Source organism: Paenibacillus hunanensis (assembly GCF_014645615.1).
Taxonomy (GTDB): domain Bacteria; phylum Bacillota; class Bacilli; order Paenibacillales; family Paenibacillaceae; genus Saccharibacillus; species Saccharibacillus hunanensis.
The window spans coordinates 230,687-580,662 of sequence record NZ_BMMB01000005.1; the positions used below are offsets into that span (position 1 = coordinate 230,687).

General features: G+C 48.1%; 276 protein-coding genes, 2 pseudogenes and 4 riboswitches (1 of these 282 cut by a window edge). Of the genes and pseudogenes, 96 read left to right on the forward strand and 182 right to left on the reverse strand.

Annotated elements, in window-relative coordinates:
• The 6 genes from IEX62_RS12210 to IEX62_RS12235 form a co-directional block, all read right to left on the reverse strand.
• Positions 1-282 carry the 5' portion of a lactonase family protein gene (locus tag IEX62_RS12210; RefSeq protein ID WP_229685746.1) on the reverse strand. Its footprint begins 789 nt before the window's first position, so only the first 282 of its 1,071 coding nucleotides appear in the window; it begins with the start codon at positions 280-282; its stop codon lies off the left edge, out of view.
• Between the two features lie 144 nt (positions 283-426).
• The gene (locus IEX62_RS12215) at positions 427-1,515 is read right to left on the reverse strand and encodes an AbrB family transcriptional regulator (RefSeq protein WP_188775803.1); all 1,089 of its coding nucleotides are present in this window, start codon (positions 1,513-1,515) and stop codon (positions 427-429) included.
• The gene (locus IEX62_RS12220) at positions 1,512-2,237 is read right to left on the reverse strand and encodes an MBL fold metallo-hydrolase (RefSeq protein ID WP_188775804.1); all 726 of its coding nucleotides are present in this window, start codon (positions 2,235-2,237) and stop codon (positions 1,512-1,514) included. Before IEX62_RS12220 ends, IEX62_RS12215 begins: the two co-directional genes overlap by 4 nt.
• A 176-nt stretch (positions 2,238-2,413) precedes the next feature.
• Complete coding sequence (locus IEX62_RS12225) at positions 2,414-3,487, reverse strand: GGDEF domain-containing protein (RefSeq protein WP_188775805.1); 1,074 nt, start codon at positions 3,485-3,487, stop codon at positions 2,414-2,416.
• A gap of 260 nt (positions 3,488-3,747) precedes the next feature.
• On the reverse strand, positions 3,748-4,377 hold the full coding sequence (locus tag IEX62_RS12230; RefSeq protein ID WP_188775806.1) for a nitroreductase family protein: 630 nt from the start codon (positions 4,375-4,377) through the stop codon (positions 3,748-3,750).
• Between the two features lie 223 nt (positions 4,378-4,600).
• Positions 4,601-5,809 carry an amidase gene (locus tag IEX62_RS12235; protein WP_188775807.1) on the reverse strand — a complete coding sequence of 403 codons (1,209 nt, stop codon included), beginning with the start codon at positions 5,807-5,809 and terminating at the stop codon, positions 4,601-4,603.
• Positions 5,810-6,091: 282 nt separating this feature from the next.
• On the opposite strand from IEX62_RS12235, the gene chrS reads away from it, so the two are divergent.
• The 3 genes from chrS to chrA are packed head-to-tail and all read left to right on the forward strand — an operon-like array spanning position 6,092 to position 7,767.
• A complete protein-coding gene (chrS, locus tag IEX62_RS12240; protein ID WP_188775808.1) occupies positions 6,092-6,577 on the forward strand; it encodes a chromate efflux transcriptional regulator ChrS in 486 nt (161 codons plus the stop codon).
• A 3-nt stretch (positions 6,578-6,580) separates the two neighbouring features.
• A complete protein-coding gene (gene chrB / locus IEX62_RS12245; protein ID WP_188776067.1) occupies positions 6,581-7,210 on the forward strand; it encodes a chromate efflux transporter ChrB in 630 nt (209 codons plus the stop codon).
• Positions 7,210-7,767, forward strand: coding sequence for a chromate efflux transporter ChrA (gene chrA / locus IEX62_RS12250; RefSeq protein ID WP_308422644.1), 558 nt, complete (start codon positions 7,210-7,212; stop codon positions 7,765-7,767). Before chrB ends, chrA begins: the two co-directional genes overlap by 1 nt.
• A gap of 213 nt (positions 7,768-7,980) precedes the next feature.
• Here chrA and IEX62_RS12255 read toward each other — a convergent pair whose 3' ends face one another.
• From IEX62_RS12255 to IEX62_RS12285, 7 genes are all read right to left on the reverse strand, one after another.
• Positions 7,981-8,433 carry an Lrp/AsnC family transcriptional regulator gene (locus IEX62_RS12255; protein ID WP_188775809.1) on the reverse strand — a complete coding sequence of 151 codons (453 nt, stop codon included), beginning with the start codon at positions 8,431-8,433 and terminating at the stop codon, positions 7,981-7,983.
• A gap of 486 nt (positions 8,434-8,919) precedes the next feature.
• Positions 8,920-10,077 (reverse strand): hypothetical protein, encoded by a 1,158-nt coding sequence (locus tag IEX62_RS12260; RefSeq protein WP_188775810.1) that lies wholly within the window; start codon positions 10,075-10,077, stop codon positions 8,920-8,922.
• A complete protein-coding gene (locus tag IEX62_RS12265; protein WP_188775811.1) occupies positions 10,074-11,555 on the reverse strand; it encodes a glycosyltransferase family 2 protein in 1,482 nt (493 codons plus the stop codon). The genes IEX62_RS12260 and IEX62_RS12265 overlap by 4 nt, the downstream gene beginning before the upstream one ends.
• Positions 11,536-12,654 carry a HEAT repeat domain-containing protein gene (locus IEX62_RS12270; protein WP_188775812.1) on the reverse strand — a complete coding sequence of 373 codons (1,119 nt, stop codon included), beginning with the start codon at positions 12,652-12,654 and terminating at the stop codon, positions 11,536-11,538. Before IEX62_RS12270 ends, IEX62_RS12265 begins: the two co-directional genes overlap by 20 nt.
• Complete coding sequence (locus IEX62_RS12275; RefSeq protein ID WP_188775813.1) at positions 12,651-14,858, reverse strand: response regulator; 2,208 nt, start codon at positions 14,856-14,858, stop codon at positions 12,651-12,653. Before IEX62_RS12275 ends, IEX62_RS12270 begins: the two co-directional genes overlap by 4 nt.
• Before the next feature lie 208 nt (positions 14,859-15,066).
• The gene (locus IEX62_RS12280) at positions 15,067-18,159 is read right to left on the reverse strand and encodes an ATP-binding protein (protein ID WP_188775814.1); all 3,093 of its coding nucleotides are present in this window, start codon (positions 18,157-18,159) and stop codon (positions 15,067-15,069) included.
• The gene (locus IEX62_RS12285) at positions 18,159-18,542 is read right to left on the reverse strand and encodes a response regulator transcription factor (protein ID WP_188775815.1); all 384 of its coding nucleotides are present in this window, start codon (positions 18,540-18,542) and stop codon (positions 18,159-18,161) included. Before IEX62_RS12285 ends, IEX62_RS12280 begins: the two co-directional genes overlap by 1 nt.
• 554 nt (positions 18,543-19,096) lie before the next feature.
• Between IEX62_RS12285 and IEX62_RS12290 the strand changes: the two genes are divergently transcribed.
• Positions 19,097-19,597, forward strand: coding sequence for a CcdC family protein (locus tag IEX62_RS12290; protein ID WP_188775816.1), 501 nt, complete (start codon positions 19,097-19,099; stop codon positions 19,595-19,597).
• 339 nt (positions 19,598-19,936) lie between these two features.
• Here IEX62_RS12290 and IEX62_RS12295 read toward each other — a convergent pair whose 3' ends face one another.
• On the reverse strand, positions 19,937-20,962 hold the full coding sequence (locus IEX62_RS12295) for an NADP-dependent oxidoreductase (protein WP_229685747.1): 1,026 nt from the start codon (positions 20,960-20,962) through the stop codon (positions 19,937-19,939).
• 444 nt (positions 20,963-21,406) lie between these two features.
• On the opposite strand from IEX62_RS12295, the gene IEX62_RS12300 reads away from it, so the two are divergent.
• The gene (locus tag IEX62_RS12300; protein WP_188775817.1) at positions 21,407-22,363 is read left to right on the forward strand and encodes an L-lactate dehydrogenase; all 957 of its coding nucleotides are present in this window, start codon (positions 21,407-21,409) and stop codon (positions 22,361-22,363) included.
• A 457-nt stretch (positions 22,364-22,820) separates the two neighbouring features.
• On the opposite strand, the gene IEX62_RS12305 is transcribed toward IEX62_RS12300, so the two are convergent.
• The 5 genes from IEX62_RS12305 to zwf form a co-directional block, all read right to left on the reverse strand.
• The gene (locus tag IEX62_RS12305) at positions 22,821-23,267 is read right to left on the reverse strand and encodes a universal stress protein (RefSeq protein ID WP_188775818.1); all 447 of its coding nucleotides are present in this window, start codon (positions 23,265-23,267) and stop codon (positions 22,821-22,823) included.
• Between the two features lie 156 nt (positions 23,268-23,423).
• Positions 23,424-24,638, reverse strand: a complete 1,215-nt coding sequence (locus tag IEX62_RS12310) for an MFS transporter (protein ID WP_188775819.1) — start codon at positions 24,636-24,638, stop codon at positions 23,424-23,426.
• 182 nt (positions 24,639-24,820) lie between these two features.
• The gene (locus IEX62_RS12315) at positions 24,821-25,273 is read right to left on the reverse strand and encodes a MerR family transcriptional regulator (protein ID WP_188775820.1); all 453 of its coding nucleotides are present in this window, start codon (positions 25,271-25,273) and stop codon (positions 24,821-24,823) included.
• A gap of 807 nt (positions 25,274-26,080) precedes the next feature.
• The gene (gene gnd, locus IEX62_RS12320) at positions 26,081-26,980 is read right to left on the reverse strand and encodes a phosphogluconate dehydrogenase (NAD(+)-dependent, decarboxylating) (RefSeq protein ID WP_188775821.1); all 900 of its coding nucleotides are present in this window, start codon (positions 26,978-26,980) and stop codon (positions 26,081-26,083) included.
• 213 nt (positions 26,981-27,193) lie between these two features.
• Positions 27,194-28,696 carry a glucose-6-phosphate dehydrogenase gene (gene zwf, locus IEX62_RS12325; RefSeq protein WP_188775822.1) on the reverse strand — a complete coding sequence of 501 codons (1,503 nt, stop codon included), beginning with the start codon at positions 28,694-28,696 and terminating at the stop codon, positions 27,194-27,196.
• Between the two features lie 690 nt (positions 28,697-29,386).
• On the opposite strand from zwf, the gene IEX62_RS12330 reads away from it, so the two are divergent.
• A complete protein-coding gene (locus tag IEX62_RS12330) occupies positions 29,387-29,845 on the forward strand; it encodes a MarR family winged helix-turn-helix transcriptional regulator (RefSeq protein ID WP_188775823.1) in 459 nt (152 codons plus the stop codon).
• Between the two features lie 83 nt (positions 29,846-29,928).
• On the opposite strand, the gene IEX62_RS12335 is transcribed toward IEX62_RS12330, so the two are convergent.
• A complete protein-coding gene (locus IEX62_RS12335; protein WP_188775824.1) occupies positions 29,929-30,585 on the reverse strand; it encodes a TetR/AcrR family transcriptional regulator in 657 nt (218 codons plus the stop codon).
• 482 nt (positions 30,586-31,067) lie between these two features.
• Between IEX62_RS12335 and IEX62_RS12340 the strand changes: the two genes are divergently transcribed.
• The gene (locus tag IEX62_RS12340) at positions 31,068-32,369 is read left to right on the forward strand and encodes an aldehyde dehydrogenase (protein ID WP_188775825.1); all 1,302 of its coding nucleotides are present in this window, start codon (positions 31,068-31,070) and stop codon (positions 32,367-32,369) included.
• A 278-nt stretch (positions 32,370-32,647) separates the two neighbouring features.
• Here IEX62_RS12340 and IEX62_RS12345 read toward each other — a convergent pair whose 3' ends face one another.
• Positions 32,648-33,286: a hypothetical protein gene (locus tag IEX62_RS12345; RefSeq protein WP_188775826.1), complete on the reverse strand. Its 639-nt coding sequence runs from the start codon at positions 33,284-33,286 to the stop codon at positions 32,648-32,650.
• Positions 33,287-34,125: 839 nt separating this feature from the next.
• On the opposite strand from IEX62_RS12345, the gene IEX62_RS12350 reads away from it, so the two are divergent.
• Positions 34,126-35,637, forward strand: a complete 1,512-nt coding sequence (locus IEX62_RS12350) for a CoA transferase (RefSeq protein WP_188775827.1) — start codon at positions 34,126-34,128, stop codon at positions 35,635-35,637.
• Between the two features lie 211 nt (positions 35,638-35,848).
• On the opposite strand, the gene IEX62_RS12355 is transcribed toward IEX62_RS12350, so the two are convergent.
• Both IEX62_RS12355 and IEX62_RS12360 read right to left on the reverse strand, forming a co-directional pair.
• Entirely contained in the window at positions 35,849-36,406 is a 558-nt protein-coding gene (locus tag IEX62_RS12355; protein ID WP_188775828.1) for an SMI1/KNR4 family protein, read from the reverse strand.
• 275 nt (positions 36,407-36,681) lie between these two features.
• Complete coding sequence (locus IEX62_RS12360) at positions 36,682-38,079, reverse strand: L-cystine transporter (RefSeq protein WP_188775829.1); 1,398 nt, start codon at positions 38,077-38,079, stop codon at positions 36,682-36,684.
• 458 nt (positions 38,080-38,537) lie between these two features.
• Here IEX62_RS12360 and IEX62_RS12365 point away from each other — a divergent pair, with 458 nt between their 5' ends.
• The 5 genes from IEX62_RS12365 to IEX62_RS12385 all read left to right on the forward strand — a co-directional run bounded on the left by IEX62_RS12365 (position 38,538) and on the right by IEX62_RS12385 (position 47,910).
• Positions 38,538-40,289, forward strand: a complete 1,752-nt coding sequence (locus IEX62_RS12365) for an alpha-glycosidase (protein ID WP_188775830.1) — start codon at positions 38,538-38,540, stop codon at positions 40,287-40,289.
• 470 nt (positions 40,290-40,759) lie between these two features.
• Positions 40,760-41,710, forward strand: coding sequence for a cation diffusion facilitator family transporter (locus IEX62_RS12370; RefSeq protein ID WP_229685748.1), 951 nt, complete (start codon positions 40,760-40,762; stop codon positions 41,708-41,710).
• A gap of 699 nt (positions 41,711-42,409) precedes the next feature.
• On the forward strand, positions 42,410-44,536 hold the full coding sequence (locus IEX62_RS12375) for a BglG family transcription antiterminator (protein ID WP_188775831.1): 2,127 nt from the start codon (positions 42,410-42,412) through the stop codon (positions 44,534-44,536).
• The gene (locus IEX62_RS12380; RefSeq protein WP_188775832.1) at positions 44,533-46,515 is read left to right on the forward strand and encodes a PTS mannitol transporter subunit IICBA; all 1,983 of its coding nucleotides are present in this window, start codon (positions 44,533-44,535) and stop codon (positions 46,513-46,515) included. The genes IEX62_RS12375 and IEX62_RS12380 overlap by 4 nt, the downstream gene beginning before the upstream one ends.
• Before the next feature lie 240 nt (positions 46,516-46,755).
• Positions 46,756-47,910: a mannitol-1-phosphate 5-dehydrogenase gene (locus IEX62_RS12385; protein WP_188775833.1), complete on the forward strand. Its 1,155-nt coding sequence runs from the start codon at positions 46,756-46,758 to the stop codon at positions 47,908-47,910.
• Positions 47,911-48,234: 324 nt separating this feature from the next.
• Here the strand turns inward: IEX62_RS12385 and IEX62_RS12390 are convergent, their stop codons facing one another.
• The 6 genes from IEX62_RS12390 to IEX62_RS12415 form a co-directional block, all read right to left on the reverse strand.
• Positions 48,235-48,375 (reverse strand): hypothetical protein, encoded by a 141-nt coding sequence (locus IEX62_RS12390; RefSeq protein WP_188775834.1) that lies wholly within the window; start codon positions 48,373-48,375, stop codon positions 48,235-48,237.
• 224 nt (positions 48,376-48,599) lie between these two features.
• The gene (locus IEX62_RS12395; RefSeq protein ID WP_188775835.1) at positions 48,600-49,622 is read right to left on the reverse strand and encodes an EAL domain-containing protein; all 1,023 of its coding nucleotides are present in this window, start codon (positions 49,620-49,622) and stop codon (positions 48,600-48,602) included.
• Between the two features lie 610 nt (positions 49,623-50,232).
• On the reverse strand, positions 50,233-52,512 hold the full coding sequence (locus IEX62_RS12400) for a bifunctional 2',3'-cyclic-nucleotide 2'-phosphodiesterase/3'-nucleotidase (RefSeq protein WP_229685749.1): 2,280 nt from the start codon (positions 52,510-52,512) through the stop codon (positions 50,233-50,235).
• A 504-nt stretch (positions 52,513-53,016) separates the two neighbouring features.
• Complete coding sequence (locus tag IEX62_RS12405; protein WP_188775837.1) at positions 53,017-54,684, reverse strand: DUF8769 domain-containing protein; 1,668 nt, start codon at positions 54,682-54,684, stop codon at positions 53,017-53,019.
• A 205-nt stretch (positions 54,685-54,889) separates the two neighbouring features.
• A complete protein-coding gene (locus IEX62_RS12410; protein ID WP_188775838.1) occupies positions 54,890-55,108 on the reverse strand; it encodes an aspartyl-phosphate phosphatase Spo0E family protein in 219 nt (72 codons plus the stop codon).
• A 509-nt stretch (positions 55,109-55,617) separates the two neighbouring features.
• Complete coding sequence (locus IEX62_RS12415) at positions 55,618-56,034, reverse strand: pyridoxamine 5'-phosphate oxidase family protein (protein WP_188775839.1); 417 nt, start codon at positions 56,032-56,034, stop codon at positions 55,618-55,620.
• Between the two features lie 217 nt (positions 56,035-56,251).
• Positions 56,252-56,363: riboswitch (TPP riboswitch) on the forward strand.
• Between the two features lie 105 nt (positions 56,364-56,468).
• On the opposite strand from IEX62_RS12415, the gene IEX62_RS12420 reads away from it, so the two are divergent.
• The 7 genes from IEX62_RS12420 (at position 56,469) to IEX62_RS12450 (ending at position 63,820) form a co-directional block, all read left to right on the forward strand.
• Positions 56,469-57,503, forward strand: coding sequence for an ABC transporter substrate-binding protein (locus IEX62_RS12420; RefSeq protein ID WP_188775840.1), 1,035 nt, complete (start codon positions 56,469-56,471; stop codon positions 57,501-57,503).
• 659 nt (positions 57,504-58,162) lie between these two features.
• On the forward strand, positions 58,163-58,453 hold the full coding sequence (locus tag IEX62_RS12425) for a thiamine-binding protein (RefSeq protein ID WP_188775841.1): 291 nt from the start codon (positions 58,163-58,165) through the stop codon (positions 58,451-58,453).
• Entirely contained in the window at positions 58,453-59,235 is a 783-nt protein-coding gene (locus IEX62_RS12430) for an ABC transporter permease (RefSeq protein ID WP_188776071.1), read from the forward strand. Before IEX62_RS12425 ends, IEX62_RS12430 begins: the two co-directional genes overlap by 1 nt.
• A gap of 1 nt (position 59,236) precedes the next feature.
• Positions 59,237-60,097, forward strand: coding sequence for an ABC transporter ATP-binding protein (locus tag IEX62_RS12435; RefSeq protein WP_188775842.1), 861 nt, complete (start codon positions 59,237-59,239; stop codon positions 60,095-60,097).
• Positions 60,094-60,888: a TatD family hydrolase gene (locus IEX62_RS12440; protein ID WP_188775843.1), complete on the forward strand. Its 795-nt coding sequence runs from the start codon at positions 60,094-60,096 to the stop codon at positions 60,886-60,888. The genes IEX62_RS12435 and IEX62_RS12440 overlap by 4 nt, the downstream gene beginning before the upstream one ends.
• A 173-nt stretch (positions 60,889-61,061) precedes the next feature.
• A complete protein-coding gene (locus tag IEX62_RS12445) occupies positions 61,062-62,447 on the forward strand; it encodes an MDR family MFS transporter (RefSeq protein ID WP_188775844.1) in 1,386 nt (461 codons plus the stop codon).
• Positions 62,448-62,578: 131 nt separating this feature from the next.
• On the forward strand, positions 62,579-63,820 hold the full coding sequence (locus IEX62_RS12450) for a hypothetical protein (protein ID WP_188775845.1): 1,242 nt from the start codon (positions 62,579-62,581) through the stop codon (positions 63,818-63,820).
• A gap of 140 nt (positions 63,821-63,960) precedes the next feature.
• On the opposite strand, the gene nfsA is transcribed toward IEX62_RS12450, so the two are convergent.
• The 6 genes from nfsA to IEX62_RS12480 form a co-directional block, all read right to left on the reverse strand.
• Positions 63,961-64,704, reverse strand: a complete 744-nt coding sequence (gene nfsA / locus IEX62_RS12455; RefSeq protein ID WP_188775846.1) for an oxygen-insensitive NADPH nitroreductase — start codon at positions 64,702-64,704, stop codon at positions 63,961-63,963.
• Positions 64,705-64,929: 225 nt separating this feature from the next.
• The gene (locus IEX62_RS12460; protein WP_188775847.1) at positions 64,930-67,431 is read right to left on the reverse strand and encodes a heavy metal translocating P-type ATPase; all 2,502 of its coding nucleotides are present in this window, start codon (positions 67,429-67,431) and stop codon (positions 64,930-64,932) included.
• Positions 67,432-67,938: 507 nt separating this feature from the next.
• Positions 67,939-68,640 (reverse strand): DUF4274 domain-containing protein, encoded by a 702-nt coding sequence (locus IEX62_RS12465; protein ID WP_188775848.1) that lies wholly within the window; start codon positions 68,638-68,640, stop codon positions 67,939-67,941.
• Positions 68,641-68,742: 102 nt separating this feature from the next.
• Positions 68,743-68,955 (reverse strand): copper ion binding protein, encoded by a 213-nt coding sequence (locus IEX62_RS12470; protein ID WP_188775849.1) that lies wholly within the window; start codon positions 68,953-68,955, stop codon positions 68,743-68,745.
• Between the two features lie 92 nt (positions 68,956-69,047).
• The gene (locus tag IEX62_RS12475) at positions 69,048-69,419 is read right to left on the reverse strand and encodes a metal-sensitive transcriptional regulator (protein WP_284446280.1); all 372 of its coding nucleotides are present in this window, start codon (positions 69,417-69,419) and stop codon (positions 69,048-69,050) included.
• A gap of 327 nt (positions 69,420-69,746) precedes the next feature.
• Positions 69,747-70,202: a response regulator gene (locus tag IEX62_RS12480; RefSeq protein ID WP_188775850.1), complete on the reverse strand. Its 456-nt coding sequence runs from the start codon at positions 70,200-70,202 to the stop codon at positions 69,747-69,749.
• 43 nt (positions 70,203-70,245) lie between these two features.
• On the opposite strand from IEX62_RS12480, the gene IEX62_RS12485 reads away from it, so the two are divergent.
• Positions 70,246-70,611 carry an Hpt domain-containing protein gene (locus tag IEX62_RS12485; protein ID WP_188775851.1) on the forward strand — a complete coding sequence of 122 codons (366 nt, stop codon included), beginning with the start codon at positions 70,246-70,248 and terminating at the stop codon, positions 70,609-70,611.
• A gap of 129 nt (positions 70,612-70,740) precedes the next feature.
• On the forward strand, positions 70,741-71,313 hold the full coding sequence (locus IEX62_RS12490; protein ID WP_188775852.1) for a thymidine kinase: 573 nt from the start codon (positions 70,741-70,743) through the stop codon (positions 71,311-71,313).
• Positions 71,314-71,586: 273 nt separating this feature from the next.
• Here IEX62_RS12490 and IEX62_RS12495 read toward each other — a convergent pair whose 3' ends face one another.
• From IEX62_RS12495 to IEX62_RS12525, 7 genes are all read right to left on the reverse strand, one after another.
• Positions 71,587-72,033 (reverse strand): Asp23/Gls24 family envelope stress response protein, encoded by a 447-nt coding sequence (locus tag IEX62_RS12495; RefSeq protein ID WP_188775853.1) that lies wholly within the window; start codon positions 72,031-72,033, stop codon positions 71,587-71,589.
• Positions 72,034-72,278: 245 nt separating this feature from the next.
• On the reverse strand, positions 72,279-72,476 hold the full coding sequence (locus IEX62_RS12500) for a DUF2273 domain-containing protein (RefSeq protein WP_229685771.1): 198 nt from the start codon (positions 72,474-72,476) through the stop codon (positions 72,279-72,281).
• Positions 72,477-72,497: 21 nt separating this feature from the next.
• Positions 72,498-73,061 (reverse strand): alkaline shock response membrane anchor protein AmaP, encoded by a 564-nt coding sequence (gene amaP / locus IEX62_RS12505; protein WP_188775855.1) that lies wholly within the window; start codon positions 73,059-73,061, stop codon positions 72,498-72,500.
• Between the two features lie 849 nt (positions 73,062-73,910).
• A complete protein-coding gene (locus IEX62_RS12510) occupies positions 73,911-74,522 on the reverse strand; it encodes a TetR/AcrR family transcriptional regulator (protein ID WP_188775856.1) in 612 nt (203 codons plus the stop codon).
• Positions 74,523-74,598: 76 nt separating this feature from the next.
• A complete protein-coding gene (locus tag IEX62_RS12515; protein ID WP_188775857.1) occupies positions 74,599-75,756 on the reverse strand; it encodes a YhgE/Pip domain-containing protein in 1,158 nt (385 codons plus the stop codon).
• Between the two features lie 306 nt (positions 75,757-76,062).
• Positions 76,063-76,734 carry an NAD(P)H-dependent oxidoreductase gene (locus IEX62_RS12520; RefSeq protein ID WP_188775858.1) on the reverse strand — a complete coding sequence of 224 codons (672 nt, stop codon included), beginning with the start codon at positions 76,732-76,734 and terminating at the stop codon, positions 76,063-76,065.
• Positions 76,735-76,926: 192 nt separating this feature from the next.
• A complete protein-coding gene (locus IEX62_RS12525; RefSeq protein WP_188775859.1) occupies positions 76,927-77,871 on the reverse strand; it encodes a hypothetical protein in 945 nt (314 codons plus the stop codon).
• 516 nt (positions 77,872-78,387) lie between these two features.
• On the opposite strand from IEX62_RS12525, the gene IEX62_RS12530 reads away from it, so the two are divergent.
• The 5 genes from IEX62_RS12530 to IEX62_RS12550 all read left to right on the forward strand — a co-directional run bounded on the left by IEX62_RS12530 (position 78,388) and on the right by IEX62_RS12550 (position 86,053).
• Positions 78,388-79,191 carry a VLRF1 family aeRF1-type release factor gene (locus tag IEX62_RS12530; RefSeq protein WP_188775860.1) on the forward strand — a complete coding sequence of 268 codons (804 nt, stop codon included), beginning with the start codon at positions 78,388-78,390 and terminating at the stop codon, positions 79,189-79,191.
• 472 nt (positions 79,192-79,663) lie between these two features.
• Complete coding sequence (locus IEX62_RS12535; protein ID WP_229685750.1) at positions 79,664-80,086, forward strand: hypothetical protein; 423 nt, start codon at positions 79,664-79,666, stop codon at positions 80,084-80,086.
• A gap of 28 nt (positions 80,087-80,114) precedes the next feature.
• Positions 80,115-80,447, forward strand: a complete 333-nt coding sequence (locus IEX62_RS12540; RefSeq protein ID WP_188775861.1) for a hypothetical protein — start codon at positions 80,115-80,117, stop codon at positions 80,445-80,447.
• A gap of 65 nt (positions 80,448-80,512) precedes the next feature.
• Positions 80,513-85,567, forward strand: coding sequence for a DUF4132 domain-containing protein (locus tag IEX62_RS12545; protein WP_229685751.1), 5,055 nt, complete (start codon positions 80,513-80,515; stop codon positions 85,565-85,567).
• A gap of 12 nt (positions 85,568-85,579) precedes the next feature.
• Positions 85,580-86,053 (forward strand): DinB family protein, encoded by a 474-nt coding sequence (locus IEX62_RS12550; protein ID WP_188775862.1) that lies wholly within the window; start codon positions 85,580-85,582, stop codon positions 86,051-86,053.
• A 209-nt stretch (positions 86,054-86,262) separates the two neighbouring features.
• On the opposite strand, the gene IEX62_RS12555 is transcribed toward IEX62_RS12550, so the two are convergent.
• The 3 genes from IEX62_RS12555 to IEX62_RS12565 all read right to left on the reverse strand — a co-directional run bounded on the left by IEX62_RS12555 (position 86,263) and on the right by IEX62_RS12565 (position 89,294).
• Positions 86,263-87,465 (reverse strand): ROK family transcriptional regulator, encoded by a 1,203-nt coding sequence (locus IEX62_RS12555; RefSeq protein WP_188775863.1) that lies wholly within the window; start codon positions 87,463-87,465, stop codon positions 86,263-86,265.
• Between the two features lie 109 nt (positions 87,466-87,574).
• A complete protein-coding gene (locus IEX62_RS12560) occupies positions 87,575-88,090 on the reverse strand; it encodes a DUF3139 domain-containing protein (RefSeq protein ID WP_188775864.1) in 516 nt (171 codons plus the stop codon).
• Between the two features lie 568 nt (positions 88,091-88,658).
• Positions 88,659-89,294, reverse strand: a complete 636-nt coding sequence (locus IEX62_RS12565) for an NAD(P)-dependent oxidoreductase (RefSeq protein WP_188775865.1) — start codon at positions 89,292-89,294, stop codon at positions 88,659-88,661.
• Between the two features lie 483 nt (positions 89,295-89,777).
• On the opposite strand from IEX62_RS12565, the gene IEX62_RS12570 reads away from it, so the two are divergent.
• Positions 89,778-90,653: an NAD(P)-dependent oxidoreductase gene (locus IEX62_RS12570; protein WP_188775866.1), complete on the forward strand. Its 876-nt coding sequence runs from the start codon at positions 89,778-89,780 to the stop codon at positions 90,651-90,653.
• A gap of 269 nt (positions 90,654-90,922) precedes the next feature.
• On the opposite strand, the gene IEX62_RS12575 is transcribed toward IEX62_RS12570, so the two are convergent.
• Entirely contained in the window at positions 90,923-91,471 is a 549-nt protein-coding gene (locus IEX62_RS12575; RefSeq protein ID WP_188775867.1) for a guanylate kinase, read from the reverse strand.
• Between the two features lie 646 nt (positions 91,472-92,117).
• Between IEX62_RS12575 and hisS the strand changes: the two genes are divergently transcribed.
• The gene (gene hisS, locus IEX62_RS12580) at positions 92,118-93,440 is read left to right on the forward strand and encodes a histidine--tRNA ligase (RefSeq protein ID WP_229685752.1); all 1,323 of its coding nucleotides are present in this window, start codon (positions 92,118-92,120) and stop codon (positions 93,438-93,440) included.
• A gap of 100 nt (positions 93,441-93,540) precedes the next feature.
• Here hisS and IEX62_RS12585 read toward each other — a convergent pair whose 3' ends face one another.
• Positions 93,541-94,497, reverse strand: a complete 957-nt coding sequence (locus IEX62_RS12585) for a stalk domain-containing protein (RefSeq protein ID WP_188775868.1) — start codon at positions 94,495-94,497, stop codon at positions 93,541-93,543.
• 338 nt (positions 94,498-94,835) lie between these two features.
• Between IEX62_RS12585 and IEX62_RS12590 the strand changes: the two genes are divergently transcribed.
• Both IEX62_RS12590 and IEX62_RS12595 read left to right on the forward strand, forming a co-directional pair.
• On the forward strand, positions 94,836-95,126 hold the full coding sequence (locus tag IEX62_RS12590) for a DUF6509 family protein (RefSeq protein ID WP_188776076.1): 291 nt from the start codon (positions 94,836-94,838) through the stop codon (positions 95,124-95,126).
• Between the two features lie 196 nt (positions 95,127-95,322).
• The gene (locus IEX62_RS12595; RefSeq protein ID WP_188775869.1) at positions 95,323-96,078 is read left to right on the forward strand and encodes an NAD(P)-dependent oxidoreductase; all 756 of its coding nucleotides are present in this window, start codon (positions 95,323-95,325) and stop codon (positions 96,076-96,078) included.
• Positions 96,079-96,510: 432 nt separating this feature from the next.
• Here IEX62_RS12595 and IEX62_RS12600 read toward each other — a convergent pair whose 3' ends face one another.
• The 12 genes from IEX62_RS12600 to IEX62_RS12655 all read right to left on the reverse strand — a co-directional run bounded on the left by IEX62_RS12600 (position 96,511) and on the right by IEX62_RS12655 (position 112,986).
• Positions 96,511-97,698 carry a response regulator gene (locus IEX62_RS12600; RefSeq protein ID WP_188775870.1) on the reverse strand — a complete coding sequence of 396 codons (1,188 nt, stop codon included), beginning with the start codon at positions 97,696-97,698 and terminating at the stop codon, positions 96,511-96,513.
• Positions 97,676-99,532, reverse strand: coding sequence for a cache domain-containing sensor histidine kinase (locus tag IEX62_RS12605; protein WP_188775871.1), 1,857 nt, complete (start codon positions 99,530-99,532; stop codon positions 97,676-97,678). The genes IEX62_RS12600 and IEX62_RS12605 overlap by 23 nt, the downstream gene beginning before the upstream one ends.
• Before the next feature lie 603 nt (positions 99,533-100,135).
• Positions 100,136-100,960 (reverse strand): carbohydrate ABC transporter permease, encoded by an 825-nt coding sequence (locus tag IEX62_RS12610; RefSeq protein WP_188775872.1) that lies wholly within the window; start codon positions 100,958-100,960, stop codon positions 100,136-100,138.
• Between the two features lie 16 nt (positions 100,961-100,976).
• On the reverse strand, positions 100,977-101,867 hold the full coding sequence (locus IEX62_RS12615; protein WP_188775873.1) for a carbohydrate ABC transporter permease: 891 nt from the start codon (positions 101,865-101,867) through the stop codon (positions 100,977-100,979).
• Between the two features lie 247 nt (positions 101,868-102,114).
• Positions 102,115-103,431, reverse strand: coding sequence for a sugar ABC transporter substrate-binding protein (locus tag IEX62_RS12620; RefSeq protein ID WP_188775874.1), 1,317 nt, complete (start codon positions 103,429-103,431; stop codon positions 102,115-102,117).
• Positions 103,432-104,316: 885 nt separating this feature from the next.
• Positions 104,317-106,686 (reverse strand): glycoside hydrolase family 95 protein, encoded by a 2,370-nt coding sequence (locus tag IEX62_RS12625; protein WP_188775875.1) that lies wholly within the window; start codon positions 106,684-106,686, stop codon positions 104,317-104,319.
• A 71-nt stretch (positions 106,687-106,757) separates the two neighbouring features.
• A complete protein-coding gene (locus IEX62_RS12630) occupies positions 106,758-107,774 on the reverse strand; it encodes a zinc-binding alcohol dehydrogenase family protein (protein WP_188775876.1) in 1,017 nt (338 codons plus the stop codon).
• Positions 107,774-108,730, reverse strand: coding sequence for an aldo/keto reductase (locus tag IEX62_RS12635; protein WP_188775877.1), 957 nt, complete (start codon positions 108,728-108,730; stop codon positions 107,774-107,776). The genes IEX62_RS12630 and IEX62_RS12635 overlap by 1 nt, the downstream gene beginning before the upstream one ends.
• Positions 108,731-109,191: 461 nt before the next feature.
• Positions 109,192-110,259 (reverse strand): ABC transporter substrate-binding protein, encoded by a 1,068-nt coding sequence (locus tag IEX62_RS12640; protein WP_188775878.1) that lies wholly within the window; start codon positions 110,257-110,259, stop codon positions 109,192-109,194.
• Position 110,260: 1 nt separating this feature from the next.
• Positions 110,261-111,085 (reverse strand): ABC transporter permease, encoded by an 825-nt coding sequence (locus IEX62_RS12645; protein WP_188775879.1) that lies wholly within the window; start codon positions 111,083-111,085, stop codon positions 110,261-110,263.
• Complete coding sequence (locus IEX62_RS12650) at positions 111,075-111,887, reverse strand: ABC transporter permease (RefSeq protein WP_188775880.1); 813 nt, start codon at positions 111,885-111,887, stop codon at positions 111,075-111,077. Before IEX62_RS12650 ends, IEX62_RS12645 begins: the two co-directional genes overlap by 11 nt.
• The gene (locus IEX62_RS12655; protein ID WP_188775881.1) at positions 111,877-112,986 is read right to left on the reverse strand and encodes an ABC transporter ATP-binding protein; all 1,110 of its coding nucleotides are present in this window, start codon (positions 112,984-112,986) and stop codon (positions 111,877-111,879) included. The genes IEX62_RS12650 and IEX62_RS12655 overlap by 11 nt, the downstream gene beginning before the upstream one ends.
• 1,080 nt (positions 112,987-114,066) lie before the next feature.
• Between IEX62_RS12655 and IEX62_RS12660 the strand changes: the two genes are divergently transcribed.
• Positions 114,067-115,227, forward strand: coding sequence for an aminotransferase A (locus IEX62_RS12660; protein ID WP_188775882.1), 1,161 nt, complete (start codon positions 114,067-114,069; stop codon positions 115,225-115,227).
• Between the two features lie 279 nt (positions 115,228-115,506).
• Positions 115,507-117,489 carry a methyl-accepting chemotaxis protein gene (locus IEX62_RS12665; protein ID WP_188775883.1) on the forward strand — a complete coding sequence of 661 codons (1,983 nt, stop codon included), beginning with the start codon at positions 115,507-115,509 and terminating at the stop codon, positions 117,487-117,489.
• Positions 117,490-117,801: 312 nt separating this feature from the next.
• Here IEX62_RS12665 and IEX62_RS12670 read toward each other — a convergent pair whose 3' ends face one another.
• Both IEX62_RS12670 and IEX62_RS12675 read right to left on the reverse strand, forming a co-directional pair.
• The gene (locus tag IEX62_RS12670; protein WP_188775884.1) at positions 117,802-118,638 is read right to left on the reverse strand and encodes a YitT family protein; all 837 of its coding nucleotides are present in this window, start codon (positions 118,636-118,638) and stop codon (positions 117,802-117,804) included.
• Between the two features lie 738 nt (positions 118,639-119,376).
• Positions 119,377-120,516, reverse strand: coding sequence for an N-acetyldiaminopimelate deacetylase (locus IEX62_RS12675; protein WP_188775885.1), 1,140 nt, complete (start codon positions 120,514-120,516; stop codon positions 119,377-119,379).
• Between the two features lie 161 nt (positions 120,517-120,677).
• Between IEX62_RS12675 and IEX62_RS12680 the strand changes: the two genes are divergently transcribed.
• Positions 120,678-121,076 carry an Imm8 family immunity protein gene (locus tag IEX62_RS12680; RefSeq protein ID WP_188775886.1) on the forward strand — a complete coding sequence of 133 codons (399 nt, stop codon included), beginning with the start codon at positions 120,678-120,680 and terminating at the stop codon, positions 121,074-121,076.
• A gap of 107 nt (positions 121,077-121,183) precedes the next feature.
• Here the strand turns inward: IEX62_RS12680 and dapD are convergent, their stop codons facing one another.
• The 5 genes from dapD to IEX62_RS12705 all read right to left on the reverse strand — a co-directional run bounded on the left by dapD (position 121,184) and on the right by IEX62_RS12705 (position 125,623).
• The gene (gene dapD, locus IEX62_RS12685; RefSeq protein WP_188775887.1) at positions 121,184-121,897 is read right to left on the reverse strand and encodes a 2,3,4,5-tetrahydropyridine-2,6-dicarboxylate N-acetyltransferase; all 714 of its coding nucleotides are present in this window, start codon (positions 121,895-121,897) and stop codon (positions 121,184-121,186) included.
• 392 nt (positions 121,898-122,289) lie between these two features.
• A complete protein-coding gene (locus tag IEX62_RS12690) occupies positions 122,290-122,976 on the reverse strand; it encodes a hypothetical protein (protein WP_188775888.1) in 687 nt (228 codons plus the stop codon).
• A 194-nt stretch (positions 122,977-123,170) separates the two neighbouring features.
• Entirely contained in the window at positions 123,171-124,013 is an 843-nt protein-coding gene (locus IEX62_RS12695; RefSeq protein WP_188775889.1) for a hypothetical protein, read from the reverse strand.
• Positions 124,006-124,335 carry a PadR family transcriptional regulator gene (locus IEX62_RS12700; protein WP_188775890.1) on the reverse strand — a complete coding sequence of 110 codons (330 nt, stop codon included), beginning with the start codon at positions 124,333-124,335 and terminating at the stop codon, positions 124,006-124,008. Before IEX62_RS12700 ends, IEX62_RS12695 begins: the two co-directional genes overlap by 8 nt.
• 217 nt (positions 124,336-124,552) lie before the next feature.
• A complete protein-coding gene (locus tag IEX62_RS12705; RefSeq protein WP_188775891.1) occupies positions 124,553-125,623 on the reverse strand; it encodes a branched-chain amino acid aminotransferase in 1,071 nt (356 codons plus the stop codon).
• 445 nt (positions 125,624-126,068) lie between these two features.
• On the opposite strand from IEX62_RS12705, the gene IEX62_RS12710 reads away from it, so the two are divergent.
• Positions 126,069-126,896, forward strand: coding sequence for a class I SAM-dependent methyltransferase (locus IEX62_RS12710; RefSeq protein WP_188775892.1), 828 nt, complete (start codon positions 126,069-126,071; stop codon positions 126,894-126,896).
• Positions 126,897-127,145: 249 nt separating this feature from the next.
• Here IEX62_RS12710 and IEX62_RS12715 read toward each other — a convergent pair whose 3' ends face one another.
• Positions 127,146-127,739, reverse strand: coding sequence for a YjgB family protein (locus IEX62_RS12715; RefSeq protein WP_188775893.1), 594 nt, complete (start codon positions 127,737-127,739; stop codon positions 127,146-127,148).
• A 379-nt stretch (positions 127,740-128,118) separates the two neighbouring features.
• Here IEX62_RS12715 and IEX62_RS12720 point away from each other — a divergent pair, with 379 nt between their 5' ends.
• The 6 genes from IEX62_RS12720 (at position 128,119) to IEX62_RS24015 (ending at position 135,310) form a co-directional block, all read left to right on the forward strand.
• Entirely contained in the window at positions 128,119-129,750 is a 1,632-nt protein-coding gene (locus IEX62_RS12720; RefSeq protein ID WP_229685753.1) for an NAD(P)H-binding protein, read from the forward strand.
• Positions 129,751-129,910: 160 nt separating this feature from the next.
• Complete coding sequence (gene pepT / locus IEX62_RS12725; protein ID WP_188775894.1) at positions 129,911-131,140, forward strand: peptidase T; 1,230 nt, start codon at positions 129,911-129,913, stop codon at positions 131,138-131,140.
• Between the two features lie 218 nt (positions 131,141-131,358).
• Entirely contained in the window at positions 131,359-132,477 is a 1,119-nt protein-coding gene (locus tag IEX62_RS12730; RefSeq protein ID WP_188775895.1) for a 5-methyltetrahydropteroyltriglutamate--homocysteine S-methyltransferase, read from the forward strand.
• A 443-nt stretch (positions 132,478-132,920) separates the two neighbouring features.
• A complete protein-coding gene (locus IEX62_RS12735) occupies positions 132,921-133,187 on the forward strand; it encodes a YkgJ family cysteine cluster protein (protein WP_188775896.1) in 267 nt (88 codons plus the stop codon).
• A gap of 311 nt (positions 133,188-133,498) precedes the next feature.
• On the forward strand, positions 133,499-134,335 hold the full coding sequence (locus IEX62_RS12740; RefSeq protein WP_373289125.1) for a methyl-accepting chemotaxis protein: 837 nt from the start codon (positions 133,499-133,501) through the stop codon (positions 134,333-134,335).
• A 135-nt stretch (positions 134,336-134,470) separates the two neighbouring features.
• On the forward strand, positions 134,471-135,310 hold the full coding sequence (locus tag IEX62_RS24015) for a methyl-accepting chemotaxis protein (protein ID WP_188776078.1): 840 nt from the start codon (positions 134,471-134,473) through the stop codon (positions 135,308-135,310).
• A gap of 339 nt (positions 135,311-135,649) precedes the next feature.
• Here IEX62_RS24015 and IEX62_RS12750 read toward each other — a convergent pair whose 3' ends face one another.
• The 5 genes from IEX62_RS12750 to IEX62_RS12770 form a co-directional block, all read right to left on the reverse strand.
• On the reverse strand, positions 135,650-136,846 hold the full coding sequence (locus IEX62_RS12750; RefSeq protein WP_188775898.1) for an aminotransferase-like domain-containing protein: 1,197 nt from the start codon (positions 136,844-136,846) through the stop codon (positions 135,650-135,652).
• Between the two features lie 264 nt (positions 136,847-137,110).
• The gene (locus IEX62_RS12755) at positions 137,111-138,304 is read right to left on the reverse strand and encodes a GGDEF domain-containing protein (RefSeq protein ID WP_188775899.1); all 1,194 of its coding nucleotides are present in this window, start codon (positions 138,302-138,304) and stop codon (positions 137,111-137,113) included.
• A gap of 163 nt (positions 138,305-138,467) precedes the next feature.
• Positions 138,468-140,003, reverse strand: a complete 1,536-nt coding sequence (gene gntK, locus IEX62_RS12760) for a gluconokinase (protein WP_188776079.1) — start codon at positions 140,001-140,003, stop codon at positions 138,468-138,470.
• A gap of 241 nt (positions 140,004-140,244) precedes the next feature.
• On the reverse strand, positions 140,245-141,606 hold the full coding sequence (locus IEX62_RS12765; RefSeq protein ID WP_188775900.1) for a GntP family permease: 1,362 nt from the start codon (positions 141,604-141,606) through the stop codon (positions 140,245-140,247).
• 756 nt (positions 141,607-142,362) lie between these two features.
• Positions 142,363-143,034: a GntR family transcriptional regulator gene (locus IEX62_RS12770; protein WP_188775901.1), complete on the reverse strand. Its 672-nt coding sequence runs from the start codon at positions 143,032-143,034 to the stop codon at positions 142,363-142,365.
• A 604-nt stretch (positions 143,035-143,638) separates the two neighbouring features.
• Here IEX62_RS12770 and IEX62_RS12775 point away from each other — a divergent pair.
• On the forward strand, positions 143,639-144,127 hold the full coding sequence (locus tag IEX62_RS12775) for a hypothetical protein (protein ID WP_188775902.1): 489 nt from the start codon (positions 143,639-143,641) through the stop codon (positions 144,125-144,127).
• A 308-nt stretch (positions 144,128-144,435) separates the two neighbouring features.
• On the opposite strand, the gene IEX62_RS12780 is transcribed toward IEX62_RS12775, so the two are convergent.
• The 5 genes from IEX62_RS12780 to IEX62_RS12800 form a co-directional block, all read right to left on the reverse strand.
• On the reverse strand, positions 144,436-145,884 hold the full coding sequence (locus tag IEX62_RS12780; RefSeq protein WP_229685774.1) for a hypothetical protein: 1,449 nt from the start codon (positions 145,882-145,884) through the stop codon (positions 144,436-144,438).
• Positions 145,885-146,173: 289 nt separating this feature from the next.
• Complete coding sequence (locus tag IEX62_RS12785; protein WP_188775904.1) at positions 146,174-146,815, reverse strand: class I SAM-dependent methyltransferase; 642 nt, start codon at positions 146,813-146,815, stop codon at positions 146,174-146,176.
• A gap of 410 nt (positions 146,816-147,225) precedes the next feature.
• The gene (locus IEX62_RS12790) at positions 147,226-148,326 is read right to left on the reverse strand and encodes a carbohydrate ABC transporter permease (RefSeq protein ID WP_188775905.1); all 1,101 of its coding nucleotides are present in this window, start codon (positions 148,324-148,326) and stop codon (positions 147,226-147,228) included.
• Entirely contained in the window at positions 148,326-149,426 is a 1,101-nt protein-coding gene (locus IEX62_RS12795) for a carbohydrate ABC transporter permease (protein ID WP_229685754.1), read from the reverse strand. The genes IEX62_RS12790 and IEX62_RS12795 overlap by 1 nt, the downstream gene beginning before the upstream one ends.
• A 119-nt stretch (positions 149,427-149,545) precedes the next feature.
• Positions 149,546-150,976 carry an ABC transporter substrate-binding protein gene (locus IEX62_RS12800; RefSeq protein ID WP_188775906.1) on the reverse strand — a complete coding sequence of 477 codons (1,431 nt, stop codon included), beginning with the start codon at positions 150,974-150,976 and terminating at the stop codon, positions 149,546-149,548.
• 972 nt (positions 150,977-151,948) lie between these two features.
• On the opposite strand from IEX62_RS12800, the gene IEX62_RS12805 reads away from it, so the two are divergent.
• On the forward strand, positions 151,949-152,884 hold the full coding sequence (locus tag IEX62_RS12805; RefSeq protein ID WP_188775907.1) for an aldo/keto reductase: 936 nt from the start codon (positions 151,949-151,951) through the stop codon (positions 152,882-152,884).
• 195 nt (positions 152,885-153,079) lie between these two features.
• Here the strand turns inward: IEX62_RS12805 and IEX62_RS12810 are convergent, their stop codons facing one another.
• The 5 genes from IEX62_RS12810 to IEX62_RS12830 all read right to left on the reverse strand — a co-directional run bounded on the left by IEX62_RS12810 (position 153,080) and on the right by IEX62_RS12830 (position 157,136).
• Positions 153,080-153,580, reverse strand: a complete 501-nt coding sequence (locus IEX62_RS12810) for a DinB family protein (RefSeq protein WP_188775908.1) — start codon at positions 153,578-153,580, stop codon at positions 153,080-153,082.
• A 130-nt stretch (positions 153,581-153,710) separates the two neighbouring features.
• The gene (locus tag IEX62_RS12815) at positions 153,711-154,334 is read right to left on the reverse strand and encodes a GNAT family N-acetyltransferase (RefSeq protein ID WP_188775909.1); all 624 of its coding nucleotides are present in this window, start codon (positions 154,332-154,334) and stop codon (positions 153,711-153,713) included.
• A gap of 25 nt (positions 154,335-154,359) precedes the next feature.
• Positions 154,360-155,001 (reverse strand): hypothetical protein, encoded by a 642-nt coding sequence (locus IEX62_RS12820; RefSeq protein WP_188775910.1) that lies wholly within the window; start codon positions 154,999-155,001, stop codon positions 154,360-154,362.
• A 686-nt stretch (positions 155,002-155,687) separates the two neighbouring features.
• Entirely contained in the window at positions 155,688-156,374 is a 687-nt protein-coding gene (locus IEX62_RS12825) for an oxidoreductase (RefSeq protein WP_188775911.1), read from the reverse strand.
• A 348-nt stretch (positions 156,375-156,722) separates the two neighbouring features.
• Positions 156,723-157,136 (reverse strand): hypothetical protein, encoded by a 414-nt coding sequence (locus tag IEX62_RS12830; RefSeq protein ID WP_188775912.1) that lies wholly within the window; start codon positions 157,134-157,136, stop codon positions 156,723-156,725.
• A gap of 123 nt (positions 157,137-157,259) precedes the next feature.
• Positions 157,260-157,431: riboswitch (cyclic di-AMP (ydaO/yuaA leader) on the reverse strand.
• Positions 157,432-157,827: 396 nt separating this feature from the next.
• On the opposite strand from IEX62_RS12830, the gene IEX62_RS12835 reads away from it, so the two are divergent.
• Both IEX62_RS12835 and IEX62_RS12840 read left to right on the forward strand, forming a co-directional pair.
• Entirely contained in the window at positions 157,828-158,319 is a 492-nt protein-coding gene (locus IEX62_RS12835) for a hypothetical protein (RefSeq protein WP_188775913.1), read from the forward strand.
• A gap of 262 nt (positions 158,320-158,581) precedes the next feature.
• Positions 158,582-159,238 carry a universal stress protein gene (locus IEX62_RS12840; RefSeq protein WP_188775914.1) on the forward strand — a complete coding sequence of 219 codons (657 nt, stop codon included), beginning with the start codon at positions 158,582-158,584 and terminating at the stop codon, positions 159,236-159,238.
• Between the two features lie 152 nt (positions 159,239-159,390).
• Here the strand turns inward: IEX62_RS12840 and IEX62_RS12845 are convergent, their stop codons facing one another.
• Positions 159,391-159,942, reverse strand: a complete 552-nt coding sequence (locus IEX62_RS12845; protein WP_188775915.1) for a hypothetical protein — start codon at positions 159,940-159,942, stop codon at positions 159,391-159,393.
• A 279-nt stretch (positions 159,943-160,221) separates the two neighbouring features.
• Positions 160,222-162,027, reverse strand: a complete 1,806-nt coding sequence (locus IEX62_RS12850) for a DUF4153 domain-containing protein (protein WP_188775916.1) — start codon at positions 162,025-162,027, stop codon at positions 160,222-160,224.
• A gap of 121 nt (positions 162,028-162,148) precedes the next feature.
• On the opposite strand from IEX62_RS12850, the gene IEX62_RS12855 reads away from it, so the two are divergent.
• The gene (locus IEX62_RS12855; protein ID WP_188775917.1) at positions 162,149-163,948 is read left to right on the forward strand and encodes an ABC transporter substrate-binding protein; all 1,800 of its coding nucleotides are present in this window, start codon (positions 162,149-162,151) and stop codon (positions 163,946-163,948) included.
• A 442-nt stretch (positions 163,949-164,390) separates the two neighbouring features.
• Positions 164,391-164,729, forward strand: a complete 339-nt coding sequence (locus tag IEX62_RS12860) for a KGG domain-containing protein (protein WP_188775918.1) — start codon at positions 164,391-164,393, stop codon at positions 164,727-164,729.
• A gap of 633 nt (positions 164,730-165,362) precedes the next feature.
• Here the strand turns inward: IEX62_RS12860 and IEX62_RS12865 are convergent.
• The 7 genes from IEX62_RS12865 to IEX62_RS12895 form a co-directional block, all read right to left on the reverse strand.
• Positions 165,363-166,364: an asparaginase gene (locus IEX62_RS12865; RefSeq protein WP_188775919.1), complete on the reverse strand. Its 1,002-nt coding sequence runs from the start codon at positions 166,362-166,364 to the stop codon at positions 165,363-165,365.
• A gap of 305 nt (positions 166,365-166,669) precedes the next feature.
• Entirely contained in the window at positions 166,670-168,019 is a 1,350-nt protein-coding gene (locus tag IEX62_RS12870; RefSeq protein ID WP_188775920.1) for a nucleobase:cation symporter-2 family protein, read from the reverse strand.
• On the reverse strand, positions 168,019-168,639 hold the full coding sequence (locus tag IEX62_RS12875) for a xanthine phosphoribosyltransferase (protein WP_188775921.1): 621 nt from the start codon (positions 168,637-168,639) through the stop codon (positions 168,019-168,021). Before IEX62_RS12875 ends, IEX62_RS12870 begins: the two co-directional genes overlap by 1 nt.
• A 197-nt stretch (positions 168,640-168,836) precedes the next feature.
• A riboswitch (purine riboswitch) is annotated at positions 168,837-168,941 on the reverse strand.
• A 161-nt stretch (positions 168,942-169,102) separates the two neighbouring features.
• Positions 169,103-169,984 carry a DMT family transporter gene (locus IEX62_RS12880; protein ID WP_188775922.1) on the reverse strand — a complete coding sequence of 294 codons (882 nt, stop codon included), beginning with the start codon at positions 169,982-169,984 and terminating at the stop codon, positions 169,103-169,105.
• A gap of 314 nt (positions 169,985-170,298) precedes the next feature.
• Positions 170,299-171,231: a dihydroorotate dehydrogenase gene (locus IEX62_RS12885; protein WP_188775923.1), complete on the reverse strand. Its 933-nt coding sequence runs from the start codon at positions 171,229-171,231 to the stop codon at positions 170,299-170,301.
• Complete coding sequence (locus IEX62_RS23780; protein WP_229685755.1) at positions 171,212-172,150, reverse strand: iron-sulfur cluster-binding protein; 939 nt, start codon at positions 172,148-172,150, stop codon at positions 171,212-171,214. The genes IEX62_RS12885 and IEX62_RS23780 overlap by 20 nt, the downstream gene beginning before the upstream one ends.
• A gap of 256 nt (positions 172,151-172,406) precedes the next feature.
• Positions 172,407-173,447 (reverse strand): YdcF family protein, encoded by a 1,041-nt coding sequence (locus IEX62_RS12895; protein WP_188775924.1) that lies wholly within the window; start codon positions 173,445-173,447, stop codon positions 172,407-172,409.
• Between the two features lie 316 nt (positions 173,448-173,763).
• On the opposite strand from IEX62_RS12895, the gene IEX62_RS12900 reads away from it, so the two are divergent.
• The 5 genes from IEX62_RS12900 (at position 173,764) to IEX62_RS12920 (ending at position 179,627) form a co-directional block, all read left to right on the forward strand.
• On the forward strand, positions 173,764-174,144 hold the full coding sequence (locus IEX62_RS12900; protein WP_188775925.1) for a YxeA family protein: 381 nt from the start codon (positions 173,764-173,766) through the stop codon (positions 174,142-174,144).
• 418 nt (positions 174,145-174,562) lie between these two features.
• Positions 174,563-175,276 (forward strand): response regulator transcription factor, encoded by a 714-nt coding sequence (locus IEX62_RS12905; RefSeq protein WP_188775926.1) that lies wholly within the window; start codon positions 174,563-174,565, stop codon positions 175,274-175,276.
• Entirely contained in the window at positions 175,273-176,295 is a 1,023-nt protein-coding gene (locus IEX62_RS12910) for a sensor histidine kinase (RefSeq protein ID WP_188775927.1), read from the forward strand. The genes IEX62_RS12905 and IEX62_RS12910 overlap by 4 nt, the downstream gene beginning before the upstream one ends.
• A 691-nt stretch (positions 176,296-176,986) precedes the next feature.
• Positions 176,987-177,751, forward strand: a complete 765-nt coding sequence (locus IEX62_RS12915; protein WP_188775928.1) for an ABC transporter ATP-binding protein — start codon at positions 176,987-176,989, stop codon at positions 177,749-177,751.
• On the forward strand, positions 177,726-179,627 hold the full coding sequence (locus IEX62_RS12920) for an FtsX-like permease family protein (protein ID WP_188775929.1): 1,902 nt from the start codon (positions 177,726-177,728) through the stop codon (positions 179,625-179,627). The genes IEX62_RS12915 and IEX62_RS12920 overlap by 26 nt, the downstream gene beginning before the upstream one ends.
• A gap of 235 nt (positions 179,628-179,862) precedes the next feature.
• Here IEX62_RS12920 and IEX62_RS12925 read toward each other — a convergent pair whose 3' ends face one another.
• Both IEX62_RS12925 and greA read right to left on the reverse strand, forming a co-directional pair.
• Complete coding sequence (locus IEX62_RS12925; RefSeq protein WP_188775930.1) at positions 179,863-181,023, reverse strand: metallophosphoesterase; 1,161 nt, start codon at positions 181,021-181,023, stop codon at positions 179,863-179,865.
• Positions 181,024-181,248: 225 nt separating this feature from the next.
• Positions 181,249-181,737, reverse strand: a complete 489-nt coding sequence (gene greA / locus IEX62_RS12930) for a transcription elongation factor GreA (RefSeq protein ID WP_188775931.1) — start codon at positions 181,735-181,737, stop codon at positions 181,249-181,251.
• 343 nt (positions 181,738-182,080) lie between these two features.
• On the opposite strand from greA, the gene IEX62_RS12935 reads away from it, so the two are divergent.
• The gene (locus tag IEX62_RS12935; RefSeq protein WP_308422643.1) at positions 182,081-183,574 is read left to right on the forward strand and encodes a peptide MFS transporter; all 1,494 of its coding nucleotides are present in this window, start codon (positions 182,081-182,083) and stop codon (positions 183,572-183,574) included.
• Between the two features lie 205 nt (positions 183,575-183,779).
• Here the strand turns inward: IEX62_RS12935 and IEX62_RS12940 are convergent, their stop codons facing one another.
• The 5 genes from IEX62_RS12940 to rlmN all read right to left on the reverse strand — a co-directional run bounded on the left by IEX62_RS12940 (position 183,780) and on the right by rlmN (position 188,889).
• Positions 183,780-185,075: a glycosyltransferase family 2 protein gene (locus tag IEX62_RS12940; protein WP_188775933.1), complete on the reverse strand. Its 1,296-nt coding sequence runs from the start codon at positions 185,073-185,075 to the stop codon at positions 183,780-183,782.
• 4 nt (positions 185,076-185,079) lie between these two features.
• A complete protein-coding gene (locus IEX62_RS12945) occupies positions 185,080-185,217 on the reverse strand; it encodes a hypothetical protein (protein ID WP_188775934.1) in 138 nt (45 codons plus the stop codon).
• Positions 185,218-185,255: 38 nt separating this feature from the next.
• A complete protein-coding gene (locus IEX62_RS12950) occupies positions 185,256-186,131 on the reverse strand; it encodes a GGDEF domain-containing protein (RefSeq protein WP_188775935.1) in 876 nt (291 codons plus the stop codon).
• Between the two features lie 24 nt (positions 186,132-186,155).
• Positions 186,156-187,253, reverse strand: coding sequence for a glycosyl hydrolase (locus IEX62_RS12955; RefSeq protein ID WP_229685756.1), 1,098 nt, complete (start codon positions 187,251-187,253; stop codon positions 186,156-186,158).
• Between the two features lie 538 nt (positions 187,254-187,791).
• Complete coding sequence (rlmN, locus tag IEX62_RS12960; protein WP_188775936.1) at positions 187,792-188,889, reverse strand: dual-specificity RNA methyltransferase RlmN; 1,098 nt, start codon at positions 188,887-188,889, stop codon at positions 187,792-187,794.
• A gap of 496 nt (positions 188,890-189,385) precedes the next feature.
• Here rlmN and IEX62_RS12965 point away from each other — a divergent pair, with 496 nt between their 5' ends.
• The gene (locus IEX62_RS12965; RefSeq protein WP_188775937.1) at positions 189,386-190,789 is read left to right on the forward strand and encodes an amino acid permease; all 1,404 of its coding nucleotides are present in this window, start codon (positions 189,386-189,388) and stop codon (positions 190,787-190,789) included.
• A gap of 391 nt (positions 190,790-191,180) precedes the next feature.
• Here the strand turns inward: IEX62_RS12965 and IEX62_RS12970 are convergent, their stop codons facing one another.
• The 11 genes from IEX62_RS12970 to ypfJ all read right to left on the reverse strand — a co-directional run bounded on the left by IEX62_RS12970 (position 191,181) and on the right by ypfJ (position 207,548).
• The gene (locus IEX62_RS12970) at positions 191,181-191,513 is read right to left on the reverse strand and encodes a DUF3139 domain-containing protein (protein ID WP_188775938.1); all 333 of its coding nucleotides are present in this window, start codon (positions 191,511-191,513) and stop codon (positions 191,181-191,183) included.
• Positions 191,514-191,704: 191 nt separating this feature from the next.
• Positions 191,705-193,558, reverse strand: coding sequence for a carbon starvation CstA family protein (locus tag IEX62_RS12975; RefSeq protein WP_188775939.1), 1,854 nt, complete (start codon positions 193,556-193,558; stop codon positions 191,705-191,707).
• A gap of 151 nt (positions 193,559-193,709) precedes the next feature.
• Positions 193,710-194,438, reverse strand: coding sequence for a LytR/AlgR family response regulator transcription factor (locus tag IEX62_RS12980; RefSeq protein WP_188775940.1), 729 nt, complete (start codon positions 194,436-194,438; stop codon positions 193,710-193,712).
• Complete coding sequence (locus tag IEX62_RS12985; RefSeq protein WP_188775941.1) at positions 194,413-196,194, reverse strand: sensor histidine kinase; 1,782 nt, start codon at positions 196,192-196,194, stop codon at positions 194,413-194,415. The genes IEX62_RS12980 and IEX62_RS12985 overlap by 26 nt, the downstream gene beginning before the upstream one ends.
• A 658-nt stretch (positions 196,195-196,852) precedes the next feature.
• Positions 196,853-197,587: an energy-coupling factor transporter transmembrane component T family protein gene (locus tag IEX62_RS12990; RefSeq protein ID WP_188775942.1), complete on the reverse strand. Its 735-nt coding sequence runs from the start codon at positions 197,585-197,587 to the stop codon at positions 196,853-196,855.
• Positions 197,584-199,416, reverse strand: coding sequence for an ABC transporter ATP-binding protein (locus IEX62_RS23785; RefSeq protein ID WP_229685757.1), 1,833 nt, complete (start codon positions 199,414-199,416; stop codon positions 197,584-197,586). The genes IEX62_RS12990 and IEX62_RS23785 overlap by 4 nt, the downstream gene beginning before the upstream one ends.
• Complete coding sequence (locus IEX62_RS13000) at positions 199,394-199,996, reverse strand: ECF transporter S component (protein ID WP_188775943.1); 603 nt, start codon at positions 199,994-199,996, stop codon at positions 199,394-199,396. The genes IEX62_RS23785 and IEX62_RS13000 overlap by 23 nt, the downstream gene beginning before the upstream one ends.
• Positions 199,993-200,697 carry a thiaminase II gene (tenA, locus tag IEX62_RS13005; RefSeq protein ID WP_188776084.1) on the reverse strand — a complete coding sequence of 235 codons (705 nt, stop codon included), beginning with the start codon at positions 200,695-200,697 and terminating at the stop codon, positions 199,993-199,995. The genes IEX62_RS13000 and tenA overlap by 4 nt, the downstream gene beginning before the upstream one ends.
• Before the next feature lie 280 nt (positions 200,698-200,977).
• Positions 200,978-201,080: riboswitch (TPP riboswitch) on the reverse strand.
• A 136-nt stretch (positions 201,081-201,216) separates the two neighbouring features.
• On the reverse strand, positions 201,217-205,209 hold the full coding sequence (locus IEX62_RS13010; RefSeq protein ID WP_188775944.1) for an S-layer homology domain-containing protein: 3,993 nt from the start codon (positions 205,207-205,209) through the stop codon (positions 201,217-201,219).
• A gap of 534 nt (positions 205,210-205,743) precedes the next feature.
• Positions 205,744-206,538 carry a TIM barrel protein gene (locus IEX62_RS13015; protein ID WP_188775945.1) on the reverse strand — a complete coding sequence of 265 codons (795 nt, stop codon included), beginning with the start codon at positions 206,536-206,538 and terminating at the stop codon, positions 205,744-205,746.
• Positions 206,539-206,684: 146 nt separating this feature from the next.
• Complete coding sequence (gene ypfJ, locus IEX62_RS13020) at positions 206,685-207,548, reverse strand: KPN_02809 family neutral zinc metallopeptidase (protein WP_188775946.1); 864 nt, start codon at positions 207,546-207,548, stop codon at positions 206,685-206,687.
• A 598-nt stretch (positions 207,549-208,146) separates the two neighbouring features.
• On the opposite strand from ypfJ, the gene IEX62_RS13025 reads away from it, so the two are divergent.
• Positions 208,147-209,004: an alpha/beta fold hydrolase gene (locus tag IEX62_RS13025; protein ID WP_188776085.1), complete on the forward strand. Its 858-nt coding sequence runs from the start codon at positions 208,147-208,149 to the stop codon at positions 209,002-209,004.
• Positions 209,005-209,246: 242 nt separating this feature from the next.
• Entirely contained in the window at positions 209,247-209,504 is a 258-nt protein-coding gene (locus tag IEX62_RS13030) for a hypothetical protein (RefSeq protein ID WP_188775947.1), read from the forward strand.
• 107 nt (positions 209,505-209,611) lie between these two features.
• Here IEX62_RS13030 and IEX62_RS13035 read toward each other — a convergent pair whose 3' ends face one another.
• The 3 genes from IEX62_RS13035 to IEX62_RS13045 all read right to left on the reverse strand — a co-directional run bounded on the left by IEX62_RS13035 (position 209,612) and on the right by IEX62_RS13045 (position 212,997).
• Positions 209,612-210,442: an energy-coupling factor transporter transmembrane component T family protein gene (locus tag IEX62_RS13035; RefSeq protein WP_188775948.1), complete on the reverse strand. Its 831-nt coding sequence runs from the start codon at positions 210,440-210,442 to the stop codon at positions 209,612-209,614.
• A complete protein-coding gene (locus tag IEX62_RS13040; RefSeq protein ID WP_188775949.1) occupies positions 210,439-212,145 on the reverse strand; it encodes an ABC transporter ATP-binding protein in 1,707 nt (568 codons plus the stop codon). The genes IEX62_RS13035 and IEX62_RS13040 overlap by 4 nt, the downstream gene beginning before the upstream one ends.
• Positions 212,146-212,436: 291 nt before the next feature.
• A complete protein-coding gene (locus IEX62_RS13045) occupies positions 212,437-212,997 on the reverse strand; it encodes an ECF-type riboflavin transporter substrate-binding protein (protein WP_188775950.1) in 561 nt (186 codons plus the stop codon).
• Between the two features lie 479 nt (positions 212,998-213,476).
• Here IEX62_RS13045 and IEX62_RS13050 point away from each other — a divergent pair, with 479 nt between their 5' ends.
• On the forward strand, positions 213,477-216,215 hold the full coding sequence (locus IEX62_RS13050; RefSeq protein WP_188775951.1) for a DUF4084 domain-containing protein: 2,739 nt from the start codon (positions 213,477-213,479) through the stop codon (positions 216,213-216,215).
• A 336-nt stretch (positions 216,216-216,551) separates the two neighbouring features.
• Here IEX62_RS13050 and IEX62_RS13055 read toward each other — a convergent pair whose 3' ends face one another.
• The 4 genes from IEX62_RS13055 to IEX62_RS13070 form a co-directional block, all read right to left on the reverse strand.
• Positions 216,552-217,538: a hypothetical protein gene (locus tag IEX62_RS13055; protein ID WP_188775952.1), complete on the reverse strand. Its 987-nt coding sequence runs from the start codon at positions 217,536-217,538 to the stop codon at positions 216,552-216,554.
• 65 nt (positions 217,539-217,603) lie between these two features.
• Complete coding sequence (locus IEX62_RS13060; protein ID WP_188775953.1) at positions 217,604-218,128, reverse strand: hypothetical protein; 525 nt, start codon at positions 218,126-218,128, stop codon at positions 217,604-217,606.
• Positions 218,129-218,140: 12 nt separating this feature from the next.
• Complete coding sequence (locus tag IEX62_RS13065; RefSeq protein WP_188775954.1) at positions 218,141-218,638, reverse strand: hypothetical protein; 498 nt, start codon at positions 218,636-218,638, stop codon at positions 218,141-218,143.
• A 668-nt stretch (positions 218,639-219,306) separates the two neighbouring features.
• A complete protein-coding gene (locus IEX62_RS13070) occupies positions 219,307-220,098 on the reverse strand; it encodes a class I SAM-dependent methyltransferase (RefSeq protein WP_188775955.1) in 792 nt (263 codons plus the stop codon).
• A gap of 375 nt (positions 220,099-220,473) precedes the next feature.
• Between IEX62_RS13070 and IEX62_RS13075 the strand changes: the two genes are divergently transcribed.
• The gene (locus tag IEX62_RS13075; RefSeq protein WP_188775956.1) at positions 220,474-222,087 is read left to right on the forward strand and encodes a glycoside hydrolase family 43 protein; all 1,614 of its coding nucleotides are present in this window, start codon (positions 220,474-220,476) and stop codon (positions 222,085-222,087) included.
• A gap of 201 nt (positions 222,088-222,288) precedes the next feature.
• The gene (locus IEX62_RS13080; RefSeq protein ID WP_229685758.1) at positions 222,289-223,335 is read left to right on the forward strand and encodes a YkgJ family cysteine cluster protein; all 1,047 of its coding nucleotides are present in this window, start codon (positions 222,289-222,291) and stop codon (positions 223,333-223,335) included.
• A gap of 35 nt (positions 223,336-223,370) precedes the next feature.
• On the opposite strand, the pseudogene IEX62_RS13085 reads toward IEX62_RS13080, so the two are convergent.
• Positions 223,371-223,816 (reverse strand): annotated as a pseudogene (locus IEX62_RS13085) (Lrp/AsnC family transcriptional regulator).
• A 231-nt stretch (positions 223,817-224,047) separates the two neighbouring features.
• Between IEX62_RS13085 and IEX62_RS13090 the strand changes: the two are divergent.
• Together IEX62_RS13090 and IEX62_RS13095 are read left to right on the forward strand one after the other, a co-directional pair.
• Positions 224,048-224,701: a YitT family protein gene (locus IEX62_RS13090; protein WP_188775957.1), complete on the forward strand. Its 654-nt coding sequence runs from the start codon at positions 224,048-224,050 to the stop codon at positions 224,699-224,701.
• Positions 224,702-224,809: 108 nt separating this feature from the next.
• The gene (locus IEX62_RS13095) at positions 224,810-225,604 is read left to right on the forward strand and encodes a sulfite exporter TauE/SafE family protein (protein WP_188775958.1); all 795 of its coding nucleotides are present in this window, start codon (positions 224,810-224,812) and stop codon (positions 225,602-225,604) included.
• Positions 225,605-225,865: 261 nt separating this feature from the next.
• Here the strand turns inward: IEX62_RS13095 and IEX62_RS13100 are convergent, their stop codons facing one another.
• On the reverse strand, positions 225,866-227,452 hold the full coding sequence (locus IEX62_RS13100; RefSeq protein ID WP_188775959.1) for a histidine kinase N-terminal 7TM domain-containing diguanylate cyclase: 1,587 nt from the start codon (positions 227,450-227,452) through the stop codon (positions 225,866-225,868).
• Between the two features lie 202 nt (positions 227,453-227,654).
• On the opposite strand from IEX62_RS13100, the gene IEX62_RS13105 reads away from it, so the two are divergent.
• Both IEX62_RS13105 and IEX62_RS13110 read left to right on the forward strand, forming a co-directional pair.
• Positions 227,655-228,062, forward strand: a complete 408-nt coding sequence (locus tag IEX62_RS13105) for an Lrp/AsnC family transcriptional regulator (RefSeq protein ID WP_188775960.1) — start codon at positions 227,655-227,657, stop codon at positions 228,060-228,062.
• Between the two features lie 423 nt (positions 228,063-228,485).
• Positions 228,486-229,244 (forward strand): MBL fold metallo-hydrolase, encoded by a 759-nt coding sequence (locus IEX62_RS13110; protein ID WP_188775961.1) that lies wholly within the window; start codon positions 228,486-228,488, stop codon positions 229,242-229,244.
• Positions 229,245-229,579: 335 nt separating this feature from the next.
• On the opposite strand, the gene IEX62_RS13115 is transcribed toward IEX62_RS13110, so the two are convergent.
• Positions 229,580-230,221: an NAD(P)H-dependent oxidoreductase gene (locus tag IEX62_RS13115; RefSeq protein WP_188775962.1), complete on the reverse strand. Its 642-nt coding sequence runs from the start codon at positions 230,219-230,221 to the stop codon at positions 229,580-229,582.
• A gap of 119 nt (positions 230,222-230,340) precedes the next feature.
• Here IEX62_RS13115 and IEX62_RS13120 point away from each other — a divergent pair, with 119 nt between their 5' ends.
• Complete coding sequence (locus tag IEX62_RS13120; RefSeq protein ID WP_188775963.1) at positions 230,341-230,769, forward strand: MarR family winged helix-turn-helix transcriptional regulator; 429 nt, start codon at positions 230,341-230,343, stop codon at positions 230,767-230,769.
• Positions 230,770-230,876: 107 nt separating this feature from the next.
• Here IEX62_RS13120 and IEX62_RS13125 read toward each other — a convergent pair whose 3' ends face one another.
• The gene (locus IEX62_RS13125) at positions 230,877-231,893 is read right to left on the reverse strand and encodes an SDR family oxidoreductase (protein WP_188775964.1); all 1,017 of its coding nucleotides are present in this window, start codon (positions 231,891-231,893) and stop codon (positions 230,877-230,879) included.
• A gap of 342 nt (positions 231,894-232,235) precedes the next feature.
• On the opposite strand from IEX62_RS13125, the gene IEX62_RS13130 reads away from it, so the two are divergent.
• Together IEX62_RS13130 and lepB are read left to right on the forward strand one after the other, a co-directional pair.
• The gene (locus IEX62_RS13130; protein WP_188775965.1) at positions 232,236-233,426 is read left to right on the forward strand and encodes a hypothetical protein; all 1,191 of its coding nucleotides are present in this window, start codon (positions 232,236-232,238) and stop codon (positions 233,424-233,426) included.
• A 239-nt stretch (positions 233,427-233,665) separates the two neighbouring features.
• Entirely contained in the window at positions 233,666-234,283 is a 618-nt protein-coding gene (lepB, locus tag IEX62_RS13135; RefSeq protein ID WP_188775966.1) for a signal peptidase I, read from the forward strand.
• 69 nt (positions 234,284-234,352) lie between these two features.
• Here the strand turns inward: lepB and IEX62_RS13140 are convergent, their stop codons facing one another.
• From IEX62_RS13140 to IEX62_RS13170, 7 genes are all read right to left on the reverse strand, one after another.
• Positions 234,353-235,411 (reverse strand): LLM class flavin-dependent oxidoreductase, encoded by a 1,059-nt coding sequence (locus IEX62_RS13140; RefSeq protein ID WP_188775967.1) that lies wholly within the window; start codon positions 235,409-235,411, stop codon positions 234,353-234,355.
• A 384-nt stretch (positions 235,412-235,795) separates the two neighbouring features.
• Positions 235,796-236,143: a zinc ribbon domain-containing protein YjdM gene (locus tag IEX62_RS13145; protein ID WP_188775968.1), complete on the reverse strand. Its 348-nt coding sequence runs from the start codon at positions 236,141-236,143 to the stop codon at positions 235,796-235,798.
• A 146-nt stretch (positions 236,144-236,289) separates the two neighbouring features.
• Positions 236,290-237,309, reverse strand: a complete 1,020-nt coding sequence (locus IEX62_RS13150) for a Gfo/Idh/MocA family protein (RefSeq protein ID WP_188775969.1) — start codon at positions 237,307-237,309, stop codon at positions 236,290-236,292.
• 295 nt (positions 237,310-237,604) lie between these two features.
• Positions 237,605-238,684 carry a type II asparaginase gene (locus tag IEX62_RS13155; protein ID WP_188776087.1) on the reverse strand — a complete coding sequence of 360 codons (1,080 nt, stop codon included), beginning with the start codon at positions 238,682-238,684 and terminating at the stop codon, positions 237,605-237,607.
• A gap of 719 nt (positions 238,685-239,403) precedes the next feature.
• A complete protein-coding gene (locus tag IEX62_RS13160; RefSeq protein ID WP_188775970.1) occupies positions 239,404-239,751 on the reverse strand; it encodes a darcynin family protein in 348 nt (115 codons plus the stop codon).
• A 138-nt stretch (positions 239,752-239,889) separates the two neighbouring features.
• A complete protein-coding gene (locus IEX62_RS13165; protein ID WP_188776088.1) occupies positions 239,890-240,480 on the reverse strand; it encodes a Crp/Fnr family transcriptional regulator in 591 nt (196 codons plus the stop codon).
• Between the two features lie 144 nt (positions 240,481-240,624).
• Positions 240,625-240,987 carry a hypothetical protein gene (locus IEX62_RS13170; RefSeq protein ID WP_188775971.1) on the reverse strand — a complete coding sequence of 121 codons (363 nt, stop codon included), beginning with the start codon at positions 240,985-240,987 and terminating at the stop codon, positions 240,625-240,627.
• Between the two features lie 322 nt (positions 240,988-241,309).
• On the opposite strand from IEX62_RS13170, the gene IEX62_RS13175 reads away from it, so the two are divergent.
• Both IEX62_RS13175 and IEX62_RS13180 read left to right on the forward strand, forming a co-directional pair.
• Positions 241,310-242,953, forward strand: coding sequence for a glycoside hydrolase (locus IEX62_RS13175; protein WP_188775972.1), 1,644 nt, complete (start codon positions 241,310-241,312; stop codon positions 242,951-242,953).
• Positions 242,954-243,389: 436 nt separating this feature from the next.
• The gene (locus IEX62_RS13180; RefSeq protein ID WP_188775973.1) at positions 243,390-244,109 is read left to right on the forward strand and encodes a hypothetical protein; all 720 of its coding nucleotides are present in this window, start codon (positions 243,390-243,392) and stop codon (positions 244,107-244,109) included.
• Between the two features lie 510 nt (positions 244,110-244,619).
• Here the strand turns inward: IEX62_RS13180 and IEX62_RS13185 are convergent.
• From IEX62_RS13185 to IEX62_RS13210, 6 genes are all read right to left on the reverse strand, one after another.
• The gene (locus IEX62_RS13185; RefSeq protein WP_188775974.1) at positions 244,620-244,835 is read right to left on the reverse strand and encodes a hypothetical protein; all 216 of its coding nucleotides are present in this window, start codon (positions 244,833-244,835) and stop codon (positions 244,620-244,622) included.
• A gap of 20 nt (positions 244,836-244,855) precedes the next feature.
• Entirely contained in the window at positions 244,856-245,149 is a 294-nt protein-coding gene (locus IEX62_RS13190) for a hypothetical protein (protein WP_188775975.1), read from the reverse strand.
• 252 nt (positions 245,150-245,401) lie between these two features.
• The gene (locus IEX62_RS13195) at positions 245,402-247,888 is read right to left on the reverse strand and encodes a carbohydrate-binding domain-containing protein (protein WP_188775976.1); all 2,487 of its coding nucleotides are present in this window, start codon (positions 247,886-247,888) and stop codon (positions 245,402-245,404) included.
• A 77-nt stretch (positions 247,889-247,965) separates the two neighbouring features.
• Complete coding sequence (locus IEX62_RS13200; RefSeq protein WP_188775977.1) at positions 247,966-248,658, reverse strand: DUF4956 domain-containing protein; 693 nt, start codon at positions 248,656-248,658, stop codon at positions 247,966-247,968.
• Positions 248,651-249,463, reverse strand: a complete 813-nt coding sequence (locus tag IEX62_RS13205; protein WP_188776089.1) for a polyphosphate polymerase domain-containing protein — start codon at positions 249,461-249,463, stop codon at positions 248,651-248,653. The genes IEX62_RS13200 and IEX62_RS13205 overlap by 8 nt, the downstream gene beginning before the upstream one ends.
• 457 nt (positions 249,464-249,920) lie before the next feature.
• On the reverse strand, positions 249,921-251,114 hold the full coding sequence (locus IEX62_RS13210) for a hypothetical protein (protein ID WP_188775978.1): 1,194 nt from the start codon (positions 251,112-251,114) through the stop codon (positions 249,921-249,923).
• Positions 251,115-251,678: 564 nt separating this feature from the next.
• Between IEX62_RS13210 and IEX62_RS13215 the strand changes: the two genes are divergently transcribed.
• From IEX62_RS13215 to IEX62_RS13230, 4 genes are all read left to right on the forward strand, one after another.
• A complete protein-coding gene (locus tag IEX62_RS13215; RefSeq protein WP_188775979.1) occupies positions 251,679-252,356 on the forward strand; it encodes a response regulator transcription factor in 678 nt (225 codons plus the stop codon).
• Entirely contained in the window at positions 252,356-253,813 is a 1,458-nt protein-coding gene (locus IEX62_RS13220) for a sensor histidine kinase (RefSeq protein WP_188775980.1), read from the forward strand. The genes IEX62_RS13215 and IEX62_RS13220 overlap by 1 nt, the downstream gene beginning before the upstream one ends.
• A 227-nt stretch (positions 253,814-254,040) precedes the next feature.
• Positions 254,041-254,937, forward strand: coding sequence for a diacylglycerol/lipid kinase family protein (locus tag IEX62_RS13225; protein ID WP_188775981.1), 897 nt, complete (start codon positions 254,041-254,043; stop codon positions 254,935-254,937).
• A 513-nt stretch (positions 254,938-255,450) separates the two neighbouring features.
• Positions 255,451-256,527, forward strand: coding sequence for a bifunctional transcriptional activator/DNA repair enzyme AdaA (locus IEX62_RS13230; protein WP_188775982.1), 1,077 nt, complete (start codon positions 255,451-255,453; stop codon positions 256,525-256,527).
• A 300-nt stretch (positions 256,528-256,827) separates the two neighbouring features.
• On the opposite strand, the gene IEX62_RS13235 is transcribed toward IEX62_RS13230, so the two are convergent.
• Entirely contained in the window at positions 256,828-257,379 is a 552-nt protein-coding gene (locus tag IEX62_RS13235) for a hypothetical protein (RefSeq protein WP_188775983.1), read from the reverse strand.
• A gap of 120 nt (positions 257,380-257,499) precedes the next feature.
• Between IEX62_RS13235 and IEX62_RS13240 the strand changes: the two genes are divergently transcribed.
• Positions 257,500-258,414, forward strand: coding sequence for a phosphatidate cytidylyltransferase (locus IEX62_RS13240; protein ID WP_188775984.1), 915 nt, complete (start codon positions 257,500-257,502; stop codon positions 258,412-258,414).
• A gap of 613 nt (positions 258,415-259,027) precedes the next feature.
• On the opposite strand, the gene IEX62_RS13245 is transcribed toward IEX62_RS13240, so the two are convergent.
• Positions 259,028-259,921 (reverse strand): alpha/beta hydrolase, encoded by an 894-nt coding sequence (locus IEX62_RS13245; RefSeq protein ID WP_188775985.1) that lies wholly within the window; start codon positions 259,919-259,921, stop codon positions 259,028-259,030.
• Between the two features lie 506 nt (positions 259,922-260,427).
• On the opposite strand from IEX62_RS13245, the gene IEX62_RS13250 reads away from it, so the two are divergent.
• From IEX62_RS13250 to IEX62_RS13280, 7 genes are all read left to right on the forward strand, one after another.
• The gene (locus tag IEX62_RS13250) at positions 260,428-261,057 is read left to right on the forward strand and encodes a LysE family translocator (RefSeq protein WP_188776090.1); all 630 of its coding nucleotides are present in this window, start codon (positions 260,428-260,430) and stop codon (positions 261,055-261,057) included.
• Positions 261,058-261,626: 569 nt separating this feature from the next.
• Positions 261,627-262,727, forward strand: coding sequence for a sugar ABC transporter substrate-binding protein (locus IEX62_RS13255; protein WP_188775986.1), 1,101 nt, complete (start codon positions 261,627-261,629; stop codon positions 262,725-262,727).
• 323 nt (positions 262,728-263,050) lie between these two features.
• Positions 263,051-264,580 carry a sugar ABC transporter ATP-binding protein gene (locus IEX62_RS13260; protein ID WP_229685759.1) on the forward strand — a complete coding sequence of 510 codons (1,530 nt, stop codon included), beginning with the start codon at positions 263,051-263,053 and terminating at the stop codon, positions 264,578-264,580.
• Positions 264,577-265,563, forward strand: a complete 987-nt coding sequence (locus IEX62_RS13265; RefSeq protein WP_188775987.1) for an ABC transporter permease — start codon at positions 264,577-264,579, stop codon at positions 265,561-265,563. The genes IEX62_RS13260 and IEX62_RS13265 overlap by 4 nt, the downstream gene beginning before the upstream one ends.
• Before the next feature lie 471 nt (positions 265,564-266,034).
• On the forward strand, positions 266,035-267,243 hold the full coding sequence (gene mtnK, locus IEX62_RS13270; RefSeq protein WP_188775988.1) for an S-methyl-5-thioribose kinase: 1,209 nt from the start codon (positions 266,035-266,037) through the stop codon (positions 267,241-267,243).
• Between the two features lie 216 nt (positions 267,244-267,459).
• Positions 267,460-267,813, forward strand: coding sequence for a hypothetical protein (locus IEX62_RS13275; RefSeq protein ID WP_188775989.1), 354 nt, complete (start codon positions 267,460-267,462; stop codon positions 267,811-267,813).
• 166 nt (positions 267,814-267,979) lie between these two features.
• Positions 267,980-268,567 (forward strand): imm11 family protein, encoded by a 588-nt coding sequence (locus tag IEX62_RS13280; RefSeq protein ID WP_188775990.1) that lies wholly within the window; start codon positions 267,980-267,982, stop codon positions 268,565-268,567.
• A gap of 371 nt (positions 268,568-268,938) precedes the next feature.
• On the opposite strand, the gene IEX62_RS13285 is transcribed toward IEX62_RS13280, so the two are convergent.
• A complete protein-coding gene (locus IEX62_RS13285; protein ID WP_188775991.1) occupies positions 268,939-269,649 on the reverse strand; it encodes a GntR family transcriptional regulator in 711 nt (236 codons plus the stop codon).
• 310 nt (positions 269,650-269,959) lie between these two features.
• On the opposite strand from IEX62_RS13285, the gene IEX62_RS13290 reads away from it, so the two are divergent.
• Together IEX62_RS13290 and bglA are read left to right on the forward strand one after the other, a co-directional pair.
• Positions 269,960-271,957 (forward strand): beta-glucoside-specific PTS transporter subunit IIABC, encoded by a 1,998-nt coding sequence (locus IEX62_RS13290; RefSeq protein ID WP_188775992.1) that lies wholly within the window; start codon positions 269,960-269,962, stop codon positions 271,955-271,957.
• 441 nt (positions 271,958-272,398) lie between these two features.
• Positions 272,399-273,868: a 6-phospho-beta-glucosidase BglA gene (gene bglA, locus IEX62_RS13295; protein ID WP_188775993.1), complete on the forward strand. Its 1,470-nt coding sequence runs from the start codon at positions 272,399-272,401 to the stop codon at positions 273,866-273,868.
• 139 nt (positions 273,869-274,007) lie between these two features.
• On the opposite strand, the gene IEX62_RS13300 is transcribed toward bglA, so the two are convergent.
• The gene (locus IEX62_RS13300; RefSeq protein ID WP_188775994.1) at positions 274,008-274,925 is read right to left on the reverse strand and encodes a copper amine oxidase N-terminal domain-containing protein; all 918 of its coding nucleotides are present in this window, start codon (positions 274,923-274,925) and stop codon (positions 274,008-274,010) included.
• A 156-nt stretch (positions 274,926-275,081) separates the two neighbouring features.
• Positions 275,082-275,597: an SRPBCC domain-containing protein gene (locus IEX62_RS13305; RefSeq protein ID WP_188775995.1), complete on the reverse strand. Its 516-nt coding sequence runs from the start codon at positions 275,595-275,597 to the stop codon at positions 275,082-275,084.
• Positions 275,598-276,137: 540 nt separating this feature from the next.
• Here IEX62_RS13305 and IEX62_RS13310 point away from each other — a divergent pair.
• Positions 276,138-276,989, forward strand: a complete 852-nt coding sequence (locus IEX62_RS13310) for a helix-turn-helix transcriptional regulator (protein ID WP_188775996.1) — start codon at positions 276,138-276,140, stop codon at positions 276,987-276,989.
• Between the two features lie 263 nt (positions 276,990-277,252).
• Positions 277,253-278,128: an SDR family oxidoreductase gene (locus tag IEX62_RS13315; RefSeq protein ID WP_188775997.1), complete on the forward strand. Its 876-nt coding sequence runs from the start codon at positions 277,253-277,255 to the stop codon at positions 278,126-278,128.
• A 266-nt stretch (positions 278,129-278,394) separates the two neighbouring features.
• Here IEX62_RS13315 and IEX62_RS13320 read toward each other — a convergent pair whose 3' ends face one another.
• Together IEX62_RS13320 and IEX62_RS13325 are read right to left on the reverse strand one after the other, a co-directional pair.
• Positions 278,395-278,787, reverse strand: coding sequence for a hypothetical protein (locus tag IEX62_RS13320; RefSeq protein WP_188775998.1), 393 nt, complete (start codon positions 278,785-278,787; stop codon positions 278,395-278,397).
• Between the two features lie 129 nt (positions 278,788-278,916).
• Entirely contained in the window at positions 278,917-280,566 is a 1,650-nt protein-coding gene (locus IEX62_RS13325; protein ID WP_229685760.1) for a rhamnogalacturonan lyase B N-terminal domain-containing protein, read from the reverse strand.
• Positions 280,567-280,969: 403 nt separating this feature from the next.
• On the opposite strand from IEX62_RS13325, the gene IEX62_RS13330 reads away from it, so the two are divergent.
• Positions 280,970-281,740, forward strand: a complete 771-nt coding sequence (locus IEX62_RS13330) for a spr1630 family ClpXP-sensitive toxin (RefSeq protein ID WP_188775999.1) — start codon at positions 280,970-280,972, stop codon at positions 281,738-281,740.
• A 467-nt stretch (positions 281,741-282,207) separates the two neighbouring features.
• On the opposite strand, the gene IEX62_RS13335 is transcribed toward IEX62_RS13330, so the two are convergent.
• Positions 282,208-286,173, reverse strand: a complete 3,966-nt coding sequence (locus IEX62_RS13335) for a glycosyl hydrolase 53 family protein (RefSeq protein WP_188776000.1) — start codon at positions 286,171-286,173, stop codon at positions 282,208-282,210.
• Positions 286,174-286,622: 449 nt separating this feature from the next.
• On the reverse strand, positions 286,623-288,161 hold the full coding sequence (locus IEX62_RS13340; protein ID WP_188776001.1) for a malate:quinone oxidoreductase: 1,539 nt from the start codon (positions 288,159-288,161) through the stop codon (positions 286,623-286,625).
• A 587-nt stretch (positions 288,162-288,748) separates the two neighbouring features.
• Between IEX62_RS13340 and IEX62_RS13345 the strand changes: the two genes are divergently transcribed.
• Positions 288,749-289,825, forward strand: a complete 1,077-nt coding sequence (locus IEX62_RS13345) for a hypothetical protein (protein WP_188776002.1) — start codon at positions 288,749-288,751, stop codon at positions 289,823-289,825.
• Between the two features lie 48 nt (positions 289,826-289,873).
• Here the strand turns inward: IEX62_RS13345 and IEX62_RS13350 are convergent, their stop codons facing one another.
• From IEX62_RS13350 to IEX62_RS13415, 13 genes are all read right to left on the reverse strand, one after another.
• Positions 289,874-290,941 carry a glycoside hydrolase family 43 protein gene (locus IEX62_RS13350; RefSeq protein ID WP_188776003.1) on the reverse strand — a complete coding sequence of 356 codons (1,068 nt, stop codon included), beginning with the start codon at positions 290,939-290,941 and terminating at the stop codon, positions 289,874-289,876.
• 703 nt (positions 290,942-291,644) lie between these two features.
• The gene (locus tag IEX62_RS13355) at positions 291,645-292,763 is read right to left on the reverse strand and encodes a response regulator (protein WP_188776004.1); all 1,119 of its coding nucleotides are present in this window, start codon (positions 292,761-292,763) and stop codon (positions 291,645-291,647) included.
• The gene (locus IEX62_RS13360; RefSeq protein ID WP_188776005.1) at positions 292,741-295,830 is read right to left on the reverse strand and encodes an ATP-binding protein; all 3,090 of its coding nucleotides are present in this window, start codon (positions 295,828-295,830) and stop codon (positions 292,741-292,743) included. Before IEX62_RS13360 ends, IEX62_RS13355 begins: the two co-directional genes overlap by 23 nt.
• Before the next feature lie 185 nt (positions 295,831-296,015).
• Entirely contained in the window at positions 296,016-297,212 is a 1,197-nt protein-coding gene (locus tag IEX62_RS13365) for a PQQ-dependent sugar dehydrogenase (RefSeq protein WP_188776006.1), read from the reverse strand.
• A 392-nt stretch (positions 297,213-297,604) separates the two neighbouring features.
• The gene (araA, locus tag IEX62_RS13370; protein WP_188776007.1) at positions 297,605-299,029 is read right to left on the reverse strand and encodes an L-arabinose isomerase; all 1,425 of its coding nucleotides are present in this window, start codon (positions 299,027-299,029) and stop codon (positions 297,605-297,607) included.
• Positions 299,030-299,285: 256 nt separating this feature from the next.
• Positions 299,286-299,981 carry an L-ribulose-5-phosphate 4-epimerase gene (locus IEX62_RS13375; protein WP_188776008.1) on the reverse strand — a complete coding sequence of 232 codons (696 nt, stop codon included), beginning with the start codon at positions 299,979-299,981 and terminating at the stop codon, positions 299,286-299,288.
• A gap of 17 nt (positions 299,982-299,998) precedes the next feature.
• The gene (locus IEX62_RS13380; protein ID WP_188776009.1) at positions 299,999-301,606 is read right to left on the reverse strand and encodes a xylulokinase; all 1,608 of its coding nucleotides are present in this window, start codon (positions 301,604-301,606) and stop codon (positions 299,999-300,001) included.
• A gap of 754 nt (positions 301,607-302,360) precedes the next feature.
• Positions 302,361-304,064 carry an SAM-dependent methyltransferase gene (locus IEX62_RS23790; RefSeq protein WP_229685761.1) on the reverse strand — a complete coding sequence of 568 codons (1,704 nt, stop codon included), beginning with the start codon at positions 304,062-304,064 and terminating at the stop codon, positions 302,361-302,363.
• Between the two features lie 536 nt (positions 304,065-304,600).
• Positions 304,601-307,801 carry a bifunctional cytochrome P450/NADPH--P450 reductase gene (locus IEX62_RS13395; RefSeq protein ID WP_188776010.1) on the reverse strand — a complete coding sequence of 1,067 codons (3,201 nt, stop codon included), beginning with the start codon at positions 307,799-307,801 and terminating at the stop codon, positions 304,601-304,603.
• 148 nt (positions 307,802-307,949) lie between these two features.
• Positions 307,950-308,453, reverse strand: coding sequence for an Rrf2 family transcriptional regulator (locus tag IEX62_RS13400; RefSeq protein ID WP_188776011.1), 504 nt, complete (start codon positions 308,451-308,453; stop codon positions 307,950-307,952).
• Positions 308,454-308,822: 369 nt separating this feature from the next.
• Positions 308,823-312,893 (reverse strand): S-layer homology domain-containing protein, encoded by a 4,071-nt coding sequence (locus IEX62_RS13405; protein WP_188776012.1) that lies wholly within the window; start codon positions 312,891-312,893, stop codon positions 308,823-308,825.
• Positions 312,894-313,226: 333 nt separating this feature from the next.
• On the reverse strand, positions 313,227-314,582 hold the full coding sequence (locus IEX62_RS13410; RefSeq protein WP_188776013.1) for an SMI1/KNR4 family protein: 1,356 nt from the start codon (positions 314,580-314,582) through the stop codon (positions 313,227-313,229).
• 130 nt (positions 314,583-314,712) lie between these two features.
• Positions 314,713-315,396 carry a TetR/AcrR family transcriptional regulator gene (locus IEX62_RS13415; RefSeq protein WP_188776014.1) on the reverse strand — a complete coding sequence of 228 codons (684 nt, stop codon included), beginning with the start codon at positions 315,394-315,396 and terminating at the stop codon, positions 314,713-314,715.
• 389 nt (positions 315,397-315,785) lie between these two features.
• On the opposite strand from IEX62_RS13415, the gene IEX62_RS13420 reads away from it, so the two are divergent.
• Both IEX62_RS13420 and IEX62_RS13425 read left to right on the forward strand, forming a co-directional pair.
• The gene (locus IEX62_RS13420; protein ID WP_188776015.1) at positions 315,786-317,138 is read left to right on the forward strand and encodes an MATE family efflux transporter; all 1,353 of its coding nucleotides are present in this window, start codon (positions 315,786-315,788) and stop codon (positions 317,136-317,138) included.
• Positions 317,139-317,256: 118 nt separating this feature from the next.
• The gene (locus IEX62_RS13425) at positions 317,257-318,036 is read left to right on the forward strand and encodes an isocitrate lyase/PEP mutase family protein (protein WP_188776016.1); all 780 of its coding nucleotides are present in this window, start codon (positions 317,257-317,259) and stop codon (positions 318,034-318,036) included.
• Positions 318,037-318,281: 245 nt separating this feature from the next.
• On the opposite strand, the gene IEX62_RS13430 is transcribed toward IEX62_RS13425, so the two are convergent.
• On the reverse strand, positions 318,282-318,872 hold the full coding sequence (locus tag IEX62_RS13430; protein WP_188776017.1) for an NAD(P)H oxidoreductase: 591 nt from the start codon (positions 318,870-318,872) through the stop codon (positions 318,282-318,284).
• Between the two features lie 287 nt (positions 318,873-319,159).
• Between IEX62_RS13430 and IEX62_RS13435 the strand changes: the two genes are divergently transcribed.
• Complete coding sequence (locus tag IEX62_RS13435; RefSeq protein WP_188776018.1) at positions 319,160-319,546, forward strand: winged helix-turn-helix transcriptional regulator; 387 nt, start codon at positions 319,160-319,162, stop codon at positions 319,544-319,546.
• Here the strand turns inward: IEX62_RS13435 and IEX62_RS13440 are convergent.
• From IEX62_RS13440 to IEX62_RS13455, 4 genes are all read right to left on the reverse strand, one after another.
• Entirely contained in the window at positions 319,543-320,100 is a 558-nt protein-coding gene (locus IEX62_RS13440) for an EVE domain-containing protein (protein ID WP_229685762.1), read from the reverse strand. The two genes, IEX62_RS13435 and IEX62_RS13440, sit on opposite strands and share 4 nt — an antisense overlap.
• Positions 320,101-320,128: 28 nt before the next feature.
• Entirely contained in the window at positions 320,129-320,944 is an 816-nt protein-coding gene (locus IEX62_RS13445; protein ID WP_373289130.1) for a DinB family protein, read from the reverse strand.
• A 70-nt stretch (positions 320,945-321,014) separates the two neighbouring features.
• Positions 321,015-321,962: a helix-turn-helix transcriptional regulator gene (locus IEX62_RS13450; RefSeq protein WP_188776019.1), complete on the reverse strand. Its 948-nt coding sequence runs from the start codon at positions 321,960-321,962 to the stop codon at positions 321,015-321,017.
• Between the two features lie 48 nt (positions 321,963-322,010).
• Entirely contained in the window at positions 322,011-322,499 is a 489-nt protein-coding gene (locus IEX62_RS13455) for a MerR family transcriptional regulator (RefSeq protein WP_188776020.1), read from the reverse strand.
• 177 nt (positions 322,500-322,676) lie between these two features.
• Between IEX62_RS13455 and IEX62_RS13460 the strand changes: the two genes are divergently transcribed.
• On the forward strand, positions 322,677-323,543 hold the full coding sequence (locus tag IEX62_RS13460) for an SDR family NAD(P)-dependent oxidoreductase (RefSeq protein WP_188776021.1): 867 nt from the start codon (positions 322,677-322,679) through the stop codon (positions 323,541-323,543).
• Between the two features lie 109 nt (positions 323,544-323,652).
• Here the strand turns inward: IEX62_RS13460 and IEX62_RS13465 are convergent, their stop codons facing one another.
• On the reverse strand, positions 323,653-323,988 hold the full coding sequence (locus IEX62_RS13465; protein WP_188776022.1) for a winged helix-turn-helix transcriptional regulator: 336 nt from the start codon (positions 323,986-323,988) through the stop codon (positions 323,653-323,655).
• Positions 323,989-324,093: 105 nt separating this feature from the next.
• On the opposite strand from IEX62_RS13465, the gene IEX62_RS13470 reads away from it, so the two are divergent.
• Entirely contained in the window at positions 324,094-324,492 is a 399-nt protein-coding gene (locus IEX62_RS13470; RefSeq protein ID WP_188776023.1) for a RidA family protein, read from the forward strand.
• A gap of 153 nt (positions 324,493-324,645) precedes the next feature.
• Here the strand turns inward: IEX62_RS13470 and IEX62_RS13475 are convergent, their stop codons facing one another.
• Positions 324,646-325,278 carry a flavin reductase family protein gene (locus IEX62_RS13475; RefSeq protein WP_188776024.1) on the reverse strand — a complete coding sequence of 211 codons (633 nt, stop codon included), beginning with the start codon at positions 325,276-325,278 and terminating at the stop codon, positions 324,646-324,648.
• Between the two features lie 318 nt (positions 325,279-325,596).
• Between IEX62_RS13475 and IEX62_RS13480 the strand changes: the two genes are divergently transcribed.
• Positions 325,597-325,995, forward strand: a complete 399-nt coding sequence (locus IEX62_RS13480; protein WP_188776025.1) for a MerR family transcriptional regulator — start codon at positions 325,597-325,599, stop codon at positions 325,993-325,995.
• Positions 325,996-326,087: 92 nt separating this feature from the next.
• On the opposite strand, the gene IEX62_RS13485 is transcribed toward IEX62_RS13480, so the two are convergent.
• The 3 genes from IEX62_RS13485 to IEX62_RS13495 all read right to left on the reverse strand — a co-directional run bounded on the left by IEX62_RS13485 (position 326,088) and on the right by IEX62_RS13495 (position 328,128).
• Positions 326,088-326,495, reverse strand: coding sequence for a VOC family protein (locus tag IEX62_RS13485; protein WP_188776026.1), 408 nt, complete (start codon positions 326,493-326,495; stop codon positions 326,088-326,090).
• A gap of 365 nt (positions 326,496-326,860) precedes the next feature.
• Entirely contained in the window at positions 326,861-327,742 is an 882-nt protein-coding gene (locus tag IEX62_RS13490) for a phosphotransferase family protein (RefSeq protein WP_188776027.1), read from the reverse strand.
• 119 nt (positions 327,743-327,861) lie between these two features.
• Complete coding sequence (locus tag IEX62_RS13495) at positions 327,862-328,128, reverse strand: SunI/YnzG family protein (RefSeq protein WP_188776028.1); 267 nt, start codon at positions 328,126-328,128, stop codon at positions 327,862-327,864.
• 117 nt (positions 328,129-328,245) lie between these two features.
• Here IEX62_RS13495 and IEX62_RS13500 point away from each other — a divergent pair, with 117 nt between their 5' ends.
• The gene (locus tag IEX62_RS13500) at positions 328,246-328,626 is read left to right on the forward strand and encodes a hypothetical protein (protein WP_188776029.1); all 381 of its coding nucleotides are present in this window, start codon (positions 328,246-328,248) and stop codon (positions 328,624-328,626) included.
• 148 nt (positions 328,627-328,774) lie between these two features.
• Here IEX62_RS13500 and IEX62_RS13505 read toward each other — a convergent pair whose 3' ends face one another.
• From IEX62_RS13505 to IEX62_RS13540, 8 genes are all read right to left on the reverse strand, one after another.
• Complete coding sequence (locus tag IEX62_RS13505) at positions 328,775-330,517, reverse strand: ABC-F family ATP-binding cassette domain-containing protein (protein ID WP_188776030.1); 1,743 nt, start codon at positions 330,515-330,517, stop codon at positions 328,775-328,777.
• Between the two features lie 148 nt (positions 330,518-330,665).
• Complete coding sequence (locus IEX62_RS13510; protein WP_188776031.1) at positions 330,666-330,947, reverse strand: hypothetical protein; 282 nt, start codon at positions 330,945-330,947, stop codon at positions 330,666-330,668.
• 133 nt (positions 330,948-331,080) lie between these two features.
• Entirely contained in the window at positions 331,081-331,362 is a 282-nt protein-coding gene (locus tag IEX62_RS13515; protein ID WP_188776032.1) for a hypothetical protein, read from the reverse strand.
• Between the two features lie 133 nt (positions 331,363-331,495).
• Complete coding sequence (locus IEX62_RS13520) at positions 331,496-332,167, reverse strand: hypothetical protein (RefSeq protein ID WP_188776033.1); 672 nt, start codon at positions 332,165-332,167, stop codon at positions 331,496-331,498.
• Between the two features lie 317 nt (positions 332,168-332,484).
• Positions 332,485-333,087: a suppressor of fused domain protein gene (locus tag IEX62_RS13525; RefSeq protein ID WP_188776034.1), complete on the reverse strand. Its 603-nt coding sequence runs from the start codon at positions 333,085-333,087 to the stop codon at positions 332,485-332,487.
• Between the two features lie 181 nt (positions 333,088-333,268).
• A complete protein-coding gene (locus tag IEX62_RS13530) occupies positions 333,269-334,588 on the reverse strand; it encodes a TerD family protein (RefSeq protein ID WP_188776035.1) in 1,320 nt (439 codons plus the stop codon).
• A 258-nt stretch (positions 334,589-334,846) separates the two neighbouring features.
• Positions 334,847-335,680, reverse strand: coding sequence for a serine/threonine-protein kinase (locus IEX62_RS13535; RefSeq protein WP_229685763.1), 834 nt, complete (start codon positions 335,678-335,680; stop codon positions 334,847-334,849).
• 257 nt (positions 335,681-335,937) lie between these two features.
• Entirely contained in the window at positions 335,938-337,368 is a 1,431-nt protein-coding gene (locus IEX62_RS13540) for a VanZ family protein (protein WP_188776036.1), read from the reverse strand.
• A 435-nt stretch (positions 337,369-337,803) separates the two neighbouring features.
• Between IEX62_RS13540 and IEX62_RS13545 the strand changes: the two genes are divergently transcribed.
• Positions 337,804-338,787 carry a YndJ family transporter gene (locus tag IEX62_RS13545; protein ID WP_188776037.1) on the forward strand — a complete coding sequence of 328 codons (984 nt, stop codon included), beginning with the start codon at positions 337,804-337,806 and terminating at the stop codon, positions 338,785-338,787.
• A 277-nt stretch (positions 338,788-339,064) separates the two neighbouring features.
• On the forward strand, positions 339,065-341,113 hold the full coding sequence (locus IEX62_RS13550; RefSeq protein ID WP_188776038.1) for a NosD domain-containing protein: 2,049 nt from the start codon (positions 339,065-339,067) through the stop codon (positions 341,111-341,113).
• Between the two features lie 113 nt (positions 341,114-341,226).
• On the opposite strand, the gene IEX62_RS13555 is transcribed toward IEX62_RS13550, so the two are convergent.
• The gene (locus IEX62_RS13555) at positions 341,227-341,913 is read right to left on the reverse strand and encodes an NAD(P)-dependent oxidoreductase (protein ID WP_188776039.1); all 687 of its coding nucleotides are present in this window, start codon (positions 341,911-341,913) and stop codon (positions 341,227-341,229) included.
• Positions 341,914-342,134: 221 nt separating this feature from the next.
• Between IEX62_RS13555 and IEX62_RS13560 the strand changes: the two genes are divergently transcribed.
• On the forward strand, positions 342,135-342,701 hold the full coding sequence (locus IEX62_RS13560) for a TetR/AcrR family transcriptional regulator (RefSeq protein WP_188776040.1): 567 nt from the start codon (positions 342,135-342,137) through the stop codon (positions 342,699-342,701).
• 164 nt (positions 342,702-342,865) lie between these two features.
• Here IEX62_RS13560 and IEX62_RS13565 read toward each other — a convergent pair whose 3' ends face one another.
• The 8 genes and pseudogenes from IEX62_RS13565 to IEX62_RS23800 all read right to left on the reverse strand — a co-directional run bounded on the left by IEX62_RS13565 (position 342,866) and on the right by IEX62_RS23800 (position 349,649).
• The gene (locus IEX62_RS13565) at positions 342,866-344,365 is read right to left on the reverse strand and encodes an aldehyde dehydrogenase family protein (protein WP_188776041.1); all 1,500 of its coding nucleotides are present in this window, start codon (positions 344,363-344,365) and stop codon (positions 342,866-342,868) included.
• A 27-nt stretch (positions 344,366-344,392) separates the two neighbouring features.
• Complete coding sequence (locus IEX62_RS13570) at positions 344,393-345,478, reverse strand: 5-methyltetrahydropteroyltriglutamate--homocysteine S-methyltransferase (protein WP_188776042.1); 1,086 nt, start codon at positions 345,476-345,478, stop codon at positions 344,393-344,395.
• Positions 345,479-345,744: 266 nt separating this feature from the next.
• On the reverse strand, positions 345,745-346,143 hold the full coding sequence (locus IEX62_RS13575) for a hypothetical protein (protein ID WP_188776043.1): 399 nt from the start codon (positions 346,141-346,143) through the stop codon (positions 345,745-345,747).
• Positions 346,144-346,263: 120 nt separating this feature from the next.
• Positions 346,264-346,374, reverse strand: a pseudogene (locus IEX62_RS23795) (GNAT family N-acetyltransferase); the annotation flags it as partial.
• A gap of 116 nt (positions 346,375-346,490) precedes the next feature.
• Positions 346,491-347,117 carry a DUF2306 domain-containing protein gene (locus IEX62_RS13580; RefSeq protein WP_188776044.1) on the reverse strand — a complete coding sequence of 209 codons (627 nt, stop codon included), beginning with the start codon at positions 347,115-347,117 and terminating at the stop codon, positions 346,491-346,493.
• 429 nt (positions 347,118-347,546) lie between these two features.
• Positions 347,547-348,266 (reverse strand): SDR family NAD(P)-dependent oxidoreductase, encoded by a 720-nt coding sequence (locus IEX62_RS13585; RefSeq protein WP_188776045.1) that lies wholly within the window; start codon positions 348,264-348,266, stop codon positions 347,547-347,549.
• A 68-nt stretch (positions 348,267-348,334) separates the two neighbouring features.
• Positions 348,335-348,715 carry an Imm1 family immunity protein gene (locus IEX62_RS13590; RefSeq protein ID WP_188776046.1) on the reverse strand — a complete coding sequence of 127 codons (381 nt, stop codon included), beginning with the start codon at positions 348,713-348,715 and terminating at the stop codon, positions 348,335-348,337.
• Positions 348,716-349,121: 406 nt separating this feature from the next.
• Positions 349,122-349,649 carry a hypothetical protein gene (locus IEX62_RS23800; RefSeq protein ID WP_229685764.1) on the reverse strand — a complete coding sequence of 176 codons (528 nt, stop codon included), beginning with the start codon at positions 349,647-349,649 and terminating at the stop codon, positions 349,122-349,124.
• Positions 349,650-349,976 lie beyond the last annotated feature (327 nt).

Genomic DNA, 349,976 nt, shown 5'->3' on the forward strand with positions numbered 1-349,976 from the left:
CGCACCACCTTCTGTCGATTGGCGATCCAGCAGATGAAGCTCATGCGTATCGGCATGGACGGCATACGCCAGCACCTCACCCTCATCCTTTTCGCTCACTGCATACAGATGCGAGCCATCCGGTGATACCGCCAGATACGATGGATTTTCTACTCCTGTCACGCTCGATACGAGCTCCAGCTCACCAGTATCGCGGTTCATCGTAGCTACATGAATGCCTGCTTCCTCCACGCTTGCATACGTACCAATGTAAAGCCATACCTTATGATCGATCATTGACATGCTCATTCCCCTTTCTACAGTATCCGGCTTATGCTGCCAGATGATGACCTTTGAAAATGGAAAAAGCCTGCCTCTTCGCAGGCTTACTCTCTACATTAATACCGAATCCGAGCGATCCTGAATCAGCGCTTCATCATGGCTCACTTATCCATGCTCTGTCTTCTGCTGCCAGCGTCCCAGCACAGCACGCACAAGTGGCGGCACCACAAGGAAAATCAATAGTGTACGAAATAGCTGATAACAGCTAACCGTCGCCACGTCTGCATTCACCTCATGCGCAATGATGCCCATCTGATCCATCCCACCTGGCGCCATACTGAGTAGGGCAGTCGCCGCAGATAGATCATGCCATTTCATCAAAATAAGCGTCGTCCCACAAGCAAAGAGCATCAGCACCAGACTGCTTCCCAGCGCGAGCAGTACGATACGTAGCTTATGCTGAAGCTGCTCCGGGTTCAGCATCAGACCGACCGAGCTACCGATCAGCAGCTGCGCCACATCCAGTACGGATAACGGTAACGCTGGTGCATGCAGTCCAACAAGCTGCAATACAAAGGTTACGATCATTGGCAATAACAGATACGCGGTCGGAAAGTTAATTCTTTTCCCGACAATCGCTGCGACTGGACATAGCACAAGAAACGGCAATATCGAAGGAAACAGTTGATTCCAGCTCCCCACCGAGCGCGTTAACGGCTCCGTCAAGCCGCTTACCTCTGTTGCAAATAAAGGACTGAATACGAGTAATGGCACCACAATGACGATCATCATCAGACGAGACACCTGTAAAAAGGTCACAATTGTAATATCGATCCCTTCCTGCTCCTCTGCGAGTACAACAATCTGACTCAGCCCACCCGGAATGCTAGCAATGAGCATCGTCTGAAATGGAATCCCTGTCCAGCGTGATAGCACATACGCTAGCCCTCCGCAAAAAAGCAGCAGCAATACCGTCAGTGTGATCATCGAGGGAAGCTGTTTACCGATCAGCGATAGGGTCGAGATCGTCAGTGATAAGCCGATCGAATAGCCTACGATCATAATCCCGATATTTTTTACAGAGGACGGCCAGGACGGACGAAAGCGCCGAAATAGACGTGCGCCAATAAATACGGCAATCATCGGCCCGAGCAGCCACGGCACTGGTAAATGCAATAGATAAAATAGCAGTCCCCCGATCAGACCGGAGCCAAGTACAACCGCCTGTCCGGGGAGCTGCGGATACTTCGTCACGAGCCGCTCACCAGTTCAGCCAGACGCTGTTGAAAATCTCCTTTTAACACACCGCCATGATAACAAACGACCGTATCCACATCCAGCTCACGGAACTTGTTCAGCGACGATATCGCCTGCTCATAATTCGGAGTGAATTGCGGAACCGGGCCAAGCAGCTTACCGTCTGCAATAGCCATCGCATCTCCGGTAAATAGCGTTTTGCTGCCCGGATGGTACAGACTAATATGTCCCGGTGTATGACCTGGCGTATGAACCACCTGTAATCCACCTGCAAATGGCAGTACATCACCATCATGTAGCACATGGTTTACATTATCCGGCGTATCTGCCGAGAACACGCTACGGAATGCAGCTGCTTCTGCCTCAGATACACTCGAAAGCAGCATATCCAAACGCTCTGGCGAAGCTTTAATAAGCGGCGCCTTCCCATCAATCACTGCCCGATCATCCTCATGCGCATATACCGCAAGCTGCGGCTCCTGTTCCATAAATTGTGGCAATGTGCCAATATGGTCAATATCCTGATGCGTCAATACAACACTGCGTACTGGATAGGCTGGATTCAGCAGTGCAACGAGTGCATCATAGCTACCCGGAAAGCCAGTATCGAATACAATCGCCTGTCCTTCATCATAAATAACAAAAGGGTGCAGTACGAACTCATTACCGCCTGCCTCAAGCTTCAGTTCCAATACATCGATCTGTTCAGTAATGTTCATTATCCTCCAGAGTCGCGATGACGCGAGCTCCAGTCCACCTCCTGTACATTGGGAATGATACGTTCTTGTATTTATTATGATTCTTTGCAGCTAGCATTGTCAAAATTATAACCAGATTTCTTATGTATAGAACATCATAATAAATAACCGGATAACAGATTGCTCTGTCCATCCGGTTAATGATAGATGACGCGGTTACGTCCTTCCCTTTTTGCACGGTATAATGCCCGATCTGCCTGATCAATAAGCAGGTCTGCACGGGTGAATGGATACGTAGATACGCCAATCGATACGGTTACCTTTAATAGCTTGCCGTCAGGCAGCTGAAACTCCTGCTGCTCAACCAGCCTGCGTAGCTTCTCTGCCGCCTGTCTCGCCTGTTCCGAATCACAGTCATTCAGCAGCACGATAAATTCCTCGCCGCCCTTACGCGCACAGTAGTCAGAGGATCGTACTGACCGATGCAACAGATCGCCAAAGCAAGCCAGCACCGCATCACCCGCACTATGTCCATACGTATCATTAATCCTTTTGAAATGATCGATATCCAGCATCAACAGCGAGAACGAATCACGCGTCTTCTCCGTCTCCAGCATTTTCTGTTCGAAAATCCCTTCAAAGGCACGCGGATTATACAGCCCGGTCAGATGATCCCGGCTGGCCTTTTCCTTGAGTAAATAGATCGATTGATTGGAACGGCTCAAATGTGTGAGCAGCAAATACGTAAACAATCCACCTGATGTATACATCAGAATGACCAGCAGCGTGCCAGAGAGATCTCGATCTGTCGACGCAGCATATACCATCAGACACGGAATGATCATACTGCAAAAAATAATTACCAGCCAACGCCGAATCGACTTGCGATGCTGGCGATTTAACAGCCACATGGACAATATATAAGACAACAGGATCATCGCTATACCTGCCAGTACAGCAATGGTATTGGTCATATCAAGCAGCACAAACCGCGCTAGCAGAATGATACATAGCGCAATCGTTCCTGCCCATCTCCCTCCCATATAAACAGCGCTCACAATCGCAAGCGTCCGTAGATCAAGATGGAAGCCAGTTGTAGTTGCTACGCCTAGTAGCATTAATCCCACACCTAGCAATCCATGCAATGTGCCGGATACATACGGATAGGCATGGCTATATTGTGGAAAGGTATCTTTGAATTTATTTAATAGTAAATTGGTAAGGAACAGAAATGTCGTTACCATCGTTAGATTGTTGATCAGGTTAATCATTGAACCAGCCCTTTCCCCCGGATCGGTTACATCGCCATCTATTCTCTATCTAGCCTGGCTTCTGGCAACCGATAAAAGCAGCTCAAGCTGAAGAAGAGATAGTTAAGCTGCTATATTATATAATTACGGAATTTGCATCCTTATAGTTCATAGGGACTAAGAGCTAAATTCCTGACTTTTAACGAAAAATGTGCATAATTACACATAAAAAAGCCCGATGCATCTTACATCGGGCTTTCGATTGGTAAATAGGATTGAAATTAGAACGAATTTTTGATCACTGCTTCGCTCAGTGGGAAGCGACCGGAAGCATACGCAGGCTTCGCTGCTTTACCAACTGTGATCAGCATAACGGGAATGTAACGCTCTGGCACGTTGAAGTGCTCTACAAACGCTTTGTGATCAAATCCACCCATCGGGCACGTATCATAGCCGAGTGCGCGTGCAGCCAGCATCAGATTCATTGCTGCCAGTGAAGCGTTGGATAGTGCGCCATCGCGTGCTACACCTGGATGCTGGTAAGCACCGTTGATCTGACCGATCAGTGTATCACGGATTTCTGGACTCATTCCGCCTGCTTCAACGAGTGCATCATACACAGGAGCTGCATTTTTGTTCGCTTCCAGATCACCGAGAATTGCTACAGTAAAGGAGCTATCTGCTACCTGGTTCTGGTTGTACGCGATTGGCAACAGCTCTTGCTTTTTCGCTTCATCATCGATGACGAGGAATTTCCAGTGTTGCAGGTTCCAGCCGGATGGAGCCGCGTTCGCAGCGGACAGGATCAGATCCATATCCTCCTGTGGAATTACATACCCTTTTTCGTACACTTTTACTGAATGACGGTCTTCGATAACCTGAATCGTTTCTGGCTTGATCGCGTTAGACATGAACAGCACTCCCTTTAAAATAGTGGATATCGATTAGATTTGAAGCAGACTGGGCAGCCATCCATAGCACCTTGACACTCGTCCTTACAGACCAGAAAGCAAGGTTATGTACAGCTTCAGCTACAACTTATTAATAGTAATCTTATATATATTCCACTGTGATTATACGATTGCATCAAATGCGTGTCAACTGTATTCGCGCGAACCGTGTATTTATCGGGGGTTACATCAAACTACAACTATTCAGTACTGCCTGTACCCATTGCAATAAACGCAAATCCTGCCCTCTGCCAGCGATAAATGACAAGCCTACTGGCGCCCCATCTATCGTACCTACGGGAATCGTTACCTGCGGCAAACCGGATAGACCCGCAATCGAGGAAAGCTGCATCGTTTGGGAGCGGCGCTGTTCATTCGCTTCGCCTCCAATATGAAGCTGTGGCGCTGGCCCTGTAGCTGTTGGTAGCACCAGCAAACCCTTCTCACCGAGCAGCTCCTGCAAGCGTGAGCGTACCGCCTCCTTGAGCGCAAAGTCATCATTGCTGTCCTCCCGACGCAGTGTGCTTGCCCAGCGGAAGCGTCCATCAATATCCTCCGCAAATACAGGCTGTACCTCCTGTACCCACTCTCCATGCTCTTCCCAGATCTCAATGCCCTGTACCGTACGGAAGGCAGTCATCCATGCAGCTAAGCCTTCCGGTGCAATCGCTACGGGCTGTGGCTGCATACTCAGCTTCTCGCCTTGCTGTAGCAGTTGTTCTGCGGCAGCCTGTAATAGCTGAGCCGTCTCTGGCTCTGCTACTGCCCATGCTTCCTCGGGCAGATATACATGTTCAAAGTCAGCACCAGCACACGATTCATCCGCACCCTCGCCAATCAGCACCTGACCTACACGCTGTAATAACTCGGCGCTGTTCGCCATCCAACCAACTGTATCAAAGCCATGCGCCAGCGGAATGACACCACCGATATCAATCAGGCCATGCGTGGGACGCATACCATAAATACCGCAATACGAGGCAGGAATACGCACTGACCCACCGGTATCCGTTCCAATGGCAAAGTCGCGCAGTCCAGCGGCGACAGCGACTGCCGACCCACTGGAGGAACCACCCGGAATGCGATCCGGTGCAGACGGATTCACCGGTGTCCCATAGTGTACATTTTGACCGTTCAGGCTGTACATCAGCTCATCGGTATGCGTCGTGCCCTGCAATACAGCGCCCGCATCCAGTAAGCGCTGAATCGCAGGCGCCGTCTGCGCTGCTGGCTGATGTGTACGCAGCCAGTCTGGATTGCCTGCACTCGCGGTATAGCCCTCCAGCTCGAACACATCCTTTACGCCAAAGCTCAGCCCGGTCAATGGCCCCTCTGCTCCCTCGCTCTTCATCGTCCATTGCTCATTCACAAATGCATTCCATTTCTGCGTCATTGCGATTCCCCCTATACTGATCAGGCGACAGCCCGGTGCTCCACAATCCTAACATCGTAAGTAAATGTTGAATTTCATGTTGAAATCGATTATTAACCATTATATATTTATTCATATTGCAATTAAAAGTATTATTTTGCAGACAAAAAGAAAGTTCATATCGCTTATAATAGAGAAATAGAAACCTGTAGAGCGGTGCATACAGGGTCAAAGCTCTTTCTTGTTCTCTTTATCGCTCTCTTTCTCTTTTCTGCATCTTCTACTATTTAAGGAGTGAATAGCATGCATCCTTCCAAGCCTTCTGGCGATACGCAGCCCGTCGATATTGACGATATTGATCGCCGTATTATCGCTATTTTAAATCAAAATGGCCGAATTTCGTACACCGATCTTGCCAAGGATATCGGCTTATCCCGGGTCGCCGTGCAGGCACGCGTCAATGCACTGATCGAAAATGGAACGATTGAGCGCTTCGCTGCGGTCATCAATCCAGCCAAAATCGGCATCTCTGTCTCTGCGTTTTTTAATGTAGAGGTGGAGCCCAAGCATCTGCACGAGACAGCAGACATGCTTGCTGAGGAGCCTGTCGTGACGAGTCTGTATCATATGACAGGGCCGAGCAAGCTGCATATGCACGGGCTGTTCCGTGACAATCAGGAGATGGAGACCTTTTTAAAAGATAAACTATACACAATGCCGGGAATTATGAGTGTCGATTGTCAGGTACTGATCACACGCTACAAAAGCCGGATGGGAATGAGGCTATAAATGATGAACACACCTGTACCACCGGCTTCCTCGCAGCAGGAGCCACCCTTCCGCGAAGCGACCTATGGGGAGCTATCGTGGGCGATGATTCGCACCGGTATTCTTGGCTATGGTGGCGGTCCGTCAGTTATGCCGCTCTTCCGCTATGAAGCAGTCACACGCTATCGCTGGATTAGCGATGATGAGTTTGGCGAGATTCTGGCACTTGGCAATGCACTGCCTGGTCCAATTGCAACTAAGATGGCGGCTTATCTCGGCTATCGCAGTAAAGGCGTACCCGGAGCGTTCATCGCGATTCTGGCGCATATTTTACCTTCATCCATTGCCATGATCGTCTTATTATCAGCCGTTGCCTTTCTTAGCGAATCGAAAATGATTCAGGGAATGATCGCTGCTGTCGTGCCTGTGATCGCCGTTATGCTTGGTGTGATGGCGTATGAATTCGGGGAAAAGGCAGTGAAGGGACTTGGCGTGGCGCTGGGCATTGCCTTATTCGTGATCGTATTCGTGCTCTTGCAGGTCGTCCATGTGCATGCCGCGATCGTGATTGCACTGTTCCTGATCTATGGTGCATTTCATTTCCGTCTTGTGAACTGGCTGAAAAAGCGCCGTCATGGTGGAGGTGAAGCGTGATGTGGAGTATGGATTGGTTGGAATGGCTGAAGCTGTTCTGGGGCTTTTTCCTTGCGAATGTGCTCGGCTATGGCGGTGGGCCCGCTTCGATTCCGCTGATGTACAACGAGATCGTGACCCATTTTCACTGGCTGAATGATACGGAATTCTCCAATGTGCTGGCGCTTGGTAATGCATTGCCAGGCCCGATTGCGACGAAGATTGCCGCTTTTGTCGGCTTTGATGTAGCAGGGATTCCGGGGCTAGTGATTGCGCTGATCGCTACGATTGTACCTTCGGCAGTGGCGATGATCGTGCTACTACGCTTACTGCAAAAATATCGTACTTCTCCAGTAGTAAAAGGACTGACACTGCTCGTGCAGCCTGTCATTGCGGTAATGATGCTTCTGCTCACCTGGCAGCTAGGAGAGGAATCGTATACGTCGATCGGTCTATGGCAGACGCTGGCGATTGCACTAGTTGCCTTCTGGGCGATGCAAATTCGCAAAATTCATCCAGCGTTTGTGATTATAGCTGCCTTTGCATATGGCGCCTTCGCTTTGCCTTATTTTATGTAATCGATAGAGTCACGACTATTTTGATCAGTCGATCCTACGAACAATACCCCTGCATACCGCCAACATAGCGAAGCAGGGGTATTGTTCGTACTCACTGTTAGGCGCAGATTGCTTGCATGGACAATCTTGATTCCAGCAGGCGATTACGTTGGAGTAGCGAATGCCATGCTCCCGAATCGACTTCTTCTAAATAAACGGATGACCGTCAGATCGTTATACGGGACGTCTGAATCCGTTCTCTGTAGGTGCGAGCTGCCGATGCTCAATCGGTGTGGATAGCACGATCAAGGTAGTATAGTCACCATAATGACTGATCCGGTTCTCAAACGCCTCCAGCTCCCGAATCGAGGACGTTAGCACCTTGAGCAAATAATTATACTCGCCACTTGTCCGATGGCATTCCACAATCTCCGGTGATTCCCGGCATACCTCAACAAAGTTAACCCCATTATTGGTATGAAAAAGATAATACGCGGAAGCCTGATAGCCCAGCTTTTCCGGTGACACAACAGCACGGTACTCTCGAATCAAGCCGCTCTCCTCCAGCCTTCGTACCCTCTCTGTGACTGCCGGCTGGGACAATCCAACCTCTTTACCCAGATCGGTCATCGAGATACGGGCATGACGCTGCAGATGCAGCAATATTTGCTCATCAACCTGATCCATGAGTCTCCTCCTTCGGAATTTTTCTATTATCGTTCGGTCGAAAATACCATGTGCCTGCTCGATATAAACGTCTGGAGGTTTTACATGCTGCTGTACGTCTAAAACGATATATCATGACTTTTTATTTTATCAACTACAGGGTGTCGTGTATAGATTAACTGTGCATTTTTTTGGCACGTATGATGATTTTTCTTCCGTTATGTTCCTGATTACGCATGTAGCATACATCATCCGCTGATGCACTTAATCCGTAGATACAGCTTCTTTATTATTATACATCACACATCGGAACACATATGTAAAAATTCTTCACCCTTACACCCAAGAATTTCTCTTGGTGCCCCCTCCCCTCCAATACGAACTATTCAAAAAGCCCTGCTTCCAAAAGGAATGAACAGGGCTGATCTTTTATTCATATTGAGCATATTCATATTCCATCATGAAGCTGAGCCGTCTGCACATCACATCGCCTGCTGCTCATTGTCTTCAGCGCCGCTCTGTTGCTGCCGTCTGTGCTAGAATCCCCTTCATCATCGGTACATATAAATGCCAGTAAAAAGCATCCTCACTGCCCGGTCGATCCAGTGTGAACCAGCGCTTGACTGTATCCCAGCCTTCATAGCGGCGCCAGAATGGATACTGATCATGATCCGCATAATCGCCAGCAAAATAATACGATGTATACGTCGCATGCTGCTGGCGAATCACTGCTGGGAACGTATCTGTAATGCCTGCTTCCTGTAGCTTTTGCTTGCCGTCTGCGGTCAGACCCAGATCATAATTCGCCAGAATCTCGGTTCGCTCGGCTGGCTTCATAATGTCAAACCAGTAATTGTAACGCACCTTGGCATCAAAGCCAATCAGTGCTTTCCCCTGCGTTGTTAATGTGGTCTGTACGCCCTGATCGCCAATTTGCTTGCCCTCCTGCAACACGACAACACGTCCGTCCTCATGCATTAGCACGATACCTGGACCCGTGTACGGCCAGCGATTCGGATCACTTCCGTCTCCCGTCAGAAAGTCCGGCACCTCGCCACCACGAGCTAGATCAGCAAAGTAACGTCCCGTCCAGCCTGTCCATTCTACACCGAGCAATGGATAGATCTGGTTGCGAACACTTGCTGTAGTTGGTGTAGCCAGACTGTTGAACTCGGCGATGAGCGTTTTGACACCTTGCTCGGTCACTCCGCTACGAATACGCTGTACGTCCGACGTATCCAGCCCACCGTACAGCATACCCTGTGATAGGTCGCCATCTGCCGTACCAACACTGGCGCCATTATTTGCCTGTAAATACTGTGCCTTCTCTACTCCATACGTATCTGCCACATAGATCATATCAGTATTGCGCATATCCTGCGGCAATCCAGTGACCTTATACTGATCATTGCTTCCCGGGAAAAAGCCATAATAATCGGTCGTATAGTCATAACGCTGCCCATTCGTCTTCGTATACTTTTGCTGATTGAGCAGCCAGACCAGGCCTTTATGCTCACGATAGGTCGTATTTGGCACGGTTTTGTCCAGAATAGTGACCTGTAATCGAGTATCTGGCTTCACTTCCCACCAGACCCACGGCGCCAACAGCAAAGCTACAATGAGGATGGGAATGATCCAGAATGTCCATACCTTTCTGGCTTTCATGACCCACCTCCATTCGCACCGTTATCCGTCTTTTTGGAGTTCATTACACCGCCACGCGCCATATCGCCCCAGGCGTGCTTTTTACGTGCGGCAATGCGAAGTAGCCCTTCAAAACGCCAGAGTGTCATCATCGGACGATACCAGAACGTTTCTGACAGCGCATATAGAAATAGACGCGTCAGGTCACTTACCCGGTTATAGCGCTTGAAGCACCATTCCTCGAACAATACAGCTCCCATCGATAACAATGAACCGTATAGCAGCATGAGCAGTGCCAGAATAAGGGTGATGCGGATATCAATCGTATCCAGGAACAAGCCGATCAGCACGGTAATGATACCAGTCAGCTCGACCACTGGCCCCAGCAGCTCGACGAACAGGAAATACGGCATGGAGATCATGCCGATTTTGCCATAGCGCGGATTCAGCATCATTTTACGATTTTTCCATAAACTTTCGAACAGTCCACGATGCCAGCGTGTACGCTGACGACGCAGAATTTTAGCCTGCTCTGGTGCCTCCGTCCAGCAGACCGGATCGGGTACATACACGATCTGTGCTTTACTTTTCTTTTCCTGAATCCGGCGGTGCAGACGAACGACCAGCTCCATATCCTCACCGATCGTGTTCACATCATAGCCGCCCACCTCGATGACCCAGCTCTTTTTGAAAATACCAAAGGCACCGGATACGATCAGTAGCAGATTATAACGGCTAAGCCCGATCCGCCCCATTAGAAAGGCACGTAGATACTCGATAACCTGCATCACCACAAGTGGCTTGTGAGACAGACGGACACTGTCACGACTCAAGTAGCCGCTATCCACATAGCTACCATTGGCGATTCCGACGCTACCACCTGTAGCAACGATCTCTTCATCAGGCCCAGCATCCATAATCGGCTTCATGACCTTGATAAAGGCATCCTGGTCCAGCACTGTATCGCCATCCAGCGAAGCGAAGTAGGGATACTGACATACATTGATGCCCACATTGAGCGCATCTGCCTTACCACCATTCTCCTTATCGACCAGCACCAGATTAGTATGCTGGAGCGAGCGATAAATGCCGCGAATTGGCTTCGTTTCCTTCCCGAGACCCGACCAGCGTACACGGCTTTTAACCTCAACCATATCGAATTCATCGATGAGCTGCTGCGCTGTAGCATCCTTCGAACCATCATTTACGACCACAATCTCAAACTGCTTGTAGTTAATACCTAGCAATGATCGTACACTCCATACGATATTCAGCTCTTCATTGTAGGCAGGCACGATAATAGACAGTGGCGGCGCCAGCTCTTCCTGTAGCACCTGCTCATACTGGCTCTCGTTGACGTCCTTTTCTCGATTGAGCTTATGAGCCGCTACGAAGAACAGCACAATATACACCAGACTGACCACAACGACATAGATGGCAATAATAATGCTGATCACTTCAAAAATCGTACCGATGAGCTCAAGCCAGGTTGCGTTCATATTGCTTCCTTTCCAGCGTCTCCTCCGCCATCTCACGTGCATAGCGGTCCGCATGTTCTCCGGCAACTACTTTTGCAAGCAGCTCCAGGCCATTTTTATAGTTGGATAACGATTCGGCTGCCTGTTGTCTGACCCGATACGACGAATCGCCCAGCATTTCCAGCAGGTACGATACGAACACATCCTCATGCACATTGCCCATCACCTTTGCACGCATCAGGCGTTCTGGCCACGAGGAGGTCATACGCTCGGGATGATCATGCTCATCCTCCAGCACATCCACGAGCTGGCGTGTTGCCTCACGCGACATATAGCCGAAGTTAGCAATGGTCTTGAGCGCACGAATCCGTATTTCTCCATCATAATGACTGAGCTGACGCTCCAGCAGAGCGAGCACCTCGGTGGATCGTACATTATGAATACGCAGTGCATCCATCAAGTTATAGCGAACCCGTCTCGGTAATGTATCAAACTGGGCTAATAGCTGATCGATCAGCTCCTCGTTAAGCGGTAGCAAAATCTGTAGTAGCTGACTGTCCGACAGATTATGATCCTTTTCACTAAGGAAGGGGACGATCTGATCACTGTTCAGCTTGGACAAAATACGCAAAATCTGAAAGTGCTCCTCCGCCGAGCAGCGCCGCGCCTTCATCCATCGTATCAGCTCTGGATGTAGCGAATGAATACGAAATTGCTCAATCCAGAGCAAGGTATTCATCCGTGTGCTCCAGCGCCGATTACGCAAGGCTTGCCGATAATGATCGGTAAAGTAACGTTCAGCAAACTCATAGATCAGCCTGCGTTCTTCTGGCGTGTTACTGATTGAAAGGCGATGCTGGAGCGCCTCCTGCAAGGCTTCCATTCGATAAGGACCACGAACCGATAACCGCCGTGAGGCTTCACCGGTAGCTAGATACGTTTCCAGCGCCGAGTCGGGTTGCTCCAGATCGCGCACCATCTCATAGACAGATAGCTGACGCTTGTTATAGGTTGCTTTACGATAAGCGAGATACGCATACAGCAGTATCAGAACGAGCAGCATGAAGGCGCTCAGCAAGGCAAATGCAAGCAGTGCCTGGTTCGTATCCAGTTGCTTCATGCCTTCATCCTCCCCAGCAGACGCCGAATACGTGCCTCCAGCTCCACCATACTGAATGGCTTGGTCAAATAGTCATCTGTACCCGCACCAATCGCATCTGCCACCTCACGATCATCACCCACCCCGGTAAGCATGAGCACTGTATATCGATTGCGTTTATCCGAGCTACGCAGTCGACGCAGCACCTCCATCCCATTCATTCGTGGCATCATCCGATCCAAAATGAGCAGGTAGTGTGCGTTCTCACCATGCCATGGATCACTGAAAAATTCCTCACCATCGCTAAAGGCACGAATATCCAGCTCATGCTCAGCCTGTAGAGCAGATAGACGCTTTTTGAGCATGTTACGAATCAGATCATCATCGTCAATAATAGCCAGTCTCCATGGATTTACGCCGAGCGGTGGAGCCGATGCCTGCTGAATCTCAGCCGTCTGCTGACTAAGCAGCACCTTCTCTTCACGATCAACCCATTCCAGACGAGGGCCGGAGCCATCAGGTGCTTCGGCTTCACGAATCGTATCCGCGTGGACAGCAGGGGCTGGTGTAGCGGTATTCTGCTGCTCTGTTGGCTGCGATGCTGTATTCACTGGCGTTACCGCTTCCTGTACAGGCGGTGTTGGAACTGGTGCCGTTATGATTTCTTCCTGTGGAACCGATGCTACAGGTTGAGACTCCTGCACCTCTGGAGCTGGCTGGGAGGTTGTATCCTGTGCAACAATTTCGTCTTTATCTATTTCATCCTCAATCATTGCAGACTCGGAATGCTGATGACGTTTGAGCCTGGAGGATAGCGCCAACATCAGATCGTCCATTTTATCCATCAGAGGATCGGACGGCTCGACTGGAGGAGTCGATGCAGCTTGTGAAAGTGGCTCTACACCTGTATCGGCTGATGAGCTACTCTCGTGCTGACGATCATCAGGCTTCGCGTGTGTCGCCGCATCCAGTGCCATCTCGACCAGACGTGCCGCCTGACCATTTTCAACCGGTCTACGGCGCTCCGGTACAACCATCACGCCATCCCGACTACGCTTCGCTTCGGCTACAATACGCATCACGCCGTCATAGCAGGAGGCTGCGGTCATGCCTGGCTTTAACTCCAGAATACCTGCCGAGAAGGACAGACGATAATCATCCAATCCTGCACCCTGATCCTGCTCCAGACGCTCCAGCAACTGATGAGCAAACGAGGTTGCCTCCTTTTCCCCAGTGCCGGGCTGTAGCAGGTAAAACCGATCATGTCGATCACGCGCCCAGATATCATGCGGCCCCAGTGCAGGCTTGACCAGATCAGAGAAATGCTTGAGCAGTCGATCGCCCTCGGCATAACCGAAGCGCTCATTAATATAGCGGAAGCTATCCAGATCAAATAGCGTCAGTGTAGCAGGCTCAGGCCGCTCCAGCTGTAATTGCAAATGACGAACCAGCTCCTGTGCAAAAAAGGTACTGTTATACGCACCGGTCAGCTCGTCCATCATCAACAAATGATTCAGCTTCAAGCGACGAGACACCTGACGCTTCACCCGTACAGCAAATTCCTCCACATCAAACGGCTTGCCTATAAAATCATCTGCGCCCGATTCATACGCCTGTATACGAGTGGCACGATCACGATTCGTACTGATCATAATGACCGGAATCAAGTACTGCTCACTGCGAGACTGCATTTCCTGCAAGATCTCCAGACCGCTCCGTTCCTCCAGCACAATATCGAGCACGACACAATCGGGCTTCATGCTATAAAATAACTCCAGCGCTCGTCCTGAATCCGGCGTAGCTAGCACCATATAGCCCATTCGCTCCAGATGCTCCTTGAGTACAAGCAGCAAGCTCAGATCGTCATCTACGATCAGCAATGTACCGATATAAGGTGGCAATTCAGCCTGTGCTTCTTCAACGATTGCAGACTCGTCTCCACTATCGTCTGACTCATCCGCACTGTCCAATAGTAAAAAAGCGAGTGGAGCGAGTAGCTCACGCGCCTCAGAAACGCGCCAGACGCGGGTGCTTTCTGCTTCTACACGTTCCAGTAAACTGGAAGCGGTCTGAAACCAATCATCCAATCCAATCGTTCCTGCGGTTCCTTTTGCCGAATGCAGCAGTCGATACAGCTCTGCTTCACTGGTAGACTGCCCGGATGTCGTGACGGATTTGATTTTGTCCTTCATCTGCTTTATAAATAGTCGCTGATATTTATCCATAAAATCCTCCCTGACTGTCGCCGTAGGCGCTCATCAACACAGCCGTTTGTATGAGTACATCCTATTCTCCGCAATGCTACAATGTAGCACATCGCTCCTAACGGATGTGCTACATGGTCTATAGCCTACTTTCTATTACCCCTGATCGTACCGTCTATTGCTTTCATTTGTACCATAACGGTATTTCTATACAGGAAACCCGATAAAGCTAGATTGCTCCATTTCCGTGATTGGTATCTGAATGCGATGAAGAGTCTGCCTGCTCGGCTTGCTCTGTCTTCTTCGCATCGCCCAGCAGATCGACCTTGATCACATCATCCACCAGCTTCAGCGCTGCCGCTCCAAGGCCACTACGCTGCAAGGCTTGCTGGAGTAATTGCTCATCCTGATTGCCCTGTACGACCATATCTGTACGAAGCGTCTGCTGTCCCTGATCCATAAGCGAAACGCCCAGCTCCAGCAGTCGATCCACGGTAAATGGCTTTTGCAGATACTTTTCATCGGCTTTCTCGGCAAAGTCACCTGGCTGATCCAGCGCGGATGAAACGATCACCGGTACATCACGGGTTAATGGATGACTTTTGAGGGCAGCAATAAAGTCCCAGCCGTTTTTCGGCCCTTGCAGATGGATATCAACGATGCACAGTAACGGTGGTTGCTTCGCCGCCTGCAAGCCCAGAATCGCTTCCTCTGCATTGTTCAGCGTCAAAATCTCATATTGCTGCTCTTCAAAGGTCGCCGCGATCAATCGGGATAGGTTCTCTTCATCCTCAATCACCACAATATGCTCATCCAGCACAGGCACCTTGAGCTTCGGCAGTCTGACGATAAATGTACTTCCCTGACCTAGCTCGGAATCGAAGGTAATCTCTCCACCCAGATCATTCAGAATTTCCCGTACAATCGCCAGTCCAAGGCCGGTACCGCCAATCTGACGGCGATCCGAATTATCTACGCGATAAAACTTACTGAACATTTTATCCTTCGCTTCCTCTGGAATGCCCAGCCCGTAATCCTGTACTTCCACCAGCCAGTTCGCTTCATCCTCAAGTAGCCGTACATCGACCCGATCGGTGCCTGGAGAATACTTCACCGCATTACTGATCAGATTGTGCATCACCTGAGTGATACGATCCTGATCGGCACGTACCAGTGCTGTATGCTCTGGCAGCTCGGCATAGACACCATGCTCCTGCTTACCATCCCACTGCATCGCCACATCGCTAACGATAGCGCGCAGATCGAATGGCACAAGCGTATAGGTCTGCTTCCCAGATTCCATCCGCTGCAAATCCAGAAAATCATTAATCAGATTCGACAGACGATTCGCTTCCCGGTGAATCGTCTCCATGTATTTCTTCGCCTTCTCTGGCTTCACTTCGCGGTTCAGCAAAATCTCCACAAAGCCCAGAATACTTGCCAGCGGTGTACGCAGCTCATGGGATACGATGCTGACAAATTCATTTTTCATCTGGTTCGCCTGTTCTTCCTCTGTGCGATCACGCAGTACGATCAGATGATATTCCTGTAGATCTGCACCGGTAATCAGATTAATGTACATTTCCATATGATGAATACTGCCATCACGTGCACGAAGGCTGAACTGAGTTCTCCAGTTGGTCAGATGCTCCTTCACTGCATGTGTAATCTGTTCGCTCAGCTTGTAGGTGCCCGTATGTTGCTTATCAAGGAAGGTATTCAGACTATCGATCGATGCGCCTGTCTTGAGATCCGGTAAAACAGCGCTCACCTGTGCATTGCAAAATGAGATAACCCCGTTATGATCAAATAGCACAAGCCCTTCCTGTAACGAGTCAATAATCTCCTGAATCGCATCGCGCTGCTGCTTGATCATCAGCTTTTCCGATTCCAGCTCGGCATTCAGCTCCGCCAGACGGACGCCCTGCTTACGACGTTCCTCTCCTGCAAGCTGTGCCTGATACGCCAGACCGAACTGATTGATCAATCCCTCTGTTAGCATACGATCCTTAATATTTACAGCCAGACTGCCATAGGTTGTGAATAGTAGATAGCCGATCACCTGCATATCTTCATCAAAGAGTGGATAATAATGATCATCTGCACGCTCATAGCCTTGATGCAGCCCAATCTCTTCACCACTGAGCGAGCGACTACGCACGACCGGTCTACGTTCCTCGATCACTTCCAGCGCTGGCCCGTATAATTGCTCCACTCTGCGTCCTGTATCATGCTGTGGCCAGCCTACGGCATAGATCATTCGAAAAGAGCCTGCTGAATCTGCCTGATTGCGTACGACCAGCATAACGGCATCATGATGTGTAGCATGCATTAACGCACGCAGACTGTTTTCCAGAAAATCCTTCATACTACTAAAGCCAGTTAGCTTTTCTTGATACGAATTGATCAATTGTAGCTGGCTTTCGCGTTCGGTCAGCTTATCCAAAATGATCGCTTGCTCATGCTGCTGCGCTAGAATTTCTTCATTTTGTGCTTCCATCTCATCGTTTTGCTGCTCCATCTGCTGCAAGCTATATTCATTCTGTTGCTGACGCTCGCGCAGTTGATCAGACATATGATTGATCCCGCCGATCAGGCTCGTAATCTCATCATTAGAAGTGCGCTCCTCTACATGCAAATATTCGCCATGACTAATCCGTCGTACCGCAGACTCCAGTTCGACCACAGGACGGATCATCGACTCGCGCAAATACCGCACCAGCAGTAACGCAGCAACCAGACCTAAAATGATAAAGACGAGCGGAATGAACAGGACGATCGAGTTCAGCCGCTGGCTTTGCTTCATTAATTGATTCACCTGAGCACGTTCATTATTAATTAGTTCATCCAGCTGGCTATTCACCGATTGGACAAGAGCGGTTGTAACATTACGGGATGTGCTCTCGATCTGATCCTGCTTCCCCTGCTGCTTATAGCTTTCGATCAGTGGAAAATAACTGAAATATTCGCGGCTTTGTCGATCTAGCTCTGCGAGTGCACTTACATTCTCCTGATCGTTAACCGACTGGGCACGGTACTGGCTCAGATCTTGCAGAAAGCGATCTCGATCTGACTCTGCCTGCACCTGAAATGTTCCCACACTAAAAGCAAGATATGCTCGGAAATTCGACACCGCCGAGCGATACGATTCGTCGATCATTTGCAAGCGATTCTGTTGATCCAGATGCTGATTAATTTCGGTATTGATATCCGTTACCTGTTGCTTGAATGCCCATTCCACCGCAAAGATAATCAAGCCAAAGATCAAAAAGGCAATGATTGTCCAACGGGTCACACGCCGGGTCAAACCGCCATTTGGCATCAGGCGTCCTCCCTTTCAAGCAGCTCCTCGGCTGCATCGATCAAGGCAAGCGGACTGAACGGCTTGGACATGAATAAGGTCACCCCTGCCTGCTCGGCACGTAAACGATCCTGCTCCTGTGCCTTTGCAGTCAATAGAATGACAGGCTTGCCTGCATTCGCATTCCCGCTCGCGCGCAGCCATTCACACACCTCAATGCCTGTTGCCTCCGGCATCATGTAATCAAGCACGACCAGATCATATTCCTGCTGGGCTAGACGATCCTTCGCCAGCTGTCCATCCTCTGCCTCGGTCATCACGTACCCTTCATCCTCAAGCGTCTCCATCAGTAAAAAACGTAGTGCTGGTTCATCCTCAGCAATCAAAATCTTTTTCTCTGTCATCCTTTTGCCTCCTGTATCCGTCAATATGCGCCATGCTATGTATAGTGAGGCGACCGAGACAGCCCCTATCACATCTGGCGCTTCCGCAAATCCTGTTCTTTTAACATAATATTGAAATTATTTAAAACAATAACAATTGTATATTACCACAATCATCGACATTCTGAATAAATCAGAATAGCATCGATTCCAGCACTCCGTATCGTATAGGATGAACTCGAATACAATGATCCACTAAGGCGATGAGGTAGCAATACATACAGAAACAGAGTAGCCCAATAGCTAATTATTGATAATTATCGGCAAATGATTTCCATTCGCAAATAGTACATCATTCTTATCTGTAAAATGGCACTACCGCTGCGTGTTAGCTTCAATCCTTATTCGTACAAGTCGAACAGATGGATGACTGAACTGAGCAGGGCGACGAGCAAAATAGACGCTTTTGCAAAATATACAAATTTTAAGCGTTACGCAGGATGCGGAAAAGAATGGATATGGTATACTACATATGTAGTTGAATTCACATTGTGGAGAGGGGTTTTACCGCGATTATGCTTCAATTCAGTCCCTCCTTTTTACAAATAGGCTCGACTGTCGGACTGCTTGTTATCGCTCTGACTGCGATTCTGGTGCGCTCGCGTACCAATCATAGACCGGTTAATGCCAAAAAAATTCTGATTCCGCCACTCGGTATGAGCACAGGCTTTTTCATGTTTGTGGTGCCGGACTTCCGCGTATCATGGATGTGGGCAGTAGGTGCATTTCTGGTCGGCTGGTTTATTTTCTCGTATCCGCTCATTCGGGGCACACGCTTCGAGCACAATGGCACGGATGTAGTCGTTCAGCGCTCCAAAAGCTTTCTATTCATTCTGCTCGGACTGCTGCTGATTCGTCTGCTGCTACACCGTTTTATCGAGCATTATATTACTATTCCGCAGACAGCGGGTGTGTTCTTCATCCTTGCCTTCGGAACCTTGCTACACTGGCGCCTCGATATGTATCGTAAATATCGCGCCATCCGTGAAAAGGTGGAATCCGGTTCATCCGTCTGATTCCATCAGGATATCGGACATATCACGCGTCTGTACTGTATATACAACAAAAGCTAAAGTCTCTTTTCGACTTATGTAATACTGCTCTAATGATGAGTGCAGTATTCCACAGTCGAGAAGGCTTTAGCTTTTTTGCTGTGATGCTGAACTATTTAGTGCTATAGCGTTATAGAAAGAAAAGTTGAGAAGCTCAAGCGAGTCCTCACGTTCCTACTGGTATCCTGTAATAGGGCTGTACAGCATCCATATCAGCTATCCAACTACTCTGGAAAATATAGCACAAAGAAGCAACCTGGATACCCTTGAAACCTACCTACTGTGCGATGAGAACGGACTGAATTAATTCTCTTCATCCTCTGCTACACGCACAAGCTGTTTACCCAGATTCTCACCGCTGAATAGCCCGATAAATGCTTCAGGAATATTATCAAAGCCGTCGATAATATTTTCACGGTATTTCAAGCGTCCTTCGCGTACCCATTGTCCCAGCTCACGCAGTCCTTCTTCTTGCTCAGCAGCGTAGTCGCCCACGAGGAAGCCTTTGAGCAGGACGGTTCGTGTGAGCAGCATCGGTAGGATACGTGGCCCAAGCTCTGGTTTTTCCTGATTGTACAGCGAGATTTGTCCACACAGCGGAATACGTGCATTGCGATTCAATAACGGAATGACCGCATCGGTAATATCACCACCGACATTATCAAAATACACATCAATCCCATCCGGGCATGCGCGCTCCAGCGCTTCGGCTAGCGGCTGATCGGTTTTGTAATTGATCACTTCATCGAAGCCCAGCTCTTCCTTGAGGTAGCGATTTTTCTCATCTGATCCAGAAATACCGATGACGCGCGCGCCTTTGATTTTACCGATCTGTCCAACGATCATTCCAACCGCACCACCTGCACCGGACACCACCAGTGTCTCACCAGGCTGCGGATTACCAATACGCAGTGTGCCAAAATAGGCGGTCAAGCCCGTCATACCGAGCACGCCAAGCGCTGTTGTGATCGGCGCTAGCTCCGGATCGATGCGGCGACAAGCCTTGCTGTCTATGATGCCATACCGCTGCCAGCCCCAGCCACCAGCGACGATATCGCCTTCCTTAAATCCATCGGCACGGCTATGCAGCACACGACCGATCGAGCCACCTGTGATCGGCTCGCCAATCGCATACGGTGCTGAATACGACTTCGCATCCTTCATCCGACCGCGCATGTACGGGTCAACGGACACATATAGTGTTTTTACGAGTAGCTGTCCATCCTCGGGCATATTGAGTTCTTCTTTTTTCACTGTAAAATGCTCCAGCGCTGGTGTGCCTGCTGGGCGACTTGCTAGTGCGAAGTATTCATTCATTTGTTCTGCCATATTATATTCCTCCTCATATCTTCGATCATTGCAATACGAATGATTGCATGTAGGATTGAAGTACATACACGAATGAAAGTGCCACTGGTGCATGCACGGTAGCTCACGTTATTATTTACCCCAATCGCCACATCTTATGACACCTGTATTCCAATCCTAACTCTGCGCTGTCTGTAATCCACTACACACTATTATATATTTATATTTACATATAGTGTGATATAGTCCATTAAATACTTACAAAGAGTTAACTTATATAACACATTTAGCAGTTACACCTGAATAAAAAGCATGTATAATGTCAATTGTGGAATGTATTTTAACATTCCTTATTGTTGATGCTGTCGAATGTGAGATGAATGATTAGGACGCTAGCCGTTGTTTATACGTTGTCTGTATGAAGGAATGCTTGCGTCATATTTATAAAGAGTGGAGGCTGTGCATTTGGGTAGAAAGAACAGAAAAGTAGCCATTGTTGGAGTCGGTATGGTCGGAGCAGGTTGTGCGTATTCGATGATCAATCAGTCCATTGCCGATGAGATTATGATGGTTGGACGGACACATGAGAAGGCAGTCGCTCAGGCACTCGACCTGTCACACTGCATGGACTTTACCTCACATCGTACCAAGGTATATGCTGGTTCGCTGGAGGATTGTGGTGATATGGATATCGTTATCATTACAGCAGGTGCGAATCCGAAGCCAGGCCAGGATCGCATGACCGTATTGCATGAGGCAGCAGCGATTACGAAGGACATTATCGATCCGATCATGGCGAGCGGATTTGACGGAGTCTTTATCATTGCAGCGAATCCGGTCGATGTGGTGACCTATCTAACCTGGCAATTTTCCGGTCTACCACGTGGACGCGTGATTGGTACAGGTACATCGATTGACTCCTCTCGTTTGAAAACGATTCTGTCTGACGTCTTCTCCATCGACCCGCGTAGCGTACACGGCTATGTACTGGGTGAGCATGGCGAATCCCAATTTGTTGCATGGTCGCACGTAACGATCGGCGGTAAACCACTACTGCATATTTTAGAACAGCATGCTGAGCGTTTCCCTGAACTAAGCATGGAAGACGTAGCACTCAAAACGCGTGATGCAGGCTGGGAAATTTTCCTCCGTAAAGGTCATACCCAGTTTGGTATTGGCAATGCACTCGCCCACATCGCTCGCTCTATTTTGTACGATGAGCATCGGATTATTGCTGTGTCTGCGATTCTAGATGGCGAATATGGACAGCAAGATGTATGTACAGGCGTGCCAGCGATCATTAGTGGAAATGGTATTGAAGAGCTGATTGAGCTACGCTTGAATGAAGAAGAACAAAAGCAGCTGGAGCATTCCTGTACGGTGATTCGTACCGCGATTGAGCAGGTACAGGTGACGGTGTAAACGATGCAGACAAGCGTGGAAATAGTGAATTGTATGCATTAGAGTGGTTTGGATGGTTTCCGTAGTATGAAGTAAACTATCAGCCTGGTATAACGAAGTATAATGCTGGTTGCTACCCGCCTATCTAATCGAATGGACGTTATATTACGAGCATTTTATAGGTTTTGTCTATGAACTTATAGGCTAATATGAATAAGCAGCAAGGAAGAGCTTGCTTTATGTAGCACATCTTCCTTGCTGCATTTGTATATGACTTCAATAATAAGAACCTTAAAATAGACTACGCTCTACTTTTATCTCTATTTTCAAAATAAAAGCCAATTCTATGTATTTCCTTCATAGTATTGGCTTTTTTATTAAACATCTAAAGGTCACTTATCGCCTGGCTTCCTATTTGTACAATATGCTCTCTACAGTATGATCCGCAATTAGATGTACCTCGTAGCATCTTGCCCGTTTATTTCACCGTTAGCACCGGACACTCTGCATGCTGAATCACCTTATGACTCACACTGCCAAGAAACAGCTCGGATACGGTACTCATTCCGCGCGTACCCATGACGATCAGGTCGATATTCTGCTCCTTCGCGGTATCACAGATTACGGTTGCTGGATCACCTGTATGGTAACGTACATCGTAAGCAACACCGGTTGTATCCAGATATTGACGATACGGCTCGGTCATCTCACGTCCTTCTTCGTCCAGACGTATACCTACATCGACACCAAGCGGTGGTTCCGCAACCATCATCGTTGGATTCACATGCAGCACCGTCAAATGCGGTGCGGTCTGTAACGATTGTGCCAGCTTAACCGCATGCTCTAATGCACGCTGTGCATGTTCAGAGCCATCCACTGCGACCAGTATACGCCCATACGCTGAATTACCATGTAGTTCTGACATGTTCTTTTCCTCCAGTATGTGTAGAATTTGTACGCAGCAGACGCAACTTGTTTATCCCTGTAATGAACAAAAGAAGCCGAAGTTAACGTCTACTTACGCAAACAGCTCAAGATTACTCAGCAAAGGTAAAGGCTACGGCTTGTATTCATTCCAGCATTAATGTCCGTGCGATACGTCAATATCTGCCAGATGACGACGACGAACGATCAGCACAACAACAGCGATCAGTACCATCGCGCCACCGAAGTAAAATGGTGTTGCTGAGTTGTACCATTCTGCCAGCTTACCCGCGAGGAATGGCGATACCGCACCACCAAGGAAGCGGACAAAGCTGTAGGCTGCGGAAGCAACCGAACGTTCCACCGGTGCCGATTCCATAACCGCTGTCGTGATCAATGTGTTATTAATACCGAGGAAAATACCAGCCACGATAACGCCGATAATGACCAGTACAGGTGAACCAAATGCTGCGCCCAGACCCATAAACACCAGATCCAGTGCGAATAAAGTCAGCATAACGCCCATCGAGCCTGCCAGATTAAAGCGTGCTTGCAGCTTCGGTGCGACGAATACGGAAGTGATCGCCAGCAAAATACCCCAGCCAAAGAATACATAACCAAGACCGTGCTCATCCAATCCCATTACATAAGGAGAATAAGCCATCAGGGTAAAGAAACCAAAGTTATATAAAAATGCGACAATCGCGAGTGTTTTCAATGCAGGGAATTTCAATGCTTTAAATGGATCGGCAAGCGAGCTGCGTGTTTTTGGTTTTGGAATTTTAGGCAGCATCACTAAGATAAATACAAATCCGATCAGCATCAGTACACTAACGCCGAAGAACGGGCCACGCCACGAGATCGAACCGAGCTCACCACCAAGCAGTGGGCCAACGGAAATACCAAGACCCAGTGCCGCTTCGTACAAAATAATCGCTTTGGCTGTACCGGAAGTGGACAGACCAACAATTGCGGACAATGCAGTCGCGATAAAGAGGGCATTACCCAGACCCCAACCACCACGGAAGCCAACGATTTGACCGATCGTATCAGACATACCGCCAAGTCCAGCAAAAATAATGATCAGGACAACGCCGCTAAGCAGCGTCCATTTTATACCAATCCGGCTCGATACAAAGCCGGTAATCAGCATCGCCAGACCTGTTACAAGGTTGTAGCTGGTGAATAGCAGCGATACCTGACTGGGTGTTGCATGAAGCTGATTCGCAATCGCTGGTAAGATCGGGTCTACCAGTCCAAGACCCATAAATGAAATGACACAGGCAAAGGCAACTGCCCAGACTGCTTTCGGCTGAGATAATAATCCGCCTTGCTTAGGCAGCTCTTTGACTGAAGCTGTTTTTGTACTCATGTTGCAGGTTCCTCCCTTATATGTTGCTCTCTATTTATTAAATTTCAATTATTGTTGGATCAAGCAAAACCTTGCCTGACAACATGCCGGTCATTGGTTTGCCGGCATGCTGGATGATGTGGTCATGCATTCGATGTGAATTGGCCGCGTGTGCTCCTAGTGGGCTTCTATCTACAGATTATTTAATGCTCTGCTTCTGCACGTTCCACCGACTGACGCCCCAGCCTCTCCATGCCTTCACGTACTTGCTGGCGTAGCTGCTCGGCTTCTTCCTTAAAGCTCTGAATCGTACGCATTTTGCTCTCCATCATATCGAGCTGCTTGCCCAGCGTGTCGTCAATCTCTTCCAGCTGACGTCTGCGCTCCTCCAGATCGGTAATACTGCGGTAACGCTCACGCTGTCCGGTGAGCATTTCAACCACCTCGATATACCGATGCAGCTCCTGCAAGGAAAAGCCAAGTACATCGCGCGCACTGATAATTTTTTTGAGCCGTTCGATATCCTCACGTGTGTACAGGCGAGTATTACCCTCGCTTCGCTGCGGGGACAGCAGACCAATCTCTTCATAGTACCGAATCGTTCGCTTTGTCAGATTGCATTCGCTGGCAACCTCATCGATTTTGTACAATGTCATGGTCACCCCTCCGTTTCATTATTTAAATAATTACATATCGTATATGAATATATTAAACCTATTTAACGTTAACGTCAACGTTATGAGAACGGTTTTTTGGAGTTTTTTGTGGGTTTTCAGAAAAAAAATGTGTTTTCTTAGGTGTGGGCGTGCATTCTCAGGGCACATTTTTAAAACTTGAATTCAATTGGCATGGTTTTAGCGCAATACGTTGGTGGTGCTGCAACCACTTCGGCAAGGAATAAGGGGACGGACTCGGGTGGAGCCGCGGGAATCTACGGATTAGGATTAAATGTAGATTCCCGCCCCTCCAAAGTCGTCCTTTCCCCTTATTTCCTTGCCTTCGTTCTGTGCGGGTTGTGGTATTTTTTTATAATCTTCTACTTTTGAATGATTTGAGTGGCTTTTGATTTTAAAGGTTGGCTAGCTCTTAAAAAAAATGCATAAAAGGACGTAAACATTAATATGGAATGTACATATGATTCTGAGGTGGGGGTACAACTAAAAAACTCCATTGGGGTGGAGGAAGCAGAGGGAAGGGAATTGGGTGATTGTTAGTGGAGGCTTGACTTCGATAGCGTTATAGCTGAAAAGTTGTATTTAAATGAGGGGCTGTACTTGTAAAGTTAGATGGGTCGTGGATATAGTGATCTTTTGAGGTTATATATTTAGAGTTATACATTAAGATGACATACGTACAAAAAAGAGCTGCACTTCCTGAATGGATCAGGTGTGCAGCTCTTTTGTTATATTGTGGAGTGGAGGATAGTTTATCTGTCCACTTATTGTTCAAGTAATGACTTTAGCTTACTTGTTGGATTTTTCTACGGCGTGGCCGCCGAATTCGTTGCGCAGGGCAGCTACGACTTTGCCTGTGAATGTATCGTTGTCCAGGGAACGGTAGCGCATCAGCAGGGACAGGGCGATAACTGGAGTTGCCATTTGCAGATCCATTGCTTCTTCGACTGTCCATTTGCCTTCGCCGGAGGAGTGCATGATGCCCTGGATTTCTTCCAGACGTCCGTCTTTTGCGAATGCATTTTCAGTCAGTTCCATCAGCCAGGAGCGGATAACGGAGCCGTTGTTCCATACGCGAGCTACTTTTTCGTAGTTGAAGTCGTATGGGCTTTTTTCCAGAACTTCGAAGCCTTCACCGATTGCTGCCATCATACCGTACTCGATACCGTTGTGTACCATTTTCAGGTAGTGACCGCTGCCTGCTTCGCCAGCGTATAGGTAGCCATTTTCAACAGCTGTATCGCGGAAGATTGGTTCTACTACATCCCAAGCTTCTTTGTCGCCACCGATCATATAACATGCACCGTTACGAGCGCCGCTCATGCCGCCGGATGTACCTGCGTCCATGTAACGAATGCCTTTTTGTTTCATTTCATTGTAACGACGTACGGATTCTTTGTAGTGGGAGTTCCCTGCTTCGATCACGATATCGTTCTCAGACAGCAGTGGAGCGATCTCGCCCAGTACGGAATCAACAACGCCGTGTGGAACCATGACCCAGACGATGCGTGGGGATTCCAGGTTGCTAACCATATCTGCAATTGTACCTACGCCTTGTGCGCCCAGGTCAGTAATTTCTTTTACTGCTTCTTTGTTCAAGTCAAAGGCAACCACCTCATGTTTGTGATCCATCAGGTTTTGTGCCAGATTCATACCCATTTTACCCAAGCCGATCAAACCGATTTTCATAGTATAGCCCTCCGTTGTGTTTGGGATGAACATCCCTTTTTTTATCTATAACCTGTGTAACCATCTATAGCCAGCGCTAGTGCGACTGCTTCCAGCACAGTCTGGCATTCTGCAAAGCCGGCAACCCGGCTCTGAAGGCATGGTGAATACGCTCTGTTTATCATTAACCAGAGCGTAAGCCAACCATTCATGTTGAAAAGAACAGCTTATCTCTTAGCGTGCAGAAGCGACGCCGGTACGTACCGGTGCTGCATTCTGGTCGCCCAGCCAGCGGAAGCCTTGCTCTGCCAGCAAAGCATCGGATGCTTCAGGGCCATAGGTGCCAGCAGCATAGTCATGCAGTGGCAGACTGTTGTCCGCGAAAGCTTCCAGAATCGGTTGAACCCACTGCCAGGACAGCTCTACTTCGTCCCAGTGTGCGAAGAATGTACCGTCACCGTTCAGGGCATCGCCGATCAGCAGCTCATAAGCTTCTGGATCATTGTCTGTACCCATGACGAATTCAGATGTCATTGGCTCCAGCAGACCTGTTTTCACGTTACGACGGTTCAGTTGTAGCGTGATTTTCTCTTCTGGATTGATGCTGATCGTCAGCATGTTCGGCTGACCATCGCAATCGACACAGATTTCGCTGTTTTGCATGGTGTTTTTGAATTCGATCACGATACGAGTCGATTTCTCTTTCATACGTTTACCTGTACGGATGTAGAATGGAACACCTTCCCAGGAGAAATCATCCACCCAGACACGCGCTGCTACAAACGTATCGGTGTTGGAGCCTAACTCGATGCCCGGCTCATCCTGATAGCCCTGTACTTCGCGACCGGATACAACGCCGTTCACGTATTGTGCACGTACGATATGCTTGTGTGCATCTTCTTTGGAAATCGGACGCAGTGCTTTAGCGATGTATTTTTTGTGGGAACGTACATCGTCTGCGGTATGTCCACCCGGCAATGTCATCGCCGTCATCATCAGCACCTGTAGCATATGGTTTTGTACCATATCGCGAATCGCACCGGTATGATCGTAGTAGCCTGCACGCTCTTCAACACCGACTACCTCGGATGCCGTAATCTGTACATTCGCGATGTGACGATTGTTCCACAGCGATTGAATGACTGGATTCGCCGAAGTGAAAGACTCCATGTTTTGCACCATCGGTTTGCCCAGATAGTGGTCAATACGGAACACTTCTTCCTCTGCAAAGGTTTTGCTCAGATGTTGGTTCAGCTGACGTGCGGATTCCAGATCATGACCGAATGGCTTCTCGATGATCAGGCGCTTCCAGCCTGAAGTGTTGCCCAGACCGCTCGCATTGATGTTATCTGCGATCACACCGAAGAACTCCGGTGCAACGGACATGTAGAACATACGGTTTTGCGGAATGTTCAGCTCGGACTCGCGCTGCTCTACCAGCTTCAGCAGCTCTTGGTAGCCTGCTGTATCGTCCACGTTCAAAATATGATAGCGAATCGAACGCAGGAAGGCATCCACCGTCTTGCGATCATTCGGAGTATTGCGGGAAAATTCCTGAAGCGACTGCTCAACATACGTTTGGAAGGTCGCATCATTAAATGATTTGCGGCCGAGCCCGATGATTGAGAAGGCTTCCGGCATTTTACGATCCACATACAGGTTGTACAAAGCAGGGAAAATCTTGCGTTTCGCCAGATCCCCGGTCGAACCAAACAATACAAATGTCATAGCTTCCATATCGTTTCTCCTCCAAAATGTACCTATCCCTTTTTCTCTATATAGCATGCGTACATGCTATGGGTGTATGGGCTAGTTCTCGTTATAGTACAAACATGACTCTTACCTACAGTATCGGTTGATATAGCAACTATATCGACAAAAAAATAAACGATTGCTCGCTTTTGATATACATCCTCTATACAGTTCATATAAACAAAGATACATATCAATTACTCAATCTTCGTCATAAAGTCAATCTTGCATTGTGTCTCTTTTGTGACAGTCAAGCTTACAAAAATTACAATAGACCTTGTGTCGAACAATGTCAAGATGAAAATGAAACTTTCACATTGAATATTACCGCTTACATCTTCATTTTTATTGCTTGCCCTGTCGCTTCATGCCTGTGATGCAGGGAAAACCAGGACGCTAGCTATAGAGAGCTAAGAAAATTTTGTCGATCGATTCGGTTCGTTCGCCTCGTTGACAGTTTCAGGTAAAAGTGATAGTCTAACGTCGATTCAACGACTATTTCTTATGCTGCATGAAGGAAATAGTTATTTCCCCACGACGGTTGCTATACCAACTATAACCACCCGTATGCGTATTCTTTGCATAAAGGGTGTGACTTTTCCAATATTCATATCCATTATTGCTAACAGTAAATACACAACGATGACAGTGATCAAACATATAAGGGTGAGTTCGATGCCATATGACGTAGAAAAGAGCTATACCGTGTTTATTCGTGATGTCCATCTGGCGATTGCGGGATATATCAAGCACAAGCTTGCCCCGTTCAATCTCGCACCGGAGCAAACCTTTGTGATGATGCTGCTCTGGAAAAAGGACGGCCTCACGCAAAATGAGATCGGTGAGCGATTAGGTAAGGATAAAACGAACATTACACGCATGTTATCCAATCTGGAAAGCAAGGGCTTTATCCGCAAAATTACCTGCACCGATGATCGTCGCTGCTTCAAAATCTATCTGACCGCTGCTGGCGCAGAGCTGGAGCAGCCTGTATGCGCCATTATGCAGGAGGCTGGACGTGATCTGATGGATGGCATTTCCGAGGATGAGCGTGTGCTGCTGCATCGGCTGCTCAGTCGGATCAAGCAAAATGCGCAGATCGATGAAGCACTGGATATTGTACCTGTACCATGAATCAACCAAACAAGCCTATTCAAACAGACATCTGACTGTACAGATGTGCTGGATTGAATAGGCTTGTTTACTGTTTTACTACTTTATTGCTGCTGAATGAGGCGAATCGGGCCATTGGAGTTGAGGACGATCATCTGCTCGGTCATTTCCTCCGGCGTATACGGCATGCCCTCGCGCAGCCACCAGTGGATCACACCGACATAGGCAGAGCTGATATAGCTGGCGATCACATCCTTGTGGACAGGCAGCTTATTATCCGGTAGCTTGGCGAATTTCTCCTCGTAAAAACGTGCGATATACTGCTTCATATATTGCACGAAGTTCGACATTGCCTGCCGCTCAAACATCACCTCGAAAAACCGTTGATAGCGAATAATATAAGTGAAAATCCGTCCGGCAATATAGCGCTGTAGCTCCTCCACCGATTGGTCAAACGAATTCGCATCCCGCGCCTCGCCAAATAGCTCCCCCAGTAATTCATCCGTCACCGCGTACAGTAAATGATCCTTCGTTTCATAATGAAGATAGAACGTTTTGCGATTAACCGTTGCTTGAGTTGCGATATGCTGAATCGTAATTTTGTCATACGGCTGCTGCTCCATAAGCTGGATTAACGCATCCCGTAGTAGCGCACGCGTACGTACAATTCGTGGATCAAGCTTCAGTGTCTTAGCCGAATGATGGATCGATGACGGTACAGCACCAGCAGGCTGTGGCGTTGATGAGAACGAATCTGGCATGGAATTACCTCCTGTAGAGTAGAAGCAGATAAGAGAACGATCTATTGGAATGGATGCTTCTGCACGTTACAATCGACTTTCTTACTCATTTATACCACATTTGTGGTATAAGCCGCATCCACTTCTTTTCTGGTTATTGTCATTGTTAGTAGGCTATCATATAATCCAATTTGTATTGCATATAACTATTCAATTTATAGAACTATTGTGAGCAATCTTTTTTCGGAAATAACGATTAGCAAGTAGCTAATTCGTTTAAAGAGTCTTTTGAAGATGAACTGACTACTATTTCAGTGCTCTATAACCTTTCAGCACCCTATTTCATTTTATTTGGCAAAAGTTACTTTGCATTGAACCACATGTTTAGAAAATTGCTAACACATAATCGCCTGCTATTTGTCTGAAGCCTCGTTTATCTCGTTTATACGGGATGAACAAAGAGCAAGCGTATATTACCTTATCATCTATAGGAGTGAATAATCATGGAATCCATACAACAACTCATTGCGCAGCAGCGCAGCTTTTTCAAAACTGGACAATCTCGCGATGTCGCTTATCGCATTGAAGCGTTGCGTACATTGCGTGCGGGTATTGAGCGTTACCAGCCACGTATTCTGGAAGCTCTGCATACCGATCTGAACAAGTCGGAACCAGAGGCATTTGGTTCAGAGGTTCGCATCGTCTTGGGTGAATTGGACTTTGCGCTGGAGCATCTGACGGCATGGGCAGCGCCACGCACCGTACCAACCGCAGCCGCATTACCGGATGCAACAAGCACGATTTATCCAGAGCCTTATGGTACAACGCTAATCATCGCGCCGTGGAACTATCCGTTTCAGCTTGCTTTTGGCCCGCTTGTAGGTGCGATTGCCGCTGGTAATACAGTGGTGATGAAGCCATCTGAGCTGACCCCTACCGTATCGCGCCTGATCTTCGACATGCTGAGTGATCTGTTCCCTACCTCGTATATCGCTGTCGTAGAAGGCGAAGTGGAGACAAGTACAGCCCTGCTCAAAGAAAAATTCGACTATATCTTCTTTACCGGTAGCACTCATGTAGGACGTGTAGTTATGCGTGCAGCAGCTGAGCATCTGACTCCGGTAACGCTGGAGCTGGGTGGTAAAAGTCCAGCGATCGTACACGAGGATGCTGACCTGAAGCTGGCAGCCGAACGCCTGGTACGTGGTAAGTTCCTGAATGCTGGACAGACCTGCGTCGCGCCGGACTATCTGCTCATTCATAGCAGTGTAAAAGCGAAGTTCGCCGAGCTGGTGCAAGCGGAGATTGCGGACAAATATACAGCCGATGTGTTGAGCAATCCGCATTTCCCACATATCGTGAACACACGCAACTTCGACCGTCTGACTGGATTGATGGAAAATGAACAGGTTCTGTTTGGTGGACGTTCGGTGCGTGATGAGCTGATTATCGAGCCTACCCTGCTGGACAATGTAAGCTGGGATGCACCGATCATGCAGGAGGAAATTTTCGGCCCGATTCTGCCTGTGATTGAATACGATGATCTGAACCCATTGCTGGATGAGATCGTGAATCGTCCTAAACCGCTGGCACTGTACCTGTTCACCCAGAATGAACAGCTGATCGATCAGGTGCTAGATACCGTATCGTTCGGTGGCGGCTGTATCAATGAAACGCTGTCTCATATGACCTCGCATTACCTGCCATTCGGCGGCGTAGGCGAAAGTGGCATGGGTTCGTACCATGGTCAGCAGAGCTTTGAGGTGTTCTCGCATCATAAGAGTGTGATGAAGCGTAATTTGTAAGAGATATTTGTTGAGTATAAAAATAACGTTAATATAGACAGAAGCAGCCTGTGTGAGTGGGCTGCTTCTTTTTGTTGTTGCATGGTTATCGAGTTACATAAGAAAGTTTGATTCTCAATGCTTTAAAGACTTATAGAGATAATAGAAATTCAATTATTAAACAAAAAGACTTTACCTGACCGTTTTTATAAATACTAGCGATCAAATAAAGTCTTTTAAAACATCTGTAATATCAATTAATTTAAAAACATCCTAACCCTGGAGTTGTAGGCAAAGTACTATGAAGTATTCCATGTATCATTTATTTTAGCACCGATCGGAACACCATAAATTTCTGCTCCAACTAAATAATAACCCTTAATCGTAAAATTAGCTGTATCTTGAGGTTTGTACTGTTTCGAATACGACTTTACTGCACTTAATTGTTCCCAAGAAACTGCAGCTTGCACACCAGTTAAATAAGACTTAATACTAGATATACCAGTGAAGGTAGAGAAACCTCCACTGGTTGTGTAATTATATACAATAGAAACATTTTTCCAGGTAAGTACTCCACTTAAACCTCCAGACATGGGAGCATACCAGTTGATAATATGCGAGTTTTGAGCCATGGTTGATATTCCTTGGGCTGCGTCGTTTGTTTGTACAGAAAATGTTTCAGGTGATGACGGGTTTTTCTGAACTTCGTTTGTCATATCCTTTATGTACTCTGCGTACTCATCAAAACTTTTAAATGTCTTTAATTCTCCTGCTTGTTTTAGTTTTTCTAATTCGCTACCTTCCAAAGATACAAATTCAATATCATACTTCTGACTCATTTCTTCTAATTCTGACTTGCTAGTTATTGAAGCTTCTGCACTAACTATTTGTTGAAAACTTGAAAAAATAAACACAATACTAAATAAAAATAAAAACACTTTACTACTTTTTTGAACAAAATTCCTCAAAATTTAACATATATTTCATTATGAAGTATAATTATGGTAAAATTATTAAATAAAAATACAAATTATTGATAAATTGTATTTATAACACCATTTATTCAAAGGAGTTGATACAAATGACACCTAAACTTTATTTTAGTAATCATAAACTTATGAAGCTAGCTCCTATCATCAGTCTTATCATTCCATTTTTAACGATCTTCTTCCCTATCTCTAATCAAATTGCTGAAAATCACTATAAGTTGGGATTACCTTTTCAATTCATAAATTATTATGGAGAACACCTACCTGACCAAACTTATAGTCTGTTTACTTGGAATATATTCAAAAGTCATGTGTTATTTAACTTACCTATGTATATTCTCAATGCAATATTGGTTTATTTGCTCATTATTTTATGTAGTATCATTATAAAAAAACGTTTTAATAACGTATGAGTTTTGTATATATAGGAACTCAAACCAAAGCTTTAATCAGATGGTTCTTGCTATGTTGGTTTATGAAATATAAAAAATACAGCCACTAAAACGGCTGTATTTTTTATTTTAAAAGTTTGAGTGAAACTAACTCCATTTTTTAATTCATCTATACCTACAAACCCCTACCAAATGTGGCATACACCGCATCTGACCCTTTATTGTTCATTGCATTTATCCCATAAACCTTTAAAATTATATGTATAAATTTATATAATGTTGTTTATATAAATGAGTGCCTTTGTACCTCTGTTCGTAATCACGGAGTTAGCTTGAATAACAGAATTGACATCCCTACAAAGGCAACGACTATTCTATCCAAAGAGGTGTATCTCTATGATATCAACTAACTCTATCGGAAAAGAACAACCTGCATTACTCAAAGAACGCATTCAATATGCAGTCAACCATCGCGCCGATCATACGGTATTTGATATTCATGCAGCGCTGGAGGATGTGCTGAGCGGCATGGGACTGTCTGCGAAGGACAGCGGCGGTGAGATTCATTTTATGGGTAAAGACCCGATCGTGCCGAGTGTGCTACGACTCGCCAGCTCAGCTGGTATCGGTATGGTTGCCAAGTCGGTCGCGGCGGCGAATCTATGGCGACTGCGTGGCGGTAAAGGACAGGACATTTCGCTGGATTTGCGTCAGATTCTGCATCGTCTGTCTCCTTTTTATGATCGAAAATGGGAAAAGCTGAACGGATATTCGCCGATGAGTCCTTCTGATCCAAGCCCATCGTTTAAGTTCCACTTTTACCAGACAAAGGACAAACGCTGGGTCATGCCACTGGAGCCGTATCCTAAGCTGAAAATCAATACACTCAAGCTGCTGGATTGTGCGGATACGCCAGAGGCTGTGGCGAAAGCCATCGGACAATGGAACGCGCGTGATCTGGAGGAAGCCGGTGCCAAAGCAGGCGTAGTTATGCCAATGGCACGTACGGTGGAGGAATTCCTTGATGAGCCAGCCTTGGAATCGATTGCTTCTCTGCCACTCGTGGAGATTGAGAAGATCGGTGATAGCGCACCTGAACCGATGCCACAGGGTGGCTCTGAGCCGCTGGAAGGTATTCGTGCGCTCGGTATGGGGCATGTGATCGCAGGTGCTGGCGTAGGCCGTGCCCTGGCACTACATGGTGCAGATGTGCTAAACATCTGGCGTCCATCTGACTGGGAAGTGGATACGACCTACTATACAGCGAATGTAGGGATGCGCTCGGCGATGCTGGAGCTAAGTGACGAAGCAGCGCACGGACGGATGATGGAGCTGCTAAAAGATGCCGATATCTTCTTTGCCAATCGTCGTCCTTCGTATCTGGAACGCTTCGGTCTGAGCGCACAGCAAAGTGCCGCCGTGCGTCCAGGTATTATTCATGTATCCGTATCGCTAAATGGCGATCAGGGGCCGTGGGCAGAGCGAGTAGGCTTTGACCAGACTGCTGGAACATTGACCGGCGTGATGGCACTTGAAGGTGCACCGGAGAAGCCAGAGCTACCACCGATTCTGGTTGTGAATGACTATATTATCTCCTGGCTCGCCGCAGCAGGCGCGATGGCTGCACTGGCTCGCCGTGCTACCGAGGGTGGTAGCTACCGCGTGCATATTTCACTGAGTCGTGTATCGCTATGGCTCATGTCACTCGGTCTATTTGACAAAGAGTTCGCTCACCAGACTGCAGGCTCATCCGAAGAGCATCTGTATCTCGATCCCGAGCTATTCACTGCCGATACCGTCTGCGGACAGTATCAGGGTGTAACCGACCAGGTGAAGATGTCGGAAACACCGGGTGAGTATCGTACCGTGCTCGTCCCTCGTGCTTCAGGACATGCCGAGTGGCTATAATAGGTAACGTTGAACCGAATGGAAGCCGTATCAAGTGGACATAGACGTAATGGCGATCGAAGCACTGGATGGAAATAGGCAAAACGAGAGCCAAGCACTATACTAGTATGTGATCTTTTTTATCGCTCGATCTCTTTATCTCACTCTCTTTATATAGAAGAATGACTGATGCTACTCATCAAACAACCTTTCTCAATGGTACAGCCGGTGTTCATACCTGGCTGTACCATTTTAACGTTCCATCTATGATCCCCCGCAAAAATTCCTCAAATGACGCTGCAATCTCATCACTTTCCTCAAATTCAGGCTCTCGTCCATAAATGACCGCGCCGTCAGGACTGTGCGTGTCGATCGCATAAAAAGCATATTCCGGCTGTACGATCATCACAATCGGTACATAGCGATCCCAGAATGTACGAATCTGCTGTTGCCAGTCTGCATCATTAGCGGCAGCTTCCAGGCTCATATGCTCCCATTCATTCCAGGCAAATGCAGCCTCCTGCTCTGATATCGAATTACTGCTGTGCTCCCGATAATCGGTAGCGGTTAAAAACCACGCCTGTCCGTGTGGTGCAACTACGATTTGAACGAGCTGGAGCCATGTGGCAAAAGCCGCTGGCAAAGTAGTGTAGCGCTGTGTGAGAACATCCGGTACAGGAATGCTCTGAAGCTCCTTTGTTGGATAATCCACTGCTTCATGCACAAGCTTCGCTTCACAGCCACGATTACGGTTCCACTCTATAAAGGATACGATCTGTTCTTGGATCAATTGGCTAAGCCTCCTTGTACATCCACCAGGATAGGTCATGATGATCTGCTTTATACTACTATCTCCTTAATAAAGCGTAGAAGCAAATTTTATACATGAATAACTCGATCTACTTGATCTAAATAGAGTGCAATTCACATGAAAGTCGCTGCTGGTATCCTTAATAGAGTGCAGTTCATCAAAAAACCTTGATAGCACATCTTACATGCCATCAAGGTTTTTTCAAATCAAGTTCAGTTTATATCTTCCGTTCATATTCCATGCTAACGAAGGAATCAAGAAGCTTCAGCAGGCTCCAATTCAGCGACATCCTGATTGTACACTTCTGCATCATGCTCCTTCAGTACACGGCTACTGATCACACCCGAAACCATCGAGCCGCTTACGTTCAGCGCCGTTCTACCCATATCGATCAATGGCTCAATCGAGATCAACAGACCTGCAAGAGCTACAGGCAGGTTCATCGTCGACAATACGATCAGTGCGGCAAATGTTGCTCCGCCACCTACACCAGCTACGCCCAGTGAGCTAATCGTTACGACCGCGATCAAGGTTAAAATGAACTGCCAATCGAGCGGGTTAATCCCTACGGTCGGTGCAATCATCACCGCTAGCATCGCTGGATAAATACCTGCACAGCCATTCTGACCAATCGTAGCGCCAAAGCTAGCCGACAGATTGGCAATACCGCTTGATACACCCAGCTTGCGAGTTTGTGTATCAATGTTCAGCGGAATGGTAGCTGCGCTAGAACGTGAGGTGAAGGCAAAAGTTAATGTAGGGATAATCTTTTTCACATATTGCACCGGATTCAGACCACCAATCGCCAGAATCACCAGATGCACGATAAACATCGCGATTAATGCAGCATACGAAGCCAGTACGAATTTGAACAGGTTTAGGATATCCTGACCACTGGTCGTAGCGACCATTTTCGTAATGAGCGCCAGAATACCATATGGAGTCAATCGCAGAATCAGAGTGACGATCCGCATCACGACACCGTATACGGCAGACATGACATTTTGGAACACTTCGCCCTGCTTTGGATTTTTACGCATAAAGCCTAGTGCTCCCACACCAACGAAGGCAGAGAAGACCACGACAGCCAGCGTCGACGATTGACGGGCTCCGGTCATATCTTCAAATGGATTGGTTGGAATAAACTCCAGCAGCTGCGTTGGCAATGGCTTGCCCTCCACATCGCCTAGTTTTTCCTGTAATAATACGCCACGTTGTTCCTCGACGTCGCCTACTGGCATACCCTGAGCGGTCAAACCAAAGCCAAGTGCAGACGTGATCCCAATCGCCGCAGCAATCGCTGTCGTCAGCAATAGCACGAGTAGAATCGAGCCACTGATTTTACCGAGATTTTGGCGACCATTCAGATTCAGAATCGCCATGATGATCGATACCATGATCAATGGAATAACGATCATTTGTAGCAGTCGAACATAACCACTACCTACCAGACTGAACCAGCTCATCGAATCTGACAGAATTTCAGAATCCGGTGTATACGCGAGCTGAAGGATTACGCCAAACACGATCCCGAGCAGCAGCCCTGTAAATACACGCTTGGTAAACGACACATGCTTTTTCTGCATCCAGACAAGCACGCCGATGAGTCCGACCAGTACAGCCACATTGAGAATGATCAATAAAGTATCCATAATGTTCTCCTTTTATCAGCTTTTTTACAATTCCGTGTACATAACGGTTACAGTTTAGCATAAACCCGACTAAACTCATAGTATTAATTAATATGGTGTTTTACCGCTTCGTTTATCTGTTTTTTGACAACAAAGATGAGCAGTATTTTGAAATCGTCGCTACTTCTTGATGCGGATGTGATTTTGTTTTTAAGGATTCTGTGCAAGAAATACTACATTAGAATCGTTCGCGGTTAGCAAGAATTGATCTTCCGCGAGGTTATATCTGTACTCGCGATTACCAATGGAGCAGACAGGGTTATTATGATATGTTGGTGTTGATAGGATCGGCAATATCGATCCGTCCCATCCGTAACGCCAACTATAGGCAACCGAGCTACATATCGTTAGTCATGACATTATTCATCCGACGTACCTGATCCTTACATGAATATCAATTGATAACAGGAGGCACAACTATGCTGATCGAAGCTATTTACCATCGTCCGAAGCTGAACTGGGGTTATCCGTATGATCGGGAAACGATTCATCTGCGCTTGCGCACGAAAAAGCAGGATGTGAAGGAAGCCTGGGCGCTGACAGGAGATAAATACATCTGGGATAAATCGAAAGAGCTTATTCCGATGACGATCTTTGCTACGGATGATCTGTTTGATTACTGGCAATGTGAGGTGAAGCCGCCGTATCGCCGTCTTAAATATGGATTCAAGCTCAGCAACGATAGCGAAACGATCTGGATGGATGAGGATAAGTTTGGCGATAAAGAACCGGATATGGATCGCCTGTTCGATATTCCATTTATCAATCCGGTCGATGTGTTCACGACACCAGAATGGGTGAAGGACGCGGTATTTTATCAGATTTTCCCGGAGCGCTTTGCCAATGGTGATCCGTCGAATGATCCAGAAGGCACGCTGCCATGGGGTGGCAAGCCGGAATGGTACAATTTCTTCGGTGGCGATCTACAGGGGATTATCGATCATCTGGATCACCTGACAGAGCTGGGTGTGAACGCGATCTACCTGTGCCCTATTTTCAAAGCGACTACGAACCATAAATATGATACCGAGGATTATATGCAGATCGATCCGCATTTTGGCGATGAGGAAACGCTGAAAAAGCTGATCAATACCTGCCACAGCAAAGGCATTCGCGTTATGTTTGATGCGGTATTCAATCACTCTGGTAAAACGTTCAAGCCATTTGTCGATGTACAGGAAAAAGGCGAGCATTCGCGCTATAAGGACTGGTTCCATGTGCGTAAGTTCCCGCTGGCTGTTGAGGATGGCGTGCCTACCTATGACACGTTTGACTTTGAACCGCTCATGCCGAAGCTGAATACAGAGAATCCTGAGGTGAAGGAATATCTGCTTGGCGTTGCTCGCCATTGGGCAGAGGAATACGGCATTGATGGCTGGCGTCTAGATGTAGCGGACGAGGTGGATCACCAGTTCTGGCGCGAATTTCGGCAGACGGTCAAAGCGATTAACCCGGACATTTATATTCTGGGCGAAATCTGGCATGAGTCCAGTCCATGGCTACAGGGCGATCAATTCGACTCCGTGATGAACTATCCATTTAAAAATGCCGTGACCGACTTCTTCATTAAAGATACCACCGATGCGCTGACCTTCTCGCATGCGATCGGCACGCAAATGTCGCGCTATCCACTACAGGTAACAGAGGTTGCCTTCAATCTGCTGGACAGTCATGATACGGCGCGCGCCCTCACGGTTGCAAAGGGCAACAAGGAACGACTCAAGCTGGCGGTCTTGTTCCAGATGACCTATACCGGTACACCGTGCGTATATTATGGTGACGAGATTGGGATGGAGGGCGAGCATGATCCTGATTGTCGCCGCTGTATGATCTGGGAGGAAGAAGAACAGGATCGTGAGCTGTTCGATTATTATCGTCAGGTGATCGCACTACGCAAGCAGCATTCAGCACTGCGTCAGGGTAGCTTCCGCTTCCTGCACTCGCGTAAAGGCAGCAATGAGCTTGTATACGAGCGCACCGATGGCAAGGAACGCTTTATCATTGCGATGAATAGCTCGGATCAGCCGATTACGGTAGAGCTGGATCTCGAAGCGAGCCACTGGGAGGATGTGTTAGAGCCGCAGGAGCTGACGCTGGATAAAGGCAAGCTTCAGCACGAGTTACCTGCCTATGGTTATAAAGTGCTGCGTTGCCTGGAATCGTCCTCCTGATACGCTACTGGACATGCTGCTACTATAGCTGAATTGAAATGACATACATTCTATGGCTACAGGCAAGACCGTGTTTCTCCGATCGGAGGTCACGGTCTTGCCTATTCTGTCCTTTCTATAGGAATAGCATACAGGGACAGCATAATCCCACATCGCTCAGCAGTGACATCAGCCTTATCGTCTTATACGCGCATCGGCTATTTTACACATTTATCCTAAAATAGACTTGCCTCCAGCGCGTATATGGCATATGGTTGTATACGCATAATCGCCGTACAGACCCTCATGTTAGGATATGAAGTAAGCGTATAGATGGCATACCTCATACTTCATCATAAGAGTAAAGGCGAATCGATTGGCTTCTTTTTGCATCCCTTTGGAGTTGCATACGCCTCCCAATAAGCGATGGCAAGGCCTAAAGAAGCCGGGTTGCAGTTTAATTATTTTCATGGCAGGAGGGCCTTTCACTTATGAGTGTTTCCAATGCTTCATCTATGCTGGCTGCCTGGCTCAGTCTGTTCAGTAATATTGCGTTAACGCTGCTCAAGCTGATTGTCGGCTTTTTATTTAACAGTCAGGTCTTGATCGCCGATGGTATTCACAATGCTGGTGACGTGATTGCCTCAGCGACAGCGCTTGGCTCGATGCGCATCTCCGCGATTCCACCGGATGAGGATCATCCGTATGGACATGGTAAGGCTGAGGTGGTCGGGGCGAGTATGGTAGCGGTTATTTTGATGCTGGCGGCATTTTATATCGGGTATCATTCGATTATGCTTCTGTTTGAACCGCCAGCGCAGCCGCATGTGATCGCGCTGATCGCGGCGGCGATATCAATGGTGTGGAAGCTCGCACTGTATGTGTACACGATGAAGGCAGGACGTGCGGCGAATAGCAAGGGGCTGATCGCAACCGCACAGGATCATCTAGCCGATGTATACGCATCTGCGGCGGCATTTCTCGGAATCGGGCTGGCGCTGATCGGGGAGTATTATGGCTATTCCCTGTTAGCATATGGCGATCCAATCGCAGGTATTATTGTCGCGCTGCTTATTTTAAAGCTCGCCTACGAGACAGGACGCGAATCGATCGATATTTTGATGGAAAAAGCCGTTCAGCCACAAAAGATCGACGATTATACTGCGGTGCTGAGCGCTATGCCAGAGGTAAAACGAATCGACCGTATCCGCGCTCGTGAGCACGGACATTATATCGTCGTCGATATTCGCATCGGTGTAGACGCGACGCTGACCATTCAGCAAGGGCACGACATTTCCAGATTGATGAAAAGGAATATTATGCAGGCTGATGCACAGGTGACCGAGGTGCTGGTGCATTTGAATCCGTGGTATGCCGATGAAAAAGAGGCTACGTCTGCGGCTGCTACAACGAAGTCTGCTCCACCGACTTCCTCTCGATAAAAGCGGATAGACTGTATCGCGCATGCGATAGATCGGCAGTATGACACCATGTTATATGGAAGGTTTTAGTTTAGAATTGCCATTGTGATATGCAAGTAGCCTGATAAATGATAAGATCAGGCTGCTTGCTTACTGCTTACTGCTTACTGCTTACTGCTTACTGCTTACTGCTTACTGCTTACTGCTTACTAAGTATGTCATCATACCTAAAGCAATTCTCCCCTCTCCTTCTCCCTTCTTTTCTCAGCGAGCTTTCTTTTTAGCAAATTATTGTGTGTATGTTTAGACAAGTTTATTCGCGGTTTAATACATATCGTATACATGCAATTTATGGTATTTTTGCCAACTAACTTATACCTCTCTATCGAGCACTTCCATATTCACGATCCAGCAATGACGAGTATGTCGTTATTTGTCACATCAGGATGGTGTGTTTTACGATTAGCCGCTTGTCATTTTTATACATACACCGCCACGCGGCTGAAGTGCATTTCCCCTTATCCCATCTTTACTTTCCTTTATTTGCAAGGCTTTCTTTACCTTTGTCCCTTATGCACAGAGGACAATTTATGGCATCTTTCAATTGATGTCGACGGGTGAAAGGCATAAAATTTGAAATATAGAACCTAGTTCTTCTTTCTTAGTAGAATGTTCATGGTATCGTTTACAATCGGATATTTGGAAAGGAGGTTTTCGATTTTGAAGAAGCTGACCGACAGGCTGACGATGATGCTTCAGTTTTTGATCGGTGCACATGGCGAATATATTACGATCCGCGATGTGTCGGATCATCTGGACGTCAGCGAAAAAACGGTCAAGCGTGAGCTACCTGCTGTTGAAGAATGGTTACGTCAGCATGAGCTCAAATTGATTCGAAAGCCTGGTACTGGTCTTGCCCTCGAAGGTGATGAGCCTGCGCTTCACGCAGCACGTCAGGAGCTGGAAGGGCAAACCCCGCGTAAGGATTACACCCGCGAGGAAAGGCATTACTTCATAATCAGCGAACTCCTCCTTTCTCGTGAACCGATTAAACTGTATGCTTTTGCTTCACAATTTAAGGTGACCGAGGGCACCCTGAGCAATGATCTGGATCGCATTGAGCAGTGGCTAGCCTCCTTTGATATTACACTTGTGCGCAAGCCCGGACTTGGCGTATACATCGAAGGCACCGAGAGCAGCATCCGCTCGGCGCTTGTGCATTTATTGTATGAGAGTGTGGATGAATATCAGCTTACTCATCTGGTGCGCGATCGCTTTCCGGCAGATGAAGAGCCGGGACGAGTACAGTTTCATATCCGCAATCGACTGCTTAATCTGGTCGATGATGGCATGATGGATCAGCTTCAGCAATATCTCGGCGCTTTGGAACGAGATATGCATATGAAGCTGACGGATAGCGCCTACATCGGGCTCACCGTCCATCTGGCACTTGCGATTGAACGTATTCGCAGCGGACAGCGCATTACGATTGCGCCACGCGTGCTGGATGAATTAAAGCAGCTAAGCGAATTTCGTATCGCACGCCAGCTTGCCGAGCGGCTGGAGGAATCGTTTCAAATTACGATCCCTGAGGATGAGATGGGCTATATTACGATGCACCTCAAAGGAGCCGAAACCCGGCTTGGTGCCGAATCCGATTCGTATTATGAGCATGTCAGCTTTGAGCTGGTCAAGCTCGCCCGCGACATCCTCAAGATGGCTGAGGCAGAAACCGGCTTTGAGCTAAAAGGAAACAGCAAGCTATTCGCAGGCTTTATTAATCATCTGGGGCCAGCGATTGAGCGATTACGCTTAGGTCTGGATATTCGCAATCCACTGCTCGCTCAGATCAAGGAGCAATACGGCGCCACCTTTGAAATCGCTCGCAAATGTGCAGGGCTGCTTGCCGATTTTACCGGACGTGATGTACCGGAAGCGGAGATTGGCTATCTGGCGATGCATATCGGTGCCATGTCCGAATATGCCGCCGCACAGACGAAGCCGCTCAAAGCGATCATCGCCTGCGCTAGCGGAATGGGCACCTCCAGCTTGCTCTCCATTCGAGTGAAGCGTGAGTTCCCCTCGCTACAAATTATCGATGTAGTGTCCTCCTCGGAGGCTGCTCGCATGGAAACGCGCGCCGATGTGATCATTTCTACGGTTGAGGTGGATAGCCATATTCCAACCATTCGCGTGTCGCCGCTGTTATCGCCAGAAGATATTAACGATATACGCAAAATGCTATCGAGACTGGAGGTTCGTAGCACCAGTCGTCCACAGCTACAGCGCACTTCCGATCCAGCAGAACGACTCACCGATACACTCGGATCGCACAAGGATACCGTAACCGGTATTCTCGACCTGACTGCTGGACTTGTCATCCGGGATGCCTTCCGTATCGAATCTGTATCGGATCTGATCCATCAGCTTGCTGGCATGTTTACCGGCTCAGCCGAACGCGCCAGCATTCTAGAACAGGAGCTACATGAACGAGAGCGGATGGGTGAGACGGTATTGTCTCAGGATGGATTGATCCTGCTCCACTGTCGTTCCAGCGTCGTTCCAACATTATTTCTAGGCATTATTCGGTTCTCCGAACCGATTCAGGCAGCAACCCAATCGGTGGATCTATACGCTGCCATCGTGCTGCTCGCTCCAAAGAATAGCAGTAAGTCCTATCTGGAAGCCGTCAATGAAGTGAGCAAATCGCTCATTGACCGTCCTGGCTTTGTCACAAGGCTTGTCTCGGATCAACCATCCGAGCTCAAGTCCGAAATATCCGGTATGATGCGGGATCTGTACACCCGTAAAATCGAACAATATATGATGGAGGTTGAACAATTATGAGCACAGTAAACACTTCTGCTCCTGCTAAACGCAGCGTACGCGACCGTGTACAAGGCTTTGGACGCTTTCTTAGCTCGATGGTTATGCCAAACATCGGCGCATTTATCGCGTGGGGGTTATTAACAGCACTGTTTATCCCAACTGGCTGGTTTCCAAATGCTACACTAGCAACAATGGTAGACCCGATGATCAAATACCTGCTGCCGCTGCTAATTGCTTATACTGGCGGTAAGGTTGTTCATGATCATCGTGGTGGTGTACTTGGTGCTATCGCTGCTATGGGCGTTATCGTCGGCGCTGATATCCCAATGTTCATCGGAGCCATGATTATGGGTCCACTTGGCGGTTGGGTAATCAAGCAATTCGACAAAGCGATTGAAGGCAAGGTAAAAGCCGGCTTTGAAATGCTCGTTAACAACTTCTCGGCTGGTATTATTGGTATGGTGCTTGCTATTCTCGGCTATGTCGGAATTGGTCCACTGGTACAGGGCTTTACGCACCTGATCGAGGCAGGCGTTAACTTCCTCGTTGCCCATGACCTGTTACCACTTGTTTCCCTGTTTGTAGAGCCTGGTAAAATTCTGTTCCTGAACAATGCGATCAACCACGGTATCTTCACACCGCTGGGCGCACAGCAATCACTGGAAACTGGTAAATCGATTTTCTACCTGCTGGAAGCTAACCCAGGTCCAGGTCTTGGCGTACTGCTCGCCTACTGGTTGTTTGGTAAAGGTTCGATTAAAGCTTCTGCACCGGGTGCAATTATCATTCAATTCTTTGGTGGGATTCACGAAATTTACTTCCCGTATGTACTGATGAAGCCGATTCTGTTCGTATCTGTTATTCTCGGTGGTATGGCGGGTGTATTTGTAAATAGCATTCTGGGTAGCGGTCTGACCAGTGCTGCTTCGCCTGGTAGTATTATCGCTATTCTCGCACTTGCTCCAAAAGGTGGTATATTGCAGGTTATCGCTGGTGTAGCTGCGGCTGCACTCGTATCGTTCCTGCTATCCGCATTCTTCCTGCGTCGTTCACCAGTAAACGAAGGCGATCTGGAAAAAGCACAAGCCGCATCGAAGAGCATGAAAAGCACAGGTGGCGCTACACCTGCAATGGCACTGACAACAGCTGGCGATCTGCAAACAGGTAATGTTCGTAAAATCGTCTTCGCCTGTGATGCAGGTATGGGTTCGAGCGCAATGGGCGCATCGTCATTCCGTAAAAAAGTTCAACAAGCTGGTCTGCCAATTCAGGTTACCAACTCGGCAGTTGACGCTATTCCAGGCGATGCTGATATCGTCGTTACTCAGCAAAACCTGACCAGCCGTGCACGCGGCAAAGCACCTAATGCACAGCACGTATCGATCGATAATTTCATTAATAACCCGATCTATGATGATATGATCCAGAAGCTCAAAGACGCAACCTCTGGTAATGCTGCATCCTCCGTACCGAAAGAAGCGGCTGGTGTACGCGAAGAAGTAAGTGAGGTGCTGAGCCACAATGCACCGCATATCGTTGCAGATACGCAGGAGGGTGCTTCCGCTGCTACAGGTACAGGCGTACTGCGTAAAGAGAACATTGTCCTCGGTCTCGCAAGTGAGCCAAAGGAAGAAGCGATTCGTAGAGCAGGCGAGCTGCTCGCAGCTTCCGGTTATGTGAAGCCAGACTATGTAGCCGCTATGCATGAGCGTGAAAAGGTAGCAACAACCTACATCGGTAATGGCGTAGCCATCCCACACGGCGTAGGTGAGGCGAAAAAACAAATTCAAACCTCGGGTATCGTAGTACTGCAATATCCGCAGGGCGTTGATTTTGAAGGCGGCAAAGCGTATCTCGTTATTGGTATCGCTGGTGCAGGTGGAGAGCATTTGCAAATCCTGACCAAAATCGCAGAAACAATCGAAGACGAGTCGGTTGTACAGCATCTGGCAAAAGTAACCGATGCAGACGAAATCTATCGCACATTCTCGATCTAATCGGGTACACATGAGCCAGCTACTGGTTACAAATAGAGTATGAATGGTTAAATCAGCAGCGAATAGGCTGCTGATTTAACCTGTTTATTGGTCTGTTTCTGTTCATCTGTTATGTAGTTATCACATATTCAACCTATCCAAAGCAGCCTGTCTTTGCCTATCCTTGCGAGAATCAATTTTCTGGCAATCCCTATATAACTGCAAATGGCAAGCTGTCCTATACTTACGGAGGTGCAAGTTATGAAAAAAGCAATTCAATTCGGAGCAGGTAATATCGGTCGTGGATTTATCGGAGCACTGCTAGCTAACGCAGGCTATCATGTCATTTTTGCCGATGTCAATGAGCAAATGATCAACGCGCTGAACGAGCAAAAGAGCTACAACATTCATATCCTTGATCTCGAAAAAAGTGTGCAGACCATTACGAACGTATCAGGCTGCATGTCAAATGGAACGGAGATTATCGATGAGATTGCGACAGCAGAGATCATTACAACCGCTGTCGGTCCAAACGTACTTAAATTTATCGCCCCAACGATTGCACAGGGCATCGAGGCACGTCGAAATGCGGGTGCAGGCGCGCTGAACATTATCGCATGTGAAAATATGGTTGGCGCTACAAGCCACCTGCAAGAGCAAGTGGAAAGCCATCTGTCCGAGGAAGGCAAAGCATACGCACAGGAGCATGTCGGCTTCGCAAACTGCTCTGTTGACCGCATCGTGCCTCCATTCCAGGGCGACAACCTGCTGGATGTAGGTGTAGAAGCATTCCATGAGTGGATCGTCGAGGAGCCGAAGCTCAAGGGCGGTACACCTCAAATCGACGGTATGAAGCTGACTGACAATCTTGTTGCCTATGTACAGCGCAAGCTGTTCACACTCAACACCGGTCATGCGATCACTGCTTACCTGGGCTTCCTGAAAGGCATTGAAACGATTGACCAGAGCATTCAGGATGAATCGGTACGCGCCATCGTACGCCCAGCCATGGAAGAAAGCGGCGCAGCCCTTGTGAAAAAGCATGGCTTCGACGCAGACGAGCATGCCAAATACATCGACAAAATCGAAACACGCTTCAAAAATCCATACATTCGTGACGAAGTGATTCGTGTTGGCCGCGAGCCTCTACGTAAGCTCGGCCCTGCTGATCGTCTGATCGGCCCTGCCAATATGGCAGCTGAGCTAGGTCTTGGACGCGATCATCTACTGCAAGGCGCAGCAGCGGCATTCCATTATGACAATGCCAATGATCCCCAATCCGCTGAGCTGCAAGGACGTATTCAGGCTGAAGGCGTAGGCCCGGTCGTGAGCGACGTGACTGGCTTTGCTAAGGATAGTGAGGATTATAATAAAGTGATGGCTGCTTATGAGGAGCTGAAAAGCTTGAAGGGTTAATGCCTGCCCTCGTAAGACATGGTGGGAACAGGTCGTTCGCTTGATTCCCACCATGTCACGCGTCATATTTCGGTCTAAAAAAGCAACAACATTTACACCCAAACTACTGCTTATCCTGTCACATGTTACAGGACGAGCCTTGAAAATATACTGGCACCAGTATAAAATGAGGTTAATTCCAGTTAACTGTGGTTCATTACGGTTAACGGCCATACAAAATAGCCCTACCGCGCCAACGGTAGAGCTATGGGACATAAAGCGTGGTAGAACCCACGGCGCGCTATACCCTCAGGTATTTATCCAACCCACCGAAGGCGGTCAACCTTACTCGGTGGGTTTTTTCTGCTTGTTTTTAAGCTTGCGACGAACAAGACGGTACAGCCTTCGTCCGCTGAGTACAATACTAAGCGAAGCAGCGATCATCTTTAATATATCCGCAAACTCAATCAAAACAAGTGCGATCATGGCATCACCTCCTCATGGAAGGCTACGCCGTGATCGCCCCACCGAAACGCTCTATATCTTCCTATAATTGTAGCATAACTCGTAGGATTCACCTATCCGTATATCGACCCATCGCACATTGGAATACACAGTAAAAAGCCCCCTTCCACTCGAAAGGGGCTTGCCGTTTTTGCTTATAGGACGAGCTAAAATCGGTCTTCATATGAATCTATAGTGCTAGCCACTTATCTAGCAACAGGCTGATCTGCCGGTCTGCCAAACAAATACCCCTGCCCCAGATTAATTCCGATGCTACGGCAAAATTCAAACTCCTCACGACGTTCGATCCCCTCTGCCAGCACACGGCTACCTGTAGCAAGTGAACGCTCCACGATATGCTCAATCTGCTGCTGCTTCGCCTTATCCTGATCACAATGATCGATCAATCCACGATCAATTTTCACATAATCCGGCTTCAGCTTATCGATCAGCTCGGGCTTGGAATAACCGGAGCCCACATCATCCAGCGCTACAAAAATGCCATTGCTACGATACACGTCAAAAATATTTTGTAGCTTGGGCATATGCAAAATATTTTCCGTCTCCACCACTTCAAATACGAAGTCCTTCGGGTCGAGATTCAAGCGCTCAATCGCCGCAAAAGTATGACTGAGACAATACTGCGGATTGTAGATCGATGACGGCAAAAAGTTAATAAACCGCTTGATTCCGCGTGGCAGATGCTCTGCACTAGTCTCGATTGCCGAGATCCGTGCCGCACGATCCAGAAAGGAATGCAATCCGGTACGATGCGCAATATCGAACAGACGATAGGGCTGAAACGAAGGTCCATCTACAATCGGACGCAGCAGGAATTCGTAAGCGACCACCTGCTCCTGTTCATCCACAATCGGCTGCATATGACTTGTAAATTGACGCCGACGTATAATATCGACAATATCGTAATTTTGCAAGCGGGAGATAATCACCGTTGCTGGAAGCCAGGAAGGCTCCCCTCCAATATTGCCTGCTCCCCAAATTCCCACCTGCAAATCGCTTCCTTCCACCATAGGCAGCATGCACACCCATTGTAAAATATCCAGCATCTGTTCTCTCGAATAATAATCGATCGATACTGTGTCCCCTATAATTACAAAGTCAAAATCCTGACCGTGCATTGTTTGCTCTAATGAAGCCGACAGCGGTCGCAATGACACGACACCCTGATCCTCAATTGGTTGAATATAGCTACATTCGCTACAATTCATAGTTACCCTCCCCGGGTCGAATACGATGTGCTGTACACCAAACGGCTGCATTTTCTGCGCGCCTGTAAGACGAATACTATTGGATCAAGCCTTCTGACAGCACATTAGCTGACTGAAGCTATTTCCAGTATACACTCACTGGCTTCCCCCGCAAACGCTATCGCGGCAGACCGATCGATGGTATAGCTGCATCCTTTTCTATTTATTTGGCTTCTTAAACGTCATTCACTTCAGGTCATATTCAAATAAGGTACAGATATTTTGATACGCAAAAATCCCTTTTTCATTTTACCTCGCGTTTATGGTGCCAAACGCTAGAATGGTGCAAGAGTATCGATATCGTAAGATCGTTTGCTTTGAAAATATCACTTTTCATTGAACCTCATGTTAGGAGGTCGCTAACACGATAAATGGAATGAGCGATTGTTGTCGTCCGCTCATAAATAGTTCTATTTACCCATAATGAATACATATTAATCACAACAAGTAACTTTCAATGTGACCTGAAGAGATGCCAATCGTTATCGGGGAAGTCATCTTCGTTTAACAAAAGAGCTGCGGTGTTATACACCACAGCTCTTCGGGTTTAGCTCGTTCCTATAGCAGTCAATCAGTTGGCTGGAATCTCAAGCACATCTCCAACCTGCAAGTGTGTTGGGTCTGTAATCTTATTGAATTTCGCTAGCTCTCCCCAGGAAACGCCATATTTCAGACCGATCCGGTACAGATTGTCACCGCGTTTAATGGTGTAGGTTTGATCCGAGGAGCCCTTAACAGGTGGCGCTGCCGGTGTAGCTGGCTTCGCTGGCTCTGCTGGTTTGGTTCCTGGTGTAGCAGGTGTTGCAGGCTTCGCCGGAGTGGTCGTTTTCGCTGGCTCACTACCTTTGACTGGCGCTGCTGCACTCGACAGATCAATCGTATATTTGGCAAATCCATCTGCTGCAGTACCTTCATAAGCGATTGCTTCACCTGCACCCGCTACCGCGGACTTCGTGGACAATGCGCTTTGTGCATTTGGCGATGTATTGAAGGTAACATTGGCTTTACCTTTAATTGGCGCGAATGACCAGTTGCCATCAGCAGTTGGGTTGATCGTTTTGTTTTCACGGATATAGTCGATGATCACCTGACGGTTCTCATCTGGAGCAGCCAGTACGATACGCTTGCCATCTGGATTCGCCAGCTTGGACGAGGATGCGCGATAGTTATTGGTTGCTACGATGAATTCCTGCTTTGGATCGATTGGCTTGCCGTTGTATTCCAGATTCACGATACGGTTCGCAGATTCGTTCACAACGTTGCCTTTGCCATCGTATTTCGCTGGCTGAGTCACATCGATCTGGTACGTTACGCCATCAATGACGTCAAAATTGTACGTTGGGAAGTCCATGTTGATCAGCGGCTGCTCGCCTGTTTTAGACGGATCGATCTGGTTGAATTGGCCTGCTGACCATTCGAGCCAGTTCTTCACCTCTGCACCGTTTACTTTTACTGCATATACGGTATTTGGATACACGTACAGGTCAGATACGTTTTTGATCGCAATGGTGCCAGCAGGGATATCGGTGTAATAGTTCGCACCGGAACGACCGCCTGCTTTGAATGGCGCACCTGCGGACAGGATAGGCATGCCTTCATAGTCTGTACCTTGCAGCTTCTGCTCCAGATACCATTTTTGAGCATTCGTTACGATCTGGATCGATGGATCATCCTTCACCAGTGCAAAATAGCTGGTAATACGGGATGTTGTCGTGCCGACTGGTCCACGGATGTAATCCAGTGTTTCCTCGTGTTCTTTGTATACGGAATCGACGACGCTTTGATCTGCACTTACAAGTGCGGATTTGGTCGCTTTGTCATAGATTGGACGTGCTTCTACAGTTGAGTTTGTTACTTTCCATTTGTCGCCATCCTGAGTCAGCTCCATATCGATAATACCGAGATGGTCGCCCCAGAAGCCAGGCTCTACGGAAGGTACGCCATTGATCGTTCCTTTTTCCAGATCCACGCCTGTTTTACCAGCGAAGTCACTGCTTGGGAACACCTTGTGTGCGTGACCGAACATAATCGCATCAATGCCTGGCACCTTGCTCAGGTACAGCACAGAGTTTTCCATTAGCTCGGTTTGTGGGATATCCTCGAAGCCGGAGTGTGGAACCGCGATAATGATATCTGCACCTTCTGCCTTCATTTGCGGGATAAACTTGTTAGCGGTTTCCACGATATCCTTCACGACAACCTTGCCGTTCAGGTTCGCGCTGTCCCACTGCATAATTTGTGGTGGAACGAAGCCGATCACACCGACCTTCAGATCATGTGTCGCACCGCTCTCATCCGTTACTTTTTTGTCGAGAATGAGGTAAGGGGTAAAGTAGTTTTTCTCGCCTTTGCCTGTACCGTCATCGGTATAGATATTGGCATTCACATATGGGAAATTAGCGCCTTTTACAGCATTCGCCAGGAAGTCCAGACCGTAGTTGAACTCATGGTTACCATAGTTACCTGCATCGTAGCCAAACTGATTCATCGCTTTGTACACCGGATGAACCTCGCCTGGCTTGAGCGGATTAACCTTTGCCATGTAATCGCCCAGCGGTGTACCTTGCAGCAGATCACCATTGTCGATCAGTACGCTGTTTTTCGCTTCGGCGCGTGCTTGCTTGATCAGTGTTGCCGTTTTGGCATAGCCATACTCATCAGTCGGCTTGTCGGAGTAATAATCATAGTTCACAACGTTAGTGTGAATATCCGTTGTCTCCATGAGACGAATCTTAACGACGGCACTACCAGTCGTTTCCGCTGCGAATACCGGAACGGCTGTTACAGCGAAGAGCTGTAGTGCGACCAAAGCGGTCACTGCTTTACGAATTGTCTTTTTCCCCAGTTTCAAAATGCATAACCCCTCCCGCATGATGTTGGGCACGTATCAGAGTCATTTTGTATCGCTTCCAAATCCGGTCATAAAAACAGGTGGCCGAAGCCAGATATGTACAAACAGCATGATCAAAGCACATTTCACTAAGATCAATCAAATATTGACCGGTGGTAAAATCGAAGCTAACAAACTTCCTTACGTGCGATTGCTTGGTAAAATTGTATACTATTGATTACAATATTTGAAGCAGAAGTTAACGTTTCTTTACTATTTTTTTAAATTTAATGTAATAGCTACGATCGGGTGTTATGTTAGTGTCGTATTTTAGACAGGATGTGATGGCTTTGTTGTCTTCGCTTTCAGCAGTATTATCGCGCATGGTAAGCTATATCTAGCCTGCACTAAGCATGCCGCACCTATGCTCCACCGATGGCTCTAGCCTCTGTGTACGAGAGAGAGCCTGTCCTGTATAAAGCATCCTATCTCTACACAGGACGCAGCTAGCTCGCTAGATCGACCTCACTGCTCCTCAAAGGTAAGCCCAAAATGTAGTACATCTCTGCTCGCATTGCTGCTGCCCGCCGCATATACGATCTCTACGCGTGAGCCCTGCTGTAGCACAGTCGGTGCAGGTGCATCGGTATGCACCATGATGTTCAGTCCGGGTAAATGCCAGCCCTGCTGGGTCATGCCAAGCTGCTCCTGCGCCAGACCATCCAGCTCAAATACAAGCTCCATCGACACATCCGTCTGGAACCTTGCTGTAATATCCAGCCTGCGTACACCGACCTCTACCTCAAAGCTCATGCCGCGTAAATGCGTGTTCCAGCTCTGCCCCTGCTCGCGCCGCACCATGCGCATCGAATACCGCTCTCCAGCTGTTGTCATCCAGTGCGCTGTTGCATGGTGCATCTGTCCATTCGTATTGCGACTGCCCGACAATCCACCGATCATCAGCCGATCTGTAATCCATGCCTTCGCTGTGCATACATGGCGATTTTGCCCGGGCAGATCGCGTTCACATAGCTCTTTGAATTGACGGGTGACAAAGCGCTCGGTGCCTCGATGCAGTAGCCGTTCTCTCGTCTGCTCCTGCATATCCACGCCCACAAGCGCGATCAATAGATTATGGCTGGTTTCACAATTCACACGCGTCAGGTGGCGATATTCTTCGCCAAGCGCCAGATAGAGCAGCACACCGATCGAGCTATGCTCGGTAATATCATTTTCATAGCTACGGGCAAAGGGACCGCAAATATTTTCCAGCTTCGGGCCGTAAAAGTCGGCGATATCCTGCCATAATCCATGCTCCAGCTCCAAGCCGATATGACGAAATGACAGTGTACGTCCGTACACACGCCACATCCCTAGCACCGTCAGATCAACGCCATAATACGTGCTGGAATTAAACTCAGCAAAGGAATGCAGCTCCATATAATCACGGAGCAGCATCGCCGCTCCCTGCTCTGCATGTGTCATCCATTCCAGATGTCCATAACGATGCCCGTAATAATGCGTAATAAACAGGTGCATTAGCTCAATATTCGTATTAGTCGGAATCGATTGGGAGCGATAGCGCTCCAGCGAGGTCGTCACTGTAAGCTGCATCGCACGATCCATTCGCTCCACCAGCTCTACGGGCAATTCATGCTCAAAATGCTCTAATATCACCGCAAATGTCGATGCGATAAATTCACGCCAGTTCGGATCAAAGCTCTCCCATACACGTGGAAATACTTCATCTGTCGCCTGCCGAAATAGCTGTGCGAGCTGCTCATCACCTGCCAGCTTGCCATATTCGGCAAAACGGCGATACACCTCATCCAGCGCGTCAGACTGCGCATAGCCAAAGCCCGGCGGGAAGCTGCTCCAGGCACTATGCCCGGCTGGCGGCACCGGACGTTCCAGTGAGGTATTGAAGGTGCCATCATAGATTTCGCCTGGCTGTACGAGCTGTAGCTCAAGAATTTGCTCGATGATCCGGCAGGCTGTCTTCACTTCTTCCGCACCGCCGCGCAGGAGTAGTCCAAGCGCGTAATGTGCACTTTCCCGTGTATCATGCTGATCCTCTTCTCCGCGAATCATATGCACATCTGCATCATAGCGTGCATCCAGCTCATCCATTGCCTGCTGTATCAAAAATTGCTTGTCCGGTGATAATGATGCGATGTTATTGCGTTTGCCCATCCTCCATACCGCCCCTTCCCCATATCGATGAATGCTTCAAAGTATGCTGCACGATCGCTTCATCTGGCAATAAACTTGTTTGCAACCATAAACCGTATGCCCGATGCGATCCACCTGATAACGATGACTGCGCCATTTTCCATCTCGTTCACTCCATAACAAAAAAACGTCAAACCGGCATAGAGCCAGCTTGGCGTTTTCATTTTCAGCCTTCCAAAGGTGTCTGTGGAAAGCAATTGTCATTCAAATCACGAGACAGTTTTCTATTTTTAAGCTGTTTATGATACAGATAGGAATCCATAATCCGATCGAGTTGCTCGGATTGATCGATCACGCGGTGGTCACAAATGCCATGCTCGGCAGCCATCTGATTCAAAATACGGCGCTCCTGCTCGATTTGCTGTTCCATCTTTTTCAAATCCAAGGAAACCACCTCCCGTCGTTTATCCCTTCCGGCATCCATAACCCGCGCTGACAAGCAGCTCTAGCGGCTGCTATGGAGGAGACTCCGTATGGAAACGGTATGTCACCTTATTGTATGATCGCTCATACGAAATAGGGTGCTACATCCTGCTATAAAAACATCGTTTGACTCTACCGTATGAACACGATATGAGCCACATGCTTAATAACTAAAATTTGTAGCTTTATATTCGTTATACCTTAATTTTACAAGCAGTTTCAAGTTCCTACAGTCCCTATTTTATCCTGATAATGGAAGCAAAAACTGACAAAAAATCCGTTCCACTCTGTCGGTATGTATACGTAAATATTACAAATTTCGATAACGAATAAACGTGTATTTTGCATCATGCCTGTCACACAGCGCAAAAAACGGACCCCAGCAATCGTGCCAGAGTCCGTTTACCGTTTGTTCCAAAGCGCTGAATAGCGCTAATTTTGTCGGATCATCGACGCGTTACATGTCAGCGATTAGGCTTCCCATGTTTGACGATTACCGTCTTGGTCAATATATTCAATCATTTGTGGCGTGATATCCAGTACAACATAATCCGGATCGTCTGGGCCATCCAGCCATTTTTTAAATTCATCTTTCCAGACACGTTGCTTCAGCTCGCTATCGCTGGACACTTTGCAGGTCGCTTCGATCTGTACCACTTCACTGTTACCGCCCTTTTCATAACCAAGTAGCAAGTAGCAGTTCGGGTTTTGCTCCAACTCTTCGACTTTATGCGTTTTGCGGTCAGTCGCGAGATGGATGTGCAGCCCATCATTATATAGTGCCATGTAACGTACACGAGGCTTATTGTTTTCTACTGTACCAAATGCGCAAAATGGATTGTTCTCCAGGGCTTTGATGATTGCTTGTTCTGTAGTTGCTGTACTCATGATCAAGCTCCTTCCGCAATTCGAATTAGTATTTAGAGGAACACTAACACTAATGTGTTAGGAATTCGCTAACACTGTAGTTCCATGTGTCGCGTCGTTCGCGTTCATGTCTCCACTCGTTACATACCCGCTCTGTTACCTGCTGAACCGTACGCCCCTTCCACTATCCTGCTGGACAGGCTGGAACGGCTCGTCTATAATTACACCTAGAAAAAGCGCATAACGTGTGGGGAGCTGGAGGAGTCCGGCTGAGAGTGTATTCGATTAATACTGACCCTTATACCTGATCTGGATAATGCCAGCGTAGGAAGCTACACATGCCATGTATGTAAGCTCATATATGCACCTATGTCGTCCCGGGTCCGGGGCGCTTTTTTATTTTATACAGCAATTTGCAGGACGAATGGGTGACTACGAAGGGAGCAACAACCGTAATGAGAAAAATCGGAACTACACTGGGCATCCTGCTCATCGCAGGTGCACTGCTTGTCATGACAGCATGCGGACAAAAAGAAAACAACGCCTCATCCGGCGCATTGAGCGGCAATTCACCTGCACTCAAGGATGTGCAGGTCGTGCTGGACTGGACACCCAATACGAATCATACCGGGCTGTATGTCGCTCAGCAGATGGGCTATTACAAGGACGCAGGCTTGAATGTAGAGATCATCCAGCCGGGTCAGAGCAGCGCGGATACGCTCGTTGCCTCCGGTAAAGTACCTTTTGGCATCAGCTATCAGGAAAGCGTCACGCAGGCACGTGTACAGGGCGTACCGCTCGTCTCCATCGCAGCCGTCATTCAGCATAATACATCTGGCTTTGCCGCACCTGTCGATCGCGGTATCAAAACACCGAAGGACATGGAAGGCAAATCCTATGGCGCATGGGGCTCCCCCGTGGAAGAAGCCGTCATGAAGTCGATTATGGATACCGATGGCGGTGATGTGACCAAAGTCAAAAGCGTCAACATCGGCGATGCCGACTATTTTACAGCCGTGAAAAAAGGAATTGATTTTGCCTGGATCTACTACGGCTGGACGGGTATCGAAGCCAAGCTGCGCGGCGAACCACTGGATATGCTGTACGTCAAAGACTACTCACCTAGTCTCGACTACTACACACCTGTCATCACTACCAACGAGCAACAAATCCAAAGAGACCCTGAGCTCGTCAAAGCCTTCATGAGCGCAACCGCCAAAGGCTACGAATACGCCATCGCCAATCCCAACAAAGCAGCCGACATCCTTACCAAAGCCGTACCCGATCTCGATCCAAAGCTCGTCAAAGCCAGCCAGGAATGGCTCTCTCCACGCTATCAAGACGACGCTTCCCAGTGGGGACTACAAAAAGAACAGGTATGGAAAGGCTACGCCGACTGGATGTACAAGCAAAAACTGCTCGAACAACCACTCGACGCCAGCAAAGCATTTACGAATGATTTCCTGCCAGCACCACAAACAAGTAAATAATTGCTGCTAATCGTAATGGCTTGGAGCATGCTTGATTATATGGAGGTTGCTTTGTGACCTCCATATTGCTTCATTACTTTGATGCCGCTTCGGTGTTTGGAGTGTGCTTCCTTGCCTTAATATCGCTTCTTTGCTTTGGCTTTGATATTGCTTCGATCGCGCATCGGAGCGTTAATGAGAAGTGAGTTTCATTTTATCTGGAGAGTAGCTTTCATCTTATTAAAGTACGGTTTAGTAATTTAGGAATAAGGTGAGATTTAGGATGAAATTGCGTGGCATGAACTAGATTACGATCAGTAATGACGCAGATAATTTTTTATAAAGTATCTTTATACAATAGGTATGCATTTAAAATGAGCATGCACTTAAAGTAACATGCTTTACGGCTATAAAATATCTTTGGTAATACAACATTAATTTGCCAGGGCGTGTGTACAAACTTCATGATGCAAGCAACACGGAACGGAGGGAAGGAAATAAGGGAAAAGGACGACTTTGGAGGGGCGGGAATCTTCATGTACACCCCATTCCAAAAGATTCCCGCGGCTCCACGGAGTCCGTCCCCTTATTCCTTCCCGGAGTGGTTGCTGCTCATCACCATAAGTTTGCACACTGCCCAATCAGCAAAGGATGTTTATTCCCACTTCAGGAGGCACACAATGGCTAACACTTTACTCAGCATCCAGGTCATCCCCAAAACTCAGCCCGGCGAAAATTCCTACGATTACGTAGACACAGCCATCGAGGTCATTCAATCGTCCGGCGTAAAATACGAGGTGCATCCGCTCGAAACAACAATGGAAGGCGAGCTGCCAGAGCTACTGGATATCGTTCGTCGTATGCATGAGGCGCTTGTGGAGAAGGGTAGCCCCAGCATCATTTCCCAGATCAAAATCGCCCACAATCCAGACGGCATCAGCATGAATGGATTGACGGAGAAGTATCGTTGATGTCCATACGTGACTGGTGGAAAGGCATATGGCCGCCCTTAGGGGCGGTCGTTTTGTTCCTCATCTTCTGGCAGGCGGCAACATCATTCTTCCACATTGAGGACTGGATTCTCCCCAGTCCAGCGCGGATCGTAAGCGAAGCGAGCCATAGCTATGAGCGTCTGATCGGGCATACATGGGCGACGCTACAACTCACACTGGAGGGCTTTGGCATCGGTGTGGTAATCGGTCTACTGGTAGCAGGCATTCTGCATGTGATTCCATTTCTTCGTCAGGCGTTATATCCACTGCTTATTTTGAGTCAAAATATTCCGGTGATTGCACTCGGCCCGTTGCTCATTATCTGGTTCGGCTTTGGCATCCTGTCGAAGCTGATCGTGATTGTGCTGGTCTGCTTCTTCCCGATTACAGTCGCGGCGCTAGGTGGACTTGCTGGAACCGATCGGACGATGCTCAATTATATGCAGATGATCGGCGCGTCACGCGGTCAGATTTTCTGGAAGCTGGAGCTGCCGTACAGTCTGCCTGCTGTCTTTTCGGGACTGCGTATCGCCGCAACATATAGCATCATGGGCGCAATTATTGCGGAATGGATTAGCAGTGATCAAGGACTTGGGTATTATATGCTATTGCAGCAATCAGCGTTTCGCACGGATCGGATGTTTGTAGCGATTCTGATCGTGATCGCACTCAGTCTGGTGATGTTCTCGCTAATCGTACTGCTGGAGCACTGGTGTATCCGCTGGCAACGAACGAATCATGAACGACAAGGAGGACGATGAGATGAAGAGTCCTAATCTATCGACAGATCACAAGTCCCCCGTACCAAGCAGTAATTTTGCGAATCTGGCTCTATCTGATTTTCCGAAGCCAGACGCGCCTTTTCTGGAGCTACGTCATATTCGCAAAGCCTTCGGTAAGGGCAAAAAGCAGCTTCATGTGATGGACAATATCTCGCTTACTGTGCAGGAGGGGGAGTTTGTCTCGATTATCGGGCCTTCGGGTTCAGGTAAAAGTACATTATTGCAAATGATCGGCGGTGTACTCTTACCCGATGATGGCGCCATTATGCTACAGGGCAAGCGCATCAATGGACAGCGTGGACGTGCTGGCTATATGCCACAGCAGCCTGCCCTGTTTCCATGGCGTACGATTGAGCAAAATGTTGTACTCGCACGCGAGACGGCCGGCTTGCCACAGCAGGAATCACTAGAGCTGGCACGAGTCTGGCTGGATAAGGTCAGTCTGGGTGAATTCCGACAGGCGTATCCACATATGCTGTCCGGTGGAATGCAGCAGCGTGTCGCTTTCCTGCGCGCGCTGCTTGGCCCACAGTCATTACTCTGTCTGGATGAGCCATTCAGTGCGCTGGATGCCTTTACTCGCAGTGAAATGCAAAGCTGGCTGCTGCGCATCTGGGAGGAAAATCGGCGCTCTGTTGTTTTTATCACGCATCATATTGAAGAAGCTTTACTGCTATCTGACACGATCTATGTACTATCCAATCGTCCAGCACGGGTGCTGGAGCGAGTTGAGGTTCCTTTTGAACGTCCACGGCGTGAGGAGCTGGTAGATAGCCCTTCCTTTATTGCCCTACGCAGACGACTGACCGAGCTGCTGCGCGAGGAGGTGAGCGCAAAATGACCCCAGTGTCATGGATCGACGCTCATATTCATCTGGATCAATATCGGGATAGCGAGGTGCGCTCTATCATTCGTGAGCTGCCGCGTCATGGACTGAATACGCTGATCGCCGTATCGATGAATCGGGAGTCGTGTCAGCGTACCGAATCGCTGGCACGTACGTATCCCGGTATCGTCAAGCCTGCATATGGTTATCATCCTGAGCAGCCATTGCCCACTCCTCAGCAGACAGGAGCATTGCTGCAATGGATCGAGGCTCGAATTAGCGAAGCGGTAGCGATCGGTGAGATCGGTCTGCCCTACTATCGACGACAGGAATTAGTGGCTGAGGGCTATGCACTGGATGAACAGGGCTATATCGATCTGCTGGATCAGCAGCTACAATTAGCCCAGCGATGCGATAAGCCTGTCGTGCTACATGCCGTGTATGAGGATGCAGACACGGTATGCGATATGCTAGAGCAGCACGGCATAACACGGGCTCATTTTCACTGGTTTAAAGGCTCTGCAGCGCAGATTGAGCGGCTGGCACAGCGCGGGTATTATATCTCGTTTACACCGGATATTGTGTATGAGACTGAAATTCGTGAGCTCGCTGCTGTCTATCCGCGGGAACTGGTCATGACGGAAACGGATGGGCCGTGGCCGTTTGAAGGGCCTTTTGCCGGGAGACCAACTGTGCCCGCGATGGTACGTGAAGTGTGCCGTGCATGGGCGCAGATTCAAGGACTAGAAGAGACAGCGGCTGCCGAGCAGCTATATGCTAATGCATGCAGACTGTATCAGATCTAGCATGCTGACAGTCTACCTATAGCTATAGCATCCGCTAACGGCGAATTTGTAAAATCGATGTATTTTGGTACTTGACCGTACAGGGCGAACCGGATACGATATTGAACGCATTCATTTGGCATTACCTGCCATTCACATCTCAGGTCCAATACAGAAAGAAGGAAACCGCTTCGATGTCCAAGCAAACGAACCGCTCGATGGTAACGGTGGGCTTGCTGGCTGCCCTGTTCATCGGGGCGCTTGATTCTACCGTTGTCAGTACGGCTTCACCACGTATTATTGATTCACTTGGCGGACTCAGCCTGATTAGCTGGATTTTCTCCGTCTATACATTAACAACTTGCATCGCTACACCGATCTTCGGTAAGCTTGGCGATCTGTACGGTCGCAGGCTCGTATTTGCGATTGGTCTTGGTCTATTCGTCGTCGGCTCAATGCTGTGCGGTCTGGCTGGCTCGATGACTGAGCTGATCTGGTATCGCGCGCTACAAGGGATTGGCGCAGGGGCGCTGACACCGGTGACCTTTACGATCGTGGGCGATCTGTATCCAGGTAAGGAACGCGCCAAGGTGCAGGGGATTTTCTCCTCGGTCTGGTCGATTGCCGGCCTGTTCGGGCCACTGGTAGGTGGTTATTTTGTCGACTATATTTCATGGCGCTGGATTTTCTTTATTAATCTGCCGGTTGGCATTATCGCGATCATGTTTATTTTCCTGTATTATCATGAGTCATTCGCCAAGCAGAAAAAGGCGATCGACTATGCAGGTGCGATTACCTTTACCGTCGGAATGACTGCTCTACTGCTCGCTCTACTCACAGGCGGTGAGGAATATGCGTGGAATTCTCCGGTAATTCTGGTGATGTTCCTCGTAACGGTTGTCTTCCTCGGTCTGTTCCTGTGGATTGAGCGTCGAGCGGCTGAACCGATGCTGCCGCTGAGCCTGTTCCGCAATCCCGTGCTGAACATCCCGTATATTCTCGGCTTCACTACCCGCTGGATGGTGATGGGGGTAACGGTCTATTGCGCTCTCTGGATGCAGGATGTATCTGGCTCCAGTGCAACACTGGCAGGGCTTGCGCTCATGCCGATGTCGATCGCATGGCCGCTCGCATCGACGCTGTCCGGTAGATTGATGTACCGCATCGGTGCCAAATGGCTCATTATCTTCGGCTCTGTGCTCGTCGTAGCAGGCAGTCTACTGGTGGCGATTATGCAAGCAGGCTCTACGTATGGTCTAATCGTTGCCTCGCTGGTGCTGATCGGACTGGGCATGGGCTGCATCGTCACACCATCGATGGTCATTATTCAGGGCGCCGTCGACTTCCGTATGCGTAGCGTAGCAACCTCGACAAATACACTGATGAACTCACTTGGTCAAACGGTCAGCGTTGCTGTATTCGGTCTGGTGTTCAACTCGGTCGTTACGGCAGACAGCCCGGAGCAGATCGCTAATGGGATTCATGCAGTGTTCCTGCTCATGCTTGCTGTAGCGGTGCTGAATCTGGTGGTGGCGTTGTTCTTGCCGCCGAGTAGTAAGCTGTTGAATCATCAGCAGTAGCTGAAAGTTTTATATAGACAGCAATAGACTGACGTCAGACTTTATAATGGCGTCAGTCTATTTACTTACTGCATTTAGTTTGATATAACCACAGCAATAATATTGCATATTTTATTGAGCAAGGAGCTTCTATGTTGAATAATCTACATATCATTGATCACTATCCAGACAGATTTTTGAATTATTCCGGTATTTCTTTTGATGATCGATTTCATTTTTTTCATGTAAGTAAAGATATGAATCAAGAGGATGAGCTATCTGCCGATAGTCAAGCAGGTATTCTGCGTTTTGATACTGTTCATCAGCAGCATCAATTTTCTTCTTATTCATCTTGTATATCTTTTGAGAGTTACACTCCGGGTAAAACCACTCTACATACGGCAAGCTTACAATGGATGAACCATGAAGCAACGCTCATTATATATGCATTCGATTGTAAGACAATGAGAGAAAGCGAAGTGTACCGCCATTCTTTTATAGATGATATAGCCGAAGACACTGAGAATTCCTCGCTGTGGCGTCTTGAACTCTATAGTCTAGATGATCAATATGTGTTAATCAAAGTGCCTGAACTTGATCCCTTTTCGAGAAATGAGAATTACGGATTTTCTGAATGTTTGCTGATCGATCTGAATGAACAACAAGCTTTTACAGTTCCGTCATACTTGAGCGAATATGATTCTTTACTAAATCTCTCTCATATTGAGCGGCATATGTATGACGGAATTGATTTTTTGCTCCTTAGTACAGGTAGAGTTTCTCTGAACAATAAAAGAGAATCGTGGAAGCAACGCAAGCACGACTTGTACAACACGATGAGTCACCAAACTAGAATTATCATTCCTCTACAACAATGGATTGCGGCTATCAAAGAATACCAGAGCTTAGGAGATCATTTTATCTTAGATGAATGTGACTTCTCTGTCGGGTATGTACAACATATTCAATTTAACAATCAAATCTTTCTACTTAAAACACATTTTGCTACTGGTTCATCAGAATTAATTCATTATGAATTAAGCATGCAAGCTAAACATTCGTTACACTTTACTATGGAATTAGAGCGAGTCTTCATTAATGAAACATATTCAATCGGGATTGCTGTAGATCAAGATCAGTCAACCAAAAAGGTTTATCATTTAAATTCAGGTGTATTACCTTGCAGCCTGAAACTAGAGCATACTGTAGAATTTTTTGATGAAAAGTTGATGGTTATCAAATATAAAGACGCGCTTGGAATGGAACATATTCAGTTTTATAATGCGCAAACTCATGAAATGCTAATGCACGACATAGGTTCGCGCATAATGCTTTTCATTCCTGACCTGCACAATAATCGAACATCATTCCTTCTTCATATCCAACAAGCATAAGCCGCACTAAAGCTTATTAATAATTCAAAAAGAGCAACTTTTCTCCGAATTCGAATGGGAAAAGTCGCTCTTTTTTTATATTTATTCAAGCCAGCTATACGTCTACTGTATTGGCATATATGACATTTCAAAGTAGCATATCAACGCTTATTAAAACCCTTCTTCTCCAAAAATTCCTTGAGCTGCATACGCGAAGGTGTGGTGAACTTCTGCGCCATCTGTTCAGACCATGGCGTGGTTTTGATACCGCCTGTGCGTTCGGTGAGATACTGCACCATCGTATCATCGTATTCCTCTACCGCTTGCAGTGTTGCATCTGCATCGTAGGCTTCGCGATGCAATACCGCCTTCAGGGGCAAGCGTGGACGCAGACCTGGCTCCTGATTAGGGTAGCCGAGGCACATACCATAGATTGGGTAAACGTACTCTGGTAAGCCTAACAGCTCGGATACGCCCTCGATATCGGTACGGATACCACCAATGTATACAACGCCCAGACCCATCGATTCAGCAGCGATCGCTGCGTTCTGAGCAGCCAGTGTCACATCTGCGGTTGCAACGATAAAGTTCTCAACTGCATCTACATACGATTCCTTTTCTGGCGCATGCTTTTGTACGGCGTGCTCCAAACGATACAGGTCTGCACACCATACGAGGAATACGGGGCATTCTTCGATGTAGCGCTGACTTCCTGCCATACGGGCAAGGCTTGCTTTGCGCTCAGGATCTTTTACTGCAATCACGCTATACGCCTGCACATTGCTGGAGCTGGACGCCATCTGCCCTGCTGCTACAATGGCTTCTAATTGTTCGTCGGTTACCGCATCTGGCTTGTAGCTGCGGATCGAGCGGTGATTCATTAATAAACGGATTGTATCATTCATCCGGTAGTCACTCCTGTCTGCATGTGGTTCTCTACTAATGTTTCATAAGTATATTACCTTATTAACACAATAGAAGCCAAATCACGCAGGGGATGGAGTGTTTGATGATGTGCACGATCAACAATAGATTCATTTTTAATTAGATATTGGATACCCCTATCGTGTATTCATACAGCACTGCACCGTCTGTAAACGTATCCGTTATTCGTCTATCTAGTATGGCAATCAGACCTGCTCGCGTTGCAGTTTAATTCGCTGTAGGCGCAGGGAATTAAGCACGACAGATACGGAGCTAAATGCCATTGCGGCTCCCGCTAGCCATGGGGCGAGTAAGCCGATGGCTGCGATGGGGATGCCGATGACGTTATAGGCGAGTGCCCAGAATAGATTCTGACGGATATTGCGGATGGTGCGGCGGCTGATCATGATCGCATCAGCGATGCCGTCAAGATCGCCGCGCATCAGGGTGATGTCGGCGGCTTCCATCGCGACATCGGTTCCGGTGCCGATAGCGATGCCGGTATTCGCAGTAGCGAGTGCAGGAGCGTCATTGATGCCATCGCCTACCATTGCTACGATGCGCCCTTCGTCTTGCAGGTGCTTGATCGCGGCGGCTTTGCCTTCAGGCAGCACACCTGCCAGCACCTGCTTGATGCCAGTCTGTGCGGCGATTGCTTGCGCTGTGCGTTCATTATCGCCAGTGATCATAATAACGTGCAGTCCCATTTGCTGTAGCCGCTCGATGGCTCTGGCAGATGTGTCCTTGACGGTATCGGCAACGGCAATCCAGCCTGCATAGCGATCATTTACAGCGGTGAGCATTACCGTTTTCCCCTGCTGTTCCAGCTCTTGAATCGCAGCCTCCAGCGTATCTGTAGCTATCCCTGCCTCCTGCATCAGCAGGCGTGTTCCGATACGAATCGTATGCTGCCCACTGATAGCGGTGATACCCTTGCCCGGTATATTGTCAAACGATTGAAGCGGCGCGGGTGTCACCTGTTGCTCCTGTAAGCCCTGCACAATCGCACGCGCCAGTGGATGCTCGGATGCACCTTCTGCTCCAGCTACAAGTGCCAGCCATGCTGCCTCTGGCAATACATTTGGCTCTGCATACCAGTCGGTTAATATCGGCTCACCTCGTGTGATCGTACCGGTCTTATCCAGTACAACCGTATCGATGCGGTGCGCCGTCTCCAGATGCTCACCGCCCTTGAACAGAATGCCATATTCGGCAGCTCTACCTGAACCTGCCATGATCGAGGTTGGCGTTGCCAGACCGAGTGCACACGGACAGGCGATCACCAGCACAGCGATTGCCTTTTCCAATGCTCCACTGAATTGTCCCGGCTCCACGCCAAAGTAAAAGATCACAAACGTTAGCAGCGCAATGCCGATCACGATCGGTACGAATATACCAGAGATGACATCTGCCATGCGCTGAATGGGTGCCTTGGACACCTGAGCCTGCTCCACGACCTGAATAATTTGCGCCAGAGCGGTATGCTTGCCGATTCGCTCAGCGCGAAAGCGTAGTCGTCCATTCTGGTTAATCGTCGCTCCGATCACACGATCTCCGTTCGTTTTATCTACCGGCAGACTCTCGCCTGTCAGCATCGACTCATCGACCGAGGAGCGTCCCTCCAGTACGATACCATCGACAGGAATCTTCTCACCGGGCTTCACGATCACGATATCGCCGACGCGTACCTCCTCAGCTGCAATCTGCACCTCCTGTCCATCCCGCTCGACAAGTGCATGCTGAGCGCGCAGATTCATCAGACTGCGAATCGCTGACGAGGAACGACTTTTCGCACGATGCTCCAGCCATTTGCCCAGCAGAATCAGCGTAATCAGCATACTGCTCACTTCAAAATACAGGGCAGCCTGAAAGCCTGGCTCGATCCACTCACGAATCATCAGGAATACGCTGTAAAAATAAGCTGCCGATGTCCCCAGCACAACGAGCACGTCCATATTCGCACTACCGCCACGAAGTGCCTTATACGCACCACGGTAAAATTGCCAGCCGATCACAAGCTGTACCGGCGTGGCGAGTAGCCATTGCACCCACGGAATCATCAGTACATGCGGCATATAGATCCATGATGTGAAGCTAAAATGCGCGACCATCGTCCACAACAGTGGTAACGATAATATCAGCGAAATGACCAGCTGTAAGCCGCGCTGATGCTGCAATTGATGGCGGCGTTCCTCCGCTCCCTCCTGCTCCTGAACCGTCGCCTTATAACCAAGACGTGCTACTTTATCCGTAATATCCTGCACACTGACTGCACCTGCATCAAAGCTCACCCGTGCCGTTTCCAGCATCAGATTCACCTGTGCCTCGGATATGCCCTTCATTCGGTTCAGCCCTTTTTCGATGCGAGCAGAGCAAGCCGCACACGTCATACCAGAAATGTCCAGATACACCGTCTCATGCAGCACCGAGTAGCCAAGCTTCCCGATTTTTTGCTCAATCTCGTCTGCCTGTAGCTGCTTCGGATTATACGTGACCAGTGCATTTTCCATTGCCAGATTCACATTTGCTTCGGCCACGCCGTCCATACGACGCAGCCCCTTTTCAATCCGTGTCGCACAGGCAGCGCAGGTCATGCCGCCGATTTGCAGCTTTAATTGCTGAAGCTCGGCAGAAGAAGGAGCCGCTGCTTCGGACGGGCTGCCCGGAGCGGGAGTCGTTGTATTCGATTCAGGCTCATGCTGAGTCATGGGTATACCTCCTTTGATATAAATGATGTTATAAAAGAAATACATTGTACCTGAACATCGATCATTTCTAATAACGGATAGATAAGCGTATATCTTATATGTGCGCCGGTTTTTGTTTGCGTCTTATGTTCTATACTGCTTACGAAGTGTTCCATGTGCCTCTCATTGGATAGATTCACATGCCTATAGCTGTAAAGCTCCAATAAAGGCTTGCAATTCACCATACCATTACACCACTACCGCCTATCCTCACCTGTGTAGATATCCTTTTGTGAAAGGAAAATAGAAAATGACTCGTCGTCTTTATATGCCACCTTCGCTTTATCCTCATTCATATACAGGAGGGGGGTATATGTTATCCCTGAAAAAACCTGATTCTACACTCCAGAGCATTCTTACGAATCAGGCTTTTCAGCTATATTCTATTCACTGCGATAACTATTCACAGTGTTAACTTCTTGTCACTACGCTAACTAACTGGACTTATATCATCTAACTGTGTCTATATTAATGGTTCAGCTTTTGCTTCAATAATACCGCCAATTCGTACCAGTGACGTCCATCCAGTCGATTGTCGATCTCTTCCTGCTCCATACCGAGCCAGTATTCACCTTCCAGCAGCTCGAACATAAGATAATGGGTCACCCACTGGCATAATGGATGCTGCGCTACCGTCTGCATCGGCTCATAGCTATCATCCCAGTTATAGTTCTGAACGACAGCGTGCAGCACAGCGGCCGTCTGGATATGGCGAATGACCTCACAGGCAGCTTCTACCGATTCCTCGTATATGACCTGATCCACAATCGCCTGCTCTTCATCGGTTAATTGTAGTCGAATCGCGCCCGGTGTATTGCCAAGCAGCTCGGCAGCCGTAATATCACCACGCCGATGCGCTTCATACCATGCAGTATGTGGCAAGCCTTGCGCATGATCAAGCTCTGCTCCTGCTTCGACCAGTAGCTGTAAGCCTGCATATTGCTTGAACTTGACTGACTTGAATAGCGCGGTTTCACCCAGCTTATCCTTCGCCTCCAGATCAGCACCATGCTCGATTAGCATGGCAAGCTGGTCTACAGGTCGCTTGTTCGTAATGCATAGCATGAGCGGTGTGCGTCCCCGTTCATCCCGCTCGTTCACATCGGATTGCTGAAGGGCAAGCTGCAATTGCTCCAGCGTGCCACTTCGGCATAATTCTTTCCAGTTCATGACGTGCACTCCTTCGTTCCTCAGCGATAGTGTGATATGAAGCCAGTGCCGTTTAGTTGTCGCTATTTCTAAGCTACCTGTTTATCTGCTGATCTGTGATACTCAGGCACCAGCAGAGATCACATCATAGCCCTGTTCCTCAATCGCTTCGGTCAGCTTGACCACGTCCAGCTTGGATTCATCGTAGCTGATATCAACCGATTTGCCTTCCAGATTGACTTTACCGCTTGCACCAATCTCCGCCAGTGCGCCTTCAACTGCTTGTACGCAATGCTGACAGGACATACCTTCTACTTCTAATTTTACCTGTGCCATCGTAATAGCCTCCTTGATATCGTTTAGTGTACTCGTCTGCACAAATGACATAGCGATGCTTCATCTGCAAAGGAAAAACGTTTTATTTTAATTTATTTCAACAGCTTATTGATCGTAACCAGTAGCTCATCAATGACTTCATGCTCACCGGATTCGATCCGTTCCACCACACAGCTTTTCATATGACCCTCTAGCAACAATCGACCAACCGAGTTCAGTGCCGATTGAGCGGCGGCGATCTGATTTAACACATCATCACAATACGTGTCCTTCTCGATCATGCCCTTAATACCTCGAATCTGACCTTCCACCCGATTCAATCGACGTACCAGATTGTGCTTCATTTCTTCCGAGTGGTGACTCTGGCGACCGGAATGATCGCCGGCTGCACAAGCGTCTACATCGTTCGTATTCGGTAGATCCGTCGCGACCATTTCCTGCTCACTGGCGTTCATCTTTTCCATTGCGCGTCTCCCTTCACGTCTGCTCCTAGCAGTCTGAGCTTAACCGGACAACCCAAAAAGCAAATCGTTATACATCCATCCTAACATACCCCCATAGGGTATGCAAGCGAGCGATATACTAGATTTGCTAGAGCCGTGCTATGCCTTATATAATTACCTATCAAATATTTCTAAAACTATGCTTCATCCTCCATTTGTAAACGCATTTATGCTACACTTGGAGTGACTCTGGATAAAGTAGCCTGTGCTCTTCTAGCACTGGTACTAACAACTGTAAAAGCTACTTTATCAGCATATACAGAAGCGATCGTTCACTTCTGTAATCGGTTAAACAGGTTCTCGATCATCGTTCAGCGTGCTGGAGCCAGCCACGGATTCGGTAGCTTGCTGTTGCGACTCGTCTGCTTCCGGATCGGATATCCCCAGATGCCCCATCACACGTTCAACAAGCTGAGGTGGGTCAACCGGCTTGGTCAAAAAGTCGATCGCACCGCCGCGAACCCCCTTCCTCACCATCTCCGGTCGCGAATCGCCGGAGAGCAGCAATACCGGAATATCACGCGTCGCCTCGGTACGTTTGAGCTGATCCAGCACATCCAGCCCGTCTCGATCCGGCAGATTGATATCTAAAATAATCAGATCATACCCGGTAATACGTGAAGGAATGCGGAAAAACTCGATCGCATCCTCATACGATTCGACCACTACATTTTCAGGCTCCAATAACTGCTTGACCAGCATCACAAACGGGCTGCTATCATCAACAATACCAATCTTTTTCATCTACCGCTTCACATCCTTATTCATGATTAAAGGGAGGCTTCCCATGTCCAAAGCAGAACGTTATCGGCAGATTATCGAGCAGACCCGAGTCCGCTTTCTACAAGATGCCACGATCAAATTGCAGGATATACACGCAGGCTTGACGAGCTACAATGGGCTGGAGGAGCCAGATGCGGACGCAGGTCTGGCGCTCGCGAATCAGATTCATCGCCATGTGCATGCGATCAAAGGACTTGCACTTACCCTGTCGTACGCTGAGATTGATGAGCTATGTGGTGATATGATTAACTACATTTTAAACGATCCAGCTAGAATATGGAAACGGGAGCATGTCGATCGTCTACAACAGCAGGTGAACCAGCTCCAACAGCTGATTGACGATGCTAGGGCCAGCTCCAGCATCACGTAAGTCGATAGCCCCTTCGCGTCCACCGGAATCTCCACGTTATATCTTTCTACCGGGTTGGTCTGTTCTCCTTTTCCTGATACAATAGATCAGGTTGTACGCGCGAATTTACGGAGAAAGGGGCTCTTTTCGTTGGCACAATTGTTTTTTAAATACGGAGCCATGAATAGCGGCAAATCGATTGAGATTCTTAAAGTCGCCCATAATTACGAGGAACAAAACAAGCATGTTCTGATCTTCACGTCTGCACTGGATACACGAGACGAGATCGGCTATGTCTCCTCCCGTATCGGTGTGCGTCGTCAGGCGATTGCCATTCATGAGGATACAGATATTTTTGATATCGTTAAAAAGGTTACACCCAAGCCATCCTGCGTGCTGATTGATGAATGTCAGTTTTTGAAAAAGGATATGGTATTGCAGCTCGTTGATATCGTGGATAAGCTGAATATCCCGGTGATGGGCTTCGGACTCAAAAATGACTTCCAAAACCAGCTATTCGAGGGCAGTCAGTATATGCTGCTGTACGCGGATAAGATTGAGGAAATGAAGACGATCTGCTGGTTCTGCGAACGCAAAGCGACGATGAATATGCGGATGCTGGATGGGCATCCCGTCTATACAGGCGAGCAGATTCAGATCGGCGGTAATGAAAGCTATTATCCCGTCTGTCGCAAATGCTACAATAATCCACCTATTGCATAATGGAGCGAGTAGGTCGAATTGCTCGTTTCATGTTCTGGCAAGTGCATGGCGACGATCTAAATGGGGATATGCAGCCCCTGCAGCCCCTGCAGCTGCCGTACTCTATGTATCCAGTAGCTGTCTAATTCTGTAACGGGATTAGGCAGCTTTTTTGCTTATTGATTAACTCTATCAAAATCAAAAAACAGCCACATTCGATGCGTAGATCGACCGATGTGGCTGTTCGCTTGATGATTATTCTACTATGCTACCACGTAGCTGTAGCTGATGAGCTTAGTTTACGCGCTCTACCTTTGGCTCCTCTTGTGGGCCTTTCGTATCCAGCTCGAATTCTTTACGTGTTTTAACATCCACGATATTCAGGTTGATTTCTACGACTTCCAGGCCTGTCATGCGGTTTACCGCTTCGGTTACCTTTTTGATCAGCTCGTTGAAGATCGTAGGGATGCTTTTGCCGTATTCAACAGTTGCGACCAGATCGAGGGCAACCTGCTTTTCGCCTACTTCTACATCCACGCCACGAATAACGTTTTCGGCGTTGCTGAAACGACCTGCCAGATTACTGAAGAAGCCACCTTCCAGAGACAGGATACCCTGTACCTCATTTGCCGCCAATGCCGCGATCTTCTGAATAACCTGATCTTCAAAAGTCAGGGAGTTTTTGCGCACCTGTGTTCCTTGTACTTGAGTCTCGATTGTGTCCAGTCTGGTTTCTGCCATGTTCAGTCATCCTTTCTGTGTTCCATTCGTTTTTGCGCTACTATGCGTTGATAGTAGCAAGTGGTAAGACCTTATCGACGTTGTTACCATTCAGGCGAGGCAAGCACGGTATTCACGGTTGCCCCGTATGATTTGCAATATGCAATTTATAGTAAAAGGATTCGCCCGGCATACACCGGAGTACGATAATCCTGAATACCTGTATCTCGATTTTTATGATCATTAACTACTTTATGGGCTATAGGCTATCTGGTAAAAAACTGAACCCACTTCTGCACATTCAGTGCGCCATCCTGCCATTTACCGATCAGATAACCAACCAGCATACAGGCGACGATCAGCAGCGTATAGCCAAAACCAATCGTGATCCATAGAATACCAACAATTAATCCCAGCAATGTCCACAGTATCCGTCTACGGTACGGCAACAATAATTCCATCATATCCAATGCAGACTCCCTCCTTTAAATGACGCGGGGTACATTTTTGTTTTTGCTTGGCGTTTCTTCCTGACGCTCATCTACACGAACCTCGACACGTACACGCTCGATTTGCAGTAGCTGCTTCAGCTGATGTTCCACGTGAAGCTGTAGCTCACTGGCAGCATCGACCACATTACTTGTCGGAATCAATCCGCCGCGAATGCTCGTGTATACGGATCGGTTACTCTTTTTGAGTCGTGTGTAGATCTGAGGCTGCTTGAGTACATTCTTTTCCTGTACGGCATGGAAAATCGTCTGCTCAATCATATTTTGCGTCAGGCGAATATTACCGACTGGAGTCGTAATATACAGCGCCCGTGTCTTCGGACGAGCCAGCAGTCCGATCAAAAACAATAGCGCAAACAATACAAAGAATACGAGTGCCACAATCGCGACCGTCTGCACTGCCCATAGCTGTGCTTGCAAATAATTGTCGACCATCGTTGAGAAGTTACCCAGTGGATATACGATTGCGCCAAATACTGCCATCGCAGCCATCCCCACCAGTCCGATGAGTAAAAAAGATAAACGTGTCAGCCTGTTCATGCCATCTCTCCTTCACTTGTGAGCAGTCCGTGCGTGCAGCCTTCTCATGCATAAAAGTGAGAATCGCAATCGCTACGGGTGTGTTTTCAAGCTGTTAACATTATGTTGACATGTGTTGGTTAAAAGCTGCGGCATCATATCCAGACGTGCAAGCTGTCATGTTACATGGCATGCCTGTACACCGTATCGTTTAGCATCTTTAGTCCATTTAGGTGCATAGATTGACCTAATGATACGCCGCAATGCAAAGGTTACAAAATTGTTAATTAGAAGTTAGATGAAATATTGCACATTTTTTTGGCGGCCAGCCCATCTTTCCTACTTCAAAGAACCTTATCATCATCCAGAAGGCGTTCCTCCCGTTGATCCTCTACGCGTCATTGCTCAAGGATAATGAGAAGAATGCGGAGTATTGCATCATGCCTGCACATCCGTATGAGCACAAAAGACTTATACACAATCGCATATACGCCTTATATCTCGTACCCAATTGGTTTGTGCCAGCTTCAAACCTGTTATTAACATAACCAGCCTTTTCGATAGTTGAATCACTTATTTATATTACTAAATTGTAAATTATGTTAACGAAAAGGGATGAATTATGTAAATCTTAACGGCACAGTTTAGATAATAAAAAGGACTTCTAACTGATCAGCCAAAGCCGATTACGTTAGAAGTCCCTTTGTAACGATGATGTCTATAGTCGCCATAGTTGGATGAATACCGATTTAAAATATTCGTCTAACAACAATCTGATGTCAATTTCTGCATCATCTTATTTTCATTGTATACATTAACTGTTGTATACAGAGAGCGATCACATCGGAACACGATCTACACGAATACACTTTAAGCTTCGGGCTTCACATAGCCAACCGATGCCAGCAAGCTACTGGTTAATTGTTCCAGATGTTCATATGGTGATAAGGGCTGCTCATCCAGAATCGGCAGCATTGGATACGACTTGGCTGCATTGCTCGAAAAGACGATGCTACCTGTCATTTGCAGGAGTGCCAGATCGAGCGATTGAAAATGAAAGATTCCCTGCGCTTTCCCCTGCTCTAGATAATGACGCAACAAGCTCCATGCTGGCAGCGTATAGCGCTGAATGATAGCGATCCGCTCCGATCGCAGTGCAAATTCCTGATGTAAAATAAGCGAAATCTCCGGGTCCTGCTGCCATAGCGCAAATAGACGAGCCACGAGTCGCTCCAGTCCCGTTACCGGATCAAGCCCTTCCTGCCGCAACGCATCTGAAAATGATCTGCCCAGCATAAACTCATCCAGCATCGCTTCAAACAGCTGCTCCTTGCCGCCATAATAATACGAGACAAGCGATATATTCGCATCTGCTTCGCGGCATATCTCGCGCACCGTTGTCACGTCAAAGCCGCGAGCAGCTGCCAGCTTGCGTGTAGCCTTTAAAATACGCAGTTTGACGTGCTCTTCATCCTTAGTCACAGAAGTCACTTCCCTATATCCCATTCATTCCATTTGTCTCCGTACACCTATATTACAGTACATATCACGATAGCTATTACGATTCCGTGATCACTACGGGAGCTGGAGTCGGAATGCGATCCTGCTGCCGTGAGGTAGCGATCACGATAATGATCAGCGCTACGATCATTATGATCACCAGCGCTAGCGCATCCTTCGCTGTACCCGTTCCTCCGAACAGTATATTCATCAAGCCCTGTACCGCATACGTAGCCGGGAAAATCTCACCCAGACCCTGATAAAATGCTGGCAATAGCTCACGCGGCATCATCGCTCCCGACGAGACAAGCTGTGCCGATAGGATCAAAATGTTAAACAGCATGCCTGCCATACCAAATACAAACAGGAACATTTGAGATACGAACATAAAAGTCAGCAGGAACAATGCTTGAAAGCCCCATAGCGCAAAGAAGCCATGGCCAAGCTGTCCACCCAGCAATGCAACAAGCGAGGTGCCGACCAGCGATACGACAACAGATGCGCCTGCTGTCACAAGCAGACGGACTGCCATCCGCTGCCAGCGACCAAAGCGCGTAGCGAGCGCACGCGACGAAACTTCAAAGTTCTGTCCCATGATCATCGCGCCGACATACGAGGCAAGGATCATCATCATCGGCACCATCTGGTTGTTCATGCCCTGTACCGGATTGACCGATTCAATATTGGATACGACGCGTTGTGATAGCGCCGTCGCCATGCTCTGCGTCTGCTGTGCGGACATCTGCGAAGAGCTGCCCAGTACGCTTTGTAGTCCATTTTCAATAGCGACCTTGTTGACGCTGGCCGTAATACCGTCAGCGATGCCAGTCATCATATTTTTGATCATGACCGGATTCGATTCATTCACCAGATAATGTAGTTGGGCTGGATTCGTCGAGGTGATCGTCGCTCCAAAATCAGCCGGAATTTCCACGATCATCTGAATATCACGAGCCTGGAGCTGCTGCTGTGCCTGCTCCATCGTCAGCCCCATCTTGAGCTGTACGGGCAGCTTGCCATTCAGGCCGCTCACTACCTGCTCTCCGAATGTCTGATCTTCGTTGACCACCGCCACACTTAACTGATTCAAACGATCTGTAATTCCATGATACCCTGTCATCCAGACGACCGCAAAAATCAACTGAAATAAAATCGCTGTAATGATTCCGACACGAGTGGTCGGTAGCTTGAGAAATGCTCCAAAAATAGGTTTCATACCGTCTCCTTTGTCTGCTCTTTTTCTATGTTCAACCGTTGTTCATACTACCCCTTTGTCATTTCAAACAATCGTTTTAAACATTTGTTTTATAACTATAAAAGCTGTAAGCGTATACTGTCAAAGTTAAAATTTGAACAATTTTTAGACCTAACCGAAAATAGGCAAAAAGGGCGTATATCATTACCTGCTATCGGAATGATATACGCCCTTTACCTTATATCAAGTGCTCTACAACATCGGTTGTAGAGGATTGTATGGCTACACTTAGTTAATCCTCAGTTGTAGACGATCCTACGACTATACTTAGTTAATCCATTGTACGACTTGCTCAGTGGTACGTCTTTCTTTCGGACGCAGCTCTTTATCAGTACGATAACCGAAAGCGACCATCACGCTCACGCCGAATTCGCCATCATCCATCAAGCCTTCTTCTTTGAGCAGCTTCTCTACATTGTCCAGCTGGAAGCCTTCGATTGGGCAAGAATCGATACCGATCTCTGCCGCTGCTGTCATCATATTGCCAAGAGCGATATACGTCTGCTTGGAAGCCCAGTCAAACAAAGCGCGCTCATTTTCCAAAATTTTCAGATCGTTCTCCTGGAATTCACGATAGCGTCCCAGCACCTGATTGAATAATTCTTCTGGCATTTTTTTCACTTCAAGCATTTGCTCGCGTAAGTACGGGGAATCATAACGTACGTTTTTGCGTGCAAGCATAATCACAAAGTGACTTGCTGTTGGCAATTGTCCCTGTGCACCCCATGTAATCTGACGAAGCTTGCTGCGCAGCTCTTCATTTTGCACAACGAGGAATTTCCATGGCTCTGAACCGACCGAGCTTGGTGACAGACGTCCGGTTTCCAAAATAAATGCAAAATCGTCCTCCGAAATTTTACGCTCTGGATCGAAAGCCTTTGTTGCATGTCTAAAATGGTATGCGTCTAGAATCTGTTGCTTTCTTTGCTCTTTATCCATGTATGGTTCCTCCGATAATCTATATATTAATAACATGTTTACTTTTAGTAACAATGAAAGTATAGATTGTATTCAATGGACTGTCAACTAACGCTTATGGATATATTTCACTATTCAAGGTAGACCGCACCAAAAAAGCTCCTACCGTTATTGCGGTTGTAGGAGCTTTTGGAACGGGTGATGATACGGTATTCAGTTCGGAAGGATAATCGTGTAGGTACCTGGAGCTTTGACCTGGAAATGGAGTCCATGTGGGTAGGTGGAATTATAATTCGTTAGTGAGGCGTTTACATATTGCTGTTGTCCATCTTCGCTTTGCCATTGGACTTTAAGCTGTTGGAGCTGCTCTGTAGTTAATGACGTATTTTCGATAGGTAGGGTGACATACAATGTACCCGCACCGTTTTCCACATTAACCTTCATGGAGGTGGATTGTGCCCCTACTGGTTTTTGTATCGTCTGGTCGGTATGCAACTGTACATTCATATCCTGCTGGGTCGATGCCTTCAGCGTTTCGGCTGGGATAAACAGGTCACCGTATAGCGCTTTGATGACCAGGCCGTAGTCTGAATTGGCTAGCATCTCTCCACCCGCTTTTGTCACTGTAAAATACAGATCAGCTACCTCGACAGGCTTAGCAGGAGGCATAAGGTATACACCTATCTCCCCCCCGTCTTTACGCAGCATATCGACCGTCAGAGCAGATTCCTTTGGGCCGATGACGAGCTTGTCGCCCAGCCATTGATCGTTTTTTACCTGACGCTCTATAGCAAGAGTTACGGGGCGCTTACCACCAGGCTGATTGCTCACCATCTGTCCTGTGGGGTAACTCGTAATGGCAGTGGCTGCGGGATCAGGTAACACCTCTACCGGTACAGCTTCGCCTGTTGGAACATTGATCAGATCTGAAGAAGTCTCATTCCCACTAGCTTGATTGACAAGTGACGATGCGGTAACCGATGCAGATGCAGTATTCACAGATGATGCATTGGCTGTGTCACCCTGTAGCGGCTCGGATAACACGACAATAGAGACCGCACTTATCCCACAGAGCAGCACGATTCCTGCTCCGGTTACACCTATGGTATGGGTGTGTACGAAACGACGAGTAGCTTTCAACAAATCCTGTAATTTCATATCCCAATTCTCCTTAATGTTCTGACTAATGCGTCGTTAAGCCTCTATAAGTCGCTACTTTTCATTAGCCTGTATAGTCAGGAAAACGCAAGCCTTTACGACAGCCTCGATATCTATGGGCTCCTATGATGCAATAAACCAGCTTTTGAAGACGAATAAATGAAACTTCATCCTTACACTTTCCTCTCGCCAGTCTTTACATTCATAAGCTCATATTCGTGAAGTAATATTTATAATTTACAGTTGAGGATTTTTCAAAAGCGTAGCAAATGTTTACAGAATAGGGCGATTCGCCCTTGCTATATGCCGATTATAAAACATTTTAATTAGTAATAGTTGAAAATTGGAATAAATAGGACATTATTCCCATAACCTATTTTTTAGGATATCATTCTATTATTTATACGCACTATTTATACATAAGGTTGATCATCTTTGAAGAATTTGTAAAAATAGTTTTGAGCCTTTTGTTGAAGGGTAAAGACAGAAGGAACTCTCTTTGAGGAGGTACTACTTATGGGATTTATGGAAAATTGGAAAGCACTTCAGAAGTATTCTGCCAAATCGGCGGAGCGGTTTTTAACCATCTATCTGAACACTGAACCAACTGCCAGCACCCAGCCGGAATGGAAAATACGCCTCAAGAACGGTTTTAAAAAGCTAGCCGAGTATACCGAGGCTGGCGAGGAAAAACGCTATCTCGATATGCTGCTCGACATGCAAGCGAAGGTAGAAGAACGCATCGAAAACAGTCGCACGGAGATGAAAAAGGGTCTGATCATCGTTACCGATTCGTCCGGTGGATTATTCTTCTGCGAGAAGGTGCAGACCGGTGTGCCCAATGCTTTTTATTTTGAAGCGGAGCCGCATCTGGAAGAACTGGAAGCGATCATGTCACGTTGCCCGGCAGCCGGAATTGTACAGCTAAGTAATGACACCGTTACGATCATCGACAGCCTGCTCTGCGAGATTCATGGCGAGCATTATTATGAATGGGATCTCGTTAATGATGAATGGCGCGAACGCTCCAGTCAGAATACAAGTGATCTCAAATCCGCTGTGAACAAGCAGCGCGAAAATTATCCTGAGCAATGGGATGTTATCCGTCCACGCTGGATCAAGCGTCTGGTACCTATTATCGAAAATATGGCAAAGGAAAAGCAGTGGGAGGAAATTATTCTAAGCGGCGAAAAGCAAATCGCTTCTCAGGTGAAGGAAGCACTAAATACACGTATTTCCGTCCATGTCGTACCGAAAAACTTGAGTAATATGAAGCCGAAGGATGTGCTTCAGGAGGCATACACTGTCCTGCAAGCATAAATCCGCATGAAGGCTCTTGAATTCATTACCTTGCAGGACGGAATTAGTGGAAGTCCATGCTGGTAATGACCATTGTCCCTACACCATGAAAGTAACAGCTCTCCGCTGAATCGAATTAAGCTTCGATTCGGCAGGAGGGCTTTTTTTGGATCGATGGATACCGCTCTATGGTGGAACATGTACCATACTCATATCCCAGCTTGGATACCGATAAAACAAACAAAGTGATGGGATGTTCCAGAACACTTGTTCCTGTATAATTATTTGTGTTATGCTACATCTAACAGTAACATAGTGAGTAAGGAGCAGACCTACACGAAGCCATTATACATATAACTTGATCGATACCCGTCATGACATGATCCACGTCTGCGCCGACTATTACACACAATTCTGTTGCAGGATACAGCGACAGGCAAGTGCACACTTCAGAGAATATACATCGATCACATCTCATTACGTTAGGAGGGATATGATGAACATCCAGGTCACTGTCAAAAGTCCATCGCGCCGCCGCAGTAGCTTGATGAATCAGACGACCACACTGGCAGGAGAACCCGCAACATTACAGGAGCTGCTCACGATGCTTGTACAGTCCAGTGTGAACGCATTTATCGAACGGCAAAATACGGGCAATATACTGCCGTATCTGACCGAGCAGGAGGTACAGCAGAGTGCGGAGACAGGTAAAGTTGGCTTTGGGCGTGTAGAGGATACACGCAAGCCGGATGAGCAAAAAGCGATTGATGCGGCACTGCTCGCATTCCAGGATGGACTGTATCGCGTATTTTTACGCGACGAGGAGCTGACCGAGCTGAATGCTCCCTTATCGCTACAGGAGAACGATACACTGGTGCTTATTCGGCTAACGATGCTGGCTGGACGACTATGGTAGACCATGAACGATAGGTGAGGAATATGCTATGAACCGAAGACAACGACAGAAAATTGTGCCATCGACCTGGTTGATTGTTCATCGACAGACGGCACAGCAAGCATACTACTGCATTTATATGCTTGATTGGAAGCGCAGAGCCTGCTTTAGCTGGGAGGAATGGACGAGCATATCGGAGCTGATGCAATTCCGCGTTCCTGTGCGTAGCAAGATTGGCGGACATCGCTATACTTCACAACCCTGTGCCAAAATTGCTAAAAAGGCGATCTGGCTTCATGTGGATGAACAGCAGTATGAGCAGCTAGAACAATTATTTTATCGACCGATTTCCCATAAGCAATGGGCGAACTGGCTACAGTGACTTTTCTATAAAGGTATCCCCACGCATCACTACAACCATCAAGTGAATCCGAGAGGAGCATTCCAATGGCAAGAAGCTGGTATGAAATGACGGTAGAAGTGAAAGAAAGTTTTTACGAGATTAGTGATACATTACAAGGTGATGAGCAAAAGATCGCGGAGCTGTGCATAAAGCTCATGCAAACGGTGTATGTAGCTAATAGTGAGGCATACGAGCCGCTATGCAAGAAGCTGGATGAATTAGCAGGTGGAGATGACGCACGCTTGTTTGATCCCCTTTTAACTGTAGCTGAGCGTCTGGCTGGCGCGGAGATCACCCCTCCATTACAGTATGTGATCCAGCATGCTACCGAATATCCATATAGCATAGGGTATATGCGCAAACCATACCGCACACGTAATATCCAACTACATAAAGATCGAATCATTAGCAAAATCGGCTCCTTGCTGCGTCTGTATGGTGGCGGCTTTGATCTACATGAATATTTGCAGCAGCCGAATTATGAATGGCACAACATGCCTGACGAATTCGCGATTCCTGACCTGATCGCCTATGCGCTGGATGAAGGAGATACCACGGCACGTGGACTGCTGATGGATATTATTCATGGCGAGAATCAAGCAGTATTGCTCAAGCACTCTATGCTCAGAGGTATGCTGATGTCGCACCAGCAGGATTGCTACAAGACCGTTGCCGATCTGCTGGTTGCTGCACGTCTACAGGAGGGCTTGCGCCAGACGATTGCCGAGATGATGGACGAAGGCACGATCGAGTCGATGAATACGCTGCTGGGTACGATCATTGAGCATGATCTGATTCGTTATAGTGCTATCGTGCGTGCGCTGGATGTGTGGACAGGCATGAATCTGGAAGCCTCGCAGCAACGTGTAGCCCAGCAGGTGATCCAGTATGTATATGATGCGCTAAAGGACGATGCATTGCGTCAGGAATGGCTGACCAGCGAAAATGCCAACCAGATCTATATCAGTCTCTGGGCAACCGCAGTACACGAAGAACTGGATCTGCCTGCACGCATCCAGACCGTAATTGACTCCGATATTCGTTATCGCAAGCTGGTGGCGCTGTATGTGCTGGCGAACAGTCAGTATGATGAGCTACGATTCACGATTGCGCGCAAGCTACTGCATGAGCAGGAGCTGAATCCCGCTACCGATCCAGAGCTTGTGTATAGCGTGATGGTCAATTATGTGTACGGCTGTGAATTTGTCTGGGAGTACATTGATGATGCATTCAACTCCGAAAGAGTGATGAAAATTCGCCGCACACCAGCTTTAGAGGATCAGGCAGAGCGTGAGCGCGACTTTGCTCGTATTCGTACGCTATTACAAATGATGCCATCCAATGAGCTGTCTGGAACATCGGATACACTCACCTTCTCAAGCTACCATTTACACACCGATCTGCTGATGAACAAGTTGCTCTATCTGGCAAGCTATGAGCCTGATCCGGTGCGTATCTCGCAGATACTGGATATGAAGGATCGGATGTCTCCTGATCTGCGCGGTCAGATTCTGGAGTATGTCATCAAGGATGGCGAAGACCCGGCACAGCGCCGTTTTGCACTGGATGCACTAAGCGACAAAAGTATGAGCAACCGTGAAAAAGCAGTGCGCTGCGCGACTAACTTCACACTGAACGACGAGGAAATTCAGCGTTTTGAGGATTTATTCCGTCTGAAAACAGGCTCGCTGCGTCAGGGCGGCATCCGTATGCTGTTATCGCAGCCAGAGGAACGTCTGGAACCGGTAATTCCGCGTCTATTAAGCAGCAAAAATGAACTGCAACGTCTGGCTGGATTGGAGCTGTTGAATGAGCTGCAAGGAAAATCATCCAGACAGGAGCAATTTGCACGGCTGGTTCAAGCGGCAGCATCGTTAACCGAGCCAACTGCGAAGGAGCAGGTATTGCTGGATAAGCTTCAGGGTGAGCAGGAGGAATATACAGCTAGCAATGGTTTTGGACTGTATGATCCTAAGCAACCAGAGCCGTTTCTGAATCAGCCAGTAGATATCGGCAACTTTCATACGAAGAGCGATGTATTTACGATGAAGCCAGAGCGAATCAAGCAGATTTTCCAGGAATTGAACGATCTCGTCTATGAGCATCGAGATGTGGAATATGAGGTTAACTACTCCAATAGTTTTAAATATGAATTAATACTCGGTAATTCACTACAGGCACAAACATCCTTACCTCCATTTCAGCCTGTTCCAGAAACATATAACGAGCTGGATGACTTTCCAATGGCTGAGGTGTGGCGAAGTTATTTTAACAAGCTCAAGTTGACGCCAAATGAATTGCTACAACTGCAATTTCATATTCGTCTGGACAACTTGAAGGTTACAATTCATAATGTGAGCTACTTCTGGCACTATCGTCAGTATTTCCCGAACAATGAGAATCTGCTGTCTGGTTGGCGTGAAGAATATATCAAGTCGGTGTACCCGGTTGATCAGATTCTGGATATTCAGCAGGCAAGAGAAAAGATACAATATCGCAATCATATTCAAAGCTTACTGACTGCACTGGCAGCTGAGATGCTAGATCAGGAAGCCTATCATATTAGTAATCTGGCTATACATGAGCTCCTCCAATCTTTTCCGAAGGAACATTTGAAAAAGGAAGCCTTTGTTCTGAATCTGATGATCCATCCATGGGTTGGTACCTTGACTCAACATCGAGTAAACGACGAATCGTTCAAGGAGCGCTTCCGCACATTATACGAGATTGAGCAAATGAGCAATGAACTGGAGTATCTGCATGGCTCCAATACACTTGATGATTATGCGCGTGCGCATCAGATGGGTTTCATTAGCGATCAAACGATCTATCGGCTTGTAATGGAAGATTCTAAAAATCATCATCAATTTATGATGCATATGACGAGGAGGTATACCTCAACAAATGTGGTTGATCGCTTCCCGAATCTAGAACCGATACGCGACAATATCATTGTGCGTGTGCTGGATATTGAGCTCAAGCGTGGCGAGTTACCAACACCCGTATCACCGATTGCTGCTAATATCGGAAACTTTTATGGCATGAAGTACTTCGTCTCCATTTTGACCCATTTGCAAAAGGAAACATTTGTACGTGGCTATATGTATGGTGGAAACTTTACCAAAAAAGAAATGTTCAGCTTCCTGCTCAAAAACTGCTACCCACTTGAGGGTGAGGACGAGACATTACTGGCAGAACTATTGCAAAGCCAGCCCGTATCCGAGCGTCGCCTGCTGGAAGCGGCCATGTACGCACCACAGTGGTTAGAGATCGTAGCGAAATATCTAAACTGGAAAGGTCTGCGCAGTGCAGCATGGTACTTCCATGCTCATATTAACGAAACCTTCTCCGCTGAAAAGGAAACGATCGTCGCTCACTATTCGCCGATCACACCACAGCAGTTCAATGACGGCGCATTCGATCTGAACTGGTTCCTGCAAGCCTACGACGAGCTTGGGGCCGAGCGATTCGCCATCCTGTACGACTGTGCCAAATATATATCCGGTGGTGCGAATCATCGCCGCAGTCAGCTGTTCGCCGATGCGGTACTCGGTAAGCTAGAGCTGGAAAAAACACAAAAGCAAGTCGCCGATAAACGCACCAAGGATCAGCTGCTCGCTTACAGCCTGATTCCACTGGCGTCCGGTGAGGCACGCGATACCGATCTGCGTGAGCGGTATGAATTTATTCAATTATTCCTGAAGCAGAGCAAGGCATTCGGTGCACAGCGCCGTGCTAGTGAGAGCACTACAGCGGCGATTGCACTGGATAATCTGGCACGTAATGCAGGCTATGCCGATGTGACCCGTCTGACATGGGATCTGGAGGCACGCAAGCTGGACGAGCTGCTGTTCTATTTTAACGACTATGAGGTCGAGCCTGGCTTGCTCGTCCGTCTGGATATCGATAATGAAGGACAAACTAGCGTGCTCGCCTCCAAAGATGGCAAGCTGCTCAAATCCGTTCCTTCCCGATTGAATAAGGACGAGTATATCGTGAAGCTCAAAGAATTGAAGACCGATCTACGTGATCAATACAAGCGTGCTCGTCAGGAGCTGGAGCGCTCGATGATCAATGAAACTGCGTTCCGAGCAGAGGAAATCGTGAAGCTGCTGAACAATCCGGTGCTGGCACCATTGTTCAAGTCCCTCGTCTTCCGTAAAGTAGCAGACGGCAGTCTCGGTTACTTGTCCGAGGATGGAATGAGCCTGAACACTGCCTTTGCACCAGAGCCGACAACGTTGCAAGCAACAGATGAAGTGAATGTGGCACATCCTATTCATCTGTTCGAGAGTGGTCAATGGCAAGCATTCCAGCATGATGCATTGGAGCGTCAATTCTATGCCCAGCAAGCGGATCGTGCGGATCAGGTACGTCGTGAACCGTTCAAGCAGGTATTCCGTGAGCTGTATCTGCCGAATGCCGATGAGAAGGCAAGTGGCATCATTTCCCGTCGTTATGCCGGGCATCAGGTACAGCCGAGCAAGACGAGTGCGCTGCTACGTGGGCGTGGCTGGACAGTGAGCTATGAGGAAGGGCTACAAAAGGTAGATTACAAGCATAATCTGATCGCCAGCATCTATGCACTGGCTGACTGGTTCTCTCCTGCGGATACCGAAGCGCCTACGCTGGAGACGGTGCAGTTCCATGACCGCTCCACGTATAAGCCAATTCCGCTGGAGGATGTACCACCGATCGTATTCTCAGAGGTGATGCGTGATCTGGATCTGGTCGTGAGCGTCGCTCATGTCGGCGGCGTTGATCCAGAAGCCAGTCTGACAACCATCGAGCTACGCCGTGTGATCGTTGAAGAAACGACTCGTTTGTTAAAGCTGGATAATGTGAAGATCGATCGTAATCATGCAATGATTCAAGGTAAACTAGGCGAATACAATGTTCACCTTGGTAGTGCGATCGTGCACAAGCAAACCGTTGGAGCGATTCATATTGTGCCCGTTCATTCCCAGCACCGCGGTCGCCTGTTCCTGCCGTTTCTGGACGAGGATCCACGTACCGCAGAGATTGTGTCCAAAATTCTGCTACTGGCAGAGGATCAGAAGATCAAAGATCCGCAGATTTTGGAGCAGCTGCGGCAATAAGGAGACAAACCCATGAATCTCTATTGTCAGAGTGTATTTCAGCAGATGGATATGGCTATCGATTCGGTATTACAACTGATCGGCACCCTGCGAGAAGAGGATTTAGCATTTCGCCCTACGGCTAATAAAATGTCAGTGGGCGAGCTGCTTGCTCATCTGGCGGTGCTCTGCGAAGCCGACTATCGTATCGGAGCGGGCGCTTCGGAGGAAGAAATGGATCTTTTTTATGAGCAAAGTGAGCCCGCTATGAACCGCAAAGCACTTCAACACGCATTAACGATGCATTATGCTGCGCTCAAGCAAGGCATTGCTGGTTTGAGTGATGAAGAGCTGTTCATACGTACGACTGCATTCTGGGGCGGCAACCATTCACGATTTGAATGGTTGCTCGATACGCAGGCGCACTTCTACCATCATCGCGGACAGCTTCATGCGATGCTCGTTCATAGCTTGAAGCATGATCCAGGGGTTCGTTTGTTTGAATAGAATTCGTACCACCAACCTGCACCCTAACAAAACTCCAGCGACTGTCTGTAGATGACAATCGCTGGAGTTTTTTATTTATGGGCTATTTAGGTTGTTTATGTGCTATTTGCTTTTCATTCATATAAAGAAATCATACGTGTATACAGAGAGATTATAGGCTTGGCTACAATGCTGGGGACATAGATGATAGACATTACTATAGCCAGGCATCACAGCTCATACTCATTCCACACCATCACTGCGGCTCCGGTAGATACGGCGGTTTCCTGCAATATGCCCCGTGAGAACTCCGGATGGTAGCTGCCGGAATAATAAATATTTTGTTCAGCGACCGAAATCGCTGTGTTATAAAATAGATCACCTGCACTGATCATCACGCCGCCCAGAATAATCTGCTCCGGGTGAAGTACATTGATCAGATTCGCCAGCCCGATCCCGAGATAGGCTGCCGATTGGGCGAAAATCTCCCGTACATATTCATTGCCTGACTCCAGCGCCTGCACAATCGTGGCAAAATTAATCGCTTCTGGCTTGATCGCCAGACTCCCGCCGCCCCAGTGCTCCCGATTCATTTTACTGCGTGCGCGTACCTGCTGCTCCACCGCCTGTACCGAAGCAAAAGCTTCCAATGCCCCATAGTTCCCGGTGCCATGCAGACGTGGGCCATCCGTTTGAATAATCATTTGCCCGATCGAGCCTTCCATATCAACTGCACCGTGTACAATTTGTCCGTTCGATAGCATAGCAGAGCGCAGGCCTGTACCGACATGCACATACAGCATATGCCGAATATGCTCGCTGCGTACCATCCAGTGCTCCCCGATCAGCGCTGTGTTGGCGCCATTTTCTACGATAACTGGCAGGCTCGTTACTTCTTCCAGCCACTGACGTAGCGGCACATCATTCCAGCCCGAAGCTGCAAAATAAAGCGGGTTTAGAATGCGCCCCTGCTCCCGACTTAGCGGCCCAACCGCACCAACTCCCAGACCAAGCACATGGTCCGCAGGAATACGATGGCGCTCCAGCAACTCGCGTACCTTCTTACCGACATGCTGAGTCAGACGCTGTGGTGTCATCTGCTCATCCATATTCCAGCGCACCAGCTCCAGCGGTCTCATTTCCATATCGTATAAACCCAGCACCGAATAGATGCGAGAGATGTCCAAGCCAAATATATACCGATGTCCCGGATTAATCTGATACAAAATCGGTCTGCGTCCCCCGGTCGACTGCCCGAAGCCGGATTCCATAATCCAGCCTTCACGCGACAGCTCATCCAGCAACCGGGTCAGACTGCTACTCGTCAACTGGAATTGCTCCATGATCTCTGCCTTCGAAATATCTCGCTGCGCAGCAATGCGATCGTATACCGCTTTTTTGACGGACGGCATCCCTTTAAACTGTTTAGCCATATCGCCCCACCATTTCCTATAATTCTGATCGGAATTGTTTTAACTATTATATCCGCTTTTGAATGGGAATGCTATGGATTTATGTCATTTATTTAGTTGTTTACCAGCGTTATATTGGCTCCTCGGCATGCTTAGCTCCGCTATCGTTACTCTGGTCTGGATCGGTGGCATGAAGGAGACGATGGCTTTGCTGCATAATTTCAGCATGGGCAAAGTAGGTGTACACCCGATTCGGTTCATCCTTAAATATGACCTCGACATAAAAGCTAGGTAGCATAATGCCCCATATTCCCTGGATGGAAGCGATCTGCTCTGGCTTGTAATGCTTTTGCTGGATTAAATATGTATGTACACGCTCGGCAAACACTTGCTTTTGATACTGCACGGCGACAAATGGCGAAGCAGCACCGACGACGATCAGGATGGCTAATAGAGTGGTGAGTAGGCGACGGATAATCCAGCGAGGACGTGAGCTACGTGGATGGTGAGAGTTTGAGTCCGAGGTTGCGTGGTCGATAGCAGGTGAAGATGTAGTTGAATTGAATAATTGGGTCTGTTCTGATGTAGAGGAAGTAGGGGGATGAGACGACGATACATTCGGTTTTGAAGATAGTTTGGATGACATGATGATGACCTCCATTGTGGGTATGGCATGAATTAATAATGTATGTAGGGCAGGATGTGAGATGTCGGATGTATGTTCTAAAAGACTATCATAGTACGAAGTTACATAAAATTCCAGATTGTATTTGTAGCCTGTATCATCTGTAGATTGGTAAATGATCGATATCATCCTATCTCATGCAGGCGCTTTAATTTTGGTACGTAGTATGGGGTACTCCTTTTTTATTCCCTGTCCTCTATTCTCTATGCTTCGTTCTTCGTTCTTCGTTCTTCGTTCTTCGTTCTTCGTTCTTCGTTCTTCGTTCTTCGTTCTAAAGGGGTAACGACATCCAGACAAGCATGAAACACCAAAAAAGCCACTATCATCGGGATAGTCGCTTTTTTGGTGTATTTATTTTATGGATTGCAGAGGGAGCGTTCGTATACGTTTTATCCGTTTATGGTTGATCAGATCAACGGAATTTACTTGAACACTCCGGAGTCACAATCACTGATCGATCTTGTGTATCGATCTTACGAAGACCGACTTACCGATAACGATTTGTAGCTTAGTTCTAACAACTCGTAGCTTACTTCGCTTCCGTTACAACGCTGATGCGCTCGCCTACATGAGCGGCTTTTTCCGCCTCGTCTACGATGGCGATGGCATAGTCTTCGTAGCTGGAATAGCTATTGCCCTCGCTATTGACAGTCAGCTTCTCACCTGCCAATGTGTAGGTGCCTGTGCGTGGGCCGCTTGGATCGAAGAAGGCACCTGGACTTACAAATGTCCAGCGGATACCTGAGGATTGCTTCAAGTCTTGCAGGTTTTGTCCCTGATTGGACGCCGTTGGCTTGTACGCATCCGGGAAGTCTGGTGTGTCGACTAGACGTGTAGTGAGTGCATCGTCTACATACAAGCTACCTGCGCCACCCACGACGATCAGACGCGTGTTACCAGCTCCTTTTAAAATATCGATCAGATGACGACCAACCGTTACGTGCTGCTCCGCATGAGGTGTGCCAAATGCATTAACAAGCACGTCAAAGCCGCCAACATCCTCTGTTGTGAGTTCAGTTACTTCCTTTTCCATTACGTTCAGCTTGCTGTTTTGTACTTTGCTTGCATCACGCACGATTGCTGTTACCTCGTGACCACGGTTCAATGCTTCCTCTGCGATCAACGAGCCTGCTTTCCCTGTTGCTCCGATAACTCCGATTTTCATGTGTATATCCTCCTTGGATTGTAGGTTGATGTGTATAGGGTGAAGCTATTATGCCTATTCGCTTACATGTAACAATTTTAGTTACAATTAAATTCAATGTCAACTTTTTCTCCAAATTAATGATTGGCAGGCAATTAGAGGTGGTGGTTGTGAGTGTATGTACAGGCAGTTGCCGCCTATCGGCTTGTGGAAGCTGTGTCGTATAGAGTCTATTTTTAGATACATACTTCCGATGCTAGAGAGCTGTGACGATAGATAGCTTTAAACATCACTTGATAGCACGATATTCGATGCGACTACACCTGTATGCTACAATACGTACACAGCTCCTACATGGACAGTAAGCCTGCGTTTCCTCATTCACTATAAGGGTGAAATACATACAGGACACGTTGTTAGCTCTACAGGTATCATTGTACTGTCTGCTTCATCATGAAACCTTATTTTTCTATTTATCCCACATTCAAGCAAGGAGTGACCCTTATGAAAAAGCTCGCATGGATCGGTACCGGACATATGGGATTGCCGATGGCGCGCAATCTGCTCAAAGCTGGTTATTCGGTGCAGGTATATAATCGCACAGCGGACAAAGCCACCCCTCTCCAGCAAGACGGTGCAGCTCTTGCATCGACACCTGGCGAGGCAGTAAGTGATGCAGATACCGTCTTTATTATGCTTACAAAAGGTGAAGCCGTGAAGGCGGTGCTGGAAGGTGAGCAAGGCATTTTGAAGCATATTCGCGAGGGCGCCAGCATTATTAATATGAGTACGATCAGCCCGGACGAGGCGCGAGCCTTTGCAGCGATGGCAGACGAAGTCGGCGCGGTCTATGTGGATGCGCCCGTATCGGGTACCGTAGCGCCTGCTGAGCAGGGTCAGCTGGTCATTCTGGCAGGCGGTTCAGCGGAGGCAGTAAAGCAAAGTCAGCCGTATTTTGACGTTCTGGGCAAGCATACGATCCATTTTGGTGAGGTTGGCGCTGGAAGCTCAGCCAAGCTATCGATTAATCTGATGCTCGGCGTGACGATGCAGGGGATCGCCGAAGCGCTCGTGATCGGTGAGCATGCTGGACTACAACGTGAGCAATTGCTGGAAATGATCGGCCAATCTGCGGTTGCCACACCGATGCTCAATGCCAAGCAAAATATGCTGCTACAGGAGCAATTCCCGTCGGCATTTATGGTCAGTCTGCTGGCAAAGGATCTGGGATTGCTTGTGGACGAAGCACGTAAAAACGATATCGATCTTCCACTATCTACGGCGGCAAGTCGCACCTTTGCCGATGCGGTAGAGCATGGAAAGGGCGAAATGGATATGGCAGCCATCTGGCTAGAGTTGCAGGAGCGGAATCGGAAATAGATACACTACGGCAGTACAATAGGCATTACAATAAGTACAGACAAGCATAGGAAAAACCGTCCAGTATGAAGAGCTACAGGTGAACGATACCTGCATCTGCTCAGCATATGGACGGTTTTTTGTTTGCGTACGACATGTTCGTTTATATGCGTTACTTCTGCTACTTGTTGAAAAGTCCATCCAACAACACGTATATACGATATATTTTCACCTGTTTATAGTTACATTTATGAAGTATTAAAAACAGATAGAAAAGGGTAAATAATGCTCTATTTCTGTTCCAATCCAAGTCGAATATAATCGATAATCGACTCTGCTACATGGAACTGGCTCTCATCGTTACGAATGACCATATCACATTGGGATAGCGCCGCAATCTCCTCGTCAAATGAAGCCATACGGAACTGCTGTTCCTCTATACTCACTTTGCGTTCAAATAGTCTATGTTCCAGCTGCTCGCGGCTGGCACTCACACCGATCAGTAGCGCTCGCTCACCCAGTAGCTCCTTAACCAGCCGTGCTCCCTTTGCCTCCATCACGCTGGAGCGTACCTGTCCATCCTGCCCGGCTTCCTCCAGCGAGCTGATGCTCGTTCCATACAGATTACCGCGATATTCGTTAATCTCCAGCATCCGTCCTTGACGGTTCATCAATTCCAGCTGCTCGCGTGTGGCAAAATGGTATTCTCGTCCGTCCTGCTCGCCTGCACGCGGTGCGCGTGATGTCCAGGTGACGATGCGTGGCAATCCAAGTCGCGCTTGAAGTGTACTTTTACCCGAGGCGCTTGGGCCTTGAAAAACAATGATTGAAAACGACATAATATCCCTCCGGTGCTGTTCTGGTTGAAGCTTTCCTATACAGGTAATTCAATTTGAAATGGTCTGGCTATAATGCGCTGATAAGGTTGAACAGCTAATTCATTCCTGGCTAACTAGTTCATACATAACATGAACGACAATAAACGATATGCTCGTATTATATGCTAAAAGCAGCTTCTGCTAAAGCGATAGGTATCCGATCCATCTGGCATAGCAGCGCATTATTCTCCCCTTTCAACAGCCTGATCTCCCCTTTACTTTTTGACCAAACTCCAATATTTTCGTAAACAAATTCCAAACCGAGGGGTTGCAATTTGGAAAATAGGGGCATATAATCACTAATAATTTCACAGGCATGCTGTGATGTGCCTGATACCATTTCGAGGAGGAGAAGCAATGAATATCATCAATATGATTACTACACTTGATCTAACATGTGCCAGCTCCACTCGTTTTGTAACCGGAAAGCTGTATCATTTTCATAGGCGTTAGCCACTCTGTTTGATTAATTAACAGGGCGGCTAGCGCTTTTCGCGTTTGCCTCCCTGCGGGATATGAAACGCGCAGGACCAAGAGGTCTTGCGCGTTTTTTTGTGTGGTACAGCTGAGCCGACACACCCTACTTATCCCAAAGGAGCGATTTTCTATGCAAACTGTACAAATGCAAAATGTCAAAGGTACGTCGGATTACATCAGCGGCGAACAACGGTTACGCCGACAGATTCGCAATCTACTGGAGCAACAATTTTACTGTTTTGGTTATGAAGAAGCGGAAACGTCTGCACTGAGCGAACTGGAATGGCTTACTTCCAAATACGGCGGTGGCGAAGAAATCACTAAAGAAATCTATCGTTTAAGCGATCAGCGCGGACGAGAGCTGGGCTTGCGTTATGACCTGACGATGCCACTGGCACGATTGCTAACTTTGAATCCTGGCCTACGTTTGCCCTACCGTCGTTTTGAAATGGGTAAAGTATTTCGTGATGGCCCCACCAAGCGCGGACGGCTACGCGAATTCTGGCAATGTGATGCTGATGTGGTCGGTGTTGCCGGGCCAGAAGCCGAGCTGGAGTTGTTTCAATTGGCTATACAATCCTTTGACAAACTGGATATTCCCGTGATCATCCGCTGGAATAATCGCAGTCTGCTAGCAGAAGTGCTGATGGCGCTTGAAGTACCCGAATCTCTGCTTTCCTCTGTTATGCTAACGCTGGACAAATTAGCGAAAATTTCCCGAGCCGATGTTGCTGCCGAATTAAGCAGTAAAGGGTTGAATGCCTCAGCAACGAAACAATTAATGGAGCTGATCAACCGTGATCCACAACAATTGACGCTAAATGCCCTTGCGGCTACTTACACATTAGACGATCAGCCAGGGTATAGGGAAGCTCAAACGTTGCAGCAATTGCTTAACTCTTTAGAAATAGATAACGTCTGTGTATTCGACCTGTTTCTATCGCGTGGGTTGTCCTTTTATACCGGTACCGTATACGAAATTTTCGATGCTACCGGGCAATACACATCCAGTCTTGGCAGCGGCGGACGATACGACGGTATGATTGGTAAACTATCCGATCGCTCGGAATTGGAACTGCCTGCGGTTGGGTTGTCATTCGGTTTGGAATCAGTGATGGAATTATACCGTCAGCAGACGCAAGCACAAGCCGTGTTACGCAATCCTATCGATATTGATGTAGCCGTCATACCCATTGGCAATACACTGGTCGAAGCTGTACGTACTAGCGGATTACTACGTAATGCTGGTATTACTACCATTACGGATACGAGTGGTCGTAAGCTCGGTAAACTGCTGAATAGCCTGTATACACGCGGTATTCGGTTTGTCATATTGATCGGCGAAGATGAAGTGCGCGCAGAAAAGGTGAAGCTACGTGACCTGGCAGAAGGAGTAGAGATCGCTGTACCAGTAGAGGAAGCCTTATATCGTCTCACGCAAATTTGTTTGTAAATGATTTTCGATCCGTTTATGTACAAAGGAAAAAGAATGGAGCGGATTATCATTCATCCGCTCCACTCTTTTATACATACGACTCAATTTAAAATGCTACTTAAAACATTTGATCTGCTGTATCAAGTACGTCTTGATCTGCTGACATATCCCTGACCGTAATTCTTGCTATATGATTCGATCCATCACTAGAAAATTGAGACAGTGCTGTTGTTCGTCCTTCCGTCCATTCCGTTTGAAAGCGAAAAGGCTTGTATTGGATATCATTAGCCAGTTGCATCCATTGTTTTGGCGTCGACGGAGTTGTAAACGATTGGTCATTGGACGCTGCCCCGTATACTTTATTCAAACCATTTTTAACCTTTGTATAGATGTGCAGCACAGCCGCCGTTCCTTCCGCATTGGCTGCAAAATCCGACAAATGCATATTCATCGTTATTTGAACTAATTTATCGTTATAAAAAATTAAATACACATCGCTTATGACGCCCTCGTTTTCTTCTCTATATTGCAGTGCAGTCATGCTATTTTCAGATATTTTTTTAATGAATGTGCCATGGTGATTAACGGATTTCATATAGTCTGATGGCGCACCCCATAAATTCTCCCATGGATTCAAAATCGGCTTTTCACCAATCCAGGCAGCAGAACGGAGGTTATCGACGCCATAAGCCTCTCCTGTCATCTTACTGAGTGATGTAAGCGAAATATAGGCAGTTCCGTTTATGATTTGCGGAGCTATTGATAAAGTTTGTGGCTTACCATTCACTTTTGCATGCTTACTGTTCATATTGAGCACGATAGAATGACCTTCATCATTGCTCATACTCCATGTATTAGATTGGATGCTTATCATGTAACCCAGTGCAGTAAACACGCTTTTCATCGGGACAAGTATCGTTCCATTTTGAGCAAAAGAAGCAGAACTAGCATCGATCTGAACCAGATTCACATACAATCGATAAAGCGGAGCTGCTACGACACGATTTAGATAAAAACCATTACTGATAGATAAAGCTAAAATAAATACCAAGCTTGCCAGTACAAACTTCTTCATTCTATGTAACTCCTTTGGCTATGTAATATACAATAATTATACTACTGATTCCGATAATTCATTTCTGCAAACAACGAATAATTTATATGCTAAAAGCTTTCCTTTGCTGTTTTAAAATCCTGCTATCTTCATGTATGTGTTCAGCTTCATTCGCTATTTACAACCATGCTATAATAGAGCAGGCATGAATGATCCCGATTGCTCATGCTATGTACTGGATCATCAACTGCCATATAACATGGACTTGGATACAGTCTTCGTTTTACGGATGATGTAGTGTTACCGATACTATAGATACGAATACGCGCAGCAACGACTGGCGCTGGGAGGATACATTGATGGAGATTACAGGCTACGAGGTGGAATGGATTCGCGATCCATTTGGTATTTTAACGGGAAAACGTTACGAATTCAGATTGGATCTGGATGTAGATGCAGAGGATGATCTGTATACACCGAATGGTGTCTATATTCGCGCTGTATATCGCGTGGAAAACGAGCAAGGCAAGCTGGTTACCTATGATCTGGTGGAAAAGGGAACTGATCGCCTGCTGGAGTTCGATCTGGAAGATGAGGAAGAAACTGAGCTTGCTGCTTTTTGTGAGCAACACTGGCAGGAAGCGGAGTAATCATAAGGCGCATTATTGCGCGTAGAGTGACGGCAGGCGATGATGATATTGCCTGCTGTTTGCTTATTATCTAGCTGTTCGCTGTTCAATAGGAACGAAGCAACAGATTGCTTGAGAACATTGTAAATAGAATATTCGCATATAGCCTATAATTCCAATATAACGTGCATAGGTACGAGGCTGGGAGGAATGGAACATGAAGATTACTTTACTCGGTGCGACTGGACGAACTGGACGATTGGTTTTGCAGTATGTACTGCGCGCTGGACATGATGTAACGGTGTTAGTACGTTCGCCGGAGCGCTTGCAGGAGCAGCTGTACACGACTGCGATTCCTTCGCTGGATCAGCAGGGCAAGCCGCTGCGTGATGAGCTGGAACAGCTTCCAGCTTCATTTGCCGATCAGGTAGAGACGATTATTCCTGCTGTGGCTGGTTGGACATGTAGCCCACAAGCACGTCTGCATATCCTACATGGTGATACACGCGACAGCAAACAGCTATTTGCCGCATTGCAGGATGCCGAGGCTGTGATTAGCGCGATTGGTACGGATAAATCGGATACGCTCACCGTTACGATGAAGGCGTTAATTCCGCTGATGCAACAACAAGACGTGAATCGGCTGATTACGATTGGTACGGCAGGTATTTTGCAAAGTCGCACGGCTACCGATAAGTACCGCTACGAAACGTCCGAGTCGCGTCAGCGCAGTACCCGTGCTGCTGAGGAGCATCGTAAAGTATATGAATGGCTGACTGCATCCTCACTGCACTGGACGATTGTGTGTCCGACGTATTTGCCAGATGGGGATTATACGGGTGGCTACCGGATGGAACGTGATACGCTGCCAGAGGGTGGAACGAGCATTTCTACTGGTGATACAGCTTATGTGGTGTACAGTCAATTGCAGGATGAGCGTTATGTAGGCTGTCGGATTGGGCTGGCGTATTGATCTATAGTCGCAGCCCCTCGCGCTCTGACTCTGCGCATTCGCATTCGCATTCGCATTCGCATTCGCATTCGCATTCGCATTCGCATTCGCATTCGCATTCGCATTCGCATTCGCATTCGCATTCGCATTCGCATTCGCAAAAAATATAGAGCCTTTTCGAGCAATGTACAACAAAAAAACTCATCCACTGCAATTCGCCATTGGATGAGTTTTTTGTGTATCGATATATTATAAATGAATGTAAATCGGACGGCATCTACCACTTCGGAAAAGAATAAGGGGACGGGCTCCCTTACTCAAAAGAAGTACGCTATATTGCATCATATAAATGGAGTAATTCTAGTGAACATGTACCTCTTAAATTATCAACAGGCGTTCACTATAGATTTCGCATTCTCAGTTATGATAGCTTCTCCTTCTACCGCAGTACATTCAATGCTCCAGCACATGCTTTTGCTGCCGATATTCCGTAGGCGTCAGCATATACTTTTTACGGAATACCTGTGTAAAATGTCGCACACTCGCATAGCCAATCTGCTCGGCAATATCGACCAGTCGCAGCCCCGGATTCATCAGCAACTCACATGCCTGATCCATCCGCAGTGAGATCACATACTCCTTGTACCCCTGCCCAGTTTTCTGCTTGAACAGCTGGCTAAAATAGACCGGATTCAAAAATACAACCGATGCCACCTTTTCCAGTGAAAGCTCTTCTTGAAAATGTGCATCAATATATTGCAGCGCCATCCGAATCGCGGTATCGCCGCTACTGCCTTCTGTCTGCTCAGTCAGCATGATCGGACGCTGCCCACGTCGCAATCGATTCGCATGTTCAGCGATATGCTCGAAGCCATGATGTGGTCCGGAGTGCAGACTTGTAAATGGCTGCGACTTCAAGCATCTTGCGAGCTGCTCATTCACACGCTCCTGTAGCTCCTCCATCGTACCGTCGGATTTGAGCGCTACTAGCGACAGCAGACTACTGCGATCCAGACTCACGACAAAGCCATGACCATAAGCGCGAATTAGCTCGGTTAATACATTTTCCACGATAAAATGCTCCAGCGGCCCACTACGCTGCTCATCGCCCAGATTTACAGAGAGCAGGTAATATTCGGGATACTGCTCCAGCAACGGCTCCAAACTCAGCTTGCCCACACTAAGCCCGGCTGCCAGACGTTGAAATGCCGCTGACCGCAAATATTGTAGACCCTCGCGTAGTGTCTCCTCCTCCTGCACATGTGCCTGCTGCTGGCGAATCTCTTCGCTTAGCGTTTCGATCAGCTCTACCAGCTTGGGCTTACCGATCGGCTTGAGCAGGTAATCACGCGCACCTAGATGCACCGCCTGCTGGGCATAGCTGAACTCCGAATGTGCCGAGATCACGACCCATTTCGCCTGTGGCTGCTTGCGCCGCGAAATTTTCATTAGCTCCAGCCCGTTAATACCGGGCATTAAAATATCGGTCAGCACGATGTCCATCCGATGCTGACTCATGAGCTCGACCGCTTCCTCAGCCGAAGCCGCCAGATGCACATCGTAGTCTGGAAACGCATTTCCTATCGTACGCTTGATGCCCTCACGAATAAAATTCTCGTCATCGGTAATCAAAATATGCATCTTTGTTATCCCCCTCTTTTTGCGGAATGTCATATTGTGTTGTCGTTCCTTCCGGTAACGGTAAGCGCAGTGTCACTCTTGTACCCTCTCCAGGCTTACTTTCAATTCCAATACCATATTCATCACCAAACATATATTTGAGCCGCTGATGTACATTTTGCATGCCGATGCCCTGACGTCCACGTGCCGCCACTGCTGCTTCATCCTGCGGTTCATTTTCCGGTACGAGTAAGGAGCGGTGCAGGTTATACAGTGTCTCAGCCGTCATCCCGGCTCCATTATCGCTAACACGAATATTCAGATACTGCTCATCCGGCACCGCCTCAACGACGAGTAGCCCCTGACCACGATTCGCTTCTAAGCCATGCTTGACCGCATTCTCGATCACCGGCTGGAGCAGCATTTTCGGTACGATCAGATCCATCCAGCGTTCATCGATCCGAATCTCAACCGTCAGCCGATCCTCCAGCCGCATCTGAATAATGGTCAAATAATGACGAATCTGCTCCACCTCTTCTCGCAGCATTACCTCTGCCTTGCCTTCCCAGTGACTGCTATAGCGGAACATCTGCGATAGGGAGAGCACAATCTCACCCAGACGATCATTGCCCTTTTCATCTAGCATCCAGTAAATCATATCCAGTGTGTTATATAGAAAATGCGGATTCACCTGCGATTGCAGTGCATGCAGCTCCGCGTTCTTTTCGCTGACAGAGGATAGCTTCACACGCTCGATCAACTCCTCCACTCGCCTCACCATATGGTTAAAGGAGGCGACCAGCCCGTTAATCTCCTCATAGGAGGTCACATTGACCATACCGCGGAAGTTCCCATTTTCAACCTGCTTCATCTGCCGTACGAGCCGTGCCAGTGGCGACGATATCGTGCGAGATACAATGAGAGCGATCAGTGCCGAGACGATAATCAGAATGGTGACAACGATCAGCAGGTAGCGCTTCGTCTGCGTCAGCTCCACATTCAAATCCTGAGATGGCGTAGTGCTCACAATCGTCCAATCAATCTTGTCCAGCTTGGACGCAGCGACGAGTGTACTGCCATCCTGCTGCACAGCGACCTCACCCGGAACATCCGGTAGCTTGAGATGCTCCGGTAAGCGTGCTGGACGTGGATTCGGCTCCAGCGAAATGGCAATCGGATGACCGGCACCATTGACGATGCTTACCTGGCTGTTCGGGCCGAGCTTCAGATTACCTACCGCATCGACCACTGTATCCGCTTTCGCTTCAAACAGGACAATCCCGATCTGGTGCTGCTCGTTCAGGTCAAAGATCGGTCGTCCAAAAGCGAATACGGGCGAATCCTCCATTTTGTCGATCAGGGAATGGGAGAACACGCCCAGCCAGATCATTTTGCCAGTAGAAGCGCTAATCTGCTTGTACCAATCGGACGAAGCATAATTCGGATCGGCTACGGTCGTATAGTTGCCATAGTCATAAATTTTACCATTCTCGCCAATGATATGAATACCGACCAGATCATCACGGGAAAAATAGATTGTGCCCATCATATTCGTAATCGCATGCTGGTTCGCATACTCTACCTGCGGCGGAAGCTGACGCTTCTCGGCAACAAGCCGCAAAATATCTGCGTTCGTACTGATCGATTTGGACAGACTATCATAGCTCGCCAGCAGCAGATCAAGCAGGCCAGCGGTCTGGGAAACATTTTTACGGGCGATCTCGCCCAGCTTGTCGTGAAATTGAGTCGTCGTACGATTGTAAAAAAGCACAGTCACAATGAGCAAAATTGCAGTCATACAGACGAGAAACAGCACAAACAGCCGATGGTGAATCGAACGGAATCTGCGCGGCAATTCAAATCCTCCTTTGCAGGAATACTCCTGTCCTCCAAAAAGCCAAACAGCGACAGCGGCAAGCGGCTATTTTCGCCCTGCTTGCTACGCTGTCGCCAGCCTCTCACTTCACGATCATACCAGACGGAACGGGAAATGAGGGATAATTTTACAAATTTCATTGGGTGCGTGAGGGGCTTTGTGCTTGGAGAGGCACCACTTCGGGAAGGAATAAGGGGACGGACTCCGGTCTCGCACAGGAATCTACTGGATTAGGAGAAAATGTAGATTCCCGTGCTCAAAGGTCGTCCTTTCCCCTTATTTCCTTCCCGCAGTGAAGTGCTCCTTGCAGCATAAGCCCTCACGCGGGTAGAGCGGCATTTTTTAGAGCTTAGAAGATCTTAAAAGAGCTTTGAAAGCTTTAGGTACTTGGGATAAGGTACTTTGGATAAAATACTTTGGTTGACGATAGTTGTGATTGATGTCTGGTTGGTACAGACTTGGAACTCTTATATAGTGAGACTTTGATGTTGGTTCTAGGTGCTATTTGCTTTAGATATACGTATACTCGTACAGAGCAGAGCTGCGGTTGGGCAGTTTGTCTGTACGAGTATGAGGGGTTGTTTAGCCTTTTACTGCACCTGCTACCATACCCTTGGTGATGCGTTCAGATAGGATGAAGTAGATGATGAGTACAGGCAGTGCTCCCATGACGAGGAATGCGCCGATGTTGCCGTAGTTGACGGAATATTGGCTGACGAAGGTGTAGACGCCGAATGGGAGTGTTTTTAGGTTTTCGGATGAGATGAATGTTGCAGCTACGATGTACTCGTTCCAGATGTTGATGAAGGTCAGGATGCAGACGGTCATCACTGGTGGGAGTGAGATCGGTAGGATGATGCTTCGGAAAATCCGGTATACACTGGCGCCGTCCATAAATGCGGATTCCTCGATATCGGTTGGAATGGAGCGCATAAAGTTACTCAGGATGAAGACGGCGATTGGTAATGCGAATGCGGTATACGGGATGATGATTGACCAGCGTGTATCGAGCAGGTCGAGATTTTTGAAAATGATCATCAGCGGCAGCAGTGTCGCTTGCATCGGGATCATCATACCGAGCAAGAACAGCAGCATGACGTACGGGCCGTATTTCCAGCGGAAACGGGCAATCGCGTAGGCGGTCATGGAGCTGAGGATGATAACTGCGAGCAGTGTGACGGTCGTTACAAGCACACTGTTACCGAGATATTTGAGATAGCTACCGGATGTATATGCCTCAGCATAGTTATGCCACTGCGGTACGATCGGTAGGGAGAAAAAGCTGCCGCTCAAAATTTCTTCGTTTGTTTTGAGAGAATACATGAGCAGCCAGAACAGCGGGTAGATCTGCGTCACAACCAGAATGGCGAAGAGCAGATAGACAAACCATTTTTTGATTTTGGACATCGTATATGCTCCTCCTTCAGGTTACTTTGCGCTCAACCCGGTTGAAAATAAAGTTGATGATAACGGTAATAATGAGACAGAATACAACCAGGAATGTCGCTACCGCACTACCATAGCCATATTTCTGGGACAGGAATGACATATTGTACATATGCGTCGCAATCGTATCGGTTGCGTGCGCCGGGCCACCGCCTGTCATAACCATAACGAGCTCGAATGCTTGCAGGGAACCGATAAAGGCGAGCACGACCGAGATTTTGAAGATCGGCACGATCATCGGGAAGGTGATATAGCGATCTGCCTTGAAGCCTTCCGCACCGTCGATACGTGCTGCTTCATAGATTTCGTCCGGAATATTTTGTACTCCCGTAAATTGAATGAGCAGATGGTAACCAAAATATTGCCACAACGATACGAAGTACAGCGCGTACATCGCATATGCTGGTTCGGTCAGCCAGCTATGTGTCCAGCTTTCCAGACCGAGCTGTACGAGCACGCCGTTCAGCATACCGCCCATAGAGGTCGGGTTGTAGATCGTTTTCCACAATTGACCAAGGATAACGTTAGACAGGATAACCGGGATAAAGTAGATCGTTACGAGTCGGCTACCTTTACGTACATAACGGTTCAGCAAAATAGCGAATAATAAACAGAATGGAATCTCCACGATGGAGAAGACCGCATACATCAATGTACGGCGAACCGAAGGCCAGAAATTGTTATCTTCAAACAACAGGGTATGGAAGTTTGCCAATCCGATAAACTTGGCATCGCCGATCCCGTTCCAATCCAGTGTCGAGGTGTAAAAGGACACCAGAATCGGGATAAACACCGTACCGATATAGAGCAAAACACAAGGCAAGACAAAGACCGCAATCGTGCGCGCCGGAACCTTGAGTACATTCATTGGCTTCTCCTCCTTCCTTTATTTAGCGTTTCTCTGTGTAGTCAAACGTGATCCATAGTTAGATGAGCGCATTCCTTGCCCCGATATCCAGCATGTCGGATACCGGGCAGGGAATGTGTGTAGCATGACGTCAAGCGTGTACCAAACTCAGATGCTTGATCGCTTCAATGCGCTTGCATGTACATGATCATGATGAAGCTTCTGTGTGAAACTTTTTTCCGTAGGCTATACGGTCAGGAGCAATTACTTACTTGTTCGCTTCAAATGCCGCCTGATGCTCTTCTGCTACTTGCTTAGGATCAACCTGCTGTACGAACAGGTTTTGAATGCTGCTCAGGTGAACCTGCGATACGGCTGGGTTCATCGTGTTATCAAATGACAGGTCGCCACCTTTGATATTTTTGAACATATCGAGAATCTCGATTGCCAGTGAGGAGTAGCCTGCTGTTTTGAAATCACCATCTACCTTTTGACCGAGACCAACCGCGTTTTTCATATCAAATGATGCTTTTGGATAGTTGGATGTGAAGAAGTGCAGGAAGTCCTTCGTTTCTGCCAGATGCTCACTGTTTGCAGATACCGCATACGCGCTACCTGGTGCCAGCATGTACTCGTCCAGATTACCTTTACCGTTAACGGTTGGGAATTTGAATACGCCGATGTCTTTACCTACAGTGGAGGCATCGTTGGAGCCTGTTTCCCATGTGCCGATGAAGAACATTGCTGCCTGTCCTGTACGGAACATGTTACCGCCTGCTGTAGCATCGATCGCTGTTGCACCGTCAGGGAATGCGCCCGCTTGAACGAGCTTCTGGAATGCTTCAACTGCTTCGATAAACGCTGGATCGTTAAATGTCTTTTTGCCGTCAACTACATCTTGCAGGAAGCCAGGGCCGCCATTCGTACGAAGCAGGATGTTCATGAATAGGAAGGAACCTGTCCAGGAGTCCTTTTCACCGATTGCGATTGGCGTAATGCCTGCGGCTTTCAGCTTGCCTACATCTGCGAGCAGCTCGTCAAATGTGGTTGGTGGTGCATCGATGCCTGCTTTGGCAAACAACGCTTTGTTATAGAAGCCTACCTCGATATTATTGCCATCTGGCAGTGCGTATACTTTGTTGTCTTTGCTGTAATAATCGAGCAGACCTTTTTGATATGTATCGCGAAGGCCATCTTTGTCCAGCACGTCGTCCAGTGGTGCGAGCAGACCTGCATCCACATATGGCTTCATTTGTGCTGCCGGGTTCACCATCGTAATGTCTGGAATTTCACGCGAAGCTGCCTGCGTTTTCAGCTTCAGCTTTTGCTGGTCGGTGTTCAGGGTGTCAAGTGCGATCTCTACGTTTGGATGCTCTTTTTGATACTCGGCTACCAGCTGACGAATGATTTTGTATGCTGGTGTGGTTGGGTCAGGTGAGATGTTCTGGAACGTGATCGTTACCTTTTCACCGCTACTGCTACCGCCGCTTGCTCCGCTGCTGGAATCGCTTTTACCGCATGCGGTAAGTCCTACTGTCAGTGCACCCGCGAGTAGCAATGCGAGTACTTTACCTGTTTTTTTCATTTTCCGTTCGCCCCTTTTGAAGTTGAGTGAATGGGTGCTGGCATGTCGCCGCGCCCAGACTGAATATTCACATTATCGTGTAAACGCTTACGGAGGGCAATGCAAAAAATCAAGAATTGGGGTTCGTAATTTCAAGGTATTGGTAAAGGGAGCTTAATTTTGCTGCTGTGGGTGTGGGTGTGGCAGTGCTGTGGAGATGCGGATGGACATTGAAAAAGTGTGTATTTTGAGAGGGGGTTAGGTGGTTATTTGATGGTTGAAGTTACTCTTTTGAAAGGGCTGGTGATGGAGCGTGCGAGTTAGTTGCAGTGTTGGGGCATCAAGCACTTCGGGAAGGAATAAGGGGACGGACTCCGGTCTTGCACAGGAATCTACGGAGTAAGAGTAAAATGTAGATTCCCGTGCTCAAAAGTCGTCCTTTCCCCTTATTTCCTTCCCTTCGTTTTGTGCTTGTCGCAGCATATTAGAAAGAGCTTTACGTAGTGGATCAAGTTTCTATATAGGATAGCTTGGTTCACTCCTGAGTTGGGAGTCATATTATCCTGGATTACTTGCCTATTACTGCTTGAATAATCTCAATAGAACAGACCAATACTGCTCACAAGCCTTCTTTAGCCATAATCTTCATTCGTAACCTTCTTGTTCATTCCAACTCTTTGCCATGACGCTGAATGATCTTTTCATTTCAGCGCAACAGTTAGACGCTTAGATCATAGAACCACGAAAAACATCTTTAAAATGAAATCTTGGCTCGTAGTTAGCTCAATTGAGCTTTAGAAAAAGAAATTACGTCCTGTGTGGTGGGCAGCAGTATAGATTGCTTCCTACCTATTACATTCTATCTTTTTCTTATCTTTTCTTATTTGCAATACTTTTAAGATCACATCAGACTTGAAAATCCAACTGGTACGTGCTGCCTACCTCTACGTTGAACGTTAACAGGTTGTCTGCATCTGGTATTAGCTGTTCGCTTTGCTCACGGTGAGTGAGTGTAGCAGCTACTAGGGAACGGATGCGGCATACTTTGGATTGGGTAGCATGCAGTCGTAATTGTACTGGATTATGGTTTTTCCAGATTAAGTCTAGCTCGACACCGCCGCGGGCGCGTAGGCCGCGGAAGGAGCCGGTCGGCCAGTGTGATGGTAAGGCGGGTAACAGCTCGATCCAGCCTAGATGGGATTGCATGAGCATTTCGGCGATACCGGCAGTGGCGGCGAAGTTGCCGTCGATCTGGAATGGCGGGTGGGCGTCGAACAGGTTAGGGTAGACGCCGCCGCGTTCGTGCTGGTGTGGGCCATCTGGACGTACCAGTGTGAGCAGATTGGAGATGAGGGCGCGGGCGCGATCTCCGTTGCGGAATCTTGCCCATAGTCCGATTTTCCAGCCCAGACTCCAGCCTGTGCCGCCATCGCCGCGTAGCTCCAGTGAGCGACGAGCAGCAGCGAACAGCTCTGGGGTGCTCTCTTCGGTCAGCAAGCGACCGGGATAGACGCCGACCAGATGGGAGACATGGCGATGATGCGGGTCTTCCCCCTGGAAGTCCTTTGACCACTCATGTAGCTGTCCCTGTGCGCCGATTTGCAGTGGTAGTAGACGCTCAGCGGCGGCTTGCACCGTAGTCACCAGTTCCGCATCCAGCTCCAGTACCTGAGCCGCCTCGGTATACTGCTGGAACAGCTCACCGATCAGCGCGATATCCATCGTGGCAGCGGCACTGGTTGCAGCGTAGCCCTGCGGCGTAAGGAACTTATGCTCGGGCGAGGTGGACGGTGCGGTAACGAGTCGCCCCTCTCCATCCTCAACGAGCCAATCGAGGCAAAATAGCACGGCATCGCGCATAAGCGGATACGCCGTCTCGCGCAGATATGTCTGATCGCCGCTAAACGCATAATGCTCCCACAGATGCTGAGTGAGCCACACTCCACCCAGCGGCCAGAATGCCCAGACAGGATCACCATCGCCATAGCCGCCAACTGGAGCCGATTGCGCCCACAGATCGGCATTATGATGCGCCACCCAGCCACGTGCGCCATAATTGACACGCGCGGTCTCGCGTCCATTTTCAGCGAGTCGTCCGATAAATTGCAGTAGCGGCTGATGCAGCTCGCTCATATTGCATACCTCGGCAGGCCAGTAGTTCATTTCAGCATTAATATTCAATGTATAATTACTGCTCCATGGCGCGCGCGTATCCTCATTCCATATGCCCTGTAGATTGGCAGGCTGTGTGCCTGCACGCGAGCTACCAAGTAGTAAATAACGTCCATAGTGGAATAGCAGCTCCACCAGCCCTGGATCATCTGCTCCATAGGCGGCAATGCGCTCATCTGTAGGCATCTGTTCATCCGCAAGTGAATCACCTAGCTTCAGATCGACTCGATGATAAAGCGCCTCATGATCTGTCACATGACGCTGCTTCAACTCGTCATAACGGTATTGCTGTGCCTGCTGCACGTTCGCTGCCGTGATCGCCAGCGGATCGCGCGTCTCATCCTGCTTCCCCTGCTGCGCGTCAAAGCTTGTCGCCGCACTAAAATAGAGCGTAACCGCATCTGCATCACGCACCGTAATTCCGGTCGTATCGGTTGCCACCTGACCGCCCTCTGCCTGGACGGCAAGCCGCCCACCGTAATTCAGCACAGGCGCCGTATCATCATATTGCACAGGCTGCGCCGCATCACGATAGCTTGGCTCCACATGCACAGGTGCTTTGCCGTGAAGGAGCAGATCAGCTCCGTCCACGCTCATCGTATGGCGAAGCTGGCTATCCAGCTTGGCACGGAAGCTAATTTGCCCCGGTTCACTTGCCGTTAGGCGTAATACCATCACGTCATCAGGATGGGAAACAAATACCTCACGTGCAAAATGTACATCTCCGATCGTATACGATACGGAGGCGATCCCGGTCGACAGCTCCAGCTGACGATGATAATCCTTACCCAGCTGACCATGCTCCATCCGCAGTAACAGATCACCAAATGGTAAATACGACTGCGTATACGGCCCCATCATCTGCTTGGTCACTTCATCGGCTTCCACATAACGCTCCTGCGCGATTAGCTCTCTCAGCTGCGGTAAGGCTTGTTGTGCCTCGGGATTATTCCAGTCGCGTGCATAACCTGACCAGAGTGTATCCTCATTCAGCGCAATGCGCTCCTTTTCAATCCCACCAAATACCATACCGCCCAGGCGACCGTTCCCCACAGGCAATGCCTGTACCCAGTACACCGCTGGCTTTTGAAACTGAATTTTCATCTGCGATTCCCCCTGCTCTGCTGCTGAATGCAGCATATGATCGGCTTACTAACAGACTTACAGACCCCAGCTTACAGACTGACCAGCGCTTTAATCACACCAGCCTCTGGCTTCGTCCAACCTTCCAATCGCTCCGGCAATTCCTCCAATGTGCATCGATGCGTTACATATCGCTCCAGATCGGCAAAACCTGCACCGAGCGCTTCACGTACCGTTTCAAAATCCTCCAGTGTCGCGTTGCGACTCGCCAGCAGCGTCATCTCACGACTATGGAAATGCGGATCATTAAACGTAATATCTCCTTTAAATAGACCGACAAATACAAGCGTACCGCCATGCCCAACCAGCTGAAATGCGTTCGTCATTGATGCGCCGCTACCGGTTGCATCGAACACGAGTGGGGGCAACTCACCATCCAGCAGCTCCAATAAACGCGCCTGCACATCGTCCTTCGCATGAATCGTATCGCTCACACCTGCCCATGATTGGCAAAACTCCAATCGCTCCTCATTCATATCCAGCGCAATCACATGCGCCCCCTGATGTCTGGCAAGTGCCATCACACCAAGACCGATCGGGCCAGCACCGATCACAAGCACCGCTTGCCCTGCGGTTAATGCAGAACGACGAACGGCATGTGCACCGATTGCCAGCGGCTCTAATAGTGCCGCTTGATCCAGTGTTAGATCATGAGCAGGAATCAGGTGCGTAATCGGCACAGCGATACGCTCACGCATCCCACCATCCTCATGCACGCCCATCACCTTCATGCTGCGGCAACAGTTGGTTTTACCCGAACGACAGGCAGCACACTGTCCACAGTGCAGGTAGGGAATGATGCTCACTGGATCACCGACCTTCAAGTCGCTATTGTGATCATGAATCGCTTCGATCATACCGGATAGCTCATGCCCAAGAATCCGTGGATAGGTAAAAAAGGGCTGCTGTCCCTGAAACGCATGCAGATCGGTGCCACAAATGCCAATCCGACGAATCGCAACAATCGCATAGCCCGGCTGTAGCTCTGGCTCGGGTAGACTTGTCGTCCATACAAGCTGCCTGACGTCCTCACAGATAACTCCATTCATCACGCTTCGCCTCCATTGGTAACAGGACGGTTGTACAGCTCTAGCCCGCTTGCCCAGGTCTGATTATGTACAGGCTTCAATATACGTAGCACCTCTTCCAGCACCTCGGTCTGAATCGGCTCCTCTATCCAGCGTACATTACGAAGCACATTGTCCGGATTCGCTGTGCTGACCAGTGTCGTTGGAATTGACTCCTGCTGGACGGCAAATTGCATCGCTAGCTGGGCAATCTCTACTCCCTGCTGCTGACAATACAGCGCCGCTTCATGACATACACGCTTCAGCTCATCACCTGCTGGATGCCAGTCTGCGACCGGACGGGTGCTGAGTAGTCCCATCGATAGTGGAGAAGCACTAACCAGACCGATATGCTGACTTTCCAGCAAAGGCAACAGAGACAGAAGTGAGGTATCGTTTAGCGCATAATGACAGTAGGATAGGATGATATCCACTTCCATTTGCGGCAATAACAGCTCGAACATGGATAGCGGCAGACCACTAATTCCGCCGAAGCGAATCTTACCCTGCTGCTTGAGCAGCTCTAATGTCGGCACCGATTCCTCTACAATCTGCTGCGGATCGCCGAATTCCACATCATGGAGAAATAGCATATCCAGATAATCTGTACTGAGTCGCTCCAGACTCTCATCCACACTACGTAAAATGCGCTCACTCGAAAAATCGAATTCTCGTTCTCCATAGCGCCCGGCTTTGCTGGATAACAGATAGCGATCACGCGGTACCGAACGTAGCGCTTGACCGAGCACGGTCTCCGCACGCGTCAGTCCATAATAAGGCGACACATCGATATAATTCATCCCGGCGTCAATCGCAGTATGCACGGTACGCACACTTTCTCCATCATCCGTACTGCGGAATACACCACCCAGTGAAGATGCTCCAAAGCTTAATACCGGTACGTCCAGTCCAGTTTTGCCTAGCTTTCGATATTTCATGTTGCAGCCTCCCTTTTGTGAGTAACCATGAGTATCTGTCGCAGGTTATCGCGGCATTCCTGCTATGATTAGCAAGCGCTTTCATATCCTGTTTCTGCTACAATGCCACGCTGTATAGGTGTTCGATCCTCTACTTCGCTGTACGCCCCTTTATCGATCCGATAGGCTCTGTTCCTTTTGTCTTCTCATCACACTACACATTGCCCATATGTTATCATCCAGTCGCGTATTTTGAAATGTGGTATTTTAACTATGTAAGGTGGACAATATTGCAGTTCATATAAGAAAAAGGAACATCAGCTTGTCGCCAATGTCCCTTTTTATCTTAGCCGCTTATTTTATTCACAATAAAAATGCATGTAACCGCAAATTATCAAGCTTTCTTAGCTACTGCACTCCGTCTTCGTAGAAGCTCCATTCGCTCCAACAGTAACGGATGGTAAAATAGCGAACTATAGTGATTATTTATTCATTTTGAATTGCAGGAATAGCTCATTGTAATGCACGAGCATCTTTTTACCCAAATTATCGAACACCTCAAGGCGCTTCAGCACTTGTTTGGACGGATAAAAGCGCTCGTCACTGGAAATATCCTCTGGTAGCAGCTTGAGTGCAGCATCATTCGGTGTGGCATAGCCGACATACTCGGCATTTTGCGCGGCTACCTCCGGGTTCATCATAAAGTTAATGAACTTGTGCGCACCGTCTATATTGGCTGCTGTCTTCGGAATGACCATATTATCAAACCATAGATTCGAGCCCTGATCCGGTACGACATAATCCAGATCCGGGTTCTGATCCATAATTTCCGAGGCATCGCCAGAGAACACCAGTCCAGCCGCTGCTTCATTGTTAGCCAATAGCATTTTGATCTCGTCACCGACGATTGCTTTCACGTTCGGCGTTAGCTTTTTCAGCTTCGCAAGCGCCGCCTGTAGATGCTGATCGTTCGTATCATTGAGCGAGTAACCGAGGCTGCTCAGCGACATGCCCAGCACCTCACGCGCACCATCGGTTAGCAGCACATTGTTGCGCAGTGATGGATTCCATAGATCATCCCAGCTATGGAATTTCAGATTGGTCAGCTTCGGATTGTATACAATGCCGAGCGTTCCCCAGAAATACGGAGCTGAGTATTTGTTGTCTGGATCGAATGATAGATTCAGAAACGATGGATCGATATTTTTCAAATTCGGCAGCTTGCTATGATCCAGCGGAATGAGCAGATTCTCCTCACGCATCTTGGAGATCGCATAATCGGATGGAATCGCCACATCAAAGGTTGTTCCACCCTGCTCGATCTTGGTCAGCATCGCTTCATTAGAATCAAATGTCTGGTAAATGACCGTAATACCCGTTTCCTTCTGAAACTTGGTCAGCAGCTCGGGATCGATATAATCGCCCCAGTTATAGATCGTCAGCGTATTGCTACCTGCATAGCCCTGACTCACATTCAGACGGTTCGCCACGAACATGAGCAGCAGCGCTACTGCGATAATCACGATAAAAGTACGACTGATCGCTTTCATCTTATCTCGGCACCCCCATTTCAGCAGCCGGCTCATGCTTGCGACTGCGTCCCTGCGAACGGCGTGTGATCATATAATAGCCAACCACGAGTGCAGTCGTGAACAGGAAGATGAGCGTGGACAGCGCATTGATCGATAGCGATACACCCTGCCTTGCACGGGAGTAAATTTCGACCGATAGCGTGGAATAGCCATTCCCTGTCACGAAGAACGTCACCGCAAAGTCATCCAGTGAATACGTGAACGCCATAAAGAATCCAGCAAAAATACCAGGCTTAATAAACGGTAAAATCACCTTGCTCAGCACATCACGACGACTGGCACCCAGATCACGCGCCGCATCGATCAGCGTTGGACTCATTTCCTGCAAGCGCGGTAAAATCATGAGCACGGTAATCGGAATACTGAACGCAATATGCGAGATCAGCACCGAGGCAAAGCCCAGCTTGATGCCAACAATCGTGAACAAGATTAAGAACGACGCACCGATAATAACGTCCGGGCTAACGATCAACACATTGTTCAGCGACAACACCGCATCCTTGAGACGACGGCGGCGAATCCGATCAATCGCCAGCGCACCGATAATACCGATCATCGTCGCAATCGTAGACGATAACAGCGCGATCACCAGCGTATTAATCAAAATAATCATCAGGCGCGTATCCTGAAATACCTCGCCATACCACTTCCATGTAAAGCCTTCAAACTGATGCATATTGTCTGCACTATTGAACGAATAGTACATCAAGTACAGAATCGGCGCATACAGCACCGCAAAGACGAGCACCAGATACACATTACCCCAGCGACCCTTATTTGCCATGACGCACCTCCTGTCCGAAGCCGCCGCTAAGCAGCATCAACAGTGCCATCGCAATGATCAGCACCACCGCTACCGTGGAGCCCATACCCCAATCCTGCGTAACGAGAAAGTGCTGCTCGATCGCCGTACCGAGCGTGATCACTTTATTCCCCGCGATCAGACGCGTAATCATAAATAGCGACAGCGACGGAATGAATACCGCCATACAGCCAGATTTGACCCCCGAGATCGTCAGCGGGAAAATAACACGCTGGAACGTCGTCCAGCCCGAAGCACCTAGATCGCGTGCTGCCGAGATGAGCGATGGATTCATTTCCTCCAGCGCATTATAGATCGGCAAAATCATAAATGGCACAAAAATATACACCGATACAAACACAAAGCTGAACGAATTAAACAGCAATTGCTGCTGCCCTACACCAATCGTTTCCAAAAAGGCATTGATCGGCCCATACGTACCAAAAATACCAATAAACGCATACGTTTTCAGCAGTAAATTAATCCATGTCGGCAAAATAATCAGCAAAATCCATAGCTGCCGATGCTTCGTCCGTGTCAGCCAGTATGCTGCCGGATACGCGATCAGCAGCGAGAACAGCATCACCAGAAACGCATACCAGAACGAGCTAAGCGTCATCTGCAAATAGACCGGAGTAAAAAACGTACGGTAATTTTGCAGTGTGAACTGTCCATCTACATCAAAAAAGGAATAATACCCGACCAGCACCACAGGCGCTACCACGAACAGAACGATCCAGACGTAGTAGGGCAGCATATAAATCGCGCGCGTATTAGCTTGCATGGTCGCCGCCCTCCCCGTAGCCCTCCAGACGGCGGTCGAAATCTTCCTCGCTCTCACCGAATCTCATAACGTGGATTGCTTCTGGATCAAAATCCAGTCCGATACGACTTCCCGGCTCCGCCTTGCGAGTCGAATGCACCAACCATTCCTGACCGGAATCGTCATAGCAGCTAATCTCATAATGCACACCGCGGAATAGCTGTGTATCGACACGCACCTGTAGCTTGCCTTTTTCTTCTGTCGTCAGCTCCAGATCCTCTGGACGAATAACGATCTCTACATTTTCATTCGGACGCAGCCCGGCATCGACACACTGGAACTGCTTGCCGTTGAACTCGACCAGATAATCCTCGATCATACGCGCAGGCACGATATTCGACTCCCCGATAAAGTCCGCCACAAAGCGGTTGATCGGCTCATCATAGATATCGTTTGGCGTACCACTCTGCTCGATTTTGCCTTTATTCATAACGAAAATATAATCCGACATCGCCAGCGCTTCTTCTTGATCATGCGTGACAAAGACGAACGTAATGCCCAGACGCTGCTGAATTTCGCGCAGCTCGTACTGCATTTCCGTACGCAGCTTTAGATCAAGCGCAGACAGCGGTTCATCCAGCAGTAGCACTTCCGGCTCGTTCACGAGCGCACGCGCAATCGCGACACGCTGACGCTGACCGCCGGACATTTCCGAGATCGCACGCTTGCCGTAGCCTTCCAGATTGACGAATTTCAGCGCTTCCTGCACCTTCGTCTCGATCGCGTCCTTTTTCATCTTTTTGACACGTAGCCCGAATGCTACATTTTCAAATACATTTAGATGAGGGAACAGCGCATAATCCTGAAATACCGTGTTCACCTGACGCTTGTTGGCAGGCACCTTGTTAATCACCTTGCCATTAAAATGAATATCGCCACCGCTTGGCTCCGTAAAGCCAGCGATCATGCGCAAAATCGTCGTTTTTCCGCAGCCTGACGGCCCGAGCAGCGTATAGAACTTCCCACGCTCGATCTCAAAATCAATATGCTCCAGCACCTGCGTGCCATCATCGTAACGCTTGCTCACTCCGTCAAAGCGGATAATATTGTTGTCGCTCATAACAGCCTCCTTTTGGCATCCGGATTCTCTGACGACGGCCAGCCTGCCGCTCTCCGGTGCACCGTTTCCGTTTCCTTGCTTCACTGCTAATACTAGCAGCCCACTATAACCTGCTTCATCGCCCATACCTTCACACTGAAAGATGAAGCCCAATCCTTACCTATACAATTCACAATCTACATATGTCATAGCCAGTCATCCTGTCATGCACGATTCCAAGCCTATCGTTACACGTACATTAACCAGCATAGATAACTGTAAAAGGTACATTTGCTATTATAACGTTTGAAATCTGTAGAAAACATCCTGTTTTTCAGCATTTTTCGTAAAATATAGTTCATTTCCACAAGCATCCATGTGCAAATTGCCATACACCCAATACAAAGACGTGCCACTCTCCATATGATAACGTAAAAGTAACAACCAAACCGCTCACCCTGCGCTTGCTATCCATTTGCCCGACCTGTCTCCATTGCACTGCCTACAAACCAACCGAATAAGGTACAATATATACAGCTATATATACAGTTATAGAAACAGGTAGAGGTAGAGATATAGATGCAGATACAGAACGCCAATAAAAAACTAACCCTTACCGTATCACTAACTACTAACTGCTAACTACACACGATCTGTATCACCAACTGCACAAAACCTGCTTCACCAGCATATTAACCTATCAGTACATTGCACGCTTTATGGCTGTATGCCCTTTTAAATGTTCATCTCTACAATCCAAGCAGTAATCTCTACCACCTTCTAAATAACACAATTTGCTCATATCACCATCAAGGAACGAACAGATGTTAAACCTACTGCTCCACCAATTAACCTATGAGATGATACACAGCCATTTTTACAAGATATGATGTAGACCGCACTTCACTGCGGGAAGGAAATAAGGGGAAAGGACGATTTTGGAGGGGCGGGAATCTTCATTCCTTCCTCATCCAAAAGATTCCCGCGGCTCCACTGAGTCCGTCCCCTTATTCCTTCCCGGAGTGGTTCCAGCACCACACCAAAAGCTCGCGATATACATCATCTCATATCCCAACCACCATATTAAAAGGAGTCCTGCCCATGGAACATCTTATTCATACTCCCCTACACGATATTCAAATCAGCGGCATTCGCAAAATCGCTACCGCTGCCGCACGCTATCCTGATGCGCTAGCACTCACGCTCGGTCAGCCCGACTTCCCTACACCAGCTCATATTATTACAGCAGCCGAGCAGGCGATGCAGCAGGGGAAAACGGTGTACACGCCCAATGCAGGCATTCCAGCACTGCGCCGAGCCGCTGCTGACTTTGTACGCACTCGCTACGGACAGTCATATGATATGGACACCGAGGTCATCGTTACCGTTGGTGCCAGTCAGGCGCTGGATGTGGCGCTACGCACGATTTTGTCACCGGGCGATGAGGTCATTTTGCCAGGGCCGATCTATCCTGGCTATGAGCCACTCATTCGCTTAGCTGGTGGGGTTCCTGTCTATGTAGACACACGCAGTACAGGCTTCAAGCTCACAGCAGAGCTGCTCGAGCCGCATCTGTCGCCGCGTACGAAGGCAGTCGCGATTGGTTATCCATCCAATCCAACTGGACGCGTACTGGGCGCGCAGGAGCTGCAAGGACTGGCAGACTTACTGCGCGATCGTGAGCTATTCGTGATCTCCGATGAAATTTACAGCGAGCTCATTTACGATGAACCGCATCGCTCCATCTCCCTGCTGCCCGGCATGAGAGAGAAAACGATTGTGATCAACGGGCTATCCAAGTCGCATTCGATGACCGGCTGGCGAATCGGCTTTACCTTTGCTCCAGCATGGCTTAGCGCTCATATGCTCAAGGTGCATCAGTATAATGTGTCCTGCGCCAGCTCGATCAGCCAGTTTGCCGCTGTTGAGGCATTAACCCATGGCATCGATGATGCCCTACCCATGCGTGAAGCATATCGCGAACGGCGCGATTATGTGTATGATCGCTTGCTTGCGATGGGTCTGCCACTGGAGAAGCCGGAAGGCGCCTTTTATCTATTTCCGTCCATTGCGCATCTGGGCATTCCATCGATGGAATTTGCGATGCGATTATTGGAGGAAGCACGCGTAGCTGTCGTACCGGGCGATGCTTTTTCGATCTATGGCGAAGGCTATATTCGCCTATCCTATGCCTATGCAATGCCTGTATTAGAGCAATCGCTGGATCGACTGGAGCAGTTTGTCCAGCAGCTCACTCGCTAAACGAACCCAACTTTAAGTAAACACCCTAACCCAAGCGCTATGCCTCATCGCTTCTTATCCTCCTATGATGAGACATAGCGCTCCTTCTTTTTTCCACAATAAACCGCTTATTACTCCATGTCCCTCAGCAATATGAATCTTTTTCTATATTTTCTGAAAAATTTCATAAATGGTAGCGCTTCATCTAATTAACTTTCTCATCTGCTCTCTAAATTGATAGGATTGCCTGCCGATAATACTTGTATAGAACCAAGCTACAGCGAAAAATGGAGGAGTCTAATGAAAAATCTAAAGCACGTATTGTTTAACCCTTCTCTCGGACGTAAGCTCATGCTGTCCTTCTGCGCTGTTCTTATAGCGGCACTTGTTACATCAAGTCTCGTCTCTTATGCCATTGCGAAGCGCACACTTAGTAATGAGCTTATCGGGAGCGCTACACTAAGCTCCAATACGCTTAGTTCTGTCGTAGATAACGATATGCAGCGCAATATAGATGCTGTTGATTACTTTGCCAAGGCGATCACCGAGCAAAGCTACAGCGATCAAGCGGAGCTACTGGAGCAGCTACGTACGTATGACAAAGCCAGCTCTAATCTGGAAGGTATCTATGTAGGTACGAATCAAGGCGTATTTTACACCTCTTCCGACAAGCCCAATCCGCCCGGATACGATCCAAGGCAGCGTCCGTGGTACAAGCTAGCAGAGGCTAATCCAGGCAAAGCCGTCATTACCCCTCCTTATGTATCGTCGTCGACTCAGCAAATGACCGTCACGATAGCGAAACAAACCGATGATAATAGCGGCGTGGTCGGTCTTGACCTGAGTATCGCTTCATTGTTACAGATCACCTCCACCGTCAAAATCGGTGAAAAGGGCTATGCCTTTATTATCGCACCAGACGGCACGTACATTTCACATCCAACGATTGCTGCCGGACAGACGAATGACATTGCCAAGCGCATCATTGCCGAAAATAAAGAGCAAGGTCAATTTAGCTACGTATTTGAAGGTCAAGATAAACAACTCAGCTACGTAACCAGTCCAATCACCGGTTGGAAGCTAGTCGGTAACTTTAACCAGAGTGAAATCCAGGAAAAGGTTAGTCCTGTTCTGTATCAAACACTTATCGTACTCGTTATCGCGCTCATCGTAGGCGGTATCGTAGTATGGCTGATCACACGCTCAATCAGCAAACGGATGAATCGTATCGTCGATGTCGCTCATGCGATCAGTCAGGGCGATCTCACTCGCTCCGTACAGGATCGCAGCCGTGACGAGCTTGGCAAATTATCCGTTGCCTTTAACGATATGAATCGCTCGCTCAGCTCGCTGGTCGGCTCCATTCAGGATACAGTCAGTGATGTAGTGGCAAGCTCCGAAGAGCTGACCGCTAGCTCGGAGCAGACCAGTCGCGCAACCGAGCAGATTACAGAGGCAATCGAGCAATTTTCCGGTGGTAGCGACCGTCAGAATACGCATATTAGCCAGAGCGCACATCAATTGAGCGAGGTCGCTGGCTTCCTGAATCAGGTTCAGCAGCATTCCGGTTCCCTGCTCGGTCTATCCCAAACGTCTACACAGATGGCAGACAGCGGCGATCAGCTCGTGCGCCGTACCGTATCCCAGATCGAGCAAATCGATCATGCCGTCAACGAAGCGTATGGCGTAGTAAATGGTCTGTCGCATAAGTCTTCACAAATTAGCGATATTCTAAAAACGATCAATACGATCGCCGAGCAGACCAATCTACTCTCCCTGAACGCTGCAATCGAAGCCGCACGCGCAGGTGAGGCAGGTAAAGGCTTTAGCGTCGTTGCAGGAGAAGTGAAAAAGCTCGCCGAGCAATCGCATCAATCCGCAGGCCATATCGAAGGCTTGCTACAGGATATCATTAGTGAAATCAACGAATCGATCTCTACCTTTGATCGAATTCACCAATCCGTGGGAGAAGGCCTGAGCGGCGTACAGCAATCCGCAGACCAGTTCCAGCAGCTCAAATCCAACGCTCACGATATTTCCTCCAGCTTGCAGGAAATGAACACACTGATCAGCGATGTGAGCAACAATGCTGACGATGTAGCACAATCCGTAGCCGAAGTGAGCGATATTGCTGGTAAAAATGCTGGAAACATGCACGATATCGCCGCATCTGCGGAGGAGCAGCTCGCGTCGATGGAAGAGATCAGCTCGTCTGCACAATCCCTGTCCAAGCTGGCAGAGGATTTACAGAAGGAGATCGAGCACTTCAAGATTGGGGAGTAATGCAGTTCATCTCACGCTTGTTTCTTGTAGATTATCTTGCTTCTTGTAGCTTATATAGATCGGATTCGTTAATTGGGGGAAATGAAGCCGAACGCCGTTTATCGAGCCGCAGCAAGCGATTGGGGCAAACAGCTTATATCCTGTGTCGCTGATCTCATCTTGCTCTACCATCTCCATCTATAACGATAGAAAAGCCAGATCGCTGAATGATGCGATCTGGCTTTTTTTGTCGAGATATTTGTATTAACTTTTCAAGCATGAATACGAAGAAACCCGCACCAATTAAAACGGATATCTTGCCTACAGGCCTCGTTACTTTGACAGCTCCAGAAAGCCTTCGCCAAACACGTCACGTACATCGTGAATCGTAATAAACGCATTCGGATCTTCTTTACGAACGATCTTCTTGAGCACGGACACTTCCTGCTTGCTAATGACGATATACAGCACTTCCTTCGGCGTTTTGGTGTAATAGCCATGCCCGGACAATACAGTTACACCGCGATCCATCACCGTAATGACTTTTTCTGCAATCGCATCCTGATGCGAGGAGATGATGGTCACTGCCTTTTTCGGATTCAGACCCTCGATAATAAAGTCCATCACCTTCGTACCGATATACAGCGCGATAATCGTCAGCATCAGACGCTCTGGCCCGATAATAAACAATGACGAGAATGCTACGATCAGATCGAAGAACAGCAGACCATAGCTAATATTCCAGTCCAGATATTTATGCGTGATGCGTGCCAGAATCGCAGTACCTGCGGTCGTACCACCTGCACGGATAATCAGTCCAAGCCCCACACCTACGAGCACACCTGCGAACACAGCATTCACGACAATCTCGTTAGACTCAATTCGCCAGCCCTCCGTCAGATGCAGGAAGAGCGAGTTCAGTGCGACCGCAATAATCGTGTACACGATACTCGTTTTATCCAAAAACTTATATCCGATCAGGATCAAAAAGGAGTTAATGACGAGGTTGACAAGCCCCGGTGACCACTGGAATAAATAGTACAAAATAATCGTAACCCCGGTTACGCCACCTTCACCGAGATTGTTCGGAATAATAAATAGATTGACCGCCAGCGCGAACAGAAAGGCGCCGACAGTTAGCAATATCATATCGTAAATACGTTTTTTCATTCACCCATACTCCTTCTATAGTTACCTTCCCAATGGGAGTTGTTATGAACATGCTACAATGCTGTTTGTATAGATCAGGGTCTCTATCTTGACTATATCCATGCGTATTCTCTACGAATACGGCGATAGAGCCCATTTATCCTCATATCAATATCAAGCGACTATCGTTTTCATCCTTATCTATCGTCATAGAGCTGCCCACCCATCCGGTACTGTCATACAGCATATATACAGTATTCCTTCTAGTATGCCTGCTCTAGATCACGAGAGGATGAAATCTTTGTAAAGCACGAGAAAACAACGCCAAACGCCAAAAATCAGCGAATTCGGCAAGAAACATGGCAAAATAGCCCCATTTCCATCCTTACCCGCCAAATGAGTATTTTAAGCCCCGTCTTGCAGCAAGTCAAAGCTTTTTTCCTATCCTTTGCCCATTCATTTCATTGCCTGATTAACGTAAAAAAGCACGCTGTTACATGAACATGCAGTGCAGCTTATGAATATAAAGTAAATGTGCAAATGCGGCTGTAATTGCATCATTATAAATTATGTTCCTATGGCGAACAGACGATACATAGATGCTATGAGCTAGCGAAATCACATTTATTTTTATCATTTTGTAACATAGACTCTTATCTAATTAAAAAAAGCAGAAGAGCATCAATCGCTCTTCTGCTTTTTAAAGAAGTGTTCACATTGTTAAAAAGATCGCTCTACGATAGAGCATCTTATCGATGATTATACCGTCACAGTACCAGCCGATTGCCAGCGCAGATAGTCTGTCACTGTGCGTACAGCCACATCGATTGCAGCCTCACTCGGCTCCAGCTTCGCGTGGTGCAGGCCATACGGCGTATCCACACCAAGCCAGAACATAAAGCCCGGAATCTGTTCTAGAAAATAACCGAAATCCTCACCCGTCATCGCTTCGGTACATTCAAATAGCGTCACATCGTCACGCTTCGCGAGCCAGCTCATAAATTCAGCCGTCAGCTTCTCTTCATTATACACCTGCATATAGTTAGCGCCCCAGTCAATCTCAGCGCGACAGTCGAAGCCCGCTTCAATACCCTTGACCAGCGCTTCAATGCGTGATTTGATCAGCACCATCGTCTCTGCGGATAGCGTACGAATCGTGCCCTCCAGCCTTGCCCGCTCGGCGATAATATTTTGCTTCGTACCGCCTTCAATTTTGCCGATCGTAATGACAGCCGAATCGAGCGGATTCACATTGCGCGCCACAATACTTTGCAATTGTCCAACCAGCTGGCAGCCAGCCACCACCATATCGTTAGCACGATGCGGATACGCCGCATGTCCACCCGTACCGATCAGATCGATGAACAGCTCCGATGTATTCGCAAACAGGATGCCCTGCCGAACGGCAATCGTACCGACCGGATACTCTGGCGCAACATGTAGCCCGATCATTTGCTCCGGCATCCAATCTGCTAGCTCTGCACTCGCCAGCATCGGCTGCGCCCCACCAGGCCCTTCCTCAGCAGGTTGGAAAATAACGATCAGATCATCCTCCATCCGCTGCTGTACGATCGCGGTCAGCACGCCAAGCCCAATCGTCATATGCAGATCATGCCCACATGCATGCATATAGCCGGGATGCTCACTTTTAAAATCATAGCCCGTTTCTTCTACAATCGGCAGCCCATCCATATCCGCACGGTAACCAAAGCGGCGCTTCGGCGCGGTGCCATGCACATAGACGAGAATACCTGTTTTCCATGTACGTACCTCGATATGCTCCTGTGGTAATGTTGCAATATAATCCAGCAAATAACGCTGCGTTTTAAACTCCTGAAATCCCGCCTCTGGAATGCGGTGTAGATCACGACGAATATCGATCAGATTAATGTTAGTCATCACATGTACTCCTTTAACTCTGGTAAAATAAACAACAATAACCGCAGGTAAAATGGATTAACGCATTCATGCGAATTCCTAGCGGATACAGATACAGATACAGATACAGATACAGATACAGATACAGATACAGACCTATTTTATGGCATGGAGGCTTGGAGATGAAGAAAAAGAAGTCGACACCGCTAAAGCTCCAGGTTAAACATTATCACTCACCCGATATCGATCATATTGAGCAATGGATGCCTGACAACGATAATGTCTATTATCATTTGGAGATGGCGATTGGCTTGCAGGATGAACAAAGGGCTGATCTGTATTGGGTCATCATTGCCACCCCAGCTGGCATTGCCGAAGCTCGGCAAAGACATAGCTCGCTCAAGTCAGCTACTCATACGCGTATGATCCTACTGGATCACTACACATGGAAAGAGGTAGTAGCTCGAATTGAATCTGTTCTCGACTCCATTATGATCCTTGATCGGCAAGATTCGTTAGAGGAGTTGCTCCATCATTTTAACTGGGAATATGAGCGTAACAATGCGACGAATGAAGACTGAATTAATCGATCCTATTTATACTAACAGAACTCTTCATTTAGATCATAAGAAGGCTGTCACCATTTTACTGTGACAGCCTTCTTTATTGGGGAACATTATGATTTTGCTTACAGTGTACGCAGGTCTTGCAGGATTTCGGTTTTAGACTTTGTTTTGTCGTCCACTTGCTTGATCACGCGTGCAGGTGTACCTGCAACAACGGAGAATGGAGGTACATCCTGTGTTACAACTGCGCCTGCGGCAACAACTGCACCTTCACCGATACGTACGCCTTCCAGTACAACAACGTTCGCACCGATCAATACATCGTCCTCAACGACAACTGGCTGTGCGCTTGGTGGCTCGATTACGCCTGCCAGTACGGAGCCTGCGCCGATGTGACACATTTTACCGACCTGTACACGACCGCCCAGTACAGCGCCCATATCGATCATTGTACCTTCACCGATCACCACACCGATGTTGATTACCGCGCCCATCATAATAACCGCGTTGTCACCGATCGATACCATTTCACGAATAAATGCGCCCGGCTCAATGCGTGCGTTGATGTTTTTCATGTCCAGCAGTGGGATCGCCGAGTTGCGACGGTCGCTCTCTACCACATGGTCTTCGATCTTCGCACTATTTTCAGCCAGTACGCCTTGAATATCAGCCCAGTCGCCGAAAATGACGCCAGTGTTGCCGTTAATGAATGTTTTTACGTCTTCAGGGAATGTCAGACCTGCCAGATCACCTTTCAGGTGTACCTTCACGGGAGTTTTCTTTTTGCTTGTTTTGATCAGGTTAATAATTTCATGCGTGTTCATCTCAGTAGACATATGTAGATGACAGCTCCTTTTTCATCATAATATCACCGCATCCTGCTCGGGGCGGTGTGCTCTATTCAACCGTATGACCTGCGCGGTCATAACCGAATGTACGGACACAGTTTGCTCCTGCTTCGAAGCTACATCCTTTATAGCACATATTGAAGACCCCTCGCAATTGATGGATGATATTTACACCAAATGTTTATACAGATAGTGCATGTGGGGAAGTTTTAGAGATACAAATAGTGAAGTAGAAGGGAACCATTTAGATTGGAGGATCAAGTATATAGAGCAGGCGAACGGAGCTATCGGCCATTCTACTTGTTAGTAATTCGCTCCTTTATCCCTTTGATACCTTATACATTTATCCCTTTAGCTATCTAGCAATTCAGCTTACGAACTCATCCAAAATCCTTATGTACCGCATCTCTCACCGCTTCAAAAAACTCTCGATTCCGCTGACTATAATTCGGCTTATTCAAAATCTCAAATGTACGCTCGACCCCTCTTTTAATTAACACTGGATCTTCCGTAAGCAATCCATAGCTAATAATCGTCACACAACAGTTAAATAGATCACCACCCGGCCACTGATGCGTTCGTTTAGTCAAATATTCCTCCACTACCTTACTCTGATCCACACGCGGTAGCAAATATGCGCTTTCCGCCATCATAATTTGCTCACAGGCTTGTCTAGCCGCTTCTTCTATATTGTCAGCGGTAACATTCAATAGTTTCCTGTCATCTGTAACGGTTGACAATTTCTCTGTCGGTGCATACTTACTCACCCAGGAACCAAAGCCAACCGTAGGATGAGAAATCGCAGTAATCTCATGCTTATTCAAAAACTCATTCAGTCGTTCCATTGCCGCAACATAGCGACATCCCAATGTTGAGAAAACCGTATAAGGCGGCTGAGCATGACTCAAATGACTGTCCAGGTGCCAATCCACATCAGGATGAGCTTTTTTCAGAAAAGCATAATCTGTAGTTGAATAACTTTTGACGGGTATGTAATTATGCTCTGCAATCAATGCTCCTAATTGGGTGTAGAACTGCTTTCGAATGGCTTCTTTTTGTCCACGCATAAAAATGTGTGCCTGCTTTTACTACCCAGCTCCTGCTTAACGTATTCAGCAGACGCTCCTTTCACTAGATTATGTAGTTATCATTGCATGATCTATGAGCACATTATATTACAAATTCTAGAGAATATACGAAGTTATCCGAATTAAAAATCATCTACTCCACCTTTGTGTGAACTAGAACCTGTTCTTCGCATTCAAGCTGTTCTCACTCGCTTTCGATGTATCAAAAGCACAACTACATTACATAATAAATACACCATAATGATCATCATCACTTTAGCATTAGTTGCACCGCCAAATACATTATCTGTAATGCCGTATATCATAACTAGCGCCGTGACGATCATATTCACATACACTACGAGGATAAATGTCAATGAGACATCAATCAAACTCTTCAACTTATCCATTACTAAAAATACTGCCAATAACACAAATACACTACTCAACATATAATATTCGCTATAAAACTGTATCCCTCCCACTAATCCTTTTATTAGTATCAAAGGGTACTGACTATCAGTAAATCCAGCAATATCGCTGAATGAATGATTAGCATAACGATTAAACATGAGGTATGCAAAAATAGGTAATGTGATCTTTTCAACTATAAAAAGCGGAATGATTAAGCATTTATATAAAAAATCGATATGATCAAAAGATCGATTGATACTTATAAAATAAAAACTTGTGAAAACTATAGGGATAATGGCAATTAGATTAGCTTCGATATATTTGCTAATCTCTAACCAGTTATGTGCAAACAAATACGTTAACAAATAAAACACAACATACACTATTGCTGAAGATACTAGCTGAAAAGTCTTCCTTTCATGCCATCTTAGCATCAAATCAACTTTGCCTAATTTCTCAAAAGCTAGTTGTTCTGCCAGCTCTTTATCAATACCCTTACTACATAACTCCCTCTTTAATTCATATAAATGATCAATGATCTCGATCTTCACTTCTTTTGCTTTGTTTTGATTCAGCCTCATACGCTGGACACTATTTTGTGCAAATTCCTCAATATTATTCATATCCATATTCTTTGAATGAGCGAGTCAGTAAGGAAATAATATTATTCTCGCCTTCTCTTTCTTTGATTTTATTTGCCAAATAGGCTTTTCCTACGGTTGTTATACTGTAGTATTTTCGCTCTCTACCTTCTGTTAATGCCATGTAGGAGCTTAGATATCCTTTATTCTCCAAACGACTCAAGCATGGATATAGCGTTCCTTCACCTAATTTTAGATACTCAGCATTGATCTGGTTTATCTTTTTGGATAATTGGTATCCATATGTATCATTCTCAGCAATTACAGATAAGATTATAATTTCTAAAAAACTCTTGGATTTCATAACCAACACCTCCTATAATTTCTATTTTATTCAAGTATACATCGAGAATCAAGGTATTATTCAGTAACGAGTATGTAGGAATTTGATCAAACGCGGCTAATCGTAATGAGAGATACAAATTACAAGGATACAATCTATAAAATAAAAAAGATCAGATTTCATTACGAAACCTGATCCTTTTTATTTTCAATATTCTTTTAAAAGCCCTAGCTCTTCCTCACTTCACTTCCAGCGTCCAACCAAACGGATCTTCCTCGACACCCTTCTGAATACCTGTCAGTGTCTCGTACAGCTTCGCAGATAGCTCACCGGTTTTGCCTTCGTTGATCAGCATTTTCTCGCCCTGCCAGTTCAGCTCGCCCATTGGGGAGATGACAGCTGCGGTGCCTGTGCCGAATGCTTCTTCCAGCGTACCTGCTTTGTGGGCTTCTTCTAGCTCGTCGATCGACAGCAGGCGCTCCTCCACCGGAATATCCCAGTGCTTGAGCAGTTGAATGATCGAATCACGTGTAATCCCGTTCAGGATACTGCCGTTCAGGGCAGGCGTTACCACAGTGCCGTCGATTTTGAAGAAGACGTTCATGCTGCCGACTTCCTCAATATATTTACGATGCACGCCATCCAGCCAGAGCACCTGAGAATAACCCAGCTCGGTAGCGCCTTCCTGTGCTTTCAGTCCGGCTGCGTAGTTACCCGCGGTTTTCGCCATGCCTACGCCACCTGGAACAGCACGTACGTACTTGGATTCCACGTAGATTTTGACCGGATTGATCCCTTCTGCATAGTAAGCAGCAACCGGGGACAGGATGATCATGAATTTGTATTTCAGCGATGGGGCAACGCCCAGCGCAGGCTCAGTCGCAATAACGAATGGGCGCACATACAGGGATGTACCTTCGCCCTCCGGAATCCAATCCTTATCGAGCAGGATCAGCTGACGCAGTGCTTCCAGCGCGATCTCTGGATCGATCTCTGGAATGCTCAGACGCTCATTGGACAGGTTCAAACGCTCAATGTTTTTTGTGGGACGGAACATGAGGATACGTCCGTCTTCCGCCAGATATGCTTTCAGACCCTCGAAAATCGTCTGACCGTAGTGGAATACCTTTGCTGCTGGGTCCAGGCTAATATTTTGATAAGGAACGATGCGTGCATCGTGCCAGCCTTTGCCTTGCTCATAGTCCAGAATGAACATATGATCTGTAAATTTGCTTCCGAATACAAGCCCCTGTGTAGCTGGCTTCTCTTTCGGTGTGGTTGTCTTTTCGATCTTGATCTCGATACTCATCGTCATGTCTCCTTACGGATAGTCCTAATTAATTATGATTTCATTAAATCATATCACTTTTAACCCTTTTGCGAAAATAGCAAAATAGAACAGATGCGAGTCTAGTTTGTGCTTGAGGCATAACTGACCGATTTTGTAAGCGTTCTACTCGCTACTATGCTTCGCTAAACGGCTCGTTTTAACATTATCCTCTATCTTCTTTTTTCTAAAATAGAAAATTCATATTGGCTGCGTAAGTATGCGAATAGGACAGACTATATACATATAGATAGATAGGTATAGATACGATGCGCTGACGATGCAAGCATCCAAATATGCTATACTCTGCACAGAACAGATTGGAAGCCAGGCAGCTAGAGGATTGGCTGGAGAACAGGCACCTATGAGAGCTTGCACAGGCAGGTATCGGGTGCATGATTCTATTTATCGAAGGGAGAATGTCCATATGAATATTCCTGAGAACAATTCAGTATCGAACATTAACCGCTTTAACGGATTTGATGAGCTGTATGATCGGAATCGTCCGCAGCCACCGCAATTAGTTGCCGATCTGCTGGTGAATTATTTGCAAAAGCGCCCCCGGCTGGTGCTGGATGTCGGCTGTGGAACCGGGCTGTCCACGATGATCTGGGCGGGCAAGACAGCCGAAATTATCGGTATTGATGCGAATCATGATATGCTTGGACGCGCTCAGATGAAGCTAGAGCAGCAGCCCGTATCGGGAATATCATTCCAGCATGGCTATTCCAATGAGCTACCCGCTTCCGCTGGTACCGTTGATGTGGTGACCTGCTCACAGTCGTTTCACTGGATGGAGCCTGCAAGTACCCTGCAAGAGGTGAAGCGTGTGCTGCGAGATGGCGGAATCTTTGCTGCCTATGATTGTGATTGGCCGCCGGTGCTGAACTGGCAGCTAGAGCGTGAGTACGAGCATCTGATCGATCTGTCTGAACGCTTACTGGAGCAGCATGGCGATCCAGAACAGCAGGCAGTCAAACGGGACAAGTCCACCCATCTGCACACGTTACAGGACAGTGGATATTTCCGCTTTGTACGTGAAATTGTGTTCCATCATACGGAGCCATGCAGTGCTGAGCGCTATACAGGGCTGCTGCTCAGTCAGGGCGGCATTCAGGCAGCCTTGAAGCTAGGCACACCTGCCTCGCATCTTGAATCTGAAATTGGTGTACTTAAAGCAATGGCAGATGATTTTTTCCGTGGCGGTATGATTAATGTGCTGTTCAGCTACCGGATGCGATTGGGGATTAAATAGGCTCACTGTTATAACTACCATGTTATAGGTACCAGATGAACACGGATCACCAAACTGATTGACGATTCTAATGCGATGACGATCAGATACAGATACAGATACAGATACAGATACAGATACAGATACAACGAATTTTAAAACACATCTATGTACAAGCAAAGCCGCAGGCGATGGATGCCTGCGGCTGTTTCTTTTGTATGTTGGTGCTCCAGCTCATTATATTAATGCACCAGTTCCTACCGAACCGACTCACTTTTTCAGTAGATTAATATGATCCAGATCGGTGCTGCTGTTGAAGATGAACTCCAGCTTGTAGCTACCACGTACATAGGTGACCTTTGTTTGCTCGGATTTTCCTTTACTGATCTTGGATACTGCGGATGGAGCGTACCATTTTTCCCGTAGCAGCTTCATCGTGATACCGCCGATATTCGTCTGCCGCTCTACATTTGTACCGAAGTAACGCATCTGATCCAATACATTGCTTTTATTATAGTGAAACGCATAGCCCGGATGCCCCATATCTGCGGTGTAATTATCGTAGCCGTTAGCGTTTGAACGTGGCAGCTCTGCTGGGCCGAAGCGATTGAGCACATCACTGCGCTTCGTTTTACCAATCGTAAAGCTATTCACATCACCAGGGAACTTCCCTTGTAAGGCTGGCTTGTAAAAGCTGTTCAGCGTCTCTACAGCAAGCTGGTGCTGATACGCCGCATCGCTACTCGCCGAGGCTGCTGCCTGTGTGGTGAAGGCTGTACTTATTCCTACCGTTCCAGCTAGTGCTACACCGGTTACCGTCGCTACCAGTGCTAATTTACGTATCGGTGCTGTCCATCTATTCATGTTCATTCCTCCTGTATTTCCCCTTCAATTACTACGTCTATACTCTGTCATTCGCTCTTCTCTGGAAGCCCTACAGATGATCTAAACAGCTTATAGTATACTGCTGTGCCTCAGCATGTAAGTTACCGTCATATCACAATCCGGTAACAATGTAGTTGCCAGCATTTTCGTTGCAAGTCATCTGACGTGATCAGAAGCCCAGCCGATGAGGTTAGTTATCTATAAAAGGTTGAAACAGCCGCAAACAGGGTATTGGAAAAACATACACTATTCATTGTCCGTAGTCTGACACTCTGTTATTACCCACGCGCTAGGTGATCGATAAACGATCCCGATATCGCGCAGGTCGAACGAATATTGAAGAATTGGATGAGGTGAAATGATGAACGAGACATCCAGCAATTCCCCATTGCAACACACAACGTCGGAGAATCATGCATCCGGTAACGATACGGCAACCTCCGTAACTGATTCTACAATGACAGCAAGCACGCAGGAACAGGCTCCTGCGGCGGACGAGACGAGTCAACGCTCTGAGTTTACAACCCGTCGTCCGCGTATCGTATTAACCGGAGCGACGGGTTATATTGGCAAAAATCTATTGCAGCAGCTTGTGCGTGACTATGACATTATCGCTCTGTCACGTCATGACCGCTCCGAGCATAATAATGAGCATGTCGAGTGGCGTGCCTGTGATCTATTTTCTATGTCAGCAGCAGATAAGGCATTGGAGGGCGCCGACTATGCGATTTACCTGGTGCACTCGATGATGCCAACCGCCAAGCTGACACAGGCGAAGTTTGAGGATATGGATATTATTCTGGCAGATCACTTTGCCCGTGCTGCCTGTAAGCATGGGATCAAGCAGATCGTGTACTTGAGCGGTATTATTCCGCAAGATGTTCCACGTGAGAAGCTATCTCGCCACCTACGCAGCCGTTTGGAGGTTGAGGAGGTGCTCGGCTCATGCGGTATTCCGGTGACAACCATCCGTGCCGGGCTGATCGTGGGGCCTCAGGGCTCTTCGTTCCCGATTCTAGCACGCCTGGTACAGCGTCTGCCTGTGATGACACTGCCGGAATGGACGCGCACGCTCACGCATCCGATCGCGCTCTCTGACGTGCTACATGCCCTGCAACACAGCATTGGCTCGCCGCAGCTCTATGGACGTGCAATCGATGTCGGTGGCCCGGATATCATGACGTACAAGCAGATGATGGAAAAGACGGCCGAGGTAATGGGCAAAAGACGCGTTTTCATCGATCTACCGCTACTGACGATTCATCTATCTCGTCTATGGGTCACACTGGTCACCCGTATGCCACGCGAAATGGTCTATCCACTCGTGGAAAGTCTGGCGCATCCGATGGTCGCGCATGAGGATCGAATCGTCAAAGGCATTAGCGATGGCAAAATCCCGTTTGAGGAAGCAGCACGTACGGCGCTGGAGCAGGAATCGCAGCAAAATAGCCAATCCAGCTCTAACACGCGCGCGTCCGATTCGACCGATCCAAAAGTATCCGATGTACGCTCGATCCAGCGCGTATTGCTGCCCGATGGGAAAAATGCACGCTGGGCAGGCGATTACTATATGGAATGGCTGGGACGCTTTATGCCCGCACTGGTGCGCACGCAGCGTATCGGCGAGGATCGTTACCAGGTCTTTTTACGTTTCATCGAGAAGCCGCTGCTGGAGCTAACCTTCTCCCCTGAGCGTAGTGATGATGAAAGTGCGGTCTACCATATCACTGGCGGTGTGTTCGCTCGTATAAAGGAAACACATGAAGGGCGACTCGAATTCCAGCAAATTCCCGGCACACAGGAATGTGTTATCGCCATTCACGACTATATGCCATCTCTACCGTGGTTCCTGTACAAATACACACAGGCAAAGGTACATCTGATCGTCATGCATGCGTTCCGTCGCCATCTGCTGCGATTGATTGCTCGTGATCGGCGGAATCAGCCTGGCTCAAGCTCTTCTACCGTTTCCCCTCACCGTCCCGGATGATGCGCAGCTGCGCGTCACCCGGGCTTTTTTTATCTACAGGTATACACGGTGATACATAGGCAGCGTTCCTTTTTAGGCGCGTGATTTTTTGTGCTACAATAACAGCATGAGCTGGAGCGTGCAGGATGCGCTCCCCGTATAGAGAGAGGAGTCTGACCCGATGAAACAAGAACTAATTGAACGCTTGACCTCCTACGTGCAGATCGATACCCAATCCAGTGAGGAGAGCGATACATGCCCTTCCACTCCCGGACAATGGGACCTACTGCGTCAGCTGGAGCAGGAGCTGCATACACTCGGTATGCAGGAGATTACGTTGAATGAAAATGGCTATCTGATGGCGACATTGCCTGCGAATACCGATAAGGATGTGCCTGTAATCGGCTTTATGGCGCATGTGGACACAGCGACTGATTTTACAGGTAAAGGCGTGAAGCCACAGCTCGTAGAATATACAGGCGGAGATATCGTGCTGAATGAAGCTCAGCGTATCGTGCTGTCGCCATCTGACTTTCCAGAGCTGGAGCGTTACCACGGACATACACTGATCACAACCGACGGCACGACACTGCTCGGTGCAGATAACAAAGCCGGTATTGCCGAGATTATGACAGCGATGAATTATCTGCTGGATCATCCTGAAATTAAGCATGGCAAAATTCGCGTTGCCTTTACACCGGACGAAGAAATCGGACGCGGGCCGCATCTGTTCGACGTCGCTGCTTATGGTGCAAAATACGCCTATACCGTCGATGGTGGACCACTTGGTGAACTGGAATACGAAACGTTTAATGCTGCCGCTGCCCGCGTTGTATGCAAAGGCACCAACGTACATCCAGGCACAGCCAAAGGCAAGATGATCAACGCCTCCAAAATTGCGATGGAGCTGCATCGTCGTCTGCCTGTTGATGAAGCACCTGAATTTACCGATGGCTATGACGGCTTCTATCATCTGATTTCCTTCCACGGCGATGTGGAGCGTGCAGAACTGTCGTATATCATCCGTGACTTTGACCGTGAATCGTTCGAGCATCGCAAAAATACAATCACCAGCATCGTCAATGAATTCCGTCAAACGTACGGTGAGGAGCAGATCGAGCTGGAACTGCGTGATCAGTATTACAATATGCGCGAGAAGATCGAGCCGGTTATGCATATCGTTGATATCGCAGGTCAGGCGATGAAGAATCTGGAGATTGAGCCACATATCACACCGGTACGTGGAGGCACAGACGGTGCACAGCTCTCCTATATGGGCTTGCCTACACCGAATATTTTCACAGGTGGCGAGAACTTCCACGGAAAGTATGAATATGCATCGGTTGATACGATGGTTAAGGCAACGAAAGTAATTGTCGAGATCGCTAGATTGTTTGAAGAGCAGGCATAAAGTAAGTCAGAGCGTTCTTGATGCCTTGCCGCTCGGGCTATATCCGGGCGATCTAATAAGAAGTTTATTGCTGAAATATTGGATTTCCTTTACGTAGACCATCTACAATTTATACATGAAATATACATTTTGACTGTATAAATGATTTACAACAAAAGTAATCTCTGCTACGATGCAACATAACAGTTTATTCCTATAAAGAAAGTAGGTTATTGTTTATGTCATCTTCATCCTCTTTGCTGCGTACTACTGCACCGTTTCGTGCGGATCATGTAGGCAGTCTGCTTCGTACTGAAAAGATCAAAAAAACCCGTTTGCAGCATACGGCTGGTGTGATTACAGCTGAGCAGCTACGCGAACTGGAAAATGAAGAGATTCGCCGAATCGTTGCCAAGCAAGAAGAGATTGGCTTGCAGTCGATCACAGATGGCGAATTTCGCCGTGCCTGGTGGCACTTTGACTTTCTGGAAAACCTTGACGGTGTAGAAGCGTTTGAAGCGGAGCAGGGTATTCAGTTCCATGGCGTTACGACAAAGCCGCGTGGTATCAAGGTCACTGAGCGCATCGACTTTACGAATCATCCGCATCTGGACGACTACAAATTTCTGCACAGCATTGTGAGTGCGGATCGTACTGCCAAGATGACGATTCCAAGTCCGAATATGCTGCAATTCCGTGGTAAAGTGGCGACTGAGCGTTATGAGGACAGCGATGTATTGCTACAGGATCTCGGTCTGGCGTATCAAAAAGCACTGCGTGCTTTCTATGATGCAGGCTGTCGTTATTTGCAGCTCGATGATACATCCTGGGCATCGTTCTTCTCCGAGGAAACGAAGCAAAAGCTGCGCGCCGATGGTAAAGACCCGGATCGGATGCTTGCCGATGCAGTGAAACTGCTGAATCTGTCCGTAGCGAATCGTCCGGACGATATGGTCATTACGATGCACATCTGCCGCGGTAACTTCCGCTCCACCTGGACAGCATCCGGTGGTTACGATGGTGCAGCCGATGCGATTTTGGATCAACTGAACCTGAACGGACTGTTCATGGAATTCGATGATGAGCGATCTGGCTCGCTGGACGTATTGAGTCATGTGAAGCGTAAGGATCTGCAAATCGTACTCGGTCTGGTAACGTCCAAAACAGGCGAGCTAGAAAGCAAGGATGCGATCAAACGCCGCATCGATGAAGCCGCTCGCTTTGTGAATCTGGATCAGCTATGCCTGAGTCCGCAATGCGGCTTTGCCTCTACAGAAGAAGGCAATCTGCTGACCGAAGAGCAGCAATGGGATAAGCTTCGTCATGTGATCGAGATTGCAGATGAGGTATGGTCATAATCGAATAAGCTTTGTGTGAAATCTTGCAAAAACTGCTGTATACAAGCCAGCCGTACATTGTCTTCTCCAGAGAATGTACGGCTGGCCTTTTTATGTATGTCCATGTATAGGCTTGTATATGAATATACGCCCATGTATTCCTTTAGCTCATGGTAATCATTTGATCGGTGTGCACTGGAGAGGATGCTAATGATGCTTGCAATCGTCCTGGTTCCCCTGCACAGCTACGCAGCACATCCCCTCTGGACATGCTTACCAATTAACGATATGCTAAACGTCCACTCTCATCCCGGTCTAGCTACTATTCAGGCTACGAAGCCAAGCAGGCTGTTATTGGATCGCTTTGTTGCGAATCGATGCAGACGATGCTACTTTATTATAGAGCTAGCGCTACGATTCTAGCTTACGGGTTGAACGGTGTATCTGGTAAGGAGGATATATCTATGGAATGTCGTGCTGGTTGCGCTGCCTGTTGTATTGTAATCTCAATCTCATCTCCACTACCGGGGTTGCCACAGGGCAAGCCTGCGGGAATGCCCTGCCCTCATCTGACTGCGGAACGTCGCTGTGCCTTATTCGGTCAGCCCCAGCGTCCGGCTGTATGTGGCGAGCTACCTGCTTCACTGGAAATGTGTGGAACGACCGATGAGCATGCTTTTGCTTATTTGGAGGAACTGGAACGTCTCACTTCACCCCACTCTTCTCACTAATCCCTTCATCGCACAACCGTTCCACTCTAGCCATTCACCCTAATTTTGTGCAGAATTGCGTGTCTTACGAATATATTTTTAAATTTTTTTGGGTGATTCAAATGCCGTTTTAGTGGAATTTTGCTGCATTTTCACGACTTTTCTCGCAATTTATGTATATATATCCCATTTATACGTACTATAAATGCATAATATGGTTGAAACTATGCTTATTATCATTTTTTTACTATTACTTAGCCGCTAAATTTTCTCTTTCCCGAGCCCGATACATATACAATGTACTGTATTCTCCGAATAGGGAAGTGATCAGATTGAGTATCATTCAAGCATTGATTAAAACTGCACCGATCTTCGCTCAAGCGATGCGCGAGCAATTCACGATTTCTGTCTACGACGAGACACACATTGTCTACTACTATCAGAGAGGTAACTTCGATCTTGGTTTTAAAACAGGCGATCCTGTAGCACCTGGCTTTGAGAACTTCAAAATGCTGGAGGATAAAGTAAATCCGACACGCGTATTTTTCCCGTCAGACATGTTTGGTTATCCGCTGGAAGGGATCACGATTCCTATTCATGAAGATGGTAAGCTGGTAGCTGTATTCGGTATTTATTACGAGCAGACCAATCAGCAAAATCTAGAAGGTGTTGTATCCGAAAGTAAATCGATCTCGGAAAGTCTGGTCGATATGGTACAGCACGTTGCTTCGCATGCACAGCAGCTGCAAGCAACAAGCGAGCAGATTTTGCAAAACAGCCGGATCACGGTCGAGAAATCGTCCAAAATCAACGAAGTCGCTTCTCTGATTAAGGAAATTTCGGAGCAAACGAACCTGCTTGGTTTGAATGCTGCGATTGAAGCTGCGCGTGTTGGTGAGCTGGGCGCTGGCTTTGGCGTGGTTGCTACCGAGGTTCGTAAGCTATCGGTCAATGCGAAGCAAGCGACAGGCGATATCGAAAATGCACTGCGCGAAGTACAGGAGTCTATCCGTAACATGGAGCGCGAGATTGAGCAGATCACTTCTTCTTCACAGGAGCAGGCAACACTTGTAGGCTCCTTTACCGATGTGATCGAGCGTTTGCAGGCGTCAAGCACAACAATGCAGGAGTTATCCGACAATCTGTATCACTATGCCGTAAAAAGATAATACACATCCAGAATAAGCATGGTTTACACCATGCTCCGTCTGATCTGTATGCAAAATGAATGCAGTTCAGACAACCCTACTGTATATAAAGAGATACACTACAGAGATTATAAGTGGAGAAGGAGTTTGAGTAATATGGGAGTGGTCGATTCTTTGTTGGGCATCATGCCGTATATTGGTAAAATGCTGAGAGAGAAAGCGACGGTTAGTATGTATGACCGGAAAAAGGTGCTGTACTATGAGCAACTGGGGGATTTTGATCTTGGCTTCCGTACAGGCGTTGATCTGGCTCCGGGGTTTGAGGATTTTCAAGGGGTTGCCGATAAGGTAAATGCAACGATGGTCAGCTATCCACAGGAGCTGTTTGGCGTGCCACTGGAAGGCGTAAATATTCCGGTGTACGATGGCAGTGAGCTCGTGGCGATGCTGCTCGTGATGTATGAGCAAACGAACCAGAATCATCTGGAGGCAATTATCGCAGAGAGCCGTTCGATCTCCGATAATCTGGTCGATATGGTACAGCATGTTGCTGCTCATGCAGAGGAGCTGCAAGCGACCAGTGAGCAGATTTTGGAGAACAGCCGGGTTACGGTCGAGAAATCGTCCAAAATCAATGAAGTAGCTACACTCATTAAGGAAATTTCCGAGCAAACGAATCTGCTGGGGCTGAATGCTGCGATTGAGGCTGCACGCGTCGGTGAGCTGGGCGCTGGCTTTGGCGTGGTCGCTACCGAGGTGCGCAAGCTGTCGGTCAATGCGAAGCAAGCAACCGGCGATATCGAAAATGCACTGCGTGAGGTGCAGGATTCGATTCGTAAAATGGAGCTGGAGATCGCACAGATCACTTCTTCCTCGCAGGAGCAAGCATCGCTCGTTAGCTCGTTTACCGATGTGATCGAGCGTCTGCACGGAACAAGCTCGACCATGCAGTCGCTGGCGAACAATCTGTATCATTATTCTGTTGCTTCGAAGTAAGCTGGACAGGGCTAGTCTGTGATCGCAGTAGCATGTTGTAGAGAATATCGGTTAACCTATGGATAAAGTGGTTATCCGAGCTGATCACTGTAAGGCGATGGACTGCTTTGGTACCGGTTTGCATGAAAGGAATAGATAAAAAACCGCTATCGTATAGAACACCATACGTCGGCAGAGATGAAGGACAGCCCCGGCTTAGTAGCTGGCTGTGGATTCGCTCTGCTGGGTAGGTGATGCGATAGCGGTTTTTTGCTGTGAAATGCGGGGGTTGCATCTATCCGTTTAATGGTACATGTATCGTATCAGGTGTCGATCCTACAGACGTTCCGATATTCCGATTCAAATACCTGCTTTTTGTTGAGCAAATACCTGCGCTAGAATATCCACACCGCGCACGATCTGCTCGTCAGACGGAGTAGAGAAGTTCAGGCGCAATGCCTGACATGGCTCGGATTCGTCAACGAGGAAGGCATTGCCGGGTACGACTGCGACGCCGCTGGCTGCGGCTTGCTTGCAGTAGTCCAGCATCGGAACAGAGGCAGGCAGCTCGCACCAGAGGAACAGTCCACCATCTGGACGAGTGAATGTGACCGCAGCATCCATTTTTTGCTCCAGTGCTTGCAGCATCAGCTCGCTTTTACGGCGATACACGTTGCATACGAGTCCGATGTGACTATCATAGTCGTATTCGGTCATAAAGCGGTGAGCGATCATTTGGGGCAGGGTTGCGGTATGTACGTCCTCACCCTGCTTGGCGACTGCCATCTTTTGAATGACCTCGTCTGGTGCCAGCACATAGCCGACACGCAGTCCAGCAGACAGCACCTTGGAGAAGGAGCCTACGTAGATGACGCGCTGATCGGTATCCAGCGATTTGATGACAGGCACGTCCTCGCCCTGAAAGCGTAGCTCGCCGTATGGATTATCTTCGAGGATCATCACATCGTATTGGCGTGCAAGTGCGTAGATGCCTTTGCGCTTTTCAAGCGATGTGGTGATGCCTGTTGGATTCTGGAAGCTTGGGATCAGGTAGATTAGCTTCACGTTCGGCTCACGCTTGAGCGCGGCTTCCAGCTGCTCCAGATCGATACCATCTGCTTCCATCGGTACACCCGCCAGACGAATCCCTGCGGAGCGGAAGGTGTTCAGTGAGCCGATAAAGCTCGGGCTTTCACAGATGATCGTATCGCCTTCACTGCAAAATACTTTGGCTGCCAGCTCAATCCCCTGCTGTGCGCCGGAAACGACCATCAGCGAATTACCTGTCGTATCCACATGAAAACGCTGCTGCACATGACCGAGCAGGCGCTCACGCAGTGGCTCATAGCCCTCTGTTACACCATATTGAAGGGCAGCGACTGGATTTTCCAATAGAATCGACTCGGTAAAGGAACGAATCGCTTCGAGTGGGAAGGTTTCAGCAGCTGGATTGCCTGCTGCAAACGGAATAACAGAACCGCCACCACTTGATTTTAAAATTTCACGAATGATCGATGGCTTCATCGCCGTCATTCGTTCTGCAAATTTGTAGTCCATAGTTCTCTTCTCTCCTTAGCCCAATGAAGCTGGAGCAGACAGACGATCGATAGTATTGATAGTATTCTATGCCAGCTACCTATCGTCTCTATTCCAACTCGTTATTTGTTCTAGCTTATCGCATCTGCCTATCTGCTGGAAATAGCCTTGATCCATTTTTTTGTATAAAAATAACCCCTCGCTCCAGCAGCATCACTAGTAACGAAGGGAATTATTTTCTGAATCAAGGAATGACGGGTGCGAAGTAGCACTGAATTCGTCCTATTACAGCGCAGCTTCTGCCTGCTCCTGATTGTAAATCGCAACCTGATTCTTGCCGGCTCGCTTGGCATTATACAGCGCATGGTCGCTAAGCTCATACAGCGTGTTCATCTGAATATTGCGCTGTGCCTGTACAGAAACGACACCCAGACTGATCGTATACGGTACAGGTAGCACATGCGAATCACTGTTGGCTACCGTTAACCGAAGCTGCTCCGCAATGCCTCCTGCCTTCGCCTCATCTACATCTGGCAGCAGCACGGCAAATTCATCACCGCCATAGCGTCCGAAAATATAGCGCTCACCCGTAAGCTCCGACAGCCTTTCCTTCAATCGATCGGTCATATCCTGAAGCACACGATCCCCTGTAAAATGCCCATACGTATCATTAATCGTCTTATACGAATCCACATCGAACAAAATAAACGACACCTGACTCTGCCGCATCGCTAGCTGATGAATCATATTCCGACTCTCGACCATAAACGTACGCCGATTCAGCACGCCGGTCATCTCATCATAGCTCGCAATCCGTAACAGCTCCGCATCTGCCTGCTCCTTGGACAGCAGCACATAGCCAGTATTGCCCAGAATCATAATCAGATAGAGCGCGATGAATGAGAAGCTTTGATACATCCCCTGCGTGAACAAGCCCACCTGATCACCAAGCTGAATCGCAGCCCCCGCCCGAAGCAATAGACTAAGCGCTACGATGCCGTACAGAATGCCCATCAGTCGCTTGAGCGTGGACGCGGCACGATCTGTCGTCATATAATACACCGGATAAAATAAGAACATCGCCGTTGCCACCGATGCGTACACGATACGAGCACCTTCCGATACACCTAACCCATAGATCAAGGCGAAGCCAGCAATACATATGACCGTGCCGATCAGATATAACCGTTTGAGCCGTTTGGAAAAGACCTGCTGTAGCATAAGCAGCGCGCTCGTCTCCAGTGCCGCACCCACGAATAGAAGCGTATTTGCTAATACAATCGACAATAGCTCTGGAACGACACCACGCACAATTAGCAATGCCCACGCAATCGCCTGGATGAGCTTGGATAGGAAAAAAGCATTGACCGAACGATCCGGCACCGTATGCTTACGATACGCATTAATTAGAATGACCGTAAAAATATGTCCAAACACAAGCGATATAAAAATCGTCTTCATATCCAGATTAAAGCTCATAATGGATTTCACAACTCCGTGTTTTGCACGGCGCCTCAAGGTTAAAGCTGGTGAACAGGCGCAGCAATACGTACTTGCCAGCCTAAATGGATGACTGTGGACTCAGTATACCACCTTTATCAACGGCAAAGCGTATCGTTACAAGCCTGTTACTACAAAAATTTTAGAGTGACTGCTCTCGATTTTGGAACTGTGCCAGCGCGGTATATTGCTGCTCCAGACTACGGAAGATCGACACATAGATCGGCAGTAGCTGATGATACACATGCGTATGCTCTGGCTTCGGCTCGTGCGCATGGGTGGAGCCGATCATACTGGATACGATATCCAGCGATTCGATGCGCCCCATCCCGTACAGACCGAGCACAACAGCACCGAGACAGGAGCTTTCGATACTTTCCGGTACGATAACCTCCTGATCAAAAATATCCGCCATCATTTGCCGCCAGAGGGAGGAACGAGCAAAGCCGCCTGTCGCATGAATTTTGGCAGGATGACCGATCTGTTCCTTCATCGCCAGCATAACCGTGTACAGATTGAAAATAACACCCTCCAGCACCGAGCGAATCATATGCTCCTTCCGATGCTTCATCGTCAGCCCGATAAAGGAGCCGCGCGCATCCGGGTTCCATAGCGGCGCACGCTCACCTGTCAGGTACGGATGGAATAACAGCCCTTCGGAACCTGCTGGTACCTGCTCGGCGATTCGAGTCAACACATCATAGGAATCAATACCGAGTCGCTTCGCCGTCTCTACCTCCGACGCGGCAAACTCATCGCGCACCCAGCGGAACAGCATTCCACCATTGTTCACCGGGCCGCCGATCACCCATTTATCCTCGGTCAGTGCATAACAGAAGATGCGTCCCTTCGGATCGGTGACCGGCTCATCAACGACTGTCCGAATCGCACCACTCGTACCGATCGTCACAGCAACAACACCCGGCTCAATCGCACCTACCCCTAGATTAGACAGTACGCCATCGCTTGCGCCCACGATAAACGGAGTGTCCACCGATAAGCCCATTAGCATAGCCGCCTCTGGGTTCATTCCTGCCAGCTGATGCGTTGTTGGCACCGGGCGAGACAGCTTGGTTGCCGTAATGCCTGCAATATTCAGTGCTTCCGCATCCCAGTCCAGCTCTCGCAGATTGAACAGCCCCGTACAGGAAGCGATCGAATGATCGACCACATATTCACCGAATAGACGAAGGAATACATACTCCTTGATCGAAATGAATTTATATGTCCGTGCGACCAGATCAGGCTGCTCATCGCTCAGCCACATTAGCTTGGTCAAAGGCGACATCGGGTGAATTGGCGTGCCGGTACGCATATAGATGTCCTGTCCATTCAGCTCATGCTTGAGCTTACGTGCATACGCTGCACTACGATTATCCGCCCATGTGATGCAGCGTGTCAGCGGCTTGCCCTGCTCGTCGACAGCAATCAGACTGTGCATCGCCGAGCTAAAGGAGACGAATAGCACCTGCTCAGGCGAAGTGCTGCTATCCTTCATCACACCTGCAATCGTATCCATGACCGCACGTAGAATTTCATCAGGGTCTTGCTCTGCCGTTGACGGTGTTGGCGTGTACAGCGGATACCCGATATTCGAGGTGGTCATGACCGTGCCATTTTCCTGAAATAAGACCGCCTTCGTACTCGTCGTACCGATATCAACCCCGATCATGCGCATAGCGCCTGGCTGTGCCTCGGTATGTGGTAATGATCCATTTCCATTCGCTGTATCGTTCATCGTCATCATCCTTCTTTCGTAAAATAAATATTGCTTTGATCATCCATATCGTTATCGTACAAAGCGGTCTTCTACTATACGGCTGACTTTGCTCCGTCACCCTCGCAGAAGCATCATGCCTAAACAAAGTAAAGCAGCACGGGAAAGAAGCTCTTTCCCGCCCTGCTCATTCGCTTTTATTTTATACAAACACACTCAAAATCATAATAAAGATCAAGCCGACCACTGACAAAATCGTCTCCATCACCGTCCATGACTTGAGCGTCTGCCCCACCGTCATGCCGAAGAATTCCTTGATCATCCAGAAGCCAGCATCATTCACATGAGACAGGATCAGCGATCCAGCACCTGTTGCCAGTACGACCAGCTCGACATTGACCCCGGTGCTCACCGCGAGCACGGGAGCAACAATCCCTGCCGCTGTCGTCATCGCTACAGTTGCCGAGCCTGTCGCTACACGGATCAACGCCGCAACCAGCCATGCAAACAGGATTACGTTAATGTGACTGTGGCTGGCAATATCCGCAATCGCTTTACCAACACCACTATCGATCAGCACCTGCTTGAATGCACCGCCACCACCGATGATCAAAATGATACCCGCAGTTGGTGCCAGACATTCACTTGTGAATTTGGAAATATCGTCCTTGCTAAAGCCACGTGCAAAGCCCAGCGAGAAGAACGCGAATACTGCCGAGATCAGCAGTGCAATAATCTCATGACCGATAAATTCAGCTACATGAGTAAAGCCATGTACTGCCTCTGGATCTACAATCGATGCAATCGATCCGGTCAGCATCAGGATAACAGGCAGCAAAATCGTAAACAGCGTAATACCAAAGCCCGGCAGCTCACGATCACCCTTGGAAGCAAATTGCTCGGCAAGCTCCTTCGGCGGCTGCACCTCAATGCGACTACCGATAAATTTACCGAAGATCGGGCCTGCAATAATCGCTGTTGGCAAGCCAACGATCAATGAGTACAGAATCGTACGTCCCAGATTGGCATTGTATGCATCAATCGCAATCATCGGCGCTGGATGCGGTGGCACCAGACCGTGTACGGTAGACAGACCTGCTAGAATCGGAATCCCGATCTTGAGCAGGGACAGACCTGTTTTACGTGCAACCAGAAACACAATCGGAATTAACAAAATGAGTCCAACTTCAAAGAAAACCGGAATCCCGACGATAAAGCCGACCAGCATCATCGCCCAGTGCACACGCTTTTGACCAAAGCGATCAATCAGCGTGGTTGCGATACGCTCGGCACCACCGGATTCAGCCATCATTTTACCGAGCATCGTACCGAGACCGATAACGATGGCGATCGTACCAAGCGTGCCGCCCAATCCACCTGTAACGGATTTGATCAGGTCTTGCGGATTCATCCCTGCCAGCAAGCCGAGCATCAGAGCAGACAGCAGTAGCGTAACGAACGGGTTCCATTTAAATTTGGCGATCAGCACGATCAGGAAGACGATCGCGATCAGCGTCCACACGAGCAGTGTGGCATTATGACTAAGTCCAAACAATTGATCCAAGGAAATGACCTCCCTATGAAAATTTTCAGATTCTTTTTTTGCAAATTTGAAATGTTTTTCGTAAGTGGATAGAGCGCTTACAATAATGATTTAGTATGGTGGTTATTGTATACTTGTCGACAAGTTGGAGCTGGTAAATGAATGTACTGGTGTATTTATATGCTTAGTGACTGGTGTGATGTGGAGTGGCACCACTCCGGTAAGGAATAAGGGAACGGACTCGGGTGGAGCCGCGTGAATCTACGGATTAGGGATTTAATGTAGATTCACGCCCCTCCAAAATCGTCCTTTTCCCTTATTTCCTTACCTCCGTTCTGTGCGGGTTGCAGCATGAAAGCGTTCGTTGAGCAAGTGTACCGCAATATTGGTGTGCTAGCGTGTTTGCTTCATGCTGCTCAACTCAAATACGTATCTCTGTTAACAATGATATGTCCTGAAGGTTATTGGCACGGCTAGCATCATCAAACCTTTGAGAAGACTATAGACTGTTGGTCACGCATAGAGCTTAGATATTTAAATGTAATATCGTACACTATGAACGGAATCCTACTTGCAGAAAGCAACAGTATAGAACTCAGAGCTGGCAGATCGTAAGCTATAGTCTATAGTTTTCTTTTAGACAAGTGTCTGATTTTAATAGAGTATTATTTTGTTTATGCAACTCCATTTTATCCGAGTATAAAAGCATGCTAAGCAGTTCCTGTGTTTGTATAGCAAGAGTATAGAATAAACTGCAAACTGGCGTTCCTTGCTACTTTATGGCAGGGTGCGGCTTAGTGTTTGGGCGGAGTCCTTGAAATAATCGTCGACGGCGCGGCGGATGACTTCGGCATCCTGTGAGCGTAGACCGTTTAGGATTTTGTAGTGCTTGTCGGCGACCCAGTTCATGCGTTCTGCTCCGGTTTGGAAGCCTTTTTCGGTAGTGATCAGGATGACGGTCATGACGATCTGGCGAATGCTGTTCCAGAGGTGGATCATGCGCTGGTGCTGTGCCTGCATGACGATCATTTCGTGGAACATGAAGTCCTGATAGGCAAAATCTACATAATCGCCATGCTTGACGGCTAGCTTCATTTTGTCGATGGTTCGATCCAGTTGGACGAACAATGCTTCATGATCGCCCTCGGCCAGACGGTGCTGGACAAAGCTTTCGATCAGGTAGCGCACATCGTACAGCTCGTTGACATCCTCCAGATTTAGTCCGAGCACAACCGCGCCCATACGCTCCAAACGAATCAAGCCTTCGCTGGATAGTGCCTTGAGTGCATCACGTACAGGCGAGCGACTGCTACCGAAGTCAGCCGCGATCCGATTTTCTGAAATGATCTCTCCCGGCTTGATCGTTTCATTTATAATTTGCAGTCTGAGCTCACAGGCAATCGCTTCTCCGCGAGAAGCGCCCTGTAGCCAGGCGGATGGATATTGCATCGTTAACGTCCCCTTTTGTGCATAATCGCTGATGAACAGGCAGGTGTACAGACAGAGAGCGACATGCATGCTGTATGAATAGCTGTAGCTTATGCCGTACAGCCTCGCATCAATGTGACTTGCCATATAGTTCGATTTTAGCACAATCCGGTAAAGTGAATATAACGTTTTCAATGATCGATCGCATCGTGCAGCTCATGGAGCAGGGAATCTATTCGTGCCTCCAGTGTAGCTCTAGTTATGCTGTAACGCCCCCTCTACCAAATGAGATCAAATCCGTATGTGTGCGGTGTCTCGTATCTGCATTTTCGAAAGAGAACAGCCGCGTAAGAAGAATCCGGTGAAAAGAATAAACTGCGATAAAAGATCATTTTGTTGTGTACTTGTATACAACTTTAAAACTTTGATTTTTATCTTACTACTCTCATTTGGGAATGTAAAGCTTTTCATGTAAGCGTTCTATAAATTATTTGCTACAATTTTAGAATTCGAATCTTGCGAATATAGACTTTAAATAAAGTGAAAATTTAACATATATATGTTCATTATGGATGCTCTACGTTAAACTATTACAATGAGAATAACGAGAAAACGACTTTATAGGATGTTAAAAATCGTAGCAATTGCAGGCGTAATCCTGCTAGGAATAGTTCGTTTATTCAATGACTTTGATACTCCCACCAAACGTGTACAGCCAGAAAAATTAAATGCTTTTATCCAAAAAGAGAATATACTTAATCCTAAAATTATCCGTCTCAGCGATTCCAAATACTACCTCTTTTCGGATGAAATGAATACGATATATGTGTATGAAGGCAATGGAAATTCACACACCAGTCGTAGTACTCCCAGAGATGGGGTTGTTTTCGGAGGGCTAGAAAAAGGTTCATTTGGCTTGATTATTCACAACAATGATATTCTGCAACATGGGAGTTATTACAGATTAATTATTGATGGAGAGAGTAAAACGTACGATTACAATCGTGAGACATATCTGATTGTGCAAGACAATCGGATATGGAATCCAGTTCCACAAGTGACAATTGAGTTTTTAAGCAAGCAAAAAAAGACACTGTTCAAGCAAACCTTTTAGATCAAATAAGATTTTTAAAAAGAGGGCGTTCAATAGAGCGGCCTTTTTTTATTTATAATTTCAGCCGCAGAGAAGGACAACGATACTCACATCGCTAACACTGGAAAATTTAAAACACTTAATATCTAGTCCATACAACGATAGCGAGACACTACTTAGAACAACTTAAAACAACTCACAGATAGCAAGACAATATTTTAGAAGAAATGAAAACAACTCGCACTCTTCATTACATGAGAATGCGAATTGCTCACTGATAATGGACTTTATTTATACTTTTAATCGACCTGCTTGGGCATCCTTTTCCCTCACTCCGACTCCCCATTCAAATAATTAAAGAACGGCTGATCCACCCAGAAGTCGTAGCCTGTAATGGTCGCGTCAGGTGCCAGCTTGCGGAAGCCGTCGCGGATTGCTTGTGCTTTGTCGGTTAACGAGAACGATTGAGCATAATAATTACCCAGTGTGATCTTCGTATTTGAAATCACCGGATAGCCAGACAGCTCGGTTGGCGAATAGTACAGCGGCTGCCACCAGGAGCTATAGATCAGCGGTGCAGTCGTGTTGCTATTCTTTTTCGCATAGGTGGAAATGATCTTATTAAAGCGTTCCTTATCTGCGATCGTATTGAACTCAAACTGAATATCGTACTCCTTCGCATAAGCGATATAGTTACCATTTTCGATCTGAGTCACTTTGTAATCCGGTGTTTCCTTTGGTGTACCCCATTCCTTGAGATAGATAAATGCAGAGGTCTTGGGCTGGAACTGAACATCTGCATCGATGCCCTCACTGCGCAGCAAGCCGATCAGCTGTACCGCGTGCTTGATATCATCATGTCCATACGTGAGCGTCAGGCTATCGATAAAATTGGAATCATAACGGCTATCCTTGAGGTTGTAGCCAGTCACCAGATTGTTACGCAGCGCCTGATCCACAATCGTACGCAGCTCAGGAGCCTCGATCAGATCCGCTGTACGGTAAGCCGCATATAGCTTCTCGTAAATGTCGCTATCGCTGGTGCGTCCAATCTCATTTTTGTATTTGCCCAGACTGGTTAGCGTTTTACCCAGCAGCACGTTTGCAGTATTGCGGTCGATCGCCCCACCCTTGCGCAATGTCGGATATAGACTCTCCGGTACGACCCCGGTATCGATCGCTGCTGCCAGCTCCTGTGCTGCCTGTCCCTGTACGCGATCCTTAGCGATGCCTGCCTTTGCCAGCGCCGCATCTACCTTTGTCTGCGGATATGTATAGGCGAGTTCCTTGAAGCCAGCCGCTTTTACTGCGATGAATACGGCTGCGTATACGCTCAGTGCATCATTCGCATGAACCGTTTGATCTGACAAAATGCCTTGCTGGGCGAGAGCTACCGCTGCATCATATGCCGCATCGCCAGATTTGAGATCGGTAAAGCTCGGTGTCTTCGCTTCTTCCGTCGATGCGGCTGGAGCTGGCACAATAGCAGCAAGCGCACGTAAAAAGTCGCCTCGTTTCACCAGCTGTGGAAGCTGAATATTGTATTTCGCTTGCAAAAATTGGGCGTAATCTGCTGCCGTTTCCTGATGTGGGGTAATGCTGTTCGCCTTTGCTGGAGTTGCCGCTGGTGTCTTTGTTGGAACTGCTGCAGGTGCCTTCGCTGGTAGTGCCTTTGCAGGTGTCTCGGCTACAGCCGCAAATGTGGATGAAGTGGGAACAATACCTGCTCCTAAAACAGCAGGTGCAGCAACCAGTGCAGCGAGCGTGAAACGGGTCATCTTTTTCAAGGGAACGCCTCCTCAGATAGGGTAATCATGGGAAATACACAGGATATTCCAATTCTTATAATTCCGATGCGAATTAAAATATTGCAATGAATTTAGCATGAATAAATATGCAGTGTCAACGAAAAAATAAGCCAGCTACAACGTAGCTGACTCCAGCATATAGAGCTTGCTGATTCGCTTGTACCGTTTATGTATAACATGAACCTAACCTGAGCCTTCGCTTACACAGTCTCCTCTACTGCTTCCATGTATTCATACCTGTATGCATCGTACCCATCCGTTATGCAAGATAGCTACGATGTCCACACCGATACACATACACAGGCGTATGATACCAATCCGAACACAAAACAACCTGCTCCGGTTCCCACTCTGGTACTGCAAAACAGGCGCTAATCACATACGTATGGGGACGGGAACGCTGCTCCAGGATCGGACGAAGCTTGCGCATAGCGCCTGGAAACAGATAGCAGACGACAATATCTGCTTGCTCGTACGGATACAGGTAAATATCACCCTGCTGAAATTGAATATTCGTACGCTTCCATCTGCTAAGTACTCGTGAGCAACATAGAGGCAAGGGTGAATTTTCAATACCAGTTATACGAATATTCGGATTGTTTTGCATGATGTGCAGAGCGAGCGTCCCCCAGCCTGAGCCTGCTTCGATGACTTGCAGGGGAAGATGAGAGCGTTGATTCGGTTGATGGGATAGCTGCGTGATCGTATCGCTCTGCTCTTGCTGTGATTGTGTAATTCGCTCAGCCGCAGCACCTACCTGCTCACTGATCGTGCGGCGAATTGGGGCTGATGCGGGCATCGGTGAAATTCCATTTCGCCAGCTATAATATACAAGCACGAGCAGCGCTGGAGTCGCCAGCACAATGACCACGCACAACACCACTATTCCGTAGAAACCCAATTCGCTCTCCTCCTCTATCGCTTTGGCAGCTCTGATTGATTGTTTACACAAGCATTTCACGATACGTAGTCCGTAGTCCGTAGTCCGTAGTCCGTAGTCCGTAGTCCGTAGTCCGTAGTCCGTAGTCCGTAGTCCGTAGTCCGTAGTCCGTAGTCCGTAGTCCGTAGTCCGTAGTCCGTAGTCCGTGCCAAGGATACGATGGATCGCTCTATCATGCAACATTAACAAAAAAGTGCTGCCGAAGAAATCGACAGCACTCTTTTATCTCATGTTTATGCTAAACCTCATCAGCACGCCATCAACACGGTACAGCTTACCGTCAGGTCGCAGCAGAAGGGGGAATGCTTAGACCTTGGACATCTGTGTAAGTCTGTCTGGTTGTCCTTGTCTGTACTGGACGAGTCCTGCGATCAGCCCTTGACCGAACCGCCCAGCAAGCCGCGTACAAAGTACTTTTGCAGTGCGAAGAATACAGCCAGCGGTGTCAGCATCGAGATGAATGCAGCCGATGTGAGCAGGTGCCAGTCGTTACCACGCGAGCCGACCAGGTTGGCGATACTCATCGACAGTACCTGTACCTCTGGCTGAGAGCCGAGGAAGATGAGGGAAACGAGGTAATCGTTCCACACCCACAGGAACTGGAAGATCGAGATCGATGCCAGCGCTGGTACAGACAGTGGCAGGATCAGTCTGGAGAAAATGGTGAAGTTAGTCGCTCCATCCATAAATGCCGACTCAAATAGATCCTTTGGCAGCTGACTGATCGAGTTATACATAAAGTACGTGATCAGCGGCAAGCCAAACGCGGTATGCGCCATCCATATCCCGAAGTATGTCCCGTTCAAGCCGAGTGTCGTATAGTCGCGCAAAATCGGAATGAGTGCGACCTGAAGCGGTACAACGAGCAACGCGATAATCACGATGAAGAAGATATTGCGTCCTCGGAACTTCAGCCAGGCAAACGCATACGCGGCAAAGGAAGCGATAAAGATCGGAATCACTGTCGATGGAATAACGACCGCAATCGTATTCCAGAATGAGCGTCCCATCCCGCTACCCTGCTCGGTTTTGATCGTGCCGTCAGGCTGTGTGATTTTGTATTGTTTACCGCCAAGCACGGTTTCATAGTTTTGCAGAGTGAAGTTGGTCGAAGCGCCCCATTTCTTCTCCTGCACATCCAGTGTACGCGCACGGCGATTCTCCCAGATCAGACGCTGATTCCCATCTTCTACCCCTGCCTTGAGCTGATCATCGGTAAAAGTTTTGCCATTCACCGTAATCGGCTTACGCAGATCGGTATCGCGATCCAGCTTGAGCTGACTGACCGTATCCCACTGACGATGCGGGAAAACTGTCCACCAGCCGCTTTGCAAAATATCCGCTGCTGGACGAACGGAGGAAATGAGCAAGCCCAGTGTCGGAATGAACCAGACAATACAGATGATACCCAGCACCAGATTGACGATCCAGTTGGCTTTGCGCTTTTGTCCCTTGGCTTTGGCTTTACGCATTACAGGCTTCCTCCCTTCTTCAGCTGACGCACGTTCAGGATAATGACCGGAATAACGGCAATGAGTAGCACAATCGCCAGCGTGGAGCCGTAACCCGCATTTTGATACATAAACAGCTGACGATAGAACTCGGTCGCTACAACCTCGGTGCCATATTGACCGCCCGTCATGATCATGACCACGTCAAAGATTTTCAGGGTGAACACGATAATGGTCGTCGTAACTGCCAGTACTGTGCTGGAGATCACCGGAAGCATAATTTTGAAGAAGATGCGAATCTCGCCCGCACCGTCCATTCGTGCTGCTTCCAGCATATCCTCGGGAATCCCTTTGATCGCAGCCGAGAAAATAACCATCGCAAATCCCGTCTGCATCCACACAAGGATGACGATCAGGAACAGGTTATTCCACGGCTGCACCATACTCAGCCAGCCCTGCGGCTGAAAGCCCATATTCACGATAATCGCATTCAGTAGACCGATCTGATCAGCACCTGGCTGATAGTAGTAAATGAACTTCCAGATAACGCCTGCCGCAACGAACGAGATCGCCATCGGCATGAACACAACAGCCTTCGCCAGACGCTCAAAGCTACTACGATCTGCCAGTACGGCGATCAGCAGTCCGAGAATAACGCAAGCGAGTGTACCGAATACGACCCACATCAGGTTGTTGCGAAGCGCCGTTACCAGCAGTCGATCGGTAAAGACCGCTGCAAAGTTAGCAAACCCGACAAACTGAGTAGAATCGGCATTGAAAAAGCTTAAATACAGCGTACGCAGTGTTGGCAGGAATAGCAGCCAGCCAAGCAGCAATACCGCCGGGCCAACGAACACATACGGGATAACGCGATCCTTCCACTTATCCGGATATTGCTCAACGACCCAGTTCAATGAGAAATAAATCGAGTAGATGCCTGCTAATCCCCAGATGACCGCAAGCAATGCGTTGACCATTGGCGGCAGATCAGAGCCTCGGAAAAATAGGAAGATTAGCGTATGCAGACCCAGATTCAGTAACGGAACAAGGATGGATAACAGTATAACTTTGGGCGTGAATCGTTGATTCGAACGCGTATCCATTGTTTTGCTTACGTCCATTGGCTTTCCCCCTTCAGCAATTTGCAAACAAGCCACGAAAATAGGCTCTAATCAAACCAAAGCGGACCGAATCAATCCCGGTCCGTTTTGGCGGTTGGTCTCAATTGGTATTCACCGGTTTATTTTTTCCAGCCGGCTTGAATTTCTTGCATCGCTTGATCCAGGTTAGCTGTACCACTTACGTAGTCCGTCATCCCTTTCCAGAACGTACCTGCACCAACAGAACCAGGCATCAGGTCAGAACCATCAAAGCGGATTGTTTTTGCAGTTTGAACAAATTCGGACATGCGACGCTCTTGCTCGTTAGCGAACCAATCGTCTGGTGTACCGTTCATTGGAGGCGTTACACCACCGGATTTGATCCAGCTTTGCAGAGATTCAGCAGTTGTGAAGAACTCCATTACTGCACGTACTTCAGGACGGTCATTGAACATAGCATAGATATCACCGGAGATCAGTGCTGGTGTACCGTATTGTGCATCGATCGATGGGAACGGGAACCAGTCGTAATCTTCTGGCTTCACGCCTTCAGGAATAAAGGAAGTGATGAATCCAGCTTGACGGTGCAGCCATGCTTTTGGAGGATTCGTGAACAGTGGAGCAATCGCATCACCGAAGTTCGTTGTTGCGATGGAGCTACGACCACCGTATACATAATCCTTGTTGAACCAGATCTGGGACATTTTCTCGACTGCATTTTTCACGATTGGATCAGTGAATGGCAGCTCGCCTTTTACCCATTTGTCATAGTTTTCAGGAGTTGTTGTACGCAGCATGATGTCCTCTACCCAGTCAGTAGCAGGCCAGCCTGTTGCCGCACCACTCTCGATACCGATACTCCATGCAGGGTCGCCATCCGCAGCGATCTGCTCGGTCAGCTTCATCATTTCATCCCATGTTTTTGGTACAGTGTAGCCTGCTTCATCGAAGGCTTTTTTGTTGTACCATACAAGGCTTTTCACACTGCTACGTGCCCATACGCCAGCAGTAATGTCTTTGTCTGGACCCGCCATTTGCGCCATATCCAGCCAGCTTTGTTTGTATTGTTTCTTCATATAGTCGGCATCCATGAATGTGGATACGTCAACAACTTTACCTGCTTTTGCGAAAGTTTCCAGCAGACCTGGTTGTGGGAAGTCAGCGATATCCGGTGCGTTACCACCGTTTACGCGCACGTTGATCGTCGCTTCAAACTCTTTGGAGCCTTCATAAGCGATGTCGATGCCAGTTGCATCTTCAAATGCTTTGATGCTCGCATTGAATTTCTGCTCATCCGCGTCTACGAATGGCCCGTACATCGTAACCTTTTTGCCTTTGTATTCACCATTCAGTGCCTTTTCCAGATCGGAGCCGGCAGGCACCTGTGCTGTTTTGATCAGATCTGAACCGCTTGTTGTTGCTGTTGTACCGGTTGTGCCTTCGCTGCCAGTCTGCGTACTGCCAGTTGTCCCCGCGCTGTTACCTCCGGAACATGCACTAAGCACTACTGAGAACAGCAACACCAGCATTAAACTTAAAGAACCATTTCTTTTCAGTTTACTCTGTTTCATGGACTCAACCCTCTCTTTTGATATGATCCCTTTTTTTACGATGTACAAGCACCAAACATCTGACTACAAATAGATAATTTTTACTTTTATCCCATTTTCTTATTTTTATCAGGAAAAGTAAACAATAATTTGATAGCGATTACAAAATTTTATCAAATTCTTGCGTTCGTTTAATTATCCTGATATTTTGCAGTGATTTTGAGAATAAGTTATCTATCTGTAAGCGTTTACAGTTGTTCGCAAGAACATTTTATGATATCGCTTGCAGATAAGCAATCCTTTTTTCACAAATGAAAATAATATTTTTTGTCCTTATCTTTCATCAGCAAAATAGTTAATCATAAGCATATTTAAAAATTATGCAGAAATGTGAATTTTGGCTCGTTCTGAATGGAGAAGCATGTATCATTTCAAATTTTAATAAACCCTGTTATATCAAGGTTTTTTCACGATTTTTTTATTTTATTTTGTCCTACCATCACCCTGATATGACCGATTCCTTTTTTGGGCGATTCGACAATTGTGGAACCAATTCCATTTTTGCTACAAAATAAGATGCGGCTTCAAGCACAAACGATTGCACAAAAAATTACTTTTCCTTATTTGCCTTCACAGGTTAAGGATCAAAATTAGGCAGCAAATGGACGTCATTTACATCCAGCAAGTTGCAAGATTCTGCTCATTTATGCTCGATATGAGCAGTAGAAGATGGAGATCAGAGTGATGTATAGAGGTGCATACGTAGGCTTGAAAATGTAAATAACACTTTCTTGCTATATAAGGTTCATTTGATATGGATAGAGAAAAAAGCGAGAAATCATTGTTACGTCCCTTTTCCCTGATCGATACGGGACTGGACAGGATTATCACAGTAGACACATCTGTTTTATTGCTCATTGGCGTTTCAGAGAGCGTTTACAATGTCTAATATGTCATTATGGCCACATGTTATAGGAAAGGGAGATGAATGAAATGACACAACATAAACGACTTGGTAAAAGTGATCTGCTGGTGAATCCGATCGGACTTGGTGCGAATGCGGTAGGCGGTCACAATCTGTATCCGAATCTCGATGAGGAAGCAGGCAAGGAGGTTGTGCGCACAGCAATTGCGCATGGACTGAACTTTATTGATACAGCATTCATTTATGGACCTAAACGCTCCGAGGAGCTAATCGGTGAGGTGCTCAAGGAGGTCGGTGGACGCGACAAGCTGGTCATCGCTACCAAGGGTGCGCATAAGTTTACCGAGCAGGGCGATGTGACTTTCGATAACTCGCCAGCCTTCCTGCGTGCGAGTGTGGAAGGCAGTCTGGAGCGCTTGCAGACGGATTATATCGATCTGTTCTACATCCACTTTCCGGATGAACATACACCAAAGGACGAAGCTGTGGGCGAGCTGAAAAAGCTCAAGGACGAGGGTAAGATTCGTGCGATCGGCGTATCCAACTTCTCGATTGATCAATTGAAGGAAGCGAATAAGGATGGGCACGTCGATGTACTGCAATCCGAATATAATCTGTTCAAGCGTTCGGCAGAGCAGGAGCTATTGCCGTATACTGCTGCGAACCAGATTAGCTTCATTCCTTATTTCCCGCTGGCATCCGGTCTGCTGGCTGGTAAATACAATTCCGATACACGCTTCGATGATCTGCGTGCCAAAGATCCGTTATTCGCAGGCGAGACATTCCAGCAAAATCTGCAAAAGGTGGATATGCTGCGTCCAATCGCTCAGGCGAAAGGCATCGAAGTCGCTCATCTGGTGCTCGCATGGTATCTGACACGCGAATCACTGGATGCGATCATTCCAGGCGCGAAGCGTGCAGAGCAGGTGCTTGATAATCTCAAGACGCTGGATGTGAAGCTGACCGCGCAGGAGATTGAGCAGATCGATCATATTTTCGGCTGAGTTTTGGTGGATGTATGGGCGTGAGTAATGCAGAGAATATACTTCTATAGAAGTTTTGAGTAGCAGCATCCAGATGGCGCATTAGGCGCTGTCCGGGTGCTGTTTTAAATTTGTAATGTAGATTCCTTTTTCTCCAAAATTGTAAGATATTTCACTATCCCTAAGCCTTCAAAAACAAAAAAAGACCATCCAGCATTATGCTGGATAGCCTCCTCCTGGTGGCGGCCATGAGCCGAGTAGACGGCGGATGATGACGATCTCACCAAGATGGTACGTATTGTGTGAAGCGATATTACGCAGGAAGCCCGCAACGGTCTCCGTTGGGATGAGTGCCAGTGGCTGGGCAAGCTCCAGCGTACGTGCGAGCTCACAGGCAGTATCGATGCCTTGCAGGAAATCGTCCAGCACAACTTGCCAGCTTGCTTCGTCTGCGGCATTCGTTTGCTGTGGCCAGCTATCGGCTACGGCTGGTGGGCGTGCAGGCTGTTCGCCGCGAACATGAGCCAGCATGAAGTCTTGCCAGTAGCTCATATGGCTAACTAGCTGATAGATCGTATAAGGCAGACCTTCTACCTGCTCGCCTGCCAGCTTCAGATTGATATCGGATAGCGCGCGAGCAATCGGTAGATGACCGCGCTCGCCGACCAGAGATTGAACTAACGCTCTGGAAAAGGCTTGTTCTGCTGCGTCACTCATGTGAATTTCGCTCCATTTCTAATCGTTGTAAAGGTATAAAGTATGCTGAGTAGGATCGGATACTAGTCTTCCTACCCTTTAATGCGCTGCATACCCTATCGCTTGGGATTGCTAGCTTACTGTATCCCATTCACTTTTGAATTTCAACCTGAGCGGATGAAGGGCTCGCCTGACTGACAAAACGGAAGGTCAGCAGTGGCCCGTTCTCATCCGATTCGAACGGTTCTTCATCGTATTTATAGCTCGTATAGTCTGCCAGTAGCTGACGCCAGAAACGGCGGGTGTGCATATTGCGCCCGGTAGGATTCGTATGCAGCGCCCAGCGACCGGAAAAGCTATCAAATACGTATTTGGCCGCCTGCTGTGCGATGCCCTTCCCACGAAATGGACGCATTAGGAAAAATTCATGCAGGAAGTATTCCACCTGCTCGCCTGCTGGCACATATGGCGGTGTCGATACCAGTGCAAAGCCTGCTGGAATGCCATTCACTCGAATGAGAAACGGGAATAGCACGCCGGGATGACGCCACCAGATTTTGAAAACGTCACTTTGCTGCGCAAGTGTAGCACAGCAATCGTCCTCCTCGAATACACCATACCGATTCGGCAGGCGCTCCCAGATCTCCGACAGATCATATAGATAGAAAGGATACATATTGCAAATAATATATTTGTCCGCAGCAGGGCAAAGCTCCACCTGAATGTTTTGCTCCTGTTCCACAACTGCTGGCTCGATATTCGAATCGATGTTCATATGAGTCTCCTGTTTAGCCGAGGACTTAACGCCCTCCATTTTTACCACGTCCGCCTCCACGATTATTCATTTTGCTCGATGTAGAGGGGCTGGTATGGTTTTGGGTTGCATGGGTTTTGTTCGTGCTGTTCTTCTTGTTGCTTTTGTTGGTGCTGTTTTTACTGACAGCTGGTTGGTTATTACTGCTCTGCTTGCCTGTCGTTTTGAAGCTGGACGATTGCCCTGTAGGACTTTTAGGTGCTGCGGTTTTGCCTGGCGTACCTTTGCCCTTAGCCGCTGACTTGCCCTGCGCGGCTTGGTTACCTCGCTGCTGGGGGGCACCTGTTGCTGGTCTGGCTCCTGCTCCCGTCGATGATTTGCGTAATTGAGCTGCGGTGTATTGCAGTGCCTCCATCGCCTGTTTGACAAAAGCACGATTTTCCGGCTCCCATTCATGTGGATCATCCATAAAGGAATCCTCGATAAACTCCTCCAGCCCGTCTGCCAGCTTACGCTGATCTGGCGCACTCTTGCCTCGTAGTACCTGTATGGCGGCGCGCATCGTGCGACACGACTGCTGCACAAATGTATAATCATCTCGATCCCACGCCTGCGGATTATCCATATCATAAAAAGCGATCCATTGCTCTATTAATGAAGCAGCCTGCTTCGCGTCCATCTGTGGCATATTCATTCTCCGTTTCATTACAGCGGTAGCTGCACATGTTAATTGTCCGGTATGCCGCATTGGATGGGCATCCGGTTCTATGCTACCATTGTAGCGGCTATAATGGGTGGCGTACAGTGGGTTAGCTAGGGTACAAGGTGGTACAGGTTTAAAGCTTTGTTGGGTTGGTGCGTCTTTGGTTCACTTTGCGCTGGTTTTGGTGCTGGGTGCGTACATCACTTGCGGGAAGGAATAAGGGAACGGACTCAGTGGAGCCGCGGGAATCTACTGGATTAGGAGTAAATGTAGATTCCCGCCCCTCCAAAATCGTCCTTTTCCCTTATTTCCTTCCCTCCGTTCCGTGCTGCTCGCAGCATAAGTAGCAAAAGACAAAGGCTCTTACTTCAAGGATTGACACAGTATAAGTAAAAAAGATTGCTAGAAGTAGTGCACTTCGTCTTTTCAGCTTTTGAATGTATCAGATATGAAGCAGGCGCTAACCTCCACTTGTACGGGTGGGAGGTAGCAATAAGACCTTTACTTTACGAACCTTGCATGTAGTGAAGTATTTGATGAGGTTGAAGAATGCTTTATATGCTTTATTTTTTACATGCTTCATTTGATGTTAGTTTGTAATTCTATTCTCTCGCTGCATTTGCACATTAAAAGCATCACTTTTCACCTGCCTGATTTTCTCATTAGATGGGTCAGCTATCGGTCTGGTGAGATGAGCTGAGTTGTTGTAATTGGTGGGAAAGGTAGTTATTTACGCCGTTGGGGCGTTTTAAAGCGAGCTTGTACATGGCTTTGGCGACGGTGGTGGCTTGGATGGGTTTGTATTTGGATAGCCCTCCTCGCAGCAGGGGCGATACTACGCTGGAAATAGCGGCAGCCGTGCGTTCGCCGAGTCGGAATTCTTTGCGTTCTCCTAGTAGCAGGGAAGGCTGGACGATGGATAGGGATGGGTAGCCGAGTGCGGATAGTTGCTGCTCTAGTTCGCCTTTGATACGGGAATAGAAGATGCGTGAGTTAGCATCTGCTCCCATGGCGCTGATGAGCAGGAAGTGTTCGGCTCCCCTTGCCCGGGCTAGCTCAGCCAGTCGGAGCGGGTAGGTGACATCGATCTGGTACATGCGCTCCTGGCTGCCTGCTTGTTTGATCGTGGTGCCGAGGCAGCAATATACATCGGTGGCTTGCCATGTATCCGCATGCTGGTCTAAATGATCGTAATCGGTCACGAGCTGTTCAACCTGTGTATATGACTGCCAGTCTGGTACGATTTGGCGTACAAGCACCTTGATACGGTCATAGGTTGGTTCATGGACGAGGATATCGACCAGCGAGCGCCCGACCAGACCTGTAGCGCCTGCGACAAGTGCTATGCGTTCTGTCATTTTACTTCCCCTCCATTCTGTCTGCTAGTATCCATTAGGCTGTATATTGTGGCTCGATCGAATCGCTCGCTTGCTATGTTTGACTCGTATCGTGCTTCCCTTGAAATGCTTCCTGTAAAACCATTGGAAGAAGCGTTTTGGTTATAGCTCTATTCTTGATCGCTATACCTATCTATCAAGTGATCTCTCGATCATGCTCCATCCCTATATCTCGATTCCTGTATATCGTCTTCCTTCGTATATTTCCTTTACATCATTCGTATGTGTAATTACAGTCCTGTTATTTATACATGTGTATACCCGAATGCGCAGATGCTGCGTCATTCGGGTGTCAGGCTATGACGCTGCTCAGAGCAAAAAGGCGACACTGCCGCCATTCGTGTGCACAATATGATCGGCACCCAGTCCTCTGTAGATCATGCGTGAATTACTGCTTTCGGTAATAACGTAGATCGGCTCGCTTGTCCATGTACGGCACATTTGAATATACCGACAGCAGAGCGGCAGGCTGCGTTCAAATAGATACACTTTACCGACAGCTAGCTGTGGAATGGTCCATTCGTCCTGACGCTGTGTATCGAGCAGCAGCACATGAGCTACACCCATTCGTTCTAGTTTTACCTTTTCTGCATAGCTATTTACGATCGCGGCAAAGGCAATTCCTTTGACCTTGAGCAGCTGCATAAACTGCTCCCCTGCACGCGTCGCTGGAGATACCAGCACATACTCCTTAGGCAACTCCGATTCCTGCTCCAACTCCATCTCTTTCTCCTCCAATTGTGTGAAGGCAAACAAAAAAGAAGCTGCACAAGAGGTTTTCTCGCCAGCTTCTCAGGCATTCCGCACACAGACATAGCTGCGCTTACCGGATGTCATGATCATTGTCGCCTCTCTTATATTCAGCTTACGAGGTTAGCTGACGGATTCGGAAGTAAGAGTCTCCCTACGGATAGCAGTTGATCTTAATGGATCGCTGCGATACCGATTCACCCCTGAACAGTCTGTGATGGCTGTTCGCTGGTTCCCCCGCTCCCCGGCTACAGAGCGTCTTCTCTGCGGCTCGGACATTAAGCTGGTTACGGCGCCAATATAGATGTCGTACACCGTAAGTTATGAACTTGAGACGAATCATACTCCCCTGTTCAGGCAAAGTAAAGACGAGCGGTTTCGCATTTGGTGTCAATTTGATCATTTCACAGGATAAAATGATCGTTTATCTTCTATTTTCGCTTATTTACACATTATTATTCACGTATACTAGCTTTTTGTATAAAGTAAAGCAAAACCGAGCATTAGCGAACTAATAGCATGAATAAAGGGAATGAATCCGATTACATGCATAGCGGCTGACTTAAATGACGGTCTATAGACTTTGTCTGGCATTTACGTTGCCTGCAAAATGCCCTATGATGGCTGACAACTAAACCTCACATTCAAAGGAGTGTATGTACGTATGTTATCTGCTGTTGCCACACTGATTCAGCCTGCTGTTGATTCGCAGCTCGTTCCGGTTCATGCTCATATTCAGCGGATGGAGCTATTTGTATATGATCAGGCAAAGCTCGCACTGCCAGAATCCTGTCGTCCGCTACATTGCGGCTTACTGCGTTTATCCGGTGGTGGAGCTACAGGCTGGGCAGAGTTTGAGTTTTCAGATGGATCGGCACATCTGGATCTGATCAAGTGGGGGCAAGTATTCCGTCGTCTCAAGCACGTGGAAGCAGCAGAAGCCAGAACACTCATTCATCGATACGAGTCCCAATGGGGCTTCACACGCACCCATCTGGCAGCAGAAGCACTCACTGCATGGCACAAAGCGCTGTCGGAAGGTGTCTCAGGGGCAGAATCGGGTATAGAGGCTTCATCTTATATGACAGGATGGACAGGGCTACCGACTGAACGGGAATTTCTCGGCTATTATTGTCAGTCTTATTATTCTTTTTAAGCTATGCTGGTTAAGTGTCTATAAAGGGCGACTGGTCGCAGGTAAGGGTAAGCAAGTATATAATCGATCCCGCGGCGGCTATCTGTATATTATCGCGTGTGTAAAGCGATTATCGGTCAGAGATATTTTGTATTCGGATATGTCTATGGCTTGCTATAGGAGCAAGACATCCTGTTTATCATTTAAGCGTTTCGTACAGGAAGAAACAATATGCTGGATTGGAATACCTTCGATAAAGAATTAAAGGGGCGTTGTGATCGCAATGAATAACGAAAAGATTATGGTTGGTGTTCATTACAGTCTGAATGGGGAGCGTTTGATTCGGCGTGGTATTCGCTTGGCGCAATTGCTAAATGCGCCGTTGATCGTACTCAGCGTACTGAGCGAGCCCGTTAGTGAGCTGGATATGAATATGCAGCAGTACTACAATGCATGGAAAAAGCTGACTGAAGAAGCAGGCGGTACGTTCATCGTGAAGCTGAATGAGGATCGTGAGTTGGCAGAGGTCATCGCTGATGTAGCGCACCAGCATGAGGTCACGCAAATCATTATCGGGCAATCGGTTCGTTCCTTCTGGGAAGAGATTACACGCGGCTCATTCGTGAACGATCTGCTGGAGCATCTGGGCGCTATCGATCTGCACATCGTTGCCGTCCAGCGTATGAAGGCGAATCTGGAGGAAACGCACGAGGATGGTGTCGAGGTTGATGTGATTCGTACGCCAAAGGGCTACCAGATTCGCTACGAGACCGACCAGCCGATTATCGCAGAGGGTGTATTTTTCAAGGAAATGCATACGGATTTTGAAAATGGATTGCTCAAGCTGCATATTGATGGCGAATATCAGTATTTGAAGGTGCGTAAAGGGCTGATCGTTGAGACCGAGCCGCTGGAGCGTATGCTGGAAAAGAGTACGTAGCATGCAGTAAAGGGATGGTTTGCGAAGGAGATGCGTATAGTCGCACAGCTAGCCCGATCGCTCAGGTGTATACATTGGGTATAACGCCAGATCAAGCGAACCGATTACACGGATAAAGTAGTAACTATAGCAAAAAAGAACAAGCCGCCCCGTTACCATAACGGGCGGCTTGTTTTGTCTAAAAAGCGATGCGGCTTCATCATATCGGCGGTGAAGTCGGCGATGGCAGGTATGGCTTCACGATCCCAATCTCCTACGGCGCACATCCATGAAGGATACGTTAATCCCTCCATGCGATACTCGATAACGGTAACAACTGCGAGCATCTCCTCTTCCCACAGCCAGAAGCGGCTTCCCTGCTCTACTCTATCCAGCGAACCATCATCCGGTAGCCATATACTGCCGATCGTATCCCACTGCTCGGGGTGGCGACTGGCAATATACAGGCGTACCTCATGCTCATTGATGCTAGTGGAACTAGTGTAGCTAGTAGAGCCAGTGGCGCTAGTAAAGGCTTTTGACGATCCGCTCTGGTGAGTAGCAGATAACGGTTTGCATCCATTCGCATCCATGCTGTCACCTGCTTGTTCTATCGATGTGTGTTCATTCGTTATCTGCTGCCTTAGCCCGGTTGTACTGAACCATTGCTGATACGGAAGCTGTGTCGGGTCGAGCTCCCACTGTACATGTACAGGTATGATCATCCTTGCTCACTCCTTCAATAGAATAGGGAAACAATATCGAATATAAAATACAGGTCAAAAATATAGGGGTTGGATTGTGCTATGTCGGTGGATCATTGCTGGTGTATAACTATCGATGTATCGCTTGTTCATATATGGATAATGGATGTATAGCTAACTAAAGATATATGGCTAACTACAATAAATGATTGGTCTACGCTATCGCCCATAGATTGTGATCGATCCCCATGGCAGGTTAAAGCTATTAATCCTAATTTAGTCTTGCTGCGCCAAACCTCATCAGCGAAGCTCACGCGCAGCACGATACAGCGCCCAGTTAAATGACTGCCAGCTACGATCTTGCTCCAATACATCCTGATGGTTCTCACGTAAACGCGGAGCCAGCTCCAGCTCTGGATGCTGCTCAGCGAATGTTAGCAGTACTGGCACTGCCTCTGCCGACAATCCCAGCAGATACTCCTGATCCAGCTCGCCACTCTGGGCGTAGCGCTCGATATTACGCTCGGCAATCCAGCTCTCCATCCCTGCATAATTCAGTACAACGTAAGCACTCAAACCGAGAACTAAAAAGCATTTATACAGAGGTAAGCGGCTGAAACGAATACGCAAGCCTGCCAGCACCAGCAGCACACCTAGAAACAGCATGAATGCATGTACTAGAAAACGAGTCATCGTATAGCCATACGCCTGCTCATACAGTACTAGCCGCGTAAAAGCAGAGCCCAGCATAACGGCCGAGCAAAGGACAAGAATAGCTAATAACCAGCGATTCATACTCATCAGCAGCGGACTGCCAGCTGCACTCTTGTACAGTACAGATAATAACAACGTAAAGTTGATCGCTGTCACCATAACTAGCTCGCCAAACCCACTGCGAGCGTACTCCGCATAGGTGCTTCCATCTGGCAATCTCCCCTGACCCGCACCAAACAAATACGAAAACTGCAACCAAACGAATAGCATATACACGATATTAACGAGCACCAATACAGTTGCGGCTACAAGTGGATCAATTCGCAAGGGACGCATCGGCTCGGTTGGAACATCCCATGTCATCGCTGGCACTTGATCGTTAGACACAGTCGGCTGTTTAGGTTTGGATTGTTGCTCATGCGCTCGCTGTTCAGGCTGTACGCCAGCTCTTTCAACCGGATCAGCTATCGATTCATGGTGGATTGCATTAGCTTCCTCTTTGCCTGTCGTTGATACAGGCGTGATAAGCGTTGCATCTGTCGTTGCTATTGCAGGCATTGTAGGTGCTGTAGGTATGATGGCATGTGTCGATGTTGCTGTATGGGCAGGTACTGCTCCATTTACCGAGAATGCCCCTCGTGCTGCCTGATCAGCAGCTTCCTTTTCCGATAGATATCGTCCACTGAGCGGATCACGTTGTAATGGACGAACAAATCCCCATAAATAAGCGAACAGCACCAGCATCATCACACCGATCCATGCGATACGCAGCAATGCAGGGCCAGGTGTAATATCAGCGAACCAGGAGGGCAAGCTCGATAACAATTCATCAAACATACGATCTGCCGAAGTCAGCAGCAGTAGTACGATGATTAAGAGCGGAGCTGCTGTCAGCACACCGATCAGTATACGTCCCAGTGTGCGCCTGCGCTCCTGCTCCATTCGCCGGGCAAGCTGGTGATACAGCATGCGAAACGGAGTCGGCATATGGGCAAACATATGCACCAGCACCTGCTCGATAGTCGCCCACGCTAATGCCGGGCTGCTCCATTGCGGACGGCGTTCACTCAGCATGTAGGTTGTGTGCATCAGGATCAAAACAGGTACAGCCAGTATATTCAGCGTATAAAATAAAGGATTCGTAAATAAAGCATACGTTAGTGATAGTAAGACAATGGCTGTCATTAGCAATCGACTAATTGCCGAGCCCTGCCGCAACCGATCGCCTGCGTACGTGTACATATATAAGTAAAACAAAATAACAAATACCGGATACGACACGCCAATTGCATGCTCATAAAATAAATACTGATGAATGACCGCCAGCACAAGCGCGGTTAATAACACAATCCATGCACGCTGTGGAGCGACAATCAGCTTTTGATACATCATGGAACCTCCCCGTTTGAGCTTCTACTCTGTCGTACACGTCTTATTTTAGGTGTTAAAATAGGAAAATAAATAGAAGAATTGGATGAATTAATTTCGTATTTTAAGGAAGGAAGGGGTGCGGATGAAGCTACATCGCCAATTTCTACTGCTGCACGGACAATATGCTGATCCAGAAGGACGCTGGGTCACACTGGACGAGATCGCCACGGTACTGGAACGAACGCATCGCAGTGCACTGAATATTATTGGCAATATGCGCAAGGCTGGCTGGATCGACTGGCAAGCTCAGCGTGGTCGTGGCAAGCGCTCATTACTGCGCTTTCTGGTGACAGCAGAGCAGATTGCGCTGGAATCAATGATGCAGACGATTCGGCGTGGCGATATTCGCACGAGCATTGAGCAGATTCGTGAGCAGGCGCGGTCACCAGAACTGGATGATCAGCTCCAGCAATGGTTGCTGACGTATTTTGGACCGCATTCGGAGATTCGGCAGGATCGCCAAATTGACCAGCTACGTCTACCGATTCGGCAGCAGATTCATACCGTCGATCCGCTGTACATGAACCTGCTGGCAGAATCATTCGTCTCCAGTCATATTTTCGATGGATTGGTGCGTAAGGAAAGTGAGAGCGGTCGGATTGTGCCTCATCTTGCCCACGCCTGGGAAACGGATGCAGCGCGCACACAGTGGACATTTTATCTGCGTAAGGATGTGCTATTTCATCACGGACAGACGCTGACCGCGGACGATGTGGTGTATACGTTTGAGCGTTTAATGCAAAGCTCGCGTCCTGCGCTGTATCGCTTTATTTTCCAGCAAATCGCTTCGGTGCAGGCGCTGCATACCGGAGCCGTCGTGATTCGGCTGCGCCAGCCATGTGAGCTATTCCTTCCCTTTCTCTGCACCAGCCGTGCTGGAATTGTGCCGGAGGGCTTGAATCGTACGGGGGAAGAGGAATTTGGGCATCGTCCCAGCGGTACGGGGCCTTTTCGCCTGGTGGAACGGGATCAGGATCGGGTAGTGCTAGAGGCGTTCAAGCCTTATTTTCGCGGCAGACCTCATCTGGATCGTGCGGAGATTATTCATATTCCGTGGCGTGTACGCCGTACAGAGAATGATGGGCGTGTTCGCAGTGAAAGTGAGACGGCTTCACCGTTTCAAGTTATTCCCGGACCGATCGAGGGTGGACAGGATCAAAGCTGGAGCCAGCTACCTTCGCCGGTATCTGTACGGAAATTCATCACGTTTAATACGCAAAAGCCCGGCTTGCTTCAGCAGCCGGATGTGCGACGTCATATTTGCCAGTGCTTGCAGACCGAGACAGATGGAAACAAACAAAGACACTTGTCGGAAAACGATAATGAGGCTGCTCTAACGCCAGCCGCCGTGCAGCAGCAAGCGCCTGCGCTCATAACAGCGGCTAGCGACGAGTCTACCGACAATGAACGGTCACTGCGTATTTTAACGATTCCGCAATATCGACGAGATGCTATGAAGATTGCAGAGCGTCTGCGTCAGGCTGGATATACATGCGAGGTGCGCTCTGTTCCGATCGAGCAATTCAAGGGCGATGTGCGGATGCAATCTGATCTGCTCGTCTTCTCCCTCATTCGAGATCAGGATGAGCAGTTACGCTTATTCGATCTGTATCAGACGATGGCCGGGCATGTCGAGCCCCATGTGACGACAGATATTACGTATCGGCTACAGGATATATTGCGACAACCGGATGCTAGCGCACGACAAATGCTATTCAACGAGATCGAACAGCGACTGGTGCAGGGCTACCAGCTTCATGTGTTATACGAAAAGCCTGTACAGACGACTTATCTGCCCAGCGTACGTGGCATTACCTTCAACAGTCAGGGCTGGGTCGATCTGCGTCATATCTGGTTGCCACCGGGCGATTCACCGATTTAGATGCCATGGTTCAGGCATGTCTTTCATCTGGCGCATTTGAAGTGATATGCTCTGTAGAAAGGTGTTCATAGGCTCTGAAAAGTATTTCTATCTTCTGGCGAAATGCTCTGGAACGAACGAGCTCTATGTCCCGCGATGCAGTTCGCAATCGTTCGAGAAGGTATAAAGGCATACCAGACATACAGCAAAGATAGTTCCTCTTTTGTGCCGAGCCAGTTGCCAAATCGATGCAGGAGCAGGGTAATAACATAAAGTGTGCATACGCCATTGTTTTCATCACATGTAAGTTATCTACATTCCAAAAATATAAAAAATAAAATGTAATAATACAATATTTTTATTTTTTAGATGTTTATTCTATTTTTGGAAGGGTAATAACATATCGTGACGCTAACACGGCGCACCGAGATCAAGAAAAATTCTTATGAGGAGTGAATAGAAAATGGCAAACAACAACAGTAATAACAACAATGGCAAGATGAGCAGAGAAGAAGCTGGTCGCCTGGGTGGAGAAGCCACTTCTAAAAATCACGACAAAGAATTTTATCAGGAAATCGGTCAGAAGGGCGGACAAGCCACGTCCGACTCTCATGACAAAGAGTTCTATCAAGAAATCGGGCAAAAGGGCGGCGAAGCTACATCCGAATCCCACGGTAAAGAGTTCTATCAAGAGATCGGCAGCGAAGGCGGCAAAGCGCGCAGCGACTCTGATGGTATGAGCCGCGAGGAAGCAGGACGTAAGGGCGGTCAGGCACGTTCCAACAATAACAACAAAGACTGATCCGCATCTTCCCGCGCTGGGAAGCGCTGTGAGCGTAATTCATCCATCGTATTCACTTTCGGGAGTGTGCAACGGATGAACGTGAAAAAGGAGAATTCCACATTGGAGTTCTCTTTTTTTGCATGCGCTGCTTTGCGATATCGGATGTGGTTAGCACAGGAACACTTTGTTGAGAATCATGTTATCTTCGCGATCGCTTCGGTAGACAGCAATTTCTTTTGTCCCGATTCCTCTAATCGCTTTGAACTCTTTCGAACCTCTACATTCTTTAAATCCTCTAAATTCTTTGAATCCTTTACATCATCCAAGCTAAATAATTAGATTGATTTGTCTAAATAGATTGAATGCTAATGAATGATTACAAACATAATTATTCACATTACAAATAAATATAAATTACCAGTAAACAATCTAATTTCATTAAAAAATGAAGCTTTAAATTCAATTTTACCCCAACAAAAAATGTTATAATCCAAGTTATCTAGTAACAAAAAATCACCTGAATCGATTGTGTTTCTACCGATTCAGGTGATGAGTATAGCTACGATCTCCCAGTCTGTGCTGCTCGACTGGTGATAGCCGTTTGCTGTTCATGCCAGTTCATACCTTGAAATGGCTTTTATAGTATTTCTTTTATGAATGAGGAAGCGTGATCTCGTCGACATAGTTGGTTGCCATCATACGTGCTACCTGTGCAGGATCGGAGGTTTGTCCAAGCACCCACATCATTTTGGTGGTCAGTGCTTCGGTCGTCATGTCATAGCATGGAATAACACCCTTCTCCAGTGCGCGCTGACCGACCTCGTAGATCGTCAGATCGCCGCCTTCGTACAGACATTGCGTAGTGACGACAATGCTAACGCCTTTCTGCACCAGCTCCTCAATCTTATCGATCAGATTAATCTCCTTAAATGGTACACCGCCCATGCCGAAGCCCTCGACAATGAGGCCGCGGTAGCCGAGCTTATGGACAGCATCAAAAATATCCGGGCGCATCCCTGGAATCAGCTTGATCAGAAATACATCTGGCGAATATCCATCATTGTATACATGCCCTTCACGCTGGCGAGTCTGCGGAATATCGTTATACACGATTCCCTCATCCTCCAGATAGCCGATATACGGGTGATTGATGCTTTCAAAGGCATCATAGCTTTTCGTTTTAACCTTGGACGCGCGGGCGCCGTTGATGATTTTGCCATTGAATACGACGAATACGCCAGTCAGCTCGCTGGATGCAGTGCGGAACGCATCCTTGATGTTTTTACGAGAATCGCTATACTCCGCCAGTACAGAAACCTGTGAGCCGGTGATCACGACTGGCTTGTCCAGATCGCCCAGCATAAAGCTTAGTGCGGACGCAGTGTATGCCATCGTGTCAGTGCCATGTGCAATGACAATGCCGTCATAGCTGGGTAGCTGCTCATGCACAGTACGTGCGATCGTCACCCATTCCTCTGGCTGAATGTTCGTGCTATCTACACTCATCAGATTCATCGCAGCAATATTGCAGATGCCTGCAAGCTCTGGCACAGCAGCTACGATATTTTCCGCCGATTGCGTCGGTGTCAAACCATGACCTTCTGCTGAAGAAGAAATCGTACCGCCTGTATTAATAAACAAAATATTTTTCATCGCCCGTCTTCCCTCCGTATCGTATGCCTGACAACAATTTAATGTAACACTTTTGAGTGGTAGTGTAAATTGCTACGGTTGTAGAAATGATGCGCTTGATCATATACCACTATGTGAAGTGATAATCGCATCATTCGTTCATTTTGTACAGTCACTAGTATACATTTCATTGCTTCGTATAATTTGAATAAGCAATTACTATGATTGTGGATTTTTGAATTTCGGTTAAAGCATATCATCAAAAAACGCATCATGCAGATCGTTAGACCTGCCGATGCGTTTGGAGCTTGTGTACTACGATCGTTTTACTGCTTTGCTCCTACCGTTACGGTAGCACTCTCACCTGCATCCATCCCTAGCCCGGATACAGAACCGTCTTCATTTTCCGTCTCCATGGTACGCTTATCCGATAGCAGTAGATTGAGCACAACGGCGGTAACGGAGCCCGTCACAATGCCGTTTTGCAGCAATGGTTGCAGGAAGCTTGGCATCTGTCCAAAGATCGCTGGCAAAACAGCTGAGCCGACGCCAACAGCGATGCTGCATGCGACGATCATCAGGTTGCGATCATTGCGTAGATTCACCTCTGCGAGAATGGACATACCGGAAGCCGCAACAGAGCCGAACATGACGATCATCGCACCGCCCAGCACTGCACTTGGAATGACCGTTGTGAGCGCAGCAAGCTTAGGCAGCAGTCCGAGTACGACCATGATCCCACCTGCGGCGAAGATGACATTGCGTGTTTTGACACGAGTGAGCGAGATCAAGCCGACATTTTGCGAAAAGGCGGTGTACGGGAATGCATTGAAAATACCACCCAGCATAATCGCCAGACCTTCCGAGCGCAGACCGCTCACGATGCGGCGCTGCTCGACCTTTTGCTCGGTCGCCTTGCCGACAGCGATATACACGCCTGTCGATTCCACCATACTGACGATGTTGACGATAATCATCGTCGCAATCGCCACCCAGCTAAACTGCGGTGTACCAAAATAAAACGGCTGAGCCACGCGCAGCCAGGAAGCTTCACCGACCGATCCGAAATGCACCATGCCCATCATATACGCCAGCACCGTACCGACAGCTAGACCGATCAGCACAGAGATCGAGCGCAGGAAGCCTGTAGCAAAGCGATTTACGAGTAAAATAACGACCAGCGTCACGAGTGCCAGTAGCAGATTATGCAGCGCACCGAAGTCCGCACTGCCCTGACCACCAGCTACATTGTTCATCGCTACCGGAATCAGGGATAGACCGATGATCGTTACGACAGAGCCGGTTACAATTTTCGGGAAGAAGCGCAGCAGCTTACCATATAAAGGCGCTGCTAGCACGACAAACAGACCGGATATAATAATCGCCCCGTACGCGGTCGGCAGATTACTCGTCGACGCAATCGCAATGATTGGGCCCACCGCAGTAAAGGTACAGCCGAGCACAACCGGCAAGCCGCTACCAAAATAACGTGTGCTGAGCACCTGTAGCAACGTTGCCAGACCGCAGGTGAACATATCGGCTGCGATCAGATACGCAAGCTGCTCTGGTGTCAGATGCAACGCATTCCCGATGATCAACGGAACGGCAATCGCACCTGCGTACATCGCCATCACATGCTGCAATCCAAGCGCAAATACTTTATGTTTGGCTAGCATTAGACACCCGCTCCTGTTCTGTTCAGGCTAGATACGATCAGCGGCTGCTCAGGAATAAACTCCACATGCCCGGGTGACATCGCCGAGATACGTGCCAGCGACTGAACCGCAATTCCGCGTTCCTCTAGCAAGCCGCGTCCTTCTTGAAATGTCTTCTCGATCACACAGCCTACACCTACGAGTATCGCCCCTGCCTGCTCCACAATATCGGCAAGCCCGACAAGCGCCGCGCCTGTCGCCAGAAAATCATCCACGATCAGCACGCGCTCACCCGGTTGTAGATAATCCTGCACGATCGTTACCTGATACGTTTCTCCGCGTGTGAACGAATGGACGGATGCAGAATAGACCTGGTCGCCCTGCGTGATCGCTTTTTTCTTTTTCGCATAGACAAAGGGCACATTCAGCGCAATGCCCGCTGCCATCGCAAATTGAATGCCGCTCGCTTCAATCGTTAATACCTTCGTAATCTGCTCATGCGCGAACAAGCGTGCAAACTCCTGTCCAATCGCCACCGCTAGCTGTGTATCCACCTGATGATTCAGAAACGAATCCACCTTGAGCACACGGTCGGATAAAATATTGCCCTCTGCCTGTATGCGTTGTTCTAATACTTTCATTTCGCTTTCCCCCTGTATTGTTCTGCATCCTACGGGTAGCGCCGGTTTCCAAGTGAAAAAATGCCGTAAAAAACAAAAAAGACAGGCTCCTTGAGTCCGTTTACTCAAGTGAAGCCTGTCTGTATAGTTGTTCCAATACAGAATATGCAGCATGCATATTCCTGCCTGCGGCTTGCCCATTTTCGGATCGCACAGCAGTCAGCACGTTCTTCACTCATAGTCGGATAATTGCAATGGTTATCCGGTAGAAACTTCTGGGCCCTATTCCCAAGTATTATATGAGTGTAGCGGTCAGCCAGTGATCGGCTTATTTGCCGTTATGTTGCGCCGCTTTATGAAATTATATATGTATACTACACGTATTCATGCTGGCTTTCAAGGCTATTTTTCATATTTTCATAGCTGTAAAATGCCCTGTTCTCTGTCGTCGCTGATCTTCTTCTCGTTCATGTACCGATCACGGTCAGGTCACCGCACGCCGCGAACGTAGCTTAATCCCAGTCACCAAAACAACCCCAAGCAAAATAATCACCAAGCCCACCAGCATCCCGAGCGACAACGGCTCATCCAGAAACATCCAGCCCCAGACGATTCCGAATACAGGGACGAGAAAGGTTACACTCAGCGTCTTCACCGCACCCACATTAATAATCAGGCGGAAATATAACAAATAACCGAGCGAAGTAGATAACAGCGCCAGTGCCAGCACCGACCAGACTACCGATACAGAGGGAAGCTGGGACGGTAGGTAAAATAATGCAATCGGCAACAGGAGTAGCCCCGCAGCAAGCTGCTGTCCGATCGCCAGATTAAGCGGCTGTTCTCCCTTGAACTGGCGTGACGAATAAATGCCCCCTATTCCATAAAAGAATGCCGCTCCTAACGACATCAAGACTGCTCCAATCGTACCTGTACTGCCTGCATGAGCATTCCAGCTCACGAGCACAATCACGCCCGTTACGCCGAGCAGCAAGCCAGCGATCTTTTTCCCGGTTAGCGGCTCCTTGATCCACACATAGGCAATGATCGCGGTAAATAGCGGAGTCATTGAATTCAAAATAGCTGCCAGTGAAGCGTTCATACTCAATTCCGCGCCGGCAATCAGGCAAAATGGAATCGCCGCGTTACAGGCTCCAAGCAGCAGATACTGCTTCCATTTATGTAACAGCTGCGGTCTTCTGCGTAATAATAGCGCGTACAGCAGCAAGCCCAGCCCGGCGATCAGCACGCGTAGATCAATCAGCACAAGCGGCCCCAGCACTGGCACAGCCACTCGCATAAATAAAAAGGATGCGCCCCACATCGCCGCTAGCAGTATAAGTGTCAATGTATCTTTTGCCTTCATCTTCTTCGCTCCTTCTTCGCAATAGTTGCTATGTATCGTCTGTATCCATTATATCGTTTGCGAAAAAGTCATGCCGCCGAAAACAAGGCACAGCATTGGTAGCGAAGGATTCCGTTTACCGCAAGACAGCCATACCAAGACAGCGAAGCGCATAGCTTCAAGCTCTATGCGCTCCGCTGTCTATACAGAAGAGAGGCTCATCTGTTCTGTCTGTAGTGTATTTTCTCACTCGAATATACCTGTATATTAACGTTTAATGCCAAATTATGCCTATTTCACTACGCATTTGTTCTGTGCATCTCGGTCATATACGATTACACGATGCCGCGAATTTCTGCCAGTGAAGCTATTCCCTGCGCTCGCATCCACTGCTCCAGACCCTCCACCAGCATCTTACCTGCACGTATATTCACAAAGTTATGCGTCCCTACCTGCACTGCTTCCGCACCAGCCATGATGAATTCAATCGCGTCCTCCACCGAGCTAATCCCGCCCATACCAACCACCGGAATTTGCACGGCATGTGCTACCTGATGTACCATCCTCAGGGCAATCGGCTTAATCGCAGGCCCGGACAAACCGGCATAGCCATTATCAAAATAGCTTCGTCGACGCTGGATATCGATCTTCATCGCAGAAAAGGTATTCACAAGCGATACGGCATCTGCGCCCTCCTGCTCACACATGAGCGCCATCTCCACAATCTGCTGGGCATTCGGCGACAGCTTCACCATGAGTGGAAGATCGGTCGCAGCACGCACAGCGCGTACAATCGGACGTGCCATCGCCGTATCTACACCGAATTGTATGCCGCCCTGCTTCACATTCGGACAGGAGATATTCAGCTCAATCATCTCTACCCCACGTCTGCCAGCGCGTTGACGACGATGATAATCTGCGGTTAGCTGCCTGGCTCCCTTTACGTATTCGTCCTCATTGGCACCGCCCAGATTGGCGATGACACATGGCCCAAGTGCTGCCATCTCATCTAGCTCGTCAGCTAGAAAAGCAGCGATACCCGGATTCTCCAGACCCACGCTGTTCAGCATACCGGCTGCCGTTTCCTGCACACGACATCCCGCATTGCCAGCGCGTGGCTCCAGCGTTAATCCTTTTCCGCAAATACCGCCCAGCACACTCACATCATATTGCTGCGCGTACTCTCGTCCAAAGCCGAACGTACCGGATGCCATAATGATCGGATTACGCAAACTGATGCCGCCGATGTTACAGGTGAGCAAGCTCATCCCAGCACACCTCCTCCGCGCGAAAGACAGGGCCTTCCTTACAGGTACGCCGATTACCGTGACGCGTACGCACGGTACAGGTCAGACAGGCACCCAGTCCGCATGCCATACGACGCTCAATGGATACGTATAGTGCAGGGCGCTGGAGCGTACTCATTTTATTTTCTATGTTCATACTTGAGGTGTTCATACTTGGAGTGTTCATACGTGAAGAATGGACTTCTGCCTGCTCAGCGCTAGTCTGTTCTATTTCCGTTGTCATCCATGCGCTCGCTGTAGCTAAGGAATGATGGCTCATCCACTCATTATGGATGTGTTCTGACATGGTATCGATATAGCCGCATTGCTCCGCTAACGCTCGTAGCATACCGGCTGGCCCACAAGCCATAATGCAGTCATAGCGCCTGGTATCCAGTAGCTCCAGTACACTGCGCCGTGCATCATTCATCACTTGTACCTGCTCGCTATGTACAACCGCCTTTTTAAAGGAATCCACAGCAAAGACAGTGCCTGAGTAGCCAAGATACACATCTGCATGTCGATAATGCTGAGCTACCGGAAGCAATGGCGCTACACCCATGCCACCCCCTACCAGCGCGATACGCTTGCTACTAGACTGCGCTACGTCCAATCGCGGAAAGCCTGTCCCGAAAGGGCCTTCCAGCAATACATGCTGTCCAGCCATCTGACGAGACAGCAGCTCCGTTCCGCGTCCATGCACACGATACAGAAAGACGATTCCTTCTTTTCCCCATTCATGAATACTGATCGGTCGGGATAATAATGGATAGCTATCTGCCCGATAGCCATCATCGCAGCGCACCATATAGAACTGTCCCATCTCTCCGCGGTGATCCCCTGCCACCGTCATCCGAAAAATCCCTGCCGCCAATTGCTCATTCGCTACAATTGTTGCCATTTCCGCATCCCCCCTTGACCGCTACTTATCATAACAGCCGAGGAGGGCACAAGGTTGTAACTCTGCTCACAATGTAGAGGGTGATCGACAAGTAAATGAGGTATGGGCTCATTACCTGACGAAATAGTGACTGCCTACTAAAATAGTTACTTCCTACCAAAATAGCGAATCGCTAACGTTTCCCAGTGATTCGAGCATAGAGACGTTCGAGTATAGAAACATTTAAACATAAGGAAGTTTGCCCTCTCCAACCTCATCAGTTGGCCAGCACATACATCACATCTGGTAGCAGCTCGAACAGCGTCAGCATGCTCAGCAAAATAAACAGCATGATCGTCATATGAATCCGTCTATGCATGACTAGCACAGCGATATATTCTCGGATAAATGCGCCCGGCAAATAGTAGGGTGCGGTCGGTGTACCGATACCATCTCCACGAATCCCGGCAATACGGGCGTAGATGCCTGCACGGAACAGATGAAAATTATTCGTTACAAATACACAGCGATACGAGCGCCCGCCCATAATTTCGTCCATGATGATACGGGAAAAGCGCATATTTTGCATCGTATTCACGGAGCGTTCCTCTACGATAATATGATCATCTGGAATCTGGTGCTGGAGCAGATACAATCTCATCGCCGCTCCTTCCGAGATTGCCTCATCCGAGCCCTGACCACCGGATACGATAAAAAATGGGGCTTGTCCGCGTAGCTTCTGCTGGCGATAGAGCTTAATTCCTCCATCCAGTCGGCTGGCAAGCAGTGGTGGCACGCGATCTCGAATCAATCCACTACCAAGCACCACAATAAAGTCCGTCCTATAGGTTGGACGATAGCGATTGTATAGAAACGACGATACCAGATAGCATACAAACAGGAAGCCAAAATACATCATATATAGCTCCAGCAGCAATACCGGTAACTGAAGCCAGCGAACCGGAGGCACAACCAGCGTTAATACTGGCACGACGACAATCGCAATCCCTGCCACTACAGGCAATGTGTTACGTAGCTTCCAGCCTTCTTTTCGCAGCAAAATACGTCCGTTATACACCAATCCTACGCTGATCGCCAGAATCATCACCGGCAATAACGCGATAGCAATAATTAATAGCAGCACACTCGCGTACTGCCAGAATCCATCCGGACTACGCCACATATACACAGCCAATGCCAGGAGCAGCAATAGCAAGCCGCTGGTCAGATAGACACCATTTTGCAATCGCCTTCGATCTGACGCGTGGCTAAACGCAAATAACGCTAGCAATAGCAGCGCCGCACCCAGTATATACATCCTCCATCTCCTCCAGCCCATCATTCGATTATCTATGTATTCTATGTATAGCCTAACCTGACGCTTTTGAAAAGAGTTCATCGCCTTACACTAATGTAAGCTTGCCGTAAGCCAAATCGATATCCGCTTTTTCTCAGATCGCATACGATAGAGACATCAACAGAATACCTACATGCTATAACGTGCTCCTGCGAGCCGATCGATATGACTTCACCCATGTAGCCATTACATCCTACTCCCCAACCAGACATGCTTCGGTAGACAGGCTATGCAGAGATCACAACCACCTCTATCAATATTGGAAAGGAAGAATACAATGATGAAAAAATGGATCATCCTTCTAAGCGCGTTGATCGTTATCGCTACATCTGTCGTCAGCTATGGAGTATATCACCTTATGCCCGAGCGCAATCGGGTACAATTCAATCCCTTTATCCATGAACAATATTCGTATGTGCAGATCAACAACGCTGGTATCAAAGATGCTACATCTGGAACGGTCGAATACACATTACCCGCTTGGCGTGAGGATGGAACCATGCAGCAGACGACATTTACTGGAATGAAGAAGCTACGCTCTGGCGCGTATATTCGTCTCGTTTCCAAGGACGGCTATATCCTCTCCTACAATGAGGTACAGCCGAATGAATTACCTGCTACGGTAAGCGCGAAGATAGCAGAAGATCCGAAGCAGTAAAAGACAGGAAGCAATAGATGGAGCCCAGCAACAACAACGAAAAAAACGAAATGACATGACATACATCAGGAAACGTATAAATAATACACAAACATTCGTCAGTTCCTATTGTGTATTCGTGATCGACAGGAGTCATTGCCTTTCTATGTAGCTTCATAGATTACCCTGTGTTGCCAGCCATGCGGCTCGTATAGACAGGGTATTTGTTTTGTAGAGTCGATAGAAGAATGACGAATAGGGACGCTACTCCTTTCATTCCCTACATGCGTGTTCATGATCCCAATTGAGTGTATGATACAAGATATAGAGATACACATGAGCCAGAATACATTGTATTCATTCCAGAGCTTAGCATGATCACACCACTCTCTATTCCGATTTACTCTTTTATCCTTTAGAAGAACAGGAGCCGACAGCTATGCAAACGATTATGATCGTCGAGGATGACTATAAAATTGCCAGTCTATTGCAATCCCATATTGAACGATATGGCTATCAGGTCGTGCTGACAACTGATTTTGAACGGGTGATGGAGCAATTTACCAGCATTCAGCCCGATCTGGTACTGCTGGATGTGAATTTGCCAAGCTATGACGGGTATTACTGGTGTCGCCAGATTCGCAATCATTCGATCTGTCCGGTGCTCTTCATTTCTGCCCGTGCTGGAGAGATGGATCAGATTATGGCACTAGAAAATGGTGCGGATGATTATATTACCAAGCCATTCGATTATGGTGTCGTCATGGCGAAGATTCGCAGCCAGCTTCGGCGCGCGTATGGCGAGTACGCGACACGTCAGGAAGAACGCCTGGTGCAAAAGGAAGGACTCACGCTGTATGTGGAACGACTGGAGCTGACCCATGGCAATGAGCTGGTGTCCTTAACTAAAAAAGAAGCGGATATTATCGAGAGCCTGCTGGAGCGTTATCCGCGTGTAGCTAGCCGCGAGGCCTTACTGGAGAAGCTATGGGATGACCAGACCTTTGTCGATGAGAATACGCTCAACGTCAACATTACCCGTGTCCGCAAGAAGCTACAGGAGCTCGGTCTGGAGCAAGCCGTGGAGACGGTGCGCGGAATTGGATATCGACTGCATTTACCCGAAACGACAACGGGAAGTGAACGAGCATGAAGCTATTTTTACAAGAGCATAAGCTGTTGATTCTTATGCAGATCGTGGTGCTATTCAGCGTGCTTGGTATTTACTGGCTGGATGGGTATCATCGTCTGCTGCCTGCGCTCTATTCGGTCTTTCTTGGAGCCTTTCTAACTGCGGTATATCTGGCGTATCACTATGTAAGCCGTCGTCGCTTGTATGGACTGCTAAGCAAGCCGCTTCAGGTGCCAGAGGATGTGCTGCAACGTGATCTGACACCTATCGGTGAAGCGCTGCAAGAGCTATTACGCGCACAATATCGCTATTATCAGCAACAGCTCGATCAGAATCAACATGAACAGCGCGAGCATCTGACCTTTATGGATCAGTGGGTGCATCAGATGAAAACACCGCTATCGGTCATCGAGCTCACTGTACAGCAGGTGGATGAGCCAGAGTTCGCCAGTATCCGTGAGGAAGCCGAGCAGATGCGTGCCAATCTGAATATGGTGCTGTATATGGCAAGGCTGCGCAGCTTCCAGCAGGACTTTCATGTGAAGACGGTATCCTTATCGCGTATCATCAGCGAGGTCGTTCATGAGCAAAAGCGCTCCTTTATCCGTAGCGGCGTCTATCCCGATGTACAGGAGCGCTCCGGTTCGCTTAACGTAGAGACGGATGAAAAATGGCTCTTTTTCATGCTATCTCAGCTCGTGAACAATGCGGTCAAGTATTCCTCCGGTAGCGGCAAAAAGGTTCATCTCACTACCTCGATCGCCAACAATAAAGCGATCGTTGAGGTACAGGATCACGGTGTCGGCATCCCTGCACAGGATATTCGCCGCGTGTTCGACCCTTTTTTCACCGGAGAAAATGGTCGACATTTCCGCGAATCTACCGGTATGGGATTATACCTCACCCGCGAAGCCGCCCGGCGACTTGATCATGGGCTAGAGATCGAATCCGTGCCAGGAGAAGGCACAACGGTACGGATCATCTTTCAATCGTATCAGGTAGGCGCGGCTATGCCAGCTACAGATACTCTAAATGAATAAAAGGCGTTCCTTACAAGCATATATTGCAATCGGCTCGGCAGGGTATGATCAACTCAGAGATAGTTGAACAAACCAAGCATCTTACCCCATCGCTAACGAGCCATTTGTATTACCTGTATGACGCCTACGACCACATTCTATATACATTCTCTTACGCCATACCTATAGTCCCCTCACCAAATGATATACCAGCACCACCCTATCTTTTTTCTTTTAAAAATCACGCTCAGCATGAAGCCTCCTCCCTGAACGAAAGGCAGAGAGCAATGCCATAAGACCGACCTTTAAGCCGGGATGCGCCCACATTATCCCCATTCAAAGCATCCCGGCTTAACCAGAGGTCGCTGGCATGCTCTCTGCCTGTAGCGGTTGATGCAAACCCACCACATTACATATCATCTTCATATCGTTGTCATTCTAACCAACTAACTGAAATGAATAAGCTGAAATCAAGATCATCAAATTACAATAAGCCTACCTTACAGCACTGTAAGCTAGATGAAAGGCAATTCGATAGTCCATCCCTCACGCCCCCTCTATACTGTAGTTATACAAGTGAACGACACACCACTGTCGTTATACGAGCAAAGCTCACCTACTAAAGCTAATACGGTCGTAGCACACAGCAATCCGCAAGCAACTACACAGACTTCAACTACAAGGATCATTATGTATACAGGGAGGTTTTACAATGTTAGAGGTACAGCATGTCAGTAAAATTTATGAAGGCAAAATTGCCTATAAGGCATTAACCGATATTCAGTTCACCATCGAGGATGGAGAGTTTGTGGGGATCATGGGCCCGTCAGGTAGTGGCAAGACAACGCTGCTTAATATGATCGCGACCATTGATCGTCCAACAACGGGTGAGATTTTGATCGGTAATCGTAACATTAACAAGCTACGGAAGAACGAGCTGGCGGAATTCCGTCGCCGTGAATTGGGCTTTGTATTTCAGGACTTCAACCTGCTGAATACCCTAACCATTGAGGAAAATATCGTACTACCACTCACGCTTGATGGTCGTCCGGTTCGCGAAATGAAGCAAAAGGCGGCTGCAATCGCAGAACGTCTCGGTATCAGCTCCATTATGAATAAGCGCACCTACGAAATATCCGGTGGACAGGCACAGCGGACAGCGATTGCACGTGCGATGATTCATTCGCCTCAACTGCTGCTTGCGGATGAGCCGACCGGCAACCTGGATTCCAAGTCTGCTCGTGATGTGATGGAGATGCTGGAGCAGCTCAACCAGGAGGAAAAGAAGACGATGATGCTCGTGACTCATGATGCGGTCGCTGCCAGCTATTGCAGCCGCGTGATTTTCATTCGGGATGGTCACCTGTATAGCGAGATTCATCGCGGCGAGAATCGTCAGGCCTTTTTCCAGAAAATCATCGACACGCTGTCCTTGTTAGGAGGTCATTCGAGTGACATTTCGTCAATTCGCGTTTAATAACGTCCTACGTAACAAGCGACTGTATGCTGCCTATTTTCTGAGTAGTATGTTCACGGTGATGATTTTCTTCACTTTTGCGGTGTTTGCCTATCATCCGGCGCTCAATAGTAGCGATGTAAACCATAACGCGCAAGCGGCATTATCGACGTCAAAGTGGCTCATCTATGGGTTCTCGTTCTTTTTTGTTCTCTATTCGATGAGTTCTTTTCTCAAAACACGCAAGCGTGAATTTGGTCTACTCATGCTGCAAGGGATATCACCTGGTCAGCTACGCAGGATGGTGTTTATTGAAAATATGTGGATCGGCACCGGTGCAACAATAGGCGGCATTCTGATCGGTCTAGTATTTGCGAAGGCGATTTTGCTAATCGGTGAAAATATTTTGGTGCTGGATGAGAAGTTGAACTTTTATATCCCGATTCAGGCGATTATCCTTACCGTTATTTCTTTTTTGGTACTATTCGTGCTGATCTCCATGTTTATCGCAGCTATTTTGCGTAGTGAATCGCTAATCTCACTGATTCGCAGTCAACGCGCACCGAAAAGTGAGCCGCGTGCTTCGATCTGGCTATCCATTCTGGTAATTGTCCTGCTCGCTATTAGCTATGGAGTGGCGCTTCTGGTCGATGCCAATCTAGCTCTACAGCTGCTATTGCCAATTATCGTTATGGTCAGCATTGCTACCTATCTATTGTTCACGCAGCTGAGCGTGTATATCATCGGCAGTATGAAAAATCGCAAGTCCTTCTTCTGGCGCCGTACCAATATGCTGTTGCTATCTGATCTATCGTATCGCATGAAGGACAATGCACGCACCTTCTTCCTGGTTGCGATGGTGTCCACCGTTTCCTTCTGCGCGATCGGTACATTGTACGGTCTACAAGCGTTGCTTGTGAAAAGTAGTACGGTCGAGACGGCGGCATCCTTTCCGATTGCCTATACATCGATGGCAGGTGACGCTACCCAATCGACGAATCTACAAACCATTCGCCAGGCATTAAGCACAGCGGGTATTCCTTCACAGGAGGCACACCTGGCACTTAATCAATATAAGCTGAAAAATGATCAGACTGAACGCATCATCCTGAGCGAGACAGCGTTTAATCAAGCGAATGTCTTGCTGGGCGAACAGACAGTACAGCTGCAAGGCAATCAGGCTGTGGTGATTACTTCTAGTACGGCTCGCCAGACAGCAGAACATCAGATGCTACAAAAGGAAGTACAGCTCTCCAATGGCGTAGCCTTGCAACCAACGCGTGTGATCTTCTCGCAGACCATTCCCGGAGTCAGTCTGGCGCTGGTCGTATCGGATGACCTATACAAGCGTCTGGGGACACCTGCATCCAAAGCGGATATCTATGCCTGGACTACAAATGCGTCAGAAAAGGAACTGATTGCTGTGGGGAAAGAGATGTTTAGCGAAGATACCTTCACACAATATGGCGCGTATCATATTTTAGACTTCCCAAGCTATACGCTATACACTGTAAAAAGTCTGTATGGTATCGCCCTGTTCATCGGACTGTTTATCGGTATCGTCTTCTTCGTCTCTGCGGGTAGCTTCCTCTACTTCCGTCTTTACAGTGATCTGGATGAGGACAAGCAAAAATTCCGTTCCATTGCCAAGCTTGGTTTGACCGAACGCGAGCTGAATCGTGTGCTGACGCAGCAAATAGCACTGCTCTTCTTTGCTCCTATCGTTGTTGCTCTGATCCATGGCTCGATCGCTTTGACAACACTTGCGCATCTATTCGATGCCCAGCTGTTCACAGAATGTGCGACGGTGCTCGGTATTTTCTTCCTCATTCAGCTGGTGTATTTCTTCATCGTACGCTTCTTCTATATTAAGCAGGTGCGTGAGGCGCTACATTAATTGGTTTCACGCCTGGGCATAGTATCACACATAGACTACGCTTCTATATAGAAAGACCCTAATGAATGTACAAGCCATACTAGCTATACAGCAAAAAGGACGCTTGCTCTCCCTCTGGAGAACAGCGTCCTTTTCATTTTTCATACCAATATAAGCCTATTCATCCTACTCTGCCTGATCAATTCGATGAGGAAAGCATGCGATCATTCAGCGATTCGAGGAGCTACGGAGCTTTTTAAGCTTCGCCATCTCCAGTCGATGCAGTAGCTTCTGTCGTCGTTGTGCTTGTAGTCTTATCATTTCCACTACGGAACTTCACATGAATCTGCACGATCTCCGACCGCGTACCAATACGTAGCGGTGAGCCCCAGAAGCCGAAGCCGGAGGAGACGATCGAATGCAGCTGACCTTTACGCAGATAGCCCCAGTCATTTTCAAAAATGCGATGTGTAATCAGTCCGAATGGTGCCATCTGTCCACGATGCGTGTGACCGGATACGACCAGATCGGTACCGAGCTTTTGCTCTGCATCCAGCTCATACGGCTGATGATCCAGCACGATGACCGGATGGGTGTGATCCACTTCGTCCAGCAGCTTGCCCAGCTCTGTACGCGGTCGATCGCTGTAATCACGCCGTCCGACAAGGGTAATTCCATTATCCAGCACAACCGATTCATCATACAGTACATTTAGATTACTTTGATTCAGTGCATCCACCAGATCGATCCCATCCTCAAAGCGATCATGATTACCGAGAGAGGAATAGACAGGTGCCTGGAAGCCCTTCAGAATGTCTGGAATCTCCGTCTTGCTATAGTACATGAGATTGTCATCAATAATATCGCCCGGCAGCAGAATCAGATCCGGCTTCAAGGCATTCACTCGCTCCACCAGACGGCGAGCATGACCTTCATTCGATAAGGCGCCAAAGTGCATATCGGATGCCATCACAATATTCATTTCAGACGGCCCGTTAACGGGCTTATCGATCTCAATCGTATATGAGCGTACGACCGGACTGTAGGCATTATATGCACCTACACTCACCGTTACAATCAGTCCAGCAACCGTAATCCAGCCCGCCCAGAACACGGCGGTTGTCATAGAGATTGGCGACCAGCGCAGCAGTAATAATACAAGATTCATAATCGGTAGCCATAGCACTGAGAAATACGCTATCGCCACCCAGACTGCACCAATCCATTTAAACGCACCGATCTGACTTTGCCAGAAACCGAGGAACAATCCATATGCCAAAATGACCAGCACAATGATCATAATATACCGCGGCAGCATCTGATGCGGAAACACTGTCCCCAGCCATACCCAGCCGTTCCAACCAATATACAGAATAAATAGATGATACACGATCAACATTACAATCCCTATCCACAAAGTCGGTAGCTCCTATTCCAACGTATTCTGACATGCGATCTACATGCCGATGTCTCTCTTGCTTTACAATACTCCTAGTATATAACTTCAGCGACCGATTTACAAAACGTAACATGTATAAATAAAGTAAGTGTGAAAAAGAGCTGCACGGAAAGGTTCCGGCAGCTCTTTGGGGTGATCGTGTATATTCCTACTTGCATTCAAATTACGTTTTAAACGTCTCGCTTATTGACCCGGCTTGATCTCCAGCAGCTCATAATGGAATGTACCCATCGGTGCTTCAAAGGCGATTTTGTCGCCGGACTGGTGACCCATCAATGCCTTGCCCAGCGGACTTTCATAGGACAGCTTGTTATTCGCCAGATCTGCCTCAGCAGGCCCTACGAGCTGATATTCGATGATTTCATCAAATTCAATATCCTTCAAGACCGCGATCGAGCCAATGCTCACACGGGAAGTGTCCATTTGGTCTGCATTGATCACGCGCGCGTTACGCAGCATACGCTCCAGCGTCAAAATGCGCGTTTCCATAAACGCCTGATCCTCTTTCGCAGAGTGATACTCACTGTTCTCCTTCAGGTCGCCATAGCTGATCGCTGTTTTCAGACGTGCAGCCAGCTCCTTACGGCGTGGCCCTTTCAGCTCCTTCAGCTCTTCTTCAAGCTTTGCGAGTCCTTCCGGGGTCAAAATTACTTCTTCGTTTTCGTTTGCCATCTACTCTCAACTCCTTATGTTCATTATACCTTACCCGGAGCCATTTGCCCTGCTTCACTGCAAATTAAATCCCGAATATCCTCCATGAAGACATCATACACATCGATTTCCGGTAAAAATGTACTAATTTGTCCATGAAAATGGTCTGCTTTTCCATTATTTTCGATTGATTATATGAAGATTATATTATATCTTAATGGTTCGCCCGTTTGCTGAACGTGTAAGTACATTTCAACACATATCTTACAACGGTGCGGCATGGGCAGTGTCATGGACAGCAGAAGGAACCATCTCACGAATCCTTTGAACTGCTCCGGACATGACCACTTCAAGGAGGTATATCGTGTCTAATCCAACAAAACAAGAGATCGTAGATAGTGTGCCTCAGCGTGGGTTTTTCGGACATCCACGCGGATTGTTCACACTCTTTTTCACGGAGTTCTGGGAGCGCTTTTCTTATTATGGTATGAGAGCGATTCTGATCTACTACATGTACTACGAGGTAAGCAAGGGCGGACTCGGTCTGGATCAGACGATGGCAACAGCGATCATGTCGATCTATGGCTCGCTCGTGTACATGTCGGGTATTATTGGTGGCTGGCTAGCTGACCGCGTATTCGGCCCATCACGCTCGGTATTTTATGGCGGTATACTGATTATGCTCGGTCATATCGTGCTCGCCTTCCCGGGTGGCGCATCGATGCTATTCACATCGATGGCGCTGATCGTACTCGGTACGGGTCTGCTCAAGCCGAACGTCTCCACCATCGTCGGTGAGATGTATAGCGAAGAGGATGCACGCCGTGACTCCGGCTTTAGTATTTTCTATATGGGGATCAACCTTGGCGGCTTTATTGCACCGCTGATTGTTGGTACGGTAGGCACAGAGTATAACTTCCACCTTGGCTTCGGACTGGCGGCGATCGGGATGCTGATCGGACTGATCGTGTTTATGCTGACACGTAAGAAAAGTCTCGGTCTTGCTGGCAGAATCGTACCGAATCCGATGGATAAGGATGAGCGTCGTAAAGTGACCAAGCTGCTGATCATTGGCGCCATTATCGTTGCCGTGCTGCTGGCTGCTGCGATTACCTTCGGCTGGCTCACGCTGGAATCGTTCGTGCTTGTCGTCGCTGTACTGGGTGTATTGATCCCAGTCTGCTACTTTGTCGTGATGTATCGTAGTCCGAAAACGAATGCTGTGGAGCGCTCGCGTCTGACCGCGTATATTCCACTATTCATCGCTGCGGTCATGTTCTGGTCGATTCAGGAGCAGACCTCCACGGTACTGGCACTGTTTGCAGATCAGCGTACACAGCTGCAATGGATGGGTATTACAATCTCGCCAGCCTGGTTCCAATCGCTGAACCCGCTGTTTATCATTATTCTGGCACCGGTATTTGCCTGGTTCTGGATGAAGCTGGGGGATCGTCAGCCGACCATTCCACGTAAGTTTGCGATCGGTATTTTGTTCGCTGGACTGTCGTTCCTCGTTATCTTGCTACCGGTATACTTTAGCGGTGACAAGGAGCTGGTTAGTCCACTATGGCTGGTGCTGAGTTACTTTATTATCGTGATCGGTGAGCTGTGTCTGTCTCCGGTTGGCTTGTCCGCAACAACGAAGCTGGCACCCGCAGCCTTTTCTGCGCAAACGATGAGCCTGTGGTTCCTGTCTAATGCAGCCGCACAGGCGATCAATGCAGTGCTGACCACGCTGTACAGCAAGGATACCGAGCTGCTCTACTTCGGTACGATCGGTGGCGTGTCCATCGTGCTTGGTATTATTCTGTTCCTGATGGGTCCGAAAATTCAGGGCTATATGAAGGGGATCAAGTAAGTAGCTACGCCTGCTGAACAGGATCGTTCAATAGCAACGTATGCAACAACCCCTAGCATTGTAAAATCATGACCCCATACGATCATGATCGTATAAAAAAACAGGCTGGTATACCGCTTGATCGAGCGGTGTACCAGCCTGTTTGGTGTTGATTCGATTTTGTTGGATCTAAAAGGAAGCACGTCTAATCGTCTGCTAACCGCACTCAGTTAAATCGCTTCGTCTTGTACCAGCTCGATTTACGTCCAGTGAGAATGTCGACAAGCAGCGAGTAGAAGGCTTTGATCGAGATGATCAGGAACAGCTGTGCATAGGTGAAATACGAGATACACGCGAGCACAAAGTTCATCGTATTACTTTGCCCGATATCCGAAGCGAGCGCCAGATTAATCTGGAGTACATAGATGTAATACATGAGCGCCCATGAAATGACCAGATACACATACACATCGCCAGCAAACTGGAACGGCGAGAGCACATTCGGGTTGAACAGAGCGATCACCTGATACACGATATTCGCGACGAAAATAATATCCGAAATAATGATCGCGATCATAAACCAGAAATAACTGGCTGCATAATAGAGCACCTGAATTTTGATCCGCCAGCTAGAGTTATTGAATAGATGGTGAATATTATCCAGAATAACGCGGTAATTCCCCTTCGACCAGCGCTGACGCTGACTCATATACACGCTGAGCTGCTCAGGCTCCTGCTGATACGCCTCTGCCTGCGGGGCGAGCGCGATCAGCTGTCCACGCGTTAAAATATCAAACGTAATCGCTGTATCCTCGGTAATCGCATCCGGGTCCCAGCCGCCGATATCACGGATCAGATCCGTCTTCACGATAAAGTTCGTGCCTGGAATCGTGCCGACCTTGAACAGCTCCCACAGTCCGGTATGATGGACACGCTGAATCGTTACCAGCTCCAGGTTAATACAGCGCGATAGGAAGTTTTGTCCACGGTTGCGCGCTTTGTTACGTCCGAATACCGCACCGTATCTCTCCGGCTGCTCCAGTGCCTTTTGCATCAGGAACATGAGTGCATTGCGCTCTGGCGCCGCATCCGCATCATAGACGAGAATCCATTCGCCCTTCGTAATTTTGAGCGCTTCATTCAGTGCGCCCGACTTACCGCCCGTACCTGTACGCTCAATAATCGTAAAGTCACGATCGGCAAACTCCGGTCTTTCTTTTAGGCGATACAACGATGCTGCTGTACCATCACTACAGTTATCCGCAATCACGATGACCTGCACCTTATGCGCGGGATAATTCAGCTTCAAAATATGCTCGGTCGTTATGCCGACAACGACCTCTTCATTATGCGCAGGCACCATCACGGTCACGGTCGGATAATGCTCCATCGTTTCCGGAAATACGATCCCTGCCTTGTTTTGCTTGGACAGGAAGCGAATCGCTCCTGCCATAATAATGATCGCCTCCAGCACCGCAATCCAGATGCTAATGATCGAAAAAATCAGTATACCATCTGCCACTTCGTCACCCCCGTCCCCGGTTGTATTTACGGTTCACGTGACTACGAAACCGGAGCGTAGCAATGGTTAACAACGCAATCGCGATTGCAAACAAGCCACTAACCGCCGTACATAACGGGATAAACCAATCCGTATAAGCCATCTTTCATCTTCTCCTAAATGTATAATGCCGGACACTGATCAAATGTATTCGCCGATCAGATCCGTTTCCGTATTGCGTTCCAGCGTGGCAATGACAGCATCCAGACTTTCGTATTTCTCAAATTGCTCTGGATTAAACACGAGTGCACCTGAGCGAATGACAAGCTGTAGCTCCTGTCCCTTGAGATCCGGGAACTGCACGTTCATCATCGCATCACGAATACGATGCGTCAGTGGCGGTAAATACTCCTTATTCGTCATCGGGCAAAGGATAATAAAGCGACCATTATCAATCGAGAACTTGTAATCCTCAAAACGGATCTGCTTCTGAATCGTATCCGACAGCTCCAGCAGTAGACGAGCATAGCCTGCCGAGCCGACCGACTCCTGCACCAGTGGCAAAAATTCAATCTTGAACATCGCCATGCAAAAGCTGTATTGATCCGAATACCGACGTGCCAGGTTAGAATGCTTGATCAGTGCTTCACCCAGAGCGGATCGATTGCCCAGTGTCGTATCGATATCAACCTGTGGAGTGATTTCATGCAGTGCTTCAAGCCGTTCCTTGAGCCTGCGTGTATCGATCAGGCTGTATTTAACGATCATCGCAATCAAAATATTGGCCGGAATCAAAAACATATTAAAAAACACGACCGGATTCAGCGGCGCAATCGTCACCATCCATACAAAATAAGTGACCAGAAACACAAAAATCATGACCACTGAAATGCCGCGCGGCAGCCAGAAGCCGACGAGCAGGCCCAGCAAGGAGCCGAGCATTACCAGCAGCTCTGCAACGCCGAAGCGCTGCTGCATCGCTACATTCCAGAACAAGATCAGCTGCTCCAGAATTGCAACCGCAACGAGCAACGTATATCCGGTCATCGTACGCCGGATTGGTATACCATTTGTCATTTTTCCTCTTCCTTTTTTTCAGGTTTAGCGTGTCTGTTGTAGCGTGGTTTCTGCTAGCAATGCAAGCAGATTATCAAATGCGTGTGTGTCTCCATCGGATACATAACCGCCTCGATCACTTCCTTCTGAAGCGCGAAACATAATCATTCGATCATACAGCTGCTGTGCCCATTCCCGATCATCCATCTGCACTGCCAGTAAAATCGCCAACCCATACACCGAGGGCGATTCATACTTCACCGCTGGCTGATGATCCTTCGCATCATAACGTCCGTACAAATGTCCATCCTGTGCAAATTGCTGCTTCATAAAGGCAACCAGCTTATCAGGTGGTTGTTTCATCTCGGCAAGATGCAGTCCAATAATAAGCTGGTCAATCAGATTCACCTGCTTATCATAGCCATATTGGCCTGTTGTCACATCATAGGTTCTTGGATAAAAGAGTCCATCATTCGGAATGGTTCGCAGCAGCTCAAGATGCCGCGTATACAGTTCATCACTAATCAGACCGTATTGCTTCATCCGCTCAAAGGCGAGCGTATCAATATAGGTCAAACTAAGCAGATTACTGGAGGTATCATGCTGAAAATCGTGGTAGTCCACCAGATAGCCGTTGTTCAGTCCTTGTGCCCACAGCGTATCGGTGATTTCTTTGGCAGTTGCGAGATATTCCGGTTTGTTCCAGCGTCCATAGGCGTCCAGTAATGCACTCACAATACGCAGATCATCACCAAGCGCATACGTATTCACACGAGACTGTCCATCCGGTTCTAGCTTCCAGCGGATATAATGCTGAGGCGACATAAAGTATGTGTTCAGCAGCTGATAGCTGTTATCAAAATCCGACTTGTCCTCTACAAGCAATGTGTACTGCATCCATAATCCAACGGATTCCGATAGTGCCTCTCGTCCAGCAACGACGTTTGGATCAGTAGAGGGAGCTTCCTTTAAATACGATGCGATCGTTCCATTGGCATTGACCATCGATTGCTTCATAAACAATGCGGTAGAAGAGGTTTCTTTTCTCATCATTAGTATCGCTAGCAGCGCCGCCAGCCCGATAATGACTACGATCATGACCAGTAGTACGACTCGGGTACGACGGTTTTTCGTTACGCGCATCTGCACCTCCTTGGCTGGACTTCACGGGAGCCAGCTCATTTTTACAATAATATTAGGCGTTTAGGCCAAAAGAAGGAGCTACACGTCGTCTTGTTCCTACTCTTTGGATTTATTTTCACATATCTTGCGGTATTCGTATAGATCAAATGATGTAATTTTTCATGAATTCAGAGCATTTTCCTGTTATTTATTTATCGGAATTTGGAGAACAATTGCGAATATGTCATTCGAAAAAAATTGTCGATAGCTGGATAGTCGATGGATAGATAGCATTTCCGGGAAGTATATAGGGACACAACATCACTGTGTAAATGATTCGTGTACACGGGAACTTAGGATGATAGAAGTGAGCACAACGGAGATCAGGTATGGAGCAGTGCACATAAAAAATCCCCTCTGGCTGGCAGTGTTGACCTTCGTGTCGCCTGCGGTCTTTTTCACTGTCTGCCCTGAGGGGATTGTACCGGTGTAAAAAGCGGTTTCTGCCTAAAAGGATAGGTCTATAGTTCGTGTACTTTTATCGTGCACAGCGACATCATTAGCCGCTGATGAGTGTGGTTGAATTCGCTTCGCGACTACGCTCGGCTTTTTTCATTTGCTTACTGCGTAGCTGTCCGCAGGCGGCGTCGATATCGGTGCCGTGCTCCATGCGAACGGTGCAGTTGATGCCGTTCTTTTTCAGCACATCATAAAAGGCAAGGATGTCCTCCTGCTTACTGCGCTGATACTGGCTGTGCTCGTCGACCGGGTTGTACGGGATCAGGTTTACACTGGTCATTTGCTTTTTGTCCGCCAGCAGAGCAGCCAGCTCGTGAGCTTGCTCCACCTGATCGTTCACGCCTTGCAGCAGGATGTATTCCATCATGATGCGGCGATTCGTTTTTTGCAGGTAGTAGTCCACAGCGTCCATAAGCTGCTCCAACGGGAATGCGCGGTTGATCTTCATAATACGTGTGCGCAGCTCATTGTTGGGTGCATGCAGGGACAATGCCAGATTCACGAGCAGATCGCTATCTGCGAACTCACGAATTTTATCAGGCAAGCCACTGGTGGACACGGTAATACGCTTCGGTGCGATCACCAGACCTTTTTGATCCTTGACGATATTGATAAAATCGACCATATTCTCGAAGTTATCAAACGGCTCGCCAATGCCCATCACGACGATATGTGTCACGAGCTTGCCTTCGCCCTGCTCATCCAGATGCTGCTGCACCTTCATGATCTGCTCCACGATCTCACCTGCGTTCAGATCACGGCTTTTCTTGATCAAGCCACTGGCGCAGAAGCTGCATCCGATATTACAGCCCACCTGTGTCGTGACACAGACGGATTGACCGTATTTTTGACGCATCAGTACCGTTTCGATCAGATTACCGTCCTTCAAGCGAAGCAGGAACTTCACCGTACCGTCTGCCGATTCTTGCTTCACATGCTCTTCCAGCGTACGCATGCTAAAATGCTCTGCCAGCAGTGTGCGGCATTCCTCGCGTACTTCCATATCTTCAAAGCGCATCACACGCTGCTTGTACAGACTGTTCCAAACCTGAGCAGAGCGCGAACGCTTCTGTCCATGCTGCTCCAGCCAATCGGCAAGCTGACTTAATGTTAATCCATAAATGGATGGTTTATTCATGTCTAACCCTCTTTTCACCTGTCTGTCCATTCTCCTGCCTGATGTCAGCAGTCATGAACAGCATTAATGTTGCTTGTTTATCATTGCTTACTCATCTATTGCTGCCTCATCTATTGCTGCCTGGCCTCGCGGCTACCTATACCGACTACATCGTTTATTCTGTCACATCTCCATGCAGATAAGAACGGATTGATGCGAATAAATGGATCGTAAACTGATCATATTACGGGCATTCCCCAATGAACACAATAAAACGCAGTACAGACCCGGCTGTCTTGCAGCCAGACCCATACTGCTCATGCCTCCTATTGTCCCAAAATTCAACGATGAAAACAATAGAAAACGTGCAAATCGATGCATCAAATTTGAGAAGTTCACGTCATTTTCAAAAAAACACTCTTTCGCTTTACCAGAGAAAAGTGTATAGTAGGATACTGTCATGATATTTACATGATCTGAAATGTTAACCTTTTCCAAGCGGAAGGAGTTCTATTATATGAGTCAAAATAGAGTTGGATTCTGGATTCTGACCGCCCTTGTCGTGGGCAATATGGTCGGTTCCGGGATCTTTATGCTGCCGCGTTCACTGGCAGAAGTATCGAATCCAGCCGGCACGGTGCTGGCATGGGGCGTAACGGGCTTTGGCGTATTAATGCTAGCCCTTGTATTCGGCAATCTAGCGCTGCGCAAGCCAGAATTGAGCGGTGGGCCGCAGATTTATGCGAAGGAGCTGTTCCCGAACAATCCGGTGCTGTCGGTGTTGTCTGGATTTATGTCATCCTGGGGCTACTGGGTCGGGAATGTAGCGGGATTTGTAGCAGTCATTACGACCTTTTCCAGCTATCTGTCTACGTTTATTCCAGCGATGAAAAGTGAGGCGGTCTGGTTTACGATCGGCAGTCTGGATATCAAAACAGGTAATGCGCTGAACTTCATCGTCTGCTCGCTTCTATTATGGGGCACGCATGCGCTGGCACTGCGCGGAATTGAAGGCGCAGGGAAAATGAATCTGCTCGCGACGGCGACGAAGGTGATTGGATTTGCTCTGTTTATTGTGATCGCACTCTTCGCGTTTCAGGAGGCGAATATCGGGCCATTCGCGGCACCGCATGTGGATGCAGATGGACAGACGGTTAGTCTGCTATCACAGGTGAATGGCGCAGCGGTCGTGACGCTGTGGGCATTTATCGGGGTCGAATCAGCGATGGTGTTCGCTGCTCGTGCCAAGCGCAAGCAGGATGTATCGCGTGCGACGATGGTCGGCTTGCTGATCGCGCTCGCTTTATATGTAGGAATTAGTATTTTGACGATGGGTCTGCTGCCGGGCGATCAGCTCCAGCAATCGCAAAACCCACTCGTCGATGCGATGAGCGCGGTGCTTGGGCCGATCGGCGGTTATCTGCTGGCTGGGCTCGGACTGATCAGCTTGATCGGCTCGACGATTGGCTGGGTGCTGCTCAGTGCGGAAGTGCCATATGAAGCAGCGCGTCAGGGTGTATTTCTGCGTCCGTTCCGCAATGTGAATGGCAAAGGGATGCCGCGTCTGTCGCTTTGGATATCGAATGGACTCGGACAGCTGCTGATCTTCTCAACGATCTCCGGCTCGATCTCGCAGGCGTTTGATTTTATTATCGCGATTGCGACACTGGCGTATCTGGTGCCTTATCTGATCTCGGCAGTGTATCAGCTGCGGCTGGTCGTGACGGGTGAAGGATATGGTGCGAATGAGAGTCGTGTGCGTGATGGGATTATTGGCGTGCTGGCGACGGTGTACTCGGTGTGGGTGATCTATGCAGGGACGGCGGATTGGAAGACATTTGGGTTTGGTGTATTGATGATTGTTAGTGGGATTGTGTTTTATCCTTTGCTGCTCAAGCAGCTTCGGGTGAAGCGGGTTTGATAAGTAGGATTGTGGGCATTGGTGTTGATAGGTGCTTATGAGGGTTTGTGAGGTAGTCATCGATTACTATGATGGTGTTGAGTTACACCACTCCGGCAAGGAATAAGGGGACGGACTCGGGTGGAGCCGCGGGAATCTACTGGATTAGGAATAAATGTAGATTCCCGCCCCTCTGAAGCTGTAAGATATTTTGCTTCGCAAAAATCACTCTTCATGGAACCCCGTGTTAGTAAATCATTAACACTATAAGGAGTACTTTCCCCTTATTTCCTTGCCTTCGTTCTGTGCTGTTGTAAAACTGCATCATCGTGTTATCACCATTAGTATCTAAAATGCAGGTTGCTTACTGGTTATGCTGACGATCCTTATTCTTAATCTGTAACCGACCTCTTTAATCCGACTGTTCCTTGTGCTTATAGGTATAATGTCCATTTAGATCTGCGCCAATGGGTGGAGCTGTATTAAATTGAACGATTTTTCCTTGCTCTTTTTTATAAAAATAGCGCATACCTGGATCATCTACAAAATGAACTTCAACAGCAAGTAAGGGCGCTTTACCAATCTCTGCTTTTAAGTATGCGATATTGTTTAGATCGATATGTTTCTCTTTTACTAGATAATTTCTCACCTCTGCTTCAATATGATGTTCGATTATTTTTGGAGTAATAATGATGATGACTAAGAAAACAATACTTATGATAGATATGATTCTTTTTTTGTTCATCGGATTCTCCTTTTGAAGATCGTACATTTTAATCTCTCTTTCAAAAATATCAAATTATAGCACTATAGCATAACAAAACGGGCGGTAAGATTAATCTTACCGCCCGTTTTTTAATTCGTATATTCATTTTATGGATGAGCCAGAATTTTGTTTCTTGATACGTTCACATTAGCTGTATACTTACCATTATTTTAAGACTGGGACGAGGACGCCAGCACAGCAGACTCTGCTTTCCCGTCCACCTTGCCTACTGCCTGCGCCTTCAATCCTTTGGGATCGCTCCATAGCTCGCGCCATTTGAGGATGGCGGTGATAAGGATGATCGCGCCTAAGATAAGCATGACGATTGATAGAACGCCATTCAGTACGCTATAGCCGCCTGCTTCGGGATTGAGGTAGACGTTGCGTACCATCCAGTAGCCTGCGTAATTTACGGTTACGTAGAGATACGCTAGTGGGATGAGGCAGGTGAGCATATAGCGGCGTTTATCTGCGAATTTTAAGATGACGGTAGCGCCGATGATGAGTCCGATTGATGCCATGAGCTGGTTGGATACGCCGAACAGTGCCCAGACGGAGCCGATGTCGCCCGAGAAGAGCAGGTAGCCCCAGGATAGGCAGGCGAGTGCGCTTGCCAGAATCGCGCCGGGCATCCAGTCGAGTCGTTTGAGTGGCTTGTAAAATTCGCCGACAAAGTCCTGAATCAGATAGCGCGATACACGTGTACCGGCATCCACAGCGGTCAAAATAAAGACGGCTTCGAACAAAATGACGAATTGGAAGAAGTACGCGGCCAGCGTCTCGAACCATGGAATACTTTTGAAAATGTACGTCATGCCAACCGCCAGTGTAACCGCGCCGCCTGTACGACCTTCCAGATCGATACCGATCTCGCGGCTTAGCTCTGCCAGATGCACGGTCTGCATGCCGAGTGTCTGGAATACCTCCGGCTTGGAATTGATAGCAAAATAGTCACCCGGCTGGAGGGCAATCGCGGCGATTAACGCCATGACTGCAACGAGACATTCCACCAGCATCGCGCCAAAGCCAACCGACTTAATATCCGTCCAGCGCATCAGCATCTTAGGCGTGGTGCCTGAGCCGACAAAGGCATGAAAGCCTGAGATCGCGCCGCATGCAATCGTGATCGAGATAAACGGCCAGACCGGGCCTGCCAGAATCGGGCCTCCACCGTGAATGAATTCGGTCACTGCTGGGAACGATATCGCCGGATTCACAATAAAGACACCGATGACGAGCGCAACGAACACGCCAATTTTCATAATACTACTCAAATAATCGCGTGGTGCGAGCAGCAACCAGACCGGAAGAGCCGCTGCAAAGAATGCGTATACCGGCAATGCGATCGCCAGCGTAGACATTTCCAGTGTGAGCCATTGTCCTAGCACCGAATGCTGGATAAATGGCCCGACCGCTACGCCGACCATGATCAGCAGAAAGCCGATAATTGAAGGCGTTTTCAAGTCTCCGGTGCGTTTATAATATAATCCCACTGCCATCGCAATCGGGATCGTAATACCAACGGCAAAGGTACCCCACGGATTGCGCTCCAGCGCATGCAGTACGACCAGTGATAGCCCTGCCATCGTGATCGTGATGATGAATAGCATCGCCAGACCGGTACAGAAGCCTGCAACCGGGCCAAGCTCTTTTTTCGCCACTTCGGATAAGGACTGTCCGTCCTTACGCATCGAGGCGAATAACACGACGGCATCATGCACAGCGCCGCCCACGACCGCACCGACCAATAACCAGATCAGCCCGGGTAAATAGCCGAACTGCGCCGCAAGGATCGGCCCAACGAGTGGCCCTGCTGCCGCAATCGCTGCAAAATGATGCCCGAACGACACCACCTTACTCGTCGGCACATAGTCCTTGCCATCCTCCAGCTTGTAGGCAGGTGTCTGGCTTTGCTCGTCCATTTGCTTCAGCTTCAATACCTTGACTGCCATGAATGTTCCATACAGCCTGTATGCAATAAGCAGAATACAGATCGTACCAATCATAATTGGAATTGCACTCATCTTATCGTTCCTCCCTTGTCGCCTTACAACCTGCATTTGATCTCGTCTCTAGCTCAAAGATAGCAAATGTAAGCGCGATCATAAGGGTTTCACGCTGAATTACCGGATTTATAGGATGAGTTGCAGCCATAACGTGTTCAGTTGCAACGCTTCAAAAGCCCAGTTGCTCTCGCAGCTGCTTCACATAGCTGCGGCTGACCGGAATACGCGAATCATCGCTCATCACGAGCAAATAGGTGGAGTTAAACCACGGCTGAATTTCCGTAATGCCCGATAGATTCACAATATAATTACGATGCACGCGCATAAAGCGTCCATCCTCGAGACGACGCTCCATATGGGCAAGCGGTTCATTTAATGTAAATCTGCCCTGTGCGGTAGAGATGACCACCTTGCCCTCCTCCGAGCTAAGCGCGATCATCTGCTCCAGATCGAGCATCAGAATGCGATCCTCGATGGAAACGGCAAGCTTTTTGAGCTGAGGACGCGGCAAGGTTGGCGCTGGAATGGCAGGCTCTCTTTTCAATCGGACGAGCTTGTCCAGCGCCTGACGAATACGCCGCTCGTCAAATGGCTTGAGTACATAGTCAATCGCATTCAGGTCAAATGCCTGTAGCGCATATTCATCAAATGCCGTTGCGAAAATAACCGCAGGCGGCTTCGGCAGATCAAGCAATTGTCTCGCCAGCTCTAATCCGCTATGCTCTGCTAGCTCAATATCGAGAAAGACCAGCTCAGGCTGTAGTCGCACAATCTCCTCATGCGCCTGCTCCAGCGCTTCCGCTTCGCCGATCACCTCGACCATTTTGCTACGCTTCAATAAATAGACCAGTTCATCTCGTGCGAGTGGCTCGTCATCCACGATAAATGCTGTCAGCATGCACCTTGCTCCCTTCCTGATATTGTAGCGGCAGCCGAATATGGATCGCGGTGCCTTCCCCCTCGGCACTCTGAATCATAAAGCTTGCCGAATGACGGTAAATGCCCTCCAACCGCTCCCGAATATTACACAGCGCTGTGCCGCTTCCCTCGCTCGCCAGATTCGCCTCATGCCCAAGCAAGGCGAGCCGATCGGCCGCGATGCCTGTTCCATTGTCTGCTACGATGACCTCTAGCTCACCCGCATGTCGGCTTACGGAGACACGAATGGAGCCGCGCGTCTGCAAGCGACGAAACCCATGACGAATCGCATTTTCCACCAGCGGCTGGATAATAAATGGTGGCACCTGCACCTGTTCCAGCCCCGACTCGATATCCAGCTCCACCGTATATTTATCAGGAAATCGTGCTTGCTCTAGCTGAAGATATGCCTCCACATACTCCAGCTCCTTATACAGCGGAATGAGCAATTGCTGCGCCCCCTGTAGATTACTACGGAAAAAGGTGCCCAGCTCTAGCAGCAAGCGACGCGCACGCTCCGAATCCGTCCGACATAGCACAGAGATCGTATTAATCGCATTAAAAAGGAAATGCGGATGCACCTGTGCCTGTAGTGCTTTGATACGAGCAGTTTTGAGCAGCGTACTCTGCTGTTCTGCTTCGGCCAGCTCCAGCTGCGCAGAGAACAGCTTGCCGAGTCCCTCCGCCAGCTCCTCCTCCACCTTGCTCAGATGATTTGCCTGACAAAAATATAGCTTGAGCGTACCCACTGCCTCACCATGCACAAGCAAGGGTAGCACAACCGCCGCCTCCAGCGGACAATTCCGATGCGAGCAGCGAATATCCTTAGGCAAGCGTGCGAGCATAAGCTTGTCCTGCTCTAATACGGTGCGTGTCAGCCCCGTGCTCACCTCCTGCCCTGCCACATGGTGATCTGCCGCCGCACCCACATGTGCCAGAATATGCGTCCGATTGGTGATCGAGATGGCATCCGCTTCGGTTAAACGCAGTAGAATATGCGCCGCCTCCCGGCAGGAGTCTGGATTCAAGCCCTGCCTGAAAAAGGGCAGCGTCCGATCCGCAATATGAAAAGCCAGATGCGTCTGTGTCGCACTCTGACGCTCCTGTTCTTTTAAAATTGAACGAATAATAAGCATGAACAGCAATGTCCCAAAGCCGTTCAGCACAATCATCGGCAGACCAATCGTCTGCACAAGCATGACGGCATCCTCGTACGGCTTGGAAAAGAGCAAAATGAGCAGCATTTCCACCACCTGCATCGCCATACCAACCAGCGCAGCAAACCATGGTGGAATCACACCGCGACGACGATACCAGTTGCCCAGCAAGCCAGCAACAACTCCAGCGAGTACCGACGATATCGCACACTCTAATGCGGTAAAACCGCCCAGCGGATAACGATGCAGCCCTGCTACCAGTCCGACACCGAGACCGACCAGCGGCCCTCCGAGCAAGCCACCGATGCTCACCCCCATAATACGCGTATTGGCAATCGCGTTATCCGCATCCACCTGATTCAGCCAGCTTTGCGAGACGACCTCGCTGAGATGAATCTCGATTCCAGTATAGTTGCTAATCACACCAAACAGACCAAATACAGCGATTAGCAGCAGAGAGCCAAAGCGTCCACGTCGGTTGTAGATGATGTGACGGAAGATTGGGAATTGAGACAGCACAAAGGCAAGGATGATCAGAATCCCGACACGTTCGAGCATTAATGGTAGCAGGTGAATCATCGCTTGACCTCCCTTGTGGAGTGATGTGCTATGCGGAGTAGTTGTAATGGTATCGCCATTTTAGCATGTAAGCGTATACGGTTCTATATATTGGTTGTTACATAGGATGAAGAGGTTGCGGAAAAGATGTTGGGCGGTAAGAATTTTGCTTTGCAAAAATCACTTTTTCACTGAACCTCGTGTTAGAAGGGCGCTAACACTATAATAGGTAAGATATTTTGCTTTGCAAAAATCACTTTTCACTGAACCTCGTGTTAGAAGGGTGCTAACACTATAATAGGTAAGATATTTTGCTTTGCAAAAATCACTTTTCATTGAACCTCGTGTTAGAAGGGCGCTAACACTATAAATCATTCTTTTCCCTTATTTCTTTTCCTTCGTTCATCAATGCTCGTATCATTACAAAAATAAAAGGACATCGATTCAGCATCGATATCCTCTTATTGGTCACGAGTTATTGTTTTAACATACAGCCACTTTCGGTAGAAGCTCATAGCAAAGCAGCCTAATCATCTAAAGCTAGCTCCTATCTCTTTCGCATACAACTACAACTACAACTACAACTACAACTACAAAATGATTATAACGATGGATCTGATCATGCATCGTTCCACCATGATGGGCACACTGCATCTGTGTATCTGTTAATCCTTCACACCTACAGCCAGATGATTAACACTGTCGTCACACCGAGCAACGCCACTGCATACAGGGCATCACGCCGCGCCAGCATCGGCTGCACATAATACGTGCGCTCGCGCGTACCTGTGAAGCCTCTTGCCTCCATTGCAATCGCGATGCGCTCAGACTTGCGTACGCCCTGACTGAACAGGGGGAGCGCATAGCGCAGGAATGCTTTACCGCCATGTCCCTGACGATAGCCGCGAATACGATGGGCGATCTTCATCTGTTGTAGCTCACTTTGAAATAGAGGGATAAACCGAAACCCTGCCAGCATCCCATATGCCCATTTAGGCGACAAGCGGAGCTGATGGATCAGGCTCATCATCATGCGATTCAGGTCAGTAGTTGAGGTGAATAGCATGCCATAGGTGACAAAGCCGAGCATGCGCAAGCCGATTAACAGCCCATTGTTCAGACTCTCTGTCGTCACGCGAAACCATGCCCATTGCCATAGTACATGCTCACCTTTACCGAATGTCGCCAGCATCCAGCAGACGAGCACGAAGAATAATGTGTAGGGCAATAAGCGGCGCAGCAGATAGCCGATTGTCCAGCCAGCCACGCTGATGCCGATCAGCACTGCAACCAGCCAGATCGCGAGCGTGAGTAGCGGGTCACGGATCGCCATGAGAACCGCCATCACCAGCACATGCACGATTAGCTTGCAGGATGGATTGAGCGTGGATAACCACGAGCCATTACTTTTCATATCGTCTGCCGCTCCTTTCGCTCCAGATATAGACGATAGGGTAGCGGCGCTTCAATCGCACTTCCCTGTAGCAACTGCTGGTTCAAAAACAATCCCGACGGGTCACCATCGTACGCAATCTGTCCCTGCTGGAATAACAGCACCCGATCGGCATACTGATCGACCAGCTCCATATCATGTGTGACCATCACAATCGTTGTCCCCTCCTGCTGTCGCCTGTGCAGACGACCGATCAGCTCTGCCGCTGTACGCGCATCCTGTCCAAAGGTCGGCTCGTCCAGTAATAATAGCTCCTGATCAAATAACAGCATCGTCGCCACACTCAGGCGTCGCTTTTGACCGAGACTGAGCGAGAAGGGATGCTCATCCCGAAGACGCTCCAAGCCGAACTCACGCAGTAATTGTAGCGTTCGTTCCTCCAGCTGCTGCTCCTCCCAGCCGCGCTGCCGTCCACCAAAGGCGATCTCATCGTAGACTGTATCCGTAACGAATTGCAGCTCTGGATTTTGGAAAACAAAGCCTGCACGCGCATATAGCTCCCGATCCGACCACTTTCGCAGCTCTTTGCCATGGAAACGGATCGAGCCGGACAATGGGGGTACAAGCCGAAGTAAGCTTTTCAAAAAGGTACTTTTGCCGCTCCCATTCTCGCCGACAATCGCAATCCATTGTCCGGGTGAAATGTCTACATTGATGCCGTTCATGATTGACTTGCGTCCGTAGCCGATGGTCAAGCGCTCGGTTTGGAGCAAAGGGTCGGCAGTAGGAGGCGAAGAAGATATTGAGGAGCTTACATCAATGCTTGCCTTGGCACCTGCTTGCGCGCTATCGGGATCATTCATTGTAGTGCTCGTCATAGTAGCTATCGTAGTCCTATTTCCCTTATCCAGAGCCTCATCCCGTACACCCATTATCGTCATACGAGCAACGGTAGAGGTAGATGCTCCATCGCCCATACCCGTCTCCCTAACCGAAGCCGTATGAGCACCCCACATGATATGGCGTTGTGCCAGACGCTGCTGTAGCTCCCTCGTTAACCGCACCGCCAGCGGATGAGCCGAATTGCTACGCACATCCTCCCAATGATACGGAAACAGCTTCGGCAACCAGATGCCCGCCTCGACCATCTCCTGCCGATACTCCTTCATCACCCGAGCTGGCGAGCCATCCGCGATCAAACGCCCCTGTCCATCCAGCAAAATGACTCGATCCATCCACTCGATCCATCCATCCAGTACATGCTCCACGATCACCATCGTATGCTGGGAAGCATTCCCAAGCTGTCGCAGTAAGGCAAATACTTCATTGCGGCTAGCAGGATCAAGCTGTGCCGTCGGCTCATCGAAAAAGAGTACCTCTGGCTCTAACGCCAGCAGACATGCCAGCGCCAATCGCTGCTTCATGCCACCAGATAGCGTCTCAATCGGCGTATCGCGCGGAATGTGCAAGCCGACCTGCTCCATCGCTCGGTCGATCAGCGGCTCCATCTGCTCACGCGGAACCGAGCGATTTTCCAGGCTAAAAGCGATCTCTTCATCGACACGAAGCATACAAAATTGCGAATCCGGGTCCTGAAACATCACGCCACAGGCGGGCTGACGATAAACATCTCCCTCTACCTCTGCCTCTACATGCTCCGGTATAATGCCTGCCAGTACAGACAGCAATGTCGACTTCCCACTACCGCTCGGTCCCAGAATTAGCACCTTTTCCCCTTGCTGAATATGCAGATGCAGATGGTGCAGCACCGGTCGCTCCTGACTGTAAAAGCGTACTGATAGCCCGTCACAGCCGAGATATACTTGCTCACGAACCGGTTGGAAGACCATTGCCTGTTCCTCTTCTGCGACGCGATTTCATCATTTCATATGAATTCAAAACACCTGTACGCGCCAGCGCTTCGACCACAATCTTAGCGAGTAAGCCGCCCAGCAGGATGCCGCTCACCACCTGAATGCCCAGTGTCAGCCAGAACATCGTCGGTGTGTAATAGCCCATACCATTCGCAATTACGCTATAGACCATACTGCCCACCGCTGCCAGCGCCCCGGACAGCATTAATGTCCACACATTGAAGCGACGATAGCCAAAGATCGCAAACGCCAGCTCCGCACCCAATCCTTGAAATACCCCGATCAACAGCGCCGACAAGCCAAAATGGCTACCTGTCAGCATCTCCACTGCCGCCGCTGCCACCTCAGCGATCAGCGCTGCACCCGGCTTGCGAATAATATACGCCACAATCGGACTGGCAATCACCCAGATCCCAAACATAAAGCCAGCGCCCACCGGCCCCACAAGTGCCGAGATGGGAATCCATAGCGTAGACCAGCCCAGATATACCACTCCACAGGCTACGGACAAAATAACCGCCAGTACAACCTCTTTCATATTCCATGTGCGGCTCATACGCGCGATACCTCCACTGTCGTCTGCTCCTGGATTGGTACCGGCCAATCCTCCAACGTGTACGCCATGTCCCAGAACATATATTCATACTGACAGCTCAAAATAAAATGACGCTTCATCCGCTCCCGATGCTCTGGCGTTGTCCGCTCTGCAATCTCATCCAGACGCTGGCAAAAGCGCTCTGTGATCGTATCCGTACGATTACCGTAAAAGTCGATCCACTCGTAAAATGGATGCGAGGCATCCGGCTTCACCTCACCCAGCAGACGCTTGCCAATCTCCAGATATGTCCACGGACAAGGCAGCAGCACGGCTAGAATATCGCCCAGATCGCCTTCCTGTGCTGCGGTCAGCATATGGCGAATATAGTTGTGCGCGGATGGAGCGAGCAGATAGCCCTGCAATTGTTCATAGGGCACCCCTGCCACCTGACAAAAGTTATGATGCGGATGAATCTCACTATGCAGCACAAAGCCAATCTGCTCATTGAACATCGCCATATCGTCACGATGCTGGCATTTTGCAATCGCTGTACCATAAATGCGCATAAAGGCATTTAAATATTCAAAATCCTGCTTCACATAGTGCACCAGCTGCTCCGACTTCAACGTGCCTTCTGCAATCCCTTGCACAAAGGGATGATGATAGATCGCCTCAAATACCGGATCGGCTGCCTTTCTAATTTCCTGTGAAAAACTCATCATTTCCGCTCTCCTTTTCAAGTAAAAGTAATCGGAAAGAACCACTCTGGGCTAGGGCGTAGGGGATCGCTAACACGAATAAAGTAAGATATTTTGCTGCGCAAAAATCACTTCTCATCTCACCTCGTGTTAGGAGACCACTAACACGGACAAAGTAAGATATTTTGCTGCGCAAAAATCACTTTTCATTGCACCCCGTGTTAGGAGACCGCTAACACTAGAGACGCAAAAAAGCCGCCCCAAATGGAGCGGCAGTATAAACGGCATAGATGATCCTATCCCTGCACGGTCTCCACTTTCCTACGCTAGTACGAACTAGATCAGGTTCCAAGGGTCCGAGGCAATCTCGTCTCAGCCAGTCGATGGCTCCCCTAGTGGTCTTTCTCGTATGAGTCCTGCGCAAGCTACTATAGCAGCAGCTTACAGCAAGGCTGTTTGATTGCCTTCTACTCTACACAGCGATATTCCGTCTGTCAAGCAGAGGAGTTGTCAGGCGGTAGTCATTCCTTATACAGGCGTTTACTTCACGTATTGATACGTACCCTTTGGATATTTATTCCATTCATACGATAGATTGAATTGATTGGAACCATATCCAATAGCGTCTTTGCGTAAAATCGTACCACCGTTTGGCAGCATTTGATTTTGCGAAGTCGGGTCGCCCAGCACATCCAGAACAGTGTTACCGCGCTTGAGCACAATGCCTGTCAGATTATAATCATTTGGTGAATACATCATGAATTCGTCGTTGTAATACCATGCACTGGTGACATCCATGTAGTCATAGAATGTCGAGTTGATGATAATCTGATTCATGCCTTGCGACGTGCCATCATACAATAATGGAAGGGTAACCGTGCTGATCGTATTCGTTTGTTTCATCCATTTGTAAAAGGTGAGGCTGTAATCTTTATTTTTGCTCGAAGCCGAAGTCGTATTCATCAGCACGACCATACGTCCATCGCCACCGTCCACATATTGGGAGAAATACATATCCTTTGTTGTGACCGGATCCTGCTTGACTGCAAATACAGCAGCGCGTCCGTCCGCACCTACGACCCATTGCAGAACTGGGAGCGAAGTCAACGACAGTAGCGTATTGTTCAGCGATGTTGGGCCTGTAAATGTAGAATCGGCTGTACCCATGTACGTTGTAAAGGTGCTTTGACCTGGGAATAGATCAGACAGATCGTAATCGATCGCATTCATTCCATATTTGAGATTCACTGTAATAACTGAGGTGTTAATCAGCAGGGCATTATGCACCTTGAGTGTGTACTGCACTGTTCCACCAGCACCATCATCCGCTGTAATCGCTACATCGGTAACACCGCTGATCGTACCTGCTTTTAACGTGAGCATATTGCCATCGATCGATGCACTTGCCACATCCGTATTGCTGGACGTTAGTGTATACGTAAGTGCGTCTCCATCCTCGTCGCTGAATAGCTGGCTCAGATCATAATTACGAGCATTGGTAACGCCCGGCGTGAGCATTTGCTCAGACATCGCAGCTACTACGGTTGGCGCATGATTGATTTTGACAACCTGTAATGCAAACGAAGAGCTATTACGACGACCGTATTTATCATAAACGTCAAACGTAACCGTTGTATCACCAATCTGGATCGGCGTTAGCAAAATGCTCGCATTTTTGGTCGATACAGTTGCTGTCGAATGATCATACGTATCCGCCGTCACACTGATCGAATCCGGGTCAATATTTTGCAAATATGGCATTAAGCCGAACCATACGGGCGGTTTGCGCAGATTGACGACCTGCTGTGGAATGAACGAGATCGACGCTTCCTCCAGTATCGTAACTGGAATATCGGTAGTAATCTCCCCACCGCGTCCATCGCGTGCATAGACCTTGATCGAGGCTGTACCCGCAGCACCTGGTGTAACGCTGAGCGTGCTTGCATGAACCGAGGTCTGAGCAGCATACACATCCGACGTCACCGCTTCATAGGTAAGCACATCGTCATCTGGATCAGAGAATAGCTTCGACAGATCCACATCGGTGGCCGAGCGTCCTGTAATCAACGTTACCGCCTGCGGCGTATTCGTAACAATCGGGCTGCGATTAGGCGCTGGCAAGACCGTAACGAGCAGCTCGGCTACCGTTTCCCCGCCACGTCCATCCTTTGCCGTAATCGCAATCTTCGTTGTTCCTTCCTTGACCGCATGAACAGACAGCTGTGTACCACTGAGTGTGGCACTGGCTGTACCTGGATCTACGGAAGCTGCCGACAGCTGCATCGGATCGCCGTCTGCATCGCTAAATGTATGACTCAGATCCACCTGTTCATCATCGCCACGTACAGTCACGGTGACGGGTAATAATGGTACTGCGACAGGCTTATGATTAGGAACAGGCAACACCTCAACCTGAAAAGTCAGCGTCGATTGTCCTTGCACTCCATCATCTGTGATCGCATCGTCCTTTGCCGTTACGGTGATCGTTGCGATACCAACCTGCAATGGATCAAGCTGTAGCGTGCCGCTATTATTCAGTGTGAGCTTGACCCGATCAGGCTGGTCAACCATAGCACTGTACGTTAATGTTCCCTGTTCTGGGTCTGTAAAATAATCCTTCAATGTCAGCGATACGCCGGGCTGTTCCATTGTCAGCTTCTGGTCTGCCGCAGGAGTGACAACTGGATTACCATTGACCGTCACTTTAAATGTCGTATTCACACGTTTACCTCTACCATCATTGGCAGCGACGGTGATCGTAGCTGTACCTGCGGATAGCATGCTGATGGTCAGTTTTCCACTACTCACGGCTGTCTTCGCAATGAGTGACTTGGATGAGGATGCCGAATAGGTCAGTGTATCTCCATCTGGATCACTAAAATAACTGTTCAGGTCGATAATTCGATTGGCACTTTGCTCGGTCGCAACGATATCCTTGAGCGAGCTGGTCAATACCGGAGCACGGTTGCTGGAGCTGGAAGAACCGGAGCTTACTGGCCCTGTCGTCGTTCCTGGCGAACCTGTGGTCGTGGTACTGGATAGGCCTGTCACATTGCTCGTAGCTACGCCTGTCGCTAGCGACAGATTGCTCACCTGTGTCGTGGAGCTTACGTTGACGAGTGCGGAAGGATTCGTCACCTGTAAGGTCTGCACAGCTCCCGTTGTATTCACCGCGACCGAGCCTGATCCGCTAACCGTCAGCTGAGAGATCGAGCTATTGCCCGTTAGCTGTGTCGGTTGACTACTATTCACACTAAGATTGGTGACATTGCCCTGTAGCTGCACAGTGCTGGCACCATTATTTATATTTACAAGCGGCAGTGTAGCACCTGACTGAATATTCGCATTGGCATTCACGTTGACGGTGGAGACGACAGAATTAGAGTCCATCACGACGTGCACATCCTGCTTGCTCACATTCACATCATTTAGCACGGCACTATTAAAGACGACCGTATTATCGTCCCCGCCCTTCACACTCGTTGTGCCCTCAACCTGAAGGCCTTCAGAATAAAAGTCATTCTTCACACTATCCGCAATCGTCAGTTTCCCTTGAATATGAGCATTCAACAGGGAGGTATAATCCCCTCCTACCGTTACATCTCCATGAATGAGCGTCTCTCCTGCATCCAGCTTGAGATTACCACTGAATTCGGCAGCGCCTGCTGTAGCAGCTTGACCCGCAGCATGTAGATGCAAGGAGCGAATTGCCGTGATCGTACGTTCACTCGTATCGAACGTGATCTCTGCGTCATGCAGAGCTGCTGCATTACGATCATTCAGTAGCCCTTTGACATCCTGTCCAAGCTCGTAGGTGATGCCATTCAGCTGCACCTGCTGATCCGATACCTTTTGCACGGTAGAGGTGCGTTGCTGTGGGAATAACGCGGATAACAGAATGCTTGTCGCATCGGCACGATTTACAGCCGTCTTCGGCTGTAGCTTGCCACTGAATTCGCTTAATAGCTCATGTTGAGAAGCCGCTATAAGCGAAGGCGTAGCCCACGCACTTGCACCATTCCACTGCGAAGGGAGCTTCGTATTCGCATCGATCTGTAGATCAATATGAGCGATACGCACAGCCAGTGCAACTAGCTCCTGTACGGTTACCGAATCCTGTGGACGGAAGCGTCCATCGCGATCTCCTTGCATCAAGCCAGCCTGCTTTACCGCTTCGATAGCAGGTAAGCTCCATGCGGATACTGCAACATCATGGAACGAGGATTGCGCTGGTGCAGTTACAGGCAGATGGAGCGCCTGCACAAGTAATGCCGCTAGCTCCTGACGACTTAGCGCTGCCTGCGGACGAAAATGCCCATCCGGTGCGCCTTGAATTAATCCCACGGCAAGCGCACGTTGGAGCTGCTCCTGCTGTGCAGAAGATAGTCCACCAATGTCTGTTAGCTTCGATGCTGCTGGTATTGCTTGCTGTGTAGCCGGAGCAGCATCTGCCACGATAGGGATGGGTAAGGAGGGAATCGCTACCAATAATGCAGCAGCAACTTTAAGCGCGATCGATGTACTTTTTTTCATGAATAGATCCAGCCCTTCCAGAGGAATAAAATGCGTAAAAGCGAAGTGGTCTATCCGAATCGCCATTCCGAATGCACGCTAAAAACTCTGCATTCGGAATGACCTGAATAGAGAGGGTCAATCTATATATTCTGGTGAATCATGATATCTCAATTGCACCATGTGGATTCCTTAGATCCTGTATAACAGCATGCCGTATTTCCGTGTTCCCACTCAGGGAATACACACATTATCGGACGATAAAGCTTAATAAATAAGTGATTTCTTATGAGATAAAACAAAATTTTTTCGGAAAATAGAAAAACTACTGTTAGCGGAATATCATTTTTAGATAATGCTTCCATCGTTGGTAATTTGTATACAATTTATTCACACAGCAAGCTCCTTATTGCGAAAAGAGTTTTATAGTAGCTAATGACAAAAGGCTCTGCACGCTGTAACCGATACGGGATATCCCTCGATTACCTCATGCAGAGCCTTATATTCGAATATCGATCTTAAAATGGAGTATCCATCATCGATTCAACGCTTAGCCTATAGACTCGCCTGCTCCAGACTCAGATTATCGAAAAAGCGTGCACTCTCCACCATCGGGGTGCAATCGATATGCCCACCCTCCAGATTAATTTCAAAAATATATTCTTTCCCCTGTACATAGGACTTGACCATCTTCCAATCGATCAGTCCCTGTCCCAGCGGCAACGAATCATGGAATTGTCCCATGCTGTCCACCAGATGATAGTATATCGCGTAAGGTGCCGTACGCTCTAACACCTCACGCAGGCGATCATTATCGCCGCGGAAGCTAATAAATGTATGACTCACGTCCACATTCACCGGAAGCTTGAGGGGCACGATCACTTCATCAATCAGGTACGGATTCGCATAGCAGAATAGCCCTTCCGTCGAATCCTCCCATAACAGAAAATCACGACCATAGCTCAAAATCTCATCGATCTCCTGACGTAGCGCAATCGTACGCTCGCGCGATATCTCATCATTATCACTATGCAAATAATTAGCATGAATGACACACTGACTGCCTTCCTCCTGACAGATGCGCACAAGCTGCTGCGTCGACTCACGGTAAAAGCGATACATGCCCGGCTCTGTACTCATAATATCCAGATACTTGCCATCGTAACGACTCGGATGGTGTAAATACACACGGATGCCGCGCTGCTTCAACTCACGAATACGTTCACGAATGAGCGACTCCTGTTGCAGGTCATCGGTTCGCAAGTATAGCTCGATAATTTCCGGATCATATTGTAGACGGTTATCCAGACTTGCACGATCCAGACTGCTTTTCAAACGTATGTTATTCATCGTCCCACTCCTCTTCTCTACTTCCGGCACCACTCTATCTCTATTTGGAATACCTACGTAGTCTGCCTTTCGTTTAGCATAGCAGACATTTATTAATAAACGATGAAAATATCGCTCCAAATTCAATTAATCTTGGACTTAATAGTTCAAAGCTGACCGTTGCTCACGCTAAATGTGTCGCCGCCTGTCAGACTACCGGATTCAAACCCTTTATAAAACCAGCGCTTCCGCTGCTCGGACGTTCCATGCGTAAAGCTATCCGGCACGACATAGCCGCGTGTACGTTGCTGAATCGTATCATCCCCAACCGCACTTGCCGCTGTGAGTGCTTCCTCCAGATCGCCCTGCTCCAGCAGATTCTTCCCCTGCTCATAATGCGCCCATACCCCGGCATAATAATCTGCCTGTAGCTCCAAACGCACCTGGTACTTCGTATTGAACTGCTGCTCACTGAGCTGCTGACGATACGGCTCCAGCTTATCCATCGTCCCTAGCAGATTCTGCACATGGTGACCGACTTCATGCGCAACGACATAGGCCATCGCAAAATCCCCTGGCGCCTGAAATTGCTGCTTTAGCTCATCATAAAAGCTTAGATCAATATACAGCTTCTCATCACCGGGACAATAAAAAGGCCCGACCGCCGAGCTTGCCATCCCACACGCAGACTTGACGCTACCGCTATACAGCACCAGCGTCGGATTCGTATACGTCAGCCCCTGTTGCCGAAATACATCGCCCCATACTTCCTCCGTATCCGCCAGCACGACCGATACAAAGTCTGCCAGTTCTTCCTCCTGCGCGGTTCCCTGATAATTGCCTGCCGTCTGCGTCGTCGTCCCCGAACCTATATCGCCTAACAAGCTAGACGGATTCCCACCTAGCAAAATGACAATAATAACTACAATAATCCCACCAATACCGCCACCTACCAGCGTCTTACCACCCATGCCTCCGCTGCCCCGTCGATCCTCTACATTATTACTGCCCCGTCTCCCTTGCCACCTCATCCGGTCGCCTCCTTATCTTTTCTCTTGCTGTGTATGATTTAAATGTTCTTGTCGCTTGATTGGTAGATTGCTTTAGACGATCTGCTCTGGTTTTCTAGATCATCCACTTCAGCCCGGCAACATGCCAACGACCTCCGGTTAAGCCGGGATACTTTGAATGGGGGAAAGATGGCGTATCCCGGCTTAAAGGTCGGTCTTTTGGCATCGTTCCCGGTCTTCCGTTCTGTAAAAGTTGAGGTTACGTGCTCTTTGGTGAAAAGCGTTCAGTGCTCCATTGCTTTTAGTGTTCCGATCATAGATAAATCTCAAGATGATGTACGATAAAGCACCTCACAAATCATGAACTCTAGCACGAAAGCTCAACCTCCACATGTTCATCTAAAATAATGTACCCGCAACCATAACCACGAGAAACTACTCCTTTTAAGTGTGTAAACCTAATCGTCCAGCCAGACAGCAAGGTTTGCCGTCAAATGAATACGTTTAAGGTATTAGCAACGTGCCGGATGACTTGCATTCATGGTGACGGTAAGGGAGAACGTGATGCTGTCGCAGATGTGCAGCAGGATGGACGATTATGACAATGGAGGCGATTATGATGGGTAGATATATACAGGTTGAGGATGGCGTGAAGCTTTTTGTACAGGATCTGGGTGAAGGGATTCCGGTTATTTTCTTGCATGGCTGGCCTGCGAATCAGCTGATGTTTGAATATCAATTTTCCAGACTGCCAATGAACGGGTATCGCTGTATCGGGATCGATTTCCGTGGATTTGGTAAATCGGATGCGCCATGGGATGGCTATACGTATGATCGGATGGCAGACGATGTGCGCGCGGTGATCGATGAGCTGGGACTGGAAAATGCAGTGTTGGTTGGCTTCTCGATGGGTGGCGCGATTGCGATTCGTTATATGGCGCGTCATCAGGGTCATGGTATCGCCCAGCTTGCACTGATGGGTGCGGCGGCTCCTGTGTTTGTGAAGCGTCCAGATTTTGATTATGGGTTGATGACAGCAGATGACTTTACAGAGAATATGATCGAAGCAACGTATGAGGATCGTCCGAAGATGCTGAGTAAATTTGGTTTGGAATTTACACACAGCAAGAAGAGAGCAGGCATGATGATGTGGCTCGAAACGCTCTGTCTGCAAGCTTCCCATCACGGAACGATCAAGGCAGCCATCGCCTTACGCGATGAGGATCTGCGCGGCGATCTGTCCGCTGTGACCGTGCCAACGGTTATTTTCCAGGGCATGAAGGATAAAATCTGCGATCCGCAGTTTGCCCAGCTGTTGAGTGAAGCGATTACCGATGCGCGTGTGGTGCCATTTGAGCATAGCGGGCATGCGATGATGTTTGATGAAATGGATAAATTTAATAAGGAGCTGCTATTGTTCCTTGATCAGATGGCAGCAACGAATCAGATTCCACGCCCAGCGAGTCAGAATCTGTAACGCGTATATCTGTCGTAGCGCACAGGCTGTGATGGTGGAGTTAGCTATATTAGATGCTTGATGTTGTTATTCATTACGCTATTCCACAGCTTATCTAAAAAAGCTCGTCCTTCGCTCGGATGCTCGATTCCTTGAGAAGAACGAGCTTTTTTTGTAGTCTTGTATGTAAGTGTTAGGTGTTAGAACAGGCTACGCATTGGAAACTGACTACGGCAAGACTAACTATAGCAAGGAGGACGCTTATGAACGAGACGCTGCTCATTCAAACACTATTATTCATTGCATTTGTATTATCTTTTATAACAAATCTGTACTATTCGAAAAATATGAAAACAATGCAAAAAAAGCTCTTTGAAGCTTATAAAGACAATCCAGAGGTAAAGCAGTACATCCAGCACGATCTACAACACGTCTCAACTATTGAAGCCATCAAGCAGCTTCGTGTTAAGTATGGATTCTCTATCGAGGATGCGAAGCGAATGGTGGATATGTATAAATGATGCACCTAACAAAGCTGTACTCTATAAAAAAGCCCTTCACAAGCAGCAGACACCTGCACCTGTAAAGGGCTTTTCCATCATCCTATCCTACCTATCTTCAACCATCATCACTTAAAAATATTATAAAACCTCGATCCATCCGCAAATGTAATGACCAGACAGGCCACTGTAATAATCAGAATCATCGCAATCGCAATATAATCGCCCTTTCGCAGCGGACGGGCGCGATACCATGTGCGTTTCTTACCGCGTCCGAAACCGCGTAGCTCCATCGCGGTGCTGATCTTCTCGATCCGTTCTACACTCGTTAAAATAAGTGGCAGTAGAATCGACACGACATTTTTCAGACGCTTACCGAACTTTTCCTTACGCGAGATATCGATGCCGCGAGCTTGTGCGGAGAACGATATATTTTGAAAATCCTGCTGAATATCTGGAATATAACGCAGTGCGATAGCAACGGAGTATGCCACTTTATAGCTGACTCCGATTCGGTTCAGTGAAGCGGCGAACTCACTCGGATCGGTCACGAGCAAAAATAACAACCCGATCGGCACCACCACCGCATATTTCAGCGCCACATTAAACTGGTAAAACAACTGCTCCCATGTGAGTGTATACCATGCAAACAGATGCACAATATCGTGCCTGGTGCCGTACAGCTCTACCCCATACAGCGGCGAGAACAGAAAGATCGCAATCTGATTCAATCCAAAAAAGATCAGGATCAGATACAATACGAACGAATACTGCTTAAACGGCACACGCGATACCGCAAAAATGACAACCGCGATCACAAACATCGCCAGCAGACAGCGTGTATCGTAAATGATCATCGCTGTCAGCGCCCACAGCACGAAAAATAATAGCTTGCTTGCCCCGGTGAGCCGATGAATCGGTGTATTCTGGTTCGTATACGTGAGCATCTTCACACTCATGGATGACGCAGCCCCCTATCATACGCGATGAATCGTCCGACAAACTCATTCGGCTCCCCTACGCCAGATTTGACAGCCAGCGCATGCAGCGAGGTCTGCTTCAGATTGGCGGCAGCGATCGTATCCGGCTGCACCAGCACACGGGATGGGCAATCGTCTGCGATCTTTTTCCCATCCGCCATTACGACAGCACGCTGTCCATATTCCATCATCAGATGCATATCGTGTGTGATCATAATGATCGTCATTCCCTGACGATTGAGCTGGTTCAGAAACTCCATCATCTCATTATAATGGCGGAAGTCCTGTCCAGCTGTCGGCTCATCCAGAATCATAATCTCTGGCTCCAGCACAAGGATCGAGGCGATGGTGACGCGCTTCTTCTGCCCATAGCTCAGTGCTGAGATTGGCCAGCTACGGAATGGATACAATCCGCACACCTTGAGCACCTCATGCACTCGCTCACGAATGGTATCCTCATGCACACCACGTGTACGCAGTCCGAGTGCCACCTCATCATATAGTAGCGGCTTGGACAGCATATGATTCGGATTTTGCATCACAAAGCCGATATGCTCGGCACGCTCCTTGATCGTATCACCGCTCAGATCACGTCCATTGAATACAATGCGCCCTGCACTCGGACGGTAAAAGCCGCAAATCAGCTTGGAGATCGTCGATTTGCCTGCGCCATTACGTCCTGCAATACAGACAATCTCCCCTTTTCCGATCTGGAATGATACATCATGCAAAATGGGCTTACCAGCCTCATAACCAAAGGATACATGCTCCACCTCCAGCACCGGATGCTCGCTCACTGGAAGCTCATCCTGATGCACACAGTTGTACCACTGCTGTAGCGGCTGAATGCAGTTATCCAGCTGGATCGAATCGATATGACCGGGCTGCATCGCGGCTGTAATTTTACAGCCTGCATAATGTAGCGCGTTCAGATACAGTGGCTCTCGAATTCCCGTTGTACGCAGCAGATCGGTGCAGAGCAGCTCATCTGGTGTCATATCGCCAACAATACGTCCTTCGTTCACAACAATGACGCGATCGACCGGACGCTCCAGCACCTCCTCCAGACGATGCTCAATGATGACGATCGTTTTGCCTGTTTCCCTGTGAATCCGATCGATCAGCTCCACCGTCATCTGTCCGGTATGCGGATCAAGACTGGCTAACGGCTCATCGAATAGTAAAATGTCTGCATCGCTGACCAGCACCCCTGCCAGCGTCGTCTTCTGCTTTTGCCCACCGGAGAGCGAGTGTGGCGAGGCTTCCAGAAAATCAGTAAATTCGACCGTATCCGCTGCCTCAAATACACGCTTGATCATATCCGCCTGCGGTACAGCGTCATTTTCCAGCTTGAAGGCAATATCCTCTGCCACCGTCAGTCCGACAAACTGTCCGTCCGGGTCTTGCATGACCGTACCGACCTCATCGGATAGTAGCGTAATGCCCTGATCGCTAATCGTCTCGCCGGCGATGCGTAATGTACCGCTACGCTCACCCTCATACATAAATGGAATCAAGCCATTTATACAATGCGCCAGTGTACTTTTACCTGAACCGGATGGGCCGACGATCAGCACCTTTTCGCCTTCATAGATCGTCAGATTCACCTCATGCAGGGTCGGCTCTGACTGCGCACGATATTGGAAGCTAAAATTCTGAAATTCAATAACTGGTTTCTTCATGCCTGTCCTTCCTTCTATTGCGGCAACATGCCCGCTTCCCTCGGGAATATCACGGTACATCTGCCATATCCGTTCCATCTATCCCCTCAATGTCCTATAAGCCTGTCTTATCTGGCAGACGTATCCTACGCTATCGCTTCAACGAAAAAGACCGGTGACACCCACCGGTCTATCGCTCTTACTGTACCACTATGCTGCTGCGAGCAGCAAATTCACTTGCTTCCCGATCAACGATCCTATCATTCCTGGAACCTGCCCTGTCGATGTGATCATCAATCGATCAAGACTCGATCAGGCTTCTCGACTCAGACTGCCACGCTTCGTTCTTGTTTTGGAATAAGCAATAGCTAGCAATGTACCAACTACAGCCACCGTCAGCGTATTGGAGATTGCTGCTCCTACACCCTGTACGAATACCTTGTTCGCTGGCTCGGAATAGATCAGAATATCCAGCACTGGCGCTACAACGAGCCAGCTCACCACATTGGCGATCAACTGAGCCAGATTAAAGCGCAGCATCTCCATTCCGCCAAACTCTCCATCTGCAATCCGAATCCGGCGCGTCAGCAGCCCCACGATCAGACCGAATATACCGGAAGCGATAATCCAGCTAAACCACGGCTGCCCATAGAAAATGGCATCCTTGAGCGTGTGTCCGATCAGACCGATCAGCAGCCCTGCCCACGGCCCGTACAAAAGCGCGAACAGCGCCAGCAGCGCATACGTCACTTCGATATTCGTATTCGGAATAAAGCTTGGTATCGAAGCAAAACGGCCCAGAATGACAAATAGTGCCGAACCAATTCCGATTGCGACAATCGTTTTAACGGATAATCCGCTTGATCCTGCCATCCTCTAACCCCTCTTTTCATCCTAAAATAAACGACCAGTAGCCGATGCTACCATTCCTTACGTTCTGTTCGATTATACAATTCAATGTTTGGAAATACTATAGTTTCCGCCGTTAATTACGGTCTTTTGACATCATAAGGTAGCTGAATTTCTCAAAATGAATGAGATAACGCTTTCAATGAACGCTTGGATGGGTAAAATACTTCCTTTCCATCTAAAAATCACCGTCCATCTCTTATTCCATTATTTTTATATCAAAAAACGAGCCATCCACACAAAATCGCCCTTTTTCGCACAAATTTCACCAAATTTCTCCGCAAAAATGCTGCAATATGTATTTCAATTGCTTGTGAAATGACGTACTATTAAGTGATTAAGCTATACGATCTTTAGACCTATAAATTTCATCAAAAATTTAGGTATATAAGTTCCGATATTGGGTATTATTAACTAAATAAATTGAATTAGAGGGAATGGATATGCCTAAAAAGGCTCAATTCGTAAAACCGTTGTCGTTTGTTTTCATTGTTGTGTTCACAGTTGTGTATTATACATGGATTTGGATATGGAAAGATAATGATATCGTGCGTACAACAGGTGGTAATACACTGTCTGTGATCGGGACGATGGTGGCCTGTACCTGGCTATATATAGCGTGGAGAACGAGTGAGCGTCGGCACCGTCCATTTTGGATTTTGTTATGGCTGGGCTGTATTAGCTATTCGATTGCGGAGCTGATCTGGCTGTGCTATGAGACGGTACTCGATATCGAGCTGCCTTTCCCCGGCTACCCTGATCTTTTCTATGTTCTACAGGTTCTGTTTTATATGCTGGCGTTCTTTTATAAGCTGAAAAGAGATAAGGGCGGTCTGCCGATGATTCGGCTGGTGCTCGATATTGCGATTGTGATGACCGTGCTGTTCACATTAAGCTGGCATTTTCTCATGCGTTCCATGCTTGCATTAACAGGCATCACCCATATTGCGCCGGATACGATGCTTTCGACTGGCTATGCACTGGGCGACCTCGTACTGCTAGGTGGTGCAGCAAGCTTATATTTGAGCAATGTGCGTACCCTGTCTAATCGGGTTGTATTGTACCTGTGTCTGGGTCTGCTCGTTCAGGTCATTGGCGATACGATGTTCCTATATATGGTCACGCTTCATAATTACAGCTCAGGCAGTCTGGCTGATCCGCTATTTATTACGGGTTTATTATTCGTAGGCTTTGCTGGTATCGCGCATGCCGCAGAGATCGAGAATCCGTTTGCGAGGAAAAATAATCACTCGTCCAAATCGGATATTCCTAAGCTGAATATTCCACAGCTGATCCTGCCGTATATCGGGATCGCTGCACTGTTTGTATTTATGATTATCAATGCCGAAGGTCGATATATGCTGGTGGTCGGTACAGGGTTAGCCATTGTACTCGTTATGATTCGTCAGGTGATGATCATTCTGGAAAATCATCGGCTAGCTCGTAATCTGTATGATAAGAAAATCGAGCTGGAAAGCAGCGAAAATCGGTACCGCTCCATTGTGGACTTCCACCCGGATGCGATCGTATCGATCGGTTTGGATGGACGGATTGAAAGTGCCAATCCACAAGCATTACGGATGCATGGGGTGACGGAGGAGAAGCTCATCGGCAAGCATACGATGAATTATTTTCATGATGCGCATATGGATTCGATTATGGAGCGAATCGAGCTGGTGCTTCAAGGCGAGCCGCAGATCTATGAAACGGCGCTACGGAGTTGTCAGGGAGAGATCTTCCAGGTACGCATGACTAACGTGCCGATTATTCTACAGGGTAAAGTGGTCGGTATGTACGGCATTGCCAAGGATATTACAGATAACAAGCGTCACGAGGAGCAGATTCACTATCTTGCCTATCATGATGCACTCACCGGGCTAATGAACCGTGCTGCTTTTGAGCATGCGCTCAGCGATACGGTACAGATCGCTCATTCCAATCAGGAGCTATTTTCCATCCTGTTCATCGATCTGGATCGGTTCAAAAATATTAATGATACACTCGGTCATGATGTGGGCGATCATCTGCTACGCTCTGTCGCCCAGCGCTTGCAGCGCTGCGTTCGTGATAACGATATGGTCGCACGATTGGGCGGTGACGAGTTCACCCTGCTCATTCGTCATATGAAGGATACACGCGAGGCATCCGTTGTCGCTCAGCGTATTCTGGACGCGATGCATCAGCCCCACTATATTCAGGGCTATGAGATTATCGCTACTCCGAGTATTGGCATCGCCCTTTATGTAGGCGAAGACGAATCCCCGATAAGCTTGATGAAAAAAGCCGATATCGCGATGTATCAGGTCAAGAAAAATGGCAAAGGACATTATCGCTTCTACAATGATAAAGACCAGCTCTATTCCAAAAAGCTAATGCTGGAAAAGGAACTGAGTCAGGCACTCTATCGCAATGAGCTCATGCTTCATTACCAGCCACAGATCGATGCACTGCACGGTCGGGTGATCGGTGTCGAGGCGCTGATCCGCTGGGAGCACGCTACGCTTGGCATGATTATGCCGGGAGAATTCATTCCAATCGCCGAGGAAACTGGGCTGATGCTGTCGATTGGTGAATGGGTGCTGCGTGAGGCGTGTCAGCAGGCGAAGCAATGGCAGGATGAAGGTCATATGATCAAGATCGGTATCAATCTGTCCGCACAGCAATTTGAGCAGGAGAGCTTTGTCGGTACGGTCGCTCGTATTCTGAAGCAGACGGGCGTAGATCCAGTGTATATCGATCTGGAAATTACCGAATCGATTGCTATGACCCATATCAGCAATGTAATCGACAAGCTCAAAGCATTGAAGGAGCTAGGTGTATCGATCTCGATTGACGACTTCGGAACCGGCTATTCCTCGCTCGCTTATCTGGAAAACTTCCCGGTCGACAAGCTCAAAATCGCCCGTGAATTCACCAGCCGCATCGGCAGCAGTCAGGCTAATCATATGATTATTAGCTCCATTATTAACCTCGCGCGCAGTCTGAATATGAATGTGATCGCCGAAGGTGTAGAGAATCATGAGCAGGCTTCGATGCTCCAGCAGATTCGTTGTCATGAGATGCAGGGCTATCTGTTTAGCAAACCAATATCCGCAGAGGATCTGGGTAAATTACTCATTAAGCCGTCATTTGCTGTTGATTTTAAAGGGGCAGCGGTGGTGGAGGATAGCGATAGTGCTTGAGGTAGAGAGATAGGTATATGTTGGGTTTTTGCTTCTACAGGGACGGCGCGGATATGTAACTGACTGATGTAGGTATGGGTAATAATACTCCACCTACCCGATAAATGATTGATAGTGAACGTATATTCATTCCTATTAGTATCTGAGGATAATAAAAACACCCTTTCTCAGCAACCAAGAGAGGATTGGTTACTCAGAAAAGAGCGTAATAAAATAATCGTAATCTGTTCTTGATACGCATGTGCCAAGCAAACAGGTTAACTGTAGATTTATATTATCAAAAAAGAGTAGCAAGCATAATCACAATGAATATCGACTATGCTTGCTACTTTTCTATCATTCTCCATTTATGCCGACACGAATGGAAAACTCGGTATCTCTATTATACATGTCAAGTTTCTGATTAGGACTTTGAATGAGTAATGCTGTAAGATCTTTGATGCCTGCTTGAGCCGGTACTTGATATTTAACTGGCAAGACGTAAGAATCATTTTTCCCTAACTTGTAATATAAAACATCTTTATTATCCAGTATATCGATCTGTTTCCAATCCGAAAGTAAAACCAAAGCATACGTTTGATTATCCTTTTCGTTGCTGTTCCCTACGTGCACAAAAAAGTCCATGAGTTCACCCGATTTCACATCTTCCGATAACCAACGCTTAAAGTCATTTTCTTTTGATAAAAATACTCCTCCAAGATTTTGTTCTTCTTTCATACCGGTATTCGTATAATTTACATCTGCTGAAGGCTTGGTAGAATCTCCAACAATAACGTTAAATCTTTCAGTAATCAAATGGTTGAGATCAGTCTTTTTACGATAATCTTCATCCAAAGATTTATTATCTGGATTTTTTACCATGACCACTAGCACATCATGCATGCCGGGTTTAAGACCTTTTAATTCAATAGGTATTTCAAGTGTTTGGCCAGCTTTCATCTGAAATGTATAATCAATCGACGCATGATTACCATCAACGCCGAATTTTGTTTGTTTGTAATCAACTAAAACAATCATTTTGTAAATGCGATCTGCTGAAATGAGATTACCCAAGCTAATAAATTTTTTGAAAGCCGCGCCATTTTTAATATGATATTGTCTTGTTTCTTCAATTTTGCCGTTCACATTGTAAATACCTACGGTTGTACCGCTCCCTTGTGTTGCCATCGGAAGATTGTCCCGATCAGCGGTACTAGCGATTGTATGCTTGAAATCGGTTGTCTGAAGCTTAATTGGTTCAGCTTGATAATTTTCTTTTTGAGAGCACGAAGTTAGAAATAAGATCGATAACAGAACAACTAATAACCAGCTAGTTTTTATCATACTATCTCCTTTTATGAAATAAGAGTAAGCCTAAAAGAAGGGCTTACTCTTATACATTGAATTAATTAATCACCGTAACTTTCAGGATACCATGTTGTATAACCAGCATGTTCAAACACATGATGCCCATAAGTCTCTCCATCTCCAAAAATAGTATTTGGAATATTGGATACTATAGCCGCTGCCTGATTTTCATTATACTGGTGGCTACTTCTCTCACCTACAAATCCTTTATTGAGATACGCAACCGTTCTAGCTCCAATATGATCGATATTTTTTCGTTTTGATTTTGTTGAATCTGTGAAGGACTCGGATATACTTTCCGCTGTAGATCCACTAAAGTCAGACCGCGCTACATAATACGGAGCTGCTGCAGCTGAAGCAATACCTTGACCCTGTGAATTGATAGGGCTGGGACTAAACTCTTTTTCTGCTGCTTTGGACGTATCAACAATATCCGTCGCTGATAACTGATCCGGGGCAAAACTATAAGGATCTTTACTTTCCTCCCCATTTGCATTAATGGCGAACGATAAACCCAATACAGCACTCATAGCTAACGTAGCGAATGTATATTTCTTATTCATCATTAATCCTCTCCCTTATGTATCCGTTGTTTCAAGAATTGTAACCTTGTAACCAGTTTGTTCGAACTTGTGTTCTCCAAGTACTTCTTGATCACCTATTGTTCTTGCACCATAGGCAACATAGATCCCAGCATGGCTTGCTTTCTTCTGGTCGTCTACAGCACTTTGGGTATATATTCCATTAATATATTGTTTGGACTTTACATACACACGATCGATGCTCAGCGTCTGAGCTTGTGTATAGTCTGTGAAAACATCAGAAAAGGATGATACCCCTCCGATTGCATATACTTTAGACTGTCCCCGATAGTAAGGTGCAGCCGTAGCAGCAGCGATACCATTTTGTGGCTGCTCCAACTCTGGAGTTGTTACTACAACACTTACGCCATTGGCAGGCTCTTTTAAAAGCTCTTTTTCTATTTCTGGATCACCCGCAGCGAAAGAAATAGAAGGCAAAGCTAAAATTGAAACGGCTAATACACTGGATACAACTGATTTTCCGAATCTTTTCAAGATCATCTCTCCTTCGTTCGTAATATGTAGGAGCATATTTCTGAATAGCTTAGAATTAGGATTCTTCTTTTGGTTTTAGTACAATGTTATTCGAATGTTATAGATAGTTTCTAAGATAGCTAAAAATTTTTTCATTGAATTTTGAGTATAATTTAAACTACGATCCTTAAAAAAGTTTTATAACAACGAACAAAACACCTATGATTATACCAATCAACAAATAATTTGGCTTTTTATCTTTCATTAATCACCACCTCACTTTTTAGCTATCCTAGCATATTTCCATTTTGTGTATATCTACTTTTAGCAAATTGAGTCCTTATCACCAAGCCGTTTTTACTATGTACTGGTTAAAATGATACGATTTGAATTTGAAAATATTGTCGAAAAAGTAAATTACTCATAGGTCAATATCCTTTATCGATTTAAACTATATGCAATATTGAAGAAGTATAAAAAGCACGAGCACGCTAAACCTTCTGTTTGCAGAAAAGACCCTGCAAGCGAAAGGTGAGCGATGCTCGTGCTTTTTGAGTTTTCGTTCAGGCTGTAGCTGATACGCTTTGGTTGATTGAGGAGCTAATGTAAAAGCTCATTTTACGTGCGTTCTTTCAGTAATTTAGGCTATTTTAAGCCTCTATATCCTGTATGACCGAGAATCAAGAAGGTTAGCGCGCCTTTTCCGCGACGATTGTGAACGTCTTCGGAATGCCTTTATCGAACACCTCGGATGACTGGTTCGGCAGCTCCTCCAGTGTTTTGATGATCAAGCCGGTATCGGCGATCGAGGTGACGATCTCGCCAAGTGTCCAGTTGCGCAGGTACACCTTTTGCTTTTCTTCCTGTACCTGTCCGGATTCTGCGTATTTGGAATAGGACACTTCCTTTTCGACCAGTGCGATATCGAAATAATCACCGTCCACCTTATGCTTACGAATCTTCGCAGTCGTGCCGCGCGAGGAGATGAGCTTGGTGGAGATGGGATGGAAATCCTGTAGCACCAGTCTGCCACCCGGCTTCAGCAGTCTGGCTACCACCTCCAGCAATGGATGCAGATCGGTAAAATAATGCAGGATGCCAAACTCCATAAAGGCGATATCATAGCTACCATTCAGCGTCTGCGGTAGCTCCAGCACATCGGAAACGATGTATTGCAACGATACGCCTGCCGCGGCCGCCAGCTCCAGTGCATATTGTTCATTTTCCGGTGAGAAATCAGCTACGGTCAGCTCGGCACCGAGTAGAGCAAGGGCAACGGCTTTATTGCCGTTCGAGCCCATTAGATTGATGATCTGTTGTCCTTTGATATCGTCGCCCATATGGCGTAGCGCACCGCTCACACGCTTGAGTGGATCGGCTGTGATTTTGGCGGCCGCTTCCTGTGGTGTGCCAAAGCGATTGAGCCACGATTGATAGGTGCTGCCGTTCCAGGCAGATTTATTTTGATCAGATGATTGCATAGTGAATGAGCCTCCATTGTGCTTGTCAAATCAGATAGGGTGCTAAGTAGATCATACGACGATAAGCCGTGCAGCATAAGTTAGTCTTCATATGGCTATCGATCGTCTACTCGTTTTGCCCATTCATTGTACCATAATCCGGTTTGTGCATTGCGCTCTATCCCAAATTGTGTTACCTTCAAGAAAAGTTAGTTTAACCATTATACAAAGTCCTGTGCAGGGTATAGAAGTGGCAGACCAACCAGCTTCATGATGGTTAAAGCTAGTCTGTATGAATGACTTGTAAGCGCTTCACGAAAAATCCTGCTCTGCTGTATGTCGTCATGTATTCTGTCTTAGCTATCGTATTCGAATTGAACCCCACTGGAGGTAAAGATGATGGCAATCCAAAATCCTGTATTACGCGGCTTTAACCCCGATCCGAGTATTTGTCGTGCTGGGGAGGACTATTATATCGCAACATCCACATTTGAATGGTTCCCCGGTGTACAGCTTCATCATTCCCGTGATCTCGTAAACTGGCATCTGGTGCATCGTCCGCTTAATCGACTGTCCCAGCTCGATATGAAGGGCAATCCAAACTCTGGCGGCATTTGGGCGCCAGACTTGAGCTACCATGACGGCAAGTTCTGGCTGGTGTATACCGATGTGAAGGTGGTTAATGGCATCTGGAAAGACTGTCTTAACTATCTGGTCACCTGCGATACGATTGATGGTGAATGGTCAGAGCCGATTTTGCTAAATGGTGTAGGCTTTGATGCTTCGTTATTCCATGATGAGGATGGACGTAAATATTTGCTTAATATGTACTGGGATCATCGTATGTATCATCATCCGTTTTATGGCATTTCGCTACAGGAATACGATCATGAAAAACAGCAGTTGATCGGTGAGCCGCAGATCATTTACAAAGGCACCGATCTACGTTATACCGAAGGCCCACATCTGTATCGTGTGAATGACTACTACTATCTGTTCGTGGCAGAGGGCGGTACAACGTATCAGCACGCCGAGACCGTAGCACGCTCTCGTGAGCTATTCGGGCCCTATGAGACACAGCCGGATTATCCGATGCTCAGCGCATGGCAAGACCCACGACATCCATTGCAAAAATGTGGTCATGCATCCCTGCTACATACCCATACCGATGAATGGTATCTGGCGCATCTGACCGGACGACCACTACCTAATGACACCTTGCCGATTCTGGACAATCGTGGCTATTGCCCACTCGGACGCGAAACGGCGCTACAGCAGATTGAATGGGTTGACGGCTGGCCGATGGTCGTTGGTGGCAAGCAGGGTAAAGTCGAAGTCCCTGCCCCACAAATGGAGCCTGTTGTCTGGGAACAGGACTACCCGGAGCATGACGACTTTGACAGCACTGAGCTGAATGTTCATTTCCAAACGCTACGCATTCCGCTTACTAAGGACATCGCCTGTCTGGAAAGTCGTCCGGGCTATCTGCGACTGTATGGACGCGAATCGCTCAGCTCCCTGTTCACGCAGGCGTATGTGGCGCGTCGCTGGCAGGCATTTTCATTCGATGCGGCCACGGCAATTGATTTCCGTCCGACTACCTTCCAGCAAGGCGCTGGACTAACCTGCTACTACAATACAGAGAACTGGTCGACCTTACAGATCACCTGGCATGAGAAGTATGGACGTGTGCTTGATCTGCTGATCTGCGATAATGGGCAATTCAGCCAGCCATTCGGACGTAAGCCGATCCCTGTTCCAGAGGAAACTGAGCTGGTGCATATCAAGGTCGAGGTGCGTGTACAGCAGTATCATTACAGCTACTCCTTTGACGGGCAGCACTGGCATACGGTTCCGGTGGAGCTGGAATGCTATAAGCTGTCGGATGACTATGTACAGGGCGGTGGCTTCTTCACTGGAGCCTTTGTCGGTATGAACTGCATCGATATGGGCGGCAGACGTCGTCATGCAGACTTTGATTATTTTATGTATAAAGAGCTGGAAGGTTAAGTGTAATGAGCGATTGCGGTATAATGGGAGAACAAGCTTCGTTCTAGCTCTGCCGTGCCTGGTGCTTGAGATGATTCCACACGGGCAGAGCATCCGAATCGGCTGTTATGAGGAGAGACTGTATGTTCCTTTCCTTCGTATCTACAGATGCCCTTGTATCTATAGATGCAGCAGCGACGAAGCGGAAAGGGAAGAATTCCTATGCCACATCGCGATCAGCCAAAACCAACCCGACATGATCAGCCTAACGAAGCAGATCAGTCGCAGCAACGCAATCGTGTAGCCAATCACCAGCAGTTACCGGAGCAGCATCTATCACAAGATCAACATTCGTTACAGAACGATAATAAACGACCCGATCAGCGTCACCAGCAGCAGACTGTACAATCTCATAGCTCTCTATCTGTTGATGCCGATCATTCCCATACAGTGGCGTCCTCTCTATCACCGGACAGTCCTTGCTTTTGCGGCAGCGGACGCCCTTTAAAAAATTGCCACCCTCGTTCCGCGGCAGATAGCCGTGCCATGCATATGACTGCTCTGTATGAGCAGGTCGATGCGGTAATTGAGGACTACCACCAGCATAGTAGCAAGCATCCTCCGTGTGCCGCAGGCTGTAGTAGCTGTTGCTCGGACTATTTTCCGGTATCGCAGGTGGAATTCGAGCTATTGCTGACCTATATGGAGCATAGCTGGAGTCAGGCAGATATCGATGCTGCCTTTCAGCAAGCGGAGCGTAATCTGGAGCGATTCCAGCAGGACAATGAGCCGATGTATGACGCACTGGTGAACCGAACGAGCCGCAAGCAGGAGCTGGATTCGATTCGCCATCATGCGGGGCGTAACAGCTTTGCCTGCCCATTGCTTGATCCAGAAAAGGGCATCTGCCGCGTGTATCCGGTGCGCCCGTTTATCTGTCGCACACATGGTAGCTCGCATACCTTTTATGGGACATGGCGTGAACGATTCAGCTCCGAACGTGTATGCGAGCATATCCCTAGCAGCCGCGCCCATCGCCGGATTACGCCGAATATCGCCGACTACTGGCCACCATATGAGCAGCTTGCCGATGTGTATATCGGCCCTCAGCGTCAACCGCTGCGTCAGTACCCGATCTTTTACTGGCTGGTGCTGTATAAACGCCATGGTGGTGGCGCGAGCACGCAGATTGGGAATCGGGATAACTTCGATCTATCGCTGGAACAGCATAATGCCAATATGGCTGCATATGGAACAGACCGTGCCTGAGATCAGGACGGTCTGTTTTTTTGTGCTTTTGGTTATCAATCCTGTATATGAACAGGCTGCACATGTCGACGCTCGACTGGCGAAGTCAGCACAATCGACGTATTCACATAGCTATACACCATCAGTCGATCCACAAGCTGGCGCAGACCCTCCATGCCTTCTACGGCTGCTTTGATAATATAACCAATCTCTCCTGTCACCCGATGGCATTCGATCACATCCTGCTCGGATGCGATCATCTTCTCCCATTCACCTGCTGATGATTCAGATCACTAATCTGAATCATCAGCAGCATACTGCGCCCAACCGCCGCAGGTGATACGATCGCTGTAAAGCCCTCGATGATCCCCTTTTCCTGTAAACGATGAAGCCGCTCTGTGACACTCGGACGACTGAGCGCCAGCTGCTTGGACAGCTCGCTAATCGTCATTCGCGCATCGTGCTGGAGCAGGTTTAATAGCTTCGCATCAATCGTATCCATCTCGGTTCCTCCTTATTACTACAATCCAGCCATATGTTCACATGTATTGTTCTATATTTCTATTTTGCATACGGATAGGACGATTATTATTCAATTTGCATACAAATAGACGGGATAAGCTCTGTTTTTACATAGGATTGTCGTTTGGGGCATTATATCATGTTAATAAGCCAAATTCATACGCGAACATGTATAAACATTCATGGAATGATAGAAAGGAATTGTGTACATATGAATTCATTTGCTCCTAAACGGCTGGGCATGATCGTGCTAGGCTGTGTGCTGGTTAGTCTGGGTCTGCTGTTATTGCGTCATGCTCAGGTCGTCACGGGTGGCACGGCAGGGCTAGCGCTCAGCCTGAGCTACCTGCTACAGCTTCCATTTGCCGGCTTATTTTTCGTGATTAATATTCCGTTTTATATCTTTTCGTTCATGCGGATGGGCTGGAGCTTTACGCTATCGACGATCGTGTCAGTATGCCTCGTATCGCTCGTTAGCTCGCTGGGCGCGTTCCTTCCGTTACCGACGATGCCTGCTCTTGTCGGGACGATCATCGGCAGTGTGCTATGTGGTCTGGGGCTGTCGACATTGTTCATGAATCGTGCTTCACTGGGCGGTGTGAATATTGTAGCGCTCTTTCTCCAGCAACGACTGGGCTGGAATCCGGGGATGGTGAATTTCATTTTTGACTCGGTGGTAGTATGTATTGGCTTCTATTCGGTCGGCTGGTATGAAGCGATTCTGTCGATGCTATCCGTGGTGATCGTATCGAGTATAATTAGCTATTTTAAACAGCGGATTGCCAATGGTAACGGGCGTGTAGCTGCTCCACGTCAGGAGCGTTCCAAGGCTGCTACGCAGACGAACGAAGCGGTATCGAGCTAGACCTGCGCTATGCAGTACCCGGTATACGTGAGATGAGGAGCCGCCTTCCGTGCTATACTGCTTAGATAAGATATTCCATCTGAATCAGTAGGAAAGGACTCTGATCGTATGCTTGAAGCGTTGCTTCTTCTCGCCGTCGGTATGCTCGCCTCCATTTGTGGTGCGGTTGCTGGACTTGGCGGCGGATTCATTATTGTGCCTGTACTCGCATTTCTGTACACGATTCCAGTAGCAAGCATCTCCGGTACATCGATGGCTGTACTATTCGTGAGTGCAATCTCCAGTACAATTGCGTATGCACGTCAACGCCGAATCGATTACCGGAGTGGTCTTGCCTTCTCGGTTGCGATGATCCCCGGCTCGGTGCTTGGAGCGTTAACGACAACGGTTGTGGGAAGTCGGACATTTTTTGTGGCACTCGGTATTTTCCTGATGATCATGGCGGTCATGATTAATTTCAAACCGACCTCCAGTCGCGGTGGCTGGCTACGTCCGAATACCCATCATCGCCTGATCGATCAGAGCGGACAGGTGCATGAGTATTCATTTAATATGTGGTTTGGCTGTGTGGTCGCATTGTTCGTCGGCTTCCTGTCGAGTCTGTTCGGTATCGGTGGCGGCTCCGTGATGGTGCCCACGATGATTCTATTCCTCGCCTTCCCGCCACATATTGCTACGGCGACATCGATGTTCTCGATTCTGCTGTCGTCGTTCGTTGGAACGATCTCGCATGTGAGTCTGGGACATGTGATGTGGGATAAGTTTATCTGGCTCGCAATTGGCGCACTGGTCGGCGGACAGATCGGCGCTCGCATCGCATCGAAGATTCCAGCGAAGGCAGTTGTGCGCGTGCTGGCGGTGTGTTTGTTTGTGGTGGCGGTGAGGATGTTGTTTAAGGGGTAAGAATGGCTGAGAATGGTTCTAATAGGGGATACCATGATGTGAAAAAGAAGACACTACAGGCGAGAAGATGCTCGGTGTAGTGTCTTTTTTGATGGCAAAGCGAGGTATAGTCTATGATTACGTATTTGACTTAAATTGCATTTGAATTTGTACGATTCATTCGATTTGTAAAAGAACAGGATGCCACAATTTCTCCAAACTTTATTAAGCATTTTAAAAAGCCAACTTGAGCAGTCGCCTCTATCACTAGCCCCAACTGCTTTAACCTGCTCCGCCCACCTCGGAAGATATCCCAATCTCCTCATACACCTGCACCCGATTACGCCCTGAGCGTTTGGAAGCATACAGCGCCTGATCCGCCTGACGAATCAGCAGCGGAATCGATATCTCCTGCTCACCGGGCGCGATATAGACGGAGGTAACGCCGAAGCTGGACGTGATGCACAGTCGCTCATGATCAACAGCAATCTCGCCGTCTGTAATATGCCGACGCAGCTTCTCCGCCAGCTCACAGGCAGCATCAAGGTCACTTCCTGGCATACACAGCACGAATTCATCGCCGCCATAGCGCCCTGCTAGCATATAATCATCCGCATATTCACGCACCGCTTCCGCTAAATACAGCAGCGCCACATCGCCTGCCTCATGCCCGAATGTATCGTTCACCTGCTTGAACTCATCGATATCAAACATGATCATGGACAGGTGCCCACCTCTACGCGCGATCCGATCCAGCTCCTGCTGCGCACGATACATGAACGCGGTTTTATTAAATAGTCGGGTATGACCATCCGTATCGGCTAGATATTGTAGCTGGTCCTGCAAATTCGCCTGCTCGGTCATGTCCGAGACGTGAATAATACGTCCGACCTGTGCGCTATTTTTACCGAATACCGGAGAAAATCGTATCCGATAGCAGTAGCGTACATTTTCATACCAGCCGATATATTCGCAATCCTGTCCAGCATCGACCAGCTCTTTTAGCTCCGGTCGATCCTGTAAAACATCTGCCATCGAGCGACCGATCAGATTGCTTGTCACACCAAGCATAAGCTCCTTCATCGCATGATTATAGTCGACGACCACATCATTTTCATTAATAACAAGTACACCGTCTGCCATACTCTCGAAGACGATATCCCGTGCAATCGGCGCCACATTAAACATGCGATAACGAAACAGTGCAATGCTGTGGAAAATAAACGATACGCTAATAAATACTGGGCCCAGATCGATTCCATACATACTCTGCCCACTTACATAAAAGAGGCTGGCAATAACGGGAGTGAGCAGACCGGCTACCATCGCAAAAATTTGCAAGCGAAAACGAAGTCGAACCTGACGCGCCTGATTGATTAGCAACAATACACCAATCGCCAGACAGACGTATAAATAAATCGAATGCACATAAAAATAAGGCCCATGCTCGATCCGCGACACCGGAAATGGCGTATCCGTGCTAAGGTGGAGCGAGGTATAATACAGATGATGCAGCTCATTCGTATGCTGCATGATCACTGTCGATAACGGAATAGCGAATAAAATCCCATACATCCAGCGCTTCGGCCGATAGCCCACATAGGCACAGCACATGAGCAACGTGAATGCAGGAATAAACGGTAGAAATACATATTCTGCACGCAGCCAGAACCAGGTCGATTTGAGCGTTGTGCTTAATAGTTCAAACAAATACGAAAAGCCAAACATCGATGCCAGAAATGTAGCCACGCAATAATAGACTCCACCAGGCGTGTTATATAACCGAAATAACGCATAGAACGACAACCCTAAGCTCAGCAGACCGCCCAGCATAATGATCAGGGCGTAGTTTAATAGCTCTTGTTCCATTCCTCACCTGCTCCATCTATTGTAAATCGGTATCTTATTTTAAAAGTGGACTCGTCCGTATGACGGGCTCTATACATTATATCGGAGTGCAGAGTAAGCAAGTACAGCGCTTTTTGTCGAATATGAAAGATATTTTCTGCTATGATGCGTTTAGGTACATCTGCTACTCTATCCAGACCCGACCGAAAGGAAAACATCTACCATGGATCATATCGATCACCAAATTATAGAGCATCTCAAGCAAAACGGCCGCATGACGATGAAGGAGCTCGGCGAAAATGTACATCTAACCGGACAAGCCGCCGCTACCCGTGTCGCCCGCCTGGAAGAACAGGGCATCATTCAAGGCTACACCATCCACACCGATCCCGCACGCCTCGGCTCTCCCGTACACGTCTTCCTAACCATCATCACCCAGAGCCTGCACCACCAGCCCTACCTGTCCTTTATCGAAACCGAGCCACAATACGTCGTCGCCAATTACAAAATCAGCGGCAAAGGCTGCTACCTGCTAGAATGCCGCTTTCCATCCAATACAGAGCTAGACGATTTCTTAGTCAAACTAAATCAATATGTAAACTACCAACTCTCCATAGTTGTAAGCAAATAAAGTTGAAGCGGAGATGCATAAACTCCGCTCCACCCCCATCATTCCCGAGTCGCCCCCCATTAACGAGCCTCTCCCGCAAGCACCACATACCTACATCCAGCACGGAACGCAAGACCGGGAGCGATGCCAAAAGACCGACCTTTAAGCCGGAATACGCCCACTTTTCCCCCATTCCAAGTATTCCGGCTTAACCGGAGGTCGCTGGCATGCTCCCGGTCTGGAGTGAATGCCGCAAGCAAGCCTTAATCAAGCATGCAGCCACCAGCCGCGAAAATACCCTTTAGAGTTTATCCCTTCGCCCCAACTTCTTTCACTTTTCAAGTCAAACCCCCAAAACACTTGATCCATCCCATTCCCTTCCCCCCGCCATCTCCGATACAATACATTCATAAACAACTTACGAATCGTAAAGGAGTCACTCAAATGAATATACAATTGATTCGCAACGCTACATTAATCGTCAACTACGCGGGTGTCCGCTTTCTAATCGACCCTTTTCTCGCTGAAAAGGGCAGCTATCCCCCATTTGCCAATTCACTCCGTCAGGATCAGAATAATCCGCTCGTCGACCTGCCTGTCGCTGTAGAGCAGCTCGCACAGGTGGATGCAGTAATCGTCACTCATTTGCATCTCGACCATTATGATGCACGCGCAGCCGAAGTGCTACCGCTGGATATCCCGATGTTTGTGCAAAATGAAGCAGATGCCGACAAGGTACGTCAGGACGGCTTCCGTCAGGTCACTGTGCTAGAAGAGGATTCAAGTTTTCAAGGCATCTCCCTGAGCAAAACAGCAGGCGAGCATGGTCGAGGTGAAGTGTTACAACGACTGGGGCATGTATGTGGCGTTGTCTTTCGCCATGCGGATGAACAGACATTGTATGTAGCTGGCGATACGGTATGGTATGAAGGCGTACAGCAGGCGCTGGATACGTACCAGCCGCAGGTTATTGTAGTCAACGGGGGAGACAATCAGTTTCTACAGGGCGGCTCGCTGGTGATGGGCAAAGAGGACATTTACGAGGTGTTTCAAGCTGCTCCAGAGGCGACTATTATTTGCGTGCATATGGAAGCGGTCAATCACTGGACATTATCGCGCGATGAGCTGCGGTCTTATGTTGAGGAAAAAGGAATGCAAGGGCATGTGCTCGTGCCAGAGGATGGCGAGAGCTACGCGCTGTAAGTCGGTAACAAGTTGAGTGAACTCGCGAAAAGACGGAGAAGTTAGAGGACAATAGTAGGAGCTATCCTACGGTTGATATTGTGAATTTGTATGTGTCTAATACAGACTGACGTTCTAGCTGGGCCTTTCATAACATTACAGCACACAGCAGGATAAATATCATTTTTTCTACAGTGTAAATAATGGCTATACCCCATCACAGTCAAGGTATAGCCGTTTTATATTGATCTAGTATTACCTTTGTACGTACTACTCTGGTATCACGAAGCTATTAGGCTGAATCTAGGAATAACATCCATCATACTATCCATTTATTTCGTCCATCCCTATTCGATCTAACCCTCCACACGTCCTGCCATACTCGCACCCTGTTGCGTCCCATATCCCACCTTCATATCGCGAAAATAACGATAAATCCGTTCCAGCTTCTGCTGCTGTCTTCCGTTCGTCTTCTCCATACCGCCAAACTCCCAGAACTTCACCTTTCGAATGCCAATATAGTTAAACAGCGCACGCCGCATCAGCAGACGATGAGCATTGCCGAGCCAGTATTGCAGATAACCTGTCGGCCCCAACATCGTCGAAATACACACCACCGATTTCCCTTTGAGCAGTCCTTCTGGCATCAAATCTCCTGCCTTCCGATGCTTGTACGCAAAGCCCGATGCCATCATCCGATCGAAAAAGCCAAGTAGCATCGCTGGCGGTCTGCCCCACCAGATCGGATAAATGAACACCAGCTGATCCGCCCAGCGCACCAGCTCCCGATAATGCTCCAGCTCCGGGTCAAGATGCATATCTCGTCTGCGTTTCTGCTCGTTAAAGACGAGCGCTGGATTAAATTCATCTGCGTACAGATCAATGATCCGAGTTTCTACGGTATGTCCATTCGCCGCGATCCCACGCTGTACCTGCTCCAGCATCGCATGACATAGACTATTGTGATTCGGGTGCGTATACACGATCAATAGGTTCATTTTCATCCACCTTTAATTATCATTTGATAACTAAAATATAACTCTATTTTAATTTAGTTGTCAAATGATAATTGTTTTGCGATAACTACTTTGTTATTTTAAGAGAAAGAGGTGAGTGTATGCAGGATTCTTCCCTGTTTCAGCAATTGATTCAATTCGTCACATCCGTGCATCAGGCAACAGCCGATATGACCAGCGATATTCAACACGATGCGATTACGCCGGTTCAATATAAAATTCTGGAATATCTCGCCGTTAGTCCGCCCCAAACGCCAAGCTCGATCAGCGTCTGTATGCATATGTCGCTGCCAAATACGAGCCGTGAGCTACGCAAGCTGAGTGAAAAGGGGCTTTGTGAGAAAACAGCTGATCCAGCCGATGGCAGAAAGCAAGTCATTCATCTGACCGCAGAGGGCAAGCAGCTGATGGAGCAGATATTTAGCCAGATTGAGGTTCGTTTCCGCGAACGCACCCAGCATCTTAATCCCACAGAGCTAGAGCAGGTGGAGCAGGCGTTACAGGTTTTGCAGAAGCATGTGTTTTTTTGAAAATAAAAAGCCGCTTTCCTCTTAGGGAAATGCGGCTTTCTAAATGTAGTATTCAATGTATAGCTGTATCTAATCTATACAGATTCAATTTTCCAATCATTTCGTCGTCATTTCCGCAGCGACGCCTTCGCCTGCTCCAGCGCCTCAATCACACGGTCGCACCATGCATCGAACTCCGCATCCTTCTGCTGTAGCTCGGGATGAGCGAGAACATGCTCCACGACACGCTTAATTCCCTGATCGACTCGGATCGTAGCGGTGAAGCCGGGTACGAGACGCTTGAGCTTACTATTATCAAACACAACCGTATTCGCCTTATCGCCTAGCAGACTACCGCGATAATCCTCACTGCTGCAAGCATCCAGAAACGAGGATGCTACATGCACCGCATTCAGCTTCACGCCAAGCGCATCGGCGATGACCTCATGAATCTGGTTCCACGTCACCGACTCGTCGGATGTGATATGTACCGATTCACCAATCGCATGTATATTGCCCATCAGTCCAATAAACCCGCGTGCAAAGTCCTCACTATGTGTCAGCGTCCACAGCGATGTTCCATCTCCATGAATGATGATCGGCTTATTCTGCTGCATTCGGCGTGCGACCTGCCAGCTTCCTTTGGCACCATGCACACCAAGCGGTAACGAGCGATCGCTATACGTGTGGCTAGGGCGTACAATCGTAATCGGGAAGCCCTGCTCCCGATATTGCTTCATCAGATAGTCCTCGCAGGCAATTTTGTTGCGTGAATATTCCCAGTACGGATTCGCCAGCGGTGTGCCCTCGGTAATTCGGTAATCCGATAGCGGTGTCTGATACGCCGAAGCCGAGCTAATAAAGATGAACTGCTTGGTTCGCCCAGCAAACAACCGATAATCCCGCTCCAGCTGCTCCGGCACGAAGGCGATAAAGTCTGCCACCACATCGAATTCCAGCTCTTCGATTAAGCTCGCGACCTTCTGCTCGTCTGCAATATCTGCCTGTAATATATGCGCTCCCTCTGGCAAGCCATCGTTACGGTTGCCTCGGTTGAGCAAATATAATTCATGTCCCTGCTCCAGCAATTGCCGTGAGATCGCTTCACTAATCGTTCCCGTTCCTCCGATAAACAATGCTTTCATCCTCGCACCTCCATGAAATGAACTACGCTATACGCCATGCCAATCGTAGATGCCCAAGCTCATGTAACGATACACTCTAGCTCAGCTCGTATACATCTACCCGCTCTTTTACCATACCATGCTAGAGCAAACGGTTACAAACGATTACAAGGTGCTCCAACCACTTCGCAGCGCTCAGGTAGAGCCCGTTGTACAATGATGTATGATGTGCACACGCGCTGAACGCGGCTTATCCGTAGAGTCCATAAAATAATTCTTCAACTGGTAATATTTGTGGTTCAAATACTTATTTATTCTTTATTAATCCTGTATAAACTTATCCCCCAATAAGGAGCGACATGAATGAAACGTACATTCCGCACCCCTGCTCTTCTGCTTGTTTGCCTGTCTCTGATTTTCAGCTTTGGTATCGCTTCCAATGCTTCCGCAGCGACATCCAAAACGACCAAAACACTCGCTGCCGATCTGCGAGCTACCTCTGCCAAGGTTTTCGGTGAGCACAGCTACATGATTATGCTGGCCATGCAAAAGCAGCTCAAGCAAGCACCGGATACCCAGCAAGCGATGGCTGCACTGAATGCGAACACCAACAGCATCGCCTCCCTGCTCACGGGCACGTATGCTGATGCCGCTGCTGCACAGTTCAAGGCACAGTGGAACACACATAACCAGCGCTTTATCGAATACGCGGTGGCGATTCGAGACAAGGACACGAATAACCAGAAGGGCGCACTTGCTGGTATCAAATCTACCACTAACATGATGGTCACCATCCTCAAACAGCAAAACCCATACATCAACGAGCAGAAGCTGCTCAACGACTTCAACGCACATAACAATAGTCTTGTTCGCTCCTTTGACGCATATGCTAAGGGACAATATGCCACAACGTATTCGGAAGTGCATTCCGCTTATGTACGTGCAGGCACAGTAGGCGCATCCATCGCTACAGCTACAGCGGAGCGCTACCCAACTCGTTTCAAACGCTCGACCACACAAACGGATGCTGCCTATTTCCGTCAAAAAACAGGTGAGGCACTCGGTGAGCATGCTATCCTCTCGATCCTTGTCATGCAAAAGGGCAATGACAACGCACCCGATCTAGCGGCTGTCAAATCCGCACTGAATCGCAATACCGACACATTGACCGCGACGCACAAGATGATTTTCGGCAACGCCGCAGGTGGCACCTTCAATACGCTGTGGAACCGCCACATTATGGACTACCAGATGTATCTGGAAGGCACAATGACAGGCGATATCGCTAAGCGTCAGGCAGCGAAGGACGATCTGGGCAAATTCGTCGCTGATCTGACCGCATTCCAGACGAGCCGTCTGCCATCCTTGAACAAAACAGCAACATATCAGGCGAATGCGATGCACGGCGCACACGTGATTACTGCACTGGATGCTTATCGTGCAGGCGATTATGCCAAATCGTACGAAGCATTACGCACCGGATATAATCATATGTGGAAAACAGGCAACACACTGTCTGAAGCGATCGTGAAGCGCTATCCGTCCAAGTTCTAAACGAACAATTCTAGCAACATACCCATTCTATTTGAATACAATGCAGATCAGGGCTACCGGAGGATTCGGTAGCCCTTTTCATTGCTTATCGTTCATCCGATGACTTTAGGTTAGACAACATGCTACTATACTAGATAGGCAAAACGGAGATTATACCTCATCCCTTCATCATGGGGTATACGACCAGCTATGTTGCTGAGACCTGTCTATTCGTATAGGTAGCAAAGGAGACTTATTTTATGAACACACCGAACGCCGACGAACAAGTACACGCTTCCGCCAGGCGATCTGCTCGCCAATTCAAAAGCTGGGCGCTCATTATCGTGCTCGCGGTTATCCTTTCGTTGCTGATGCGCACCTTTGTTTTTGAAGCGTTTATCGTAGATGGAAAGTCGATGGAGCCTAATTTCCATACGAACGAGAAGGTCATCGTGAATAAGCTGGTCTACAAGCTACACGATCCACGGCCCGGCGAGGTGATCGTGCTTCATGTGCCGTCACGACATAGCGACTTTATTAAACGCGTTATTGCTGTAGGTGGAGATGAAGTTCGCGTACAGGGCGATACGGTGACAGTTAATGGTCAACCGATCGTAGAGCCATATATCGCTCAGGCGATTGCAGCCGCCAAGCAGCAACATACCGTATATAACATTAACGATTTCCCATCTAATGAAGTACCGGATGGAAAAGTACCTGAAGGCTATGTGTTTGTCATGGGCGATAACCGCTCCCATAGTCAGGATAGCCGAATGGTCGGTTACATTCCGCTGAGCGATGTGATTGGACGTGCCGATCTGATCTTTTGGCCGCTTGCGAATGCACAGCGAATTGTGCCTAATAAAGCAACATCATAAAAGGCAGTCTCCCGTTATGGAGACTGCCTTTTTGTATCGATTCTATTCTGTTTGCTACACGTGCCTGTCTTATTTTCCGTTCTCCTGCTCCCAGCGAGCCACTTCCTCACGTACGATTGGAGCGACCTCTTTGCCCAGCAGCTCAATCGCGCGCATCACGTCATCATGATTGGACATGGTGCCAACAGGTGTGTGCAGCATGAAGCGAGTAATCCCGACCTGCTTGCGCAGATGGATTATCTTCTTCGCCACCGTGTCTACATCACCTACATACAGTGCGCCCTCGAAGCTACGTGCAGCGTCAAAGCTAGCGCGTGTGTAAGGGCCCCAGCCGCGTTCGCGTCCGAGTGCATTCATCACTGCCTGTGTCGACGGGAAAAATTTCTCAGCGGCGCTATCGTTCGTATCGGCGATGAATCCGTGTGAATGCGAAGCGACCGACAGCTTGGAAGCATCATGCCCCGCATGAGCCGCCGCCTTATAATACAGCTCCACCAGCGGCGCGAATTGCGTTGGACGACCACCAATAATCGCCAGTACGAGTGGCAGACCGAGCAAGCCTGCACGGACAACCGATTCCGAATTACCGCCACTACCGATCCAGACCGGAAGTGGGTCCTGCACCGGACGCGGATAGATACCGCGATTATCGATCGCTGGACGATGACCACCGCGCCAGGTTACTTTTTCCGATTGCTGAATTTGCAGCAGCAGCTCCAGCTTTTCATCGAATAATGCGTCATAATCCTCCAGATTGTAGCCGAACAGCGGGAAGGACTCGATAAAGGAGCCGCGTCCAGCCATAATTTCGGCGCGTCCGTTCGAGATCGCATCCACCGTAGCGAATTCCTGGAACACGCGTACCGGATCAGCCGAGGACAGTACGGTTACTGCGCTGGTCAGGCGAATACGCTCGGTGCGTGCTGCCGCTGCTGCCAGAATAACCGCTGGAGCAGATGCCGCGTAATCCGCACGATGATGCTCTCCTACACCAAAGATATCCAGACCGACTTGATCCGCCAGGACGATCTCGTCCACGACCTGACGAATACGCTCCGCATGACTGATCGTCTGCCCTGTCTCTGTGTCTGGCGTTGTTTCTACAAATGTACTAATTCCGATTTCCATGTTGTTTTGCCTCCCAGTATGGTTGTATCTTTTGATTTTGACTATATCCAGCAGCTGTAGCTTGTCGTTATCGCTGCTTGTTCAAGTTCGTATATAAAATCATGCGAGCATTCATTGATAGGCGTGTCTACTGTATGCCTGTTCGCCAAATATCTTTATTTCAAAATATCTAATATCTTTATTTAAAACTATTTTGGGAGGCAATGCAAGTGTTTCTACGAATTCCTTCTATAAAATTACAGGGTACTGACCTGTTGTATTGACAAATAGCCTGCTGCGCTCTAAGAGCAAACAGCAGGCTATTCAGATGATCGCGAATCATTGCTTGGCATGCGAGCAGGGAATGGTACCAATCCGCTCATCCACACCTGGCCTACACTCTAATCAGGCTTTTTTGACAAATTCGGACTTCAGCTTCATCGCACCAAAGCCATCGATTTTGCAATCGATATTATGGTCGCCTTCTTCGATCAGGCGAATACTTTTCACACGGGTACCGATTTTCAGGACAGACGAGCTTCCTTTGACCTTGAGGTCTTTGATGATGGTTACACTGTCGCCATCCTGTAGGATGTTACCGTTAGCATCGCGTACAACAAACGCGTCTTCCGCTCCATCCGTTTCGCCGCCTGGTGTCCATTCGTGTCCACATTCCGGGCATACGAGCAGACCGCTTCCGTCCTCGTAGGTATAAGCGGAGTTACACTGCGGACAATTTGGCAATTCGTTCATATTCATTTCTCCATTCATGAGTTCAATGCGCCTATTTTCCCACAGACTGTATCATCTGGCAATGTCTGATATTTCCATTCAAATTGCAGATATTTTTGGAAAAGTAGCAATAATTCCCTTATTGCGATACGTTTATTAACCGTCGCTTACTGCTCTCGCCGAATATACAATGGACGCACATCCACATCGCTCTCGGAAGCAGGCTGACGTAGCGCCTCCAGCACAACCTGTGCGTTGTAGCCATCATAGAAGTCATAGATTCGACCCCGCTGACCGTGTAGCAGCTTCACGATCTCTCCAAAAATCGGCAGGTGGCTTTGTTCCGGCGATATCGACGGTTGCACCCGTTGCGGCGCTTGACCCGTCTCGTTCCAGTAGAGCTGCTCCCAGTTTTCCAGTGCGATATCGCCCTGCTCACCATGCACCAGTAGCGAGACACGCTCCTGCTCCGCCTGACCGCTGTGTCCGGACAGCTGCACACGCAGTCCATTTTCCAGTGTTAGCGTTGCCTGTACTTGTGTCTCACACTGCTGCGGATCGTCTGGATAGATCACATGGCTCTGTACATGCGTAATCTCGCCAAAGATTTGCTGAATCATATGAATCCAGTGTACGCCTACCTCCAAAATAAACCCGCCCTGATGACGCGTAGAAATCCAGCTATTTTGCTGCCATGCACGCGGCCACTGTGGAAAATGCAGCAGCAATTCCAGCTCGCGAATGGCGCCTATTTTCCCTTCATTCACCCATTGCCCCAGCTGTAATACAGCAGGCTCCTGCGGGAAGGAGAAGTGTATGGCATGCAGCTTGCCCGACTCCACTCCGCATTTCAGTAAGGCTTGCGCCTCATTCAGACTGTTAGCCAGCGGCTTTTCGCAAAATACAGCAATCCCCCGCTCAAATGCAGCGAGTGTCGCATCATAATGAAAGGCAGGTGGTACCGCAATATATACGAGATCTGGCTTGATTTCATCCAGCATACGGATGTATTCCGCCGCTTCATACTCACTTGCCCCTGTTGCCGCTACAGCACGGCTGCGCTTGTCGCCATCGGCATCACACACCGCGACTACCTCCGCCTGATCCGCATAACGCGGTAGCCAGTGATATACTAACCTTTCTCCCATGTTACCCAGTCCGGTAACAGCGATACGAATTGTGCTCATGATCATTCTCCTGTTCTTGTTATATATGTAGTTGAAGGATAAAAATGCCCATCTGCAATCAAAATCAAAATCAAAATCAAAATCAAAATCAAAAAGATGAAAACAGCGCTTGAGGAAGAAATCAAGAAAAGTTTAAGCGCGAAAATGCTCCTACTATATTTATCATCTATATGTATCTTAGCACCTCAAGCGCAGGTTGGTCACATCACTACAAGCCAAAAGCCGCTCTCACCTGAGAACGGCTTCGGTAATGATAAGGCTATAACAGCACAATTATTCCAAAATAATCTTTTGCTTAATACTCATCAAAAAACGTCTGAATTTGCTTCGCATCCTTCGTTTGAGTCAATGCCAGCATGAGCAGAATACGTGCTTTTTGCGGATTGAGCGAGTCGGATGAGATCATGCCGTTCTGGTCGTCTTCATCAGAATGAGTCACGACACCACTGCCGGTTCGGGTCGAACGAACGACCGCCACGCCAGCTTTAACCGCCTTGATCGCACCTGCTTTGGATAGCTTGGAAAGTGACCCATTACCGCTACCTGCTACGACGATTCCTTTAGCTCCTGCGGCTACTGCTGCATCGTACAGATAACTGCCATTATTCTGATATTCGTACAAAATATCAACCTGCGGCAATTCAGTCAGATCGGTAATATTGAATACCGAATCCGCCGTATGCTTACGAGTCGGCTCGTTATAAAAATACACTTTACCACCGGATACCACACCTAGATAGCCCTGCTCGGTCGATTTGAACGTATCCGTTCCGGTTGTGTTCGTTTTCGTAATATAACGTGCGGCGCCAATTCGGTCGTTCAATTCGATCATCACACCTTTGCCCGTTGCTTCCGGTGTGCTAGCGATTTTCACTGCGTTGTACAGATTAAATGAACCGTCTGCGCTGATCGCTGTTGCTGGACGCATCGCTCCGACCACCACGACTGGCTTATTGCTTTTGACTACTAGATCGAGAAAATACGCTGTTTCCTCCAGTGTATCCGTGCCATGTGTTACGACCACGCCGTCCACATCGTCGGAAGCGAGCAGCTCATTAATTCGCTTGCCCAGCTTGAGCAATACGGCATTATCCACATCCGGGCTACCTACATTGGCGATCTGCTCGCCGCTCACATTGGCAACTTCCTTCATCTCTGGTACGGCATTAATGAGTGTATCGATACCGAGTGCTCCTGCCGTATAGCCCGTTACATCGGTATTGGAGGTAGAGGAACCAGCAATGGTACCGCCAGTCGCCAGTATTTTGATATTAGGCAGGTCTTGGTTTACCGGTGCCGTAGCTGTTGTCGCTGCCGAGACAGCGGTACTAGCCGAACGGTATGCATTGGATGTTACAGATGCTGACGTCACCATCTTGTTCGCCGCCGATGGTGTTGCCGCTGCTGCTGATTCCAGCGTGATCGGCAGCACCAGTGCTGTTGCCAGTACGAAGGCTCCAATATTTCGTGTCCAGCCATTCCATTTGATCATAAGTGTTCCTCCTTTAGAATATGGGTTGAATATGGCAACCATGTACAGCCGTCGTGCGTTCATGTCTACTTATGTAATGCCGACAGCAGATTTGCAAATCACACATCTATGTAGTATTGATCAAAAAGTGTAGCTCCACCTCCAGTTCATAGAATGACAATGATAGATCAAATTATGTCATTTTAATTAACATTAAATTGTTTATTTTGAGGTAAAGTATAATAAAACCACTTATTTAGCGTCAAGTAATTTTACATAAATATAAATGTTCATGCATAATATACAAATTAGATTTTGGGATTAAAGGTATATTTTCTCATTATTATTTATTTTGCTTATAAAAACAGCTCTACTCATTCATGCGAATGCGTCTTTACTATTCAACTTCGAGCATAGGTAGCAAACATGCTTTTCGTTCACTCCATCGAAAAAAGCGCATCCTGCCGTCTGCTTGTACAGACCGCTTGATGCGCTTTTACTCATGCTTTTACTAATAGAATTATAGAGCCGTAAAGCGGTAGAACGATAAGAAATAGAGCAACGGATAGCGATTCAGAATGCTCACGATAGCGGCTTAATGCCGTACAGATCCCACGAACATGCTACACTCTTTCATCCATACCAAGCACTCGTTTTTCATACGATTCAAAAGCATTTTCCATCCCCATAATAACGTTCTTAATCTTCATATATCCGCGAGTGTATGGCTCAGAATCGCGGATCGCTTCCCACATATAATGATACGATTCCATATCCTCGGTTTCGCATACGACAAAGTCCGTATAGTCCTTACCCGGCAAAGCCTCGGCATCGAAAAAGCGTACCTCTACACGATCCTTATAGCTGGCAATAATCGTTTGCAGCTTCTCCGCATGTACACGTCGTTGCTCGCGTGGTAGGGCAAGCCAGGAAGGGTAAAATTCAAGTAACACAATCATCATATAACGCATACGGTATTCTCTCCTTTATAACAGTGGCAACTTACTTGATTCGTATCCACTGACTAATGTATCTATAGTGTAGTGCCTGGTGGAGTGAGTATGCATTAACACAGGTTAATGACAGATAAATAGTGGACTCGAATTCCCTCACTCCCCACTTTCCTGATGAAGTAAGCGACTGAGCGATACAGGAGAGATACCGATATACGAAGCGATATGGTACTGGGGAATACGCTCAGCAAGTCCAGGATATTTGCGTAGAAAAGCCTCATAGCGCTCTCTCGCAGATAGATAGAGCAGCTCACGCTCGCGTTCTTCCTTGCGTATATATAGCCGCTCCACGCTCAGACGCACGAACCGTTCCCAGCTATGATGCTGCTTCGTCAGCTGCTGGAGAAACGTATGCTCGATCTCAATAACGAGCGCATCCTCCAATGCTTCGATCGTCAGTGAGGATGGCTGATGAGTGATCATCGCCGCATGAGAAGTGGCAAAATCGCCCTCCACTGTAAAAGCTACATTGTATTCGCGTCCATCCTCCAGCGGATAGTACAGACGGAACAGACCCCGTACGCAAAAATAGGCACGCTCCACCAGCTGCCCTGCTTCGATTAGCCCTGTTCCTGCGGCTATATCGCGCACGATCGTATGCTCTTGCAGCAGCTTCCACTCCGCTGGAGTCACGTCTGCTTGCATCGCTAGCCGGTATAAAGCTGCATAATTGTCCTTTACATCCATAGGGGTATCCATGCCTGCACCTCCATTTTGCCAGTATTCCCTATTCTGTCTTCTGTCTTCTGTCTTCTGTCTTCTGTCTTCTGTCTTCTGTCTTCTGTCTTCTGTCTTCTGTCTTCTGTCTTCTGTCTTCTGTCTAAAATAATTTTAGATCATTCGTTGCTCCAGTGAAGCAATCGCCAATTGCAATGCCACGAGGCGACGCTGATTCAATGTGTGCTGAGGACTCCCATCCTTTGCCCGGGCAATCTGCGCTTCAATAGAGGGAATAATCCCACGCAGAACATTCATAGATAGCACAACCTTTTCCCCATCCGCAGTGAAAGGCTCTCCCTTCCAGGCATTTCGTAAGCTATCTAGCCCGATGCGCATCGCATCCAGCCTTTTTGCGATCAGCGTCGTCGATGCTCCTTTATCCAGCGCGCTTTGATAAGCATTCGCAAGCTTACGACAGGTCGACTCCAGGGAAGCAATAGACAGCTGTTGAACTTCTTCACTAACCGACTCCATCTCCATTCCCCTTTCGTTCGCTAGTCATTTCCCCGTTTGCGATGTGTAACTAAAAAGAATCATCATCTCCTATATCCTATATCATATACCAGGGCACTAGAGCGAATAGGCAAACTTTACTGGCATAACCCGTTCATCCCACTCCATAAAATTGCATAAAATTCCCTATACATAAATCAATTGGAATGGTCTATACTGAATTTGTAAGCGTATACAATTTTAAAATAAATAAACGTATCTCGATCTCCCTACATAAGCTCCAAATCAGGCAACAATCATTACGTGTTATTTCCCATTTCACTTAACCCAAGGAGGCATAATAATGCAGCATACTAGAAGCAAACGAATACGCCTGGGCGCAAAGCTAGGCGCATTATCTCTATCTGCGCTCCTTCTATCTGGCGCAGCGGCACAAATTACACACGCACAGGACAGCAATACTATGTCAAAGGAGGCGAGTAGTAGAGTGCAGCATATTCATGTAAATGGACAACAGCAATACCAGACGATGGATGGCTTTGGCGCTTCGGGCGCATGGAGTATCGACCATATCGGTTCGGAGTGGTCGGAGAAGAATAAGAAGAAGATTGCCGACCTGCTCTTTTCACAGGATAAAGGGATTGGTCTGTCGATCTGGCGCTTTAACATTGGGGCAGGTAGCACCGAGACCGATCAAGATATTATCAGTGATCCATGGCGCCGTGCCGAAAGCTTCAAGTCCAGCGCTACCGCTCCTTATGATTGGTCAAAGCAGGCAGGACAGCAGTGGTTTTTGAAGGCAGCGAAGCAGCGCGGAGTGAGTAAAACGGTTGCCTTTGTAAACAGCCCTCCCGTATTGATGACCAAGAACGGTCATGGACAGCCGGATGATTCGGTCGGCAGCACGAATTTGAAGGCAGATCAGATTGAAAATTATGCTGTCTTCCTCGCCGATGTGCTGGAGCATTTTGATAAGCAAAAGCTTGGCTTTGACTATATCAGCCCGATTAACGAACCTACCTGGGATTGGAACAAATCCGGTCAGGAGGGCAATCGCTACAATATGCAGGATATTAAGCAGGTATTGAGCGCTCTGCATAAGGAGCTGGAACGCCGCGGATTGCATACCGAGGTAGATGCGATTGAAGCGGTAGAATATCTGTCCCTGCTCGATAATGATCTGTATGCGGAGTTCACAGGCAAGCCGGGCAGTCAGTATACGAGCGGCAATGCAGGTGGCAAGTATGAAGGGAAATACAGTGAATATATTCGCGAGCTGCTCGGTGATCCTGCTACTGCGGCGATGATCGGCAACAAGATTAGTGCCCATGCCTACTGGTCAGATCAGCCTAATGCGGGCGACGATCGTCTGGTACAGCTACGCAAGCTGGTGCATGAGAATCTGGAGCGCTATACGCCATCTGCGGCATTCTGGATGTCGGAATATTGTATTCTTGGTGATCGCGGACCAGGACGTGATCTGTCGATGAATACCGCACTGGATGTTGCGCGCGTGATCCATTTTGATATGGTAGAGACGCAAGCATCTGCATGGCAGTGGTGGCTCGCGGTATCGAAGGAAGATTACAAGGATGGCCTGATCTATACCGATTACAAAAATCCGGGCGATCCAGAATCGATCATCGAATCCAAGCTACTGTGGACGATGGGGAACTATAGCCGCTTCGTACGTCCAGGTGCAGAACGTATTGAACTGGATGGTGCCAATGATCCGAACGGGCTGATGGGCTCTGCCTACTACCACAACAAGGATCGCCAGCTGTCGATGGTATTCGTGAACTATGGGAATGAAGCACGCACCCTCCAGCTCGATATCGATCAGCTTCCGGGTGGCAAAGATGTGAAGCAACTCAAGCCTTATCTGACCTCCGATACGAGCGATCTCAAAGCGATGCCTTCCATTCCAGTGAAGAAAACAGTCACGATTCCTGCTCGCTCGGTCATGACACTGGTTGGGCATAATTGATCGACACAGATAGAATGCTCACGCTGATCCACTACACGTAAAGGCACGGGCTGAACGAAAATAATTACATGCAATGTCATACGAACACAGGCACTATCATACGCCTACAACGATCTAATCACAGAGGCTTTCACCCATCACTTTATCGCCAGTTATGTATATGGCAGGAGTGCAGGTGAAAGCCTTCTTTTATTTTCGGTTATATAACTATTAGGCTTCCAATTATGCTAAAATTTAGAGAATAGAATACCACCTATAGGCGATATATCGCTCATCGCCCTCTATTTCTTCTAAATATAGCCGATTTTGCTATTACATATACCGTATTTATCTCTCGCTGGAGAAGCTATAGCTGTAGAATACTGCATACTGTAAGGTCTGTCGTCCGCTGATGCCGTGTTGCTGTGACATCCATTTTACGGAAGGAGAGATGACGGTGAATAAGAAGTCTGCGGCTCTGCTTGCAGTCGCCATTGCACTGGTAGCCTATGCCCACGCAGCCAACCAGCGTCATCATATCTCCACGTCATCCCCTACATGGTTAGCCAGCCAGACCGCAACACCTGCCACACTCGCGCTCGCCGACAGTACCGATAGTAATGAAATTGAGCCTAAACATAACAGCGCTAATTCCTCCACTGCCTTACCTGTACGCACGATTACTAGCGAAAGCATGACACTGGATAGCCTCGCCGCCCAGCTATCTACCGATACTAATATTACGATCGATGAAGCACGTCAGTGGATTGAAGCCGATCAGAGCCCGGAGATTGGTACGAACGATCAAGCTCGCTATGTCGTGTTTACTTCCTTCTTCCATGCTACCGATGCCTTCACTCCCTATCTCAAAATCTATTGCGAAACCGAGCAAAATGGCTCCACCCTTTCGATTAAGCGTATTATCTCCTATCATCTTGTGCATGTGTTTGGCAGCTTAAATAAGCCTTTTGCAGGGAATGTGGATGTGTTTCTCGCCAGTCCGGATACGATTCATTATGTGGTGAATGGGGATTTTTACGAGCAGGGAATCACGACAACACAGCTGGATACCAGCCCCGACGGGCTAATGCGATTAACCTATTCGATCGCAGGCTCGGCAAACTGGTACGCGTATGTATATAGTGAGCAGGATATTCGGTATCCGCAGGGAGACTAGTCATTGATATATGTTTATGATTCTCTGTTACATGAATAAAAGCTGCCGAGAATATTAATCTCGACAGCTTTTTTAGTTAAGTATGGACTATATCAAAGGGTGGAGCTTTAAACTTGATAAACGAATTATATTTTTAAATCTAAAATAGCACGCGATTCTGTAAAGCAATTGGCAGGCGGTTGTACATAAAAGATATGACTTTCAATATATGTATAATCTATACTCACCTCTACCCTCCATTTACCGTACCATCGACGATGAGCAACAACAGGCACGTGGATATAACTTACAATTTTTCTGTTTGTATTATTTTTTTGAGGGGTGTAGAAACTAGCTTGATTTTGTACAATGTCATCATTATAAAACCAGTTAATTTCAATAAATGTAGTTTGAGAAATTGACTGGCATTCTACAACTGCAAATACCATTTGATCCATAACGTAAAAATATTTACATGTTGGTCCCGGCTCCATAGAATTGGAATGAATAGTTTTACAAATAGTAAGCATATCATTCACCAGAGTGTCGATTTTTAAATCTCCATTTCACTTCACTAATACCGTAGCCCATAATAAAGCAAATGGGAATCCATGTACTTAACTGAATCCATATATCCTTTGGAGTTATAAAGCTGTTATCCATTTGAAGTAATATAATAATGACAATGCTACAAATGAATCCTGTGACGATGGAATTTTTTAAAAGAAATGCTGTTTTAGGCTTCATGCCAATCACTCCACATTAAATTATTTAAAAACAGCATTATCAATAGCTTGCCAACCAGTTGTTATAACACCTCCAAGTGCCCCGAAAGAAGCTCCTGTGATCCCTCCAACAATAACTCCAGGTGGGCCAAATTCAGAAAAAGCGATTGCTCCTCCGATCGCTCCTGTTTCTGCACCGTGTCTTGCATTAGGAACAACATTACTCTTAAAATCATCCATTACTTTCTGTCCAAATGTTTTTCCTCCTGTTGTTGAAGCCACATGACTATTGCTACTTGAGTATACTCTTCCACCGGAAGAATTTGATACATGCATACCATTAACCTCCCTATAATAATATGTTACTAACATCATTAATTATATGTATTTTATTCTATATTAAAAGTAAAACTATATATAATTGAGTAAAAAATTGGTGAATTTAAACTACATTTTTTTGGTTTTAATTCCATTTATAAGAGAGTCGATTCTATGTAATTAGAGTAAAGAACCAACTAGCTGAACGACCAAACAAAAACCAGACATCCCGAATGATCACAAGTGGGATGCCTGGTTTTCGTTTTTTATTTATTTTGTGCTACTTGTGGAGCTGTCTGTCGATGTATTGCTTGCTCCATCTGTTGTACTCGAAGCGTTACCCGATGTACCATCTGGAGGTGTCATTCCTCTACCGCCACCTCCACCACCTGGGCCGGATGCTCCATTCGGATTGCTATCCGATATACCGGATTCGGTCAGCCATGTCACATTATTCGTTACGTCGAAGCTGACAACCTCTGTTCCACCGCTATATGCACCATCTGCATACAGACCATTCGTTGCGGTGCCTGTCGATTGACCTCCACTGTACAGCGTATAGCTACCTGCTGTTAGCGCTGGTGAGCTGATCACGATAGACTGATAATCCTTGCTCGGGGCAAAGGTCAGCACATTGTTGCCTGCGCTATCCTGCAAATGAACAAGTGTACCTGCGGTCTGTGTTGCCGAATAGCTCATTGCAATGGAGTACTGGGAAGAGCTATCCGATGTGGATTGCAGCATACCCGAGCTACCTGCCGAGACCAGATAGCCACCTGTCATTTCAAATGTACCATCGTAGTCAAGCGCACCGTTACCATTATCGGTTGGGCCATTCACGATAACCGTACCGCCTGACATGATGATCGAGCCATTCGCATCCAATCCATCTCCAGCTGCATCGACATACAATGTGCCGCCGCTAATATTCAGCAGTGCATTGCCTGCTGCCTCAGGGCCACCACCGCCCATGCCGCCTGTCGGTGGAGCTGGTGGCTGCGAGCCAGTCGCCTGATCGTCTGTGCCTGTTGGTGCTGTCGTGGCAGAAGCCGTTGTTGCTGTGCTAGTCGATGCCGCTGCTGCTGTTGTAATCGCAGCCGTATCGGTCGTTGCTGCTGTCGTTTGAGCCGTCGTATCGCCTTCTGCTGTTGCGTCATCTGTCGCTGTTCCTTCGGAGGCATTCACGCCATCATCTGTAGCAACTACATGAATATCTCCACCGCTAATATCGATCGTTGTACCTTCCAGACCTTCATAGCTGTTCACGATATCGACTGTGCCTGCGGTAATGCTGAGCGTTGTCTCTGCATGCATCCCATCATCGCCTGTTGTTAGCTTGAGTGAGCCGCCATTGATCGTTACGCTACCGTTACTGTGTACACTGTCATCCTTGGCATCGATCGTAAATGTACCGCCATTGATCACCAGATCGGTGCCTGCTTTGAGTGCCTTGGCACTATCGGATGAGGTGGAGGTGTCCGTGCTATCCGTTGTCGTTGCATTTGCCGAATTCGCGGCTGTATTGCTAGTAGCATTGGACTTGCTGACAGCAGATGAAGCCGTCTGGGTACTGCCTGTCGCTACATTTGCCGTTACAATCGTATCCGATGTGCTTGCATCGCTGGAAGCTGCTGTATTCGTTGTGCTATTGGCTGTACTGCCCTGATTGGTCGTACTATTCGGCGTAGCTGTGTTGCCTTGATTCGCTGCACCCGGCTTAGCTGGAGGCGTTCCACCACCGCCCATAAAGCCGCCCGGTGGCATCTCCTGTGTATGCGGCTCTGCTTCGGCACTACCGCCACCTGTTGTGATCGTGTAGGTGCCATTATCGGCAACCAGTGCTGTCTCCGCTTGAATACCATCATTGGTCGCAGTGATGGTAAATGTACCGTCAGCAATAGCGACAAAGCCTTTATCCGTTGCCTCATCATTCGTCGACTTGATCCCGTCTCCACCTGCGTTGATCGTAAACGTACCATCCTTGATCGCTACCATATCTTTACCGACGATGCCATCATCCGCGGCATCGATCTGGAATGTACCGGATACAATTTTCAGATCGTCCTTACTGGTGATGCCATCCTTGTAATTGGCATCGATATTCAGCGTACCTGTGCCATTGATCGTCAGATCGGCTTTACTAAACAGAGCCGCGCTCGGCTCATCGGTCGAGCTATCTGCGAATACATAATTAGCACCGTCAGTGAGTGTATTTTCCGTGCCTTCCTGTAAAGTAACAATCACATTGTCTGCCTCTTGAATATAGATCGGTGCGCTATCGTTGTTCGTGATGCTCGCTCCGTTCAGCACGATATGCACATCGCCCTCGGCTGTACTGTTTACTACGATCTGTCCATCGGTCAGCTTGCCACTGATCACATACGTACCTGCACTGGAGATCGTAACAGTGCTACCAGAGACTTTGGCACCTGATCCGGTTACTGTTGCTGTTGTACCGTTCAGCTTGATTGCAGTCGAGCTGTCTGCACTCCATTCGGTCGACAGGTCTTTCTTTTTAAAGGTTACTAAATCGGCACTGGTCGTTTTCACTGGCGTTGTAACCGCCGCTGTACTTACAGTAGTTGCGGTGGAGGTCGTAGCTGCACCAGTGGCGCTGGTCGAAGTGCCTGTGCATGCTGCCAGAATCGAGGCAGACAGCACGAGTGCGCCAAATACGGCAGTCACTTTTTTCGGGATGAGTGTTTTGGCTTTGGGCTGTGGGGAGGTGGATACCTTCGATTGGTTAACTTTTCTCATCGGAATCTTCCTTTCGTCTATGCTTACGTTGGATAAAATGTCAGGCATTTTAAGTTCGTTTATACGTTGTTATACGATTAATATTCATTAATAGGTGACGGACTCATCGTCAGGGACAGGTCTAGATTACCGTTGCGACAACGGATTTCATCGAGAAATGCCTTCTGGTCGGTCGATGACTGCATGGTGACGGTGTAGATGAGCTCATACAGACTGCCTAGCTCGGTGGTGCGAATTTTCTTCAATTCATGCTTTACGCCAAAACGTTGGAACACTTCCTGGAAAGCTTCTTCATAGCTCAAGTTCTCCGGAATCGTTACTTTGAGCATACGCTGCGTCGTTTTGCGACTACCAAAGTTCAATCGATTCAGGATGATCATCATCACGCATAGAATGATGGTAAACAGAATCGCATAGCCATAATAGCCTGTGCCTACCGCCAGCCCGGCTGCCATCGTGAACAGCACATACGCGATATCCTTCGGATCACCGGGTGCACTGCGGAAGCGGATGATGGAGAACGCTCCGGCAAGACTGAAGGCGCGAGCGATATTGCTGCCGATCAGCAGAATGATGATCGCGACAATCGTAGGCAGCAGCACCATCGTCAGGGTGAAATTTTGCGAAAATCCAGAGCGATTGGTGTACATATACGTCAGGCTGATGAGACCGCCTAGTATAATGGAGATCACAATCGTGATCAGTGCATTCGTTAAAGTGAGGTCTGTCGCAGTGGAACTCAGTGTACTGGTGAATATATTTTCAAGCATATTGAATCGTCTCCTTGTCAGTCGGAATATGAAGGGTTGGTGGCTGTGCTGGTATCAGTTCAGGTGCAGGTGGCGTTAGTGGTGCAATCTGCTGACGGCTACGGAGTAGCTTTTTGTACTCGTTGCCGTATTTGGAAAAGCTCGTCCGGTATAAGCCGTGCTTGGCGAGCAAGCGAGATAACCAGAGTGGCACGGTATTTTCAGCCTTGACCTCCATCAGCCATTGATCAGGCTCTAACAGCTGTTCGCCATAATCGCCCTGCTCCAGCTTCAGATCGTAGCGGCGACAGCGAATATTCGTATCAAACGTAATGCGAAGATCGCGACTTTCTTTGCTAAACAATGCCTTGCGGTCATAGGATAAATACAGCTTCGGTGCAAGATCGTACAGGCGCAGGAAGTACGTGATCTCGTTCAGCACCTGCTTGTTCATGTACTCCTGTAACGCTGGCGCATCGCCTGTCTGGACAAAGGCATAGGCTTCATCCAGTCGCAGCGCCGTACGCCGCTTGTTGACCAGCCCGGTAAACTTCTTTTTGATCTCCAGATACACACGATCTGTTTCCTTCGGCACCCCGTAAGCACGCAGGCGAAGCTTTTCCTTATACTTCGGCTTTGCCAGACTCGCTCGGATCAATGTATCCGTCGGTGTATCATAGTAGATGTTGCTGATCGAGTAGAAATCATGCTGCTTGTTATACGCATCCAGCTCCATATAGTCCAGCAAATCTGCATACAGTTCATTGAATTTGGCTGTATTCATCAGATACTTACTCTCATAACGGTTAAATACCTCAATCGCCATGTTCATTCATTCCTTTCCTATGTGTAGGTTGTTGGTTGTATGTTGTCTTCCATCAATGCATTGCCTGTTGGTGTGTATCTGTTGCTGATAGTTGTATCTTAAAAGGAGAACCTTTAGTGAAACTTAAATATTTTACATTGCGATAACAAATCTATTGAAAAAGTGATCCAGGCTGTAAATGGGTGAGGGTTGCTGTTGATGGATATAGATGTAGGTGAACGAAGGAGATGTTGGAAATAGCGCATGACAGCATAATAAAAAGTCATGCGCAGCAAGCACATGACTTTTATTAGCGTTTGAAATTAAGTAACGTTCATCGATACAGCTATATTCATATGAGGTGGAATAACGAGTGGCACGCTGGGATGCTGTGATACCATTTCGGAATTGTAGCTGAACACTTGTTATGCCTGCACGTTATGCGTATAAAATAAAACATATTTCAACTTTAGAGGCATCATAATTTACAGGCTAGAATCAATTGCCGTTCATTATCCACAAAGCATGGCGCCTGCACCAGCATTTCTGCCTCGGGCTGATCATACTTATGAATATAGATAGCCTCATCTTCTGCTAGCATAGTCATATCAGTCGTCAACACACCAGCGTCTACTATAGCTATGATACGCCGTGACCCCGTATGGAGCTGCCGCTCCGTATGGTCGTCAAGCTGGACTAACTTGGTCTTCCCTTCCTCTTCTTGCACAGCATACAGCGAATGATCCGACACATACAATCGATCATAGGCATCATCCAGCCCATGCTGTATGGTCGTTCCATGTTGACAATCATACTTCACCATAACGGAACTGCCTGTAAGGAAATCCCGAATCAATAGCTCCGCCTTTCCATCTTGCCACACCATATCCAGCAAAGCCTGATGGGGCTGAGACGAAAAGAATATATACTCTGCAAAGTTGCGTTCGCCCTGCTTCAACATCTCAATCAGACGATCCATTTTGATTATCATACACTGCTCTGGCATCTGCTCCTTACCAGTCATCCAAATCTGCTGACGCTCATGAGGCATAGACTCTCCTATTTTAATAGACACCCATGTCTGATCATACGCGCTATAATTGGTCATACTTTCCATACCATTGAAAAAAGCAGGCAACTCGATCTCCGTCCACGTCTTCTGCACCGCATCCATCAAAGCAAACCGTAAGCTGCGCTCACCCGTAAGATGAAAAGCGACCAGCGCATGATATTCGTCTAATGTGTAAAAGCGCGAAACTGCCAGCGTATCGATCCACGAGCCCGGATACGAGTCCATCTCCTGCTGCACCTCCGACCGATCCCATGAAACAACATATTCACTCTTCCCATTCATGAAGTCCCTACGATAACCATACGTTACCCGCCCATCTTCACTACACGTCAAATAAAAGAAAACTCCCACATGCCGCCCTTCACTAATTCGGAATACATTTGGCTCTGCAAACCTATACGTCTGTACCTCATTCGTGCGCGCATCATGCGACATCACCCCTCGATAAAATAAGTAATCTTCCATATGCTCATCCAGATCAAAATCCTCAGCCGTATCATCCACCTTCGTATTCAAAGCAAACACACGTATATCCCCATAAACACAATCCAACATCGTCATTTTAAAATCCGCATCCACTTTCAGATCAGAAACCTGCACAAAAACACTCCTTCACACCCATAATTATGTATTATTGTTGTTAACACCATCTAATCGCACACCAAGCCAACCTTATATTTAAGCTTCATTAAAGCTACTCACTCTATTCTATCTATATAAATGAGACGATCAAAAAAGACTAATGAAGACATACGAAGCAGCTTACTGTCATTCGTTCATTAAAGTATACATTTTTAGTGTTTCTAACTGTTACCTGTAGCTATTTTAATTGTTGTTCCAACTACTGCACAAACCACTTCACCAACCACAAGGCTGCTCCCCCATAAGAATTCATGTTTGATCTTTGCGCCGAGCACGGAACGGAGGCAAGGAAATAAGGGGAAAGGACTCCTTATAGTGTTAGTGATTTTCTAACACGGGTTCAATGAAGAGTGATTTTTGCGAAGCAAAATATCTTACCGCTTTGGAGGGGCGGGAATCTACATTTCATCCTAATCCAGTAGATTCCCGCGGCTCCACCCGAGTCCGTCCCCTTATTTCTTGCCGGAGTGGTACAAGCAACCCAGCACAACACAAATACTTAAATAAAAGGATGACCCACCCATGAGAATATTAATCGTAGAAGACGAGCTGCATCTAGCCGAAGCGCTCATGCAGATCCTCAAAAAGCATAACTACTCCGTCGATGCTGTCCACGATGGACGAACCGGACTCGACTATGCCCAGAGCGGCATTTATGATCTGCTGCTGCTCGATATTATGATGCCCGAAATGGACGGCATCACCGTCCTCAAAACACTGCGTAATCAAGGCAATTCCACACCAGTTATTCTGCTCACCGCCAAAGGCGATATTTCTGACAAAGTGACGGGCCTCGATTACGGCGCTGACGATTATATCGCCAAGCCCTTTTCCTCGGAGGAGCTCATGGCACGCATTCGCGCCGCTCTACGTCGTAAGGGCGATGTACCAGCGGATGATTCGCTCCGTTATGGCGATCTGGAGCTGAATATGGCGAATCTAAAGCTTGTCGTAGGTGGCAAGGATATGAAGCTGAACCTGAAGGAAGCGGAGCTGCTGGAGCTGCTGCTTGTGCGCAAGCAGTCGATCACCTCCAAGGAGCAAATCATCGAGAAGCTATGGGGCTTTGATTCGGAAGCCGAGCACAACAATGTGGAGGTATATGTCTCCTTTCTACGTAAAAAGCTTAATTTTCTCCAATCGACTACACGCATCCAAACGATTCGCAATGTCGGGTATGTGCTTGAGGTGAATACGTAATGTTCAGACAGCTACGTAACCGATTTTTGATTCTGAATCTGGCGACGATCTCGATTATGATGCTCGTCGCCTTCGCTACCATTTATTTCATCACCTATCGGGATGTGCAGAATGACATTCAGCAGGATCTTGGACGCATCTCTGAATCGTATCTGCACCCTAATGACCGCCCCCGTCCAGACATGCGCGACAATACTGGCACTGGCACTGGCACTGGCACTGGCACTGGCACTGGCACTGGCACTGGCACTGGCACTGGCACTGGCACTGGCACTGGCACTGGCACTGGCACTGGCACTGGCACTGGCACTGGCACGAATAACGGTACTTCCACAACAGACAGTAATGCAAGCAATAATTCTGAAGCCTCCAGCAGTCAGCAGCCTACAAGCAATTCCAATTCAACACCAGTCAACAACGGCGATGGGATGCGTCCTGAACGGCTCGTTGCCTTTACGATGCAGACCGACACACAGGGCAAGGAGATTAATCGCAGCTCACAGGTCGAGCTGGATAGCGAGGTGTACAGCAATGCGTTAGCGCAGGCACTCCAGCGCAGTAATGATCATGGACAATTCAGCCTGGATGGTAGTGACTGGGCCTATATGCGCTTACAGCTCAATGATGGCTATTTGTATACCTTTTTAGATGTGACAGCACGGCAGGAGATTTTGACGAATCTGATCTATAGCTTCGCCGCGGTCGGCTTTGTTATGCTGGTGCTATTATTCTTCACCAGTCGCTATTTTGCCAATCGTTCGATTCAGCCAGTACAGGAAGCGTTCGACAAGCAAAAGCAATTTATCGCGGACGCCTCACACGAGCTGAAAACACCGCTCGCTGTCATCAACACGAACACCGATGTACTGCTAGCCAACCCGGATGATACGATTCGCCAGCAAGCCAAATGGCTTCATTATATCAAAGGGGAAACCGAGCGCATGGCACGTCTGACCGGAGACCTGCTCTATCTCACCGAAATGGAGCAGGCGCGCACGACTGTTGTCCATATTCCCTTCGATCTGAGCGAAACGGTAGAAACGATTATTTTAACGATGGAAGCTGTGATTTTCGAGAAAAATCTATCGTTACACTACGATATCACGCCACAGCTGATGGTCGAAGGCAGCAGGCAGCAGATGTATCAGGTGACGATGATTCTGCTCGACAATGCGATCAAATATTGTAATCCGGGCGGTAGCATTACGGTGAAGCTACATCGCCAGGGTAACCAGACCGTGCTGGCTGTGACCAATACAGGCGATGGCATTGCATCTGAGCATCTAACACGCATCTTTGACCGCTTTTACCGTACCGATACGTCACGCGCTCGGCAGCTCGGTGGGCATGGACTGGGTCTGGCGATTGCAAAGTCGATTGTAGAGCAGCATCGCGGACGAATTGAAGCGACAAGTACAGTCGGTGAATCGACGACCTTCACTGTATATCTGTCCTGATGGAGATAGCGTAGACGTGTGATTTTAGGGTATATAACTTTAAGATACGGTACAAAATGATTCTTCATAACAACTCGTGTGTGCATATGACTAGCACCAGGCGCAGTGAACGGCCTGACTTCGGAAACAGAGCTTCTCAGCAATATTGCTTCTCACTGCGTCTCTATATTCAGGCTATACACGTTCAAGCGATAGTATCCAATCCATTATAGAAAGGAACATGGTCTGTGAAGCGAGCTATGATTATTATCAATCCGTCCTCTGGCAAGGAGCAGGCGCAGGAATACGTCGATAAAATTGAGCAATTGCTGCGTGATGAGGCCGATTACGATGTCGTCATCAATGAAACCGCCAAAGAACTCGATGCTACCAAATACTGTGCTTCTGCCTGCGCAGATTGCTTCGATCTGGTGATCTCTGTTGGTGGAGACGGCACCTTGCACGAAACGATCAATGGACTGCTGGATCAGGAGCATCGTCCACTGCTCGGTATCATTCCACTCGGAACCGTCAATGACTTTGCGCGGGCGCTACAGATTCCGCTCAATACCGACGAAGCGATTCAGACGCTCTTGTCCCCTAAGCGGCGCAAGGTCGATATGGGACGGCTCAATGACCAGCTATTCGCCAATGTCGTTGCCGCAGGCTCGCTTGCCGAATCATTATCCTCAGTCAGCTCGGAGGATAAATCCAAGCTTGGCGCATTCGCTTATTTCCGTGAAGGGGTCAAAGAGCTGTTTGGCGGCTCCGCATCCCCGCTCACCATCGAGTACGATGGACAGACCTGGTCGGGCGAGTCTCCATTATTTCTCGCTACGCTGACCAATTCGGTCGGCGGCTTCGAGCAGATCGCACCGGATGCAGAGGTGGATGATGGGCTATTGCATGGCTTTATCATTCATAATCTGAATTTACTGAATTCGCTTGCTGTCGGTACATCGCTACTGCTCGGTCAACTCAAGGAGCATCATGAGGTTACGTATTTTACCGCACGCCAGATTGCCGTACGCTCAGATGAACCGGTGCGGACGAATGTAGATGGCGAGGAAGGGCCTGCGCTACCGATTGAAATGCATATTTTACCGGAATATGTAGAGGTGATTGTGCCGGAAGATACGAAATAATACAGGAAGAAATAAAAAATGGGGGAGTTCCTCCATTTTTTATTTTTATATATCCAATACATCATTAGCTTGTACGCCTACTATACCCGTATGAACATTTTGCCTACAGCACGCCCTCCTATGGAAATAGACCTCTTTCCCCAATACAGATCACACCGCAACTTCATATGCTAACCGCTCAGGCACATTCGAGTATTATTTTGTAGATGTTCATGGACAAAGAGAGGACATTCAGAATATTCCAGAGATCATACATAATCTTCACACCCAATCAGAAACCGACAACGGACAAGCTTTGCCTGAAATGATTGAATTTGAGGTGGGTATCGAAACTTCGGTTCCAAGCTCATAACGCAAGCCTAATGCTCCAAGTCTATCCATCCGTTACTTCTTCAAGCTTCATTTTATTGAATTTCATTCTCGCAAAATACATGCCTGATTTTCGGCGATGTCTGCTGTCGTTAGCGCTATAATAAACCTATAGACAATAACGTGCAGAAAGGACGTGTGCGGATGATTACATTGGATCGCAAACAGGAATATTACGAGGCATTAGTGTCCAAAAATACAGAGTACGAGGGTTTATTTTATGTCGGTGTCAAAACGACAGGCATCTTCTGTCGCCCCACCTGCCCGGCGCGCAAGCCAAAGTTTGAGAATTGTGAGTTTTATGAAACGGCGCAGCAGGCATTGCTCGCCTCCTTTCGCCCCTGTCAGCGCTGCCGTCCGTTATCTCATCCCAACCATGTATCCGCAGTCATCCGCACACTCGTAGAAGCGGTTGAGCGCAACCCCGAAAAGCGCTGGAAAACGCAGGACTTTCGCGAGCTGGCAATCGACGAATCCACCGCAAGGCGTCAATTTAAAAAGCGCTTTGGGATGACTTTTGTGGAATATGCACGCGCACGCCGCATGGGCATTGCACTCAAAAATATCCGTTCCGGTCGCAGTATCATCGATAGCCAGCTCGATACCGGCTATGAGTCCAGCAGTGGCTTCCGCGATGCGTTCGCTCGTATTATGGGCACAGCACCAACGCGTCTGGACGGCGAGCATGTGCTCAAGGCGACCTGGCTGGATACACCGCTGGGGCCAATGCTGGCGATTGCAGATGAGCAGTCACTGGTGCTACTGGAGTTCGTTGATCGGCGTGGATTGGAACGCGAGGTAGAGCGCCTGCGGATACGCGAAAAGGCAGCAATTATCCCCGGACGTACGAGTCCGATTGACGAGATTGAAGCGGAGCTGGAGCAATATTTTGCCGGCACCTTAACGAAGTTCCAGACACCGATTCGGATGATCGGATCACCATTTCAGCAAAGTGTATGGAATGCGCTCATGCAGATTCCATCCGGTGAGACGCGTTCGTATCAGCAAATTGCCATCTCACTCGGACGTCCTACCGCTTCGCGTGCCGTAGCCCGAGCGAACGGCTCAAATCAGCTCGCGGTCATTATTCCATGTCATCGGGTGATCACTTCGGGTGGAGAGCTGGGCGGCTATGCCGGTGGATTAACGCGTAAGGATTGGCTGCTCAAGCATGAGTATGCACATCGGGAGCAGGTGGGGACGGAGCAGGAGAGTAGTTGAACAATGACTATGCAAGATTGTATTCAGGTATACACACTCGTATAACAATAGACCTTATCATTCCAGTAACGAGGACGATGATATCATGTCAATATATTGGAGAGAAATCCCACCCATCGAGGGCGAAGATGCCCGAAGACTTATGGAGCGTATTCAGAAAAACAATGAGAAGAGAAACATGAAGCTAGCAGCAATCATGAAGCAGCTTCATGTCCATTTAGACAGAGATATGAACTTAAATCCATCACGAAAAAGGCTATGATCGACATAGCCTTTTTTCTTGTGTCATTCTTCAGCACCCTACTCCACTTCCCGCTCCGGCTCATAATCTCGTAATCTACCCTCATACACAATCCGCAGCCGATCACTCGTACGCAGATCATTCGGCGTGACTAGCGCAGGTAGCTTATTCCACAGCTTAATCCCCGAACGATGAAGAATCTCTGCCACAAACTGCGAGCAAAAGTACGAATTGCTAAACTCCACCGGCTCCTGCAAAGCGACGCCGATCACACCAAGCAGATTATAACCGTACTTCGGGCTACTGCGGATGAAAATATTCAGCACACGCTTCATCTTCTCTACTTCGCGTGGCGTTACCTTGAGCTCGTAGATCACACAGGTTGTATTGGGATATTTGCTATATGTACCGGTCTGGATATTTTCCTTCACAAAACCGCCGTTCAGCGGGTTACTCGGATGCTTGCGCCCGAAGCTATACAGCTCCTGTAGCTCGCGATCAAAGGAGATGGAAGCATGATTATACGGTGCTTTTGTATAGAGCTGGATCATGCGCGTGAATAGCGTTCCGGTGTTGGTCAGCAAAATAAAAACCGACTGTTCTTCGTTCATGCTGCAATTCCCCTCTTATCAAGTTAACGTTATTCCTTCATAATAACATAGGAGTACCTGTCTGCTCAGTCATCATTTGACAGACAATCGCGCATGTTGAGGATAGGATGGTGAGGCGGTATGAGCGGTTCAGCGTTTACGCTCATTTTGATTTTTGCAGCAATGCTTGTTATTCAGCTCGTATACATAGTGATTGGGAAGCTCCAGCCGGATAAAGATTATCGTGTGATCGGGGCGCGAATCAAGACATGGTGGGGAATGTTTTTCATTTTCTGTCTGGCGACATTGTTTAACCAGATCGTCTCGTTACTGTCGCTGATGGTGCTTACGTTTTTTGCATTAAAGGAATATTACTCGATGATTCGCACACGGAAGGCAGATCGGCGGCTATTTCTATGGTCGTATCTGGCGATACCGCTGCAATTTTACTGGATCTATATTGGCTGGTATGGCATGTTTATCGTATTTATCCCGATCTATGTATTCCTGCTGCTGCCTTTGCCGCGCCTGATTAACAAGGGCACCGGTGGCTTCCTGCGCAGTGTCAGCTCCACCCAGTGGGGCTTGATGCTAATGGTATTCGGGCTTAGTCATCTGGCGTACTTTCCATTTGCCACGCCTCAATATGGCGGCGGGCTGGTGCTATTTCTCGTTGTACTCACTCAGCTTAATGATGTGGTGCATTATGTAGCATCGATGTACATCGGTAAACGGCGTATCGTTCCCACCTCGAATCCGCATATTACATGGGAAGGCTTTGCCTGTGCCTTTGTCGCAACGATACTTGCTTCGTATTTTATCCATCCTTATCTGACGCCGTTTGGCTGGGAGTTTGCGCTGATTATCGGGGCATTGATTAGCCTGGCCGGATTTTTTGGCAGTCTCACGCTGTCGGTACTCAAGCGTGATCTGCTAATTGGAGATAGCGACCGCGCCGAAGCGCTCAAGGAAAGTTATCTGAGCCGGGTCGACAGTCTGACCTATACGGCACCGGTATTTTTCCATGTGGTACGTTATTTCTTTGATTTTATGTAAAATGAACGGTCTCTCTATGCGTGGTCTTATTCACAACTCGAATTCATAGGAGGTGTAAGGCAGTGTACGCAAACGGCATAGGTGAGTTACAGCCCCAACTCTGGGAGGGACTACGGGATAAGCTCCTGCTCGTTCTACTTCTCCAGGAGCTTGCGTACATGCCAACGTATTATGCATATCGAATGGTCGAATTTAATTATTTCTCTTGTTTCTATTGTCGGAGTAATCGCACTCTTGATTTTGGGCACCGCCCTATCTGTGCGAGCGTATCGCAATCGTAATCAGCGTCGGTAACTCGTTGTATGGGGTTGTCTTGTATAGGGTTGTCTTGTATAGGATTGTAATGTAGAGCATTATCATCTGCCTGTATTCAAGATTCAAGATCCATGATGTATATCGTTACACATAGCGAAGCACAGGTTATATATCTGCGTTGACCACTATACATGGATTGGCAAACTACCATAATACTAAAATGCTATGAAAATAATAAAATGCTACGAACGCTAAAATAGCCACCATTGCCGCATAAAGGCACTGGTGGCTATTATGTTATGGATCATCACGCATATCAATTGATGTCCAACGCACTTTTTTATTTGGCAAAGATTTTTTATTTCGCAAAAACGTCCTTCAATTGATCCGCCATCAGCTCCCACGCTTCCAGTGAATTTTCAGCCGTGCCGTTATGTGTAAAGCCATGCGCCTCACCCGGGTAATCACGATACACAACCGGTACACCTGCTGCTTCCAGACGCTGCGCATACTTCGCTGCTTCGGCAGCCAGCGAATCCTTCCCTGCGGTAATCACAAGTGCAGGTGGCAGTCCTTGTAATGCTTCATCGGATGCCCATACTGGCGAAGCAAGTCGGTCGCGCGCATCCTCTGCATTATCGATATACATCGCATTAAACGTACGTGCCATATCAGCAGGAATCGCCTCAGCAAAATCCGGCTTATCGCCCGGATCGGTTGCCAGATCAAGCGGTGGGTAATCCAGAATCTGATAACGAATCGGCAAAGCATCGCCACGCTCATGATTCAAAATGCACACCGCTGCGGATAGATTACCACCTGCACTATGCCCACCAATCGCCATACGCTCTGGATCGATATTCAATTCCTTCGCATGCTCATGAATCCATGTGGCAATCTCATAGCATTGATGCACAGGTGCCGGGAACTTATACTCCGGTGCCAGCACATAATCGACATTCACCACAACACAGCCCGTCCGTTCCGCAATAAATGCACACCACGGATCATCCATTTCCGGTTGCCCCATAATAAAGCCGCCGCCATGCAGATTGATAAATACCGGTAGCGCGCCCTCTACATTCAGCGGACGATACACATTCGCACGCGCTTCTACTAATGAAGTAGGGATGCGAATCTCCTCGCGCTGTGCTTCCGGGGTGCGAGGCGGAGCCAGCACAGAACCATCAACCTGCGCGAAGCTCTGCTCTCTGATCTGACGTGCCATTTCGATTTGTTGCTGCTGATTCATGTGTATCACTCCGTTTCGTATTATTTGAACATCATCATTCACATCGGTTAACGGGTTAGCACAAGCCAGGGGCAATCTACGATAGAGGGTCTGCATCATAAGCAGCATAGGCGGCCTGTCACATCGTATGTACAGCATCAATCCTGATACTGTCACTGGCTTTATGATCGCATGATAAGCATGTCAGACACGTCACTATACTATGTTTGCAGAATCAATCGTTGTGATCCACCCTACTTTTACTATATTCCCATTTTACGTACGATTCAAACTTTGCTTTCATAAAGATAGTATGTACAATGGATGAACTCATTCGCTCCCAAACGATCCAACTGCTTCTCCTGTAAACGCCACCATTCACTTTGCTTATAACCAGACGCTATAGCCAGCACACTTTTATTCGTCTTCAAGACGCTCGCAAGCCCTTTTCTATACTAACGACTGCCATTTTCGGAAATTCCCGTTATAATCAAAACATCCTATGACTAGATAAGGAGCTGATTTCACTGGATATTTGGACGATCCTATCCTTTCTCGGTGCGGCTGTCCTGCTCACCGTCATCCCGGGGCCAGACAATATGTTCGTGCTCGCTCAGAGCATCGCACAGGGCAAACGAGCCGGCATCGCCACCACACTCGGTCTATGCACCGGGCTGCTTGTACATATTACAGCCGCCACACTTGGGGTGTCTGCTGTGATCTATCAATCGGCACTCGCCTTTCATATCGTAAAATACGCCGGAGCCGCCTATCTGCTGTATCTGGCATGGCAATCCTTTCGCGCTCCCCATAGCGAAGCCTGGAGCGGCACGGGTGAGCAGCCGCATTATCGACTCACTGCGCTGTATCGCCGTGGCATCTTAATGAATGTGCTTAATCCTAAAGTATCGCTGTTCTTTCTCGCGCTACTGCCGCCATTTATCCATCGCGAAGCTGGACATGTTCCGCTGCAAATGCTGCTGCTTGGCGTGATTTTCCTCGTTCAAGCATTATTGTTATTCATTCTGATCAGCCTATTTGCCGATCGGGTGCGTGTGTGGCTCCTGCGTAGCCCGCGTATTTCACGCCATATCAACTGGATTCAAGGCACCATCTTTGCAGCGATCGGGCTGAAGGTGGCATTTAGTAATCGCTAGGTCAGTCCTTCGTTATTCTTTCTATAAAAGCTCGCTGTCGTACGCTACAGAGCATACGTATACAGCGAGCTTTTTTAATATTCAACTCTTGAGCTTTTCGATATTCATTCCGTTGCATAGAAATGCTGCTCCACGATCATTCATCCTCTCCTCGCCTGTTATAGGAAAAAGATATACCTATACCCTACTCCCGAATATCCTGTAAGGTGGTAAACTAATATCCAGGCTTACGTAAGTCCGTAATTGTAGCGGATTTAAAGCAAATTGGGAATATATGCATATATATAAATGAAATACTAATTTTACTTATATACAATATGCCGTTTATGTCGCTATACAAAACGATCAAGCCGTTTTCAATTTATTCGCAATCTATATTTATACAAATAAAAATATGAATATTCAAATCAACAAAATATTCTCTATCATATCCCGAAGCAAAAAAGTCATTATTTTTATTTTAACAAAACCAATTGACATACTCGGATTTAGATTCTATATTAAATTCTAATATCGCTAATCACACTCGTTTAAAGCTTTAACGCAACCAAGTACAGGGGGAAAAGAAAATGAATATTCGTTTGAAATCCACAGCTTTGCTCGCTATCCTGCTGATCTTCACCGTCGTGCTGAGTGCTTGTGGCAATGGCTCCACAAATACCGCTGCCTCAGGCAGTGAAGCAAGCCAATCCGGCAATCCACTCGCAGGTAAAAATATTGCACTGATTATGCGTTTGAACAATGGTACCTTTTCCGCTCAATACGTAGACGGCGTGAAGAATCAGGTCGCGAAGTATGGCGGTACGGTTACCGTTATTGCAGCAGACAACGATTTGAGTAAAATGGCATCCTCACTCGATGCAGCCGTGAACCAGGGGCAATTCGACGGAATCCTGATCGACCACGGTGATGCAGGCGCACTTACAGCTGGCGTACAAAAAGCCGTCCAAGCAGGTATTCCAGTAGTTGCATTCGACTCCGCACTGGATGGCGTGCAGGGCGTAACCAGCCTCGCACAAAACGATCAGAAGATGGCTGAAATGACACTGGAGCAGCTTGCTAAGGATGCAGGCGGCAAAGGAAATATCGTAAAAATCTGGGTGGCTGGCTTCCCGCCAATGGAATCCCGTCAAATCTCTTATAAAAAGTTCCAGGAAAAATATCCAAATATCAAGGAAGTTGCGGCATTTGGTACAGCGGATAACGCGCAGCTGGATGCACAGACCCAAATGGAAGCGATCCTCAAGCAATACCCGAACAAAGGGGATATCACCGCAGTCTGGGCAGCATGGGATGAATTTGCAAAAGGGGCATCCAACGCGATCAAGCAAGCGGGACGCGATGAGATCAAAGTATACGGTATCGATATGAGCGACGAGGATCTGACGATGATTCAGGATCCGAAAAGCCCTTGGATCGCTTCCGCTGCGGTTGATCCAACGACAATCGGACGCGTACAGGTTCGTTATCTGTATCAGAAATTCGCTGGCAACAAAACTGACGATAAAGTCGAGCTGGAGCCGGTATATGTAACACGCGAAGAACTGCCTAAGGACAAAAAAGTAACGACTGCTGACCTGAACCAGTATGTAAAAGGCTGGGGCGACAGCGATCAGGGCAACACAGATCAGCTGAAAGAGCTGGAAAAAGCCGTCGCTGCGGGCAAGTAAGCTGCATCAGGCACGACCAGTGGAAGCCGGTGTAAGTACAACATTGCCAATGAGCTGGCTTACCTGAACTCACCTGAATGTACCGTTTCACGCATCGGTAGAGATAGGGTTGAGCCCATAAAGTGTATGCCCAGCTCAATTCGGTTGAACACAAAAGCACGATAAAGGCTCCATTATAACAGAGACGACGCTGGGATGGAGATTCGAATCCAATACAGCGATCGTCTTCACCAATCCATGTCAGTACCGATCCACCTGTGCGGTTTATGCCCGTGCAGGTGGATACTTTGCTATCACAGGCAGCAATAGAAAGGAGCATCATCATGAGCAACTCCGCAGCGTCCACCCGTGGCAGTTTACAGATGACCGGTATTTTCAAATCGTTTGCCAATGTACCCGCGCTACAGGACGTGGCATTTCAGGTGAACAGCGGTGAGATTCATGCCTTGCTTGGTGCTAACGGCGCAGGCAAGAGTACGCTGATGAAAATATTATCCGGTGCCTATAGCGCTGATCAGGGCAGCATCACGATTGACGGACAGCCTGTCGTTATTGATTCGCCTGCCGCAGCTAAGCGTGCTGGTATCCAGTGCGTATATCAGGAGGTTGATACTTCGCTAATTCCCCAGCTATCGGTTGCGGAAAATATCGTGCTGCATCGTATTACCGCTTCTGGTGGTAGCCCTATTTTGAACTGGAAGTCACTCTACAGCGAAGCGGAGGACATACTCAAGCGACTCGGCTTTGCTATTGATGCGCGCAAGCAGGTGAGCGAATTATCACTAGCGGAAAAGCAGCTCGTGCTAATCGCTCGCGTGATGGCAGAGAAAGCACGATTTGTCATTTTAGATGAGCCTACAGCTCCACTCAGCATTGAGGAAGCAGAGCGACTATTTACGATTATGCAGGAGCTCAAAGCACAGGGAATTGGCGTTATTTTCATCTCCCATCGATTGCCGGAAATCTTCCGCGTATGTGATCGTATTACGGTCATGCGAGATGGTAAACGGGTGAGCACGCTGCCTACACCGGAGACGAATGCCAGTGAAGTCGTGCATTCGATGCTTGGACGTGCATTTGAGGAGGAGTATCCGAAGGTATTTGCCGAGATCGGTGAGCCACTGCTTACCGTGAGTCATCTGGCGGCTGGACGGCATGTGCAGGATGTGAGTCTTGAAGTGTGCAGTGGTGAGATTGTCGCCGTTGTCGGTCTGGTCGGTGCCGGTAAAACCGAGCTGTCCAAGCTATTATTCGGTGCCGAAGCAGCCGAGCGCGGCACGATTGAGCTGAACGGCAAACGCGTTCGTGCACGCACACCACAGCAGGCGATCAAGGCAGGCATCGTGCTTGTACCAGAGGAACGACGCAAGGAAGGCATTCTCGTTAAGGAATCCGTCCTGCATAACCTCAGCCTACCGATGCTGCAAAAGATCACCTCACTCGGCATCATCTCTGGACGCTCCGAGCGCAAGCATGGCGATGGGCTGATCGGCGCACTTGGAATCAAGACCGCCTCGGATCGACAGCTCACGGGCTATCTGAGCGGCGGCAATCAGCAAAAGGTCGCCATCGGTAAATGGATGGAAACGAACGCCGATCTCTATATTTTGGATGAACCGACCAAAGGGGTCGATATTGGAGCCAAACGCGATATTTTCAAGGTGATCGGCGGCTTGGCTCAGCAGGGTAAGGGCATTTTGTATCTGACCTGCGAATTTGAAGAAGCGCTTGGACTGGCTGATCGTATCCTTGTCATGTGTGACGGACGGATCATCAAGTCATTCGCTTATGGCGCAGCTTCGCATCAGGATTTGTTATATTACGCCAGCGCAGGCCGGGAGGAACTTGTATGAAACACCAGCTAGCCCAATTCTCATATCGCTACGGAGCGCTGATCTTTATCGGTCTGGTGCTGATCTTCTTCTCCGTGTATAACACGCATTTTCTAACGTACAACAATATTACTGACATTTTGCGTTCGATCTCGATCGTAACCTTTGTGGCGATCGGCATCACGATCTCGCTTACCGTTGACGGCTTCGACCTGTCCGCAGGCTCCACTGTCTCGCTGACCACCGTCGTATCCGCTGCCATGATGGTCTGGTATCAAATGCCACTGATCGTCGTGATCATCGTACCGATCATTCTCGGTATTCTTGTCGGCTTACTGAACTCCTTATTAATCGTCAAAATCCGGATCCCCGATCTGCTCGCCACACTGGCAGTCATGTACATCATTAGCGGTATTCATCGTACGTATACTAAAGGCTATGCGATCTACAACAACATGCAATTTCAGGATGGCACCAAGGCACCGGGTACCATGCTGGATTCGTTCCTGTGGATCGGTCAGGGTCGCCTGCTGGGCATTCCATTTCCAGTCATCCTGATGATTCTCGCCGTGATCGGTATGCACCTGTTCTTCAAATACACACGCGGCGGTCGCCAGATGATCATGACCGGTAGCAACGAGGAAGCCGCCCGCCTGTCCGGTCTGCGTGTTAACCGTATCCGTACACTCGCATACGTCGCATCCGGCATCTTCGCAGCGATCGGTGGTATCCTATTCGCCGCACGCGTCGGCTCCGGTCAAGTCGACGCTGGCTCATCCATGCAAATGGACGCACTCGCAGCCGTATTCGTCGGCTACTCCGTCTTCGGCGCAGGCCGCCCCAACGTAATCGGCACCTTCTTCGGCGCCGTCCTGATGGGCATCCTCGTCAACGGCATGACCATGCTGAACGTCCAATACTACGCTACAGACATCATCAAAGGCGCAGTTCTCGTCCTAGCACTAGCCGTAACATTCGTACATCGTGCCCGGCAAAAGGTCTGAGGTTAGAATCTACATTCATTTACTGTCAGCATCCTGCTCTACCACTAACAAACTAGCATTTCGATCATGAAAGAAAGATCATACAACCACTAAAAGTAAATCCTAAGTTCCTGATTTTTATAAAGGTTTTAACTGCTACAACACACCCCAGGGAAAAAGCTTGCCAGTCTTTTAAACGCAACTGTTACTGCCGCTCCAAGCACAGAACGAAGGCAAGGAAATAAGGGAAAAGGACTCCTTACAGTGTTAGTGATTTCCTAACACGGGGTTCAATGGAAAAGTGATTTTTGCGAAGCAAAATATCTTACAGCTTTGGAGGGGCGGGAATCTACATTCCTTCCTAATCCAGTAGATTCCCGCGGCTCCACCCGAGTCCGTTCCCTTATTCCTTGCCGGAGTGGTGTCCCTATCAACAACAACAGCCCACGTCCAAACCCACTGGCAAGTTTTTCCCAACCCAAGGAGGAAATTATGAGTACATCCCCCAAAGCCACCTACGAGCCGCTAAACGAACAAACCGCAATTCAGCTAGCCGTGAAGCTGAACGTGTTTGAAGCTGCCACTGGACTGAGCTGTCGCGAGATTGGAGACGGTAATCTCAATCTCGTCTTCCATATTACGGAGTCCGCTACTGGACGCGGCATCATTATCAAGCAGGCGCTGCCATATGTACGCGTCATCGGTGAGAGCTGGCCGCTGACACTGGAGCGAGCACGTATGGAGAGCGAAGCACTGCAAATTTTCGCTCGTTATGCACCGCAGTATGTGCCCGTTGTCCACCATACAGATGAGCAATACGCCATCACCGTAATGGAAGACCTGTCCCGCTTGAAAATCGTACGCACCGGCTTTGCCGAAGGCGAAGTGTATCCGCTGCTATCCACGCATATCGGAGAGTATCTGGCGCGGACGCTGTATGGCACGTCCGATTTTGCACTCGGTGCAGATGCGCGGCGTGAGCTGGCACTACAATTTCATAATCCAGAGCTGTGCAAAATTACTGAAAACTTTGTGTTCACGTATCCGCTAATCGATGATGAGAGCAATGCGGTCGAACCCGGCTTAACCGAGCTGGCTCAAGAGCTGTGGAGTGACCAGAAGTTGTTATTGGAAGGTGCGAAGCTGAAGCAGCATTTTATGACCTCTGCGGAAGCGTTACTGCACGGTGATCTGCATACAGGTAGTATTTTTGCGAGCGATGAGGAGACGAAGGTGATCGATCCCGAATTCGCATTTTATGGGCCGATCGGGTACGATATCGGGCTGTTTATCGCGAATACACTGCTGTCTGCGCTGGCGCGTCAGGATGATACACGCGAGCAGCTGCTGCACCATGTGACGAATGTATGGAATGTGTTCCAGACGCGTTATACCGAGCTGTGGCAGACGGATAATCAGGAGCATTTTGCCGCGGTGCCAGGGTATCTGGATTATCAGCTACAGCATATTTTGGAGGATACGGTCGGTTATGCAGGTAGCGAGATGATGCGTCGGGTAGTCGGTCTGGCACACGCGAAGGATATCGAAGCGATTCAGGACGATGCCAAACGTCTGCATATCAAGTCGAGTGCAGCACGTCTGGCACGTGATTTTATCGTGAATCGCAGTCGTTATCAAAGTGCAGAACAGATTGTACAGGCATTGCAGCAGGCGGATCAGGGTGTGGAGATTGGTATTTGATCTGTCATTTTCAGCATATAGTTCGTGTCCACACATAGATAGAGGTCTGGCTATTCATGAAATGATGAGCTATTGGAGAGCAACTTATAGATAAGCATCACTGAACGAGACGAATGACTTGTAGTCCTTCCATTCCTTAACCTTTGCTTCCTTCAACATAGTTGTATATACTAGGTGGAAAATATTACAATTTATGAATTGAAGGTGCTAGACGTTATGACGAATCGATCTAAAGTGCTTATTCCCCTCGCGCTGCTATTGATCTGGGCGATTCTGATTGCCTTATTTGGTTTTCTGTCGCACTTCTCGCTAGCCGGTGCTGTTCTGTTTATCCAGGGATTCGCTTTTTATGTGTATGAAAATGTCAAAGGCTCACATGAGCAACGTAGTAGGCGGCTGGCTAGTATCGTAGGGATGGTATGCTCAGCTCTTAATATGATGAATGCCTTCTATCTGGAATCTTCAAGCATCGCTTTGAAAGCACTCACCATTTTATTTTGCCTGGCGTGTGTGTATGTGTTTGTCGGTATGGCTAAACGTACTAGCAAATCTACATCTACAGTACATTGAGAAGTCTTCTGTATGCGTACAGGAGGCTTTTTCTTTTTTATATCCATGCTCAGCAGTTACATATAAAGCTGTACGTCTTTGGCATTTTTTGATCATTGTGTAAGATATGCTATGTTGAAGTGTATAGAATATTAGCTCACTTCAAGAAAGGAGTGTACACAATCCGATGACGTATTATGTTCTGGAATTCCAATATCCGCGTAAAGGATTCATTTCAGGTGGTGTTACCTTTACACCAGAGCTGGATACATATTACGATCCGCTCCAAATGGAGATATCTTCTGAAACAACAGCCGAGGTCATTCTCGATTCCAGCGTACGCAAAATGGATGTTGACCTGTTCTACACCGGTACACGCGCACTCATCGTTTCCGATGCGTTAAAGCTACTATTAGAGGAATCGAATGTGAAGGCGCAATTCATACCCGCGCAGGTGCACTACTATAATAACGTACCTGTAGCTGGAATGTACTGGGTTGCTCATCGCTTGCAGCAGCTGGATGTCGTCGACTACGAGCATTCTACCTATGCAGGTAAGGCGCTGGTACTGCGCTCGATTGAGACTCCACCACGCCGCATAGCGAAAGGCTTTCAGCAGATCGTGCTGGATGAGTTCAGGATAGAAGGACAGGAATTTTTCACATTGGAGTATACCTATATTTCGAATCCGATTATTTCTGAGACACTATATCAGGAATGTAAAAAGCAGCAATTGAAGCTTCATGCCACACCTGTCGGCGACTTTAAGCCTTAATATCGTTTGATTTGGTCATATGCATGTTGGTAGAAACGAATTATGGGGATAACATACATATTGCGAATTACGAAGCGTAAGCTTATTCGTCCTGCATAATTCGATCTCGCATCTTCTATATCGCCCAATCCTAATTTCCTACTATTCAACCCATACTGGATATGAAACCAAAAAAACGAAGCAATCCGCAATGGATTAGCTTCGTTTTTGGCTAGATACTCAGTAGTTATTTGGAACACAGTTGCTGTATTTCAGGTTCAGGCTCAGTAGGCACCGAATCTTGTACGATGTTTACCTTGAACATGATCTCTATATTGTATTCCTCATACCGATCCTGCTCGTAGCCTTGCTCCGCGCCTCTTCTATTCCACTCACATCCCATGCCCATTCGCCTGAATAAAGAACTGCGACTGAATATAGTTGTACGTAATACGCGAGAAGTCGAACGGCTGTCCATTCGCCAGATGGAAGATCGTCTCCACATCGAGCTTCGGATCACCCTTATGCAAACCGAGATGACCTGCCTCTTCCTCCTCCAGCTTGCCCACATGCAGATACGAATCGGAAAAGCCGATCTTCAAGCCCAGTCCCTCACGAATATAATCAAAGATCGAGTCCGATACGATCTCGTTATTCAAATACGTCACGATCGCTTTGTTGTAGTACGATTCCTCCACACAGAGCGTTTGCTCATAGATATAGCGGACGCGTTTTACATAGTACACATCCTGCTCCATGCTGATGTTCAGATTCGTAGCAGCCTCACGTGTTGGCTTGCGCACGGATAGCTCCAGCACCTGCGAGGTGATCGGGAAATGATCCAGATCACGGGTGAAGCCTTGATTTTTCAGCAGACTAATATAGCCTTTGCGACCATGACGACGAACGAATATCCCGCTACCGCGCACCTGGAAAATAACGCCTCGTTCCTCCAGTAGCTCCAGCGATTTGATAATCGTACTTTTACTAACGCCGAATTGCACCATTAACTCGTCCAATACAGGCAGCTTATCGCCCTGTTGCAGCGCATGCTCCTGGATGTATTTTTCAATTTCTGCGGCAATATGCTGATATTTTAACATGAGCATTCCTCTTTAGTTTCAATATAGTGGTGGTATGTAGCGATTCATTTATAGGCATAATCAAATTCCTTAAACGTTTCTTTAAGGATACTTTATCGCGATTGTACCATATTTCATTTAAAACCTCACTTTCAAATTGTGTGTTCAAAATTAAATAATTTGGTTATTGATAAATTATACCGTTATAATTATAATGTGAGTGTACCATATTGATAACGCTTTTTTTATACGAGCACGATGAAGGTCATAACAAGAAGCAATTGCATTGCAGCAACCTATCTTATTGTTCATACATGAAGGAGTGGTTCCATTGTCGGGAAAAGTTAGAGATTATCCAAAACTGGCACATGACATATTGGAAGCGGTCGGCGGCGAGCAAAATATCGCTGGCGCGACGCGCTGTGCAACCCGGCTACGGCTTGTACTAAAGCAAAATAGTGCGCAGGCAAAAGAAACCATTTCCGCCATGCCTGGTGTCATTACCGTTGTTGAAAATGGTGGGCAATTCCAGGTTGTCATTGGACAGCATGTTGGCGAAGTATACGACGAATTTGCCAAGCTAGTTCAGCTGGATGCCAGTGATGATGAGCCACAGCCGAAAGGTACAGTTTTGAACCGCATCATTGCAACTATGTCGGCGGTATTCGCGCCGTTTGTGTATATACTTGCAGCAGCCGGTATTATGCAGGGTCTGCTCATCATTGCGAACCTGCTATTCCCAAGCTTCGAGCAATCTGGCACCTATCAGGTGATTAGCTTTATCTCATGGTCACCGTTTACGTTCCTGCCGATCTTCATCGCCATTACGGCATCCAAGCATTTTAAAACGAATACGTATATCGCCGTCGCCTGCTGTGCGGCATTGGTCAGCCCAACGTGGGCAGAGATGGCGGCACAGATTGCAGACGGAGGAACCGTTAACTTTCTCGGCATCGCGCTGACAGAGACTACATATACCTCTTCTGTATTGCCTCCACTGTTTCTCGTCTGGATTCTGTCGTATCTGGAGCGCTTCCTGAACAAGCGCATTCATGAAGTGATTCGTCCGCTGTTCGTACCGTTGCTCTGTCTGCTCGTGATGGTGCCCCTGACGATCGTCCTGATCGGCCCGGTAACGACACTTGGTGCAAACGGCATTGCAAACGGATACAACTTCCTTGCTGAAAATGCGCCTGCATTAGCTGGTGCAATCATCGGCGGCTTCTGGCAGGTTATCGTCATCTTCGGCGTACACTGGGGTGTCACACCGATGGTGCTGGCGAACTTTGAGCAATATGGACGCGACTCCTTTCAGGCGTACCAGACGATCGCCGTCGTCGCACAGATTGGTGCGGTACTGGGTGTTATTTTGAAAACGAGAAATCAGGAAACGCGTAAAATCGGTATTTCGGCGGGTGTTACTGGATTATTCGGTATTACCGAGCCAGCGATCTACGGCGTAACCCTGCGCTTCAAAAAGCCAATGATCTTCGGCTGTATCTCCGGTGCAATCGGCGCGATTGTAGCGAGCTTCTTTAACCCGTATTACTTTGCGTATGCGGGTCTGCCGGGCCCACTGACTATCGTGAACAGCATCAACGCCGACTATCCGACGTCAGTATGGGGCATTCTGATCGGCTCCGCAATCGCGATCGTGCTGCCTGTGATCCTGATCCAGCTGTTCGGCTACGGCGTAGACGAAGCTAAAGCAAAACCATCCGCTGGCGATGTAAGTCTCGCCAACGAGCAAGGACAATCTGTAACAGGCACAGCAGCTGCACCAATGGCAAGTGCCAACGAAGCGATGAGCGCCATTAGCGCAACCGCAAATGCCGATACCGCGCACCGTCACGTACATGGAGACAGTCTACCCGATGAAGAAAGCATCAGCGCTCCACTCGTCGGCAAAATCGTCCCATTAACCGAAGTCCCAGACGAAGCATTCAGCTCTGGCGCCATGGGACAGGGAATCGCCATCGAGCCATCCGACAACAAGCTGTATGCCCCATTTGACGGCACCGTAGCCACCATTGCACCAACCGGCCACGCCATCGGACTCCGCTCCGACACCGGCGTCGAGCTGTTCGTGCACATCGGACTCGACACCGTCAAGCTCAAAGGCGCACCATTCCAGCTGAACGTAAAAGAAGGCGACACGATCAACAAGGGCGACCTGCTGCTCCAATTCGATAAAGCACTTATCCAGAGCAACGGTATGCCAACGATCACCCCTGTACTCGTAACTAATAGCTTCGATTACAAGCAGATCGTAGTCGGCAACCTGGAAAATGCAACCACTAACGCTGATATCATGACTGTGATTCGTTAATAACTACTGATTACCAAGCAAGTAACGAATTAATTTCCAAACGCTTAACGGCTGTGATAATGAACTTCGTTGAGCATTGAACAAGCCATATCAACCAGACCACTCACTACCCATTAGTAGTCTATCTCGAAAAACTTATGCTGACTTCTTACACAAGCACTTGACCTTAACTGCTGCCCTCCCCCAAAGAGTGAGGAACGCAGACGTATTCGCAACACGTTCATCATTCTGTTGTCACATATAGCACGGAGCGAAGGTAGGGAAATAAGGGGAAAGGACGACTTTGGAGGGGCGGGAATCTTCATTCCTTCCCCATTCCAAAAGATTCCCACGGCTCCACCCGAGTCCGTCCCCTTATTCCTTACCTGAGCGGTACCTCTTAAAAGCACAAAAGTAAAGAGACACACTATACCTATATTGGATCATACGGAGGAATTCATCATGAGCAAACTACCTGTAAACTTTCTGTGGGGCGGCGCACTCGCTGCCCATCAATTCGAAGGCGGCTGGAACGCTGGTGGCAAAGGCCCGAGCGTTGTAGACGTTATGACCGCTGGCGCCCACGGCGTGCCACGTCAGATTACCGACGAGATCGAACCCGACACCTTCTATCCCAACCACGAAGCGATCAACTTCTATCATCACTACAAGGAAGACATCGCTCTATTTGCCGAAATGGGACTGAAATGCCTGCGTACCTCCATCGGCTGGAGCCGCATTTTCCCACAGGGCGATGAGGAAGAGCCGAACGAAGCGGGACTGCAATTTTATGACGATGTATTTGACGAGCTACTCAAGCACGGCATCGAGCCAGTGATCACCCTCTCCCACTTTGAAATGCCACTGCATCTGGCACGTGAATATGGCGGCTTCCGGAGCCGTAAGGTGATCGAGCACTTTGTGAAATTTGCTGAGGTTTGCTTTACCCGTTATCGGAATAAAGTGAAATACTGGATGACCTTTAACGAAATCAACAATAAAATGGACGCTCATAACCCGATCTTCCTCTGGACGAACTCCGGTGTCATGGTCAAAGAAGGCGAAAATGCACGCGAGGTCATGTATCAGGCAGGACACCACGAGCTGCTAGCAAGCGCACTCGCCGTTGCTAAAGGGAAAGCGATCAATCCAGACTTCCAGATTGGCGCGATGGTATCCCATGTACCGATCTATCCGTATTCCTGTAATCCGAACGATGTGATGCTGGCAGAGGAAGCGATGCGCGAGCGCTATTTCTTCCCGGATGTGCATGTGCGCGGCTACTATCCGAGCTATGTATTGAAGGAATTCGAGCGTGAGGGCTATAACATCGTGTTCGAGCCGGGCGACGAGGAGATTTTGCGTAACGGTACGGTTGATTATCTCGGCTTTAGCTACTATATGTCGACGACGGTAAAAAGCGATGTCCATAACGATAATACAGGGGATGTTGTAAACGGCGGGCTGCCAAATAGCGTAGAGAATCCGTATATCCAATCGAGTGACTGGGGCTGGGCAATCGATCCGGTTGGACTGCGTTATACACTCAACCGTTTCTATGATCGCTATCAGATTCCATTGTTTATCGTGGAAAATGGCTTTGGCGCGATTGACCAGATGGAAGCGGACGGCTCCATCCACGATCCCGCACGCATCGAATATCTCAAATCTCACATCGAAGCACTGGAGCAAGCGGTGAATTATGACGGCGTCGATCTGATCGGCTATACGCCGTGGGGCATTATCGATATCGTGTCCTTCACAACAGGTGAGATGAAGAAGCGCTACGGTATGATCTATGTAGATCGTGATAACGAGGGGAATGGCTCGATGAAGCGGTATAAGAAGGATTCATTTGAGTGGTATAAGCAGGTCATTGCGACTCATGGCGAGCAGCTGGAGAGCAAGGATAAAAGCTATACCTACAAGTAAGCATTCCATCCACAATGATTTTAGATAATCAAAGAAAAGCCACTCGTCTACGGATGAGTGGCTTTTCTCTGTATCATCGTGCGCCCTATGCACAATGGTTTGATCAAACAAGCTTGAATATTAACATGGACGCTAATCGTTATTTCCCATCAGGCAATGCAATAATTATATTTTCATAAGCGCCCGAAAATTCGCCGGAGATACGAAATGTTTTATCATCATCGCTAGAATATCCCGCATCCAGAGCCGTTGTATTATAGTTTACGTTAAAGTAAACGATAGGATTTTCTATAACAAAATGCTGGAAGGCTGGCGAGAGCGTATCCTTTAGATCACCTGCAACCTGATCGAAGCTACCCGTTCCACCTTTGTTCGTAAATTGTCCGATTGCAATCGCCTTACCATTTTGAATATGTACAATCGTAGAAGTATAGCCATCCTCATATATGTACTCATCTGTTTTACCTGCTAAAAACATATAACTTTCTACCATAAAATCAGTTTCCTTCACATGAAGAAGCTTAAAGCTCGCTTGAATCGGCAAGGAAATCGCCGCTTGTCTTGCTTTTTGTAGATCCTTGCTTGCCAGCTCGGTCGAACCGGAGAAGCTCTTGCTCGTTACAAATACGATTTTACGAATAGTTTCAAACTGCACATTAGAATCGAAGGCTTCCGTCACAAAACGAATCGGCAGATAGACACGCTCCTGCTTCATCTGAGCCGGAACATCTAACGTGATCGGCTTGTCATCCTTATAGGCGATCGTGCTGTTCAGTGTCACCTTCACTTTGCTTTGAGACGCATTCGAGATCGTTACCGTTTGGGTAGCACCATCCCATACATACGTAAGTCCCAGCGTCGATAAGGAGCGAATCGGAATAAGCACGCGATGATCCACTTCTTCTGGTGTCGTGCCTGTCTGGATAAACTTCCCGTTCACATTGATCAGAATCGGTCGAAACATCGCTGTTGATGCAGCCTCTGTCCTATTGGAATGACTGCATACTAGCGTTACGATTAGACCTAGTGTAACAAGCATGAGTAGTAGTTTTTGCATATTGGTCTGTTCCTCCTACGTATTATGTATTGATCTTGCTCGTTGCATAGACGCATGTAAAAACAGCAGACTCGCCGCTATGCCAACGAATCTGCTGTTCTAAATTCGCTATGACGTTTTTCTTTTTCTGCACCAATGGGTACGCAGTACAGACGCTTACTTCTTCACCCGCGCCAAATGCGCCTCCAGTCGATCCCATGTCTGCGTAATGCCCTCAGCCATGCCCATCTCCATCACCTGCTTGAGCGATTCCTCGGAATCAAAATAAGCGCGGCTGATCAGTCTCGTTTTACCGCCCTCGTGATTGTGGAACACCGTTTGAATACGGCTGCTCGGCATCTCCTCCGACACACTACCGCTCGCATCAGAGAAATAGTCCGTGTATACGATCTGGCTTGGCTTTTCGATCAGATCATATACCGCCTTGCCCCATGATTCCTGTCCGTAAAAGTCACCCTGATTCTTATCCATGCACGTCATACAGTAATGCCACTCTCCGCCCGGGCGAAAATCGATATTGCACACGGTAAGCTCCCAGCCATGCGGTCCCCACCATTCACGAAGATGCGCTGCTTCAGAAAATGCTTTGAATACGAGCTCGGTTGACGCATCGAAAATGCGTTCCAGTGTGAGTTCCTGACCGTCTGTTTTGATAATCATCTTATCTGACATGAATGATGACCTCCTGAGCTTCAAATGCATTAGGATGATAATTCGGTACTTCATTTCAGTCTGAACGAGAATGAATCAGGCATACAGGCTGGTGGTAGTCTGGGCTATACCGATACGTGACCAGACCGCCTGTGCTTACCCCTATCATATCATTCTCATCCCCCTGATTTGTATACGCAAAATAGGAATTATTTTGCTGTGCTTTGATCAAAAGCGATATAATACGTAGCAGAGATCGTATCGTGTAGTGCCTTCTATAATGCCTTCTGTAAAATAAAGCATGATACGTATGTTACCCTCAGTCAATATGAATCATTCCACCACTTTACTATACAGTTATTACACTATACAGCTGTTGCACAGATGCACCTGTACCTGTACCTGCACCTATACCTATACCTATACCTATACCTATACCTATACCTATACCTATACCTATACCTATACCTATACCAGTCTACTCCAACGCAACTGTGCGTCTATCGTTATTTATCGATCTATCTCGCTCCATCATTCTGTTCCCTGAAAGGACGTGCCCCTATGAAATTGCAGCGCTCCTCCTCTGCACTTGGTGAATTTATCCGTTCCCGGCGCGAACGGATTCAGCCTGCTCATGCAGGCATTCAGCCGCTACCCGGCAGACGCCGTACACCGGGCTTGCGCCGCGAAGAGGTTGCCTATCTCGCCAATGTGAGTGTAACGTATTACACCTGGCTGGAGCAGGGCAAAGAAACGAATCCTTCTCCCGAGGTGCTGGACAGCATCAGCAACGCACTGCGTCTGGATGAGGATGAACGCGAGTATATGCGCAGTCTGATCGCGATTCACGATACAGACCCACTGACGGCAAGCTTGCCGCCCCAGCGCAATCCTGATTTTTTACAAAGTCTGGTGCAGCAGCTGCATTATCCGTCCTTTATTACGAACGAAGCGTCTGATGTGATCACATGGAATCGTGCTGCGGAGCTGGTGATCGCCGACTTTGCACAGATGGACGAGCAGGATCGGTATATGCTGAACGTCGTTTTTTTAAACGAGGATTACCGAAAAAAGCTACTGAACTGGGACGACTTCGCTCGTTACAGTGTAGGCATTATGCGTGCTGGCTTTGAACGTCATCGAGATAATCCGTTATATGTAGAACGTTTTAATCGCTTGTATCGGGAAAGTAGCGTATTTGCCGAGCTGTGGGATCAATTTGAAATTCGCCAGAAACGTGTATCTACCGCTACCTATGTGCTGGCAGACGGACAAGAAATGGAATTTGAGATCCATTCTGCCTCTGCCATCGATAGCGATCCCGGTCTGCACTGGTGCTTTTTCGTACCATCTGCGACTACCGCTAGCAAGCTGACGCTACTGCTAGAGCAAGATCGACTTGCCCGGCTTTAAAGTTTGGAGCTATAAAATGCTGATGTTTGCCTGCTTAGAATTTGCATATTCGAGTCGAATAGCGGCAATAACCAGTAATTTGAAAAGAGTAGCAAGTGTGCAGCCTATCTCTATCCAGTTGGTCTGGTCAGTCTAGCCTGTCTGATCTGTTCAATGAGTCTACCCTTCTGCCTGTTAGTGCCATTACCAGTATAACCGTAGTGTGGCTAGCCTCTCCATCAGCGCTTATGCTGTAGAAAATACAGCATTACAGGAGGCAAGCGATGACAAAAACATGGTTTATTACAGGTGCAACGGGCGGTTTGGCTACTCCAATGATTGAGCAGCTATTACAGCGTGGCGATCGTGTAGCAGCTACGATTCGAAAGCCAGGCGCATTGGATCACTGGAAGCAGCAATACGGCGATCAGCTATGGATTGCGCATATGGACTTGACCCAGCCTGAGCAGGTGAAGGACGTAGTCGAGCGTGCTTTTGCCGAAATGGGCACGATTGATGTGGTCGTTAACAATGCTGCATATGGATTGTACGGAGCTGTAGAGGAAGCCGCGGATGAGCAGATCGAGCATCTATTTCAGACGAATGTACTCGGTTCACTGCGCGTTGCTCGAGCAGCGTTGCCTTTTCTAAGACAGCAGGGCGGCGGACAGATCGTTCAGATTTCAAGTATGGCAGGTCACTATTCCACACCTGGAATGGGATTGTACTGCGCTTCCAAATGGGCAATCGAAGCTGCGATAGAGGCGCTGGCGCTGGAAGTGGCTCCGTTTAATATTCGCACGATGATGGTCGAACCCGGCGGTATCCGTACCAACTTTATTACAAGCAATGCGGTCTTCGGCGAGCGTACCGAGCTGTATCGTGATCTGGAAGCAGGTCAATTTGTCAGCCTGATGAAAGGCGAGCTACCGGGTTTCGACAACGATACCTTTAACCGTATGGTCGTAGGCGATCCGCAGAAAATGGCACAGACGATCATCCAACAGGTCGATGAGGATCAGATGCCTCTGCGTTTGCCACTCGGTAGCGATGCGTATGACTATATCCGCAAAGCGTTAACCGATCGTCTGGAGGCACTCGAAGTACAGAAGGAGCTTGCCTTCTCCACCAATGCGGATGATGTGATTCGGCAGATGTGAGCATACAACAAGACAGCTATTCATCGGTCGATTCATAGTTGCAGGATAGCATTGATTATGACCTGTAGTTCCAATCGTTGTAACTTCTACAGCAATCGCAAACAGGTAGCTACATGACGATTAGCTCATTTTCATTGTGGGATTGTACGCTTCATTATTTGATATCCAAAAAGGTTCACAGTTGCCGAGTGAAGCAACCGTGAACCTTTTTGGATTGTTTTTGTAGGTCATATATTGTTACTGTCTAGCTAATACAGACATGTAGATTAATGGGGTAGTGCTAACTTTAACTCTTGCTCAAGTTGCTGACCAAATACCTGTATGGCTTCCTTGGACGTTTTGAGGGTAAACAAATAGCCGGAATCCATTAAAATGAGCAGGTACTGATCTGTTTTGTATTCATACAACCATTTTATCTCTATGTTTTCTTCAAAGTGGCTAAAATAACCATTCCACTTTGGTTGAGTAAATTCTTTTAACATAGGAATAAAGCTTTCCATAACCATATTCGTCCAACCGAATTGTACTTCTGCGATCAGTTTAGCATTATGGACGTATTGATAGGTGTAATACCCTCCTTCTCCAGCTCTTGGATCATGCTTGATAACCGAAAAATCAATATAAGTTTCTGGAGAGTGCTTGTCCCTTAAAATCGGCATGGTTACCTCCTGTTACAACATTCAGATAAAATACGTTTTAGCTCTTCTGGATCGTATATCAAATATTGATTTGAATGTAAACTTTCCAAGTAACTAGCATCGAATAAGGTATCCTAACTCAAGTTTCCTCTAGTTCAGCAGCTCCACTGCATCGTACACCCAGCCTGCACTGAGCCATGTTCCGAGATCACTCGATCCGCTAATCGGCGTAATGGTGATCGTATTCGCTCCACTACGCAGCGCCGAAGCAGGTACTGTCCATGAGAAGGTATGGTTATTACCACGATACGTACCAATGGTGAAGCTACGTGAGCTTGGCTGCGTCGAAGCCCCCGGATTCGTTAAGGTCGCGCCATTCACCGTCACGCTTGGTCGTCCATTATTGTATGCAGCGGTAATGCCAATATTCAGCACATGCGGCGAGCCAGCCTGCGCGGCATCCAGATTGAACGTAATCGTCGTTGGCGAATTTTGATTACGGAATTGAATCGCTGGGAATCGATTCGTTGCACTGCCTGTTGCATAGGTGACTGGCCCCCAGCTTGCATTGCGGCTATCGGATGGGTGGCGAAGCGGAATCGTCTGTCCATTCAGAAACTCTCGTGGTGTGCCATCCCAGTTACCGATGCGCCAGATTGCCGCTTTGGTGGCTGGATCGCCTGTGATCGTGCGTGTGTTCAGTGTAGTCGTATTGCCTGCTGTCACATTCACACTTTCGGTATGCACAGCCAGCTCTCCTTTATACACGGTCATCGTATACGTGCCAGGGATCATATCACGGCTGACCGCCGCGCCACTGCTCGAAGCAGCTGCCCAGTATTGTGCGTTACTATTCGCAAAGCCAATCGTGTAGCCATAGCTGCTATCCATACCGGATAGACCATTTAATACAACTGCTCCCCGACTGGATACCCAGCCTGTCAGATTCAGCCCAGCCATCCAGCTAAAATCCGGTGCCGCTGGCGTTCCACCTGTTGTAAAGATCAGTGCGTAGGGGCCATGCAAGCCCATACGGAAGGCTTCGGTCTGTTCGTGACCGGAGTTCATATAATTGTACACCTCTGTATCCCCGCCGCTCTGGAATTGAATATCGCGGAAGAACGGGCCACCTGAGCTTTTTTCCCGATTTCCATACGCCATAAATACACCTACACCATTACCCGTCACCCCGCGAATGCCTAGCTCGCGCGCCTGATCATTGCCATAGTATTTGGAAGCGGTCTGTCCATTGGAAAAGCCGAATACATCGGAGCTTTCAATCGCACCGTTATTGCCTCGCAGATCGGAGCCTGCGGGTACTCCCGTTAATACATTACTGTTACCACGGAAAATATAGCGTAGCTCGCCTACCGACGGCTCAGCTGTTATGTACGTCGCCATATAAATAATATTTTCGCCACTACGTGAAGCGTAGTAATGGGTAAGGGTACTCGTTTTGGCAGTGATCAGCACTGTGGAGCCAGATGGAGAGGTATTCCATGTGACCTGCGTACCCGAGCCTAGACCTGAAGCGATATGGGAGCCTTTACCGCCCGAGCTACTTAGCTCTGTACCGTTCATTTTACTGGAAATGATATCGCCGTTATTTTTATTGACCGTGTAGACTAAGCCAGCCCCTGTATTCACGATGATTGAGGAACCACTTTCTGTGACACTGATAGCTGCGGCATCGGCATGTGATGGTACGAGCCAGCCCCCAGTCATCGTGAGCGCTAGCAGCAGGACGAGCATAGCAGTCTGGCGAAGCAAGGTTGAAGACGTTAGCGAACGGGTAGTCATACACAAATCCCTCCAGTGTGATTAGTAGGATATGGTTACGAGTCATTCAGCACTTCTTACACAAAAGATAACGCTTACATTTTGAGCTTTAACCTATCTCTTCTTTAACTCAACTGTTCTTTAACCTTAATCTTTCGTAGCGTATTCGATGTGTGTTCGATGCTACAGTGTACTTTGTTCGTCATCATGTTTTAATTTTTACATTATCTTACTGTTTCAAGAATGCGTTTTAAAGTCATTTTCGGGAATTTTATAGCCAAGCTCCCTTTTTTCATTATGTCTAGCGGATGGCATGGCTGAAAAGGAAGTTGATGATTTTCAGATAAAAGCATTCTCCTGACGCTAGATTATCGGTAAACTGAAAGGGTAGACTTTTTGCATTCTGATGATCGGAGTGATTGCTATGGAGCAGGGATTGGACTCGTACAAGCTGAAGCCGCATTATGCACGCATGATCGTGGATGCCATTGTGGATGGATATCGCGATTATATCGAAATTCGCAAAAAGTATCGTAGCCTGATGGCGATCAGCTCAGGCTTTGCCTGGACGAAAAGTAATTTTATCGAGCACAAGGTGGTTGAACGCTGCCAATCGCTTGGATTTCGCTATAAAAAAGCCCGTGCCGGGCTAACCTGGGATTATTTACAGTTCATTCATGAGCAGGATCGGATGATGTTCGTGATTAAGGATGCTGCTTATTTTCTGCCTGCTGGATCGGCGCAAAGTCGTTTACCGAATCCGATCATGCAGGCCTCCTCACAGCGTACGTACCTGAACGATCTGGCACGGCTGAATCAGCATATATTGTTCCCCGATGAGGCTCGCGAACCGGAATTTGTATTTGATGAGGAACTGACGCAGGGAGCTTTTGATTTTGGGCTGGGGCAGGATTTTGGTGCGGTGCCGGAGGATGTGTATATGGCGGTGAACGAATTTCACATTTTGACGTATGCACTGGATAGCCGACATCAGATGTCGGAGATTATCCATTACATGCCAAGCCCCAGCGATCATCGTACGTATGAAATTGAGGATCTATCCTCGTTGATTCAGGGGGCAGAGCTGTCGGAGGAAGAGCGGAAGGTATTTGCTGCGGATGAGGATGAGTATATGCGTGTGATTGCGGAGCATGATGCGTTGATGGATGCGAAGTATCGCAGCGATCGTGAGTAACGATAGAGGATGTAGCGGGCTAGTCTAATCTTCATACAAGTTACGTGGCATAAAATGAACAATAGCGTAGCAAGGAGACCACTGTCTCGCTGCTACGCTATTTGCGTTCTATACATTCTCCATATCTAACCATACGTCATCTCATTAACTCATGGCAGAATTTCTCGTCCTGCTTCTCTAGCCTACACGCCGTAACTCCTATTTCGGGTTATCGATTGCTTGCTGCTTGCTCAATATGATACCATTTCCGATTGCTAGTTCTTACTCATGATCGATATTGCTTGCTATGGTTTTACTATAGTCGTTCTATACTTTTACTATACTCTTGCTACATCATTCTAGTGCTACTTTTACTCTTCGCTCTTACTCCTATGAAAGCTTGCAGAGCTGTTGATGTTTCACTGTACCTGTAGACGTAGGCATCCACCTATACGCTATGCACTTCTCAACCTTCGCTTATACTCATTTCATTGTCCTGCTGTAGCTAGCTCAATATCATGTGCTGCCCAGTACGTGGAAGGCACATCTGACCATGACGTACCTGTACCGGAGACAGTAGCCTTATTCATACCCAGCACTCGATTGAACAGCGTTACAGCTTCGGCGCGAGTCAGTGTACGATTCGGCTCGAAGGTACCGTTCGGGTAGCCTTGCATGTAGCCTGCTTGCTGTACGCGTGCGATGTCTGCGGCTGCCCAGTGGGTTGCAGTATCGCTAAAGGACGCGCGTGCAGTCGCTTCGTGTAGCTTCATCCAGCGAGACAGTACCGTTGCCATCTCGGCGCGTGTGATCGGACGATTCGGGGCAAAGTGATGCTGGTTATCGCCCTTCATCCAATCAGCTACGGTGACAGCGGCAATCGCAGAAGATGCCCAGTGATCTGCATCCACATCATTGTACAGACGCATCGCCGCAACCGATAGTGATGTTGGCGATTCGGCTGACTGTGCATTTGTCTCTATTGTGGCAGCATTTTGCTTGGTTTGAGCAAGACGGCTTAACATGGTCGCCAGTTCCGCACGTGTCACGGTACGATTGGGCTGGAAGGTATGATCCTGATAGCCCTGCATGTACCCTTTCATCGGCTGAGCCGAGTCGCCAGCCAGCGGAGCTCCGGTCATTGGCTCCAATCGAAGCAAGGTAAACGTACTGAATTTATTCACATTAAATTGAACAGCCATCGACTGATCTGCGCCCTTCACCAGCTCTGGACGAATCAGCTCCTTGCTTCCATCGCTATGCTCTACGTATACGACCAGTTGCTTGAGGAATAGATCGCGCTCCGAAGCATCGGTAGGTAACTGCTGTGATGATACAGGCAAAGAAAGCTGTACTGGCTTGCCCTGTACATTGGTTGTAATTTCGACGGGCTTACCAACCATTCGAATCTGCGCCATCCCTGCTGCCTGCTGTACCATCGGATCGCTGCTCGCACGTACAGCTGCATTCGCAGCCGCCGTATCCGTTGCTGGCGTGATTGTAAACTGGCTTGTTTCGTTCAATGTCGCCAGTGTAGACGGTGGCAGCAGCAAGCCGATCGCTGCGGTATTCAGCTCCAGACCTGCGGATGCGCCAGATAATGCACGCGCTGTATCGGTTGGCAGGGTGAAGCCTAACGATGCGGCTGGCGTACTGCTTGTCGGTACGATCAGACGAATATTTTTGCTACCTGCGGCTTGCATGGCAGCGAGCGCTGTATTCGCTTCAGCTGCACTATAGCTGATCTGATCGCGTGTGACTCCATCTCCACTTAAACTGCGCTGGATCGTGTAGGCGGAGGTCAGACTGCCATTTTGCATACCTGCGGCAACGCTGACCGTTTGGCCTGAATTGCTTGTACCTCGACCACCGCCTCCGCTGGAGGAGCTGGATGAGTTATTCCCGGAACTGCCCCCATTATTTCCATTACCACCTGGTGTTGGAGTTGGCGTAGGAGTAGGCGTTGTTGGCTCTGGTGCTGGTGTCGGCTCAGGAGAAGGCGTGCTATCTGCATCCCGTACAAAGGTCAGATAGAAGTCATCCAGCGTTCCCCATGCTCCTCCATCAGCACGTACCTGTGCACCAATCGTCAATGCACCGTCTGCGACATACACATCATGGATAACCGGCTGACTCCACTGTACCCAGCCGTTCACATTGGTCGGCTGCTCCAGCGTTTTGCCGCCAGTGATCGCATACAGCTTCATGTCCGAGTTCGTCGCACTGCCACCTTGAATATTCATCGACAGATCATAATAGCCCGGCTTGAGTCCATATACATCCTGCTCTACACGGAAATCAACTCGATTCGCATCGTAGAAATGAAGCGAATACTGCCCTGTTTTTGCATCGGATGCTTTGTTCTGGTAATCCGTATGCGGTGTCGTGCCCTCGCCATAGGTGATGTTCCACATCGTACGATCATTTTGCTCAAAGCTACCGTTGAGCAGCAGGTTCGGCTTGCGGATCGACAGATTCGCCTGCACAGGATAACCACCCTCTGCTGTACCGTCGATCGTATAGCTACCCGCACCCTTCGCAATCGCCTGTTCTAGCTCCTGCTGATTCCAGACGACCGATACGGTGCCTGTGCTGCCATCGTTATAGGTCGCAGTCGCTGTCTCCGGCAGGTTAATCGCCTCACCTGCATTGACGGTTAGCGATACAGGCTGAATCGCATCAATCTGGAGTGGAGCAGTCGCGCCTGTATTTACATATTTGAATACATTAAGTGATGGCAACGGATGCCCGGTAAAATCAAACAGCGCCTGATTATCTACCGCACTACCGCCGTACCATTTACCCGCATCATCCGGGTCATATTCGCCCGCATAGCTGGCTGCCCAGCCCGAGCCATATTGCTCCCATAGCTTCTTGTTATTTTCCAGTTCACTTGCCGGGCCAACAGGCAACCAGGCAGGCTCCCAGTAAAATACACCCAACCCTGCCGAGCCCACATCCGCTACGGCCTGCATGACATTGCGCACCGAGGTCGCCTGACCCTGCACGCTGATCGGATAATCGAGCGTCTGCCCTGTGCTGCGTGGAGCTGTATTCTCATGTCCATCTCCATCTGCTGCGGTGTACGTATACGAGGTCTCCGCGACCATTACCTTTTTGCCATACGTATCGGCGACCTGCTTGAGGACAGCTGTCAGATTACCCAGCGTACCGTGCCAGAATGGATAGTATGACGTAGCAAACACATCATAATCGACGCCATTGTCCGCGAGTGACTTCGCATAGAAGGCATAGCGTCCTGCCGATTCTGGATTCGTAAAATGCAGCGCCACCAGAATCTTCGGATCAACTGCACGAATCGCCTGACTGCCCTTGTTGAACAGCTTGCTAATATTCGTCCAATCCTTTTCACCGATAAAATACTGGTTCGTCTCATTGCCGACCTGTACCATGCCAACATTCACACCTGCATCGACGATCTGTTGCAGACTGGTTTTGGTAAAATCGTATACTGCCTGCTCCTTATCCGCGAAGCTGAGGTTCGCCCATGCCTTCGGTGTATGCTGCTTCGCCGGGTCTGCCCAGAAATCCGAATAATGGAAATCGATCAGCAGCTTCATGCCATTGGCGGTAGCACGCTTACCGATGGCAATCGCCTTAGCAAGATCGTTATCGCCGCCACCGTAGCCTTTACCTGCGGCAGTATACGGATCATTCCATATCCGCACACGCACATAGTTCACACCTGCCTCATGCAGTGTAGTGAAGATATCCTGTACATTGCCCTGCTCATCGTAAAATTTTACGCCGCTCTGCTCCAGCGAGAGGATACTCGATACATCGACCCCTTTAATAAAATCAGGGCTGAGACCATCGATCTTTTTCACAAAAATATCAGCGGCTACAGGCTGCGATGTATCACTGCTCAGCTGCTTGAGCTGCACATCGTCCAGATAGCCCCATGCTTTGGCATTGCCACGAACATGCGCACCAATCGTAAAATTCGTCGCTGGCTCCTTCAACACAAACTGTAGCTTGAGTGTGCCCCAGTTGTTGTAGCCTGTTGTTGCCGTCTCGGTTCCCTGTGAGGTATCTGCGAATACCTGCACCTGTGCAGCTTCACTACCCGCACCGCCCATCGCCTGCAAGGTCAGCTCATAGCTACCTGCTGGCAGCGAATAGACCGACTGACTGACGGTAATCTGCTGCTTGGAAGCTGCGCTGTCCTTGATCCAATATTTAAAGGCATGGCTTCCTTCCGCAGCAGTAATAAACGAATCGTCCGCATACGCATACCGACTAATATCGGTCTGACTCCAATCGGATGACTCGACCTTCCAGGATTGATCGCTCCAAAAGTCGCTCTCAAAGCCTGCATTATGAAGCGATATGCTGCCATCTGCCGCAGCGGAGGAATGCATTCCGATTGGCCATGTTCCCAGCACGATCGCTACGATTAAAAACAGCAGCGATGCCTGTTTCTTGCTTCCCATATGTGTATCCCCTTTCGTTCTAACCAACGACATTTGACGTCATTTCCACTTATTGTAAAGCGCTTGCATAATTACTGTGATCACTATAGCAGACGGTGTAAACGTGCAATAGGAGAGGATTGCAACATTTCGTGTTTTTAAGCAAGGGATTTGTAGATGGTACGACTCCATATGTATTCATACACATACCGCTCTGTACGTTCTATGCTCTCTATTGGCTCTATACACATGTAAAAGGAGCAAGCCCTTGACCCAGGTCCTGCTCCTCACTGATCGATATCCTTCTAATCTGTAGCCTAGTAATCTATACGACAGACGAGAGATTCGTACCGGCTGTGATCTTGATCTGATTATCCGCTTGCTCCTGCTGCAAGCTCAAGCGAGCCGTAATTCTTCTCACCAACTTGCAGCATGAATATCCTATTTCATAACCAAAGCGCAATTCAGACTCAGATGCTGCGTGTCACTACATCCGGTGACGTTTCTACACCGTTCGTCACGTGATCCTCACTATTCAGTCCCAGCACTTCCGAGGTCGAGCTGAAAATCTGGCGGAACAGATCGGGATGCTCAGACAGCGACAAACCGTAGGATGGAATGATCTCCTTGATCTTCGGCTCCCACTTTGGCAGCTCCTGCGGGAAGCAGCGGCGAAGCACCTCCAGCATAACGTGTACTGCGGTTGATGCGCCTGGCGAAGCGCCGAGCAATGCGGCAACCGAACCGTCAGCTGCACTTACGACCTCGGTACCGAATTGCAGTGTGCCTTTGCCAGTTGGCGTATCCTTGATAACCTGTACACGCTGACCCGCAACGACCAGCTCCCAATCTTCGCTCTTCGCGGTTGGGATGAACTCACGCAGCTCTTCCATCCGTTGCTCGCTGGTCAGCATGACCTGCTGTACGAGATAACGGGTGAGCGCCATTTCCTTCATACCGGCTGCCAGCATCGTCATCAGATTGTTCGGCTTTACTGAGCCGATCAAGTCCATGTTGGAGCCTGTTTTCAGGAACTTTGGCGAGAAGCCTGCAAAAGGCCCGAATAGCAGTGCTTTTTTGTTATCGATATAACGGGTATCCAGATGCGGTACAGACATCGGCGGCGCGCCCACTTTGGCCTTGCCATATACTTTGGCATGATGCTGCTCAACCACATCCGGGTTTTTACAGACCATAAATACACCACTTACCGGGAAGCCACCGATTTGACGGGATTCTGGAATACCGGTCTTTTGCAGCAGCGGCAGACTGCCACCACCCGCACCGATAAATACAAAGCGTGCGACATGATTCTCGACACGTCCATTATCCAGATTGTGCACCTTCACGTTCCACGAGCCATCCGGTGTGCGCTTAATATCCTTGATGCTATGCTTGTAATGCACCTCGACGCCCTGATCCTTCAAGTAATCAAACATCATCCGAGTCAGCGCACCGAAGTTCACATCCGTACCGGAATCGATCTTGGTCGCGGCAATCGGCTCACTGGAGGTGCGTCCATTCATAATGAGTGGAATCCACTCTTTTAGCTTGGCTGGCTCATCCGCATATTCCATTCCTTGAAACAGCGGGTTTTGGGTAAGCGCTTTAAATCTCTTTTTCAAAAAAGAAACGTTGCTTTCACCCAGCACCAGGCTCATATGCGGAATCGGCTTAATAAATTGCTGCGGGTTGTGAAGCACCCCGGTCTGGATGAGATGCGCCCAGAATTGACGGGATAGCTGAAATTGCTCATTGATCTGCACCGCTTTGCTGATGTCGATCGTGCCATCCGGCTTCTCAGACGTATAGTTCAGTTCGCACAGCGCCGCATGACCTGTACCGGCGTTGTTCCATTCGTTAGAGCTTTCTTCTCCAGGGCTTGCGAGTTTCTCAAACACTTTAATTTCCCATTCTGGTGCTAACTCTTTCAGCAATGATCCCAGTGTCGCACTCATGACACCAGCACCAATTAAGATAACGTCTGTTTTTTTCTGTAGGCTGCTCATAAAAACCTTCCTTATCTCGTATATTTGCAAAAAAGAGCAGTCGCTCCTGCTCAGGTACTACACGAAGCAAGGCTCCACTCAGGAACATCACGATACTGACTATTTTCCATTACCCCACAGGGCGTTCAATCATTACCTTTATTATAACTTAATTGCAGTCTGTTAAAAATGTTATCGACTCTTATCCTCCAATTATATACTATTTGGAGTTGGTAAAAAATGAAAAGTTTGCTCGAAAAGGGCTAACTGGATCAAAAACCGACAAGAGAATACGGATTACAGGGATTTGTAGCCATTATTTTATGGATATGACATGTCGACGATGAGCGTATCATGCTTGCAACTATATCTATTATATATTTTTTGACATATATTATACAGCATAAAAGTGCCCCATTACCATCGTTTGTACCTTAGCTGAACGGTACATGTCCGATTGGATTTGCGGTAATATACAGGATGTACAACTGAAAGACTGGGCTGGCGAGCTGTCATTGGCTTATGAAGCCCATCCAGCCTGTGTAAAGCATCATTGCGATCACGAACCCTTACAATTAACTGTATACCCCTATTCACAGGAGGATATCATGAATATTCAATCTCTGTATAATTCCTATATCGGCATAAAGTATAGGGATGAAGAGCCCCGTATACTCGATATTCCATTTCAATATTATCGATGCGGCGATGACAGCACCGAGCTATTTATCACGAATGAGGATGAAGCGTCGTTTGCGCAATGGGCATTGGAGCTATTGCCTGAAGACCCGGGCTATTTGAGTGATCCGGTGCATGCTCCGCTGTTAGCGCAGTCCTTTCCGCAGCTTAATCTGTACGAGGAGCTGATCCTGCATTATTTATTGCTTACGATCAATACGACGCTATCGATCTATCCGATCCATGCCTATAACCGAATGAATGATTGGATGAAGGGCTATTGCTTTTTCCAGTTATCCGGGCTGAATCGCGTGACTTTATTGGAGGCTGGACAGCGAGAGCAGCTGCGTGGCTGGCTGCTGCATCAGTATTTGTACGCACATCCTGTAAACTGGGATACGTTGCAGGCATTCTCCTATCAAGAACAGCAGCTCGTGCATACCGCTACAGGCATTTCTGTACGTGATTATATGACTCGGTATCACGACGAGATTCAGCAGCATTACGAGCAGTATGCGGAGCGTCTGGATGCTTCACCGACTACGATGAAACCATTCAAGACGCTGACATTGGAGCTGTTGAGTCATCTGGAGGGAGGCACAATTGCATTACAGCTTCCGCACACATCAGAGGTATCGTATATGCTGCCATGGCTGAACGATGTGAACGATTTGCTAGCGCAATATCAAAAGGATAAAGGTGCTTTTTTTGCTGTATTGCGGCAGGCAGCGATGTCGCCCATGAGTGCGTACGGTGCTCACTGCTTTAGTATGCTACTGCAAAATTATGCCTGCTATATTGTTACGTTTGCCCCTGGTGAGCTGAATGTGCTGGTTGAAGCGCTGGCTGATGAACCAGACCTGTGCACGCTGATCGTCAGCCGACTATGTACCGATACGATTTTCGTACAGCACATCCTGTGGCAACACGGGCAAACGATAGAGGATATGCCGCAGGTGGTCACTCACTTCAACGAGGCAGCCAAAGAGCTGTATAGCATCAAGTAAATGTACAGGTGTTGCTGTGCCTGACTCCAATCCAGCTGTATTCACCTGTTATGCTAGCTGGAAGCCGTCGCCTGTGTCTACGATATCAAACAGGTGACAGCGCGATTCTGGAATACGAAACGGACGATGTACAATCAGCTTCCATGCCCCATCGAAGGTCTGAAAGAGCATACCATGACCGCTATCTTCACGTACGAGCGGATCAAGCTGCTCCCATGGTCCCTCCAGGCTGCCACTCACCGAGCGGGCAATCGTCTGCACATAGCTGTCCTGCTCATAGCTTGACCACAGCATAACGAGCGAACCACCGGAGGTACGGTACAGCTGGCAACCATCCGTTACATAGACAGTCGGCTCATGTGGTGCCATATCTGATATTGACGCTGTATCAGTTGGTAGAACTGTATCGGCTGATGAAGCGGTATCGACACCCGCCTGATCCTGTAAAGAGTCTGGCGAGTGAGACATCGTCAACGGTAACCATGGCGCTGCCGATCCACTGAACAGATGCACCGGCTCACCTACTGTACCTGACCAATCATCATTCAGTCGCATCGCTTCAATCGTGCCATCGATCGTCTGCACCCATTCGTGGCAGTAGACGATCCACGGCTGCTGCTGTTCATCGATATATAGCGTGCCATCCAGTGTCATCATCGTTTCGGGTAGTACCGGACGCTCTCCATTCACTAGCTGAAAGGGACCCTCAGGCGTATCGCTAACGGCAATCACTGTCCCGCGCCAGTGCTTCGTATAGCCTTGAATTGGCTCACCTTCCAGCAGACGATCGTTATGATGAAGGGTCACGAATAAATAGTACCGTCCCTGATAGGCATGTACCTCTGGTGCCCAAGCTCCATGCTGTGGATGCGCCCAGCTCTCATCTGGAATCGAGAAGACAAGATAGGGGCCTGCCCACTGCTCCAGATCGGTGCTTTTATACACCAGCACGCCATAACGATCCGTTCCGTGCAGCTGAGGTGTTGCACCTGTGTACAGATAATAAGTGCCTGAATGAGCATCAGTTAGCACGAAGGGATCATGCGCAGGAATATCCTCCAAACGATGATGATTGCCCGGACGAGCTACATCACAGGCAGCATTGTAGACAGACATGCACAACAGCTCCTTTATTTTTGAATACGCTTACAAATTAGTTTGTTTGGGTGATGTTGAAGGATAGGGATACCCAACTGTAACAGGTTCGTCAGCTATATCTTTAGCTATAGTTTGTGAAGATATCCTCTACATATTATGCGATCATTGCCCGCACATCGCTGTTCCGATTCGTGCCAGATTATCGTTTTCGTTTGTCTGATCGCCAAGCTTCATGGCAGCTTGGCTTCTTCTACAACACTCAGTTACAACTACCATTTAACTACATCTATTCCTTTAGCTCATTACTGTCGTAATGTTCGTACAACTACCTGTAGTATACCTGTTCGGCTTATAAAATGCCAAATGAAATCAGTGCTATCCACTTCCTTTTTGTTATACACCCATGCTTCTTTAATCGACTCTATACAAGCTTCAGCCTAGATTGCGCTTCATCCCATTTCCACATACACAAAAGGCAGCGTCTCGCTTGCCGTATAGCAAGACAAGACGCTGCCTGTGATATCCATTCGATGCTCCTGTCATTTCAGCTATACGTTGATTCCATTTGTATAACTTCATTGCAGCCTGTTAAGCATGTTATCGACTCGTATTCTCCAATAAGATAGGGCGCTTATGGTATGTTGCTTATTCACACCAGCATGTCGAACGAACAACTCCATTTTCTACTCATTACATTTAAAGTGCGCGCTTCTCAGCATATTTAACGCTCACGATTCTCAGCCCATAGCTGCTGCTGACGCTCTTTTACACGCGCAGCTCCAGTAGCGTCATTCGTATCCAGCAGTAGCTGCATAAGCTGCTCATAATGGCGATCGACATCTGGCTCCAGCTCCAACAGCTTGTACAGCGGTGCAATTTGCTCATCCACAGCTAGCTGGCTCAGCGCTTGCACTAAATACGCAGCCACTGAACCGCGTAGCTCGATCCGATAGGCGTCTGCCCACGTATAATGCTCGGTTTCCAGATAATCTCCGCTGTAGAGCGCGATCACCTGGCTCACCGTTTCGGCGGTGACCGTCTGCTGAGCGATAAGCTCCAGTAGCTGCGCCAGATCACTATGGAAAATAGCTGGCTCGATCCAGTAGCGTTCATCTCCATATTTGACCACATCATCATAGCCGAGTGTCTTGAACAGATTGCGCACATAATAGAGCGAGGTGTGCAGTAGCTTCTGTCCTTGCTGTGCGGGCACATCTGCCCATAACTGCTCAAGAATCGTAAATTTATACACGGGATTCCCCTGATAATGCCAGAGCAGGGCGAATAGCTCCTTCGTCTTGCGAGTACGCCAGCTAAGCAATCGTCCATCGACAGCATTTACCTGTAGACTGCCCATCACACGTAGCGATAACGTAGCTATCGAGGGAGCAGGGGAAGCAGGCTGTTCCAGTTCCATATTGTTATGTTCATCATTATCCATGCTATCTACTGATCCTGTAGTCTGTTGGTATTGCTTATTTCGCTGAGTGGCATAGCGCCCAAGCGTGCGCTCTAGCTTGGCTGGCGCTACAGGCTTGAGCAAATAGCCGATCGCTTCGGTATGAAAGGCATCGATTGCATACTGATCATGAGCCGTCACGAAAATAATAGCAGCGTCTGGACAGATGACGTTTAGCTGCTCCGCGGCATCCAGTCCACTAATACCGGGCATTTCGATATCAAGGAAGATCAGCTCAGGCTGCTTATCCCGACAAGCAGTCATCGCTTCGTGCACCAGCTGATATTTGCCGACTACCTCCACCTGACCGGTCTCGCTCAGCATAATGTCCAGCACATCTAATCCGATCTCTTCATCATCAATCAATATCGCTTTCCACATGTGAGCGCTCCACCTCCGTCAAATGAATCGTAACTGTCGTACCGAACTCTGGTTGGCTAACGATATCCAGTCGCCGTCCATATTTCATCTGTAAGCGGCGGTTTACATTTCCAATGCCAACGCCTTTACTTTGACCCTGCTCCAGCTGTAGCCGCTGTTCGTCGGTCATGCCTATGCCGTCATCCTTCACCATAATCTCGACCCTCTGACCAACAGCTCGGACGATAATATCGACAGCTCCGCCTTCCGGCTTTTGACCGATCCCATGCCGTACTGCATTTTCTACAATTGGCTGTAGGGTAAGAGGCGGTAGCATCACATGGACGTGCTCATCTACATCATAGCGCACCTGCAATCGTTTACCGAAGCGAAGCTGTTCAATCGCCAGATACGCGCGTACCAGCTCCAGTTCACGCGCTAACGGCACCGCTTCACTATGAAATACAAAGGTGAACTTAGCACGCAAATAGGTCGTCAAATGCTGGATCGTCTCTCGCAGGCGATCCACATCCTTATAGCTCAAGCCAACGAGCGCATTCATACTATTGTATAGAAAATGCGGTGTGATCTGCGCCTGTAAGAAGTCCATTTCTCGCCGTAACGCCTGCTCGGATGAACCTTTCATCGACAATAGCGATTGTACACGGGCACGGAATTCTGCCAGCTCGAATGGCTTTTGCAAAATATCATTTGCACCTGCGGCAAAGGCAGATAGCATATCCGCCGTCTGTCCAGAAGCTGTCAGCATAAGCACAGGCAGCTCGGACAAGCCATGCAGCGCACGAATCTCACGGCAAATGTCCAGCCCCGACGTACCCGGCATCATCAGATCGAGCAGCACCAGATCAGGCTTACGCTGTCGTAGTGCTTCGCGTGCCGCTTCTCCGCTACGAACCGCTGTATACGTATGCCGCATGCCAGCGATCACATCCGCCGCCACCTTCAGATTCGATAACTCATCGTCTACGATTAATACATGATACGACTGCTCATCCTCCAGCCATGAAGGCATATAGGAGACTGGCTCTATCCAGCCTGCTTGCAGCTCACTATATTCCGCTGGCGCCGTCTGCATCAGCTCCGGCCGTAGTGGCATTGCGGCGCTATCGCTCATCGCATCTGCCAGCGGAAGGGTGAACGTGAAGCGTGAGCCTGTTCCCGGCTGTGATTCCACCTCCAGCTGTCCACCTTGTAGCAGAACCAGCTGCCGAGAAATACTGAGTCCCAGTCCTATCCCTGTCGCAGAGCCAGCTCCACGCTCATCATAATGGAAAAAGGGCTGAAATAAATGCTTCAATACTTCTGCATCCATTCCTTTTCCTGTATCTGTAACCGAGATCGCCAGCTGCTCCGCCCGACGCTCTGCGGACAGAATAATGCTGCCCTGCTCGGTATATTTGATTGCATTTTCCAATAGATTATGCAAAATCTGGCGTAACCGATTCTCGTCTGCCCACACTAGCGGTAGCTCTGCCGGAAGCTGATTGATCAGCGCCACCTGATTACTGATCGGTGTGATCGATAACGTCTCCATCACAAATTCTGCCGATACTCGCAGGTCAACAGGCTTCAATTGTACCTGTAGCTCTCCGTAACGAATCCGATTCATATCCAGAATATCGTTTACCAGACTCGCCAGCCGTCGACCGATCAGATGTAGCAGACGTACACTTTCACGCTGCTCCGCTTGCAGAGGCTGCTCTGTATTATCAAGCAGTGTACCGGACAGATTAATGATGCCATGCAGCGGTGTACGCAGCTCATGCGATGTTTTCGCCAGAAATTCATCCTTTTGCTGATCATATCGCAGCAGCTGCCCGGCAAGCTGCTCACTATGCCGCAGCGCTTCTCGTATCCGATCGGTCATCAAAAACGACTGCGACAGCACAACCAGCAGCAGGGTGATAATAATATAATACGGACTATCCAGCGCCAGCTGATAACGCGTCTGTGCAAAAATCCAGCTAATCGTCAGGAAAAATACCCCGAGCAAAATATAATACACACGCGCTCCCTGATGCCGATTCCGCAGCAGCAAGCCGAATATGTAACCAAATACCAGCACCTGCAATAGAATGCCCGGCCATAGCAGATATAATAGCTGCTGATTCGGCAACACGAGCAGTAACAGCATATACACGATCGATAATGCCAGTATCACTCGAAATAACCATGTCGGCAGCACATTCAAATACAGCCGCACATAATACACAAAGCACACAATCGATACATACGGCAAAATAAACAGCAGCTTTTGCAGTAGTAAAAACGAAAGATGCGGGAACAACGCCGCTAGTATAATCTCATTGTCCAAACTAAAAAATAACCCCAGCGTCAGACAGAACATACTGAAAAATAGCAAATACGGCTCCCGACGCCACTGTCTGAACATGCCGGCAAAATAAATACCAAATACAAACAGCGTCGTAATCACGACCATATCCGCCATCCGCGCATGATCGCGCCGATCCATAATGCGATCTGCTGACCCAAACTCTGGCGCCTGCACCAATCCACCTCGCAGCGTCTCAAAGCTCGCCACCTGAATAATGATATCGAAGGAGCGCTGATCGGTATCCACTGTGCCAAACACCGGGAAGTTGCTCGGTACGAATCCTGCCGCCGTCAATGACGGTTGCCCGGTGCTACCAATCAGCTTGTCTGCCATATAGATGCGGCTGGACATCCGAATCTTTTTCACCCGTAATCCATAGTCTCCAGCCGAATCCACATTCACATGCAGACGATAGGTGCCTGCTCCCGAGCCATCCTGTGATACGGTTCCATTCCAGCGTCCAGGTACAGGCAAATAACGCCGTGTCTGCTCCAGCGAGATTGAGGATCGTTTAAAATCATCCGGCGTCAGCAGCTGATTCGGATAAAACTCCCACTCGCCCTGTAGTGGAATCACTCCATGCTCCGCAAAGTTCCATTGCCCTGCATTTAATACACCGCGCTGTGCCTGCGGATAATGAACCGCTGGATTCAGCCAGTGATAAAGAAACAGCGAGGTCGCTGCAATAAAGATCACGATCATACCGACCAGACCAAGTAATTGATTCCTCACGATATCGTTCCCTTCCATTCCCGGTCAACTGTAGCATGACAGGAAGCATCTCTTAGCTCCCATTATACCGTCTTCCGTATGTGGCGGCTTACACGAAATCAAGAAATTCTCTACACGGTGCAGTGCGACAGACAACATTACTTTATGACTTACGCATCCTCGCTGTATTTTTTAAACGTATACCATTACTTCAATCGCAGTAAGCGATCATCATTTTCCCCTGCGGAGCCGCGGGAGGTGTTATTGGTCAGTATATAAATATGCCCGTTATGCACCATCACATCACGCACGCGTCCGACATCGGTCAGGATATTCGTCATTTTACGAGTCGATGGGTCGAATAGCTTGAGGCTCTCACCTGCCAGCGTTGCGACAAGAATCGTATCCTCTGGTGTCGCAGCAATACCGGATGGAGCAATCGCACGCGAGCCAGCAACATAGATTGGTGCGGTGATGCCTTTGGCTGTTTGCGTACCGATCACGTTCGGCCAGCCATAATTCGCACCCTTCTTAATGATATTGATCTCATCCAGTCCGGTTCGATCCGTACCGCCGCCTGGAATGGCACCGCCGCTTGGTCCATGATCGGCAGCATACAGCGTGCCGTTCGATGTCCACGCCAGACCCTGCGAATTACGAAGTCCATACGCATACACATATGAATTCGCAAATGGATTATCCTGCGGCACCTTGCCATCCTTGGTCATCCGTAGAATTTTGCCACCCAGACTGGAGCGATCCTGCGATAGCTCGCGCCGTCCGGCTTCACCGGATGTGCTGTACAGCATGCCATCCGGGCCGAAGGCAAGTCGTCCACCCTCATGAATACGTCCACCTGGAATGCCCTCCAGCAAAGCCTTCTGCTCCTTCCATACTCCATTGGTCAGCTTGATGCGTACAATCCGGTTCAAGCCCTGACCATTTTGCTCATACGCATGATAAATATATGCGGTTTGATTTGTAGCAAAATCGGGATCAAGCACGAGTCCGGTCAGCCCTGCCTCACCCACAACACGTAACGGCTTGCTGGTCTGTACCTTTTGTACCGTTTGCTTCCCATCCTTCACCTGTACGATTCCACCACCACGCTGTGTAATGTAGACGGTATCTCCAGCAAACTGCATCGACCACGGAATATCTAGCCCTGTTGCCAGCTCGGTATAACCGCCTTGCAGTGAATCGACCAGATCGACATTTCCAGTCGTACCCGTGGTGGTCGCCGAAGTGCGCTCAGCCGTCATCGCTGGCTTCTCGACCTCCTCACGGACAGTCGTTTCAGTTCCAGTTTCCATCGCTTCACGTTCGGTCGCACAGGCAGACAACGGCAGGGCAAGCAGCAGCGCAGACATCACCAGCTTTGCTTTTGCATTGGCATATAACATGCTGTTCCTCCTTTGGCTCTTTTTCCGTTTTTACCCAATAGTGGATGGGTGGAAAAGGCATCCAGCGAAATATTATGGCTGGGAGGCATACAGGTACAGGTAGCAATGAATTCCAGCATGAATGCGTTACATGACGGATACGATTCAGGATAAGCGGAGAAGGTAGATCAAGAAGGAGGATCGAATCGAAACATAGCAAATAGAGATGCCCTCGTAAAAAGGCATCTCTATTGGAAAATCGCAGCTAGCAGCTAATTGAAGCTAGTTTAAGAAACTATGAAACTATATAGATAAAGCTACAGATTGCATTGAGATCACATCAAGCTACAGGACGAGATCGCTAGTGCTAACCTAAACGTTTATCTATCTGCCGATCCTCTATATCAGCTCTATTACTTAATCACCACATACGGCAGATCAACCAGCTTCGCATACGTTACGATCTGATCGGTAGTCAGGTTCAACGATACGACCGTATGGTGACCACCACCATTTTCGATCCATGCTCTTACGCCGTCCTGGAAATTCGGCTTTACTGTCCACAGTACGCGTGCTACCGGCAGCTTCGGTGCAGGTACAGTTGGCTCGAATGCAGACACTTCATTGATCAGCAGCTTGTAATGCGTGCCAAAGTCTGCCATCGATACGACGACGCCCTCGCCTGCTTTGCCGTCAAATACGAGACGTGCAGGGTCTTCACGATCGCCGATACCGAGTGGAGATACAACAACCTTCGGCTTGTTCGCTGCCAGCGATGGATCAACCTCCAGCATATGCGATTGCAGAATCGCTTCCTGTCCAGCTGCCAGCTCGTACGTATAATCCTCCATAAAGCCTGTGTTCTGGTTGTGGCTCATAATTTTGAGCAGACGATCCAGCGCTGCGGTTTTCCAGTCGCCTTCGCCAGCAAAACCGTAGCCCTGCGCCATCAGGCGCTGTACAGCCAGACCAGGTAGCTGCTTCATACCATGCAGGTCTTCAAAGTTAGTCGTGAACGCGCTATAGCCGCCACGATCGAGGAAACGTTTCAGGGCAATCTCATAGCTTGCCTGCACACGCACGCTAGCTTCCCATGCACCCTGCTCATAATCGCCATAGTCGAAGTCATACGCTTCCTTGTACTCCGCCATCAGCTCGTCGATCTCCTGCTCGGTCACATTGCCGATCTCTGCTACCAGATCGCCAATACCGAAGTAATCAACCGTCCAGCCGAACTGAATCTGTGCTTCGACTTTATCGCCTTCGGTTACGCCAACATTGCGCATGTTGTCGCCAAAACGAGCAACCTTAATGTTAAAGCTCTCATTGTACGCAGCCGCTACGTCCATCCAATCCGCGATCTGCTGCTGTACCTCTGGACGCTCCCAATAGCCAACAACGATCTTGTTCTGCTTGCCCAGACGTGCATTGATAAAGCCGTACTCACGATCACCATGTGCCGCCTGATTCAGGTTCATAAAGTCCATATCAATCGTCGACCATGGAATACTTTCGTTATACTGTGTTGCCAGATGCAGCAGCGGTTTTTGCAGCAGCTTGGTGCCACGAATCCACATTTTCGCTGGAGAGAAGGTGTGCATCCATGTGATTACACCGGCTACCTCATCACGGTAGTTGATCTCCTTCATCACACTGGTAATCGCTTCTGCGCTCACTGCAAGCTCTTGCAATACGAGCGGATACGGCAATACGCCGCTGGCATTCAGTGCATCTGTAATTTTCTGTGCGTTCGCTTTTACCTGTCCGAGTGCTTCTTCTCCGTACAGATGCTGGGAACCTACTACAAACCAGAATTGTTTGGCTGTTGTTGCTGTCATGGGGATCATCCTCTTTTCGGTTGAATTAGATATCGTTCACGCTTTGTGCGATTGCTAGCGAATATAGAAGCTTATCCTTGCTTGTATACGGTATTGCTGTTGAACTTGCTATTATCCGTAGAGGTAAGGCTACTTTTTAAATGGCATGCTTCATCATCTATCACTGTACTCAAGCTTCAAGCTTCTAGCATATGAGTACACTGGAGAATAAATCTTGTAGGCTGATTATCGTTGGTATCGCTTTACATTTTACGTTCTACTTTTGCCCGTAATATGCATCCTTGCCGTGCTTGCGCAAATAGTGCTTGTCCAGAATACCCTGTGGCAGTTCCTTAGCAAAATGGTTCAGCTCACGCGCATACAGATTCATTTTGCATACTTCCTCCAGCACGACGCTGTTCACGACCGCTGCGTGTGCATCTTTGCCCCATGTGAATGGTGCATGTCCATGCAGCAGTACAGCTGGAATCGCCATCACATCCAGACCACGCTGCTGGAATGTCTCGATGATTACATTGCCCGTCTCCGCCTCATAGCCGCGATCAATCTCCGCCTGTGTCAGAAAGCGTGCACATGGCACTGCTCCATAAAAGGTATCTGCATGGGTAGTGCCCATGACCGGCACATCCAGCCCTGCCTGCGCCCAGATCGTCGCCCATGTGGAATGTGTATGCACAATGCCGCCGATCTGTTCATAGTGCTTGTACAGTACTGCATGGGTCGCCGTATCGGAGGATGGGCGCATCTCGCCTTCCACCACATTGCCATCCAGATCGACCACGACCATATCGCTAGGCTTCAGCTTCTCATAGCTAACGCCGCTCGGCTTAATGACAAACAATCCACTTTCGCGGTCAACCGCACTGGCATTGCCCCATGTAAACTTGACCAGTCCATGCTTGGGCAGCTCCAGATTCGCTTCATAGACCTGCTCTTTTAGTTGCTCTAGCATTTCCGTTCCCTCCCGTTTTAGCTCAGATGCTCGACAGCCGCACGCTCAATCGCGAGCCCCTGACGATACCGCTCGATAAATTGACCAAATCCGTCCACATCCGCTGCATCTGGCTCCATACGTTCTGCCGATACTCCGCTAAATACGCGTTGCTCCAGGAAATCTGCCAGCGACTGCTCACCATTACGATTGACCTGATACGATGCCAGCAGCGCCATGCCCCATGCGCCGCCTTCACCTGCTGTCGACATCACCGATACCGGCACATTCAGCGCCGCAGCAACGATACGCTGACCGACCACAGGTGTCTTGAACAGACCACCATGCGCCAGCACCGAATCGATCGCCACCTGCTCCTGCTCGGTCAAAATGTCCATGCCCAGCTTGAGCGCACCAAAAGCGGTAAATAGATGCGTGCGCATAAAGTTCGCCAGATTAAAGCGGCTTTCCGGTGTACGTACAAATAACGGACGCCCCTGCTCTAATCCGGTAATATTTTCGCCGGAATAGTAGCCATAGCTGAGCAAGCCACCGCCATCCGGGTCTGCCTCCAGCGCCTTGTTCAGCAGTACACTGAACAGCTGATTCGGATCGCTCTCATAGCCCATCGCGACGGCAAACTCACGGAACAAGCCCATCCATGCGTTCAGATCGCTGGAGCAGTTATTCGCATGCACCATCCCGACCGGGCTACCATCTGGCGTGGTGACCATATCGATCTCCGGATACACACGGGACAGCTCATGCTCCAGCACGATCATCGCAAATACCGATGTGCCTACCGAAATATTGCCTGTCCGCTTGCGCACACTATTGGTCGCAACCATGCCTGTTCCTGCATCACCTTCCGGTGGGCAAAATGGAATGCCTGCCTGCAAATCACCATCAGGATCAAGCAGCTTCGCCCCTACTTCACTCAGCTTCCCTGCCTCCTCGCCAGCTAGACGAATCGTTGGCAATAGCTGCTCCAGCGTCCACGGATAGCCTTTACCTGCGATTTGCTGGTTGAACTGACCGAGCATCGCTGGATGGTACGCATGACTGGAATCTTCAATCGGGAACATACCGGAGGCATCACCGATACCGATCACACGCTCACCAGTGAGCAGCCAGTGAATATAACAAGCCAATGTGTTAATAGAAGTCAGCTTGGACACATGCGGTTCTTCATTCAAAATCGCCTGATACAGATGGGCAATGCTCCATCGCTCCGGAATATTGAATCCGAACAGTTCGGTCAGCTCACGCGCCGCTGCGCCTGTCGTGGAATTACGCCATGTACGGAAAGGAACGAGCCATTCACCACTCGCATCCAGTGCGATATAGCCGTGCATCATCGCCGAGAAGCCGATCGAGCCTGTCTGCTGCAAGGTTACACCGTAGCGCTGCTGAACATCCTGCTTCAATTCACGGTAAGCGGTCTGCATCCCTGTGATGATCAGGTCGCGATCATACGTCCAGTAGCCATCCTTCAACTGGTTTTCCCATTCATAGCTACCGGATGCAATCGTCTCAAACTGCTCATCGATCAGTACCGCCTTGATTCGAGTGGAACCGAATTCGATACCCAGCGCTGTCGCTCCGCTTGTGATCGCATCTTTGGCACTCATCTTGATGTCACTCATTATCGCGTAACTCCCTTCACTGATTCACTTTGTTAGTCCGGAGTGCAGCAAGCTTTGCTCCGTTTGGCACTGCTATGTAACTGCCATCTATAGGAGTGAAGCTATATAAACTCCGGTTTTCATTCGTGGCATATTGTATAATTTGATTTCATAAAGAATACGCTTTCTTTTTAAGGAACAATTTCAGTATAGGTATTGTACGTACATTTGTCAATTTGGATTAATCATTATACTTACAACTTGTGCGAAACTATTTTGTAAGCGTTCCAATAGGCGGGAATGAAGATAGGATGTGTATTGAGATCGAGGATTGAAAAGGGCTATTTTTCTTGGAATACCCTAAGATGCGATTGAAAGATTCAACATGAGTCGGAGCTTGCTAACATGGTAATTCTGTTCGCTCTTACCCTTATTTCCCTCGCTTATTTCGGTAAAACTCTTATGCAGACGTAGCCATTATGTACCTCACTGTGCTTTTCTTTATGCGCTAGCTTGGAGACTGTGTATGGTGCCAATTTTATATGTACGTACAAATAATCCAAGCATCGGATCTAGCATCGTTTCTTTCTTCTCTGTCTGTGCCAATTCTTCGTATAAACCGACTCCCTATAGTGCCAAATGAATTCTTCCATAAAAAAACCGCATCCTCGCTTGTATGCGATAGATGCGGTTTGATCGATTCCGTTTCGATGTGTTGATTCTATTTACCTTATTAGGATTGTCAATGTAGCGTTGCTACTCCATTCGCTAGCCCTCAGTCCAGCTCGCCCTCGCGCAGTGCTTCCATTAACGCTTGCGCTTCGGCATGCTCTGGTTCTACGTTTAGCAATTGCTCCAAATATTCACCAGCCTGCTCTAGCTCGCCAAGCTCCAGACAGCAGATAGCGAGGCAATAAAATACGGTAGGCACCGTCTCTTCCTGTTCTTCTGCTACAGATTGCTGTAAATAGTGCTGAGCTTGCTCATATTGCTCCATTTCAAAAAGCAGTAATCCGGTATCGAGCGCCAGGTCATAGCGCTGTGCCATCACATAGTGGGATGACCACATGCGTTCGATGCCGTGCAGCAGGTCGAGATATTCTTCATCATTGGCTTCCGATAGCAATTCGGATAGACGTTCCGTGCTTTGAATGAAAAATTCGGCATCATAATTGCCCAATCGCCAGAAGGCGAGCCATGGCGCGAGTTCCATTTCATCCAGACGCTCATCGACCCAGCGCTTCAAGCTGAAAAATTCATCCGGGCCAAAGCGTGCTGCTGAACGATGGTATGCCATGCGTAGACCGGAATAGCGTCGCGGCTGTGCGACATGCAGCATACAGCCTACATTGATGCCTGTGTAATGGTGAGGTGGGAACAGCACCTCGGCTCCCTGTGCGCCGAACACATAGCTGATCGCATGATAGTTCGCATTGAGTGAAAAGCCACCGCCGCCGTGCAGTGTCAGCTCAGGCGGCTCTTCCAGTCTCCAGCCCTCTAGCAGATGCTCGCCCTTATCGGCAGTGATCAGCACGAAACCAGCTGTCGACAGGTGATTCAGCCGTTGCAAGCAATCGATACTTGCCCATGGCAGCAATACATAGTTATCGTCTAATTGCTCACGATACAAGCTCAACAGATCGGCATACGGATGATCCGCCTGCTCATATTCGGGGGCATGGCGATAGGTGTATTCGATGCCGATCTCGTTCAAGCGGTTCGAGGCTGAGCGTGCGCGGTCATCGATATCAGAGTCTGTCTGCTGGGAATGTCGCTCGACCTGCTCAGCCTTCTCGGACTGTAACTCGGCTTGCTGGTTCGATGATTCTGATGCTGTTGTAGATCTGTCTGTACCGTTTTGCTCGGCTGCTGATACTTGAATCAGCTCAATATCGGCTTCATATACAGCGCCATTTTCGATGCGGATCAGCTCCTGTGGCAGACTATCGAAAAAGTAATTGGCAATCAGAACCACAGGCTCTTGCAACCCGCCTGCCTGTAGCGTCTGACCGCTCACAGCAAGCTGTAGCTCGGTATCTGCCATCGCATCAAAACGGGCAAAATCAAGCGCCCCCTGCGCCACATACGTTTGTAGCGCTGGATGCTGCTGCCATGCCGCCACACTGTCTGCTGCCAGATCGGTCATCACATAGCAGAAGGACGGCAAGTCTTCGATCACTTCATCACGTACACGGCACAGCTCGTGCAAAATATGTCCTGCCAGACGTCCAGCGCCTGCACCAATCTCTACGATGTAGATCGTCTCCTCTGCACCGCCCTGCTGCTGGCGATCCAGTAAAAAGGCAACAATCATATCCGCATACGCCGCCGCGATCATCGGATTACTTGTGACGTATTGCGGTATCCCATCATTGCGCCACGCATCCAGACCTTCCTGCTCATAATATTCACGCAGCAGCTCCCAGATCGGAGCCTGGCTAAAGCGATATCTATTTCGATCATTTGATAATTCGGTCATCGTTTATGTCCTGCTTTCCTAAAATAAGTCGTTCTGCATAGCGGAAATGACACCTATCCATGCTCTCTCCATCATACTACAACGCACCCGGATGCCCTAACAGATTCATACTTTGATCGAAAGCTACCAGATTAGAACAGATGGATAGCTGTTCTTTATGAATGGTATGACTCTTGTAAGCTTAATCAGCTTGATGTGTCTGGATTCCTAATTTACTTCTCGTTTACGATCTGCCGACCTCCTCATAACCCCTGATCACGGCTTACAGAGAGCAGATATTCGCCTGGCATCTCCTGTTGTCTGAATGGCAAATTACCTGATACTTAGAAACGCCCAGTCAACTCGCTTCCAGCCAAAAAAACGGGCAACCCTGTATATAGGTTGCCCGCGTTATTAGCTACATTTTTTTACTCATAGAAAAAATCGAATCATGCACATAGCACATCTATCATTGCTCGGTATGGTCTTTTCCATAATCATCTGCATACGGCGATACCGATCAGAGCGACATACCTGCTCCTTCCCTCTACTCCTATTTACACGCCAGCCCATACGTCCTTCGCATAACGACCTTCCTGCTGTAGCGTATCCAGCCAGATCGCCGCCGCCTGTTCATCCTTACTATAACGCGAACGATATGCCGCACGTAACGCTTCCTCCACATCCGGTGCCATACGTGTACCATCTCCGCAAATGTACAGCATGCCGCCACGCTCATTCAGTACGTCCATAATCTGCTCAGCATTTTGCGCCATCAGATGCTGTACGTACGTCTTGTCCTGCTCGGTTTCACGCGAAAAGGCAGTATGCAGCGAGACGATGCCTTTCGCCGCGTAATCCTCCAGCTCATCCCGATACAGGAAATCCGCCGCATTGCGGCAGCCAAAATACAAATGTGCCTCGCCCAGCTGCTGTCCTTCTTGCTGCATCGCAGCCCGCGCCTGTAAAAAGCCGCGGAATGGAGCAATCCCGGTGCCCGGGCCAACCATCACGAGCGGAACCTGTGGGTCTTCTGGCAAATGGAAGCCGGATTCTGGCGTGCGCACGAATACGGGAATCTGTTCCTGCGGCGCGCGTTCTGCCAGATAGTTCGAAGCAATCCCTTTGTACATCCCTGAGCCTGTACGTGCAGGTGCATGTACAACGGCAACCGTAATGCTCACCCGATCTGCCGCTTGCTTAGGCGAGCTGGAGATCGAATAGTAGCGCGGCTTCAAGGCAGGTAACAGCTCTAAGAAGCGCTCAAATGGCATTTCACACGCCATATATTTTTCCAGCAAATCAAGCATTGTGACGCGCTTATACAGAATCTCGCCGTAATATTGATCCTCCTGTAGCATCCCCTCCAGCTCACGCTTATGCGGTGGACATACCGTATACGCAGCCAGCTCACGAAGCTGGGCACGGCTGGCTGGCTCCTGTAGCTCCACACTGGAAGCGAGCAGCTCACGAAGCTGCACCGGACGATCCAGTGGCAGATGCCCTGCACTCAAGCTACTTGCGGTCAGCACCACCTGAGCCTCCCCTTGCAAGCGGAAGCGGTGCAGGACACGCTGCACCAGCTCGGTAGGATTTTGCGGTAAGACGCCCAGATGGTCGCCCTCATGGTATTGGATATGTTGTGGCAGCTGTAGCTCGATATGACGGGTGCTGCGTCTGCTGTCTGCATGCTGTAGCTCACGATTGTCCAGCACGGTTGCATACACCGCTTCGTAGGAGGAAGCGAGCGGTGCGCCTGCCACATTGCTCACAAATTGCAGACTCAGTGCTGCACGCTCCTGTGCCGCATCGGCGTTGAATCGCAAGCCAAATGCCTCAATCGCATCCGCCCACATCGTCTGCTTCCAATCCTCCAGCTGCTTCTCAAAGTCACCACTCGCATCGCCCTCACCACGAGGCGAGAAGCGCGTAGCTCCCTTTCGCTCCATTTGCTCATCGATAGCACGCGGCACCTGCTGATACGTGCTCGCCCAGTTGCGATCGCCACAGCCGAATACGCTGTATGTTACACCCTCTAGCTCGCCCTCCTCAACCTGCTCCAGCCATTGGAGAAATTGAACGGCATTCGTCGTCGGCTTGCCATTGTACGAGGAGGCAACGATCACAAGCGCGCCCTCACGCGGTAGATCCCCTACCCGATCATTCAGCATTGCGACTTCACTTCGCACACCGTGCAGACTCGCTGTATCTGCCAGCGAACGCGCAATCGACTCCGAGGTGCCCATATTGGAGCCGTATAGCACAACCAGTGGACGATCATTCAAGCCGCTTAATCCCCCCCGTCGTTCCTGCACTTCGCCCTGCTCCTTACCTGCTTCGGCTGTAGCAGCCGCAGGTTGTCCATTTCCTGTTATTGCTGGCACATGACCGGTACGCAGCTTCGGACGAATCGTAAACTGATCCGGTTTGAGCGTGAGGGTTTGCTTGATTTTCAGCTCATACTCTCCGTTAAACGACAGATCAAAATGCTTCAAAATCATTCCCATCACCAGCACCGCCTCATGCAAAGCAAACTGCATCCCGATACATGCACGCTGCCCGTTACCAAATGGCTTGTACGCATGAGCTGGAATCTTCGACGGATCGGCAAAACGCTCTGGCTTGAACTCATCCACATCGTCGCCCCATGCCTCTTTGTCCCGATGCAGCTCGGGCAGGATCACACGAATCTCATCGCCCTTGGCAAGTGGGTATTGACCGCCAATGATCGTATCCTCTTTGGCGTATAGACCGAAGGCTGGTGCGGTCGGCCAGAGTCGCAGAGATTCGTTCAGCACCATTCGTACATACGATAGCTGCAATACCTCCTGATAGGTTGGCACATCACCATTAATGACGCGCTCTGCTTCGGCTCTTGCCTTTTCCAAAACGGCTGAATTTTTCAGTAGAAAATAAGTCGCAAACGATAACAGTCCACTCGTCGTTTCATGCCCGGCAATCAGGAATGTAATCATCTGGTAGCGAATATTTTCATTATCCAGCGTCTCGCCTGTTTCTGGATCAGCCGCACCGAGCATACGTGCCAGCAGATCGGTTTCCCCTTGATCGCCCTGCTGCTGACGATCGGCAATGATCTTATCCACGAGCGAGAACATCGACTCGATATCCTCCTTGTACTGCTTGCGCTTTGCGACCATTAGCTTGCTTTGCAGTGGCGAACGAGTCGTCGCATGCATCGCTTCGTCCAGCGCACGCACCATGCTCTGAATAAATGGATTCGCTTCCTCACGGTAAAAGCTATTGAATCGATAATTAAATCCACACAAGCCGATCGTATCCAGCGTCAGCCGTGTCATATCCTCCGGCACATTGATCGCTTCATCCGGGTTCAAGCGTGCCCACTTCTGCACCAGTTGCAGTGCAATATCGCTCATCATATCGTGATAGCCCTTCATCGCCTGCTGGCTAAAGGCTGGCATCAAAATGCTATGGGCTTTGCGCCAGTTCGGCTCATCCGTCCGACTGGTAAACAGTCCATCCCCAGCAAAATCGCGTACTCGCTGAAGCGATCCATCAATACTTTTGTCAAAACGCTGCTCATCCTCAAGCTCCTTCATCAGCTCTTGCCCCGTCACAATAATAATGGAATGCCCACCCATATGTTGGAACCGATAGATCGGCCCATACTCACGAGCCAGCTCGCTCAGCGAAAGGGTTGGGGTATCCCGGTCAAGCAGCGGAATGCTACCCAGCGGTCCAAAGGTTTTCGTTTGCGGAATCGATGTATTTTTTGCCATGTTGTTCGTACCTCCCGATTGATGATGACAGTGTGTAGATTGGTTTCGTTTCGGTTACGCAGCGATTAACGGCGGTGTGATGTATCATCTTCATTTCATAACGAGCATGATCATGCTCTGGAACAGTAACGTAAACACACAATAGCGATCAGGACATGCGCAGTCTGGTTGTGTTCAGCCATTCACGCAAGGTGGTGGTATTCCAATTCAGCGTGGAATGATCGTCGCCCATCGCTTCCTCCATCATGCTTGCCAGTGTGAAGCTGGCGAAATATTGCTTGAGTAGCGCATCCGCTCCAGCAAATACGTTGTTCAGCAGCTCCACGCCGCGTTCCACATACGTACCATCCTGAAAAATATTGCGCATTAATCCACCATCCTCATACAGCGCCAGCTCGCCCTCCATCGCTTCAAGAATATTCAGCAGCGTGATGTCCTCTGCGGCACGTCCCAGCGATAGCCCGCCATTGTTGCCCGGTGCTGAGCGAATAATGCCCTGTAGCACCAGCTTGCGTGTAATTTTGCGAAAATAGGAGCGGGATACGCCCAGAATATCGCTAGCTCGGTCAGAGGATAGCGGTACACCGGGCTTCTGCGTAGCAAGTAAGACGAGCACACAGATCGCCTGCTCCAGACTCGGATTGAATTTCAAAAGCACCAGCCTCCTTGTATGGCTTCTTGTATAGCCTGCTGTCTAAGGGAAAGTTGATCTCCCTCTGGATAGTGTGGCTTGATCAAATGTTAGCTTCATTATCATTTTCAAATTGGATAACGAATATCCACATTGAATGTTGTATTTCTATTGTAAATCTCATCCAGAACGCATTTCAAGTTTACGCATCAGTAACCCTGTCGGATCGGATGCACGCAAAAAAGCCTTTCTCCCGACATCTATCGAGAGAAAGACTTTTGCATAAATATACGTTTTCATTTCATGGTCACTGCATAAATCCTGCATATTTTCTATGTCTACTTATGCGATCGAATTTATAATCTGTGCCCTCTAAAATGGAGTGTTACATTACGATGGAGTGGTACCATCGATCAGCTTGGCTTGCATCAGCAGACGCTGTACAATCGCGGCTGTCTCTGCACGACTCAAATGCTGAGTCGGTGCCAGACCTTTGGAATTGCCTTGCACAAGACCACTTTGTACCGCAGTAGCCACCGCATCCCGTGCCCACGATGCTACAGCAGCATGATCAGCAAAAGGTGCAAGTGTGCTTGCTGTATCGGCTGTTGCCGTATCGAGTTTAGCTAGCTTCATCGCACGAGTGAGCATCACCAGTGCCTCTTGACGCGTCACTGTGCGATCAGGCCCGAAGCTACCATCTGCATAGCCCTGAATCAGACCATAGCGAGCGGCCTGAGCTACTGCACCTGCATACCAATCCGATGTGTTCACATCGTTAAAGGTAGAGCCACTACCGTTCTCTGCCAGTCCAAGTGCACGTACCATAATCGCTGCCAGCTCGGCGCGTGTCACCTCTGCATTCGGGTTGTAATGATCGGCATCCACACCGTTCACAATCATACGCGATGCCATATCATTGACCGCTTGCTCTGACCATTTACCACTCACATCGGCAAATGTTTTCGGATGCCAGATCAGCGAATAATCACTATTGGTCAAGCTGTTGATCACCGCATAGAATTTGCCATCACGCGAAGTGATGAAGGTGGGTACATGGTGTACAGTGCCATCTGCATTTTGTACAACAGCAGTCGTCACTTTAGATGGATCGACACCATCTGGTAATGGAATCTCGCGCTCAACATATTGATTGAATTGATCTACATTGACCGTTTTGCCGCCGTAAGAAGCGGACACTTCAAAGGAAATCGGCTTCGTCACCAGTGTATAATTTTTCTGCGACGCCGATTGCTCTGCTTGCTGCGTGACAGCCGTCGAGCTTGTACCAATGGCTACATGAATTACGATATCCGACAGCTTCACGGCAGAACCGAGATTTTGAGATACCTGATCCACATTCACCTGATCAGCAGGTAGACGATAGGTACCGCTGGCTGTCTGTACTTCCATAATCGCTTGCTTGTTTTCCATCGCTTTGACCGTTTCACCTGTCAGCACAACAGATACCTGTTGAATATTTTTGTCTGCAACAGGAACGACGATAACAGGCTGTCCCGATGATTGCTGCAAACGATCTGCCAGCTTCGCAGGATCGATCGTCGCGGTCATCGTTGTGCGTCCATTCGTCGTTGTTGTGGCACCATTTGCAATCTGGTCATACGTCTTGCCATCTACGACAACACGCAAGCCTGGATTGGTCGGTGGTGCTGGTGTTGTTGGTGTAGTAGTGGTTGGATTGGCTGTACCTCCACCGCCTCCACCGGAGCTACCACCAGACGAGCCGGAACCGGAATTGCTGGAATTGTTAGAGCTATCTTTTGCACGATTCACTACGATGGTGTACGTACGCAGATTGCCATCTTTATCTGTAACAGTTACCGTGATTGTGCTTGTTCCAACAGCCAGCTGCAAATCTGGCGAAGAACTACCACCGAATAACGTGTACGGCCCGGCTACAACCCCTCCTGTAGCGCCGTATACACTGGCGGTCACGGTACCATATACCGAATCCGTTACACTTGCCTGAACATTCAGACTTTTCACGCTATTGCCTACATTCGCCGTATACTGTGTAATATCTGGAGAGAATGCAGGGCTTAATTGTAGTGGAGCAATTGAAAGCTCGCTCAGTGCTGGCGTGCCCGGCTGTGGTGCTTGTGCCAGCATCGCTGTCATTTCATTGGAGATTGGACTGTCCTCTGCCTTTGTTGCCGCCTTGATGACAAAATAGTAGCGCACACCTGGCGTCAGTCCAGTTACTTTAATCTGTTTTGCCGTTCCATCTAAAATCTGATAAGGTGGCCCATACATACCGGAGATGGAAGAGACGAATACTTCATAGGCAATCGCGTTATTTACAGGTTCCCATGAGAGTGTCACGTCGTTCGGAGTAACGATTGGTTCATTCTGTACAGGAGCAGGAACCTTGCCACTGACTGCAATTTGTGCCCAGCCTTTAACGACATCCTCATCACTCACCTGTACGATATACACATATTGATTGGACGTTGCAGGGAATGGAGTACCTAGATCAACAAATTGAGTGTAGCCTAACTCTGTTGCCTTTTTACCTGTCGCTGGACGCTTATAATCGTTAGGCCCACCTACTGCAAACTTATACGTATTCGAATCCGGCAATGCCGCAATCTTAGCCGTATTCGGGATATCACCCGGTTTAACAATAATATCGCTTAGTACAGGTACAGCCTGAGCCACCAGATCAGGGATGATCGGGAAGTCATTCCAGCGCACAATGTTATCACCTGCAAGCTGTACAATCGTCAGATTCGTATTGTTACCTACCTCGATATCCTGATCACGCTGCAATGGATTGGTGTAGATGGTATTGGTATCGCCTACCAATGGACGTTGCAGCACACCATTAATCGAAAATGTATACTTATACGCAAATTCAGGTGGCAAATTCGCAATTCGAATCGTTCCCGGCTGGCTTCCCGGTACGATCGTTGGCCCCGTCAGCAAAGAAACCTGTTCCGGAATCGTCACACTCACCTCGGACGAGTACGGGCTTTGCCCCTCCATCGTAGTTGCTTTTATCGCAAAATAATACGTTTTGCCTGGCTCCAGATTCTTCACCGTATACACGCCATCTGTATTGCCTACTGTCGCTACAGGTGTCGTATCGTACACGCCAGATTGAGTACCTTTGTAAAGGGTATACTCGGATACCGAGGCATCCAGCGTCCAGCTAAGCTGTGCAGACTGTCGATCACGCAGAACCTGTACGCCCGTTGGTGCCGGGATCGTTGGAGCAGCTGTGAATATTGCTGCTCTTACTTTTGATGAATCGGAAAAGAATAGATAGATGAACTTACCGCTTGGATCAGGGATAAGCGTTGGAGCAGAACCATCTGACATTTGGTTTTCTAGTCCACTACTCGCATCTGTCCATGTCGTGCCATCATATAAAGCAGTCTTCATGTCACCATCGTCTATCCAGCGTACCAGTAACTGATTGTCTACTACCGATAGAAAAGGAGTGTAGGCTCCCTTGTTCGATGTTGTAGGTACTACGCTATCCCCTACGGGTTGCCATGTATCACCATCATAGGCTTTGAGACGAATCGCTGCCGGGTCATCACGCCACGCCGCATATAGCTTGCCTTTATATTCTTGTAGAGAAAGGGAAACCTGTGATTGTGTGATCGAATCGGCAATACCTGCACTACCCGATACATTGACCCAGCTTCCATTTGCTGTACGTTTCGTTACCACTACATATTTGGAGTATGGAGTACTCCCAAGTGACTCTGTCCACCCCATATAGAGTGAGCCGTTATAAGTGGCGAAAGCAGGAGCACCTACACTTGAATTCGGTTGAAGTGAAGAAAGTGGCTGATCATCAACCCACGATGTTCCTGTATATCTTTTCAATTTATTCACATAGGCTGTACCGTTAAACTCTGTATACGAAGCATACAAGTCTCCGTTGTAAGAAACGAGTGCAAAATAACGTGTATTCAATGTTGTGCTAGGGCCAGCTACTGGACCACCGGATAATGACGTCCATGTGCCGTTTTGTAGTTTTTTGACATAGATGCCTTTATTGCTACCTGTACTTTGTTCATGCCAGATTACATACAGTTCATTGTTGTGAACAGCGAGAGCTGGACTGCTAGCTGTCTGGCTGTTATCGATATTAAGTCCAGTTCCACCATCCGCCGCTTCCCAATTTCCATTAACCTGGGTCATGACTCGAACACGAGAAGTACTATTTCCCATCATCCCATAAATGGATTCGATAAAAGTCACATACAACTGACCATTCAACATCACTGCACTCGAACCACGATAATTCGCATTGGTTGAAGATGTATTACTCTTAATCCCACCATTATCAATAAACTGCCAGATCCCCGGCGTAATTGGTGTCGCCCCAGCCTGATGAGGTGCGATCATTCCAATCATCAGCAACAAGACGACAAAGCTATTCATGACCTTTTGTCCCCGTTTTCTGAATAAAGCAGAAATACTCATTCCATTTCCCCCTTGAATGACTACATAGATATTGCAGACATTGTAACAGGGCACCACTCAACATTTTCTCAACAATTACAGGTAAAAAGGTCTAAAAAGCATGAAAAAGTAAGTATTTTTACCTATTTTTTCGAAAATAAGCGACAAAATAAAAAAAGATACGCCAAAACGGCGTATCTTCGACGAGAGAATCGATCGCTTGCAGTCGTATACAAAGAGGATACATCTCCATATCATCTTACTTATTTCGACCGTAACGTTGAAGTGAAATCTCTAAGAACGATGTGAAAGAGTAACGATCGCCCTGCTTATTTAAGTGTAACGAGAACTTCATTAACTCCGCTTAAAATAATCTTCCGGCAATCCAAGCTTCTGTAAGCCCTCTTTAAACGTCACACTAAAGGTAGGATGGTTCCGATACTCTTCCTGCCACATCGCTGCATACAAAGGCAACAGGCGCTCATGCGGAATCATGCCCCAGTACGTGACGATCTGCTGACGTAGCTGAGGTGAAGCATTCAATATGAACTGCTCCACTAGCTCGATATCTCGCTCCTTCTCCACGCAATCGCGCGTGGCATATATCGCCGCTAATTGTATCTCTTCATCCGAGCTATGCAGCACATGCTCATAGTCCCGTAACGTCACACCCGGCTCCTCATGCAAAATATATCCGGCAAAACGAAGTGCTTCCGCCTGCTCAATCCGATCCAGCTGCTTCATAATGATCGGTACGAATTCGGCTGTAGGGTAGTTCTCACGCGAATGATACACCATCTGTAGCGCTAGCAGCAGGTCATCCGCATCGCCAGAGGTTAGAAGCTGTAGCACATATGGCTTGCCCTGCTCTGGTGTGTTTTTATAAATTAATCGAATCGCTATTAATTGATGCTCACGCGCGACATTCCCCTGCTCGCTGGCACCCCTAGATACTAGATGATGCAGAAAATCTAACCCCTCTGGCGATAGCCTTTTAAACTTAAACATCGCCTGTAGCGCATCCGCTTGGATGTGCTGTTCGGCTGTATGCTGATACGTATGTAGCAGCGCCTGTTCATCGCCCGGCATACGCGCGCCAAACCAGCTTCGATGATAGTCCAGCAAAAACTCGTCCAGCCAGCGTTCATACCAGTCCAGAAAGGTCAGATCGTAAACGAAGAAAAACGGAGCATCCTCATAAAAGTCATTCGTATATACGATTCTACCGCGATATTCCCCATCCAGTACGAGATACATATCATAATCACAGCCCTGTGTGCCAATACATAGCATACCGCCGAGAATCTGACTGCTCGTCTGCTCATACTGCTCGTCGGAAATATCCTCATCCCAGATGAGCGGCGCAATCAACTGGTTCCACTCTGCTCTGGGCATGCGCGGACGCAGAATCGCCGGTAACGATAGCGCAAGCGGCTCCGTGTACGAGGTCGCTTCTTCCAGCGAATAGATGCCGTAATACGGGCCTGCTCCGCCGTTACCGATCTCTAACAGAAACTGAGCAAAGGGCTCAGGAAGTACGAGTCCATGTTCTCTCTGCCACTGTTCAAGCTCCGCCTGCGAGAGAACCGGGTCCATCTGATATTCATGCGAGCTGGAGCCAAATTCCGTAAATTCGGTATCCTGAGCCTTGACCAGCTCTAGCTTGCGCTTGATCGCATGGAGCTGGGCTTGCATATCGTTCGTGTTCATCTGTCATTTTCCTTTCTTCGAGGGGATGGAATACACCTTATTGATGTTGCCAGCGATGATACATGCGTCTGGCTATAGCCTTACACTTTCCCGATTAAAATCAGCCACACAGCATTCTGCTACAAATACTCTACTTGGCATCCTTCTCTGCAATAATCTGTTCAATCCCGAGCAGAATAACACGCAGCCCGAATTCAAACGCATGATCGGAACCCATCAGCTCAAATAACTGCTGCGTGTACATGCGGCGAAATAATGACGTGTCCTCATCATTCATCTTATCCATTATACCGAGCATCTCATCATCCAGCTCCGCATGCCGCTGTTCTGAAATCGCCTCTGCATTGCGCTCCTGCTGATAACGATCCAGCACGAAAAATAGCACAAAATTCGCTAATGTCGTCACCGCCTGCATCCGCTCATCCGGCTCCAGCGGCGTATCCTCTACACAGCGTAGCATATAGTTCGTAAACCGGATCATATCCGGCTCGAACGGCATCGTCACCATCATCATCTGAGTGGAACACGGATACTGACTGAGCACACGGCGCATCGTCACCGCTAGCTCGGTGGAGCGTTCCTTCCAATCGCCCTGACTCTGGCACTGCTCTACGATTAGCTTGGATACCTGATTCGCCAATCCCTGATACAGATGCTGCTTGCTTTTGAAATGCCAGTAAAGGGACGGTGCCTGAATCCCCAGCCGATCGGCAAGTCGGCGCATACTGAGCTTTTCGATGCCGTCCTCGCCCAGCAGCTCCCATGATGCCTCCAAAATTTTATCCTCTGAAATTTGAGGCTGTTGTTTTTTCATATGAATTCGTCCTTTAATTTGCGATTTATCTAACACTGTAAGTTTATGCTTTACTTTTGATTATTCTCATGATACCATCTAACACTGTAAGGCACAAACTAACAGTGTTAGATTAAAATTGTCATTATAGAGATAGCTGTTTTTTGTACATCGTTTACGTTTAGGCTAGCCGTTGCTGTATCAACCTGCGGTTCTTTTTCATTGATGTTGAATCGATCTTTGGTTTTTAGTCGTTTTGGTTTTTTAAGTTTTTTGAGTATTTTCAGCTGTTTTAGTTATTCATCATGTTATAAGCCACCATGACTCGTTATTGTTTGCATTTCCCGTCCTACGTTGTCGCCCATTTGCTTCGTTCTATACTTATATCCTCAACAGAAAGCAGTGATCCTATGGATACCGAAAACCTGCACTATTTTGAAAAAGCTCCGATTGCCAAGGCTGTTGCTCACTTCGCCGTTCCGATGATGCTGGGCACGTCGATGAGTGTCATTTATTCTATTTTGAATGCTTATTTTCTAGGGACGCTGCACAATACATCGATGCTCACTGCACTGGCGCTGACGTTGCCCCTGTTCGCTATCATTATGGCACTCGGCAATCTGATCGGTATGGGCAGCGGTACGTTTATTTCACGTCTGCTCGGCGAAAAGAGATATGACGATGCCAAGCATGTATCGTCGTTCGCCTTTTACAGCAGTCTGCTGCTCGGTATACTCGTTATTTTGATTGGCTTGCCGATGATCGACTCCATCGTAGGTAGTCTGGGAGCTACCCCAGAATCGTTTGCTTATACGAAGGATTATGTAACTGTGATGCTCATCGGATCGCCTGTTGTCGTTTTGTTTTTCACGCTGGAAAATATCGTACGCTCGGAAGGCTCAGCGATTACGTCAATGGTCGGCATGATACTGAGTGTGGTCGTCAATATCGTGCTGGACGCGCTAGCGATCTTCGTGCTGCACTGGGGCGTGATCGGTGTCGCTACAGCAACCGTGCTCTCCAATCTTGTTGCCTGTGCCTTTTATACGCATCATCTAGGGCTGAAAAGCTCGTTTCTAACCGTCTCGATTCGCTGGTTCAAGATCAGTAAGGAAATTCTAAGTAATGTGTTCAAAATCGGTGTGCCTGTATTTGTGATGAGTGTCTTTCTTGGGGCGATGTCACTGATCTTTAACTATTTTCTGATTGAATATGGCGATAGCGCGGTGGCGGCGTATGGGATTTCGTCGCGTTTGATGCAATTTCCAGAGTTTATACTGATGGGCTTGTGCGAAGGGGTCGTGCCGCTCATCGCCTTCTCGTTTACCGCGAATATATTACGAATGAAGCAAACGATTGGCTTTACGATCAAGGCGATTGTGGCGATGGCTATCGTATTTGGCATGGTGGTGTATATCGTGTCAGATCATCTGATCGGCTTATTTACAACGGATCCACAGCTGATCGCGATGGGCAGCTATATTTTACATGTAACGTTTCTATCGCTGTTCATTACAGGGGTGACCACGCTCGTGATCGGTATTTTTCAGGCGACCGGACAGGGTACAGCGGCGATGATCATGTCCGTCATTCAAGGCGTGACGCTCATCCCCGTGCTATTCGTAGCCAATCAGTTAAATGGCTTCCACGGGGTGATCTGGTCGCTCGTCATTGCGGATGCGGTAGCATTTCTGGTGGGGGCAGGGTTGTTATATGGATTGCGGCATCGCTTGCAGCCGGATATCGAAAGTCTGGTGCACTGAGTAGCTCCTTCCATATTCGTGCCTGATTTTCGGCGATGGAATCGGTAGAGAATCGCTACAATAGGCGTATAGTACAGCTTATCACGATTCGCTATGATTTCATTTTGGAGGTCGAACTATGTATCAACAACTCGAACAAGCCCAGCAATTCCACCAGCTCCATCAGCAGGCACACCCTCTTATTCTCGTGAACGCCTGGGATGCCGGAAGTGCACAGACGATACAGGAAGCAGGCGCACTGGCGATTGCGACAGGAAGCTGGTCGGTAGCTCATGCCCATGGCTACGAGGATGGCGAGCAGCTACCGTTTGAGCTGGTGCTGGCTAATGTACAGCGTATCTGTAAGCACAGCGATGTGCCTGTTACGATTGATATCGAAGGTGGTTACGGACAGACACCCGAGCAAATACAGCACAATGTTATACAGATTATTCAGTGTGGTGCTGTGGGGATCAATATGGAGGATCGATTGCGCGCAGGCGATGGCTTATACTCGATCCAGCAACAACAGGCACACCTTCGTGCTGCTTGTGCAGCGGCAGACGAAATGTCGATTGCGCTATTTATCAATGCGAGAACCGATATCTTTTTTCAGGCTGCTGTGGAGACGCATGATCATACGCATCTCGAAGCTACCATACAGCGTGCTCATGCGTATGCTGAGGCAGGCGCTCATGGAATCTTCGTGCCTGGAATCTGTGATGAGCAGCTCATCCGTGAGCTATGTCAGCAGTCTCCGATTCCTGTGAACATCATGTTCTCGGCAGAGATGCCGTCCATTTCCACATTGACCGCCTGCGGCGTCGCTCGGATCAGCTACGGGCCGCATCCCTACCTACAGCTGATGGATGCACTGAAGCAATCCAGCATACGCGCACTGGCAGGGCAATCCTTTTAATCAATCGGATTGCTTGAGCGATCGCATCATGGGTATGTATAGACTGAATGCATCAGTACCATATCGCCATAAAATAGAATCGTCCATAAAACATATAAGCCCCAGACTACCGAAGCATGGATCGGCGATCTGGGGCTATTTTAAGTATACGTAGTCATCCATTTAAAAATATAGAAGGAGTAGCACCACTAGCCATAGTGCTTATTTATAATCATGGAGAATGCTGGTGGCGCTATTATTCCTTATTATTGCTTCGCTACATGCTCTCCTGCATAGTTCAGACCAGCACGATAGGCCTGCTCCAGCAAGCGCTCATAATGCTCTGGCTCCATTCCACTCGTTTCATATAAAAACTCCACATGGGAATCGGATACACCGCAGTAATCAGCAATGCCTACATTAAGTAAATTTTCAATCGCTGTGCGATAGTTACGCTTATCCATCTGTGCCTTCGATACACCGGTTAGCGTCAGCCACAGTACCTTCTGCAAATGCAGCTGATCCGCTCCATAGGCAAAGCCATTGTTCATCACGCGATCAATATAGCCCTTGAGCATCGCTGGCAAATGCCACCACCAGAGCGGGAAGACGAATGCGACAGCATCATGTCGTTTGAGACGCTCCATCTCGGTTTCGATTTGAGGGGAGAACTTCTGATGCGGCATCTCCATATTCGGCTCATCCATTCCTTGCAAAATCGGATCAAATCCAATCCGATGCAGGTCTACAATCTCATACTGGTGTCCAGCATCTTTCAAGCCTTGAGCAAAACGATCCACTGCCCGAAAGGTTAGCGAATCCTGTCTTGGATGTGAAACTACGATTAACACGTTCATATCGATATCCTCCTCGTTTCCTGAATGTAGGCTTGGTAGTCATGATTACGGTCTAATGCTATTATAAACTTGTCTATTGTGGCGCGGAAGTAGGCACTTTGATGTGCCACAGGTACATCAAAGTACCCTGGGAACATCCAAGTGCCTATCCTGCTACTGAATCTATGCATCCCTTTTATACAAGTCACGATACGACTTCAGAGCATCCAACAACCTGTTCATATCGCATTCGCTTCGTACATGATAAGCTCCATACCCATCCACGATTCACCAAGGAGGAAGCATCGATGACCGACTACACCGAGCAAGCGCAAAATAATGAACCACCTGAAAAAAGATACCGAGTCGGCGTTGAAGCCGCACTCGAAGTAATGGGCGGCAAATGGAAGCCACTCATCATCTACCATCTTATGGATGGCGCCAAGCGCACCTCTGAGCTACGCCGACTCATACCAGATATTACGCAAAAGATGCTAACTACACAGCTCCGAGCACTGGAAAAGGACGATATCATCGTTCGCAACGTATACACCGAGATTCCGCCCAGAGTCGATTACGAGCTGACCCCTTACGGTAGAAGCCTCAAGCCTGCGCTCGATCTGCTCTGCTACTGGGGCGAGGAGCATCTGAATAAGGTGTATGGCGATAAGTCGAAGGTGCTGGAAGAGTTTTAAAGCTGGATTTCCACACCCATCGCTTCCGCAATCAGCTGAAAATCATCTGCCGTGATCTGAAATTGCCCTCTACGAAATAGATAGCCCCAGTTGCGATTGTCACGCGTGAACGACAGCTGATCCAGCAGCCCACGAATACTTGCCTGCTGGCAATCAACATAGTCGATATTGCGACGAAACGGAATAAACGTATCGGACATCGCATACTCATACACTTCATCATCGTGCACACGTCCAATAGCGGTAAACGCCTGTAGCGGCTCGCCACTTTTCATTTCTGTGCGCGGCGAATAATATACAAACCAATCGCCTTGCTTCATTTTGCGTAAAGGCGCCGCCTTACCATGACATAATTGCGCAAACCCTCCTGCCACCCCGCGCTGTACATGTGCTTCTGAGACGACACCAATCCAGTACGATGGAGCAGATGACCCGGCAGAAAAGGACTGATCTGGCACATCGTGAGACAAAGCTGTCGGCATAGCTGCTGTAGCCGTGGTATCTCCCCCTACAGCAGCTGAGTGCATTGAACCTATAGTCACCTTTTCGGGCATCGCTGTCCCTCCTGCGATAGGACTCTTTTTAAGCATGTGCATGCTCCCACCCTTCCTCCAGACGTTGCTGCTGATGCAGATGATGACGATAATGCATCTCGATCAGCCAGAACCATTCCCATGCATTCAATCCACCGAGACGTGGATGGGCAACCGTAGGTAAGGATGGCTCAGACTCATTGCGCATCGCTTCCTGTGTAACGTGAATGGATAGGTTTACGTTCTCGGATGCTGTATTGTCGCAGGAAGTCGCTGTCGGTACAGTTGCTTGTTCACCTTCCTCTGCTGACATTCCGTTCTTTGCTGCATCCATCAGCAGTTGCTCCTGTACCGCCTGTACAGCTGGAGCCACCTCCATCATCTGGCGCAGCGTTTCCTGCAAGCCTTCTACAAGCTGCTCCTTCTGATCCGGCTGTAATGGCGTATATTGCGGAGATGGTGGCACCTGAATGCGCTCCTGCGGAAAGCTACCATATTGAAATAAAGCTTCGCCCTGTGCAGTTTTGGCTACACACTGGGGCTGGGCTATATTGGCATCTGCCTGTGTAGCTTCAGTAGGTTTACCAGATGTCTGCGTAGCCAGCTCGTCCACCAGCTGTTTTTCCAATACCAGACAACGCCGTACATTAGCCAGCTGCATTGCTTGTGCCGATTGAATCAGGTGAACGATCATCTGCCCTAGCGACCATTCATCCGGAGTAGGCTTCCATAGCAGCTGCTCCATCGACACCTGCTCTAGCTTTTCAATATAGCCATTCACTGTATGCTCCAGACGCTGTAACACCTCATCTACACGTACCTGCTGCTGTGTTGCCATAGTATTCATCGCTTCGATCTTAACCACTTTATCCAGCTCCTTTTATCAAATATGGAAGATGGATTCAGCATAACAAAACGCTACTGACAGCAGTGTGTCAGTAGCGTTTTTGCATTTTTTTAATTTCTTCGCGCAATCGTTCTCGTAGCGATTCCGGCTCCAGCACCTCGACCGCTGCTCCCCAGCTTAGCGTCCATTGCAATAGCTCCTCGATGCGCCGCACTCGTAGCGTCGCCAGCCATCCACTCTCATCTGGCTCCAAGGATTCCATATAAAAATTACCTGTTTCCTGCACATGCTCTCCAGCAGAAGCATCGAACCGCATTCGTACGACGATATCACGATCATCCATCACCTTGCGTGCATGCAGATCAAAACCCGGCTGAATCTCAAATGTCTGCTCCAGTACCATCAATTCTCGCATACGAGATAATCGAAAATACCGAATCGCCTGCCGCTCATGACAAAAAGCAACCAGCATCCATGCCGCCTGTGTGAAGACAAGCCCATACGGATCGACCGTACGCACACTGTGACGCGAATCCTCTGGCTCCGTTAAGCTTTTGGAATAATGAAAATGCACACTGTGCTTCTGTAAAATAGCATGACGCAGCGGCTCCAACCGTTCCTTTTCCAGTACAGTCGTTCCTGCCATTCGTTCATGCAGTAAGCGAATCGCCGACCGTACCCGTGAGGCCTCCTCCTGTACCGGCTTGGTCAGAATCGCCTCAATCTTCTGCTGTGCATGATGTGCCTTCGCCCCATATTCCGCATCCAGCAGCATATGTACAAAGTCCGCACCCACGAGTAGCGCCACCGCTTCCTCTGCTGTAAAGCTAATCGGAGGCAAGAAATATCCCTCCATTAGCGAATAGCCCATGCCCGGTGCACCGACTATCGGAACGCCCGCCTCACTCAGCGCCTGCACATCCCGATAGATCGTCCGCACACTCGTCTCAAACTGCGCCGCCAGATCCTCCGCCCGCCGCATCCCATAACGCTGTAGCTCCATGACGATGGCTAGCATGCGATCTGTTTTGTTCATAGGGTGTTCCTTTCTGTAGATGGTGTAGGGGTATAGTTAAGCAGCTATCTATTCTATTCCTCGATTGGGCATCGGAAAATAATTCATCTGCACTGTAGACACTAGTTTCTCCTTTTCTGCTGCTGTGATTGCTTCTGTGCAATCGTCGGACTGCTCCTGAGACAAGTCACGTCGATACTTGCCTTCTTCCAGCTTCATATCCACAAAGTCCACAATCTGCTGTAGTGAAGCAATCTGATTCACAATATTTGCCCGATGATCGCGTAGCATCTGCACTAATTCGGGATATTCCGCTGGATCAGCATCGGCAGACACATCCAGAAAAGGGCGCATCTCATCCAGAGACATCCCGGTCTTTTTTAAACAGTTCAGCAGTAAAATCGTCTGCATATCGGATGAGCGGTACATACGGTGCCCATTTTCCTTGCGAGCGATCTTCGGCAATAGCGCAATCTTCTCATAATAACGAATCGTATCCTCACTGATGCCTGTTTGCTCAGCGACCTGCTTGATCGTAAATGTCGTCTCCATACCCATCGCATGCTCACTCCTATCGGCTATTGTACTGTCCATGATATAACCTGGAGTTGACTCCAGGTCAAGCTTATCGTTCCACTGTGATTCTGTCTATATACGCGCTTGACCTGAAGTCGACTCCAGGTTTTACAATGAGCACCAGCAGCAACTATTCCATTGCCCAAAGGAGATCGACCTATGCCTACACCACCTTATATCGCCTGTATTACAGGTGCCAATGCCGGAATCGGCTTAGAGCTTACGCGCAAGCTACTACGAGAGGGCTGGCACGTCATTGCGATCAACCGTTCCGACTTTTCGCTAGCAGACGCTCCCATTCAGCAGGCAATCCAAAGCCGACAGCTTCGACCGTATATCGTCACTGATCTTGCGGATTACGATCATCTACGCGCTGTGCTACACAAGATTCAGCAGCAGGAGCAACGGATCGACGTGTTATTCAACAATGCAGGCAGAAGCTTTCCCGAGCTTAGCTATTCTCCGCAAGGACGCGAGCTTCATTACGAGCTGATGACCGTGGTACCTTATATCATTCTAATGGAGCTACGCGAGCTTCTGCATCGCAGCACGATCCGAACGGTCATTAACACCTCAACGTCTGCCTTCCAATTCACACGCCACATCGATAATGCTACGCTGCAACAACCACAGACCTTCCGCAAGCTCACCGGCCCGTATGCCTCCTCCAAGCTAGCACTATCGCTATGGACACAGGCGGCGGCACCACATGTAGCCAGGGAAGGGATCATAATACGCAGCGTCGATCCAGGCGGTAATAATACACTTCGCAAAGATAAACCGTCCGGCTTACCGCTGCTGGTCAAGCCGCTGATGAAGCTATTTTTCCCTCCGCCAACTCACGGCGCAGAGCAGCTGTATCAGGGAGCAATGGATAGCAGCATCCATCACAACCAGACAGGTGTTTTTATATCCAAAGGCAAAATTACAAAGCTTAAATTCAGCGATCAGGCACAGGAGATTTGGGAGCAGGTACATCGCATTTATGAGCAGGAATTTGCCCAGCAAGAGGTTTCGTTTAAGTGAATGGTGAGCATGGATACGAAGTACATTTACGTATACAAGCTCAGGTGCATATAGGGCTTGCACCAGACTGTATTTATATAGCAAGCTACGTATACTCCATGTTCACATGCTATTGATTGTGCGCGCCCCACTCGCATAGCTGCTCCAATACGGGCAATAATGTCTGTGCTTTGGGTGTTAATGTATACTCCACCTTCGGTGGAATCTGTGGATACTCTGTACGCTCTACGAGTCCGTCTGCCTCCAGCTCCTTTAGCTGTGCACTCAGAACTTTATATGTGATTGCTCCAAGCTGCCGCTGCATTTCATTGAAACGAACGGGTTGCCGGGCGGCCAGCAAGTACAGAATCGCTAGCTTCCACTTGCCACAGATCACCGACATCGTATACCCAAACGGCGTATCACCAATGACCGTATCTTTACCTTTGAAGTCCTGTAATCCCATAGTTACACTATCCTTTCAGATAGTACCTATCTTTATTGTGCGTACTACCCCATGATTTTTGCCCAGTTTATACTAGCCTTAATTCAAAGTAAAGGGGCGACCATCATGGCAACAATTCAGACGTACAATCACTCCCTCTGGGATCATGGCATTACACAAGGCTATCGCGTGGATAACACCATTTATATTTCCGGTCAGTTTGCTCATAATGACAAGGGAGAATTTGTAGGTGCAGGGGATATTGAGGCACAGGTACAGCAAACGCTGAACAATCTGGACGGCGTGCTAGAGCAATTTGGAGTCACAAAACACAATCTAGCCTATGTAGAGATCTATTTAACAGATGCACAGGCACATGGAGAGATTGCTATCGAGCTGTTTAAGAAATACGTAGGCGATCATCGTCCGGCAGGCAGCATGATCGGAGTGACATATCTGGCATTTCCAGAGCAGTTGGTGGAGATTCGAGCTGTCGCGCATACGGATGAACAGAGAATTGTATGATAGATACAGGTTTAAACCATACACAAAAGGAGGACTTCGCTGGAAGTCACTCCTTTTGTGTTTTAATTGGGTGGGAAATACGGATGATTTTTAATAACCAGATGCGATGAAGCCTATCCTCAAGCCCTGCATGACCATAGACAATGGTTACATTTATTTCGTACCGATCGATTTGTCACGCTTTGGGCTTGCAATCGTAAATAGATCGGACATACGCGCATAATATTCACCTGCCAGGCGTGCGACAGGCTGAAGCTGGAACGGATCAATTTTCCCATGATCATAAATACGATCATCGATGTGCATCTGCACCACACGACCGAGCACGAGATTGGAAGACCCTGCTCCCTTGCCAATCGTTAAAATATCCTCCAGCACGCATTCCATATGGATCGGGCTTTCCTTTACACGATAAGGCAGTACCTGTGCGCTAGGCACAGGCGTTAGGCCCGTCTCCTGAAATTCATTCACCCCATAGGCAAATTCAAACGAAGCTTCATTCACCTGCGCTACGATCTGCTCGGTCACGATATTAATTACAAATTGCCCGGTCGCTTCAATATTGCGCAGTGTATCCTTTTTCGTGCCGTCCTCTGGACGAATTAAAGGAGCAAAGGCAACGGTAAAGGGCTGCGGACATACACCGCAAAAGTTACTAAATGGTGCCAGATTCGGAACGCCCTCCGCAGACATCGTGGACACGAGCGCGATCGGTCTCGGAACAATCGATCCTGTATATAATTTGTAGCTGTCCTTCCACGTCAGTTGGTCTGTAATAATCTCCATGCTTATCGCATCCTCTCTTCTTATCCATGTATACGCATCACGCTGATCATCTTCCCTCTCGTTACTGCCAATGCATAGCTGCAAGAAAGGCATGAGTGAAGTATAAGGATTAGAGCTGACTCGAAGTCAAGCATCGAAAATAAAATGATGGCAGCGTCATATTCAGATCGCATTGTAGGCAATGAAGCGCAAGTATCCACCATGTCATAGCCAATTTAGCGCAAACTAACTCATATTAGCCATTGCAAAGCTTGACTTCGAGCTAGCTCTAAGGTGTACGATCATAATACGTATACAGAATGAAGGAGAGACGATGCCATGCTAACCATTAGCCAGGTGACGGAGCAAACCGGCTTGACCGCCTACACGCTTCGCTATTATGAAAAGATTGGTGTGCTCAAAAATCCACAGCGTACAGAAGGCGGCGCACGCCTATATAGCGAAAGCGATGTTACGTATATCCAATGCCTTGTCCATTTAAAAAAGCTAGGCTTATCGCTAGAAGAGATTACCGAATTCACCCGCGATGGCTGTGTAATGGAGAAGATCAAGCAGGGAGAAGACCCGGCTCATTTCACACCTACGCTAAGCAAACGAACCGAAATTCTGTCCAAATACCTTGCGGAATTGGAAGCCAAGCGGCAGGAGCTGGATGGGATTATCGCGATGACGCGGGCGAAGCTGGAAGGATATCATGAGCTGTCGCAGGACGTTTGATAAAATAACCTGTGCAGCAGAACGAATACAGAAGAGAACAGAGCAAACAATGGATATTTTCTAAAGATACCCGTTGTTTGCTCCGCTCTTACCTATCTACTCCCAAACCGTCGAATCGCCTCTTCCGTGACCGGCTCGAACCAATTCACCAGATTCCCATCTGGATCACGAAATAGCATTGAGCGATTTCCCCACGGCATTGTGGTTGGCTGCTGTACCCATTGTTCCTGTTCCACCAGTGATTTTAGGCGCGCATATTCTGCTTCAATATCATCCACACGAAACTCCAAAATTACCGTACGATTGCTCGCCGCCTGTACCGAATCGTCACCAAATAACTGCGCGGTCTGCGAATGCCCAATTGCCAGTGTACAAGACGGCAGCACCAGCTCGGCAAATACAGGCGCTAGCCGCTCTGCCTGAACGCCAAGCACCCCTTCATAAAAAGATACAAGACGATCCAGATCGTCGGTAATGATGCGTACAGAAGCAAAATTCATCGTTTATCATCCTTTCGGTTGGTCAATGGAATTGCAAAATGTAGAGTTACAATCGTGGTTGAATATATCAGTCGTGACTCTGCTTTCTTCTTACCTATCTGATTATAAAAAAAAGCTACTGACAACGTGATGTCAGTAGCCTTTTTAGAAATTTTACTGGATCGTTACTTTCTATAGTCTCGTGTAGCAGCCTTGATGGGGATACTTTCACTGCACGCCTGCTGTATAGTAGTATATTTCCCCTACGTACAATGGGTCGTTCCAGCCCCTCCATTCTGCTCACTTCTCAGCATTGCATTGGCCTCACATGATCTGCCCGATCTGTATAAGATCCATATGTACCATCCAGATCGTTGTTCTTCCCTCTACTCCCCCACAATTGCTCGCAAGGTACTGATACTTTCCTGTAAAAATCTCTGATTCTGCTCCATCCCTCTACTCTTACACCAAACGACAGCACTGAACGCATCGTAAAAGCTATAAAACGCCAGTACATCCTCCAAATCCATCATCGGACGCACCGTTTCATATCCTTCAATATAAGCTGCTCGAGTCCCCGGATAGACCTGCCATAGATAACGATTCACCTTCGTAAAATCAATCTCTGCCGATCCTCCACGTGCACTCTCAAAATCAATAATGCCCGCTACACGATCGCCCGCCACCAGAATATTGCCAGGCCTAAAATCCATATGTACCAGACAGGGCCCATCCACTTTCGGCAAAGCATAGAACACATGGTCAAAATGCCGTACACATCGCGCATAGAGCTCGGCATCAAGCACCTCACTACACGGCTGCTTCCAAGCCTCAAAGTTTCGCTGAATATACAATCGCCAATCGTTATCTTCAAGTTGCTGGAACCCACCCGCAGTATGCACACCAAAGCCCGGCATCTTCACTTCATGCATCATCGCATGATACGTCCCGATCTGAAAAGCAAGCTGCTCGCCGATCCCCTCTGTGCAGGGCGCACCTTGAATGGCAGACAGCAGTAATGCCCCTGTCAGATGCTCATCTCCGTACCAGATATCCAATACCTTCGGCACAGGAATCACGCCTTGCAGGGTGTTCAGTATAGCAAACTCACGGTGTAACTTATCCCGGTTAAACGGAATTTTGACATACACCGTTTCCCCATCAGCCAGTGTGAGCTTGTACACTTCCGAGCTGAATGATTCCGGCACATCGTGTAGGGTAGAGACGTTTAATTGTAGCTGCTCGATAACACGAAGAATGGAATTCATGACAATCCTCCTATCCATAAAGCGGATCATACCAGATATGGAGTGACTTTTTAAGTATACACAGATGTACTATTTGTTTATTAGGGGCGATCCAAATGGATGCGTGGTACATCTAGTTCCTATCTAACTTCCATAGCCGAGTGGATCGTATTCATAATTTGCGTATAGTTCGTCGTAAATAATATGTAGTTCTGTGTCTTCGTCTGAATCGCTACTCGATCGGTCGTTCCATAAGGTGTCCCGATACGAATCGCATCTGCTTCCTTGCCACCATACGTATCGTCCAGCGAGACGCTGACAATATCCGCAATCGGAATGACGATTTTGCTGAGTTGATACTTGATGATGATATCCTGATCTACTTTCTTTACATCGAGTCCTAGCATGTTGGGGTTCCTCCTTTGGGTAAAACAGGGATACGTATATGATATCATAAGTGGGAGGAAAATCCATTTTGAGCGCGACAGTCCATAGATGGAGATAAAGGAGAGGCGAATCGACATATGAAGACTTCACTTCGCAATATCACTGTACATGATCAAAAGTTTGTATACTGGTACACCAGCGGTGCTTGTTTCACCTTGAATCTGTCTGTTAAGGGCGATAAAAATAGTACGATTACTTTGTTGTTCCAAGCAATATCACCTCCTGAGAAGCCTTATACGTTTTGGGCATTTTATGACATCGTTGCACAGCAGAATGAGACAGAGGTGATCCTTCACGTAGCGCGACCCAAGCATATTGCTGAGATTCTCACATATTTGTTAGATCAGCGACGTGAGCTATGGCTTAAAGGAAAGCCTCAGATTATCGAATCCGGGTGGGGGATTTTAGAGGAGATGGGCTATGCTGATCCGAAGCCAGTATGGGTTACGGAGTGGTAGTACAATTTTAGATAAAGATATACGAGCTTCTAAGTATACTGATAAACAAAAAGCTCTCCAGATCGGAGAGCTCATGTAATCACGATTCTAAATTCAATACTCGTATCTATTCAGTAAAGAATGATACTAAGCAGCCTAAGACTAAAATCTACAGCGCCTTAATCAATTCCTCCAGCTCATCCACCAACACTTTCGCCTTCTCAAAATTCGTATCCTTCAGCGCCAGCTCGATCTGCATCTCTACAGCCTTCTTCTTCTCTTCCGCCTGCAAATAATCCTTACTAAAATGACTTGCATAGATCATCTGTCTGAACTTGCGCATGCTCATTTTGCGGATCGTCTTGTTATCAATAATTAGCACATAATCCATCCCATTCACGACCGAATAGAAATCGTGGGAGATCATTAGAATGGCGCCTTTGTAGTCAATAATCGCCTTCTCCAGTGCGATCTGTGTGTAAATATCCAGATGGCTGGTCGGCTCATCCAGCAGCAGCAGATTTGCTCCGCTTGCAGCTACTTTTGCCAGTTGTAGAATATTCTTTTCGCCACCGGATAGCGATTCGATCTTCTGATTCAGGATTTCGCCCTCGAATCCGTGTGTAGCGAGGTAGGCACGCACGTCATCATACGTTGCGAATCCGGCTTCGATGAACTCGTGCAGCATCGTGTTGGAGCCTTGCAGCGTTTCGTCCTGTAGCTGTGACAGATACGCTACCTTGGCATCGGTATGGATCGTAATCGATTCATGGTTGTTTTTGGCAATGTCACGCAGTAATGTCGTTTTTCCCGTTCCATTGGCACCGATAATCGCGACTTTATCCGTTGCGCCGATCTCGAAGCTCACGTTTTCCAGCAACAGCTCATCGAAGGCAGCGCCGTAGTTTTGCACGCTCACCACGACCGTATCCTCGGTCAGTGGCTGATCCATCTCAAAATGAATCGTCGGCTGCTTCACATCAACGAATGGTGCTTTGATGCGGCTTGCTTCCAGGCGCTCCTGTAGCTTCATTCTCGCCTTCAGCGCTCTACCACGCGATTCATCTGAATTGTAGGTCGCGATCGTGCGCAGATTATCGATAAGCGCCTCATTACGTGCCACTTCCTCGGCTTCTGCAACGGCAATCTCCTGCATCTCGATCTTCGTCTGTAGTAGAGAGAAGTTATAGTCGATATAGCGTCCGTCGAACTCCTGTAGCTCTTTATTTTCCAGATGAATGATCTTATTGAAGCAATGATTCAGCAGGTAGCGGTTATGCGTTACGACCAGCAGCATCCCTTTATGGGAATTGATCAGCTTTTTGAGTGCATTCAGATTTTCAAAGTCCAGAAATACATCCGGCTCGTCCATGATCATCAGATCGGGGCGACCCAGCATTTCCTTCATCACCTGCACCAGCTTGAATTCGCCGCCGCTCAGGGAGGAGACATCTGTGTCTTTGAGCTTCATCAGATTAGCCAGATTAAGCTGCTTGTTGATCGTATTTTCAAAATTATGCCCGTCCACTGCATCGAATGCGTCCAGTGCCAGCTGGCAGCGCTCCATCAGCGCATCCATATCGTCTGTCGTTTCCATCTCTGCGTAGATCGCGTTGATCTCATTTTGCATCTCGATAAAGGTTTCCCCGATATATTCAAACACCGTCATCGTTTCTGCTCGATCGACCTGTGAGAACTGGCTGACATATCCAATCGTGCAAGCTGGATCGATCTCTAGCTTGCCATCGAACAGGTAGTTATTGGGCTCCAGTAGAATATCGACCAGCGTGCTTTTGCCACTGCCGCTCGTTCCGATAAAGGCGCAATGCTGTCCTTCTTCCAGTGTAAAAGAAATATTCGTATACAATTCCTTCTGTGGGAACGAGAAGGACAGGTTATCAACTTTAATCATTTGTGTTACCTTTCTTTGCAGCTAAAATGGGGGTGAATCTCGGATGTACTGCATAACATCCCGTTTGCGTGTGCCACACCTCAGAGTACCACTGTTTATGGGGGAGTACAATGGATTTGTGAAGGTAAAGCATGTATCTTTTTTATCGTTATAGGTCTTGCAGCAATGACGTATCCAAATTCGCTCTGCCCAGATACCCACTGCATAGAACAGGCCGCTCGGCAATCTCATAAAATTTATTCATATCCATAGCATCGTTCCGACCCCACACCTCAAATGAATCGAATTCTTCCTTGGAAATCTGGTGGTACTCCGGTGTATCGGTAAAGCCTGTTAACACTTCATACGCATAAATATCCTCGCCAAATTTGCCGACAGAATGGTATCCGCCTTCCTTCAGGCGCACATACTCTTTGTAGTGGAAGCCCATGATGATCACGTGTCCTTTCGTTGTGTAAAGGTATGTAATTGCTCCAGCTATATCTTTTCAGAGCTCAGCTAGTGTTAAGGATAGGAGCTACGTATAACGCCTGCTTAATGAATGGAGAGCCTTTCATCTTTACTTACAGATCCTGCAATCGCGACGTATCCAAATACTCGCTCCCCAGATAGCCGCCGCACAGTGCAGGCCGATTCTTAATCTCATAAAACTTCTTCATATCCATTGGCTCCTGCTGCCCCCAGCTCTCAAACGAATCGAATTCCTCCTTCGAAATCTGGTGATACTCCGGGGAATCTGCCACGCCAGTTAGAATCTCATAGGCATAGATATCCTCGCCAAACTTGCCTACGGATTGATATCTGCCCTTTTTTAAACGAACATAGTCGGTGTATCGGAAAGTCATGATGATCACGCTGCCTTTCGCTGTTTGCTAATGCAATTTCGGTATAAAACAATTTCAAAAATGCTCCAAAACCAAAAGTCGATCGATCCGGTACTCCTTGTGATAATCCATCCTGCCCCGCTAACGATTACCCTCAAGAAAACTGCCAGAAGCCAGCAACAGGCTGCGTGATCTCATTCTTGTCTATTTTAGCGTACACATACAATGCACCAAAACCGAACGGATAACTGCCGTCCTCCGCGAGCAACGTTTCCGGGTAGCCCTCCTCATCCACTTGCAAGAGGAACGAGAATGATTGCTGCTGTAGCTCGGTTGTGTAGTAGTCCTCCTGCTGGATCAACCTTGGCGTACCGCCTACTTTGATCAGAAAAGGCGATTCCATCGAGTCGAGATCACTAACCACTTCGCTTTGAGAAATGCTGTGCTTGATCAGACTGGGATGTGTAAAGATATCCTTGCTACTCTCGGGTGAAATGGGATGCTCAATCACCTTGATCACACAATCTGGATAGATATTATGCTCCACATACTCGTCATAATCCGTCGGAACAAAAATCGAAATCATCTTCTCGGGATTGAATGGATGAAGCAAACTCAGGTAAAAGAGGTAGGTTAAACCTTCCAGTTGTGTACGAATCGCTTGTTGCTGATCAATGAGATTGTTTTTATTTTTATCATCAAAATATGCTGGCGCATTGCCACCGATCCAGCCTGCTGCATCTTTATTCAATACCTCTGCCTGTGCATGATACACTATGCAGTCTGTTCTATGCTCTAGTATAGGAATGGGATTCTTCATCGTCATAGTCCGACTCCTCTATTAAGAATGTAATATGGTGTGATTGAGACGATCTGTAACCTGAGGTAGCCATACAGTGTAGCTTCTGAATAGGTTGGATGTACATGTGAGATGTTATGTGTGATATGCCTTTTATATGAGAAGATAGCTACGTTCACCCCCATACGCCTGCTCTACTCTCCATACACTGACTTACTTCACTGAACTCAGCTTGTTTGATTATCCGGTATGATCATTGTACGCTTCGGATGAACCTATACGTACGGAAGTGCTCTGCCCTACGCTACCTTAACTATCTTCATCTATCCCTACATCCGGGCGACCTACTCCCGACAGGGATCAATAATCGAATATTCACTTTCTTCCACATACGAGTCGAAAGCCTCCACACCCTCCTGCAAAATCAGGCTAGCTTCCTGCGTAGTGATCGGCACCGCCCAGATCATCTGAATACTCTCATCTCCCACCTGAATCGTCTCCAGCTCCTCACTCTCTCCCCTCAGCTCATCCAGTAAAAACGCTCTGGTTGACCAGTTATTCGGGGCAAGCTCGCTTTCTCCCATCACCCGGGGGATGCGAGAATCTGGAGCCACCTCAATATGATGCACGAGCAGATCACACATATATGCAAATATACGTTCAGCCGATTCGTCTCCCAACTCCGCTGTCAGCGCAAGCATCCACTCGGTACCGATCGATTGCCCATTGGAACGAAGCGTATTGGATAATCCAACCGTCGCAAATCTAGCGATATCGTCCTCATCAGCTGCCGGAAAATAATAAATTTCCACATGAATGGCTCGATCTGGATGATTCAGCAGCACTCGATAGGCTGGCATCGACCACTCCCGAATATATGCACCCAGAATGATCGATCTTCGAATATCGAATGCCAATTGTTGCTCTGGATTGAATGCAGTCACCATATTCAACACGCTCCTATTTTCTGCATGATCGGTTGGAAAATCTATCTATGTTCATTACACGACTTCTTTATTATGGAGGAATATACTCCACTCAACAATAAAAGCTCAAGCGGCTACTCTGCTTGAGCTTTATTATTTTGGTGATGAGCTGTATGGTTACTCCTTCTAGCTTCTGGAGCAACTATTTATAATCATTCACAGGCCCTTCATCCATAAGCACCTCAACCATACCTGAATCCCCCATTTGGAGCATTGGACGATACTCCGAGTTTGGCTCGCTGTATAGCTCCAGTGGACTGATGATCACGCCGTCTGCTGTATTTTGCAGGATGCCGGGTACGCAGGTATAGATCTTATCGTTATTATTGGCGTTTTTAGACGATATCGTGACAGATGTTCCCTGGTGATTGTCGATACTCATCGACACCTTATACCGATAAAATGAACCCGTCCCATTCGACTGCGCTGAGTATACAACTGGTACCACAGCTAGAATATCATCTCGCAAGCGTAGCTTAATGACCTCGGTCTTCGTCGTCTGATGGCTTCGACCAACATCGCCCATATGCTCGACCGCACCGTTACCAAAGCTTTGCAGTGGAGGCACATCCTCTGCGCCGAACATTGCGACATCGACCTGTTCGCCAGACCTGGTATAGACGAGCGCATAGATATCGTAATCGGTTCCCGTTTGCCACGATACGGTCGCCGTAATCTCCGGCGTTTTCTCAATCATGACGGATTTCTGTCCTTTTTCAAGATTGACCTTACCTGTGACCTTCTGAAGATTAATAGAAGAGAGCAATGGCTGAGTATTAGGCGCTGCGGGAGCAGACGCGGGTGTCTCCGTTGGCTGTGTGGAAGCCAATGAAGGCAATGCAGACGATTCGGAAGTAGTAACAGGCTGTGGAGTTGCTTGAGCAGGTGGCGGTGTATGATCGGCAGTCGGCTGCGATGCGGCTGACGAAGACGGTTCATCTGCTTCCACCTCAACACCATAGTTGATGCACAATCCTTCCAAACCAGAATCGAATCCACGCCAGATCGATTTGACCTTTGTTCCGCCATTTCGCAAATACAGCTCCAGCACAATAATGCCATTTTCGCTCTGGAAGCTGGATGGGTTAAGCTGAATACGATCATTATCGGTAGCGATTTCAGCGGTTAGATGGTTTACATTTGCAAAGCCAGTGCTGTTATCCTCGGTCAGTGTGACCGCTATTTTCGTAATGCCGACCGGAGCCTTATTCATATCAAATTGCAGCTTATGTACCTTTGTATTGCCGATTTGCTCGGAGGGTAACAGGGTCGCTACTCCTGTCTCGCTGGTTGGCTGATTGTAAAAAATAATGCCGCTATCTCCCTGTACCTTGTCCTGATCGGTAAGCAGGAACGCGGTTAGAGAGACATCGATAGCAGGAGAAATGTCATGGCTGATCGTAATATGACCGCTCGCCGTAGTTAAACTCGTATTGGCACCCATTGGAAGAACCTGATTCATGCAAATCCACTCCCGTTTATGTATGACTTGTATTGAAATTTTTTTGCACATTCATTATGAAATATCGAGCATCTACATTCAAAATATGTACTGATTCACCCATCGTAACACAGGACGATCATAGTTGGGATATATACATATACAGAAGGAAGACCGTTCCCCTAGCATGATGTTGTTGCATCAGTTTCTTTCCTCTTACTTCATTGCTGTGCTGGTCTTGCATGGGTACTGCTACGATCTTGGTTGAATTCATTTGTATCAATGACTACTCTTCATCGCTTTGTTCCATGCCTCAAAGTATTCACTAATCGATGAATAACGATCCTCTTTGCTCATACTAACTGCCTTGAGCGCAATCTGGAATAGCCGTTCATCCGCTTGCCATGTCTCCCGATTCCGCTCAATTCCACCACCGAACAATTGAAAGGCAGTAGCGCCCATCAGGAATACATTGGATCGCTCATCAATCTCTGCGCCTAGCTCAATCTCCTCTGGTGACATATAGCGACTTGATCCCCACATCCGTCCCATCGTATTGATGACTGGCTTGGGGGCATAAAATTCGATATCGCAAATTCTAGTCTCATCGACTACAAAATCATACATCATACATCCATCATAAAAGTCTAACGCAATATATCCCTTTTCGTTGACATGAATATGAAATTGCACGATGGCCTCATACACCGTGAGCTTCTTGTCTAATGGTAGTACCAGGAATTTCTCATACGAAGCATACTGCCTGCCCATACAATCTCCTTCAAACCACTCAAATACCGTTATATAGCCGCCCGGAATCTCCTTATGCTCGATGATTCCGATAAGGGTTGGGTGACGTAAATCCTCGTAAATAGCAACGGTAGATTGCAGCCGCTGGATCGCCATATCTGGGTGGGTATGACTGTATACCGTTGCTGCACCTGCTACTTTTATAAAAAGCTTTCCTTGATCATTCTGCACACCAAAACAGATATACCCAGAATCCTGACGATCAAATACAGCAAACACCTTGCCATACTCCGCTAAAAAGCTAAAATCAAATTCCTCTTTCAACTCAAAAGTGATACCATCGATCGTTTGCGTGATCATCATGTACGACCTCCATATCTCATTTCGTCCTGTGCGCTGGACGGGAGCTTATACAGTTATTACATTCTTATAAATTGATCATACTATGAAGGCTTAAACTTTTCTTCTAACTAGATAATCTAAGTTTGATCCCGTAGATCGTTATCCAATTATGACACATGACTAAACGATGGAGATAGGAGATTGCCTATAACTACACATCTCAAAACAGTACAACGATTCTTATTCTACCGCAGTAACGAAGCAACAAGCAGCTTCATCTACGCATTCGACATCGCAGGTATGAGCGTTTCCCACTGCTCTCCATTCACTGTTCCAACAAATCGATACACGGGCTGGTAATATCCTTTCGAATCATACGTATAGACAAGCGCGTACTTCTCAATACGCAGGCGATCGCCTTTTTTCAGATCATTGTACACGTAGAAATTCCCTCCAAGAACTTGCGCATAAGCCTGTGCCGGACTTATGATCTCCACTTTGCGCACATACTCATTCTGATTCATCGCATAAAATAAATCACGAGGCGCGCCCCCATCCGTGCTAGCAGGCATCAGCATTACCATTCCATTGGCAAAATCCATTTCGCCGTCAGCAACAGCATCCAGCGGCTCACGGATATCCCATCTCAGTGTATCCTCATTCTGTATGCTGAATGTCGTGTTCTCAGGCAGCATATCATGATCCAGCATCCACTTTTCATAGAATGCTCTGTGCCTTGTTAGCTCCTCCTTGCTGAGCTTCATCTCGTCTCCACTCTCACCATATACCTGCCAGCCGCCATCCTGTAGGTTATAGCTAAACGTGTACGGATGACCGTCCGAATCGTCAAATAACCAGATTCGATTCATTCCATCTATTCGCTTCTCTTGCTGCTGGAGCTTGAAGGACTGCTGTACCAGCGTAGCCATACGCTCTCCGTATTCCAGATTATAGATATGATGATTCACATAGAGTGAAACAGGCTTCGCCTGCTCTGGTAGCCTGGCATCTAGCTTCACCTCGACTCCGCTCATGTTCTGCTTGATCGCTGGTCGAATCGAGAGATTGCCCAGCTCTTTGGACTGATACACGGCTAATGCACTGGTGAACAATAGGACAAATGCCATCGGAATACATAGCGCAAGCCCGGTTGATTTGAAGTCTAGCTTTCGCTTCGCCATGCTACTTAATATCGCCTGCATGATCAGGTAACCTGCTATACTGCCAATCGTATTATGGAAAATATCGTCCAGCTCAAAAATCCCTCTTCCACTCAGCATCTGGATCAGCTCAATACCGATCGTTACGATGAAAGACACCACGAGCACAGGCGTAAAACGCCGTAACCTTATACTCAGTAGCGGCAGCAAAAAACCAAGCGGCATGAACATCATCATATTAAAAATAATAAGCTGAAATTCACTGAGCGACCATTGATTCCAAGCACTCCGATAGCCACTAAACAGTCGAAAATTCACCCAGCCCTCAAAATTCGCTCCCCTGCTGAATGTCGTTAACATCATGACCAGACCAAACCACATCACCAGCAAATACCCTGCTACAAATTGTGCTATCGAAAATCTTCTCTTGCCACCCCTCTTGCGGTATACCGTATACAAAAGGGAGATCACGCCTAAAAACACGAGTGCGATCGCCAGTACCTTTGGTAGAAGCGGTAATAGTGTGCTCAGTATGCCTTGAATATCCATATGTGTACTCCCTTCCATGTCGCTGTATGAATACGAATGCGTTTCGCTATAAGGAAGACGCTACTTGTGCGTATTGTGTAACAGCTTCTTCAAAAAATGATAAGGAAGTCTTGATATTTCATGGATAGCCGCAGTTCGCTGAATATATTCTGGCGCACGGTACGAGTAGGATACGAGCAGCGTACGAGTAAGATTCGACCAGCCTAACCACATGGGTAAATGAAAGAAAAAACCACTCCATGAGATGAAGTAGGCTGCTTCATAACGACAGCATCAATCATACTGCACATCTATAATCTCCTCCGTGTACAAGGTATATCCCCAACTAACTATGTTAAACTATGACCAAAGAGTCGCCCGTTCATCCCCACAAATGTATAACGAACAGCACCACCTATCGATAACCCAGACAAAGCATACTCGAAAGGAGCCTTCATGCACCGTTTCTCGAAGCATCTATTAAAGTCGTCATTCGTACCGTTCCTGCCTGGTGCAATTCTAATCATCCTGCTATTCTCTCTAGATTATGTCCAACTCCAGCTCGTTGAAAAATTCCTGCTATTTGCCGCTTTTATCATCGTTCCGCTGGTCATTGTACTGTTAAAATACGACGACAAGAACACCAGCCAGCGTATGATCTATACAGCGATCAAGCGGTTTCATTTCCCCGCAGCACTGCTTGCGCTAGCGTCTGTGATGAGCAGTACGATGTGGGGCTGGCAAGGTATAGCGCTACCAGGAGCGCTCTCCCTCGGCTGGCTTGTCCTCACCTTGCTGCTTGGTGTATATGGAATCATGACGATCATCGTACATAAGGGGAAAATAGCCGAATGGGCAATCGGTGCTGGACTGGTTTACTTTTTCATCGGTGGCTTGTGGTTCACGTTATATCAGTATCAATGGACGGTATTCCAGGCCACTCCAGCAACGCATGCACTTAGCTCCATCCATTTTCATTTTTCGTCTGCGATCGTTCCTATTTTCATCGGTATGCTGGGGCGGATTATGACCAAGCGTAGCTGGTATCCATGGATCGTTGTCGTCGACATCATCGGGCCGATCCTGATCGCGATTGGGATGATCGTCTCGAAGCCACTGGAATACATCGGTGTTGCTCTATTTGCCTGTAATATTGTGATCTACACGACGTATCTGCTTACGTATTTGAAGCGGAATCCATTATATAAGAGGGCATCTGTCTTTCTCGTGCTTTCCTGTCTCGCCTTCTATACGGTGATCGTCATTTCCATGTTCTATCCCTTGCTGAAAAGAAGATTTGCCTTAACGATATTGGACTTCATTCCAGTATATGGCGCGCTGCACGCGTTTGGATTTGTATTATGTGGGCTTGTAGGCTGGGTGTATATGGCAAGCTCAATGGATGCTAGAAGGGGCAAGCTTGCTTACGAGAATAGATGAGTGATCCCTTTTGCCCAATCATGAGAATATCGATGACTAGTGATCTATGAAAATCAATAGCCTTCGTCCCCTTACGTACAGGATGAAGGCTGTTTGACGATCATTATTGGATTGTATAGAACGCTATCCTGCCATGTAGCTTCCACTTTCCTATATCTCTCATTCCATCTACTTTCTAGTATAATAATTCGATACAACCACCATTTTAAAAGTAGCCCGCCTGTAGCTGTGAAGCAAGCTGAATGACTGGCTCAAGGTAGGCAGAAGGAGATGAATTATGGAATATCATGTAGCTGTACATGGGAATGATCGGCATTCAGGAACCGCAGATCAGCCGCTTCGCACGATATCGCTTGCTGCTGCTGGAGCAGTGGCTGGCGATACCGTTATCGTTCATGCAGGTGTATACAGAGAATGGGTGAATCCGGCGAATGGAGGAACCGCAGAGCATCGCATCGTTTACCGCTCCGCAGGTGACGGCGAGGTCGTGATTACCGGAGCGGAACGGATCACCGACTGGAAGTCCGAAGGAGACGATGTATGGCGCGCCGAAGTACCGAATTCGATCTTTTCCGTGCGTAATCCGTTTGCCACCGAGCTGAGTGGAGACTGGTTATTTGACGGGGCGTTTCCTGTTCATCTGGGTGAAGTATATCTGGACGGGAAATCGTTATACGAATGCGACAGTTTTGAAAGCGTTCGCAATCCAAAGGTATGGCAGGACGCCAAATATGCTGACGATTCTCTACTCGTCTGGTATGCCGAAGTCGGTTCGACGACGACTACCATCTGGGCTACCTTCGGTGGAAAAGATCCTCGTCAGGAAAATGTAGAGATTAACGTGCGTCCGTACTGCTTCTGGCCGGATCAACCGGGGCGTAGCTATATCACCGTCAGTGGCTTCACCCTTTGTCAGGCTTCTCCCCAGTGGGCGCCACCAACAGATTATCAGGAAGGCTTGATCGGCCCTCACTGGAGCAAGGGCTGGATTATTGAAAACAATACGATCTGTGAATCGAAATGCGTAGGCATCAGCCTCGGCACTGCCATCGGTACAGGTCACCAGCCGCCAGAGAAGCAGAGTAAAGGCGGTACACAGCGAGAGCAGGAAGTGATTTTACGCGCATTACACGCGGGCTGGCATAAGGATACGGTCGGCAGTCATATCGTTCGTGGTAATGTGATTCACGATTGCGAGCAGGCTGGCATTGTCGGTCATATGGGTGCAGCATTTAGCCAAATTGTAGACAACCGCATCTACAATATCCATCACAAACGGCTTCGACATGGCGCAGAAGTCGCTGGCATCAAGCTGCATGCAGCGCTGGATACGCAGATTATGGAAAATAAGATCACGAGCTGCTATCGCGCGCTCTGGCTGGATTGGCAGGCACAGGGGACGCGAATTAGCCGCAATGTATTTTGGGATAACCTATCGGAAGACCTGTTCGTAGAGGTGTGCCACGGGCCGTATATGGTCGATCATAATCTGTTCCTGTCGCCGATGAATTTTAGAAATATGGCGCAGGGTGGGGCATTTGCTCATAATTTATTTGCAGGTCGATTTGTCGTTCGCTCTGAGGTTACGCGTGTGACGCCTTATCATTTTCCACATGAAACGGCGATGGCAGGGTACTCGAATATTACGGGTGGGGATGATCGGTATTACAATAATATCTTTATCGGCGATGGTGATGGGGAGAAGGAGCCTGTACCGATCACGTTTTTCGAGCATCTTCCGTTGAAGCCACGGGATAATGTTGGCGAGGATGGGAAGACCGTGATGGATGGAGTGCCGGACGATTCGATTTGTTACTTACATGCTGTGGGACTCGGTGGGTATGATCAGCATCCTAATTTCAAGGATAAGCGCTGGTGGGAGTATACGAAGGAGGAGCTTATCGAGCTGGGAGATGCAGCGAAGGATTTCTTTATCGGGAATTCAGTGCTTCCGGTAGCGATGGGTGGCAATGTGTTCCTGAATGGAGCGGTTCCGAGTCGGCATGAAGCAGATGCGAAGACCGATGCGGCGAAGTACATACAGATTGATGTGGATTCTATGCATGATGAGGTGCGCGTTCGGGTTCAGATCGATGGGGCTGAACAGCTTCGGGGCTATTCTGCTGCTATGCGGGTTACGACCGATCTGCTGGGTAAGGCGTATCATGCGAATATGGGATTTGAGGAGCCGGATGGGGCGCCGTATCAGCTGGATGCGGATTTTATGGGAGTGAAGAGATCGGATGAGGCTGTCACACCGGGGCCTTTTGAATGGGCTGAGCATGGTGCAGTTGATAGTGGCAGTACAGTTGAATTTGAGATTTAATATTATGAGGGAAGATCCAGTCATTAGAGGTGGCTGGATCTTTTTTTATGAAGTGGTTGGTTATGCGATAACGCAGTAACTGCGGAGAAAGGTGCAGACACGATGCATGCTAGTTATCGCCCAACATTGACAATCGTTCTGTCCCAGTCTGGCTCACTCGTCGCTGCTCGCACAAGGCAATCCGCACAATCGGCAAAAGACAATGTTCGCGTCATACTAATTCGTGCTCCGGGCGCTGCTATATAGCTTAGTGTAGCATCTGTGTCAGTCATTCCAGTTGGTCTGACAATAATCCAGTTCAGGTTACTATGCTGTACAGTATGCTCAGCGATTCCTTTATCCTTGATCGCCTTCGAGAGTATATGGCGATTAATACCCAGCAGACATCGATTACCGATCGTAAGCTCTCTCCCATCGCTCAAGCCAATGCCACTCTGCATCACAAGACGCTGAACTCCATTACGCTCACACGCCTCCACAATATTCTGAGTTCCCTCCGACATCACCGTACCTGGAGAAAAATTAGCCGCAATCGCATTCGGAATGCTTTTCGCCATGAACGTACCCGCTGGAGATGATTTCGTTGGGCCTATACAGCTGATAACCACCTCTGTATCCGTAATAGCTTTCCATATGCTGGTCGCGTCCAACACATCTGCTTGCCGAGTATTCAGCCGCTCTGCTGGGTTAATTCTTTCCGGTCTGCGTGCTATTGCTACCACCTCATGTCCTAATTCAAGCGCACGCTCGACTACTTTTCTTCCCGTTGCCCCCGTCGCTCCAATGACCGTAATTCTCATACATCCATTTCTCCTTTATCTTCTCAATATGATGTGCTTTTATTCCCGTATCTCGTAATGCTCACCCACTCTAAAATGCACACTAGTGCATTAAGTGTCATCTATGTATAATTGTATTCAGATATCGAATGGTTACAATTTCTAAAAAAGCGCATTACGTGCATTAGTTCACGAATCTTATATAATTGTGCATTTATTATGCTGGAAAGCAGGTGGCTCTTATGGCCTCTACGGTAGATCGAAGAGTACGCAAATCTCAACAAGCGATCAAAAAGGCAATGATCGAGCTATTGGTCGAACAAAGCTTCGATCAAATTACGATACAGGATATTGCCGACAGAGCAGATGTGAGTCGAAGAACGATCTATCTTCATTACACAGATAAATTCGACCTTCTGGATAAACTGATTGAAGAGCATATGGACGAACTGCAACAACTGTGCGAATCAACAGAGGATGATGTCGATTATACCGATCCTGATGTATTGGTCATATGGTTTGAATATTTGGAAAGCCATGCTTTATTCTTCTCGGCGATGCTGGTGAGCACGGGAAGCCCCATTTTCCGCAATCGATTCCTTGCATTTTTCCTTCAAGAATTAGGAAAGGGAACCGAACCAGCAGTAACGGATGAGGTCAATGTAGATATTCAATTTCTAGGAGCAGCTATTTTAGGGGTCGTCGAATGGTGGTTCAAAAATGAACAGCCTCTCCCTCCTTCTGTTATGGCAGAGCGGGTAGGGGCACTGCTTGAGCGGAATTTGGGAGCTAGTGTACCACTTGATTGAAAAGGCAGATTATAGTTTAAACAGGAAACGAACCCCCTGTAAAAGCTGGCTTTCCACCAGAAAAGCGCCCTGTTCACCGATTCTCCAGAATCAGCCAATAGGGCGCTTTATTAAAACCTATACTCACGCACAACGGCACTTCGTACCAACAACCTCGATCCCTCTTACTCCGGAATATAAGGCAGATCCAGCATCTGCGGCACATTGATCACATGCTGCTCTGTATACGTGCGAATACCTTCTACACCATACTCCCGACCAATCCCAGATTGCTTGAAGCCGCCAAATGGGAAGCGAACATCCAGCCCCTGCACCGCAGCCGTATTAATCATCGTCGTTCCAGCCTCCAGCTGACGCGCTACAGAGATCGCATCCTCTTCCTTGCCCCATACCGAGCTGGTCAATCCGTAGATGCTTTCATTGTGCAACTGAACCACCTGCTCTTCATCATCAAACGGCAAGATCGGAACGGTAGGGCCGAATTGCTCCTCCACCACGATTGGATCATGCGCATCACAGCCCAGAACGAGCGTAGGTTGCAGATAGTATCCTTCATCAAACCGCTTCTGATCCAGAATACGTCCAAGCGGAATCACCTTCGCGCCGCGTTGCTTCGCATCTTCGACCAAACTCAGCACGTAATCCCGCTGCTTCACATTATTAACCGGGCCGACTGTCGTGTCTGGATCGAACGCATCGCCGATACGAATCCAGCGATTCGCCGCCTCGATATACTTCTCTACAAACTGATCATAGATCGAGCGGTGCACATACACACGCTTAGCGATCATGCAGATCTGACCCGTCGTCAGGAAATTGGAAACGACAATCCGGCGCATCGCACGCTCATCCTCAACGTCAAAGCTATCCAGGAAGATCGCCGCATCATTTCCGCCCAGCTCCAGCGTCATATCTTTGATCGTATCTGAAGCCGCCTTGATAATATGCTTCGCCGTTTCCGTACCACCCGTAAAAGCGATCTTCGCGACATGTGGGTTCGTCGTCAGCTCCACACCCACATCCGCAGCTCCATGTACGACATTGATCACGCCTGCCGGGAATTCGCTTGCGATAATCTCCGCTACTTTTGCTGCTGCCAGTGGTGCATACGGACTTGGTTTCAGCACGATCGTATTGCCCGCCAGCAAGGCAGGGGCGATCTTGATCGTAGACAGGGCAATCGGATAATTCCATGGGCTGATCGCCGCTACTACGCCGATCGGGTCATACGACAGAATCGTTTTACCGTGATCATGCTCCTGAACCTCTTCCTTGAGAGCCGCTGCTGCTTCATTACATACAAACTCCATCCACATCAACGACACATAGATTTCGCCATGTGCATCATATAGCGGCTTGCCATGCTCTCTGGATAGCAAATGCACGATTTCGTTCTCAGCTGCTCGAATCTTTTCAATCGCTCTACGCATGCTCACGATGCGGTCTTCGATATCAGTCTTCTTCCATGTTTTGAACGCAGCTGCTGCCGCTTCGATCGCCTGGACAGCCTGTTCCTTCGTCGTCACAGGGAAATAGCCTACGATCTCGGACGGATTGGACGGATTTTCTTTCGCTGATTGAGCAACGGACGTTACATTATGTCCATTAATCAACGCTTCAACGGTCACGATAGGAACAGCATGCTGATCTGCTTGAATTGTCATGTGATAACCCCTTTTTATCTAAATAGATTACGCCCATACCTCGTCTGCAATTTCCTTCACATAACGCAGCTTACGCCACTGCTGGTCTTCCGTTAAAATATTGCCCTCTTCCGTCGACGAAAATCCACATTGCGGGCTTAGACAAAGCTGCTCCAACGGTACATACGTAGCCGCTTCGGCAATCCGCGCCTTAATGTACTCTTTATCCTCAAGCTCGCCTGTTTTGGAGGTGAGCAGACCGAGTACGATTTTCAGGTCTTTGCGATTCACATGCTTCAAGGAATCAAAGCTACCTGACCGCTCATCGTCAAATTCCAAAAATAATCCGTCTACGTCCAAGCCACCAAAAATCACCTCAGAAGCATAATCATAGCCGCCCGTCGAGAAATAGTTCGACTTATAATTGCCCCGACAAATATGCATCGTCACGACTAAATCCGCTGGCTTATTCGCCAATGTCTCGTTAATCATGCGCTGCATCGTCTTCAGCTCTTGCGCTGGCTCCAGCCCTTTAGCGCGCAGCTTATCATGCCCTGCTTCAGAGAACAGGTCTGCCCATGCCGTATCATCCAGTTGCAGGTAACGACAGCCTGCATCATAGAACGCTTGAATCGCTTTTTGGTACGTGGCGATCGTATCCTGTAGGAACGCCTCGCGATCTGTATACACATTCGCATCATTTTCTAAGCGATACAGCAGCATGTTCGGACTCGGAATCGTCTGCTTTGCCACAGTATCACCGGCATGCTGCTTGACGAACTTGAAATCCTCTAGGAAAGGGTGCGTCGAGAAATCGACTTTGCCAACAACGCGAATCCCGCCTTTACGCGTCTGCATGTTGTGGAATTTGGGTCCTTCGATCTGTTCGTACAGCTCTACGCCATCCAGACCACCGAGAAAATCAAAATGCCACCAGCTTCGGCGCAGCTCGCCATCTGTAACTGCAAGCACACCGTTCGCCTTCTGCTTTTCGATGATGCGGATAATTTCCTGATCTTCTATAGCTCGTAATTCCTCGTGTGTGATGCTACCTGCTTTATATTGTTCACGCGCCTGACTCAAGTTGCCAGGACGTAAAAAGCTACCTACATGGTCGTGTCGGAATGGGATCATATGGCTTGCTCCTTCTACCTTATTGTTCCTTTGAGTATAACATGAGGGAAGAAGAGTTCTGTCATATGAAAAAGGTATGTCTGGTCATATGGTGGGGCTATAGCAGGTGAGCTAGATAGAGAGATTAGATAGAATAGTCACGTTAATCGAAGCTTTGATCCATTGCCCGTTTGATACTTGAAGCTGCACGATAGTATCGGCATAATCGCATGGAATCATACATATGCGGCTGAGTTTATAAAGGATCACGAATCGAAGTTATGGCATTAAGGTCTAAAATGCTTCCGTGCCACCTTAACGCGATGAAACGTAATTTCCTCCTTCTGATCTCCATAGACAAGCACTGCTTTAAAATCTAATCCGTTTAATAAAGGAGCTGGAATGGTCGTCACATCAATGATTGTAGTTTGATTGAGCTGACCTTCGATAGATCCATCGTAGACGCGAAAGTAAATTTTCACTTTCATATCGGCTTCTCCAGTTTCCTGAGTTGCTTTATTTCGGATCAGCAACGTCGATTCTTGGGGAGCAGGCGTATTCGATTGGATCACCTGTAGCTGAACATCGAACTGTTCAGAGTCGGTTTCATACTGCGAAGCATCATAAGATTCCGTTCCGGGCGGGACACAAGCTGTAGCTATCAATACGAAAATCAGGCTGAACATGAAGGGGATTATTTTTTTGTACAGAGGGATCACCTCCGATTTATTAACGGTTACATAATGGAATAATTAGAGTTCTACAAAGAAAAAGGATTCTCTTCCATTCGTCACAAGAACAGATCACGAAGCTACACTCGATAGATTCGATGCAACAAAATGCTTTTGATCTTCAGACATTTCCAAGTTAAATATGAGACGGCGATTTTCTAACGTGATTATTCGAAATGTAATCATATGGATTAAATTCTAGAATTAGTATACTTCTACTTCATAGCAAAATCTAATATGTAAAATAAAACTGCGTCATGAATACGCAGTTTTACAGATCATTTTGAGTTGGAAGTTATGAATCAGTATTGCTGCCGCAACCTCATTCTACGAATCACGGTTTCAATAACAATCAGATTCGGAATCCAACATGCCCAGGCGACAATCCGAAATGCCGCCTCAAAATCACCAAGCAGAATAGCCAGCGGCGCTAACAAGATGCGAAGCGTGACCGCTGAAAACGTAAGCGCATAACTGCGAAGCATCCATACTCTATGCGCCTGGACATCTTTGGCGATAATTTTTCTTACCGCAGTTAGTGTAGTCGCAACCCACAATACATCGAGCGACATGAACCCAAGGCTAGAAACCCACCCTCCTGTTGCAAACAGGGATAAATACACATTCACGATCCCACTAATCATAATCGAAGCAACATATCCATACCCCAATCGGCGATGCCAGCGTCTTCTGGCAGAGGTTGGCTTTATAAATAGCTGAAATGGCCCTATAACCAGGGCAAATACTGCGGTGAAAATATGGGCGTATAGCACATAGATCCATGGTTGAAGTTCAAAATTCGGTTTTGTTAATTTGAAAGACACAAGTCCAGCACTGCTCGCTTGAAGAACGCCGTACTGCACAATAGCGTATCCAGCAATTGCAAAGGCAAGAATGATCACGAGTGCCCGAAGCGTTTTATTTGCCATAGTAATAAGCCTCCTCCTTTAACTGTAGAAAAATAATTTATCGCTTTGATCGGTAGAATATTTATCCTAAGTATACGGGAAGGAATGCTATGGTCTTTGCCTTTTCCGGTGGAGTGTTTGCCTGATTCGATAGATTGTAATTAAATGCCAGAGCTAAAAAAGAAAAATCCGCTGAGCTGTACGCCCGCGGAAGTTGAACATCTATTTATGTATGGGTTCATTGCCAATACTGCTAGCTCTGACGTTACCTTATGCCACCTCTAGTTAGAGAACAAGCACAAATAAAAGTTTGACCACAATCCACACATTCATATATTCATATATTCATATATTCATATATAAAGTCAAAACCACTCCTTATTATAGGAGTGGTCGATAGGAATCTCTCTTATTTCGCGTATATTGCACTATAACTCTCTATCCATTCCACTACGCATTAGCATCCAACATGGCTGGCATATTGATCTCTTTCACACAGGAAGCTTTGGAAAGGTTCATCACACATTTCACTAAAGAAACCATATCCTGAAGCGGAATCTGTGTGCCCTTGTGTTCAGTCAAGACTTTCTCCACTCCATCTTCCAATGGAATCTGGGTCGCAATTTCACCCGGATTGATACAGGTCACACCGATCTCATATTTCTTCACATGCTCTCTGATCGCATTGCCAATCCCGCGCAAACCGAACTTAGAAGCGGCAAATGAAACCTGCGTAAAATCATTATGCTCCAGACCTGCCGTCGAACCAATCAAGAAAATTTTGGCGTTATCTGACTGTTTGAGATTCGGTAACAGCTTCTGAATACTAGTAATCGCAGAGGTGACATTGATGTTAATGATGTTGACGATCTCAGCCGGATCATCCTGCTCAAAATCATAGTCATCCCGGAAGCCTTTGCTCTCCCATATCCCTACATTGTAGATCAATACGTCTAATCGAACGTTATGTAAGGCATTCGCGATCAGATGACTCGCATCCGACTTCGCTAGATCCGCCTCAATCCAATATTTCTGTATACCATCTTCCACATCTAAAATGCGAGGACGCGTGCGAGAAACGACCCAAACCTGATCCCCTTGTTCTGGCAATCCTTGGACAAATGCCTCGCCTAATCCTTTGCTTGCTCCGAATATGATGAAGTTTTTCATAAAGTTCTCCTTTGGCGATGATAGTTTTCTGCTAGAACGTAGCAACATACTTACGCTTGAAGTATAAACTACAATTCCATCCATCTAATACAGGTTGGACGAGTTTTCGTTTTGAAAAATTCTGTGCATGCATCCGTCATTTGTTGAACTGTAATAACCATTTCACTTGCTAAAACTACTTCTGCGCCGTGAATATTCTCGTAAAAGGTAACCGTTTCGTCCCTCATACTGTCATCACCGCAAGAAGCAAAAGTTCCCCTTTGTTCAGAATCTAAAAAATACAACACACAATCATCATCCCGAACAAAAGCACATAGTTGAGGGAAACCACTTTCTTCAAAGGTAAAAATAAACTGATTGGCATTACATGCTGGACGATTTCGAATAAACTCGACCATCTGCGCTTCTGTATTTATTACAATTTCTCCATTAAAATCAGTAGCATACATTTGTAAGACCTACTTTCAGTAACATAAAAAGGATTTTCTCGCCTGTATAGTTCTTGAGGCACTCAAGCTAAACTTTGTCTGAGAGCCGTTCTTATTTTGTCTCATGTCCAATTTTTCTCACCTTACTTAATAAGGGTAATCAGATCACTTTTCATTTGCAATGCTGCTGTTGTCTTGAATTTTTTTTCGTGTAATCAAAATGGAAGCCCGATATGGCAACACTCACTTCTCTGTTCTATCACACCTGCCGCCGAAAAGAAATTCCAGCATAGTCGAATGCATACAAAAAACGAGCCCGCTAAGGCTCGCTGAATGCATTGAAGTCGCTTTATCATTACATGTTCCTTATACTTTTGCTGTATCTGTAATCTGCTCTTTAGATCCATCTACTTGTTAGATCGGTTGGTTACTTCAATCCCGCCTGTGCCTTCGTGAGCAGCTTCCCACCTTGAAAAGCAATCACGGCATTGGAACCATCGCCAGCTGCACCTTTATAGCTGTACACGACCGTGTTCTCCGTTTCACTTAGCGCTTCACCTTCGCCGCCTAGAATGTTGATGACCTCTTCTACGGACATGCCAACCTCCAGCTTCTTATACTGGGCAAATGTAATCAGCACCCCGTCCCCTTTTCCGGCAGAGCCATTATTGCCCGTGCTAGTCGATGTCTGGCTGTTCACACCTTGTCCAGCAGTAGCACCACCAGCTGCATCAAGTTCTGTCATCTTTTTCTCCAATGCAGCAATTTTCTGCGCCTGCTCATCACTTTTAACACTCTGTTCATCGAGCTTTTTCTCCAGCACTGCAATTTTGTCCTGTAACGCACTCGTATCTACAGATGCAGCTGGAGTCGCTTCTGATCCACATGCAGATAGAAGCAGCATGGATAAGACCACACTGGTTCCACCAATTACCTTTTTGTTCAATAGATTCATCTTGAATCCCTCCATTTTCAGATTAGCTAGCCGGTTGTAACGTTATACCGCTATGATTTGCCTCAATGCTCTATGTAAACATATTGATATCAGTTTACCATACAGATTAATCAATGTGCCTGCGCCTTTGGCTCTGAAACTTCTTGATTAGAAGCGTTCTAATATTTAAGCGATTTTGTATATTAACAGGGGTATGTCCCTGTGCTAAACAAAGATTCGTTTCTAAAAATATATCCGCTTGCCCTCATGTCCGCCTCTATGCAGCATTGGATTGTCAATATTAAATCAGACAACTTTTTTAAGGGCTACTTGACGATACTGAACAGG

Excerpts from the sequence above, each read along its gene's own strand:
- IEX62_RS12220 (WP_188775804.1), bottom strand. The coding sequence starts at position 2,237 with ATGAACATTACTGAACAGATCGATGTATTGGAACTGAAGCTTGAGGCA.
- IEX62_RS12225 (WP_188775805.1), bottom strand. The coding sequence starts at position 3,487 with ATGATTAACCTGATCAACAATCTAACGATGGTAACGACATTTCTGTTC.
- IEX62_RS12230 (WP_188775806.1), bottom strand. The coding sequence starts at position 4,377 with ATGTCTAACGCGATCAAGCCAGAAACGATTCAGGTTATCGAAGACCGT.
- IEX62_RS12235 (WP_188775807.1), bottom strand. The coding sequence starts at position 5,809 with ATGACGCAGAAATGGAATGCATTTGTGAATGAGCAATGGACGATGAAG.
- chrS (WP_188775808.1), top strand. The coding sequence starts at position 6,092 with ATGCATCCTTCCAAGCCTTCTGGCGATACGCAGCCCGTCGATATTGAC.
- chrB (WP_188776067.1), top strand. The coding sequence starts at position 6,581 with ATGAACACACCTGTACCACCGGCTTCCTCGCAGCAGGAGCCACCCTTC.
- chrA (WP_308422644.1), top strand. The coding sequence starts at position 7,210 with ATGTGGAGTATGGATTGGTTGGAATGGCTGAAGCTGTTCTGGGGCTTT.
- IEX62_RS12255 (WP_188775809.1), bottom strand. The coding sequence starts at position 8,433 with ATGGATCAGGTTGATGAGCAAATATTGCTGCATCTGCAGCGTCATGCC.
- IEX62_RS12260 (WP_188775810.1), bottom strand. The coding sequence starts at position 10,077 with ATGAAAGCCAGAAAGGTATGGACATTCTGGATCATTCCCATCCTCATT.
- IEX62_RS12265 (WP_188775811.1), bottom strand. The coding sequence starts at position 11,555 with ATGAACGCAACCTGGCTTGAGCTCATCGGTACGATTTTTGAAGTGATC.
- IEX62_RS12270 (WP_188775812.1), bottom strand. The coding sequence starts at position 12,654 with ATGAAGCAACTGGATACGAACCAGGCACTGCTTGCATTTGCCTTGCTG.
- IEX62_RS12275 (WP_188775813.1), bottom strand. The coding sequence starts at position 14,858 with ATGGATAAATATCAGCGACTATTTATAAAGCAGATGAAGGACAAAATC.
- IEX62_RS12280 (WP_188775814.1), bottom strand. The coding sequence starts at position 18,159 with ATGCCAAATGGCGGTTTGACCCGGCGTGTGACCCGTTGGACAATCATT.
- IEX62_RS12285 (WP_188775815.1), bottom strand. The coding sequence starts at position 18,542 with ATGACAGAGAAAAAGATTTTGATTGCTGAGGATGAACCAGCACTACGT.
- IEX62_RS12290 (WP_188775816.1), top strand. The coding sequence starts at position 19,097 with ATGCTTCAATTCAGTCCCTCCTTTTTACAAATAGGCTCGACTGTCGGA.
- IEX62_RS12295 (WP_229685747.1), bottom strand. The coding sequence starts at position 20,962 with ATGGCAGAACAAATGAATGAATACTTCGCACTAGCAAGTCGCCCAGCA.
- IEX62_RS12305 (WP_188775818.1), bottom strand. The coding sequence starts at position 23,267 with ATGTCAGAACTACATGGTAATTCAGCGTATGGGCGTATACTGGTCGCA.
- IEX62_RS12310 (WP_188775819.1), bottom strand. The coding sequence starts at position 24,638 with ATGAGTACAAAAACAGCTTCAGTCAAAGAGCTGCCTAAGCAAGGCGGA.
- IEX62_RS12315 (WP_188775820.1), bottom strand. The coding sequence starts at position 25,273 with ATGACATTGTACAAAATCGATGAGGTTGCCAGCGAATGCAATCTGACA.
- gnd (WP_188775821.1), bottom strand. The coding sequence starts at position 26,980 with ATGAAAATCGGTTTGATCGGCTTGGGTAAAATGGGTATGAATCTGGCA.
- zwf (WP_188775822.1), bottom strand. The coding sequence starts at position 28,696 with ATGGAAGCTATGACATTTGTATTGTTTGGTTCGACCGGGGATCTGGCG.
- IEX62_RS12330 (WP_188775823.1), top strand. The coding sequence starts at position 29,387 with ATGCCATATGACGTAGAAAAGAGCTATACCGTGTTTATTCGTGATGTC.
- IEX62_RS12335 (WP_188775824.1), bottom strand. The coding sequence starts at position 30,585 with ATGCCAGATTCGTTCTCATCAACGCCACAGCCTGCTGGTGCTGTACCG.
- IEX62_RS12340 (WP_188775825.1), top strand. The coding sequence starts at position 31,068 with ATGGAATCCATACAACAACTCATTGCGCAGCAGCGCAGCTTTTTCAAA.
- IEX62_RS12350 (WP_188775827.1), top strand. The coding sequence starts at position 34,126 with ATGATATCAACTAACTCTATCGGAAAAGAACAACCTGCATTACTCAAA.
- IEX62_RS12360 (WP_188775829.1), bottom strand. The coding sequence starts at position 38,079 with ATGGATACTTTATTGATCATTCTCAATGTGGCTGTACTGGTCGGACTC.
- IEX62_RS12365 (WP_188775830.1), top strand. The coding sequence starts at position 38,538 with ATGCTGATCGAAGCTATTTACCATCGTCCGAAGCTGAACTGGGGTTAT.
- IEX62_RS12370 (WP_229685748.1), top strand. The coding sequence starts at position 40,760 with ATGAGTGTTTCCAATGCTTCATCTATGCTGGCTGCCTGGCTCAGTCTG.
- IEX62_RS12380 (WP_188775832.1), top strand. The coding sequence starts at position 44,533 with ATGAGCACAGTAAACACTTCTGCTCCTGCTAAACGCAGCGTACGCGAC.
- IEX62_RS12385 (WP_188775833.1), top strand. The coding sequence starts at position 46,756 with ATGAAAAAAGCAATTCAATTCGGAGCAGGTAATATCGGTCGTGGATTT.
- IEX62_RS12390 (WP_188775834.1), bottom strand. The coding sequence starts at position 48,375 with ATGATCGCACTTGTTTTGATTGAGTTTGCGGATATATTAAAGATGATC.
- IEX62_RS12395 (WP_188775835.1), bottom strand. The coding sequence starts at position 49,622 with ATGAATTGTAGCGAATGTAGCTATATTCAACCAATTGAGGATCAGGGT.
- IEX62_RS12405 (WP_188775837.1), bottom strand. The coding sequence starts at position 54,684 with ATGGGCAAACGCAATAACATCGCATCATTATCACCGGACAAGCAATTT.
- IEX62_RS12415 (WP_188775839.1), bottom strand. The coding sequence starts at position 56,034 with ATGAGTACAGCAACTACAGAACAAGCAATCATCAAAGCCCTGGAGAAC.
- IEX62_RS12420 (WP_188775840.1), top strand. The coding sequence starts at position 56,469 with ATGAGAAAAATCGGAACTACACTGGGCATCCTGCTCATCGCAGGTGCA.
- IEX62_RS12425 (WP_188775841.1), top strand. The coding sequence starts at position 58,163 with ATGGCTAACACTTTACTCAGCATCCAGGTCATCCCCAAAACTCAGCCC.
- IEX62_RS12430 (WP_188776071.1), top strand. The coding sequence starts at position 58,453 with ATGTCCATACGTGACTGGTGGAAAGGCATATGGCCGCCCTTAGGGGCG.
- IEX62_RS12435 (WP_188775842.1), top strand. The coding sequence starts at position 59,237 with ATGAAGAGTCCTAATCTATCGACAGATCACAAGTCCCCCGTACCAAGC.
- IEX62_RS12440 (WP_188775843.1), top strand. The coding sequence starts at position 60,094 with ATGACCCCAGTGTCATGGATCGACGCTCATATTCATCTGGATCAATAT.
- IEX62_RS12445 (WP_188775844.1), top strand. The coding sequence starts at position 61,062 with ATGTCCAAGCAAACGAACCGCTCGATGGTAACGGTGGGCTTGCTGGCT.
- IEX62_RS12450 (WP_188775845.1), top strand. The coding sequence starts at position 62,579 with ATGTTGAATAATCTACATATCATTGATCACTATCCAGACAGATTTTTG.
- nfsA (WP_188775846.1), bottom strand. The coding sequence starts at position 64,704 with ATGAATGATACAATCCGTTTATTAATGAATCACCGCTCGATCCGCAGC.
- IEX62_RS12460 (WP_188775847.1), bottom strand. The coding sequence starts at position 67,431 with ATGACTCAGCATGAGCCTGAATCGAATACAACGACTCCCGCTCCGGGC.
- IEX62_RS12465 (WP_188775848.1), bottom strand. The coding sequence starts at position 68,640 with ATGAACTGGAAAGAATTATGCCGAAGTGGCACGCTGGAGCAATTGCAG.
- IEX62_RS12470 (WP_188775849.1), bottom strand. The coding sequence starts at position 68,955 with ATGGCACAGGTAAAATTAGAAGTAGAAGGTATGTCCTGTCAGCATTGC.
- IEX62_RS12475 (WP_284446280.1), bottom strand. The coding sequence starts at position 69,419 with ATGGAAAAGATGAACGCCAGTGAGCAGGAAATGGTCGCGACGGATCTA.
- IEX62_RS12480 (WP_188775850.1), bottom strand. The coding sequence starts at position 70,202 with ATGAAAAAGATTGGTATTGTTGATGATAGCAGCCCGTTTGTGATGCTG.
- IEX62_RS12485 (WP_188775851.1), top strand. The coding sequence starts at position 70,246 with ATGTCCAAAGCAGAACGTTATCGGCAGATTATCGAGCAGACCCGAGTC.
- IEX62_RS12495 (WP_188775853.1), bottom strand. The coding sequence starts at position 72,033 with ATGGCAGAAACCAGACTGGACACAATCGAGACTCAAGTACAAGGAACA.
- IEX62_RS12500 (WP_229685771.1), bottom strand. The coding sequence starts at position 72,476 with ATGATGGAATTATTGTTGCCGTACCGTAGACGGATACTGTGGACATTG.
- amaP (WP_188775855.1), bottom strand. The coding sequence starts at position 73,061 with ATGAACAGGCTGACACGTTTATCTTTTTTACTCATCGGACTGGTGGGG.
- IEX62_RS12515 (WP_188775857.1), bottom strand. The coding sequence starts at position 75,756 with ATGAAACCTATTTTTGGAGCATTTCTCAAGCTACCGACCACTCGTGTC.
- IEX62_RS12520 (WP_188775858.1), bottom strand. The coding sequence starts at position 76,734 with ATGGATAAAGAGCAAAGAAAGCAACAGATTCTAGACGCATACCATTTT.
- IEX62_RS12525 (WP_188775859.1), bottom strand. The coding sequence starts at position 77,871 with ATGAAATTACAGGATTTGTTGAAAGCTACTCGTCGTTTCGTACACACC.
- IEX62_RS12530 (WP_188775860.1), top strand. The coding sequence starts at position 78,388 with ATGGGATTTATGGAAAATTGGAAAGCACTTCAGAAGTATTCTGCCAAA.
- IEX62_RS12535 (WP_229685750.1), top strand. The coding sequence starts at position 79,664 with ATGATGAACATCCAGGTCACTGTCAAAAGTCCATCGCGCCGCCGCAGT.
- IEX62_RS12540 (WP_188775861.1), top strand. The coding sequence starts at position 80,115 with ATGAACCGAAGACAACGACAGAAAATTGTGCCATCGACCTGGTTGATT.
- IEX62_RS12545 (WP_229685751.1), top strand. The coding sequence starts at position 80,513 with ATGGCAAGAAGCTGGTATGAAATGACGGTAGAAGTGAAAGAAAGTTTT.
- IEX62_RS12550 (WP_188775862.1), top strand. The coding sequence starts at position 85,580 with ATGAATCTCTATTGTCAGAGTGTATTTCAGCAGATGGATATGGCTATC.
- IEX62_RS12555 (WP_188775863.1), bottom strand. The coding sequence starts at position 87,465 with ATGGCTAAACAGTTTAAAGGGATGCCGTCCGTCAAAAAAGCGGTATAC.
- IEX62_RS12560 (WP_188775864.1), bottom strand. The coding sequence starts at position 88,090 with ATGTCATCCAAACTATCTTCAAAACCGAATGTATCGTCGTCTCATCCC.
- IEX62_RS12565 (WP_188775865.1), bottom strand. The coding sequence starts at position 89,294 with ATGAAAATCGGAGTTATCGGAGCAACAGGGAAAGCAGGCTCGTTGATC.
- IEX62_RS12570 (WP_188775866.1), top strand. The coding sequence starts at position 89,778 with ATGAAAAAGCTCGCATGGATCGGTACCGGACATATGGGATTGCCGATG.
- IEX62_RS12575 (WP_188775867.1), bottom strand. The coding sequence starts at position 91,471 with ATGTCGTTTTCAATCATTGTTTTTCAAGGCCCAAGCGCCTCGGGTAAA.
- hisS (WP_229685752.1), top strand. The coding sequence starts at position 92,118 with ATGCAAACTGTACAAATGCAAAATGTCAAAGGTACGTCGGATTACATC.
- IEX62_RS12585 (WP_188775868.1), bottom strand. The coding sequence starts at position 94,497 with ATGAAGAAGTTTGTACTGGCAAGCTTGGTATTTATTTTAGCTTTATCT.
- IEX62_RS12590 (WP_188776076.1), top strand. The coding sequence starts at position 94,836 with ATGGAGATTACAGGCTACGAGGTGGAATGGATTCGCGATCCATTTGGT.
- IEX62_RS12595 (WP_188775869.1), top strand. The coding sequence starts at position 95,323 with ATGAAGATTACTTTACTCGGTGCGACTGGACGAACTGGACGATTGGTT.
- IEX62_RS12600 (WP_188775870.1), bottom strand. The coding sequence starts at position 97,698 with ATGCATATTTTGATTACCGATGACGAGAATTTTATTCGTGAGGGCATC.
- IEX62_RS12610 (WP_188775872.1), bottom strand. The coding sequence starts at position 100,960 with ATGTCCAAAATCAAAAAATGGTTTGTCTATCTGCTCTTCGCCATTCTG.
- IEX62_RS12615 (WP_188775873.1), bottom strand. The coding sequence starts at position 101,867 with ATGAATGTACTCAAGGTTCCGGCGCGCACGATTGCGGTCTTTGTCTTG.
- IEX62_RS12620 (WP_188775874.1), bottom strand. The coding sequence starts at position 103,431 with ATGAAAAAAACAGGTAAAGTACTCGCATTGCTACTCGCGGGTGCACTG.
- IEX62_RS12625 (WP_188775875.1), bottom strand. The coding sequence starts at position 106,686 with ATGAAAATTCAGTTTCAAAAGCCAGCGGTGTACTGGGTACAGGCATTG.
- IEX62_RS12630 (WP_188775876.1), bottom strand. The coding sequence starts at position 107,774 with ATGAATGGAGTTATCTGTGAGGACGTCAGGCAGCTTGTATGGACGACA.
- IEX62_RS12635 (WP_188775877.1), bottom strand. The coding sequence starts at position 108,730 with ATGAAATATCGAAAGCTAGGCAAAACTGGACTGGACGTACCGGTATTA.
- IEX62_RS12640 (WP_188775878.1), bottom strand. The coding sequence starts at position 110,259 with ATGAAAGCGATCAGTCGTACTTTTATCGTGATTATCGCAGTAGCGCTG.
- IEX62_RS12645 (WP_188775879.1), bottom strand. The coding sequence starts at position 111,085 with ATGGCAAATAAGGGTCGCTGGGGTAATGTGTATCTGGTGCTCGTCTTT.
- IEX62_RS12650 (WP_188775880.1), bottom strand. The coding sequence starts at position 111,887 with ATGCAAGCTAATACGCGCGCGATTTATATGCTGCCCTACTACGTCTGG.
- IEX62_RS12655 (WP_188775881.1), bottom strand. The coding sequence starts at position 112,986 with ATGAGCGACAACAATATTATCCGCTTTGACGGAGTGAGCAAGCGTTAC.
- IEX62_RS12660 (WP_188775882.1), top strand. The coding sequence starts at position 114,067 with ATGGAACATCTTATTCATACTCCCCTACACGATATTCAAATCAGCGGC.
- IEX62_RS12665 (WP_188775883.1), top strand. The coding sequence starts at position 115,507 with ATGAAAAATCTAAAGCACGTATTGTTTAACCCTTCTCTCGGACGTAAG.
- IEX62_RS12670 (WP_188775884.1), bottom strand. The coding sequence starts at position 118,638 with ATGAAAAAACGTATTTACGATATGATATTGCTAACTGTCGGCGCCTTT.
- IEX62_RS12675 (WP_188775885.1), bottom strand. The coding sequence starts at position 120,516 with ATGACTAACATTAATCTGATCGATATTCGTCGTGATCTACACCGCATT.
- IEX62_RS12680 (WP_188775886.1), top strand. The coding sequence starts at position 120,678 with ATGAAGAAAAAGAAGTCGACACCGCTAAAGCTCCAGGTTAAACATTAT.
- dapD (WP_188775887.1), bottom strand. The coding sequence starts at position 121,897 with ATGTCTACTGAGATGAACACGCATGAAATTATTAACCTGATCAAAACA.
- IEX62_RS12690 (WP_188775888.1), bottom strand. The coding sequence starts at position 122,976 with ATGCGTGGACAAAAAGAAGCCATTCGAAAGCAGTTCTACACCCAATTA.
- IEX62_RS12695 (WP_188775889.1), bottom strand. The coding sequence starts at position 124,013 with ATGAATAATATTGAGGAATTTGCACAAAATAGTGTCCAGCGTATGAGG.
- IEX62_RS12700 (WP_188775890.1), bottom strand. The coding sequence starts at position 124,335 with ATGAAATCCAAGAGTTTTTTAGAAATTATAATCTTATCTGTAATTGCT.
- IEX62_RS12705 (WP_188775891.1), bottom strand. The coding sequence starts at position 125,623 with ATGAGTATCGAGATCAAGATCGAAAAGACAACCACACCGAAAGAGAAG.
- IEX62_RS12710 (WP_188775892.1), top strand. The coding sequence starts at position 126,069 with ATGAATATTCCTGAGAACAATTCAGTATCGAACATTAACCGCTTTAAC.
- IEX62_RS12715 (WP_188775893.1), bottom strand. The coding sequence starts at position 127,739 with ATGAATAGATGGACAGCACCGATACGTAAATTAGCACTGGTAGCGACG.
- IEX62_RS12720 (WP_229685753.1), top strand. The coding sequence starts at position 128,119 with ATGATGAACGAGACATCCAGCAATTCCCCATTGCAACACACAACGTCG.
- pepT (WP_188775894.1), top strand. The coding sequence starts at position 129,911 with ATGAAACAAGAACTAATTGAACGCTTGACCTCCTACGTGCAGATCGAT.
- IEX62_RS12730 (WP_188775895.1), top strand. The coding sequence starts at position 131,359 with ATGTCATCTTCATCCTCTTTGCTGCGTACTACTGCACCGTTTCGTGCG.
- IEX62_RS12735 (WP_188775896.1), top strand. The coding sequence starts at position 132,921 with ATGGAATGTCGTGCTGGTTGCGCTGCCTGTTGTATTGTAATCTCAATC.
- IEX62_RS24015 (WP_188776078.1), top strand. The coding sequence starts at position 134,471 with ATGGGAGTGGTCGATTCTTTGTTGGGCATCATGCCGTATATTGGTAAA.
- IEX62_RS12750 (WP_188775898.1), bottom strand. The coding sequence starts at position 136,846 with ATGGACTACAAATTTGCAGAACGAATGACGGCGATGAAGCCATCGATC.
- IEX62_RS12755 (WP_188775899.1), bottom strand. The coding sequence starts at position 138,304 with ATGAGCTTTAATCTGGATATGAAGACGATTTTTATATCGCTTGTGTTT.
- gntK (WP_188776079.1), bottom strand. The coding sequence starts at position 140,003 with ATGCGCATGATCGGGGTTGATATCGGTACGACGAGTACGAAGGCGGTC.
- IEX62_RS12770 (WP_188775901.1), bottom strand. The coding sequence starts at position 143,034 with ATGCAATATCCATCCGCCTGGCTACAGGGCGCTTCTCGCGGAGAAGCG.
- IEX62_RS12775 (WP_188775902.1), top strand. The coding sequence starts at position 143,639 with ATGTTAAAAATCGTAGCAATTGCAGGCGTAATCCTGCTAGGAATAGTT.
- IEX62_RS12780 (WP_229685774.1), bottom strand. The coding sequence starts at position 145,884 with ATGACCCGTTTCACGCTCGCTGCACTGGTTGCTGCACCTGCTGTTTTA.
- IEX62_RS12790 (WP_188775905.1), bottom strand. The coding sequence starts at position 148,326 with ATGCGTAAAGCCAAAGCCAAGGGACAAAAGCGCAAAGCCAACTGGATC.
- IEX62_RS12795 (WP_229685754.1), bottom strand. The coding sequence starts at position 149,426 with ATGGACGTAAGCAAAACAATGGATACGCGTTCGAATCAACGATTCACG.
- IEX62_RS12800 (WP_188775906.1), bottom strand. The coding sequence starts at position 150,976 with ATGAAACAGAGTAAACTGAAAAGAAATGGTTCTTTAAGTTTAATGCTG.
- IEX62_RS12805 (WP_188775907.1), top strand. The coding sequence starts at position 151,949 with ATGACACAACATAAACGACTTGGTAAAAGTGATCTGCTGGTGAATCCG.
- IEX62_RS12810 (WP_188775908.1), bottom strand. The coding sequence starts at position 153,580 with ATGAGTGACGCAGCAGAACAAGCCTTTTCCAGAGCGTTAGTTCAATCT.
- IEX62_RS12815 (WP_188775909.1), bottom strand. The coding sequence starts at position 154,334 with ATGAACATCGATTCGAATATCGAGCCAGCAGTTGTGGAACAGGAGCAA.
- IEX62_RS12820 (WP_188775910.1), bottom strand. The coding sequence starts at position 155,001 with ATGCCACAGATGGACGCGAAGCAGGCTGCTTCATTAATAGAGCAATGG.
- IEX62_RS12825 (WP_188775911.1), bottom strand. The coding sequence starts at position 156,374 with ATGACAGAACGCATAGCACTTGTCGCAGGCGCTACAGGTCTGGTCGGG.
- IEX62_RS12830 (WP_188775912.1), bottom strand. The coding sequence starts at position 157,136 with ATGGAGTTGGAGCAGGAATCGGAGTTGCCTAAGGAGTATGTGCTGGTA.
- IEX62_RS12835 (WP_188775913.1), top strand. The coding sequence starts at position 157,828 with ATGTTATCTGCTGTTGCCACACTGATTCAGCCTGCTGTTGATTCGCAG.
- IEX62_RS12840 (WP_188775914.1), top strand. The coding sequence starts at position 158,582 with ATGAATAACGAAAAGATTATGGTTGGTGTTCATTACAGTCTGAATGGG.
- IEX62_RS12845 (WP_188775915.1), bottom strand. The coding sequence starts at position 159,942 with ATGATCATACCTGTACATGTACAGTGGGAGCTCGACCCGACACAGCTT.
- IEX62_RS12850 (WP_188775916.1), bottom strand. The coding sequence starts at position 162,027 with ATGATGTATCAAAAGCTGATTGTCGCTCCACAGCGTGCATGGATTGTG.
- IEX62_RS12855 (WP_188775917.1), top strand. The coding sequence starts at position 162,149 with ATGAAGCTACATCGCCAATTTCTACTGCTGCACGGACAATATGCTGAT.
- IEX62_RS12860 (WP_188775918.1), top strand. The coding sequence starts at position 164,391 with ATGGCAAACAACAACAGTAATAACAACAATGGCAAGATGAGCAGAGAA.
- IEX62_RS12865 (WP_188775919.1), bottom strand. The coding sequence starts at position 166,364 with ATGAAAAATATTTTGTTTATTAATACAGGCGGTACGATTTCTTCTTCA.
- IEX62_RS12870 (WP_188775920.1), bottom strand. The coding sequence starts at position 168,019 with ATGCTAGCCAAACATAAAGTATTTGCGCTTGGATTGCAGCATGTGATG.
- IEX62_RS12875 (WP_188775921.1), bottom strand. The coding sequence starts at position 168,639 with ATGAAAGTATTAGAACAACGCATACAGGCAGAGGGCAATATTTTATCC.
- IEX62_RS12880 (WP_188775922.1), bottom strand. The coding sequence starts at position 169,984 with ATGAAGGCAAAAGATACATTGACACTTATACTGCTAGCGGCGATGTGG.
- IEX62_RS12885 (WP_188775923.1), bottom strand. The coding sequence starts at position 171,231 with ATGAGCTTGCTCACCTGTAACATCGGCGGCATCAGTTTGCGTAATCCG.
- IEX62_RS23780 (WP_229685755.1), bottom strand. The coding sequence starts at position 172,150 with ATGGCAACAATTGTAGCGAATGAGCAATTGGCGGCAGGGATTTTTCGG.
- IEX62_RS12895 (WP_188775924.1), bottom strand. The coding sequence starts at position 173,447 with ATGTATATACTGGGTGCGGCGCTGCTATTGCTAGCGTTATTTGCGTTT.
- IEX62_RS12900 (WP_188775925.1), top strand. The coding sequence starts at position 173,764 with ATGATGAAAAAATGGATCATCCTTCTAAGCGCGTTGATCGTTATCGCT.
- IEX62_RS12905 (WP_188775926.1), top strand. The coding sequence starts at position 174,563 with ATGCAAACGATTATGATCGTCGAGGATGACTATAAAATTGCCAGTCTA.
- IEX62_RS12910 (WP_188775927.1), top strand. The coding sequence starts at position 175,273 with ATGAAGCTATTTTTACAAGAGCATAAGCTGTTGATTCTTATGCAGATC.
- IEX62_RS12915 (WP_188775928.1), top strand. The coding sequence starts at position 176,987 with ATGTTAGAGGTACAGCATGTCAGTAAAATTTATGAAGGCAAAATTGCC.
- greA (WP_188775931.1), bottom strand. The coding sequence starts at position 181,737 with ATGGCAAACGAAAACGAAGAAGTAATTTTGACCCCGGAAGGACTCGCA.
- IEX62_RS12945 (WP_188775934.1), bottom strand. The coding sequence starts at position 185,217 with ATGGCTTATACGGATTGGTTTATCCCGTTATGTACGGCGGTTAGTGGC.
- IEX62_RS12950 (WP_188775935.1), bottom strand. The coding sequence starts at position 186,131 with ATGACAAATGGTATACCAATCCGGCGTACGATGACCGGATATACGTTG.
- IEX62_RS12955 (WP_229685756.1), bottom strand. The coding sequence starts at position 187,253 with ATGCGCGTAACGAAAAACCGTCGTACCCGAGTCGTACTACTGGTCATG.
- rlmN (WP_188775936.1), bottom strand. The coding sequence starts at position 188,889 with ATGAATAAACCATCCATTTATGGATTAACATTAAGTCAGCTTGCCGAT.
- IEX62_RS12965 (WP_188775937.1), top strand. The coding sequence starts at position 189,386 with ATGAGTCAAAATAGAGTTGGATTCTGGATTCTGACCGCCCTTGTCGTG.
- IEX62_RS12970 (WP_188775938.1), bottom strand. The coding sequence starts at position 191,513 with ATGAACAAAAAAAGAATCATATCTATCATAAGTATTGTTTTCTTAGTC.
- IEX62_RS12975 (WP_188775939.1), bottom strand. The coding sequence starts at position 193,558 with ATGAGTGCAATTCCAATTATGATTGGTACGATCTGTATTCTGCTTATT.
- IEX62_RS12980 (WP_188775940.1), bottom strand. The coding sequence starts at position 194,438 with ATGCTGACAGCATTTATCGTGGATGACGAGCCACTCGCACGAGATGAA.
- IEX62_RS12985 (WP_188775941.1), bottom strand. The coding sequence starts at position 196,194 with ATGATTCACCTGCTACCATTAATGCTCGAACGTGTCGGGATTCTGATC.
- IEX62_RS12990 (WP_188775942.1), bottom strand. The coding sequence starts at position 197,587 with ATGAAAAGTAATGGCTCGTGGTTATCCACGCTCAATCCATCCTGCAAG.
- IEX62_RS23785 (WP_229685757.1), bottom strand. The coding sequence starts at position 199,416 with ATGGTCTTCCAACCGGTTCGTGAGCAAGTATATCTCGGCTGTGACGGG.
- IEX62_RS13000 (WP_188775943.1), bottom strand. The coding sequence starts at position 199,996 with ATGAGCCGCACATGGAATATGAAAGAGGTTGTACTGGCGGTTATTTTG.
- tenA (WP_188776084.1), bottom strand. The coding sequence starts at position 200,697 with ATGAGTTTTTCACAGGAAATTAGAAAGGCAGCCGATCCGGTATTTGAG.
- IEX62_RS13010 (WP_188775944.1), bottom strand. The coding sequence starts at position 205,209 with ATGAAAAAAAGTACATCGATCGCGCTTAAAGTTGCTGCTGCATTATTG.
- IEX62_RS13015 (WP_188775945.1), bottom strand. The coding sequence starts at position 206,538 with ATGAATAACATACGTTTGAAAAGCAGTCTGGATCGTGCAAGTCTGGAT.
- ypfJ (WP_188775946.1), bottom strand. The coding sequence starts at position 207,548 with ATGAGGTGGCAAGGGAGACGGGGCAGTAATAATGTAGAGGATCGACGG.
- IEX62_RS13025 (WP_188776085.1), top strand. The coding sequence starts at position 208,147 with ATGGGTAGATATATACAGGTTGAGGATGGCGTGAAGCTTTTTGTACAG.
- IEX62_RS13030 (WP_188775947.1), top strand. The coding sequence starts at position 209,247 with ATGAACGAGACGCTGCTCATTCAAACACTATTATTCATTGCATTTGTA.
- IEX62_RS13035 (WP_188775948.1), bottom strand. The coding sequence starts at position 210,442 with ATGAGTGTGAAGATGCTCACGTATACGAACCAGAATACACCGATTCAT.
- IEX62_RS13040 (WP_188775949.1), bottom strand. The coding sequence starts at position 212,145 with ATGAAGAAACCAGTTATTGAATTTCAGAATTTTAGCTTCCAATATCGT.
- IEX62_RS13045 (WP_188775950.1), bottom strand. The coding sequence starts at position 212,997 with ATGGCAGGATCAAGCGGATTATCCGTTAAAACGATTGTCGCAATCGGA.
- IEX62_RS13050 (WP_188775951.1), top strand. The coding sequence starts at position 213,477 with ATGCCTAAAAAGGCTCAATTCGTAAAACCGTTGTCGTTTGTTTTCATT.
- IEX62_RS13055 (WP_188775952.1), bottom strand. The coding sequence starts at position 217,538 with ATGATAAAAACTAGCTGGTTATTAGTTGTTCTGTTATCGATCTTATTT.
- IEX62_RS13060 (WP_188775953.1), bottom strand. The coding sequence starts at position 218,128 with ATGATGAATAAGAAATATACATTCGCTACGTTAGCTATGAGTGCTGTA.
- IEX62_RS13070 (WP_188775955.1), bottom strand. The coding sequence starts at position 220,098 with ATGCAATCATCTGATCAAAATAAATCTGCCTGGAACGGCAGCACCTAT.
- IEX62_RS13075 (WP_188775956.1), top strand. The coding sequence starts at position 220,474 with ATGATGGCAATCCAAAATCCTGTATTACGCGGCTTTAACCCCGATCCG.
- IEX62_RS13080 (WP_229685758.1), top strand. The coding sequence starts at position 222,289 with ATGCCACATCGCGATCAGCCAAAACCAACCCGACATGATCAGCCTAAC.
- IEX62_RS13090 (WP_188775957.1), top strand. The coding sequence starts at position 224,048 with ATGAATTCATTTGCTCCTAAACGGCTGGGCATGATCGTGCTAGGCTGT.
- IEX62_RS13095 (WP_188775958.1), top strand. The coding sequence starts at position 224,810 with ATGCTTGAAGCGTTGCTTCTTCTCGCCGTCGGTATGCTCGCCTCCATT.
- IEX62_RS13100 (WP_188775959.1), bottom strand. The coding sequence starts at position 227,452 with ATGGAACAAGAGCTATTAAACTACGCCCTGATCATTATGCTGGGCGGT.
- IEX62_RS13105 (WP_188775960.1), top strand. The coding sequence starts at position 227,655 with ATGGATCATATCGATCACCAAATTATAGAGCATCTCAAGCAAAACGGC.
- IEX62_RS13110 (WP_188775961.1), top strand. The coding sequence starts at position 228,486 with ATGAATATACAATTGATTCGCAACGCTACATTAATCGTCAACTACGCG.
- IEX62_RS13115 (WP_188775962.1), bottom strand. The coding sequence starts at position 230,221 with ATGAACCTATTGATCGTGTATACGCACCCGAATCACAATAGTCTATGT.
- IEX62_RS13120 (WP_188775963.1), top strand. The coding sequence starts at position 230,341 with ATGCAGGATTCTTCCCTGTTTCAGCAATTGATTCAATTCGTCACATCC.
- IEX62_RS13125 (WP_188775964.1), bottom strand. The coding sequence starts at position 231,893 with ATGAAAGCATTGTTTATCGGAGGAACGGGAACGATTAGTGAAGCGATC.
- IEX62_RS13130 (WP_188775965.1), top strand. The coding sequence starts at position 232,236 with ATGAAACGTACATTCCGCACCCCTGCTCTTCTGCTTGTTTGCCTGTCT.
- lepB (WP_188775966.1), top strand. The coding sequence starts at position 233,666 with ATGAACACACCGAACGCCGACGAACAAGTACACGCTTCCGCCAGGCGA.
- IEX62_RS13140 (WP_188775967.1), bottom strand. The coding sequence starts at position 235,411 with ATGGAAATCGGAATTAGTACATTTGTAGAAACAACGCCAGACACAGAG.
- IEX62_RS13145 (WP_188775968.1), bottom strand. The coding sequence starts at position 236,143 with ATGAACGAATTGCCAAATTGTCCGCAGTGTAACTCCGCTTATACCTAC.
- IEX62_RS13150 (WP_188775969.1), bottom strand. The coding sequence starts at position 237,309 with ATGAGCACAATTCGTATCGCTGTTACCGGACTGGGTAACATGGGAGAA.
- IEX62_RS13155 (WP_188776087.1), bottom strand. The coding sequence starts at position 238,684 with ATGGTGACGTCAGCATCTGTAACATCCAATGCATACCGTTCGGCTAGT.
- IEX62_RS13160 (WP_188775970.1), bottom strand. The coding sequence starts at position 239,751 with ATGCGTTATATGATGATTGTGTTACTTGAATTTTACCCTTCCTGGCTT.
- IEX62_RS13165 (WP_188776088.1), bottom strand. The coding sequence starts at position 240,480 with ATGGATGTAAAGGACAATTATGCAGCTTTATACCGGCTAGCGATGCAA.
- IEX62_RS13170 (WP_188775971.1), bottom strand. The coding sequence starts at position 240,987 with ATGGAGTCGGTTAGTGAAGAAGTTCAACAGCTGTCTATTGCTTCCCTG.
- IEX62_RS13175 (WP_188775972.1), top strand. The coding sequence starts at position 241,310 with ATGCAGCATACTAGAAGCAAACGAATACGCCTGGGCGCAAAGCTAGGC.
- IEX62_RS13185 (WP_188775974.1), bottom strand. The coding sequence starts at position 244,835 with ATGAAGCCTAAAACAGCATTTCTTTTAAAAAATTCCATCGTCACAGGA.
- IEX62_RS13190 (WP_188775975.1), bottom strand. The coding sequence starts at position 245,149 with ATGCATGTATCAAATTCTTCCGGTGGAAGAGTATACTCAAGTAGCAAT.
- IEX62_RS13195 (WP_188775976.1), bottom strand. The coding sequence starts at position 247,888 with ATGAGAAAAGTTAACCAATCGAAGGTATCCACCTCCCCACAGCCCAAA.
- IEX62_RS13200 (WP_188775977.1), bottom strand. The coding sequence starts at position 248,658 with ATGCTTGAAAATATATTCACCAGTACACTGAGTTCCACTGCGACAGAC.
- IEX62_RS13205 (WP_188776089.1), bottom strand. The coding sequence starts at position 249,463 with ATGGCGATTGAGGTATTTAACCGTTATGAGAGTAAGTATCTGATGAAT.
- IEX62_RS13215 (WP_188775979.1), top strand. The coding sequence starts at position 251,679 with ATGAGAATATTAATCGTAGAAGACGAGCTGCATCTAGCCGAAGCGCTC.
- IEX62_RS13220 (WP_188775980.1), top strand. The coding sequence starts at position 252,356 with ATGTTCAGACAGCTACGTAACCGATTTTTGATTCTGAATCTGGCGACG.
- IEX62_RS13230 (WP_188775982.1), top strand. The coding sequence starts at position 255,451 with ATGATTACATTGGATCGCAAACAGGAATATTACGAGGCATTAGTGTCC.
- IEX62_RS13235 (WP_188775983.1), bottom strand. The coding sequence starts at position 257,379 with ATGAACGAAGAACAGTCGGTTTTTATTTTGCTGACCAACACCGGAACG.
- IEX62_RS13240 (WP_188775984.1), top strand. The coding sequence starts at position 257,500 with ATGAGCGGTTCAGCGTTTACGCTCATTTTGATTTTTGCAGCAATGCTT.
- IEX62_RS13245 (WP_188775985.1), bottom strand. The coding sequence starts at position 259,921 with ATGAATCAGCAGCAACAAATCGAAATGGCACGTCAGATCAGAGAGCAG.
- IEX62_RS13255 (WP_188775986.1), top strand. The coding sequence starts at position 261,627 with ATGAATATTCGTTTGAAATCCACAGCTTTGCTCGCTATCCTGCTGATC.
- IEX62_RS13260 (WP_229685759.1), top strand. The coding sequence starts at position 263,051 with ATGAGCAACTCCGCAGCGTCCACCCGTGGCAGTTTACAGATGACCGGT.
- IEX62_RS13265 (WP_188775987.1), top strand. The coding sequence starts at position 264,577 with ATGAAACACCAGCTAGCCCAATTCTCATATCGCTACGGAGCGCTGATC.
- mtnK (WP_188775988.1), top strand. The coding sequence starts at position 266,035 with ATGAGTACATCCCCCAAAGCCACCTACGAGCCGCTAAACGAACAAACC.
- IEX62_RS13275 (WP_188775989.1), top strand. The coding sequence starts at position 267,460 with ATGACGAATCGATCTAAAGTGCTTATTCCCCTCGCGCTGCTATTGATC.
- IEX62_RS13280 (WP_188775990.1), top strand. The coding sequence starts at position 267,980 with ATGACGTATTATGTTCTGGAATTCCAATATCCGCGTAAAGGATTCATT.
- IEX62_RS13285 (WP_188775991.1), bottom strand. The coding sequence starts at position 269,649 with ATGTTAAAATATCAGCATATTGCCGCAGAAATTGAAAAATACATCCAG.
- bglA (WP_188775993.1), top strand. The coding sequence starts at position 272,399 with ATGAGCAAACTACCTGTAAACTTTCTGTGGGGCGGCGCACTCGCTGCC.
- IEX62_RS13300 (WP_188775994.1), bottom strand. The coding sequence starts at position 274,925 with ATGCAAAAACTACTACTCATGCTTGTTACACTAGGTCTAATCGTAACG.
- IEX62_RS13305 (WP_188775995.1), bottom strand. The coding sequence starts at position 275,597 with ATGTCAGATAAGATGATTATCAAAACAGACGGTCAGGAACTCACACTG.
- IEX62_RS13310 (WP_188775996.1), top strand. The coding sequence starts at position 276,138 with ATGAAATTGCAGCGCTCCTCCTCTGCACTTGGTGAATTTATCCGTTCC.
- IEX62_RS13315 (WP_188775997.1), top strand. The coding sequence starts at position 277,253 with ATGACAAAAACATGGTTTATTACAGGTGCAACGGGCGGTTTGGCTACT.
- IEX62_RS13320 (WP_188775998.1), bottom strand. The coding sequence starts at position 278,787 with ATGCCGATTTTAAGGGACAAGCACTCTCCAGAAACTTATATTGATTTT.
- IEX62_RS13325 (WP_229685760.1), bottom strand. The coding sequence starts at position 280,566 with ATGACTACCCGTTCGCTAACGTCTTCAACCTTGCTTCGCCAGACTGCT.
- IEX62_RS13330 (WP_188775999.1), top strand. The coding sequence starts at position 280,970 with ATGGAGCAGGGATTGGACTCGTACAAGCTGAAGCCGCATTATGCACGC.
- IEX62_RS13335 (WP_188776000.1), bottom strand. The coding sequence starts at position 286,173 with ATGGGAAGCAAGAAACAGGCATCGCTGCTGTTTTTAATCGTAGCGATC.
- IEX62_RS13340 (WP_188776001.1), bottom strand. The coding sequence starts at position 288,161 with ATGAGCAGCCTACAGAAAAAAACAGACGTTATCTTAATTGGTGCTGGT.
- IEX62_RS13345 (WP_188776002.1), top strand. The coding sequence starts at position 288,749 with ATGAATATTCAATCTCTGTATAATTCCTATATCGGCATAAAGTATAGG.
- IEX62_RS13350 (WP_188776003.1), bottom strand. The coding sequence starts at position 290,941 with ATGTCTGTCTACAATGCTGCCTGTGATGTAGCTCGTCCGGGCAATCAT.
- IEX62_RS13355 (WP_188776004.1), bottom strand. The coding sequence starts at position 292,763 with ATGTGGAAAGCGATATTGATTGATGATGAAGAGATCGGATTAGATGTG.
- IEX62_RS13365 (WP_188776006.1), bottom strand. The coding sequence starts at position 297,212 with ATGTTATATGCCAATGCAAAAGCAAAGCTGGTGATGTCTGCGCTGCTG.
- araA (WP_188776007.1), bottom strand. The coding sequence starts at position 299,029 with ATGACAGCAACAACAGCCAAACAATTCTGGTTTGTAGTAGGTTCCCAG.
- IEX62_RS13375 (WP_188776008.1), bottom strand. The coding sequence starts at position 299,981 with ATGCTAGAGCAACTAAAAGAGCAGGTCTATGAAGCGAATCTGGAGCTG.
- IEX62_RS13380 (WP_188776009.1), bottom strand. The coding sequence starts at position 301,606 with ATGAGTGACATCAAGATGAGTGCCAAAGATGCGATCACAAGCGGAGCG.
- IEX62_RS23790 (WP_229685761.1), bottom strand. The coding sequence starts at position 304,064 with ATGACCGAATTATCAAATGATCGAAATAGATATCGCTTTAGCCAGGCT.
- IEX62_RS13395 (WP_188776010.1), bottom strand. The coding sequence starts at position 307,801 with ATGGCAAAAAATACATCGATTCCGCAAACGAAAACCTTTGGACCGCTG.
- IEX62_RS13405 (WP_188776012.1), bottom strand. The coding sequence starts at position 312,893 with ATGAGTATTTCTGCTTTATTCAGAAAACGGGGACAAAAGGTCATGAAT.
- IEX62_RS13410 (WP_188776013.1), bottom strand. The coding sequence starts at position 314,582 with ATGAACACGAACGATATGCAAGCCCAGCTCCATGCGATCAAGCGCAAG.
- IEX62_RS13415 (WP_188776014.1), bottom strand. The coding sequence starts at position 315,396 with ATGAAAAAACAACAGCCTCAAATTTCAGAGGATAAAATTTTGGAGGCA.
- IEX62_RS13420 (WP_188776015.1), top strand. The coding sequence starts at position 315,786 with ATGGATACCGAAAACCTGCACTATTTTGAAAAAGCTCCGATTGCCAAG.
- IEX62_RS13425 (WP_188776016.1), top strand. The coding sequence starts at position 317,257 with ATGTATCAACAACTCGAACAAGCCCAGCAATTCCACCAGCTCCATCAG.
- IEX62_RS13430 (WP_188776017.1), bottom strand. The coding sequence starts at position 318,872 with ATGAACGTGTTAATCGTAGTTTCACATCCAAGACAGGATTCGCTAACC.
- IEX62_RS13435 (WP_188776018.1), top strand. The coding sequence starts at position 319,160 with ATGACCGACTACACCGAGCAAGCGCAAAATAATGAACCACCTGAAAAA.
- IEX62_RS13440 (WP_229685762.1), bottom strand. The coding sequence starts at position 320,100 with ATGCCCGAAAAGGTGACTATAGGTTCAATGCACTCAGCTGCTGTAGGG.
- IEX62_RS13450 (WP_188776019.1), bottom strand. The coding sequence starts at position 321,962 with ATGAACAAAACAGATCGCATGCTAGCCATCGTCATGGAGCTACAGCGT.
- IEX62_RS13455 (WP_188776020.1), bottom strand. The coding sequence starts at position 322,499 with ATGGGTATGGAGACGACATTTACGATCAAGCAGGTCGCTGAGCAAACA.
- IEX62_RS13460 (WP_188776021.1), top strand. The coding sequence starts at position 322,677 with ATGCCTACACCACCTTATATCGCCTGTATTACAGGTGCCAATGCCGGA.
- IEX62_RS13465 (WP_188776022.1), bottom strand. The coding sequence starts at position 323,988 with ATGGGATTACAGGACTTCAAAGGTAAAGATACGGTCATTGGTGATACG.
- IEX62_RS13470 (WP_188776023.1), top strand. The coding sequence starts at position 324,094 with ATGGCAACAATTCAGACGTACAATCACTCCCTCTGGGATCATGGCATT.
- IEX62_RS13475 (WP_188776024.1), bottom strand. The coding sequence starts at position 325,278 with ATGGAGATTATTACAGACCAACTGACGTGGAAGGACAGCTACAAATTA.
- IEX62_RS13480 (WP_188776025.1), top strand. The coding sequence starts at position 325,597 with ATGCTAACCATTAGCCAGGTGACGGAGCAAACCGGCTTGACCGCCTAC.
- IEX62_RS13485 (WP_188776026.1), bottom strand. The coding sequence starts at position 326,495 with ATGAATTTTGCTTCTGTACGCATCATTACCGACGATCTGGATCGTCTT.
- IEX62_RS13490 (WP_188776027.1), bottom strand. The coding sequence starts at position 327,742 with ATGAATTCCATTCTTCGTGTTATCGAGCAGCTACAATTAAACGTCTCT.
- IEX62_RS13495 (WP_188776028.1), bottom strand. The coding sequence starts at position 328,128 with ATGCTAGGACTCGATGTAAAGAAAGTAGATCAGGATATCATCATCAAG.
- IEX62_RS13500 (WP_188776029.1), top strand. The coding sequence starts at position 328,246 with ATGAAGACTTCACTTCGCAATATCACTGTACATGATCAAAAGTTTGTA.
- IEX62_RS13505 (WP_188776030.1), bottom strand. The coding sequence starts at position 330,517 with ATGATTAAAGTTGATAACCTGTCCTTCTCGTTCCCACAGAAGGAATTG.
- IEX62_RS13510 (WP_188776031.1), bottom strand. The coding sequence starts at position 330,947 with ATGGGCTTCCACTACAAAGAGTATGTGCGCCTGAAGGAAGGCGGATAC.
- IEX62_RS13515 (WP_188776032.1), bottom strand. The coding sequence starts at position 331,362 with ATGACTTTCCGATACACCGACTATGTTCGTTTAAAAAAGGGCAGATAT.
- IEX62_RS13520 (WP_188776033.1), bottom strand. The coding sequence starts at position 332,167 with ATGACGATGAAGAATCCCATTCCTATACTAGAGCATAGAACAGACTGC.
- IEX62_RS13525 (WP_188776034.1), bottom strand. The coding sequence starts at position 333,087 with ATGGTGACTGCATTCAATCCAGAGCAACAATTGGCATTCGATATTCGA.
- IEX62_RS13530 (WP_188776035.1), bottom strand. The coding sequence starts at position 334,588 with ATGAATCAGGTTCTTCCAATGGGTGCCAATACGAGTTTAACTACGGCG.
- IEX62_RS13535 (WP_229685763.1), bottom strand. The coding sequence starts at position 335,680 with ATGATGATCACGCAAACGATCGATGGTATCACTTTTGAGTTGAAAGAG.
- IEX62_RS13540 (WP_188776036.1), bottom strand. The coding sequence starts at position 337,368 with ATGGATATTCAAGGCATACTGAGCACACTATTACCGCTTCTACCAAAG.
- IEX62_RS13545 (WP_188776037.1), top strand. The coding sequence starts at position 337,804 with ATGCACCGTTTCTCGAAGCATCTATTAAAGTCGTCATTCGTACCGTTC.
- IEX62_RS13550 (WP_188776038.1), top strand. The coding sequence starts at position 339,065 with ATGGAATATCATGTAGCTGTACATGGGAATGATCGGCATTCAGGAACC.
- IEX62_RS13555 (WP_188776039.1), bottom strand. The coding sequence starts at position 341,913 with ATGAGAATTACGGTCATTGGAGCGACGGGGGCAACGGGAAGAAAAGTA.
- IEX62_RS13560 (WP_188776040.1), top strand. The coding sequence starts at position 342,135 with ATGGCCTCTACGGTAGATCGAAGAGTACGCAAATCTCAACAAGCGATC.
- IEX62_RS13565 (WP_188776041.1), bottom strand. The coding sequence starts at position 344,365 with ATGACAATTCAAGCAGATCAGCATGCTGTTCCTATCGTGACCGTTGAA.
- IEX62_RS13570 (WP_188776042.1), bottom strand. The coding sequence starts at position 345,478 with ATGATCCCATTCCGACACGACCATGTAGGTAGCTTTTTACGTCCTGGC.
- IEX62_RS13575 (WP_188776043.1), bottom strand. The coding sequence starts at position 346,143 with ATGTTCAGCCTGATTTTCGTATTGATAGCTACAGCTTGTGTCCCGCCC.
- IEX62_RS13580 (WP_188776044.1), bottom strand. The coding sequence starts at position 347,117 with ATGGCAAATAAAACGCTTCGGGCACTCGTGATCATTCTTGCCTTTGCA.
- IEX62_RS13585 (WP_188776045.1), bottom strand. The coding sequence starts at position 348,266 with ATGAAAAACTTCATCATATTCGGAGCAAGCAAAGGATTAGGCGAGGCA.
- IEX62_RS13590 (WP_188776046.1), bottom strand. The coding sequence starts at position 348,715 with ATGTATGCTACTGATTTTAATGGAGAAATTGTAATAAATACAGAAGCG.
- IEX62_RS23800 (WP_229685764.1), bottom strand. The coding sequence starts at position 349,649 with ATGAATCTATTGAACAAAAAGGTAATTGGTGGAACCAGTGTGGTCTTA.